This is a genomic window from Pseudomonas sp. LS44 (genome assembly GCF_024730785.1).
GTDB lineage: Bacteria > Pseudomonadota > Gammaproteobacteria > Pseudomonadales > Pseudomonadaceae > Aquipseudomonas.
In genome coordinates this window covers 630,590-1,091,962 of the sequence record NZ_CP102830.1, presented here as the reverse complement: position 1 = coordinate 1,091,962, position 461,373 = coordinate 630,590, and the positions used below count along the sequence as shown (strand labels likewise).

The 461,373-nt window shown below is 62.9% G+C and carries 398 protein-coding genes, 3 tRNA genes, 1 other RNA gene and 8 pseudogenes (2 of these 410 only partly in view); 182 read left to right on the top strand and 228 right to left on the bottom strand.

Annotated features, from left to right (window positions below; translation table 11 throughout):
• Positions 1–125: the 5' portion of a response regulator gene (locus NVV93_RS04880; RefSeq protein WP_258253322.1), read on the bottom strand. It extends 1,660 nt beyond the left edge of the window; the window shows 125 of its 1,785 coding nt (coding positions 1–125); it begins with the start codon at positions 123–125; the stop codon falls past the left edge of the window.
• Positions 126–290: 165 nt separating this feature from the next.
• On the opposite strand from NVV93_RS04880, the gene NVV93_RS04875 reads away from it, so the two are divergent.
• The gene (locus NVV93_RS04875; protein WP_258253321.1) at positions 291–3,299 is read left to right on the top strand and encodes an autotransporter outer membrane beta-barrel domain-containing protein; all 3,009 of its coding nucleotides are present in this window, start codon (positions 291–293) and stop codon (positions 3,297–3,299) included.
• 200 nt (positions 3,300–3,499) lie between these two features.
• On the opposite strand, the gene NVV93_RS04870 is transcribed toward NVV93_RS04875, so the two are convergent.
• The 16 genes from NVV93_RS04870 to NVV93_RS04795 form a co-directional block, all read right to left on the bottom strand.
• Complete coding sequence (locus NVV93_RS04870) at positions 3,500–4,480, bottom strand: AraC family transcriptional regulator (protein WP_258253320.1); 981 nt, start codon at positions 4,478–4,480, stop codon at positions 3,500–3,502.
• Between the two features lie 167 nt (positions 4,481–4,647).
• Complete coding sequence (locus tag NVV93_RS04865) at positions 4,648–5,802, bottom strand: thiolase (protein ID WP_258253319.1); 1,155 nt, start codon at positions 5,800–5,802, stop codon at positions 4,648–4,650.
• Positions 5,799–6,191: a Zn-ribbon domain-containing OB-fold protein gene (locus NVV93_RS04860; RefSeq protein ID WP_258253318.1), complete on the bottom strand. Its 393-nt coding sequence runs from the start codon at positions 6,189–6,191 to the stop codon at positions 5,799–5,801. The genes NVV93_RS04865 and NVV93_RS04860 overlap by 4 nt, the downstream gene beginning before the upstream one ends.
• Positions 6,192–6,209: 18 nt before the next feature.
• Positions 6,210–6,677: a PaaI family thioesterase gene (locus NVV93_RS04855; protein ID WP_258253317.1), complete on the bottom strand. Its 468-nt coding sequence runs from the start codon at positions 6,675–6,677 to the stop codon at positions 6,210–6,212.
• Positions 6,678–6,703: 26 nt separating this feature from the next.
• Entirely contained in the window at positions 6,704–7,927 is a 1,224-nt protein-coding gene (locus NVV93_RS04850; RefSeq protein ID WP_258253316.1) for an acyl-CoA dehydrogenase family protein, read from the bottom strand.
• Positions 7,917–9,068 (bottom strand): acyl-CoA dehydrogenase family protein, encoded by a 1,152-nt coding sequence (locus tag NVV93_RS04845; RefSeq protein WP_258253315.1) that lies wholly within the window; start codon positions 9,066–9,068, stop codon positions 7,917–7,919. The genes NVV93_RS04850 and NVV93_RS04845 overlap by 11 nt, the downstream gene beginning before the upstream one ends.
• A 60-nt stretch (positions 9,069–9,128) precedes the next feature.
• Positions 9,129–10,097 carry a nitronate monooxygenase family protein gene (locus NVV93_RS04840; RefSeq protein WP_258253314.1) on the bottom strand — a complete coding sequence of 323 codons (969 nt, stop codon included), beginning with the start codon at positions 10,095–10,097 and terminating at the stop codon, positions 9,129–9,131.
• A 110-nt stretch (positions 10,098–10,207) separates the two neighbouring features.
• On the bottom strand, positions 10,208–11,293 hold the full coding sequence (locus NVV93_RS04835; RefSeq protein ID WP_258253313.1) for a Zn-dependent alcohol dehydrogenase: 1,086 nt from the start codon (positions 11,291–11,293) through the stop codon (positions 10,208–10,210).
• A 56-nt stretch (positions 11,294–11,349) separates the two neighbouring features.
• Positions 11,350–12,762, bottom strand: coding sequence for a coniferyl aldehyde dehydrogenase (locus tag NVV93_RS04830; protein WP_258253312.1), 1,413 nt, complete (start codon positions 12,760–12,762; stop codon positions 11,350–11,352).
• 11 nt (positions 12,763–12,773) lie between these two features.
• The gene (locus NVV93_RS04825; RefSeq protein ID WP_258253311.1) at positions 12,774–13,583 is read right to left on the bottom strand and encodes an enoyl-CoA hydratase/isomerase family protein; all 810 of its coding nucleotides are present in this window, start codon (positions 13,581–13,583) and stop codon (positions 12,774–12,776) included.
• Between the two features lie 97 nt (positions 13,584–13,680).
• A complete protein-coding gene (locus NVV93_RS04820; RefSeq protein WP_258253310.1) occupies positions 13,681–14,829 on the bottom strand; it encodes an acyl-CoA dehydrogenase family protein in 1,149 nt (382 codons plus the stop codon).
• Positions 14,830–14,907: 78 nt separating this feature from the next.
• Complete coding sequence (locus tag NVV93_RS04815) at positions 14,908–15,732, bottom strand: SDR family NAD(P)-dependent oxidoreductase (protein WP_258253309.1); 825 nt, start codon at positions 15,730–15,732, stop codon at positions 14,908–14,910.
• Between the two features lie 17 nt (positions 15,733–15,749).
• Positions 15,750–16,157 (bottom strand): MaoC family dehydratase, encoded by a 408-nt coding sequence (locus NVV93_RS04810; protein ID WP_258253308.1) that lies wholly within the window; start codon positions 16,155–16,157, stop codon positions 15,750–15,752.
• Positions 16,158–16,167: 10 nt separating this feature from the next.
• Positions 16,168–16,608 (bottom strand): MaoC family dehydratase N-terminal domain-containing protein, encoded by a 441-nt coding sequence (locus NVV93_RS04805; protein ID WP_258253307.1) that lies wholly within the window; start codon positions 16,606–16,608, stop codon positions 16,168–16,170.
• Between the two features lie 17 nt (positions 16,609–16,625).
• Complete coding sequence (locus NVV93_RS04800) at positions 16,626–17,810, bottom strand: lipid-transfer protein (protein WP_258253306.1); 1,185 nt, start codon at positions 17,808–17,810, stop codon at positions 16,626–16,628.
• A 36-nt stretch (positions 17,811–17,846) separates the two neighbouring features.
• A complete protein-coding gene (locus tag NVV93_RS04795) occupies positions 17,847–19,403 on the bottom strand; it encodes a long-chain fatty acid--CoA ligase (RefSeq protein ID WP_258253305.1) in 1,557 nt (518 codons plus the stop codon).
• Positions 19,404–19,678: 275 nt separating this feature from the next.
• Here NVV93_RS04795 and NVV93_RS04790 point away from each other — a divergent pair, with 275 nt between their 5' ends.
• The gene (locus tag NVV93_RS04790) at positions 19,679–22,441 is read left to right on the top strand and encodes a LuxR C-terminal-related transcriptional regulator (protein WP_258253304.1); all 2,763 of its coding nucleotides are present in this window, start codon (positions 19,679–19,681) and stop codon (positions 22,439–22,441) included.
• A gap of 153 nt (positions 22,442–22,594) precedes the next feature.
• Here the strand turns inward: NVV93_RS04790 and NVV93_RS04785 are convergent, their stop codons facing one another.
• From NVV93_RS04785 to NVV93_RS04765, 5 genes are all read right to left on the bottom strand, one after another.
• On the bottom strand, positions 22,595–23,410 hold the full coding sequence (locus tag NVV93_RS04785; RefSeq protein WP_258253303.1) for a CoA ester lyase: 816 nt from the start codon (positions 23,408–23,410) through the stop codon (positions 22,595–22,597).
• 180 nt (positions 23,411–23,590) lie between these two features.
• The gene (locus tag NVV93_RS04780) at positions 23,591–24,796 is read right to left on the bottom strand and encodes a CaiB/BaiF CoA-transferase family protein (RefSeq protein ID WP_258253302.1); all 1,206 of its coding nucleotides are present in this window, start codon (positions 24,794–24,796) and stop codon (positions 23,591–23,593) included.
• A 202-nt stretch (positions 24,797–24,998) separates the two neighbouring features.
• Positions 24,999–26,348, bottom strand: coding sequence for an MmgE/PrpD family protein (locus NVV93_RS04775; protein ID WP_258254292.1), 1,350 nt, complete (start codon positions 26,346–26,348; stop codon positions 24,999–25,001).
• A 150-nt stretch (positions 26,349–26,498) separates the two neighbouring features.
• On the bottom strand, positions 26,499–27,659 hold the full coding sequence (locus NVV93_RS04770) for an acyl-CoA dehydrogenase family protein (protein WP_258253301.1): 1,161 nt from the start codon (positions 27,657–27,659) through the stop codon (positions 26,499–26,501).
• Between the two features lie 62 nt (positions 27,660–27,721).
• Positions 27,722–28,549, bottom strand: coding sequence for a MaoC family dehydratase N-terminal domain-containing protein (locus NVV93_RS04765; RefSeq protein WP_375162905.1), 828 nt, complete (start codon positions 28,547–28,549; stop codon positions 27,722–27,724).
• 118 nt (positions 28,550–28,667) lie between these two features.
• On the opposite strand from NVV93_RS04765, the gene NVV93_RS04760 reads away from it, so the two are divergent.
• Complete coding sequence (locus NVV93_RS04760) at positions 28,668–29,561, top strand: LysR family transcriptional regulator (RefSeq protein ID WP_258254290.1); 894 nt, start codon at positions 28,668–28,670, stop codon at positions 29,559–29,561.
• On the opposite strand, the gene NVV93_RS20085 is transcribed toward NVV93_RS04760, so the two are convergent.
• The 3 genes from NVV93_RS20085 to NVV93_RS04740 all read right to left on the bottom strand — a co-directional run bounded on the left by NVV93_RS20085 (position 29,558) and on the right by NVV93_RS04740 (position 35,603).
• A complete protein-coding gene (locus NVV93_RS20085) occupies positions 29,558–32,026 on the bottom strand; it encodes a LuxR C-terminal-related transcriptional regulator (protein WP_309137385.1) in 2,469 nt (822 codons plus the stop codon). The genes NVV93_RS04760 and NVV93_RS20085 overlap by 4 nt on opposite strands.
• Before the next feature lie 270 nt (positions 32,027–32,296).
• Entirely contained in the window at positions 32,297–33,664 is a 1,368-nt protein-coding gene (locus NVV93_RS04745) for a DUF1329 domain-containing protein (protein WP_258253300.1), read from the bottom strand.
• A gap of 28 nt (positions 33,665–33,692) precedes the next feature.
• On the bottom strand, positions 33,693–35,603 hold the full coding sequence (locus NVV93_RS04740) for a DUF1302 domain-containing protein (protein WP_258253299.1): 1,911 nt from the start codon (positions 35,601–35,603) through the stop codon (positions 33,693–33,695).
• A 560-nt stretch (positions 35,604–36,163) separates the two neighbouring features.
• On the opposite strand from NVV93_RS04740, the gene NVV93_RS04735 reads away from it, so the two are divergent.
• Both NVV93_RS04735 and NVV93_RS04730 read left to right on the top strand, forming a co-directional pair.
• The gene (locus NVV93_RS04735) at positions 36,164–37,498 is read left to right on the top strand and encodes an MFS transporter (RefSeq protein WP_258253298.1); all 1,335 of its coding nucleotides are present in this window, start codon (positions 36,164–36,166) and stop codon (positions 37,496–37,498) included.
• A 114-nt stretch (positions 37,499–37,612) separates the two neighbouring features.
• Positions 37,613–39,205: an AMP-binding protein gene (locus tag NVV93_RS04730; protein ID WP_258253297.1), complete on the top strand. Its 1,593-nt coding sequence runs from the start codon at positions 37,613–37,615 to the stop codon at positions 39,203–39,205.
• Positions 39,206–39,289: 84 nt separating this feature from the next.
• Here NVV93_RS04730 and NVV93_RS04725 read toward each other — a convergent pair whose 3' ends face one another.
• The 3 genes from NVV93_RS04725 to NVV93_RS04715 are packed head-to-tail and all read right to left on the bottom strand — an operon-like array spanning position 39,290 to position 41,976.
• Positions 39,290–40,504, bottom strand: coding sequence for a CaiB/BaiF CoA-transferase family protein (locus NVV93_RS04725; RefSeq protein WP_258253296.1), 1,215 nt, complete (start codon positions 40,502–40,504; stop codon positions 39,290–39,292).
• Positions 40,505–40,530: 26 nt separating this feature from the next.
• Positions 40,531–41,172 carry a TetR/AcrR family transcriptional regulator gene (locus NVV93_RS04720; RefSeq protein ID WP_258253295.1) on the bottom strand — a complete coding sequence of 214 codons (642 nt, stop codon included), beginning with the start codon at positions 41,170–41,172 and terminating at the stop codon, positions 40,531–40,533.
• A 15-nt stretch (positions 41,173–41,187) separates the two neighbouring features.
• Positions 41,188–41,976 carry an enoyl-CoA hydratase/isomerase family protein gene (locus tag NVV93_RS04715; RefSeq protein ID WP_258253294.1) on the bottom strand — a complete coding sequence of 263 codons (789 nt, stop codon included), beginning with the start codon at positions 41,974–41,976 and terminating at the stop codon, positions 41,188–41,190.
• A 161-nt stretch (positions 41,977–42,137) separates the two neighbouring features.
• Between NVV93_RS04715 and NVV93_RS04710 the strand changes: the two genes are divergently transcribed.
• The 3 genes and pseudogenes from NVV93_RS04710 to NVV93_RS04700 form a co-directional block, all read left to right on the top strand.
• A complete protein-coding gene (locus NVV93_RS04710; RefSeq protein ID WP_258253293.1) occupies positions 42,138–43,280 on the top strand; it encodes an acyl-CoA dehydrogenase family protein in 1,143 nt (380 codons plus the stop codon).
• A complete protein-coding gene (locus NVV93_RS04705) occupies positions 43,277–44,398 on the top strand; it encodes an acyl-CoA dehydrogenase family protein (RefSeq protein WP_258253292.1) in 1,122 nt (373 codons plus the stop codon). The genes NVV93_RS04710 and NVV93_RS04705 overlap by 4 nt, the downstream gene beginning before the upstream one ends.
• Before the next feature lie 126 nt (positions 44,399–44,524).
• A pseudogene (locus NVV93_RS04700) lies at positions 44,525–44,620 on the top strand (DNA-binding response regulator); the annotation flags it as partial.
• A gap of 18 nt (positions 44,621–44,638) precedes the next feature.
• On the opposite strand, the gene NVV93_RS04695 reads toward NVV93_RS04700, so the two are convergent.
• The gene (locus tag NVV93_RS04695; protein WP_258253291.1) at positions 44,639–45,511 is read right to left on the bottom strand and encodes a cache domain-containing protein; all 873 of its coding nucleotides are present in this window, start codon (positions 45,509–45,511) and stop codon (positions 44,639–44,641) included.
• 275 nt (positions 45,512–45,786) lie between these two features.
• On the opposite strand from NVV93_RS04695, the gene NVV93_RS04690 reads away from it, so the two are divergent.
• The 3 genes from NVV93_RS04690 (at position 45,787) to NVV93_RS04680 (ending at position 48,550) form a co-directional block, all read left to right on the top strand.
• Positions 45,787–47,436: an electron transfer flavoprotein-ubiquinone oxidoreductase gene (locus tag NVV93_RS04690; RefSeq protein ID WP_258254289.1), complete on the top strand. Its 1,650-nt coding sequence runs from the start codon at positions 45,787–45,789 to the stop codon at positions 47,434–47,436.
• Positions 47,437–47,546: 110 nt separating this feature from the next.
• Entirely contained in the window at positions 47,547–48,002 is a 456-nt protein-coding gene (locus tag NVV93_RS04685; protein ID WP_258253290.1) for a PaaI family thioesterase, read from the top strand.
• Between the two features lie 335 nt (positions 48,003–48,337).
• On the top strand, positions 48,338–48,550 hold the full coding sequence (locus NVV93_RS04680; RefSeq protein WP_258253289.1) for a hypothetical protein: 213 nt from the start codon (positions 48,338–48,340) through the stop codon (positions 48,548–48,550).
• A 154-nt stretch (positions 48,551–48,704) separates the two neighbouring features.
• Here the strand turns inward: NVV93_RS04680 and NVV93_RS04675 are convergent, their stop codons facing one another.
• Together NVV93_RS04675 and NVV93_RS04670 are read right to left on the bottom strand one after the other, a co-directional pair.
• Positions 48,705–50,192 (bottom strand): DUF853 domain-containing protein, encoded by a 1,488-nt coding sequence (locus tag NVV93_RS04675; protein WP_258253288.1) that lies wholly within the window; start codon positions 50,190–50,192, stop codon positions 48,705–48,707.
• A gap of 426 nt (positions 50,193–50,618) precedes the next feature.
• Positions 50,619–50,795, bottom strand: coding sequence for a hypothetical protein (locus NVV93_RS04670; RefSeq protein ID WP_258253287.1), 177 nt, complete (start codon positions 50,793–50,795; stop codon positions 50,619–50,621).
• 147 nt (positions 50,796–50,942) lie between these two features.
• On the opposite strand from NVV93_RS04670, the gene NVV93_RS04665 reads away from it, so the two are divergent.
• Positions 50,943–51,620 carry a pirin family protein gene (locus NVV93_RS04665; RefSeq protein ID WP_258253286.1) on the top strand — a complete coding sequence of 226 codons (678 nt, stop codon included), beginning with the start codon at positions 50,943–50,945 and terminating at the stop codon, positions 51,618–51,620.
• 54 nt (positions 51,621–51,674) lie between these two features.
• Here the strand turns inward: NVV93_RS04665 and purU are convergent, their stop codons facing one another.
• The gene (gene purU / locus NVV93_RS04660; RefSeq protein WP_258253285.1) at positions 51,675–52,526 is read right to left on the bottom strand and encodes a formyltetrahydrofolate deformylase; all 852 of its coding nucleotides are present in this window, start codon (positions 52,524–52,526) and stop codon (positions 51,675–51,677) included.
• A gap of 353 nt (positions 52,527–52,879) precedes the next feature.
• Between purU and mvaT the strand changes: the two genes are divergently transcribed.
• Complete coding sequence (gene mvaT / locus NVV93_RS04655; protein ID WP_258253284.1) at positions 52,880–53,254, top strand: histone-like nucleoid-structuring protein MvaT; 375 nt, start codon at positions 52,880–52,882, stop codon at positions 53,252–53,254.
• 122 nt (positions 53,255–53,376) lie between these two features.
• Here mvaT and sbcB read toward each other — a convergent pair whose 3' ends face one another.
• Positions 53,377–54,807 carry an exodeoxyribonuclease I gene (sbcB, locus tag NVV93_RS04650; protein WP_258253283.1) on the bottom strand — a complete coding sequence of 477 codons (1,431 nt, stop codon included), beginning with the start codon at positions 54,805–54,807 and terminating at the stop codon, positions 53,377–53,379.
• A gap of 244 nt (positions 54,808–55,051) precedes the next feature.
• On the opposite strand from sbcB, the gene NVV93_RS04645 reads away from it, so the two are divergent.
• From NVV93_RS04645 to NVV93_RS04620, 6 genes are read left to right on the top strand one after another with little or no spacing between them, the layout of a single operon-like run.
• Positions 55,052–55,774 carry an RDD family protein gene (locus tag NVV93_RS04645; RefSeq protein WP_258253282.1) on the top strand — a complete coding sequence of 241 codons (723 nt, stop codon included), beginning with the start codon at positions 55,052–55,054 and terminating at the stop codon, positions 55,772–55,774.
• Complete coding sequence (locus tag NVV93_RS04640) at positions 55,771–56,751, top strand: stage II sporulation protein M (RefSeq protein WP_258253281.1); 981 nt, start codon at positions 55,771–55,773, stop codon at positions 56,749–56,751. The genes NVV93_RS04645 and NVV93_RS04640 overlap by 4 nt, the downstream gene beginning before the upstream one ends.
• The gene (locus tag NVV93_RS04635; RefSeq protein WP_258253280.1) at positions 56,738–58,303 is read left to right on the top strand and encodes a DUF4129 domain-containing protein; all 1,566 of its coding nucleotides are present in this window, start codon (positions 56,738–56,740) and stop codon (positions 58,301–58,303) included. The genes NVV93_RS04640 and NVV93_RS04635 overlap by 14 nt, the downstream gene beginning before the upstream one ends.
• Positions 58,300–59,538, top strand: a complete 1,239-nt coding sequence (locus NVV93_RS04630; RefSeq protein WP_258253279.1) for a DUF4350 domain-containing protein — start codon at positions 58,300–58,302, stop codon at positions 59,536–59,538. The genes NVV93_RS04635 and NVV93_RS04630 overlap by 4 nt, the downstream gene beginning before the upstream one ends.
• Positions 59,535–60,563: a MoxR family ATPase gene (locus NVV93_RS04625; protein ID WP_258253278.1), complete on the top strand. Its 1,029-nt coding sequence runs from the start codon at positions 59,535–59,537 to the stop codon at positions 60,561–60,563. The genes NVV93_RS04630 and NVV93_RS04625 overlap by 4 nt, the downstream gene beginning before the upstream one ends.
• The gene (locus NVV93_RS04620; protein ID WP_258253277.1) at positions 60,560–61,891 is read left to right on the top strand and encodes a DUF58 domain-containing protein; all 1,332 of its coding nucleotides are present in this window, start codon (positions 60,560–60,562) and stop codon (positions 61,889–61,891) included. Before NVV93_RS04625 ends, NVV93_RS04620 begins: the two co-directional genes overlap by 4 nt.
• A gap of 33 nt (positions 61,892–61,924) precedes the next feature.
• On the opposite strand, the gene NVV93_RS04615 is transcribed toward NVV93_RS04620, so the two are convergent.
• The 3 genes from NVV93_RS04615 to NVV93_RS04605 all read right to left on the bottom strand — a co-directional run bounded on the left by NVV93_RS04615 (position 61,925) and on the right by NVV93_RS04605 (position 63,241).
• Positions 61,925–62,281 carry a PilZ domain-containing protein gene (locus tag NVV93_RS04615; RefSeq protein WP_258253276.1) on the bottom strand — a complete coding sequence of 119 codons (357 nt, stop codon included), beginning with the start codon at positions 62,279–62,281 and terminating at the stop codon, positions 61,925–61,927.
• A gap of 73 nt (positions 62,282–62,354) precedes the next feature.
• Positions 62,355–62,786 (bottom strand): DUF4124 domain-containing protein, encoded by a 432-nt coding sequence (locus NVV93_RS04610; protein ID WP_258253275.1) that lies wholly within the window; start codon positions 62,784–62,786, stop codon positions 62,355–62,357.
• 80 nt (positions 62,787–62,866) lie between these two features.
• Positions 62,867–63,241, bottom strand: coding sequence for a tol-pal system YbgF family protein (locus NVV93_RS04605; protein WP_258253274.1), 375 nt, complete (start codon positions 63,239–63,241; stop codon positions 62,867–62,869).
• A gap of 170 nt (positions 63,242–63,411) precedes the next feature.
• On the opposite strand from NVV93_RS04605, the gene NVV93_RS04600 reads away from it, so the two are divergent.
• Positions 63,412–64,224 (top strand): tol-pal system YbgF family protein, encoded by an 813-nt coding sequence (locus tag NVV93_RS04600; RefSeq protein WP_258253273.1) that lies wholly within the window; start codon positions 63,412–63,414, stop codon positions 64,222–64,224.
• A gap of 170 nt (positions 64,225–64,394) precedes the next feature.
• Positions 64,395–65,846, top strand: a complete 1,452-nt coding sequence (gene pyk, locus NVV93_RS04595; protein ID WP_258253272.1) for a pyruvate kinase — start codon at positions 64,395–64,397, stop codon at positions 65,844–65,846.
• A gap of 180 nt (positions 65,847–66,026) precedes the next feature.
• Here the strand turns inward: pyk and NVV93_RS04590 are convergent, their stop codons facing one another.
• The 4 genes and pseudogenes from NVV93_RS04590 to NVV93_RS04575 all read right to left on the bottom strand — a co-directional run bounded on the left by NVV93_RS04590 (position 66,027) and on the right by NVV93_RS04575 (position 69,255).
• A complete protein-coding gene (locus NVV93_RS04590; protein WP_258253271.1) occupies positions 66,027–66,800 on the bottom strand; it encodes an enoyl-CoA hydratase-related protein in 774 nt (257 codons plus the stop codon).
• Positions 66,801–66,830: 30 nt separating this feature from the next.
• Positions 66,831–67,123 (bottom strand): annotated as a pseudogene (locus tag NVV93_RS04585) (DUF1330 domain-containing protein).
• Between the two features lie 28 nt (positions 67,124–67,151).
• A complete protein-coding gene (locus NVV93_RS04580) occupies positions 67,152–68,135 on the bottom strand; it encodes an iron-sulfur-binding ferredoxin reductase (protein WP_258253270.1) in 984 nt (327 codons plus the stop codon).
• Positions 68,128–69,255: a diguanylate cyclase gene (locus NVV93_RS04575; protein ID WP_258253269.1), complete on the bottom strand. Its 1,128-nt coding sequence runs from the start codon at positions 69,253–69,255 to the stop codon at positions 68,128–68,130. The genes NVV93_RS04580 and NVV93_RS04575 overlap by 8 nt, the downstream gene beginning before the upstream one ends.
• A 213-nt stretch (positions 69,256–69,468) precedes the next feature.
• On the opposite strand from NVV93_RS04575, the gene NVV93_RS04570 reads away from it, so the two are divergent.
• The gene (locus tag NVV93_RS04570) at positions 69,469–70,992 is read left to right on the top strand and encodes a fumarate hydratase (protein ID WP_258253268.1); all 1,524 of its coding nucleotides are present in this window, start codon (positions 69,469–69,471) and stop codon (positions 70,990–70,992) included.
• 197 nt (positions 70,993–71,189) lie between these two features.
• Here the strand turns inward: NVV93_RS04570 and NVV93_RS04565 are convergent, their stop codons facing one another.
• The 8 genes from NVV93_RS04565 to NVV93_RS04530 all read right to left on the bottom strand — a co-directional run bounded on the left by NVV93_RS04565 (position 71,190) and on the right by NVV93_RS04530 (position 77,544).
• Positions 71,190–71,429, bottom strand: coding sequence for a DUF2789 domain-containing protein (locus tag NVV93_RS04565; RefSeq protein WP_258253267.1), 240 nt, complete (start codon positions 71,427–71,429; stop codon positions 71,190–71,192).
• Between the two features lie 86 nt (positions 71,430–71,515).
• Positions 71,516–71,824, bottom strand: a complete 309-nt coding sequence (locus NVV93_RS04560) for a ribbon-helix-helix domain-containing protein (protein ID WP_258253266.1) — start codon at positions 71,822–71,824, stop codon at positions 71,516–71,518.
• Positions 71,825–71,929: 105 nt separating this feature from the next.
• A complete protein-coding gene (locus NVV93_RS04555) occupies positions 71,930–72,511 on the bottom strand; it encodes a DJ-1/PfpI family protein (protein WP_258253265.1) in 582 nt (193 codons plus the stop codon).
• 84 nt (positions 72,512–72,595) lie between these two features.
• A complete protein-coding gene (locus NVV93_RS04550) occupies positions 72,596–73,180 on the bottom strand; it encodes a DUF2846 domain-containing protein (RefSeq protein ID WP_258253264.1) in 585 nt (194 codons plus the stop codon).
• Between the two features lie 75 nt (positions 73,181–73,255).
• Positions 73,256–74,416 (bottom strand): phosphatidylserine/phosphatidylglycerophosphate/cardiolipin synthase family protein, encoded by a 1,161-nt coding sequence (locus NVV93_RS04545; RefSeq protein WP_258254288.1) that lies wholly within the window; start codon positions 74,414–74,416, stop codon positions 73,256–73,258.
• Positions 74,417–74,958: 542 nt separating this feature from the next.
• Entirely contained in the window at positions 74,959–75,312 is a 354-nt protein-coding gene (locus NVV93_RS04540; RefSeq protein WP_258253263.1) for an amidase, read from the bottom strand.
• A complete protein-coding gene (locus tag NVV93_RS04535) occupies positions 75,309–76,427 on the bottom strand; it encodes a serine hydrolase (RefSeq protein ID WP_258253262.1) in 1,119 nt (372 codons plus the stop codon). The genes NVV93_RS04540 and NVV93_RS04535 overlap by 4 nt, the downstream gene beginning before the upstream one ends.
• A gap of 232 nt (positions 76,428–76,659) precedes the next feature.
• The gene (locus NVV93_RS04530; protein WP_258253261.1) at positions 76,660–77,544 is read right to left on the bottom strand and encodes an acyl-CoA dehydrogenase family protein; all 885 of its coding nucleotides are present in this window, start codon (positions 77,542–77,544) and stop codon (positions 76,660–76,662) included.
• A 258-nt stretch (positions 77,545–77,802) separates the two neighbouring features.
• Between NVV93_RS04530 and olsB the strand changes: the two genes are divergently transcribed.
• Together olsB and NVV93_RS04520 are read left to right on the top strand one after the other, a co-directional pair.
• Positions 77,803–78,561, top strand: coding sequence for an L-ornithine N(alpha)-acyltransferase (olsB, locus tag NVV93_RS04525; RefSeq protein ID WP_258253260.1), 759 nt, complete (start codon positions 77,803–77,805; stop codon positions 78,559–78,561).
• Positions 78,558–79,340 carry a lysophospholipid acyltransferase family protein gene (locus tag NVV93_RS04520; RefSeq protein WP_258253259.1) on the top strand — a complete coding sequence of 261 codons (783 nt, stop codon included), beginning with the start codon at positions 78,558–78,560 and terminating at the stop codon, positions 79,338–79,340. Before olsB ends, NVV93_RS04520 begins: the two co-directional genes overlap by 4 nt.
• A 349-nt stretch (positions 79,341–79,689) precedes the next feature.
• Here the strand turns inward: NVV93_RS04520 and NVV93_RS04515 are convergent, their stop codons facing one another.
• Positions 79,690–80,274 carry an ACP phosphodiesterase gene (locus tag NVV93_RS04515; RefSeq protein WP_258253258.1) on the bottom strand — a complete coding sequence of 195 codons (585 nt, stop codon included), beginning with the start codon at positions 80,272–80,274 and terminating at the stop codon, positions 79,690–79,692.
• Between the two features lie 169 nt (positions 80,275–80,443).
• Between NVV93_RS04515 and NVV93_RS04510 the strand changes: the two genes are divergently transcribed.
• The 3 genes from NVV93_RS04510 to NVV93_RS04500 are packed head-to-tail and all read left to right on the top strand — an operon-like array spanning position 80,444 to position 83,018.
• Positions 80,444–80,746, top strand: coding sequence for a helix-turn-helix transcriptional regulator (locus NVV93_RS04510; RefSeq protein WP_258253257.1), 303 nt, complete (start codon positions 80,444–80,446; stop codon positions 80,744–80,746).
• Between the two features lie 42 nt (positions 80,747–80,788).
• Entirely contained in the window at positions 80,789–81,955 is a 1,167-nt protein-coding gene (locus NVV93_RS04505; RefSeq protein WP_258253256.1) for an MFS transporter, read from the top strand.
• Between the two features lie 13 nt (positions 81,956–81,968).
• The gene (locus tag NVV93_RS04500) at positions 81,969–83,018 is read left to right on the top strand and encodes an alkene reductase (RefSeq protein ID WP_258253255.1); all 1,050 of its coding nucleotides are present in this window, start codon (positions 81,969–81,971) and stop codon (positions 83,016–83,018) included.
• A 345-nt stretch (positions 83,019–83,363) separates the two neighbouring features.
• Here NVV93_RS04500 and moaE read toward each other — a convergent pair whose 3' ends face one another.
• The 7 genes from moaE to NVV93_RS04465 all read right to left on the bottom strand — a co-directional run bounded on the left by moaE (position 83,364) and on the right by NVV93_RS04465 (position 90,827).
• Positions 83,364–83,819 carry a molybdopterin synthase catalytic subunit MoaE gene (gene moaE / locus NVV93_RS04495; RefSeq protein ID WP_258253254.1) on the bottom strand — a complete coding sequence of 152 codons (456 nt, stop codon included), beginning with the start codon at positions 83,817–83,819 and terminating at the stop codon, positions 83,364–83,366.
• Between the two features lies 1 nt (position 83,820).
• Entirely contained in the window at positions 83,821–84,069 is a 249-nt protein-coding gene (locus tag NVV93_RS04490) for a MoaD/ThiS family protein (RefSeq protein ID WP_258253253.1), read from the bottom strand.
• Positions 84,066–84,542 (bottom strand): cyclic pyranopterin monophosphate synthase MoaC, encoded by a 477-nt coding sequence (gene moaC, locus NVV93_RS04485; RefSeq protein WP_258253252.1) that lies wholly within the window; start codon positions 84,540–84,542, stop codon positions 84,066–84,068. Before moaC ends, NVV93_RS04490 begins: the two co-directional genes overlap by 4 nt.
• 168 nt (positions 84,543–84,710) lie before the next feature.
• Positions 84,711–86,102: a PhoH family protein gene (locus NVV93_RS04480; RefSeq protein WP_258253251.1), complete on the bottom strand. Its 1,392-nt coding sequence runs from the start codon at positions 86,100–86,102 to the stop codon at positions 84,711–84,713.
• Between the two features lie 241 nt (positions 86,103–86,343).
• On the bottom strand, positions 86,344–87,354 hold the full coding sequence (dmeF, locus tag NVV93_RS04475) for a CDF family Co(II)/Ni(II) efflux transporter DmeF (RefSeq protein ID WP_258253250.1): 1,011 nt from the start codon (positions 87,352–87,354) through the stop codon (positions 86,344–86,346).
• 193 nt (positions 87,355–87,547) lie between these two features.
• Positions 87,548–89,107 carry a long-chain-fatty-acid--CoA ligase gene (locus NVV93_RS04470; protein ID WP_258253249.1) on the bottom strand — a complete coding sequence of 520 codons (1,560 nt, stop codon included), beginning with the start codon at positions 89,105–89,107 and terminating at the stop codon, positions 87,548–87,550.
• 163 nt (positions 89,108–89,270) lie between these two features.
• Positions 89,271–90,827 (bottom strand): long-chain fatty acid--CoA ligase, encoded by a 1,557-nt coding sequence (locus NVV93_RS04465; protein ID WP_258253248.1) that lies wholly within the window; start codon positions 90,825–90,827, stop codon positions 89,271–89,273.
• A 235-nt stretch (positions 90,828–91,062) separates the two neighbouring features.
• Between NVV93_RS04465 and yaaA the strand changes: the two genes are divergently transcribed.
• Positions 91,063–91,842 carry a peroxide stress protein YaaA gene (yaaA, locus tag NVV93_RS04460; RefSeq protein ID WP_258253247.1) on the top strand — a complete coding sequence of 260 codons (780 nt, stop codon included), beginning with the start codon at positions 91,063–91,065 and terminating at the stop codon, positions 91,840–91,842.
• A 232-nt stretch (positions 91,843–92,074) separates the two neighbouring features.
• Here yaaA and NVV93_RS04455 read toward each other — a convergent pair whose 3' ends face one another.
• Positions 92,075–92,905, bottom strand: coding sequence for an ATPase (locus NVV93_RS04455; protein WP_258253246.1), 831 nt, complete (start codon positions 92,903–92,905; stop codon positions 92,075–92,077).
• A gap of 305 nt (positions 92,906–93,210) precedes the next feature.
• Here NVV93_RS04455 and NVV93_RS04450 point away from each other — a divergent pair, with 305 nt between their 5' ends.
• Positions 93,211–93,492, top strand: a complete 282-nt coding sequence (locus NVV93_RS04450) for a hypothetical protein (RefSeq protein ID WP_258253245.1) — start codon at positions 93,211–93,213, stop codon at positions 93,490–93,492.
• 196 nt (positions 93,493–93,688) lie between these two features.
• Here NVV93_RS04450 and NVV93_RS04445 read toward each other — a convergent pair whose 3' ends face one another.
• Complete coding sequence (locus NVV93_RS04445) at positions 93,689–94,681, bottom strand: NAD(P)-dependent oxidoreductase (RefSeq protein ID WP_258253244.1); 993 nt, start codon at positions 94,679–94,681, stop codon at positions 93,689–93,691.
• 184 nt (positions 94,682–94,865) lie between these two features.
• On the opposite strand from NVV93_RS04445, the gene NVV93_RS04440 reads away from it, so the two are divergent.
• A complete protein-coding gene (locus NVV93_RS04440; RefSeq protein WP_258253243.1) occupies positions 94,866–95,924 on the top strand; it encodes a trans-acting enoyl reductase family protein in 1,059 nt (352 codons plus the stop codon).
• A 27-nt stretch (positions 95,925–95,951) separates the two neighbouring features.
• On the opposite strand, the gene NVV93_RS04435 is transcribed toward NVV93_RS04440, so the two are convergent.
• Positions 95,952–96,845 carry a LysR family transcriptional regulator ArgP gene (locus NVV93_RS04435; RefSeq protein ID WP_258253242.1) on the bottom strand — a complete coding sequence of 298 codons (894 nt, stop codon included), beginning with the start codon at positions 96,843–96,845 and terminating at the stop codon, positions 95,952–95,954.
• Positions 96,846–97,100: 255 nt separating this feature from the next.
• On the opposite strand from NVV93_RS04435, the gene NVV93_RS04430 reads away from it, so the two are divergent.
• From NVV93_RS04430 to NVV93_RS04420, 3 genes are all read left to right on the top strand, one after another.
• The gene (locus NVV93_RS04430; RefSeq protein WP_258253241.1) at positions 97,101–97,703 is read left to right on the top strand and encodes a LysE/ArgO family amino acid transporter; all 603 of its coding nucleotides are present in this window, start codon (positions 97,101–97,103) and stop codon (positions 97,701–97,703) included.
• 227 nt (positions 97,704–97,930) lie between these two features.
• Positions 97,931–98,512 (top strand): superoxide dismutase [Fe], encoded by a 582-nt coding sequence (gene sodB / locus NVV93_RS04425; RefSeq protein WP_258253240.1) that lies wholly within the window; start codon positions 97,931–97,933, stop codon positions 98,510–98,512.
• 412 nt (positions 98,513–98,924) lie between these two features.
• On the top strand, positions 98,925–100,988 hold the full coding sequence (locus NVV93_RS04420) for a bifunctional diguanylate cyclase/phosphodiesterase (protein WP_258253239.1): 2,064 nt from the start codon (positions 98,925–98,927) through the stop codon (positions 100,986–100,988).
• 176 nt (positions 100,989–101,164) lie between these two features.
• On the opposite strand, the gene NVV93_RS04415 is transcribed toward NVV93_RS04420, so the two are convergent.
• Both NVV93_RS04415 and NVV93_RS04410 read right to left on the bottom strand, forming a co-directional pair.
• Complete coding sequence (locus NVV93_RS04415; protein WP_375162904.1) at positions 101,165–102,061, bottom strand: GIDE domain-containing protein; 897 nt, start codon at positions 102,059–102,061, stop codon at positions 101,165–101,167.
• A gap of 3 nt (positions 102,062–102,064) precedes the next feature.
• A complete protein-coding gene (locus NVV93_RS04410) occupies positions 102,065–102,637 on the bottom strand; it encodes a LemA family protein (protein ID WP_258253237.1) in 573 nt (190 codons plus the stop codon).
• Between the two features lie 198 nt (positions 102,638–102,835).
• Between NVV93_RS04410 and NVV93_RS04405 the strand changes: the two genes are divergently transcribed.
• From NVV93_RS04405 to NVV93_RS04375, 8 genes and pseudogenes are all read left to right on the top strand, one after another.
• Positions 102,836–104,146 (top strand): imelysin family protein, encoded by a 1,311-nt coding sequence (locus NVV93_RS04405; RefSeq protein WP_258253236.1) that lies wholly within the window; start codon positions 102,836–102,838, stop codon positions 104,144–104,146.
• 144 nt (positions 104,147–104,290) lie between these two features.
• Positions 104,291–105,709: a di-heme oxidoredictase family protein gene (locus NVV93_RS04400; RefSeq protein ID WP_258253235.1), complete on the top strand. Its 1,419-nt coding sequence runs from the start codon at positions 104,291–104,293 to the stop codon at positions 105,707–105,709.
• 13 nt (positions 105,710–105,722) lie between these two features.
• Entirely contained in the window at positions 105,723–106,787 is a 1,065-nt protein-coding gene (locus NVV93_RS04395; RefSeq protein ID WP_258253234.1) for an imelysin family protein, read from the top strand.
• Between the two features lie 14 nt (positions 106,788–106,801).
• The gene (locus NVV93_RS04390) at positions 106,802–107,896 is read left to right on the top strand and encodes a DUF1513 domain-containing protein (protein WP_258253233.1); all 1,095 of its coding nucleotides are present in this window, start codon (positions 106,802–106,804) and stop codon (positions 107,894–107,896) included.
• An 81-nt stretch (positions 107,897–107,977) separates the two neighbouring features.
• Positions 107,978–108,718 (top strand): annotated as a pseudogene (locus tag NVV93_RS20140) (methyl-accepting chemotaxis protein); the annotation flags it as partial.
• A 165-nt stretch (positions 108,719–108,883) separates the two neighbouring features.
• Positions 108,884–109,651, top strand: a complete 768-nt coding sequence (locus NVV93_RS20135) for a methyl-accepting chemotaxis protein (protein WP_375162922.1) — start codon at positions 108,884–108,886, stop codon at positions 109,649–109,651.
• Between the two features lie 226 nt (positions 109,652–109,877).
• The gene (locus tag NVV93_RS04380) at positions 109,878–111,023 is read left to right on the top strand and encodes an efflux RND transporter periplasmic adaptor subunit (protein WP_258253231.1); all 1,146 of its coding nucleotides are present in this window, start codon (positions 109,878–109,880) and stop codon (positions 111,021–111,023) included.
• A gap of 26 nt (positions 111,024–111,049) precedes the next feature.
• Positions 111,050–114,109 carry a multidrug efflux RND transporter permease subunit gene (locus NVV93_RS04375; protein ID WP_258253230.1) on the top strand — a complete coding sequence of 1,020 codons (3,060 nt, stop codon included), beginning with the start codon at positions 111,050–111,052 and terminating at the stop codon, positions 114,107–114,109.
• A 57-nt stretch (positions 114,110–114,166) separates the two neighbouring features.
• Here NVV93_RS04375 and NVV93_RS04370 read toward each other — a convergent pair whose 3' ends face one another.
• The 5 genes from NVV93_RS04370 to colR form a co-directional block, all read right to left on the bottom strand.
• Positions 114,167–114,385, bottom strand: coding sequence for a hypothetical protein (locus NVV93_RS04370; protein ID WP_258253229.1), 219 nt, complete (start codon positions 114,383–114,385; stop codon positions 114,167–114,169).
• Positions 114,382–115,107, bottom strand: a complete 726-nt coding sequence (locus tag NVV93_RS04365; RefSeq protein WP_258253228.1) for a lipopolysaccharide kinase InaA family protein — start codon at positions 115,105–115,107, stop codon at positions 114,382–114,384. Before NVV93_RS04365 ends, NVV93_RS04370 begins: the two co-directional genes overlap by 4 nt.
• Before the next feature lie 5 nt (positions 115,108–115,112).
• Positions 115,113–115,793, bottom strand: coding sequence for a class I SAM-dependent methyltransferase (locus tag NVV93_RS04360; protein ID WP_258253227.1), 681 nt, complete (start codon positions 115,791–115,793; stop codon positions 115,113–115,115).
• Between the two features lie 105 nt (positions 115,794–115,898).
• A complete protein-coding gene (locus tag NVV93_RS04355; protein ID WP_258253226.1) occupies positions 115,899–117,170 on the bottom strand; it encodes a HAMP domain-containing sensor histidine kinase in 1,272 nt (423 codons plus the stop codon).
• Entirely contained in the window at positions 117,160–117,843 is a 684-nt protein-coding gene (gene colR / locus NVV93_RS04350) for a two-component system response regulator ColR (protein WP_258253225.1), read from the bottom strand. Before colR ends, NVV93_RS04355 begins: the two co-directional genes overlap by 11 nt.
• A 155-nt stretch (positions 117,844–117,998) precedes the next feature.
• Between colR and NVV93_RS04345 the strand changes: the two genes are divergently transcribed.
• The gene (locus NVV93_RS04345) at positions 117,999–119,948 is read left to right on the top strand and encodes an LTA synthase family protein (RefSeq protein WP_258253224.1); all 1,950 of its coding nucleotides are present in this window, start codon (positions 117,999–118,001) and stop codon (positions 119,946–119,948) included.
• Positions 119,949–120,143: 195 nt separating this feature from the next.
• Positions 120,144–120,872 carry a phosphatase PAP2 family protein gene (locus tag NVV93_RS04340; protein WP_258253223.1) on the top strand — a complete coding sequence of 243 codons (729 nt, stop codon included), beginning with the start codon at positions 120,144–120,146 and terminating at the stop codon, positions 120,870–120,872.
• Positions 120,873–121,072: 200 nt separating this feature from the next.
• On the opposite strand, the gene groL is transcribed toward NVV93_RS04340, so the two are convergent.
• The 4 genes from groL to NVV93_RS04320 form a co-directional block, all read right to left on the bottom strand.
• On the bottom strand, positions 121,073–122,713 hold the full coding sequence (gene groL / locus NVV93_RS04335) for a chaperonin GroEL (protein ID WP_258253222.1): 1,641 nt from the start codon (positions 122,711–122,713) through the stop codon (positions 121,073–121,075).
• 44 nt (positions 122,714–122,757) lie between these two features.
• Entirely contained in the window at positions 122,758–123,051 is a 294-nt protein-coding gene (locus NVV93_RS04330; RefSeq protein ID WP_258253221.1) for a co-chaperone GroES, read from the bottom strand.
• A gap of 194 nt (positions 123,052–123,245) precedes the next feature.
• Positions 123,246–123,698: an FxsA family protein gene (locus tag NVV93_RS04325; protein WP_258253220.1), complete on the bottom strand. Its 453-nt coding sequence runs from the start codon at positions 123,696–123,698 to the stop codon at positions 123,246–123,248.
• Between the two features lie 61 nt (positions 123,699–123,759).
• Positions 123,760–124,491, bottom strand: coding sequence for a HugZ family protein (locus tag NVV93_RS04320; protein ID WP_258253219.1), 732 nt, complete (start codon positions 124,489–124,491; stop codon positions 123,760–123,762).
• Between the two features lie 105 nt (positions 124,492–124,596).
• On the opposite strand from NVV93_RS04320, the gene NVV93_RS04315 reads away from it, so the two are divergent.
• Complete coding sequence (locus tag NVV93_RS04315) at positions 124,597–125,355, top strand: SDR family oxidoreductase (RefSeq protein WP_258253218.1); 759 nt, start codon at positions 124,597–124,599, stop codon at positions 125,353–125,355.
• 81 nt (positions 125,356–125,436) lie between these two features.
• Here the strand turns inward: NVV93_RS04315 and NVV93_RS04310 are convergent, their stop codons facing one another.
• Positions 125,437–126,444 carry a DUF481 domain-containing protein gene (locus NVV93_RS04310; protein WP_258254287.1) on the bottom strand — a complete coding sequence of 336 codons (1,008 nt, stop codon included), beginning with the start codon at positions 126,442–126,444 and terminating at the stop codon, positions 125,437–125,439.
• 228 nt (positions 126,445–126,672) lie between these two features.
• Here NVV93_RS04310 and NVV93_RS04305 point away from each other — a divergent pair, with 228 nt between their 5' ends.
• Complete coding sequence (locus NVV93_RS04305; protein WP_258253217.1) at positions 126,673–127,032, top strand: MGMT family protein; 360 nt, start codon at positions 126,673–126,675, stop codon at positions 127,030–127,032.
• A 43-nt stretch (positions 127,033–127,075) separates the two neighbouring features.
• Positions 127,076–128,617 (top strand): AmpG family muropeptide MFS transporter, encoded by a 1,542-nt coding sequence (locus NVV93_RS04300; RefSeq protein ID WP_258253216.1) that lies wholly within the window; start codon positions 127,076–127,078, stop codon positions 128,615–128,617.
• Positions 128,618–128,659: 42 nt separating this feature from the next.
• On the opposite strand, the gene NVV93_RS04295 is transcribed toward NVV93_RS04300, so the two are convergent.
• Positions 128,660–129,502, bottom strand: a complete 843-nt coding sequence (locus NVV93_RS04295; protein ID WP_258253215.1) for a mechanosensitive ion channel family protein — start codon at positions 129,500–129,502, stop codon at positions 128,660–128,662.
• A 112-nt stretch (positions 129,503–129,614) separates the two neighbouring features.
• The gene (locus NVV93_RS04290; RefSeq protein WP_258253214.1) at positions 129,615–130,094 is read right to left on the bottom strand and encodes a YajQ family cyclic di-GMP-binding protein; all 480 of its coding nucleotides are present in this window, start codon (positions 130,092–130,094) and stop codon (positions 129,615–129,617) included.
• A gap of 168 nt (positions 130,095–130,262) precedes the next feature.
• On the opposite strand from NVV93_RS04290, the pseudogene NVV93_RS04285 reads away from it, so the two are divergent.
• The 4 genes and pseudogenes from NVV93_RS04285 to NVV93_RS04270 form a co-directional block, all read left to right on the top strand.
• Positions 130,263–131,237, top strand: a pseudogene (locus NVV93_RS04285) (response regulator); the annotation flags it as partial.
• Positions 131,237–132,148: a putative 2-dehydropantoate 2-reductase gene (locus NVV93_RS04280; protein WP_258253212.1), complete on the top strand. Its 912-nt coding sequence runs from the start codon at positions 131,237–131,239 to the stop codon at positions 132,146–132,148. The pseudogene NVV93_RS04285 and the gene NVV93_RS04280, both read left to right, overlap by 1 nt.
• Positions 132,149–132,193: 45 nt before the next feature.
• The gene (locus NVV93_RS04275; protein ID WP_258253211.1) at positions 132,194–134,206 is read left to right on the top strand and encodes an ATP-binding protein; all 2,013 of its coding nucleotides are present in this window, start codon (positions 132,194–132,196) and stop codon (positions 134,204–134,206) included.
• A gap of 40 nt (positions 134,207–134,246) precedes the next feature.
• Entirely contained in the window at positions 134,247–134,822 is a 576-nt protein-coding gene (locus tag NVV93_RS04270; RefSeq protein ID WP_258253210.1) for a cob(I)yrinic acid a,c-diamide adenosyltransferase, read from the top strand.
• Positions 134,823–134,893: 71 nt separating this feature from the next.
• Here NVV93_RS04270 and NVV93_RS04265 read toward each other — a convergent pair whose 3' ends face one another.
• From NVV93_RS04265 to secA, 4 genes are all read right to left on the bottom strand, one after another.
• Entirely contained in the window at positions 134,894–135,847 is a 954-nt protein-coding gene (locus tag NVV93_RS04265; protein ID WP_258253209.1) for a Nudix family hydrolase, read from the bottom strand.
• A 2-nt stretch (positions 135,848–135,849) separates the two neighbouring features.
• Complete coding sequence (locus tag NVV93_RS04260; RefSeq protein WP_258253208.1) at positions 135,850–136,476, bottom strand: glutathione S-transferase family protein; 627 nt, start codon at positions 136,474–136,476, stop codon at positions 135,850–135,852.
• A gap of 102 nt (positions 136,477–136,578) precedes the next feature.
• Positions 136,579–137,796: a bifunctional glutamate N-acetyltransferase/amino-acid acetyltransferase ArgJ gene (argJ, locus tag NVV93_RS04255; RefSeq protein WP_258253207.1), complete on the bottom strand. Its 1,218-nt coding sequence runs from the start codon at positions 137,794–137,796 to the stop codon at positions 136,579–136,581.
• A 113-nt stretch (positions 137,797–137,909) separates the two neighbouring features.
• Complete coding sequence (secA, locus tag NVV93_RS04250; RefSeq protein WP_258253206.1) at positions 137,910–140,645, bottom strand: preprotein translocase subunit SecA; 2,736 nt, start codon at positions 140,643–140,645, stop codon at positions 137,910–137,912.
• 279 nt (positions 140,646–140,924) lie between these two features.
• Here secA and NVV93_RS04245 point away from each other — a divergent pair, with 279 nt between their 5' ends.
• Positions 140,925–141,380: a DUF721 domain-containing protein gene (locus tag NVV93_RS04245; protein ID WP_258253205.1), complete on the top strand. Its 456-nt coding sequence runs from the start codon at positions 140,925–140,927 to the stop codon at positions 141,378–141,380.
• 76 nt (positions 141,381–141,456) lie between these two features.
• Here the strand turns inward: NVV93_RS04245 and lpxC are convergent, their stop codons facing one another.
• The 18 genes from lpxC to rsmI all read right to left on the bottom strand — a co-directional run bounded on the left by lpxC (position 141,457) and on the right by rsmI (position 160,804).
• On the bottom strand, positions 141,457–142,368 hold the full coding sequence (gene lpxC / locus NVV93_RS04240; protein ID WP_258253204.1) for a UDP-3-O-acyl-N-acetylglucosamine deacetylase: 912 nt from the start codon (positions 142,366–142,368) through the stop codon (positions 141,457–141,459).
• A 112-nt stretch (positions 142,369–142,480) separates the two neighbouring features.
• A complete protein-coding gene (ftsZ, locus tag NVV93_RS04235) occupies positions 142,481–143,662 on the bottom strand; it encodes a cell division protein FtsZ (RefSeq protein WP_258253203.1) in 1,182 nt (393 codons plus the stop codon).
• 51 nt (positions 143,663–143,713) lie between these two features.
• On the bottom strand, positions 143,714–144,961 hold the full coding sequence (gene ftsA / locus NVV93_RS04230) for a cell division protein FtsA (RefSeq protein ID WP_258253202.1): 1,248 nt from the start codon (positions 144,959–144,961) through the stop codon (positions 143,714–143,716).
• 18 nt (positions 144,962–144,979) lie between these two features.
• A complete protein-coding gene (locus tag NVV93_RS04225) occupies positions 144,980–145,858 on the bottom strand; it encodes a cell division protein FtsQ/DivIB (protein ID WP_258253201.1) in 879 nt (292 codons plus the stop codon).
• A 4-nt stretch (positions 145,859–145,862) separates the two neighbouring features.
• Positions 145,863–146,810, bottom strand: a complete 948-nt coding sequence (locus NVV93_RS04220) for a D-alanine--D-alanine ligase (protein WP_258253200.1) — start codon at positions 146,808–146,810, stop codon at positions 145,863–145,865.
• Positions 146,807–148,231, bottom strand: coding sequence for a UDP-N-acetylmuramate--L-alanine ligase (murC, locus tag NVV93_RS04215; protein WP_258254286.1), 1,425 nt, complete (start codon positions 148,229–148,231; stop codon positions 146,807–146,809). Before murC ends, NVV93_RS04220 begins: the two co-directional genes overlap by 4 nt.
• 28 nt (positions 148,232–148,259) lie before the next feature.
• Entirely contained in the window at positions 148,260–149,330 is a 1,071-nt protein-coding gene (murG, locus tag NVV93_RS04210; RefSeq protein ID WP_258253199.1) for an undecaprenyldiphospho-muramoylpentapeptide beta-N-acetylglucosaminyltransferase, read from the bottom strand.
• Positions 149,327–150,550, bottom strand: a complete 1,224-nt coding sequence (ftsW, locus tag NVV93_RS04205; RefSeq protein WP_258254285.1) for a putative lipid II flippase FtsW — start codon at positions 150,548–150,550, stop codon at positions 149,327–149,329. Before ftsW ends, murG begins: the two co-directional genes overlap by 4 nt.
• A gap of 8 nt (positions 150,551–150,558) precedes the next feature.
• Complete coding sequence (murD, locus tag NVV93_RS04200) at positions 150,559–151,908, bottom strand: UDP-N-acetylmuramoyl-L-alanine--D-glutamate ligase (protein WP_258253198.1); 1,350 nt, start codon at positions 151,906–151,908, stop codon at positions 150,559–150,561.
• Between the two features lie 6 nt (positions 151,909–151,914).
• On the bottom strand, positions 151,915–152,997 hold the full coding sequence (mraY, locus tag NVV93_RS04195; protein ID WP_258253197.1) for a phospho-N-acetylmuramoyl-pentapeptide-transferase: 1,083 nt from the start codon (positions 152,995–152,997) through the stop codon (positions 151,915–151,917).
• Positions 152,998–154,368: a UDP-N-acetylmuramoyl-tripeptide--D-alanyl-D-alanine ligase gene (gene murF / locus NVV93_RS04190; protein WP_258253196.1), complete on the bottom strand. Its 1,371-nt coding sequence runs from the start codon at positions 154,366–154,368 to the stop codon at positions 152,998–153,000.
• A complete protein-coding gene (locus NVV93_RS04185; protein WP_258253195.1) occupies positions 154,361–155,824 on the bottom strand; it encodes a UDP-N-acetylmuramoyl-L-alanyl-D-glutamate--2,6-diaminopimelate ligase in 1,464 nt (487 codons plus the stop codon). The genes murF and NVV93_RS04185 overlap by 8 nt, the downstream gene beginning before the upstream one ends.
• Positions 155,824–157,560 (bottom strand): penicillin-binding protein 2, encoded by a 1,737-nt coding sequence (locus NVV93_RS04180; RefSeq protein ID WP_258253194.1) that lies wholly within the window; start codon positions 157,558–157,560, stop codon positions 155,824–155,826. Before NVV93_RS04180 ends, NVV93_RS04185 begins: the two co-directional genes overlap by 1 nt.
• Positions 157,557–157,850 (bottom strand): cell division protein FtsL, encoded by a 294-nt coding sequence (ftsL, locus tag NVV93_RS04175; protein ID WP_258253193.1) that lies wholly within the window; start codon positions 157,848–157,850, stop codon positions 157,557–157,559. The genes NVV93_RS04180 and ftsL overlap by 4 nt, the downstream gene beginning before the upstream one ends.
• Positions 157,847–158,788: a 16S rRNA (cytosine(1402)-N(4))-methyltransferase RsmH gene (rsmH, locus tag NVV93_RS04170; protein WP_258253192.1), complete on the bottom strand. Its 942-nt coding sequence runs from the start codon at positions 158,786–158,788 to the stop codon at positions 157,847–157,849. The genes ftsL and rsmH overlap by 4 nt, the downstream gene beginning before the upstream one ends.
• Positions 158,785–159,240, bottom strand: coding sequence for a division/cell wall cluster transcriptional repressor MraZ (mraZ, locus tag NVV93_RS04165; protein ID WP_258253191.1), 456 nt, complete (start codon positions 159,238–159,240; stop codon positions 158,785–158,787). The genes rsmH and mraZ overlap by 4 nt, the downstream gene beginning before the upstream one ends.
• Positions 159,241–159,550: 310 nt before the next feature.
• Positions 159,551–159,908: RNase P RNA component class A (rnpB, locus tag NVV93_RS04160), an RNA gene on the bottom strand.
• Positions 159,909–159,949: 41 nt separating this feature from the next.
• Positions 159,950–160,804, bottom strand: coding sequence for a 16S rRNA (cytidine(1402)-2'-O)-methyltransferase (gene rsmI, locus NVV93_RS04155; protein WP_258254284.1), 855 nt, complete (start codon positions 160,802–160,804; stop codon positions 159,950–159,952).
• Between the two features lie 194 nt (positions 160,805–160,998).
• Between rsmI and NVV93_RS04150 the strand changes: the two genes are divergently transcribed.
• From NVV93_RS04150 to NVV93_RS04135, 4 genes are all read left to right on the top strand, one after another.
• Positions 160,999–162,810 (top strand): penicillin-binding protein activator, encoded by a 1,812-nt coding sequence (locus NVV93_RS04150; protein WP_258253190.1) that lies wholly within the window; start codon positions 160,999–161,001, stop codon positions 162,808–162,810.
• The gene (locus NVV93_RS04145; protein ID WP_258253189.1) at positions 162,807–163,178 is read left to right on the top strand and encodes a YraN family protein; all 372 of its coding nucleotides are present in this window, start codon (positions 162,807–162,809) and stop codon (positions 163,176–163,178) included. Before NVV93_RS04150 ends, NVV93_RS04145 begins: the two co-directional genes overlap by 4 nt.
• Before the next feature lie 208 nt (positions 163,179–163,386).
• Entirely contained in the window at positions 163,387–163,980 is a 594-nt protein-coding gene (locus tag NVV93_RS04140) for a phosphoheptose isomerase (protein ID WP_258253188.1), read from the top strand.
• Positions 163,977–164,510, top strand: coding sequence for a BON domain-containing protein (locus NVV93_RS04135; RefSeq protein WP_258253187.1), 534 nt, complete (start codon positions 163,977–163,979; stop codon positions 164,508–164,510). Before NVV93_RS04140 ends, NVV93_RS04135 begins: the two co-directional genes overlap by 4 nt.
• Before the next feature lie 50 nt (positions 164,511–164,560).
• Here NVV93_RS04135 and NVV93_RS04130 read toward each other — a convergent pair whose 3' ends face one another.
• The 7 genes from NVV93_RS04130 to rplM all read right to left on the bottom strand — a co-directional run bounded on the left by NVV93_RS04130 (position 164,561) and on the right by rplM (position 169,374).
• The gene (locus tag NVV93_RS04130; RefSeq protein ID WP_258253186.1) at positions 164,561–164,974 is read right to left on the bottom strand and encodes a ClpXP protease specificity-enhancing factor; all 414 of its coding nucleotides are present in this window, start codon (positions 164,972–164,974) and stop codon (positions 164,561–164,563) included.
• An 11-nt stretch (positions 164,975–164,985) separates the two neighbouring features.
• Positions 164,986–165,609 carry a glutathione S-transferase N-terminal domain-containing protein gene (locus tag NVV93_RS04125; RefSeq protein ID WP_258253185.1) on the bottom strand — a complete coding sequence of 208 codons (624 nt, stop codon included), beginning with the start codon at positions 165,607–165,609 and terminating at the stop codon, positions 164,986–164,988.
• Positions 165,610–165,700: 91 nt separating this feature from the next.
• Complete coding sequence (locus tag NVV93_RS04120) at positions 165,701–166,483, bottom strand: cytochrome c1 (protein WP_258253184.1); 783 nt, start codon at positions 166,481–166,483, stop codon at positions 165,701–165,703.
• Complete coding sequence (locus NVV93_RS04115; RefSeq protein WP_258254283.1) at positions 166,483–167,694, bottom strand: cytochrome bc complex cytochrome b subunit; 1,212 nt, start codon at positions 167,692–167,694, stop codon at positions 166,483–166,485. Before NVV93_RS04115 ends, NVV93_RS04120 begins: the two co-directional genes overlap by 1 nt.
• On the bottom strand, positions 167,694–168,287 hold the full coding sequence (gene petA / locus NVV93_RS04110; protein ID WP_258253183.1) for a ubiquinol-cytochrome c reductase iron-sulfur subunit: 594 nt from the start codon (positions 168,285–168,287) through the stop codon (positions 167,694–167,696). The genes NVV93_RS04115 and petA overlap by 1 nt, the downstream gene beginning before the upstream one ends.
• Positions 168,288–168,538: 251 nt before the next feature.
• On the bottom strand, positions 168,539–168,931 hold the full coding sequence (gene rpsI, locus NVV93_RS04105) for a 30S ribosomal protein S9 (RefSeq protein ID WP_258253182.1): 393 nt from the start codon (positions 168,929–168,931) through the stop codon (positions 168,539–168,541).
• 14 nt (positions 168,932–168,945) lie between these two features.
• Positions 168,946–169,374 carry a 50S ribosomal protein L13 gene (gene rplM, locus NVV93_RS04100; protein WP_258253181.1) on the bottom strand — a complete coding sequence of 143 codons (429 nt, stop codon included), beginning with the start codon at positions 169,372–169,374 and terminating at the stop codon, positions 168,946–168,948.
• A 238-nt stretch (positions 169,375–169,612) separates the two neighbouring features.
• Between rplM and NVV93_RS04095 the strand changes: the two genes are divergently transcribed.
• Positions 169,613–170,650, top strand: a complete 1,038-nt coding sequence (locus tag NVV93_RS04095) for an NADP(H)-dependent aldo-keto reductase (protein ID WP_258253180.1) — start codon at positions 169,613–169,615, stop codon at positions 170,648–170,650.
• A 252-nt stretch (positions 170,651–170,902) separates the two neighbouring features.
• Here NVV93_RS04095 and NVV93_RS04090 read toward each other — a convergent pair whose 3' ends face one another.
• The gene (locus tag NVV93_RS04090; RefSeq protein WP_258253179.1) at positions 170,903–172,039 is read right to left on the bottom strand and encodes an acyl-CoA dehydrogenase family protein; all 1,137 of its coding nucleotides are present in this window, start codon (positions 172,037–172,039) and stop codon (positions 170,903–170,905) included.
• Between the two features lie 234 nt (positions 172,040–172,273).
• On the opposite strand from NVV93_RS04090, the gene NVV93_RS04085 reads away from it, so the two are divergent.
• Together NVV93_RS04085 and NVV93_RS04080 are read left to right on the top strand one after the other, a co-directional pair.
• Complete coding sequence (locus NVV93_RS04085) at positions 172,274–173,173, top strand: GlxA family transcriptional regulator (protein ID WP_258254282.1); 900 nt, start codon at positions 172,274–172,276, stop codon at positions 173,171–173,173.
• A gap of 101 nt (positions 173,174–173,274) precedes the next feature.
• The gene (locus NVV93_RS04080) at positions 173,275–174,255 is read left to right on the top strand and encodes a hypothetical protein (RefSeq protein WP_258253178.1); all 981 of its coding nucleotides are present in this window, start codon (positions 173,275–173,277) and stop codon (positions 174,253–174,255) included.
• A gap of 71 nt (positions 174,256–174,326) precedes the next feature.
• Here NVV93_RS04080 and zapE read toward each other — a convergent pair whose 3' ends face one another.
• From zapE to NVV93_RS04065, 3 genes are all read right to left on the bottom strand, one after another.
• Positions 174,327–175,421: a cell division protein ZapE gene (zapE, locus tag NVV93_RS04075; RefSeq protein ID WP_258253177.1), complete on the bottom strand. Its 1,095-nt coding sequence runs from the start codon at positions 175,419–175,421 to the stop codon at positions 174,327–174,329.
• 95 nt (positions 175,422–175,516) lie between these two features.
• Complete coding sequence (locus NVV93_RS04070) at positions 175,517–176,863, bottom strand: tryptophan--tRNA ligase (protein WP_258253176.1); 1,347 nt, start codon at positions 176,861–176,863, stop codon at positions 175,517–175,519.
• Positions 176,864–176,893: 30 nt separating this feature from the next.
• A complete protein-coding gene (locus NVV93_RS04065) occupies positions 176,894–177,517 on the bottom strand; it encodes an alpha/beta hydrolase (protein WP_258253175.1) in 624 nt (207 codons plus the stop codon).
• Positions 177,518–177,649: 132 nt separating this feature from the next.
• On the opposite strand from NVV93_RS04065, the gene NVV93_RS04060 reads away from it, so the two are divergent.
• Entirely contained in the window at positions 177,650–178,084 is a 435-nt protein-coding gene (locus tag NVV93_RS04060) for a YhcB family protein (protein WP_258253174.1), read from the top strand.
• Between the two features lie 182 nt (positions 178,085–178,266).
• On the opposite strand, the gene cysN is transcribed toward NVV93_RS04060, so the two are convergent.
• The 3 genes from cysN to NVV93_RS04045 form a co-directional block, all read right to left on the bottom strand.
• The gene (gene cysN, locus NVV93_RS04055; RefSeq protein WP_258253173.1) at positions 178,267–180,165 is read right to left on the bottom strand and encodes a sulfate adenylyltransferase subunit CysN; all 1,899 of its coding nucleotides are present in this window, start codon (positions 180,163–180,165) and stop codon (positions 178,267–178,269) included.
• 1 nt (position 180,166) lies between these two features.
• Positions 180,167–181,084, bottom strand: a complete 918-nt coding sequence (gene cysD / locus NVV93_RS04050) for a sulfate adenylyltransferase subunit CysD (RefSeq protein WP_258253172.1) — start codon at positions 181,082–181,084, stop codon at positions 180,167–180,169.
• A 157-nt stretch (positions 181,085–181,241) separates the two neighbouring features.
• Positions 181,242–182,000 carry a Nif3-like dinuclear metal center hexameric protein gene (locus tag NVV93_RS04045; protein WP_258253171.1) on the bottom strand — a complete coding sequence of 253 codons (759 nt, stop codon included), beginning with the start codon at positions 181,998–182,000 and terminating at the stop codon, positions 181,242–181,244.
• A gap of 111 nt (positions 182,001–182,111) precedes the next feature.
• Between NVV93_RS04045 and algW the strand changes: the two genes are divergently transcribed.
• Positions 182,112–183,278: a Do family serine endopeptidase AlgW gene (gene algW, locus NVV93_RS04040; protein ID WP_258253170.1), complete on the top strand. Its 1,167-nt coding sequence runs from the start codon at positions 182,112–182,114 to the stop codon at positions 183,276–183,278.
• A 69-nt stretch (positions 183,279–183,347) separates the two neighbouring features.
• Here algW and hisC read toward each other — a convergent pair whose 3' ends face one another.
• The 10 genes from hisC to NVV93_RS03990 all read right to left on the bottom strand — a co-directional run bounded on the left by hisC (position 183,348) and on the right by NVV93_RS03990 (position 191,418).
• Entirely contained in the window at positions 183,348–184,400 is a 1,053-nt protein-coding gene (hisC, locus tag NVV93_RS04035) for a histidinol-phosphate transaminase (protein WP_258253169.1), read from the bottom strand.
• Positions 184,401–184,491: 91 nt separating this feature from the next.
• Positions 184,492–185,805 (bottom strand): histidinol dehydrogenase, encoded by a 1,314-nt coding sequence (hisD, locus tag NVV93_RS04030; RefSeq protein ID WP_258253168.1) that lies wholly within the window; start codon positions 185,803–185,805, stop codon positions 184,492–184,494.
• 123 nt (positions 185,806–185,928) lie between these two features.
• Positions 185,929–186,564 carry an ATP phosphoribosyltransferase gene (gene hisG / locus NVV93_RS04025; RefSeq protein ID WP_258253167.1) on the bottom strand — a complete coding sequence of 212 codons (636 nt, stop codon included), beginning with the start codon at positions 186,562–186,564 and terminating at the stop codon, positions 185,929–185,931.
• A 154-nt stretch (positions 186,565–186,718) separates the two neighbouring features.
• Complete coding sequence (gene murA, locus NVV93_RS04020) at positions 186,719–187,984, bottom strand: UDP-N-acetylglucosamine 1-carboxyvinyltransferase (RefSeq protein WP_258253166.1); 1,266 nt, start codon at positions 187,982–187,984, stop codon at positions 186,719–186,721.
• A 22-nt stretch (positions 187,985–188,006) separates the two neighbouring features.
• Positions 188,007–188,246 (bottom strand): BolA family protein, encoded by a 240-nt coding sequence (locus tag NVV93_RS04015; RefSeq protein WP_258253165.1) that lies wholly within the window; start codon positions 188,244–188,246, stop codon positions 188,007–188,009.
• Between the two features lie 132 nt (positions 188,247–188,378).
• On the bottom strand, positions 188,379–188,687 hold the full coding sequence (locus NVV93_RS04010) for a lipid asymmetry maintenance protein MlaB (RefSeq protein ID WP_258253164.1): 309 nt from the start codon (positions 188,685–188,687) through the stop codon (positions 188,379–188,381).
• On the bottom strand, positions 188,680–189,330 hold the full coding sequence (locus NVV93_RS04005; protein ID WP_258253163.1) for a phospholipid-binding protein MlaC: 651 nt from the start codon (positions 189,328–189,330) through the stop codon (positions 188,680–188,682). The genes NVV93_RS04010 and NVV93_RS04005 overlap by 8 nt, the downstream gene beginning before the upstream one ends.
• Positions 189,331–189,341: 11 nt before the next feature.
• Positions 189,342–189,809 carry an outer membrane lipid asymmetry maintenance protein MlaD gene (gene mlaD, locus NVV93_RS04000; RefSeq protein ID WP_258253162.1) on the bottom strand — a complete coding sequence of 156 codons (468 nt, stop codon included), beginning with the start codon at positions 189,807–189,809 and terminating at the stop codon, positions 189,342–189,344.
• A complete protein-coding gene (gene mlaE, locus NVV93_RS03995) occupies positions 189,809–190,609 on the bottom strand; it encodes a lipid asymmetry maintenance ABC transporter permease subunit MlaE (RefSeq protein WP_258253161.1) in 801 nt (266 codons plus the stop codon). The genes mlaD and mlaE overlap by 1 nt, the downstream gene beginning before the upstream one ends.
• Positions 190,609–191,418, bottom strand: a complete 810-nt coding sequence (locus tag NVV93_RS03990) for an ATP-binding cassette domain-containing protein (RefSeq protein ID WP_258253160.1) — start codon at positions 191,416–191,418, stop codon at positions 190,609–190,611. The genes mlaE and NVV93_RS03990 overlap by 1 nt, the downstream gene beginning before the upstream one ends.
• 229 nt (positions 191,419–191,647) lie before the next feature.
• On the opposite strand from NVV93_RS03990, the gene NVV93_RS03985 reads away from it, so the two are divergent.
• From NVV93_RS03985 to NVV93_RS03940, 10 genes are all read left to right on the top strand, one after another.
• A complete protein-coding gene (locus tag NVV93_RS03985) occupies positions 191,648–192,622 on the top strand; it encodes a KpsF/GutQ family sugar-phosphate isomerase (protein ID WP_258253159.1) in 975 nt (324 codons plus the stop codon).
• The gene (gene kdsC / locus NVV93_RS03980) at positions 192,622–193,146 is read left to right on the top strand and encodes a 3-deoxy-manno-octulosonate-8-phosphatase KdsC (RefSeq protein ID WP_258253158.1); all 525 of its coding nucleotides are present in this window, start codon (positions 192,622–192,624) and stop codon (positions 193,144–193,146) included. The genes NVV93_RS03985 and kdsC overlap by 1 nt, the downstream gene beginning before the upstream one ends.
• Positions 193,147–193,154: 8 nt before the next feature.
• Positions 193,155–193,718, top strand: coding sequence for an LPS export ABC transporter periplasmic protein LptC (lptC, locus tag NVV93_RS03975; protein ID WP_258253157.1), 564 nt, complete (start codon positions 193,155–193,157; stop codon positions 193,716–193,718).
• Positions 193,705–194,265 (top strand): lipopolysaccharide transport periplasmic protein LptA, encoded by a 561-nt coding sequence (gene lptA / locus NVV93_RS03970; RefSeq protein WP_258253156.1) that lies wholly within the window; start codon positions 193,705–193,707, stop codon positions 194,263–194,265. The genes lptC and lptA overlap by 14 nt, the downstream gene beginning before the upstream one ends.
• On the top strand, positions 194,265–194,990 hold the full coding sequence (gene lptB, locus NVV93_RS03965; RefSeq protein WP_258253155.1) for an LPS export ABC transporter ATP-binding protein: 726 nt from the start codon (positions 194,265–194,267) through the stop codon (positions 194,988–194,990). The genes lptA and lptB overlap by 1 nt, the downstream gene beginning before the upstream one ends.
• 138 nt (positions 194,991–195,128) lie before the next feature.
• On the top strand, positions 195,129–196,637 hold the full coding sequence (locus NVV93_RS03960; RefSeq protein ID WP_258253154.1) for an RNA polymerase factor sigma-54: 1,509 nt from the start codon (positions 195,129–195,131) through the stop codon (positions 196,635–196,637).
• An 81-nt stretch (positions 196,638–196,718) separates the two neighbouring features.
• Positions 196,719–197,027 carry a ribosome hibernation-promoting factor, HPF/YfiA family gene (hpf, locus tag NVV93_RS03955; RefSeq protein WP_258253153.1) on the top strand — a complete coding sequence of 103 codons (309 nt, stop codon included), beginning with the start codon at positions 196,719–196,721 and terminating at the stop codon, positions 197,025–197,027.
• 14 nt (positions 197,028–197,041) lie between these two features.
• Positions 197,042–197,506, top strand: coding sequence for a PTS IIA-like nitrogen regulatory protein PtsN (ptsN, locus tag NVV93_RS03950; RefSeq protein ID WP_258253152.1), 465 nt, complete (start codon positions 197,042–197,044; stop codon positions 197,504–197,506).
• A 13-nt stretch (positions 197,507–197,519) separates the two neighbouring features.
• Positions 197,520–198,374 (top strand): RNase adapter RapZ, encoded by an 855-nt coding sequence (rapZ, locus tag NVV93_RS03945; protein WP_258253151.1) that lies wholly within the window; start codon positions 197,520–197,522, stop codon positions 198,372–198,374.
• Between the two features lie 14 nt (positions 198,375–198,388).
• Entirely contained in the window at positions 198,389–198,661 is a 273-nt protein-coding gene (locus NVV93_RS03940; protein WP_258253150.1) for an HPr family phosphocarrier protein, read from the top strand.
• 138 nt (positions 198,662–198,799) lie between these two features.
• Here NVV93_RS03940 and pmbA read toward each other — a convergent pair whose 3' ends face one another.
• Positions 198,800–200,146, bottom strand: a complete 1,347-nt coding sequence (gene pmbA, locus NVV93_RS03935; RefSeq protein WP_258253149.1) for a metalloprotease PmbA — start codon at positions 200,144–200,146, stop codon at positions 198,800–198,802.
• A 92-nt stretch (positions 200,147–200,238) separates the two neighbouring features.
• On the opposite strand from pmbA, the gene yjgA reads away from it, so the two are divergent.
• Entirely contained in the window at positions 200,239–200,760 is a 522-nt protein-coding gene (gene yjgA, locus NVV93_RS03930) for a ribosome biogenesis factor YjgA (RefSeq protein WP_258253148.1), read from the top strand.
• A gap of 63 nt (positions 200,761–200,823) precedes the next feature.
• On the opposite strand, the gene tldD is transcribed toward yjgA, so the two are convergent.
• The 8 genes from tldD to mreB all read right to left on the bottom strand — a co-directional run bounded on the left by tldD (position 200,824) and on the right by mreB (position 211,893).
• Complete coding sequence (gene tldD / locus NVV93_RS03925; RefSeq protein ID WP_258253147.1) at positions 200,824–202,278, bottom strand: metalloprotease TldD; 1,455 nt, start codon at positions 202,276–202,278, stop codon at positions 200,824–200,826.
• 2 nt (positions 202,279–202,280) lie between these two features.
• A complete protein-coding gene (locus NVV93_RS03920) occupies positions 202,281–203,129 on the bottom strand; it encodes a carbon-nitrogen hydrolase family protein (RefSeq protein ID WP_258253146.1) in 849 nt (282 codons plus the stop codon).
• Positions 203,130–203,185: 56 nt separating this feature from the next.
• Positions 203,186–207,013: a YhdP family protein gene (locus tag NVV93_RS03915; protein ID WP_258253145.1), complete on the bottom strand. Its 3,828-nt coding sequence runs from the start codon at positions 207,011–207,013 to the stop codon at positions 203,186–203,188.
• 22 nt (positions 207,014–207,035) lie between these two features.
• Positions 207,036–208,493, bottom strand: coding sequence for a ribonuclease G (rng, locus tag NVV93_RS03910; protein WP_258253144.1), 1,458 nt, complete (start codon positions 208,491–208,493; stop codon positions 207,036–207,038).
• Positions 208,486–209,085, bottom strand: a complete 600-nt coding sequence (locus tag NVV93_RS03905) for a nucleoside triphosphate pyrophosphatase (protein ID WP_258253143.1) — start codon at positions 209,083–209,085, stop codon at positions 208,486–208,488. The genes rng and NVV93_RS03905 overlap by 8 nt, the downstream gene beginning before the upstream one ends.
• A 52-nt stretch (positions 209,086–209,137) precedes the next feature.
• Entirely contained in the window at positions 209,138–209,626 is a 489-nt protein-coding gene (gene mreD / locus NVV93_RS03900) for a rod shape-determining protein MreD (RefSeq protein ID WP_258253142.1), read from the bottom strand.
• A complete protein-coding gene (gene mreC, locus NVV93_RS03895) occupies positions 209,626–210,624 on the bottom strand; it encodes a rod shape-determining protein MreC (RefSeq protein ID WP_258254281.1) in 999 nt (332 codons plus the stop codon). Before mreC ends, mreD begins: the two co-directional genes overlap by 1 nt.
• 231 nt (positions 210,625–210,855) lie before the next feature.
• The gene (gene mreB / locus NVV93_RS03890; protein ID WP_258253141.1) at positions 210,856–211,893 is read right to left on the bottom strand and encodes a rod shape-determining protein MreB; all 1,038 of its coding nucleotides are present in this window, start codon (positions 211,891–211,893) and stop codon (positions 210,856–210,858) included.
• 218 nt (positions 211,894–212,111) lie between these two features.
• On the opposite strand from mreB, the gene gatC reads away from it, so the two are divergent.
• From gatC to NVV93_RS03865, 5 genes are all read left to right on the top strand, one after another.
• A complete protein-coding gene (gatC, locus tag NVV93_RS03885) occupies positions 212,112–212,399 on the top strand; it encodes an Asp-tRNA(Asn)/Glu-tRNA(Gln) amidotransferase subunit GatC (RefSeq protein WP_258253140.1) in 288 nt (95 codons plus the stop codon).
• Between the two features lie 15 nt (positions 212,400–212,414).
• On the top strand, positions 212,415–213,866 hold the full coding sequence (gatA, locus tag NVV93_RS03880) for an Asp-tRNA(Asn)/Glu-tRNA(Gln) amidotransferase subunit GatA (protein WP_258253139.1): 1,452 nt from the start codon (positions 212,415–212,417) through the stop codon (positions 213,864–213,866).
• Between the two features lie 132 nt (positions 213,867–213,998).
• Positions 213,999–215,447, top strand: coding sequence for an Asp-tRNA(Asn)/Glu-tRNA(Gln) amidotransferase subunit GatB (gene gatB, locus NVV93_RS03875; RefSeq protein WP_258253138.1), 1,449 nt, complete (start codon positions 213,999–214,001; stop codon positions 215,445–215,447).
• A 61-nt stretch (positions 215,448–215,508) separates the two neighbouring features.
• Complete coding sequence (locus NVV93_RS03870) at positions 215,509–215,892, top strand: septal ring lytic transglycosylase RlpA family protein (RefSeq protein ID WP_258253137.1); 384 nt, start codon at positions 215,509–215,511, stop codon at positions 215,890–215,892.
• A 21-nt stretch (positions 215,893–215,913) separates the two neighbouring features.
• On the top strand, positions 215,914–216,294 hold the full coding sequence (locus tag NVV93_RS03865; protein WP_258253136.1) for a carboxymuconolactone decarboxylase family protein: 381 nt from the start codon (positions 215,914–215,916) through the stop codon (positions 216,292–216,294).
• 25 nt (positions 216,295–216,319) lie between these two features.
• On the opposite strand, the gene NVV93_RS03860 is transcribed toward NVV93_RS03865, so the two are convergent.
• The 3 genes from NVV93_RS03860 to NVV93_RS03850 form a co-directional block, all read right to left on the bottom strand.
• Positions 216,320–217,261 carry an AEC family transporter gene (locus tag NVV93_RS03860; RefSeq protein ID WP_258253135.1) on the bottom strand — a complete coding sequence of 314 codons (942 nt, stop codon included), beginning with the start codon at positions 217,259–217,261 and terminating at the stop codon, positions 216,320–216,322.
• Between the two features lie 107 nt (positions 217,262–217,368).
• A complete protein-coding gene (locus tag NVV93_RS03855; RefSeq protein WP_258253134.1) occupies positions 217,369–217,932 on the bottom strand; it encodes a response regulator transcription factor in 564 nt (187 codons plus the stop codon).
• 10 nt (positions 217,933–217,942) lie between these two features.
• On the bottom strand, positions 217,943–219,190 hold the full coding sequence (locus tag NVV93_RS03850; RefSeq protein WP_258253133.1) for an ATP-binding protein: 1,248 nt from the start codon (positions 219,188–219,190) through the stop codon (positions 217,943–217,945).
• Between the two features lie 306 nt (positions 219,191–219,496).
• On the opposite strand from NVV93_RS03850, the gene NVV93_RS03845 reads away from it, so the two are divergent.
• The 6 genes from NVV93_RS03845 to NVV93_RS03820 all read left to right on the top strand — a co-directional run bounded on the left by NVV93_RS03845 (position 219,497) and on the right by NVV93_RS03820 (position 226,412).
• Complete coding sequence (locus NVV93_RS03845; protein WP_258253132.1) at positions 219,497–220,210, top strand: SIMPL domain-containing protein; 714 nt, start codon at positions 219,497–219,499, stop codon at positions 220,208–220,210.
• A 223-nt stretch (positions 220,211–220,433) separates the two neighbouring features.
• Positions 220,434–222,038 (top strand): ABC transporter substrate-binding protein, encoded by a 1,605-nt coding sequence (locus NVV93_RS03840; protein WP_375162903.1) that lies wholly within the window; start codon positions 220,434–220,436, stop codon positions 222,036–222,038.
• A 72-nt stretch (positions 222,039–222,110) separates the two neighbouring features.
• Positions 222,111–223,121 carry an ABC transporter permease subunit gene (locus tag NVV93_RS03835; protein ID WP_258253130.1) on the top strand — a complete coding sequence of 337 codons (1,011 nt, stop codon included), beginning with the start codon at positions 222,111–222,113 and terminating at the stop codon, positions 223,119–223,121.
• 220 nt (positions 223,122–223,341) lie between these two features.
• A complete protein-coding gene (locus NVV93_RS03830; protein WP_258253129.1) occupies positions 223,342–224,235 on the top strand; it encodes an ABC transporter permease subunit in 894 nt (297 codons plus the stop codon).
• A gap of 226 nt (positions 224,236–224,461) precedes the next feature.
• Positions 224,462–225,439 carry an ABC transporter ATP-binding protein gene (locus NVV93_RS03825; protein ID WP_258253128.1) on the top strand — a complete coding sequence of 326 codons (978 nt, stop codon included), beginning with the start codon at positions 224,462–224,464 and terminating at the stop codon, positions 225,437–225,439.
• Positions 225,432–226,412, top strand: a complete 981-nt coding sequence (locus NVV93_RS03820; protein ID WP_258253127.1) for a peptide ABC transporter ATP-binding protein — start codon at positions 225,432–225,434, stop codon at positions 226,410–226,412. Before NVV93_RS03825 ends, NVV93_RS03820 begins: the two co-directional genes overlap by 8 nt.
• A gap of 222 nt (positions 226,413–226,634) precedes the next feature.
• Here NVV93_RS03820 and NVV93_RS03815 read toward each other — a convergent pair whose 3' ends face one another.
• From NVV93_RS03815 to NVV93_RS03805, 3 genes are all read right to left on the bottom strand, one after another.
• Complete coding sequence (locus NVV93_RS03815) at positions 226,635–227,390, bottom strand: 5-oxoprolinase subunit PxpA (RefSeq protein ID WP_258253126.1); 756 nt, start codon at positions 227,388–227,390, stop codon at positions 226,635–226,637.
• A 177-nt stretch (positions 227,391–227,567) separates the two neighbouring features.
• A complete protein-coding gene (locus NVV93_RS03810; protein WP_258253125.1) occupies positions 227,568–230,138 on the bottom strand; it encodes a sulfite reductase flavoprotein subunit alpha in 2,571 nt (856 codons plus the stop codon).
• A 160-nt stretch (positions 230,139–230,298) separates the two neighbouring features.
• Complete coding sequence (locus NVV93_RS03805) at positions 230,299–232,614, bottom strand: TonB-dependent siderophore receptor (protein ID WP_258253124.1); 2,316 nt, start codon at positions 232,612–232,614, stop codon at positions 230,299–230,301.
• A gap of 223 nt (positions 232,615–232,837) precedes the next feature.
• On the opposite strand from NVV93_RS03805, the gene NVV93_RS03800 reads away from it, so the two are divergent.
• The gene (locus NVV93_RS03800; protein ID WP_258253123.1) at positions 232,838–233,518 is read left to right on the top strand and encodes a Fe2+-dependent dioxygenase; all 681 of its coding nucleotides are present in this window, start codon (positions 232,838–232,840) and stop codon (positions 233,516–233,518) included.
• The gene (locus NVV93_RS03795) at positions 233,515–234,309 is read left to right on the top strand and encodes a tetratricopeptide repeat protein (RefSeq protein WP_375162902.1); all 795 of its coding nucleotides are present in this window, start codon (positions 233,515–233,517) and stop codon (positions 234,307–234,309) included. Before NVV93_RS03800 ends, NVV93_RS03795 begins: the two co-directional genes overlap by 4 nt.
• A gap of 47 nt (positions 234,310–234,356) precedes the next feature.
• On the opposite strand, the gene NVV93_RS03790 is transcribed toward NVV93_RS03795, so the two are convergent.
• Positions 234,357–235,520, bottom strand: coding sequence for a type III PLP-dependent enzyme (locus NVV93_RS03790; protein ID WP_258253122.1), 1,164 nt, complete (start codon positions 235,518–235,520; stop codon positions 234,357–234,359).
• 603 nt (positions 235,521–236,123) lie between these two features.
• Between NVV93_RS03790 and NVV93_RS03785 the strand changes: the two genes are divergently transcribed.
• Both NVV93_RS03785 and NVV93_RS03780 read left to right on the top strand, forming a co-directional pair.
• Entirely contained in the window at positions 236,124–237,707 is a 1,584-nt protein-coding gene (locus tag NVV93_RS03785) for a peptide chain release factor 3 (protein ID WP_258253121.1), read from the top strand.
• A gap of 55 nt (positions 237,708–237,762) precedes the next feature.
• Positions 237,763–238,545: a TatD family hydrolase gene (locus NVV93_RS03780; RefSeq protein ID WP_258253120.1), complete on the top strand. Its 783-nt coding sequence runs from the start codon at positions 237,763–237,765 to the stop codon at positions 238,543–238,545.
• Between the two features lie 156 nt (positions 238,546–238,701).
• Here NVV93_RS03780 and NVV93_RS20130 read toward each other — a convergent pair whose 3' ends face one another.
• Positions 238,702–239,406 carry a methyl-accepting chemotaxis protein gene (locus NVV93_RS20130; RefSeq protein ID WP_375162921.1) on the bottom strand — a complete coding sequence of 235 codons (705 nt, stop codon included), beginning with the start codon at positions 239,404–239,406 and terminating at the stop codon, positions 238,702–238,704.
• Between the two features lie 1,500 nt (positions 239,407–240,906).
• On the opposite strand from NVV93_RS20130, the gene NVV93_RS03770 reads away from it, so the two are divergent.
• Entirely contained in the window at positions 240,907–241,797 is an 891-nt protein-coding gene (locus NVV93_RS03770; protein WP_258253118.1) for an ROK family protein, read from the top strand.
• Between the two features lie 238 nt (positions 241,798–242,035).
• Here NVV93_RS03770 and ampE read toward each other — a convergent pair whose 3' ends face one another.
• The 3 genes from ampE to NVV93_RS03755 form a co-directional block, all read right to left on the bottom strand.
• Entirely contained in the window at positions 242,036–242,872 is an 837-nt protein-coding gene (ampE, locus tag NVV93_RS03765) for a regulatory signaling modulator protein AmpE (RefSeq protein ID WP_258253117.1), read from the bottom strand.
• An 11-nt stretch (positions 242,873–242,883) separates the two neighbouring features.
• Positions 242,884–243,432 carry a 1,6-anhydro-N-acetylmuramyl-L-alanine amidase AmpD gene (ampD, locus tag NVV93_RS03760; protein ID WP_258253116.1) on the bottom strand — a complete coding sequence of 183 codons (549 nt, stop codon included), beginning with the start codon at positions 243,430–243,432 and terminating at the stop codon, positions 242,884–242,886.
• A gap of 111 nt (positions 243,433–243,543) precedes the next feature.
• Positions 243,544–245,841, bottom strand: coding sequence for a DUF1631 domain-containing protein (locus NVV93_RS03755; protein WP_258253115.1), 2,298 nt, complete (start codon positions 245,839–245,841; stop codon positions 243,544–243,546).
• Between the two features lie 374 nt (positions 245,842–246,215).
• Here NVV93_RS03755 and nadC point away from each other — a divergent pair, with 374 nt between their 5' ends.
• Positions 246,216–247,064 carry a carboxylating nicotinate-nucleotide diphosphorylase gene (gene nadC / locus NVV93_RS03750; RefSeq protein WP_258253114.1) on the top strand — a complete coding sequence of 283 codons (849 nt, stop codon included), beginning with the start codon at positions 246,216–246,218 and terminating at the stop codon, positions 247,062–247,064.
• A gap of 184 nt (positions 247,065–247,248) precedes the next feature.
• Here nadC and NVV93_RS03745 read toward each other — a convergent pair whose 3' ends face one another.
• Positions 247,249–248,931, bottom strand: a complete 1,683-nt coding sequence (locus NVV93_RS03745) for a PglL family O-oligosaccharyltransferase (RefSeq protein ID WP_258253113.1) — start codon at positions 248,929–248,931, stop codon at positions 247,249–247,251.
• 142 nt (positions 248,932–249,073) lie between these two features.
• On the bottom strand, positions 249,074–249,493 hold the full coding sequence (locus tag NVV93_RS03740; protein WP_309137384.1) for a prepilin-type N-terminal cleavage/methylation domain-containing protein: 420 nt from the start codon (positions 249,491–249,493) through the stop codon (positions 249,074–249,076).
• 220 nt (positions 249,494–249,713) lie between these two features.
• Here NVV93_RS03740 and pilB point away from each other — a divergent pair, with 220 nt between their 5' ends.
• The 5 genes from pilB to yacG all read left to right on the top strand — a co-directional run bounded on the left by pilB (position 249,714) and on the right by yacG (position 254,533).
• The gene (gene pilB, locus NVV93_RS03730; protein ID WP_258253112.1) at positions 249,714–251,417 is read left to right on the top strand and encodes a type IV-A pilus assembly ATPase PilB; all 1,704 of its coding nucleotides are present in this window, start codon (positions 249,714–249,716) and stop codon (positions 251,415–251,417) included.
• Between the two features lie 218 nt (positions 251,418–251,635).
• Positions 251,636–252,853 carry a type II secretion system F family protein gene (locus NVV93_RS03725; protein ID WP_258253111.1) on the top strand — a complete coding sequence of 406 codons (1,218 nt, stop codon included), beginning with the start codon at positions 251,636–251,638 and terminating at the stop codon, positions 252,851–252,853.
• Positions 252,854–252,855: 2 nt separating this feature from the next.
• Positions 252,856–253,728: an A24 family peptidase gene (locus tag NVV93_RS03720; RefSeq protein ID WP_258253110.1), complete on the top strand. Its 873-nt coding sequence runs from the start codon at positions 252,856–252,858 to the stop codon at positions 253,726–253,728.
• Entirely contained in the window at positions 253,725–254,336 is a 612-nt protein-coding gene (gene coaE / locus NVV93_RS03715; protein WP_258253109.1) for a dephospho-CoA kinase, read from the top strand. Before NVV93_RS03720 ends, coaE begins: the two co-directional genes overlap by 4 nt.
• Positions 254,333–254,533 carry a DNA gyrase inhibitor YacG gene (gene yacG / locus NVV93_RS03710; protein ID WP_258253108.1) on the top strand — a complete coding sequence of 67 codons (201 nt, stop codon included), beginning with the start codon at positions 254,333–254,335 and terminating at the stop codon, positions 254,531–254,533. Before coaE ends, yacG begins: the two co-directional genes overlap by 4 nt.
• An 8-nt stretch (positions 254,534–254,541) precedes the next feature.
• Here yacG and NVV93_RS03705 read toward each other — a convergent pair.
• Positions 254,542–255,232, bottom strand: a pseudogene (locus NVV93_RS03705) (energy-coupling factor ABC transporter permease).
• 217 nt (positions 255,233–255,449) lie between these two features.
• Between NVV93_RS03705 and NVV93_RS03700 the strand changes: the two are divergent.
• The 3 genes from NVV93_RS03700 to NVV93_RS03690 all read left to right on the top strand — a co-directional run bounded on the left by NVV93_RS03700 (position 255,450) and on the right by NVV93_RS03690 (position 257,697).
• Complete coding sequence (locus NVV93_RS03700) at positions 255,450–256,076, top strand: DUF1780 domain-containing protein (RefSeq protein ID WP_258253107.1); 627 nt, start codon at positions 255,450–255,452, stop codon at positions 256,074–256,076.
• Between the two features lie 85 nt (positions 256,077–256,161).
• On the top strand, positions 256,162–256,335 hold the full coding sequence (locus NVV93_RS03695) for a DUF3094 domain-containing protein (protein WP_258253106.1): 174 nt from the start codon (positions 256,162–256,164) through the stop codon (positions 256,333–256,335).
• A gap of 60 nt (positions 256,336–256,395) precedes the next feature.
• Positions 256,396–257,697 (top strand): NAD(P)/FAD-dependent oxidoreductase, encoded by a 1,302-nt coding sequence (locus tag NVV93_RS03690; protein ID WP_258253105.1) that lies wholly within the window; start codon positions 256,396–256,398, stop codon positions 257,695–257,697.
• A gap of 88 nt (positions 257,698–257,785) precedes the next feature.
• Here NVV93_RS03690 and NVV93_RS03685 read toward each other — a convergent pair.
• The 3 genes from NVV93_RS03685 to NVV93_RS03675 all read right to left on the bottom strand — a co-directional run bounded on the left by NVV93_RS03685 (position 257,786) and on the right by NVV93_RS03675 (position 258,027).
• Positions 257,786–257,861 (bottom strand) — tRNA-Lys (locus tag NVV93_RS03685).
• 4 nt (positions 257,862–257,865) lie between these two features.
• A tRNA-Pro gene (locus NVV93_RS03680) sits at positions 257,866–257,942 on the bottom strand.
• 9 nt (positions 257,943–257,951) lie between these two features.
• Positions 257,952–258,027, bottom strand: a tRNA-Asn gene (locus tag NVV93_RS03675).
• A gap of 191 nt (positions 258,028–258,218) precedes the next feature.
• On the opposite strand from NVV93_RS03675, the gene NVV93_RS03670 reads away from it, so the two are divergent.
• Both NVV93_RS03670 and NVV93_RS03665 read left to right on the top strand, forming a co-directional pair.
• Positions 258,219–260,618 (top strand): DUF1631 domain-containing protein, encoded by a 2,400-nt coding sequence (locus NVV93_RS03670; RefSeq protein ID WP_258253104.1) that lies wholly within the window; start codon positions 258,219–258,221, stop codon positions 260,616–260,618.
• A gap of 9 nt (positions 260,619–260,627) precedes the next feature.
• Complete coding sequence (locus tag NVV93_RS03665) at positions 260,628–260,960, top strand: PilZ domain-containing protein (protein ID WP_258253103.1); 333 nt, start codon at positions 260,628–260,630, stop codon at positions 260,958–260,960.
• 50 nt (positions 260,961–261,010) lie between these two features.
• Here NVV93_RS03665 and clpB read toward each other — a convergent pair whose 3' ends face one another.
• The 3 genes from clpB to rluD form a co-directional block, all read right to left on the bottom strand.
• The gene (gene clpB / locus NVV93_RS03660) at positions 261,011–263,575 is read right to left on the bottom strand and encodes an ATP-dependent chaperone ClpB (protein WP_258253102.1); all 2,565 of its coding nucleotides are present in this window, start codon (positions 263,573–263,575) and stop codon (positions 261,011–261,013) included.
• Positions 263,576–263,721: 146 nt separating this feature from the next.
• Positions 263,722–264,465 carry a peptidoglycan editing factor PgeF gene (gene pgeF / locus NVV93_RS03655; RefSeq protein ID WP_258253101.1) on the bottom strand — a complete coding sequence of 248 codons (744 nt, stop codon included), beginning with the start codon at positions 264,463–264,465 and terminating at the stop codon, positions 263,722–263,724.
• Positions 264,455–265,429 (bottom strand): 23S rRNA pseudouridine(1911/1915/1917) synthase RluD, encoded by a 975-nt coding sequence (gene rluD, locus NVV93_RS03650; protein WP_258253100.1) that lies wholly within the window; start codon positions 265,427–265,429, stop codon positions 264,455–264,457. The genes pgeF and rluD overlap by 11 nt, the downstream gene beginning before the upstream one ends.
• A gap of 149 nt (positions 265,430–265,578) precedes the next feature.
• On the opposite strand from rluD, the gene NVV93_RS03645 reads away from it, so the two are divergent.
• Positions 265,579–266,598 (top strand): outer membrane protein assembly factor BamD, encoded by a 1,020-nt coding sequence (locus tag NVV93_RS03645; RefSeq protein ID WP_258253099.1) that lies wholly within the window; start codon positions 265,579–265,581, stop codon positions 266,596–266,598.
• A gap of 75 nt (positions 266,599–266,673) precedes the next feature.
• Here NVV93_RS03645 and NVV93_RS03640 read toward each other — a convergent pair whose 3' ends face one another.
• The gene (locus NVV93_RS03640) at positions 266,674–268,305 is read right to left on the bottom strand and encodes an NAD+ synthase (RefSeq protein ID WP_258253098.1); all 1,632 of its coding nucleotides are present in this window, start codon (positions 268,303–268,305) and stop codon (positions 266,674–266,676) included.
• A gap of 166 nt (positions 268,306–268,471) precedes the next feature.
• On the opposite strand from NVV93_RS03640, the gene NVV93_RS03635 reads away from it, so the two are divergent.
• The 4 genes from NVV93_RS03635 to NVV93_RS03620 all read left to right on the top strand — a co-directional run bounded on the left by NVV93_RS03635 (position 268,472) and on the right by NVV93_RS03620 (position 273,108).
• A complete protein-coding gene (locus tag NVV93_RS03635; RefSeq protein ID WP_258253097.1) occupies positions 268,472–268,702 on the top strand; it encodes an envelope stress response protein PspG in 231 nt (76 codons plus the stop codon).
• Positions 268,692–270,284, top strand: a complete 1,593-nt coding sequence (locus NVV93_RS03630) for a PAS domain-containing sensor histidine kinase (protein ID WP_258253096.1) — start codon at positions 268,692–268,694, stop codon at positions 270,282–270,284. Before NVV93_RS03635 ends, NVV93_RS03630 begins: the two co-directional genes overlap by 11 nt.
• A gap of 3 nt (positions 270,285–270,287) precedes the next feature.
• Positions 270,288–271,628: a sigma-54 dependent transcriptional regulator gene (locus NVV93_RS03625; RefSeq protein ID WP_258253095.1), complete on the top strand. Its 1,341-nt coding sequence runs from the start codon at positions 270,288–270,290 to the stop codon at positions 271,626–271,628.
• Between the two features lie 508 nt (positions 271,629–272,136).
• Positions 272,137–273,108, top strand: a complete 972-nt coding sequence (locus tag NVV93_RS03620) for an IS110 family transposase (protein ID WP_258253094.1) — start codon at positions 272,137–272,139, stop codon at positions 273,106–273,108.
• A 110-nt stretch (positions 273,109–273,218) separates the two neighbouring features.
• Here NVV93_RS03620 and thiO read toward each other — a convergent pair whose 3' ends face one another.
• Positions 273,219–274,301 (bottom strand): glycine oxidase ThiO, encoded by a 1,083-nt coding sequence (thiO, locus tag NVV93_RS03615; RefSeq protein WP_258254279.1) that lies wholly within the window; start codon positions 274,299–274,301, stop codon positions 273,219–273,221.
• Positions 274,302–274,474: 173 nt separating this feature from the next.
• On the opposite strand from thiO, the gene NVV93_RS03610 reads away from it, so the two are divergent.
• From NVV93_RS03610 to NVV93_RS03580, 7 genes are all read left to right on the top strand, one after another.
• Positions 274,475–274,984, top strand: coding sequence for a GspH/FimT family pseudopilin (locus tag NVV93_RS03610; protein WP_258253093.1), 510 nt, complete (start codon positions 274,475–274,477; stop codon positions 274,982–274,984).
• A 150-nt stretch (positions 274,985–275,134) separates the two neighbouring features.
• Positions 275,135–275,614 carry a GspH/FimT family pseudopilin gene (locus tag NVV93_RS03605; RefSeq protein WP_258253092.1) on the top strand — a complete coding sequence of 160 codons (480 nt, stop codon included), beginning with the start codon at positions 275,135–275,137 and terminating at the stop codon, positions 275,612–275,614.
• Between the two features lie 8 nt (positions 275,615–275,622).
• Complete coding sequence (gene pilV, locus NVV93_RS03600; RefSeq protein ID WP_258253091.1) at positions 275,623–276,147, top strand: type IV pilus modification protein PilV; 525 nt, start codon at positions 275,623–275,625, stop codon at positions 276,145–276,147.
• Positions 276,148–276,156: 9 nt separating this feature from the next.
• The gene (locus NVV93_RS03595) at positions 276,157–276,957 is read left to right on the top strand and encodes a PilW family protein (protein ID WP_258253090.1); all 801 of its coding nucleotides are present in this window, start codon (positions 276,157–276,159) and stop codon (positions 276,955–276,957) included.
• A complete protein-coding gene (locus NVV93_RS03590) occupies positions 276,954–277,547 on the top strand; it encodes a PilX N-terminal domain-containing pilus assembly protein (RefSeq protein WP_258253089.1) in 594 nt (197 codons plus the stop codon). Before NVV93_RS03595 ends, NVV93_RS03590 begins: the two co-directional genes overlap by 4 nt.
• Positions 277,548–277,549: 2 nt before the next feature.
• Positions 277,550–281,524 (top strand): pilus assembly protein, encoded by a 3,975-nt coding sequence (locus tag NVV93_RS03585; protein ID WP_258253088.1) that lies wholly within the window; start codon positions 277,550–277,552, stop codon positions 281,522–281,524.
• Between the two features lie 13 nt (positions 281,525–281,537).
• Complete coding sequence (locus NVV93_RS03580) at positions 281,538–281,945, top strand: type IV pilin protein (protein WP_258253087.1); 408 nt, start codon at positions 281,538–281,540, stop codon at positions 281,943–281,945.
• An 85-nt stretch (positions 281,946–282,030) separates the two neighbouring features.
• Here the strand turns inward: NVV93_RS03580 and ispH are convergent, their stop codons facing one another.
• The 6 genes from ispH to murJ form a co-directional block, all read right to left on the bottom strand.
• Positions 282,031–282,975: a 4-hydroxy-3-methylbut-2-enyl diphosphate reductase gene (gene ispH, locus NVV93_RS03575; protein WP_258253086.1), complete on the bottom strand. Its 945-nt coding sequence runs from the start codon at positions 282,973–282,975 to the stop codon at positions 282,031–282,033.
• A 152-nt stretch (positions 282,976–283,127) separates the two neighbouring features.
• Complete coding sequence (locus NVV93_RS03570) at positions 283,128–283,565, bottom strand: peptidylprolyl isomerase (RefSeq protein ID WP_258253085.1); 438 nt, start codon at positions 283,563–283,565, stop codon at positions 283,128–283,130.
• Positions 283,558–284,067: a signal peptidase II gene (lspA, locus tag NVV93_RS03565; protein ID WP_258253084.1), complete on the bottom strand. Its 510-nt coding sequence runs from the start codon at positions 284,065–284,067 to the stop codon at positions 283,558–283,560. Before lspA ends, NVV93_RS03570 begins: the two co-directional genes overlap by 8 nt.
• Complete coding sequence (gene ileS, locus NVV93_RS03560; protein ID WP_258253083.1) at positions 284,060–286,891, bottom strand: isoleucine--tRNA ligase; 2,832 nt, start codon at positions 286,889–286,891, stop codon at positions 284,060–284,062. Before ileS ends, lspA begins: the two co-directional genes overlap by 8 nt.
• A 10-nt stretch (positions 286,892–286,901) precedes the next feature.
• Positions 286,902–287,840 carry a bifunctional riboflavin kinase/FAD synthetase gene (ribF, locus tag NVV93_RS03555; protein WP_258253082.1) on the bottom strand — a complete coding sequence of 313 codons (939 nt, stop codon included), beginning with the start codon at positions 287,838–287,840 and terminating at the stop codon, positions 286,902–286,904.
• 97 nt (positions 287,841–287,937) lie between these two features.
• Positions 287,938–289,476 (bottom strand): murein biosynthesis integral membrane protein MurJ, encoded by a 1,539-nt coding sequence (murJ, locus tag NVV93_RS03550; protein ID WP_258253081.1) that lies wholly within the window; start codon positions 289,474–289,476, stop codon positions 287,938–287,940.
• A gap of 196 nt (positions 289,477–289,672) precedes the next feature.
• On the opposite strand from murJ, the gene rpsT reads away from it, so the two are divergent.
• Positions 289,673–289,951 (top strand): 30S ribosomal protein S20, encoded by a 279-nt coding sequence (rpsT, locus tag NVV93_RS03545; RefSeq protein WP_258253080.1) that lies wholly within the window; start codon positions 289,673–289,675, stop codon positions 289,949–289,951.
• Between the two features lie 101 nt (positions 289,952–290,052).
• On the opposite strand, the gene NVV93_RS03540 is transcribed toward rpsT, so the two are convergent.
• The 5 genes from NVV93_RS03540 to rplU all read right to left on the bottom strand — a co-directional run bounded on the left by NVV93_RS03540 (position 290,053) and on the right by rplU (position 293,700).
• Entirely contained in the window at positions 290,053–290,514 is a 462-nt protein-coding gene (locus tag NVV93_RS03540) for a CreA family protein (protein ID WP_258253079.1), read from the bottom strand.
• Between the two features lie 22 nt (positions 290,515–290,536).
• A complete protein-coding gene (gene proB / locus NVV93_RS03535) occupies positions 290,537–291,655 on the bottom strand; it encodes a glutamate 5-kinase (RefSeq protein WP_258253078.1) in 1,119 nt (372 codons plus the stop codon).
• Positions 291,656–291,720: 65 nt separating this feature from the next.
• Entirely contained in the window at positions 291,721–292,944 is a 1,224-nt protein-coding gene (gene cgtA / locus NVV93_RS03530; RefSeq protein WP_258253077.1) for an Obg family GTPase CgtA, read from the bottom strand.
• Between the two features lie 149 nt (positions 292,945–293,093).
• Positions 293,094–293,351 (bottom strand): 50S ribosomal protein L27, encoded by a 258-nt coding sequence (gene rpmA, locus NVV93_RS03525; protein ID WP_084615145.1) that lies wholly within the window; start codon positions 293,349–293,351, stop codon positions 293,094–293,096.
• Positions 293,352–293,388: 37 nt separating this feature from the next.
• On the bottom strand, positions 293,389–293,700 hold the full coding sequence (rplU, locus tag NVV93_RS03520) for a 50S ribosomal protein L21 (protein ID WP_258253076.1): 312 nt from the start codon (positions 293,698–293,700) through the stop codon (positions 293,389–293,391).
• A gap of 243 nt (positions 293,701–293,943) precedes the next feature.
• On the opposite strand from rplU, the gene NVV93_RS03515 reads away from it, so the two are divergent.
• Both NVV93_RS03515 and NVV93_RS03510 read left to right on the top strand, forming a co-directional pair.
• Complete coding sequence (locus NVV93_RS03515; protein WP_258253075.1) at positions 293,944–294,912, top strand: polyprenyl synthetase family protein; 969 nt, start codon at positions 293,944–293,946, stop codon at positions 294,910–294,912.
• 127 nt (positions 294,913–295,039) lie between these two features.
• Complete coding sequence (locus tag NVV93_RS03510) at positions 295,040–295,282, top strand: hypothetical protein (protein ID WP_258253074.1); 243 nt, start codon at positions 295,040–295,042, stop codon at positions 295,280–295,282.
• A 66-nt stretch (positions 295,283–295,348) separates the two neighbouring features.
• Here the strand turns inward: NVV93_RS03510 and NVV93_RS03505 are convergent, their stop codons facing one another.
• The 5 genes from NVV93_RS03505 to NVV93_RS03485 all read right to left on the bottom strand — a co-directional run bounded on the left by NVV93_RS03505 (position 295,349) and on the right by NVV93_RS03485 (position 300,212).
• The gene (locus tag NVV93_RS03505; protein WP_258253073.1) at positions 295,349–295,966 is read right to left on the bottom strand and encodes an FKBP-type peptidyl-prolyl cis-trans isomerase; all 618 of its coding nucleotides are present in this window, start codon (positions 295,964–295,966) and stop codon (positions 295,349–295,351) included.
• Between the two features lie 121 nt (positions 295,967–296,087).
• Positions 296,088–296,579: a TIGR00645 family protein gene (locus NVV93_RS03500; RefSeq protein WP_258253072.1), complete on the bottom strand. Its 492-nt coding sequence runs from the start codon at positions 296,577–296,579 to the stop codon at positions 296,088–296,090.
• Positions 296,580–296,752: 173 nt separating this feature from the next.
• On the bottom strand, positions 296,753–297,094 hold the full coding sequence (locus NVV93_RS03495; RefSeq protein ID WP_258253071.1) for a hypothetical protein: 342 nt from the start codon (positions 297,092–297,094) through the stop codon (positions 296,753–296,755).
• A 206-nt stretch (positions 297,095–297,300) separates the two neighbouring features.
• Positions 297,301–299,751 carry a Lon protease family protein gene (locus NVV93_RS03490; protein WP_258253070.1) on the bottom strand — a complete coding sequence of 817 codons (2,451 nt, stop codon included), beginning with the start codon at positions 299,749–299,751 and terminating at the stop codon, positions 297,301–297,303.
• Between the two features lie 137 nt (positions 299,752–299,888).
• Positions 299,889–300,212, bottom strand: coding sequence for a TraR/DksA C4-type zinc finger protein (locus tag NVV93_RS03485; RefSeq protein ID WP_258253069.1), 324 nt, complete (start codon positions 300,210–300,212; stop codon positions 299,889–299,891).
• A 163-nt stretch (positions 300,213–300,375) separates the two neighbouring features.
• Here NVV93_RS03485 and NVV93_RS03480 point away from each other — a divergent pair, with 163 nt between their 5' ends.
• Positions 300,376–302,229, top strand: a complete 1,854-nt coding sequence (locus NVV93_RS03480) for a DUF4105 domain-containing protein (RefSeq protein ID WP_258253068.1) — start codon at positions 300,376–300,378, stop codon at positions 302,227–302,229.
• Positions 302,230–302,578: 349 nt separating this feature from the next.
• Here the strand turns inward: NVV93_RS03480 and NVV93_RS03475 are convergent, their stop codons facing one another.
• The 7 genes and pseudogenes from NVV93_RS03475 to NVV93_RS03445 all read right to left on the bottom strand — a co-directional run bounded on the left by NVV93_RS03475 (position 302,579) and on the right by NVV93_RS03445 (position 311,518).
• Positions 302,579–304,939 carry a DNA polymerase II gene (locus NVV93_RS03475; protein WP_258254278.1) on the bottom strand — a complete coding sequence of 787 codons (2,361 nt, stop codon included), beginning with the start codon at positions 304,937–304,939 and terminating at the stop codon, positions 302,579–302,581.
• Between the two features lie 69 nt (positions 304,940–305,008).
• Positions 305,009–306,121 carry a DUF1615 domain-containing protein gene (locus NVV93_RS03470; protein ID WP_309137383.1) on the bottom strand — a complete coding sequence of 371 codons (1,113 nt, stop codon included), beginning with the start codon at positions 306,119–306,121 and terminating at the stop codon, positions 305,009–305,011.
• 248 nt (positions 306,122–306,369) lie between these two features.
• Positions 306,370–308,520 carry a catalase/peroxidase HPI gene (gene katG / locus NVV93_RS03465; protein ID WP_258253067.1) on the bottom strand — a complete coding sequence of 717 codons (2,151 nt, stop codon included), beginning with the start codon at positions 308,518–308,520 and terminating at the stop codon, positions 306,370–306,372.
• 382 nt (positions 308,521–308,902) lie between these two features.
• Positions 308,903–309,321, bottom strand: a pseudogene (locus tag NVV93_RS03460) (DUF1801 domain-containing protein).
• A 58-nt stretch (positions 309,322–309,379) separates the two neighbouring features.
• Positions 309,380–310,144: an alpha/beta hydrolase gene (locus NVV93_RS03455; protein WP_258253066.1), complete on the bottom strand. Its 765-nt coding sequence runs from the start codon at positions 310,142–310,144 to the stop codon at positions 309,380–309,382.
• A 51-nt stretch (positions 310,145–310,195) separates the two neighbouring features.
• The gene (locus NVV93_RS03450) at positions 310,196–310,840 is read right to left on the bottom strand and encodes a triacylglycerol lipase (RefSeq protein ID WP_258253065.1); all 645 of its coding nucleotides are present in this window, start codon (positions 310,838–310,840) and stop codon (positions 310,196–310,198) included.
• 48 nt (positions 310,841–310,888) lie between these two features.
• Positions 310,889–311,518: an FMN-binding negative transcriptional regulator gene (locus NVV93_RS03445; RefSeq protein ID WP_258253064.1), complete on the bottom strand. Its 630-nt coding sequence runs from the start codon at positions 311,516–311,518 to the stop codon at positions 310,889–310,891.
• 177 nt (positions 311,519–311,695) lie between these two features.
• On the opposite strand from NVV93_RS03445, the pseudogene NVV93_RS03440 reads away from it, so the two are divergent.
• Positions 311,696–311,893: pseudogene (locus NVV93_RS03440) on the top strand (phosphoesterase); the annotation flags it as partial.
• Positions 311,894–311,975: 82 nt separating this feature from the next.
• On the opposite strand, the gene NVV93_RS03435 reads toward NVV93_RS03440, so the two are convergent.
• The 5 genes from NVV93_RS03435 to NVV93_RS03415 form a co-directional block, all read right to left on the bottom strand.
• Entirely contained in the window at positions 311,976–312,365 is a 390-nt protein-coding gene (locus NVV93_RS03435) for an RNA-binding S4 domain-containing protein (protein ID WP_258254276.1), read from the bottom strand.
• A gap of 60 nt (positions 312,366–312,425) precedes the next feature.
• Positions 312,426–313,169, bottom strand: coding sequence for a SapC family protein (locus NVV93_RS03430; RefSeq protein ID WP_258253063.1), 744 nt, complete (start codon positions 313,167–313,169; stop codon positions 312,426–312,428).
• 31 nt (positions 313,170–313,200) lie between these two features.
• Entirely contained in the window at positions 313,201–314,811 is a 1,611-nt protein-coding gene (locus NVV93_RS03425; RefSeq protein ID WP_258253062.1) for a ShlB/FhaC/HecB family hemolysin secretion/activation protein, read from the bottom strand.
• Positions 314,812–314,834: 23 nt separating this feature from the next.
• Positions 314,835–332,516, bottom strand: a complete 17,682-nt coding sequence (locus NVV93_RS03420) for a leukotoxin LktA family filamentous adhesin (RefSeq protein ID WP_258253061.1) — start codon at positions 332,514–332,516, stop codon at positions 314,835–314,837.
• Between the two features lie 114 nt (positions 332,517–332,630).
• The gene (locus NVV93_RS03415; protein WP_258253060.1) at positions 332,631–333,338 is read right to left on the bottom strand and encodes a response regulator transcription factor; all 708 of its coding nucleotides are present in this window, start codon (positions 333,336–333,338) and stop codon (positions 332,631–332,633) included.
• Between the two features lie 402 nt (positions 333,339–333,740).
• On the opposite strand from NVV93_RS03415, the pseudogene NVV93_RS03410 reads away from it, so the two are divergent.
• Positions 333,741–333,845 (top strand): annotated as a pseudogene (locus NVV93_RS03410) (RimK/LysX family protein); the annotation flags it as partial.
• A gap of 22 nt (positions 333,846–333,867) precedes the next feature.
• Here NVV93_RS03410 and NVV93_RS03405 read toward each other — a convergent pair.
• Positions 333,868–334,719 (bottom strand): class I SAM-dependent methyltransferase, encoded by an 852-nt coding sequence (locus NVV93_RS03405; RefSeq protein WP_258253059.1) that lies wholly within the window; start codon positions 334,717–334,719, stop codon positions 333,868–333,870.
• Between the two features lie 63 nt (positions 334,720–334,782).
• On the opposite strand from NVV93_RS03405, the gene NVV93_RS03400 reads away from it, so the two are divergent.
• Complete coding sequence (locus NVV93_RS03400; RefSeq protein ID WP_258253058.1) at positions 334,783–335,496, top strand: DNA-3-methyladenine glycosylase; 714 nt, start codon at positions 334,783–334,785, stop codon at positions 335,494–335,496.
• 3 nt (positions 335,497–335,499) lie between these two features.
• A complete protein-coding gene (locus NVV93_RS03395) occupies positions 335,500–336,816 on the top strand; it encodes a bifunctional DedA family/phosphatase PAP2 family protein (RefSeq protein WP_258253057.1) in 1,317 nt (438 codons plus the stop codon).
• A 305-nt stretch (positions 336,817–337,121) separates the two neighbouring features.
• On the opposite strand, the gene NVV93_RS03390 is transcribed toward NVV93_RS03395, so the two are convergent.
• From NVV93_RS03390 to NVV93_RS03380, 3 genes are all read right to left on the bottom strand, one after another.
• The gene (locus tag NVV93_RS03390; RefSeq protein ID WP_258254275.1) at positions 337,122–337,712 is read right to left on the bottom strand and encodes an LON peptidase substrate-binding domain-containing protein; all 591 of its coding nucleotides are present in this window, start codon (positions 337,710–337,712) and stop codon (positions 337,122–337,124) included.
• Between the two features lie 89 nt (positions 337,713–337,801).
• Positions 337,802–338,518, bottom strand: a complete 717-nt coding sequence (locus tag NVV93_RS03385) for an LrgB family protein (protein ID WP_258253056.1) — start codon at positions 338,516–338,518, stop codon at positions 337,802–337,804.
• A complete protein-coding gene (locus NVV93_RS03380; protein WP_258253055.1) occupies positions 338,515–338,877 on the bottom strand; it encodes a CidA/LrgA family protein in 363 nt (120 codons plus the stop codon). The genes NVV93_RS03385 and NVV93_RS03380 overlap by 4 nt, the downstream gene beginning before the upstream one ends.
• A 211-nt stretch (positions 338,878–339,088) precedes the next feature.
• On the opposite strand from NVV93_RS03380, the gene NVV93_RS03375 reads away from it, so the two are divergent.
• From NVV93_RS03375 to NVV93_RS03360, 4 genes are all read left to right on the top strand, one after another.
• Positions 339,089–339,544 (top strand): MaoC family dehydratase, encoded by a 456-nt coding sequence (locus NVV93_RS03375; protein ID WP_258253054.1) that lies wholly within the window; start codon positions 339,089–339,091, stop codon positions 339,542–339,544.
• A 102-nt stretch (positions 339,545–339,646) separates the two neighbouring features.
• The gene (locus NVV93_RS03370; protein ID WP_258253053.1) at positions 339,647–341,362 is read left to right on the top strand and encodes a C13 family peptidase; all 1,716 of its coding nucleotides are present in this window, start codon (positions 339,647–339,649) and stop codon (positions 341,360–341,362) included.
• Positions 341,363–341,475: 113 nt separating this feature from the next.
• Positions 341,476–342,117 carry an oxidoreductase gene (locus tag NVV93_RS03365; protein WP_258253052.1) on the top strand — a complete coding sequence of 214 codons (642 nt, stop codon included), beginning with the start codon at positions 341,476–341,478 and terminating at the stop codon, positions 342,115–342,117.
• 39 nt (positions 342,118–342,156) lie between these two features.
• Positions 342,157–342,459 (top strand): DUF5629 family protein, encoded by a 303-nt coding sequence (locus tag NVV93_RS03360; RefSeq protein ID WP_258253051.1) that lies wholly within the window; start codon positions 342,157–342,159, stop codon positions 342,457–342,459.
• 55 nt (positions 342,460–342,514) lie between these two features.
• Here NVV93_RS03360 and NVV93_RS03355 read toward each other — a convergent pair whose 3' ends face one another.
• From NVV93_RS03355 to mpl, 3 genes are all read right to left on the bottom strand, one after another.
• On the bottom strand, positions 342,515–342,778 hold the full coding sequence (locus NVV93_RS03355; protein ID WP_258254274.1) for a YceK/YidQ family lipoprotein: 264 nt from the start codon (positions 342,776–342,778) through the stop codon (positions 342,515–342,517).
• A 121-nt stretch (positions 342,779–342,899) separates the two neighbouring features.
• The gene (ubiX, locus tag NVV93_RS03350) at positions 342,900–343,532 is read right to left on the bottom strand and encodes a flavin prenyltransferase UbiX (protein WP_258253050.1); all 633 of its coding nucleotides are present in this window, start codon (positions 343,530–343,532) and stop codon (positions 342,900–342,902) included.
• Between the two features lie 143 nt (positions 343,533–343,675).
• On the bottom strand, positions 343,676–345,025 hold the full coding sequence (mpl, locus tag NVV93_RS03345) for a UDP-N-acetylmuramate:L-alanyl-gamma-D-glutamyl-meso-diaminopimelate ligase (protein WP_258253049.1): 1,350 nt from the start codon (positions 345,023–345,025) through the stop codon (positions 343,676–343,678).
• A 332-nt stretch (positions 345,026–345,357) separates the two neighbouring features.
• Between mpl and NVV93_RS03340 the strand changes: the two genes are divergently transcribed.
• The 9 genes from NVV93_RS03340 to NVV93_RS03300 all read left to right on the top strand — a co-directional run bounded on the left by NVV93_RS03340 (position 345,358) and on the right by NVV93_RS03300 (position 357,085).
• Positions 345,358–345,741 carry a hypothetical protein gene (locus tag NVV93_RS03340; RefSeq protein ID WP_258253048.1) on the top strand — a complete coding sequence of 128 codons (384 nt, stop codon included), beginning with the start codon at positions 345,358–345,360 and terminating at the stop codon, positions 345,739–345,741.
• Positions 345,738–347,222: an amino acid permease gene (locus NVV93_RS03335; protein WP_258253047.1), complete on the top strand. Its 1,485-nt coding sequence runs from the start codon at positions 345,738–345,740 to the stop codon at positions 347,220–347,222. Before NVV93_RS03340 ends, NVV93_RS03335 begins: the two co-directional genes overlap by 4 nt.
• A 148-nt stretch (positions 347,223–347,370) precedes the next feature.
• Positions 347,371–348,738: a glutamine synthetase family protein gene (locus NVV93_RS03330; RefSeq protein WP_258253046.1), complete on the top strand. Its 1,368-nt coding sequence runs from the start codon at positions 347,371–347,373 to the stop codon at positions 348,736–348,738.
• Between the two features lie 188 nt (positions 348,739–348,926).
• A complete protein-coding gene (locus NVV93_RS03325) occupies positions 348,927–350,318 on the top strand; it encodes an aldehyde dehydrogenase family protein (RefSeq protein ID WP_258253045.1) in 1,392 nt (463 codons plus the stop codon).
• Positions 350,319–350,622: 304 nt separating this feature from the next.
• The gene (locus NVV93_RS03320; protein WP_258253044.1) at positions 350,623–351,783 is read left to right on the top strand and encodes an iron-containing alcohol dehydrogenase; all 1,161 of its coding nucleotides are present in this window, start codon (positions 350,623–350,625) and stop codon (positions 351,781–351,783) included.
• A gap of 248 nt (positions 351,784–352,031) precedes the next feature.
• The gene (locus NVV93_RS03315; RefSeq protein WP_258253043.1) at positions 352,032–353,552 is read left to right on the top strand and encodes an aldehyde dehydrogenase family protein; all 1,521 of its coding nucleotides are present in this window, start codon (positions 352,032–352,034) and stop codon (positions 353,550–353,552) included.
• A 700-nt stretch (positions 353,553–354,252) separates the two neighbouring features.
• Entirely contained in the window at positions 354,253–354,483 is a 231-nt protein-coding gene (locus NVV93_RS03310; RefSeq protein WP_258253042.1) for a FeoA domain-containing protein, read from the top strand.
• On the top strand, positions 354,483–356,795 hold the full coding sequence (gene feoB, locus NVV93_RS03305) for a Fe(2+) transporter permease subunit FeoB (RefSeq protein WP_258253041.1): 2,313 nt from the start codon (positions 354,483–354,485) through the stop codon (positions 356,793–356,795). Before NVV93_RS03310 ends, feoB begins: the two co-directional genes overlap by 1 nt.
• Complete coding sequence (locus NVV93_RS03300) at positions 356,795–357,085, top strand: FeoC-like transcriptional regulator (RefSeq protein WP_258253040.1); 291 nt, start codon at positions 356,795–356,797, stop codon at positions 357,083–357,085. Before feoB ends, NVV93_RS03300 begins: the two co-directional genes overlap by 1 nt.
• 55 nt (positions 357,086–357,140) lie before the next feature.
• On the opposite strand, the gene guaD is transcribed toward NVV93_RS03300, so the two are convergent.
• The 3 genes from guaD to NVV93_RS03285 form a co-directional block, all read right to left on the bottom strand.
• Positions 357,141–358,487: a guanine deaminase gene (gene guaD, locus NVV93_RS03295; protein ID WP_258253039.1), complete on the bottom strand. Its 1,347-nt coding sequence runs from the start codon at positions 358,485–358,487 to the stop codon at positions 357,141–357,143.
• A gap of 63 nt (positions 358,488–358,550) precedes the next feature.
• Positions 358,551–359,804 carry an MFS transporter gene (locus NVV93_RS03290; RefSeq protein WP_258253038.1) on the bottom strand — a complete coding sequence of 418 codons (1,254 nt, stop codon included), beginning with the start codon at positions 359,802–359,804 and terminating at the stop codon, positions 358,551–358,553.
• Positions 359,805–360,057: 253 nt separating this feature from the next.
• On the bottom strand, positions 360,058–361,335 hold the full coding sequence (locus NVV93_RS03285) for an acetyl-CoA C-acetyltransferase (RefSeq protein ID WP_258253037.1): 1,278 nt from the start codon (positions 361,333–361,335) through the stop codon (positions 360,058–360,060).
• A 308-nt stretch (positions 361,336–361,643) separates the two neighbouring features.
• On the opposite strand from NVV93_RS03285, the gene NVV93_RS03280 reads away from it, so the two are divergent.
• Entirely contained in the window at positions 361,644–362,996 is a 1,353-nt protein-coding gene (locus NVV93_RS03280) for a 3-oxoacyl-ACP reductase (RefSeq protein ID WP_258253036.1), read from the top strand.
• Positions 362,997–363,181: 185 nt separating this feature from the next.
• On the opposite strand, the gene NVV93_RS03275 is transcribed toward NVV93_RS03280, so the two are convergent.
• From NVV93_RS03275 to NVV93_RS03250, 6 genes are all read right to left on the bottom strand, one after another.
• Positions 363,182–364,180, bottom strand: coding sequence for an AraC family transcriptional regulator (locus tag NVV93_RS03275; protein ID WP_258254273.1), 999 nt, complete (start codon positions 364,178–364,180; stop codon positions 363,182–363,184).
• A 451-nt stretch (positions 364,181–364,631) separates the two neighbouring features.
• Positions 364,632–365,756, bottom strand: a complete 1,125-nt coding sequence (locus tag NVV93_RS03270) for an acyl-CoA dehydrogenase family protein (protein WP_258253035.1) — start codon at positions 365,754–365,756, stop codon at positions 364,632–364,634.
• A gap of 10 nt (positions 365,757–365,766) precedes the next feature.
• Positions 365,767–366,966, bottom strand: a complete 1,200-nt coding sequence (locus NVV93_RS03265) for an acyl-CoA dehydrogenase family protein (RefSeq protein ID WP_258253034.1) — start codon at positions 366,964–366,966, stop codon at positions 365,767–365,769.
• A 234-nt stretch (positions 366,967–367,200) separates the two neighbouring features.
• Positions 367,201–368,250: a nitronate monooxygenase family protein gene (locus NVV93_RS03260; protein ID WP_258253033.1), complete on the bottom strand. Its 1,050-nt coding sequence runs from the start codon at positions 368,248–368,250 to the stop codon at positions 367,201–367,203.
• A gap of 199 nt (positions 368,251–368,449) precedes the next feature.
• Positions 368,450–369,892 carry a mechanosensitive ion channel domain-containing protein gene (locus tag NVV93_RS03255; RefSeq protein ID WP_258253032.1) on the bottom strand — a complete coding sequence of 481 codons (1,443 nt, stop codon included), beginning with the start codon at positions 369,890–369,892 and terminating at the stop codon, positions 368,450–368,452.
• A 90-nt stretch (positions 369,893–369,982) separates the two neighbouring features.
• Positions 369,983–371,386: a sodium:proton antiporter gene (locus NVV93_RS03250; RefSeq protein WP_258253031.1), complete on the bottom strand. Its 1,404-nt coding sequence runs from the start codon at positions 371,384–371,386 to the stop codon at positions 369,983–369,985.
• A 355-nt stretch (positions 371,387–371,741) separates the two neighbouring features.
• Here NVV93_RS03250 and NVV93_RS03245 point away from each other — a divergent pair, with 355 nt between their 5' ends.
• From NVV93_RS03245 to NVV93_RS03230, 4 genes are all read left to right on the top strand, one after another.
• On the top strand, positions 371,742–372,539 hold the full coding sequence (locus tag NVV93_RS03245; protein ID WP_258253030.1) for an outer membrane protein OmpK: 798 nt from the start codon (positions 371,742–371,744) through the stop codon (positions 372,537–372,539).
• A gap of 133 nt (positions 372,540–372,672) precedes the next feature.
• Entirely contained in the window at positions 372,673–375,426 is a 2,754-nt protein-coding gene (locus NVV93_RS03240) for an autotransporter outer membrane beta-barrel domain-containing protein (protein ID WP_258253029.1), read from the top strand.
• A gap of 109 nt (positions 375,427–375,535) precedes the next feature.
• Positions 375,536–376,096, top strand: coding sequence for a hypothetical protein (locus NVV93_RS03235; protein ID WP_258253028.1), 561 nt, complete (start codon positions 375,536–375,538; stop codon positions 376,094–376,096).
• Positions 376,097–376,199: 103 nt separating this feature from the next.
• A complete protein-coding gene (locus NVV93_RS03230; RefSeq protein ID WP_258253027.1) occupies positions 376,200–376,970 on the top strand; it encodes a phytanoyl-CoA dioxygenase family protein in 771 nt (256 codons plus the stop codon).
• Positions 376,971–377,038: 68 nt separating this feature from the next.
• Here NVV93_RS03230 and NVV93_RS03225 read toward each other — a convergent pair whose 3' ends face one another.
• The 4 genes from NVV93_RS03225 to NVV93_RS03210 are packed head-to-tail and all read right to left on the bottom strand — an operon-like array spanning position 377,039 to position 380,686.
• Complete coding sequence (locus tag NVV93_RS03225) at positions 377,039–377,626, bottom strand: HAD family hydrolase (protein WP_258253026.1); 588 nt, start codon at positions 377,624–377,626, stop codon at positions 377,039–377,041.
• A complete protein-coding gene (tesB, locus tag NVV93_RS03220) occupies positions 377,623–378,498 on the bottom strand; it encodes an acyl-CoA thioesterase II (RefSeq protein ID WP_258253025.1) in 876 nt (291 codons plus the stop codon). The genes NVV93_RS03225 and tesB overlap by 4 nt, the downstream gene beginning before the upstream one ends.
• On the bottom strand, positions 378,495–380,126 hold the full coding sequence (locus tag NVV93_RS03215) for a SagB/ThcOx family dehydrogenase (protein ID WP_258253024.1): 1,632 nt from the start codon (positions 380,124–380,126) through the stop codon (positions 378,495–378,497). Before NVV93_RS03215 ends, tesB begins: the two co-directional genes overlap by 4 nt.
• Complete coding sequence (locus NVV93_RS03210) at positions 380,123–380,686, bottom strand: GNAT family N-acetyltransferase (RefSeq protein ID WP_258253023.1); 564 nt, start codon at positions 380,684–380,686, stop codon at positions 380,123–380,125. Before NVV93_RS03210 ends, NVV93_RS03215 begins: the two co-directional genes overlap by 4 nt.
• Before the next feature lie 54 nt (positions 380,687–380,740).
• Here NVV93_RS03210 and NVV93_RS03205 point away from each other — a divergent pair, with 54 nt between their 5' ends.
• From NVV93_RS03205 to NVV93_RS03185, 5 genes are all read left to right on the top strand, one after another.
• Positions 380,741–381,655 carry a histone deacetylase gene (locus NVV93_RS03205; RefSeq protein ID WP_258253022.1) on the top strand — a complete coding sequence of 305 codons (915 nt, stop codon included), beginning with the start codon at positions 380,741–380,743 and terminating at the stop codon, positions 381,653–381,655.
• A gap of 37 nt (positions 381,656–381,692) precedes the next feature.
• Positions 381,693–382,292 (top strand): hypothetical protein, encoded by a 600-nt coding sequence (locus NVV93_RS03200; RefSeq protein ID WP_258253021.1) that lies wholly within the window; start codon positions 381,693–381,695, stop codon positions 382,290–382,292.
• A gap of 250 nt (positions 382,293–382,542) precedes the next feature.
• The gene (locus NVV93_RS03195) at positions 382,543–383,787 is read left to right on the top strand and encodes a TIGR03862 family flavoprotein (protein ID WP_258253020.1); all 1,245 of its coding nucleotides are present in this window, start codon (positions 382,543–382,545) and stop codon (positions 383,785–383,787) included.
• Positions 383,788–383,844: 57 nt separating this feature from the next.
• Positions 383,845–384,462: an N-acetyltransferase gene (locus tag NVV93_RS03190; protein WP_258253019.1), complete on the top strand. Its 618-nt coding sequence runs from the start codon at positions 383,845–383,847 to the stop codon at positions 384,460–384,462.
• A gap of 76 nt (positions 384,463–384,538) precedes the next feature.
• The gene (locus tag NVV93_RS03185) at positions 384,539–384,907 is read left to right on the top strand and encodes a VOC family protein (RefSeq protein ID WP_258253018.1); all 369 of its coding nucleotides are present in this window, start codon (positions 384,539–384,541) and stop codon (positions 384,905–384,907) included.
• 344 nt (positions 384,908–385,251) lie between these two features.
• Here NVV93_RS03185 and NVV93_RS03180 read toward each other — a convergent pair whose 3' ends face one another.
• Complete coding sequence (locus NVV93_RS03180) at positions 385,252–386,577, bottom strand: DEAD/DEAH box helicase (RefSeq protein ID WP_258253017.1); 1,326 nt, start codon at positions 386,575–386,577, stop codon at positions 385,252–385,254.
• 215 nt (positions 386,578–386,792) lie between these two features.
• On the opposite strand from NVV93_RS03180, the gene NVV93_RS03175 reads away from it, so the two are divergent.
• The 3 genes from NVV93_RS03175 to NVV93_RS03165 are packed head-to-tail and all read left to right on the top strand — an operon-like array spanning position 386,793 to position 388,800.
• Positions 386,793–387,401 carry a LemA family protein gene (locus NVV93_RS03175; protein WP_258253016.1) on the top strand — a complete coding sequence of 203 codons (609 nt, stop codon included), beginning with the start codon at positions 386,793–386,795 and terminating at the stop codon, positions 387,399–387,401.
• Positions 387,401–388,156 carry a YgcG family protein gene (locus NVV93_RS03170; RefSeq protein WP_258253015.1) on the top strand — a complete coding sequence of 252 codons (756 nt, stop codon included), beginning with the start codon at positions 387,401–387,403 and terminating at the stop codon, positions 388,154–388,156. The genes NVV93_RS03175 and NVV93_RS03170 overlap by 1 nt, the downstream gene beginning before the upstream one ends.
• 26 nt (positions 388,157–388,182) lie before the next feature.
• Positions 388,183–388,800, top strand: coding sequence for a TPM domain-containing protein (locus NVV93_RS03165; RefSeq protein WP_258253014.1), 618 nt, complete (start codon positions 388,183–388,185; stop codon positions 388,798–388,800).
• Positions 388,801–388,922: 122 nt separating this feature from the next.
• On the opposite strand, the gene NVV93_RS03160 is transcribed toward NVV93_RS03165, so the two are convergent.
• Together NVV93_RS03160 and NVV93_RS03155 are read right to left on the bottom strand one after the other, a co-directional pair.
• A complete protein-coding gene (locus NVV93_RS03160; protein WP_258253013.1) occupies positions 388,923–389,534 on the bottom strand; it encodes a PolC-type DNA polymerase III in 612 nt (203 codons plus the stop codon).
• 133 nt (positions 389,535–389,667) lie between these two features.
• Entirely contained in the window at positions 389,668–390,147 is a 480-nt protein-coding gene (locus tag NVV93_RS03155) for an NYN domain-containing protein (protein WP_258254272.1), read from the bottom strand.
• 246 nt (positions 390,148–390,393) lie between these two features.
• Between NVV93_RS03155 and NVV93_RS03150 the strand changes: the two genes are divergently transcribed.
• On the top strand, positions 390,394–391,056 hold the full coding sequence (locus NVV93_RS03150) for a YciC family protein (RefSeq protein WP_258253012.1): 663 nt from the start codon (positions 390,394–390,396) through the stop codon (positions 391,054–391,056).
• Between the two features lie 11 nt (positions 391,057–391,067).
• On the opposite strand, the gene NVV93_RS03145 is transcribed toward NVV93_RS03150, so the two are convergent.
• Both NVV93_RS03145 and NVV93_RS03140 read right to left on the bottom strand, forming a co-directional pair.
• Positions 391,068–391,907 carry an SDR family oxidoreductase gene (locus NVV93_RS03145; RefSeq protein WP_258253011.1) on the bottom strand — a complete coding sequence of 280 codons (840 nt, stop codon included), beginning with the start codon at positions 391,905–391,907 and terminating at the stop codon, positions 391,068–391,070.
• Positions 391,908–392,186: 279 nt separating this feature from the next.
• The gene (locus NVV93_RS03140) at positions 392,187–392,426 is read right to left on the bottom strand and encodes a CDGSH iron-sulfur domain-containing protein (protein WP_258253010.1); all 240 of its coding nucleotides are present in this window, start codon (positions 392,424–392,426) and stop codon (positions 392,187–392,189) included.
• Positions 392,427–392,523: 97 nt separating this feature from the next.
• Between NVV93_RS03140 and NVV93_RS03135 the strand changes: the two genes are divergently transcribed.
• Together NVV93_RS03135 and NVV93_RS03130 are read left to right on the top strand one after the other, a co-directional pair.
• Positions 392,524–393,615 carry an endonuclease/exonuclease/phosphatase family protein gene (locus NVV93_RS03135; protein WP_258253009.1) on the top strand — a complete coding sequence of 364 codons (1,092 nt, stop codon included), beginning with the start codon at positions 392,524–392,526 and terminating at the stop codon, positions 393,613–393,615.
• Positions 393,616–393,711: 96 nt separating this feature from the next.
• Positions 393,712–394,521 carry an ABC transporter substrate-binding protein gene (locus NVV93_RS03130; protein ID WP_258253008.1) on the top strand — a complete coding sequence of 270 codons (810 nt, stop codon included), beginning with the start codon at positions 393,712–393,714 and terminating at the stop codon, positions 394,519–394,521.
• Here NVV93_RS03130 and hrpB read toward each other — a convergent pair.
• Positions 394,461–396,986, bottom strand: coding sequence for an ATP-dependent helicase HrpB (hrpB, locus tag NVV93_RS03125; RefSeq protein ID WP_258253007.1), 2,526 nt, complete (start codon positions 396,984–396,986; stop codon positions 394,461–394,463). The two genes, NVV93_RS03130 and hrpB, sit on opposite strands and share 61 nt — an antisense overlap.
• A gap of 152 nt (positions 396,987–397,138) precedes the next feature.
• Between hrpB and NVV93_RS03120 the strand changes: the two genes are divergently transcribed.
• The 4 genes from NVV93_RS03120 to NVV93_RS03105 all read left to right on the top strand — a co-directional run bounded on the left by NVV93_RS03120 (position 397,139) and on the right by NVV93_RS03105 (position 399,447).
• Positions 397,139–397,558: a polyribonucleotide nucleotidyltransferase gene (locus tag NVV93_RS03120; protein ID WP_258253006.1), complete on the top strand. Its 420-nt coding sequence runs from the start codon at positions 397,139–397,141 to the stop codon at positions 397,556–397,558.
• A gap of 1 nt (position 397,559) precedes the next feature.
• Entirely contained in the window at positions 397,560–398,072 is a 513-nt protein-coding gene (locus NVV93_RS03115) for a DinB family protein (protein ID WP_258253005.1), read from the top strand.
• A complete protein-coding gene (locus NVV93_RS03110) occupies positions 398,063–398,962 on the top strand; it encodes a cation diffusion facilitator family transporter (RefSeq protein ID WP_258253004.1) in 900 nt (299 codons plus the stop codon). Before NVV93_RS03115 ends, NVV93_RS03110 begins: the two co-directional genes overlap by 10 nt.
• A 68-nt stretch (positions 398,963–399,030) precedes the next feature.
• Entirely contained in the window at positions 399,031–399,447 is a 417-nt protein-coding gene (locus NVV93_RS03105; RefSeq protein ID WP_258253003.1) for an MAPEG family protein, read from the top strand.
• Between the two features lie 104 nt (positions 399,448–399,551).
• On the opposite strand, the gene NVV93_RS03100 is transcribed toward NVV93_RS03105, so the two are convergent.
• Complete coding sequence (locus NVV93_RS03100) at positions 399,552–399,926, bottom strand: DUF4189 domain-containing protein (protein WP_258253002.1); 375 nt, start codon at positions 399,924–399,926, stop codon at positions 399,552–399,554.
• Positions 399,927–400,417: 491 nt separating this feature from the next.
• Between NVV93_RS03100 and NVV93_RS03095 the strand changes: the two genes are divergently transcribed.
• Both NVV93_RS03095 and NVV93_RS03090 read left to right on the top strand, forming a co-directional pair.
• A complete protein-coding gene (locus NVV93_RS03095) occupies positions 400,418–400,897 on the top strand; it encodes an Lrp/AsnC family transcriptional regulator (protein WP_258253001.1) in 480 nt (159 codons plus the stop codon).
• Between the two features lie 334 nt (positions 400,898–401,231).
• A complete protein-coding gene (locus NVV93_RS03090; protein ID WP_258253000.1) occupies positions 401,232–401,450 on the top strand; it encodes a DUF2788 domain-containing protein in 219 nt (72 codons plus the stop codon).
• A 47-nt stretch (positions 401,451–401,497) separates the two neighbouring features.
• Here NVV93_RS03090 and NVV93_RS03085 read toward each other — a convergent pair whose 3' ends face one another.
• Positions 401,498–402,067, bottom strand: coding sequence for a pseudouridine synthase (locus tag NVV93_RS03085; RefSeq protein ID WP_258254271.1), 570 nt, complete (start codon positions 402,065–402,067; stop codon positions 401,498–401,500).
• A 127-nt stretch (positions 402,068–402,194) separates the two neighbouring features.
• Between NVV93_RS03085 and NVV93_RS03080 the strand changes: the two genes are divergently transcribed.
• The 3 genes from NVV93_RS03080 (at position 402,195) to NVV93_RS03070 (ending at position 405,994) form a co-directional block, all read left to right on the top strand.
• The gene (locus NVV93_RS03080; RefSeq protein ID WP_258252999.1) at positions 402,195–403,244 is read left to right on the top strand and encodes an MBL fold metallo-hydrolase; all 1,050 of its coding nucleotides are present in this window, start codon (positions 402,195–402,197) and stop codon (positions 403,242–403,244) included.
• Between the two features lie 335 nt (positions 403,245–403,579).
• Entirely contained in the window at positions 403,580–404,503 is a 924-nt protein-coding gene (locus NVV93_RS03075) for an aldo/keto reductase (protein ID WP_258252998.1), read from the top strand.
• Positions 404,504–404,701: 198 nt separating this feature from the next.
• Positions 404,702–405,994, top strand: coding sequence for an NTP/NDP exchange transporter (locus NVV93_RS03070; RefSeq protein ID WP_258252997.1), 1,293 nt, complete (start codon positions 404,702–404,704; stop codon positions 405,992–405,994).
• 89 nt (positions 405,995–406,083) lie between these two features.
• Here the strand turns inward: NVV93_RS03070 and NVV93_RS03065 are convergent, their stop codons facing one another.
• Complete coding sequence (locus tag NVV93_RS03065; RefSeq protein ID WP_258252996.1) at positions 406,084–406,749, bottom strand: TetR/AcrR family transcriptional regulator; 666 nt, start codon at positions 406,747–406,749, stop codon at positions 406,084–406,086.
• A gap of 166 nt (positions 406,750–406,915) precedes the next feature.
• Here NVV93_RS03065 and NVV93_RS03060 point away from each other — a divergent pair, with 166 nt between their 5' ends.
• The 13 genes from NVV93_RS03060 (at position 406,916) to NVV93_RS03000 (ending at position 422,930) form a co-directional block, all read left to right on the top strand.
• A complete protein-coding gene (locus tag NVV93_RS03060; RefSeq protein ID WP_258252995.1) occupies positions 406,916–408,118 on the top strand; it encodes an oxygenase MpaB family protein in 1,203 nt (400 codons plus the stop codon).
• A gap of 175 nt (positions 408,119–408,293) precedes the next feature.
• Positions 408,294–410,273: an alkyl/aryl-sulfatase gene (locus NVV93_RS03055; protein ID WP_258252994.1), complete on the top strand. Its 1,980-nt coding sequence runs from the start codon at positions 408,294–408,296 to the stop codon at positions 410,271–410,273.
• Between the two features lie 325 nt (positions 410,274–410,598).
• Complete coding sequence (locus NVV93_RS03050; protein WP_258252993.1) at positions 410,599–411,267, top strand: TetR/AcrR family transcriptional regulator; 669 nt, start codon at positions 410,599–410,601, stop codon at positions 411,265–411,267.
• Positions 411,267–411,866 (top strand): YigZ family protein, encoded by a 600-nt coding sequence (locus tag NVV93_RS03045; RefSeq protein ID WP_258252992.1) that lies wholly within the window; start codon positions 411,267–411,269, stop codon positions 411,864–411,866. Before NVV93_RS03050 ends, NVV93_RS03045 begins: the two co-directional genes overlap by 1 nt.
• Positions 411,863–412,801 carry a LysR family transcriptional regulator gene (locus tag NVV93_RS03040; protein WP_258252991.1) on the top strand — a complete coding sequence of 313 codons (939 nt, stop codon included), beginning with the start codon at positions 411,863–411,865 and terminating at the stop codon, positions 412,799–412,801. Before NVV93_RS03045 ends, NVV93_RS03040 begins: the two co-directional genes overlap by 4 nt.
• 265 nt (positions 412,802–413,066) lie before the next feature.
• Positions 413,067–413,900: a nucleoside-binding protein gene (locus tag NVV93_RS03035; protein WP_258252990.1), complete on the top strand. Its 834-nt coding sequence runs from the start codon at positions 413,067–413,069 to the stop codon at positions 413,898–413,900.
• A gap of 447 nt (positions 413,901–414,347) precedes the next feature.
• The gene (locus NVV93_RS03030) at positions 414,348–415,904 is read left to right on the top strand and encodes an ABC transporter ATP-binding protein (protein ID WP_258252989.1); all 1,557 of its coding nucleotides are present in this window, start codon (positions 414,348–414,350) and stop codon (positions 415,902–415,904) included.
• Between the two features lie 11 nt (positions 415,905–415,915).
• Positions 415,916–417,013 (top strand): ABC transporter permease, encoded by a 1,098-nt coding sequence (locus NVV93_RS03025; RefSeq protein ID WP_258252988.1) that lies wholly within the window; start codon positions 415,916–415,918, stop codon positions 417,011–417,013.
• A 200-nt stretch (positions 417,014–417,213) separates the two neighbouring features.
• The gene (locus NVV93_RS03020) at positions 417,214–418,140 is read left to right on the top strand and encodes an ABC transporter permease (RefSeq protein ID WP_258252987.1); all 927 of its coding nucleotides are present in this window, start codon (positions 417,214–417,216) and stop codon (positions 418,138–418,140) included.
• 277 nt (positions 418,141–418,417) lie between these two features.
• Positions 418,418–419,095, top strand: coding sequence for an SDR family oxidoreductase (locus NVV93_RS03015; protein ID WP_258252986.1), 678 nt, complete (start codon positions 418,418–418,420; stop codon positions 419,093–419,095).
• Between the two features lie 324 nt (positions 419,096–419,419).
• Positions 419,420–420,502 carry a BMP family ABC transporter substrate-binding protein gene (locus NVV93_RS03010; protein WP_258252985.1) on the top strand — a complete coding sequence of 361 codons (1,083 nt, stop codon included), beginning with the start codon at positions 419,420–419,422 and terminating at the stop codon, positions 420,500–420,502.
• 187 nt (positions 420,503–420,689) lie between these two features.
• On the top strand, positions 420,690–421,655 hold the full coding sequence (locus NVV93_RS03005; protein ID WP_258252984.1) for a 2-oxoglutarate and iron-dependent oxygenase domain-containing protein: 966 nt from the start codon (positions 420,690–420,692) through the stop codon (positions 421,653–421,655).
• Positions 421,656–421,979: 324 nt separating this feature from the next.
• Positions 421,980–422,930 (top strand): adenosine deaminase, encoded by a 951-nt coding sequence (locus NVV93_RS03000; protein ID WP_258252983.1) that lies wholly within the window; start codon positions 421,980–421,982, stop codon positions 422,928–422,930.
• Positions 422,931–423,088: 158 nt separating this feature from the next.
• Here the strand turns inward: NVV93_RS03000 and NVV93_RS02995 are convergent, their stop codons facing one another.
• From NVV93_RS02995 to NVV93_RS02965, 7 genes are all read right to left on the bottom strand, one after another.
• On the bottom strand, positions 423,089–423,628 hold the full coding sequence (locus NVV93_RS02995; protein WP_258252982.1) for a cytochrome b/b6 domain-containing protein: 540 nt from the start codon (positions 423,626–423,628) through the stop codon (positions 423,089–423,091).
• Positions 423,629–423,898, bottom strand: coding sequence for a PepSY domain-containing protein (locus NVV93_RS02990; RefSeq protein ID WP_258252981.1), 270 nt, complete (start codon positions 423,896–423,898; stop codon positions 423,629–423,631).
• A gap of 75 nt (positions 423,899–423,973) precedes the next feature.
• Entirely contained in the window at positions 423,974–425,353 is a 1,380-nt protein-coding gene (locus NVV93_RS02985; protein ID WP_258252980.1) for a PepSY domain-containing protein, read from the bottom strand.
• Between the two features lie 268 nt (positions 425,354–425,621).
• Positions 425,622–426,116, bottom strand: coding sequence for a copper chaperone PCu(A)C (locus NVV93_RS02980; RefSeq protein ID WP_258252979.1), 495 nt, complete (start codon positions 426,114–426,116; stop codon positions 425,622–425,624).
• A gap of 62 nt (positions 426,117–426,178) precedes the next feature.
• The gene (locus NVV93_RS02975) at positions 426,179–428,218 is read right to left on the bottom strand and encodes a TonB-dependent receptor (RefSeq protein ID WP_258252978.1); all 2,040 of its coding nucleotides are present in this window, start codon (positions 428,216–428,218) and stop codon (positions 426,179–426,181) included.
• Positions 428,219–428,329: 111 nt separating this feature from the next.
• Positions 428,330–428,725 carry a DUF2946 domain-containing protein gene (locus tag NVV93_RS02970; protein WP_258252977.1) on the bottom strand — a complete coding sequence of 132 codons (396 nt, stop codon included), beginning with the start codon at positions 428,723–428,725 and terminating at the stop codon, positions 428,330–428,332.
• Positions 428,726–428,794: 69 nt separating this feature from the next.
• On the bottom strand, positions 428,795–430,978 hold the full coding sequence (locus tag NVV93_RS02965) for a bifunctional diguanylate cyclase/phosphodiesterase (protein WP_258252976.1): 2,184 nt from the start codon (positions 430,976–430,978) through the stop codon (positions 428,795–428,797).
• 338 nt (positions 430,979–431,316) lie between these two features.
• Between NVV93_RS02965 and NVV93_RS02960 the strand changes: the two genes are divergently transcribed.
• The 3 genes from NVV93_RS02960 (at position 431,317) to NVV93_RS02950 (ending at position 433,638) form a co-directional block, all read left to right on the top strand.
• The gene (locus NVV93_RS02960) at positions 431,317–432,333 is read left to right on the top strand and encodes a zinc-binding alcohol dehydrogenase family protein (RefSeq protein ID WP_258252975.1); all 1,017 of its coding nucleotides are present in this window, start codon (positions 431,317–431,319) and stop codon (positions 432,331–432,333) included.
• Between the two features lie 51 nt (positions 432,334–432,384).
• A complete protein-coding gene (locus NVV93_RS02955) occupies positions 432,385–433,371 on the top strand; it encodes an HD domain-containing phosphohydrolase (protein WP_258252974.1) in 987 nt (328 codons plus the stop codon).
• 84 nt (positions 433,372–433,455) lie between these two features.
• Complete coding sequence (locus NVV93_RS02950; RefSeq protein ID WP_258252973.1) at positions 433,456–433,638, top strand: hypothetical protein; 183 nt, start codon at positions 433,456–433,458, stop codon at positions 433,636–433,638.
• Here the strand turns inward: NVV93_RS02950 and NVV93_RS02945 are convergent.
• From NVV93_RS02945 to NVV93_RS02935, 3 genes are all read right to left on the bottom strand, one after another.
• Entirely contained in the window at positions 433,626–434,810 is a 1,185-nt protein-coding gene (locus NVV93_RS02945) for a multidrug effflux MFS transporter (RefSeq protein WP_258252972.1), read from the bottom strand. The two genes, NVV93_RS02950 and NVV93_RS02945, sit on opposite strands and share 13 nt — an antisense overlap.
• A gap of 452 nt (positions 434,811–435,262) precedes the next feature.
• On the bottom strand, positions 435,263–438,424 hold the full coding sequence (locus tag NVV93_RS02940; protein WP_258252971.1) for an efflux RND transporter permease subunit: 3,162 nt from the start codon (positions 438,422–438,424) through the stop codon (positions 435,263–435,265).
• A 12-nt stretch (positions 438,425–438,436) separates the two neighbouring features.
• Positions 438,437–439,618 carry an efflux RND transporter periplasmic adaptor subunit gene (locus tag NVV93_RS02935; protein ID WP_258252970.1) on the bottom strand — a complete coding sequence of 394 codons (1,182 nt, stop codon included), beginning with the start codon at positions 439,616–439,618 and terminating at the stop codon, positions 438,437–438,439.
• A 148-nt stretch (positions 439,619–439,766) separates the two neighbouring features.
• Here NVV93_RS02935 and NVV93_RS02930 point away from each other — a divergent pair, with 148 nt between their 5' ends.
• The 5 genes from NVV93_RS02930 (at position 439,767) to NVV93_RS02910 (ending at position 444,443) form a co-directional block, all read left to right on the top strand.
• Entirely contained in the window at positions 439,767–440,396 is a 630-nt protein-coding gene (locus tag NVV93_RS02930) for a TetR family transcriptional regulator (protein ID WP_258252969.1), read from the top strand.
• An 83-nt stretch (positions 440,397–440,479) separates the two neighbouring features.
• Complete coding sequence (locus tag NVV93_RS02925; RefSeq protein WP_258252968.1) at positions 440,480–440,863, top strand: hypothetical protein; 384 nt, start codon at positions 440,480–440,482, stop codon at positions 440,861–440,863.
• A gap of 257 nt (positions 440,864–441,120) precedes the next feature.
• On the top strand, positions 441,121–443,496 hold the full coding sequence (locus NVV93_RS02920) for a heavy metal translocating P-type ATPase (RefSeq protein WP_258252967.1): 2,376 nt from the start codon (positions 441,121–441,123) through the stop codon (positions 443,494–443,496).
• 172 nt (positions 443,497–443,668) lie between these two features.
• Positions 443,669–444,073, top strand: a complete 405-nt coding sequence (gene cueR / locus NVV93_RS02915) for a Cu(I)-responsive transcriptional regulator (RefSeq protein WP_258252966.1) — start codon at positions 443,669–443,671, stop codon at positions 444,071–444,073.
• An 88-nt stretch (positions 444,074–444,161) separates the two neighbouring features.
• The gene (locus NVV93_RS02910) at positions 444,162–444,443 is read left to right on the top strand and encodes a DUF2218 domain-containing protein (protein WP_258252965.1); all 282 of its coding nucleotides are present in this window, start codon (positions 444,162–444,164) and stop codon (positions 444,441–444,443) included.
• A 159-nt stretch (positions 444,444–444,602) separates the two neighbouring features.
• On the opposite strand, the gene NVV93_RS02905 is transcribed toward NVV93_RS02910, so the two are convergent.
• The 3 genes from NVV93_RS02905 to NVV93_RS02895 form a co-directional block, all read right to left on the bottom strand.
• Positions 444,603–445,493 carry a PA4780 family RIO1-like protein kinase gene (locus NVV93_RS02905; protein ID WP_258252964.1) on the bottom strand — a complete coding sequence of 297 codons (891 nt, stop codon included), beginning with the start codon at positions 445,491–445,493 and terminating at the stop codon, positions 444,603–444,605.
• A 106-nt stretch (positions 445,494–445,599) separates the two neighbouring features.
• A complete protein-coding gene (locus NVV93_RS02900; RefSeq protein WP_258252963.1) occupies positions 445,600–446,799 on the bottom strand; it encodes a two-component system response regulator in 1,200 nt (399 codons plus the stop codon).
• Positions 446,796–449,885: an ATP-binding protein gene (locus NVV93_RS02895; RefSeq protein WP_258252962.1), complete on the bottom strand. Its 3,090-nt coding sequence runs from the start codon at positions 449,883–449,885 to the stop codon at positions 446,796–446,798. Before NVV93_RS02895 ends, NVV93_RS02900 begins: the two co-directional genes overlap by 4 nt.
• Positions 449,886–450,331: 446 nt before the next feature.
• Here NVV93_RS02895 and NVV93_RS02890 point away from each other — a divergent pair, with 446 nt between their 5' ends.
• The 4 genes from NVV93_RS02890 (at position 450,332) to ppa (ending at position 453,250) form a co-directional block, all read left to right on the top strand.
• Complete coding sequence (locus NVV93_RS02890; protein WP_258252961.1) at positions 450,332–450,787, top strand: GNAT family N-acetyltransferase; 456 nt, start codon at positions 450,332–450,334, stop codon at positions 450,785–450,787.
• Between the two features lie 370 nt (positions 450,788–451,157).
• Complete coding sequence (locus NVV93_RS02885) at positions 451,158–451,823, top strand: DedA family protein (RefSeq protein WP_258252960.1); 666 nt, start codon at positions 451,158–451,160, stop codon at positions 451,821–451,823.
• Positions 451,824–451,828: 5 nt separating this feature from the next.
• Positions 451,829–452,647, top strand: coding sequence for a zinc-dependent peptidase (locus NVV93_RS02880; RefSeq protein ID WP_258252959.1), 819 nt, complete (start codon positions 451,829–451,831; stop codon positions 452,645–452,647).
• Positions 452,648–452,722: 75 nt separating this feature from the next.
• A complete protein-coding gene (gene ppa / locus NVV93_RS02875; RefSeq protein WP_258252958.1) occupies positions 452,723–453,250 on the top strand; it encodes an inorganic diphosphatase in 528 nt (175 codons plus the stop codon).
• Between the two features lie 605 nt (positions 453,251–453,855).
• Here the strand turns inward: ppa and NVV93_RS02870 are convergent.
• The 4 genes from NVV93_RS02870 to NVV93_RS02855 are packed head-to-tail and all read right to left on the bottom strand — an operon-like array spanning position 453,856 to position 456,961.
• Entirely contained in the window at positions 453,856–454,308 is a 453-nt protein-coding gene (locus NVV93_RS02870) for a chromate resistance protein ChrB domain-containing protein (protein ID WP_258252957.1), read from the bottom strand.
• 14 nt (positions 454,309–454,322) lie between these two features.
• Positions 454,323–454,649, bottom strand: a complete 327-nt coding sequence (locus NVV93_RS02865) for a rhodanese-like domain-containing protein (protein WP_258252956.1) — start codon at positions 454,647–454,649, stop codon at positions 454,323–454,325.
• 10 nt (positions 454,650–454,659) lie between these two features.
• Positions 454,660–456,024, bottom strand: a complete 1,365-nt coding sequence (gene chrA, locus NVV93_RS02860; RefSeq protein WP_258252955.1) for a chromate efflux transporter — start codon at positions 456,022–456,024, stop codon at positions 454,660–454,662.
• Positions 456,017–456,961 (bottom strand): chromate resistance protein, encoded by a 945-nt coding sequence (locus NVV93_RS02855; RefSeq protein WP_258252954.1) that lies wholly within the window; start codon positions 456,959–456,961, stop codon positions 456,017–456,019. The genes chrA and NVV93_RS02855 overlap by 8 nt, the downstream gene beginning before the upstream one ends.
• Before the next feature lie 348 nt (positions 456,962–457,309).
• Here NVV93_RS02855 and NVV93_RS02850 point away from each other — a divergent pair, with 348 nt between their 5' ends.
• Positions 457,310–457,930, top strand: coding sequence for a tyrosine-type recombinase/integrase (locus NVV93_RS02850; RefSeq protein ID WP_258252953.1), 621 nt, complete (start codon positions 457,310–457,312; stop codon positions 457,928–457,930).
• A 301-nt stretch (positions 457,931–458,231) separates the two neighbouring features.
• Here NVV93_RS02850 and NVV93_RS02845 read toward each other — a convergent pair whose 3' ends face one another.
• From NVV93_RS02845 to NVV93_RS02830, 4 genes are all read right to left on the bottom strand, one after another.
• The gene (locus NVV93_RS02845; RefSeq protein ID WP_258252952.1) at positions 458,232–459,566 is read right to left on the bottom strand and encodes a glutamine synthetase family protein; all 1,335 of its coding nucleotides are present in this window, start codon (positions 459,564–459,566) and stop codon (positions 458,232–458,234) included.
• A 188-nt stretch (positions 459,567–459,754) separates the two neighbouring features.
• Positions 459,755–460,876, bottom strand: coding sequence for a GNAT family N-acetyltransferase/peptidase C39 family protein (locus NVV93_RS02840; protein ID WP_258252951.1), 1,122 nt, complete (start codon positions 460,874–460,876; stop codon positions 459,755–459,757).
• Between the two features lie 41 nt (positions 460,877–460,917).
• Positions 460,918–461,079, bottom strand: a complete 162-nt coding sequence (locus tag NVV93_RS02835; protein ID WP_258252950.1) for a hypothetical protein — start codon at positions 461,077–461,079, stop codon at positions 460,918–460,920.
• Positions 461,080–461,148: 69 nt separating this feature from the next.
• Positions 461,149–461,373 carry the end of a magnesium transporter CorA family protein gene (locus NVV93_RS02830; RefSeq protein WP_258252949.1) on the bottom strand. 723 nt of this gene lie beyond the right edge of the window, so 225 of the gene's 948 nt are visible here — the last part of the coding sequence; its start codon lies off the right edge, out of view; the stop codon is at positions 461,149–461,151.

Below are 461,373 nucleotides of genomic sequence, written 5' to 3'. Positions count from 1 at the left end.
GTCTGCTGCACGGCTTCGACGCCGTTGTGCGCCTCGCTAACCACCTGGTGGCCCTCGCCCTCGAGCAGCAGGCGCATTGCGTGGCGGGTCACCGGATGTTCATCGGCAATCAACACTCGACTCATGTAAATCCCATCCGTAGTGGCGTTCCTACACACGCTAGCAGCCTGTCGGAATTTTCCTACACGACACTCAGGCGTTTCTGATCTGGCCACACCGGCCACTCGCGAAGAATCGGCAGCAACAGCAGACAGCCAAGTCTGCGCCGACAGCCTTGCGAGGTAACCATCATGAAACCGCTGAGGAGCCATCCCCGCCCATCCACCCGCACCAGCGCCCTGCGTCCGCCGCACGTGCCGACCCTGCTGGCACTGGTGATCACCGCCGCAATCAGCGGCCCACTGTTCGCCGAGGATTTCGACAGCCCGCAAACCTACACGCCGTGGGGCGGAAACCCGGTGAGCAGCCTCGACGATGCGCACTTCGAGGTCGATGCCGGCAGCGCGGCGATCATCGTGCAAGGCATGAGCTTCGATATCGAGCACAGCGAGGTGCACAACGCCGGCAGCGGCGGCGGCATCCAGCTCGACCTGTGGAACGCCGGCAGCGCCGTGATCCTCAACGATGTGCAGATCGACGTCGGCGGCATTGGCCTGCTGGAAAACGGCGGCAGTGCCGAGGTCAGCGACGTCACGGTGCACACCCACGGCGACGCCGCCAGCGGCCTCGACGTGCAGACCGGCGGCGCCATGCACTTTTCCGGCGGTAGCGTGGAAACCGACGGCAGCGGCGCCGATGGCGTGCACGCGCACAACAACGGCGGCGTGATCCTCGATGGCGGCGCGCAGGTCGTCACCCACGGCGCGCAGAGCGCCGGCGTGCACCTCGACAACAGCGGCACCCTCAGCCTCGACGGGGCCAGCATCCGCACCGAGGGCGACGCCAGCGTCGGCATCGACGCCAGCAATGGCGCGCAGTTGATGGTCAACGCTGGGCAGATCGACACCCTCGGCAACGCCAGCCACGGCATCCACGTCGCCAGCAACGGCGCCGACAATCGCGTCAGCAACTCGACGATCCACACTCACGGCGCCGACAGCATCGGCATCTGGGTCAACAACGCCAGCGGCTCGATCGACGTCAGCGCCAGCCAGATCGACACCGACGGCAGCGCCAGCCACGGCCTGCTCACCGCCCAGGGCACCCACATCAGCCTGAGCCAGGGCAGCAGCGTGCACACCCGCGGCGACGCGGCCGACGCGGCGCACGCCGAGAACGGCAGCAGCATCAGCGTCAGCGACAGCCAGTTGCTCACCGACGGTAGCGCGGCCGCCGCCGCCCACGCCCTGGCCAACGGCAGCCTGACCATCGACCACAGCCTGCTGAGCAGCGCCCAGGGTGCCGCGCTGCACCTCGACAACGGCGGGCGCATCGACGTCACGACCAGCCAACTGGACAGCGCCAGCGGCCCGACCGTGCTGTTCAGCCAGGGCGCGCAAGACTATGGCTCCGCCACCGCGACGATCAGCGGCAGCACGCTGAACAGCCAGAGCAACCTGGTCAGCGCGGAAAGCGGCAGCGTCGCCAGCCTGCTGATCGACAACAGCCAACTGCAGGCCGGCAACGGCATCGGCTACGCGATCGCCGCCGGCGCCAACCTGCAGTCGACCCTCACCGACTCCAGCCTGGATGTCGGCGACAGCGGCCTGCTCGCCGAGGTGGCCGGCGACGGCGTGCTCAACCTGACCAGCCAGCACAGCGACCTGCACGGCGACACCCTGCTCGCCGACCCGGCCAGCGGCACCCTCAACCTCGACCTGCACGACGCGCGCTGGCAGATGAACGCCGACTCCAGCCTGAGCAACCTGGCCCTCGACAACGCCACCGTGGCCTTCAGCGGAAACGGCTTCCACACCCTGTCGCTGGCCGGCGACCTGAGCAGCAACGGCAGCTTCCTGATGAACACCGACCTGGCCAGCGTCACCGGCGACCTGGTCGCCGTCGGCGGCCACGCCGAAGGCAGCCACACCCTGGTGGTCGGCGACAGCGGCCGCGAGCCGGACGGCACCCAGCTGATGCTGGTCTCCACTCACGGTGGCGCCGGCCAGTTCGCCCTCTACGGCGATCACGTCGACGCCGGCGCGTTCCGCTACACCCTGGCGCAACAGGGTGACGACTGGTACCTGGTAAGCAGCCAGACCGGCCCGGTCGACCCGACCGATCCGACCGACCCCACTGACCCCACCGATCCAGTCGACCCCACCGACCCGGGTGACGGCGGCAATGGCGGAGGCACCACCGATCCAGGCGACAGCGGCAACGGCGGCGGCATCACCGACCCGGGCGACGGCGGCCAGGTCACCCCGCCGGTCGTCCAGCCTGACGACCTGTCGAAAGGCGCCAACGCCGCCCTCGGCATGCAGACCGCCGCCGCCAACCTGTTCTACACCGAACTCGGCACCTTGACCCAGCGCCTCGGCGAACTGCGCCTCGGCCACGACCAGGGCGGCGTCTGGGTACGTGGCATGGGTTCGCAATGGCACGTCGACAACGGCAGCAGCCGCGCCTTCGACCAGAACTTCAGCGGCGTGCAGGTCGGCGCCGACCATGGCATCGCGGTGGACGGCGCGATCTGGTACCTCGGCGGCATGGTTGGTGCCGGGCGCGCCGACATGAACTTCGGCGAAGGCAGCTCCGGCGACCTCGATAGCCAGATGGTCGGCGTCTACGCCACCTATATGCACGACGACGGCTGGTACGTCGACAGCGTGCTCAAGTACGACCGCCTGCACGGCAAAGTCAAAGTACCCACCAACCTCGGCACCCCGGTGAAAGGCCGCTACGACGCCAACGCCGTCGGCGCCAGCGTCGAGGTCGGCAAACAGATCCGCCTGGACGACGGCTGGTTCGTCGAGCCGCAAGCACAGCTCAGCGCCGCCCACATCGACGGCCCGTCCTACACCAGCACCGACGGCCTGGCGGTCCGCGCCAGCGACACCGACTCGCTGCAAGGCCGCCTCGGCGTGCGCGCCGGCAAGGACCTTCACTTGGAGAACGGCATGAATCTGCAGAGCTACGCGACCACCTCCTACATCGACGAACTGGCCGGCCACGACAGCGTCACCGTCAACGACCACAAACTGGACAACGAGCTGCCCGGCTCGCGGGTGCAGCTCGGCGTCGGCAGCTCGCTGCAGGTCAGCGCCAAGCAGAAGGTCTCGCTGGAAGCCAACTACGCCAACGGCCACGACATCGAGCAACCCTGGGCGGTGACCGTCGGCTACCGCTACCTCTGGTAGCCCGTAGGCGTCTGTAGGATGGGGGGGCGCCTAGCCGGAGCGCAGCGATACCCATGCTGTCCCGGCGGCGAAGTGGCGGGCCAGCGCGGGAGACAAGTTAGGAAAGCGGCGGTGCACTGGAAGCACCCCAAAAGGAACGAAGGCCGGCCCGGAGCGATCCGGGCCGGCCTTCGGCTATCCGCCTTACTTGCCGGCTGGAATTAGTTACCGGCCTGGCGGTCAGCGCCTTCACGCCAGACGCCGGGGCTGATGCCGTACCAACGGCTGAAGGCCCGGGAAAAGCTGGGTAGATCGCGATAGCCGAGTAGCTCGGTGACTTCCGCCATGGCCAACGCGGTGGTGCCGAGCAAGTCGGCCGCTCGGCAGCGCCGCGTCTCATCGAGCAATTCGCTGTAGCGCCAGCCTTGGGTCAGCAAACGGCGGGTCACGGTGCGCTTGGTCATGTGGTGTTGCAGGCAGAACGACTCGAGGCTCGAGTCGCTGGCCAGGTTGGCGATCAGGTGGTCGCAAACCACTTCGAGCAAGGTCGATTGGCTGTTCTGCCGGGCCCGCTCGATCAGCCCCATCAGGGTACTGGTCATGGCTTGATTGCCAGGAGCCAGCGCGCGAACGAACACGTCACGATCAAAATGCAAGGCATGGAACGGCTGCTGCCACTCGACTGGCACCTGCAGGGCGGCGCGGTGCCGTGCCGGCTCCAGCGGTGTCGGATGGGCCAGGGAAATTCGCCGCAGCGGTGAACCACCCAACCCGGATATCAGCCCTTTACGGCGCAGCAAACTGCACAACCCGCCGAGCAGAAAATCCACCATAGGCGGCTGGGCGAGCAGGCTGCCGCAGTCATGCAGACGCACCTCGACCTCGTCCGGGTGATAAATCACTTCGGCGCTGAACTGGCCGTCGAACTGCGGCAGGAAGTCGACAAGGTGCGTGAACCCCTCGGCCAGCGAGGGCGCCACGTCGAATAGATAGGTGAAGCTATGGGGCAGCCGCGAGATCAGGCCGCCTCCGAGCACCATACCGATGCCCGAATCGCCGCTGACCTTGACGGCCATGTCCCAGAAGCGCCGCGACAGGATCAGGGGCACGTAGACAAACGGCTGGCGTAGCCCGCGCAGGCTGCGTTTGAACACATCCTCGATACGCTCGACCGCCACACCGAGTGCCAGCAGATCATCCATCGCTGGCACCAGATGTGGTAGGTACACCCTGTTGTGCAAAGCGCGTCGATGCCCTTGCAAGGCTGCGCTGGACGCCGCCGAGGGCTTGGTGGGTTGTCCGCGGGATGCTTCAGCATTGCTTACCATCCCTGCCCTCCCGACACACGACACGACACGACACGACCCGATTAAAGCACCGCCGCGCTGCCGAGGAACGCCGTGACCTGACTTGACAGGGTCCCGCCGTTGCCGTGCAACAGAGCGATATCGCAGCTCTCGAGCTGGCGTTCGCCAGCCTGACCGCGGATCTGCGTGGCCGCTTCGAGGATCAGGAACATCCCGTACATCCCCGGGTGTACGCAAGACAGACCGCCGCCGTTGGTGTTCACCGCCAGCTTGCCGCCGGGGGCGATGTTACCGCCTTGGACGAAGCGCCCGCCCTCGCCCTTTGGACAAAAGCCGAGGTCTTCGAGGAACAGGATGGTGTTGATGGTGAAGGCGTCGTAGAGCATCACCAGGTCGACGTCGGCGTGAGTCACGCCGGCCATCTGCATGGCCCGCGGGCAGCTTTCGGAAGCAGCGGTGACGGTCAGGTCGGGCATCGCCTGGATCGAACGGTGCCACTGCGCGCCAGCGGCGCCGAGGAAGTACACCGGCTTGTTGGGCAGATCGCGGGCACGGTCGGCGCGCACCAGCACGCAGGCGCCGGCACCGTCGGTGACCAGGCAGCAGTCCGCCGAGCTGAGCGGATCGCTAACCATGCGGCTGGCCATCACGTCGGCGATGCTCAACGGGCCACGGGCGAAGGCCTCGGGGTTGAGGTTGGCCCAGCCACGCGCGGCGACCGCCACTTCGGCGAGCTGTTCGCGAGTGGTGCCGTACTGGTGCATATGGCGGCTCGCGGCCAGACCATAAGCGGTGATCGGATGGCGCGGGGTATAGAAGGTTTCGTGCCATTGCGGCTCGCTCATCGACACCAGTCGACCGCCGCCGGCGGTGCGCTGATTGGAGCCGTAGCAGATCAGCGCGGCGTTGCACAGACCGGCTTCCAGGGCCATGGTCGCCTGCAGCAGATGCATCTCGAAGCTCGAGCCGCCGACGTTGGTGCCATCGATGTACTTCGGCTTGATGCCCAGATACTCGCATACCGACAAGGTCGGGAAGGCGTGCGAGCTGGTGGCAGAGAACACGCCATCGATATCGGAAAGTTTAAGGCCGGCGTCGGCGATGGCTTTCAGCGAAGCCTGACCGAGCAGGTCGAGGGCGCTGAAACCGTGGGCTTCACCGATACCGGCGCTGCCGATACCGACGATGGCGGACTTGCCGCGGAAAGCCTGGGTCATGCCTTGTCTCCTTCGATCAGATCAAACACCACACCTGCCACGCCTTCCACCTCGATGATCCGCGCTTTAACGCGGCTACCGATCGGCGCAGTTTCCACGCCCTCGATGCGCGACATCATGCGTACGCCTTCGTCGAGGTCGATCAGTGCGACGTTCTTGCTGCCGGTGCGTGCCCGGTTGACGGTGATCGCGTATATGGTGCCGGCGCCCTTGGCCTCGACCCATTCCAGATCGGTTTCACCGGTCCCGGGGATCAGTACGCGTGGATAAAACACATAGCGGCCGGTGGAGACGCTGCGCTGCAGCATGAAACGGCCCTGTTGCAGGAAGTTCTGGTACTGCGCCTCGGGCCCAAGGGCTGCGGCGCTGGTCTGTTCATTCGCGGCCATGGGCTGCTCCTGGTCGAATCAAGATTGCCGAGACGCGGAAACCGGCGCGTGCAGGCTCTGCGTATTGGCGATGAAGGTGCCCTTGGCGCGCGCCACCAGACGCTCGCCGTCGAACAACCCGAGACTGGCGTTGCACAGCGTGCGGCCGATCTTGTGGATGTCCACCCGCGCCTCGATCCACTGTCCAGGCCGCGCCGGACTGATGTAGTCCATGCTCAGCTCGACAGTGGCCGGCGGCAGCTCGAAGCCGGCCTGCACACGGATGAACGCGCCAAACGCGGTATCCGCCAGGGTCGCGAGGAAGCCACCGTGGGCGATGTTCAGCGGATTGAGATGCTCGCCCAGGATGCGCGCGGCAATCTCGCCGGTGGCGTGATTGATGTACATCCCGCGGCAGTTCTGCACGAAGCCGGCCCTGCCGTCCGGGCGAAGCATCGGCACGAAGCCGGGTGGGGCGTCAGGGCTGGAAATGTCCATGGCACTCATGTCGGATACTCCTTGGGGTACCCGGCCTACAGGCCGAGCACCTGCTTGGCGATGATGTTGCGCTGGACTTCGCTGGTACCGCCGTAGATCGAGGTCTTGCGGTAGTTGAAATAGCGCGGCAGCACCGAGCCGGCGTAGGACGGCCCGGGGCGCGGTGCCTCGGCGCGGCCGTAAACCTCCGCCCAACTATCGCGGATGAACGGCCAGCCCTGCGGGCCCACCGCCTCGACGGCCAGCTCGGTGATCGCCTGCAGCGTCTCGGTGCCGGCCAGCTTGATCATGCTCGACGCCGCGCCAATCGACGAACCGGAGCTGACCCCGGAGAACACCCGCAGCTCGGCGGCGTCCACCGCGGCGATCTGGATTTCCAGCTCCAGCAGCTTGCGGCGGAAGTCCGGATCGTTGAGCAGCCAGCCGCCTCTGTCGGCGGGCTGCTCGGCGGCCATCTTGCGCACCTTGGCCAGCTGCTGGCGCAGGGTCGGGCCGTAGGCGCCGCCGCGCTCGAACTCCAGCAGGTACTTGGCACAGGTCCAGCCCTGGCCCTCTTCGCCGATCAGGTTCTCGACCGGGACGCGCACGTCCTCGAAGAACACCTGGTTGACCTCCTGCTCGCCGGGCATCGGCCCGTCCAGCAGCGGGATCGAATCGACCTTGATGCCAGGCGCGGTCATGTCCAGCAACAGGAAGGAGATGCCGGCCTGCTTGGTGGCATCGCGACTGGTACGCACCAGACAGAACATCCAGTCGGCCCATTGCGCCTGGGTGGTCCAGATCTTCGAGCCGTTGAGCACGTAATGGTCACCGTCACGCACCGCCTTCATCTGCAGTGATGACAGGTCGGAACCCGAGCCAGGCTCGGAATAGCCCTGGCACCAGAAGATGTCCGAAGCCAGGGTGACCGGCAGGAAACGCGCCTTCTGCGCCTCAGTGCCGAAGCGCATGATCACCGGGGCGACCATCTTCAGACCCATCGGCGAGACCTTCGGGCAGCCGGCGGCAGCGATCTCGGCCTGGAACAGGAAGCGCTGGGTCGGCGTCCAACCCGGCCCGCCATGCTCGGCCGGCCAGTCCGGCGCGGCCCAGCCACGTGCGTGCAGGAGCTTCTGCCAGCGGCGCTGGCCTTCCTTGTCCAGGTAGCCGTTCTTCGACTGGGCAACCATCTCGCGCAGCTGCTCGTCGAACACCTCGGCGATCCAGCTACGGACTTCCTCGCGGAAGGCCTGCTCGGCGGCGGAATACTCAAGATTCATGGACAGCCTCCCCGGCCAGCACGCCATAACGGCGCAGGTGATGATCGACCGAGCCGAACTGCTGTTCGATCACGGTGGCACGCTTGAAGTAATGACCGACCGCCAGTTCCTCGGTGATCCCCATGCCGCCGTGGATTTGCACGGCACCCTGGCCGACGGCCTTGAGTGCCTGGCCGACGCGCACCTTGGCGGCGCTGGCGGCCATCGCCCGCTCACGCACGGAGCCGTCCAGCTGCATGGTTGCCATGTAGGTCAGCGCGGTGGCCTGCTGGATGTGGATGTGCATGTCGACCATGCGGTGTTGCAGGGCCTGGAACGTGCCGATCGCCACGCCGAACTGCTTGCGTTCCTTGGCATAGGCCACGGTGTCGTCGAGCATTTTCTGCATGATGCCGACAGCCTCGGCGCACAGCGCTACCACGGCCTCGTCGAACACCGCTTCGAGCAACGCCAGGCCTTGGTCCTGCTCGCCGATCAAAGCGGCTGCGGGCACCCGCACAGCGTCGAACCAGATTTCCGCGGCACGCCCGCCATCGACGGTCGGGTAGTCCTGAGTGCGAATGCCGGCGCTGGTCTTGTCCACCAGCAGCAGGCTGATACCGTCACGTTCCAGGCGCTGACCGGCGCTGCGCGCGCTGACCAGCAGATGGGTGGCGCTCGGCGCGCCGAGCACCACGGTCTTGTGACCGTTGAGCACGAAGGCATCGCCATCGCGGTGCGCCGTCAGTTGCACGTCGTGCAGGCAATAGCGGCTTTGCACTTCACTTTGCGCCCAGGCGATACGTACTTCGCCGGCCATGATCTGCGGAATGACCGCCTCGGCCAGCGCGCCACCGGCACGCTTGAGCAGACCACCACCGAGCACCACGGTAGCCAGGTAGGGCTCAAGCGCCAGGGCGCGGCCGAAGGCTTCCATGACGATGAGGTTTTCCACCGCGCCACCACCAAGGCCGCCGAGGGCCTCGGGGAATGCAGCGGAGAGGATGCCCAGTTCACTGGCCATGGTCTGCCAGCAGTCGGGTCGCCAGCCATCGGCTGACGCCACGGCCTTCATGCGGCTCTCGAAATCGTATTGCTCGTCCAGATAGCGCGCGAGCATGTCGCGCAGCATCTGTTGTTCGTCACTGAATTGGAAATCCACGCTCGCTCTCCGCGTTGGGGGCCGACGGCCCCGCCTGAGTGGCGGAGCCGGGACGCTGGATCAGTTGGCCCAGGCCGCCGCCGCGCTCAGGCTGGCACGGCATTCGGCGACCATGCGCTCGAGCAGCTCGGCGCAGGTCGGTACGTCGTTGATCAGGCCGACGCACTGGCCGGCAGCGAGAATGCCGTCATCCGGCGTACCGGTCTCCAGCGAGACGCGGCCGCGCTGGCCAGTCATCAGGTGGCGAACATCCTCGAATTGCGCACCACCTTTACGCTCGATGCTCACCACCTCGTCGGAGGTGGTGTTCTTCAGTACCCGCGAGGTGTTCTTCAGGGTACGCAGTACCAGGTTGGTATCGCGCTCGCTGGCAGTGACCAGCGCCTGCTTGATGTTGTCGTGGATCGGTGCCTCCTGCGTGGCACAGAAGCGCGTGCCCATGTTCACGCCCTCGGCGCCGAGTGCCATGGCTCCAGCCATGCCGCGGCCATCGGCGATGCCGCCGGAGGCGACCACCGGGATGCTCAGCACCTGGACCGCCAGCGGAATGAGTACCAGACCGCCGATATCTTCTTCGCCCGGATGGCCGGCACACTCGAAACCATCGATGGATACGGCATCGACACCCAGGCTCTGGGCCTTCAGCGCGTGCCGGATGGCCACGCACTTGTGGATGACCTTGAGGCCAGCGGCCTTGGCGCGGGCAATGTGCTCGCCAGGATTGTTGCCGGCAGTTTCCAGCACCTTGACGCCACTCTCGATGATCACGTCCAGGTACTTGGCATACGGCGGCGGGTTAATCGATGGCAGCAGGGTCAGGTTGACGCCGAACGGCTTGTCGGTCATCGAACGGCAACGCTCGATCTCGCGGGCCAGGTCCTCGGGGGTCGGCTGAGTCAACGCGGTAATGATGCCCAGGCCGCCGGCGTTGGAAACGGCAGCGGCCATTTCGGCGCGGCCGACCCACATCATGCCGCCCTGGATGATCGGGTACTGGATGCCCAGCATTTCGGTAATGCGTGTTTTCATGGTCGCCTCGTATTTGTCCGTTCCCACATTTCTGCAGGGGCAACGCGACATTCTGGAGAGAAGAACAACTAACCAGGCTGCACCGACAACAGCCGGTGCAGCACGGGGTTTTACTGATCGAAGACGATGACCGAGCGGGCCAGTTCGCCACGGCGCAGCTCGTCGAAGGCCTCGTTGATCTGCTCCAGCTTGATGCGCTGGGAGATCATTTCGTCGAGCTTCAGACGGCCCTGCATGTAGAAGTCAGTCAGGCGTGGCAGGTCGACCGGGAAGCGGTTAGAGCCCATGAACGAGCCCTGGATCTTCTTTTCGCTGAGAAAGTCCAGTCCGTGCAGCTCGAGCTTCACGCCCGGTTTGATCATGCCGATCACGGTAGCGGTACCGCCGCGCTTGAGCATGCCGAAAGCCTGCTCGGCGGTCTGCTTGAGACCGATGCACTCGAAGGAGAAATGCACGCCGCCCTTGGTCAACTCGATGACCTGCTGTACCGCGTCGCCGCTCTTGCCGTTGATCACGTCGGTGGCGCCGAACTGCTTGGCCAGCTCCAACTTGGAATCGAGCATGTCGATGGCGATGATCCGCCCGGCACCGGCCAGCGCCGCACCGTTGATGGTGGCCAGGCCGATACCGCCGCAGCCGATCACCGCCACGGTCTCACCCGGACGCACTTTGGCGGTATTGAACACCGCGCCAGTGCCGGTGGTGACCGCGCAACCGAGCAGCGCGGCACGGTCCAGCGGCATGTCGCGACGAATCGCGACCAGCGCGTTTTCATGCACCAGCATCTGCTCGGCGTAGGCCGACAGGTTGAGGAACTGGGTCATCGGTTTCTGTACGTAGGTCAGGCGTGGCTCATCGTCCTTGCCGCGCTTGGTGTCCGGCGACACGCACAGCGACAGGTGACCGGTGACGCAATGCTCACAGTGACCGCAATAGGCGGACAAGCAGGTGACCACGTGATCGCCCGGCTTGACCGTGCGCACTTCGGAACCCACTTGCTCGACGATACCGGAGGCTTCGTGGCCGAGTACCACCGGTGTCGGGTGCGGATAGGCACCGTCGACGAAATGCAGGTCGGAGTGGCAGACGCCGACGGCGACGGTACGCACCAGGACTTCACGCGGACCCGGTTTGTTGATCCCGACATCTTCGATGACCAGCGGGGTACCTGGTTTGTGCAGAACGGCAGCTTTCATCTCATACCTCTTCGATTCGAGAAAGAGCGACAGGCCCGGCCCGTCGCTCACTGGGCTCAACGGGTGATCAGCGAACCAACGATCTGACGCACCGGCTCGACATACGGCGGACGCATCAGGTCCGGGCCGTCGGCCGGGCGGAATACCGCCTTGGCATGGCTGAAGGTACGGAAGCCGTCTTTGCCGTGATAGCTGCCCATGCCGCTGGGGCCGACGCCGCCAAACGGCAGGCTCTCGACGCCGACGTGTTTGATCACGTCATTGAGGGTCACGCCGCCGGAGAGGGTGCGATTGAGCACGAAGGCTTCCTCGGCGGCATCGCTGCCGAAGTAGTACAGCGCCAACGGACGCGGACGCGCGTTGATGTACGCCACCACCTCGGTGAGGTCCTTGTACGGCTTGATTGGCAGCAGCGGGCCGAAGATCTCGTCCTGCATCACCTTCAGCTCATCGCCAGGGTTGCGCAGCAGGGTCGGAGCGATCTTGTGATGTTCCTGGTTGCTGAAGTCTTCACCGGCCGGGTTCAGCTCGATCAGCTCGACACCCGCTTCACGCGCTTCGCTCAGGTAGCCCTGCAGACGCTCGAAGTGACGCGCGTTGATCACCGAGGTGAAGTCCGGGTTGTCCTTCAGGCTCGGGAAATAACCGCCCAGTACCGCCTTGGCGGTGGCAATGAACTCCTCGACTTTCTCCTCGGGCACGAACACATAGTCCGGCGCCACGCAGATCTGCCCGGCGTTGTGCATCTTGCCGGTGATGATCTTGGTCACCGCAGTCTTGAAGTCGGCCGAACGCGAGATGATGGTCGGCGACTTGCCGCCTAGCTCCAAGGTCACCGGCACCAGGTTCTCGGCAGCGGCGCGCATCACGTGCTTGCCGATGCTGGTCGCGCCGGTGAACAGCAGGTGGTCGAACGGCTGAGCACAGAACGCCTGGCCAACTTCCGGGCCGCCGGTGATTACCGCCACTTCTTCCTCGCTGAATACCGAGCGGATCATTCGGGCCATTAGTTCGGAGGTGCGCGGGGTGAATTCCGAGGGCTTGAGCATCACCCGGTTGCCCGCTGCCAGCGCGCCAGCCAGGCCGCCGAAGGCCAGGTTGACCGGGAAGTTCCACGGGCTGAGGATGCCGATCACGCCGAGCGGCTGATACTGCAGCCAGGCTTCGCCGCGCTCGCTGTGGCGCTGTTCGGGCTTCATCCACTCGGCGAGCTGGGCTTTGGTTTGCTTGAGGGTCATCAGCGGCGACAGCACTTCGCTGACGCGGGTGAAGTCCTTGCTGCGGTGACCGAAATCGGCGGACACGGCTTCGACGATTTCGTCGGCATGATCAACCAGCAGGCCAATGGCACGGTCGATCAGCTCGATGCGCTGTTCGGCGGTGTAGGGGTCAACGGCCAGAAAGGCGGCCCGCTGTTTGTCCATAATCGCGCGGATTTGCGCGCCACTCAGATTTTCATTGGTGCTCATTGCAAACCTCCTTAGTTGTTATTCGCGGTCGGTTTGGCCTGCGGCCATTGGAACAACGGTGGTTCTTTACGCGCGAAACGTGCAGCGGCGGTCGCCAGATAGGTCGAGGACATCGCCACGGCCTGGGCACTGGCTTCACCATCGAGCATGCTGGCCAGATCGCTTTCCAGCGAACGCGCCAGCAGGCGTTTGGACATACTGAAACCACTCGGTGACATGTTGGCCATGCTGCGCGCCAGCTCCTCGGCGCGAGCGCGGAAGGTTGCGGCAGGGAGCACCTCGAGGGCAATGCCCAAGGCCAAGGCCTCCTGCGCGGACACTTCACGCGCCGAATAGATGATTTCCTTGGCTTTCTGCAGGCCGACAATGCGCGGCAGGGTGTAGGACGCACCGAGGTCTGGGCCCAGGCCCAGGCGGGCGAAGGCCATGCAGAAGCGCGCACGGTCCGAGGCAATTACGAAGTCAGCGGCCAGGGCGAGGCTGAAGCCGGCACCGAAAGCCACGCCGTCCACTGCGGCGATCAACGGCTTGGTGAAATCGGCCATGGCCAGCACCATACGGTTGTTCTCTTCCATGCGCGCACGCACGGCGCTGGCCTCGACGCCGCCGCCCATGTTGCCGACGTCACCGCCGGAGCAGAAATCGCTGCCGGCGCCGGTCAGCAGCACGGCCCTGACCTCGGAGTCGCGGCGCAGCGTGTTCAGCGCGTCGAGCAGCTCGGCGAACATCTGTGGAGTCAGCGCGTTCTTGCGCTCGGGGCGGGCCATGACCAGCGTGGCCAGGCCGTCTTCAATGGAGAGTTCAACAGTCGACGGATTCATGCTCATCCTCGTCCCAGCGTTGAAGGCGCCTGTCGACCGACAGACGCGAAAAATAGGTTCGCCAGCCCAGCCGCAAGGCCAAGCCGGCGAGGCGCGCTTACAGGCCGCGGGCGATGATTTCCTTCATGATCTCGTTGGAGCCACCGAAGATTTTGCTGACTCGCGAGTTCACGAACTGGCGGGCGATCGGGTACTCGATCATGTAACCGTAGCCGCCGTGCAGCTGCAGGCATTCGTCGATCAGCTCACAGTTGCGCTGGGTGGTCCACCACTTGGCCATCGCCGCAGTTTCCGGATCCAGCTCGTTGTTCAACACCTTGACCATGCAGTCGTCGACGAAGGTACGCGCGATGGTGTAGTTGGTCTTCAGCTCAGCCAGCTTGAAGCGGGTGTTCTGCAGCTCCAGCAGCGACTGGCCGAACACCTTACGGTTGCGCACGTATTCGATGGTGTCGGTGAGCGCGCGCTCCATGCTACCCAGAGCGCCGAGGGCGATGATCATGCGCTCTTGCGGCAGTTGCTGCATGAGCTGGATGAAACCCTTGCCCTCTTCCGGGCCGAGCAGGTTGGCTTGCGGCACGCGCACGTCGTCGAAGAACAACTCGGCGGTGTCCTGGGCCTTCTGGCCGATTTTCTCGAGAATGCGGCCACGGCGGAAGCCCGGCAGGTCCTTGGTCTCGACCACGACGATCGAGGTGCCCTTGGCGCCCTTTTCCGGATCGGTCTTGGTCACCACCAGGATCAGGTCAGCGTGGTAGCCGTTGGTGATGAAGGTCTTCGAGCCGTTGATGACGTAGTCGCTGCCGTCTTTGACGGCGCGGCACTTGATGCTCTTCAGGTCGGAGCCGGCACCCGGCTCGGACATGGCGATGGCGCCGACCAGCTCGCCGCTGGCCATCTTCGGCAGCCACTTGAGCTTCTGCTCCTCGCTGGCGTAGCGCAGGATGTAGTGGGCGACGATGCCGCTGTGCACGTTGGTGCCCAGGCTGGCGGTGACCTGACGGCTCTGCTCGAGGGTCAGGATTGCGTCGTGGGCGAAGTTGCCGCCCATGCCACCGTACTCCTCAGGAACACTCAGCAGCAGCATGCCGCACTGCCCGGCGCGCAGCCAGGTTTCGCGGTCGACGTGCTGTTGCTTGGCCCAACGCTCTTCGTGGGGCACCTGTTCTTCGGCGACGAAGCGACGTACGGATTCTTGAAAGATCGCCAGGTCTTCGGTGATCCACGGGGATTTGTAGGCACTCATGGGTATTCCTCAGTAATGCGGTAACAAGGCAAAAATGGGTGAGCAACCACATCCGCAGTTGTGGTCGCTTGGGGGCGCTTAGCGACCGCCAGAGACGACCAGCACTTGGCCGGTGACATAGTTGGTTTCCGGGATGCATAGCGCGTAGACGGCGCCGGCAGCCTCTTGCGGGGTGCCCGGACGGCCCATCGGAATCATCGCGGCGGCGTTCTTGGCCATTTCCGGACGGATACCGACCTTGATCTCGCGACCAGCGATATCGATGGTTGCGTTGTCTTCGGCGGAAGCCGAGGTCAGACGGGTTTCGATCATGCCGAAGGCGACGCTGTTGACGCAGACTTTGTAGCGGCCCCACTCCTTGGACAGCGCCTTGGTCAGGCCATTGATGGCTGCCTTGGCGGACGAGTAGTTGGCTTGGCCCGCACCACCTTGGACGCCGGAGATCGACGAGATGTTGACGACTTTACGGAACACTTCGACGCCGGTTTCCGCTTCTTTCTTCGCGGCTTCGCGGAAGTAGTTGGAGGCGGCACGCAGGATGCGGAACGGCGCGGAAACGTGCACGTCCATGATTGCGTCCCACTGCTCGTCGCTCATCTTCTGGATCACGTTGTCCCAGGTGTAACCGGCGTTGTTGACCACGATGTCGAGGGTGCCGAAGGCGTCCAGGGCGGTCTTGACGAAACGGTCGCCGAAATCCTTGTCGGTCACGCTGCCGACGCAGGCCACAGCCTTACCGCCCTCGGCGATGATTTCTTTGACCACTTCCTCGGCCGGAGCGGCGTCGAGGTCGTTAATGACTACAGCGGCGCCTTCACGGTGCAGTTTCAAAGCGATCTCGCGACCGATGCCACGGCCGGAGCCGGAGACGATGGCTACTTTGCCTTCAAGTTTCTTGCTCATAGGGTTTCTCCTGTGGATTAGGCGTTCAGCGCGACAATCGCTTCGCCAGCGAGTTTGATTTCGCCCGCTTGGTTGCGGGTGCTGACTTCAAGGCGCACGGTGCCGTTGGTCTCGTCCTTCTCGACCACCTTGCCGGAGCAGGTGACTTCGTCGCCGAGGTGGGTGATGGCAACGAAACGTACCGAGTAGTGACGCAGGTTTTCTTCCGGCACCCAGTTGGTCAGCAGGCGGGCGAGATAGGCCATCGACAACATGCCGTGGGCGAACACGTCGGGCATGCCGGCCTTTTTGGCGAAGTCGATGTCGACGTGGATCGGGTTATGGTCGCCAGAAGCGCCGCAGTACAGCGCCAGGTCCAGACGACTGATCGGCGCGGTGGTGAATGACGGCAGTTCGTAGCCAATTTCAATGTTTGCAAGATTCACGGTCGGCTCCTCAGTTACGCACGACGAGGCTGTTGCGCAGCTCCGCCACCAGATCGCCAGCGGCATCGGTCACGCGGGTTTCGCGCACCACGAACTCCAACGCGCCGCCCTTCTTGTCGTAGATGTCGACGATTTTGGTTTCGAAGCTCAGGCGGTCACCGGCGAAGGCTTGCTTGTGGTAGGTGAAACTCTGCTCGCCATGCAAAATCTTGCCGATATCGATGTTCAGGCGGCTGAGCACCGAGCCCGAACCGCCGGCGTCCATGTCCAGACAGAACAGGAAGGTCGGCGGCACCGGCAGATCCCTGTAGCCCGCCTCGTTAGCGGCGACGAGATCGCTGAAGCGCGGGTCTTTCTGGCCAGTAGCCTTGGCGAAGAAGCGTAGACGGCCGGCTTCGACCACCTGAGTGTGGCTCGAAACCAGCGCGCCGATATGGCTCTTGTCGATCATGTAAATGTCTCCGTGAGTTACTGACGCTGGTACAGGGTGACGACGCACGCGCCGCCCAGACCGAGGTTGTGTTGCAGGCCGAAACGCGCGCCCTCGACCTGAGTCGCCTCGGCGGTGCCACGCAGCTGACGAGTCAGCTCGAAGCACTGCGCCAGACCGGTGGCACCCAGCGGGTGGCCCTTGGAGAGCAGACCGCCGGACGGGTTGGTGACCACGCGGCCGCCGTAGGTGTTGTCGCCGTCGAGGATGAATTTCTCGGCGGTGCCTTCCGGCGTCAGCATCAGGCCTTCATAGGTAAGCAGCTCGTTGGCGGTGAAGCAGTCGTGCAGCTCGACGACCTGGATGTCCTGCGGGCCAACACCGGCCTGCTCGAACACGCTGAGGGCCGCATTGCGAGTCATGTCGTAGCCGATCACTTTGCGCATGTCGCCTTCGTCGAAGGTGCTGTTGCGGTCGGTGGTCATCGACTGGCCGGCGATCACTACGTCGGTGTTCAGGCCGTGCTTCTTGGCAAAGGCTTCCGAGCAGACGATCGCCGCGGCCGCGCCGCAGGTCGGCGGGCAGCACTGCAGGCGGGTCAGCGGGTCGAAGATCATCGGCGAAGCCATGACTTCCTCAACGCTGACGACGTTGCGGAACACTGCCAGCGGGTTGCGCGCGGCGTGCTGGCTAGCCTTGGCGCGAATCTTCGCGAAGATCTCGCGACTGATGCCGTGCTCCTTCATGTAGGCGCGGCCGGCACCACCGAAGAACTGCGCGGCGCGTGGCGCTTGCTCGTCGAAGCCCTGCAGCTCGGTCATGGTCTTGGCAAAACGATCCATCGGCCCGGTGCGGTCGGTGTAGGCACCCTTCAGCGCGCCCGGCACCATCTGCTCGAAACCCAAGGCAATGGCGCAATCGATGGCGCCGCTTTCCACAGCCTGACGAGCGAGGAACAACGCAGTCGAACCGGTGGAGCAGTTGTTGTTGACGTTGATCACCGGAATCCCGGTCAGGCCCACGCCGTACACGGCGGCCTGGCCGCAGGTGGAGTCGCCATACACGTAACCGACATAAGCCTGCTGGACCAGCGCGTAATCGATACCGGCATCGGCCAGCGCGGCCTTGGCGGCATTGGCGCCCATGACGTGGTATTCGTCGCTTTGCCCCGGCTTGGTGAACTGGATCATACCGACGCCGGCGACCACAACTTTATTGCTCATAGTGTTTCTCCACAGGGATGAATGGTCACCGCGTCGTCAGTTGACGGCCCGGGTATTGCCTTTCCAATAGGGTTCGCGCAGATCGCGCTTGAGGATTTTTCCGGCGCCGGACAGCGGCAGCGCGGTGGTGAAAGTCACCGATTTCGGGCATTTGTAGCCGGCGATGTGCTGCCGGCAGTGCTCGACGATACCCGCTTCGGTGGCTTCGCAGCCGGGCTTGAGGACTACCACGGCATGCACCGCCTCGCCCCACTTCTCCGATGGAATTCCGATTACCGCGCAGGCGGCGACTGCCGGATGGCCGGCCACCGCGTTTTCGACCTCGGCCGAGTACACGTTCTCGCCGCCGGTGACGATCATGTCCTTGATCCGGTCGACGATGAACAGATAACCGTCCTCGTCCATGTAGGCACCGTCACCGGTATGCATCCAGCCGCCGCGCAGAGCCTCAGCGGTCTCCTCTGGGCGATTCCAATAACCGAGCATGACGTTCGAACCGCGGACGATGACCTCGCCGACGGTGCCGCGCGGCACCTCGTGGCCATTCTCGTCGACCACTCGCACAGCAATCCCCTGCACCGGTCGACCGGCCGAGCGCAGGCGGCCGTTGGCGATGCCCTCGTGACTGTGGTTGTCCGGCCCGTTGCGAGAAATCGCCGGAGAGGTTTCGGTCATCCCGTAGCCATGCATGAACTCGACCCCCGGCAGCAGCTGCAGGGCACGTTCCAGCACCGGTGCGGCGATTGGCGAGGCCCCATAGATCAGGCGCCTGAAGCTACTGAGGTCATACTTGGAGAAATCCGGGTGCTGGATCAGCGCCTGCAGCATGGTCGGCACCAGCAGAGTGTCCGTCACCCGCTCGCGCTCGATGGTCTGCAGCACATCGATCACATCGAACATCGGCACGAATACATGCGAATTACCGACCACCAGCTGGCCGACCAGGCTCGCCATGCAGGCGGTGTGAAACATCGGCGCGACATGCAGCGAAATACCGTTCTTCAGCAGCGGAATCTCCGCCATGCTCATGACCGCCGAGGACCAGAGGTTCAGGTGCGACTGCATCACGCCCTTGGGTCGTCCGGTGGTACCGCCGGTGTACATGATGCCGGCCAGATCGTTGCCGCCACGGAAGGCGTCGTCGACCGGCGCGTGCTCGCGGATCAGGTGTTCGTAGGAGAGCATGCCCGCCGGCGCCATGCCATCACCGACATGCACCAGCAGCGGGCGTACCTTGGCGGTGCTGGCGATGCCTTCGGCCATGTGCAGGAAGTTGTCGTCGACCAGCAGAATGCGGGTATCGCAGTCGTCCAGCGAGTAGACGATCTCCGCCACGCTCCAACGAATGTTGACCGGGTTGATCACCCCGCCGCCCCACCAGGTGCCGAGCATGTACTCGAGGAAGCGGTCGGAGTTCAGGCCGAGCATGCCGACGCGGTCGCCGACTTGCATGCCCAGGGATTGCAAAGCACCCGCCAGATGAGACACGCGCCCAACCAGCTCCCGGTATGTGTGCCGGCGCTCGCGGAACACAGTGGCCAGTGCGTTGGGTTGCTGCTGCAACATGCGATGCAGCCCTTGAGTCAAATACATGGTTTGCTCTCTGCTAGGCGGGTGGTTGTTATGCCATCAGCTTAGGAAAGCCCCCCTGAACAGGCGACGGTCAAAGGGATGAACCGCTGCCGAAATGACCGCTGGTTCGAACGGACTACCAGCCGACGAATGACCGCCCACACCCGGCAAGCGTCGATTTGCTTGTTCTGTGCTACAAAAGAACAACGCTCCATACGCGCGCGACGTGGCAAGATAGGCTTATCTCAGGCTGCGCCATTGCGCAGCGAATCCCGCTCAGCCACAAGCGCCCGCCTATGAAAGAACCGATCGTGTACAGCTCGCCGAGCCCGTCGGGCTTCTCCTCTTCAGAATCGATTTCACGCGTGCTGCCTGCCAAGCTGGCACCGCCGATCTCGGCGCCGAGCCACTTGCAGCGACAAAAGCTGCTCAAGCCGATGATCGATGCCGGGCCGACCAAGCTGGTGCTGATCCGCGCGGCGGCGGGGTTTGGCAAAAGCACCCTGATGCAGCAATACCATGCCCATTGCCTGGCCTCCGGGCGACCGGCCATCTGGTTCAATCTGGACATCGCTGACAACGACCTGCAGCGTTTTGTCCGACACCTGAATATCGGCTTCGAGCGCTTGAGCATGGGCGAGCAGGAAGCCCAGACGCCGCACCAGGAACAGCACAGCCTGTCGGAATTGAGCCTCGACCTGCTCGACCGCATCGCTGCCGCCCCCACGCCGTTCTCATTGCTGCTCGATGAGTTCGAAGTACTGCAGAACCCACAAGTCCTCAATTTCATCCAGCAGCTGATCGAAGCGTTGCCGGCCGGCAGCTTGCTGGTGATCACCTCGCGCAGCGCTCCGGACATCGGCTTGGGGCGCATCCGCGCGCGCGGTCAGCTGGTCGAGATCGGCCCTAGCGCACTGCGCTTCTCGCTCGACGAAGCCACCGTATTCATCCGCGAGAAGCACGAACTGGAGTTGCGCGACAACGAAATCGCCACCCTGCACCGCTGTACCGAGGGTTGGGCGGCGGCGATCTTCCTGGCCAGCCTGTCGCTGCATGAGCGCACCGACTATGCCGCCTTCGTTTCCTCGTTCTCCGGCTCCAATCTCGAGCTGGCCGAATACCTGGCCGAGGACATCCTCGCCCGACAGAGCGAGGAATGCCGGCTGTTTCTCCTGCAGACCAGCGTGCTGAGCCGGCTGTGCGCGCCATTGTGCGACTTCATCACCGGGCGCGACGACAGCCAGGCGATGATCGAATACCTGGAAAAGGCCAACCTGTTTCTGTTCCCGCTGGACAATGAACGCAGCTGGTTCCGCTACCACAGCCTGTTTGCCAGCTTCCTCGGCGATGCGCTGAACCGCCAGTACCCAGGCCACGCCGAGACCCTGCACCGAGCCGCTGCGCAGTGGTATTTGTCGGTCAATCGACCGGTACCGGCAATTGAGCATTTGCTGCGCGCCAATGCTACGGCCGAGGCAGCAGTGCAAATCGCCGCGCACGTCACCGAGTTGATGGATGCCGGCCGCTCGCGTTTGCTCCTGCGCTGGCTCGATCAGATTCCCGAGAGCGAGCTGAACGACCACCCAAACCTGCTGGTCGCTTACGCCTGGACCCTGGTAATTGGTCGCCGCTATCAGGAAGTCGCGCTGATCCTGCAGCGCCTGAAGGTCTATGAAGCCGATGGCGAACGTCAGGGTTACGCGCTAGAAGCCGAAACCGTGCGCTGCTTGCTGCTGGTGATGACCGAACAGGTGGAGGAATGCTGTATCGCCGGCCCCAAGCAGCTCGACCGGCTGCCACCGGACGACATGTTCCAATACGGCGTGGTCACCAATTCCCTGGCGTTCAGCCTGATTGCCACCAGTAAGTACGATGAGGCACGCAGCCTGCTGTCACGTGCTCTGCAACGGCCGATCTATCGCCGCTCCGCTTATATGCGCAGCATGGCCGGCTGCATGGAGGGCATCCTCGATCTGGTTCAGGGACGCTTGGGCAATGCCCTGGCGCGCCTGCATACCGCCGCCGAGCGGCATTACGGCGACACCGCCGGCGAAGCGATAGGCGGACGGTCGAGCATCATCGTGATTCTCGCAATGGCGCTGTACGAGGCGGACGAGCTGGGCGAAACCGAACAGTCCTTGCTCGACATCCTTCCCTATGCCAAGGACAACAGTACGCCCGATCAACTGATTGCCAGCCACATCCTGCTGTCGCGCATGGCTCATTTGCGCGGCGATAAAGACCAATGGCTGCGCTATCTCGCCGAACTGGAGCAGCTCGGCCACCAGATCAGTTCATCGCGCGTGGTGTGCAGCGCCTGGCTGGAACGTGCGCGCATCGCCACCCTGGAAGGTCGTCCCGATGCCGCAGCTCAAGCGCTGCGCTCGGCCGAGCTGATGAGCGATTGGGAGCGCCCAGGCGTTTCGATGTATGCCACCGATGTCGACCTGCCGTCGATCGTCCGCTGGCGCTTGCGCATCAGCCAGGGCGACTGTAAAGAGCCGGCCGCCGAGCTGGAGCAGGCCATCCAGCAGGCGCAAAGCACCCAGCACCATCGCCGCGCCCTGAAACTGCGCGTGTTGCGCGCCCTGGCGTTGACCGGTGCCGGGGCGCTGCCCGCCGCCTTCGACGAACTGACCCAGGCGCTCCGCTTCGCCAGTCACGAAGGATTCCGGCGCACTTTTCTCGATGAAGGTCACGCGATGACCGAGCTACTCAAGCTCTGGGCCGCGACCCATCAAGGGAAAAACCTGCCGACGGGCATCGAACCGCGGTTTCTTGCCGAGCTGCTCGAACGCATAAGCAAAGTCGACAACTCCGCGGCCGTGCAAGCCGGCCTGGAGCAAGACACGAATGGATCACGGGAGGCGCTCACCGCTCGCGAAATTCAGGTCATCCGCCTGCTTGCCGAAGGCCATCGCAATCGGGTGATCGCCGAAAAGATGTTTCTCTCGGAGTTCACCGTGAAGTCGCACCTGCGCAACATCAACTCCAAGCTCGGCGCGCAAGGGCGCACCGAAGCGGTGGCCATCGCCCGCACGCGGGGATTGATCGACTAGCGCAGATTGGAGAGAGGAGCCCGTAGCCCGGATGCAATCCGGGGAAACCGGCAACTCCTCACCCCGGATTGCATCCGGGCTACGCCACAGTTAGCAGAGCGCAACCGTCCGAGCGGACGGCCCAATAGTTGCCGAAGCTATTAATTCTCGAAGCTACTCGCCCGCCGCCGCCAGCAAGCGCCGGGCGCGATTGATCACCGGCGCATCGACCATCTGCCCATCAAGCGAATACGCCGCCGCACCGTCGGCACCAGCCGCGACCACCCGCCGCGCCCAGGTCAGTTCCTCGGCCGTCGGGGCCAGCGCCGCATGTACCACGGCGACCTGCTTGGGATGGATACACAAGGCGCCGCCCAGGCCCATGTCGCGCGAACGGCGGATTGCGTCAGCCAGGCCTTGATCGTCGTTGAACGCCGGGTAGACGCTTTCCAGCGGTGCTTGCAGATCATTGACACGCGAGTGCAGGACCAGCGCACAGCGCAATTGGTCGAGCATGATTTGCGCGCCTGCCGTGCCAGTGCTCAGGCCCAGATCGAGGGCAAAATCGAGGGCACCGTAACTCATGCCCTGCACACCGGAACAGGCGGCCAGTTCCGGCAGCGCCAGCACGCCGAGCGCACTTTCAATCAACAGCCACAGCGGCTTACCGCAGGAAGCCGCGCCATGCACCTGGGCCGCACGCTCGGCTTTGGGCAGCATTACCCCGACCACCCCATCGAGCTCGCGGCACAGCGCCAATTCAGCCGTGTGTTCGGTATGGCAGGCCGCGTTGATGCGCACCCACACGCGCGCTTCGGGATGCTCGGCGAGAAAGCTGCGCAGATTATCGCGCGCCTGGATCTTCAGCGATTCCTCGACTGCATCCTCGAAATCGACGATCACTGTGTCGGCGCCGACCGCCAGGGCCTTGGCGAAACGTTCTGGACGGCTGCCGGGCACAAACAGCGCCGTGCGGATGAATTGAGTCATGGGGTATTCCTTAGGGGTTCGACGGACCGTTAGGGCCTATTCACGATCTTTCAGGAGCAATAGATGGAATCCCCCTCGCCCTTTTGGGGAGAGGGTTAGTGAGGGGAGGATGATCAATCCTCTCCCCTACCTCGTCCCCGCAGCTGGGGGATAAGGGACTCCAAAATCAGGAGCAGCAGCTCAGACCGCGCCGTTATCACGCAAGCGCTGGATATCGGCCGGCGCATAACCCAACTCACCGAGCAGGCTGTCGGTATGCTCGCCGAGCGCGGGCACGGCGTCCATCCGCGGGGTAAAAGCGGCATTGCGGCCCGGCGGTAGCATGGCTGGCAGCGTGCCGACCGGGCTGTCGATCTCGCGCCAGCTGTCGCGCGCCTTGAGCTGCGGATGGTTCCACAAGCCCTGCATGTCATTGACATGGGCGTTGGCGATTTGCGCCTGCTCCAGGCGTTCGACCACTTCCTCGGCCTTGAGCGCGGAGAACGCCTCGACGATCGCCGCACGCAAGGCATCGCGATTGGCCACGCGCAGGGCAGTGGTGGTGAAACGCGGGTCGTCGAGCAATTCGGCACGCTGCAGCACGCTCTGGCAGAACGCCGCCCACTCGCGATTGTTCTGCACACCGAGCATCACCGTACCGCCATCACCAGCCGGGAATGGTCCGTACGGGTAGATGGTGGCGTGTGCGGCACCGGCGCGGGCCGGCGGGGTGGCGCCCTCGAAGGCGTAATACATCGGGAAGCTCATCCACTCGGCCATGCTCTCCAGCATCGACACGTCGATTTGGCTGCCAACGCCGGTCTTGCCACGCAGCAGCAGCGCCGAGAGGATGCCGGTGTAGGCGTACATACCGGCGGAAATGTCGGCGATCGAGCAGCCGGCCTTGGCCATCTCGTCTTCACCCGGGCCGCCAGTAACCGAGAGGAAACCGCTCTCGCTCTGGATCAGCAGGTCATAGGCCTTCTTGTCCTGGTAGGGACCGCCTTCGCCATAGCCGGAGATGTCGCAGACGATCAGCCGCGGAAAACGCTCGTGCAGCGCCTCGAACGACAGGCCCATGCGCGCTGCGGCGCCCGGAGCGAGGTTCTGCACCAGCACGTCGGCCTGGCCGAGCAGTTGATCGAGCACGGCGAAGGCGTCGGCCTGCTTGAGGTCGAGCGACAGGCTTTCCTTGGAGCGGTTGGTCCACACGAAGTGCGACGCCATGCCACGCACGCGCTCGTCGTAGCCACGGGCAAAGTCACCGACACCGGGCCGTTCGACCTTAATCACCCGCGCGCCGAGATCGGCCAGCTGACGGGTGCAAAACGGTGCGGCGATGGCGTGCTCGAGGCTGATCACGGTGATGCCGTCGAGCGGGCGGGGGTTCTGCGTGGTGTCGTTCATTTCAAATCCTGCCGATTCTTGCGTTTCCGTAGACTGGGTCGAGCGAAGCGATATCCAGCGTCATACCGATGCAGCGCATATTGGGTATCGCAAGCTCAACCCAACCTACGGGCATTGGTCACTCAGACCAGAGTGTAGGGCGGGTGAAACCCGCCATGTGCCGCCAGTCATTTCGCGGGTTTCACCCGCCCTACGCCACCCATCAGACGATGGCCTGGAGATCATCCGTCTTGTGCAGCGCCCAGACCTTGGCGATCAGTTCAGCGCCTTGCGCTTCGGTGCGCGCACCGGAGAACGCCAGCAAACGCTGGAACTTGTCTTCCAGCTCGGCACGGCTGAGGGTGTTACCCGGATCGCCTTTGGGCTCGTCGATGGCGGCGGTGAATTTCCGCCCGTCGGTGCAAAGCACCTCGACACGACCCAACCAACGCTGTGGGTAGGCACCGTCGACTTCAGGATCGAGGACCATCTCGGTCTTCTCGCGCACCGCGGCGACATGTGGATCGCTCAACGCATGCTGCTCGAATTCGACCAGTCCGGCCTTGCCATACACGGCGATCAGACCGAGCACGGCGCCCATGGAGAACTTCGCCTGGTGCACGCTCTGCGGCACCACCACGCGCCCCAGTACATCGATGGCGCCCTGGTGCACACGGGTGGTGATGTGGGCGAGTTGCTCGTGGCTGAGCCCTTCGCGCTGCATCAGCAACAACAGTGCATCGGCGGCCGGGTGGGTGTGACGGCACGAGGCGTGGAACTTGAACGAGGTCTCGGCCAGCGCCCAGCGCGTGCCAAGACGGTCGACCAGCCACTTGGCGTCGGCATCCTTGGACATCCCGGCGGCCATGCCCTGCTCGCCTTCGAGGATGCTCTTCGCGCCGGTCAGACCGTCTTCGGTCAGGTAGGCGGCGAGCAGGCCATCGGCGGCGGCCTTGGCGGTATGCAGCTGCTTGGAGTCCGCCGCGTCGCGGAGGAATTCCCACAGCCCGGCGGCCTGGGTGCCGGCGCTGCCCAGGCAATTGACGAACTGCTCGGTATCGAAGTCGAGCAGCTTGCCCACCGCCACGGCAGCGGCCAGGGTGCCGACCGTCGCAGTGGTGTGGAAGATGCGGTAGTGCGAGCGGCCCATGAACTCGCCGATGCGAATGCCCGCTTCATAGCCGGCCACCGAGGCGAGGATCAACTCACGGCCGGACTTGCCGAGGTCCTGCGCGGCCGCCAGGGCTGCCGGGAACACCACGGTGGCCGGGTGCAGTACCGAGCTGTTGTGCAGGTCGTCCTGCTCGATCAGATGCGAACTGGCAGCGTTGACCAGTGCGGCGAAGTACGCCGAGCTGCGCTTGCCGTTGACCAGGATCTGGCAGCGACCATCGGCCGGGCCCATCTTCTCGGCATACCGCTCGAACAGCGGAATCGGGTGCTGGCCCTGGCTACCCAAAGCCGAGGCGAGCCAGTCGAGGAACAGGTCTTCGGTGCGCTCGACCACCGCCTGCGGCAGGTCTTCATAACGCAGGCCGGCGAGGAATTCCGCTAAAGCGTATGTGTTGTTCATTTTGTTCTCACTCATCGACTTTCCAAGACCTCGCGAGCTAGAGCAGGACAAGGCGGAGACGAATGAGGATGCGCAGTTTGCTGAAGCAAATGAGCACATCCGAATTCGACTCCAACGCAGTCATGCCGACGCGCAGCAGGTCGAACCTGATTAGAACGAACGCGGCAGGTCGAGAATGTGCTCGGCCACGTAGGACAGGATCAGGTTGGTGGAGATCGGCGCCACCTGGTACAGACGGGTCTCGCGGAACTTGCGCTCGACGTCGTATTCGCAGGCGAAGCCGAAACCGCCGTGGGTCTGCAGGCAGGCGTTGGCCGCTTCCCAGGACGCCTTGGCGGCCAGATACTTGGCCATGTTGGCGCTGGCGCCGGCGTTCAGCCCGGCGTCGTATTCCTGGCAGGCTTTCCAGCGCATCAGGTCGGCCGCTTCCACTTCGATATGCGCTTCGGCGATCGGGAACTGGATGCCTTGGTTCTGACCGATCGGACGACCGAACACAACACGGTCGTTGGCGTAAGCGCTGGCTTTCTCGATGAACCAGCGGCCGTCACCGATACACTCGGCGGCGATCAGGGTGCGCTCGGCATTCAGGCCGTCGAGGATGTACTTGAAGCCCTTGCCCTCTTCGCCGATCAGGTTTTCAACCGGGATTTCCAGGTTGTCGAAGAACAGCTCGTTGGTCTCGTGGTTGACCATGTTGGGAATCGGCTGCACGGTCAGGCCGTTGCCGATGGCTTCGCGCAGGTCGACGATGAAAATCGACATGCCCTCGGACTTCTTCTTCACCTCGGCCAGCGGCGTGGTGCGCGCCAGCAGGATCATCAGGTCGGAGTGCTGGACGCGGGAGATCCACACCTTCTGACCGTTGACCACATACTTGTCGCCCTTGCGTACGGCGCTGGTCTTGATTTTGGTGGTGTCGGTGCCGGTGGTCGGCTCGGTCACACCCATCGACTGCAGGCGCAGTTCGCCGCTGGCAAGCTTCGGCAGGTACTTGCTCTTCTGCGCTTCGCTGCCGTTACGCAGCAGGGTGAACATGTTGTACATCTGGCCGTGTACGGTGCCGGAGTTGCCGCCGCAATGGTTGACTTCTTCGAGGATCACCGAGGCTTCGGCCAGCCCCAGACCGGAACCGCCGTATTCGACCGGGATCATCGCCGACAGCCAGCCGGCCTTGGTCATGGCCTCGACGAAGGCCTCCGGGAAGCCTTTTTCATCATCGATCTTGCGCCAGTAGGCGGCGTCGAATTCGGCGCAGAGGGCGCGCACGCCTTCACGGATGGCATTCAGTTCTTCGCTGTTCGGATTCATGTGGTTTTCCTCGGTGCTTGTCTGGTTGGCGCGCCCCTCGCAGTGCACGCCGGAAATTGGTTTCAGTCGAATTCCACTTCGGCGCGCTGGGCGATACCGCTGGCATTGGCGGCCCAAAGCTCGGCCTTGCCGGCCGCAACGATGCGCCCGCTCACCTCGAACGACTCCGGCGCGATCAGCGGACGCTGGCCGCGATAGCTGAAGCGACGCAAACGTGCCTGCGGGTTGGCGCGGCAGAAAGCTCGCAGGTTGAGCGTGGCGATCAACGGGCCGTGAACCACCAGCCCAGGATAGCCTTCGGCCTCGGTCACGTAGGGCCAGTCGTAGTGGATACGGTGGCCATTGAAGGTCACGGCCGAATAACGGAACAGCAGGGTCGAAGTGGGCGCCACGGCCTCGCGCCAGTCGCCGTCGGGCGCGGCCTCGCCAGCACCGAGTTTCGGCGGGGTCGGCTCGCGGTAAACGATATCTTGCTCTTCCCGAAAAGCCAGACGGGCGTCTTGCAGATAGTCGTGGCGCACGGTGACGAACAGCAACGCGCCGGTGCGGCCGAGCTTTTCTTCGACCTGGGTGATGGTGCTGACCCGCGTGACCGGGCCGCCGACCCGCAGCGGCTCATGAAACTCGAAGCGCCCGCCCGCTGCCATGCGGTTACGGTCGTTCGCCGGGGGCAGAAAACCACCGCGTGCCGGATGACCGTCCACGCCCAGGCCAGCCTCGTCCACCGGATTTGGCTCTTGGAAGAACGCCCAGTGCCACAGCGGCGGCAGCGCTTCGCCGACGGCCGGCATGGGCTCGCTCAGCGTCGCGGCGAGACGCTTGACCAGCGTGGCGCTCACTTCCTCATGGGTTTCTTCGGTGCGGCCCAACCAGGCGCTGTAATCGCTCATGGCAATTCTCGGTGGTGTCTAACGTTTGGCGAGCATGAAGATTGGCTTGCGTTCTGTGAATCAGCATTTCAATAATCCTGCATTCGTCAATACCGAACACCATGACTGGGACTTTTCCATGCACTTCGATCTGGTCGACCTGCGTCTATTCATTCAAATCGCCGAATCGCCGAGCCTGACCCAGGGCGCCCGCCGCGCCTTCCTCTCGCCCGCCGCAGCCAGCGCTCGGATCAAGGCTCTGGAGGGCCAACTGGGCAGCCGCTTGCTGTATCGCGACAATCGCGGGGTCGAGCTCACGCCCGCCGGTCAGCTGCTGCTGCAACACGCCCGCCTGATCCTGCGCCAGGTGGATTATCTGAAGAGTGAGTTCACCGAACACGGCGCCGATAAGGCCGGGCACATCCGTATTTTTGCCAACACCACGGCAGTCACCGAATTCCTCCCCGAAGTGCTGGCCGGCTTTCTCGGCGAACGGCCGGGCGTGACCATCGACCTGCAGGAAAAATCGACCCGCGACATCGTCCGCAGCGTGCTTGATGGCTCGTCCGACCTCGGCATCATTGCCGGCCCGGTGGCCGCCGGCGGCTTGCAGGTGCTGCACTTCAGTACCGACCGACTTGTCCTGGCGGTACCCAAGAACCACCCACTGGCCCAGCGCAGCCAGGTCACCCTGCAAGACACTCTGCAGTATCAGCATGTCGGCTTGCCAGAAGGCAGCACCCTACAAAGCTTCTTGCGCGAGCAGGTGGAGCGCATGGGCGCCACTTTGTCACTGCGCATCCAGGTCACCAGCTTTGAGGCGATCTGCCGGATGATCGAGGCCGGCGTTGGCATCGGCGTACTCCCCGAAACGGCGGCGCGTCGCCATAGCCGCACCATGCAGCTGAGCGTCATCGAGCTGAATGAGCCCTGGGCAATACGTGAGCGCAGCATATTGGTTCGCGACCTCGAAGCGCTGCCTAGCTACGTGCGCGCGTTGATCGACACGCTGCGACCGCAGGCGCCGGACTAACTCAAGATGCCCAGCGCCTTGGCGCGATTGATCGCTTGGGTGCGACGTTTGACATCGAGTTTGGTGTTGATCTTCTTGGTGTGCGTCTTGACGGTGTTCAGCGAGATGAACAAGGCGCTGCCAATTTCCTGATTGGACAAGCCCTCGGCCAGCAACTTGAGCACCGCCAGCTCGCGACCAGTCAATTCGATGCGTGCATCGCCGCTCACTTCCAGCGGCAGCGTCGGTGCTTCATTCGCCGCATCGGCCTGCCAGTCGCGCAACAGACTGTTGAAGCCGATGTGCGCCGCCGGCTGGCCAACCAGCCGCTCCCGAATGCGTCCGTCGGCCTGGCCAATTCGCGCCAAGGCCAAACGCGCCTCACTGGCCAACCCGCCAAACTGCAAGTGCTCGCATTGTTCGAGCAGATCGGTCAGGCGTCGAGTGGCCTGCTCGACCAGCCCGACTTCGTATTCGGCCAACGCCATCAGCAACTCGTTGCGCTGCGGCAGCGATGGGGTATGCAACGGTGGTACGCGGGTCGTCGGATTCTGCAGACATTCGGCGGTGGCCCGAGCAATCGGTAGGACCTGCTCCCAGCGCCCCTGCCGCCCCAGCACGCGCATGACCTGTAGGTCGATCACATGTTTGTAGCAGCGGCTCAGCACTCGGCCGCAATGCATCCGCCGCTCTGCATCGTGCAGATAGAGCAGCGCCTGATTGAATTCGCCACGGCAGGCCGCGACCTCGGAAAGCACTGCCAGGCCATGCAGGATCAGCGGATCACCGCACTCCTGGGCATGTTGCAGGCCGCTCAGCGCCGCCTCCGTAGAGGCATCCAGATTGCCACGCAGCAGCTGCAGCTCCCCTTGCAAGAACAGCAACGGGCCGAGTAACAGGCTGTGCCACCGATGGTCGGCTTCCACCAGGCGGAAGGTTTCCTGCAGCAGAGCCTCGGCCAAATCCAGCTCACCGCGCAGAATCATCAGGCGAATACGATCGGTGTTGATCAGCACCTCGCCGATGATTCCGCCTTGCCGGCGCGCCAGCTCGACCGCTTCCAGCAACATCTGCTGACACTGCTCAGCATTGCCGGTGGCCATGGCAATGCGCGCCAGCGTCGAGCAGCAGAGCAGCGCCGTGCGCCAGTCTTGTTCGCACAGATCGTTGAGCGCCGCCCGGCAGTGCAGCGCCGCCGCTTCGGCGTTGCCGCTCAGGCCTTGAATAGCGCCATGCAGCGCCTGCCAATTGGCCAGCAAGCGGCGGTTGCGCTGCGGGTCCGGCTGCGGCAGAAAATGCCCTAGTCGCTCAACGCACACCGCCGCCTCGTCCAGCCGCCAACTGAACAGCAAAGCCCGGGTACAGAGGCAGATCAGCCGCGGCGTACTTTCCAGCAACGGTCCGGGCAACTGTTCGCGCCAGGCGAGCAAGTTGCGCAGATGACGGTCGGTGTAGAGCCAGTCCAGTTCCAGGTGCTGCATATAGCTGGCAGCCACTTCCGGCTGATCGGCGCGCAGTGCCTGCTCGATGGCTTCGTTGACATGCCCGGCGGCATTCAGCGCCTGACAGGAGCGCAACCGCAGCCGGCTGAGCTCCGCCGCGCCGAGGCGATTCTGCAGGGCAAACGCCACCGCGGGCAGCATGCGGTACCAGATACCTTGCGGATCGAGCGGCAGGAAAAACGCCTGGCATTGCAGCAGGCGCTTGAAGACCAGACCGCCGCTCTGCTCCTCCCAGAGCTGATCGCACAATTCGGCGGAAATTTTCGGCAGATGGGCCAAGCCAAGCAGGATGCTGCGCTCTTCATCATCGAGACGCTCGAGCAATTCATGCTCCAGATAAGCCCGCAACCAGGCGAGGCCACCTGCATCGGTCTTACCCTTGTTCGCCTGGCCACACAGCAGCAAGCGAATCCCGGCACACCAACCTACGGTGGTCTGCCAGAGTTCCTCGCGCCCCTGCAGCGAGGTTTGCTTCGCCAGCAGATCCACCAGCGCTTCAAATTCCGGGCGAGAAAAGGTCAACTGTTCGGCATCCAACTCCAACAATTGACCCTTGAGGAACAGTCGCGGCAGATTCCAGTTCGGCCGCTGTCGGCAGCTAACCAGCATCTGCACTGGCGACGCCGACAGGGCCAACAACTGGTCAAGCCACAGGTTCAACTCGGCCGAAGCCTCGGCGGGGTAATCATCCAGGATTAGCCAGACCGGCTCGGTACATCGCTCGAAAAAGCCCAGCAGGGCCGGTCCATCGGCAATCCGCTGATGATCAAGGCCCAGCTCTGCAACGACGCCGGCGATCAATTGCGCTAACGCCAGGGGCTGGCCGGCAAAGTCGAACCAGACGACACGACTCGAGGAAGGTAGGTGATTCAGACACTCGCTAAGCAGCACACTCTTGCCGAAACCAGCCGGAGCACAGAGCAGGCGCAGGCGCTGCTTGCCCTCAATTAGCGGGTCGAGGAGCCGCTGACGGCTCAGATGCATCGAAGGCAAGCTCGGTACGCAGGCGAATGAACCGCGCGCGGTAGAAAGATCGGAGCCAAGAGCCTGCATGCCGTAACCCGCTATGTGCAATTAAGGTGACTCGAACGTATTCATGCGCAGGCACGCGAGCGCCTGACATATACCCAAAAGGTAGTAGCCAGTAAGAGTGATAGCTGAGGCGAGAGTAGTCGACTAGCGCATTTAAGGACAATTTCTAATCAGCACAACGCCCCGCAGGTGCGGGGCGTTGGTTTACCGCGGTTTTTTAGATCAGCGGATACCTGCGCTGCGCAGGGCCGCTGGGGTGAAGTCAGCCGAGTTCGGCGTAGTCCCGAACTGAACCCCACGCTTGGACTCGTTGACCATGCCGAGCACGACATAGCGACCGGCGATCAGGTCATAGAGCCCCTGAGCGGCATAGCCGGCGACGCCCTGCTGGTAGTCGTTGGCCACATAGCCCTCACCCACACGCCAGAGCTGACCACGACCGTCGTAGTGATCGACCTCCACGGCCGCCCAGGTGTCCTCATCGAAGTACATGTGGCGCTTGGCGTAGATGTGACGCTCGCCCGGCTTCACCGTAGCCTCCACCTCCCACACGCGGTGCAGCTCATAGCGGGTCAGCTCCTGATTGATATGCCCGGCCTTGAGGATGTCCGCATACTTCAGCTTGGGCGACTGCAGCTTGTAGTTGTTGTAGGGGACGTACATCTCCTTCTTGCCGATCAACTTCCAGTCGTAGCGGTCCGGCGAGCCGTTGTACATGTCGGAGTTATCCGAGGTACGCATGCCGTCGGCCGCGGTGCCCGGGCCGTCGTAGGCCACCTGCGGAGCACGACGCACGCGCCGCTGGCCGGCGTTGTAGATCCACGCCAGGCGCGGCTCCTTGACCTGGTCGATGGTCTCGTGAACCAGCAACACGTTACCCGCCAGACGCGCCGGGGCCGTCACGCGCTGCTTGTAGTAGAACAGGATGTTAGCGCCCTTGTCCTTGTCCACCCCCTGCATGTACTGCGGGAACGCCACTTCGTCCTCGAACTCGACAATCGTGAAAGAACCATTGGCCTGCGGCGCCGCCTGGGCAACCTGCCGCTTCTGGTTCTCGCCGCGATAGCGGGTCATGTGGTTCCACACCACTTCCACACCATTCTTCGGAATCGGGAAGGCGTAGTAGTGGGAGTCAGCGAAATTGCTCAGACCGTTGCCGTCGTTGATCGACTGGGTGTTCAGCGCACTCTTCTTCGCGGCGTCGTAGATCGTCTGCGGGGAGGCGGCCGTGCGCTGGGTCTTGTACACCGGGATCTTGTAGGTGCTGGCATAACGTTTGAACATGGCCATCTGACCCGGGGTCAGCTTGTCCTTGTACTGCTCGGCATTGGCCGCGGTGATGGTGAACAGCGGCTGCTCGCCCTCGAACGGATCGCCGATAAAATCATTGACCACCGGCGCCGCACCGGGCTTCAAGCCGCCAGTCCAAGCCGGAATGCTGCCATCGGCATTGCCTTCCTTTTGCGCGCCCAGTGGCGTCAGGCTGGTGCCCAGCTTGGCTGCTTCGTCCGCCGAGACGGCGGCCATCACACTGGTACTCAACAGGGTCAGCGCCAGGGCGCCACAGGTCAACACACTGATTTTTTTCATATTATTTTTATCCTTTGTCAGTTGACCGTTAGAAGTTCACGCCAAAGCTGAGTGCGACAAAGTCGCGATCGCCGTTGGTTGTGAAGTCCCCACCGAAGAAGTCTGTGTAGCTCAGGCTGGCGGTATAGGTGTTGGCGTATTCGGCATCCAGACCCAGGCTGACGGCCTTGCTGCCTTCCTCGAAGGTCGGGCCGCTGCCATCGACATCATGCGACCAGGCCAGGCTGGGCGACAGGTTGATGCCGGCGATCACGTTGTTGTAGTTGAGGATGGCGCGACCGCGATAGCCCCAGGAGCTACTGGTGTAGTAGCCCTTGTCGTTGCATTCCCGCTGCAGGTTCTGGGGGTTGGGGGTGCCGGCGCCGCACGCATTGGTGCCGCCAGGGCCGGAGTCGACCATCTGGCCGGCACCGAAGATCGGACTGCGGCCGAAGCGGATGTCGGTACCATCGGTGTCGCCCAGGCCATTGATATGGCTGTAACCCACCTCGCCGACCAGGGTCAGGCGGCTGGCGCCCCAGATCTGGTCGATGAACTTGGTTGCAGTCATCTGGGTCTGGAAGACCGGCATGCGCTTGTAACCGGCCACGTAGTTGCCAAGTCCTGGCGTGGCACCACCGCCTTGGAAGACTGGTGAGATGAACGCAGGACTGCCGTTCGCCCGCCCAGGTTGGGTAATGGCGGCGAAGTTCAGGTCGGCGGTGTTGATCTGCAGCGGCATGTTCGGCCGGTAGCTCATCTCGCCGCCCAGGGCGACGCCTTCCAAGTTGGTGGCGAAGCTCAGACCGTAGAGGCGGATGTCCTCCGGGTATTCCCAGAAGTACTGGGCAGTGGTTACCCGAGTGAGCTGGTTAACGGCCGTTTGAGCAGCCGTACCGGAGGCAAAGCGCGTGGTGGTCTGATTGAAGCTGAGGTTCGGGTTACGGCTGTGGTAATTCAGCGCGTACGCGCCGAACTCGGTGTCGTTCAGCTCCGGCACGAACCAGCGCATGGCTACGCCGAACTGGCCGCCGTCGCGTGCGTCCTTGTCCGCGATACGCGGCATGTAGACGCTATCCGTACCCGCCAGCGCCCCTAGAACGCTGTTGTTCGATTCACCCGGCGGCAGGTCCGGACCGGCAAACACCAGGCGGTCGTTGCAGCCGCCCTGCAGCGGATCGACGCCGGCGAAGAAGGTGCCGCAGTTATCGGTAACGGTTTTTTCCCATTCGATCTGGTAGAACGCCTCGGCCGAAATGTTCTCGCTGAGGTTCTGCGACATGTAGAACATGTTGACCGGAATCAAGCCTTCCTTGACTTCGGCACCAGGCCGACGCAGCGCGGCGACGTCGAGCGGGTTGATCGCGTTGATGCCGTTCTGGATGAAGGTGCTCTCACCCCAGCTCACCACCTGCTTGCCGAGACGCACGCTGCCCGGCAGCTCGCCGATGTTGTAGTTGTGGTAGACGAAGGCATCGAGCAGCTGCGTGCCGGAAGACTTGGCTGCACGGTCGCGACCGCTGTCGTCGATGTCGTAGAACAGGCGATGCTCGTCCTTCAGCTCGAAGTCGTACCAGTACTTGCCGCGCACGAACACGCCGCTGTCGCCATATTTCAGCTCCAGGTCGTGCAGGCCCTTGAAGATCTTCGAGAAGGTCTCGCCTTTCTTGAAGTTGACCCGCCCGTCATCGGCGGTACGCGAGGCCGCCTTGCCCTTGCCGTTCGGGTTGTTCGGGGCGCCAACGTTGTGGTCCCCGAACGCCGGGTTGAAGTTGGACACGAAGTCCGGGTCGGCCGAACGCGTGCCCCAGCTGGCGCCCACCGACATCGACGAATCGAACTGCCCCTCGATTTCCCCAATATTGAAATTAATAGCCTGAGCCTGTGCGCTGACACCCAAGGCAACAGCAGCGGCTAGTAAATGCGGCTGAAAGATTCCGCGCATTGTTCTTGTTGTCATATGCGGCGCTCCAGTTCAAGTAGGTTGGAAACATCATGCTAAACAGCCGCTCTGGCAATTCATAAGCACCTGAAGAGGCGATTTCCGCTCACCCGATAAGGTGAGGACGATATGTTACTCCCGCTGAACAGGGCCTGGAAAACCCAGCCAAATGGACGTTTTTCGAGGCACGGAAAAAGCCTTTGGTACGGAGGGTTACACCGCCTACCCCGCCGCTCGCCGCGCCCCCCCTTGACAGAGCCCGCACAGTCCGCGGCCTGGCGAACTTCTGACGACCCATCCGCGTGCCGAGTGCGGCCCGCATTGACCCGCCGGCTACCCTACTGCTCAACAGCGGTAACACCGGCCATGCGTTCAGCAAAACCAAACGCAGGGTTAAACAAAACAGTATTTCGTCCCCCGCCTCGGCACTGCATGGTTGCTCTCCAAGAGCTACTCAAATGGGCTGTAACCGCTTGCCGGCATACCCTGCACGAGCGATTGGCGAGACAGCGACTCGAACCGCCAAATCGTCCAGAACAACAAGAAATATTCCGCTTTGAAAGCGCAGGAGCGACGCAATGAGTTATGCAGTTGAACCTTCCTTAACGGCGACCGCGGAGTACTCCGCAAGCGCGACAAAGGCCGTCTACCGCAAAGTAATCTGGCGGCTGATTCCGTTCCTGTTCCTCGCCTATGCGATCAACACCATCGACCGCCTCAACATATCCTTCGCCAAGCTGCGCATGGCCGAAGATATCGCCCTCACCGACGCCGCCTATGGCATCGGCGCGGGGATCTTCTATCTCGGTTACATCCTTTTCGAAATCCCCAGCAATATGTACATGCAGCGCGCCGGCGCCCGCGCCACGATGACGCGGATCATGGTGCTGTGGGGCATGGTCACGGTGGCGACCGCCTTCGTTACCACGTCGAATCAGTTGATCGTCGCGCGCTTCCTGCTCGGCGTCGCCGAAGCCGGGTTCTTTCCCGGCGTGATTCTCTACCTCACCTACTGGTTCCCACCGGCCCTGCGTGCACGCATCACCGCGGTGTTCCTGATGGCGGCGATGATCTCCGGCATCGTCAGCGGGCCGCTGGCAGGCTGGATCATGACCCACATGCACGGCTGGATGGGTCTGCGCGACTGGCAGGTGCTGTTCGTCCTGGAAGGTATCCCCGCGATGCTGATGGGAGTAATCGGCTGGTTCTGGCTGGCCGACCGGCCTAACGACGCGAAGTGGCTGAGCCGCGAGGAGAAACAGCTGATCAACGACGGCCTGGCGAAAGACACTCAGGCGGGCAAGCCGCACATGCGCCTCGTGGAGATTCTGCGCATCCCACAGGTGTACATCGCCGGCCTGGTGTTCTTCTGCATCTACAGCGGCTCGAACACCGTGTCTTACTGGATGCCGACCCTGATCCGCGGCTTCGGCGTGGAAGACCTGAAAACCATCGGCATGCTCGCCAGCCTGCCGTATATCTGCGCCCTGGCCGGCATGTACCTGCTCGCTCGCAGCTCCGACAAGCATCTGGAACGCCGCTGGCATCTAGCCGTGACCATTCTGGTTAGCGCGATGTGCTTCTTCCTGCTCGGCCCGGCGCAGAGCAACCTAGTGTTATCGGTGGCGCTGATGAGCATCGGCGCGGCCTGTGCGCTGTCTGCTGTGGCGCTGTTCTGGAGTATTCCACCGGCGCTGCTATCGCCTGCTGCAGCTGCCGCGGGGATTGCCGTGATCAGTTGTATCGGTGGCTTTGCCGGGGTGGTCAGTCAGATCGTGGTGGGCGCCATTAAAACCGCCACTGGCAGCCTGTATATGGCCTTTGACGTGATCGGCGCGGTACTGGTGATCGGCGCCTTGATCTTGCTGATTGGCATCCCGGCCAAGGCGTTGAAGGAGCGCTCCCATCACTAGCCAGTAATGGCACGCGATAGGCGCACGGGAGGGCGATTAGCGATTAATCGCCCTCAGTCCGTCCGAGCCCCCCCAGCACTGCAAATTGTTTCCATCCATTAGAAAGGCAGAGTCATGAACTCTCATACATCCCTTCCCGACCCTTACAAAATCAACGGTGCGCTAGGTTTCTGGGAAATCGCCCAACAGGATCCGCAGCGCCTGGCCGTTGTCGGCGCGGATGGTCAGCACATCAGCTTCGGCGAACTGCTGGCCTGGTCCAATAAGCTCGTCCACCAATTCCGCAAACTGGGCCTGATGCCCGGCGACACCATTGCCGCCGTACTGACCAATGAGCCGACCTATTTCGCCCTGCTGCTGGCAACCGCCCAATGCGGTATGTATACCGCGCCGATCAACTGGCACCTGACCAGCCCGGAAATCGCCTACATCCTCAGCAACAGCGAGACCAAACTAATCATTGCCAGCCCCGTCGTCGCCAACGCCGTCGAATCCGCTGCCGAGCAGGTCGGCCTCGCCAAGGACCGCCGTGTTGGTACCCAGGCCTTTGGCAGCTTCATCGGCATGGACGAGTTCATTGCCCACGCCTCGGCAGCTATGCCAGCCAATCGCCAGAACGGCGGGCGGATGTTCTACACCTCGGGTACCACCGGATTCCCCAAGGGCGTACGCCACGGCAACCTGCAGGTCAGCCCGGAGCAAGCCATTGCCGGCGCCATGCTCCTGGGACCCGCCAGCTGGGGCCAAAAGGCTGGCGTCGGCGCACATCTGGCGACATCGCCGATCTATCACGCCGCGCCGTTGGCCCATGCCCTCACCGCCCTGCAACTGGGTTATGCCGTAGTCCTGATGGAGAAGTGGGATGCCGAGCAATGCCTGAAGCTGATTGAGCAATACCGCATCACCTACACACAGATGGTACCGACCCAATTCCATCGCCTGCTGATGCTGCCCGAAGCGGTGCGCACGCGTTATGACCTGTCGTCGATGACCTGCGCCCTGCACGCCGGCGCGCCCTGCTCGGTAGAGATCAAGCGAGCCATGATCGAATGGTGGGGGCCCGTAATCCACGAGTACTACGCCGGATCAGAGACTGGCGCAGCGACCTTCGTGCTTGCCGAGGAGTGGCTGCAACGACCGGGCACCGTCGGGCGTATTCGCCAGGGGATCACCCAGGTAAAAATCCGCGACGAACAGGGCAACGAACTGCCGGCGGGAGCGGAAGGGACCATCTACATGCGCGGTACCGCCGGCGACTTCGAGTACTACAAGGATCCGGAAAAGACTCTGGCGGCACGCGCGGGCGACGGCCTGATGACGCTCGGCGACATCGGCTATCTCGACGAAGACGGCTGGCTGTTCCTCTGTGACCGGCGCGCGGACCTGATTCTCTCGGGCGGCGTGAACATCTATCCGGCGGAAATCGAGGCGGTGTTGCTCGCTCATCCGGACATCGCCGATGTGGGAGTGATCGGCGTGCCGGACAGCGAGTGGGGGCAACGCGTCACCGCGCTGGTGCAACTCAAGGAAGGGATCGACGTAGGGCCGGCGCTAGCGGCGCAGCTCGATGCGTTCTGTCGCGAACGCCTGGGGGCCTTCAAGTGCCCGCGCACTTACGAGTTCCGCGAGCTGCCGCGCACCGACGCGGGCAAGCTGAGCCGTAGCAAGCTGCGCAAGGAATATCTGGACGCCCTGGCGGCCGGCTGAGCGGAGCATTGCGGGGAAACAGAAACGCCGGGCAAGCCCGGCGTTTCTGTTTGTGCGACTGAAGAGTAAGCAGGTCGCCGAAAGTCAGTCGGCCTGCCTGGCCGCGCCGCAGGCCAGCAGGGCGGCGATTTCCTGCTCCTTGAAACCCACGGCCTCCAGCACCGCGCACGTGTGCTCGCCCAGCCGCGGTGGCGCACTGAACGGCCGACTCTGGCCGTCGAAACGCACGCCAGTGCCAGGCAGACGCACCGCCCCCTGGCCATCGCCGCGTGGCAACTCCTGAAAGAAGCCCACTGCGTCCAGATGCGGATCGACCAGCAGATCGTCAAGGCTGTTCACCCGCGCCGCCGGGATGTCGATCCGTGCGCATGCCGCCACCCACTCCTCTGTGCTGCGTTGAGCGAGAAACTCGGCGAGCAGCGCATAGAGTTCGTCGATATGCCGGGTACGCGCATCCATCCCCGTAAAGCGCGGATCGGTGGCCAACTCGGGACGACCGATCTCCATAAAGAAACGTGCCCAGTGCTCATTGGTATAGGGCATTACGCACAGATGACCGTCACGGGTGCGATAGGGGCGCCGATCGGGGCTTAGCACGCGTGAATAGCCGGTGCCCCCGAGCGCCGGCTGAAAGGTCTGTCCAGCCAGGTGCTCGACCAAGCTGAAGCTGCTCAGCACCTCGAACATCGGCACCTCCACACTACCGCCCCGCCCACTCTGCGCCCGCCCGAGCAGCGCGGCGAGAATCGCCTGGGCCGCCACCAGGCCAGCGATTTTGTCCGCCGCGGCGGTCGGCAGATAGCGGCTCTCGCCGGTCTGCCGCTGGACCAGATCGACCAGCCCGCTCATGCCCTGAATGATGTCGTCATAGGCCGGCTGGCCGGCGTAGGGGCCGCCCTCGCCGAAGCCGTTGAGGCTGGCGCAGACCAGTCGCGGATAGCGCTCATTCAGGGTGGCAGTATCCAAACCGAGAGCGGCGAGCTTCTGCGGGCGAATGTTGTGCATCAACACATCGGCGTTTTCCAGCAAGCGCTGCAGCGCCTCACGACCGGGGGCCTGTTTGAGGTCGAGCACAATGCTGCGCTTGTTGCGGTTGAGGCCGAGGAACGTCGCAGCCATATCGGCCGCCCGGCTCGCTCCAGTGCGCCGGGTCGAATCGCCGGCTGGCGCCTCGACCTTGATCACCTCGGCACCGAAGTCGCCCAGGTACTGACTGGCGTAGGGGCCGAACATCACGCTGCTGAGATCGATGACGCGAATGCCGTGCAGCGGGCTGCCGGCGTTTTCAGGTAGGTTCATGATGCTTCGCAAGTCAGACGAATGAGTCAGGGCGCCAATGCACTGTCGAGAAAGTCCAGCAGTTGTTTCTGCAGGGCAGCAAGATCGATGGCCGGCGGATCAAGCAGGTACTGCAGCATCATCCCTCGCATGGATCCGAGGATCAGCGCGGCGATGCTGAGCGGATCAATGCCCGAACGAATCTCGCCGTTGGCAATGCCGGTGCGGACCTGCCGGGCGAGGTATTCCTGCACCGAACGGTTGTACTCACCGAGCACCTGTGCGGTTTCCGAATCTTCGGTTACCGCCTCAGCCATCAGCGCCAACAGCGCCCGGGTATTGGTCCACTCATTGTCGCGGCGACCAAGGTACACACTGACAAAGCCCTTCAGCACCGCCAGGCCCTCGCTACGCTGCGGCACCTCGGCATCTACCAGTTCCATGAAGCTGGTATTCACGAAGCCCGCCAGCGCACGCAGCAAGCCGGCCTTGTTGCCGAAGTGATGCGCGGCCAGGCCACGACTGTAACCGGCCTCCTCACCTACCTCGGCGAGGGTCATGCCGACCCAGCCCTTGCGCGCGACGATTTTGCGCGCGGCGAGCAGTAGACGCTGCTCGGCCTCGGCGCGGCGTTCGGTCTGGGTGCGCCGGACCGGTGCTGGAATAGCTTCGCTGTCAGCCGCGCTCATGCCGCCCTCTCTTGGTTATTTGCCCGTGAATACCGGATCGCGGCGCTCGAGCATGGCCTTGTTGCCCTCGGCGAAATCGCCCATGACGATCTGCCATTCCTGCTCCGAAGCCTCGCGGTCGATGATCGCGTCAACCGCGTCGGCCAGGCCAGTGCGCAGCGTTTCGCGGCTGGACATTACCGCATGCGGTGCGGACAGGGCGATCTCTTCGGCCAGCGCACGCGCCGCCTGACGCTCTTGACCCGGCTCGGCGAGCACGTCGGCGAGGCCGATGCGCACCGCTTCACGACCATCGATGCGGCGAGCAGTGGCGATCAACAGCGAGGCCATCTGCACGCCGACCAGGCGCGGCAGGGTCACCGACAGTCCGAAGCCCTGATGAATGCCCAGGCGGTTGAAGTTGGCCGAGAAGCGCGCTTTCTCGCTGGTCACGCGGAAGTCGGAGAACAGCGCCAGACCCAGGCCACCGCCAATAGCGGCACCTTCGACTACGGTGATCACCGGCTTGCGGGTACGGAACAGGCGTACTGCGAACTTGTACAGACGGCGCGGGAAACCAGGATCGTTGTTCTCTTCAGATCCAGTGAAATCGGCACCGGCGCAGAACACCTTACCTTCGGCCTGGAGAATCACCACGCGACATTCCGGCACTTGATCGAGATGCTCGAGCGCGGCGACCAAGTCCCGAATCAGATCGTTATCGAAGAAATTCAGCGGCGGACGGCTGAATTCCAGGGTAGCGACATGGCCTTGCAGTTCGAGCTTGAGGCCGCGGCCGGGAGCGAAGGGAGCGGAAGTGGACATGGGAACTCCAGGATGACGGGGATGGACGGGATCTACAGATGCTTGATCCCGACTAGGGTTGCTGTTAGCTTAGATACTTGCTGAGTGACAAGCAAGTTTAAAAACAGAGCTCCGACCCTGTAGATTTGTACCCTCCCTTCCAACGAAATGAGCAGAACGCCATGCAGGCACTCGACATTCGTCCCTGTCGCCTAGATCCCCAGACTGAAGTGCTGCGCACCGAGGTGCGCGAGTTCCTCGCCGAGGCGCTGAAGGACCTCCCGCCCGCTGAACGGGCCAAGAACTGGAACGGCGCCAGCGAAGAGTTCAGCCGCAAGCTCGGCGCTCGTGGCTGGCTGGGCATGACCTGGGCCAAGCGTTACGGCGGCCATGAGCGCAGCGCTCTGGAGCGCTACGTGGTGCTGGAGGAATTGCTCGCCGCCGGCGCGCCGGTGAACGCGCACTGGATCGCCGAACGCCAGAGCGGCCCGCTACTGATGAAATTCTCTCCGGATGTGCTCGCTCCGAAGATCTGCCCCGGCATCGCCCGCGGTGAGATCTACATGGGCATCGGCATGAGCGAGCCGGACGTCGGTTCCGACCTCGCCGCGGTGCGTACCCGTGCGGTGAAAACCGATGGCGGCTGGATCGTCAACGGCAGCAAGGTGTGGACCACCGGCGCCCAGCGCTGCCACTACATGGTCACCCTGCTGCGCAGTGGTCCGAAGGACGAAACCAACCGTCACGCCGGTCTCTCGCAGTTTCTGGTCGACATGAAAGCGCCCGGCGTCACCGTCCGACCGATCTACAACATGCTCGGCGAGCATGACTTCAACGAAGTATTCCTGGAGAACGTGTTCGTTCCCGACGACTTCGTCATCGGTCAGCCGGGCGATGGCTGGAAACAGGTCGGTGCGGAGCTGGCGCTGGAGCGCAGCGGCCCGGAACGCTACCTCTCCAGCACCCAGCTGTACCTGGAAATGCTCGATGCCGCCAACCCGCAAGACTCGCACCAGACCGTCAGCCTCGGCCGCGTGGCCGCGCGCTACGCCGTCATGCGGCAGATGTCTCTCGGCGTTGCCGGCATGCTCGCCCGCGGCGACAACCCGGCGACCCCGGCAGCGCTGGTCAAGGACCAGGGCGCCCTGCTTGAACAGTCATTACCGGATATCGCCCACGACCTGTTCGGCGGCGACCGCGTCCCCGGTTCGGATCTCGACCAGGTAATGCGTTACGTGACCCAGACCGCCCCGTCGTTCTCCCTGCGTGGCGGCACCCGCGAAATTCTCCGCGGCATCATTGCCAGAGGACTCGGACTGCGATGAGCGAAGCAATCAACATTCACGGCGTGGACGACAGCGCCCCGTCGGAACTGCAATCCATGATCGCCGACAGCGTCGAGCGCCTGTTCGCCGAACAGGTCAGCGCCGAATTGCTGGAACGCTTCGATGCCGGCCAACCGATCGACGCCCTCTGGCAACTGGTCGCTGACAACGGCCTGCCCGGTGCGCTAGTGCCGGAAGCTGCTAACGGCAGCGGCGCCACCTGGCTGGAGGCCAGCCCGGTGCTGCGTGCCATTGGCTACTGGCAGGCACCGCTGGCACTTGGCGAAACCATGCTCGCCGGCCTGTTGCTGGCCAAGGCTGGGCTGACGGTACCGGAAGGTCCGCTTAGCCTGATCCAGACCAGTCGTCTTGGCGACCTGCGCCTGCGCGACGATGGCCAGCTCGACGGACGCGCCGTCAACGTGCCTTGGGCGCGCACCTGCCGCTGGGCCGCCATCGCCGACGCCGAGGGCCGCCTGGCCCTGGTCGACCTGCGTCAAGACAGCATCAGCCTGGAAGCCGGCAGCAACTTTGCCGGCGAAGAGCGCGACATCCTGGTATTCACCGCCGCCCGTGCCGAAGCAGTCGGCCGCCTGCAACTGGCCGACGTGGCGGAGCCGGTGTGGCTGTTCGGCGCGCTGATCCGCGCCTGCATGCTGGTCGGCGCCCTCGAGTCGACTCTCGACAAAGCGGTGGCCTACGCCAACGAGCGCGTGCAATTCGGCAAACCGATCGGCAAGCAGCAAGCGATCCAGCAGCAACTGGCCCACATGGCCGGCAGCATTGGCGCCGCACGCATGGCCACCCAGGTTGCTCTCCGTAGCGCCTCGGAAGCCTTGCTCGCCGAAGCCGGGAGCCGTACTACGCTGGCCTTCGACGTCGCCGTGGCCAAAGTCTGCGCCGGTGAAGCCGCGAGCCTGGCCACTTCAGTGGCGCATCAGGTGTTCGGCGCCATCGGCTTCACCCACGAGCACACCCTGCATTTCGCCACCCGCCGCCTGTGGTCCTGGCGCGACGAGTTCGGCAGCGATGCGCAGTGGGCCAAGGTGCTCGGCGAGGCGGCGATCGCCGCCGGCCCCGAGGGCTTCTGGGCGGGCCTGACCGCGCGCAGTTTGTAACCGTATAACCGGCCCGCCCACGCGGGTCGTCTGTTGAGTTCTCCGCACGGTTGTGTGGAGTTGCAAACCGGGGGCAACCCCGGTTTTTTTATGGGCGCTGTAAAGCACGACGCGGCGCGGCTGCTGTCGAGCACGGTGAACAAGCACCTCGAGCACGTCTTTGTGAAGCTCGGCGTGGAAACCCGCACGGCGGCGGCACTAGCGATCTCCGCCTGCCGTTGAGCCGCCTGCCGGGCGCTATTACTGAGGGCTTTCGGGAGTGTAGTAACCAACCGCCACCAGATAATTGCCAACTTTGCGCACCGTGGTGGTCTTGCGCTCGTCACGCCCGGTCACCGGATTGAGCCACTGATAGCTGACCTGCGCCTCACCGCCACCCTTGATCTTGTCGAGCATCTCCTGGCCAATCGGCGCGCCGGCGGTGTCTTTGACTTTGCTGAAGTCGGTACTGACCAGACGCAAGTTGTAGCCATGGGCGACATAGCGGTGGCTCTGCAGATCGACGATGAACACGTAGAGGTCATCTTGGTAATAGGTTTTATCCAGCTCGTTGACCGCCTTGATGGTCGCCTGCGGATCGCTTTCGACGGCCTTGGCAGCCTTGTCCAACAGGTCCTTGGCCTGAGTCGGCATGGCGCGCGGCTGGTAGTAACCGACAGCCAGCATGCGATCGCCCACGCGCTGGTAATAGACATGCTTGAGCTCGACCTTACCGTCCTGCCAGTTCATCCAGCGGTACTGTTTTTCCCGCACCGGCCCTTCCGGTTGCGCCAGCGCCTCCTCGAACGAAGCCTTCACATCAGGCTCCAGCACCGACGAGATGTCGCGACCGATCAGTCGTTGCGAAGGACCGCCGCTGGCGAGCATCACCCCCTGAGCATCGGTGACCCAAACGTACAACTCGTCATCGGTGAACTCGCCGACCCGGCTGAACGCGGCGAAGGCCTTGTCCCCCTGTTCACGGTAAGCCGCCACGGCCTTGTTCAACAGCGCCTTGGCCCGCGCCGCTTCGGCGGCATAGGCGGCATCGTCCGGAGTTTCGGTTTGCGCCAACGCATGCATTCCCAGCAGCAAGCCCCCCAGCAACAGACAGACTCGATAGACCGCCAGCATGTGTCTCTCCTTTACGGATTGAAATTGTTTTGCTGCGTTGTCCCGCTGCAGCCTTTAAACCATAGCCGGCGGCTCACGAGGTGGGATTTTTCCAGTTGCAGAACCGTTCAAAAATGCATCGAAATACTCAAAAAGAACGATTCCCGGCGTAGCCCAATCGATTCAAATAGGCTGATCCACATTCCGACTTCTATGTAATAAGCGCGGCCGCCTTCGCCCAGGGCGGCCGCGCGACCAATAACCAAGGGGATAACACCGTGTCTGATCGTGAGTTTATGGAATTCGACGTCGTCATCGTCGGCGCCGGCCCTGCTGGTCTGTCCGCCGCCTGCCGACTCAAGCAGAAGGCCGCCGCCGCGGGCAAAGAGCTCAGCGTCTGCGTGGTCGAGAAAGGTTCCGAAGTCGGCGCCCACATCCTCTCCGGTGCGGTATTCGAACCGCGCGCCCTCAACGAGCTGTTCCCCGACTGGAAAGAGCTCGGCGCCCCGCTGAACACCCCGGTCGTGCGCGACGACATTTACATGCTCAAGAACGCCGACAGTGCGATCAAGGTGCCGAACCTGTTCGTGCCCAAGACCATGCACAACGAAGGCAACTACATCATCTCCCTAGGCAACCTGTGCCGCTGGCTGGCCCAGCAGGCCGAGAACCTCGGTGTGGAGATCTACCCAGGTTTCGCCGCCCAGGAAGCGTTGATCGATGAAAACGGCGTGGTCCGCGGCATCCTCACCGGCGACCTTGGCGTCGACCGCGAAGGCCACCCGAAAGAGGGTTACTACACCCCCGGCATGGAACTGCGCGGCAAGTACACGCTGTTCGCCGAAGGCTGCCGTGGCCATATCGGCAAGCAGTTGATCAAGCAGTTCAACCTGGATTCCGATGCCGACGCCCAGCACTACGGCATCGGCATCAAGGAAATCTGGGACATCGATCCGAGCAAACACCAACCCGGTCTGGTGGTACATACCGCCGGCTGGCCGCTGAACGTGGTCGGCACCGAGAACACCGGGGGCTCCTTCCTCTATCACCTGGAGAACAACCAGGTGGTGGTCGGCCTGATCGTCGACCTGTCCTACAGCAACCCGTTCCTTTCGCCGTTCGACGAGTTCCAGCGCTACAAGCACCACCCGGTGATTGCCCAGCACCTGGAAGGCGGCAAGCGCGTGTCCTATGGCGCACGGGCGATCTGCAAAGGCGGCCTGAACTCGCTGCCGAAGATGGTCTTCCCGGGCGGCGCACTGATCGGCTGCGACCTCGGCACCCTGAACTTCGCCAAGATCAAGGGCAGCCACACGGCGATGAAGTCCGGCATGCTCGCCGCCGAAGCGGTGGCCGATGCGCTGCTGGCCGACGGCCAAGGCGGCGATCTGCTCAACAGCTACGTCGATGGCTTCAAGGCCAGCTGGCTGTACGACGAGCTGTTCCGCAGCCGCAACTTCGGCCCGGCACTGCACAAGTTCGGCCCGCTCGTTGGTGGCGGCTTCAACTGGCTGGATCAGAACATCTTCGGCGGCAAGATCCCCTTCACCCTGCACGACGCCAAGCCGGACTACGCCTGCCTGAAGCCGGCGGCCGAGTCCACGCGCATCGACTACCCGAAGCCGGACGGCAAGCTGAGCTTCGACAAGCTCTCTTCGGTATTCCTCTCCAACACCAACCATGAAGAGGAACAACCCTGCCACCTGAAGCTCACCGACCCGAGCATCCCGCTGGCGAAGAACCTGCCGTTGTACGACGAGCCGGCGCAGCGCTACTGCCCAGCCGGGGTGTACGAGATCGTCACCCAGGAAGATGGCGAGAAGCGCTTCCAGATCAACGCGCAGAACTGCGTGCACTGCAAAACCTGCGACATCAAAGACCCGGCGCAGAACATCACCTGGGTCGCCCCAGAAGGCACCGGCGGGCCGAACTACCCCAATATGTAACTCGGCCAAAGCCCCTCTTCCTCACGGAACAGGGGCTTTTTATTTAGCGCAGGGACTGGGGCCTACACATCACCTGTATCGCTAATACATTTTTAGTTGGGAAGGACCGCATGACCATCGATGTTGCAGAACTTCAGCTGTATACCGAGCACCGGGGAATAGAGGTTCCACTTCTTGACCTCTTGAAGTTCCACTTCAAACCCAACGGAGGCGAAGACCTACGCTCCGGCAATCTGGTAATCCAGGTCGGGCATGATCATCTGAACGGTTGGGATAACACCCATGGCGGGGTGATCATGACTCTCCTCGATGTGGCAATGGCCCTGAACGCCAGCCGCATTGATGAGGAAAAACGTGGCTGCGTAACTGTCGAAATGAAGAGCAACTTCCTCAGACCCGGCGGCAACATTGGCGAAGTGCTCGAAGCCATTGGCTCGGTACGCCACAAAACTTACTCACTGGCTTTTTGCGAAGCGGAAGTACGCAACGGCAAAGGCGAACTGATCGCCACCGCTTCCGGAACTTTCAAGTACATCAATAAGGCTCGCCCAAAAGGCCGCACCTGACTTATTAAAAGTGTCGGACAAAACCTCATTGGACCGGCACTCGTCAGCTCAACCGCCCTACCCTTGCGACCTTATGTCTCTCCCCGTAACTAGGCATTCGCGCGAAACTGGTTATACTCATAAGGGTAGTTACCAGAACTAGCTGCAATAAAAAGCGAGCAAATCGCGGCAGCTTGGTCACTCAGCCCATCGAGCAACTAAGCCGTTTCATGAAGTGCCCACCGCAGTTATTCAAAATATAAAAGGCACTCAGCAGCCCAGCATTGGTAGCTAACACAGTGAGACTTCTGCCCTCACACGTTACCAAAACTGTTTTAAAACCAACGGGAAACCACGTGACGAAAGACGAACTGCGCGCCGAACTCGAGCGCCAGGCGCAGCGTTACAAGGAAGTTTACGGCGGGGAAGTTATTACCTACGCCGCTCAGCCGGATCCGGAGCGCAAAGCCTGGCGTAAGAAAGCCAGCCTTCTCGATCAAGCCTTCGAGAAAGAACTGGAAAAAATCAGCAAAGATCGACAAGCCCGCATAGATGAGAAGACCGGCTAATCCAGACGGACACCATTAGGGGGAGAATGGAGTCTGCCAAACCATCGGTCTTGAACTAGTGATGGCGTGTAACTAGCAGGTTGAGCGCCGCGAGAAGCCCTCGCTGCTCTCAACCCACTACAAGAGCGCCATAGCGCCCTCTATCCATCTCTACTTAACGCCGCTTGCTGCTACCCAGCAACGAGCCCATCAAGCCCCGCACCAATTGCCGCCCCAATTGATTGGCGGCCTGACGCATAGCGGTCTTCATCGCCTGCCCGGCCAGCCCACCGAGAAAATCGCCAGCCATTTCGCCGAGTCCGCCGCCTGGTTTGTCTGAGGCAGCCTCCGTTTTGTCCGACGCCTGGCCAGACATGGTGCGCGCCAGGAGAATTTCATAGGCCGACTCGCGATCGATGGGTTTGTCGTAACGGCCCACTAAAGGCGATTGCCGCATCAAATCCCCGCGCTCAGCAGGGCTGAGTGCACCGATGCGTGATTGCGGCGGAGCGATTGCCACTCGCTGAACCATCGCCGGCGTGCCTTTTTCTTCTAGGGTGCCGACCAAGGCTTCACCAATCCCCAGCTCGGTGAGCACAGCAAGCGTGTCTATCGCCGGATTGGGGCGGAACCCATCGGCCACCGCGCGCAGGGATTTTTGCTCCTTGGCGGTGAAGGCGCGCAACCCGTGCTGGATGCGCAAACCGAGCTGAGCCAGCACGTCGTCGGGCAGATCGCTCGGCGACTGGGTGACGAAGTAAACCCCGACTCCTTTCGAGCGAATCAGCCGTACCACTTGCTCCAGGCGTTCCTGCAGAGCCTTAGGCGTGCCACTGAACAACAGATGCGCCTCATCGAAAAACAACGCCAATACCGGTTTGTCCGCATCGCCACGCTCCGGCAATTGCTCGAACAGCTCGGCAAGCAGCCACAGCAGGAAAGTCGCATAAACCTTTGGCGCTTCATGCACCAGACGGCTGGCATCAAGCAAATGAATGCGTCCGCGCCCATCGGTATCCGGATGCAGAAGGTCCTCAAGCTGCAACGCCGGCTCGCCGAACAACGCTTCCGCGCCCTGCTGTTCAAGGGTCGCCAGACGTCGCAGCAATGCCTGGGCAGAGCCACCGGTGAACAGCGCGCGGTCTTCGCCAAGCGCCTCGGGGTGATCCTTGAGGTGATTGAGCAGCGCCTTGAGATCCTTCAGATCAAGCAGCAGCAAGCCTTCCCGATCGGCCACCTGAAAGGCGGCGTACAGCGCGGCCTGCTGGCTGTCGGTCAGCTCGAGCAGATTGCTCAACAACAGCGGGCCCATTTCGCTGAGGGTGGTGCGCAACGGATGACCACTTTGCCCATGGATATCCCACAGCGTCACTGGATAAGCCTTGGCCTGATAATTCAACCAGGGCATCGAGGCCACGCGCTCGGCGATCTTGCCCTGCGGGTTACCCGCCGCTCCCAGCCCACATAAATCGCCCTTGATATCGGCGGCGAACACCGCCACGCCCGCGTCGCTGAACAATTCCGCGAGCCGCTGCAGGGTCACCGTTTTGCCGGTGCCGGTGGCGCCCGCGACCAAACCATGTCGATTGGCCAATCGCAATGACTGGGAAACGGGCTGACCGGCAGGATCGGCGCCGAAAATGAACGAGTTGGTGAAAGGCATGTAGCGATCTCCCTGATTTAAAGCTTTACCTAGCTCGATCGATATTTATAACCAAGCTCAGAACTCAAGCATCGGCCGGTCTGCAACTAAGACTGGTGCCGGAACTCAATGGACGCAAGACGTTATGACCAACAACCTCAAATTCAGCCACAAGACTCTTCTCTCCGCCTCCCTGGTTGTGACCACAGCGTTCACCTTATTCACCTTGTAACGACTGGCTGCAGCGCAACGCCATCCGCGCAATCTGGAAAGCTACCAACAAGCCGCGCTCAAGCTTCTGGTCGGCAGTTTCCGGAGCTGATCTTTCGTAGGATGGGGCGGGACGCGCAGTCAGAGCGCAGCGATACCCATACGCGACGGGTATCGCTGCGCTCCTCGACCCATCCTACTGGCCCCTGCTCACACCACTCGCCGGTGAATGTGACCCTACGACTGATCGGCCGGCGATTCCTGCGCCCGCTGCATTTCCTCCCACAACTGCGCGGCATCCGGAAACTCGGTGCCGCTCTCGTCGTTCAGGGCTTGCGGGTCATAACGACGCACGCAGCCCTCGCCCAGAGTCGGCGGTGGATTCGATGCGGCGCGGTCGCGTGGATCAGACATATTGAGCGTCCTCGTGCGGCGAAATTTTGCGCGAATACGCGCTAGAAAACATTCATTAACTCGATCGGTTTAAGCGTAAATTTATGCTTTTTATTGATCGTTAACCTTCCGAGAATGGCTCCATCACCCATTGTTTCGGAGCATCTCATGATCATCCGTCCTTCCAGCGAACGCGGTCACGCCCACCTATCCTGGCTAAAAAGCCAACACAGCTTTTCGTTCGGTGATTACTACGACCCGCGCCACCAGGGCTTTTCGCATCTGTTGGTGATCAACGACGATACCGTCGCGCCGGGTGGTGGTTTTGCTCAGCACGGCCACCGCGACATGGAAATCATCAGCTACGTGCGCAGCGGCACTCTTGCCCACCGCGATTCACTCGGTACCCAGGAAAATATCCGTGCCGGCGAATTTCAGCTGATGCGCGCCGGCAGCGGCATCCGGCACAGTGAGTTCAACGCCTCGCAAAGCGAGCCGGTGCATTTCATGCAAATCTGGATCAAACCGGCCGAGCACGGCCTACCACCGAGCTATCAACAGCGCGCCTTTCCGGCGCAGGACGGATTGCAGGCCATCGTCACTCCGGACGGTGCGAACGGTACCCTGCAGATCGCCCAAGACACGACGCTCTACCGCTGGCAGGGCGAGCGTCTCGACTATCAGCCGCAAGCGGGGCGTTGGATCTATCTGCAACTGCTGGAAGGCACGCTGACCAACGCAGAGATCACGCTGAATGCCGGCGACGGTCTGCTGGTCCGCGAAAGCGAAATGCTGAGCTTTGTCGGGCGAGGCGAGGCTCTGCTATTCGACCTGCCCGCCGAGTAATCGCCAGTCGAGAAGAGCCACGGGAGGACCAGTCCGGTCCTCCCGTTTCGCGGTTCAGTCGAACAACACTGTCTTGTTGTCGTGGACCATCACCCGGTCTTCGAGATGGAAGCGCAGGCCGCGCGCCAGTACTCGGCGCTCCACATCCTTACCGAGCCGGACCATGTTTTCGATACTGTCGCGGTGGGTCACGCGGGCCACGTCCTGTTCGATGATCGGCCCGGCGTCCAGCTCTTCGGTCACGTAGTGGCAGGTCGCGCCGATCAGCTTCACACCACGCAACGCCGCCTGGTGATACGGCTTGGCACCAACAAACGAGGGCAGGAAGCTGTGATGGATGTTGATCACCTGACCGGCGTACTCCCGGCAGATCTGCGGCGGCAGAATCTGCATGTAGCGCGCTAGCACGACCACATCGGCCTGGTGCTCACGAATCAAGCGAGCGACCTCGGCGAATGCCGGCTCCTTGTCCTGCGGATCGACCGGCACATGGAAAAACGGAATGCCATGCCATTCGACCATGCTGCGCAGGTCATCGTGATTGGAGATGACGCAGGGAATGTCGCAGTCCAGTTCGTCGCTATGCCAGCGATGCAGCAAATCGGCCAGGCAATGCGACTCGCGGCTGGCCATCAAGACCACACGCTTTTTCTGCTCCGAATCGGTCACCCACCACTGCATGGAAAATTCGCGAGCAATCGGCGCGAACGCTTGGCGAAAACCGGCGAGATCAAAGGGGAGGGAATCGGCACGAATTTCATGCCGCATGAAGAACCAACCACTTTGATTATCCGAATGATGGCTCGCTTCAGTGATCCAGCCGTTATAAGTGGCCAGAAAGTTACTGACCTTGGCGACGATACCGACGCCATCCGGGCAGGCGATGACCAGCCGAAAAGTGCGCATGAAGTAACTCCAGATAGCGTACAAAGGCGGCCATTCTAGCCACAGCCCGGGAAAACTGCAGTAATGCTGCACGCGGACGGCCAGCCGTAACGCGGAATCCTGGTCCGGACATTTGCGGATTACCACAGTCATTAACCATGGCGAGCGGATGGTTTTTATCCATATATGTCAAACCGGTGACTCGACTATCAACGCTTGATTAGTCTGCGCTGACGTACATGGAGATGAATGTCCGGGGCTTTGAATAGAGAATTTTTTTATTTGGTACAAAACTTTCCAAACATATTTACTTGATGAAAAGCGCTGACTATTATTCATTCACTTACACCGTCTAACCGAATTAAGGCCAAACCATGTCGCTGATCAGTGAGTACCGCGCTACCGAAGAAGCCATCAAAGAACTCCAAGAGCGTCTGAAAAACCTTTCCCAAGACGACAAACTGAAAAAAGAACTGGAATTTGAAGGCAAACTCCGCACCTTGATGGGCGAGTACTCCAAATCCCTGCGCGACATCATCGCCATTCTGGATCCGGAAACTAAAGCAGGCAAAGCACCACGTGCCGCCAAACCAGCCGGTAGCAAGCGTGCACGCAAGGTCAAGCAATACAAGAACCCGAACACTGGCGAAGTGATCGAAACCAAAGGCGGCAACCACAAGACTCTGAAAGAGTGGAAAGCCAAATGGGGTTCCGACGTCGTTGAAAGCTGGGTCACCCTTCTCGACTAAGCCCGGTATTCGCGAGCGGCTTGATCGAGCCACTTGGTAGGCAATAAAAAACGCCAGCATCGCTGGCGTTTTTTATTGCCTGTCAATTACTCCCGATGACTGCACCTGGAAGAAACGAACATTTATAAGTCATAGCTCTGCCGGAGTTTGCGAGCATATTCTCGCCACTCGGCAAGCAACCGCTGTTGCTCCGATGACGCATTAACCGTGGCCTCCAGCAATGCTGCCTCGAAATTCGCCAAGGTATTAGGGGCTCCCCATTCCGGTGCGCTCAGGCGCTTTTGACAAAACTCCCGCCAACGCACCTGCTCATTTGCGGCCAAAGTTTGCGGAAAGTTACGCGCCCGATAACGAAACAATAATTCGGGCAGGCGTGCATCGTCGAACATCCAGTCACCACTAGCGAGCTCTTGCGGTTGTGCCATACGGACTCGTTCGCACAGACGCCGATCACGATCACCGATAAACCCGTCGTACAACTGTTGCTCCGGGTCTTCGCAAGAAGCGAACTGATCCGCCGTATATACCGCCGCGAGTTTGTCCCGCCATATCGGTTGACTGTTCCGCAGTTGCTCGGCGCGCGCCTGACAGCTTTCCAAGTCCACTTGCAATCGCTGTCGATCACTGTCGCGCAGCACACCGAGCGGCGCGAGCACCGGGCAGCGATTGATATGCACGAGTTTCAGCGGCACGGGCAGCTCGCCAACCGCCAGATCATCGCGACGGGTGTACAGCAGGCGGCGCAGGTTGTCGGCATCCTGGTCCAGCAAGGGCTGCGGATCGGCCTGCAGGTCGCAGACGATCAGGGCGTTGCGATTGCTCGGGTGCCACGCCAGCGGCAGCACCACCGACAGGTAATGCCGCGCCGCGGAGAATCGCCCGGAGATATGCACCAACGGTTGCAGTAGGCGAATCTGGTCGAGCACTTTCTGCTTGCTGCGCAATTGATATAGATAGTCATACAACTTCGGCTGGCGCTGGCGAATCAGACGAGCCAGAGCAATGGTGGCGCGCACATCGGATAGCGCATCGTGGGCTTGACCGTGCTCCAGTCCATTGGCGGCGGTCAGGCGTTCCAGTTTGAGAGTGGCGCGGCCCTCTTCCTCCGGCCAGTGAATGCCCTCCGGCCGCAGCGCATAGGCCGTGCGCACCACATCGATCAGATCCCAGCGGCTATTGCCGCCCTGCCACTCCCGCGCATAAGGGTCGAAGAAGTTGCGGTAGAGGCTGTTACGGGTCATTTCATCGTCGAAACGCAGGCTGTTGTAGCCCGCCCCACAGGTGCCAGGCGCGGACAGTTCGGCATGCACGCGGGTCATGAATTCGGCTTCGCTCAGGCCACGCTCAGCAAGACGCGCAGGGTCGATGCCAGTGATCAGGCAGGCCGCCGGATGCGGCAGAATGTCATCGCTCGGCCGGCAATAGAGGTTGATCGGCTCAGCGATCTCGTTCAGCGCCTCATCGGTGCGGATCCCGGCGACCTGCAGCGGGCGATCGCGGCGCGGGTCGATGCCGGTCGTTTCATAGTCGTACCAGAAGATGCTGGCGGTCACAGAAGGCTCCTGACAGAGTGAATCGCGCCAGTGTAGGGGCTCGCTTGGCGGCAGGCGAGACGGTAGCGGGTTCACATGAAGAGCACCCAACACATCGCCGACAAAAAACGTCGCCGGAATTGAACCGCATGTGCCGATCCGGGACACTACCCCTCGCCCAATTCGCACAAGGATCGTCAGCATGCGCGCCGCGCTTGTCCACCACTGCCTACCGTTTGTTCCACCCGCACCGGTTCGCTAGCGGATGAGCAACGCTATCGCCTCCGCCGCCCCGGCCCTCGAGCGGCCACTGGATACCCGCTTCAGAGTGGAAACCCCGGAAGGCATCGATCTCATGCTGCGTCCCGCCGGCCTGGCGCCACGCGCGCTGGCCTTTGCCATCGACCTGGCGATTCGCGGCCTGGTACTGCTGGTGATGTTTTTTACCCTGACCATGCTCGGTCAGTTCGGCATGGGCCTGGGTGCGATCGTGCTGTTTCTCGTCACCTGGTGGTACATGGTGTTGTTCGAGGTCCTCAACCAGGGTCGCACGCCGGGCAAACAATGGATGGGCCTACGCGTGGTGCATGACGACGGCACACCGGTCGGTTGGGCCGCCTCGCTGACCCGCAACCTGCTGCGTTTCGTCGATCTGCTGCCGTTCGCCTACACCTTCGGCATTATCAGCTGCCTCGCCCATCCAGCGTTCAAACGGCTTGGCGATCTCGCCGCCGGTACTTTGGTGGTGTACCGCGACGAAGCGCCGAGCCGCCCGCAATTACCGGATGCCGAACCCATGCGCGCGCCCGTTCCGCTGAGCATCGGCGAGCAACGCGCGTTTCTCGGTTTCGCCGAACGTCAGAGCCAGCTGTCAGCGCCGCGCCGCGCCGAGCTGGCGGGAATTCTCGCCGAACCGTTGGCGGTGCCGGTCGAGCAAGCCGAGGGGCAGATCAACCGCATCGCCCGCGGCTTGTTGGGGCCGACATGAAGCAGAGCCAGTTCGAAAATCGCCATCAGGCCAGCTGGCAACGCTTCGCCGAGCAGCTCGACGTGCTCGATCATGGCAAAGCCGAGCGCGCCGCCTGCGAATCCTTTGCCGCCGACTACCGCCAGCTCTGCCAGCACTTGGCGCTGGCCCGCGAACGCGGCTACAGCAGCCATCTGGTCGACCAGTTGCAACAGCTGGCGATGCGCGGTCATCAGCAGTTCTATCGACATCGCAGTCAGCTCGGCGGGCAATTACTCGGCTTCCTGCTCGGCGGGTTTCCGCGCCTGGTGCGCCAGGAATGGCGCTGCGTGTTGACTGCCAGCCTGCTGTTTTTCGGCAGTCTGATCGGCATGGGCGTGCTGGTCTATCTGTTCCCCGAGTTGGTCTACAGCGTCATCAGTCCCGAGCAGGTCAGCTCGATGGAGGCGATGTATGACCCCGACAGCAGCCGTCTGGGTCGCTTCGGTGAGCGTGATTCCGGCGACGACTGGATGATGTTCGGCTTCTACATCATGAACAATATCGGCATCGCCTTTCAGACCTTCGCCAGTGGTCTGCTGCTGGGGCTCGGCAGCCTGTTCTTCATGCTCTTCAACGGTCTGATGATCGGTGCCGTCGCCGGTCATCTCACGAGCATTGGCTACAGCCAGACCTTCTGGTCGTTCGTCATCGGTCATGGCGCCTTCGAGCTGACCGCCATCGCCCTGGCCGGTGCAGCCGGCTTCAAGCTCGGCGGCGCATTGCTCGCGCCCGGCCGCCTGCCGCGCGGCGAAGCCCTGCGTCTGGCCGCTCGGCCGAGCGTGCAGTTGATTGGCGGCGCCACGCTGATGCTGCTGATTGCCGCCTTCGTCGAGGCCTATTGGTCATCCATGACCAGCATTTCGGCGACCAGCAAATATGCGGTCGGCGCCGGCTTGTGGCTGTTGATGCTGGCTTATCTGCTCTTCGCCGGACGAAGCTCGCATGCGCCTGACTGACTCCAGCGTCGCCATTCGCCCGCGCACCGCCTGGGAAGCCATGGACCTGGGCGTGTTGCTGGCGCGCCGACATGCCGGCCTTCTGATGGCCAGTTGGGCGCTGATCACCCTGCCGATTTTTGCCCTGCTCACCCTCCTGCTGTGGAATTACCCGAGTTGGGCGCTGCTGCTGTTCTGGCTGTGCAAACCGGCCTATGAACGCCTGCCGCTGCACATTTTGTCGCGCGCGCTGTTCGGCGATACCCCGCGCCTAGGCGACGCGTTCAAGGCCTGGCCGAAGCTGCTCAAGCCTCAGCTATTGGCCAGCCTGACCTGGCGCCGCCTGAGCGTGACGCGCAGTTTCGATCTGCCGGTGCTGCAGCTCGAAGGCCTCAGTGGCCAGGTACGTAGCCAGCGCCTGGTCGTGCTTGGCCAGCGCAATAGCCGCAGCGCGACCTGGCTGACGGTGATCGGCATGCATGTCGAAACCGCGTTGTGGCTAGGCCTGATTACCCTTATGTATATGCTCCTGCCGCAGCAGATCGAACTCGACTGGGACTGGCAGAGCCTGCTGCAGGAGAGCGCCGGTGACTGGCTGTGGTTGGAGCATCTGTCCAACCTGCTGTACGTGCTGGTGCTGATCGTCTGGGAGCCGGTCTACGTCGCCTGTGGCTTCAGCCTGTATCTGAACCGCCGTACGCAACTCGAAGGCTGGGATATCGAGCTGGCCTTCCGCCGTCTGCGCCAGCGCCTCACCGGCATCGCCTATGCACTGCTGCTCGGTTGCGGGTTACTGGTGTTACAAGCGCCGAATGCCGCCTGGGCGGCCAGCACCTGTCCGCTGCCAGTCGACGACCCCAACGGCCCGCAGAGTGCCCGCTTGCTGCATCAACCGCTGACCAGCCAGGCCGCTCAACAAAGCATCAGCCAGGTGCTCGATCAGCCGCCCTTCGAAAACCGCGAAACCGTCACCGCTTGGCGTTTGGGCGATGAACCCAGCAACGACAAAACCCAGAACGAATTTTGGGCCAAATTGATTCGCTACCTGGCCAATCTGCTCGCCGGCTGGGATGGTCTGAAGGGCCTCGCGCTGTTCCTCGAGGCATTGCTGTGGGGCAGCTTGTTCGGCCTGCTGGTACTGCTGATCTGGCGCTATCGGGATTGGCTACGCACCTTCGCCAGCGGTTTCGAGCTGCCACAACGGCGTACGCGCGCGATGCCGACGCAGATGTTCGGCCTCGAAGTCGCCCCGGAAAGCCTGCCCAGCGATGTCGCCAGCAGAGTCGAACAGCTGTGGGACGAGCAACCCCGCGAAGCGCTTGGCCTGCTCTATCGCGCATTGCTCAGCCGCCTGCTGCATGACCTGCGCCTACCCCTGAAAAGCGCCCACACCGAGGGCGAAGTGCTGGAGCTGGTGCAGCAGCTGCAACAGGTCGAACTGGGTCGCTTCAGCCTGGTGCTGACCCGCCACTGGCAGAACCTCGCCTATGGCCATCAACTGCCGCCGGCCAACCTCAAACGCGGCCTGTGTGAAGGCTGGCGCCGCTTGTTCCCGCAGGGAGTGTCTACATGAGCCGGCGCACGCTCCTCTTGCTCGGCGGCGCAATCGTGTTGGCGCTCGGCCTGCTTGCCAGCTACCTGCTGAGCCAATTGCAGCCGTATCAGAAAGTCGTCAAACACGGGCCGACGCCTGACGCGCGCGCCGATACCTATCTGGCCGCCGAGTATTTCCTCCGCGAACGCGGCGTCCAGGTGCAGCGCACCGACAGCCTGCAAACCTTGACCAACCTGCCCAGCCAGGGCCAGACCCTATTGCTGCTCGGCGACCGCGGCAACATGACGCCGCGGCAAGCCACCCGCCTGCTCGACTGGGCGGCCAAGGGCGGTCATCTGTTGTTCATCGCCGAACGGGTGTGGGATGAAGAAGACGGCAAGAGCGGCGACCTGCTGCTCGATCAGCTGGGCGTGCAGCAGATCCTCAGCGAAGACCTCGACGACATCGAAGACGACCCAGCACCGGCCAACCCACCCGAGGCCACGCCCAGCGATGACCCGAAAGACGCCGCCGAATCCGCCGAAGACAGCGCACCCGACGACCGTTACCCGGACCTGACCAAGCTCTACCTGGCCAACGACGAGGCACCGGCCTATATCGGCTTCGATACCGAATTCCACCTCTACGACGCGAAAAACCGCGCCCACGCCTGGGCCAACAGCGGCCAGGCTACCCACCTGTTGCAGCTTTACCATGGCGACGGACTGGTCACCGTGCTCAGTGATCCATGGATCTGGCAGACCCGCGACATCAAGAACTACGACAACGCCTGGCTGCTCTGGTACTTGACCCAGGACAGCGCCGTGACCCTGCTCTCGCGCAGTGACCGCGACGACTTGCTCAGCCTGCTGCTGCGGCATTTCCCACAGGCCCTGGTCGCCTTGGCGTTGCTGCTGCTTCTCGGCCTGCTGGCCGCCGGCCAACGCCAAGGCTCGCTGCTCGCGCCAGCCAGTCGTGCCCGCCGACAACTGGAAGAACACCTGCGTGGCGGCGCCGATTTCCTGCTCCGCCACAGCGGCCAGCACAGCTTGTTGCAGGCGTTGCAGCGCGATATCCAGCGCCGCGCGCGCCAGCGCCACCCCGGTTTCGAACGACTCGACGTGGCCAGCCAGTGGCAGACGCTTGGCCGCCTCACCCGTCTATCACCAACTGCCATCAGCCAGGCGATGCGCCCATTGCCGGCGCAACGTCTATCGGCCAGTGACTTCACCCGCCAGGTCACCCACCTGCAAACCCTCAGGAATGCCCTATGAGCGAACAGACTCCCGATTCCCCCAACAGCGAGCCGGTGGCTGCCAACCCTGCGGTCCAGGCAGCGGCCCAGCGGCAACGCGCCAGTCAATTGGCCCAGGCCCTGCGCCAGGAACTGCAAAAGGCGCTGATCGGCCAGAGCGCGGTGATCGACGACCTGCTCACCGCCCTGCTGGCCGGCGGGCATGTCCTGGTCGAGGGCGTACCGGGGCTGGGCAAGACCTTGCTGGTCCGCGCCCTGGCGCGCTGCTTCGGCGGCGAGTTCGCGCGCATCCAGTTCACTCCCGACCTGATGCCCAGCGATGTCACCGGGCATGCGGTGTACGACCTGCAATCCGAGCAGTTCAAGCTGCGCAAGGGGCCGGTGTTCACCAACCTGTTGCTCGCCGACGAGATCAACCGCGCGCCGGCCAAGACCCAGGCGGCGCTGCTGGAAGTCATGCAGGAACGCCAGGTGACTCTGGAGGGCCGCGCCCTGCAGGTACCGCAACCGTTCCTGGTGCTGGCCACGCAAAACCCCATCGAGCAGGAAGGCACCTACCCGCTGCCGGAGGCGGAGCTCGACCGCTTCATGCTCAAGCTGCACATGGATTATCCGCAGGCCGCCGAAGAGCTGGAGATGGTCCGCCAGGTGACCCGTTCGGCCCGCGCCGACATGCTCGACGTGGCGCCGCTGCGCACGGTGTTGCAGGCCAAGGACGTGTTGGCGTTGCAGAAGATCGCCAGCGACTTGCCGCTGGATGAACAAGTGCTCGATTACGCCGTGCGTCTGGCTCGCGCGACACGCAGCTGGCCAGGCTTGCTGATGGGCGCCGGGCCACGAGCCTCGATTGCCCTGGTGCGTGGCGGGCGGGCTCGTGCGCTGTTGCGCGGCGGCGACTTCGTCGTGCCGGATGACGTCAAACGCTGCGCTCTGGCGGTGTTGCGGCACCGCGTGCGGCTGTCGCCGGAGTTGGATATCGAAGGGCTGTCGGTCGATCAGGTCCTCCAGCAACTGCTCGATCAGGTCCCCGCGCCGCGCCTATGAAACCTGCTCGCCTGCTGCTGGCGCTGCTCGCCGGCCTGCTCGTTCTCGCCGTGCTGCTCGGCAGTCTGTCGGCGCTCGACATTGGCGTGCCGGCGCTCCTGCCCACGCTGTGGTGGGCTCTGCTGATCGCACTGGTCCTCGTCGCCACGGGCGATGCGCTGGCCGTGCGCCGGCAACCCGCGCCGCGTCTGCAGCGCCAGTTACCGGGCAATCTGTCGCTCGGGCGCTGGACTGAGGTGCAGCTGAGCCTCCATCACTCGTATTCACGCGTCCAATGGCTGGAGCTCTTCGATCACGTGCCCGCGGGCATGGCGATGGAGCACCTGCCGCAGCGCGTCGATCTACATCCGGGCGAAGTCACCCACTGCGGCTATCGCGTGCGGCCGCTGCAGCGCGGGCATTTTCGCTTCGCGGCCTGCGAAGTCCAGTTGCCCAGTCCGCTGCGTCTCTGGCGGCAACGCCGGGTCTTGCCGCTGGCCGGGGAAACCCGCGTCTACCCGGATTTCGCCCGCCTGTATGGCGCGCAGCTGACCGCAGTGGATCACTGGCTCAACCAACTTGGCGTGCGGCAAAAGCAGCGTCGCGGCTTGGGTCAGGAATTCCATCAGCTGCGCGAGTTCCGTGACGGCGACACGCTGCGGCAGATCGACTGGAAGGCCACCGCCCGCAAGCGCACGCCGATTGCCCGTGAGTACCAGGATGAGCGCGATCAACAGATCGTTTTCCTGCTCGATTGCGGGCGGCGCATGCGCAGCCAGGATGGTGACCTGGCGCACTTCGATCACGCGCTCAACGCCTGCCTGCTGCTCAGTTATGTCGCGCTGCGTCAGGGCGACGCGGTGGGGCTAGCGACCTTCGCAGGCGATCAGCCGCGCTACCTGCCGCCGGCCAAAGGTCACGCGCAACTCGGCGTGCTGCTCAATGCCGTTTACGACCTGCGTTGTACCCAGCGGCCGGCTGACTTCGCCGCGGCCGCCGACCAATTGCTCAGCCGGCAACGGCGCCGCGCGTTGGTGGTATTGGTCAGCAACCTGCGCGATGAGGACGACGACGAACTACTCGCCGCCGCCAAGCGCCTCAGTCGTCAGCACCGGGTCCTGATCACCAGCCTGCGCGAAGAGGTCCTCGACCGCCTGCGCCACACACCGGTGCAGAACTATCAGGACGCCCTCGCCTATTGCGGCACGCTCGATTACCTCAACGCCCGCAATGGTCTGCACGAACGTCTGGCCGCGCACGGTCTGCCGGTGCTCGACGTACGCCCGAGCGAGCTCGGCCCGCAATTGGTCAGCCGCTATCTGGAATGGAAAAAAGCCGGGGTGCTGTAGCCGGCTGACTTACAGCAAGAGCGGAACGCCGCCTCAGGCGGAGGCGGCGTAAGAGTGGAAACTGAAGTAGTAGCGCAGCGCCTCGACCATCTCGGCGTATTCGCTCGGCGGCGCGACCAGCGAAAAGCCCGAATCGTAGCCGCCCGGGGTGACATCTTCGCGGCACCATTGGCAGGTGGCGCTGAAATCGATGAAGCGCATGCCACCCTGGGCGGGAATCTTCAGGCGCAGATCGAAACGTGCACCGACCAACATCGGCAATTGGCTGATCAACAGCAAGCCATCCAGCGAGACGTTGCCGATGTAGCCCATCGGCTTGTCGGTAATGCGGTTGAAGACCTTCAAGTAGTACGGCAGCTGGTGGCGTTCGATTCGACGTTCAATACGCATGATGGCAAACCGGATAATGGCAAAAGGCTCTTGATGTCCGAGTATGGCACCGCCAAAAGCGCCGCGGCCAGTGCTAACCGCACTGCTGCGCGACACGCTCGCTCAACTGACGGCGAGCGGCGGCGACCTCCTCCTCTTTGTAATAAACACGTTCCCCGCGCGCATCCGTGCGGTAATAGCGTCCCCCGTGAGAGATGTCCTGCAGGTTGTCGCGCAACTTACTGCACTCCGTGGCGCGCTTGGTCTGACGTTCGCCCTCTTGGCTGGCGGCCTGCGCCTGCTCTTGCCGACGGGCCTGATAGAAACGTTCGGTACGCGCCTCGCGCTCACGGGTAGCGGCGTCACGCTCGACCACCTGCGGCTTGACGTCGACCTGGGTGGCACCGCTCTGCGGCTTCTGGCCGAAATGCACCTGCCCCTGAGCGTCGGTCCAGCGGTAGACATCCGCCGCTAGCGCCGAGGATGTGGTCGCGGCCAACAAGGCAATACACAGCAACTGACGCATGACTCCCCTCCTTGAAATCATTTTTGAGCTTAGCCTAGTGACGCCATTCAACCAGCGTCAGCACTGCCCAAGCGTGCCGATCACAGAGCCGCCGCAGAGGTTTTGGCCGCCTCCGTGCGGTTGATTCGACCCAACTGCTGCAGGGTATCCAATCGCGCGCGGGCGCGAAATGCATACTCGCTGGTCGGGTAGCGGGCGATGATGAACTGATAGGTTTGCGCCGCATCGACAAACAGGTTTTGTCGCTCCAGGCATTGCCCACGCAGCAGCGAGACCTCTGGCTGGATGTAACCGCGTGAGCGGCTCTTGCGCTCGACCTGGGACAACTCGAGCATCACCCGCTCGCAGTTGCCACGGCCGTATTCGCGGTAAGCATTGTTCAGATGATGGTCCATCGACCAACGGGTACAGCCCGAGGCACTCAAGGCCAGGGTAACGAGCAACAACATTCGCATGACGGGTCCTCCAATAGGCAGGTTATCGACCGTTTGCGGCAAAGCTGCAGCCCTTTGCGCGGCTGCCGGCACTCAAGCATATCCTCCGATTGGACTTGCGCGGCGGCCCTTGGCTGTCAGCTATCCGCCTGACTAGACTGCCCCGGCAGCCCATCCGCCCCGGAGATGTCATGCCGTCTGCCCTACCCTTGTTGACCGGCTGCGTATTTTCCGCCGCGCTCCTGCTCAGCGCCTGCTCGCCAACCACCCCATTGTTCGTCGCCCAAGTCGGCGCCCAGGAAGCGGTGGAAGCGAAAAATCTGAAAGCCAACCGCATGACCGCCGCCGTCGAGGAAGAAGGCGATCTGTTCACCTACAGCGCCCAGGCCATTCGCGATGGCAAGAGCGCCGCCGCCGAGCAGCTGTATCTGCAGGGTTACCGGGATCACAAACTGAGCGGCGAAGTCCGCGCCATCTCGCTCTATCAGATCGGTTTGATCTATATGAGCCGCTACAACGATCAGCGCGACGACACGCGCGCGCTCAACTACCTCTATCAAGTCCGCAACGAATTCCCCCAGAGCCGCGCCGCCAGTCGCAGCGCCGCACGCATCGAGTTGATCGGTCAGCGCGCCCAGGAACCGGTGCAGCAAACCGCCCGCGAACTACTCGGCCACTGGCAACCGAGCGAGAATCTCGATCTCTACAAGCCCAGCCTGGACAGCGACATGACCCTGCTGTCGCGCCGCGCGGTGCTGAAAAATCGGGTTCCGGAAGCCGAGGAGTTGTATCTGCTGGCGGTTGACGATAGCGGCGTGACGGCGGCTATCAAGGCCCGTGCGCTGTATCAACTGGCCTTGATGTACCTGGCCGCGGACAACCCGCAGGCCAGCCGCGACAAAGCCATCGGCTACCTGCGCCGGCTGCTGGCGCAGTATCCGGATAGCGAAGTGAGCGACAAGGCCGCGCGGCATCTCGATCAGGCGCTCAATCAGAATCATTGAAGCTCCAGCCACGTAACCCGTATGTCATCCATGGGACTTAATGTCCCGGATGACATCCAGGCTACAGTCGCCCCCTGACACCTATGGCGCGCAAAGGTAGTTGGCGGCGCGCATGACTACAGGGGAAACGCGGTGTAGCCTCGGCTTCTGCTCTAACTGGAGTCCCGCGCATGACCTCTCGCCGCACCAAAATCGTTGCCACCCTTGGCCCTGCCAGTAACTCTCCGGAAGTCCTCGAGCAACTGATCCTCGCCGGCCTCGACGTCGCCCGGCTGAATTTCTCCCATGGCACGCCGGATGAACACAAAGCGCGCGCCCTCCTGGTCCGCGAAATCGCGGCCAAACACGGGCGCTTCGTCGCCCTGCTCGGCGACCTGCAGGGGCCGAAGATCCGCATCGCCAAGTTCGAGGGCAAACGCATCGCGCTGGCCGAGGGCGACACGTTCCGCTTCTCCGTCACCCACCCACGGGATGCCGGCAACCAGCAAGTGGTCGGCATCGACTATCCGGATCTGGTCAAAGACTGCCGAGTCGGCGACGAATTGCTGCTCGACGACGGCCGCGTGGTGATGCGCGTCGAGGCCACCACGGCCGATGAACTGCACTGCGTGGTATTGATCGGCGGCCCGCTCTCCGATCACAAAGGCATCAACCGCCGCGGCGGTGGCCTGACAGCGCCGGCGCTGACCGCCAAGGACAAGGCCGACATCAAGCTCGCCGCCGAGATGGAGCTGGACTACCTCGCCGTCTCCTTCCCACGTGACGCCGCCGACATGGAATTGGCCCGCCGCCTGCGCGACGAGGCCGGCAGTAAAGCCTGGCTGGTGGCGAAGATCGAACGTGCCGAAGCGGTGGCTGACGACGAAGCCCTGGACGGCCTGATCCGCGCTAGCGACGCGGTGATGGTGGCGCGCGGCGACCTCGGTGTGGAAATCGGCGATGCCGAGCTGGTCGGCATCCAGAAGAAAATCATTCTCCACGCGCGGCGCTACAACAAAGCAGTAATCACCGCCACGCAGATGATGGAGTCGATGATCCACAGCCCGATGCCGACCCGCGCGGAAGTCTCCGACGTGGCCAACGCCGTGCTCGATTACACCGATGCGGTGATGCTCTCGGCGGAAAGTGCCGCCGGCGAGTACCCGGTGGAAGCGGTCAAGGCCATGGCGCGCATCTGCCTGGGCGCCGAGAAACACCCGACCAGCCAGAAATCCAGTCACCGCCTCGGCCACACGTTCGAGCGCTGCGACCAGAGCGTGGCCCTGGCGACCATGTATACCGCCAATCATTTCCCCGGCGTCAAGGCGATCATCAGCCTCACCGAGAGTGGCTACAGCCCACTGGTGATGTCGCGCATCCGCTCTTCGGTGCCGATCTTCGCCTTCTCCCCGCACCGCGAAACCCAGGCGCGCGTGGCGATGTTCCGCGGCGTGCAGACCGTGCCGTTCGACCCCGCCGCACTGCCGGCGGAAAAGGTCAGCCAGGCCTCGGTCGACGAACTGCTCAAGCGCGGCGTGGTGCAACCCGGCGACTGGGTGATCCTCACCAAGGGCGACAGCTACCACACCACCGGCGGCACCAACACCATGAAGATCCTGCACGTCGGCGATCCGTTGGTATAAGACGCTCCACCATGAAAAAGGCCGCTCATCGAGCGGCCTTTTTCGTTGCCGTCGGATGGGTCGGGCCGCGCAGGTCGAGCGAAGCGACACCCATCAGCAGCGATGTGATGGGTATCGTCGCTACGCTCCTCGACCCATCCTACTGAAGTGAACCCTGTTCCCGGATTGCATCCGGGCTACTCAGGCGAATTTCGAGAAGTCCGGAGCGCGACGCTGCATGAACGCCGCCATGGCCTCGGCCGCCTCCGGCGAACGCAGACGCTGGCCGAACAGCTCGCCTTCTTCGGCGATCACCCGCCGCAATTCCTCACGCCCCGGCGCGCGCATCAGCCGCTTGCTCAGCTCGACCGCCGACGGTGCCAGGGCCAGGAAGCGCCGCGCCATCTCGTTGGCCTTAGCCAGCGTCGCAGCACCATCGGGCAGCGCTTCGTTGGCGATGCCCCAGGCGGCGGCCTGCTCGCCGCTAAACTCTTCGCCGAGCATCAGCAATTGCGTGGCTCGTGCTTGGCCGACCAGGCGCGGCAGGATCAGGCTGGAGCCGTACTCCGGGCACAGGCCGAGATTGACGAAGGGCATCTTCATCCGTGCATCGCGCGCCACGTAGACCAAGTCGCAGTGCAGCAGCAGGGTGGTACCGATGCCCACCGCCGGACCGGCGACCGCGGCGACTACCGGTTTCTTGAAGTCGAACAGCGCATACATGAAGCGCAGCACCGAGTTGTCCAGGTTGCCAGTGGCGACTTGCATGAAATCGCTCAGATCGTTGCCGCTGGAGAAGCATTGCTCATTCCCCTGGATCAGCACGACGCGCACCGCAGGATCGTCCTGAGCCTGCTCCAAGGCTTCGGCGAGACCGTTATACATATCGCGGGTCAACGCGTTTTTCTTATCCAGACGGTTCATGCGCAGGGTGAGGATGCCCTCGGCGCGGTCGACCAGTACGTGCTCGTTCATTGCAACTCCAAAGCGATTGAATTCTTGTTTCTAGATTCCCAGACCTTGCACCAGCAGCGACAGCGTGTCGGCTCCTGCTCGACGGTCCACGGAGATTGCCTGGTATTCGGCCGACTCGGCAAACCGCCGTGCCGCCGCCTCATCGGGAAACCCATCAGGACCACCTTCTCGCGTTCCCACTCGCCTTCCAGCACGGTCGGACGTTCGTCGGCGGCCAGCAGTTTTCCGTCGAATTGGCGAAAAACATCCATGAAGCGCGCCTGATAGCGGTCGTAAGCCGCGCGATCGGTGAAGCGCAATTGCGCCAGGATATACACCGTCATGCGGATCTCCCGCCGGCGGATTGCCGGACTAGGCGTGCGGCACGAACACGTCGGCGAACATTTGATTACGCGGCAGGCCAGCCAGATACAGCCGGTGCGCGAAGCGCTCGACGCTGCCGGGATGGCCGCAGAGTAAGGCGAGGGTTTGCCGCGAGACAAGCCGCAGTTCGGCCAAAGCAACCGGTAGCTCGGCCGCCGCGACCAGTTCTATCTGAAGGTTGGGATGCGCTGCGGCGAGCGCCTGCAGCGGTTCGGCCAAGTAATGTTCGGCGGGCTCGTGCGCCACATGCATGACCCGGATAGCGCCTTGATGCTCCTGGCGCAACGCTTCGCGCAGCAGACCCCACAATGGCGCCAGACCGGTGCCGGCAGCCAGCAGCCAGAGCGGCCGTTGCTGCCAGTCCGGATCATAGTGCAGCGCACCGCCACGCAACTCGCCCAGGCGCAGCGGATCACCGGGCCGCAACTGCCGGGCGAAGTCGCTGAACGCGCCCGGATGCTGGCAGTCGAGGTGGAACTCCAGCCAGGCATCCTCACCGGGCAGACTGGCCAGCGAATACGGCCGCGCCACGCCCTGCCCGCCCCACAGCACCAAATGCTGGCCGGCGCGGTAACGCAGCGGACGTTCGGCGATCAGGCGCAAGCGCAGCACCTGCGGGCTCAACCAGTCGCAACTGTGTACCTGCGCGGGCAACCCGTCGCGCAGCGGATCGAACACCTCAATGGCCAAGTCATCGACCACCTGGCACTGGCAAGCGAGGCGCCAGCCATCCGCGCGACGCTCGGCGGCCAATGCCTGCGGTTGCGCATCCAGCGGTTCACCGGCGGTACAGCGCACCAGACAGGCATGGCAGCTACCGGATCGACAGCTATAAGGCACGACCACGCCAGCACTGTTGAGGGCATCCAACAGATTGCTGCCCGCGGCGACAGTCCACCGCCGCCCGCCTGCTTGCAGTTCGGGTGCGACCGGCTTAGGTGCGGCCGGCCCAGGCGTGGTCGGCTTAGGCATCGCTGTTTTCCCAGGCCGCGTCGCAGCGATTGCGCCCGCTACGCTTGGCCCGGTACAGGGCCTGATCGGCGCGGTGCAGGGCCTCGTCCAGATCGTCGCCGGTGACCAGCAGGGTCATGCCCACCGACAGGCTGATCGGGCTCACCGCCACGCCCACCGGCTCGGCACCGGCATAGGCTTCGCGCAGGCGTTCGCAACAGCTGCTGAACTGATCGGCATCGGTATTGGGCAACAGCAGGACGAACTCCTCGCCACCGTAGCGAGCCAGAATGTCGCCATCGCGCAGACAGGCGCGCGCCACCGCGGCGAAGGTCTGCAACACCCGGTCGCCGGCGGCATGCCCATACATGTCGTTGATCCGTTTGAAGTGATCGAGATCGATCAGGGCTAGGCCATGCTGGTGACCGGGCTGCAGGCTGCTCAGCTCGCGCTCAGCCAGGCGCAGGAAGTGCCGACGATTGAACAAACCGGTCAGTTCGTCGGTGGCCACCAAATCTTCCAGTTGGCGCATCACCCCGCGCAGGGTGTTCTGATGCGCCTGTAAGGCAAAGCGCCGTTGACGCATGCGCTGGCGTAGGCCCTGCACGTAGCTGGCGAGCAGGCTGAGCCAGATCAACACGAAAAACAGCACGCAGATCTGCAACAGCGCCAGGCTCGGTTGGTCTAGCCGTTGCCGGTAAACATCCCAGAGATTGATGCCGAGGAAACCGAGAAAGGCGAACGCCGTACAACGAATGAACACCCGCGGGCGCAGCTGGAATACGCCGAACAACAGAATCACCACATACATGATCAGCATCGTGCCGCGCCCGGCCTGCAGCTGGACCAGCAGCAACGTATGCCAACCGAGTGCGACCAGAATCTGTGCCTCGGTCAAACTGGCGTCGGCAAAGCGCAGATTGCCTCCACTGAGAAATAGCGCCAAGAACAGCAGCTGGCTGAAGATCGTCAGCGCCGTGCAGATCAGTGCCATGCGGGTGTCGCCGGTGTACAGATCGCCGAGTACGCAGATCCAGAACACCAACAACGCCAAACCATAGGTTGCCGCTGCCATGCCGAAACGCTTCAGCAGCAGTGCTTGTAGTTCTTCTGTTTTAACCGCTGACTTGCCTACATCCATGGGTTCCATCCCGTAGTGGCAACTGGCTGTTACTGTACCGTTGTGATCTCAGGTTGCCTAGCTGATGACAGGCCGATTCAGCAACTAAGGTCGACTGTCGGCGGCTGTGCCCATTGGCGGCGGCGCGGTATACTTTCGCGCCTTTTTTCCTGACATGCGCCGGGTTCCGGTCTGGCGCTTCCTGATGTTCCCGAATTAAGAGGAGCGCGCCTCATGACCGTGATCACGCAAGAAGATCTGATTCAGAGCGTCGCCGACGCCCTGCAGTTCATATCCTACTACCACCCCCTCGACTTCATCCAAGCCATGCACGAGGCGTACCTGCGCGAAGAATCGCCGGCCGCGCGCGACTCGATGGCGCAGATCCTGATCAACTCGCGCATGTGCGCCACCGGTCATCGGCCGATTTGCCAGGACACCGGCATCGTCACCGTATTCGTCCGCGTCGGCATGGACGTGCGCTGGGATGGCGCGACCATGAGCGTCGACGACATGATCAACGAGGGCGTACGCCGCGCCTACAACCTGCCGGAGAACGTCCTGCGCGCTTCGATCCTGGCCGAACCGGCTGGTGCACGCCGCAACACCAAAGACAACACCCCGGCGGTGATCCATTACTCCCTCGTCCCCGGCGACAAGCTGGAAGTCGACGTGGCGGCCAAGGGTGGCGGCTCCGAGAACAAATCGAAGATGGCCATGCTCAACCCGTCCGACTCGATCGTCGACTGGGTGCTGAAGACCGTGCCGACCATGGGCGCCGGCTGGTGCCCGCCTGGCATGCTCGGCATCGGCATCGGCGGCACCGCCGAGAAAGCCGCGGTGATGGCCAAGGAAGTGTTGATGGAGTCCATCGACATCCATGAGCTGAAAGCCCGCGGCCCGCAGAACAAGCTTGAAGAGATGCGTCTCGAGCTGTTCGACAAGGTCAACCAGCTGGGCATCGGCGCCCAAGGCCTGGGCGGCCTGACCACCGTGCTCGACGTCAAGATCATGGATTACCCGACCCACGCCGCCTCCCTGCCGGTGTGCATGATCCCCAACTGCGCCGCCACCCGCCACGCGCACTTCGTGCTCGACGGCAGCGGCCCGGCCGAACTGGAAGCGCCGCCCCTCGACGCCTACCCGGAAATCGTCTGGGAAGCCGGCCCGAGTGCGCGCCGCGTCAACCTCGACACCCTGACCCCAGAAGACGTGCAGAGCTGGAAGCCGGGCGAGACCGTACTGCTCAACGGTAAGATGCTCACCGGCCGCGACGCCGCGCACAAGCGCATGGTCGACATGCTCAACAAGGGCGAACAGCTGCCGGTCGATCTGAAAGGCCGCTTCATTTACTACGTCGGCCCGGTCGATCCGGTCGGTGACGAAGTGGTTGGCCCGGCTGGTCCGACTACCGCCACGCGGATGGACAAGTTCACCCGGCAGATCCTCGAAACCACTGGCTTGCTGGGCATGATCGGCAAGTCCGAGCGCGGCCCGATCGCCATCGAGGCGATCAAGGACAACAAGGCCGTGTACCTGATGGCCGTCGGCGGCGCCGCCTACCTGGTCGCCCAGGCGATCAAGAAGTCCAAGGTGCTGGCCTTCGCCGAACTGGGCATGGAAGCGATCTACGAGTTCGAAGTGAAGGACATGCCGGTCACCGTGGCGGTCGACACCAAGGGCGAATCGGTGCACATCACCGGCCCGGCGATCTGGAACAAGAAGATCACCGACAGCCTGGCAGTGGAAGTGCAGTAAGCCCTTCACGCGCCATGAAAAGCCCGGCCATGCGCCGGGCTTTTTCATGGCTGTCTCGACTGAGATTCGTAGGGTGGGTTAGCCGTAGGCGTAACCCACCGAGCAGGCTGGACGCCAGTGTTCCGGGCGGCACCGCTGGTGGGTTACACCGCTTCGCGGCTACCCCACCCTACAAAAGCTCGACTGCGCTGGCCGACTCAGGCGCCTTGCGGACTGAGGCGCACCGCCAGTTCGTCGACCTCGACGGCCCAGTCCGCATCGTCACGCAACGAATTGCGCAGAAAGCTCGCCTGGGATTCGGTCCAGAACGGCGCGTCGGGCAGGCGCACGCCAGGCTCCAGCCGGTAGCTGGCGATGAAGTTATCGATGCTGGTGCGGTCCGACGGCAGGCCCAGCTGTTCAAACAACGTGGTCAACGTATGCGGGGTGGTGTCCATGGTCAGTCTCCTGGCTAGAAAGGGCTGCGCGGCAAGCTCCAGGCGTTCGACTGCATGTTCCGCTACAAGGTTCGCGCGGCTGCCGTTCAGGCCTGGGCACGCTCGGCGACCAACCTCAGCCCGGCGACTGGGTCACGCCGCTGGGCGAGGAAGCGGGTGCAGCTGACGCGCAGGAACGAGGCGAAGTTCACCACTTCGCCGCGGTAATCCATCACTTCTTCATACAGCTTGGTGATCAACTGGTTGGTGCTCATGCCATCGACTTCGGCGATCTCGCGCAGGATGTCCCAGAACTGGTTTTCCAGGCGCAAGGTGGTCACCACGCCACGAATGCGCAGGGAGCGCGAGCGCGACTCATAGAGGATAGGATCGGCCTTTACATACAGCTCGCACATGCAGCGTTCCTCGAAGGTGCCGGTTGAAGTCTAGTGGTTCCGCGCCACAACGCCGCCGCGCGAATAGAGCCTCACGGCGCAGCGTTGTGCCACTCAGCCAGTCGCTTACAGGCTAATGGTAGTGCCGAGCAGTCCGAGGAAACCAGCCAACCAGGCGGGATGCGCCGGCCAGGCCGGGGCGCTGGCCAGGTTGCCCTGCACATGAGCCTGATCCGCCGGGATGTCGATATAGGTGCCGCCGGCCAAGCCGACTTCCGGCGCACAAGCCGGATAGGCGCTGCATTCGCGGCCTTCGAGTACGCCGGCAGCGGCCAACAACTGGGCGCCATGACACACCGCGGCAAGCGGTTTCTCAGCCTTGGCGAAGGCCTTGACCAGCGCGATCACCTGGGCATTCAGCCGCAGGTATTCCGGCGAACGGCCACCCGGCACGAGTAGTGCGTCGTAGTCGTCGGCGTTGACCTGCGCGAAGTCGAAATTCAGCACGAAGTTATGCCCAGGCTTCTCGCTGTAGGTCTGATCGCCCTCGAAATCATGGATCGCGGTGCGCACGCTCTGCCCGGCAATTTTGTCCGGGCACACAGCATGCACGGTATGACCGACCATCTGCAGGGCCTGGAACGGCACCATCGCTTCGTAGTCTTCGACGTAATCGCCGACCAGCATGAGAATCTTTTTCGCGGCCATGGGAACTCCTGACAAGGGTGGGTGACGGGCGCAAAGTATTCGCCCGGCCTGCCCTTTGCGGGTAATAGGTGACTACTACGCCGACTAAAACCCCAGGCGCTGCCAGAAACCTTGCGCCGGCTCGCTCGGCTGGCTCCGCTGAATACGCGCGAACGGCTGGATCTCGCGAGTGGCGGCGATTTCCTTGCGACCCAGTTCGGCCGACACCAGCTGTAGCGGCCCATCGCTGACGTTCGCCGTCTCGGCACTTTGCGGTGGCGCATTGAGTTCGTCGTAACGCAGGAAATAGACCCCGCCGGCCTCGGCATCCAGGGTGAAACTGGTGATCTGGGTGAAGTCCAGCGGTCCACCGGCCAGCAACGTCCAATAGCTGCCAAACAGCGGCCGGCGCATCTCCAGGGCATAGCTGGCGATATCGAATTCCAAAACCAGATAGCCATTGCTCGGCAGGCTGCCGATCAACTGCTGATCGAGAAACAGCGCCGGCGCTTCCAGCTCCTCATCCGCCCACTGGCTTTTCGGGCGATAGACATAGACCAATGCATGATCATCATCGCTCAGCGCCTGTTCACGAAAGGGCTGACCATCCAGCGCGCCGAAGAACGCGCCGGGCGTGGAACAGCCGGCCAGAGTCAGGAGCAGCAGAATCAGCGGACCAAAACGGCGCATGGACGCGTCCTTGTTGTGATTGTGCAGCGAGGATAGCCAGCCGCTCCGGCCGCTGGCACCCGACAAAAGTGTGGCTCAGCGGCGGCGCCGTTCGAGCAGGTTGACTGCCACGCGATCCAGCCAGCCCCACAGCCGCTGCAGAATCCGCGCGCCCAAGGGCCGCGCCTTCCAGTGCTCCAGGGTGATTTCGCGGCTGGCTGCGAAGTCGGTTTCCAGGCACTCGGTGACTTCCCGGGTGAAATCGACATCCAGCGCCTCGAGATTGGCTTCGAGATTGAAACGCAGATTCCAGTGATCGAAATTGCACGAGCCGACGCTGACCCAATCGTCGACCAGCACCATCTTCATATGCGAGAAGCGCGGGCCGTACTCGAAGATCCGCACGCCGGCGCGCAACAACCGTGGGTAGTAGCGCTGCCCCGCGAAGCGCACCGGCGGATGGTCGGTACTGCGACTGGACAGCAACAAGCGCACGTCGACGCCACGCCGTGCCGCGTGCAGCAGCGCCCGGCGAACCTTCCAGCTGGGCAGAAAATACGGCGTGGCCAACCAGATGCGGCGTTTGCCATGGCGCACGCTGCGCACCAGCGACTGGACGATGTCGCGGTGTTGCCGGGCATCGGCGTACGCCACCCGGCCCATGCCCTGACCAAGTGGTGGCGGTGCCGGCAGATGACTGAGCCCCGGCGCCTCCTCGGGTTTCCACGGACGCTTGCCGATGCAGGCCAGCCATTGGTAATCGAACAACAACTGCCAATGGGCGACGACCGCGCCTTCCATGCTGACGAGCACTTCATGCCAGCGGCTTGGCTCCTCGTCCGGCACCCAGAACTCGTCGGTGGCACCGGTGCCGCCGACGAAAGCGATACGTTGGTCGACCACCAGTAGCTTGCGGTGATCGCGAAAGAAGTTGTTTACCCCGCGCCGCCAGTTCACCGGGTTGTACAGACGCAGCTCGATGCCCGCCTCGGCCAGCCGCAAGCGCGAAACTCTACCCAGGCGCAGACAGCCAAACCCGTCGAACAGGCAACGCACTTCCACGCCACGCGCGGCTGCCGCCACTAACGCGGTGATCAGGGCGTCGCTGCAGCGACCGTCTTCGACCAGATACAACTCGAGCACCACCAGGGCGTTGGCGGAATCGATGGCGGCAATCATCGCCGGGAAAAACTGCGGGCCGTCGATCAGCAACTTAAAGCGGTTGCCCGAGCGCCAGGGAAAGATGCTCCCCATCAGCGACTGAATATCAAGCCAGCGGCTGCGGACAGCTTGCCCAATGGGGCGGAGAACGAGGGAGTCAGCGCGGCGTCATGCTCCGCGGAGCAACTCGCCTGCGGCAGAGCCAGACCAGGGGCGAGTACGACATTCAACGGTTTGGGCATGGTATCTCTGGGCTCTGCACGGGTCAGCGCAACGATAGTCGCCTCGATTGAGCTTGCAAACCCGCCGTGGGTTCGGCGGGTTTGCAAAGATCGACTCCAATCGCCCAGAAACAGCCTGGGCCGCGCCTGCAGGATTGACTCAGAACCTGTTTACGATCTGCTGCGCGTCGGCCATATGGCGTTGAAATCGGGCTCAGAAGCCGCTTGCGGCTAACGCACTTCAGTGCGGCCCCGAAGGGGCGAGCGAAGCGAGTCATGCTCATTTACAACACGTAAACTGCGCTTCTTCGCCCGATTTATTCGCTGGCGCTCACCCTACGGGCCAGCCTTTGGCTGTTACTCCCGCTGGTCGTTGCGCCTTGTCTGGCCCTAGCTCGCGAGATCGTAAACTGGTTCTCAGGAGTCCGGCAGCGCCGCCGCTTGCGGCAGCAAACGGCAGCCTTCATGAGCACCGAGCCACGCCGCGCTTTGGGTGCTACCCAGGCCGCTGGCGGTCACGCGCTTGTTGCTCGCATCATCGAAAAACGCACTGGTCGGGATGTACTGTTTGACATAGCCGAGGCAATAGTCGGCGGGGTTGTCCATCACATAGCGGCAGGAGCAGTACTCCTTCGCCGAATAGGCGCCGATGATCGCCGGGAACGCGGCCAGGTGGCTGCGGTACTGCCAGATCAGCCCGGCGAGAATGGCCAGCAGCGCCAGCAGCAGGCTGGTGAACGGGCGACGCAGGATAAAAGGCCGATAAGTCATTGCGCGGTCTCCGGGACGAAGGCTGCCTGCACGCGGCGGAGCAGCTGATTGTGCGAATAGCTGCCGTCGCGGTCGTCGCCGTAGCGCACCACGATCAAATCCTCACTGGGAATCACATACAGCGCCTGGCCCCAATGGCCGAGCGCGGCGAAGGCATCCTCGGGAACGTCGTTCCACGGCTTGGCCGCACCGTTGATCGGCACGTTCAACCACCACTGCCCACCGGGCACCGCTTCACCGGGCTTGCGCGGATCGGCCTGAAAATTGGCGAACGGCGTGCGGTTGAAGGCGATCCAGGCCGACGGCAGCAATTGGCGCTGCTCCCAGCGTCCATCGCGCTCCATCAGCAGGCCGATGCGGGCCAGGTCGCGAGCGGTCATATAGGCATAGGACGAGGCGACGTAGGTGCCCTGCGCGTCGCTTTCCCACACCGCGCTGGTGATGCCCAGGGGCTCGAACAGCGCCGTCCACGGATAGTTCTTGTAGGCCTGCTCGCCCACCATGCCGCGCAGCGCTGCCGAGAGCAGATTGCTGTCACCGCTGGAATAGCGAAAACGCGTGCCGGGCGCCACTTCCTGGGCGATGTCGGCGGCGAACTCGGCCATGTCTCCACGTCCGCGGGTGTACAGCATGGCCACCACCGAGGAGGTCAGCGGCGCGTATTCGTAGCCTTCCTGCCAGGCCAGGCCGGAAGCCCAGTTAAGCAGATGGCCGACCTTCAACTGCGGGTGCGCAGCCAGCGCCGGGTAGTACTGGGCGGCCGCATCGTCGAGCTTGAAACGCCCGGCGCCATACGCTGCACCGAGGGTGGCGGCGAGCAGGCTCTTGCTCACTGACCAGGTCAGGTGTGGGGTGTCGCGAGTCGTCGGCCCGGCGTAACGCTCATAGATGATCTGCCCATCACGAATCACCAGTAGCGCATCGGTGCGGATGCCTTTGCGGGTGACGTCGTCGCGCTCGGCAAAGGCATAGGCCTCGAGCGCATCGAGCGCCGCATTACGCGGTGCCGGAGCGTTGCTCCAGTCGGGAATTGGCCAGGTTTCGGCACAGGCAAACGGGACGGCGGCGCACAACGCGAGCGACAGGCTCAGGCGGCGCAAGGCGGAGACGGGCATCGAAAGGCCTCTTGTGGTCAGCGAAGCGCGCACCCTAGCACGCGACCGCGACACCCAGAAGCGCGCAACGTGCCGCTTTTCGTAGCAAACGGCGCAGAAAGTCAGGGGTACGCCCGAAGCTCCCCTCTACCGTTTACGAGAGAGGGCTGGGGGAGAGGGGACAAAAGCGCAAAGCTCGTAGCCCGGATGCAATCCGGGAGACTCTCCACCCCACCCCCGGATTGCATCCGGGCTACGCGAACTGCGCCTGGGCTTTCTCCAGACGCTTGCCGCGGGCGCCGCTGGCCACGTCGAGCAGGCGACTGTCGCGCTGCCAGACGGCGGCCAACTCGGCCGGGCCGGCGGCGAACGCGGCGTCGATTTGCGCGCGCAACGCCAACTGCTGGGCGAACAAGCCACCGAGCAGGACATGGGTAACCAGGCTGCGCGCCGGCTGGCGTGCCACCTCGGCACAACCGGCCAGCAGCCCGAGCAACTGCAGGCGCAGCGCGTGCGGCCAGTCATGGGCCACGCCAATGCCGTATTGCCAGGCGCTCAGCGCGGCCATCACGTGCACATCCTCGAGGGTGCGGAACGGTTTGGTGTAGTCGTCCCAGCCGTCGCCGGCCAGGCGTTCGCAATGCGCGCCATCGAGGTGCAGACGACCGTGGCTGATATCCGGCATCAGCGGCAACGCCGGCAACGTCTCGACGCGCACGCCCGGTGTGTCGCGGTACACCACGACCAAGGCGACCCGCGGAGCATTGCCAGGGATTTCGTCGCGGGCGGCGACCAGCAGCCAGTCGGCGGCATCGGCAGCGGTGACGAAATCCTTGCGGCCATTGAGGCTCAGACCGTCCAGACGAGTCTGCAGATCGGCCGGGCGCACGCTCTTGTTCTCCGTCACGCACAACGCACCGAGGGTTGCCGGAGCGGACGGCCACAACGCACGCAAGGCGCCTTGGTAGCCGGCGAGAAACGCCAGCCCGGGCGACGCTGCCAGGCGGCCGCCGAGCACCGCCAGTTCGAACGGGCTGGCCGTCTCACCGAGGCGTTCGTGCAGCGCGACATACCAGTCATCCAGCGCGGCTGCAGCCGGCAAGTGATCGCAGGTTTCCAACAGACGCTGCCAGGGCATGGGGATTCTCCTTAGAGCCTGAACTCGATGCGCACGCCGCGAAGCGTACGGAATAAAACCGCTGAGCACGCACAGTGCGCGCGGGGGCAAATCGTCTCAATCAGGATGCGCGTGCAGCCCAGCCGAACCGCAGCTGGCCGGCTGTCACGCAAGCATCACCAATTGTTCATGGCGGTGACACCCCGACTACCTAAGTTGAGCTTGCACAACAAAGTCGACTGGCCGCAACCCATAAAGGCTGGCTTACGGAGGCTCTACATGAACCAAATTGCTCGCTCCACCCCAAGCGATGCCGCGCCACGCCGTCTGCAAGCCGAGCGCCTGACTGGCGAACATGCACTCCGCGAAGCTCAGGCGCTGCGCTTTCAGGTCTTCAGTGCCGAGTTCGGCGCCAAACTCAAGGGCGCCGAACTCGGCCTGGACATGGATGACTACGACGGCCACTGCGCGCATATCGGCGTCCGTGACCTCGCCAGCGGCCAATTGGTCGCCACCACCCGGCTGCTCGATCATCGCGCCGCGGCCAGCCTCGGTCGCTACTACAGCGAGGAGGAATTCAGCCTGCACGGTCTGGCCGGATTGCAAGGCCCGGTGCTGGAGATCGGTCGCACCTGTGTCGACCCGGCTTACCGCAACGGCGGGACCATCGCCGTGCTGTGGAGCGAACTGGCCGAGGTGCTCAACGAAGGCAGCTATCGCTACCTGATGGGCTGCGCAAGCATCCCCATGCAGGACGGCGGTATCCAGGCGCAGGCGATCATGCAGCGCCTGCGCGAACGCTATCTGTGCAACGAGCACCTGCGCGCCGAACCCAAGCTGCCGCTGCCGAGCCTGGAGGTGCCGAGCAACGTCATCGCCGAGCTGCCACCGCTGCTCAAGGCCTATATGCGCCTGGGCGCGAAGGTTTGCGGCGAGCCTTGCTGGGACCCGGATTTCCAGGTCGCCGACGTGTTCATCCTGCTCAAGCGCGACGAGCTGTGCCCGCGCTACGCCCGGCACTTCAAGGCGGCCGTATGAACCTGGCGACGCGGTTGCGCCGGTATGCGCGCATCGCCCGCCTGCTGGCGACGCTCGGCCTGGGCATCGGCTTGGCAGGTTGCGCCGCCGCGCTCGAACGGTTCGGCTACCGCCAGTTGGCGACCTGGCGCGGACGCTGGTGCCGGCGCTATCTGGTGCTGCTGAGTAAGGCCCTGCCGTTTCGCGTCGAGATGCATGGCCAGGTGCCGACAACCCCGATGTTGTGGGTCAGCAACCATGTATCGTGGACCGACATTCCGCTGCTCGGCATGCTCGCGCCGTTGGCGTTCGTGTCCAAGGCCGAGGTGCGCCATTGGCCGCTGGCCGGCTGGTTCGCGCAGCAGGCCGGCACGCTGTTCATCCGCCGCGGCGCCGGCGACAGCACGATGCTCCAGCACAGCATGGGCGAATGCCTGCGCGGCGGGCGGGCGCTGTTGCTGTTCCCCGAAGGCACCAGCACCGACGGCCGAGCGCTGCGTACCTTCCATGGTCGCCTGCTCGGCTGCGCGATCGACTCCGGCGTGGCGGTACAGCCGGTCGCCATTAGCTATCACCGCGGCGGCCAAGCCGATCATACGATCGCGCCATTCGTTGGCAACGACGATCTGCTCTCCCATCTGCTGCGCCTGTTTGCCGAGCCGCGTCTGGAAGTACGCATCGAGCTGCTCACCCCGCTCGCCAGCCACGGCGTGCAGCGTGCCGAGTTGGCGCGTCAGGCGCAGTTGGCGGTGCACACGGCGCTGTTCGGTGCCGCGCAGTCACAGCCATTGGCGGCGTGAAGAGCCCCTAACGTGAGTTTTCCAAGATTGCAGAGTCGTAGAGTGGGTTAGCCGTAGGCGTAACCCACCGCCCCTACTCGGCACGGGTGTGCATGCCCGCACCGCTTGTGGGTTACGCCGCTGCGCGGCTAACCCACCCTACAAAAGCGGTGCGCACGGCTGGAAATTTGTCCTGCTCCGGCCGCCCTTCAATCGCGAATGAATTCGCTCCTACAGCGGGGAACCAACGCCTCCGCAGATTCGTAGGGCGGGTTAGCCGCAGGCGTAACCCGCCGGCCGAACGCGGTGCTCAACGCGCGGTTGTTGGCAGGTTACGCCGCTGCGCGGCTAACCCACCCAGAAGCTGCGCTTAACCTCTTAAGACACGCGCCTCTCGGGCAAATTTCTGCAGCTCGGGATAAAAGGCCAGGAAGTCTTCGCTGAGCGGATCGTATAACCGCGCCACTTCGTCCATCACCCCATCCAGCACCTCGGGGCGCGACAGGCGGTGGCCGATATTGCCGATCACCTGGCCGATCACCGTGTAGTTCTCGTAGCTACCCAGCCAGTCCTGCGCGGCCATGCGCGGCGCCAGCAGGGCCAGACGCTCCGGCAAGGCCGGCTCGGCTTCCAGAACCCGGTACACCCGACTGGTGAACACGCCCAGCGGCTCATCGGCGAACAATGCCCAGTTGCGCGCCAGGCAATGATCGAAGAACACATCCAGGACGATGCCGGCCACCCGCCGCCGCTCGACGGGAAAGCGCGCCTTGGCCTGGATCACCAGCGGATGCTGATCGGTGAACGCGTCGATGCGCCGATGCACGCGGATTGCCGCCTCGATATCCGCCGCATAGCGTCCGGCGAGCAGGCCTTTGACGAAATCGCCGTACAGGCTGCCGAGCAATTGCGCCGGCTGCGAGCCGCCGAGATGCAGGTGGGCGAGATAGTTCATGGCGATTCCAGCGAAGACGCGCGAGGCGCATCGATGCCCTATGGTGCGCACCCAATGGGCGGCTGGGCAAATCATCATGAGCCTCGATAGTGACTATCGGTCGAATCGATCCTATATCGCTTTTGAGCGATATATAGTTCGTCGCAATCCGATATACGCCGGTTCCGCCATGACCATCGACTTCGACGAAATCATCAAAGCCCTCGCCCACCCAGTGCGCCGCGACATGCTGCATTGGTTGAAAGACCCGCAGCGGCATTTCGTCGAACAGGATCACCCGTTTGACATCGGCGTCTGCGCCGGCAAGTTCGATCAGCGCACCGGCCTTTCCCAGTCCACCGTGTCGGCGCATCTGGCGACTCTGCAGCGCGCCGGTCTGGTGACCAGTCGGAAAGTCGGCCAATGGAACTTCTTCAAGCGCAATGAACCGCTGATCGCCGAATTTCTTCGCCAGATGAGCGAACAGCTGTAGCTCACAACCTACTGCCACAACCCTCTACCTAGGAGCAGGCTCATGCCCCCTGCGCTACTCGTTCTCGCTTTGTCCGCGTTTGCCATCGGCACCACGGAATTCGTCATCATGGGCCTGCTGCCGGATGTCGCCGCCGATCTCGGCGTGTCGATTCCCGGCGCCGGTTGGCTGGTCACCGGTTACGCCCTGGGCGTGGCAATTGGCGCACCGTTCATGGCGTTGGTCACCTCGAGCTGGCCGCGCAAAGCCGCGCTGCTGTCGCTGATGAGCATCTTCATCGCTGGCAACCTGTTCTGCGCCCTGGCCAGCGACTATCAGATGCTGATGCTCGCCCGCGTCATCACCGCACTGTGCCACGGCGCCTTCTTCGGCATCGGCTCGGTGGTCGCCGCCAGCCTGGTGCCAGAAAATCGCCGCGCCTCAGCGGTGGCGCTGATGTTCACCGGCCTGACTTTGGCCAACGTGCTTGGCGTACCGCTGGGCACCGCGCTCGGCCAGGCCGCTGGGTGGCGCTCGACCTTCTGGGCGGTGACGGTGATCGGCGTGCTCGCCCTGATCGGCCTGCGGCGCGTGCTGCCCAGCAAGCGCGATGAAGAAAAAGCCGATCTGCGCAGCGAGATCCGCGCCCTGCGCAATGGCAGCTTGTGGCTGGCACTGAGCACCACGGTGCTGTTCTCCGCCGCGGTGTTCGCCCTGTTCACCTACATCGCCCCGCTGCTCGGCGAGATCACCGGCGTGTCGCCCAGCGGCGTGACCTGGAGCCTGCTGCTGATCGGCCTGGGCCTGACGCTCGGCAACGTGCTCGGCGGACGTCTGGCGGACTGGCGCTTGCAGACCACCCTGCTCGGCGTGTTCGCCAGCCTGGCCCTGCTTTCCACGCTGTTCGCCTGGACCAGCACGGCGCTGGTGCCGGCCGAAGTGACCCTGTTCCTCTGGGCCACCGCCGCGTTCGCCGCCGTCCCGGCGCTGCAAATCAACGTTGTGGCCTTCGGTGCCGGCGCACCGAATCTAGTCTCAACCCTGAATATCGGCGCATTCAACCTGGGCAATGCCCTGGGCGCCTGGATCGGCGGAGTGGTAATCGCCGAAGGTTTTGGCCTTACCCGTGTGCCGCTGGCGGCCGCGGTGCTCGCCGTACTGGCGCTGATCGCCACCCTGCTCACGTTCACCACCCGCAAAGCCGAGCCAGCATTGGCTCTGAGCGAATAAGGAGGATTTTCCCATGGCCACACTTTTCGACCCGATCCAGATCGGCGACCTGAACCTCGCCAACCGCATCATCATGGCGCCGCTGACCCGCTGCCGCGCCGATGAAGGCCGCGTACCCAACGCGCTGATGGCCGAGTATTACGCCCAGCGCGCCTCGGCCGGGCTAATCCTCAGCGAGGCCACGTCGGTGACCCCGATGGGCGTCGGCTACCCCGACACCCCGGGCATCTGGTCCGACGCCCAAGTGCGCGGCTGGAGCAACGTCACCAAGGCCGTACATGCCAACGGCGGCAAGATCATGCTGCAACTGTGGCACGTCGGGCGGATTTCCGACCCGCTGTACCTGAACGGCGAGTTGCCGGTCGCGCCCAGCGCCATCGCCGCCAAGGGCCATGTCAGCCTGATACGCCCGTTGAAGGATTACGTGACCCCGCGCGCCCTGGATACTGAGGAGCTTGCCGATATCGTCGAGGCCTATCGCGTCGGTGCCGAGAACGCCAAAGCCGCCGGTTTCGACGGCGTGGAAATCCACGGCGCCAACGGCTACCTGCTCGACCAGTTCCTGCAGGACAGCACCAACCAGCGCACCGACCAATACGGCGGCTCGATCGAGAACCGCGCCCGCCTGCTGCTGGAAGTCACCGATGCGGCGATCTCGGTCTGGGGCGCCGGGCGCGTCGGCGTGCACCTGGCACCGCGCGCCGACTCGCACGACATGGGCGACTCCGACCGCGCCGCAACCTTCGGCTATGTAGCCCGCGAATTGGGCAAACGCGGCATCGCGTTTATCTGTTCCCGGGAAAAACTCGCCGACGACAGCCTCGGCGTCGAGCTGAAAGCGGCGTTTGGCGGCGTGTACATCGCCAACGAACGCTTCACCAAGGACGCTGCCAACGCGCTGCTGGCCGACGGCAAAGCCGATGCGGTGGCGTTTGGTGTGCCGTTTATCGCCAACCCCGACCTGCCGGCCCGCTTCGCCCAGGATGCCGCGCTGAACCAGGCGCACCCGGAAACGTTCTACGCCCAGGGGCCGGTCGGTTACATCGACTACCCGCGGATGTGAGTCGTCGATAGATGGGTGAACCGCACTCTATCGCTCACGCAGAAACCAAAACGCCGCGCAATTGCGCGGCGTTTTGTTTGCTCCCTCGCCTCCAGTGGCGTAGCCCGGATGCAATCTGGGAAAAGAGTTGCCTGCCCCGGATTACATCCGGGCTACGGATTACCCCCTTGCAAACCGAGCCGGCCGCCCTCTCCCCCTGCCCCTCTCCCACAGGCGGGAGAGGGGAGCTTGAGCGAGTCTTTCCGGTGAGAGCCTCATCGCGCCGTCAACTGTGCGGCGCTTTGCTTTTGTCCCCTCGCCCCTCCGGGGAGAGGGCTAGGGAGAGGGGGCGGTCGACAGGGAATTCTAATCCTGCCGCCAACGCTTGGCGGCAGACTGGTCGCTGCAACGACCTTCGACCCAGCGCGGGCCATCGGCGGTGTCTTCCTTCTTCCAGAACGGCGCGCGGGTTTTCAGGTAATCCATGATGAAGTCGCACGCCGCGAACGCGGCCTGGCGATGGGCGCTGGCGGTGCCGACGAAGACGATCGGCTCGCCCGGCTTCAATGGGCCGACGCGATGGAGGATCTCGACCTTGAGCAGCGGCCAGCGCGTCTCGGCCTCGGCGACGATCTTCGCCAGGGCCTTTTCGGTCATCCCTGGCGCGTGCTCGAGGAGCATGCCGGAGACGTCCTGACCGTCGTTGAAATCGCGCACGTAGCCGACGAAGCCAACCACCGCGCCAACGCCGACATGCGCGGCGTGCATGGCATTCAATTCGACGCCCGGATCAAAGGCCGCGGCCTGCACGCGAATCGCCATTTCAGCCTCCCGTCACCGTGGGGAAGAACGCCACCTCGTCGCCATCCTGGACGGATTCGTCGAGGCTGCACAGCTCCTGATTGCGCGCGCACATCAGGTTCTGCTCGTCGAGCACCACCCACACCCCGCCGCGGGCGAGCAGATGCCGACGCAGGTCGTCGAGGCTGGCGAAGGCGGCCTGCCAGGCCAGCTGCTCGCCGTCGAGGCCAAGCGCCTCGCGGTAGCGGGCGAAGTACTGCACGCGAATCATTGTTGATCCTCGGCCTTGAAGTGGCCGCTCTTGCCGCCGAGCTTCTCCAGCAGGCGCACGCTTTCGATGACCATGCCGCGATCCACCGCCTTGCACATGTCATAAATCGTCAGGGCGGCGACGCTGGCGGCGGTCAGCGCTTCCATTTCCACCCCGGTCTGCCCGGCCAGCTTGCAGCGCGCTTCGATGCGCACGGCATCTTCGCCACAGGCTTCGAGCTGGACTTTAACGCTGGTGAGCATCAGCGGGTGGCACAGCGGGATGAGATCGGAAGTTTTCTTCGCCGCCTGGATGCCGGCGATACGCGCCACGGCGAATACATCGCCCTTGGGATGCGCGCCGTCGACGATCATCCGTAAGGTTTCCGGACGCATGCGCACCAGCGCTTCGGCCACCGCCTCACGGGAAGTCACCGCTTTGTCGGTGACATCGACCATGTTGGCGCGGCCTTGGGAATCGAGATGGGTCAACACAGCGGGGTCTCCTCAAGCGGGCCGGTGGCAGCCCGCGGCTGGAGAATTGTATACAAAAAACCGCCTGGATCGGCGAGTGCCGTCCGGCGGCAGTCCATAGCCCGGATGCAATCCGAGGAAGCCGACCACTCCACCTCCCCGGATTGCATCCGGGCTACCTATGGCGCGTTACATATTGGCTTCGGCGTATTCCGCGAGGATCGAGCGCGGCACCCCTTGCAGGGTGATGTGCACACCGTGCGGGAAGTCCTTGAAGCGCTCGGTCAGGTAGGTCAGGCCCGAGCTCGGCGCCGACAGGTACGGCGTGTCGATCTGCGCCAAGTTGCCGAGGCAGACCACCTTCGAGCCGGTGCCGGCGCGGGTGATGATGGTCTTCATCTGGTGCGGGGTGAGGTTTTGGCATTCGTCGATGAGGATCAGGCTCTGCTGGAAGCTGCGCCCGCGAATGTAGTTCAGCGATTTGAACTGCAACGGTACCTTTTGCAGGATGTAGTCGACGCTGCCGTGGGTGCTCTCATCGTCCATGTGCAGGGCTTCGAGGTTGTCGGTGATGGCGCCGAGCCAAGGTTCCATCTTCTCCGCCTCGGTGCCGGGCAGGAAGCCAATTTCCTGGTCCAGACCCTGCACGCTACGGGTGGCGATGATGCGCCGGTAGCGCTTGCTGACCATGGTCTGCTCAATCGCCGCGGCCAGCGCCAGAATGGTTTTACCCGAGCCGGCGGCGCCGGACAGGTTGACCAGATGAATGTCCGGATCGAGCAAGGCATACAACGCCAGCGCCTGATAAATATCCCGCGGACGCAGCCCCCAGGCTTCCTGATGCATCAGCGGTTCCTGATGCAGATCGAGGATCAGCAACTCGCCGCCTTCGATGCCCTTGATCCAGCCGACGAAACCTTGCGCATCGACGATGAATTCGTTGATGTGCACCGCCGGCAAATTATCGGTGAGCTGCACGCGGTGCCAGGTACGACCGTGGTCCTGGCGGGTTTCCACGGTGCTGACGCGGTCCCAGAAGGAGCCGTCGAGGGTGTGATAGCCACGCGGTAACAGGGAAATATCGTCGACCAGTTGGTCGGTGTGGTAGTCCTCGGACTCGATACCGCAGGCCCGCGCCTTGAGGCGCATGTTGATGTCCTTGGTGACCAAGACCACGGACAGACCATGTTTGCGGCTCTTCAGCTCGACCAGTTGATTGATGATTTTGTTGTCGTTGAGGTCTTCCGGCAGCCAGGTGATCGGCTCGGCACGCTTGCTCATCAGAATCGACAGGAAGCCGCAACTGCCGCCGGTTTCCCTCGGGATGGGCACACCGTGCTCGACTTCATCGGGATTGGCCCCGCCAAGGATCTTGTCGATCAGGCGAATGGCCTGGCGGCATTCGGCGGCGACGCCTTGCTTGCCGGTTTTGAGCTTGTCCAGTTCCTCCAGAACCGTCATGGGGATGGCGACGTGGTGCTCTTCGAAGTTGAGCAAGGCATTGGGATCGTGGATCAGCACATTCGTATCGAGGGCGTAGAGCGTCGGGGCGGTGCGGCTTGAGCGTCCGTGGTCATCCATACTCGGTCACCTTCTGATAGGGCCAGGCGACGGAATGCCGAAACGGCGCTCCGCCGCAGAGAGACCGCCGCCTTCTCGGGCCGCGGCGCAAGAAGTGCAAGCAAGGTATGGGCCGATGGCCGCCACCTGTGTCTGCAGGGTTCGACGGTCTACCTCGTTAATACTCCAATAAAGATGACAGTAAAAAGCACTTTTTACCCGATGCCGGCTTTTTTCTCAGAGCGACGAAAAGCCCTTGGCGCTAGCGGAAACGACCGTTAAAGTCCGAAGTCCTACCCCCGGTATCCTGCTCCTGGATGCCGCAGCGATTGACCTCCACCGTCACATGCACCAACTCCCTGAAAACCGCCAGGCAAGCCTTGTAGCGGTCGGCCGGGATATCGCTGTGGGTCACCAGGCTGATAATGCAGGCGTACTGCGCGCGCCCGACCCGCCACAGGTGCAAATCGGTCACTTCGGTATCGTCCTCGCGCTCCACGGCGGTGCGCACCTGCTGCACCAGCGGGCTGTCCATCTCCCGGTCGAGCAACACTTTGCCGGTGTCGATCAGCAGGCCCTTGATCCACAGGGCGATGAGCAGCGAACCGACCAGGCCCATCAGCGGGTCCAGCCAGTTCCAGCCGAACAGCTTGCCACCGAGCAAGGCGACGATCGCCGCCACCGAGGTCAGCGCATCCGCCAGCACGTGCAGGAACGCCGCATGGCGATTGAGGTCTCGGCCGATATCCGCCACCTGATCGTGATCGTGATCGTGATCGTGATCGTGATCGTGATGAGCATGCCCGTGGTGATGCTCGTGCTGGTCGCGCAACAGCCAGGCCGACCAGAGGTTGACCGCCAGCCCCAAGCCGGCAATCCACAACGCCTGATCGAAGGCGATCTGCGCCGGCGACCACAATCGCCACAGCGACTCGACCGCCATCAGCACCACCACAACCACCAGCAATACCGCGCTGGCAAAGCCGGCGAGTACCTCGATCTTCCAGGTGCCGAACGCAAAACGCGGGTCATCCACGTAACGCCGGGCCAGCAGATAGGCCAGTGCACTCAAACCGATGGCAACCATGTGCGAGGCCATGTGCCAACCGTCAGCCAGCAGCGCCATGGAGTTGAACCAGTAACCGGCGGCAATCTCCACCAGCATGGTTACCCCGGTCAGCGCAGCGACCCGCCAGGCTTGTCGTTCGGCACCCGACTCAAGCGGGCGGTAATCGTGGGAAGGCTCCCAGCGCGAATGGTTGCAGGCCGTCATCTCGGCTCCTCATCAAGGCAGGTACTGATGAGATGGTATAGCCGCAGCCAGAAGAAAAAACGCCGCGACCGCCCCACTTACGGGTCGATCACGGCGTTGAGAAGCTTCCTGTAGGAACGAATGAATTCGCGAACATGGCAACACCTCGTTGCCCCATCGCGAATGAATTCGCTCCTACAGATGCGCGCTGCGCTTAGTTGACGGCGCGAGTCCGGCCTTCCCAGTAGGGCGCGCGCAAATCCTTCTTGAGGATCTTGCCGGCGCCGGACAGCGGCATGCTGTCGCGGAATTCGACGGTCTTCGGGCACTTGTAGCCGGCGATGAACTCGCGGCAATGGCTGCGCAGGTCTTCTTCGCTGGCCATGGCACCGGGCTTGAGGATGACCACCGCGTGCACCGCCTCGCCCCAGGTGTCGTGGGGAACGCCGATCACCGCGCAGAGCGCCACCGCCGGGTGCTTGCCCAGGGCGTTCTCGACCTCGGCCGAGTACACGTTCTCGCCGCCGGTGACGATCATGTCCTTGACCCGGTCGACGATGAAGATATAGCCCGCGTCGTTCATCCAGGCGGCGTCGCCGGTACTAAACCAGCCATTCTGGACGGACTTGGCGGTTTCCTCCGGCTTGTTCCAGTAGCCCTGCATCAGCGACGGGCCCTTGATGAGGATCTCGCCGACACCACCGCGCGGCAGCTCCTGACCCTGTTCGTCGGCAATCTTCAGCTGCAGGCCGGCGATGGCCTTGCCGGCCGAGAGGTACAGACCGTTGGCACGCCCTTCCGGGCCATGGTTCTCATGCAGATTGAGCGTCACCACCCCGGCGTTCTCGGTCATGCCATAGGCGTGGGTGAACTCGATGCCGGCAGGCAGCAGTTCTATCGCCCGTTCGAGCACGGCGGCATTCATCGGTGCGGCGCCGTAGCTGATGCGTTTGAGGCTGCTCAGGTCGGTTTCGGCGAACTTGGGATGCGCTAACAAGGCCTGGAGCATGGTCGGCACCAACAGGGCTTCGGTGATTCGCTCGCGCTGAATGGTTTCCAGCACTTCGACCGGTTCGTAGTAGGGCAGATAGGCATTGGTCGCGCCGGCGATCACGCGCTGGGCGACCAGCCCCATGCCAGCGACATGGAACATCGGCGAGGTGATCAGCACCAACGAATCATTGGCCACCGGGCAGGAGGTCATGCGCATCATGGCGCAGGACCACAGGCCCTGGTGCGACAGCATCACGCCCTTGGGCAGGCCGGTGGTGCCGCCGGTATACATGATCAGCGCCAGGTCGTCACCGCCGTGACAGGTGTCTTCCATCGGCGTGGAGTCGAGGATCAGGCGCTCGTACGACAGCATGCCGGCTGGTGTTTCACCGTCGCCGGCATGGATGATGATGGGCTTGCGCCGGGCAGTGGCGAGAATGCCCTCGACCAGCGGCAGGTGATGGTCGTCGACGATCAGGATCTTGGTGTCACAGTCATCCAGCGAATAGACAATCTCCGGCACGCTCCAGCGGAAGTTCACTGGGTTGAGCACCGCGCCCATCCACCAACCGGCCAGCATGTATTCCTGATAACGGTCGGAGTTGAACGCCAGCATGCCGACCCGCTCCCCCGCCTGCAGGCCCAGGCCACTCAACCCGGCCGCCAGGCGCGCGACACGGTCGACCAGCTCGCGATAGGTACGGCGCCGGCCGCGGAAGATGGTGGCGACTCGCTCGGGAGTCATCTGCAGGGAAATGTGCAGGCCATGGGTCAGGTGCATGGGGAAACCTCAACAGCGTAGTTTCTTATGGATGGTCAGCATCCTAAGAGCATATGCCCATCGGGGGCATGGCCCGAACGAATGATAGCGACCGACTCGCCGGCATGGTCCAAACGAACCAAGCCCCTGACGCACCGAGGCACATGGGGCGGTCGCCGGGGGATCAGTTGACGCCCTTGCCTTTGCCTTTCCAGTAGGGCTCGCGCAGGTCGCGCTTGAGGATCTTGCCGGCGCCGGACAGCGGCAGGCTGTCACGAAACTCGATGCTCTTCGGGCACTTGTAGGCGGCAATAAGCTCGTGGCAATGCCGGCGCAGCTCATCGTCGTCGGCTTGGGCACCGGGCTTGAGCGTGACCACTGCGTGCACCGCCTCGCCCCAGATATCGTGGGGGATGCCGATCACCGCGCACATGGCGATCGCCGGATGCTTGGCCAGGGCGTTCTCGACCTCCGCCGAATAGACGTTCTCGCCGCCGCTGATGATCATGTCCTTGACCCGGTCGACGATGAACACATAGCCCTGCGCGTCCATGTAGGCGGCGTCACCGGTGTACAGCCAACCGTCCTTGAGCGCCTTGGCGGTCTCCTCCGGCTTGTTCCAGTAGCCCAGCATCACGGTCGGGCCCTTGCAGATGATCTCGCCCACGGTGCCACGCGGCACTTCGTTACCCTGCTCGTCGACGATCTTTGCGGTGAGGCCGACCAGCGGCCTGCCGGCAGAACGGTACAGGCCGCTGGCGCGGGCTTCCGGACCATGGTTTTTCGGTGGATTGATAGTGATCACCGGCGAATTCTCGGTGAGCCCGTAGGTGTGATAGAACTGCGTCTGCGGCAGCACTGCCAGCGCATGTTCGAGCACCGTGGCGTTGATCGGCGAAGCACCGTAGGCGATGCGTTTGAGGCTGCTGAGGTCGAATTCCTTGAAGCGCGGGTTGGCCAGCAGGATCTGCAGCATGGTCGGCACCAGCATGATCTCGGCGACCTTCTCGCGCTGGATGGTCTCCATCACCTCGATCGGCTCAAAGAACGGCACATAGGCGTTCGCCTCGCCCTGGATCACCCGCGCGGCGACCCGCGACAGGCCGGCGGTGTGGAACAGTGGGGCGACGTTCAGGCACACGGTATCGTTCAGCGGCTCCAGCGCAGCCATGCGCATCAGCGCGCTGGTCCACAGGTTGGCGTGCGACAGCATCACGCCCTTGGGCAGGCCGGTGGTGCCCCCGGTGTAGAGGATCACCGCGAGGTCATCGCCACCGCGCCAGCTGTCCTCAATCGGCGCGGACTCGGCAATTAGTCGCTCGAACGACAGCATGCCGGCCGGCGCTTCGCCGTCGTCGGCGTGAATCAGGATCGGCTTGCGTTTGGCGCCGGCGACGATCGCCTCGACCAGCGGCAGGTGGGCGTTGTCGACAATCAGCACGCTGGTGTCGCAGTCATCCAGCGAGTAGATGATTTCCGCCGCGCTCCAACGAATGTTCACCGGGTTGAGCACCGCGCCAGCCCACCAGCCGGCCAGCATGTATTCCTGGAAGCGATCAGAGTTGAGCGCCAGCATGGCGATCCGCTCGCCGCTCTTTACACCTAGGTCCTGCAGACCACCGGCCAGCCGTGCGACGCGCTCACCGTGCTCACGGTAGGTGCGATAGCGACCACGATAGATGGTCGCAACGTTCTCCGGCGTCATCTGCAACGACGTGTGTAGGCCTTGTGTCAGGTGCATGGATCACTCCCGCGGTTGTTTTTATTAAGCGCATATCCTAGAACCCACCCGCGCCGACGGGCATAGACCAAAGGGGCGATAGTCTGCCCAGATGGCCCATGGTCCGAATGAACCAGCCCTCTCCGTAGCGGCTGTGCCGGCCCCGTGTCGATATCGGAGAGCACGCTTCATCAGTCGCAGGCGCGCAACGGGACTCAAGCCGGTAGAATCCGCCATCGCTTCAAGGAGTAGCCCCATGCTGATGGTGATTTCCCCGGCCAAGACCCTCGACTACGAGACGCCGCCGACCACCCCGCGCTTTACCCAGCCCGAATACCTCGACCACGCCCAGGAACTGATCGGCCAGCTGCGCGAACTGACCCCGCCGCAGATCGCCGAGCTGATGCACCTGTCCGACAAGCTCGCCGGCCTGAATGCCGCGCGCTTCGGCAGTTGGCATCCGCAGTTCACGCCCAGCAATGCCAAGCAGGCGCTGCTGGCATTCAAGGGCGATGTCTATACCGGGCTGAACGCTGAGGACTTCAGCGAGGCCGACTTTGATTTCGCCCAAGAACACCTGCGCATGCTCTCCGGCCTGTATGGCGTGCTGCGCCCGCTCGACCTGATGCAACCGTATCGCCTGGAGATGGGCACCAAGCTGGCCAATGCGCGCGGCAAGGATTTGTATGCGTTCTGGGGCGAGCGCATCAGCGGCTGGTTGAATGAGGCGCTAGCAGCCCAGGGCGATCAAGTGCTGCTCAATCTGGCATCCAACGAGTACTTCGGCGCGGTGCAGCGCAAGGTCTTGAGCGCGCGGATCATCGACACCGAATTCCGCGACCTGAAAAACGGCCAGCACAAGATCATCAGCTTCTACGCCAAGAAGGCTCGCGGTCTGATGGCTCGCTATGTGATCAAGCAGCGCCTGACTGATCCTGCTGGCCTGAAGGATTTCAGCGAGCAGGGCTATCGCTATGCGCCGCAGCTGTCCAGCAGCGACAAGCTGATCTTCCTGCGCGATACGCCCGCAGATTGATCAGTTAGAGCCGTGCAAACAAAAAGCCCCGCAATTGCGGGGCTTTTTTTGGCCGGGGGAAACGCGATCAGTTCGTAGGGTGGGTTAGCCGTAGGCGTAACCCACCGAGCAGGCTGGACACCGGTGTCCTAGGTGACGCCGCTGGTGGGTTACGCCGCTGCGCGGCTAACCCACCCTACAAAAGCGATGCACAACACTTAATGGGTACATTTGTTTACAGGGCGAAACGCGATCAGCGGGCGTTGAGCTGCTGCTGAAGGTTCTGCACCTGCGCTTGCAGGGCGCTGATGTTTCGCGTGACCTGGGCGCGGAAGGCGTCGAACTCGGCGGTGCTGCTCTGCCCTGCACGGTTTTCCTGCTGGCTTTTCAGCACCAGCAAATCCTCTTCCAGACGGCCGATGGCGACGTTGGGGTTACCTTGCTTTTTCAGCGATTCGACGGCGCTGCTCAGACCGTCCAGCTGCGCAGCGAGCTTGCTCTGCTCGCCCTGCGCGCCTTTCAAGATGGCCTGTTCATTAACCAGTGCCTGCAGTTTGTCGGCGAGTTTACCGTCGGCATCCTGCTGCGCCTTGAGATCGCCGCTCAGTTGCTCGAAGCGCTTGCCGTGCCCGCCCTGCTGACCGCTCAACGTCTGCAGTTGGCGACTCAACTCACTGACCTGACTATCCAGCTTTTTGACCTGCAGGCGCAGCGCTTCGCTGCCGGTAGTCACGTTCGACTCGGTGGCCACCACCTTGCCGGAAATATCCTTGATCCGCCCAGCCGCTTCCTCACTGATGCGCGCGAAGCTTTCCTGGGTGGCCACCAACTGCTGGCTCATCAAGCCGATCTGCTGATGGCTCCACCAGCCCAAGCCGCCCAAGGCGATAACCAAGGCGCCGACCAGTGCCCACAGCGGCCCGGTATTGACGCTTTTGACCGCAATCGGCGTGTGATTGGCGTGGTGGTGATTGTTGGCGTAATCGCCTTCATGCGCCCGGGCAGAGCCGGCGAATGTGTGATCACGCGAGTCGGTGGTCAGGCTGGGCAAGTTATCCAGTTCGTCGAGAGCATCGTTACGCATGGGTGAACCTTCAGGAGAGTGCGGTCGCACGCAGTGCCGCGAAGTATACCGTGAAGCACCCGGCCCATCAGCGCCGCGCTAGGGAAGTGCGCTGCGCACCGCGACAGAGCGTCATCAGCCAGTCGACCGCCCTGCAGCCCTTTAGTTTCGCGTTTTGAGAACTGGTACAGCATTTGCTAATTCCCTTGCGAGGCGTCTAGGAGGCGCCTTGCAGGATGAAGCGACAACAGGCACGGCATAGCGTGCGCTTCATCGAGCGGTTCACGGATGAACGACTCGCAGCATTCTCTCTCGGGGACTCATGCATGGAACTGACCAAGGCTGTACTGGACTGCATGCAGGTATTGCGGCGCCGGTTGCGTGAAGAACAAGCAGTGGATATTCGCCTGAGCCAACCCGGCGCGGTGCCCAGCATGCTGGCCGCCTGCGCAGACTCGACGAACGAGGAAACCCGCCTGCTGGGCGAACGCCTCAGCGAACTGTGCGGCATCCGCCTGGTGCAACCGGCCCCGCCACCGGCGCCGATGTTGAGCGAAGCCGAACTGATCGAAAAATACACCCGTTATATGGGTCCGCTGCGCGGCTAAGAGCCTGTTCACGATCTGCTGCGCGTCGGCCGTACTGCGTTAAAAACCGGGCTCAGATGCTTATTTACCCTCCGTTCTTCGCCCGTTTTATTCGCTGGCGCTCACCCTACGGGCCAGCCTTTGGCTGTTACTCCCGCTGGTCGTTGCGCCTTGCACGGCTCTAGCTCGCGAGATCGTGAACAGCTCTAAGGCAGCGTCAGTGCGGCTGGACAGCGCGCCACCAGGTGCAGAATTCGTCCAGTGCGGTCCACAGGCTGACCTGTGGATCGTAATCCAGCTCCGCGCGGGCTCGGCTGATATCCAGGGAAAAATCCTTGGCCATCACCGCCACCCCGAGGCGGAACAGACTCGGCTCCGGCCTCCCGGGTAATAGCTTGCAGACACTTTCGTTAAGCACTGCCGCGCCATATGCCAGGGCGTAGGGCATGTGCCGCGTCACCGGCGGCAAGTCGAGTTGGCGCAACACGTAATTGACCACGTCCCACAGCGGAATCGGCGCACCGTTGCTGATGTTGTAGACCTTGCCGAGCGCCGGCCCGGCGGCCAGCAGACTGCTGAACAGCGCATCATTGAGGTTGTGCACGCTGGTGAAATCGACCTTGTTCAGGCCGTTGCCGATGATCGACAAGCGCCCCTTGCGGTGCATGGCGATCAGCCGCGGGAAGATGCTCGTGTCGCCCGCGCCGGTGACGAACCGCGGACGCAGGGCGATCACCTCCAGGCCAAACTCCTCGGCGCCGAAGACTTTCTGCTCGGCGAGGTATTTGGTGGCGCCGTAATGATCGACGAACGTGGTCGGCACCTGCTCTTCGCGCAAGCCGACATGCGACTGACCGTCGAAATACACCGACGGCGAGGACAGATGCACCAGGCGCCGCACGCCTTGCTTGAGGCAGGCTTCGACGACGTTCTCGGTGACCGTGACGTTGGCCTGGTAGAAATGCTGATACTTGCCCCACACGCCCACCGCGCCGGCGCAATGCACCACCGCCTCGACATCCTGGCAAAGGCGCTGGACCAGCTCGGGATCGGACAGATCGCCCTGAATGAATTCGGCGCCGCGCTTGACCAGATGCTCGACCGCCTCGGGCCGGCGACCGTTGACCCGCACGCTCAAGCCCTGTTCCAGAGCAAAGCGGGCAAAACGTCCGCCAATGAAACCGCTCGCGCCGGTTACCAGAATCTTCATGCCTGCCGTCCTTTGTCTTGTTGTGCCTGCGACTCTAGCAAGGACCACCGGCCGATGCGCTGACGCCGTGAGCCAAGTCCATGGCCGTGCGATCCCCCGACTATGGTTGGGAAGCATCCGGCAGCGTTCGACTTCACTCCGCGTCTACCGTTGAATAGCCGCCACCGCCCAGCAGGTATCGGATATGAACAAGTCGCACTGGATGATTTACGGCGCCAATGGCTACACCGGCCAGTTGCTCGCCCGCGAGGCGGTACGCCAGGGTCTGACCCCGATCCTGGCCGGACGCAGTGTCGATGGCGTCGAGGCCATCGCCAGCGAGTTGCAGCTGCATGCGCGAATTTTCGATCTCGCCGATGCCGGCGCCAGCCGCAGCGCATTGGATGACGTCGCGGTGGTCGCGCATTGCGCCGGACCGTTCTCCGCCACCAGCGCGCCGATGATCGCCGCCTGCCTGGCCAGTGGCAGTCACTACGTCGATATCACTGGCGAGATTGCCGTGTTCGAACAGGCGCATGCTGAGGATGCCGCGGCGCAGGCCGCAGGTGTGGTGATCTGCCCGGGCGTGGGCTTCGATGTGATTCCCACCGACTGCCTGGCCGCCTGCCTCAAGCAGGCGCTGCCGGATGCCAGCCATCTGGCCCTGGGCTTCGACAGCGCCAGCGGTCTCTCGCCGGGCACCGCGAAAACCACCGTGGAAGGCCTCAAGCTGGGTGGCCAGATCCGTCAGGACGGGCGTTTGCGCAGCGTGCCGTTGGGTTTCAAGAACCGTGAGATCGACTTCGGCCGCGGCGCGAAGAACGCCGTGACGATTCCCTGGGGCGATGTGGCGACCGCCTACTACTCCACGGGGATCGCCAATATCGAGGTTTATCTGCCGATGCCCGCGGGCGTGGCGGCGGGCATGCGCGTGCTGACCCCGTTGCGCGGCCTGCTCGGCAAGCCCTTCGTGCAGAACTGGCTGAAAGCGCAGGTCAGTCGGCGCATCGCCGGGCCCGACACGCAGACCCGCGCGCGGCAGCCCACCTGGGTCTGGGGTGAGGCGCGCAACGCCCGCGGCCAGGTCAAAACCGCGCGACTGCAAACCGCCAATGGTTATGACGTCACCGTGCATGGCGCGCTGCTGGCCGTGCACCATTTGCAGAATTACCAGGGCGCGGGTGGTTACTTCACCCCATCGCAATTGTTCGGGCCGCGCTGCGTGGAGCAGTTGCCTGGTAGCGGATCGATCCTCATCGAATAGGCCCGGCGTTATCGAGCGCCGACCAGGTTATTCCAGCGGCACCAATACCGCGCCAGCGGTGCGCCGCAATTGCTCGGTCAACTGGTTGAGCAGCTCGCCGCCGTTACGCCAGTAATGCCAGTACAACGGCACATCGACACTGCGCCCCGGCAGCAGCTCGACCAACTCGCCACGGGCCAGTTCGGCGTGCACTTGCTGCTCTGGCACCAAGCCCCAACCGAGCCCGCCGGCGGTTAGGCGCACGAAGCCCTCGGAAGACGGGCACAGGTGATGAATGAAACTGCCCGCCACGCCCAACGCCGCCAGGTAGCGGTGCTGCAGCAGGTCGTCCGGGCCGAACACGATGGCCGGCGCGCGAGCCAGATCCTCGGCGCGCACGCCCGCCGGAAAGTGCCGCTGGATAAACCCCGGACTGGCCAGCGCGCGATAGCGCATGGCGCCCAACGGCAGACAGCGCGCGCCCGCCACCGGTTTGTCGCCGGCGCATACGCAACCGGCCACCTCGCCGGCACGCATGCGTTTGAGACCGACGTCCTGGTCTTCCACCACCAGATCGAGGAGCAAGCGCTGGCGCGCACAAAAATCCCCCACCGCACTCGCCCACCAAGTCGCCAGGCTGTCGGCGTTCAGGGCGATGCGCAGCCGCTCCGGCAATCCGCCTTCATCGAGCGCCGGCACCTGCCCCTGCAAATCGCGCTCGAGCAGACGGACTTGCTGCACATGGTTGAGCAAACGGCGGCCAATTTCCGTCGGCGCCGGCGGCGTCACCCGCATCAACACCGGCTGACCGACCCGCGCCTCGAGCAATTTGATCCGTTGCGACACGGCCGATTGCGACAAACCCAGCACTTGGGCGGCGCGCTCGAAGCCGGCTTGTTCGATCACCGCGGCAAGCGCGGCCAGTAATTTGTAATCGAACATCAGATTTCCTAATGATCCATCAGCATGATTGGTTTTTCTTATACACCCAACCCACTCACACTCGCCACTTAGTGGCCTGTGCGGTTAATTGGTTATCTCAAGTTCGGATGACTGAGGCTCTGAGACAAGGCGCCGCGACGAGTCATAGCAGGGCTATGGCGAGGAGCGGTAACGCAGTATCAGGGTCTCAGGCGCCGAAATTGACTAACTGAATTAACCAAACAGGCCACCCAACCTTTCCAGGAGCGGGTTGCCATGTGGCAGAGTTATCTCAACGGCTTGTTGGTCGCCATCGGCCTGATCATGGCGATCGGCGCGCAGAACGCCTTTGTCCTCGCCCAAAGCCTGCGCCGCGAACATCACCTGCCGGTCGCCGCGCTGTGCGTCTTGTGCGATGCGCTGCTGGTGGCCGCCGGTGTCTTCGGCCTGGCCAATCTGCTGGCGCACAGCCCGTTGTTGCTGGGCATCGCCCGCTGGGGCGGCGCGGCATTTCTGATCTGGTACGGGGTCAAGGCACTGCGCCGGGCGCTGTCTCCGCACGCCCTGCAGGAGGCCGCCGATGCCGGGCCACGCTCACGCCGCGCGGTGCTGTTGACCGCCCTGGCGGTGACCCTGCTGAACCCACATGTCTATCTGGACACCGTGCTGCTGATCGGCTCACTGGGCGCTCAACAAACCGAGCCCGGCGCCTATGTCCTGGGCGCCGCGAGCGCTTCATTACTGTGGTTTTTCAGCCTGGCCCTCGGCGCCGCATGGTTGGCGCCGGTGTTGGCTCGGCCGGCGACCTGGCGTCTGCTCGACCTGGGCGTGGCGGCCATGATGTTCAGCGTGGCGGCCCAATTGCTGCTTAACCAGTGAGCCACTGTCCGCGTCTGCGAGGGCGCTGCAGAGCCCCGCGCCGGGGCTTTTCCACACAGTTGCTGCGTGGTTATGCCTTCGGCCGAGTGCTATGATTCGGGGCCCACGGCGCAAAGAGTACAAACTCCCGCCGTATGTCTGGCCGCCCGTGAACGGCCTCGCCACATGCCAGTCAAAACATATTGTCGAGTCTGACTGCATCGCACCCTGACCTGAGGAGATAGACCATGGCTTTCGAATTGCCGCCACTGCCGTATGAGAAAAACGCTCTCGAGCCGCACATTTCCGCTGAAACCCTCGAGTACCATCACGACAAGCACCACAACACTTACGTGGTAAACCTGAACAACCTGGTGCCGGGCACCGAGTTCGAAGGCAAAACCCTGGAAGAGATCGTCAAAACCTCTTCGGGCGGCATCTTCAACAACGCCGCTCAGGTCTGGAACCACACCTTCTACTGGAACTGCCTGGCGCCTAACGCCGGCGGCCAACCGACTGGCGCTCTGGCCGATGCCATCAACGCGGCGTTCGGTTCCTTCGACAAGTTCAAGGAAGAGTTCAGCAAGACTTCCATCGGCACCTTCGGCTCCGGCTGGGGCTGGCTGGTGAAGAAGGCCGACGGCTCCCTGGCCCTGGCCAGCACCATCGGCGCCGGTTGCCCGCTGACCAGCGGCGACACCCCGCTGCTGACTTGCGACGTATGGGAACACGCCTACTACATCGACTACCGCAACCTGCGTCCGAAGTATGTCGAAGCGTTCTGGAACCTGGTCAACTGGGACTTCGTTGCGAAGAACTTCGCTGCCTGATCCTGCCAGGTTGTCTCGGCCACCCGCGTAGCGGGTAATGGGGTCAGCGCGCGAACGTGCCGCTCCTGAGGTTGCCAGCGCAAGTCGCTACAGCCACCGAGACACCCCCAAAAAACCCGGCCACGCCGGGTTTTTTTGTATCGCAGCCCCAACGCCAATTCGCTCTTTCCCCTGCAATGCCCGCCTTGCATCACCAGCGTCAAGAAATCATCTCGCAAACCCGACGAGTACCCTCAAGCCCCGGCGACTCGTACCGACATAATGTGGGAAAGCCATCTAACGTTTCACATTGGATGCTTTGGAGTCTGAACGCCGTACCGAACGGAAAGGTATGGTCCTTTGACTGCTACCCCGGCTTTACCAATACTCAGCGCGATTGAACGCCACCAGCATTCGAACAAGGAATCGGCATTTGAAGCTGGCACTCAAAAACAGCTTGTCTCTGAAACTGCTCCGCGTGGTGCTCCTCTCGGCTTTGGCGGTCGGCGTGGTGCTGAGCCTTGGGCAGATCATGTTCGATGCCCACAAAACCCGTCAGGCTGTGGCCATCGATGCGCAGCGCATTCTCGACATGTTCCGTGATCCCTCGACCCAGGCCGTCTACAGTCTCGATCGGGAAATGGGCATGCAGGTGATCGAAGGGCTGTTCCAGAATGAGGCGGTGCGCTACGCCGCCATCGGCCACCCCAACGAACCGATGCTGGCGGAAAAGTCCCGCGACCTGACCCCGCTGGCGAGCCGCTGGCTGACCGACCCGATCCTCGGCAAAGAACGCAGTTTCACTACCCGCCTGATCGGCCGTGGGCCGTACAGCGAGTATTACGGCGACCTGAGCATCACCCTCGACACCGCCCCTTACGGCGAGGACTTCCTGACCAGCTCGGTGATTATTTTTATCTCCGGCGTGCTCCGCGCGCTGGCCATGGGACTGGTGCTTTATCTGGTCTATCACTGGCTGCTGACCAAACCGCTGTCGAAAATCATCGAACACCTGAGCAGCATCAACCCAGACCGCCCCAGCGAGCACAAGCTGCCAATGCTCAAGGGTCATGAGCGCAACGAATTGGGTTTATGGATTAACACCGCCAACCAGTTGCTGTCTTCCATCGAACGCAACACCCACCTGCGCCGCGAGGCGGAAAACAGCCTGCTGCGCATGTCGCAATACGACTTCCTCACCGGCCTGCCCAACCGCCAGCAATTGCAGCAACAACTCGACCAGATCATTTCCGACGCCGGCCGCCTGCAGCGCCGCGTGGCCGTGCTGTGTGTCGGCTTGGACGACTTCAAAGGCATCAACGAACAATTCAGCTATCAGATCGGCGACCAGCTGCTGCTCGCGCTTTCCGACCGCTTGCGCAGCCACAGCGGCCGTCTCGGTGCCTTGGCACGCCTCGGCGGCGACCAATTCGCCCTGGTCCAGGCCAACATCGAGCAGCCGTATGAAGCCGCCGAACTGGCGCAGAGCATCCTCGACGACCTGGAGGCGCCCTTCGCCCTCGAGCAACAGGAAGTGCGCCTGCGCGCCACCATCGGTATCACCCTGTTCCCCGAAGATGGTGACAGCACCGAGAAGCTGCTGCAGAAAGCCGAACAGACCATGACCCTGGCGAAAAGCCGCTCGCGCAACCGTTATCAGTTTTATATCGCCAGCGTCGACAGCGAAATGCGCCGGCGCCGCGAGCTGGAAAAGGATCTGCGCGATGCGCTGGCGCTGGGTCAGCTGCATCTGGTCTATCAACCGCAGGTGGATTATCAGGACCACCGCGTGGTTGGCGTCGAGGCACTGCTGCGCTGGCAACACCCGCAACATGGCTTCGTGCCGCCGGACTTGTTCATTCCGCTGGCCGAACAGAACGGCAGCATCATTCCGATCGGCGAATGGGTTCTCGACCAGAGCTGCCGGCAGCTGCGCGAATGGCATGACCAGGGCTTCAGCGAACTGCGCATGGCCGTCAATCTGTCTGCCGTGCAGCTGCACCACGCGGAACTGCCGCGGGTGGTCAACAACATCATGCAGGCCTATCGCCTGCCGCCGCGCAGCCTGGAGCTGGAAGTCACCGAAACCGGCCTGATGGACGACATCACCACCGCCGCACAGCATCTGCTCAGCCTGCGCCGCTCCGGCGCGCTGATCGCCATCGACGACTTCGGTACCGGCTATTCATCGCTGAGCTATCTGAAGAGTCTGCCGCTGGACAAGATCAAGATCGACAAGAGTTTCGTCCAAGATCTGATGGAAGACGAGGACGATGCCACCATCGTCCGCGCCATCATCCAGCTGGGCAAAAGCCTCGGCATGCAGGTCATCGCCGAAGGCGTGGAAACCGCCGAGCAGGAGGCCTACATCATTGCCCAAGGTTGCAATGAAGGTCAGGGCTACCTGTACAGCAAACCGCTGCTGGCCCGTGATCTGACGCTGTTTCTCAAGCAATCGCGGCGCCTCAGCAATGCCGGCAATCCGGCCACGCTCTGAACCAGGCCCCGCGCGCCGGGCCGCACCACACTCTAGCAGGCCGTTGAAAAACTACTGCGCTCGGCTATACCGCGTTGAAATCAGGCTCAAAATGCTCATTTACCACTCGTAAACTGCGCTTTTTCGCCTGATTTCACCTTGCCTAGCCTTCGCTCGCTACGTTTTTCAACGGCCTGCTAGAACTGCTTTATCCCCAGCAGCCAGGCGGTGGCCAAGGCCCCTACCAGGCACAGCAGCGCGCCGCCGGCGGCCTGCCAGTAGAAGCGCTGCGCCAGCTCGTCTTCCCCCGCATTGGACAGAATGAACGGCTGCGCCTCCGCCGGCTTGGCCAGGTGATTCTGCGCCGGCAGCGCGCTGCGCTGGCGATGGCGGTCTTCCGCTTCGAGCTGCGCCGCCAGACGCAGGCGGTTCCACTCCGGCTCATCGAGCTGGCCGTTGCCGTCGCTGTCGAAGTGCTGCAGCAGGCCGGCGAAATCGCGCTTCCACTCGCGGATTACCTCGCCCTGCGCCGCCGCCAGATCGAGACCCTGCCGCCCGCCGCCGCTGGTGCAGAAATCGCCGATGGCATACAGCGGCTGACCGGCGTGCAAGCGCTCCTCCGTGTAGCGATATTCCTTGCCGCTGCTCAGCCAGCCGAGCAGGCCACCCTTCGCCGGACCGCGCGGATGACGCTGATTGCCCTTCCACACCTCGCGGATCATCGGCCGCACTTCCGCGCCGGCCGGGTTGATCAGACACTCGCCGGTGGCATCGGCCAGGCGTAGCCAGGCCTCGCTGGTACCGCGCTCGAGCACCCGCCAGCTGCTCTTCTTGCCGTCGCTGTGGTACTCCTCGATCTTGAAGCGCCACCACAGACACGGCTTGCCGCTCAGCGGGCCGCAGATGTGCGCCTCGGGCAACTCTTCCAGCACGCCGTAGAACTCGGCGTAGCCCTGCGCCGCCGAACGGATCTTCGAGGTCGGGGTGTCCAGCAGGTGGCGCGCCTGCGACCAGCGCTGCAGGCTCCACCATCCACCACCGGCACAAGCGCCCACGCTGAAGGCCAGCGCAACGGCCAGTTCCTGCATGTCCATGACTCAGCTGAACAGGGTCTTGAGGTCGACGTCGGCCTTCTCCGCTTCGCTGAAGCGCAGCAGCTCCGCCGTCTTGAAAGCGCCAAGCCGGGCGACCAGCACGTCGGGGAACTGCTCGATGCGCACGTTGTTCAGGTTGACCGCCTCGTTGTACAGCTCGCGGCGATCGGCGATGCCGTTCTCCAGGCCGCTGATGCGCTGCTGCAGATGCTGGAAGCTCTCGTTGGCCTTCAGCTCCGGGTAGTTCTCGGCGAGGGCGAACAGCTGGCCCAGTCCGGCGCGCAGGCCGCCCTCCGCCTTACCCAGCGCGCCGATGTCCTGCTGCTCGCGCGCACTGGCCACCGCGTTGCGCGCGGCGATCACCCGCTCGAGAGTGGTGCGCTCGTGCTGCATGTACTGCTTGCAGGTTTCCACCAGCTTGGGCAATTCCTCATGGCGCTGTTTGAGCAGCACATCAATGTTCGCCCAGGCCTTGCTCACCCCATGTTTGAGGCGGACCAAACCGTTGTAGAGAGATATCGCGTAGGCGGCGACAAGGACGAGGACAACGATCAACAGCACACTGGTCAAGCTCATGCAGGTTTCTCCCTGAGGACGGCGATGAGGATGGCGGCATTCTAACTGCAGCATGCCATCAAGGCAGTGTGTAACGCACAGCCCAGGCCGACTCCAGCACCATCTGCCCTTTGCACAAAATGCAAATCTTTCGCATTATGGTGCGGTTTTACATGCGCAGCGTGCTGCCACCCATCATTCGCCGCAAAGGAACTCGCCATGATTCGTATGCCCCTGGCTTCCGCCAGCCTTTTGGCCATCGCCATTTCTCTCGCCGGCTGCGGCGATGACAAAGCTCCGGCCACCCAGGCCAGTGCGCCGGCAGCTGCCAGCGGCAAAGTCGACGAGACAGCAGCCAAGGCGGTAGTCGCCCATTACGCTGATATTGCCTATGCCGTGTTCAACGATGCCGCCATTACCGGCAAGGCGCTGCAGGCCGCGGTCGACGCGTTGCTCGCCAACCCCAACGCCGACACCCTAAAGGCCGCCCGCGACGCCTGGCTAGCCGCGCGCGTGCCGTACATGCAGACCGAAGTGTTCCGCTTCGGCAACGCCGTGGTCGATGACTGGGAAGGCCAACTGAACGCCTGGCCGCTGGACGAGGGTCTGATCGACTACGTCGCCGACGGCACCGCCGAAGCCCAAGGCAACCCGGCCGCCAAAGCCAACATTATCGCCAACACCGAGATCCAGGTCGGTGAAGACAAGATCGACGTCAAAGACATCACCGGCGAGAAGCTCGCCGAGCTGAATGAACTGGGCGGCTCCGAAGCCAACGTTGCCACCGGCTACCACGCCATCGAGTTCCTGCTCTGGGGCCAGGATCTGCACGGCACCGAAGCCGGTGCCGGCGAACGCCCGGCCAGCGACTACATCGACGGCCCGAGCGGTACCGGTGGCCACAACGATCGCCGCCGCGCCTACTTGAAGGCCGCCACCGACCTGTTGGTCAAAGACCTGGAGTCGATGGTCGGCCAATGGAAACCAGGCGTCGCCGACAACTACCGCGCCAAGCTGGAAGCCGAATCCGCGGAAAGCGGCCTGCGCAAGATGCTGTTCGGCATGGGCAGCCTGTCGCTCGGCGAACTGGCCGGCGAGCGCATGAAAGTCGCCCTGGAAGCCAATTCCACCGAAGACGAGCATGACTGCTTCAGCGACAACACCCACAACTCGCATTTCTACGACGCCAAGGGCATTCGCAATATCTATCTGGGCGAATACAAGCGCGTCGACGGCAGCACCCTGACCGGCCCGAGCCTGTCTTCGCTGGTGGCCAAAGCCGCTCCAGCCACTGACGACACCCTCAAGGCCGACTTCGCCGACACCGAGAAAAAGCTCCAGGCCTTGGTCGACAGCGCCAACGACGGTCAGCACTTCGACCAGTTGATCGCCGCCGACAACACCGACGGTCAGCAGATCATCCGCAACGCCATCGCCGCGCTGGTCAAGCAGACCGGTGGTATCGAGCAAGCGGCCGGCGCGCTGGGCATCAGCGACCTGAAGCCGGAAACCGCCGATCACCAGTTCTGATCGACGCTCCACTGGCCATTGAGCGGTGCTCGGTGGCCGGCAAACGGATGCGGCACACCGCCGCATCCGTTTTTCATTTGCACTGCAAGATTTTCACCACGCGCTGGTAAGCTTGCGCGCCTGCTTTACCCTGGATGGCTCCTGATGTCTGTCGCCCTTTTCCGCCTCGCTGCATTGCTCCTGACCCTCGGTCTGGTGGCCTGCGATCAGGCGCCGCGTTTTACTCAGGCTGAGCCTGGCGAAGCGCTTTCGGCCGGCAGCGCGACCGTCAACCAGACCGACCACAACGCCTACTCCATGCCATCGGCGAATCTCACTCCGATGCGCCGCCTGGACTTCAGTGTCGGCAATAGTTTCTTCCGCAACCCCTGGGTCATCGCGCCTTCCACCACCACGGCGCGCGACGGCCTGGGCCCGCTGCTGAATACCAACGCCTGCCAGAACTGCCATATCAAGGACGGCCGCGGACATCCGCCCGGCCCCGGCGCCAACAATGCGATGTCGATGCTGGTACGCCTGTCGATTCCGGCCAGCAGCGCCGAACAAGCCGAACGGATCGAACGCCTCGGCGTGCTGCCCGAGCCGGTATATGGCACCCAGCTGCAGGACATGGCCAACCCCGGCGTCCGCCCTGAAGGCAAGGTGCGCGTGGACTATCAGGCCGTGCCGGTGCAGTTCGCCGATGGCACGCGGATCGAACTGCGCAAACCGACCCTGCAGATCACCCAGCTCGGTTACGGAGCGCTGCACCCGCACACCCAGTTCTCCGCGCGCATCGCGCCGCCGATGATCGGCCTGGGCCTGCTCGAAGCGATTCCCGAAGCGGCGATCCTGGCCAACGCAGAGGCCCAGCGCCGGCAGGAAAACGGCATCGCCGGCCAGCCCAACCGCGTCTGGGATGACGCACGGCAACAGACCGTGCTCGGCCGTTTCGGCTGGAAAGCCGGGCAACCGAACCTCGACCAGCAAAATGCCCACGCGTTTTCCGCCGACATGGGTCTGACCACCCCGCTTCTCGACCACGACGAATGCACCGCGCAGCAGGCTGACTGCCTGAGCGCCACGCATGGCGGTACACCGGAAGTCAGCGCGACAATCAACGCCGCCGTCCTCTTCTATACCCGCAACCTGGGCGTGCCGGCGCGCCGCAATGTCGATGCGCCGCAAGTCCTGCAAGGCAAAGGGTTGTTCCATCAGGCCGGCTGCGCGCAGTGCCACACGCCGCAATACACCACGGCCGCCGACGCCGCCGAACCCGAGCTGGCCAACCAGTTGATCCGCCCGTACAGCGATCTGCTGCTGCACGACATGGGCGACGGCCTGGCCGATCAGCGCCCCGAGTTCACCGCCAGCGGCAGCCAATGGCGTACCCCACCGCTGTGGGGCATCGGCCTCAGCGAAAGGGTCAGCGGCCATAGCCAATTTCTGCATGACGGCCGCGCCCGCAACCTGCTCGAGGCTATCCTCTGGCACGGCGGCGAAGCGCAGGCGGCCAAGCAACAGGTCCTCACCTTTGATGCCGAGCAGCGCGACGCGCTATTGGCGTTCCTGAATTCCCTCTGAAAGGAGCTTGCGCATGTTTCGCCCGAAACTCTTGTTCACCAGTCTCGCCGCCCTCGCCCTCGGCGCCTGCTCACCGCAGGACCAGCATGCGCAGACTTCCGCCGCGCTCGCTCAGCAAGTGATCCTGCCAAGCTACAGCCGCTGGGTCGAAGCCGACCGCCAGCTGGCCAAGAGCGCGCTGGCGTTCTGTTCCGGCCAAGAAGATCTGGCCAAGGCACGCGCCGACTTCCAGGGTGCACAAAGGGCCTGGGCCGAGTTGCAGCCGCTGCTGATCGGCCCGCTGGCCGAAGGCAACCGCGCCTGGCAGGTGCAGTTCTGGCCGGACAAGAAGAACCTGGTCGGCCGCCAGGTCGAGCAACTGGTCAAGACTCAGCCGCAGATCGACGCCGCGGCGCTGACCAAGGCCAGCGTGGTCGTGCAAGGCCTGTCTGCCTACGAGTACATCCTCTTCGACAGCAATATCGACCTGGCCGACAGCGCGCAGAAAGCCCGCTACTGCCCGCTGTTGCAGGCCATCGGTGCGCGCCAGCAAACCCTGGCCGAAGAGATCCTCGCCAGCTGGAACACCAAGGACGGCATGCTCGCCCAGCTGAGCAAATTCCCCAACCCGCGCTACGCCGACTCGCACGAGGCAATCGCCGAGTTGCTGCGCGTGCAGGTCACCGCCCTGGACACCCTGAAGAAAAAGCTCGGCACCCCGCTCGGGCGCCTGAGCAAGGGCATCCCGCAACCGTTGCAAGCCGATGCCTGGCGCAGTCAGGCGTCGCTGGCCAACCTCGCCGCCAGCCTGGCCAGCGCCCAGGCGCTGTGGCAGGGCGTTGACCAGCATGGTCTGCGCGGCCTGCTCGGCGACGAGCAAAAAGCCCTCGCCGAGCGCATCGACGCCGCCTATGCCGAAGCGCAGCAGAAACTCGCCGCCCTGCAACCGCCGCTCGGCGAACTGCTCGCCAGCGAGCAAGGACGTCAGCAGCTCGGCGACTTCTACGACAGCCTCAACCGCGTGCATCGCCTGCAAGAATCCGAGCTAGCCAAGGCCCTCGGCGTGCAGTTGGGCTTCAACGCCAACGATGGCGACTGAGGGAGGAGCTGAGCATGCTACGCCGTCATGTGCTTGCGCTGGGCAGTGCGCTGTTGGGCGCCGTCAGCCTCGGCGGCTGGACCTTCAGCCGGCGCGGCGCTGAGCCGCTGCTGCTCTCGGCCCGCGACGATGCCGATGGCCGTCACTATGCAGTCGGCTACCGGCTGGACGGCAGCCAAGTGTTCGCCACCCCCGTCGCGCAGCGCTGCCATGACATCGTCGAGCATCCCCAGCAGCCCATCGCCCTGTTCGTCGCGCGGCGGCCGGGCACGCAGAGCTATCTGATCGACCTGCGCGACGGGCGCCTGCTGCAGACTGTCGAGGCGCAGACTGATCGGCATTTCTACGGCCATGCGGTCTTCCACGGTGACGGCGAGTGGCTGTACGCCACCGAAAACGACACCCGCGACCCCGGCCGCGGTCTGCTCGGCGTCTACCGTTTCGACGGCGAACACCTGAGCCACCATGGCGAACTGAGCACCCACGGCCTGGGTCCCCACCAAGTCAGCTGGCTGCCCGACGGCGAAACTCTGGTAGTCGCCAATGGCGGGATTCGCACCGAAGCGGAAAGCCGTGTGGAGATGAACCTCGACGCCATGCAACCGAGCCTGGTGCTGATGCAGCGCGACGGCCGGCTGATCTCCAAGGAAACCCTGGCGCAGCAGATGAACAGCATCCGCCACCTGGCGATCGCCGCCGACGGCACCATCGTCGCCGGCCAGCAGTTCATGGGCGATGCTCACGAGCCGGCCGAGCTGCTGGCGATCAAACGTCCCGGACAAGCGTTCGCAGCGTTCCCGCTGGGTGCCGAGCAACGCCAGGCGATGAACCAGTACACCGCCAGCGTGGCGATCCACAACGACCTGCGCCTGGTGGCCCTGACCGCGCCACGCGGCAACCGCTTCTTTATCTGGGATCTGGACAGCGGCGCCGTGCGCCTCGATGCGCCGCTGCCCGACTGCGCCGGCGTCGGCGCGGTGCCGGACGGCTTCGTGGTTACCTCGGGCCAAGGCCGCTGCCGCCTGTACGACTGCCGCGCCGAGCAAATCGCCATGCGCCCGCTGCAACTGCCGCCTGGGTTGTGGGACAACCACCTGCATCTGGCCTGAATCACGCATAGCGGGACCTCGCCAATCGCCTCGCAACTTACCGACCATCGGCGCTCAAGTGGCGCCGCATGCGGCCGATCAATGGGGACTCTTCCCCCTCTTGGTCTCCCGAGGCGCCCGACAATGTCCCTGAAACACTCCCTGCGCGGCCAGATTCTCGCCCTCCTTGGCGGCAGTCTGCTGCTGATTCTGCTCACGGCCCTGGCCTGCTTCTCCTTCCTGTCCGGCTCCATCCACGCCTATCGCAACCTCATCACTGGGCCGATTGAAGCCTCCGGCCTAGTAGATGTGGCCAACGTCGAATTCAAAGGTCAGGTGCAGGAGTGGAAAAACCTGTTGCTGCGCGGTACCGACCCCGCTGCCCAGGAAAAATACTGGGGCCAATTCGAGGCCCAGGAACGCAAGGTACAAGCCACGCTCGACAAGCTGCTCGCCGAAGCCAACGAACATGACGACGCGACACTGAAAGCCCAGGTTGAACACCTCAGCGATGAGCACCAGCGACTCGGCGCCGCCTACCGTCTGGGCCGGCAGGCGTTTATCACCGCGGACGCCGATCCGGTGGCCGGTGATGCGGCGGTCAAGGGCATCGACCGCGCTGCCAGCGAGCAGATGAGCGCGCTGGTCGCCGAGCTGCACAAGCGCAGCGCTGAACAGTCCACGGCCATCAGCGCCAGCGCCGACCGCACGCTGACCTGGGGCGTGATCATCTTGCTGGCCGCCAGCCTGGTGATCGGCATGTTCAGCCAGTGGTTGGTCAACCGCCAGCTGATCGCACCGATCCGCGACCTGATCGAACACATCGCGCGCCTCAGCCAGGGCAAATTCGGTCAGCCGGTCGATAGCAGCCGCCGTGACGAACTGGGCCGCCTGGCCGCTGCGGCCAACACCCTGCGCGACTTCCTCGCCGACACCTTCAGCCGCCTGAAACACAGCACGGGCGAGTTGGACACCACCAGCGGCGAGCTCAATGCGATCGCCACCCTGATGGCCCAGGGCACCCGCGAGCAGTTTTCGCGCACCGATCAAGTCGCCACGGCGATGCATGAAATGTCCGCCACCGCGCAGGAAGTGGCCCGGCATGCCGCTGAGGCTGCACGCGCCGCCGACGACGCCGACCACTCGGCACAACAGGGCGAACAGGTCATGCAGGCCACGATCCACACCATCACCGGCATGCGCGGCGAGATCGCCAACACTGCCGAGGTAATCCGCCAACTGGAGAGCGACAGCGGCCGCATCGGCAAGGTCCTGGAAGTGATCCGCGGCATCGCCGAACAGACCAACCTGCTGGCCCTCAACGCCGCCATCGAGGCCGCCCGGGCCGGTGAGCAAGGCCGCGGCTTCGCCGTGGTCGCCGATGAGGTGCGTCACCTGGCGCAGCGCACGGCCGAGTCCACTGCCGAGATCAATCAAATCATCGACACCGTGCAGAACGGCGCAGTCAACGCGGTGCGTGCCATCGAAAGCGGCCAGAGCCGCAGCGAACAGGGCGTGACCCAGGTCATGGAGGCTGGCGCCATGCTCCAACGCATCACCACCGCGGTTGAGGCGATTCGCGACATGAACCGGCAAATTGCCACCGCCGCCGAAGAGCAAACCTCGGTGGCCGAGGACATCTCGCGCAACCTCACCGAGATCACCGCCATTGCCACCAGTAATGAAGAACAGCTGCGCCGCACCCAGCATTCCAGCCAGGAATTGCACGGTCTCTCCGGCCAGTTGAGCAGCGTGACCCAGCGCCTCAGCGCCTGACTCTGCCAGCTGAAACGGGACAGGAGGCGCCATTAATGCCGGCATTCCAATCGCCGATTAAAAAGCGCAGCATTTGCGGTGAAATTCGCCGAATCAGAGGTGTATCCCGGCGCCAGAACGGCTGGCAACTTTTTGCCATGCCTCGCCTTTGACTTGCCTGGCTCCTGGGACTAAGGTGCATGCCCGCCTATTCCCAGGCCCTCATTACCTGCCAAGGAACCGGAATATGTTGCTCCGCCGCATGCTCGCCATGCTGGGGGTTGTGCTCGTCGTGGTGCTACTCCTGGCCGGCTACAAAGCCTTCTCGATCCGCGAACAGATCAAACAATTCTCCGCGCCTCAGCCACCGATCAGCGTCTCGGCGGCGATCGCCGAGCAGCGCCAGTGGCAGGAGCGCCTGCCAGCCATCGGTACGCTCAAGGCCTCGCAGGGCGTCGACCTCACCGTCGAAGTCAGCGGCACCGTGCGTGATGTGCTGTTCCGCTCCGGCGAACATGTCGCCGCCCACCAGCCACTGATCCAGATGGACGGCGCGGTCGAGCAGGCCTCGCTGGAATCCGCCGAAGCTGAGCTGAACCTCGCCCGCGTCGAATTCGAGCGAGGCCGCAGCCTGATCAGCCGGCAGATGATCTCCAAGAGCGATTTCGATCGCCTCGCCTCGCAGCTCCAGCAGAACAGCGGGCGGGTCGCGCAGCTCAAGGCACTGCTCGGCAAGAAACGCATCCTCGCGCCGTTCGCCGGCACCATCGGCATCCGCCAGATCGACGTGGGCGACTACCTAGACTCGGGCACCACCATCGCTACCTTGCAGGATCTCTCGACCCTGTATGTCGACTTCTTCCTGCCCGAGCAGGCGGTGCCCAAGCTGCAGATCGGCCAGCGCGTCCAGCTCGGCGTCGCGGCCTTCCCGGGCGAGACGTTCATCGGCGAAATTCTAGCAATCAACCCGAAAGTCGACGAAAACACCCGCAACGTGCTGGTTCGCGCGACCCTGCCGAATCCGGGCGAGAAGCTGTTGCCGGGCATGTTCGCCAACCTCACCGTGCTGCTGCCGAACAGCGCAGCGCAGTTGGTGGTGCCGGAAACCGCGGTGACCTTCTCGCTGTACGGCAACTCGATCTACGTCGTCGAGGCCGAGAAGAACGACGACGGCAGCGCCAAGCTCGATGACCAGGGCCAGCCGCGTCTGGTGGCCAAGCGCGTGTTCGTCGAAACCGGTGAGCGCCGCGACGGTGAGGTGGTGGTGCTCAAGGGCCTGACCGCCGGCCAGCAGGTGGTCACCACCGGCCAGCTCAAACTGGATAACGGCGCGCACGTCAGCATCGTCGCCGAGCCCGCCGCCCGCACCACCAGCCAGGCCAGCGCCCGCTAAGCCGGGCGTTGGAAAAGGAATCGACCATGGCTTTTACCGATCCGTTCATCCGTCGCCCGGTGCTGGCGACGGTGGTCAGCCTGCTGATCGTCCTGCTCGGCATCCAGGCCTTCAACAGCCTGGTGATCCGCCAGTACCCGCAGATGGAAAACGCCCTGATCACGGTGACCACCGCCTACCCCGGGGCCAACGCCGAGACCATCCAGGGCTACATCACCCAGCCGCTGCAGCAGAGCCTGGCGAGTGCCGAAGGCGTCGACTACATGACCTCGGTCAGTCGGCAGAACTTCTCGGTGATCTCGCTCTATGCGCGCGTCGGCGCCAACTCCGATCGCCTGTTCACCGAGCTGCTGGCCAAGACCAACGAGGTCAAGAGCCAGCTGCCCCAGGAAGCCGAAGACCCGGTGCTGGAGAAGCAGGCAGCCGACGCCTCGGCGCTGATGTACATCAGCTTCCACAGCAAGGAGCTGAACTACCAGCAGATCACCGACTACCTGACCCGCGTGGTGCAACCCAAGCTGGCGACCCTGCCGGGCATCGCTGAGGCAGACGTCCAGGGTGCACGGAAGTTCGCCATGCGCCTGTGGCTCGATCCAGTGCGCATGGCCGCCCACGGCATCACCGCCGGCGACGTGCGCGAGGCGGTGCAGAAGTACAACTTCCTCTCCGCCGCCGGCGAGGTGAAGGGCGAACTGGTGGTCAGCAGCGTCAACGCCAGCACCGACCTGAAAAGCCCCGAGGCCTTCGCCGCGATCCCGCTGAAGACCGAGGGCGACCGTCGCGTGCGCATCGGCGACGTGGCGCGGGTGGAGATGGGCGCGGAGAACTACGACGCGGTCAGCTCGTTCAATAGCATCCCGTCGGTGTACATCGCCATCAAGGGCACGCCGACCTCCAACCCGCTGGACGTGATCAAGGAAGTGCGCGCCAAGCTGCCGTCGGTCGAGAGCGAGCTGCCGCCGGCGCTGAAGATGTCGATCGCCTACGACGGCACGCTGTTCATCCAGGAATCGATCGACGAGGTGATCAAGACCCTCGCCGAAGCGGTGCTGATCGTCATCGTCGTGGTGTTCCTGTTCCTCGGCGCGTTCCGCTCGGTGCTGATCCCGGTGGTGACCATCCCGCTGTCGATGATCGGCGTACTGTTCTTCATGCAGCTGATGGGCTACTCGATCAACCTGCTGACCCTGCTGGCCATGGTCCTGGCCATCGGCCTGGTGGTGGACGACGCCATCGTCGTGGTGGAGAACATCCACCGCCACATCGAGGAGGGCAGGAAGCCCTTCGACGCCGCCCTGCTCGGCGCCCGCGAGATCGCCACGCCGGTGATCGCGATGACCATCACCCTGGCCGCGGTGTACGCCCCCATCGGCTTCCTCGAGGGCCTGACCGGCGCGCTGTTCCGCGAGTTCGCCCTGACCCTGGCGGGCGCGGTGATCATCTCCGGTATCGTCGCCCTGACCCTGTCGCCGATGATGTGCTCGCAGCTGCTGCGCCACGAAGAGAACCCCAGCGGCCTGGCGTACCGCCTCGACCTGCTGTTCGAGCGTCTCAAGCAGCGCTACCGCAGCGCCCTGCACCGCACCCTGGACACCCGCCCGGTGGTCTATGTGTTCGCCCTGATCATTCTGGGCCTGATTCCACTGCTGCTGATGTTCACCCAGCGCGAGCTAGCGCCGGACGAAGACCAGAGTTTCCTGTTCATCATGTCCAACGCGCCGCAGACCGCCAACCTGGATTACCTGAACCGCTACACCGACCAGTACCAGAAGGTCTTCAGCGAGTTTCCCGAGTACGACTCGGCGTTCCAGATCAACGGTTTCAACGGCGTGCAGTCAGGCATCGGCGGGCTGATGCTCAAGCCTTGGGGCGAGCGCGAGCGCAGCCAGAAGGAGCTGATGCACGCCTTCCAGCAGCGCGCCAACCAGATCCCCGGCCTGCAGGTGTTCGTCTTCAGCCTACCGTCGCTGCCGGGTACTGGTGAGGGCTTGCCGTTCCAGTTCGTGGTCACCAGCTCCGGCGACTACGCCTCGCTGCTGCAGGTCGCCGAGCGGATCAAACAGCGCGCGCAGGCGACCAACAAGTTCGCCGTGCTCGACCTCGACCTGGCCTTCGACAAGCCGGAGATCGTCGTCGATATCGACCGCGACAAGGCCGCGCAGATCGGCGTGTCGATGGACGAACTGGGCGCCACCCTGGCCACCCTGCTCGGCGAAGGCGAGATCAACCGCTTCACCGTGGACGGCCGCAGCTACAAGGTGATCGCCCAGGTCGATCGCGCCTACCGCAACAGCCCGACGCGTCTGGACAACTACTTCGTGCGCAGCGAAAGCGGCGCGATGTTGCCGCTGTCGACGCTGATCACCGTGCGCGAGCAGGCGCGGCCGCGCCAGCTCAACCAGTTCCAGCAGCTCAACTCGGCGATCATCTCCGGCTTCCCGATGGTCAGCCAGGGCGAGGCGCTGGCCACCGTGCAGCAGATCGCCCGCGAGGAAGCACCGAGCGGCTACACCTTCGACTACGCCGGCGCCTCGCGGCAGTTCGTCAACGAAGGCAACGCGCTGTACGTGACCTTCGGCCTGGCCCTGGCGGTGATCTTCCTAGTCCTCGCCGCGCAGTTCGAGAGCTTCCGCGACCCGCTGGTGATCCTGGTCACCGTGCCGCTGTCGATCTGCGGCGCGCTGATTCCGCTGTTCCTCGGCTGGTCGAGCATGAACATCTACACCCAGGTCGGCCTGGTCACGCTGATCGGCCTGATCAGCAAGCACGGCATCCTCATCGTCGAGTTCGCCAACCAGCTGCGCCGCCAAGGCCGCGGCATGCGCGAGGCAATTGAGGAAGCTGCGGCGATCCGCCTACGCCCGGTACTGATGACCACCGCGGCGATGGTCTTCGGCATGGTGCCGCTGATCCTCGCCACCGGCGCCGGTGCGGTCAGCCGCTTCGACATCGGCCTGGTGATCGCCACCGGCATGTCGGTGGGCACCCTGTTCACCCTGTTCGTCCTGCCCTGCGTATACGTCCTGCTGGCGCACCCGGACCGCGCGCCGGCCAAGACCAGCCAGCCGGTCAGCGAACCGAGCTGACTGACCACCAACAAAAAGCCCCGCATCGGCGAGGCTTTTTGTTGGCGCTAACAAGCATCAGCTTTGCCCACGCAATCCTTGTGAGAGACCGAATAACAACAGCAGCAGATCTCCATCCGGCTGTACGACTTTCGCTGCCTGACCTCGCGGCAACGGGCAATGCTCAGGATCCGAGGTGAGCACCTGCGGGCCTGGCTCATGCCAAGCCGCTGCTGCCAAGGAAGCCACGCCTAGCGCACTGACAAAGAACAAACCTCGAGCGATTTCTAGCTTCATGATTGCAACCCTTTGATAGCGCTGCCATACGCTGCTTGGTAACCGTAGATGAGTTGCTGCCAATCCGCCGCGTTCCACGACGAATGGCGCCTCAGCTGGCGCATGTCATGCAGCGCAGCACGTCGACGGCTCAAGCGGCGGCGGCTTTTCTCCAGGTCCAACAGGGCTACGTCTATTTGCGGCGGACGGTCCGCCTGTTCGGTGACGCGGACGAATACATGCTTGGAATACAGGCAGCCGTGCTGCCAGCGGCCCCGATGCAAGCGCGCCAGCACTTCACCGATATGCCGCAACAAGTCCTGGTGCGGGGCTTCACCGATGCGCTCCCGCCCGCCGCCGGCATACCAGCAGTCGATGTCTTGGAAACCATCCAGCGCCTCGGTCACCAACAGCGCCCGCCAGCTCTTGTCCGACTCCTGCTGGGCGGCGCAAAACACCACATTCGGCACCGGCACGCCGAGCAACCGGCAAGCGGCCAGCGCGTCGCGCTCACGTAATACGGTCGGTCGCCCCAACGGATAACGCAGGCTGCGGTAGGTATGGCCAACCTGACGTTTGGCGTAAAGCAGGGGGCTGCCGTGAGCGCGCACGCGCTTCACACCGCTCTCGCCACCGCGCCGCTGATTCGGCTCTTCCACCCACTCACCGTCGTGCTGCCACCAGAAGTCGAACTGGCCGGCTGGGTTCAACGAGGGCGGAGAGGAGTGCTGAGCTTCATTCATAGGGGTCAACCTTTGCGCAAGACATAGACACGCCACATGGCATACATCGGCAAAAAGTCCATCTGTTCCTGGACGCGAAAACCCGCCGCGGCAAATTCTGCTTCAACCGTGGCAGCGGGGATGACGAAGCGATTCTGGTACTCCACCTTACCTTTGGTGGCCAGGCGACGCTTTTCCAGACGAGCCCGGCGCCAGGCCTTGAAATTACCGTCTACCCAAAGGGAAACGATCAAGCTGTCGCGCGATACCCGCGCGCATTCGCGCAGCAAGGTCTGCCGATGCGCCGGATCACCCACGTGGTGCAACAGGCGCATGCAGAAAATGCTGTCGACCGAGTTGTCCGGCAAATCAATGGCAAACGCCGAGGTTTGCAGAGGTGTGACCCGCTGCGCAACCTCCGCCGGCTGAGCGGCACAGGCCACGCTGAGCATATCGGCCGAATTGTCCGCACCGATGATCACCCGATTAGGCTTTTCCGCCAGCAGCGGCCAAAACCGCCCGGCTCCGCAGGGCAGATCGAGGACCAATCCGGGCTCATCGGCAGCCGCCAAAGCGCGACGCGCCAGCTGTTCGTCCCGCCTATGGGATAGGCGGCGCCAGAGGCTCTCCTGGTGTTTCTGCAGATAGTCCTGAGCATGCTGTTGGTCGTACTTGTTGGAAAATTCGAGCTGAATCGGACGGGCCATAAGGATTCTCCAAAGGGGGGGTTCGACCGCAACCCTAGGTTCACGTTCATCAACAGCCGGTCAACCGCAGGTGAAAATTCCGTCAACGCTCCGCGAGGCCACGACTCAGTCCCTCAGCGAGACCCAAAAGCGACAGCCGGTCGGCTCCACTGCCGTCAATTGCACCGACCAGCCTTGGCTTTCACAGATTCGATGCACCAGCGATAGCCCTAGTCCGAGACCATCACCCCGCTGCTCACCGCCACGCACGAACGGCTGGAACACCGCCTCGCGCTGGCTTTCCGGGATGCCAACGCCGGTGTCCTCGACGGCGAAGCCGTCATCCAGCAGGACCAGATTGATCGAACCATGGTCGGTGTAGTGCCAGGCGTTGCGCAGCAGGTTAGTCATCACCGTGCGCACCAAAATGGGGTTGAACTTGCCGCGCAGCGAGGCGCCGGGCCGATAGCTCAACCTCAGGCCCTTGCTCTCGACGGGGTCGCGCCACTGTTCGACCAGCTCGTCAGCGATGTTGCCGATATCGATTTCCGGCAACATATCGCCGCCTTCCTGCTGAGCCCGCGCGAGCATCAGGAAGGTCTGCACCAGCTCGCGCATTTCTTCGGTGGCCCGCGCGATACGCTGCACCTGCGTGTGTACGCGGCTATCCAGCGACGGGCCCTCCAGCAGCAACTCACAGGAACTGGCGAGCACCATCAACGGCGTGCGCAACTCATGACTGACATCGCTGGTGAATAGTCGCTCGCGCGTCAGGGCATGGCGCAGCAAGCCCAGAGTCGTATCGAAGGCGGCCGCTAGTTGCCCGACTTCATCTTCGGCATAGTCCGGCGCCAACGGCGGCGCGAGCGCCAGTAGCTGGTCACGGTGGCGAACCTGGTGGGACAGCCGCACCACTGGCTCGATCACCTTGCGCGCCAACAGCCAGCCGAGCACCCAGGCCAGCGCGATGCTCAGCAGAAAGCCGACGAACACCACGCCGAACAGAATCTGCTCGCGGTCCTCGAACTCACTTTGGTCCTGCAGCAGCACGTAACGACGCTGATCAACCACGCGCACGAAGGCGTGATAGGACAGCTCACCGCGAAACACCTCATGGAAGCCGGGCTCCAAGTTCCTGAGGTCGGCCGGAATCTCGAAACCACCCTTGCCCCCAGTGAAATAGAACAACTGTTCAGGCTCCGGACGCAGCCGCCAATCGTCCATGGTCTCCATGCGCAGCAGGCGGTCGAGGTCGCCGCCCAGCTCGCCGGAGAGCAGTTTTTCCTCGACCACGTGTACGGTTTCGACGATGCCGAGCGCGAACGTGCCCGCGACCAAGCTGCTCATCAGCACGAAGGCGATGACGATGCGGCGTGACAGGCTGTGCTTAAACTCCATCGGCGACCTCAGCCAAACGGTAACCGACGCCGTGCACGGTCTGCAGCAGCGGTTTAGCGAATGGCTTGTCGATCACTTGGCGCAGTTGGTGGACATGGCTGCGCAGGCTGTCACTGTCCGGACAGTCATCCCCCCATAACGCCTCTTCGAGCACCTCGCGGCGCAGCACATGCGGACTCTTCTGCATCAACACGGCGAGCAGCTTCAGACCGACCGGGTTGAGCTTGAGCAAGCGCCCGTCCCGTGTGACCTCCAGCGTATCTAGGTCATAACTCAGGTCCGCCACCTGCAGCTGCCGGCGGCCGCCGCCCTGGCTGCGGCGCAGCACGGCCTCAATGCGTGCGGCCAGCTCGGATAGGGCGAACGGCTTGACCAGATAGTCGTCGGCACCGGAACGAAAACCCTGCAACCGGTCGTCCAACTGGTCACGTGCGGTGAGCATGATCACCGGCGTGGCGCGCCGGGCGTCTTCGCGCAGACGCTTGCATAACGTGTAGCCGTCCAGGCCGGGCAACATGATGTCGAGGACGATCAGATCGTAATGCTCGGTCGCGGCCAGATGCAGGCCGGACAAGCCATCCTGCGCGCAATCCACGCTATAGCCCTTGATCCCCAGGTAGTCGGCCATATTGGCCAGAATGTCGCGATTGTCTTCCACCAACAAAATCCGCATTACCAATCCTCCAGGGCGTATCGCCCAGTGGCCAAACGATAGCGCGAAGCCGACCCTAAACAGCCCGTTTTGACGGTTTTTTCACTCCTCGTTGACGCCGCCGAGACAGTTGCATCGCCATATTCGCGCCTTCTCTTCCGCCCTGGACTTTTCCCATGCCGTTGCTGCGTACCGCGCCCTTGCGCTTCCTGCTGCTGTTGCTCGCCGTCTGGCTGAGCATTTTCCTGCTCACCCGTGGCGTGCTGCTCGGCTGGCATTTGCCGGAGGCCGGTGGCGGCTTCCTGCATGTGTTCGCCATCGGCCTGCTCTACGACCTCGGCTTCCTCGCCTACGCCGCCCTGCCGCTTGGCCTGTATTTGCTGCTCTGTCCGTTGGTGCTCTGGCGACAACGCTGGCACCGCAGCCTGCTGTACGTCGTCGCGGCCGTCAGCCTGTACTTGATGCTGTTCACCGCGATTTCCGAATGGCTGTTCTGGGACGAGTTCGGTGTGCGCTTCAACTTCATCGCCGTCGACTACCTGGTTTATTCCGACGAGGTTCTGCACAACCTATGGGAGTCGTACCCGATGGGCTGGCTGTTGGGCGGCCTGGCGCTGACCACCGGGGCGCTCATGCTGGTGCTGCGCAAACCATTGCGCGCGGCGTTGAATGCCCCGCTGCCGGCACCGCGTGGACGGCTTGGCGCCGCACTGAGCCTGGTGATACTGGCCGGACTCAGCGCCCTGTTGATCGACCAGGATCACCCGCGCGGCTTGGGCGGCAATACCTACCAACATGAGCTGGCGAGCAACGGTCCGTACCAATTCTTCGCCGCCTTCCGCAATAATGAGCTGGATTACGGCCGCTTCTACGCCAACTTGCCGAAAGCCGAGGTGGCCAAGCAATTGCGCGCCGAACTGAGTGCGCCGAATGCCCGTTTCGTCAGCCAGGATCCGCTGGATATCCGCCGGCAGATCGACAACCCCGGTCAGCCGCGCCGGCCCAACATCGTGCTGGTCACCATCGAAAGCCTCAGCGGCAAGTACCTGGGCAGCAACGGTGATCCACGCAAGCTGACGCCGAATCTCGACGAGCTGCGCAAACACAGCCTGTACTTCAATAACTTCTACGCGACCGGTACCCGCACCGACCGCGGCCTGGAAGCCATCACCCTGTCGATTCCGCCAACGCCGGGGCGTTCGATCGTCAAGCGCATCGGCCGCGAAAGCGGCTTCGCCAGCCTTGGTCAGCAGCTCGACGCCCAGGGTTACGACAGCGTGTTCGTCTACGGCGGGCGCGGCTATTTCGACAACATGAACGCCTTCTTCGGCGGCAACGGCTATCGCGTGGTGGATCAGAGCAGCGTTGCCGATGCCGACATTCACTTCAAAAATGCCTGGGGCATGGCCGATGAAGACCTCTATAGCCAGACCCTGAAGCTTGCTGACGCCAACTACGCCCGCGGCAAGCCGTTCCTGCTGCAGTTGATGACCACCTCCAACCACCGCCCGTATACCTACCCCGATGGCCGGATCGACATTCGTTCCGGCGAAGGCCGCGAAGGGGCGGTGAAGTACACCGACTGGGCCATTGGCGATTTCCTCGCCAAAGCACGCCAGCAACCCTGGTTCGATAACACCCTGTTCGTCTTCGTCGCCGACCATTGCGCCGGCAGCGCCGGAGGAGAAGATTTGCCGGTGGCCAATTACCAGATTCCGCTGTTCATCTATGCGCCGAAGCTAATCCCGGCGGCCGAGAATGACCGCCTGGCCAGCCAGATCGACATCGCCCCCACCCTGCTCGGCCTGTTGAACTTGAGCTACCAATCGACCTTCTTCGGCCGCGACCTGCTCAAGCCGGAAGACGCGGCACCGCGGGTGCTGATCGGCAACTATCAGCACCTGGGGCTGTTCGACGGTCATGACCTGGCCATTCTCAGCCCCCGCCAGGCGATCCGCCGCCACGACGATGCTCTGGGAGCCAGCCGCGAATCGCAGGCATCCAGCCAGGATGTCTTGGTCAGGCGTGACATCGCTTACTACCAGGCCGCCAGTTATGGTTTCAAACATCGCTTGCTGGCCTGGCAAGCCCCGCCGCCCGCTGCCACTGAACTGACCCAGCGCTAAACCCGGCCGGGCCTCGATCGAGGCCCGCACTTAGAACCTGTTTACGATCTCGCGAGCTAGAGGAAAACAAGGCGAAAACGGCTGAGGAAGCGGAGTTTACGAGCTGTAAATGAGCATTCCGAAGCCGTTTTCAACGCAGTTTGACCGACGCGCAGCAGATCGTAGACAGGTTCTTACCGTCCTGTGGATATCGCCATGCCTCCTGCCAATCCCTCTCGCAGCATCAATCTCTGGTTATATCTCGGCTTGCCGCTGAGCCTGATCGTCCTGTTGCTGATCGCCGACCCGACCCGCCTGGACTTCACCATCGCCCACCTGTTCTATAGTTCCGACAGCGGCTTTATCGGCCGCCACGACACATTCCTCGAAGCCGTGCTGCACGACCGCGCCAAGCAAGCGGTGATCCTCATCGGCGTGCTGGCGATCGCCGGACTGCTGGCCAGCGTGGTGTTCCGCGGTGGGGCGCATCTACGCCGGCCGCTGGGCTATCTGGTCCTGGCGATGGGCCTGTCGACCGCCATCGTGACGCCGCTGAAAGCCCTCACAGCCGTCCAGTGCCCATGGGATCTGCGCGATTTTGGCGGCCAGGAGACCTACTCCGCGCTGCTCGCCGAACGCCCCGCCACGCTGCACCCCGGGCGCTGCTGGCCGGGCGGTCACGCCAGCAGCGGCTTTGCCTTCTTCTCGCTGTTCTTCCTGTTGCGCGACCGCCGCCCGCGCCTGGCCCGTGTGGCGCTGCTCGGTGCGCTGATCCTCGGCGGCGTGTTCTCCTTAGCGCGCATGCTGCAAGGCGCGCACTTTCTCTCCCACAACCTGTGGACGGCGCTGTTTGACTGGCTGATTTGCCTGGGCGCCTACCGTCTGGTGTTGTATCGCCAGGCGACAACCGAACCCCAGCACCAGGCGCTGCCGGCGAGCCCGTAGGGTGGAAAACGCCGAAGGCTTTTCCACCGGGACCGGATTGGCCCACGCAGGGAGGTCAACGCCCACGCGAGCGCGTCGGTGGATGTGCTACGCGACACCCACCCTACGGCCTGCGCTTGAGGGGCCCCGCACTTTTCGCCAGACATAAAAAAGCCCCGCACTAGGCGGGGCTTTTTCTGACAGCGCGAGGGCTGGTCGGCTTACATCATGCCGCCCATGCCACCCATGCCGCCCATGTCCGGCATGGCCGGACCGGCTTTGTCGTCGGCAGCTTCAGCAACCATCGCTTCGGTGGTGATCATCAGACCACCAATGGAAGCGGCAGCTTGCAGCGCCGAGCGGGTGACTTTGGCCGGATCGAGAATACCCATCTCGATCATGTCGCCGTACACGCCGGTGGCAGCGTTGTAGCCGTAGTTGCCGGTACCTTGCTTGACCTTGTCGACCACTACGCTCGGCTCGTCGCCGGAGTTGGCAACGATCTGACGCAGTGGCGATTCAACCGCGCGGCGCAGCAGCTGGATACCAACGTCCTGATCAGGGTTGTCGCCTTTCAGTTCGCTGATGGCCTGCAGGGCACGGACCAGAGCGACGCCGCCGCCAGGTACCACGCCTTCTTCAACGGCGGCACGGGTGGCGTGCAGGGCGTCTTCAACGCGGGCTTTCTTCTCTTTCATCTCGACTTCGGTGGCAGCGCCAACCTTGATCACGGCAACACCGCCAGCCAGCTTGGCCAGGCGCTCTTGCAGTTTTTCACGGTCGTAGTCCGAGGAAGTCTCTTCGATCTGCGCGCGGATCTGCTTAACGCGGGCTTCGATGTCGACCTGCTGGCCAGCACCGTCGATGATGGTGGTGTTTTCTTTGCTCAGCACGACGCGCTTGGCGTTACCCAGGTGTTCCAGGGTGGCGCTTTCCAGGCTCAGGCCGACTTCTTCGGAAATCACGGTACCGCCGGTGAGGATGGCGATGTCCTGCAGCATGGCTTTGCGACGGTCGCCGAAGCCCGGAGCCTTGACGGCTGCGACTTTGACGATGCCACGCATGTTGTTGACCACCAGAGTCGCCAGGGCTTCGCCTTCAACGTCTTCGGCAACGATCAGCAGCGGGCGACCGGCTTTGGCGACAGCTTCCAGCACCGGCAGCATTTCGCGGATGTTGGAGATTTTTTTGTCGACCAGCAGGATCAGCGGGCCGTCGAGCTCGGCAACCATGGTTTCCGGCTTGTTGATGAAGTACGGCGACAGGTAGCCACGGTCGAACTGCATGCCTTCAACGACGGACAGTTCGTTTTCCAGGCCCGAACCTTCTTCAACGGTGATCACGCCTTCTTTACCAACTTTTCCCATGGCTTCGGCAATGATGTCGCCGATGGATTCGTCGGAGTTGGCGGAGATGGTGCCGACCTGGGCGATCGCCTTGGTGTCGGTGCACGGCTTGGCCAGCTCTTTCAGCTGGGCGACGATGGCGATGGTGGCCTTGTCGATGCCGCGCTTCAGGTCCATCGGGTTCATGCCGGCAGCGACGGCTTTCAGGCCTTCGTTGACGATCGACTGAGCCAGAACGGTCGCGGTGGTGGTGCCGTCACCGGCAGCGTCGTTGGCCTTGGAAGCAACGTCCTTGACCAGCTGAGCGCCCATGTTTTCGAACTTGTCTTTCAGCTCGATTTCTTTGGCAACGGAAACACCGTCTTTGGTGATGGTCGGAGCACCGAAGCTCTTCTCCAGGATCACGTTACGGCCTTTCGGGCCGAGGGTGGCTTTTACCGCGTCAGCCAGCACGTTGACGCCAGCGAGCATTTTCTTACGGCCGACGTCGCCGAATTTAACTTCTTTAGCAGCCATGATCGTTATTCCTCAATTCTTATCCGGGTAACAGAAGGGGTGGCTCAGGCTTCGACGACCGCGAGGATTTCGTTCTCGCTCATCACCAGCAGATCTTCGCCATCGACCTTGACGGTGTTGCTACCCGAGTACGGGCCAAACACCACTTTGTCGCCAACTTTCACGGCCAACGCACGGACTTCGCCGTTGTCCAGCACGCGGCCGGTACCGACAGCAACGATTTCGCCCTGGTTCGGCTTCTCGGCGGCCGAGCCCGGCAGCACGATGCCGCCAGCGGTTTTCGATTCTTCTTCGCTGCGACGAATGACAACGCGGTCATGCAGAGGACGAAGCTTCATTGTCGATCTCCTAATTGAGGTGGTTTCCATTGCCGGTGCACACACCGGCCGGTTGGTAAATTCCGGCATCGCCGGTTGCGACCCGCTGAGCAGGCCGCAGAAGACTGACTGTCGTAACCGACAGTGACCTTGCGGTGACTGGTAAATAGGGGCTCTGGAGGACATTTCAAGGGCGCGGCGGAAAAAATCTTCGCTCAGCGATCACGATGCTCGAACTCACCTTCGATGACATTCGGACGCGCCTGCCCGGAACGGGCTTGCAGGTCATCGGCGAACGCACGCTGGCGCAGCGCCTGCTCCTGGACCTTTTTACGCAGTTTGCCGACCACCAACCGGCGAACCGGCGGTAACAGGCAGAGCAAACCCACCACATCGCTGATAAAGCCGGGCAACAGCAACAGTCCGCCACCCACGGCAATCAGCAGGCCTTCGAGGACCTCCTGCTCGGGCATTTCGCCGCGCGCCAGCCGTTCACGGGCGCGCCAGGCAGTCGCGACGCCAGCCACGCGCAACAGCACGCTGCCGAGCACCGCCGAACCGATCAGCAGCAACAACGTTGGCAGCACGCCGATGGCGCTACCAACTTTGATCAACACCGCCAGCTCGATCAGGGGAAAGAGCAGAAACAGCAGAAAAAACGCACGCATGAAAAAGTCCTTGGATGGATCGACCGCCTGTCATTGCAACATGCGGCCGCTCACGGCGAAATCAAGCTTGGCTGACTTTCGGCTGGGGCCAGGTCTCGGCGCGGGCCAGCAAAACCAAGGCCTGGCGCACAGCGCCGGGGTTGTTACAGGATGTTGGAAACGCCAGCCAATGCAGGCTCTGGCCGATGCGCAGGTGAAAGCCTTCGCTGTCGATCCCGGCCAGCTCGGCCGCCGGCTCGCGGGGCAGACCGGCGAGCGTCACGTAATGGGCAATCGCGCTGGCGTGGTCGCTGTTCATATGCTCGACCATGCTCTGCTCCGGGGCGCCAAAAAACGGGTTGTCCAGAGCGACCTCATTGAGCCAGTGAATCGCGCCAAAGCCACCGATATAGCGTGAGCGCACCGGTTGCAGGCGCCAGAAATCGAAATCGTGGGTGCGGTGGTAGTCGCTCGCTTGCGGGAAGTAGCGATAGTAACGCTCCGCCGCCGCGGCGATGGCTGCCTCGTCAGTGATTTGCTGGGCTTCGGCCAGCACGGTCAGGCGACCAACGGCTTGCACGTCGTCGGCATCGCGCTCACCAACCAGCAACGAGCATTTAGGGTCTTTCTGCAGATTATGGGTGTGCTGGGCGATCCGGCTGATCAGGATCAACGGCCAGCCCTGCTCGTCCAGGCAATAGGGCACCACCGATCCGAAGGGAAAGCCAGGCATGGCCTTGGACTGAGTGGAGAGCACCCCGCTGTATTCCTTGAGTAGCAATTCTCGGGCATGCTTGCCGGCTTTCACGCTCACGTCAGACCTCCTCGCTTAGAATCCGTCAGAACGGACAGGGGCGCCCAGCATAACGGCTTCGGGCGCCATGAGGACAACCTCCACTACCTTAAAGGGGCAAGCCTTATGCAACTGCAAGATAAAGTCATCGTCATCACCGGCGGCGGCCAAGGACTGGGACGCGCCATGGCTGAATACCTGGCGGCTAAAGGCGCCAAGTTGGCACTGGTCGATCTTAACCAAGAGCGTTTGGACGAAACCGTTGCCGCCTGCAAGGCCGCCGGCGGCGAAGCCCGCGCTTATCTGTGTAACGTTGCCAATGAAGAGCAGGTCACCCATACCGTGGCGCAGATTGCCGAGCATTTCGGCGCCATCAATGGTCTGGTCAACAATGCCGGGATCATCCGCGACGGCCTGACCATCAAGGTTAAGGACGGCGAGCTGAGCAAGATGTCGCTGGCCCAGTGGCAGTCGGTGATCGACGTCAACCTGACCGGCGTATTCCTGTGCACTCGCGAAGTGGCCGCGAAGATGATCGAGCTGAAGAACCAGGGCGCGATCATCAATATTTCCTCGATCTCCCGCGCCGGCAACATTGGCCAAGCCAACTATTCCGCCGCCAAGGCCGGCGTCGCTGCCGATACTGTGGTGTGGGCCAAGGAATTGGCGCGTTACGGCATTCGCGTGGCCGGCGTGGCACCGGGTTTCATCGAGACTGAAATTCTCGCCGCGATGAAACCCGAAGCCCTGGAAAAAATGACTGCGGGCATCCCACTCAAGCGCCTGGGCAAACCCCAGGAGATCGCTCACTCGGTGGCCTACATCCTCGAGAACGACTACTACACCGGTCGCGTGCTCGAACTGGATGGCGGTCTGCGTCTCTGATCGAGCAACTGCTGCAAACAAAAACGCCGCTTACTCAGTAAGCGGCGTTTTTTTATGCCGGCCGATCGAGGAGGAAAAATCTTACCAGCCGACGCCGAAACCGAGGCTGTAGCGGGTCTCGTCGAGGTCGCCATCATTGGTGCCGCTGACGATGTCCTTCTCCGCCTTGAGGTTCAGCGAGGCCCAGTCGGTGACCTTGTAGCGCAGCCCGGCCTCGGCATCCAGGGCATAGTCGGCCACCCCCTCCAGCGGCTTGCCGACTTCGCCGCTAGTGAACAGCTCGACGGTCTTGCCCACCAGGTAGCGGTTGTAGTCCCACTTCATCCCCAGCGCGTAGAAGCTTTCCTTTTCGCCGTTGGCGTACTCATAGTCGGAGCGGTTGACCAGACCGGCCAGCGAGAAGGCGCCCAGCTCGTTGTCCCAGAACTGGTAACCCGGGCCCGTACCGACGGTGCGCTGACGCTCCAGATCTTCGATCTTGTCACGTTTGTAGCCAGCCCGACCCTGCCAGAACCAATGCTCGTCGAGAAACCGGTCGAGGGCGTAGTCGGTGCTCCAGTTATCGGTGGTCACCTCCTGCTCCTGTTTCTCGCGGTTGTAGTCAGCCTCCGCGGTGTGCCGCCAGCGGCCGTGGCGGGCCTTGGTCTTGAAGTCAACGTCGTAGTCATCGGTATCGGTATCGGCGCGTTTGTAGTCCAGGCCGGCGTCGATATTGCCCTTCCAGGTCAGATCTTCGACCAGCGGCTTGGGCTTCATGATCTGCTCGATGCTGGCCAGCTCAATGGTTTTCGGCGCGCCACCATTGGCCAGGGTGACTTTGCCCGGCTCGGCAGGTTTGAGAGCCTTGGCCTCCTCGCCAGTCACGTCGTCCTGTTTGATCAGCAGATGCTGATCGCTTTCCAGGGTGGCGACTTTTTTCCAGTCGAGGGCGATATTGCCACCGTAGTCGGTCGCCAAAACCAGCTTGCCACCATCGAAGACGCGGATGGTACCGGTCAGACGGTCACCATTCTTCAGCCATACGGTGTCCGCCAACAACGGCGCCGACGCTCCGGCCATGGCCAGGCACAACACGGTTTTGGACAACAGGTTCTTTGAGGTGGAAGCTGGTTTTTTACAAGACATAGGCGAATCGAAACTGCTCTGGTTCAAATAAGCCGGCCATTATCCGCAAGCCGGGCGTATGAGCAAGAACTGACCAACCTAACCGGACCAAGTTCAACGTCAATCACCGCGAACCGCCACAGAGCGCGGCTGTCGATAGCCTGACTCTGGCGGCATACTGTCGCTGAACTGCATCCCAATGGCCTGACGCCCATGCAAGCATCGCCACCCGATCCCTTCGCCTCCGACAGCCCCGAAGCCCGCCGTGCGGCGCTGTACCTGACGTTACAGCAGGTCCCCGCCGGCAAGGTGGTGAGCTATGGCGAGTTGGCGGCGATGGCCGGCCTGGGCCGCGCCGCGCGCTGGGTCGGGCGCACCCTCAGCCAGCTCCCCGACGACACTCGCCTGCCCTGGCACCGCGTGGTAGCCGCGGGTGGCCGTCTCAGCCTGCCCGCCGGCAGCGCGGCCGGGGCGGAGCAGCGCGCGCGTTTGCGTGCCGAAGGCGTGACAATCCATACCCAACGGGTGGACATGCGTCGGCACGGCTGGCGCCCAACTGAGCACAGCGGTTAGAGTGCGCCCTTTGTTCCGCCACACGCAGGCAGATCCACCCTCAATGCCCAGCAGAACCTGGCGCGCCGCCCTCGCCGCCTATGCCAGCCCCGCCACCTTAGCCCTGTTACTTCTGGGCTTTGCGGCAGGCCTCCCCTACATGTTGGTGTTTTCCACCCTTTCGGTCTGGTTGCGCGAAGCCGGCGTGGCGCGTGAAACCATTGGTTTCGCCAGCCTGATCGGCCTCGCGTACGCCTTCAAATGGGTCTGGTCACCGCTGCTCGACCAATGGCGCCTGCCGTTCTTGGGCGCGCTCGGCCGCCGGCGGTCCTGGCTAGTACTGTCGCAAAGCCTGGTGGTGGTCGGTCTGACCGGCATGGCGCTGTGCGACCCGCAGCAGCAGCTGCCCTGGCTGATCGCCCTGGCGGTGCTGGTGGCCTTCGCCTCCGCTACCCAGGACATCGCGGTCGACGCCTATCGCCTGGAAATCGCCGAAGAAAGCCGCCAAGCCGCGCTAGCCGCCAGCTACATGGCCGGTTATCGGGTCGCGGCGCTACTGGCGACCGCCGGCGCACTGTATTTCGCCGAGTGGTTCGGCTCCACCGGCCACAGCTACAATGCCTCGGCCTGGAGCGGCACCTATCTGGTGTTTGCCCTGTTGATGCTGCCGGCGCTGGTCACCAGCCTGTGGATGCGCGAACCGCCCGTTCCGCTGCGAACCCAGATGGCGGCGGCGCGTTACGACCTGGCCCATCAGCTGGTCTCGGTACTGGTGCTGATCGTGCTGCTGATCTCGGTACCGGCGCTGTTCACCCAGCTGTACAACACCAACTTCCATAGCGTGCTGTTCGAAGGCGTCAGCCTGTTCGAACTGCTCAAAGAAGACCGCGCTTTCCTGCGCGCCATTCTGTATCTGATCCTCACCTGCCTGTGCCTGTCGTCCATAGGCCGCCGCGGCTTGGCACCGGTACTCACGCCGGTCAACGACTTCGTTGTGCGCTACCGCTGGCAGGCCTTGTTGCTGCTCGGACTGATTGCCACCTACCGGCTATCGGACACGGTGATGGGCGTGATGGCCAACGTCTTCTACATCGACCAAGGCTTCACCAAGGAGCAGATCGCCAGCGTCAGCAAGGTGTTCGGCCTGATCATGACCCTGCTCGGGGCCGGCTTCGGCGGCCTGCTGATCGTGCGCTTCGGGATCATGCCGATCCTGTTCATCGGCGGCGTCACCTCGGCGGCCACCAATCTGTTGTTCCTGATGCTGACCGGGATGGGCGCGCATCTGCAGATGCTGGTCGTGACCATCTCCTGCGACAACTTCAGCGCCGGGCTGGCGACCGCGGCCTTCGTCGCCTATCTGTCGAGCCTGACCAACCTGAAATTCTCCGCCACCCAGTACGCCCTGCTCAGCTCGATCATGCTGTTGCTGCCGCGTCTGATCGGCGGCTATTCCGGGGTGATGGTCGAGAAATTCGGCTATGCGCAGTTCTTCCTGATCACCGCCCTGCTCGGCGTGCCGACCCTGCTGATGATCCTCTGGCAGTGGCACAGACCTTCGCAGCAGAGCGTCCCGCTGACGGCCACGCCACCCAGCGAGCAGTGACAAAAAAGCCGGACCCTTGTCCGGCTTTTTTACGCGCGCCGATTACTGCGGCAGCGGCTCCTGGATCATCCGGATCGTACGCTGCGGGAAGGGAATACCGACGCCCGCCTCGCCCAGCCGGTCGCGTGCCAACTCGTTGAACATGAACATCACGTTCCAGTAATCGGCGGTCTTCACCCAGACCCGCAGCGACATGGTGATGGCGCCTTCGCCCAGCATAGACACCACGGCCTCCGGCGCCGGCTCGCGCAGGACCCGCGGATCCTCGGCCAGCCGCAGCAGCACCTCACGGGCACGCTGCAAGTCGGAGTCGTAATTCACCCCGATATCGAACACCACCTTGCGGGTGGCCTGCCGGTTGTAGTTGGTGATGATGCCGTTGGACAGATTGCCGTTGGGCACGATCACCGTTTTGTTGTCGCCGGTACGCAGCACGGTGTGGAAAATCTGGATGCTATCGACCGTGCCGCTGACCCCCTGCGCCTCGATCCAGTCGCCGAGGCGAAAGGGCCGGAACAACAGGATCAACACGCCACCGGCGAAGTTTGCCAGGCTGCCCTGCAACGCCAGGCCGATGGCCAGACCGGCCGCACCGATCGCGGCGATGAACGAGGTGGTTTCGATGCCGATCATCGAGGCCACACTGACCATCAGCAGCACCTTGAGCACCACATTGGCCAGCGAGGAAATGAAGCCCTGCAGGGCCTGATCGGCACTGCGCAGGAGCAGTAGTTTGCCGAGCCGGGCCGTGAGTTTGTTGACCAGCCACCAGCCGATCAGCAGGGTAACCAGCGCCAGGGCGACCCGCCCACCGTACTCCAGAGCCAATGGCCACCAGGCTTCCGAGACCTTGACCAGGCGATCGACTTCCGCGCTTACATCCATAACATCCTCCTCAATATCGGTTGGCCGCGAATCAGGCCATAAAAACCGGCATTTCGGAAGCTGCGACGCCAGTCACCTGGGAAGGTTCCCCAAAACGGCCGGCGTACTGTTATCAATCGCGGAAGTTGTCGAACTGCAACGGCATACCAAAATCCTTGGCGCGCAGGTTGGCAATGGCCTCCTGCAGATCGTCGCGTTTCTTGCCGGTAATGCGCACCTGCTCACCCTGGATAGCCGCCTGGACCTTGAGCTTGGTGTCTTTGATATGAGCGACGATCTTCTTCGCCAGCTCCTTGTCGATGCCCTCGCGCAGCACCACCTCTTGCTTGACCACTTTGCCGGACGGATAGGCGTCCTTGAACTCCAGGCACTGCACGTCGATCTTGCGCTTCACCAGGCTGAGCTTGAGAATCTCGATCATCTGCTCAAGCTGAAAATCCGCACCGGCGGTCAGGCTGACCGTCAATTCCTTGAATTCGAAGCTGCCTTTACCGCGCAGGTCATAACGACGCTCCAGTTCCTTGGCGGCGTTATCCACGGCGTTGGTGACTTCGTGCTTGTCCAGTTCGGACACCACGTCGAACGAGGGCATGGTAGTTCTCCAGATAGACGGCGCGATCGAGTTCATGACCTGAACGCACCAGGCTTGACGTTGAAAATGCGCAGTCATTATATAGCTGCAAGGCAAATAGCGGCCCGTTAACAGAGCCGTCACCCACTTGCGCTACCCGGCTTGCCGGTATTTCCACTTCCCCTTGCGAGCCTGCCAATGCCCAACCCCCATCTCAGCATCCTGGTGGTGGACGACGCCAAGTTCTCCAGCGCCATGATCGGCCGGGCCCTCAGCCAGGCTGGTTATCAGGATGTGCGCTTCGCCAGCAGTGCCAGCGAAGCGCTTCAGCAGTTGGAGCAGCGCCCGGCGAGCGTGCTGCTCGCCGATTGGCTGATGCCGGAAATCGACGGCCTGGAACTCACTGCGCGCGTCCGCCAACTCGATGAAACCGCCGATCATTACACCTACGTGGTGCTCCTCACGGGCAAAGAAGGCGATAACGTGCTGAGCGAAGCCTTCGACCGTGGCGTCGATGACTTCATCAGCAAGGCGGCGATGAACGAACAACTCTTACCGCGGGTGTTTGCCGCCGATCGCCTGTGCAACACCCTGCAGCGTTTACTGCAGGAAAAGCGCCTGCTGACCGAGAACATCGCCTGTCTCGAAGAACGCAATCTGGTCGATCCACTGACCGGCTTGGGCAATCCGCGCTATCTGCAACAGAAGCTCGCCGATAGCCTGCGCCAGGTCGAATCGCGCGGCGGCGCAGTTTGCTATTTGCTAATCGGCCTGCAGAACGCGCCGCAATTGATGCAGCAATACGGTCCCGGCTTCCATGGCGAACTGCTGCATGGCATCGCCCGACGTCTGCAGCAGTTGGTGCGCCCCCTGGACGTGCTGGTGCGCCTGGACGACAACCACTTCGCCTTGATCACCCTGCTCGATGATCTGCAAGAGTGCTCGCCGAGCAGCTTCAAACGCTTGCATGAAGGCCTCAATCTCAAGGCCTTCAAGACCAGCGAAGGCTTCATCAACCTGCAGGCGGGCATCAGCCTGGTCGGCCTCGACGCCAAGGCCTTGCCGTATGATCCGTCCAGCTTGACCAGCCAGGCCGCTGAACTGCTCTCCGAAGCTTACAGCAGCGGCCGCGTGGCAGCCTTGCGCATCACCCGTCGCGACTGATGGCCTGGCACATACTCGGTGCCGGGAGCCTCGGCGGTCTGTGGGCCGCTCGGCTGGCCCGGGCTGGCTTGCCGGTGCGGCTGATTCTTCGCGACCGTAGCCGCTTGACGTCCTATCAGCGTCTTGGCGGCCTGACCTTGGTGGAAGACCAGCACGCCAGTCTCTACCCGATTCCTGCACAAACCACCGCCGATGCCACACCGATCCACCGGCTATTGCTCGCTTGCAAGGCCTACGACGCGGAAGAGGCGATCGCCAGCCTGGCGCCGCGCCTCGCCGCCGGCGCTGAACTGATCCTCCTGCAGAACGGCCTGGGCAGCCAGGACGCCGTCGCCACGCGGCTGCCGCGGGCGCGCTGCATCCTCGCCTCGAGCACCGAAGGGGCCTACCGCGATGGCGATTTTCGCGTGATCTTCGCCGGCCAAGGCTTCACCTGGCTCGGTTGCCCGACGCAACCCGCAGCGCCGCTCTGGCTCGCCGACTTGCATGCCAGTGGTATTCCCCATCAATGGACGGACGACATCCTGGCGCGCCTGTGGCGCAAGCTGGCGCTCAACTGCGCGATCAACCCGCTCACGGTGCTGCACAACTGCCGAAACGGCGGGCTCGCCGCCTATCCTCAAGAAGTCGCCGCACTCTGCAACGAGCTGAGCGAGTTACTTGAACGCTGCGCTCATCCGGCGGCGGCTGCGCAGCTGCGGGATGAGGTCGAGCGGGTAATTCAAGCGACCGCCAACAATTACTCGTCGATGTACCAGGATGTCGCCCAGGGTCGGCGCACCGAGATCGCCTATCTGCTCGACTACGCCTGCCACGCGGCGCAGCACCAGGCGCTCGAACTGCCGCACCTGCAGCGCCTGCAACAGCGCCTGCGCGCCTACCTCGCCGAGCGCGGATTGCCCACCCAGTAGCGGCGCGCTACCCTGCCGGTTCCCGTCTATCGCGATAAACCTGCCATGACCCTGCGCCAGCGCCTCGAAGACCTGCCGGTTGGCCAGAAACTGCTGTCTGCCGTATTGGTGTTGCTCGCCACCGTGTTGTTGGTGGCCAACCTCAGTTTCATCAGTGCCGCCTACTGGATCTCCCAGGAAAACATGGCTCCACAGGCCCTGCAGACGCTCGGTCGGTTGATCGCCAGTCCGGCGCTGAGTAACACCGCTCTGAGCTCGCCGGCCGCCGCTCAGGAGCTGCTGCATCGCCTCGACGGCTACGCGCCGCTGCGCGCCGCTGCGCTGTACGACAGCCAGGGCACGCTGATCGCCGAATTGCAGCAAGGCGAGCAATTGCGCCTACCCAAGCGCCTGGAAAAAATCGCCAACTGGCGCATCAACGAGTTTCGCGCCAATCAACTGATCGAACTGCCACAGAACGGCCTGCCATCCGGGCATCTGCTGCTGGTCGCCTCCAGCGAGCTACCCAGTGCCTTTTACTCCGGCACGCTGACGGCCAGCGTGGTGATCCTCGCCCTCAGCGTACTGCTCTGGCTGTTGGTGGCGCGGCAGATTCGGCGCCTGGTCACTCGGCCGATCCTGCAGCTCGAAGCCTTGTCGCGTCAGGTGACCCGCGAGGAAAACTACTCGCTGCGCGCCGGGCGCGGTAACCGCGATGAGATCGGTCACCTCGCCGATGCCTTCAACACCATGCTGACCCGCATCGAAGCCCGCGAGCAGCAGCTCAAGCGCGCCCGTGACGAAGCCCAGGCGGCCTTCGATCAGGCCCAGGGCCTGGCCGAGGAAACCCGCCACTCCAACCGCAAGCTAGAGCTGGAAGTGCAGGTGCGCAGCAAGATCGAGAAGAAGCTCACCGGCTTTCAGAACTACCTGAACAGCATCATCGACTCGATGCCCTCGGCACTCATCGCCCTCGACGAAGAGCTGTACGTCACCCAGTGGAATCAGGAGGCCAGCGCCCTGTCCGGCACGCAACTGGACGAAGCGTTGAACCAGCCGGTGTTCCTGGCCTTTCCCTCGTTGAAGTTCTATCTCACTCAGCTCAAGCGCACCGCCGAGCAACACAAGGTGGAGAAGATCGAGCGGGTGACCTGGAGCAAGGACGGCGAGCCACGCCACTACGCCCTGACGTTCTATCCGTTAATGGGCGGCAGCCTGCGCGGCGTGGTGATCCGCATCGATGACATCACCCAGCGCCTGTCGCTGGAAGAAATGATGGTGCAGTCGGAAAAGATGCTCTCGGTCGGCGGCTTGGCGGCGGGCATGGCCCATGAAATCAACAACCCGCTCGGGGCGATTCTGCATAACGTGCAGAACATCCGCCGCCGTCTGTCGCTGGAACTGGAGAAGAATCTGGAACAGGCCAACAGCGTCGGCGTCGACCTCGAACAGGTCAATCGCTACCTGCAGGGCCGCGAAGTGCCGCAGTTGCTCGACGGCATCCAGCAGGCCGGCTCACGGGCGACCAAGATCGTCACCCACATGCTCAGCTTCAGCCGCCGCAGCGACCGGCAATTGGCGCCCTGCGAGCTGCCGGCCCTGCTCGATCAGGCCGTGGATATCGCCGGCAACGACTTCGACCTGACCGAAGGCTTCGACTTCAAGGGCTTGGAGATTGTCCGCGAGTTCGATCCGCAACTCGGCCCGGTGCCGGCCACTGCCAACGAGCTGGAACAGGTCTTGCTCAACTTGCTGAAAAACGCCGCCCAAGCCATTCACCAGCGCGACAATGACACTCTGCCCGGGCGCATTGTCCTGCGCACCCGGCTGAATCCGCCGTGGGCGGAAATCCAGGTGGAAGATAATGGCGTGGGCATGCCGGAGCGGGTCCGCAAACGCATCTTCGAGCCGTTTTTCACCACCAAGGAAGTCGGCCAAGGCACCGGTCTAGGCCTGTCCGTTTCGTATTTCATCGTCACCAACAACCACAAGGGGCAGATGGAGGTGCAATCTCAGCTGGGCCAAGGCACCTGCTTTACCCTGCGCCTGCCGTTGGCGGCCAGCACGCCCGACGCCTGAACCACCTCGTTCACCCGCAAGCCACTTTCGAGAACACAGCATGGGTTACCGACTGACCAAGATTTATACCCGCACCGGCGATGCCGGGCAGACCGGCCTCGGCGATGGCCGGCGGGTGCCCAAAGACCATCCGCGCATAGAGGCGATTGGCGAGCTAGACCTGCTCAACAGCCAACTCGGTCTGCTGCTCGCCGCGCTGGCCGAGGAAGAAGCCATGTGGCCGGGCATGAGCGAGCTGCTCGACGTGCTCGGCCCTTGCCAGCATCGGCTGTTCGATCTCGGTGGTGAATTGGCGATGCCGGCGTATCAGGCGCTCGATCAGGCCGAAGTCCAGCGTCTGGAAACCGCCATTGACGGTTGGAATGAGGAAGTCGGACCGCTGGAAAACTTCATCCTGCCCGGCGGCTCGGCATTGGTGGCGCAGGCCCACGTGTGCCGCAGCCAAGCGCGCAGCGCCGAGCGCCGCTGCCAAGAGTTGAATGCCCTGGAACCGCTGGGCGCGGTCGCACTGGCGTACATCAACCGCCTGTCCGACCTGCTGTTCGTCGCCGCCCGGTTGATTGCCAGGCGCACGCAAATCAACGAAGTACTGTGGCAGGCAGCACCGAAACCGTAGTGATGTAGCCCGGATGCAATCCGGGGAGCGAAAATGCTCTGCTTCCCCCGGATTGCATCCGGGCTACATGTTCAGGCCGACAGGTTGTCTGGCCAGAACGCGCGAATCCCCGCCACGCCCTGCGCCCCGGTTTGCCAGGCGCGCTCACTGTCAGCTGCGCCAACGCCACCGAGCAGAAACACCGGCTGGCTGAAATTGGCGATCAACTCACGAGCGGCGTCCCAACCCAACGGCGTCGCCTCGGGGTGCGTCTCGGTCGCCTGTACTGGCGACAGGGTGACAAAGTCCACGCCCATACGCGCCGCCAACTCCAGTTCCTCGGCGCTATGGCAGGAGGCCGACAGCCAGCGGTCCACCGGGAACGGACGCCCGTGCGGCGCGTATTTGCGCAGTTGCTCGGCAGTCAGATGCCAGCCGGCGGCAGGAAAATCGCCCAGCCACTCCAGCGGCCCCTTGAGCATCAGTTGCGCCTTGCCGGCGCAAAGCCCCACGGCATCCACGGCCAGATCGCGATAATCCGGGCTGTACATGTTTGGCGCGCGTAGCTGAACCAGCTTGATGCCGCTGGCCAACGCGCGGCGCAAGCCCTCCAGCAACTCCTTGGGTTCAAGATTATCCGGGGTGATCAGATACTGGGATGGCAAGCGTGCCGCCGCGACGATCGGCCGATTGGCCGCCGGAAAATCATAATCGCCGAGCTGCCGCGGACCGACCCAGGCCAGCGGCTGACCCTCGGCGCCATGCGCCTCACCGTCGAACGCCGAGACTTCCCAGACATCCAGCAGCACATGCTTGTCCGAGTAATCATGGCGGACCTGGATCAGCGGGCGCGCGGCGGTAACCCGGATGCCCAGCTCCTCGGCCAGCTCCCGACGCAGCGCCGCTTGCACGGTTTCCTCGTCTTCGACTTTGCCGCCCGGGAACTCCCACAAGCCACCCTGGTGTTTATCGTTGGCCCGCCGGGCCAGCAGGACCCGACCTGCCGCATCGCGAATCACCGCTGCCGCTACATGGATGCGTTTCACCTTCAACTTTCCTCCAAGGCTGCCTCGAGCCAACGCTTGAAGGCTGGCCACTGGTAGATGGTATCGACATAGGCCGCCGCGTCCGTCGGCAAGGCGACGCGATAACTGCGCAGGCGGCTGGCCACGGGGGCAAAAAAGGCATCGGCGAGACTGGCATGGCCAAACAGATACGGGCCGTCCTGGCCAAACTGGGTCCGGCACTGCTGCCAGATTTCGACGATGCGCTGGATATCCGCGAGCACCTCAGCGGGCACCACGTCGAGCGCCTGATCGCGCTTGAGATCCATCGGCATATGACTACGCAGCGGCACGAAGCCACTGTGCATCTCGGCGCAGACCGCGCGGGCAATCGCCCGCGCATACTGGCCGCGCGGCCACAGATGGGCCTCGGGGAAGCGCTCGGCGAGGTACTCGCCAATTGCCAGAGTGTCCCAGATCGGACCTTCCTCGGTCTTCAGCAGCGGCACCTTGCCGCTTGGCGAGTGCTCGAGAATCCGCTCATGGGTATCGGCACGGTTGAGACGAATCAACCGCTCGTCATACGGCACGCCGGCTAGCTCCAGAGCCAAGGCGCTGCGCAGCGACCAGGACGAATAGGTTTTGTCACCAATCACCAATTCAAAGCTCATCTGCAAACTCCTGTAGTGCCTGAGAGAGAGCGTCAATAAAACGGGGCGCCGTAGCGCCCCTCGATTATCGACCCAAACTACGCCCGGCGTCGGGCACGCCGATCAGGTGCGGTACTCGGCGTTGATCTTCACGTACTCGTGGGACAAGTCGGTGGTCCAGATCGTCTCGCTGCAGTTGCCGCGGCCCAACTCGATGCGGATGCCGATCTCTTCCTCGGCCATCACCTTGGCGCCCTGCGCTTCGGTATAGGTCGCCGCGCGGCAACCCTGGCTGGCGATGCACACATCGCCGAGGAAGACGTCGATCTTGCTGACATCCAGTTGCGCGACGCCGGCCCGGCCGACCGCAGCGAGAATCCGCCCCCAGTTCGGATCGGAGGCGAACAGCGCGGTCTTGATCAGCGGCGAATGCGCCACGGCGTAACCGACGTCGAGGCACTCTTGATGCGTGGCGCCACCGTTGACCTGCACGGTAACGAACTTGGTCGCGCCTTCGCCGTCACGCACGATGGCCTGAGCAACCTCCATGCACACTTCGAACACCGCCTGCTTGAGCGCGGCGAACAGCGCGCCGCTGGCCTGAGTGACCTCCGGCAGAGCCGCCTGACCGGTGGCGATCAGCATGCAGCAGTCGTTGGTCGAGGTATCGCCGTCGATGGTGATGCGATTGAAGGACTTGTTCGCCGCATCGCGCAGCAAATCCTGCAGCACGCCTTGGGCGACCTTGGCGTCGGTGGCGATGTAGCCAAGCATGGTCGCCATGTTCGGTTTGATCATCCCGGCACCCTTGCTGATACCAGTGACGGTGACGGTCACGCCGTCCTGGACGAACTGCCGGCTGGCGCCCTTGGGCAGGGTATCGGTGGTCATGATGCCGGTGGCCGCAGCCGCCCAGTTGTCGACCGACAGGTCATCCAGCGCCGCTTGCAGCGCGCTTTCGATTTTTTCTACTGGTAGCGGCTCGCCGATAACCCCGGTGGAAAATGGCAGCACGGAGTTTTCTTCCACCTTGGCCATTGCCGCCAGACTGGCGCAGGTACGCGCGGCCGCAGCCAAACCTGGTTCACCAGTCCCGGCATTGGCATTGCCGGTGTTGGTCAGCAAATAGCGTACTGGGCCAAGCACACGCTTCTTGGCCAGGATCACCGGCGCCGCGCAGAACGCGTTGAGAGTGAATACGCCCGCCACGCTGGAGCCTTCGGCGCAGCGCATAACCACTACATCCTTGCGCCCGGGGCGCTTGATGCCGGCCGAGGCAATGCCGAGTTCAAAACCGGGAACCGGGTGCAGGGTAGGCAGGGGACCAAGACCAACAGCCATGGAGTGCGCTCCTTGTAATGTGCGATGGGTAGCCGCGCGGGGCGGCTGCAATCGAGGCAAAAACGCCGCGAGCGGCAAGGCCGGTCGCGGCGTGGGATGAGGTCAGTGCGGCGTTAGCCGACTTGCCCGTGACAATGCTTGTACTTCTTGCCGGAACCGCACGGGCAGAGCTCGTTGCGACCAATCTTCGGCTCGACGCGCACCGGTGTGGTGACAACGGCGACGTCGCCCTCTTCGGCCATGGCTTCCGGCTGATCCAGCGCGGAGACTTCGGCGTGCTGGAACTGCATGCGCTGAGCCATCTGCTCGGCTTCGCGACGCAGACGGGCTTCCTCTTCGATCGGGTCCTCGCGGCGCACCTGCACGTGCGACAGCACACGGATGGTGTCGCGCTTGATCGAATCGAGCAGCTCCTGGAACAGATTGAAGGACTCGCGCTTGTACTCCTGCTTGGGGTTCTTCTGCGCATAGCCGCGCAGGTGAATGCCGTGACGCAGGTGATCCATGGTCGACAGGTGGTCTTTCCACAGATCATCGAGCACACGCAGGAGAATCTGCTTCTCAAAGGTGCGCAGCGCGTCGGCGCTGGCCATGTCTTCCTTCTCGTTGTAGGCCGCCAACAATGCTTCGAGGATGCGCTCGCGCAACGGCTCCTCGTACAGATGGTCGTCTTCGTCGAGCCACTGCTGAATCGGCAGCTTGATGGAGAAATCGCTGTTCAGCGCGGCCTCCAGGCCGGCCACGTCCCACTGCTCAGGCAGCGATTGCGGAGGAATGTGCTGATGGAAAGTGGCGTTGAGCACGTCCTGACGGAACTCGGCGATAGTCTCGCCAATTTCGGCAGACGCCAGCAAGGTGTTGCGCATGTGATAAATCACTTTGCGCTGCTCGTTGTTCACATCGTCGAACTCGAGGAGCTGCTTACGAATATCGAAGTTGCGGCCTTCGACTTTGCGCTGCGCCTTCTCGATGGCATTGCTGACCATGCGATGCTCGATCGCTTCGCCTTGCTGCATGCCCAAAGCCTTCATGAAGTTCTTCACCCGGTCGGAGGCGAAGATACGCATCAGGTTGTCTTCCAGCGATAGGTAGAAACGGCTTGAGCCCGGGTCACCCTGACGGCCGGAACGGCCACGCAGCTGGTTGTCGATACGCCGCGATTCATGGCGCTCGCTGGCGATTACATGCAAACCACCGGCTTCGATGACTTGCTGGTGACGCTTCTGCCAGTCGGCTTTGATCTGCGCGACCTGCTCTTCGCTATGGTTTTCCAGAGCGGCCACTTCGGCCTCCCAGTTACCACCCAGCAGGATGTCGGTACCGCGACCCGCCATGTTGGTGGCGATGGTTACCGCACCCGGACGGCCGGCTTGGGCAATGATTTCCGCTTCTTTTTCGTGGTACTTGGCGTTCAGTACCTTGTGCTCGATGCCTGCCTTGATCAGCAGCTGATCGACATATTCGGAGCTTTCGATCGAGGCGGTACCGACCAGCACCGGGCGACCGCTGGCCTGGCATTCCTTGATGTCGGCGATGATCGCTTCGTACTTCTCGGCCTGGGTCAGATACACCAGATCGTTGAAGTCCTTACGGGCCACGGCACGGTGGGTGGGAATGACCTTCACGTCCAGACCATAGATCTGGCGGAATTCGAATGCCTCGGTGTCGGCGGTACCGGTCATGCCGGAGAGCTTGTCGTACAGACGGAAATAGTTCTGGAAGGTGGTCGACGCCAGGGTCTGGCTCTCGGCCTGAATCGGCAGGTTTTCCTTGGCCTCGATCGCTTGATGCAGGCCCTCGGAGAGCCGGCGACCTGGCATGGTCCGGCCGGTGTGCTCATCGATCAGCAGCACCTGATCGTTCTGCACGATGTACTCGACATTGCGATGGAACAGCGCGTGAGCGCGCAGCGCAGCGTACACATGGGTCAGTAGGCCGAGGTTGTGCGCCGAATACAGGCTTTCCCCTTCGCCGAGCAGTCCGGCCTGGGACAGCATGTCCTCGATGAACTGATGGCCTTGCTCGTTCAGCTCGACCTGGCGGGTCTTCTCGTCAACCGAGTAGTGACCTTCCTGAGTCACCTGTCCTTCGACTTCCTCGATGTGCTGAGTCAGCTTCGGGATCAGCTGATTAATCTGGATATACAGCTTGGAGCTGTCTTCGGCCTGACCGGAAATGATCAGCGGCGTACGCGCTTCGTCGATGAGAATCGAGTCGACTTCGTCGATCACGGCAAAATGCAGCTCGCGCTGGAATTTCTCTTCCAGGCTGAAGGCCATGTTGTCGCGCAGGTAATCGAAACCGAATTCGTTGTTGGTGCCGTAGGTGATATCGGCCGCGTAGGCCTCACGCTTCTCTTCCGGCGGCATGAACGGGGTAACCACGCCAACCGACATACCGAGGAACTCATACAGCGGACGCATCCAGTTGGCGTCGCGGCGGGCCAGGTAATCGTTCACCGTGATCACATGCACGCCCTTGCCGGTCAGCGCATTGAGGTACACCGCGAGGGTTGCCACCAGGGTCTTGCCTTCGCCGGTACGCATCTCGGCGATGGTGCCTTCATGCAGCGTCATGCCACCGATCAGCTGCACATCAAAATGGCGCATGCCCATGATGCGCTTACCGGCCTCACGGGCTACCGCGAACGCTTCGGGCAACAACTGGTCGAGGGTTTCGCCCTGCTTCAGCCGCGCTTTGAATTCCTCTGTTTTGGCCCGTAATTGTTCATCGGACAGAGCCAGCATCTGCTCTTCAAAAGAGTTAGCGGTTTGCACCGTCTTGAGCATGCGTTTGACTTCACGCTCGTTCCTGCTTCCAAAGAGTTTCTTCAACAAAGGCGCAAACATATCGACAGGATCTTCCACACTATGGATGGAGGGCGGCCCCGTGAGTCGCCCGCGCAGCCTCATGGCTGCATGCGAAGCCGGCATTCTACCCGGAAACGTTGGCGAGGAAAGTAGCCTTATTCCGCGCATCACTACTGTAGCGGCAGCCTTGCCGAAACAACGTTGCGCTCCCTTCACCAGCTCACCGGCAACACAGAGGCCGTGGCGTTACCCACCCGCAGCGGCTAGCCGGGTAGTTTCTGATAACATCTGGACTCCGCCACTCCCAGGCACATTGCCATGACCTTCCGTCCGCTGTCCGCTCGGCCTCCTGCGACGCTGCTGCGCGAGACCAAGCCGCTGAAGGCATTGGTCGACCAGGCCGAACGCCTGACCCGCCTGCAGCACCTGCTCGATGAGCAATTGCAGCCGGCTGCCCGGGAACATTGTCGTGTCGCCTCATGGCGCGAAGGCTGCCTACTGCTGATTGTCGATGATGGACACTGGGCTACTCGCCTGCGTTATCAGCAACGACGCTTGCAGCGTCAACTACAGGCGCTCGACGAATTCGCCAATCTTTCCCGGATTCTCATCAAAGTCCAACCACCCGCAGGCAATTCACGCGGTCCGGCACGCACCGTAAATCTTTCAGCTCAGGCTGCAGAAAGCATCCAAGAAACCGCAGACGGCATCAGCGACCCCAAGTTACGTGCTGCTCTTGAGCGACTGGCCAGTCGTGGCAAAACTGGCGACTAAATAACGGCAAAACCAGCCCCATAAAAAAGGCCACCCGAAGGTGGCCTTAAAAAACTACGACAAGAGAGAGTCTTGCTTAACCTGCTGCGACTGGACGCATGTAGGAAATGGGCGCGCTCTTGATATCGTCAAAAGTCACCACTTCCCACGCATCGGTCTGAGCGATCAGTGTGCGCAGCAAACGGTTGTTTAACGCGTGACCGGACTTGAAGCCGCGGAATTCGCCGATCAGGCTGTTGCCGAGCAAATAGAGATCGCCAATGGCATCGAGAATTTTGTGCTTAACGAATTCGTCCTCGTAACGCAGGCCGTCTTCATTGAGTACGCGGTTCTCATCGACCACGATGGCGTTCTCCACACTGCCACCGAGCGCCAGATTCTGCGAACGCAACAGTTCGATATCACTCATGAACCCGAAGGTACGGGCGCGACTGACTTCCTTCACAAAAGACGTGCTGGAGAAGTCGACCGAAGCCTGCTGAGTGCGATTGCGGAAAACTGGGTGATCGAAGTCGATCTCGAAGCTCACCTTAAAACCATCGAAGGGCACGAAAGTGGCGCGCTTATCGCCCTCTTCCACGCTCACTTCGCGGGTGATGCGGATGAACTGCTTGGCCGCTTCCTGCTCTTGCAAACCAGCGGATTGAATCAGGAATACAAAGGGCCCAGCACTGCCATCCATGATCGGCACTTCGGACGCGGAGAGTTCGACGTAGGCGTTATCGATGCCCAGGCCTGCCATGGCCGAAAGCAGGTGCTCCACGGTGTCCACCTTGACATCACCATTGACCAACGTGGTCGACATGGTGGTTTCCCCGACGTTTTCAGCCCGTGCGCGAATTTCTACGACAGGATCCAAGTCGGTACGACGGAACACGATTCCGGTATCTACAGGTGCCGGCTTCAGGGTCAGGTAAACCTTTTCCCCGGAATGCAGGCCGACGCCCGTAGCACGGATAATGTTCTTCAGGGTGCGTTGTCTGATCATGGCTTTGGCCGCTATAGCACTAGTTGCGAATTGTTTTCAACAATGGCCGGCGATGATAGCAGAACCGGCCTTTGGTGAACACTAATCACCCCAATACTCCTGATACATTTCATTAATCGGCCTGGCGACGCAGGAAGGCTGGAATATCCAGATAATCCAGATCGTCATGAGCATTCAGCTTGGCCGCAGTCGCGGCACCCGCGTGGCTCTGGCGCTGCACGGTAGGACGTTCGTAATCCTTGTAATTGACCGAGGGCTGTTCCGGACGAGTAGCGGCCGGCGCAGCAATGGCGGCGGTTTGCACGGTATTGTCGACAACTTTGACCGGCTTCTCGATTTTCGCGCCCAGACCGGTGGCCACTACAGTGACATGCAACTCATCGCGCATGTCCGGGTCGATCACGGTGCCGACCTTGACGGTGGCGTGCTCGGACGCGAATTGCTCAATGATGTTGCCGACGTCGGAGTACTCGCCGAGGGACAAATCCGGACCGGCGGTGATGTTGACCAGAATACCGCGCGCACCTTGCAGGTTGACGTCTTCCAGCAACGGGTTGCGAATCGCCGCTTCGGTCGCTTCACGGGCGCGGTTCGGACCGCTGGCGCAGCCAGTGCCCATCATCGCCATGCCCATCTCGCTCATCACGGTTTTCACGTCGGCGAAGTCGACGTTGATCATGCCCGGACGTTTGATGATGTCGGAGATACCGCGAACAGCACCGGCCAGCACATCGTCAGCCTTGGCAAAAGCGGCCAACAGGCTGGCATCTTTACCGAGGATGGTTAGCAGCTTCTCGTTGGGGATAGTGATCAACGAGTCGACGCTGGCGGACAGCGAGCGAATACCTTCTTCGGCGATCAGCATGCGCTTGCGACCTTCGAACGGGAACGGACGGGTCACCACTGCCACGGTGAGAATGCCCATTTCCTTGGCCACTTCGGCAATGATCGGCGCCGCACCGGTACCGGTACCGCCACCCATGCCAGTGGTGATGAAGACCATGTCGGTGCCTTGCAGCACTTCGGCGATGCGCTCGCGGTCTTCCATTGCAGCCTGACGGCCGACTTCCGGGTTGGCGCCAGCGCCCAGGCCCTTGGTGACACCGGTGCCCAGTTGCAGCACGGTACGCGCACCGACATTTTTCAATGCCTGCGCATCGGTGTTGGCGCAGATGAACTCGACGCCTTCAATGTTGCTTTGGGTCATGTGGTTAACGGCATTACCGCCGCCGCCGCCCACGCCGATTACCTTGATGACTGCACTCTGCGGGATGTTGTCTACGAGCTCGAACATTTTCCCCTCTCCTTTGCTTTTCTTAGTTGTAACGCCTACTGCGGTGGAACATCAAAAATTGCCCTGAACCCAGCGTTTCAGCCGTTCCAGTACAGGTGTCTTTGGTTCGTCGTTGAAACTGCCGAAACCGGACATGGCGATGCCGTCGGACTGCTTTTGCAGCCCGTAGAGCAACAGGCCAACGCCCGTGGAATAGATGGGATTGCGTACCACGTCAGCCAGTCCTTTGACTCCGTGCGGTACACCCAGGCGTACCGGCATATGAAAGATTTCCTCGGCCAGCTCGACAGCGCCTTCCATCTTGGCGGTGCCACCGGTGAGCACGATCCCGGCGGGGATCAGGTCTTCGTAGCCGCTGCGGCGCAGTTCAGCCTGAATCAGGGTGAACAGCTCGTCATAGCGCGGCTCGACGACTTCGGCCAAGGCTTGGCGCGACAGTTCGCGCGGCGGTCGATCGCCAACACTGGGAACCTTGATGGTCTCCCCGGCGCCGGCCAGTTTGGCCAGGGCGCAAGCATAACGAATCTTGATTTCTTCGGCATACTGGGTTGGCGTGCGCAACGCCATGGCGATGTCATTGGTGACCTGATCGCCGGCGATTGGAATCACCGCGGTGTGGCGAATCGCGCCTTCGGTGAAGATCGCCATATCGGTGGTCCCACCGCCGATATCGACCAGGCACACGCCCAGTTCCTTCTCGTCGTCGGTGAGTACCGAATAGGCCGAGGCCAGTTGTTCGAGAATGATGTCGTCGACTTCCAGACCACAGCGACGCACGCATTTCTCGATGTTCTGCGCCGCATTCACCGCACAGGTGACGACATGCACTTTGGCTTCCAGGCGCACACCGGACATGCCCAGCGGCTCACGCACGCCTTCCTGGTTATCGATCACGTAATCCTGCGGCAGGGTGTGCAGCACCCGCTGATCCGCCGGAATGGCCACGGCCTGAGCGGCATCAAGCACTCGCTCGAGGTCCGCCGGGCTCACTTCACGGTCGCGGATGGCGACGATGCCATGGGAGTTCAGGCTGCGAATGTGATTGCCGGCGACGCCGACGAACGCCGAGTGAATCCGGCAGCCGGCCATCATCTGTGCTTCTTCCACCGCGCGCTGGATCGACTGCACGGTCGACTCGATGTTGACCACCACGCCTTTCTTCAAGCCCCGCGAAGGGTGCGTGCCAATGCCGACGACTTCCAACTGACCGTCAGCCGCTACCTCGCCTACCAGCGCCACCACTTTGGAGGTGCCAATATCGAGGCCGACGATCATTTTGCCGCTCTGCACGTTTGCCATGTTGTCGCTTCTCCTAATTCACTTCACTGCGACGGTTTTGTCCGCCGCAGTCACGCTCGGTTCACGCCACGTCACGGCTAGGCCGTTGGAGTAGCGCAGATCGATGCGCGCAATATTCGTAATCTGTTCTTTCAGGGTGCTGCCGTAGATGCTGATGAATCGACGCATCTTTTCCACCAGATGGTCGCGGCCCAGCAACAGCTCGAAGCTTTGATCGGCACCATTGATATTGGCGGTCAAAAACCAGCTACCGCGATCGCGCAATTCCAGACGGACGATCGAGAAACCCAACGGCCGAAGCATCTGACTGAGTACCTGGTACTGCTGCATGACCTGCTCTTGGGCGCGTTGCGGCCCAACCAACTGCGGCAGGTTTTCGTAGTGACTCAGCTCACGCGGGGTGAAGGCCTGGCCTTGGTTGTTGAGCAAGGCTTCATCGCCCCAGCGCGCCACCGGCAGCTGCTCCTCGAGACGAATCGACACCTGATCCGGCCATACCCGACGCACTTCGGCATGGGCAATCCACGGCATGCGTTCGAGTTCGGCGCGCATGCCGGCCAGATCGACGCTGAAGAAGCTCGCCGCAATGAACGGCGCGAGACGCTCCTGCACCGACTGTTGGTTGAGGTAGCTGAGCTCACCCTTGACGCTGATTTTGCTGATCGGCCGATCGGCGTACGGCAGCAGGCGCTGCCCCAGCTCGTACGTGCCGAAGGCCAACGCCAGCAGCACGAGCGGCCAGAACAACCGTTTGATCAGCGACACATTGGGTCTTGGCAGGCGCGCGGCCAGCGACTCCTTGGCCACCATCCGGCTGGCACCCCGCTGCCCCGACTTGGCCGCAGGCGCGCGGCCGGGGATCGGTTGCTGATAGCGGAGAGTAGCGGCGCCGTGCATAGCCTTAGCTCCTGCTGGTGACGCTGTCGGCAAGAATCGCCAACACCAGTTGCTGGAAATCCAGGCCGGCGGCGCGAGCGGCCATCGGCACCAGGCTGTGATCGGTCATGCCGGGCACGGTATTCACTTCGAGCAGCCAGAAACGCCCAGCCGCATCCTGCATGACATCGGCGCGGGCCCAACCCTGGATACCGACCGCTTCGCAGGCGCGACGGGTCAGTTCCTTGAGTTCTTCTTCCTTGGCGCTGTCGAGGCCGCACGGAATCTGATACTGGGTATCATCGGCCAGGTACTTGGCGTCGTAGTCATAGAATGTGTGCGGGGTACCCAAACGGATCGGCGGCAGCACTTCGCCACGCAATACCGCGATGGTGAATTCCGGACCATGGATCCATTGCTCGACCAGAACCTGCGCGTCGTAACGGCTGGCGGTCTGCCAGGCAGTAATCAATTCGGCGACGTCGTGCACTTTGGCCATGCCAATACTGGAACCTTCATGGGCCGGTTTGACGATCAGCGGGAAGCCCAGTTCCGCAGCAGCGGCATGGCAGTCGTCGGCATTGGCCAAGACCGCATGACGCGGCGTCGACAACCCAAGGCTCTGCCACACCTGCTTAGTGCGCAGCTTGTCCATGGCCAGTGCCGAGGCCAGCACACCGCTGCCGGTGTAAGGGATTTCCAGGCATTCGAGCAGACCCTGCATGCTGCCGTCTTCACCGCCGCGACCGTGCAGCACGATGAACGCGCGATCGATTTTTTTCGCCGCCAGACGCTGCAGGAAGTCGCCGCCGACATCGATCCCGAAAGCATCCACGCCGGCGCTTTGCAGCGCCTCCAGCACGGCCTGCCCGGATTTCAGCGATACCTCACGCTCGGCGCTCTTGCCGCCGAACAGCACGGCGACACGACCGAACGCCCGGGGTTCGAGGGTGGATTTCAAGCTGGCACTCATTTCGACTTCCTCACGGCAGCCGCTGGTTGGGCGCCGGCAAACAACGGACTTTGCAACAGTTGCGGGGCTACCCCGCCGATATCGCCGGCACCCTGGCAGAGCAGGATGTCGCCAGCGCGCAGCAGCGGTTTGATCAGTGGCGCCATCTCGGTGCCACGTTCGACGTAGATCGGATCGAGTTGGCCGCGCTGGCGAATGCTGTGGCACAGCTGGCGGCTATCGGCGCCGGGAATCGGCTCTTCGCCGGCCGGATAGACCTCCAGCAACAGCAGCACATTGGCGTCGGTCAGCACCTGCACGAAGTCGTCGTACAGGTCACGGGTACGGCTGTAGCGGTGCGGCTGGTAGACCATCACCAGGCGACGCTCCGGCCAACCACCGCGCACGGCCTTGATCACGGCTGCCACTTCGCGCGGATGGTGACCGTAGTCGTCGACCAGCATTACGCTGCCGCCGTCGACGGGCAGCTCGCCATATACCTGGAAGCGCCGACCGACACCCTGGAACCCGGACAGGCCCTGGAAGATCGCGGCATCATCGATGCCTTCGTCGGTGGCGATGGCGATAGTCGCCAAAGCGTTCAATACGTTGTGGTTGCCAGGCATGTTCACCGACACATCAAGCGGCTCGCGACCGGCGCGCAGTACGGTGAAATAGGTCAGCATGCCGTCTTGGCGAATATTGATGGCGCGCACATCGGCGCCTTCGCTGATGCCGTAGGTCATGGTCGGACGGGCGATCTGCGGGAGGATTTCACGCACTACCGGATCATCGATGCAGACCACCGCCAGACCGTAGAACGGCAGGTTATGGAGGAATTCAACGAAGGTCTTCTTCAGTTTGTTGAAGTCGCCCTCGTAGGTGCTCATGTGGTCCATGTCGATATTGGTGACCACCGCGACCATCGGCTGCAGATGCAGGAAGCTCGCGTCGCTCTCATCGGCTTCAGCTACCAGATAGCGGCTGGTGCCGAGCTGGGCGTTGGTGCCCGCCGCGTTCAAGCGGCCGCCGATGACGAAAGTCGGGTCCAGGCCGCCCGCGGCGAATACCGAGGCGATCAGGCTGGTGGTGGTGGTCTTACCGTGCGTGCCGGCGACGGCGATGCCATGCCGATAGCGCATCAACTCGGCGAGCATTTCCGCGCGCGGCACCACCGGAATACGCCGTTCCAGCGCGGTGGCGACTTCCGGGTTGGCGGTATTGATGGCGCTGGACACCACCAGCACGTCGGCGCTGGCGGCGTTTTCCGCGCGGTGGCCGATGAAAATCTGCGCACCGAAGTTTTCCAGGCGCTCGGTAACTGGCGAGGCCTTGAGGTCGGAACCCGACACTTCATAACCGAGGTTCAGCAGCACTTCGGCGATACCGCACATACCGGCACCACCGATGCCGACAAAGTGAATACGGCGGATGCGGCGCATCTCCGGATGCGGCGCGGCTTTCTTACTCTCAACCACGGGCCACCTCCAGACAGATATCGACCACCGCATTGGTGGCATCGGGCTTGGACAGGCGCCGCGCAGTGCGGCCCATGCTGTTAAGTCGTTCGGGTTGCATCAGAACCTCAGTCAGGTACGCGGCCAGATCTTCGGCATCGGTGGTCGCTTGTGGCAGGAGGACGGCTGCGCCCTCCTCGGCCAGGTATTTGGCATTGCGGGTTTGGTGATCGTCGATCGCGTGCGGCAGCGGCACCAGGAACGACGGCAGGCCAGCGGCGGCCAGTTCGCTAACCGTCAGCGCACCGGCGCGGCAGACCACCAGGTCGGCCCAGGCATACGCGCCGGCCATGTCCTGAATGAACGGCACCACGTGCGCCTTGACGCCAACATCGTCGTAACGCTCGGCGGTAAAGGCGTCGTGCTGCTTGCCGGCTTGGTGGACAACTTCCGGGCGCAACCCTGGTTCGATCTGCGCCAGCGCGGCTGGCAACAGCTTGTTCAGCGGCTCGGCACCGAGGCTACCGCCGAGGATCAGCAGGCGCGGACGGCGACCATTCAGGGTGTCGCGCGGCGTTTCGAGGAACAGTTCCTCACGCACCGGATTGCCCGTGGTGCGGCGCTTGTCCGAACGTTTGAAAGTATCCGGGAAGGCCTCGCAGATCCGCTTGGCGAACAGCGCCAGGCTGCGGTTGGCGGTGCCGGCCACGGCATTCTGCTCGTGAATGACCAGCGGCACGCCGGCCAGTTTGGCCGCCAGACCACCCGGCCCGGTGACGTAGCCGCCCATACCGAGAACACAGACCGGCTGCAGACTTTTGACGATCCGCCGTGCCTGCAACAGCGCGCCGAGCAGTTGGAAAGGTGCCTTGAGCAGCGCCAGCGGGCCCTTGCCGCGCAGGCCGCTGACGTTGATCAGATGCAGCGGCAGACCCGCCTGCGGGACCAGTTCATTTTCGATGCCGCGCGGCGTGCCCAGCCAATGCACGGTATAGCCGCGCGCCTGGAATTCACGGGCACACGCCAGCGCCGGAAAGACATGCCCGCCAGTACCGCCAGCCATGATCAGGACGTTGCTGCTCATCGACGCACCTCCCGCAATGGCAGGTGGTCTTCGGCGAAATCGTCTTCGGCGAACTCGACGTCTTCATTACCTAGCACGGTGCGACGCTCCCATTCGATGCGCAGAAGCAGTCCCAGGCACACGCTGCAGATCACCAGCGAGCTGCCGCCGTAACTCAGAAATGGCAGGGTCAGGCCCTTGGTCGGCAGCAAGCCGACATTCACGCCGATATTGATCAGGAACTGACCAATCCACAGGAATGCCAGGCCGTAGGCGACGTACGCCGAGAACAGTTGCTTGGCCTTTTCAGCCCACAAGCCGATGTACAAGGCGCGCACGGTGACGAACACGAAGAGCCCGACGGTGACCAGCGAACCGACCAGCCCGAGTTCCTCGGCAAGTACCGAGAAGACGAAGTCGGTGTGTGCTTCCGGCAGGTAAAACTGTTTCTGGACGCTGTTGCCCAGACCGACGCCGAGCCATTCGCCGCGGCCAAAGGCAATCAGTGCCTGGGTTAGCTGATAACCCGAGCCGAACTGGTCGGCCCACGGATCGGTGAAGGTGGTCAGGCGCGCCATCCGATACGGCTGCGCCTGAACCAGCGCGAATACTGCACCGGCCGCCAGCGCGACCATCAGGCCAAAGCGGAACAGGCCGACCCCGCCGAGAAACAGCATGGCCGCCGCCGCGCCCATCATCACCACCGTGGCGCCGAAGTCCGGCTCCATCAGCAGCAGACCGGCCATCGGCAACAGCACCATGAACGGCTTGAAGAAACCCATCCAGCTCTCCCGCACTTCTTCCTGGCGGCGCACCAGATAACCGGCGAGAAACACCACCACGAACATCTTGGCTAGCTCGGAAGGCTGCACGTTGAACACGCCGAAGCCGATCCAGCGCATCGAACCGTTGACCTCCCGGCCAATCCCCGGCACCAGCACCAGCACCAGCAACGCAAAGGCACCGAGTAGCAGCTTGCCGCCCATTTGCTGCCAAGTGGCCATGGGAATCATCAGGGTCAGACCGCAGGCGGCCAGGCCGATCACCACATAAATCAGGTGGCGGATCATGTGATAGAGCGGATTGCCGGACTGCACCGCCGCGACTTCCGACGACGCCGAAGTGATCATTACCAGGCCGAGGCCGAGCAGAGCCAGGCAACCGGCGAGCAGCGGAAAGTCCATGTCCATGCCGCGCCGACTGAAGAGTGGCGACGGATACGGACGCAGGAAGCTGAGCAGCGACAGATTCATCGACTGAGCGCCTCCACTGCCTGGGCGAACAAGCGTCCGCGCTCCTCGAAATTCTTGAACATGTCGAGGCTGGCACAGGCGGGCGACAGCAATACTGCGTCGCCCGGCTGCGCCAACTCGGCGGCGCGCTGCACGGCGGCCTCCAGCGAGGCGACGCGCAGCAGCGGTACGGCGTCGCCCAGCGCCGATGCCAGCAGTTCGGCATCGCGACCGAGCAGCACCACAGCACGGCAGAAACGCTCGACCGGGGCACGCAGCGCGGTGAAATCGGCCCCCTTGCCATCGCCACCGGCGACCAGCACCAGCTTGCCGGCGATATCGCTGCCCAGGCCTTCGATGGCGGCCAGCGCGGCGCCGACGTTGGTGGCCTTGGAGTCGTCGTAGTAATTCACGCCGTCGCGTTCGCGCAGCCATTGGCAGCGATGCGCCAGACCAGTGAAGCTCTTCAGCGCCTGCAGCATCGGCGCGAACGGCAGGCCGACGGCATGCCCGAGCGCCAACGCCGCCAGGGCGTTGGACTGATTGTGCGCACCGCGAATCTTCAACTCGCTGACCGGCAGCAGTTTGTCGAACTGGAAAGCCAGGTGCTTCACGCCGTCCTCTTCCAACAGACCGAAGCGTTTGAAGTCCGGTTTGCCGAGGCCGAAAGTCCAGCACGGCAGACCTTCACCGATCAGCGGCCGCGACAGTGCGTCATCACGGTTCACTACCACCTGACGCGCGCCGCGGAAAATCCGATGCTTGGCCAGGTGATAGGCCGGCAGACCGCTGTAGCGGTCCATGTGGTCCTCGCTGACATTCAGGCAGGTCGCCACTTCGGCATTCAGTTGATCGGTGGTTTCCAGTTGAAAACTGGACAATTCGATGACGTACAACTCCACGTCGTCGGCCAGCAGATCGAGCGCCGGCGTGCCGAGATTGCCACCCACCGCGACGCGCTTGCCGGCGGCCGTGGCCATCTCGCCGACCAGGCTGGTCACCGTACTTTTCGCGTTGGATCCGGTAATCGCCACGATTGGCGCCTTAGCGTGGCGGGCGAACAGGTCGATATCGCCGGACAGCTTGACGCCACGCTTGGCGGCTTCTTGCAACGCCGGGGTAGCGATGGCCAGGCCGGGGCTGACGTACAGCTCGCTGGCACGACTGAGGAATTCGGCATCCAGCTCGCCGCAGCGCACTTCGACCTGCGGATAGTCGCGTTGCAGGGTGGCCAGCTCCGGCGGATTCACGCGGCTATCGGCCACGGCAAAGCGCACGCCCTGACGCGCCAGGAAGCGCACCAGGGACATGCCGCTCTTGCCGAGGCCGACAACGATGCGGAATTGGTCGGAAGCGATCAACGACACTGCTTATTACCTCAGTTTCAGGGTGGCAAGACCGATCAGCACCAGAATCACGGTGATGATCCAGAAGCGGACGATCACGCGCGGCTCAGGCCAGCCTTTCAGTTCGAAGTGGTGATGGATCGGCGCCATGCGGAACACGCGTTTGCCGGTCAACTTGAAGGAGGCGACCTGGATCACCACCGACAGGGTTTCCATGACGAACACGCCGCCCATGATGAACAGCACGATTTCCTGCCGGACGATCACCGCGATGGTGCCTAGCGCAGCGCCCAGCGCCAGCGCACCGACATCACCCATGAACACTTGTGCCGGGTAGGTGTTGAACCACAGGAAGCCAAGTCCGGCCCCGACCAGCGCGGCGCAGAACACGATCAACTCGCCGGCGCCCGGCACATAGGGAATGAACAGGTACTCGGCGAATTTGATGTTGCCCGACAGGTAGCAGAAGATCCCCAGCGCGCCGCCAACCATCACCGTGGGCATGATCGCCAGACCGTCGAGGCCATCGGTCAGGTTCACCGCGTTGCTGGTGCCGACGATGACGAAATAGGTCAGGACGATGAAACCGATGCCCAGCGGGATACTCACGTCTTTGAGCATCGGCACGATCAGGGTGGTTTCCACCGGGGTCTGTGCGCTCATATAGAGGAAAATCGCCGCGCCCAGGCCGAACACCGACTGCCAGAAATACTTCCAGCGGCTCGGCAGCCCGCGGGAGTTCTTCTCGATGACCTTGCGGTAGTCGTCGACCCAGCCGATGCCACCGAACAGCAGGGTCACCAGCAGCACGACCCACACGTAGCGGTTGGACAGATCGGCCCAGAGCAGAGTGCTGATGCCGATCGCCGAGAGAATCAGCGCGCCACCCATGGTCGGCGTGCCGGATTTGGACAGATGCGATTGCGGGCCGTCGTTGCGCACCGCCTGACCGATCTGGCGGATTTGCAGGGTGCGAATCATCCACGGGCCCAGCCACAGCGACAGCGCCAGAGCGGTAAGCACGCCAAGGATGCCGCGCAGGGTCAGGTACTGAAAGACCGCGAAGCCCTTGTGGAACTGTTGCAGATACTCGGCCAACAGCAGCAGCATTTAGTGACTCTCCTCGCTGGTTGCACACAGCGCGGCGACGACTTTATCCATCGCCGCGCTGCGCGAACCTTTAATCAAAATGGTGGTATCGCCTTGTTCGGCGCGAAGCGCCTCGATCAGGCTGGCTTGATCGGGAAAATGGCGGCCATTGGCGCCAAAAACCTTGACTGCATGAGCCGTCAGCGGACCCACGGCATATAAAGCGGAAACTTTGTTGGCGGCATACGCGCCGACTTCTTGGTGGCCCTGCTCGGCCCACTCGCCCAGCTCACCGATGTCGCCGAGCACCAGCACGGTGCGCCCGGAAAACCCGGCGAGTATATCAATGGCCGCACACACGGAAGTCGGGTTGGCGTTGTAGCTGTCGTCGATGACGCGCACGCCATTCGTCGCCAGCTGCGCTACCGCGCGGCCTTTGACCGGCGTTACGCTTTGCAGCCCGGCGACGATGCCGACCAGTGGCACGTTCAGCACATAGGCAGCCGCAGCAGCAGCCAAGGCGTTGGCGACGTTGTGACTACCGAGCAGATTGAGCTGAATACGCGCCTCGCCAGCCGGGCTGTGCAGCGTGAACGCCGGGCAGCCACGGGCATCGCGGGCCAGATCGCTGGCATGAAAGTCGGCGCAGCTATCGTTTAGCGCAAAGCTCAGCACGCGACGACCGGCGGCGCGTTGTTGCCAAATAGCGAAGGCTTTGTCGTCGAGGTTCAGCACCGCGACACCGTCAGCGGGAAGCCCATCGAGGATTTCGCCCTTGGCTTCGACGATCTTCTCCGGCCCGCCGAATTCGCCGACATGCGCAGTGCCGGCATTATTGATGATCGCCACTTGCGGCTGCGTCAGGCCGACCGTGTAAGCAATCTCGCCGACGTGGTTGGCGCCCAGTTCGATCACCGCGCCGACATGTTCCGGCGCCAGCTCGAGCAGGGTCAGCGGCACGCCAAGATCGTTGTTCAGATTGCCACGAGTGGCCAACACCGGCCCGGCGAAACCGGCCTTGAGGACGCCGGCCAGCAATTCCTTGACCGTGGTCTTGCCGCTCGAACCGGTGACAGCCGCCAGCGGACCGACATAAGCCTGGCGGTTGAGCGCACCAAGCTGACCGAGGGCTTCACGGGTATCGCGCACTACCAGTTGCGGCAGGGCGACATCCACCACCGGGCGCTCGACCAAGGCGGCAACGGCGCCCTTATCGGCGACAGCCTGCAGATAGGCGTGGCCATCGAAACGCGGGCCGCTCAGGGCGATAAACAACTGACCCGGCTGGATCGTTCGGCTGTCGGTGCTTACCGCGGAAAATTCGACGTCGGCGCCATACAGGGTCGCATTCAGCGGCGCGGCGACTTCACTCAACAACAGTGGCTTAAACATGCGCCACCTCCCACGCGGCCAATGCCTTGGTAGCCTCTTCCAGATCGGAGAAGGCATGGCGCTGGCCATTGATTTCTTGGTAGTCCTCGTGACCCTTGCCGGCCAGCACTACGACATCTGCGGCTTGCGCCGAAGCGATCAAATGCGCAATGGCTTGACCGCGGCCGGCGACGAACTCGATGTGCTCGGCGGCGCGGAAGCCGCCACGGATATCGGCAAAGATCTGCTGCGGATCTTCGCTGCGCGGATTGTCGTCGGTTACCAGCACTCCATCGGCCAGGCGCTCGACCACTTCGGCCATCAGCGGACGCTTGCCGCGATCACGGTCACCGCCGCAACCGAACAGACACAGCAACCGGCCCTGCGCATGCGGACGCATGGCGGTCAGCACTTTTTCCAGCGCATCCGGAGTGTGGGCATAGTCGACCACCACCAACGGCTGCTTCCCACCACCCAGACGCTGCATGCGCCCGGCCGGACCTTGCAGGGTTGGCAGCGCGCGGAGAATTTCGTCCAGCGGGCAATCCAGGCCAAGCAACGCGCCGACTACCGCGAGCAGATTGCTCAGGTTGAAACGGCCAAGCAGCGGGCTGCGCAGACTGCCTTCGCCACGCGGGGTGATCAATGTGGCGCGTACGCCATGGTCGTCGAACTGCACATCCCGGCAATACAGGTAGGCACTGGCGTCTTCCAGGCTGTAGCTGATCAGTCGCGAGCTCTGGTGGTCGGCGGCCAGTTGGCGACCGAAGGCATCGTCGAGGTTGATCACCCGGCAGCGCAGGCTCGGCCAGGCGAAGAGGCGGGCCTTGGCGGCCGCGTAGGCCTCCATCGAACCGTGGTAATCGAGATGGTCGCGGGACAAATTGGTCAACACCGCGATATCGAAATCCAACGCGGCGACGCGGCCCTGATCCAGGCCGTGGGAAGACACTTCCATAGCCACCGCACGCGCGCCGGCTTGTTTGAGATTGGCCAGCATGGCCTGCACGCCGATCGGATCAGGCGTGGTATGACGGCCCTGCGCCAGCGCATCGTGAAAGCCGCTGCCGAGCGTGCCGATGATGCCGCAGCGCTCGCCAAAGCTATCCAGCGCCTGGGCGATCAGCTGGCTGACGCTGGTTTTGCCGTTGGTCCCGGTGACGCCAACCAACTGCATGGCACGGCTCGGCTCACCGTAAAAACGTCCGGCGATGGCCGACAACTGTCCGGCCAGACCTTTCATTGGCACCAGGGCTGCGCCCTTGGCTTCGACCGCCGGCGCACCGGCGATTTCGTATGCCACAGCCGCAGCGCCGCGGGCGATGGCGTCGGCGATATGCGCGCGACCGTCCTGCTGGCCGCCCGGTACGGCGAGGAACAGATCACCGGGACGTACGGTACGACTGTCCAGGCTCAGCTCGCGGATCAATACGGCGCTTTCCGCTTGCGGCAGGAGTTGATTAAGAGGCATTGGCATCAGAGGCGCCCTCCGTTGCCAGGGCTTTGCGCGACGACCTGCGCGGGCGGCACGCTGGGTAGATTGTCCGGCTGGATATTCATCAGGCGCAGCGTGCCGGACATTACTTTGCTGAACACCGGTGCCGAGACCAGACCACCGAAGTAACCCGCCTTGCTCGGCTCGTCGATCACTACGACGACGGCGAAACGCGGATTGCTCATTGGGCCGAAGCCGGCGAACAGCGAGCGATAGGCGTTCGCCGTATAGCCCTTGGCGCCGACGGTCGCCTTGCGTGCGGTACCGCTCTTGCCGGCCACGTGGTAGCCCGGCACCAGCGCCCGGTGCGCACCGCGCGGCGCCTCGACCACTTGCTGCAGCATGCCTTGCATGGTCTTGGCGACCGCCTCGGGCACCACTTGGGCAGCCACCGGAGGCTGATCGACGCGGACCAGGCTCAACGGTACCAGACGGCCATTATTGGCCAGCGCCGCATAGGCGTGAACCAGCTGAATGGCAGTTACCGACAGACCGTAGCCATAGGACAACGTGGCGGTCTCCGCCTTACGCCATTCGCGGTGGTTGGGCAGATTGCCGACCCGCTCGCCAGGGAAACTGAGGCCGGTATCCTGACCCAGTCCGACTTGCTGCATCAGGTTGTAGATGGACTCACCACCGATATCGAAGGCGACCTTGCTCATGCCGACGTTGCTGGAGTTGATCAGGATGCCGGTCAGGTCGAGCACCGGCCCGCCCCCGGTGGACACGTCCTTGATGGTGTAGCGACCGATCTTCAGGCGGCCCGGATAGACCTCGACCACGTCGCTGGGTTTCCAGCGCCCGCTCTGCAGGGCGGCGACCATGGACAGCGGCTTCACGGTGGAGCCCGGCTCGAACACGTCGATCATGGCGCGGTTGCGCATCATCGCCGGCTGCATGTTGCGGCGGTTATTCGGGTTGTAGCTGGGCTGGTTGACCATGGCGAGGATCTCACCGGTCTTCACATCCATGATTACCAGGCTGCCAGCCTTGGCGCCGTTCTCCACCAAAGCATTGCGCAATTCGCGGTTGGCCAGGTACTGCAGGCGCAGGTCGATGGAGAGTGCCAATGCCTTACCCGGCTTGGCGTTTTCAACGACTTGAACATCCTTGATCAGGCGACCGCGGCGGTCCTTGAGCACCTGGCGCTTACCTGCCACGCCGGCTAGCCAGCTATCGAAGGACAGTTCGACACCTTCGCGGCCACGGTCATCGACATCGGTGAAGCCGACTATATGGGCAGCGACTTCGCCAGCTGGGTAGAAGCGCCGAAACTCCTCACTGCCATAAACGCCCGGGATTTTCAGATCCAGGATTGCCTGGCCGCGCTCCGGCGTCAGGCCGCGCACCAGATACATGAACTCGCGCCCAGCACTCTGCTCCAGGCGCGCGGAAAACGCCTTGGGCTCTTGCCCGAGCGCCATGGCCAGCTCCGCCCAACGCTCGCGCCCGGCCTGCAATTCTTTGCCATTGGCCCACAGCGTGGTGACCGGCGTGCTGACGGCCAGCGGCTCGCCGTTACGATCGGTGATAAGGCCACGGTGCGCAGGAATCGGCACATGCCGCATGCTGCGCGCATCGCCTTGACCCTTAAGGAAGGCGCGATCGATCACCTGCAAATCGAGAATGCGCCAGCCGATCGCGCCGACCATGGCCGCGAGCAATGCCAGCACCAGGCGGAAGCGCCACGGATAGAGTGCGCCTTCGAGGCCGATCATGGCGCCACCATGCGGATATCACCGGGCTCAGGGACGCGCATTTTCAGCTGCTCGGCCGCCAGGTTTTCGATGCGACTGTGGGCAGTCCAGGTGCTCTGCTCGAGAACCAACCGCCCCCACTCCGCTTGCGCCTTATCGCGAACACTCAGCTCGGAATACAGCGCGTTGAGCAGTTGACGATTCCAGTGCGCGGTATAGGAAACGGCGATGGCGGAGATCAGCACGGCGATAAACAACAACAGCAACATCAGGCTGCCGGATGGCATCGACTTGATCAGCGAGCGGCTCAACGCAGCTTCTCCGCCACACGCATGACCGCGCTGCGCGACCGGGGGTTGGCCTTGATCTCCACATCCGAGGCGTACTGCGGCTTGCCGAGCACCTGCAAACGCGGCTCGAAGGTCTGCGCCCGCACGGGCAGGTTGCGCGGCAGATTGTCGGCCTCACCCTTGGCGTGCTTGCGCATGAACAGTTTGACGATGCGATCTTCCAGCGAATGGAAACTGATCACCACCAGTCGCCCGCCGACATCCAGAGCCTCGAGCGCCGCATCCAGACCGTTTTCCAGGTCGCCGAGTTCGTTGTTGATGTAGATGCGCAAACCTTGGAAGGCCCGAGTGGCCGGGTGCTTATTCTTTTCCCAGGCCGGATTGGCTTCCTTGAGGACTTCAGCCAGATCGGTGGTGCGCTCAAACGGCTGTTCCACTCGGCGCTGAACTACTGCGCGCGCCATGCGCTTGGCAAAGCGCTCTTCACCGTAGGTTTTGAATACCCGGGCGATTTCATCTTCAGCGGCGCTAGCCAACCACTCAGCTGCACTGACGCCGCAGCTAGGGTCCATACGCATATCCAGCGGACCATCATTGAGAAAGCTGAATCCGCGCGCCGCGTCGTCCAACTGGGGAGAGGAAACCCCCAAGTCCAACAGGACGCCAGCCACCTTCCCGGCCAGACCGCGGACAGCGGCTTCGGCGCCAAGTTCCGCAAAACTGCGCTGCACAACGACAAAGCGGCCGTCTTCGGCCGCCAATTGCTGTCCTGACACGATGGCCAGGGGATCCTTGTCGAACCCCAGCAAACGTCCATCAGGACCGAGCTTCTCGAGAATCAAGCGGCTATGCCCGCCGCGCCCGAACGTACCATCCAGATAGCAGCCATCCGGGCGCACGGCGAGAGCCTCGACGGCTTCGTCCAGCAGCACAGTGATATGGCGAAAGCTATTGGTCATAGGATCAAGTCACGCAGTTCGTCCGGCAGGCCGCCGGGTTGTTTGATGGCTGCCAGGTCTGCATCAGCAAGTGCATTCCAAGCATCCTCATCCCACAACTGAAATTTGTTCAACTGGCCGACCAGCATCGCGCGCTTATCCAACTTGGCGTACTCACGCAGACGCGGCGGAACGAGAAAACGGCCACTGCCGTCCAATTCGAGGTCAACGGCATTGCCGATTAACAGACGCTGCAGGCGACGGGTTTCTTCACGCAGAGAGGGCAACTCGCGAAGCTTGGCCTCAATCAGCTCCCACTCAGGCAAGGGGTAAACGCACAGGCATGGGTCAACAGCATCGATTGTCACGATGAGCTGGCCGCTCGAACGCGAGACGAGCTCATCTCGATACCGACTTGGCATCGCGAGCCGCCCTTTGGCGTCGAGTGATATGGCGTTAGCTCCGCGAAACAAGGTTGTGCCTCCCCACTTTGACTAGCTTTCCACGCCCAAAACACCCACTTCATGCCACTTCCTACCACTTGTGCACACTATAGGAATGCGTACACCCCAGCGTCAAGGCGCTCCGGACGGGAAAAATCCTTATAGGACGGAGATTTAGCGAGGTTTTTGGGGGAATCAGGCGCTCTAAAAGCGGCTTTTTTAAGGCAAAAATAAGCGCTTTCAGTGAGCTGAATTTCAAACTTAAAGTGATTTGTTAAGAGTAAGAATTTTTCGGTATTAAATACGCGAGGAGGTGAAGCAGAAAATCTAGAAGAAAGAAGAGGAGAGTCGATCTGTAAGCCGGGTTCTGTCGAGGACAGTCATTCCTCTACGACGGCCATCACTGGACGCCTCTAGCAACCTACCCGGTTCCAGCGTGGGCCACGCCAATGGAACCCTATTTGGTCTTGCTCCGAGTGGGGTTTACCTAGCCACGGACTGTTGCCAGCCGTGCGGTGCGCTCTTACCGCACCTTTTCACCCTTACCGGCACCGAAATGCTTAGGCGGTTATTTTCTGTGGCACTTTCCGTAGGCTCGCGCCTCCCAGGGGTTACCTGGCACTCCGCCCTATGGAGCCCGGACTTTCCTCCCTTCCATTACGCAAGCGCAATGAAACAGCGACTGTCCGATCGACTCTCCGCCGCCAAGGGTAGCGGCAGGCCAGCACAAGAACAAGGCTTAGTCTGCCTTTTGCCGCTCAAGAGCAGCCTGGTAGAGCAAATTCTTGCGCACCCCGGTGATCTCTGCCGCCAGCGCCGCAGCACGTTTCAACGGGAGCTCCTTGAGCAACAAGTCGAGTACGCGTAGCGCTTCAACACTCACAGCCGCATCACTGTCCGGCGCCTGCCAACCCGCCACCAGCACCACGCACTCGCCACGCTGCTGGTTGCTATCGGCTGCCACCCAGGCGCGCAACTCACCTAATGGCAGGCCCTTCAGCGTTTCAAAGGTTTTCGTCAGCTCTCGCGCCAGAACCGCTTGGCGCTCGCCGCCGAAGACCGACTCAAGGTCTTCCAAGCATTCCAATATACGGTGTGGTGCCTCGTAGAAAATGAGCGTGCGCGGCTCTTCCTTGACCTTCTCGAGGCGAGCGCAACGTGCCGCCTGCTTGGCCGGTAGAAAGCCCTCAAAGATGAAGCGATCGGACGGTAAACCGGCGGCGGATAACGCGGCGATCACCGCACAAGGGCCAGGCACCGGGACGACAGTCACACCAGCGGCACGCGCCTGACGCACCAAGTGGTAACCGGGATCGGAAATTAACGGCGTGCCCGCATCCGAAATCAGCGCAACACTCTCTCCCGCTTGCAGGCGGGAGAGAAAGCGCCCGCCCTCATCCCGCTCGTTGTGCTCATGACAGGCCGCCAGGGGCGTGGAAATGCCAAAATGCTGCAACAGGCGCATAGAGTGCCGAGTGTCTTCCGCGGCAATTAACGCCACTTCCTTGAGCACCTTGAGCGCCCGAGCACTCATGTCGTCAAGATTGCCGATTGGGGTTGCGACTACATAAAGAGTGCCGAACGCGGAATTCAACGCAACAGGAGCGGTCACAACCCACCTCGATTTACCAAAACGCGCATTGTAGCGCCTTAGCTAGCCCCGGGCATTCAGCGCACAAACGCTAGGCCTTCACATCTCTACGCGACTGAGACGAGCATCGAGATCGCGCCTGGGGCGGGCCTTGGGTACAATTCGCACTCATTTGATCAAGTACCAGGAACGATTACATGATCGCCTGTTTGCGCCAGCTTTCTCTCGTCTGCCTTGCCGCTCTTCTGGCAGCCTGCAGCAGTTCCCCGTCATCCACCCTCGGCGAACTCCCCCGCACGCCACAGGCCAGCATCGAACAATTGCTGCAGCAGGCAGATTCCAGCGAGCCAGCAGAGGCCGCCGCACTGCGTTTGTCCGCCGCCGACCTGGCACTGGGACAACATGACCTTGGCCGAGCTACGCGCATTCTCGAACAAGTTCCGCTGGCCAATCTCAAGCCCGCACAGCAGATCTTTGCCAGCACCCTGGCGGCAGAGCTGGCGTTAGCGCGCAACAAACCCAAGGCCGCCATCCAAGCCCTTAGCCACCCCAGCCTTGAGCGCCTGGCCGAACTGCCGGTCGAACAGCAGATCCGCACCCAACTGGTTCGCGCTCAAGCTCTGCAAGCTGACGGACAAGCTCTGGCCGCCGCACAAGAACGGGTTTTCATCGCCCCCCTGCTTAGCGGTGAAGCCGCCGCGGCCAACCATGAAGCTATCTGGACGCTGCTTGCGAGCTTGCCCACCGAAAAGCTGCAAGGGGCTGGTGGCAGCGACCTGGACGGCTGGCTGGCCCTCGCTCGCGCGGTCAAAAATGCCGGCACCGTACAACAGCAGCAGGCCGCCATCGAAACCTGGCGCCAGCAATACCCTCAGCACCCCGCCGCTCAGCAGCTACCCCAGGCGTTGCGCAAAGTGCAGGAGTTGAGCAGCCAACCGCTGAGCAAAATCGCCCTCCTGCTTCCCGAAGAAGGCCAGCTCGCCTCGGTTGCCCGGGCCCTGCGCGACGGTTTTCTCGCCGCTCACTATCAAGCGCAACAAGCCGGCCAGAACCCACCCAACATTGAACTGTATGACAGTTCACGCCTGACCTCGCTGGATGAGTTTTATCGCCAGGCACAAGCGGCCGGGGTCCAATTGGTAGTCGGCCCCTTGGAAAAACCGCTGGTCAAACAGCTCAGCGATCGCGAGCAGTTGCCGCTGACGACACTTGCCCTCAACTATGGGGATGCCAGTCGCGAAGGCCCGCCGCAACTGTTCCAGTTCGGCCTGGCCGCAGAAGACGAAGCGCGCGAGGTAGCGCGCCGCGCTTGGGCCGACGGCATGCGCCGTGCTGTGGCACTGGTACCGCGCGGCGAATGGGGTGATCGTGTACTCACGGCCTTCAGTCAGTCCTGGCAAGCGGCCGGCGGCACACTTATCGCTTCCGAGCACGTTGACCAGCCCGTCGAACTCGCCCAACAGATCGCCGATCTGTTCCAATTGCGCCAGAGCGAAGGACGCGCCAAGCGCCTGCAAAACACGCTCGGCACCCAGGTCGCAGCGCAACCTGCGCGACGTCAAGACATCGACTTCATTTTCCTCGCTGCCACTCCGCAGCAGGCTCAGCAAATCAAGCCAACCCTGGCCTTCCAGTACGCCGGCGACGTACCGGTTTATGCCACTTCACATCTCTACAGCGGCTCCAGCAATCAGGCGCAAAATCTTGACCTGGAAGGTATTCGCTTCTGCGAAACACCGTGGCTACTTGATTCCAGCGATCCACTGCGTCAACAGATCAGCAGTCAATGGCCGCAAGCCGCGACCAGCCTCGGTCGCCTGTATGCAATGGGCGTCGACGCTTATCGCCTTGCCCCACGCCTCACCCAGCTCAAAGCGCTTCCAGATAGCGAAGTCGAGGGGCTGACCGGCAGCTTGAGACTGAACCCAAATCAACGCGTCGAACGCCAACTGCCGTGGGCTGAGTTCCGCGACGGCCAAGTCCAACGGCTACCAGACATCAGCCATTGACCAGCGAGAGCACCCAGAGTCGCGGCCGCGCGGCAGAACAATCCGCCCGCCAGCACCTCGAGCGCCAGGGTATGCGGCTCTTGGCGCAGAACTGGCTATGCCGGCGCGGCGAGCTCGATCTGGTCATGCTCGACGGCGATACAGTAGTATTCGTCGAAGTACGTTACCGTCGATACGCCGCCTGGGGCGGCGCATTGGAGAGTGTTGACGGTCGCAAACAGGAAAAGATCGCCCGCGCTGCCGAGCATTTTTTGCAACAGGAATCGCGCTGGAGCAAACACCCCTGCCGCTTTGATGTCATAGCCATCGATGCCGGCGATCAGTCGCTGGCGCGGATGAACTGGGTCAAGAATGCATTCGACACCTAAGCGCAACCCCATGTCGCCAGGCGCCATGAAAAACCACAATCCTGCTCAAGCCGGACGCTCGGCTAACATTCAGACCGAGCTCATTACCAATGCAACGTTGGCGATGCATGCAGTCAGCCTGCTCTCGACCAACCCACGATTTTCGCAGCGCCGCACCGTCGCGACGACGTCACATCCGTCCGCGCCGCCACTCTAAAAGGTCATATCGATGGACATGCAAGCCCGTATCCGCAAGCTGTTTCAAGCCAGCATCGACACCAAACAGCAGGCCATGGAAGTGCTTATCCCACTCATCGAACAAGGCAGCCTGGCGATGGTCAATGCCCTGCTCAATGAGGGCAAGATCCTCACCTGCGGCAACGGCGGGTCGGCAGGCGATGCACAGCACTTCTCCTCGGAGCTGCTTAACCGCTTCGAGCGCGAGCGCCCTAGCCTACCGGCCATTGCGCTAACGACCGACAGCTCGACCATCACCTCGATCGCCAATGACTACAGCTACAACGAGGTGTTCTCCAAGCAGATCCGTGCTCTTGGCCAACCGGGAGACGTGCTCTTGGCGATTTCCACCAGCGGCAATTCCGCCAATGTGATCCAAGCCATCCAAGCCGCCCATGATCGCGAAATGGTGGTGGTCGCACTCACCGGCCGCGACGGCGGTGGCATGGCGTCGCTGCTACTACCGGAAGATGTGGAAATCCGCGTACCTGCCAAAGTAACCGCTCGTATTCAGGAAGTGCATTTGCTCGCAATTCACTGCCTGTGCGATCTCATCGACAGCCAATTGTTTGGGAGTGAAGAATGACCCGTCGCCTACCGATCTTCGTCGCGCTCGCTGTAAGCCTGATTTTGAGTGGCTGCGGCAATCGCAGCATCGGCAACAAGATCGACGATCAGTTTCTTGCTCCTGATGTCGACGCCAGCATTTCCCGGGCCGACAAGGACCTAACCAGTCCTACCTCTCACATCACGGTGACCAGCTACAACGGCGTCATCCTGCTGGCCGGACAAACCCCGCGCGCTGAATTGAAAGGCAAGGCCGAACAGGCTGCCCGTTCGGTGCAGGGGGTGAAGAAGGTCCACAACGAACTCCAGGTGCTGCAACCGACTTCGGCGCTGGCACGCAGCAACGATGCGCTGATGACCACCAAAATCAAAACCCAAATGCTGGCCGACAACAGCGTGCCGAGTACGCGCATCAAAGTGGTCACCGAAAACGGCATCGTCTACTTGCTCGGCCTGGTGACTCAGCAGGAGGCCGCTAGCGCCACTCGCGTGGTCCAGAGCGTTTCCGGCGTGCAAAAGGTCGTCAAACTGTTCCAATACACCAACTGAATTAATCGGCAGCCAGAAAAAAGGCGATCCACTGGATCGCCTTTTTTGTTTCACTTGACCACTTTCAAACTCGGTCGCCCACTCGGCCTCGGTGGTTCGCCGCCTGACGGATCGTCATCATCAGGGCTCGAATCATCCTCCTCGTCGATAACCGGCGGCTCCAGATCGAACACCATGCCTTGACCATTCTCCCGCGCATAAATCGCCAAGACCGCGGCACAGGGAATGAACAATGTATGCGCCACGCCGCCGAACCGCCCCTCGAAAGTCACCGAGGCGTTATCCATCTGTAAGTAGCGCACCGCACTGGGCGATACGTTCAGTACGATCTGCCCATCGTTAATGAAACCTTTCGGCACCTGCACCCCATCGTACTCGGCATTTACCAGCAAATGCGGGGTGTAGTTGTTATCGACGATCCATTCGTAAAGCGCGCGAATGAGATACGGACGGCTAGAAGTCATCAAACTCTCCTTCAGCGTTGGCGCATGTCGCGCTCGGCAGCAGAAAGACTGGCCTGGAAGGCCTCACGTGAAAATTGGCGCTCCATATAGTCCAGCAGTGGCTTGGCCTGCCGTGGCAACTCGATCCCTAGCTGACCCAGCCGCCAGAGGATCGGCAACAGGCAACAGTCCACCAGACTCAAATCTTCACTGAGGAAATACGGTTTGTCGGCGAACAAAGGCGATACACCAGTCAGGCTTTCGCGCAGCTCTTTACGCGCCTGGACCCGAGCAGCCTCTTTACTACGCGGATCGAGGATCAGGTCGACCAATCCACACCAGTCGCGCTGGATGCGATGAATCAATAACCGACTGTTGGCGCGCGCAACCGGGTAAACCGGCATTAACGGCGGATGAGGGTAACGCTCATCCAGGTACTCCATGATCACGGTGGATTCATAGAGAGCCAGATCACGATCAACCAGAGTAGGCAGACTTCCGTAAGGATTGACTTCGACTAGCTTGGGCGGGATGTGCCCGGCCTCGACATACACAATTTCGGCACCTACACCCTTCTCGGCGAGCACGATACGTACGCGGTGCGAATAGTGATCGGCGGGGGCGGAATAACAGGCCAACCGATTGGTCACGCCCATGGTGATCCTCCTCGCGTATTACAGTTATCGAAAGCAGAAAAACGCGCGCGCCCAGGGCGGGCGCGCGCGTCGACAGCAGAACAGCGGTTGATTAGTGCACGTCTTTCCAGTATTCGCGCTTGAGCAGATAGGCGAAGACGAAGAAGAAAGCCAGGTACAGCAGCACGTAAGTACCAATGCGCTGATGCTCCAACTTCACCGGGTTGGCGGAGTAGGCTAGGAAGGTCACCAGATTCTTGACCTTCTCGTCGAACTGCTCTTCGGTCAGCGCGCCAGTTTTCGGCAATACGGTCAGTTGGTCGCACGCCTCATGAGTCAGCGGTGTGCCCGTCAGCGGATCGAATTGTTTCTTGCCGTGCTCGACGATCTGAACCTGCTTGCAGCCGACGACCTGACGACCCTGCAGACCGACCAAAACGTTAGGCATACCGACGTTCGGGAAGACCTTGTTGTTCACACCCCAAGGACGCGCTGGGTCTTCATAGAAGCCGCGCAGGTAGTTATAGAGCCAATCATTGCCACGCACCCGGGCGACCAGAGTTAGATCGGGCGGCGCAGCGCCGAACCAGTTTTTGGCATCCGCTGGCTGCATGCCAATCTTCATCAGGTCACCAATTTTGGCTCCCGTGAAAATCAGATTGCTCAGCATCAGGTCATGAGGAATACCCAGATCATCAGCAACACGCTCGTAGCGTTGGAACTTGGCGCTATGGCAGCCCATGCAGTAGTTGGCGAACGTACGCGCGCCATCTTGCAGTGCCGCCTTATCGGCCAGGTCGATATCGACCTCCTCCAGCTCCGGCCCTTGGCCGGTATTAGCGAATGCGATGGCTGGCAGTACAGCGAAAATTAATGCAGCAAAGAGCTTTTTCATCAGCCAGTCACCCTTTCCGGAACCGGTTTGGTCTTCTCGAGCCTGGTATAGAACGGCATCAAAATGAAGTAGGCGAAGTACAAGAACGTACATACCTGCGACAGCAAGGTACGCCCTGGAGTGGGAGCCAGAACACCCAAGACCCCCAAAATCACGAACGAGACACAGAACACCCACAGCCAGATTTTGCTCATCCAGCCTTTGTAGCGCATGGACTTGACCGGACTACGATCCAGCCACGGCAGGACGAACAGCACCGCAATCGCTGCACCCATGGCAATAACGCCGAGGAGCTTGTCCGGAATCGCCCGGAGGATCGCGTAAAACGGCGTGAAGTACCAAACCGGCGCAATATGTTCTGGAGTCTTAAATGCGTTGGCCACTTCAAAGTTCGGCTTCTCGAGGAAGTAGCCGCCCATTTCAGGGAAGAAAAACACGATCGCACAGAAGATGAAGAGGAATACCACCACACCGACAATGTCTTTCACGGTGTAGTACGGATGAAAAGCGATGCCGTCTAGCGGCACGCCGTTTTCATCCTTGAATTTCTTGATGTCCACGCCGTCCGGGTTGTTCGAGCCAACCTCATGGAGCGCCAGAATGTGCAGCACTACCAGGCCGAGAATCACAATCGGCAGGGCCACCACATGCAAGGCGAAGAAACGGTTCAGTGTGATCCCGGAGATCAGGTAGTCACCACGAATCCACTGGGTCAGATCGTTGCCGATCACCGGAATCGCGCCGAACAAGGAGATAATTACCTGAGCCCCCCAATAAGACATCTGCCCCCACGGCAGCAGATATCCCATGAACGCTTCGGCCATCAGCGCCAGATAGATCAGCATGCCGAATACCCACACCAGCTCACGCGGCTTCTGGTACGAGCCGTAGAGCAAGCCACGAAACATGTGTAGGTAAACCACGATGAAGAAGGCCGAAGCGCCGGTGGAGTGCAACAGACGCAGAATCGAGCCGTACTCGACATCGCGCATGATGTACTCAACGGAAGCGAACGCCTCTTCCGCCGACGGCGTGTAGCTCATGGTGAGCCAAACACCGGTGAGTATCTGGTTAACCAGCACCAACAGCGCTAGCGAGCCAAAGAAATAGAAGAAGTTAAAGTTCTTCGGGGCGTAATACTTGCTGAGATGGTCTTCCCACATTTTCGTGGCGGGAAAGCGCGCATCAACCCATTCCATGAATTTGCTCATCATGCCTTCTCCTGGTCCACACCGATGACGATAACGTCATCCGACTCGTACGAGTGCGGCGGTACCGGCAGGTTTATGGGCGCGGGCTGTGACTTATACACACGGCCGGCGAGATCATAACGGGAGCCATGGCAAGGGCAGAAATAACCCCCGACCCACTCAGCACCAAGATCCGCGGGCGCCACTTCCGGACGGAAGGACGGTGAACAACCCAAATGCGTGCAAAGCCCAACCAAAACCAGGATCTCCGGTTTGATCGACCGCACTTTCGGATCTACATAAGTCGGCTGAACCGAGGATTTGGATTCAGGGTCGGATATATTCGCGATAATTTTATCAAGATTCCCCAAAATCTCTTCGGTACGACGGACGATGAAGACTGGCTGGCCACGCCATTCAGCAATCATCTGCTGGCCGGCTTCGATCTTGCCAATATTCACTTTCACCGGTGCACCAGCGGCCTTGGCCTTGGCACTTGGGAACCATGACCCCACGAACGGGACCGCAGCACCCACCGCTCCTGCGGCACCCACTACAGAAGTGGCTGCCACAAGGAAGCGACGCCGGCCTGCATTCACGCCGTCATTGCTCATTCAGTCGTCTCCCATCAGCTTTGTGGCCTGTTATTCAGGCATCTACTAAGTAAATCAAATAGCGCAAAAAATTTGCCAGATGGTAAAGAAAAGCCCCTTTTCTGACAAGGCAATTACTGGATACAAAACTGCCGAAAGCCTTGCGAGGCGCGGCATTCAACGGTGCGTCAAGTTGTCGCAATAAAAATAAAAGCCATAAAAAAACGCCCGACTTCTTAGCGAAATCGGGCGTTTTTGAACACTGAAGCAGATTAACGCTTCGAGTATTGCGGACGCTTACGCGCCTTACGCAGACCGACCTTCTTACGCTCCACTTCACGAGCATCGCGAGTAACGAAGCCAGCTTTACGCAGAGCACCGCGCAGAGTCTCGTCGTAGCTCATCAGCGCACGAGTGATACCGTGACGGATCGCACCAGCCTGGCCGCTGACACCACCACCGATGACGGTGACGTAGATATCGAACTTGCCAGTGGTTTCAGTCAACTCCAGCGGCTGACGAACTACCATGCGGGCAGTTTCACGACCGAAGAAAGTATCCAGGCTGCGGTTATTGATGGAAATGTTGCCAGTACCCGGACGCAGGAAAACGCGAGCGGTTGCAGTCTTGCGACGGCCAGTGCCGTAATTTTGAGTCGCCGACATAATGAACTATTCCGTTAAATCTTCAGTTCTTGGGGCTGCTGTGCGGTGTGCGGATGCTCGGCACCCTTATACACCTTCAGCTTACGGTACATGTCGCGACCCAGCGGGTTTTTCGGCAGCATGCCTTTGACCGCGGTCTCGATCACACGCTCAGGCGCCTTGGCGATCAACTTGTCAAAGCTGATTTCCTTGATGCCACCCGGGAAACCGGAGTGAGAGTAGTACATTTTGTCGGTGGTCTTGGCACCAGTCACGCGTACTTGCTCAGCATTGATCACAACGATGTAATCGCCGGTATCCACGTGCGGAGTGTACTCAGGCTTGTGCTTGCCACGCAGACGAGAAGCGATTTCTGTGGCCAGACGACCCAGAGTCTGACCTGCAGCGTCGACGACGAACCAGTCGCGCTTAACAGTTTCCGGTTTAGCAGTAAAAGTTTTCATTCTTTATAGCCTCAGGGGCCGCCCTGAAAATAAGACGGCGGATCTTACTGAATAGTGCTTGCTTTGACAAGTCAAAGGCAGCCGAAAACGGGCGCTATCGGGGGCTCGGGTCATCACGCTCGTACGGCCAAGTTCGGCGGGCTAGGCATCCCCCACCAAAAACAGCTGCGGAATTATGCCGATTGCACGCAAAATTTCAACCTGCTTTGATAAGACTTTTTGCACGAGGAGGTTTTCCATGGAATTTCGGCGACTCGGACAGAGCGATCTCAGCGTCAGCGCTTTATGCTTGGGCAGCATGACCTGGGGTGAGCAGAACACGCAGGCGGAGGCCTCCGCGCAACTGGACATGGCCCGGTGCAATGGAGTTAATTTCCTCGATACCGCAGAAATGTACCCGGTACCGCCGCGCGCCGAGACGTACAGCAAGACCGAACAAATCATTGGCAACTACTTCAAAACATGTGGAAGTCGTGCCGACTGGGTTCTGGCTAGCAAGGTCGCAGGCCCCGGAAATGGCATTGCACACATTCGCGACGGGCAGCTCAAACACAACCGCAACCATATTATCGCTGCGCTGGATGCCAGCCTGAAACGCCTGCAAACAGACTGGATCGATCTCTATCAATTACATTGGCCCGAACGCAGTACTAATTTTTTTGGCCAGCTTGGCTATCGCCATCGGGACGAAGACTTCACGCCCCTGCAGGAAACCCTGGAGGTGCTTAGCTCGCAGATCCAGGCCGGCAAGATCCGCCATGTCGGTCTATCCAACGAAACGCCATGGGGCGCCATGACGTTTCTGCAGCTGGCCGACAGGCTCGGACTACCACGCATGGTCTCGATCCAGAACCCCTACAACCTCCTCAACCGTACTTTCGAAGTCGGCCTGGCAGAAATCGCCCTGCGTGAGCAATGCGGCCTGTTGGCCTACTCGCCATTGGCGTTCGGCATGCTTTCCGGCAAATACGAGGGTGGCGCTCGCCCGGCAAATTCCCGTATCACTTTGTTCAGCCGCTTCACTCGCTACACCAACCCACAAGCCCAGATCGCCTGTTCGCGGTATGTCGCACTAGCCCGCGAACATCACCTGGATCCAGCGCAGATGGCACTGGCCTATGTCACTTCGCAGCCGTTCGTGACCAGCACTATCATTGGCGCAACCACTCTCCAACAGCTCGAGACAAACTTAGCCAGCAGCCCACTGAAGCTGTCCGAAGAGGTGCTCGCCGCCATCGAAGCCATCCATCGTTCACAACCCAACCCCGCGCCCTGAGCCGCCAAATTAGTCGAACAAATCCGCCTCGCGTATAATCGGCACACTTCCCCTGCGCGAGGCCAGCCACTCCGCAGGCGTGCGCAACACGACTTGCACTGCCAACTCGCCTTGCAGCTCATGAGCGTGACGGACGCTACCGTCCCAATCGCCGAATGGAAACGGATGCATAGCCGCTTCCGAAAACGGCGGCGCGGCAGACCAGGCAAAAAACGCGGATCACCGATCACTCGGACGACCCGCGGCGGCGCCTCACAATGAGCGCGAGATAATTTCTTTCATGATTTCATTAGTGCCGGCGTAGATTCGCTGCACGCGGGCATCCGCCCAGGCGCGAGCGATCGGGTATTCCCACATATAGCCGTAACCGCCATGCAGCTGCACGCACTCATCAAGCACCTTGCCTTGTAGATCGGTCGTCCAGTACTTGAGCATCGCCGCGGTCGGCACGTCGAGTTTTTTCTGCAGATGCAGCTCCAGGCAACGATCGACGAATAGCCGGCCGACCTGGATCTCGGTAGCCAACTCGGCCAGCTTGTGGCGCGTGGTCTGGAAATCGGCGATGGATTTACCGAACGCCTTGCGATCACGCGTGTAATCCAGCGTCCATTGCAGCGCGGCTTCCGCCGAAGCCAGCGCACCCACAGCAACGCCGAGACGCTCCTGCGGCAACTCCTGCATCAGATATGCGAAACCCATTCCCGCTTGACCAAGGAGGTTTTCCTTGGGAATCCGCACGTTCTGGAAGAACAATTCGGAAGTGTCCTGCGCCTTCATACCGACCTTCTTCAGCCGCTGACCCTTGTCGAATCCCGGCGTACCGGCTTCGACCAGCAGTAGACTGGTGCCTTTAGCGCCAGCCTTGGGATCGGTCTTGGCGACAACAATCACCAGATCGGCGAGATAGCCATTGGTAATGAAGGTTTTCGAACCATTGATCACGTACTCATCGCCGTCCAGAACCGCGGTGGTTTTCACCCCCTGCAGGTCGGAGCCCGCACCTGGCTCGGTCATCGCAATGGCTGTGACCAGTTCGCCACTGACCATCTTCGGCAAGTACTTCTGCTTCAACGCCTCACTGCCGTAATGCAGGATGTAGGGCGCAACGATATCGGAGTGCAGGGAAAAACCGATCCCCGACAGACCCAGCCGGCTGATTTCCTCAACCACGATGCTGCTGTACAGAAAATCTGCATCCATGCCGCCATACGCCTCGGGCAAATGCGAGCACAGCATTCCGGCTTCGCCGGCCTTGTTCCACAGCGCGCGATCGATATAACCCTGCTCTTCCCATTGCGCATGGAAGGGCACGGCCTCTTGCTCGAGGAATTTACGCACGCTATCTCGGAAGAGTTCGTGTTCGGGGCTGAAGATTGTTCTTGGGATCATGGGAGTACCTGGCACAACAGTAGGTTGAAGAACTCCAGACTGTAGGAGAGCGCGATTGGCGCTGCACTGGACACAAGCGCCAAAAAATAAGACGCTTCAGCCAGTATTTGACCACTTCCCCCTCAAAAGAATAACAACATGTTTACTCCGACCAGACCGCTGCATCGAGTCGCCATTCTCGCCATTGAAGGGGTTTTCGCATCGACGGTGATGCAGGCCAAAGACTTCTTCCACATGGCCAGCCTGCGTTATGGGCGCCAGCAAGGCCTGGGGCTAAACGCCTCATTCGAAATCCACCTGGTCAGCCCCGATGGCCAACCGGTGCGCAGCTTCAGCGATGTCGTGCTGCCCGTCGACGGCGGATTGGAGGACGCCGATATCATTATCCTGCCGCCCTTCTGGGGCGATTTCGACCAACTCTGCCAACGCTTTCCGCACGTACTCGACTGGCTGAAAGCCCAGCATGCTGCCGGCAGCGTGCTCTGCGGCGAAGCCATGGGCGTTTTCTGGATGGCCCAAGTCGGCCTGCTCGACGGTAAAGAAGCGACCACCTACTGGCGCTACCACCGCGAATTCACCGAGCGCTTCCCCGCCGTGTTACTGAACCAGGAAAAACACTTGTCCGACGCCGATAACTTGTACTGCGCGAGCGGCTCGACCTCGGCCTGCGATCTGTACATCTATCTGATCGAACGGTTCTGCGGTGCCAGCGTCGCCCAGGCCGTGGCGCGCGATATTCTTTATGAGGTAAAGCGCAGCTACACCCCAGGGCGTATCGGCTTTGGCGGCCAGAAACTGCACCAGGACGTGACCATCCTGCAGATCCAGGAGTGGCTGGAAGAGCATTTCGCCGACAAGTTCCGCTTCGAAGACGTGGCCCGCAATCACGGCATGAGCATCCGCAACTTCATGCGCCGCTTCCAGGTCGCCACCGGCGACAAGCCCCTGCACTACCTGCAACGCTTACGCATTGAAACCGCCAAAGGCCTGCTCAGCGCCACTCGCAAAAGCATCAAGACCATCAGCTATGAGATCGGCTACGACGACGCGAGCTTCTTCGCCCGCCTGTTTCGCCAGCACACCGAACTTTCACCCAACCAGTACCGTCGCCAGTTCCTGCACAAGAGCGAATAACAATGCCAGCCCAAGGATGGGTTGGTAGAGCGCCAGCGCCACTTATGATTGAGGCATCCCCGCCCAGGGAAATCTCGCCCAAAACAATAAAAGGCTTCGCCATGCGCCGTTATCTACTTGCCCTGCTGGCCCTCTGTAGCCTGAATGCTGCCGCCGCCGACTGGAAACCCTTCCCTTATGACCAAAGTGACTACGACTACTCCGGCGACAAACTTCGCCAAGCCTGGCCGCAGCTGACCCGCGGCTTCGGCGCCAACTATCCGTTTCCGGATGCCAACTGGGTGATCAACACCGCGCGACAAAATCCCAAGGCACTGGCGGCCGTCACCGCCACCAGCGGCTTTACCGGCAAACCTGAAGAAGCCGCGATTTATGCCGGCAAGCTGCAAGATATCTGGCGCCTGGTGTTTCGCGGCGATTTCGCCCAAGCCAAGCAGCAAGGCCTGGCACTGGGCGTCGGTGGCCAGGTGCCGGCGATGTTCGCCCAAGTGGTGTATGCGATGTTCCTCACCCCCGATCAGGCCGAGAAGCACCGCCTGCTGGAAGAAGTGATCGAGTACACCGACCAGGCCGGTGAGCTGGTCCAGGCCGATGCGGCCGCCCAGTTCGGGCGGATCTACGCCAAAGCGCGGTTGGGCGAAGAGCTACCGGTGCCCGTGGTCCTCAAGCGCGGCTATACCAGCCAGATCCCCGAGGAGCTCGATGCGCTGCTCGCCAAGCAGCCGCGCCAGCCGTTCGCCCTGGCGCTGTACGGTGGCTATGAAGCGGGGGTGATCCGCAAGGTCGGCAAACTGGTCGGCAAGATGACCTACGGGGTCAGCACGGAGAAGATGGAGCAGTACTTCAGCCGCTCGTTCACTGCCGCCGATGACCTGCCGATCGGTCACTACGAATATGCCAATGCGCTGCTGTATGTGTATGACGAGGATGAACAGCAGAAAGCCATTGATCACCTCAAGCGCGCGGTGGCGATTCAGCCAATCAACGCCATGGAGGCCCTGGAAGTGGCGCATGCCAAGCAGCTACTCGCGCAGCAGGAGCAGAAACTGGCGCAGCAGGAGCAGAAACTGGCGCAGCAATGAGCGCAGCGGAATAAAAAAGGGCTGCCAATAGGCAGCCCTTTTTTATGGTACGCAACGACTCGTACGGCGCGTTACGGCTTGTGCGGCCGAGCGAGGAACTCATGGGACTGCATTTCCAACAGGCGGCTCAAGGTGCGCTGAAACTCGAAGTTGAGTCGCCCGCCGGTGTACAGATCCTTCAGCTCCACCTCGGCGGAGATGATCAGCTTGACGTTGCGGTCGTAGAACTCGTCCACCAGATTGATGAAGCGCCGCGCCATGTCGTCCTTGGCCACGCCCATCTGCTCGACGTTGGCGAGGATAACCGCGTGGAAGATCTTGCCCAGCTCGATGTAATCGTTCTGGCTGCGCGGGCCGTCGCATAGCTCACGGAACTCGAACCAGGCAACGTCTTCGCAGACTCGCACCGCGCGGATTTCGCGATTTTCGATCAGTAGCGGCTCATCTTCGGACGCCCGCGTGCAGTCCGGCAGCAGGCTGGTGAAGCTTTTACGCAGGCTGCCTTCGGCCTCGTCGTCCAGCGGCCAGTGGAACAGCTCGGCCTGTTCCAGGGCGCGCAGGCGATAATCGACACCGCTGTCGACGTTGACCACATCGGTGTGCTGCTTGACCAGCGCGATCGCCGGCAGGAAACGCGCGCGCTGCAGGCCATCCTTGTACAGGCCATCGGGCACAATGTTGGAGGTCGCCACCAGGCTGACGCCGTTCTTGAACAGCTCGTCGAGCAGGGTGGCAAGAATCATCGCGTCGGTGATGTCGGAAACGAAGAACTCATCGAAACAGATCACTCGCGCCTCGTCGGCGAAACGCTTGCCAATGATGGTCAGCGGGTTCTTCTCGCCCTTGAGGGTTCTCATTTCCTCGTGCACACGCTTCATGAAGCGGTGGAAATGGGTGCGCATCTTGCGTTTGAACGGCAGCGCATCGAAGAAGGTATCGACCAAGTAGGTCTTGCCGCGCCCTACCCCACCCCAGAAATACAGGCCCTTGACCGGTTCCTGGGTCTTCTTGCCGAGCAGTTTGCCGAATACTCCCGGCTTGCTCTTCTCGCTGGCGACCAGGTCGTCGTAGAGCCGCTGCAGATGGCGCACAGCGTTTTCCTGCGCGGCGTCGTGGAAGAAGTCGGGACGTTTCAGGTCAACCTGGTATCGCTCGAGGGGAGTCATAATTCGCTAACTAGGCAAGAAAAACGGGGCCGTCACTTTAGCGACGGCCCCGTTGCTTGGCAATCAGACTCAGGTAGCAAGCCGCCCGAAAGCCCTTACTCCTGCACAGCGAGCGTCTCGCGCAGGTGCTGGATCGCCGCCGTGCGAGCGGGGGCATCGGTAAAAGCCGGGCTTTCGCCGACCAGTTCGCCATCCAGCCACAGGCCGAAGCCGTCGGCCTGCTCGCGGATATCCAGCTGATCGCCGGCCTGCAGACGCTTGCTCACCTGGCCGGCACTCTTGCCGTCGGCGAAAGAGATGGATAGCAGCAACTGCTCGCCCGCGGCATCCAGCAGACGGAAGCGGAAACTGCCGTCGTCGTCACGGAAGCTGACGAAACGCGCCGCTTTCGCCGCTTTCTTCTTGCCTGCCCCGGCTACTTGCACCTGTTCACGGAACGAGCGCAGGCCCACCGCTTCGCGCAGTTCGCCGAGGAACGGGGTGGCAGTCTTGCGGGCCTTGGCCGCGCCAGCGAGGAGGATGTCTTCCAGATCGGCCGGCCGCTCAATCAACGCCTGATAGCGCTCGCGCGCCTCGCTCAATTCGCTGTCGAGCAGCTGGAACAAGCGCTGTTTGGCTTCGCCCCAGCCCAGACCGGCGAGCAACTCGGCACGGAACTCAGCCTGCTGTGCCGCGGTAGCGAACGCTTGGTAGAGGGTGAACAGGTGCGAGTTATCCGGGTCCTTGGCCTCGCCCGGCAGCTTCGAGTCGGTGACGATGCGGGCGATGGCGTCCTTCAACTGCTTGGCGCTGCCGAACAGTGGAATGGTGTTGTCGTAGCTCTTCGACATCTTGCGCCCGTCGAGACCAGGCAGCGTCGCCACGCCCTCCTCGATCACCGCTTCCGGCAGGGTGAACAGCTCCTTGCCCTGACCGAACAGGTGGTTGAAGCGCTGACCGATGTCGCGCGCCATTTCCACGTGTTGGATCTGATCGCGGCCGACCGGCACCTTGTGGGCGTTGAACATCAGGATGTCCGCCGCCATCAGCACCGGATAGCTGAACAGGCCCATGGTCACGCCGGCATCCGGGTCTTCGCCGAGTTCGACGTTCTTGTCCACCGATGCCTTGTAGGCATGCGCGCGATTGAGCAGACCCTTGGCCGCCACGCAGGTCAACAGCCAAGTCAGTTCGGGAATTTCGGGAATATCGGATTGGCGGTAGAAGGTCGCCTTGTTCACATCCAGACCGCAGGCCAACCAGGTGGCGGCAATCTCCAGACGCGAGCGCTGGATGCGCAGCGGCTCGTCACATTTGATCAGCGCGTGGTAATCGGCGAGGAAGTAGAACGAATCGGCGTTCGCCTCGCGGCTGGCAACGATGGCCGGGCGAATGGCGCCGGCGTAGTTGCCGAGGTGTGGCGTCCCGGTGGTGGTGATGCCGGTGAGGATACGAGTGGTCATGGCTTATCGCTTGTCGGACTGCAATCAGGATCAAAGGCGCGGCTGCACCAGATCCTTGAGATCGGTGAGCTTGCCGTGAAAAAAGTGTCCGCATTCTGCCACTTTCAGCAGCTCATGGGGACGGTCGAGGGCGGCGGACCAGGCATAGACCAGTTGCGGATCGATCACTTCATCCTGGTCCGGCTGAATCAGGGTCAACGGGCAGTGTTGCGGCGGTTGATCCTCGTCGCGCAAGCGCATGACCGCCGGCGCCACCATGAACAGACTCTGTAACGTCTGCCCCTGCGCCTCCAAGCGGCCACCGAGCGCCGCGGCGACGAAACCGCCATAGGAGAAGCCGGCAAGTGTGAGCGGCAAACCCGGATGCCGTGCCAGTAGCCAGTGCGCCACCGCTTCGGCGTCGTCCACTTCGCCGCTGTGCATGTCACGGCAGCCCGCGCTGGCGCCAACCCCCCGGTAATTGAAGCGCAGCGTACTCAGGCCAGCATCGCGGGCACTACGCTGTAACGTCGAGACGACCTTGTTGAGCATGGTGCCGCCCTGCACCGGATTGGGATGACAGATCAGCGCCACACCACGCGCATCGGGCAGGTCTAGATAGAGGGCTTCGAGCTGACCGGCGGGGCCATCGAGCAGCAGGGAGGTTTCACGCATAAGCAACAGGAACTCCGTGACCCCGGACCGGGTCGACACGTCTTGGTTAGGCACATGAAGGCTTGCACCACGGTATACAGCGCCGGTGCGAGCCGCTAACGTAAAGCAAAGCCGTTTATAGAGGAAGGACTCGTGGAACAGACGCTCACAGCCTGGTTACTGCCGACTCTCACCCTGCTCGCTGGCATCGCCATCGGCTTCGTGGTGGCCCGCCTGCTGCCTAATGCCGCGCCCAATCGTACTCAGCGCCAGTTGGATGAACTGCAGGAGCGCTTCGACACCTACCAAAGCGATGTAGTGACGCACTTCAACTCCACGGCTGGCCTGGTGAAGAAACTCACCCAGAGTTATCAGGACGTTCAGGAGCATCTGTCCGACGGTGCCAACCGCCTGGCTCTCGACGAGCGGACCCGGCAGCGCCTGCTCGCCGCGTTGCAGGCCGACGAACAAAGCGCCCCGCGCGAACGTCTGACTCCGCCGAAAAGCACCGAGACGCCAAAGGACTACGCGCCCAAGGCACCCGATGCGCCCGGCACGCTGGACGTGACCTTCGGGATGAAGAAATAACCTCGCCGGATAACGCCGGACAATAAAAAGCCCCGCCTAGGCGGGGCTTTTTATTGTCTATCGGGTTTTTGTAGGGTGGGTTAGTCGCAACGCGGCGTAACCCACCGGCGATACCGCAGCGAACATCAGCAGTGGGTTACGCCTACGGCTAACCCACCCTACACAACCTTCCCCGGGACGAGCTACAGCGCGCCACGGTTTCTCAGCAGATCGATCACCAGCTTGACGCCGTCTTCCACCGAAACGCTCTGTGTGTCGACCACCAGATCGGCATTCAGCGGCACATCGTAAGGGAAGGACTCACCCGGGATATTGTCGCCACCGGCGGCATACAGGCCCTGCGGATCACGCTCGCGGCACACCGCCGGCGAAGCCTGGACGTAGACAGTGATCAGGCGCTCGGCACCGATCAGCGCCTTGGTCTGTTCGCGGCCTTCGGCATCCGGAGCGACGAACGCAGCCAGAGTCAGCAGGCCGGCTTCGTTGAACTGACGTGCCACATGGGCGGCACGCCGCCAGTTCTCGGTACGCCCGGCACGGTCCTGCGGCAGGCCCTTGTTCAGGTCATGGCGCAGGTTCTGGCCATCCAGCACATACACCGCACGGCCCAGGTCGAACAGTTTGCGCTCCACGGCGTAGGCCAGGGTGCTCTTGCCAGCGCCCGACAGGCCGCTGAACAGCACGGTGGCCGGTTGCTGGCCGAAGCGCGTGGCACGCTCCTCGGTCGACACATGAGCCAGCTTGCCGTGATGAGTGCTGCCACCAGCGCCTATCGCATCGGCGATGATCATGCCGGCACCGACGGTGCCGTTGGTCAGGCGGTCAATGACGATAAACGAGCCGGTGGTGCGGTTATGCGCATAGCCGTCCAGCGCGATCGGTGCATCCAGGGCGATGCGCACCTGGCCGATTTCGTTGAGCTGCAAGCTGCTCGCCGCGCCCTCTTCCAGGGTATTCACATCGACGCGGTGGGTGATGCTGGCGATCGAGCCCGGCACATAGCTGGTGGCGCGCTTGATGTCGTACTTCTTGCCCGGCAGCATCGGCTCTTCGGCCATCCACACCAGCATGGCGTCGAAGCTGTCGACCACCTGCGGGCGATTGTCGGCGTGCACCAGCATGTCGCCACGGGAGACGTCGATCTCGTCTTCCAGGGTCAGAGTAATCGCCTGGCCCGGACCGGCCTGTTCCAGCTCACCTTCGTAGGTGACGATGGACTTGACCTTGCTGCCCTTGCCCGACGGCAGGGCGATGACTTCGTCGCCCTTGCGCACGATGCCGCTGGCCAGAGTGCCGGCGAAACCGCGGAAGTTCAGGTTGGGACGGTTGACATACTGCACCGGGAAGCGCAGGTCGTTGAAGTTGCGATCACCCGCCACTTCCACGGTCTCGAGAATTTCCATCAGCGACTGGCCGGTGTACCAAGGCGACTGCTCGCTCTTGTTGACCACGTTGTCGCCCTTGAGCGCCGACATCGGCACGAAGTGCAGCGAACTCGGCTTAAGCGCAATACCTTCGGCGAACTTCAGGTAATCGGCCTTGATCTGCTCGAATACGCCCTGATCGAAGCCTTTCAAGTCCATCTTGTTGATGGCCACGACTATGTGCTTGATACCCAGCAGGCTGGCGATAAAGCTGTGGCGCTTGGTCTGGGTCTGCACACCGTAGCGCGCGTCGATCAGGATGATCGCCAGGTCGCAGGTGGAGGCACCGGTGGCCATGTTGCGGGTGTACTGCTCATGGCCAGGGGTGTCGGCGATGATGAACTTGCGCTTGGCGGTGCTGAAATAGCGGTACGCCACGTCGATGGTGATGCCCTGCTCACGCTCGGCCTGCAGGCCGTCGACCAGCAGCGCCAGGTCGATATCTTCACCGGTGGTGCCGACTTTCTTCGAGTCGCGGGTGATGGCTTCCAGATGGTCTTCGTAGATCATCTTGGAGTCGTGCAGCAAGCGGCCGATCAGGGTGCTCTTGCCGTCGTCGACGTTGCCGCAGGTGAGGAAGCGCAGCAGCTCCTTGCGCTCGTGCTGGGCCAGGTAAGCGAGGATGTCTTCGCTGATCAGATCGGATTGGTGCGACATATTAAAAGTACCCCTGACGTTTTTTCTCTTCCATGGAACCAGCCCCATCGTGGTCGATGACGCGGCCCTGGCGCTCGGAGGTACGGGTCAGGAGCATTTCCTGAATGATTTCCGGCAGGGAGGCAGCGGTGGATTCCACCGCGCCCGTCAGTGGGTAGCAACCGAGGGTGCGGAAACGCACCATCTTCTTCTGAATACGGGCTTTTTCTTCGTCGGTGAGGTGCTCGAGAATGCGCTCGTCGTCGATCATCACCAGAGTGCCATTGCGCTCGATCACTTCACGCTCGGCGGCGAAGTACAGCGGCACGATCGGGATCTGCTCCAGGTAGATGTACTGCCAGATGTCCAGCTCGGTCCAGTTGGAGAGCGGGAACACGCGAATCGACTCACCCTTCTTGACCTTGCCGTTGTACACGTTCCACAGCTCGGGGCGCTGGTTCTTCGGGTCCCAGCGGTGCTTGCTGTCGCGGAACGAGTACACGCGCTCTTTGGCGCGGGATTTCTCTTCATCGCGACGCGCACCACCGAAGGCGGCATCGAAGCCGTACTGGTCGAGCGCCTGCTTGAGGCCCTCGGTTTTCATGATGTCGGTGTGCTTGGCACTGCCGTGAGTGAACGGGTTGATGTCCTGCGCCACGCCATCCGGATTGATGTGGGTGATCAAGTCGAGACCCATCTCGGCGACCATCTTGTCGCGAAAGCTGTACATCTCCTGGAATTTCCAGCGCGTATCGACGTGCATGACCGGAAACGGCAGCTTGCCGGGGAAGAACGCCTTGCGGGCAAGATGCAGCATGACGGCAGAATCTTTACCGATGGAGTACAGCATCACCGGGTTGTCGAACTCGGCAGCGACCTCGCGGATGATGTGGATGCTTTCCGCCTCCAACTGCTTCAGATGCGTCAATTTATCGAGCATGGCTACCCACGACTTTCTCTTGAGAGAACTGATTGGACGGCCTACGGGCCGTGGACGAGGCGCGCACTTTAGCACAGCACCCTATTCTATTCAGGCAGCCGGTTAGATCGAAAAAATCTAGATTTATGCCGATCTGTAATGCACCGCCGGCGCCGAATCAGACCGGATTCGGGCAGTCGATGAACAGGTGCTCGAGGGCAAAACGGCGCGCCAGATAGTCACCCAATGCCTGGACGCCATAGCGTTCGGTGGCATGGTGACCGGCGGCGATAAAGCTGATGGCATTTTCCCGAGCGCTGTGGAACGTCTGCTCGGAAGCCTCGCCGGTCAGGTACAGATCGACGCCCGCCGCGGCCGCTTGATCGATATAGCCCTGGCCCCCACCGGTGCACCAGCCAATTCGGCGAATCATGCCAGGACCTTCTACCAGCAGCGGTTCACGGCCCAGAACTTCTTGCACGCGACGGGCAAAATCGCGCGGACTCAGCGGCTCGGCGAGCGCGCCGACCAAACCGACCGTGCGCGGATTGCCGGGCTCCAATGGCCCTTCCACGACGATGTCGAGTTGCCGCGCCAGCTGGACGTTGTTGCCCACTTCCGCATGCAGGTCGAGCGGCAAGTGATAGGCCAGCAGGCTAATGTCGTTGCTCAGCAACGTCTTCAGGCGACGCTGTTTCATGCCCGTGACGCAGGGGTTCTCGCCCTTCCAGAAATAGCCATGATGGACCAGCACCACATCCGCACCTGCCTCGACCGCTGCGTCGAGCAGCGCCTGGCTGGCCGTCACGCCACTGACGATGCGCCGCACCTGCGGTCGCCCCTCGACTTGCAAGCCGTTCGGGCAGTAATCGCTGATGCGTGCAGCCTCCAGATAACGGTCGGCTTCTTCGACCAGAGTGGTCAGGGCAATGGCCATAAAAATCCTCGCTGAAGCGGCGGCGGACCGCTCCTTTATTGACGAACGCGCCTCTATAATGGCGCCACCTTAAGGGCCGCTCCGCGCCCTCGCAACCCTCAGGATCGATTGATGTTCAAGGCCCTGCGCTTCCTCGGTTGGCCATTGCTGGCCGGTGTTTTGCTCGCGTTATTGATTATCCAGCGTTACCCGCAGTGGGTCGGCCTGCCGCAGCAGGACGTGCACATGCAGCAGGCGCCCCGCTACAACCTCCTCAAGCAAGGCCCGACTTCCTACTCCCAGGCCGTGGGAATTGCTGCACCGGCGGTGGCCAACTTGTATACCACCAAGTACGTCAACCGCCCGGCCCATCCGCTGTTCAACGACCCGCAATTCCGCCGCTTCTTCGGCGACAACCTGCCCAAGCAACGGCGCATGGAATCGAGCCTCGGCTCGGCGGTAATCATGAGCCCGGAAGGCTACTTGCTGACCAACAACCACGTGACCGCCGGCGCCGATCAGATCGTCGTGGCCTTGAAAGATGGTCGGGAAACCCTCGCCCGGGTGATCGGCAGCGACCCAGAAACCGACTTGGCGGTGCTGAAGATCGACCTCAAGGATCTGCCGGCAATCACCCTCGGGCGCTCCGATGCGATCAGCATCGGCGACGTTGCCCTGGCGATTGGTAACCCATTCGGCGTCGGCCAGACGGTCACCATGGGCATCATCAGCGCCACCGGGCGCAACCAACTGGGCCTCAATACCTACGAAGACTTCATTCAGACCGACGCGGCGATCAACCCCGGTAACTCCGGCGGCGCGCTGGTCGACGCCCAGGGCAATCTGATCGGCATCAATACCGCGATCCTCTCCAAGTCCAGCGGCTCGCAAGGCATCGGCTTTGCCATTCCGACCAAACTGGCGCTGGAAGTGATGCGCGCAATCATCGAGCACGGTTCGGTGATCCGTGGCTGGCTAGGCATCGAAGTCCAGCCGCTGACACCGGAGCTCGCCGAGTCCTTCGGTCTCGAAGGTCGCCCGGGCATCGTGGTGGCCGGCATCTACCGCGATGGTCCGGCGCAAAAGGCCGGGCTGCAGCCCGGCGATTTGATCCTCAGCATCGACGGCGAGGCCGCCAGCGATGGACGCCGCTCGATGAACCAGGTGGCGCGCACCAAGCCCGGCCAGCAGGTCAATATTGAAGTCCTGCGCAACGGCAAGTCGCTTAAGCTCGCCGCCGAGGTCGGTTTGCGCGCCCCGCAGGCGCCGCTGCCCACCGAAGAAAGTGACGACCGCTAAGCGCGATCCGCACACATAAAAAAGCCGGAAGCGTTTACGCGCTTCCGGCTTTTTTATGTCCTCCCACTGCTAGCGGTCGCGCAACGCATCCAGCAGTGCCTGGTTCTGCTCCGGCGTGCCGATGGTGATGCGCAGGAATTGAGCGATCCGCGCTTGCTTGAAGTGCCGCACGATCACCCCTTGCTCGCGCAAAGTCGCCGCCAGCTGCGCCGCATCTTCCTGCGGATGCCGGGCGAAGACGAAGTTGGCCGCCGACGGCAACACCTCGAAACCCAGCGCCTGCAAGCCCGCCACCACCTGTTCACGGCTGGCAATGACCTGCGCGCAGGTGGCTTCGAAATAGGCCCGATCCTCGAGCGCGGCGGCGGCGCCAGCGATGGCGATGCGATCCAGCGGATAGGAGTTGAAGCTGTTCTTGATCCGTTCCAGCGCCTCGATCAGCTCCGGGTGACCGACTGCCAGGCCAACGCGCAAGCCAGCCAGCGAGCGCGACTTGGACAACGTCTGCGCGACCAACAGGTTCGGGTACTTGTCGACCAGGCTAATCGCCGTCTCGCCGCCAAAGTCGATATAGGCTTCATCGACCAGCACCACCGAATCCGGACTGGCTTGCAGCAGGCGCTCGATCGCCTCCAGCGGCAGCAGGCAGCCGGTCGGCGCGTTGGGATTGGGGAAGACGATGCCGCCATTCGGCCGCGCATAGTCCTCGACACGGATCTGGAACTGCTCGTCCAGCGCCAGCGCCTCGAAGGGAATGCCGTACAGCCCGCAGTAGACCGGATAGAAGCTGTAGGTCACGTCCGGAAACAGCAGCGGCTGGCTGTGCTGGAACAGGCCGTGAAAGGCATGCGCCAACACCTCGTCGGAGCCGTTGCCGACGAACACCTGGTTGGTTTGCACGCCGTAATAGTCGGCGACTGCCTGCTTGAGGCGCTCACCGTTAGGGTCCGGGTACAGCCGCAGGTTGTCGCTCAACTCGGCCTGCATGGCGGCCAGCGCCTTGGGCGATGGGCCGTAGGGGTTTTCGTTGGTGTTCAGCTTGACCAGCTTGGCCAGTTTCGGCTGCTCGCCTGGCACGTAAGGCACCAGGTCTTTGACGAAGGGGCTCCAGAATTTGCTCATCTCGCCCTTCTCTCCTCGAATACATTGAGATCATTCGGCACCGCGTCGATGGGTATCACTGCGTGATACCCATCCTACGGAAGCCGCTGTTTCAGTTCTTGATGCGGTACTCGGCACTGCGCGCATGGGCGGTCAGCGACTCGCCGCGAGCCAGTATCGAGGCGACCTTACCCAACTCCGACGCGCCATCGGCCGAGCAATGGATGATCGACGAGCGCTTCTGGAAGTCGTACACGCCTAGCGGCGAGGAAAACCGTGCAGTGCCCGACGTGGGCAGCACGTGGTTCGGCCCGGCGCAGTAGTCGCCCAGCGCCTCGGCGGTATAGCGGCCCATGAAGATCGCGCCGGCATGGCGGATCTGCGGCAGATATTGATCGGGGTCGGCGACCGACAGCTCCAGGTGTTCCGGGGCAATGCGGTTGGCCACTTCGATGGCCTGGGCCATGTCCGCCACCTGAATCAACGCACCACGCCCTTCGACCGAGGTGCGAATGATCTCGGCGCGTTCCATGCTCGGCAGCAGCTTGGCAATGCTCGCCGCGACCTTATCGAGGAACGCCGCATCCGGACTGACCAGGATCGCCTGGGCGTCCTCGTCGTGCTCGGCTTGGGAGAACAGGTCCATGGCGATCCAGTCCGGATCGGTGTGGCCATCGCAGACCACGAGAATTTCCGAAGGCCCGGCGATCATGTCGATGCCGACCTTGCCGAACACGTGGCGCTTGGCGGTCGCGACATAGATGTTGCCCGGGCCGACGATCTTGTCCACCGCTGGCACGCTTTCGGTGCCGTAGGCCAAGGCTGCCACGGCCTGGGCGCCGCCGATGGTGAACACCCGATCGACCCCGGCGATGGCCGCGGCGGCAAGGACGATTTCATTGATCTCGCCGCGCGGAATCGGCACCACCATGACCACTTCCGGGACGCCGGCGACCTTGGCTGGGATCGCATTCATCAATACCGACGAGGGATAGGACGCCTTGCCACCCGGCACGTACAGGCCGGCGCGATCGAGCGGCGTGACTTTCTGGCCGAGCAGCGTGCCGTCGGCCTCGGTGTAGGTCCAGGAATCCTGCTTCTGCTTCTCGTGGTAGCTGCGCACTCGCTCAGCCGCTTGCTCCAGCGCGCTGCGCTGGGCTTCGGTGATGCGCGTCAGAGCCAGTTCCAGGCGTTCGCGCGGCAGGATCAGGTCGGCCATGCTGGCGACTTCCAGGCCATCGAAACGCTGGGTGTATTCGACCAGGGCGGCATCGCCGCGCTGGCGTACGCCAGCGATGATTTCCAGCACACGCTGATTGACGCCGTCGTCCGACACGCTTTCCCAGCTCAGCAGATGGTCCAGATGCGTGGCGAAATCAGCATCGCTGGCGTTGAGTCGGCGGATGGCGATGGGAGCGGTGGTCATAGCGGGCCTCATGAGTTGGCAGGTGCTCAGGCGCCCGTAGAGTACCAGCCGCTCCGCGCGGGCACCTGAGAATTCTGGCTATGACACGGATAGGCGGGCGCGACGCGATGTCGCGCGAAGCTGTCAGCTGGGGTGTCGCGATTCGACGGCGGCGCGCAAGGTGTCGATCAACGTCTGGATGCGCGCGTGCTGCATTTTCATCGAGGCCTTGTTGACCACCAGCCGCGAGCTGATGGTGGCAATCAATTCCTGCGCCTCCAGACCGTTGGCGCGCAGGGTGTTGCCGGTGTCGACCACGTCGATGATCTTGTCGGCCAACCCCACCAGCGGGGCCAGTTCCATCGAGCCATACAGCTTGATGACATCGACCTGGCGGCCTTGCTCGGCGTAGTAACGCTTGGCGACATTGACGAATTTGGTCGCCACCCGCAGACGTCCCTTTGGCTCAGGCGCGCCGACACATCCGGCGGTCATCAGCTTGCATTGGGCGATACGCAGATCCAGCGGCTCATACAGGCCCTGGCCACCGTACTCCATCAGCACATCCTTGCCTGCCACGCCAAGGTCGGCGGCGCCGTGCTCGACATAGGTCGGCACGTCGGTGGCACGGATGATCAACAGACGTACATCGGCCTGGGTAGTGGGGATGATCAGCTTGCGGCTCTTGTCCGGATTCTCGGTCGGCACGATGCCGGCCGCGGCCAGCAGTGGCAGGGTGTCATCGAGGATACGGCCTTTGGATAGCGCGATGGTCAGCATTTCATAACCTTGTGAATGAAGTGTTTTCAAAGCGTCGCGAGCGCAGGTGGGGCTAGGCAAAAACAGGCGAGGAAGCGAAGTTTACTGAAGTAAATGAGCATTCCGAGCCTGTTTTTAACAACGCCTCACCCAGCGCAGCAGCTTTGAAGATGCTTCATGCCGGTACGCGGCGGATCTTGGCGCCTAACAGCTGCAGTTTTTCTTCGATGCACTCGTAACCACGGTCGATGTGGTAAATGCGGTCGATCAGCGTATCGCCATCGGCCACCAGCGCGGCGATGACCAGGCTGGCCGAAGCCCGCAGGTCGGTCGCCATGACTGGCGCACCCTTCAAAGACGGTGCGCCGCTGACAATCGCAGTGTTGCCTTCGACCATGATCTGCGCGCCCATGCGGGTCATTTCATAGACGTGCATGAAGCGGTTCTCGAAGACCGTTTCGATGACCGTGCCGGTGCCTTCGGCGATGGCATTGAGGGCGATGAACTGCGCCTGCATGTCGGTCGGGAACGCCGGGTACGGTGCGGTGCGCAGGTTGACGGCCTTGGGGCGCTTACCGTGCATGTCCAGCTCGATCCAGTCGGAACCGCTGGTGATCTCGGCGCCCGCTTCCTGCAGCTTGGCGAGTACGGCTTCAAGAATGGTCGGATCGGTATCCTTCAGCTTGACCCGGCCACCGGTAGCCGCCGCAGCGACCAGGTAGGTGCCGGTTTCAATACGATCAGGCATGACGTTGTAGCGCGCGCCGTGCAGACGCTCAACACCGTCGATGGTGATGGTGTCGGTGCCAGCGCCCTGGATCTTCGCGCCCATGGCGATCAGGCAGTTGGCCAGGTCGACCACTTCCGGCTCACGCGCGGCGTTTTCCAGCACGCTGCGGCCTTTGGCCAGCGTGGCGGCCATCATGATGTTCTCGGTACCGGTCACGCTGACGGTATCGAAGAAGAAGTGCGCACCGCGCAAGCCACCTTCCGGCGCCTTGGCCTTGATGTAGCCACCTTCGACTTCGATCTGCGCGCCCATGGCTTCGAGGCCGCGAATGTGCAGGTCGACCGGCCGCGAGCCGATGGCGCAACCGCCCGGCAGGGCCACTTCGGCTTCGCCGAAATGCGCGACCATCGGGCCAAGTACGAGGATCGAGGCGCGCATGGTTTTCACCAGTTCGTACGGCGCCACGAGGGTTTTGATGGTACTGGCATCGACTTCGACGCTGAGCTTTTCATCAACGACCGGCTCGACACCCATGCGGCCGAACAGCTCGATCATGGTGGTGATGTCGTGCAGGTGCGGCAGGTTGCAGACCGTCACCGGCTCATCGGCCAGCAAGGTGGCGGCGAGAATCGGCAGGGCCGAGTTCTTCGCCCCGGAAATGCGAATTTCGCCATTCAGGCGCACGCCGCCGGTAATAATCAGTTTATCCATAGGAATCTCGTCGCCTGTGGGCTTAGGAGCGCTCGGCCCAGGCCGCGCGGCTGAAGAATTTCATGGTCACCGCATGGATGCTGCCATCGGCGATCCAGGGGTTCAGATGGGCATAGACCTGTTGCTGGCGTTTTACCGGGCCCAGGCTGGCCAGCTCATCGCCGATCAGGTTCAACTGAAAATTGCAGCCTTCGCCTTCAACTTCCACCTGGGTATCCGCCAACTTTGCCTCGAGGAGGTTTTTTACTTCTACGGCCTGCATGTTCAGCCTCAATCAGCGCACTCGTTAAACCACGGCCGAGCCTAGACTCGCGGGTCGGCCATGATACAAAAAAGCCCTCCGCCTGCGAACCCCATATGACCGGACGCTGACGGAGGGCTTTGCTGTAGCGATTCAATCTTGGAGCGGAAGCACCTCGTCCAGGCCGGAGACCTTGGCGATTTTGCGCATATCTTGCGGCAGCCCGCGAAATACCAGACGCTTGCCCAGCGCCGCGGCGTCGCGCATAAACGCCAGCAACAGCGACAGGCCAACGCTACTCGAATGCTCGACCGCCGAGCAATCGAGCAGCAACTCGGCACCCTCGGCGGCACGAATCAATCGACCGCCCTCTTCACGCAATTGGGGGCCGGAGCGATAGTCCAGCACCCCCTCAAGCCGCAGCACGCCGGCTTCTGCCTGGCGAATGCTGGCTTCACTCATGGCCCGCAGCCTTCTGGCCGGCATCGGAAGTCTTGGCATTGGCTACTACTTGCGCCCAGCCATCGATGGTCTTGTTCAGATCATTGCCATTCTTTTGCATGCTATCGGCGAATTGATCGCGGAACAGCTTGCCGATATTGATGCCATTGATGGTGACGTTGCGGAGCATCCATTCACCCTTGATCTGCACCATGGTGTAGGTCACCGGGTAGACCGTGCCTTTGCTGTCACGCACTTCCATATTCACGCTGGTGCGCTCCGGATCGGCTTGCTTGCCGCCTGGCAGGACGCGAATGTCCTGGTTGTCGTATTCCAACAGCGCGTTGCCGTAGAACTGCATCAGGCTGCGTTTGAAGTTCTCTTGGAAGCGGGTCATCTGCTCGGGGGTCGCGCCGCGCGAGTATTTGACGGTCATGATGCTGCGCGAAATACCATCGGTGTCCACCACCGGACCGATGATGCGATTCAGCGCGTCGTAGAACGCACTCGGATTGGTGCGGTACTGATCCCTGTTGGATTTCAGGTCCTGGAGCATTTCATCCGTGGTGCGCTTCACCACCTCTTGCGCCGCCGGAGCGGCCAGAGCGAACAGCGGGAACACGGCCAGCAGTACCAGCAGGCCACGGCGCAGGGCATGGATCATCGACAGAGTCCTCACTTGGCTTCTTTATTCACTGAGTTGATCAGGAATTTCCCGATCAAGTCTTCCAACACTAACGACGACTGCGTGTCATGAATGGTTCCGCCATCCTTGAGGAGAGCGTCGTCGCCGCCCACGCTGATGCCAACATATTTCTCGCCCAGCAGGCCGGCGGTCAGGATCGAGGCTGTAGAGTCGGCCGGCAGATTATCGACCCGCTGCTCCAGCTCCATGGTCACTCGACCGGTGTAGGTATCGCGATCCAAATCGATGGCCGTGACCTTGCCAATGGTGACGCCAGCCATGGTGACTTTGGCCCTGACGGTCAGACCGGCGATGTTGTCGAAATTGGCATACAACTTATAAGTGTCCTGCCCCGTACCCACGGCCAGACCACTGACGCGCAGCGCCAGCAGCAGCAAGGCCAACAAACCAGCCAGGAGGAACAGGCCGACACCAATTTCCAGGGTGCGGATTTGCATCAGAAATCTCCAAACATCAAGGCAGTCAGGATAAAGTCCAGGCCCAGCACGGCCAGCGAGGCATAGACCACGGTTCGAGTTGTTGCGCGACTGATGCCTTCCGAGGTCGGCTCACAGTCATAGCCCTGAAACACGGCGATCCAGGTCACCACAAAAGCGAAGACAAGACTTTTGATTACGCCGTTGAGCACGTCATCGGTGAACGACACTGTGTTTTGCATATTGGTCCAGAACGAACCCTCGTAGACGCCAAGCCAGTCGATCGCGACCATGGCGCCACCCCAGATACCGACCACGCAGAAAACCATCGTCAACAGCGGCAGCGAGATGAAACCGGCCCATAGGCGTGGGGCAATGATGTACTTCAATGGGTCAACGCCAATCATCTCCAGGCTCGACAGCTGCTCAGTAGATTTCATATTGCCGATTTCAGCAGTCAGCGCCGAGCCGGCGCGGCCAGCGAACAGCAAAGCAGTGACCACCGGCCCGAGCTCTCGCAGCAGAGTCAGTGCGACCATCTGCCCGACGGCCTGCTCGGAGCCATAATCGGCCAGGATGCTGAAGCCCTGCAACGACAGCACCATGCCGATGAAGACGCCGGAGACCACAATGATCACCAGCGACATCACCCCGACCGAATGGAGCTGCTTAATGAGCAAATGCAGAAAACCATTGCCCAAGTTGCCCCGGCCAAATATCGCGCGCAACAGGAACAAGGTCGAGCTGCCGAGCGACTCGACTACATCGAGGCAGGCACGGCCGAGCAGGCGAATCCGCTCAAGTATTGGCGTTTTGCGCATCAGCGCGCCCCCAGAAGATCTTCGCGGTAATCCACCGCAGGGAAATGGAACGGCACCGGACCGTCTTCAGTCCCCTTCATGAACTGCCGAATCCGCGGGTTATCCGAGTTCATCAATTCAGCCGGCGTGCCTTGGCCAAGCACCTGCCCATCACCCACCACATAGAGGTAATCGGCAATGCTCGCGGTTTCCGCTAGGTCATGGGAAACCACAATACTGGTAATTCCCAGTGCATCGGTCAGCAGGCGAATCAGGCGCACCAACACGCCCATGGCGATCGGGTCCTGGCCCACAAAAGGTTCGTCATACATAAGAATCTGCGGATCGAGGGCGATGGCCCGAGCCAGCGCCACACGCCGCTTCATGCCCCCCGACAGCTCATCCGGCATCAACTCGATGGCGCCACGCAGGCCGACCGCTTCGAGCTTCATCAGCACGATGTCGCGAATCATCTCTTCCGGCAGCTGGGTATGTACCCGCAGCGGAAAGGCCACGTTTTCGAACACATCGAGGTCAGTGAACAGCGCGCCGCTCTGGAATAGCACACCCATCTGCTTGCGCATGTCGAACAGCTCTCTACGCGGCAAGTCCGGCAGATTCTGCCCATTGACACGAATTTCGCCGCTGGCCGGACGCAATTGCGCACCGATCAGGCGCAGCAACGTGGTCTTACCGCAACCGGAAGGACCCATGATGCCGGTGACCTTGCCGCGCGGAAAACGCAAATCGATGTTTTCGAAAATGCTGCGCGAACCGCGCCTGAAAGAGACACCTTTCAATTCCACAGCGTAGGGATTATCGGCGCTCATCTGAACTCCTTGCGATGCAGCCTCCCACTCAGGACTAGCGTCCTCAAGAGGAAAGCGCGCTAACTGGACGGGCCGAATAGGCGGCGCACTATAGCATCGAGCCTGTTACCACCCAAGCGCGAAACCGCTTGCGAGAGAGCTGAACCCTCGAAAAGTAAAGCTCAGGTGAGTGATTCGCCCTTTGCCGTTATAATCGTCGCCCTTTAACCGCCCAGCACAGCGATTCGCCATGACTCAACCCCGCGACCTGATCCAGTCCGCGCAGCGCACCATCCGCTTGGAGTTCGAAGCGGTACAAGGCTTGCTGCCCCGTATCGACGCCAACTTCGTACGCGCCTGCGAGCTGATTCTGACCTGCAAGGGTCGGGTAGTGGTGGTCGGCATGGGCAAGTCGGGGCACATCGGCAACAAGATCGCGGCGACGCTGGCCAGTACCGGCACCACGTCGTTCTTCGTTCACCCCGCCGAAGCCAGCCATGGCGACATGGGCATGATCACCCGCGATGACCTCGTGCTGGCGCTCTCCAATTCCGGCTCGACGGCAGAAATCATCACCCTACTGCCGCTGATCAAGCGCCTGGGAATTACCTTGATCAGCATGACCGGTAATCCTGACTCGCCGCTGGCCAAGGCAGCCGAAGCCAATCTGGATGCCCGCGTCCCCCAGGAAGCCTGCCCATTGAATCTGGCCCCCACATCATCCACTACCGCCGCCCTGGTGCTCGGTGACGCGCTGGCCATCGCGCTGCTGGAAGCACGCGGTTTCACCGCCGAGGACTTCGCCTTCTCGCACCCGGGCGGCGCGCTAGGTCGCCGCTTGTTGCTCAAAGTGGAAAACGTTATGCACTCTGGCGCCGAACTGCCACAGGTAGCGCGCGGCACTGAATTGAAAGTCGCCCTCCTGGAAATGACCCAGAAAGGGCTCGGCATGACCGCCGTCATCGAGCCGGATGGCCGTCTCGCCGGGATCTTTACCGACGGCGATTTGCGCCGTGCCCTGGATCGCGGCATCGACATCCGCAACGCCAGCATCGATGCAGTCATGACCCAGCACGGCAAAACCGCACGAGCGGAAATGCTCGCCGCCGAAGCGCTAAAAATCATGGAAGACCACAAAATCAATGCACTGGTGGTGGTCAACGATCAGGATCGCCCCGTTGGCGCCCTGAATATGCACGACCTGTTGCGCGCAGGAGTAATGTAATGAGCGATGAACTGCTGCAGCGTGCACGCAATATCAAGCTAGCGATTTTCGACGTCGACGGAGTACTTACCGACGGACGCCTGTACTTCCTCACCGATGGCAGCGAATTCAAGACGTTCAATACGCTGGATGGCCACGGCATCAAAATGCTGATCAATTCTGGTGTGCGCACGGCGATTATCAGCGGGCGCAAGACCCCCGTGGTCGAGCGCCGCGCGCAGAATCTGGGAATCCAGCATCTTTACCAGGGCCGCGAGGATAAACTGGTCGTGCTCGATGAATTGCTCGGCGAGCTCAATCTCGGCTATGAGCAGGTCGCCTACCTGGGCGACGACCTGCCCGATCTACCGGTCATCCGCCGCGTCGGCCTGGGCATGGCAGTGGCGAGCGCTGACAACTTCGTCCGCCAGCACGCGCATGGCGTTACCCAGGCGCGCGGCGGTGAAGGTGCAGCTCGTGAGTTTTGTGAATTGATCATGCGCGCCCAGGGCAGCCTCGACGCCGCCCAAGCCGCCTACCTATAGGGCTCTGCATGCTGCGCAAAGTACTTCTCACCTTGTTTTTCTGCCTGGCGGCCGCCCTGCTTGCCGCCCTGGGTTACTGGAATATCGCCCCCGAGAATGAAAAGACGGCCAGCACCGATACCGATACCGCCATCGATTTCTATGCGCTGAACGCTCGCACCGTACAGTTTCAGGCAGACGGCAAGCTGCATTACCAACTGCTTGGCGAAAAAATCGAGCACATCCGGGCTACCGACGTCACCATGGTCAGCCGCCCAGACCTCGAGCTCTATCGGGGCACGCCCCTGCCGTGGCATGTACGCAGCGAGCGCGCCGAGGTGTCGCCGAATGGCGAAGAAGTTGAATTGATCGATAGCGTGCGCATTGAACGCACCGATGCAAAAGGTCGACCGACCGTCATTACCAGCAGCCGCATGACCGTGTTCCCCGACAAGGAATATGCGCAAACCCAGCAAGCCGTTAGAATCGAGGCCGCCAATGGGGTGACCACGGCTAATGGAATGAAAGCGTACTTGAAAGACAGCCGGGTGCACCTGCTGTCCAACGTAAGAGGCCAGCATGAGGTTCGTTAACCCTTTTTCCCTTCGCACACTGCCCCTGCTGCTTAGTCTGGGCGTCGCCATTGCCAGCCCCAGTGCATGGGCACTGCCGAACGACCGCGAACAACCGATCCGCGTGCAGGCCGACAGCGCCGAGCTGGACGACAAGCAGGGCGTGGCCGTATACCGCGGGACCGTGATCATTACCCAAGGCAGCATGAAGATTACTGGCGACACAGTAACCATCACGCAGACCGCCCAGGGCGACATCGACGTGTTCACCTCGGTCGGTCGACCGGCCTATTACGAGCAGAAGCCGGCAGTCGATAAGGAGATCGTCAAAGCCTACGGCCTGACCATCCAGTATTTCGCCAGCAAAGATCGCATCGTCCTGATCGACCAAGCCAAGGTCATTCAGGAAGGCAACACCTTCGAAGGCGAAAAAATCGTCTATGACACCCAGCGTCAGATCGTCAACGCAGGCCGCGCCACAGGCACCAACGTGACCACGCCGCGCCCACGCATCGACATGGTCATCCAGCCGAAGACCAAACCCGCCGCAGAGCAGGCACCTCAGTAATGGCCACCCTGAAAGCCCAACACCTGGCGAAAAGCTACAAAGGCCGCCAGGTCGTTCGCGATGTCAGCCTGTCCATCGAAAGTGGGCAGATCGTTGGCTTGCTCGGCCCCAACGGCGCTGGCAAAACCACCTGTTTCTACATGATTGTCGGCCTGGTGGGCGCTGATCAGGGCCGCGTGCGCATCGACCAACAAGACGTCACGCACCTGCCGATGCACGGTCGCGCTCGCGCCGGTATTGGCTATCTGCCGCAGGAAGCATCAATTTTTCGCAAGCTGTCGGTTGCCGACAACATCATGGCGATCCTCGAAACTCGCCAGGAACTCGACCGCGCCGGACGCCGCAAAGAGCTGGAAAGCCTGCTGCAGGAATTCCATATCAGCCATATCCGCGACAACCTCGGCATGAGCCTGTCTGGTGGCGAGCGCCGCCGGGTGGAAATCGCCCGAGCGCTGGCCACCGCACCGAAATTCATCCTGCTCGATGAACCGTTCGCCGGGGTCGACCCCATTTCGGTAGGCGACATCAAGCAAATCATTCATCACCTTAAAGCCAAAGGCATTGGCGTTTTGATCACCGATCACAACGTGCGCGAGACTTTGGACATCTGCGAAACCGCCTACATTGTCAATGACGGCCAATTGATCGCCGAGGGCGATGCCGAGACGATCCTGGCCAACCAGTTGGTCAAGGAAGTCTACCTGGGGCATGAATTCCGCCTGTAACGCGGCAAATTACCGGGAAGCAAACAACGGACTAGAAAAACACCCAAAGCTTGGGCATATAATTTGCTTCCTAACGGCGCCTCGCGCCCTGTAGTGGATGGCGCCCTGCGCCGGCGAACAAGGTACTAAGCCCCTGCCATGAAACCATCGCTAGTCCTTAAGATGGGCCAGCAGCTGACGATGACACCGCAGCTGCAACAGGCCATCCGCCTCCTCCAGCTATCCACCCTGGATCTCCAGCAAGAGATTCAGGAAGCTCTGGAATCCAACCCGATGCTGGAGCGCCAGGAAGAAGGCGAGGATTTCGACAACACCGATCCGCTGGCCAATGGCGCTGACACTCAGAATTCCACGCCGGAACAGGCCGAATCGTTTAGCGAAACCAGCTATCAGGAAACCAACTCGTCGCCCGAGAATCTCGAAGAAGGCGAGTGGAACGAACGCATACCCAGCGAGTTGCCCGTCGATACCGCCTGGGAAGATGTCTACCAGACGAGCGCCAGCAGCCTGCCCAGCAACGATGATGACGAGTGGGATTTCACCACCCGCACCTCATCCGGCGAGAGCCTGCAGACCCACCTGCTCTGGCAGCTCAACCTGGCGCCGATGTCCGATAAAGATCGCCTGATCGCCGTTACCCTGATCGATTGCATCAACAATCAGGGTTATCTGGACGAAACCCTGCAGGAAGTGCTGGAAGCCTTCGATCCGGAACTGGATATCGAACTCGATGAAATCGAAGCGGTGCTGCACCGCATCCAGCAGTTCGAACCCGCCGGCATCGGTGCACGCGACCTCAGCGAATGCCTGCTGCTGCAATTGCGCCAGCTGCCAGCAAAGACCCCCTGGCTGAGCGAGGCTCAACGCCTGGCGAGCGACTATCTCGATCTGCTCGGGGGGCGCGATTACAGCCAACTGATGCGTCGCATGCGCTTGAAAGAAGACGAGCTGCGCCAAATCATCGAACTGATTCAAAGCCTTAATCCGCGCCCGGGCTCGCAGATCGAATCGAGTGAGCCGGAATATGTGGTGCCGGATGTCATCGTGCGCAAACACAACGATCGCTGGCTGGTGGAGCTCAACCAGGAAGCCATGCCGCGCTTGCGGGTCAACCCGCAATACGCCGGCTTCGTGAAACGCGCCGACGCTAGTGCCGACAACACCTTCATGCGCAATCAGTTGCAGGAAGCGCGCTGGTTTATCAAGAGCCTGCAAAGCCGCAACGAAACGCTGATGAAGGTCGCCACGCAGATCGTCGAACATCAACGCGGCTTCCTCGACTATGGCGACGAAGCGATGAAACCGCTGGTTCTGCACGACATCGCCGAAGCCGTTGGCATGCATGAATCGACCATTTCACGGGTCACCACACAGAAATTCATGCATACCCCACGCGGTATTTACGAGCTGAAATATTTCTTCTCCAGCCACGTCAGTACCTCCGAAGGCGGCGAATGCTCGTCTACCGCGATCCGCGCAATCATCAAAAAACTGGTCGCCGCGGAAAATGCGAAAAAGCCGTTGAGCGACAGCAAGATCGCTGGTTTACTGGAAGCACAGGGCATTCAAGTGGCCCGTCGCACCGTCGCCAAATACCGTGAATCCCTCGGAATAGCCCCCTCCAGCGAACGCAAGCGACTGATGTGACGGAACATTGATCCAAGCCAAAGTGTTCCGGTTACAGGCCCGTTAGCCTGTTCTTACACACGGCAATAAGGAGAACGCGGTATGCAAGTCAACATCAGTGGACATCAACTGGATGTGACCGACGCCATGCGCGACTATGTCGCCGAGAAACTCGGACGATTGGAGCGCCACTTCGACAAGATCACCAATGTGCAGGTCATCATGGAGGTCGAGAAGCTCAAACAGAAAATCGAAGCGACTCTGCACATCGCCGGCGGCGAAATCGTCGCCAACGCCGAACACGAAGACATGTACGCCGCGATCGATCTGCTTACCGATAAGCTCGATCGCCAACTCATCAAATATAAGGAGAAGCAGCTAGGTCGCCTGCAAGGCGCTACGGCTCGCTAATAACCTTCCTTCCCATGATTCGACTTGAAAACATCCTGACCCCCGGCCGTTCCCTGGTGAACGTGCCGGGTGGCAGTAAAAAACGCGTACTGGAACAAATCGCCAACCTGGTCGCTCGCGAACTGCCCGACCTCGATGGCCAGGACATCTTTGAAAGTCTGGTGGCCCGTGAAAAACTCGGCTCCACCGGCTTCGGTAACGGCATCGCCATTCCCCATTGCCGGTTGCCAGGCTGTACTGCTCCGATCAGCGCGGTATTGCGCCTGGAAGCATCAGTCGATTTCGACGCCATCGATGGCGCCCCAGTCGACTTGCTATTTGTACTGCTGGTACCGGAAGCGGCTACCGACGAACACCTCGAATTGCTGCGGCAGATCGCCAGCATGCTCGATCGCAACGAAGTACGTGAGCGTCTGCGTCATGCGCAAAGTAGCGACAACCTATACCAAGTGGTTGTAGACGTTCAGAACGGTTCCTAAGGAAGCCCTCCTCATGCGCTTGATCATCGTCAGCGGCCGCTCCGGCTCAGGCAAGAGCACCGCCCTCGATGTCCTTGAGGACAACGGTTTCTATTGCATCGACAATCTTCCCGCCGGGTTGCTTCCCGAGCTTGCCGAGCGCTCGTTGTTGCATACCGAATTGATCGAGCCGCTGGTCGCGGTATCCATAGATGCGCGCAACTTGCCCAGCCAACTCGAGCGCTTCCCGGAGCTGCTGAACGAAGTCCGCGCCCGGTTTATCAATTGCGACGTGCTGTATTTGGATGCCGACGAGGAGGTACTGCTCAAGCGCTTCTCGGAAACCCGTCGCCGTCACCCGCTAACCAACGAGCGCCGCCCACTCGCAGAGGCGATCGCCGATGAGTCCACATTGCTCGGGCCGATTGCCGACCTCGCCGATCTGCGCATCGATACCAGCCACCTCAACCTTTATCAGTTGCGCGACAGCCTAAAGCTGCGCCTGCTGAACAAACCTGAGCCCGGCACCGCCTTTCTGGTCGAGTCTTTCGGCTTCAAGCGCGGCATGCCGGTCGATGCCGATCTGGTGTTCGATGTGCGCTGCCTGCCCAATCCCTATTGGAAGCCAGAGCTGCGTGAGCACTCCGGACTTGAGCAGGAAGTCATCGACTACCTCAGCGCGCAGCCCGATGTGGAAGAGATGTATCAGGATATCTACGCCTACCTGACCAAATGGCTGCCGCGTTTTGCCGCCAGCAACCGTGCCTATGTGACAATCGCCATCGGCTGCACCGGTGGTCACCACCGCTCGGTCTATCTGGCCGAACGCCTCGGTCAGTCACTCCAACATCTGAAGAACGTTCAGGTTCGCCACCGCGACCTTAGCTAAGGATTTTTGCCGCGATGCCCGTCTGTGAGATCACCATCATCAACAAGCTCGGCCTGCATGCCCGCGCTGCCGCCAAGTTTGTCGGCGTGGCAGGACGTTTTCCTTGCACGGTGCGCATCGGCCGCAACGCCGAAAGCTGCATCGATGGAAAAAGCATTATGGCGGTGATGATGTTGGCAGCCGGCAAAGGCACTGACGTGCACCTGCACACCGAAGGTGATCAGGAACATGAGGCGCTAGAGGCGCTGATTGAACTGATCAACAATCGCTTCGACGAAGGCGAATAACTCACGACAAGCTGTGCCTCACACACTACCCGTCAGACTCCCGTTTGCTGCCTTGTCGCTTCCTCCGTAGATCCGCGCAAGCGAAGCGAGCTGCCGGACCCTGAGCCCGGCAAGCCAACTCTCCTGTAAACAATCAGGTCAGCTGCCCGCCACGGTCATTTTTTCGATCAATACCGAGCCGCTGCGGGTGTTGCCGCGATACTCCAGGTCGTTACCGACTGCGACGATTTGCCGATACATGTCGCGCAAATTGCCGGCGATGGTGACTTCCTGCACCGGGAACTGAATCTCACCGTTCTCTACCCAGTAACCGCCAGCGCCGCGTGAATAATCGCCGGTGACTAGGTTAAGCCCCTGCCCCATCAGCTCCGTCACCAGCAGGCCGCGGCCCATGCGCTTGAGCAGCGCGGCCTGGTTTTCGTCGCCGTGACTGATGAACAGGTTGTGCACCCCACCCGCGTTGGCGGTACTGGGCAGGCCGAGCTTGCGCCCGGAATAGGTGCCGAGAATGTAGGAGCGCAGCACCCCCTGCTCGACGAAGGATTTGGCACAAGTGGCTAGGCCATCGCCGTCGAAACTGGCGCTGCCCAGCGCACGCGGAATGTGCGGACGCTCATCGATGCTCAGCCATTCCGGGAAGAGCTGCTGATCCAGGCAACCTTCGAGAAAGGAGGAATGCCGATACAGATTGCCACCGGAGATCGCCGCGAGAAAATGCCCGAATAAGCCGCCAGCCAGCTCGGCACTGAACAATACCGGCACCTCGCAGGTCGGCACTGGACGAGCGCCGAGGCGCTGCACCGTGCGTTCGGCAGCGTGGCGGCCGATGGTCCGCGCGTCGGCGAGCTGTTCACCAATCCGATTGACGTCATACCAATAGTCGCGCTGCATCGCCGCATCGGTACCGGCAATCATCACGCAGCTCAAGCTGTGCCGGGAGCTCGCATAACCCCCAATAAAGCCATGGCTATTGCCATACACCCGGCAGCCCTGATGCGTGCTGACGGATGTGCCATCGGCTTTACTGATCCGTTTGTCGGCGGCAAACGCCTCGGCCTCACAATTGAGAGCCAGCTCGATGGCTTGCTCGGGCGTGATCTGCCACGGGTGAAACAGATCCAGCTCGGGCAAGTCCTTGGCCATCAGCTCGGCGGCAGCCAGACCGGAACAGTCGTCCTCCGAGGTGTGCTTGGCGATTGCCAGGGCGGCGGCGACGGTTTCCCGAATCGCCTCGGCGCCCATCGCCGAAGTGCTCGCCGAGCCTTTGCGCTGGCCTAGATAGAGCGTGATGCCAAAGCCTTGGTCGCGGTTGAATTCAACCGTTTCCACCTCACGCTCGCGCACCGATGCGGACAGCCCCTGCTCCATCGAAACGGCCACTTCACAGGCACTGGCGCCCTGGCGTTTGGCTTCGGCGATGATTTGCTCGACCTGCTCCTGCAGCTGTGGCAGCGCCTGCGGGCCGACACCTTCAATTGCACTCATACTGCACTCCACTCGATTCGGTACATTCATTCATCCAAGACCGCTGGCCCTGGACTGGTTATCATGGCGGCGTTTTCCACTGGATCAGCCCCATGTCCAACAATTCCGATGACGATTTTCTCGGCGAGAAAAGCAAATCCCAGATCAAGCGCGAGCTTCATGCCTTGCAAGAACTCGGCGAGCGTTTAATCACGCTCAAACCCGATCTGGTCGCCAAACTGCCGCTCACCGACGCCCTACGGCGCGCCTTGGCCGATGCGCCGAAGCACAGCGCCAACGTGGCGCGCAAACGGCATATCCAATTCATCGGCAAGTTGATGCGTGAGCAGGACATCGAGGCGATTCTCGCCCTGATCGACCAGCTCGACGCCTCCACCCGCCAATACAACGAGCGCTTTCACGGCCTCGAACGCTGGCGTGACCGCTTGATCGCCGGTGGCGACGCCGCACTGGATAGCTTCGTCGCCGACTACCCGGAAGCCGACCGGCAACACCTGCGTGGCCTGATCCGCCATGCCCAACACGAGGCGGCGCATAACAAACCGCCAAGTGCCCAGCGCAAAATCTTCAAATACATCCGCGAACTGGACGAAGCCCAGCGCGGCTTGCGCTGAATCTCACCCGTAGGGTGGGTTAGCCGCGACGCGGCATAACCCATCCGACGAGCCCAGCCATCTCTACGACCCGGTTCCGCCCACGGTAATCGCATCGATTTTCAGGGTCGGCTGACCGACACCCACCGGCACCGACTGGCCATCTTTGCCACAGGTGCCGACGCCGCTATCCAGCGACAAGTCGTTGCCGACCATCGACACCCGGCTCATCGCCTCCGGACCATTGCCGATCAACGTCGCGCCCTTGACCGGGGCGGTGATCTTGCCGTCCTCGATCAAATACGCCTCGCTGGTGGAAAACACGAACTTGCCGCTGGTGATGTCCACCTGGCCGCCGCCGAGGTTGGCGCAGTAGATGCCGCGCTTCACCGAGCGAATGATTTCTTCCGGATCGCTCTGTCCGGCCAACATGTAGGTGTTGGTCATGCGCGGCATCGGCAGGTGCGCATAGGACTCGCGGCGGCCGTTGCCAGTGCGCGCCACGCCCATCAGGCGGGCGTTCAACTTGTCCTGCATGTAGCCCTTGAGCACGCCGTTTTCGATCAGCGTGGTGCACTGGGTGGGCGTGCCTTCATCATCCATGCTCAGCGAGCCACGACGCTCGGCCAGGGTGCCATCGTCGACGATGGTGCACAGGCTCGAGGCAACTTTCTCTCCGACCTTGCCGCTGTAGGCGGAACTGCCCTTGCGGTTGAAATCGCCTTCCAGGCCATGGCCGACCGCTTCGTGCAGCAGCACGCCGGACCAACCCGCGCCCATCACCACGGGCAAGGTACCGGCCGGCGCGGGAATCGCTTCGAGGTTGACCAGTGCCTGGCGCAGTGCCTCGCGGGCGTAGCCCAGGGCACGATCCTCGAGGCCGTCTTTCTGCAGGAAATAGCGGTAGTCGGTACGCCCGCCGCCACCGTGGCCACCGCGCTCGCGGCGGCCATTCTGCTCGACGATCACGCTGACGTTGAACCGCACCAGCGGGCGGATATCCGCCCCCAGGCCGCCATCGCTAGCGGCGACCAGGATGTGCTCCCAGACTCCAGCCATGCTCACCGTGACCTGCTTGATGCGCGAATCGAGAGTGCGGGTGGCGGCGTCCACGCGCTTGAGCAGCTCGACCTTTTCCGCCCGGCTGAGCACTTCCAGCGGGTTATCGGCGGCGTACAGCGGCGCTATGGCGCCGCCGCTAAAGGCCTGCACCGTCCCAGACTGGCCGGCCCGGGCGATCGAGCGGGCCGCCTGCGCGGCCTGGCTCAGGGCATCGCGCTGGATCGCGTTGCTGTAGGCGAAGCCGGTTTTCTCGCCGGACTGGGCGCGCACGCCGACACCCTGATCCAGATTGAAACTGCCTTCTTTGACGATGCCATCTTCGAGCACCCAGGTTTCCGAGACCTGCCGCTGGAAGTACAGATCGGCGGCATCGATGCCCGGCCCGGCCAGTTCGCCGAGCAATGCCGGCAAGGCCTCGATGCTCAAGTCGCCAGGCGTCAACAGCTGTTCACTGACGGATACCAACAGATCGCTCATAACTACTCCAAACCTGGCAGCCGCAAGTGGGCCGCTGAAAAAAATCGTCTATGTCGGGCCACTGGCATGCGCTGACGGATGGCCGCCTGTTCGGCGCTATCCCGCTCGCCCAGTAACACGGCTTCGCCTTGATCGTGCTCGGCGACTATCTGCCCCCAAGGGTCGACAATCGCCGAATGTCCGTACGTTTCGCGTGGCCCTGGATGCGTACCGCCCTGTCCGGCCGCCAATACGTAACACTGGGTCTCGATGGCCCGTGCGCGAATCAACACCTGCCAATGCGCGGCGCCCGTCACCTCGGTGAATGCCGAAGGCACGCTGATCAGCTCGGCGCCGGCCTCGCGCAGGGCGCTGTACAACTCTGGAAAGCGTAGGTCGTAGCACACGCTGAGTCCCAGCCGGCCGACCGGCGTATCGGCCACGACGACCTGGCTACCATACGCAAAATCGTCCGACTCGCGGTAGCGACCGCGCTGGTCGGCGACATCCACGTCGAACAGATGCAGCTTGTCGTAACGCGCCACTCGCTCGCCATGAGCGTCGATCAACAGCGAGCAGGCGTGCGCCTTTTCCTCCGGTCGCTCATCCGGCGGCAACGGCAGGGTACCGGCCACTATCCATAAGCTGAGGTCGCGGGCGGCCAGTTTCAACCAGGGCAAAATCGGCCCTTGCCCGGTCGCCTCCGCGCGGCCGATGGCGGCCAGATCACGACGACCCATGGCGGCGAAATTTTCCGGCAATACTGCCAGCTTGGCGCCGCCCGCGGCGGCTTGTTCAAGCAGGCGCCGGGCGTTGGCGAGATTGGCCAGAATATCGTCCTGGCTGACCAGCTGGATCACCGCGAGGGTCATGGTGCGCTCCGCAAAAGGCGTATGCGCATGCTAACCGATGCGCGCAATCGCGGGGGCTATCGGGGCTTTTCGAAGGGTTTCTGGAAGGTGATTTTTGGCGCATGCCAGGAGCCGGTGACGCTGTACTGCACGCTGGCGAAACGCGCCACGCTGTTGCCCAGCAACTTGTCGACCACGAACAACGCGCCGCCAATCGCCGGCGCTCCGACGATCAAAGCCGCCAACGGCAAGTTGTTGCTAAGCGGCAAGGTGACCAGCAGCTTGGCATTGACCTGGTCGTTGGCCATATCCAGGGTGCCATCCAGTTCCAGATTGCTCGACGGGCCGGTTAGGGTGATCGGCTGACGGGTGACGTACACCCCTTCACTACCAACCAGCAAGCCCTCGACCCGGTCATAGCTCAGGCCTTTGCCGAGCAGGTCGGAAAAGTCCAGACGCAATCGACGGCCGATCGAGTTGAAATTGAGCAGGCCAAACACCCGCAGCGCCTGGGCACTGCCTTCCACCTCGACAAACTGGCCCTTGCGCAGATTCGGGTCGAGGGTGCCGGAAAAACGCTTGAGGCTGATATAGGCCGGCGAGCCGGGCCAGCGCCCGTCGGCATCCAGACGAAAATCCCGGCTGGTGACGTTGGGCGCGAAATTCCAGGCCTTCAGCACGTCGGCCAGATTGCCGCCCTTGATCCGTCCCTTGTACCAACTGGTGGTCGCACCCGGTGTACCTTCCCAGCCACCGGCACCATTGAGCTGCATGCCCTTGAGGTTCAGGTCGAGATCGTTGAACGCCACGCCGCGCGGGTTCGGGCGAATCTTCAATGCCCAGGCACCGAGCAGGCTGTCGCCCTGCAAGACCTGGGCGATCTGGATATCCAGCGCCGGAATCTGCCGCGGATCCACCGCCGCCAGCGGATCCGGCCCTTCCGGCTCGGTATCGCTGGTTTTTGGCTTGGTCGCTGGCAGACGCACGCGCTCGAGATTGACCGCGATTGGTGCGACGCCGGAGTCTGGCACCACCACCCGGCCGGTGGCGACACTGCTGCCGAGGGTCACCGCCCAACTGGCATTGCCGCGGACCAATTGAATCTTGACGGCTTCCAGGGTACTGCCGAATCCCTGGAACTTACCGATGCTCAGGTCGGCGCCGCTCAACAATTGCTTGGCGTTGGCGTTCTGCCCGCTGGCATAGCGCTTGGTCAGTGTTTGCCAGGCGTCCCAATCCAGTTCACTGAGTTTGCCTTTGACGCGTAAGCCGCTGCCACCCGGCAAACTGGCGGTGCCGCCACCCAGCAGTAGCTCGCCGCGACCGGCATTCAACTGCCCAAGGGGAGCGGCCGCGGCCAGGCTGGCGAGCTGGCCATACTCCAGCCAGTAACGGCGCTCCGGTCCTTGCAGGGTCATGCGCCAGGTGGTGGCGCGCTCCTCATCGGCGGCTTTGCCGAAGGGCGGCGGCAGGTCGATGGCCAGGCCCTTGAGTGACGAATCGATGCGCAACTGGCTGTCGGCACCGTTCAAGGTGATATCGAGGCTGTATGGCAGGGTGCCCGACAGCGGCAGCGGCTGGCTGACTGCCAACCAGTCAGTGAGGCTTTGCAACGGCGCTTGGCCGGTGGCCTGGATACGCGTCACGCTGTGTCCGCGCGCCCCCCCGACGGTCGCCTTGGCACGCACCGGCCGGCCAAACACCAGGGCGCGGATATCCGGCGCACTGAGACCCCGCGCGGTATCGAAGCTGAACGCACCTTTCAGCTGGTTCAGTTCAATGGCCGGGTTAGCCAGCTTCAGTCGCGCATTCTCGGTAGCGAAATCCACCCGTACATCCGGCGCGGGTCCGTGGCTGAGCGGAATATCCAGCTTGAGTTTACCGGTCAGCGGTCCCTCGCCCTGCCAGCCGGCGAATATCTCGGCGGTACCGATTGGCGCGCCCTGGAGAATCTTCAGGGCGTCCTTCACGCTGCTTTGCAGGGCCCCGTCGATCAGCAGATGCGCCACCTGACCCGGCGCGGTATGCGGCACCTCGACGCTGACATCACTGATCCGGCTGTCGAGCAATTGCCCTTCAGCCACCTGCACGCGCACGCCGCTGTCTTCGATCAGCACATCGCCGCGCGCCCCGCGCAGCTCCGGCCAACCCGGCTGGAAAGCCAGTTCGGCATCGTGGGTGCGGAAGAACAGGCTGATGCTGTTCGCGGTCGCGTCGGCGCCCTTGTTCACCGAGCCCTGGTACTGGAAATAACCTTCATCGACCACCCCAGCGCGGATCGCGGTTTTCAACCAGTCGGCCAGCGCCGGGTTGAAACCCTGCGCCAGGGTCGGCAGATATTTCTCCGTATAGCGCGCATCGCCCTCGCGTAGGCCGACGCGTAGGTCCATGTAGTCCTCGGCAGCCGGGTCACGCAGCAGCCGCAGGAGCATGTCGCCGGCGATTTTGCCTTCATCACCCAGCAGACGCATGTACGGGCTGCGCAGGGTGAAGCCGGCATCATCCAGCTGCCAGCCCAGACGCGCGGTGGCCTGCCGATACTCCCAGGGCTTGGGAAACAGATGGTGTAGATGCAGACTGAAATTCTCGCTGACCATGCGCAACTCGCCTTGGCCGAGGTCACCGGCGATGCTGCCGCTGACATTTTGCACGCCGGGAATTTCTTCGTAGGCGTCGATACCGACTCTTTCGAGATTGCTCGCAAACTGCAGGCGCTGCGGTGTCGCAGCCTGTGGCCGATAGTCGAGTTGCACATTGCGCAGACTGCCGTGCGGGTTCAATCCGGCCAGATACGCTGCTGCCTTTTCCGGCAGTGGCGCCAGGGCCTTGATCACCGGCAACAGCGGCGCCAGGTCGAGTCGATCGGCACCCAGTTGCCAGTGCTCACCTTCCTCGCCATGGACGGCATATTGAGTCAGAGCGATCTGCGCCTCGCCCCAACGTGTCTCGCCGAAACTCATCGCCAAGGAGTTGAGCAGCAGCTGAAAGCCCTGTTCGTTGCGCTCGAAATAACCATTCAACGCCAGGTTCTGCACGGCCACCGGCTGGCGCTCGGCATAGCCGGCCACCAGCTCTGGCGCACGCAGCCGCAGCGCGCCGCGCTGTAGTTGGCCGGCAGAGGCGTTAAGCCAGAGTTGGCCTCCGGCCTGCAGTTGTTTGATTTTCCAGTCGTGCGTCAGGCTCGCCGGCAACCAGCGCGCCCAATCGCTTTGCGGCAGGCTCAGATACAGCTCGGCGCTGGATTCGCGCCAGGCCTTGGGATTGAGTTTGGTGCGCAGATTGAGGGCCACGGGCTGGCCATCCGGCAACGTCAGGCGGCCGTCGAGGCGCTGCCGCGAGCCGCTACGCAGGCTGAGATTGACGTAGGTGAAACTGATTGGCGCCGCGTTCAGCGGCTCGACGGTGAAGTGGCTGTCGATCAACGACAAGCGGCTGATCTGCCGTAATTGCGCGAGCCAGCGTTGTGGGTCCACCGGGACTTGATCGGCGCGCGCCGGCAACCCTTCCAGGGCCCAGCTGCCGTCGCCGTTCTGACGCAGATCGAGCTGCAGTCCTTCGACTTCCAGCGAATTGATGCGCGGCGTGCGCTCCAGCAGGCTAGCGAGCAGATCCGGCACCACGCGCACCTGATCGAGGCGCACCAGGCTATCGCCCTCGCCCACCTGCACGTCATGGGCATACAGAATCGGCGCAAAACCCCGCCAGCTGCCCTCGAGACTGCCGATGGTCAGTGGCAGACCCGTCGCCTCACGCGCCTTGGTTTCGATTTCGGCGCGATATTCGGCGACCCAAGGCACCAGCTGGCGGCCGAGGCTGACGTACAGCGCGGCAAGAATCAGCAACAACGCGCACAAGGCCAAGCCCCAGCGCAGCAAGGCACCGAACACGCCGGCCAGGCGTATCATTCAGCGACTGCCCGCGGCATGTTCAGAGCAGCACCACATCGTATTGCTCCTGGGAGTACATGCTTTCGACCTGAAACTTGATGGTGCGGCCGATGAACGCCTCGAGATCGGCGACGTTGCCCGACTCTTCATCCAGTAGGCGATCGACCACCTTCTGATTGGCCAGCACCCGATAGCCCTCGGCCTGATAGGCGCGCGCCTCGCGGAGAATCTCGCGAAAAATTTCGTAGCAGATGGTTTCCGGGGTCTTCAGCTTGCCGCGGCCCTGACAGCAGCTGCACGGCTCGCAAAGGATCTGCTCGAGGCTTTCACGGGTGCGCTTGCGGGTCATCTGCACCAGACCCAGCTCGGTGATGCCGATGATGTTGGTCTTCGCATGGTCGCGTTCGAGCTGCTTTTCCAGGGTGCGCAGCACCTGGCGCTGATGCTCCTCGTCTTCCATGTCGATGAAGTCGATGATGATGATCCCGCCGAGATTGCGCAGGCGTAGCTGGCGGGCAATGGCGGTGGCCGCCTCGAGATTGGTCTTGAAGATGGTTTCTTCGAGGGTGCGATGACCGACGAAGGCGCCGGTATTCACGTCAATGGTGGTCATCGCCTCGGCCGGGTCGATGATCAGGTAACCACCGGATTTCAGCGGCACCTTGCGGTCCAGCGCACGCTGGATCTCATCCTCGACCCCGTACAGATCGAAAATCGGTCGCTCGCCCGGGTAATGCTCGAGGCGGTTGGCCACTTCCGGCATCAGCTCGATGACGAACTGGGTGACCTTCTGGAACGTCTCGCGCGAATCGATGCGCAGTTTTTCCGTGCGCAGGCTGACCAGATCACGCAACGCCCGCAAGGCCAGGCTGAGGTCTTCATAGATCACCGAGGGGGTCGGCGCAGTCTTGATCTGCGTGGCGATCTGCTCCCACAGGCGACGCAGGTAGCGGATGTCGGCAAGGATTTCCTCGCTGCCGGCGCCATCGGCCGCAGTGCGCAGGATAAAGCCGCCGCTGTCCTGAATGCCTTCGATCGCCACGCAATCGGCGACCACCTGCTTGAGGCGTTCGCGCTCTTTTTCGTCTTCGATGCGCAGGGAAATCCCGACGTGGCTGGTGCGCGGCATGTACACCAGATAGCGCGAGGGGATCGACAGCTGCGTGGTCAGCCGTGCGCCTTTGCTGCCAATCGGGTCCTTGGTCACCTGGACGACCAAGCTTTGCCCTTCATGGACCAGGGCACTGATGGTTTCCGTGCCACTGCCTTCGCGGGTGGAAATCTCCGAGGCATGGATAAAGGCCGCGCGATCCAGACCGATATCAATGAACGCCGCCTGCATGCCCGGCAGCACGCGCACCACCTTGCCTTTATAGATGTTGCCGACGATGCCGCGGCGCTGGGTGCGCTCGACGTGCACCTCTTGCAGGACGCCGTTCTCAACCACTGCCACGCGCGATTCCATCGGCGTGATGTTGATCAGAATCTCTTCACTCATGCGGAATCCCTTTCTGCCAACATGGAATGCCGAATTCGGCCAGTAATTCCGCAGTCTCGCACAACGGCAGACCGACCACCGCCGAATAGCTGCCGTGCAAGGCGCTGACGAATACGGCCGCCAGCCCTTGAATACCATAGCTGCCCGCTTTGTCCTGCGGCTCGCCAGTGGCCCAATATTGCTCGATTTCGCTGGCGTTGAGAGAACGGAAATGGACCCGGCTACTGACCACGCGCGCCTCGCAGCGCTGCGCATCGATCAGCGCGACGGCGGTCAGCACCAGATGCTCACGGCCGGACAACGCCTGCAGCGTAGCCAGCGCCTCGGCACGGTCGCGCGGCTTACCGAGTATCTGTCCATCAAGCACCACTGCCGTATCGGCGCCGAGCACCACCGCGGCCGTGCTCGCCGGCACGCCTGCCAGACCGGCAGCCGCCTTGGCACGCGCCAGGCGCTCTACGTAGCTTTCGGGCGACTCACCCGGGCAGTGGCTCTCATCGATGTCGACGCTCAGCGCAACGAAGGGCACGCCAATCTGAGCCAGCAACTCGCGCCGGCGCGGCGACCCCGAGGCCAGATAAAGCATGGCCATGCGGACTTCTCCCTGTCGAACGATGGTGTGCGCCGCCGCAACGGCGGCGTATTCAATTGACGTTCAGGCGCTGATGGATACCACGCAGAATCGCCCCGACCCACGGCCAGAGTAGCGCGCTAACCAGCGCCGGCAGCACGAAGGACAAGGTCGGCGGACGATTACCGGTCAGCGCGTTCAGCCACAGTTGCACGAGCTGGGCGATGCCGAGCACGACCAGCAGCACCAAGCTTTGCTGCCACATGGGGAACATGCGCAGGCGTTGATGCAGGCTCAACACCAGGAAGGTGATCAAGGTCAGGATCAGCGCATTCTGGCCAAACAGGCTGCCGTACAACACATCCTCGGCCAAACCCAACAACCAGGCGGTGGTCATGCCCACCCGGTGCGGCAGATACAGCACCCAATAAATCAGGAACAGGGCGACCCACAACGGTCGGCCGATCTCCATGAAATGCGGCAGCGGCGAGACGCTGAGCAGCAAGGACAGCGCCAGGCTCAGCCAGATCACCCAACCATTACGAGGACCCTGGGTAGCCATCAGCGTGCTCCCTCGCGATTGCTCGGACTGGCCGGGGGCTGCGGGGCGGGTGCGGCGGCTGGGTGGAGCGCAGGAGTGGGTGACGCTGGAGGCGCAGACGACGCGGGAGCAGCCGGTGCCGGACTGACCGCACCCGCTGGCGTTGGCAGGCTCTGTGGCTGCTCGCCCTGCTGATCGGCTTTTTCCTGTGCTTTGGCAGAGTCGGTGGCGCGCTGCTCGGGAGTCCGCGCGTCGGTGAACACCAGCAACATATAACGGCTGCGATTCAGGGCGGCCGTCGGCACCGCCCGGACGATGGCGAATGGCTGGCCGGAATCGTGGATCACTTCCTTGACGGTGGCCACCGGATACCCGGATGGAAAACGCTGGCCCAGACCGGAGCTGACCAACAGATCGCCTTCCTTGATATCCGCGGTATCGGCGACGTGGCGCAACTCCAGGCGCTCGGGGTTGCCCGTGCCACTGGCGATGGCACGCAGACCGTTACGATTGACCTGCACCGGAATGCTGTGGGTGGTATCGGTGAGCAACAGCACCCGCGAGGTATAGGGCATGACTTCCACCACCTGGCCCATCAGGCCCCGTGCGTCGAGCACCGGCTGGCCGAGGAACACCCCGTCCTTGCTGCCCTTGTCGATCAGAATGCGATGGGTGAACGGGTTGGGATCGACGCCGATCAGCTCACCGACCAGGACTTTCTCGTCAACCAACGCCGCGGAATTGAGCAGTTCGCGCAACCGCACGTTCTGCTCGGTGAGCGCCGCGAGCTTCTGCAGGCGGCGCTGCATCAATAACCCTTCGGCCTTGAGCTTCTCGTTTTCGGCGAGCAGGTTGCTGCGGCTGCTGAATTGCTCGGTGACGCCATCCCAGGCGCGCACCGGCAAATTGGCCAGCCAGTAGAACGGCGTCAGCACCAGTCCCATCTGGCTACGTACCGGCTTGAGCAGATCGAGGCGCGCATCGACCACCATCAGTGCGGTCGACAACACGACCAGCACCAGCAGGCGCACACCCAGCGAAGGGCCTTTGGTGAACAGCGGCTTAATGGCCCGCTCCTTCTGCGCTGATGGGGAAATGCTGGCGCGTGTTCATACGCTGACGGCAACCGAAGCGAAACTGATGGACGGAGTGTAAACGCGACTACGACCGCGACTGTAGCCCGACAAACGACGGGCCCGCTAAAGCGAGCCCGCAACGCCTGGATCGGCGCACTGGAGAGCCTGTCAGCGTTATTCGCTGGAGAGCAGATCCATGGTGTGACGGTCCATCATTTCCAGCGCCTTGCCACCGCCGCGCGCCACGCAGGTCAGCGGGTCTTCGGCGACAATCACCGGCAGACCAGTTTCCTGGGCCAGCAGCTTGTCCAGATCACGCAACAGCGCGCCGCCACCGGTCAGCACCAGGCCGCGCTCGGCGATGTCCGAAGCCAGCTCCGGCGGCGATTGCTCGAGGGCGCTCTTGACCGCCTGAACGATGGTCGCCAGGGATTCCTGCAGCGCTTCGAGCACTTCGTTGGAGTTGAGGGTGAAGCTGCGCGGCACGCCCTCGGCCAGATTACGGCCACGCACGTCGACCTCGCGGATTTCGCCGCCCGGATAGGCGGTGCCGATTTCCTGCTTGATGCGCTCGGCGGTGGATTCGCCGATCAGGCTGCCGTAGTTGCGGCGCACGTAAGTGATGATCGCTTCATCGAAACGGTCGCCACCAACCCGGACGGACTCGGCGTAAACCACACCGTTCAGGGAAATCAGGGCGATTTCCGTGGTGCCGCCGCCGATGTCGACAACCATCGAGCCGCGCGCCTCCTCAACCGGCAGACCGGCGCCGATGGCCGCGGCCATCGGCTCTTCAATCAGGAATACTTCGCGAGCACCGGCACCCAGCGCCGACTCACGGATGGCACGGCGTTCAACCTGGGTCGATTTGCACGGCACGCAGATCAACACGCGCGGCGACGGCTGCAGGAAGCTGTTCTCATGCACTTTGTTGATGAAGTACTGGAGCATTTTTTCGCAGACGCTGAAGTCGGCGATCACGCCGTCCTTCATCGGGCGGATGGCGGCGATGTTGCCCGGGGTGCGGCCAAGCATGCGTTTGGCTTCGGTGCCGACGGCGACCACGCTCTTCTGGTTGCCATGAGTACGGATGGCGACGACCGACGGCTCGTTGAGAACGATGCCGCGCTCACGCACATAAATCAGGGTGTTGGCAGTGCCCAAGTCGATGGAGAGATCACTGGAAAACATGCCACGCAATTTTTTTAACATGGAAAAACCCTAGGGAGTGCGCGGATGAAAATACGCAGGGAAAAAAGTGCGGCAAACTCTAACAACCACGGGCCTTTTGGGCAACCCGCGCGCTGTGCTAAATTGGCTGTTTTTCCGGGCCTTAGCGCCCACATTTGCAGCATGCCTGCACCGACTACGGGTTATACCCGCCACTGGCTTGCCCAAGGTCAGCCGTTTGCCTTCCGCTGGAGAATCCGATGGCGCTTGAACGCTCCGAAGTGGAAAAAATCGCTCATCTGGCCCGATTGGGTCTGAACGAGGCGGAAATTCCACGCACCACCGAAACCCTCAACAACATCCTCGGTTTGGTCGACCAGATGCAAGCGGTGAATACCGATGGCATCGAGCCACTGGCCCACCCGCTGGAGGCGACCCAGCGCCTGCGCGCCGATCAGGTCACCGAACGCAATCAGCGCGACGCCTACCAGGCCATCGCCCCGGCCGTGGAAGACGGCTTGTACCTTGTGCCGAAAGTCATCGAATAAAGGAAAGGGTTCCCCATGCATCATTTGACCCTGGCCGAGATCGCCCGTGGCCTCGCCGCCAAACAATTCTCCGCCGAAGAGCTGGCCCGCACCTTCCTGGCGCGCATCGCCGAGCTGGATCCGCAGCTGAACAGCTTCATCAGCACCACCGAAGAGCTGGCCTTGCGACAGGCCAAGGCCGCCGACGCTCGCCGCGCCGCGGGCGAAACCGGCGCCCTGCTCGGCGCACCACTGGCGCACAAGGATCTGTTCTGCACCCAAGGCATCCGCACCAGCTGTGGCTCGAAGATTCTCGACAACTTCCGCGCGCCGTATGACGCCACGGTGGTCGACAAACTCGCCGCCGCCGGCACCGTGACCCTCGGCAAGCTGAACATGGACGAGTTCGCCATGGGCTCGTCGAACGAGTCCAGCTACTACGGCGCGGTGAAGAACCCCTGGGATCTCGAGCGCGTGCCCGGCGGCTCCTCCGGCGGTTCGGCCGCTGCGGTGGCCGCGCGCCTACTGCCGGCCGCCACCGGTACCGACACCGGCGGCTCGATCCGCCAACCGGCCGCGTTCACCAACCTCACCGGGATCAAGCCGACCTACGGTCGCGTATCACGCTGGGGCATGATCGCCTACGCCTCGAGTCTCGACCAAGGCGGCCCGATGGCCCGCAGCGCGGAAGACTGCGCACTGCTGCTGGCCAGCATGGCCGGTTTCGATCCGAAGGATTCGACCAGCGTCGATCAGCCAGTAGACGACTATCTGGCGGCTCTGGCTCAGCCATTGGCTGGCCTGCGCATCGGCTTGCCGAAGGAGTACTTCAGCGCCGGTCTCGACAGCCGCATCGCCGCCAAGGTCCTGGCGGTCGTCGAAGAGCTGAAGAAGCTCGGCGCCACGGTCAAGGACATCAGCCTGCCAAATACCCAGCACGCGATTCCCGCCTATTACGTGATCGCGCCGGCCGAGGCCAGCTCCAACCTGTCACGTTTCGACGGGGTGCGCTTCGGCTACCGCTGCGAGAACCCGAGCAATCTCGAAGACCTGTACAAACGCTCGCGCGGCGAAGGCTTCGGTGCTGAGGTGAAGCGGCGCATCATGGTCGGCACCTACGCGCTGTCGGCCGGTTACTACGACGCCTATTACCTGAAGGCGCAGAAGATTCGCCGGCTGATCAAGAACGACTTCGTCGCCGCGTTTAACGAGGTCGATGTGATTCTCGGCCCAACCACGCCGAACCTGGCGTGGAAACTCGGCGAAAAGAACAACGACCCGGTCGCTCAGTACCTGGAAGACATCTACACCATCACCGCCAACCTCGCCGGCATCCCTGGCCTGTCGATGCCGGCCGGTTTCGTCGATGGTCTGCCGGTTGGCGTGCAGTTGCTCGCCCCGTACTTCCAGGAAGGTCGCCTGCTGAATGTCGCCCATCAGTACCAACAGGTGACTGACTGGCACCAACAGGCTCCAACGGGTTTCTGAGACATACCCTCCCCTCTCCCATTAATGGAAGAGGGGCCGGGGGACAGGGTGCGACTAAAACCACCCTATCCCCAACCCTCTCCCGCCGGCGGGAGAGGGGGCAGACCGCAACACATTTGAGGGACATTCAAGATGCAATGGGAAACCGTGATCGGGCTGGAAATCCACGCACAGCTCAGCACCCAATCGAAGATCTTCTCCGCCAGCGCCACCACCTTCGGCGCCGAGCCCAACACCCACGCCAGCCTGGTTGACCTGGGCATGCCCGGCACGCTGCCGGTGCTCAACGCCGAAGCGGTGCGCATGGCCTGCAAGTTCGGCCTGGCGATCGATGCCGAAATCGCCGACAAGAACGTGTTTGCGCGCAAAAACTACTTCTATCCGGACCTGCCCAAGGGCTACCAGACCAGCCAGATGGATCACCCCATCGTCGGCAAGGGCTTCCTCGACATCACCCTGGAAGATGGCACGACCAGGCGCATCGGCATCACCCGTGCGCACTTGGAGGAAGACGCCGGCAAGAGCCTGCACGAAGACTTCCACGGCATGAGCGGCATCGACCTGAACCGTGCCGGCACGCCATTGCTGGAGATCGTTTCCGAGCCGGAAATGCGCAGCGCCAAAGAAGCCGTGGCCTATGCCAAGGCGATCCACGCCCTGGTGCGCTACCTCGGCATCTGCGACGGCAACATGGCCGAAGGCTCGCTGCGCTGCGACTGCAACGTCTCCGTTCGCCCGAAAGGCCAGGCGGAGTTCGGCACCCGCCGTGAGATCAAGAACGTCAACTCGTTCAAGTTCATCGAACGCGCAATCAACACGGAAATCGCCTGGCAGATCGACGAGCTGGAATCCGGCCGCAAGATCGTCCAGGAGACCGTGCTGTATGACGTGGCGGCCAACGAAACGCGCTCCATGCGTAGCAAGGAGGAAGCCAACGACTACCGCTACTTCCCCTGCCCGGATCTGCTGCCAGTGGTGATCGAGCAGAGCTTCCTCGACGAAGTGCGCGCCACCCTGCCGGAACTGCCGGTGCAAAAACGCGAGCGCTTCGAGGCGCAGTTCGGTCTGTCCGCCTACGACGCCAGCGTGCTCGCCGCCAGCCGCGAGCTGGCCGACTATTTCGAAGTGGTGCAGCAGACCTGTGGCGACGCCAAGCTGGCCGCTAACTGGGTGATGGGCGAGCTGTCCAGCCTGCTCAACAAGGACAACCTGGAGATCGAACAGTCGCCGGTTTCCGCCGCGCAGCTGGGCGGGATGATCCTGCGCATCAAGGACAACACCATCTCCGGCAAGATCGCCAAGATGGTCTTCGAGGCGCTGGCCGCCGGTGAAGGTGCGACCGCTGACGAAGTCATCGAGAAGAAAGGCCTCAAGCAGGTCACTGACAGTGGTGCCATCGAAAGCATGCTCGACGAAGTGCTGGCAGCCAATGCCGAGCAGGTCGAACAGTACCGCGCCAGCGACGAGGCCAAACGCGGCAAGATGTTCGGCTTCTTCGTCGGCCAGGCGATGAAGGCCTCGAAAGGCAAGGCCAACCCCGGCCAAGTGAACGAACTGCTGAAGAAGAAGCTCGAAGGCTGAGTTGCTCACCCTAAACAACGCCGGGCTAGCCCGGCGTTGTTCTATCCGGAGACCTTCCGCAATGCCACGCCTGCTCTGCCTCGTTGCCTGTGCCGTACTGCTGGCCGGCTGCTCCACCAACCCCTTCGGTACGGACTCGTCCTCACTTGGTGACTACCGCGCCGAAGGCAAGGCCTCCTATTACGGCAAGCGCCATCACGGAAAGAAGACCGCCAGCGGCGAACGCTTCAACCAGAACGCGCTGACCGCTGCCCATCGCAGCCTGCCGTTCGGCACGCGGGTACAGGTGACCAACCTGAACAACGACAAGACGGTGGTGGTGCGCATCAACGACCGCGGCCCCTACGCGCGCGGACGCATCATCGACGTCTCGCGCCAGGCCGCCGAACAACTCGGCATGCTGCGTGCCGGCGTGGTGCCGGTGCGCGTGCAAAGCCTCGATTAAGTCAGGACCACGGAGAGCAAGATGAGCGAACAAGCGAAAGCCGGCGAACAAGTGCGCCGCCAAGTCATGGGCGACGCCTTCGTCGACCGCGCGCTAAACAACGCCACTGATTTCAGCCAGCCGCTGCAGGAGTTCGTCAACGAACACGCCTGGGGCGGCGTGTGGACCCGCGAGGGACTGGATCGCAAGACCCGCAGCCTGATCACCCTGGCCGCACTGACCGCACTGAAATGCCCGCAGGAGCTGAAAGGCCACGTGCGCGGCGCGCTGAACAACGGCTGCACGGTCGAGGAAATCCGCGAAGCGCTACTGCATTGCGCGGTGTATGCCGGCGTGCCGGCGGCCATCGATGCGTTCCGCGCGGCGCAGGAAGTGATCGACGAGCACCAGCGTCCGGCCTAGGTCGACACCGCGCAGCCTACTCCGTTCAGATCCATCCACCCCACTGCAACACGAACAAGCCGATGTTGGTGGACACCGCCGCGACCAGAGTAGTGATCACGATAATCGCCGCGGCCAGTTCCGCATTGCCTCCGGCCGCTCGCGCCATCACATAGCTCGCTGCGGCCGTCGGGCTGGCGAAATAGAGAAACAGGATGCCCAGTTCGGCGCCGCGGAAACCCCAGGCGAATGCTCCCGCGGTAGCGAGGATGGGCAACCAGACCATCTTCATCAGGCTCGCCCCCAGCGCCAGGCCGCTGGTGGCACGTAGCGAGGCCAGCGACAGCGTGCCGCCGATGCAGATCAGCGCCAACGGCAAGGTCAACTGCGCCAGATATTGCCCGGACGTACTCAGCCAGTCGGGCAAGCGCACTTGCCAGTAGGCGAATGGCATTGCCGTGAGCACACCGATGATCAACGGATTGCGCAGGATGCTCTTTAGCAGGCTCCACGGATCGGCCTTGCCGGCCGGGTTGTAGAACTGCAGCACGATCACTGCCAGGCTGTTGTAGCTGAGGATCACCACGCCGCTGAGCACGCCGCCCAGTGATAGCCCGTAATCGCCATACAGGCTGGCGGCCAAGGCCAGACCGATGATGCCGTTGTTGCCTCGGAACGCGCCCTGCACATATACGCCGCGCTCGGCTCGCGGCACCCGCCAGGCCGCCCAGCCCCAGACGAGCAGAAAACCCAGCAACGTGGCGAGGACGAAATAGCCGATCAGCGCCGGTTGCAGCGCGGTATTCAGGTCGGCATGCAGGATGGCGAGAAACAGCATCACCGGCATGGTGACGTTGAACACCAGGGCGGTGGCGGTGTTGATGAAGGCGCTGTCGATCTGCCCTAGGCGCTTGAGCAGCACGCCGAGAAACAGCATGGCGAAAACCGGCGCGGTGACGGCCAGGGTCTGCAGGAAAATCGCGAGCATGCGCTGAGCCGGAACGACAGAAAGGGCGGCGATGATAGCAGCCCACCGGGCCGCCCGAGCCTAGACGATCGGCGCAGTGCGGCGCGGGAAGACGGCCCAGCGCCCGGTCAGCGGCGCACTGGGCGCTTCTGCAACTTGCGCTGCAGGGTGCGCCGGTGCATGCCCAGGGCGCGGGCGGTGGCGGAGATATTGCCATCGTGCTCGGCCAACACGCGCTGGATGTGCTCCCACTGCAGGCGATCCACCGACATCGGATTTTCCGGCACCAGGCTGTCGAGGTCGGCATGCTCGGAGACCAGCGCGGTGAGCACGTCGTCGGCATCCGCCGGCTTGCACAGGTAGTTCGCCGCGCCGCGTTTGATCGCCTCCACGGCGGTGGCGATGCTCGAATAGCCGGTGAGGATCACCACGCGCATTTCCGGGTCGAGGACCAGCAACTTGGGCAGCAGCACCAGGCCGGAATCACCGTCCATTTTCAGATCGAGCACCGCGTAATCAGGCACGTCCTGTTCGGCAATGGCCAGACCTTCTTCGGCGGAACCGGCGATCGACACGCGCAAGCCGCGGCTGGTCATGGCGCGGGCCATCACCCGGGTAAACGTGGCGTCATCGTCGACCAGCAGCAGATGCGGCTGCTCTTCACCGTCGGGCAAACTGCTCTCGTCAATCATGCGGCTCTCCTCAAGGCAGGCGGGGCAGGCGGAGTTCGGTCAGCGTACCGCCCTCCTCATTGTTATAGAGTTTTACCGATCCACCGGCGCGGGTCACGCTGGCCTGGCTGAGGAACAAACCGAGGCCAAAACCCTTGCCGCCTTTGGTGGTGATGAACGGCTTGCCGATCTGCTCGGCAATCGCCAGCGGCACACCGGCGCCATGATCGCGAATGCTCAGCACCAGCTCCGCGGCATCCCAGTCCAGGCGGATGTCGAGTTTGTCCGGGCAGGCATCCGCGGCATTGTTGAGCAGATTGAGCAGCGCCTGGGTGAGATCCGCCGGCGGTAGCAGCCGCGGCACCGCCCCACTGCCCAGACATTGATAGCGATAGGTGGCTTCCGGGCGCATCAGGTGCCAGCGATTCAGGGTGCTTTCCAGCCAGGCCACGGCGCTTTGCTCAACCACCGCCTGACGCCGATCCGCCTCGGCGGCGCGCACCAGATGCTGCAGGCTTTCCTTACACAGTTTGACCTGTTCCTGCAGCACGCCCAAGTCTTCCTGCAACAGGGGATCGGCATGCTCGCGGCGCAGTTCCTTGATCAGCACACTCATGGTCGCCAGCGGCGTGCCCAGTTCATGCGCGGCGCCGGCTGCCTGGGTGGCGACGGCAAGTAGCTGCTGGTCGCGCAGGTTTTCCTCGCGGCGCTGGGCCCGCGACTCCTCCTGGCGGCGCAGTTCTTCGGCCATCTTCGCGGCGAAGAAGGTGATCAGCGCCGCGGCCATCGCGAAGCTCAGCCACATGCCGTAGATCAACAGCTTCTCGCGCTCGATCAGCTGCATCTCCAGCGGGTGGTAGAACACCAGCAGCAGGGTGTAGCTGGCCAGGGCCAGGCCGGAAAGCAACACCGAGTAGAACCACGGCAGGGTCGCCGCGGCAATGGTCAGCGGCACCAGGTAATAGGAGACGAAGGGGTTGGTCGAGCCGCCCGAGTAATACAGCAGCACGCTGTGGATGATCAGGTCGCAAGCCAGTTGCACTGCGTATTCCAGCTCAGTGACCGGCCATGGACCGCGCAGCCGTAGGGCGGTCAGCCCGCAGAGCACGGCCGAGACGCCGAGCGTGATGCTCAGCGCCAGCCACGGCAGCTCGAGGAAACCCGACAGATAGGCGAAGCCCACCGAGCCTGCCTGAGCAGCCAGGACCAGGATGCGGATCAGGGTCAGGCGCCACAAGTTCTGGTGACTGGCGGACAACAGCTGCGCGGGTTCGAGCATAGGGTCTCCGAATTGACGGGCGAGTATAACCAAGGCATCCACACGCCTGCCCGGCTGCGGCAAAGCGCCGCAGCCGGGTAGCCCCAGCCATCTCCCAAGAGAGCGTTACGTAGGATGGGTATCGCTGCGCTCAATCCATCCTACAAAGCTGGCCTGTGGATCGCATCGCCGGTTTCCCCTCTCCCGCAAACGGAGAGGGGAAGAAAAGCGCGACCGAGCAGCCGTCAGAAAAAACTGAACCACGGTTAACCCGAATCACCCCAAGGTTGCGTCTAAGCTCGTGTAGTTCCCATACAGGAGTTCGTTATGCCCACTCTCACTCGCCTGACTGCCGCTTTGGCACTCTGCGCCGCCACCCTCGCCAGCCTGCCGTTGCACGCCGAAGAGGCCCGTTACAATCAAATCGCCCTGCGCGCCGAGGTCAGCCAGGACGTCGCCCACGACCTGATGCACGTCACGCTCTATAGCGAAGGGCAGGACAGCGATCCGGCCAAGCTCGCCGCCAGCATCACGCAAAGCCTCAATAAGGCCCTCGACACAGCGCGCCAGGACAAGAAAGTCACGGTCACCCTCGGCAGCCGCAACAGCTATCCGATCTACGACAAGGATGGCCAGCAGATCACCGGCTGGCGCGAGCGCGCCGAACTGCGACTGGAAAGCGCCGACTTCGCCGTGCTGTCGACGCTCACCAGCAAGCTGCTCGGCGATCTGAAAATGGCGGCAATGACCTTCGCCATCTCCAAACCGAGCCGCAAGAAAAGCGAAGATGAATTGCTCAAGCAAGCCGTCGACGCCTTCAAGGAGCGCGCCCAGTTGGCCACCGCGGCCCTCGGCGGCAAGGGCTACAAGCTGGTCAGCCTGAACCTCAACAGCTCCGGCTTCCGGCCGATGATGATGCAACGCATGGACGCCGCGCCGGCCGCCATGTCGATGAGCAAAGCCGCCCCACAGCAAATCGAAGCCGGCACCAGCGAAGTCACGGTCAACGCCGACGGCGTGATCGAAGTGCAGCTGCCCTGATTCTACGCCCCGCCCTCATCCTGGTACGTAGTCCGTAGGATGGCTCGGGCCGCGTGGGTCGAGGAGCGTAGCGACGATACCCATCGAACATGGCCGATGGGTATCGCTGCGCTCAATCTGCGCGACCAGCCCCATCCTACGGCTCGTCACCAGGAATCGGCATTGCCTAACGGCGGCGGCGCACCTAGGCTGGCCGCAGCCCTTCCTGGATTGGATGAACCGCATGCCGCATTGCTCGCGCCGCCTTTTCGTCCTGCTGGCCAGCCTGTTGTTCGCCCTGCCCGCGCTGGCCGCCAATGACGCCTTGGTGGTCTGCACCGAAGCCAGTCCGGAAGGCTTCGATATCGTCCAGTACACCGCCGCGACCACGGCCGATGCCTCGGCGGAAACGCTGTTCGATCGCCTCGTGCAATTCGCCCCCGGCACCACGCGGATCGTCCCGGCGCTGGCGGAAAGCTGGGAAATTTCCGCCGATGGACTGAGCTACACCTTCCAACTCCGCGACCACGTGCAGTTCCATCGCACGCCCTGGTTCACCCCCAGCCGCAGCTTCAGCGCCGCCGACGTGCAGTGGAGTTTCCAGCGCCAGCTCGACCCGCGCCACCCCTGGCATGCGCTCAGCGCGCGCGGCTTTCCCTACGCCGAGTCGATGGCCCTTGGCGAGCTGATCGAGCGCATCGAGACGCTCGATGCGCGCCACGTACGCTTCGTCCTCAAGCATCCCGAAGCACCATTCCTGGCTAATTTGGCGATGGGTTTCGCCTCGATCTATTCCGCCGAATACGCCGACCAGTTGCTCAAGACCGGTCAACCCGACCGCCTCAACAGCCAGCCCATTGGTACCGGCCCGTTCGTCTTCGAGCGCTACGCCAAGGACGCGCAAATCCGCTACCGCGCCAATCCGGACTACTGGGCCGGCAAGCCGGCGATCGAGCGCTTGCTGTTCGCCATCACCCCCGATCCGAACGTGCGCGTGCAGCAGATCAAGGCCGGCGCCTGTCAGGTCGCGCTGTATCCGAAACCCACCGATGTACCGGCGCTGCGCGAGCAGACGCAGCTGCGCCTCGGCGAGCAGGACGCGCTGATGGTCGCCTACGTCGCCCTCAACACCCGCCATCCGCCGCTCGACGATGTGCGCGTGCGTCAGGCGATCAACCTGGCGTTCGACAAGCAGGCCTACCTGCGCGCCCAATACGGCGAGGGTGCCAGCCCGGCGGTGAATCCGTTCCCGCCCAGCCTGCTTGGCTACAACCCGGACATCGCCGACTGGCCGCACGATCCCGCGCGCGCGCGCGAGCTGCTCAAGGCCGCCGGGATTGCCGAGGGTCTCAAGCTGTCGATCTGGACCCGTCCGGGCGGCGGGCCGACCAATCCCAACCCCGGCATCGGCGCGCAGATGCTGCAGGCCGACCTCGCCGCCATCGGCATCCAGGCGGACGTGCGCGTCTACGAGTGGGGCGAGCTGATCAAGCGGGCCAAGCGCGGCGAGCATGATCTGGTGTTCATGGGCTGGGTCGGCGACAACGGTGACCCGGACAACTTCCTCACCCCCAACCTGTCCTGCGCCGCCGCGGCATCCGGGGAAAACCAGGCCGGCTGGTGCGATCCGCATTTCGACGCGCTGATTCGCCAGGCCCGGCAGAGCCGCGCACAGACCGAGCGCGCCGCGCTGTACCGCGAGGCGCTGACGATCTTCCATGAGCAGGCACCGTGGATTCCGCTGGCCCATCCGAAGCTGTTCAACCTGTTCAGCACGCGGGTCGAAGGCTTCCAGATGAGCCCGCTGGGTTCGAACAATTTCGCCAGAGTGCGGCTGAAACAGGAATAATCACCTGCACAACGCAGACGCGGCCCATGTCGCCGCGCCGCCAAGCCACCTGATACCGAGTACCGCCGCCTGATGCTGTCGTTTATCGCCCGCCGCCTGGGGTTGCTGATCCCGACCTTTTTCGGTGTGACCCTGCTGACCTTCGCGCTGATCCGCCTGATCCCCGGCGATCCGGTGGAAGTGATGATGGGCGAGCGCCGCCTCGACCCGCAGGCGCATGCCGAAGCCATGCAGCGCCTGGGCCTGGATAAGCCGCTGGTGATGCAATACCTGGATTACATCGGCCAACTCGCGCAGGGTGACCTGGGCCGCTCGTTTCGCTCCGGCGAAAACGTCTGGCAGGAATTTCTCGCCCTGTTTCCCGCGACCCTCGAACTGGCCATCGCCGCCCTGCTGTTCGCCGGCTGCCTGGGTCTGCTCGCGGGCGTGGTCGCCGCCCTGAAACGCGGTTCCTGGTTCGATCACGGCGTGATGGGCCTGGCGCTGACCGGCTATTCGATGCCGATTTTCTGGTGGGGTTTGATGCTGCAGATCGTTGTGTCCGTCGGGCTCGGCTGGACGCCGGTGTCCGGGCGCATCGACATGCTCTACGATATCGAACCGCGCAGCGGCTTCATGCTGATCGACAGCCTGCTCAGCGATGAGCCCGGCGCCTTTCTCGATGCCCTGCGCCACTTGATCCTGCCGGCCATCGTGCTCGGTACCATTCCGCTGGCGGTGATCGCGCGGATGACCCGCTCGGCGATGCTCGAAGTGCTCGGCGAGGACTACATCCGCACCGCCCGTGCCAAGGGCCTGTCGCCGGCACGAGTGGTGTTCGTGCATGGCCTGCGCAATGCGCTGATTCCGGTGCTCACAGTGTTCGGCCTGCAGGTCGGCGCGCTGCTCTCCGGCGCGGTGCTGACCGAAACCATTTTCTCCTGGCCAGGGATCGGCAAATGGCTGATCGAGGCGATCAGCGCCCGCGATTATCCGGTGGTGCAGAACGGCATCCTGCTGATCGCCTGCCTGGTGATCCTGGTCAACTTCGTGGTCGACATGCTCTACGGTCTGGCCAACCCACGGATCAGGCACGCCCGATGAACAGCCCAAAACGCACCCGATTTTGTAGGGGCGAATTCATTCGCGATGCTGCTTACACCGAGTCGGTCCTTATCGCGGATGAATCCGCTCCTACACCCCATCGAATCGCCTGCTGCCAACGCTCGGAACAGCCACCGCGTAGGAGCGAATTCATTCGCGATCCTCGCCATTGCCTGCCAACGCTGATCGCGAATGAATTCGCTCCTACAAGGCTCTCGCGATGATTAGTAGCGCGCCGCCGCTGGCCTATCCCTCACCGCTGCGCGAGTTCTGGCAGGGCTTTGCGCATAACAAGGGCGCGCTCGCTGGGTTGCTGTTCATGCTGCTGGTGGTGGCCTGCGCGCTGTTCGCCCCCTGGCTCGCGCCGCACGATCCCGGCGAGCAGTTTCGCGACTTCATGCTCAGCCCGCCGGCTTGGCTGGAGGGCGGCAGCTGGCGCTTCCCGCTAGGCACCGACGAGCTGGGCCGCGACCTGCTCTCGCGGCTGATCCACGGTGCGCGCCTGTCACTGCTGATCGGCCTGGCTTCGGTGTTGCTATCGCTGTTTCCCGGCGTGTTGCTGGGTCTGGTCGCGGGCTTTTTCCCGCGTCACCTGGGCCCGGCGATCATGCGCCTGATGGACATCATGCTGGCCCTGCCGGCCTTGCTGCTGGCCGTGGCCATCGTCGCCATCCTCGGCCCCGGCCTGCGCAATACGGTGATCGCCATCGCCATCGTCTCGCTGCCCTCCTACGTGCGCCTGACCCGCGCCGCGGTGCTCGGCGAACTGAACCGCGACTACGTGACCGCCGCGCGCCTGGCCGGTGCCGGCACGTTGCGCCTGATGTTCGTCAGCGTGCTGCCCAACTGTCTGGCGCCGCTGATCGTGCAGGCCACCCTGAGTTTTTCCGCGGCGATTCTGGATGCCGCGGCCCTGGGCTTTCTCGGCTTGGGCGTGCAGCCGCCGACCCCTGAGTGGGGCACCATGCTGGCCTCGGCCCGCGACTACATCGAGCGTGCCTGGTGGGTGGTGACCCTGCCGGGGCTGACCATTCTGCTCAGCGTATTGGCGATCAACCTGGTCGGCGACGGCCTGCGCGATGCGCTCGACCCGAAGCTGAAGAACGCCCAATGAGGTGCCAGATGAACAGTCGAGTAGCCCGGATGCAATCCGGGGGAACCCGGTCCCAAAGTCCCGGATTGCATCCGGGCTACCTCCCCTCTCCCGCCTTTCTTTCTATGGAGAGGGGGAGAGGGGCCGGGGGAGAGGGCAAACCGGCGCCTGAGTCGTCAGCCGCCCTCTCCCCAACCCTCTCCCATGAATGGGCGAGGGGGCAGTCCGTGCACAAGAGAACACCCTGATGAGCCTGCTCGACATCCAAAACCTCAGCGTGCGCTTTGGCGGCGCCGAGGCGGTGCCGGTGGTCGACGGCCTCGACCTGAGCGTCGACAACGGCGAGGTGCTGGCGATCGTCGGCGAGTCCGGTTCTGGCAAGTCAGTGACCATGCTGGCGCTGCTCGGCCTGATCGATCCGCCTGGCCGGGTGAGCGCCGACGCCCTGCACTTCGCCGGACACGACATGCTCAGCCTCAAGGGCCGCCAGCGCCGGCGCATCGTCGGCAAAGACCTGGCGATGATCTTTCAAGACCCGATGAGCGCGCTCAATCCCAGCTACACGGTCGGCTTCCAGATCGAAGAAGTCCTGCGCCAGCACCTCGGCCTGCGCGGTCGCGCCGCTCGCCAGCGCGCTCTCGAACTGCTCGAACGGGTGGAAATCCCCGCCGCCGCCAGCCGCCTGGACGCTTACCCGCATCAGCTCTCCGGCGGCATGAGCCAGCGTGTGGCGATTGCCATGGCGATTGCCGGCGAGCCGAAACTGCTGATCGCCGACGAGCCGACCACCGCGCTGGATGTAACCATCCAGGCGCAGATCATGGAGCTGCTGCTCGGCCTGCAACGCGACCAGGGCATGGCCTTGGTGCTCATCAGCCATGACCTCGCGGTGGTCGCCGAAACCGCGCAGCGGGTCTGCGTGATGTATGCCGGTCAGGCCGTGGAAATTGGCAGCCTGCCGCGCCTGTTCGCCGCGCCCAGCCATCCGTACACCGAGGCGCTGCTCAAGGCGATTCCCGAACACAACCTCGGCGCCCACCGGCTGGCCACCCTGCCCGGCATCGTCCCGGGCCGTTATGACCGCCCGCACGGTTGCCTGCTGGCGCCGCGCTGTCCGTACGTGCAGGCCAATTGTCATGCGCAGCGACCGGGCCTGGACGCCCATGCGCATGGTGCGGTGCGCTGCTTCTATCCGCTCAATCTGGGTAAGGCGCACGATGAGTGAGCGCGAGATAGTCCTTAGCGCCCGCGAGTTGACCCGCTATTACAGCGTGTCGCGCGGCCTGTTCCGCGCTCCCGCGCAGGTGCGCGCGCTAAATGGCGTGTCGTTCGAGTTGCAGGCCGGCCAGACGCTGGCGGTGGTCGGCGAGTCGGGCTGCGGCAAGTCGACCCTGGCGCGTGCCCTGACGCTGATCGAGGAACCGAGTTCGGGCTCGTTGCAGCTCGCCGGCCAGGAAGTCAGCGGTGCCGACAAGGCGACCCGCAAGCAACTGCGCCGCGACGTGCAGATGGTCTTCCAGAACCCTTACGCCTCGCTCAATCCGCGTCAGAAGATCGGCGACCAACTGGCCGAGCCGCTGCTGATCAACACACCATTGACGCGCAGCGAACGCCGCGAGCAGGTGCAGGCGATGATGCAGCAGGTCGGCCTGCGCGCCGAGCACTACCAGCGCTATCCGCACATGTTTTCCGGCGGCCAGCGCCAACGCATCGCCCTGGCCCGGGCGATGATGTTGCATCCCAAGGTGCTGGTCGCCGACGAGCCGACCTCGGCGCTCGACGTGTCGATCCAGGCGCAGGTGCTCAACCTGTTCATGGATCTGCAGGAACAGTTCGGCACCGCCTACGTGTTCATTTCCCACAACCTGGCGGTGGTCCGGCATATCGCCGATGACGTGCTGGTGATGTATCTCGGCCGCGCCGTGGAGATGGGGCCCAGCGCGCTGATCTACAGCCGCCCGCTGCACCCGTACACCCAGGCGCTACTGGCGGCGACCCCGAGCATTCAACAGCAGCCGCACAAGGCGCCGCTGAAGCTCACCGGCGAACTGCCCAATCCACTCGCGCCGCCCTCCGGTTGCGCCTTCCATACCCGCTGCCCCTATGCGACCGAGCGCTGCCGAGCCGAGGTGCCGGCGCTGCGCCTGCTCGATGCGCGCCAGGTGGCCTGTCATTACGCGGAACAGATCAACGTCTGAGAGCGATCCTAAGCAGCTCAAGCGGCGTCGGCCTGCAGCTCGTAAACTGCAGCTCTTCGTCTGTTTTTGGGCCATGTACCGATTACATGTTGCGCAGCGCTTTTGTAGGCCGGGTTAGCCGCGAAGCGGCGTAACCCGCCAGCGCCGCCGCCCTGGACACATGCGTCCGGCCTGCTCGGTGGGTTACGCCTACGGCTAACCCACCCTACGAATCTGATCTGATCAGGCGGCGTCGAGCATGGCCCGCAAGCGGCGCAACACGGCCAGCGATTCGGGATTGTCGCCATGCACGCAGAGGCTGTCGGCCTGCAGCTGCACAGGCTTGCCATCCAGATCGGCGAACGGTTCGCCGCGCGCGATGCTCAGCGCCTGGCTGAGTATCCGCTCCGCTTGCGCATGCACCGCACCGGCCAGACGCCGCGGCGCCAATTGCCCATCGGCCAGATAGGCACGGTCGGCGAAGGCCTCGAACAGCAGTGGCACGTCGACCGCCTCAGCCAGACGCCGCTCGCGACTGTTGTCGGCCAAGGCCAGGACCATCAACGGCAGCCCCCGGCGGAACTGTGCGCAGGCACGCAGCACGGCCATCAACAGCTCGTCGTCGCGGACCAGGTCGTTGTACAGCGCACCATGCGGTTTGACGTAGGCGAGTTGGGTTCCAGCCGCGCGGCAGAAGGCGTCAAGAGCGCCAAGCTGATACAGCACCAGCGCCTCGACCTCCTCGGCCGAACAGGCCAGATGACGACGGCCGAAACCGACCAGATCCGGATACGCTGGATGGGCGCCGATACTCACCCCATGCTGCACCGCCAAGGCCACGGTGCGTTGCATGGTCAGCGGATCGGCGGCGTGAAAACCGCAGGCCAGATTGGCCTGATCCACCAGCGGCATGGCGTGGGCATCGTCACCCATGCGCCAGGCACCGAAGCTTTCGCCCATGTCGCAGTTGAGCAGAATGCGCGGCTTGGCCGGAGTCATGGAAAACCTCTTTCCAGTTGGATGTGTCGCTCAGGTTAAACCAGACGATGGCCAATTGGTCCAGCGCTGTAGGCGGGGCGGCACTCCGTGGACCGCCACCCTGTGGATTGCCACCCAGCCCGTAGGACGGGGCGGGACGCGCAGGTTGAGCCTGCGCGGCCCGACCCATCCTACGACTCAATACACGTCGCGGCGGTAGCAGCCCTCTTCGATCAGTTGTTGCACGGCAGCGTCGCCGAGCACCTCGCGCAGCACCGCGTCGACGCCGCCGGCCATGCCTTCCAGGCTGCCACAGACGTAGAGCGCCGCGCCGTCGGCCAGCCAGCGGCGCAGTTCGTCGGCGGACAGGCGCAGACGGTCCTGCACGTAGACCTTCTCCACCTGGTCGCGGGAGAACGCCACGTCCAGACGTTGCAACTCGCCGTTGGCCAGGGCCTGCTCCAGTTCAGCGCGGAAGTAGAAGTCATGCTCGAGGTTGCGCTCGCCGAACAGCAGCCAGTTGCGCGCGTGGCCGGCGACGATGCGCGCCTTGAGCAGCGCGCGCAGACCGGCGATGCCGGTGCCGTTGCCGATCAGGATCACCGGGCGGTCGTCTTCCGGGGCGTGGAAGCTGCTGTTGTGGCGCAGCCGCGCGACCAGCGAGCCGCCAACCGGCACCTGCTCGGTGAGCCAGCCGGAACCGAGACCGAGGCGTCCATCGACATGCCGCTCCTCGCGCACGATCAGCTCCAGCGCACCGTCGCTCGGCAACGAGGCGATTGAATAGTCGCGCGCCATCAGCGGCACCAGCGCATCGAGCAGCGCCTGGGCATGCAGCCCGACCAAATGGGCCGCGCTGTCGGGCAACTGGCGGCTGGCCAGTGCCTCGTGCAGCGGCTGCGCCAGCGGGCCGACGTTGACCCACTCAGAGCCGTCCAGGCCATGCGCCGCCAACCACTCGCGCACCCGCGCCTCGCTGTGCCGTGGCAGCACTTCGAGGATGTCGCCAGCGACCCAGCTGCAAGGCTGCTCCGGGGTCAGGCCGACGAGGAAGGTCGGGCCACCCTGACTGCCCGGGTTGAGCCGCTCACGCTGGTTCAGGGTCCAGCGGCCGAACACCGCGTCCTGGACTGCCAGCGGTTGCGCGCCGGTCAGCTCGCCGAGCTGGTGCTGCCAGCGATCGAGGGCCAGCGCGTCGCTGCCGTCCACCTCAATCGGGGCGAACAGACTGCGCGCGCCCTGCCCGTCGAGCCAGCTGCGCAGGCGCCGGGCGAACCCGCAGAACTGTTCGTACTGTCGATCGCCGAGGGCCAGCACCGCATAACTGAGTTGGTCGAGTGCGAGGCGCTGGCCTAGCAACTTGCGCTCAAAGCCACGCGCGCTATCCGGCGCCTCACCGTCACCGAAGGTGCTGACCACGAACAGCGCCTTGCGCGCCTGGCGCAGGCTCTGTTCGTCGAGCTTGGCCAGGGCCTCGACACGCACCGGCAGACCGGCCGCCTGCAACTGCCCAGCGGTCTGCCAGGCCAATTGCTCGGCGAAGCCGCTCTGGCTGGCGAAGCCAATTAACCAGCCATCGCCGCCGGCGCTGTCGCCCAGCGCGCCACGGGCCGCCTTGACCGCGCGCTTCTTGCGCCGCCGATCGAGGTAGAGCAGCCAGCCGGTGATGAAGAACAGCGGCATCGCCGCACTGGCGAGCATCATCAGGATGCGCCCGGGCAAACCGAAATATTCGCCAACGTGCAGGGCGTAAACGCTGGCCAGCAACTGCGCCTTGAAGCTCTTGTCGGCGTAACGCTCATGTCGGGTGATCTTGCCGCTGGTCGGGTCCAGCTCGATTTGATTGAGCGCACGCGGGTGCTCGGCATCGGCGAGCAGGTAGAACACCGTCGCCGGCTGGCCGGCCACCGGCGGCAGACGCAGGTTATAGGCGGCCAGCTGCGGACCGGCAGCGCTCTGGATGCTGTTCCACACCGCCGTGTAATCGATCACTGGCCGTGGCCCGGACGGTGCCGGCATGCCGCGCCCGCCCTGGCGCCCTTCGCCACGCCTCTCCCCCCGCGCCTCGCCGGGTTTGCCGCGTTGCTGGCCGGCTGGAGCATCGGCGAGCAGCTTGTTGAGGCCTTCGCGATACCAGTCGTAGGACCAATACAGCCCGGTCAGCGCAGCGCAGAGATAGAACACCAGGCACCAGGTGCCGGCCACCGAATGCAAGTCCCAGTTGAAGCTGCGGCCTTTCTTGGCCCAATCGAGAGTCAGCCAGGCGCGCCAGTTCAGCGCCTTGCGCGGCCAGCGCAGGTACAACCCAGACAGGCAGAAGAACACCAGCGCCAAGGTGCTGGCGGCGGTGATCTGTTTGCCGGTTTCGCCGATGGCCAGGAAGCGGTGCAGCTTCAACATCAGGTCGAAAAATTGCTGACCCGTCGGATTATCAAGCAGCTCACCGGTATACGGATCGAAGAAACGCATCGGCCCGCGTCGTTCACCCGGCGGCGGGGTGAAGTACACCCGCGCCGCGCTGTCGTCGCGGGTATCGATCCGCAGGTCGGATACGGTTTTGCCAGCAACCGGTTCGATCTTCGCGACCAGCTCGGCTGGCGTCAGCGGCCCGCCATCGCGCACCTGCACGCGCAGTACGTCCGGATTCAGCGCCCGGCTGATCTCGCCCTCGAAGGCGTAGAGCGCACCGGTAATCCCCATCAGGGCCAATACCAGGCCGGCGGTGATGCCGAAGAACCAGTGCAGTTGGAAGAGAATTTTCTTGAACACGACGCCGTCACCTTGATCTGTCCGGCCGACATGGCAGGACCGTGCAATTCTATTTGAGAGCTTCTTGCACTTGGGAGCCTTTACCGAACGCTTACTCAACGTCCCTAAATGAAAAAACCCGCCAGACATACTGCCTGGCGGGCTTGTGTATCAACTCGCGTTAGAAGTGCAGGTTGGTGCTGAACAACGCGGTACGCCCGGCCGCCTGGTTGGCGAAGTGGTTGGCGTAGGCCTTGTCGTAGTAGACCTCGTCGGTGAGGTTCTGCACGTTCAGCTGCAGGTCGACGTTGTTGGTCAGCTGGTAGCTGGCCATCGCGTCGTAGCGCCAGTAGGACGGCACATAAACCGTGTTGTTGTTATCGCCAAAAACATCATCGACATAAAAGGCGCCACCACCAACGGTGAGCTTCGGTACGACCTCATAGGTGGTCCACAAACTGAAGCTGTTTTTCGGCGTGTTGGGCATTTCGTTGCCCTTGGCCGGATTGCTAGCGCCGGTGACCTGATTCTGGCGGTTACCAGGCAAGCCCGGATCGACCAGTTCGCTATCCAGATAGCTGTAGCCGGCGAATACCTGCCACTTGTCGGTCAGCTTGCCAGTGGCGCTCAGCTCGATGCCGTCGACGCGGGTCTTGCCGGCGTTTTCGTAGGTGTTGTTGCTGACCAGGATCCGGGTGTTTTCCTTCTCGGTGCGGAAGATCGCCGCGGTCAGCGACAGGCGGTTATCAAGCACGTCCCACTTGGTCCCCAACTCGTAGTTCTTGGTGTCTTCCGGCTCCAGTTCGTTGTTCAGCGTGGCCGCTGTCAGTGGGTTGCCGTCGATGCCTTCGCCGATCATCGCGCCGGGCGGCGTCGACGAGGTGGCGTACGAGGTGTAGATGCTGCCGTTTTCGGCCGGCTTCCAGACCAGGCCGATCTGGCCGTTCCAGAAATTGCTGTCGTTGGAGAGCTTGGTCACGCCGGTCGCCGCGGTGGTCTTGGCGTCCGTATCGAAACTGTCGTAGCGCAGGCCGAGGTTGAGCAGCCACTGGGGATCGAGCTCAATGGTGTCGAAGCCATAGATGGAGCGGGTATCAGCGGTAGTGTCGGTGCCCAGATAGTTGCGCGCGACACTGCCGTTCCACGGATCGTCCGGGTTGGGATTGCTCAGCGAGGTGCAGTTGTAGCCGCTGGACGCGCCGATCATGGCCGGCGTGCAGTTGGTACTGGCAGTGGCAGGCGACCTAGGCGTGGTATCGGTGTTCACCGTGTAGCTGGAAATGTCCGATTCTTCGTGGCTGAACTCGATGCCGGTGGAAAAGCTGTTCTTGAAGCCGGCCAGCTGGAATTCGCCGAACAGGTCAGTCTGGTTGGTGGTGGTCGCGGTATTGCCGACCCGGCTGTTGATCCGCCGCCACACCGAACCATTGTTCACGTTGCCCTTGCTATCGTCCGGCTGGGTCAGGATGTAGTCCTGCATGCTGTTGCCATGGCGCAGGGTGTTCTTGATGGTCAGCGAGTCGTTGAGGTCGTGCTCAATGGCGAAGGTGGCGATGTCCGCACGAGTCTTGCGGAAGTCGCGGTTGGTCAGACCATAGAAATTGCTGCTGTCGCCGCCGTCGGTCGGCTTGTCCGGGCTGGCCGCGGTGTGCGCGTTGCCCACGGAGTAGCCATACGGGATGCCGGAGTCAGGCAGGTCGTTGCTTTCCATGTGATAGAAGTCGAGGTTCACGCGGGTCGCCGTGCCCAGTCCGAACGCCACCGACGGGGCGATGCCCCAACGGTCATAGTTGACCTTGTCACGCCCGGCCACGTTGCTCTCGTGACTCATCAGGTTGAGACGGCCAGCGGACGTTTCGTTGAACTGGTAGTTGCCATCCAGGGTGTAGCGCTGGGTCTGGTCGGAGCCCCAGGTGAAACCGCCATCGAAGGAGTCGCCGAGGTGGGCCTTCTTGCTCACCAGGTTGATGCTGCCCCCGGCCGAGCCGCGACCGCCCATGGAGGAGTTCGGGCCTTTGCTGACCTCGATCGACTCTACGGAGAATATCTCGCGGGTCTGCGCACCGGTGTCACGCACGCCATCCAAGTAGGTATCGCTCTGGGCATCGAAGCCACGAATGAACGGACGATCACCCTGCGGGTTACCACCCTCACCGGCACCCATAGTGATGCCTGGCACGGTGCGCAGCGCGTCTTGCAGGGAAACGGCAGCGGTGTCTTTCAGCACTTGCTGCGGCACCACGGTGACCGAGCGTGGGGTATCCACCAATGGCGCGGTGTATTTCGACGACTGCGCTTTCTCGACCTGATAGCCGGTCTCTTCCGCCTGCTCGCCAACCACGCTGGTGGCATCCAGCGACACGCCCGGCTTCTTCGCGGCAACGGCATCGGCGGCCTGCGCCAGCGGCGCGACGGACAGGGTGGAAATGGCGACGCCGACTGCCGTAGCAAGCAGACGCGGCGAGGAAACTGTGGTTTCCGTGGACGTGCAAGACATGACGCTTCCCTCCCCTTGGGATTGCAAAGGCGGCGGAAGTTATTTCAATAAGGACACATTTGCAATTGAAAGAAATTCTTATTCAAAAAGTTTACAAAATTTTTACATTCCTTGATGGCGCGAATGGTGGCCACCACTGCGGAGCCAGACGGACACAGGTTTTACAGATCCGATGCGAATCTCTAACATTGGCAGCCGAATTTCATTCGCGCCCGGTAACGCCATGCTTCTGCACATCCCCGGCATCTTCAATCGCGAAGAAGTCCACCGTATCCGCCAAGCCCTGGAACAGGCACAGTGGGCCGACGGCAAGGCCACCGCCGGTTACCAGTCGGCCAAAGCCAAACGCAACCTGCAGTTGAGCGACGACGACCCGCTGGCTCGCGAGATCAGCGAAGTGATGCTCCAGCGCCTATGGCAGAACCCCTTGTTCATGTCCGCGGCACTGCCGCACAAGGTGTTTCCCCCGCTGTTCAATTGCTACACCGGTGGCGGCGCGTTCGACTTTCATATCGACAACGCCATCCGCCAGGTGAAGAACAGTCCGGAGCGCGTGCGCACCGACTTGTCCTCCACGCTGTTCTTCAGCGACCCGGACGACTACGCCGGTGGCGAGTTGGTGATCCAGGACACCTACGGCAGTCAGCAGATCAAGCTGCCGGCCGGCGATCTGCTGCTGTATCCGGCCAGCAGCCTGCACAAGGTCGAAGCCGTCACCCGTGGCGCCCGCTACGCCTCGTTTTTCTGGACGCAGAGCCTGGTACGCGAAGACAGCCAGCGCACCCTGCTGTTCGAGATGGACCAGGCCATCCAGCGCCTGACCGTGGACGTGCCCGACCACCCGGCGTTGATCCAGTTGACCGGCAACTATCACAACCTGCTGCGCCGCTGGGCGGACGTGTGAGCCATGTCCTGCGCCGCCGCGAGTCGGTCGACGGCGCGCAACTCGCCGAGCAGTTGGGCAGCAATCCGCAGCGTGCCGCGCGGGCGATTCTCAGCGCCGCCGCCGCGGGCATGCTCGACGCACAGACCCTGCTCGGGCAGATCCTCCTGCAAGGCCGTGGCATAACGCGCGACGAGCCGCTGGCGCGACAATGGTTTCGCATCGCCGCACAGGCCGGCGACGCCATGGCGCACAACATGCTCGGCCGCTGCCTGGAGCATGGCTGGGGTGGCCACACCGACCTGGCGGCAGCGGCCCAGCACTACCGGCAGGCGGCGGAGGACGGACTCGATTGGGGCCTGTACAACCTCGCCAACCTGCTGGCCACCGGCCGCGGTGTCGCCCAGGATCACACCCAAGCCCTGCAGTTGTACCTGCGCGCCGCCGAACAAGGGCATGCCAAGTCGATGAACCTGGTCGGCCGTTATCATGAGGAAAGCCTCGGTGTCGCAGCCGACCCGACCTTGGCCCTGCACTGGTATCAACGCTCCGCGGCGGGTGGCGATTTCCGTGGCCAGTTCAGCCTGGCGGCGGTCCTGGCCGCGCAGGGCCAGGTTGTCGAAGCCGAACACTGGCTACGCCAGGCCCTCGCCGGCGGGAATCTAAGTTTCTTCCGCGCGACCCGCGCCGCCCTGCTCGCGGCCGCTCAACCGCCGCTGCGTGCCCTGGCCATGGACTATCACCGTCGCGCCGCCGAACTCGGCGACGAACACGACCGCGAAGCCCTCGCCGCACTGCTCGAAAGCGCCTGAGCACAAAAAAGCCCCGCAGATGCAGGGCTTTTTCGTTGCAGCTCGGCTTACAGGTAGAAGGCCTTCAGCGGCGGGAAGCCGTTGAACTCCACCGCGCTGTAGCTGGTGGTGTAGGCGCCGGTGGACAGCCAATACAGGCGGTCACCGATGGCCAGGTTGAGCGGCAGACCGTACTTGTAGTTCTCATACATGATGTCGGCGCTGTCGCAGGTCGGGCCGGCGATGACCACTTCTTCCACTTCGCCTTTCTTCTCGGTCCAGATCGGGAACTTGATCGATTCGTCCATGGTTTCAATCAGGCCGGAGAATTTGCCCACATCGACGTATACCCAGCGCTCCACGGCGGTACGCGACTTCCGCGCCACCAGCACCACTTCGCTGACCAGGATGCCGGCGTTGGCGATCAACGAACGACCCGGCTCGAGGATGATTTCCGGCAGCTCATCGCCGAAGTCTTCCTTGAGGAAACGGATGATTTCATCGGCGTAGGTTTCCAGGCTGTTGGTACGGGTGATGTAGTTGGCCGGGAAGCCGCCACCCATGTTGATCAGTTTCAGCTCGATGCCGTCTTCTTCTTTCAAGCGCTCAAAGATCACCTTGACCTTGGCGATAGCCGCATCCCACACGGAGATATCGCGCTGCTGCGAACCGACGTGGAAGGAGATGCCGTAAGGCACCAGGCCCAGGTCGCGAGCGAGGATCAGCAGGTCCATGGCCATGTCGGTCTGGCAACCGAATTTACGCGACAGCGGCCAATCGGCAGTGGTCGAGCCTTCGGTAAGGATGCGCACATAGACTTTCGAGCCTGGCGCGGCCTTGGCGATGTTACGCAGGTCGGCTTCCGAGTCGGTGGCAAACAGGCGCACACCCTTGTCGTAGAAATAACGGATATCGCGGGCTTTCTTGATGGTGTTGCCGTAGCTCATACGCTCCGGGCCGACACCGGCGCTCAGCACCTTGTCCAGCTCGTAGATCGAGGCGATGTCGAAGTTCGAACCCTTGTCGCGCAGCAACTCGATGATCTCGATAGCCGGGTTGGCTTTGACCGCGTAATACACCTTGGCAAATTCGAAACCGGCGCGCAGGTCGTCATAGGCCTGGCTGATGATCTGGGTATCGATCACTACGAACGGGGTTTCTTGCTTGTCGGCGAAGGCCTTCATTTTCTGGAAGGTTTCGCGCGGGTAATAGTCTTCGACCTCAATCGACATGCTCAGGGACTCCAAATGGCAAAACAAACGAAAGTGCTTAGGGGTGGCGCGCGAAGGAAATCGCGATGCCTGAACGCCTGATCAGTTTCCCCACTTTGGTTCGCCTACTTCCCAAGGCATGTCGCCGAGAACGGGCCTGTGGCTCGCCTCTCGTCGTCAGTACTTGAGCCGGATGGATCGTTGCCAGCATGGACGTTCGGGCGCGAACTTTAGGACCTGAGGCCCCTGAGTTCAATAAAAAAATACCGCCGGTTTACCCCCAATTGTCGTCTGCCTGGCTGATTGTCTTTAATCCTCAACAAATCGTCAGGAATGCTGCACAGAAGACCCTTCCAAACAGGAATCGGCGATCAATGGCGACACCCATGGTCGCGGTCATCATCGAGGGCTTTTTTAACAGACAGACTATCCGCCATAGGGTTCCTCGCACCCCGTCGAACGGCTCGCGCCAATTGCCACAGTGCGCTCGCTGCGTAACAGCTGATCACGCCCATCGACACACGGCCTGATTGGCTGGACGTTTCCCGCTATAATCCCGCGTTTTTCGGGGCGCCCGGCCAGGGCTGCTTCAGCCCGCAACCGTTTCCAGCCAGGCACGCACCCATGACCACCCAGGCCATCGAAGTCGGCAAACGCCGCACCTTCGCCATCATCTCCCACCCCGACGCCGGTAAGACCACGATTACCGAGAAGCTCTTGCTGATGGGCAAGGCGATTTCCGTCGCCGGTACGGTGAAGTCGCGCAAGTCCGACCGCCATGCGACGTCCGACTGGATGGAAATGGAGAAGCAACGTGGCATCTCCATCACCACCTCGGTGATGCAGTTCCCCTACCGCGAGCACATGATTAACCTGCTCGACACCCCCGGCCACGAAGACTTCTCGGAAGACACCTACCGCACCCTGACTGCGGTGGACTCGGCGCTGATGGTGCTCGACGGCGGCAAGGGTGTAGAGCCACGCACCATCGCCCTGATGGACGTGTGCCGGCTGCGCGACACGCCGATCGTCAGCTTCATCAACAAGCTCGACCGCGACATTCGCGACCCGATCGAATTGCTCGACGAAATCGAGGCGGTGCTGAAGATCAAAGCTGCGCCGATCACCTGGCCGATCGGCTGCTACCGCGATTTCAAGGGTGTCTATCACCTGGCCGACGACTACATCATCGTCTACACCCCGGGCCACGGGCACGAGCGCACCGAGGTGAAGATCATCCAGCACCTCGACTCCGACGAGGCCCGCGCGCACCTGGGCGACGAGTACGAGCGCTTCATCGAGCAGCTGGAACTGGTGCAGGGCGCCTGCCATGAATTCAATCGCGACGAGTTCCTCGCCGGTCAGCTGACCCCGGTGTTCTTCGGTACCGCGCTGGGCAACTTCGGCGTCGACCATGTGCTCGACGCGGTGGTCGACTGGGCCCCGCAACCGCTGGCGCGTGCCGCCCACGAGCGGGTGATCGAGCCGACCGAGGAGAAATTCAGCGGCTTCGTGTTCAAGATCCAGGCGAACATGGACCCGAAACACCGCGACCGCATCGCCTTCATGCGCATCTGCTCGGGCAAGTACGAGAAGGGCATGAAGATGCGCCACGCGCGCCTCGGCAAAGATGTGCGCATCGCCGACGCGCTGACCTTCTTCTCCAGCGAGCGCGAGCAGCTGGAAGAGGCCTTCGCCGGCGACATCATCGGCCTGCACAACCACGGCACCATCCAGATCGGCGACACCTTCACCGAAGGCGAAAACCTCGGCTTCACCGGCATCCCGCACTTCGCCCCGGAACTGTTCCGCCGCGTGCGCCTGAAAGACCCGCTGAAATCCAAACAGCTGCGTCAGGGCCTGCAGGAACTAGCCGAGGAAGGCGCCACCCAGGTGTTCTTCCCCGAGCGCAACAACGACATCATCCTCGGCGCCGTCGGCGTGCTGCAGTTCGATGTGGTCGCCAGCCGCCTCAAGGAGGAATACAAGGTCGAGTGCGCCTACGAGGCGATCAACGTCTGGTCGGCACGCTGGATCGACTGCGCCGACGAGAAGAAGCTCAAGGAATTCAAGGACAAGGCCTACGAGAACCTCGCCGTCGACGGCGGTGGCCACCTCACCTACCTGGCGCCGACCCGCGTCAACCTGAGCCTGATGGAAGAGCGCTGGCCGGACGTGAAATTCCGCGCCACCCGCGAGCATCACTAAGTCGTACTGCGGGCTGCTGCTTGCAGCCCGCCGCCCGGCGGTCGACACTGGCCGCATGCAGCTGATCGACACCCACACCCACCTGGATTTCCCTGACTTCGACGCCGACCGCGCCGAGCTGCTGGCGCGCAGCCACGCGCGGGGCGTGGAGCGCCTAGTGGTGCTCGGCGTGTACCAGAGTAACTGGCAACGCTTGTGGGATCTGGCACTGCAGCAGGACAGCGTCTACGCCGCGCTGGGCCTGCATCCGGTCTATCTCGACCAGCACCGCCCCGAACATATGGATGAGCTGCGCGACTGGCTGCAACGCCTGGCCGGCCATCCAAAACTCTGTGCGGTCGGCGAATTCGGCCTCGACTACTACATCGACAACCCCGACCGCGACGCCCAGCAGACACTGTTCGAGGCGCAGCTGAAACTCGCTGCCGAGTTCGAACTACCGGTGCTGCTGCATGTGCGGCACGCCCATGCGCCGACCATCGCCACTCTCAAGCGTTTTCGCCTCAAGCGCGCGGGAGTGATCCACGCCTTCGCCGGTAGCCGCGAGGAAGCGCGGGAATACCTCAAGCTGGGTTTCAAGCTCGGCTTGGGCGGCGCCGCGACCTGGCCGCAGGCCCACCGCTTGCACAAGGTGGTCGCCGAGTTGCCGCTGGAGGCCGTAGTACTGGAAACCGACGCCCCGGACATGGCACCGGCCATGTACCCCCAGCAGCGCAACAGCCCGGAATTCCTGCCGGATATCTGTGCAGCGCTAGCCGAGCTGATGCACATCAGCCCGGACGAGCTGGCCAGCGCCAGCAGCCGTAACGCCTGCACGCTGTTCGGCTGGACCAACTAATAGCCAAACGTTGTCGGATGGGCGGGGCGCCTAGCCTGAGCGCAGCGACACCCATCGAAGCCGCACCGCGCGGGTATCGCTTCGCTCAACCCACCCTACAAAGCCCAATAACGACAAAGCCCGCCAATTGGCGGGCTTTGTCTGACCACTCGCGGCTCAGACGCGGAACGCACCAATCAGCTGCTTGAGTTGCGCCACCTGGCCACTCAGCTCGCGACTGGACTGCTCGGTCTGACTGGCACCCTCGGCAGTGCGCTCGCCGGCCCGGTTGATTTCGACGATGTTCTGGTCGATGTCATGTGCCACCGCGGTCTGCTGCTCGGCGGCGGCGGCGATCTGCTGGTTCTGGTCGACGATCATGCCCACCGCGCCAAGGATGTTCTCCAGCGCCAGCTGCACCTTGCCCGACTCGTTGACCGTGCCGTCGGCCATCTGGTGACTGACGCTCATAGTCTTCACCGCCGCGCCGACGCCGCCCTGCAGCTTGGCGATCATCTTCTCGATCTCTTCGGTCGACTGCTGGGTGCGCTTGGCCAGATTGCGCACCTCGTCGGCGACCACCGCGAAACCACGACCCTGCTCACCGGCACGGGCGGCCTCGATGGCGGCATTAAGGGCCAGCAAGTTGGTTTGTTCGGCGATGCCCTTGATCACATCGAGCACCTGGCTGATCGAGGCGCTATCGCTGGCCAGTTGGTTGATCACCACCACCGACTGGTCGATTTCATTGGCCAGCCGCTGGATGCTGCCGACCTGCGACTCGACAAGGGCTCGACCATTCACGGTTTCCTGGTTAACGCTGTGCGCACTGTCGACCGCGGCGGCAGCGCTACGGGCGACTTCCTGGGCGGTGGCGGACATCTCGTTCATGGCCGTGGCCACTTGCTCGATCTGGCTGCGCTGCCCGGAGACTGCCTGGTTACTCTCGCCGGACACCACTTCGACGCGACCGGCCTGACGCTCGACCTCAACGACGGTGCGGCCGACCCGCTCGATCAGATTGCGGATCTTCGCCACGGTGCCATTGAAGACCTCACCCAGCTCGCCCAACTCGTCGCGACTTTCCGCCCGGAAGCTGACGGTCATATCACCGGCGGCCACCTTGTCCATCACCTGGCCGAGGGTTTTCAGCGTGGTGCGAGTGGACACATAAAACGCCGCATACAGGTAGCCGATCAACACGAACACTCCGAGCAAGGCGCTGACCAGCAGGCCCATCTGGATACGCTTCTCGCCCAGGCGCTGCTGCAGTTGCTGGTCGAGGAACACCAGTACCGCATCGTTGAGCTGATAGGTCTTGTCCATCTGCGCGCTGACTTGGTCATAGAAGCTCTGCCAAGGCATGTCCAGCGTATCGGCAACCACCACTTTGTCTTCGATCAGCGTGGCGCTTTCTTTCAATGCGGCCCGGCTGGCGTCCGCCAGGGCCTGCAGGGAATTGTGCGCCACCGGGCTGGAGCCGATCGCACCCTGCAGATCCACGCCATATTCGGCGTGCTTTTTCTCTAGCGTCTGAAGTAGCTCATCGAGCTTGCCGCTGGAGGACGAATTGAGGAAACCCTGACCAAGCGACGAGGCACCCACCGAGCGACCCTCGCTGAGCATTCCAGTGACCTGGGGGGTGACGATGGTGACCAGCTCGCTGAGCTGACGCACCTCGGACTGAGTGTCCTGGGTAAAGCCGGCCTGCGTGGCGACCAACTGGATGAATACCTGCGCGCCACTGAGCAGCTTCTCGACCTGCGCAGTCTTGCTTTGCAGCGAAGTTTCCGCTTGGGTGGCCTTTAGCTGGGCGATCAACTCATCGCGCTGGCTGTTAAATGCCTCGATCTGTTCGGCATCGCTGAGCACTGGCGCAAGACCTTGCAGGTGACCGAGCAACTGCTCTTCCAGCTGACTAATGCGCCCTTCAAGATCGCCGGCCTTGCCGGATTGACCGATCAGCGCATTGATCTTGACCTGATCGTTGAGGCTTTCCAGGTCATGGCGCAGCTTGAGGCTGGAACCGAGCAAATCGATGCTCTCCAGCTCGGCGCGAGTCGACACGAACTGATGGTAGGAGTCGCGTACCAGGTAGAAGTTAGTGACCAGCATCGGGAGGAAGAACAGCACACTGATAAGGCTGAATTTCATGCCGAAACTAAGACGGTTCATTAGCGCGATGGCCGGATACAACACGGTCTTCACAAGACGTCCCCTGTTCGCATTATTGTTATTGGCTACGGCGGATGGCTGAATTCATTGGCAGTACCCATTCCGCCGGTAGAACCTGGCTAGGTCACCGCCGACCCTAAACGGCCGGTCAGTTCGAAGTTCTGTATACCTAATATCGGCCAGCCGCTGTGTAACTTAAGGTTAAAGATGACCTCACCTGTACGACTCGGAATCGACCTTGGCGGGACCAAGATCGAGATTATCGCCCTCGAAAATGGCCAGGAACGCTTGCGCCGACGCCTGCCCACCCCGCAAGGCGACTACACCGCGACCCTCGCCTGCATCGCCCGTCTGGTGCATGAAGCCGAAGCCGAACTGGGCCAGCAAGGCAGTCTCGGCGTGGGCATTCCCGGCACGCTCTCGCCTGACCATGGGCGGGTCAAAAATGCTAACTCGGTGTGTTTGATCGACGAGGATTTGCGCGGCGATCTCGAACGCCTGCTGCAACGAGACGTGCGCCTGGCCAACGATGCCGACTGTTTTGCCCTCTCGGAGGCCACTGACGGCGCCGGGGCCGGCGCGGGAACGGTATTCGCCGCCATCCTCGGTACCGGCGTGGGCGCCGGGGTGGTCATCAATGGCCGCCTGCTCAGTGGGCCGAACGGCATAGCCGGCGAATGGGGACATAACCCTTTGCCCTGGCGATGCACCGAGGATGGCCCGCCGCGCCGCTGCTATTGCGGGCTGGACGATTGCCTGGAGACCTTCCTGTCCGGCCCTGGATGGGCGGCGCGCAGCGCTCTCGGCCTGGACGCGCAAGCTATCGTGCAAGCCGCGGTGAATGGCCAGGCGAGCGCCGAAGCGGCGCTCAACCAGTATTGCGAACAGTTGGCGCGCGGGCTGGCGGCGGTCATCAACCTGCTCGATCCGCATGTGATCGTGTTAGGTGGCGGCTTGTCGAACGTCGCCGAACTGTATCGCCGCGTGCCGCCGTTGCTGGGCGCCAAGGTCTTCTCCGACCAGGTCAACACGCGCCTGGTGCCGGCCCACCACGGCGATTCCAGCGGCGTGCGCGGCGCCGCCTGGCTGTGGGATTGAACGCCTGAGGCAGATCCGTAGGGTGGGTTAGCCGTAGGCGTAACCCACTGACCGGCCGCCAGGCCGGCAATGGCAATGCCTTGTGGCATCGATGGTGGGTTACGCCGCTACGCGGCTAACCCACCCTACAAAAACTGAAGCAGTCGGTGGATGGGCCGGGCCGCGTGGGTTGAGCGCAGCGATACACATAGTGTCGCCAGGGGGTATCGCTGCGCTCAATCCATCTGATAAAGCTAAATCAGAAAAACAGCGTCCACAGGGCGAACGCGGTATACCAGAGTACCGCCGCGCGTAGCAGCAGCTGCCAAAGCTCGTCCAGGCTCGCTACACCCGCCTCGCCCAACACCGACTCCGGCAGGTCGCCGGCCGCTCGCCCGACCTTGATGATCAGCTGCGCCGCGGTGATTTCCCAGCTCAGCAGCTCATGCAGCAACACCCGACTGACCGCGACAAAGTTGCCGACCAGGGCAAAACTCGCCGCCAGCACCCGTACCGGCAGCCAGTCCATAGCATGGCGTAGCTGTACCGCGCGCTCACGTAGCGCCGGTAGTTGGGCATGTTCGACCGTCAGCGCCAGCAGCCGATATGCCAATGCCGCAACCGGCCCGAGCATGGCGTACCAGAAAACCACCGCAAAAAAGCTCTGATAGGCCTCCCAGGCCAGATAACCCTGCACCCGCAATAGCAGCTCGCCACTTTCCTCGGCATCCAGCTCGAGGTCGCGCTCGGCAACGTGATAAGCCGCCTGGTTATCGCCGCGCCGCCAGGCATCGCGGAATGGCCCCAGCGCCGCCAACACATCGCCGCGCCCCAGGCTGTACACCAGCACCAGCAGATGCACCGGGAAGGCCAGCCAGCCATAGGCCAGCGGGTGCAGCAGAGCCAGCAGCGAGGCGAGGACGAACACCGGCAACAGCACCAGCACGGCCAAGCCCAGATACGGTGCAGCAGCCAAACGTGGACTGGCTTCGACCCGCGCCAGCTCACGCAACCACGGCCCATCGTGCTGAATGCGCCGGCGCCAGGCGGAAAACTTCTCCACCCACACCACCAGCAGAAGCACCAGAAAACTCATGTGTTATCCCCTTATTCTTGCAGCGCGGCGCGCAACCGCGCCCAGTCGAAACATGGTCCCGGATCAGTCTTACGGACCGGGGCGATATCGCTATGGCCACAGATTCGTGCCGCGGTGATCGCCGGGTAATGGCGGCGCAGCTCATCGGCCAGGTCAATCAGGGCCGCGTATTGCGCATCACTGAACGGCTGATCATCGGTGCCCTCCAGCTCGATCCCCAGCGAGAAATCATTGCAGTTCTCGCGTCCTTCGAAGCTGGAAACGCCGGCGTGCCAGGCGCGCTCCAGGCAGGAGACAAACTGCGTGATCGCGCCGTCACGCTCGATGAGGAAATGCGCCGAGACGGTCAGCGCGGCGATGCTCGCGAAGTACGGATGTTCGGCGCTGTCCAGACGGTTCTGGAAAAACTCCTGCACCTTGCCGGTCCCGAACTGCCCAGGCGGCAGGCTGATGTTGTGAATTACCAGCAGGGACACTTCACCGTGCGGGCGCGCATTGCAATTGGCCGAGGCACAGTGGCGAACGCCATGGCACCAGCCGGTGTGAGGTTCCAGATGCATGAAGCCACTCCTTGCGATGGCGCCACTCTAGAGCAGGCGTCCCGCAGGGCCAAGCGCCAAAACGACAACGCCCGGCAGTTAGCCGGGCGTTGTCGCTTAAATGGCCGAGGCTTAGTTGCCCTTGAGCCGCCGCAAGTTTCCAATCACCGACTCAAGCGCCCGATCGAACAGCAGCGCATCGTCGAGCAGGCGAATAGCGCCGCGGCGGAACTCCACCGCCAGGCCCATGCGGGTCTTCTCCAGCACCTTCATGCCGGTACGGTTGACGAACACATACTTGCCGGTCGGCTTGATCAACGCAGCCAGCTTGCAGCGCAGTTTGTGTTCTTCATCCTCTTGAAACTCGACCCAGCTGCCGACCCGCAGGTTATCCACCTCGAGCAGCGCCGCATCATCGTCCGGCAGACTGGCTTCCGGCTCCGCCACTGCGTTTCCGCCCGGTGCCAGAAGGATAATTTCTTCGACCACTTCGATCATCGCCGGCGTATCGACCTCGGCAGCCGGCAACTCCAGCAAGGCCGGCAGCGGTTCGGCGACGGTTGCCTCCGGGGCGTCGTCAGCGAGCTCCGCCGGAGCCTCAGCCTCGGGCATTGAGCGTTTGAAGCGCTGGAATGCCTGCACATGCAAGGCCTCCAGCTGACTGAAGAACGCACTGGTCGAGAACGGATCAAACGCCGCGCTGGCCATGCCCTCGCGCAGCGCCTTGAGCAAGCCCGGCACCAGTTCCAGCAACTGCAGGCGCGCCTCGGGATCTTCGTGCGGTTCGACACTCCAGACCAGCTCATCCATGGTCGCCAGAGCAGCCTGCCATTCCACAGACTCGGCGCCATGTTTGAGGAAGCTGAGCATCAACACCTTACTCCAGCCTTCTTGCAACAGGCGCACCACCACTTCCGGCAGGGTCTTGCCCAGCAAGCGCTCGTTCAGCGCCTGCTCAACCTGACGCCGAGCCAGTTCGGCTTTGGCACTACCCTCTTCGGCATCGCGGGTGCGCTGCTCGAGCAACTCGCTGCGCCGCCGCTCATCACCGGTGAAGGCCAGGAAATCGGTAAGCAACTCGGAGAAAATCGCCGGATCGTCGACGAAATCGTTCAGCAAGCGCTGCACGACCTGCTCGATCTTCTGGTACAGGCTGTCGCGACGACTGTCGTCCTGATCCACCCAACCCAGCGCCGCCGAAGCGATTTCGTTGAGCAGGCGCCGTGCCGGATGACTGCCGCGACTGAAGAAGGTCTTGTCGATCACCGCGACCTTGAGCATCGGAATCTGCAGACGGCCGATCAGCGCCTTGAGCGAATCCGGCAGGGTGCGGTCGTCGAGAATGAACTCGAACAGCATGGACACCAGATTGATGACGTCCTCGTCCACCTCGCCAACCACCCGCGCCTTGCCGCTTTTAGCGCTGGCACGGCCGAGCAATTGCTCCAACTGATTACGCAAGTCGAAATCGTCAGCGACCTGCGGCGGCATGCGCTGCTGCATGTGCGATAGCAGGCGCAGCAAGTCGTTGCTGGAAATGGGCAGGGCATCCGCCGGCAGACTCCGCCGCGGCTGAGCAGAGCCACCCCGAACCTCCGCCAGGAGCTCCTGCAGGGCGCTGAACATTTCCTGCACGCCTTCGCTGGCATAGGCCGTCGAACTGGAAAGCGCCGGCCCATCGGCCTGCGCGTTTCGCGCACCCGCCTGGCGGGAGGCAGGCCGGCGCTGCGCCGGTAGCGTGCTTTTGAGTTCGGGAAGGACGCCCGCCAGGACCAACGCCTGATTGGCCTCGCCATACAACTGATCGAGGTCGCTGAGCACATACTTCTCGAACAGCTTGAAGATGATCAGCTTGATCTTGATCTCAGCCCCAAGGCCGGCACAGGCCTCGAGGAACAAGCCGCACAGCAATGTAGGCCCAAGCGGATTGCTTTTGTCGTCGATTTTCTTGCTGACCAGCACGTTCAACCGGGTGGTCAGATGGCCAAGGGCGATACCGTCACGGCTCACCACCTTGGCGACCATGGAATCGAGGGCGACGGTTTCTTCCAGCTCATCTTCGTGAATCAACGACAGGCTATCGAACGACATCGAGCCCAATTGCGCTGGCTTGCCGATTTCATACTGATTGAGGCTGGAGAAGGATTCGAAGATCTTCTGCAGGAAGCCGCGTTCGATGGTTTTGCGCTTCAAACGCAGATCGCGCATGGCCTCGAAAAAATTGCTCTGTTCGGCGTTATTGGTCGCCCGGTCGGCCATTTCGAACAAGGTATCGTCGGCGTTATCAAACAGCGCCTGCAATGCCAGCTTCAGCTGCTGGGCCGCCTTGTCGCGCACATGAATCAGCGCCACCGGCAGTCTTCCGACCGGCGAGCTCGGCGAATGCTCAGGGGCAGCCTTGTTGAGGTGCACCACTTTCGCGTCTGTCATTGCGAATCTCCCGCAAGCCGCACTCGTTTCATGAGAGGTCGGCAGCCTGCACAGCAATCGTCTGAGCGTCGCCCGCCACGTCAAAGAACAGGCGTCAATAATTAAAGTCGCAGCCATTATAGAGAGCAAATCGCAAGCTCCAAGCAGAGTTTCTCTGCCATACATGACCTTCATCACAGCAAGTCGAGCGTTTATCGACCAACTGCATTCCCGCAGAAATAGCACGGCGCCTCGTCACGACGCTGCACCAGCGGTCGGCTATCCCTATAATCGCCAGCTCTGTGACATCTATAAAAAGGATGTTGCTCACTTTTCATTGCACCGACTTGTCCACGCCCGAGCAAAAGTGCTTGGCAGCCCAGCGGAGATTCAGCATGCCCAACTTGACCCTCGCCGACCTGAGCGCCGAAATCGAAGCCAACGTCCGCCGCGCGCTGGCAGAAGACATCGGCAACGGCGACATCACGGCGCAACTGATTCCGGCAGAGCGGCTCGCCCATGCCACGGTCATCACCCGTGAAGCCGCGGTAATCTGCGGCACCGCCTGGGTTGATGCGGTATTCCGCCAACTCGATCCGCGTGTCGCCGTGCACTGGCAAGTCCGCGACGGCGAACAAGTAGCGCCCAACCAAGTGCTTTTCCACCTCGAAGGCCCGGCACGCGCGCTACTTAGCGGCGAACGCAGTGCGCTGAACTTCCTGCAGACCCTTTCCGGCGTCGCCACCCGCTGCCGCCACTACGCCGACCTGGTCGCCGACACCCAGGTGAAACTGCTCGACACCCGCAAAACCCTACCCGGCCTGCGCCTCGCGCAGAAATACGCCGTCACCTGCGGCGGCTGCCACAACCACCGTATCGGCCTTTACGATGCCTTCTTGATCAAAGAAAACCATATCGCCGCCTGCGGCGGCATCGCCCAAGCCATCGCCGCCGCCCACAAAATCGCCCCGGGCAAGCCGGTGGAAGTGGAAGTGGAGAGTTTGGAAGAACTAAAGGAAGCGCTGGAGGCTGGCGCGGATATCGTCATGCTCGACGAACTCAGCCTCGACGACATGCGCACTGCGGTTCAGCTCACCGCCGGGCGCGCCAAGCTGGAAGCCTCGGGCGGCATCAACGAAAGCACCCTGCGCACCATCGCCGAGACCGGAGTGGATTACATCTCGATCGGCGCACTGACCAAGGATGTGAAGGCGGTGGATTTGTCGATGCGGCTGAGTTTGTAGGATGGATTAGCCGCGCAGCGGCGTCATCCGTCATCGGCCCAGCCCACAAAAGCAAACGCCCCACACAAGGCAGGGCGTTTGTTTATCGGCAGAACTCAATGGCCGAACGATTCGCGGTAAACGGTGGAAGCGCCTGGGGCGATTCCACCCTACGAGTTAGTCCGCCATACCGCGATAGTTCCAATCATGTTTCATCGCCAACCTGCTCAAACAACTTCGGATATTGCTTCTGCATTTCCTGTAGTTCGAACATCGCATATCCATGCCTCCTCTGACCGTAGCCGTAAAGGTGACGAAACAACATCAACTGTTCGCGCGCCGCAGCGGGCTGACCATTAAGGCCCAGAGCAACTACATAACGAAGCAAGCCAGAAATACTGGGATAGCGGTATACCACCTTGCCCATCCTATCCAAGTCAAACGCACTTATCCCAGATGTTGGCGGGGTTCGAGCAAAACGGATGAATTCCCGTAACTGACTCAGGAGAATGACGTCCGGCGCCGGCTGCGCCGCCTTGATCGTACCAACGCGCGCCAACTCCAAACGCAGCAAACGATGATCCTCTTCGACGATTCGATACTCCCGCCAAAACCAACCAAACAAACCGACACACATGACTAGAACAACGCCCATCAGCCAGCGCGGCATAACAACCGCGAACTGAGGACCCTCCGCTGCCGCTACCCCCAACAACAAACCCAAGGGGAACAGGAAAAAAGCCGATTCAAATGGAAACTCAACCATGGAGTGCCCGAGGATGAAGCCAGCCGCAAGCAAGGCGAACAAGCTCTCTGCGCTGCGGACACGGGCCCCAACTCCCGCTAGCCAAACCACGACGCCGAAGAAGATCAACCCACCGAGCAAAGGCCCATTCCAGACCATCAGATCAAGTAATAGATTATGCCCATCCAGGGAAATAGAAGGCGCCGGAAAATGCAACGCCCCCTGCATTTGCGCGACCGCGACTTGGTTCCAACCATAGCCCCACCAGGGGCCACGCCATACATCCTGCCAAAGCTGCGACCAGATGCTCCAGCGCTCAGAAACCGAACCCGACCGGCCGACATCCACATCGGAAAGCAGGAGCCACTCGGCGAGCTGCGTCAAAACCAAGAAACAACACGCATAAACACCGAGCCAACCAAGCAAGCCGCGTAGGGTCAGGCGCTGTGTATAGACATTCGCCTTCACGGCCCAGAAGGCAACCACTGCGATTGCGGTAGGCCAAGGCGCGCGAGACTGGGTCAGGGCGACACCCACCAACAGAAAACAGGCAAGCAGCCCAGCCGCGACAGAGCCGAGCAGGTGCTTTTCGTAGACATACAACACCCCGGCAAGCCCCATGCACAGCAGTGTTGCCAGATTATTGGGCTGGCCCATATTGGCAAAGGGTCGAGCGCCTGGCGGCAAATCGGCCGTCCAAATACTGCCAGGCAAGAGCAGCCACTGACGCAACGCTATCCATACCGACAAAACCGCAGCAAGAATAAATAATCCGGCCAATAGCCGCACAAAAAAATCACGGCTAACCGGCCGCGCCGCCAGGTGGTAGCCAACCTGTAACATCAAGGCAAAGCCGAGGAGGTATAAGGATGTAATCCAAGCGTCGCCAGCAAAGTAGATCAACCCAAAACCTAGCTGGAGCAGCGGAATAACAGGCAACAGGAAGAAAACGAGCAATGCCGGCGAAACTTTTACCGGCCCTGCCAGCAACATGGCCGTGATTAGCAGTAAGCCGGAAAAAAACGCCGCAAACTCCTGATAGGCCGTCGCCCATGGCGAATAATGATTAGGTAAAAGCCAAGCCACAAATAGCGCGCTAGCGGCCAGCACAAGCAACCACTGCTGCCCCTTATATATATTCATCTATAAGACCTAACCACTCGTACATTATAAAAAAACGCCCCGCACTAGGCGGGGCGTTAATTTACAGTCAGATCATACTCGCCATTCAATACGAGCCAAATACTTCAAGCCCACCAAATGGCCGTATAATCCAAAAGCTCGATTATTTGCAGCTACCCGGCATCCAGTTCGGAGGAGTACCAGAGCAGGTCCAGCCTTCGATAGGAGTATTCGAGTTGGCAGCGGTAGTTGGGGTCAAATTAACGGTAACAGCTGTACCGTTAATGTCGCCCGAAGCCACGACTGCGCCAGTAGTACCATCGACCGCCACGCCGGTGACAAACTGCGTTACAGCAGTTGAATCACAACCATCGAAACTGGTATTCGTGAAAGTTGAGGCACTTTGGTTGATTTCTGATACGCAGGTGCGCGCCCCACTCGCCGCCAGCACCACTTCAGAGGCGCGAGCCCGGTTGGTATAGTCCTGATAAGCCGGCAGCGCGATGGCAGCCAAAATACCGATGATCGCCACCACGATCATCAATTCAATCAGGGTAAAACCCTTTTGCATTTGAGCTTTCATGTAATTCTCCTTGGGTTAATAGGCCTAACGCCTAATTCCGAAAAAGCATATTGCGTGCCAAACACTCGGAAAGACGTTTTCCCTGAGTTTCCACCGCCAAACCCGGCACGACAAACCCCCAACTTCAGTAGATGCTGACAATTATCGTCACCCCGGCTCCGCCGATTTGGCAGCCTTTCTCCAGTGGGTTATAAGGCTTGCATTCCCCGTGGAGCCCCTTATGAACGACAGCGTCGCCCTTTCCGGCCTGGCCAGGCAGATGGTGCTGGCCGAACTGCTAGACGAAAAAACCGCCCAGCAGGCCCAGCAGCAGGCCCAGCGCAACAAGCTGCCGCTGGTCACCTACCTGGTGCAGAACAAGCTGGTGAAAAGCCGCGCCCTGGCCGAACTGGCGGCCGAGCAGTTTGGCGTGGCCTTCGTCGACCTCGCCAGCATCGACAAGGAAGGCCAGCCCAAGGAGCTGGTCAGCGAGAAACTGATCCGCCAGCACCGCGCCCTGCCGCTGTGGCGGCGCGGCAACAAGCTATTCGTCGCGCTCTCCGACCCCAGCAATCACCAGGCGGTCACCGACATCCAGTTCAGCACCGGGCTGACCACCGAGGCCATCCTGGTCGAGGACGACAAGCTCGGCGAGGCCATCGACAAGTTCTTCGACGCCGCCAACAGCGGCTTGGAAGACCTTGCCGACGTCGATCTCGATGGGCTGGATATCCAGGCCGTCGATGAAGACAAGCAGGACGCCGCCACCGGCCAGGACGCCGACGACGCGCCAGTGGTGCGCTTCGTCAACAAGATGCTCCTGGATGCGATCAAAGGCGGCTCGTCCGACCTGCACTTCGAGCCCTATGAAAAGGTCTACCGCGTGCGCCTGCGCACCGACGGCATCCTCCACGAGGTCGCCCGCCCGCCGATCCAGCTGGCTCCGCGTATCTCCGCGCGCCTGAAGGTGATGGCCAACTTGGACATTTCCGAGCGGCGCAAGCCGCAGGACGGCCGGATAAAGATGAAGATCTCCAAGTCCAAGTCCATCGACTTCCGGGTCAACACCCTGCCGACCCTGTGGGGCGAAAAGATCGTCATGCGGATTCTCGACCCTACCAGCGCGCAGATGGGTATCGATGCCCTGGGCTATGAGGAAGGTCAGAAAGAGCTGTACATGACCGCCCTCAAGCAACCCCAGGGCATGATCCTGGTCACCGGCCCCACCGGTTCGGGCAAGACCGTATCGCTGTACACCGGCCTGAATATTCTCAACACCGCCGACGTGAACATTTCCACTGCCGAAGACCCGGTGGAGATCAACCTTGAGGGCATCAACCAGGTCAACGTCAACCCGAAACAGGGCATGGACTTCTCCCAGGCCTTGCGCGCCTTCCTGCGCCAGGACCCGGACATCATCATGGTCGGTGAGATTCGTGACCTGGAAACCGCGGAAATCGCCATCAAGGCCGCGCAGACTGGGCATATGGTCATGTCCACCCTGCACACCAACAGCGCCGCCGAAACGCTGACGCGCTTGCGCAATATGGGCGTGCCGGCTTTCAACATCGCCACCTCGGTCAACCTGATCATCGCTCAGCGCCTGGCGCGCAAGCTGTGCCCGCACTGCAAGAAGGAAGTGCAGATCCCCCACGAAACCCTGCTGCACGAAGGCTTCCCCGAAGACAAGATCGGCACCTTCAAGATTTACGCCCCAGTCGGCTGCGAGAACTGCAAGGGCGGCTATAAAGGCCGCTTGGGTATTTATGAAGTGGTTAAAAACACGCCGGCCCTGCAGCGGATTATCATGGAGGACGGCAACTCCATCGATATTGGCGTACAGATGCGTAAAGATGGTTTCAACGACTTGCGTACATCCGGCCTGGAGAAAGCCATGCAGGGCATCACCAGCCTTGCAGAGGTTAACCGGGTGACCAAGGATTGACAGGGCACCAGGCTTTTGTAGGAGCGAATTCATTCGCGAGCTTCGGCTACGGGAAAAACATCGCGAGTGAATTCGCTCCTACAAAAGAGCTCCCAGGACATCCGACCTGTTTGACGAGAAGGCTCCTACAGGCGCGAAACGTATCTACCCATAACGACAAATACCAAGAATAACCAGCCTGTCCGGAACGAAGCAGGCATTACCGCTAGGGCGAGAAAATGGCTGAAAAGGCGTTGAAAACCAGTATTTTTGCCTGGGAAGGGACGGACAAGAAAGGCACCCGCATGAAGGGTGAGCTCAGCGGGCAGAACCCCGCGCTGGTCAAGGCACAATTGCGCAAACAGGGCATCAACCCGATCAAGGTGCGCAAGAAAGGCATCTCGCTATTCAGCGCCGGCAAGAAGATCAAACCCATGGACATAGCCCTGTTCACCCGGCAGATGGCAACCATGATGAAAGCCGGGGTACCGCTGCTGCAGAGCTTCGACATCATCGGCGAAGGCTTCGATAACCCGAACATGCGCAAGCTGGTGGACGAGGTCAAACAGGAAGTGGCTGCCGGTAACAGTTTCGCCGCCTCCCTGCGCAAGAAACCGCAGTATTTCGATGATCTGTATTGCAATTTAGTGGACTCCGGCGAGCAATCCGGAGCACTGGAAACCCTGCTGGATCGCGTCGCTACCTACAAGGAAAAGACCGAAGCTCTGAAGGCCAAGATTAAGAAGGCGATGAACTACCCGATCGCAGTGGTAGTCGTGGCGGTCATCGTTTCGGCGATTTTGCTGATCAAAGTAGTCCCACAGTTCCAGACAGTATTTGCCAACTTCGGCGCCGAACTACCGGCTTTCACTCTATTCGTAATCGGTATTTCCGAGGCATTGCAAAAGTGGTGGTTTGTTTTTTTGATTGGCATATTTGCTGCGGCAGTTGCCTTTAAGGAAGCACAGAAGCGCTCGGAAAAATTCCGCGATTGGATAGATCGAACCGTACTCAAACTGCCCATCGTCGGCGATATCCTCTACAAGTCCGCGGTCGCGCGTTTCGCCCGCACGCTGTCGACCACCTTCGCCGCCGGCGTGCCGCTGGTCGACGCGCTCGACTCAGTAGCCGGCGCCACCGGCAACGTGGTGTTCCGCAACGCCACCAATAAGGTCAAGTCAGACGTTTCCACCGGCATGCAGCTCAACTTCTCCATGCGCACCACTAACACCTTCCCGACCATGGCCATTCAGATGACCGCCATCGGCGAAGAATCCGGCTCTTTGGACGAAATGCTGGACAAGGTTGCTAGTTTCTATGAGGAAGAAGTCGACAACATGGTCGATGGGCTCACCAGCCTGATGGAGCCGATGATTATGGCCGTACTCGGCGTGTTGGTCGGCGGCCTGATCATCGCCATGTACCTGCCAATCTTCCAGCTGGGTGCCGTCGTCTAAAAATGCCTGTTATCGACTTTCTGGCCAGTCATGTGCTGGCCTTTGTTTTGTGCGCACTGCTGCTTGGCCTGCTGGTCGGCAGTTTTCTCAATGTGGTAATCCATCGCCTGCCGAAGATGATGCTCAGCGACTGGAAGGCTCAGGCACGGGAAGTGCTGGAGCTGCCGGCAGAAGCCAGCGGCCATACTTTCAACTTGATCCTACCCAACTCCCACTGCCCAGCCTGTGGCCACGAGATCAAGGCGTGGGAAAACATCCCGCTGCTCAGTTATCTGGCCCTACGCGGCAAGTGTTCGGCCTGCAAAGCGCCGATCAGCCTGCGCTACCCGCTGGTGGAGCTGGCTTGCGGCTTGCTTTCGGCCTATGTCGCCTGGCACTTCGGCTTCAATTGGCAGGGCGGCGCCATGCTGCTGCTTACTTGGGGGCTGCTGGCGATGAGCTTGATTGATGCCGACCACCAATTGCTGCCTGACGTATTGGTACTGCCATTGCTATGGCTAGGCCTAATCATTAATCAGTTCGGCCTGTTCGCCAGCCTCGAAGATGCCTTGTGGGGCGCGATTGCCGGTTATCTCAGCCTCTGGTCGGTGTATTGGCTGTTCAAGCTCATCACCGGCAAGGAAGGCATGGGCCATGGCGACTTCAAGCTGCTCGCCATGCTTGGCGCGTGGGGCGGCTGGCAGATATTGCCGCTGACTATCCTGCTCTCCTCGCTGGTCGGCGCAGTATTGGGCGTAATCATGCTGCGCCTGCGCAATGCCGAAACCAGCACGCCTATCCCCTTCGGCCCCTACCTGGCAATTGCGGGCTGGATCGCACTGCTCTGGGGTGATCAAATAACCGCAACCTATCTGCAATTTGCCGGTTTTAAATGAGCAAACCCTGGATTCTCGGCCTAACCGGTGGCATCGGCAGTGGCAAGAGCGCGGCCGCCAAGCACTTTATTGATCTTGGCGTGCATACCGTGGATGCCGACCATGCCGCACGCTGGGTCGTCGAGCCAGGGCGCCCAGCACTCGCGCGAATCGCCGAGCATTTCGGCGAAGAGGTTCTGCAGGCCGATGGCCAACTGGATCGAGCCGCGTTGCGTACCCGTGTTTTCCAGAACGCCGAAGAGCGTCGCTGGTTGGAGGCTCTGCTACACCCGCTAATCGGCCAGGAAATCCATGACTATCTCGCGCGGGCCGAATCGCCCTACGCCATTCTGGTCTCGCCGCTGCTAATCGAATCCGGACAACGACGGCTGACCCAGCGCATTTTGGTGGTGGATACTCCCGAGGAGCTGCAGGTGCAACGCACCATGCTGCGCGATCAGACTTCAGCGGAACAGGTCAACGCGATTCTGCAGGTCCAGGCCAATCGTGAGGAGCGCCTGCGTCATGCTGATGACGTCTTGGTCAACGATCGCGATCTCGCCTGGCTGCAGGCCGAAGTCGAGCGTTTGCACCAGTTTTATCTGACTTTGCGAGGAGGCCAGCCATGAGCCAGCCCACCATCATCAAATGCCCAACCTGTGGCGCTCCCGTCGAATGGAGTGCGCAAAGCCTGCACCGGCCGTTTTGCTCGGAACGTTGCAAACTGATCGATCTTGGCGCCTGGGCGGCCGAAGAGCATGCGATCCCCGGTGATTCCCTGGAAGACGAGTTGTTCTCAGGCCAACTACCGCCCCGCGAACATTAATAGCCCACTCATTGTCGCGGCTCGTCGTCCTTCCAGGGCGCCTGCAGATAGCGTGTCCGATTAAAGGTTTCCAGCCACTCCGGCTGGAAAACCACCAGCGCGCTAATCACCATGCCGTTGATGAATGCTTCCGGAAACATCACCAGCCACAAGTAACCGGCAAAATCTCCCAGCCAGGGCGGTAGCGGGAAGCGCCCATCTATCGCCAGCACGGCCAACCCCATCAACAAACATGTCAGTGCCGTCAAAGCCGCCGGAAAGAAACCGCAGCAGAATATGTAGACAAACAAGTTTCGTGGCTGCTTACGTTCGACCAGCAAAGCGCAAGCTTCGGCAATTAATACCGGCATCCCGACCAGCAGCAAGCCATTCAGGCCAAGCGCTAGAAAATCCTGCTTGCCGACTGCCAGCAAGCCAAATTGCGCGACCAGCCCCCCCGATTAGCGCTAACGGCCAGTCGAGCAATAACGTGACCGCCGTCATGCCAATGAAGTGATAAGACAGCCCTCCGGCGAAATCACGGCGCACCAGCCACAGCAAAAACAGCATAAATACCGTGCCAAAGAGCAGATGCTGACGACGAGTATCGCTGAACAACTCAAGCCAGGGGGCGCGCCAGACTGCCCATAAGATCGCCGGCAGATACAGGGCCCATCCAAGCGCCATGCTCTCGATTGACAGCAACCCGGCAGCAATCATCGGGCACCTCTATCTAGTTCAACCCTATTCCCGGACAGGTTTGGGACCGCAGCCAAACAAAACTCCGCCATAGTGCATGCCTCCGCATTCGCTATCCGCCCCACCACACTCGGCACGGAGAGAACGCTCGCGGATTGGTCAATGCAAACTGACATAGCTGGACTCCAGACCTGGCTGAACCAGTCTACACCTCACACGCAACGTCTAAGCTGAGGGCATGAACGAGACAGAGTATCTGCGCCTGCTTACTTACCAAGCTGAGCAAACCAATCTGCTGCTATCCAATTCGCGCAAATGGGAGCGCGAACGTTGGGTTTGCCAGCGATTGCTGCAGGCGCTGAATATCGACTATCACAGCGACGAATTCGGCACCGGCCAAGAACCGCCTGATGTGCGGTTTCGTGATGCCTGCTTCGAAGTCTTCATGGTCATCGATGTCGGCCGTCGCTTAAACGATGAATGGCGAGATGAGCTGCGACGCCGCCGCAGCGCATACTCCCTCAATCAGCTGAGGCGCCATGAAGCCCACCCCAAACGCATCAATGCCGATGAGCTGCAATCGCTCTTAGGGCCGACCCTGCGCAAGAAAGCACGCAACTACCGCGTTCGTGATCTCAAACTGGGCGAACTGGATATGCTTGCCTATATCGACCTGAAACATGCTGTTCCTGACTTCAATACCAGCTTCCCACCGCCCACAGAGTATCTACACCATGGCTGGCGCTCGCTTTCCATGGTCGGTCCGACTTTCGCACGGGTCCTCTTCGCCCACGGCAGCGCACCAGACTTTCTGCGCAATAATCTCGGCCGTTGCGTGCTATTCGACGCGGGTAGCGACTTATGATTAGTCGCGGCCACTTCTACAGCAAATTAATCGCTCAGCGCCGCCTGAGCCTCCTAGAATACCGACAATCCATAGCGAGGTTTTCATGACTAGTCGCCTCAATTCCGATGATCAAGCCCGCGTCGATAGCTACCTGAGCGCACCTCAACATCAAGTGGAGCGCAAGCCCTTCCGCCCTTGGCTTCTCCTCGGAATCGTCCTCGCCAGTGTTGTTACTCTCGGCCTCCTGAGCCGTTTGCTAAGCCGTTTGGTGCTATGAGCTGCCTCGCGCTCGCCTATTCGGCCGTTCACAGAATTTCTAGCCTTGTGAGACTGCGCCATGACTCATCGCATTGTGATTGTCGGCGGCGGCGCCGGCGGCCTCGAGCTTGCCACCCGCCTTGGTAGAACCCTGGGTAAGCGCGGCCAAGCCAAGATCGTACTGGTCGATGCCAACCTGACCCACATCTGGAAACCGCTGCTGCATGAGGTGGCAGCCGGCTCACTGAACTCTTCGGAAGACGAACTCAATTATGTCGCTCAGGCAAAGTGGAACCACTTCGAGTTCCAACTAGGCCGCATGAGCGGACTGAGCCGCCAGGACAAACGCATACGCCTGGCCGCTACGCTCGATGAAGGCGGTATCGCCCTGCTGCCCGAGCGCGAATTGAGTTATGACAGCCTAGTGCTGGCCGTCGGCAGTACAACCAACGATTTCGGCACGCCCGGGGCGGCTGAAAACTGCCTGTTCCTCGATACTCGCGCCCAAGCGGAACGCTTTCATCGCCAACTGCTCAACCACTATCTGCGCGCCCATGCCACACTCAACCAAGGGACTGAGCAAATCAATGTCGCCATCGTCGGTGCCGGCGCCACCGGTGTAGAGCTCGCCGCCGAGCTTCATCATGCGGCCCACGAATTGGCCGCTTACGGCCTGGATAGCATCCAGCCGGAAAACATGCGCATTACGCTCATAGAAGCCGGACCACGGGTGCTGCCCGCCCTCCCCGCACGGATCAGCCAGGCCGTACATCGCAGGCTGGAAAAGCTTGGAGTAACCGTACTGACCAATGCCGCAGTCAGTGAGGTCACCACCGAGCATTTGCAAACCCGTAGCGGCCAACTAATCCCCGCCAGCCTCAAAGTTTGGGCCGCTGGCATCCGCGCACCGGCCTTTCTGGAAAGCCTCGATGGACTAGAAAGCAACCGTATCAATCAGTTGCACGTGCGACCGACCTTACAGACCACCCGCGACGACGACATTTTCGCCTTCGGTGATTGCGCGGCATGCCCACAACCTGGCACCGATGAACGCAACGTACCGCCACGCGCCCAAGCCGCACATCAACAAGCATCGTTGCTGGCGAAGAGCTTCAAGCAGAAATTCGCAGGCCAAGCGCTGCCCACTTATCTCTATCGCGACTACGGCTCACTAATTTCCCTGTCGCACTTCAGCACCATCGGCAATCTGATGGGCAACCTGATGGGTAACGTCAAACTCGAAGGGTGGCTGGCACGAATGTTCTACATCTCGCTCTACCGCATGCATCAGATAGCGCTATACGGGATTGTCCGCACCCTGCTGCTAATGCTCAGCGATCATATTGGCCGCAGCACCGAGCCGCGACTGAAGCTGCACTGAACAATGCGCCCGACCTGCCCCGTGAAAAATTGGCAACAAAAAACCCGCACTAGGCGGGTTTTTTGTTTCTCAAGCGTACTTGAGAAGTTGGTGGGTCGTGTAGGATTCGAACCTACGACCAATTGGTTAAAAGCCAACTGCTCTACCAACTGAGCTAACGACCCGAAATGGTCGGGGTAGGGGGATTCGAACTCCCGACATCCTGCTCCCAAAGCAGGCGCGCTACCGGACTGCGCTATACCCCGGTCTGGAACTGGCTCCGCGACCTGGACTCGAACCAGGGACCCAATGATTAACAGTCATTTGCTCTACCGACTGAGCTATCGCGGAACTATTTGCACTCCAGCTCTGCTACGCGATTCGCGTCTCAGAGGCGCGCCATTTTACGTTTCGCGGCACGCCTGTCAACCCTTAAATCGCTTTCAAAGCAATGATTTGCCGCGATCCGATCGACTACTATATTTTGTAAGGCCCAACCACATTGGATGTGCCGGCCGCCAGGCTTTCGCTCAGGACAGTTGATGAATAACAATCAGGGCAACCCTCCGAATCGCCCCAAAGCAGCGCCGACGCTGGCTAACAGGGCCATTCAGCCGCGCTTTGGCGAGTTGGTCCAAAGTTGCAGGAAGCTGGCAATGAATCGGCTGGCTGAGCACCTGACGGGAGTGTTTGGCCAAGTCGACGACACGCTATTCGAGTGCGCGGAAAAAGCCGAAAACAATCAGGTTCAGACGCTGTTCTTCGATAACATGCGTGAAATTCGCCGCCAGCGACCGCAAATCGAACGCAGCTACCATCAAAAAATCGCCCAGAACTTTGCCGACTTCATTGACGGAAAGCTCAAGGAGCGCGAAGAGCCGGAAGAGCTGGATGCTACCCAGTTCACCCTCGTACAAAACGAGGATTACGAGGAGAGCCTGCAAGTCACCAACATGGTCAGCCGGGTCAAGGCGCGCTGCGCCCAACACCTATTTGCGCTCGAACAACGCCTGGCAGTCCTCAATAACGGCCAGAAGCTCGGCGAAGACAGCAACCCGTTCGGCCCTCAAGCCATTGCTCAGGCCTTCCGCGATGCATTAGCACCCTGCCCGTTCCCGCTGCGGATCAAGACCATCCTTTATATGCTGTTCGACCGGCATGTCATGCAAAGCCTGGACAGCCTCTACGAAGCGATGAACAAGCGCCTGATCGAAGCCGGCGTGCTGCCCAATCTGAAATACAGCGCACTGCGCTCGCCCAACACTGCGCGCCCCGCATCGACACCGACACCCACCCAACCGAGCGCAGCACCAGCAGCCGCTGCGGTTGAGCCCAGCAGTGGCGCCAGAGTCTTGGGCGGCAATTCGCAGCCGGACCCCGAAGCAGCCGCGCCGCCCGCGGGGCCCTCTCCATCGGCGCCTCCCACCCCGATCACAGTTAACCTCAACGATCCGCCATCTACCGATCCTGGCGCTTTGTTCAGCGGCCTAGCCGCGCTGCTCAGTGAGTATCGCCAGCGCGAAGGGGAAACTCCGTTACTGGGTGGCACGCGGAGTATTTCCAGCTTCGCCCCACGTGGAGCCACGCGCACCTACAGCGCCGGCGAACTGCTTGAAGCACTCAACCGCCTGCAGGAAAAGTCGGCCCACGACTTGTCGCAGCGCCTGCATCAGCCGCAACCGGTCGAAGAACTCAAGGCCGATCTGCAGGCACAACTGGAAACCCATAGCCATCTGCCCGGCCAACAGAAGCTGTCCGACCAGGAAGCCGACGTCATCGACTTGGTCGGTATGCTTTTCGACTTCATTCTTGACGACGAAAACCTGCCGGATATCTGCAAGACCGCGCTATCGCACCTGCATACGCCCTATTTGAAAGTCGCGCTGCAGGATAAAGCGCTGTTCACCCAGCATCACCACCCCGCTCGCCGACTCCTCAATGCCATGGCTCAAGCCGGCGTGCTGTATGGCAGCGAAGGCGATGAGCGCGGCTTGTTGGCGAAGATGCACTGGGTGGTCGAACGGGTGATTCAGGGCTACAGCGGCGATCTGTCTCTGTTCGATAGCCTGCTCGAGGAATTCAACGAATACATCGCGACGCTGCGGCACAAGGTCGAGCTGCGCGAGCGGCGCGCCGTAGAGGCAGCCAAGGGCCGCGACAAATTGCTCGATGCGCGCCAGCAAGCCGTCGATGTAATCGTCAAGACGCTGCAAGGCCGTGAGTTACCAGCCATCATGCGCAACTTCCTCGAACTGACCTGGGCCGACGTGCTGGTATTTATCCATCTGCGTCACAGCCAGCACAGTGAAGAATGGCAACGCGCCTGCGAGGCTGCCGAGCAGTTGGCCTGGAGCGGTACGCCGCTGAGTGAGCAGGACCATCAGCGCCTGCAGGACCTGCGGGTACCGCTGCTCGACACCCTGCGCAAGGGACTTGAGCTTCTCGGCGGCTACCATGGCGACGGCATCCGCCGCCTGCTGCAGGATATCGTCGCGTGTCAGCATGCCGTTCAGGCCAAGCACCCTGAGCTGGCCGCCAAGCTCGCGACCAAACTGCCGGAAAGCCCACTGGGCGCGATGCTCGGCGAGGATGCTGCGCTGCTCAATAGCGCGCCACGCTCGGGCCTCTCAGCGCACGCTCAAGTACTGGCCAAAGAACTGTCGCGTATCGAGTTCGGCACCTGGTTCGAATTTGCCAATGGCGGACAGCCACGCCTCCTCAAGCTGTCCTGGTTCAGCCCTACCACCCACAACTACATGTTCGTCGACCACAGCGGGCAGCGAGTGGCGATCAAGCCGCTGACTCTGCTCGCCAGTGAAATGGAGCAGGGATTGGCGCGAATCGTTCCAGCCCAGTCCACGGCTCCGTTAATGGACCGCGCCCTCACCGCCATCTACCGCGTGCTACAGCGTTTCACCGGCCGCACAACCGAGCCCAACTAAGGAACCCCAATGAATGATCGTCGTCAGCACAGCCGCCAGAGTACCGAGCTGCAGCTGGAAGTCTTCGACCTGCATAGCGGAAAACGCCTGGGCCGCGTGGTGGACTTGTCCACCGAGGGCTTCATGCTATTCAGCGATCACGCGATGGAGGTCGACAGCGTTATTGAGTGTCGCCTCATGGCGAGCAATGGCCCCGCGGGCGCGAAAGAAGTGCAGCTCGGCGCCGATTGTCTATGGAGCCGCCCGGGCGCCGACGGCCAACACTGCTGGGCCGGCTTTCATATCATCGACCTCAGCGACGAACAGACTGAAGCGCTCAATATTTTGCTCAAGCATCTGTAAATGCATAATAAAAAGCCCCGCAATGCGGGGCTTTTTATTGGCGGGCAGGATCAGCTGAAGATGATTTCGTCACCCTCCACTTTGCCGGTGACACTGGCACCCGGGGCGAATTCGCCCGCGAGGATCTGCTGCGCCAGCGGGTTTTCTACCCAGCGCTGGATCGCCCGCTTCAGCGGCCGAGCTCCATAAACCGGGTCGTAGCCAATGGCGACCAGCTTATCCAGCGCCTCATCGCTGAGCTCCAGATTCAGCTCGCGCTCGGCCAGACGCTTGCGCAGACGCTGCAACTGGATCTTGGCAATGCCGGCGATCTGCTCGCGGGCCAGCGGCTCGAACACCACCACCTCGTCGATGCGGTTAACGAACTCCGGACGGAAATGGCTGCTCACCGCATCCATCACCGCCGCACGCTGAGCCTCACGATCGCCTACCAGCTCCTGGATTTGCGCCGAGCCGAGGTTGGACGTCATCACCACCACGGTGTTGCGGAAATCCACGGTGCGCCCATGGCTATCGGTCAAGCGGCCATCTTCCAGCACCTGCAGGAGGATGTTGAACACATCTGGATGGGCTTTTTCCACCTCATCCATCAGCACCACCGAGTAGGGTTTCCGGCGCACCGCCTCGGTCAAATAACCGCCCTCCTCGTAACCGACATAGCCAGGCGGCGCACCGATCAGACGGGCCACGGAGTGCTTCTCCATGAACTCGGACATGTCGATGCGCACCAGCGCTTCCTCGGTATCGAAGAGGAACTCGGCGAGCGCTTTGCACAACTCGGTCTTGCCGACGCCGGTCGGACCGAGAAACAGGAACGAGCCACTGGGCCGGTTAGGATCGGACAAGCCGGCCCGCGAGCGCCGCACGGCATTGGCCACCGCGACCACGGCTTCGTTCTGGCCGATGACCCGCTTGTGCAGCAGGCCTTCCATCTTCAGGAGTTTCTCGCGCTCGCCTTCGAGCATCTTCGACACCGGAATGCCGGTCCACTTGGACACCACTTCGGCGATCTCTTCTTCGGTGACCTTGCTGCGCAGCAACTGATTTTCCGGTTTTCCGTGCTGGTCGACCATTTGCAGGCTGCGCTCCAGATCGGGGATTACCCCGTACTGCAGTTCAGCCATGCGCTGCAGGTCGGACTTGCGGCGCGCCGCCTCGAGGTCGCCTTTGGCCTGCTCGATCTTCTGCTGGACTTGCGCGGAGCCCTGCACTTCGGCCTTCTCCGACTTCCAGATTTCCTCGAGATCGGCGTACTCGCGCTCGAGCTTGCCGATGTCCTCTTCCAGCTTGGCGAGGCGCTTTTTGGTCGCTTCGTCATCTTCCTTCTTCAGCGCCTCGCGCTCGATCTTCAGCTGGATCAAACGGCGATCCAGACGATCCAGCGCTTCGGGCTTGGAGTCGATTTCCATGCGAATGCGACTGCCGGCCTCGTCGATCAGGTCGATGGCCTTGTCCGGCAACTGCCGATCGGTGATATAGCGATGCGAGAGCTTCGCCGCAGCGATGATCGCGCCATCGGTGATGGTCACGCCGTGGTGCACTTCGTAGCGCTCCTTGAGGCCGCGCAGGATGGCGATGGTGTCTTCCTCGCTCGGCTCATCGACCAGGACCTTCTGGAAGCGCCGCTCCAGCGCCGCGTCCTTCTCGATGTACTGGCGGTATTCGTCCAGCGTGGTGGCACCGACGCAGTGCAGCTCGCCACGTGCCAAGGCGGGCTTGAGCATGTTGCCGGCGTCCATCGAACCCTCGGCCTTGCCCGCGCCGACCATGGTGTGCAGTTCGTCGATGAACAAAATGACCCGACCTTCCTGCTTGCCCAATTCATTGAGCACAGCTTTCAGGCGCTCCTCGAACTCGCCGCGGAACTTAGCACCGGCGATCAGCGCGCCCATATCCAGGGACAGCACGCGCTTGTCCTTGAGGCCGTCGGGCACCTCGCCGTTGATGATGCGCTGAGCCAGGCCCTCAACGATGGCGGTCTTGCCGACGCCAGGCTCGCCGATCAGTACCGGATTGTTCTTGGTGCGCCGCTGCAGTACCTGAATGGTGCGGCGGATTTCATCGTCACGACCGATCACCGGGTCGAGCTTGCCGTCCTCGGCGCGCTTGGTCATGTCGACGGTGTATTTATCCAGCGCCTGGCGCGATTCCTCGGCGTTCGGGTCGTTCACCGCGTCGCCACCGCGCAGGTTGGTAACGGCGTTTTCCAGAGCTTTTTTGCTCACACCCTGAGCGAGCAGCAGCTTGCCCAGCTTGGTGTTCTCATCCAGTGCGGCCAGCAGTACCAGTTCGCTGGAGATGAATTGGTCGCCCTTCTGCTGGGACAGGCGATCGGCCTGATTGAGCAGGCGCGCCAAGTCCTGCGACAGGTTCACGTCGCCGGTGGGATTTTGGATTTTCGGCAGATGATCGAGCTCTTTGTTCAGTGCCTGGCGCAACGCCGAGACATCGAAGCCAACCTGCATGAGCAAGGGCCTGATCGAGCCGCCCTGCTGATCGAGCAGAGCCTGGAACAAATGTGCCGGTTCAATGGCCGGATGATCGAGGCCAACGGCCAAGGATTGAGCATCGGAGAGCGCCAGTTGCAGCTTGCTGGTCAAACGGTCTATTCGCATAAGTCACCCTTCCAGTTGAAAAGCAGGCCGGCGAGTTAAATCCGCCTGTGCTGAAACCTGCTGAGTTACCAGTCTAGATAGGGATGCTACTGCGGGAGTTCAAGCCGCCAGTCGTTGACGGAGCGCAAACAGTGGGGCTGCGCGTGTCAGTCCAGCCAGATCAGACTGGCGAAGCGACCGGTGCGGGCGGCGCGCCGATAGGAGTAAAAGCGGGGATCGCTGACGGTGCAGAAGTCGCCGCCATACACGGCCTCGACGCCGCATGCCGCCAGATGGATACGCGCCAGCTGGTAGATGTCAGCCAGAAACTTGCCGGCGCTCGCTGCAGAGCGGAACGCGCGCGCGGTGTCGGCATTGGCGTCAACGAATGCTTCGCGCACTTCGCCACCAACTTCAAAGGCCGCGGGGCCAATGGCCGGACCGAGCCACACCAGGATTTCATCGCTCGGCAGCTCCAGCGCTGCAACGGTGGCTTCCAGCACACCGCCGACCAGCCCCCGCCAGCCGGCATGCGCCGCCGCGACCCTGCTGCCCGCGCGGTCGCAGAACAGCGCCGGCAGGCAATCGGCGGTCATCACCGTGCAGGCGATGCCGGGGGTCGCCGTCCAGCTGGCATCGGCCTCTACCACGCGTTCGGGATCGGCCCGCACTACCTGCACGCCATGCACTTGATTCAGCCAAGCTGGTTGACAGCCCAGACGAGCAATCAGCCGGCGGCGGTTTTCATCGACAGCGGCAGGCACATCATCGACATGCGTACCGAGATTGAAGGTATCGAACGGCGCCAGGCTGACGCCGCCGGTGCGGGTGGTGGTACACGCTTTGACCCGGGCCGGCGCCGGCCAGTCAGGGACCAACCAGTCGTTCGGCACGCCCGGGTCAGCCGACAAACGCGTCGCGATCCTGACGCAGCAGGGTCAGTAGCCAGACGAAATCATCGGGCAGCGGCGACTCCCACTTCATCCGCTCACCGGTAGCCGGATGATCGAGCTCGAGGAAGCGCGCATGCAGGGCCTGGCGCGGAAAGCTCTTGAGCTCTTGCACGAGCGTCGGGCTGGCCGCCGGAGGAATACGGAAACGCCCGGCGTAGAGCGGATCGCCTACCAGCGGAAAACCCACATGGGTCATATGCACGCGAATCTGGTGGGTGCGCCCGGTTTCCAGCTTGACCCGCGTATGGGTGTGCAAACGGAAGCGCTCCAGCACCCGATAATGACTGATCGCCGGCTTGCCGCCGTCGGTCACCGCCATACGCTGACGCTGGGTGCCATGCCGGCCGATCGGTGCATTGATCTTGCCGCCCGCGGTGATCACGCCAATCACGATAGCTTCATAGATGCGGCTGACCGTGCGCTTTTGCAGCTGATCGACCAGCTTGGTCTGCGCTTGCAGGTTCTTGGCCACCACCATTAGGCCGGTGGTGTCCTTGTCCAGGCGGTGCACGATGCCGGCCCGCGGCACGTTGACCAGATCCGGCACATGGTGCAACAGGGCATTCAGCAAGGTGCCGTCCTGGTGGCCGGCGGCAGGATGCACCACCAGACCCGCAGGCTTGTTGAGCACCAGGATGTGCTCGTCCTCGTAAACGATGTCAAGGTCGATATCCTGCGCCAGCCATTCGCCCTGCGCTTCCTGCTCGGCCTCGAGGGTCAGCACGCTGCCGCCATAGACGGTGTCACGCGGACGCGCCACGGCGCCGTCCACCAGCAAGCGACCGTCCTTGATCCAGGTGGACAGGCGGGAGCGGGAATATTCGCCGAAGAGCTGCGCGGCGATCTGGTCGAGGCGTTGTCCGCCCAGGTCGGAGGGCACTTCGGCACGAAGTTGAATCAGTGACTTATTAATTGAGGACATGCTCGGCAACGGCGGGGGGCGTAGCCTTTGGTTTCAGCTGCGCGCTTGTGGTTAAATACGGCGTCTTTTTGTCCCGGCATTACCGGGGCCCCATCATAACAGGACGGCCCTGGCCAAGACAGCCAACCGTCACAGGGACGCAAGCCGCTATGCAAGTGAAACACCTGCTGCTGATCGCCATCCTCGCCCTCAACGTCGCGTGCTCTTCCAACAATACGGTCGACGAAAACCTCAGCGAGGCCGAGTTGTACCAGCAGGCACAGGCCGATCTGGACAATAAGAGCTACACCAGCGCTGTCAACAAGCTGAAAGCCCTGGAGTCGCGCTATCCCTTCGGCCGCTACGCCGAACAGGCGCAGCTCGAATTGATCTACGCCTACTACAAGAACATCGAGCCAGAAGCGGCCAAGTCCGCTGCCGAGCGTTTTATCCGCCTGCATCCGCAACATCCGAACGTCGATTACGCCTATTACCTCAAGGGTCTGGCCTCGTTCGACCAGGACCGCGGCCTGCTGGCTCGCTTCCTGCCACTGGACATGACCAAGCGCGATCCAGGCGCAGCGCGTGATTCGTTCAACGAATTCGCCCAGCTCACCACGCGCTACCCGAACAGCCGCTACGCGCCGGACGCCAAGCAGCGCATGGTCTACCTGCGCAACCTGCTGGCCGCCTACGAAGTGCATGTCGGCCACTATTATCTGAAGCGTCAGGCCTATGTCGCCGCCGCCAACCGTGGCCGCTACGTGGTGGAAAACTTCCAGGAAACCCCAGCCGTCGGCGATGGCCTGGCGATCATGACCGAGGCGTACCAACACCTGCACCTCGATGATCTGGCCACCACCAGCCTGGAAACCCTCAAGCTCAACTATCCCGACCATCCGAGCCTGGTCGACGGCCAGTTCGTCGCCCGTGAGAAGGATGACAGCGATAACCGTTCCTGGCTGAGTAAGGCCACACTGGGCCTGATCGAAACCGACACGCCACTGCCGCCGGGCGAAACCCGCGCCAGCCAGGACGTGATCAAACAGTACGAAGACGCCGAAGAAGCCATTCCGGAAGACCTGCTGCCTGAGAACCAGGACGCCGCCCAGGAAGAGCAGCATGAAGCCGAAGGCAACAACAACGACCGCTCCTGGTTCAGCTACATGACCTTCGGGATCTTTGACTGAAGATTGCCGTTACGAAAAAGGGAGGCCTGCGGGCCTCCCTTTTTTATTGCCGGACTTATTGCTTGAACATGCCGCTCAATCGCCGATACGCCAGCCGGAAGTGATCGGATAGCGCCGATCACGACCGAAACCGCGCTGCGTCACGCGCACGCCGACCGCTGCCTGACGACGCTTGTACTCGTTGAGATCGACCAGCCGCAGCACGCGCCGCACCGTATCTTCATCGAAGCCCTCGGCGATGATGGCGTTGGCCGACAGGTCATATTCGACATACAGCTTGAGGATCTCATCGAGCACCGGATACGGCGGCAGCGAGTCTTCGTCTTTCTGATCCGGAGCCAGTTCGGCCGACGGTGGCCGGTCGATGACCCGCTGCGGAATCACCATGCCTAAGCTGTTGCGATACTCGCAGAGACGGAACACCAAGGTCTTCGGTACATCCTTGAGGACATCGAAGCCGCCTGCCATGTCGCCATAAAGCGTGGCGTAACCCACGGCCATTTCACTCTTGTTGCCGGTGGTCAGCACCAGATAGCCCTTCTTATTGGAGATGGCCATCAAGGTGGTGCCGCGGCAGCGAGCTTGCAGGTTCTCTTCGGTGGTATCGCGCCCCAGCCCGGAAAAGACCGGCGCCAGCGTCTCGAGAAAGGCCTCGACCATCGGCGCAATCGGCAGCACGCGGTAAGTGACGTTCAGCGCCCGAGCCTCGGCTTCGGCGTCCTCCAGGCTGATCTGGGCGGTGTAGCGGAACGGCATCATCACCGCCTCGACCCGCTCTGCCCCAAGCGCATCGACCGCGACCGCCAGGGTCAACGCCGAGTCGATGCCGCCCGACAGCCCCAGCACCACCCCTTTGAAACCGTTCTTCTGCACATAGTCGCGCACGCCAACCACCAGTGCCTGATAGACGCTAGCCTCCAATTCCGGCAGCGCCGCACAGTTCGCTGGGCGGGGCTGCACACGTCCCTCGGCACACTGGAAATCGACCGGATACAGCCCTTCGGTAAAGGCCGGTGCGCGCTGGCTGACCTGTCCGTCGACCGTCATCACGCAGCTGCCGCCATCGAACACCAGCTCGTCCTGACCACCGACCTGGTTCACATACACAATCGGCATACTGCCTTCGACCGCGCGCTCGGCGAGCATTTCCTCGCGTTCGCGCTGCTTTTCGAGATGGAAAGGCGAGGCGTTCAAGCTCAGCATCAGCTGCGCGCCAGCCTCTTGAGCCTGGCGCATCGGCTCGGCGAACCAGATGTCTTCGCAGATGGTCAGCGCAACCGGAATGCCCTTGATATCCACCACACAGGCGTCGCTACCCGAGGCGAAATAGCGCTTTTCATCGAACACCCGGTAGTTGGGCAACTTCTGTTTGTAATAGGTAACCAGTACCTCGCCATCGGCTATGGCTGCGCAGGCGTTGTAGCGCAACTCGCCCTCCAGCCAGGGGTAGCCGACCACCATATAAATGCCGCTGACTTCGTTTTTCAGGCGCTGCAGGCCCTGTTCGATGCGCCGCTGCATGCTCGAGCGAAGCAGCAGATCCTCGGGCGGATAGCCGCACAGCGCCAGCTCAGGAAACACGATGACATCCGCTTGCCACTGATCGCGGGCGCTTTGTGCCGCCTCGATGATGCGCTGGACATTGCCATGTACATCGCCAACACGCAGATTCAACTGGGCCATCACGACCCGTAGGGTTTGGCTCATCGCCGCCTCCATCAATAGGATTGCGCGCCCGGCTTGCCACCGGGCGCCATAGACCGCCATTGTCCCGCATCGTCTGACGCAGAAACAACGCACAGGCCAAGGATTCGCGTCTGTCCGCGCAGAGTGTCCTTGGCTAAACTGCGACCTCAATAAAAGAGAACGCATTATGGGCCGTTTGTTGTTCTGGATTGTGCTGATCGCGGTCGCCGTCTGGCTCTGGCGCCACTTCAAGCGCCCGACGCCACCCCGCGCCGATACCGAAGCGGGCACCACGCCGATGGTGCGCTGCGCCCAGTGCGGCGTGCATGTCCCGCAAAACCGGGCCTTGCAGCATGAGTCTCGCTGGTATTGCTCCCAAGCCCACCTGACTCAAGGTTCTTCGTCCGGTGATCGCTGAGACCCTGCAGCTGAGCAACGATCAAGGCCAGCGGATTTTTCGTCTCTACAACCTTTACCGACTGACCATCGGCCTGGCGTTGGTGCTGCTGATCTCCAGTGAGCTGGACGATCAACTACTCGAGTTGGCCAGCCCGCAACTGTTTAGCTACGGCAGCTGGCTGTACCTGATCCTCAACATGCTGGTGGCGGCACTGGTGCAGCGGCCGAAACACCTGTTGCCGGTGTTCACTCTGGCCTTGCTCGATGTGATCGCGCTGTCCGGCCTGTTCTACGCGGCCGGCGGCACGCCCAGCGGGATTGGCAACCTGTTGATTGTCGCCGTGGCGATCGCCAACATTCTCCTGCGCGGGCGCATCGGTCTGCTGATCGCGGCGATGGCAGCCATCGGCCTGATTTATCTCACCTTTTATCTCAGCCTCAGCCGTCCGGCTGCCTCCGCGCAATACGTGCAAGCGGGTGCGCTGGGAGCGCTGTGTTTCGCCGCCGCACTGTTCGTCCAAGGTTTGACTAAGCGCCTGCAATACAGCGAAGGCCTTGCCGCCCAACGTGCCGCCGACGTCGCTAACCTGGAAGCGCTCAACGAGCAGATTTTGCAGCGTATGCGCACCGGCATTCTGGTGCTTGACACCCACCATCGCGTGCTGCTTGCCAACCAGGGCGCGCGCAGCCTGCTTGGCCAAGATGCACTGACTGGCCAGGCTCTCGACCCGCACTGCCCGGAGCTGGTCAAACGCCTGCAGCAGTGGTGCGACAATCCAACCTTGCGTCCCGCCAGCCTACAAACGCAGGCCGATGGCCCAGCCCTGCAGCCCAGCTTCGTCTCCCTGCAGCGTGGTGAGCAGCAACATACCCTGGTGTTTCTCGATGACATCTCGCAAATCGCCCAGCAAGCGCAGCAACTCAAACTCGCCGCGCTCGGTCGCTTGACCGCTGGAATTGCCCATGAAATCCGCAATCCGTTGGGCGCCATCAGCCATGCTGCACAGTTGCTGCAGGAGTCGGAAGACTTGCAGGGGCCGGACCAACGCCTGGCGCAGATCATTCAGGACCATTCGCGACGGATGAATCTGGTGATCGAAAACGTCCTGCAGCTGTCCCGCCGCCGCCAGGCCGAGCCGCAGCTAATGGATCTGAAATATTGGCTGCACCGTTTCGCCGGCGAGTTTCGTAGCGCGCTGCCGAACAATCAGCAGCTGCATGTAGTAACCGACACCGGCACCCTGCAGACCCGCATGGACCCGCACCAGCTAACCCAGGTACTGACCAACCTGGTGCAGAATGGTTTGCGCTACAGCGCCCAGCGCAATCCATATGGACAAGTCTGGCTGCAGCTGTTTCGCGACGCGGAAAGCGATCTGCCGGTGCTCGAAGTCCTGGATGACGGTCCCGGTGTACCACCCGAGCAGGTGCAGCATATCTTCGAGCCGTTCTACACCACCGAAAACAAAGGGACCGGTCTCGGCCTGTATATTTCTCGCGAGCTGTGCGAAAGCAACCAGGCCCGTCTCGATTACAAACCGCGCGAAGTGGGCGGCAGCTGTTTCCGCATTACCTTCGCCCATCCACGCAAGCTGAGCTGAACCATGGCCAACCGACAACGCGCCCTGATCGTCGATGACGAGCCCGACATTCGCGAACTGCTGGAAATCACCCTCGGGCGCATGCGCCTGGATACGCGCAGTGCGCGCAACGTCAAGGAGGCCCGCGAGTGGCTGGCGCGCGAACCCTTCGACCTGTGCCTGACCGACATGCGTCTGCCCGACGGCACCGGCCTCGAACTGGTCCAGCATATCCAGCAGCGGCACCCGCAAGTACCAGTGGCGATGATTACCGCCTATGGCAGCCTGGATACGGCGATCAATGCCCTCAAGGCCGGAGCGTTCGACTTCTTGACCAAACCGGTCGACCTCGGTCGTTTGCGCGAGCTGGTCGCCACCGCGCTACGTATACGCGCGCCCGGCGAAGAGGAATTGCCCGTCGACAGCCGGCTGCTCGGCGACTCGCCACCGATGCGCGCCCTGCGCAAGCAGATCCTCAAACTCGCGCGCAGTCAGGCCCCCGTTTACATCAGCGGCGAGTCGGGTAGCGGCAAGGAGTTAGTGGCACGGCTTATTCATGAACAGGGCCCACGCACCGAATTGCCCTTCGTGCCGGTCAACTGCGGCGCGATCCCTTCCGAACTGATGGAAAGCGAATTCTTCGGCCACAAGAAAGGTAGCTTCACCGGCGCCATCGAAGACAAGCAAGGGCTCTTTCAGGCCGCCAACGGCGGCACCCTGTTTCTCGATGAAGTCGCCGACCTGCCCTTGCCAATGCAGGTGAAGCTGCTGCGCGCCATTCAGGAAAAAGCCATCCGCTCGGTCGGCGGGCAACAGGAACAAATCGTCGATGTGCGCATCCTCTGCGCCACGCACAAAGACCTCGCCGCCGAGGTAGCCGCCGGCCGTTTCCGCCAAGACCTCTACTACCGTCTCAATGTCATCGAACTGCGCGTTCCACCGCTGCGCGAACGCCGCGAAGACATTCCACTCCTGGCCGAAGTGATGCTCAAGCGGCTGGCCGAAGGCATCGGCCAAGCTCCCGCCACACTCACTGCCGATGCCCAGGAAAAACTCAAGAGCTACCGTTTCCCAGGCAACGTACGCGAGCTGGAAAACATGCTCGAACGCGCCCATACGCTGTGCGACGACGACCAGATCCAGGTTCACGATCTGCGTCTGGCCGAATCCGTCGGTGCCTTGGAAGGCGGGGAAGCAAGCCTGGCGCAAATCGATAACTTGGAGGATTACCTCGAAGACCTGGAGCGAAAATTGATCACCCAAGCGCTCGAGGAAACTCGCTGGAATCGTACTGCTGCAGCACAACGCTTGGGCCTGACCTTCCGCTCAATGCGTTATCGACTGAAGAAACTGGGGATCGATTGAGCCCTACCCGCTGTAGCCCGGATGAAATCCGGGAAGCGGCCTGTAGGAGCGGATTTATCCGCGAAAACCGGCAACTTCGCGCAGTCCCAATCGCGAATAAATTGGCTATGTCCCAGCTACGTGTTGAGACGTGCAGGTCCGCCAGGTGATGCCTGCGGCGATGACTCGTAGGGTAGGTTAGCCGTAGGCGTAACCCACCGACCAGGCTGGACGCCAGGGTTACGGGCGATGCCGCTGGTGGGTTACGCCGCTATGCGGCTAACCCACCCTTGTATCTCGACTATCGTCCCGTGAGGGGGATAGTCCCCGACTGATCATCGGGGGAGGGCCTGGAAGTCGTACCCACCCTAAGGCCTCGAGCCAGCTTTGTAGATAGTGCTCCAGCCCTCCACACTCACTCGAACAGTCCGAACGGTATCTAGGGCCCACCACAGGTGAGAGCTCGCATTCACAAGGTAGGGCCGGGTGCAGTGATGATCATCCTGAATGGATTAGCTGAGGAGTCTTTATGTCCAGCATCGTCGGCATCAACATCGCCAAGCACAGTTTCGACATCGCCACCCTGCAGGCAAATGGCAAGTACCGCACCAAGGCCAAGCTGGCCAACAGCGCCGCCGGTTTCCGGGTACTCCAGGAGTGGCTGCAGCAGTACGCCGAGCCCGGGGCCTGGATCGTGATGGAGGCCACCGGCACCTATCACGAGGCGCTGGCCGAGCACCTGCATGGCCTGGGCTACCGGGTCTGTGTGATGAATCCCGCGCAGATTGCCAGCTACGCCCGGAGCCAGCTGCAGCGGGTCAAGACGGACCAGGTCGACGCCAAGCTGATGGCCAGCTACGGCCAGCGGCACGTGGATGAGTTACGCGCCTGGCAGCCCGAGCCACCGGCGATACGCCGCCTGCGCGCGTTGGTGCGGCGCCTGCAGGATCTCAAGGAGATCGAGCAGATGGAGCGCAATCGCCTGGATGTCGCGGATGCCGGCGTACAGGACTCGATCCGCTCGGTGCTGGAGCATGTCGAGCAGCAGATTGCCGAGACCCTGCAGGCCATCCGGGCACAGATCGATGACGATCCGTACCTGCGCGGTAAGCGCGATCTGCTGGTCAGCATCGATGGCATCGGCGAGCAGACGGCCGCCCTGCTCCTGGCGGAGCTGGGCGATCCGCTGCAGTTCAAGAGCGCCCGAGCGATCACCGCGTTCGCCGGATTGAACCCGAAGCTGCAGGAGTCGGGTCAGCACAAGGGCCACGTGCGCATCTCCCGCATGGGCTCGGCTCGTCTGCGCACCGGCCTGTACATGCCGGCGGTCGTCTCGCTGACCCACAATCCGGCCATCAAAGCCCTGGCACAGCGCCTGCGAGCCCGCGGCAAAGCCGGCAAGCAGATCGTCTGCGCGGCGATGCGCAAACTGCTGCACATCGTCTATGGGGTACTGAAATCGGGCCAACCCTTTGATGCTCGCCTGGCCCTTGCCCACTGAGTGACAAGACGGTATCTACAAAAGCGGGGCGCAACACTTAACGGGTACATAGCCAATAAATTCGCTCCCACAAAAGCCCTGTAGGGTCGGGCGCAGCAACACCTATCGCCCTAGCCCAGCCGCCCCGCTGGTGCATAGGGCGCCGGCTCGATGATCGTCTCGCGCCCCAGCATCAAGTCCGCCAGCAAGCGGCAGGACGCCGGCGCCAAGACCAACCCGTTACGGTAATGCCCGCAGTTCAGCCACAGCCCGTCATACCCGGGCACCGGCCCGATAAAGGGAATGCCCTCCGGCGAGCCCGGACGCAGCCCCGCCCAATGCTTTACCACCTCGGCCCCGGCCAGCGCCGGCAACAGCTCGACAGCCGAAGCCTTCAAGCTGGCCAGCGCCACCTCGGTCGGGGTCTTGTCGAACCCAGCATGCTCCAAGGTGCTACCGACCAGAACATGGCCATCCCTGCGCGGGATCGCATAACGCCCCTTGGCCAGCACCATGCTCGGCAGGAAATCTTCGGCGCATTTAAAGAGGATCATCTGCCCTTTCACCGGCTCGACCGGCAACTCGACCCCCAGCCCCGCCAGCAACTCGCCACTCCAGGCCCCCGCCGCGACCACTACCCGCTCCGCACGAATCTCACCAGCCTCGGTATGCACGCCAACGACGCGCTGCCCGTCGCGAATAAAACCACTCACCGCGCAATGCTCATGCAGCGTCACGTTGGGCATGCGCAACAGCGCCTCACGCAGCGCCCGGGTCAAGCGCGGATTGCGCACGTTGGCCACCCCGGCCATATGCACCGCCCGTGTAAAGCCCGTCCCCAGCACCGGCACCGCGCGATACGCCTCCTCGATCCCCACCGCCACCAACGGCCGCCCCTCACGCCGCGCCCAAGCCAGCGCCTCGGCCTCGTCATCCAGATCCAGCCAATACAACCCGGTGACATACACCTCCGGATCGACCCCGGTCTCCGCCATCAATTGCGCGCCTAACTGCGGATAGAAATCCTGCGACCAATGCGCCAACGCTGTCACCGCCTGGCTATAGCGCCACGGATACAACGGCGAGACGATTCCGCCACCGGCCCAGGAGGCCTCTTGGCCGGCTAACTGGCGCTCCAACAAAACTACCGACTGTCCCTGCGACGCCAGCAGAAAAGCACTCAACAGGCCAATAGCACCGCCGCCCACGACCAAAAAACCAGCTTGCTCACCCTTACTCGCCAGAGAAACCACTAAAACCGCTCCAAAAAGTTGTATCGATCACACAACCAACGCCTAAACACAGCGCGGGTTTGACAAAAAACTCGCCTCAACTAATACAGAGGGCCAGCCAGGAAGGCTACCCACAAGCAAAGGATGCTTAGCTCATGCTACCCAAGCCCCATAAGGCATTCAGCCTTATCGAACTACTCTGCGCTCTAACGCTACTTTCACTGTTCATATCCATAACCCTGCCAAACTTCAGCCGGTGGATCGAACTCAACCGCACCCAAAGCCTACATAACCTGCTTTACACCCAGCTTTATCAAGCCCGGACCAGCAGCGTGCTGCACAACCGCGATGTCGAAGTTTGCGGCTCCAGCAACGGCCAGGACTGTGACGATAGCTGGCAATCCGGCTGGCTATTGCGTTATTGCGACACCGGCCAGCTCATTACCCAACACAGGCTTTCCGCGCAAGATCATCTGCGCTGGGCAGGGTTCACCCCTCGCATCCGCTTCCACGAAAACGGCACAGCGCCCTTGGGTAATGGCCGATTCTATCTATGTGATCGAAATGACCAGGTCATTTTGCAGGTCGTGCTCAATCGTCAGGGCCGACTGAGACGGGTGAATGGCTTGGAGACCACACAAGATATAGGGACGACATGCTTGTGAGTGACCGCACCGGCGAGCAAATTCACGCCATCTTACCAGCTATCGCGTATTCGACTCCGGCCATCCCCCTGTTCGGGACAACACCGAGGCCCCAAAGCATTATCAACACTGCCACACTTCGAGGGTTTTTTGATGGTGCGTACAAACGGGATGGATGGTTTCACCCTGATAGAACTGATGATAACCATCGTTCTGTTGGCAATTTTTGCGGCCATTGCCGTACCCAGCTTCACCAGCTTTATCAATAACAACAGAGTGCAAAGCGCCAGTAACGAACTGTCCAGCTTGCTGCAATTCGCTCGCAGCACAGCAGTGCAAAACAACACGACTTATATCCTTTGCTTAAACAGCGGGACCTGGATAGTTAAAAAAGGCAACGCCTGCACCTCCACCATCGAACTGCGTAGCTTAGAAACACCAACCGGCATCAATATTGCCGCGAGCAGTAGCGCCATGCCGATGACGTTCAACTCCAACGGTACGACCAGCAACAGCCCAAGTATCATCATCTGCAACGGTACAGACGCCGCAGCTGGTTACAAGATAAAGGTTAATAACAGCGGTCACATTCGTGTTTCGAATAAAGGCATGGACGAAACCGGCGCATCACTAACTTCTTGCACACCGTGAGTACAACGATGAAAAGCACTCAAGGCTTTAGCATGGTCGAGGTTTTAATCACCTTACTTCTGGTCAGCATTGGCGTTCTCGGCATGGTGGCCATGCAGAGCCGAACTATTCAGTACACCCAGGATTCCATCCAGCGCAACGCCGCCGCCGCATTGGCAAATGACCTACTTGAATTAATCCGCGCCCAACCCGCAGGGCTTCCAGCCTCATCCGGGTTCTACAAGGCGGCAGCCGTAGCCTTCCCCGCGGTGCCAACTGCCGGCTGCGGCGGCACTCCACAATCCCCCCAAGAGCAACTCGCCTGTTGGGCGCAAAAGGCTGGCAAGCTCCTACCCGGCGTCACAACCAGCCTGCTAACCAGCGACTTTTATGTTTGCCGCACAACAAGCCCTGGCACCTGCTCAGCAAACGCGGGCTCAGCAGTAGAGATTCAGCTGGCCTGGAAGGTAAAGGCGGGCGACTGCATGGACAGCAGCAACTCGAACGACAGTACTAGCACCACTTGCCACTACCGTTTGCGTTCAGATATTTAGGGTGCCCATATGAACAACTACAAAAGCCAATTCGGACTATCCCTGATAGAGCTCATGGTCGCGATGGCCATCAGCAGCTTCTTGATTATTGGCGTCACCCAAATTTACATCGACAACAAGAAAAGCTACTCATTTCAGCAAAATCTAGCCGAGAACCAAGAAGGCAGCCGTTTTGCATCGTTATTTCTACAGCAAGAATTGGGCAGAGCCGGTTATCGCCGGCGGCCAGACGAATCCATAGAGGGTGCATTCCCGGCCGCGACTGTTTCAGGATGCACATTCTCGGCAGGGGAAACAGTAAAGCGCGATAGTGCAAACTCAATATGCATTCGCTACCAGCCTAAAGACGCTACAGACCGGGACTGTCTGGGCAACACCGTAACGACCGCCGCAAACTTCACAACCCCCTACACCAAGGCCACTGAAATATTTTCTGAAAAACTATCCATTAATAGCGCTAACGAGCTGACCTGTACTCGTGGCAGCACTACCGCAGCACTAATTAGTGGCGTACTTGACTTGCGCTTTGAGTACGGCGTAGGCAGCGCCACGACCCCCCAGGCAATAAATAGCTATATCAAAACCTCCCCAGGCACAAATCAACCTGTCCTAGCTATTCGCTACACAATCCTGCTGCGCAGCAGCAGTATTAATTTACGCGAGGCCGTAAGCATTGATACCGCACTACTGAATTGGAAAGACCTTACCGGCGCAACCGCTGCAGAGGTTACCGCTATGAAAGCTCTCGACAGCGGCCAAATTTATCAAGTATCGCAAAACACGGTAATGTTAAGGAATCGTATGCCATGAGTACAAAGCCTCTTAACAAGCACTTAAGCCCCTATAAAAAACAACAAGGCGCCTCGCTATTTATCGCTCTGATAATTTTATTGGTAGTCACCCTGCTTGCACTCTCCAGCGCCCGTGAAGTCACCCTGGAGTCGCGCATTACCGGGAACTATATCGAGCAACAGCGACTTGCCAACAGCGCCGAATCAGGCCTTCGCGACGGCGAAGCCAGTGTGGTCGCCTCAATTACACCGCTGGAACCAACAAGCAGTTGCGCTGCGGTCGATGCCAACGCACAGCCGCCCTGCCTGCTCAACTTAATAAATAACGCTTACACCTATACCCTACAGTTCGCCACTGCCGGCAAATACCGCCCTTACCACCCCAAGAACGGCACCCAAGCGAACAGCAATACCACCATCAACTGGTATGCCATGCCGGCGCCCTCCGGAGGGGGGGATGGCGAGGCAGAAAACCCAGAGTACGGCTCCATGCTCGGAGCAACTGGCACCTTTCGCTATGAAGTCAACAGCCAGGCAGTCAACAACTCGACCAGCAATGTTCACAATCTGCGCTCGACCACCGCAAAACTTTTCGATAACGGAAACTAACCATGAGAACTCTAGGTTTTTACGGGAAAACTACGCAAAGTTTGCTGGTCTCCGCCCTGCTCATGAGCGCGATGGCGCCTGCTGATGCGACCCAATTAAACCCAGCCAATGCGCCACTGATCCTAACCCCCAGTGTGGCCCCCAACCTCATATTGACCCTTGATAACTCCGGTAGCATGCGGCTTGCATACGCGCCCGACACAATCGGCAATACCTTTGCCAGTCGCAGAGCAAAATCCAATACATTCAACCCCATGTACTACGACCCGGCAGTAACCTACAAGTTACCGCTCAAGATCGCCGCCAACGGCAGTGAGGCAGCCACGCCTTACAGTACAAGCTTTACCGCTGCCCAAAACAATGGCTTCCTTGCCAACACTACTACCGGCACTCTCAACTTGGAAACCAGCTACAAGGTGAGCTGGGATTCCGCTTGGGAAACCGCTCTTCCGAGCACCTACGTCAACACTACTGATTACGGCCCCAGCCTTTCAAATACAAGGCTAGCTGCGAATCCGGAACCAGACTTTTACTTCACTACAACGGTAACCAACACCCAAAGCAACGGCAGCACTTCCACACCCTACACAGTTAACAATGTTGTCTTTACTGTTAGACGCGACAGTAGCACTGGCACCGCATGCACGGCGGTAATAACCACCCCGCTCAACAACCAAACAGTGACTTGCTCAAGAAACACCAACAACAACGTCTACACCATCACCACTAACGACAGGCGCAAACCGGCGGCGGGGGTTCCGGCTTATTATTATGTTTATGACACTAGCCAAACTAACTGCACATCCGTTATTTCCAACAGAATAAACGACGACAACTGTTACAAATTGGTTAACGTCAGTGCCACCTCCGGCCAAGTACGCGCCGACGACCTCCTAGCCGGCACTGATGAGCGGCTAAACTTTTCCCGCTGGTACTCCTTTTATCGCACCCGCGCACTGGCCACGCTCAGCGCCGCCAACCTGGCCTTCGACACGCTGGACCCCAATGTACGCTTAACCTGGCAAAACCTTGGCGGTACATCAGGCTCTAGTTCTTGCATCATTCTTGACTCATCTGGTTCTAGTTCTAGCTGCAGTAACATTGCCAACTATTTGCGTAAATTTACCGCTCAGCATCGCGGCAACTTTTTTAGCTGGTTAACTAGTTTTAAATTTGATCAATACACGCCCTTGCGCGCCGCCGTGCAGCGCGCCGGTGAGTTTACTCGCACAGACAATGCCTGGGCAGAAAACCCGCATCCGCTAAATACCACCACCGGCGCCACCGGCGCCACAGTGACAGGCACCCAATATGCCTGCCGCGCTAACTACCACATATTGATGACGGACGGTAGATGGAACGAAAACCCCGTGTCGTTCCCATCCCCCAGCGGCACCTTCATGCACGATGGCGCCAACGCAGACCTTCCCGGCAGCATCGATTACGGCCAACAACGTCCGTTCGCTGACGCCACTACCCAGACCCTTGCCGACCTCGCCTTCCACTACTGGGCAAGCGATGCCAGAGCACTGGCTAACACGGTAAAAGCCTATATACCCGTGACAGATACAAATGCGACTACTCAATTTTGGAACCCGAAAAACGACCCGGCCACCTGGCAACACCTGAGCACCTTCACCATCGGCCTCGGCCTGACCGAATCACTGCAACAACCCGGCCTGGCCTGGAGCGGAGACACCTTCGGCGGCGCAGGTTACAACGCGCTAGTAAACGGCACCGCCTGGCCGCCAGCATCAGACGACAGCGCTAACAACGTTTACGATCTCTGGCATGCGGCGATTAACTCGCGCGGCAAGTTTTTCAGTGCCGACAACCCCTCCAGCATCATCACCGCCTTTGCCGAAATTCTTGCCCGCATCAACGGCGGGGTCGCCTCCGCCGGCGCCCCCGGGGTCACCGCCTCGGTAGTCAACGACGTACTGACCCGTGATGTCTATGAGACCCAACTCGACAGCGATGACTGGAGCGGTAACCTCTCCAAGTACACCATTAGCGCGAGCGGAACCCGCACTGCAGCCTGGAACGTCAGAGCCCGAATCGCCAATCAAACTGCGTCGAACCGCACGATAAAGATGTTCAGCAGTACGGCCAGCAGCAAGCTCACGAACTTCACCTGGGACAACCTCAGCCCCACCCAACAGGCCCTGCTCAATATCAATAATGACAGTACGGCTACGCCGAACACCGACAGCAATGGTGCAGCGCGGTTGCTTTATATCCGCGGCGATCAAAGTAACGAAGGCACTGCAGCCGGTCAGTTCCGCGAACGCAGCAGCGTGCTCGGTGACATCATCAACTCCGCACCAGTCATCGTTGCCACGCCTAAATACGTGAGCTATCTGGCGGACAGTATCGAAGGCCTCTCCGCTACCGATGCCAACAATTACAGCGCATTCAAAACCGCTCAACGCGCTGATGGAGCCAACCCACCCCGCACACCAATGGTCTATGTCGGTGCCAATGACGGCATGCTGCATGGTTTTAACGCCAATACCGGCGACGAAGTGTTCGCGTTCGTGCCTACTGCGGTGTTAAAAAATCTCTACCGACTGCCCGCGCAAAATTACGCTGCCAATCACCGTTTTTTTGTGGACGGCACCCCGGTCGTGAATGATGTTTTCTTTGGTGGCGCCTGGCACACCGTGCTGATCGGCACACTGCGCGCGGGAGGCCGCTCGCTGTTTGCCCTAGACATCACCAACCCCACGGCAATCACACTGCTCTGGGAGCGCAGCTTTGATGACACTACCCCCGCGGCCGATCTGACCAATCTTGGCTACACCTTTCCACAACCGGTTATAGCCAGACTGCATACTGGCAAATGGGCCGTGGTAACGGGAAACGGTTACGGCAACCAAGCCGGCTCTACTGTAGATAAAGCATCCCTAATGATTTTTGACATTCAAACTGGCGCCCTTCAGAGAGAGCTGGTCGTGCCCGGCAACACCGCTCTGCCGAACGGGCTATCCAGCGTCAAACTGGCTGATAACAACAGTGACGGCATCGCTGATTATGCTTATGCCGGCGACCTGCAAGGCAATATGTGGCGTTTTGACTTGGTAACGACTAGCGCCACCCCCGCAGCCCCAGACCCTTTCCTGAAAAGCGCGATCGGCACTATCAATGCCAACACCTTTGCTATCTCCTACGGTGGCAGCCCGCTGTACACCGCCTACGATGGTCGTGCCTCCGGTACTGCCACCACACAAGCCATCAGTGCCCCGCCGTCCCTGGTTCGCCACCCTAGCGGGATAGGTTATTTAGTGATTTTCGGCACCGGCAAGTACTTTGAAACCGCCGACGGCACCGCAGACACGGCCAGGGCCTTTACTCTCTATGGCATATGGGATCGACAAACCAAAGGCCAAATCACCGCAGCTCGGAGCACTCCACTAAATAGATCCAATCTCCAAGCACAGAGGATTACCGAGCAACCAGCCAACGCCTTTGCCAGCAATAATGCCGTAGACGGCATTCGCCTGATCAGTCAGGACCCATTCGAGTGGTACACGGCAGGCAGGACGACCACTACCGACAATGATGTGAACAAGTGGGGCTGGTTGCTCGACTTCAAGGTAACAACAGGGAGTAACGCTGGAGAAATGCTGATTAACCCGATGGCAACCCGCGGCCAAACCCTGCTACTAAACACTATTACACCCAACCCCGACCCTTGCTCGGAAGGCGTGGGTTCTTGGCAGTACGGCATAGACCCCTACACAGGCGGACGCACAAAATTCAACGTATTTGACCTTGATAACAGTAAAACAATCGGGTCTGGAGATAGCGTATTGAGTAGTGGTGTAGACACCGTAGTTAGCAGCTACAAGAAGAAAGGGTCGGGCGGCTTTACTACCAACAATGGAGAGATATTTACCTCTCCAGATGGAGTGGGCATGAAATACAGTGGCGGCCCAAACTCTTCAGGCCGACAAAGCTGGCGTGTGATCGAATAACAGAGGCATCAATATGACTATAAAGCCAAATTCCACACGCGGTTTTACCTTGATCGAAATGATGATCACGGTCGCGATAATCGGCATCTTGGCCGCCATTGCCTACCCCAGTTATCAGGAGTACGTATTGCGTGGTAACCGCACCGAAGGCCAAGCATTGCTTAACGATGCAGCCGCCAGACAAGAGCGCTATTACGCACAAAACAATACCTATGCGGATACCACTGCAAAGCTCGGCTATAGCAGCGCTAACTCTGCCAACACCCTCTATGTACTGAGCATCAGCAATGCATCCGCCACCGCATACACATTAACGGCAACCGCCCAGAGAACAGATAGTAAATGCGGCAATCTCAGTTTGAATCAGGCGGGTACAAAAGGCGAAACGGGCAGCGGATCAGCCACTGACTGCTGGAAGTAGTCCACAGCAAAAAGGCTCACCTCCCAAACTCAGGAAGTGAGCCTTTTAATCCGATAAAGCGATTTCAACCGACTACTACCCCTAGTTAAATCGCCTTCACCCGCAACTCCTTCGGCATCGAGAACGTCACATTCTCCGGCCGCCCATCTAGCTCTTCCGCGCCAACAGCCCCCCATTCACGCAGCCGCTCGACCACACCACGCACCAGCACTTCCGGCGCGGAAGCGCCTGCAGTGATACCAATGCGAGCGGCGGCGTCGAACCACACACGCTGCAGGTCATCGGCACCGTCGATCAAGTAGGCCGGAGTGCCGATGCGTTCGGCGAGTTCTCGCAGACGGTTGGAGTTGGAGCTGTTGGGACTGCCGACCACGAGCACCAAGTCGCACTCACTGGCCAGCTGCTTGACCGCATCCTGGCGGTTCTGGGTGGCGTAGCAAATGTCGTCCTTGCGCGGACCACCGATGCTGGGGAACTTGCTGCGCAAGGCATCGATCACCCGACTGGTGTCGTCCATCGATAGCGTCGTCTGAGTGACGAAGGCCAGTGATTCGGGATTGCGCACTTGCAAGCGCTCAACGTCCTCCTCGTCTTCCACCAGATAGATCGCCCCGCCATTGCGGGTATCGTACTGGCCCATGGTGCCCTCGACCTCGGGATGGCCTTCATGGCCGATAAGGATGCACTCACGACCGTCGCGGCTGTAGCGCGCGACTTCCATGTGTACCTTGGTCACCAGCGGACAGGTCGCGTCGAACACCTTCAAACCACGGGTTTCCGCCTCTTTGCGCACGGCCTGGGAAACACCGTGGGCGCTAAAGATGACGATGACGTTGTCCGGCACCTGATCCAGCTCTTCAACGAAAACCGCCCCGCGGGCACGTAGATCCTCGACCACAAATTTGTTGTGTACCACTTCATGGCGCACATAGATCGGCGGACCGAAGACTTCCAGCGCGCGGTTGACGATTTCGATCGCGCGATCGACGCCGGCGCAGAAGCCGCGGGGGTTGGCGAGTTTGATTTGCATGGGCGGATTACCTCGTCCAGCTCTAGGCCGGTAGTCCGGATGCAATCCGGGGTTGCGGGCGACCCGGATTGCATCCGGGCTACAGACAGCGACAGCGCTTGATCAGGGCGATGGGTATCGCTTCGCTCAACCCATCCTACTTCTAATCAGGATCAGGCCGCTTTGACGTCGATGATCTGCACTTCAAAGCTCAACGTCTTGCCGGCCAGCGGATGATTAAAGTCGACGGTCACCTGGGCGTCGTCGAACGACTTGACCATGCCGGGCAGCTCGGCATTTGCCGCATCATTGAAAATCACCAGCAAGCCTTCCGACAGCTCCATATCTTGGAACTGGCTGCGCGGCATCACCTGGATGTTCTGCGGATTGGGTTGGCCGAACGCATTCTCCGGCTCGACCTGCAACGTGCGCTTGTCGCCGGCCTTGAGCCCGAACAAGGCGTGCTCAAAGCCGGGTAAGAGATTGCCATCACCGACTTTGAAAGTGGCTGGCTGTTTTTCAAAGGTGCTATCCACCACATCACCCGACTCCAGGCTAAGGGCGAAATGCAAGGTGACTTCCTTGTCCGGACCGATACGCAGCTCAGTCATGAACGGGTTCTCCGGATTTCTTGGTCTTGAACATATCCAGCGCCAGCATCACCGCACCAACAGTGATGGCGCTATCGGCCAAATTGAATGCCGGGAAGTAATACTGATGGCGCCAGTGCACCAGGATGAAGTCGATGACATGCCCATAGGCGATGCGGTCGAACAGATTACCCAACGCGCCACCGAGCACCAACGCTAGGGCAATGGCTAGCCAGGTCTCGTCGGCTTTCAGGCGCTTGAGCCAGACCACCAGCACCCCACTGACCACAATGGCGATCAGGGCGAACAGCCAGCGCTGCCAGCCCGAACTGTCGGCCAAGAAGCTGAATGCAGCGCCGGTGTTATACGCCAGGGTCCAGCTGAAGTAGTCAGGGATGACCACGATTTGCTGGTACAGGCTCAGCGCGCCTTCGAAATACAGCTTGCTGGCCTGGTCAAGCACGAACACCAGGACGCTCAGCCACAGCCAGGCCAGTCGGCCGAAGCGGCTCGCCTCAAGCATAGTGGCGGACCTCGCCGGAACCGCTGATATTGTCGACGCAACGTCCGCAGATTTCCGGATGCTCCGAATTCACCCCGACATCTGCACGGTGATGCCAGCAACGCCCGCACTTGACGTGCCCCGACTTGACCACCTTGAGCTTGAGCGTAGGCAGTTCGGTCGCGACCGCATCGTCCGGCGCCGCGCTCAGCGGCGCGAGGGTGGCCGTGGAGGTAATTAGTACGAAGCGCAGCTCATCGCCTAGCTTGGCCAGCTGGGTAGCCAGCGCCTCTTCGACGAACAAGGTGACTTCCGCCTGTAGATTGCCGCCGATCAGCTTGGCGGCGCGCTGGTTTTCCAGCTCCTTGTTGACGGCAGTCTTGACCGCCATGACCTGCTCCCAGAACGCGCGATCCAGCTCGAAGCCCTGGGGCAACGCGCTAAGCCCTTCGTACCAAGTGTTCAACATCACCGATTCGTTGCGCTCGCCCGGCAGGTACTGCCACAGCTCGTCGGCGGTGAAAGCCAGGATCGGCGCCACCCAGCGCACCAGCGCCTCGGCGATGTGGAACAGCGCGGTTTGGCAGGAACGCCGCGCGACGCTGTCGGCTGCAGTGGTGTATTGGCGATCCTTGATGATGTCGAGGTAGAAGCCACCCAGCTCCTGCACGCAGAAGTTATGCACTTTGGAATAGACATTCCAGAAGCGGTACTCGCGGTAAGCCTCTTCGATCTCGCGCTGCAGCAACAGAGTGCGATCGACTGCCCAGCGATCCAACGCCAGCATGTCCTCGGCGGCCAGCAAATCCTTGGCCGGATCGAAACCGCTCAGGTTGGCGAGCAGGAAGCGCGCGGTGTTACGAATACGCCGGTAGGCGTCGGCACTGCGCTGGAGGATCTGCTGCGACACGGCCATCTCGCCCGAATAGTCGGTAGCGGAGACCCACAGGCGCAGGATGTCGGCGCCCAAGCTATCGGTCACCTGCTGCGGCGCAATGACGTTGCCCAGCGACTTGGACATCTTGCGACCGTTCTCATCGACGGTGAAGCCGTGGGTCAGCAGCTCACGGTACGGCGCGTGGTCGTCAATGGCGCAGCCGGTCAACAACGAGGAGTGGAACCAACCGCGATGCTGGTCGGAGCCTTCCAGGTACAGATCGGCGCGCGGGCCACTGCTGTGCCCCAGATTGTGCGAGCCGCGCAGTACGTGCCAGTGAGTAGTGCCGGAGTCGAACCAGACGTCGAGGGTGTCGCTGATCTTGTCGTACTGCGCCGCTTCTTCGCCCAGCAGCTCGGCGGCATCCAGCTTGAACCAGGCCTCGATGCCTTGCTGCTCGACGCGCTTGGCCACTTCTTCCATCAGTTCGATGGTGCGCGGGTGCAATTCGCCGCTGGCCTTGTGCAGGAAGAATGGGATCGGTACGCCCCAGTTGCGCTGCCGGGAGATGCACCAATCCGGACGCCCGGCGATCATGCCGTGCAATCGAGCCTGGCCCCAGGTGGGCACAAATTTGGTTTGCTCGATGCCGGCCAGGGCTCGTTCGCGCAGGGTGCCGCCGGTGGTCGGCTGCTTGTCCATGCCGACGAACCATTGCGCAGTGGCGCGGTAGATCAGCGGGGTTTTGTGGCGCCAGCAATGCATGTAGCTGTGGCTGATATTGGCGCTGTGCAGCAAGGCGCCGACTTCTTTGAGCTTGTCGACCACCGCCGGGTTGGCCTTCCAGATGAACTGGCCGCCAAAGAACGGTAGCGCCTCAACGTATACACCGTTGCTCTGCACCGGATTGAGGATGTCATCGTTGTGCATGCCATAACGCTTGCAGGTGACGAAGTCGTCCTCGCCATAGGCCGGCGAAGAGTGGACCAGGCCAGTGCCGGCGCCCAATTCCACATAGTCGGCCAGATATACCGGCGACAGGCGCTCGTAGAACGGGTGGCGGAAATTGATCAGCTCCAGCGCTTCACCCTGGGCGGTGGCGATGGCTGCGCCGGTCAAACCGTAGCGCTGCAGGCAGCTCTCGACCAGTTCCTCGGCGAGCAGCAGCAGCTTGTCGCCGACGTCTACCAGCGCATAGTTGAATTCCGGGTGCAGGTTCAGCGCCTGGTTAGCCGGAATGGTCCACGGTGTGGTGGTCCAGATCACCGCATAGGCCGGCTTGCTCAGAGCAGCCAAACCAAAGGCGGCGGCCAGCTTGGCCTCGTCGGCACACAGGAACGCCACATCGATCGCAGTCGATTGCTTGTCGGCGTATTCGACCTCAGCCTCGGCCAACGCCGAGCCGCAATCGAAGCACCAGTTGACCGGCTTCAGGCCTTTGAATACGAAGCCTTGCTTGACCATCTCGGCCAAGGCGCGAATTTCCCCGGCTTCGTTGGCGAAGTCCATGGTCTTGTAGGGGTTGTCCCACTCGCCAAGCACACCCAAACGGATGAAATCAGCCTTCTGCCCTTCGATCTGCTCGGCCGCATAGGCGCGACACAGCTCGCGGGTCTTGTCCGCCGGCAGATGCTTGCCGTGAGTGACCTCAACCTTGTGCTCGATCGGCAGGCCGTGGCAATCCCAGCCCGGCACGTACGGTGCGTCGTAACCAGACAGAGTTTTCGAGCGGACAATCATGTCCTTGAGAATTTTATTGACCGCATGACCGATGTGGATGTTGCCATTGGCGTACGGCGGGCCATCGTGCAACACGAATTTCGGCCGGCCAGCGCCAATCTCACGGATTTTCTGGTACAGGCCAATGCTGTCCCAGCGCTGCAGGGTTTGCGGTTCGCGCTGCGGCAGGCCGGCCTTCATCGGGAAGGCGGTATCCGGGAGGTTTAGCGTGGCTTTGTAATCGGTCATTTCAGGCTCTTCACTTAAGCGGTTGGCCCTGCCAAAAGGCACGGGCGGCGGCGACATCCGCATCGATCGCCGTCTTCAGCGCCTCCAGGGAGGCGAAACGCTGCTCATCGCGCAGCTTGTGGTGGAAGGCCACCGTTAAACGCCGGCCATAGATATCGCCGGCAAAATCCAGGAGGTGAACCTCCAGATGGGCGCGGCCGTCGCCGGCCACCGTTGGGCGCACGCCAATATTGGCAACCCCCGGCCAGCACCGACCATCGACTTCGGCACTGACCACAAATACACCGCTGAGCGGTACGCGGCGACGCTTGAGCTGCACATTGGCAGTCGGCGTGCCCAGTTGGCGGGCCAGTTTCTGACCATGCAGGATGCGCCCACCGATCTGAAACGGTCGCCCCAGCAACAGCTCGGCCAGGGCGAAATTTGCTTCAACCAGGGCTTGGCGCACCCGCGTACTGCTGACTCGCTCGCCCGCCACTTCAATGGTCGCGGCGGCCTCGACGGTGAATCCTTCGGCAGGCCCGACCCGCCGCAGGAATTCGAAATCCCCAGCTCGATCACAGCCAAAGCGAAAATCATCGCCAACTTCCAGATGCCGCACGCCCAGGCCTTCGACCAGCACGGCGTGGACGAACTCGGCCGCGCTCAGCTCGCGCAAGCGGCGATTGAAACTCAAGCACAGCACCCGATCGATGCCCTCAGCCGCCAGCAACTCCAGCTTGTCGCGCAACCGCGTGACCCGCGGCGGCGCGCTGTCCGGGGCAAAAAACTCTCGCGGCTGGGGCTCAAAAATCACCACACAGCTCGGCACGCCAAGCTCGGCCGCACGCTCGCGCAGGCGCGACAAAATGGCCTGATGGCCACGGTGCACCCCGTCGAAATTGCCGATAGTGGCGACACAGCCCCGATGCTGGGGGCGCAGATTATGAAGGCCTCGAACCAGCTGCATAACGCGCTTCTTGCTCATAAAGTGGTCGATTATACCCACAGGCCGCGCCCGACAACAGGCGCCAAGTCCAGCCAGACGCGTGAAACCGCGCCCCGGTTTAGGAAATCGCCTTGCGGGAGAAGTCCCGCAGCCGGAAGCCCAGTACGAACAGCATGCCGAAATAGGCCACCACTCCAGCCAGCACCAAACCGCTCAGACGCAGCAACCGCTCAGTCATACCACCGTGCGCCCATGCCGGCATCACCTGCATCAGACCGTACAAGGCCGCGCACATGACCAGCACCGCGATGACTAACTTGCCAAGGAACACCGACCAACCCGGCTGTGGCTCGAACAACTTCTGGCGCCGCAGCTGCCAATAGAGCAGCCCAGCGTTCAGGCACGCTCCCATACTGATCGCCAAGGCCAAACCGGCATGCTTGAGAGGCCCAACAAAGGCCAGGTTCATCAGCTGGGTGAGGATCAGAATGAAGATCGCGATCCTCACCGGGGTTTTGATGTTTTGCCGCGCATAGAAGCCAGGCGCGAGCACTTTGATCAGAATGATGCCGAGCAACCCCACCGCATAGGCGATCAGCGCACGCTGGGTCATCGCCGCATCCAGAGCCGTGAATTTGCCGTACTGAAACAGTGAAACTGTCAGCGGCTCAGCCAACAACGCCAGCGCCAGCATGCACGGCAGCACGAGCAAGAAACACAGCCGCAACCCCCAATCGAGCAAGCGCGAGTATTCGTGGGCATCGTTACTGGCATAAGTCTTAGCCAGCGAAGGCAAGAGGATTGTCCCCAACGCCACGCCCAGCACTCCCGATGGCAGCTCCATCAGACGGTCGGCGTAGTACATCCAGGACACTGAACCGGCCACCAGGAACGAGGCGAAGATGGTGTTGATGATCAGCGAAATCTGACTGACCGAAACACCGAGAATTGCCGGCCCCATCTGCCGGAGCACCCGCCAGACCCCCGCATCGCGCAGATTCAGACGCGGCAATACCAGCATGCCGAGCTTCTTCAGATGCGGCAGCTGGTAGACCAACTGCAGCAAACCGCCCACCAGCACCGCCCAGCCCAACGCCATCACCGGCGGATCGAAATATGGCGTCAGGAACAACGCGAAGATGATCATGCTGACATTCAGCAGAGTCGGCACGAACGCCGGCACGCTGAAGCGGTTCCAGGTATTGAGAATCGCCCCGGCCAGCGAGGCCAGCGAGATCAGAAAAATATAAGGAAAGGTGACGCGCAGTAGCGAAGTGGTCAGCTCGAACTTTTCCGGCGAAGCCGTGAAACCTGGCGCGGTCACCCAGATTACCCAAGGGGCGGCAAGAATGCCCAGTAACGTCACCACCGCCAGGATCAGCGTTAGGAGCCCGGAAATGTAGGCAATGAAGGTACGCGTCGCCTCCTCCCCTTGCTGGCTTTTGTATTCCGCCAAGATCGGCACGAATGCCTGCGAAAAAGCGCCTTCGGCAAAGATTCTGCGCAACAGGTTCGGCAGTTTGAAAGCGACAAAGAAGGCGTCCGTCGCCATCCCCGCGCCAAAGATGCGCGCAACGATGGTATCGCGAACGAAACCCAACACGCGGGACAGCATGGTCATGGAGCTGACTGCCGCCAGCGTCTTGAGCAAATTCATAGATTTAGATTCTGGCGTCGATAAGAGGTGCGTTAGGCCGCAGGCCGCCGAGTGTAGAGCGCGGCCAGCAAGAAAGCACGCCACCGACCGCTCATCGATAGCGCCCAGTTTCCTTGACAACCAGCAAACACATCGGCATCATTCGCGGCCTTAATTTGTTCAGCAAATCCATAAGTTTTTTTCGAGGAGCTCGACGGTGGCCAATACACCTTCTGCCAAAAAACGCGCTAAACAGGCTGAGAAGCGTCGTAGCCACAACGCCAGCCTGCGCTCCATGGTTCGCACTTACATCAAGAACGTGGTCAAGGCTCTCGACGCCAAAGATCTCGATCTGGCCAAGAGTGCTTACACCCTGGCTGTACCCGTAATCGACCGCATGGCCGACAAGGGCATCATCCACAAGAACAAAGCCGCTCGCCATAAGAGCCGCCTGAATGCCCACATCAAGGCACTCGGCGAAGCTGCTGCCGCCTAAGGCGACGCACTTGCATAAAAAGCCGGCCATTGGCCGGTTTTTTATTGCCTGAAAAAATTCATGTCACATCGTTTACGAGAAAGCCGACTTTTATTAGCGGCTTAAAGATTCTTTGGCCACGGCAGAATTGGAATCGCGGTCACCGCATTTTGCGGGCTACCCTCGATAACCCGGTCGCTGTAGACGAGATAAACCAGCGCATTGCGCTTGCGATCGAAGAAGCGCACCACCTGCATGGTCTTGAATACCAGCGAGGTGCGCTCCTTGAAGACTTCATCGCCATCTTTCAATTCCGCAACGAAGCGAATGGGGCCGACCTGACGACAGGCGATGGACGCCTCGGCGCGATCTTCGGCCAACCCCAAACCACCTTTGACCCCACCCGTCTTGGCACGCGACAGGTAACAGGTCACACCTTCGACCTGCGGATCATCGAAGGCCTCAACGACAATCCTGTCGTTAGGCCCCACCCACTTGAACACGGTCGAGACCTGACCGATTTCCTCGGCACTCGCCCACAAGGGCAGCGCTAATAACAGACCGAAAAATCCCTTGGCGCGCATTCATCCCTCCAATCGCGTTCGGCTAGATCAGAATCAGATTATCGCGATGCACCAACTCAGGCTCATCGACGTAACCCAGCAGTCGCTCGATACCATCTGAAGGCTGACCGAGAATTTTCTGCGCCTCGACCGCACTGTAGTTCACCAACCCACGAGCCACCTCGCGACCGTCGGGCGCAACACACAGCACCATCTCGCCCCTGCGGAAATTGCCCTGTACGGCCTTAACACCCACCGGCAACAGACTTTTGCCACCGGTTATCAGCGCATTCACCGCCCCAGCATCCAAGGTAAGTACGCCACGGGTTTGCAGATGCCCCGCCAACCACTGTTTGCGCGCAGCCAGCAGGCCACGCTCAGGCGCCAGCAAGGTCCCCAGGCGCTCACCAACCCTAAGGCGTGACAGGACCTGCGATATCCCGCCACCGACGATGATGGTATGCGCACCGGAACGCGCCGCGAGGCGCGCCGCACGCAACTTGGTTTGCATGCCGCCACGACCCAACGCACCACCGGTACCGCCCGCCACGGCATCGAGCGCCGCATCATCGGCGCGCGCCTCGGAAATCAGCTGAGCATCGGGGTTAAAACGCGGATCAGCATCGAACATGCCGTCGCGATCAGTCAGGATGACCAGCAGGTCAGCCTCGACCAGGTTGGCAACCAACGCCGCCAAGGTGTCGTTGTCGCCGAAGCGGATCTCATCAGTGACCACCGTGTCGTTCTCGTTGATCACTGGAATCACACCCAGATCAACCAACGTCCGCAAAGTGCTGCGCGCATTCAGATAGCGCTTGCGATCAGACAAGTCATCATGGGTCAGGAGAATCTGTGCGGTGTGCCGACCATGCTGGGCGAAACTGGACTCCCAGGCCTGCACCAACCCCATCTGCCCCACCGAGGCAGCCGCCTGCAGCTCATGGATGGCACTGGGGCGCACCGGCCAGCCAAGACGACTCATGCCCGCCGCCACCGCACCAGATGAAACCAGCACCAATTCGACACCCGCCTCACGCAAGGCGACCATCTGCTCGACCCACACCGCCATCGCCGCACGATCCAGGCCGCGCCCATCGGCAGTCAACAGCGCGCTGCCGATCTTCACCACCCAGCGCTGCGCGCCAGTCACCTTGTCCCGCATCTCCATCCAACCTTAACGGCACTCGTCAGTGCTGCCTTGCGATCATTTAGAAACAGCGTCGCGACTCAACGAACGTAGAAGATCTCGGCGCCATCGCCGTCGTCATCTTCATCATCGTCATCGAAGTCGTCGCCCACATCTTCGACACTCTTCACACCCGCCCGACGCAGCGCGCGTCGGTCGTCCAGCGCCTGTAGACGGGCTCGCGCCTCATCCTCGATACGCTGATTAAGTTCAGCCTGCTCTTCGGCAAATTGCGGCTCCTGGGCCAAGCGCTCAGTGCGATCGTCCAGATAGCGCATGATGTCCTGACACAGGCGCTCGGTACCGTCGCGCTCCAGAGCGGAAATCACATACACCGGGCCCTGCCATTCCAGGCGCTCGACAACCGCCCGCATGCACTGCTCGCGTTCAGCGTCTTCCAGCACCTGGTCAGCTTTGTTCAGCACCAACCAGCGATCGCGATCAGCCAACGCAGGACTGAACTTGGTCAGCTCGTTGACGATGATCTCTGCCGCATCGGCCGGATCGCTCAGATCCAAGGGCGCCAGATCGACCAGATGCAGAAGCAGTCGAGTCCGCGCCAAATGCTTGAGGAAGCGAATGCCCAGACCAGCACCCTCAGCCGCACCTTCGATCAGCCCCGGAATGTCAGCGATCACGAAGCTCTTGTAACGCTCCGTGGTAACCACACCCAGATTGGGCACCAGGGTGGTGAACGGGTAATCCGCAACCTTCGGCTTGGCCGCCGACACAGCGCGAATCAGCGTGCTCTTGCCGGCATTGGGCAGACCGAGCAGACCAACATCCGCGAGCACTTTCAGCTCCATCTTCAGATCGCGCGAGTCACCCGGCTTACCCAACGTGGTCTGCCGTGGCGCACGGTTGGTGCTGGACTTGAAGCGGGTATTGCCCAGCCCATGCCAGCCGCCCTGAGCAACCATCAAACGCTGCCCCGGCTTGGTAAGGTCACCAATGACCTCCTGGGTACCGGAATCGATGATCGTGGTGCCTACCGGCACCCGCAGAATCAGGTCTTCACCCTTACGGCCGGTGCAGTCAGTGCTGCCACCATTGGAACCGCGCTGCGCATCGAATCGACGGGTATAGCGGTAGTCCACCAGCGTGTTGAGGTTCTCGTCAGCTTCCATATAGATGGAGCCGCCGTCACCACCATCACCACCATTGGGACCGCCCTTCTCAATGAACTTCTCGCGCCGGAAGCTCATGCAACCGTTGCCGCCATCACCCGCTTTTACAAATATCGATACTTCATCGACGAATTTCATCGCTCTGCCTCCCGCCGCATTAGCGGGCTAGATAACTCAATAAACCATAAGGCCTTTGCAAAATTAAACGAACCGATTTTGCAAAAGCCTCACCACCTCAGAAACAAAAAAGCCCCGTCGCGAGACAGGGCTTTTCAGCAACATCGCGATTAGGCCGCGACGACGCTCACGTAACGACGACCGAAGGCGCCTTTAACTTCAAACTTGATCACGCCTTCGACTTTAGCGAACAGAGTGTGATCTTTACCCATGCCAACGCCGTAACCAGCGTGGAATTGGGTACCGCGCTGACGCACGATGATGTTGCCTGCTTTGATAGCCTGGCCGCCGTACATCTTCACGCCAAGGCGTTTAGATTCTGAGTCGCGACCGTTGCGGGTACTACCACCAGCTTTTTTGTGTGCCATGAGTCAATACTCCTAATAAGGATTTGGGCCGAAAGAATTAGGCCGAAATACCAGTGATTTTGATCTCAGTGAACCACTGACGGTGGCCCTGACGCTTCATGTGGTGCTTACGACGGCGGAACTTGATGATGGTGACTTTGTCGTGACGACCTTGGGAAACCACTTCAGCCACAACCTTGGCACCTTCAACTACCGGCGCGCCGATGCTCACGCTGTCGCCGTTGGCAACCAGCAGAACGCGGTCAAAAGTCACGCTTTCGCCAGTGGCGATTTCGAGCTTTTCGACCTTGAGGAATTCGCCCTCGGTGACTTTGTATTGTTTGCCACCGGTAACAATTACTGCGTACATGATATATCTCCGTTAATCCTGCTCACCCAGCACTTTATAGGTAGAGGTATTGGCTGGCATGGCTGCTCGGGGCCGGAAGGACGCCCTTGCAATTTGCGTAAGGCAGGTGCTGCCCAGGGAAGTTCAGGGGCCGCGATTGTACGCAAGCCGCGGGCGCTCCGCAAGCGCCGCCAGTACCTGCCTTGACAGCCCCTACCCCGCCACCTAGCATGCCGCGCATTCTTCGAGGAGCACTTGTCACTGATGCAACCACAGGCTTTCTATCAAGTGGTGGCGGACGATTTTACCGCTGTCGATGGCATCATCAGAAAGCAGCTGGTTTCCCGCGTGCCGCTGGTGGAAAAAATCGGTGACTACATCATCTCCGCTGGCGGCAAACGCTTGCGTCCCTTGCTGGTGCTGCTCAGCGGCAAGGCGCTCGGTTATCAAAACGATGATTTACGCCTGCTGGCGGCGACTATCGAGTTCCTCCACACCGCCACTCTGCTGCATGACGACGTAGTCGACATGTCCGGCATGCGCCGCGGCCGCTCCACCGCCAATGCCTTGTGGGGCAATGCGCCGAGCGTTCTGGTTGGCGATTTCCTGTACTCCCGCTCGTTCGAGATGATGGTCGAGCTGGGCTCGCTGCCGGTCATGCAGATTCTCTCCAAGGCCACCCGGGTGATCGCCGAGGGTGAAGTCCTGCAACTGTCCAAGGTGCGCGATGCGAGCACCACGGAAGAGATCTACATGGAAGTCATCCGCAGCAAGACTGCGATGCTCTTCGAAGCCTCGACCCAGAGCGCCGCCCTGCTCGCCGCTGCGCCTGCCGCGCAGATCGAAGCACTGAGAACCTTTGGCGATCATTTAGGCGTCGCCTTCCAGCTGGTCGACGATTTGCTCGATTATCGCGGCGACGCCGAAACCCTCGGCAAGAACGTCGGCGATGATCTGGCCGAAGGCAAACCCACCCTGCCGCTGATCTACACCATGCGCGAAGGCACTCCGGAACAAGCTGCATTGGTCCGCAAGGCCATTCAGCAAGGCGGCATCGACGATCTGGAAAGCATTCGCGGAGCCGTCGAGACCGCCGGCGCGCTCGACTACACCGCGCAATTGGCCCGCAGCTATGCCGCTCAAGCCAGCGCCTGCCTGGACGAACTCCCGCCGAGCATCTATCGCGATGCACTGCTCGAACTCACGCAGTTTGCCGTAGCCCGCACGCACTGACAGCTTTGGAAACCAAAAGAACCCGCCCTCGTGGCGGGTTTTTCATTTCATCTGGAAAAGCTCAACACTTCTTGCCATTCTGCTAATAGGAATTATTCTTATCAACTTAAGAGCAAGGAGACGAGCCATGACGTATTTAATCGATGCCTGGCTAGACCGCCCGCACCCGTATTTGCGCATCCTCCATCGGGAAACCGGCGCTGTGTGTGCACTGCTGGAAGAGGACGCGCTGGAAGAGTTGCGCGATCAGGGAGAACTCGACTTTGCTGGCCTGAATTCCAGCGAGCCGCTGATTCTCAAGGAATTGGTGCGCAATCTATTCCTGTTCTGCTATGCCCGTGCGCTCAGACCGGCGCACGAAACGCATTGAGCCTGCGGACAGCAAAAGGCCGAAACCCTCGCGGATTTCGGCCTTTTCGCTCAACGCACTGAGGCGTTAGAGGATTTCCAGCAACTCGACGTCGAAGATCAGCGCGCTGTGCGGCGGGATGCTGCCAGCCGACTGACCACCATAGGCCAGCTCGCTCGGCACATACAGGCGCCATTTGCTGCCCGTGCCCATCAACTGCAAGGCCTCGACCCAGCCTGCGATCACGCCGCCCACCGGAAACTCGGCCGGCTGACCGCGCTCATACGAGCTGTCGAACACGGTGCCGTCGACCAGCGTGCCGTGGTAATGAGTACGCACATTGTCTTCGCGGGACGGCTTAGGGCCCGTGCCGGCATTCAGCACTTCGTATTGCAAGCCCGATGGCAGCTGGGTGATGCCGTCACGCTGGGCATTCTCAATGAGGAACTCGCGACCGACGGCGGCGGCCGCATCGGCTTGCGCCTGCGCCTGCGCCTGCATGATTTCGCGGATGGCACGGAAGCTGGCGCTCAGCTCCTCCTGACCGACACGGCTGGCTTGACCGAGAAACGCATCGCCCAAACCGGCCAGAACGGCGTCGAGGCTTACCCCTGGCGGCGGATTGTCGCGCAGTTGATCGCCAAGCTGGCGACCGATGCCATAGCTGACGCGGGTTTCGTCAGTGGAGAGATTGAGTTCGGACATCACGGGCTTCCGCTGAGATAAAAAAGGGCGGCCAGACTAGCACAAATGGCCTATCGCCCAGAAACGCCAACGCCCGCCACCGTTGCCGGTGCGGGCGTTGCAAACAGGGGCATCGGGACCGTCAGTCGTGCTTGGTCAGCTTGTCCAGATAGCCCATGGCGAAGGCGGAAACCACGAACACCATGTGAATGATCACGTACCAGAGCAGCTTGTCGTTGGCGATCTGCTCCGCATTCATGAACATGCGCAGCAGGTGGATCGAGGAAATCGCCACGATGGACGCGGCCACCTTCATCTTCAGCGAGCCAGAATCCATCTTGCCCAGCCAGTCGAGCTTCTCCTTGCCTTCGTCGATGTCCAGTTGCGAGACGAAGTTCTCGTAGCCGGAAATCATCACCATCACCAGCAGACCGCCGACCAGCGCCATGTCGATCATCGACAACAGCACCAGAATCAGCTCGGCTTCGGTCTTTTCGAACACGAGCGGCAGAAGGTGGTAGACCTCCTGGAAAAATTTCAGCATCAGCGCCAGCAAGGCCAGCGATAAACCGAAATAAATGGGCGCCAGCAACCAGCGCGAGGCGTACATCGCATTTTCAATAAAACGTTCCATGAAGTCTCGCTGCCTAAACCGAATCGACGGCGAGTATACCGGCCCGACTGCATCAGACAAGTGCACCGCCGAAGCCAGCAGCAACGGTTTTCGCGATTGTGGATAACCTAACCGGCGAGTTGAGCGCGAGGCGTCTGCGTGGAGCATTCCGGCCGTGCTCGCTGACCCCTTCGTCAGGTTTCCGGATTGAACTGACAGCCACCCCACGGTCGCCCGCGAGCGGCATTCAGGCGACGCATTTCCGCTTGCATATGCAGACACCAGATGGACGGTTCGTAGGATGGCTCGTAGCCCATCATCGTCAGGTTGTCGGCGATCGCCTCGAGTATCGATTCTGCGACGAAAGGCCCGTGGAATGGGCCCTGCGCCTTGATTGCGGAGGGTTGGCTGTCAGCCATGCCGGCCGCGCAGAGCAACATCCACAAGCCGGATTCCCCGGCGAGCGGACGAATCACGCACTCGATGCGCGTGATCATTCCCAGACACTGGCGGCTTAGACAAAGGCTACGCGGCATGGCGGCGGCCCTCATGAGGTCCGGCCTTCAGACTACACCCGAGTGGGCGAAGCCGGAAGACCCGCAGTTATCCCCAAAGCCTGTGGATAATTCTGTGGATGACGCCTGGAAAAGCCGCTTCGCACCACTGAAACCGTGGCCGCGCGCGTGGCGCTCAGTGACTGACCAGCCAGCGAGTGGCCGGCAGGGTTTTTAGTACAGGCCAATCAGGATTGCTTGGCCTGTTCAGCCACGCGCGCGGCCACCGCTTGCAACTCGGTGGTGGAGAACTTCTCCTCTTCCTCTTCCAGCTCCATTTCGGCAATTTCGCGCAGCCGTTCAACCACCTTGGCGTTGACGCTGCCCGCCGGGAACTGGCCTTGCTCGTTGGCGGCACCTACCGACTGGCCCACCAGCAAGCTCAGCGCTTCATCGACTTGGCGCACCGAATACACGTTGAACACCCCGTCGCGCACCGCCTGCAAGACGCGCTCATCAAGCATCAGCGTGTTGACGTTGGCCTGCGGGATGATCACCCCTTGTTCACCGGTCAACCCGCGCGCTTCGCACAGACGGAAGAAGCCTTCGATCTTCTCGTTGACGCCGCCGACTGCCTGCACCTCGCCAAACTGGTTGATCGAACCGGTGATCGCATAGCACTGCTTGAGCGGCGTGCGCGACAGGGCCGAGATCAGCGTGCAGACCTCGCCCAGCGAGGCGCTATCGCCGTCGACGTAGCCGTAGGACTGCTCGAGGGCGATGCTCGCCGAGATCGCCAGGGGGAACTCCTGGGCGTAACGACTACCGAGATAGCCGGTGAGGATCATCACGCCCTTGGAGTGAATCGGTTGGCCGAGATTGACCTCGCGCTCGATGTCGACGATACCCGAAGCCCCCGGATAGACGGTGGCGGAAATCCGCGCTGGGACACCGAACGCCGAATCGCCCACCTCCAGAACCGTCAGCCCGTTGCACTTGCCGACCGCCGCGCCCGCGGTGTCGATGAGGATCACGCCGGCCAGCATGTCGTCGAGAATCCGCGCCGAAACGCGTCCGGTCCGGGTCGCCTTGGCCTTCAAGGCGCGCTCGATATGCCCGGCATCGGTGACCTGCTCACCGGCCAGTTGGCGGATGAAATCGGCCTCGCTGACCAATTGGAACAAATCGCCGATCCGCGCCGACAAGCGCTGCTGGTGCTCGGCCAGACGCGCGCTGTAGGTGGCCAGACGCGCCACGGCATCGGCGGTCAAGGGCGCCATGCCCTCTTCGGAGGTGCGGGTTTTCAGCAGCTGGGCGAATTGCTCCAGGCTGTCATCGGAGAGGGGAATTTCCTCGTCGAAATCCACCAGCACGCGGAACATCTCCTGGAAATCCGGATCGTTGTCCTGCAGTGCGTAGTACAGCTGCCGCGAGCCAATGATGATGATCTTCACCTGCAGCGGAATGACTTGCGGGCTCAGGGTCACGGTGGCCAGACGCCCCAAATCGCCGAGCGGCGACTCCATTTTCAGCTTGCCGCCGTGCAGCGCGCGCTTGAGCGCTTCCCAGACGAACGGCTCGGTGAGTAGCTTCTCCGCCTCCAGGACCAGAAAGCCGCCGTTGGCGCGGTGCAGCGCACCCGGGCGTAGCTGCCGGTAGCTGGTGTACAAGGCGCCCTGGTCGGTGCCGTATTCGATGCGGCCGAACAGGTTGTCGTAAGTCGGGTGCGACTCGAACACCACCGGCGCGCCGCCGCTGACGTGATGATCGACCACCAGACACGGGCAATACTGCTCTTCGAGCAGTTTGCGGGTCTGCGCGTCGACCTTTTCCACCTCGACCAATTGCTCGACCACGGTTTTCAGCAGGTACACCTGCATGGCTTGCAGATAGCCGCACACGCCGGCGTTTTCCGCGTACTTTTCCGACAGCGGTGAGAGCAGCGGCTGCAGCGCCAGGGTAATGGTTTCTTCATTGAGATGGCGCAGCAGATTGCTCGACTCGCGCTTCCACTGCGGCAGGCTGGCCAGCCCTTCGTTAAGGCGATCTTCCAGCTCGGAAATATCGGCATGGAAGCGCTCGCGCTCGGTTTCGGGCAGCTGGCCGAACTCGGCTTCATCCAGCGCCTTGCCCTCTTTCATCGGCGTGAAGGCGATGTTGTTGCTGTCGCGGTACAGCGCGATGCTTTTTTCCAGCGAGAGCTTTTCGATCACATCCAGGGCGCGGTCATAGCGCTGATTGAAGGCGCGGTCGATGGCGCTTTTCTTCTGCTGATAGGCGGGATGCTCGAAAGCCGCCGGGAAGGTCGCCAGCAGGTTGTCGATCAGTACTTCGATATCGGCGATGAATTCCGCCGCCGTCCCCGGCGGTAGTTCCAGCGCCCGCGGCTCGCGCGGTTCGTCGTAATGATTGACGTACACCCAGTCGGCCGGCGTGCGCAGGCGCTTGGCTTCGGCCTTGAGGTAGCGTTTGACGAAGGAAAAACGCCCGGTACCCGGCTCGCCCATGACGAACACGTTGTAACCGGCACGCGGCATTGCCACACCAAACTGCAACGCCTCGACTGCGCGCTCTTGCCCAAGTACGCCGCGAAACGGCTCCAATTCTTCGGTAACGGTGAAATTGAATTGATCAGGAGCGAAGGGACGGGTCAGCGCTTCAGGCGCCAACCGGAGGCCAGCAGCTAGGGGGTCGGACATCGGAGATCCTTAACATCGGACGGGCAGATGGCCGCATTCTGGCGCTCGCTGATCGCCGCTGGCAAGGCATGCCGTTCGCCAGTCGAACCGGCATCGAGACGTCGTCGCATAACTGTCGACGACGTCATCGCCGCGGGTTATTTCGTCCGATCGGCGCAGTCCAGGCAACACTCGGCGGCGGGCAGGGCTGCCAAGCGTTGCGCCTGGATCGGCTGGCCGCATTGCAGACAGTCACCATAGCGTCCTTCGCTGAGGCGCAGTTTGGCCTTGCCGACCAGCAGCAGCGCGGCTTCGGCTTCGGCGAGCAGGGCCTCCAGCACTTCATCGTTCTGCCGTTGCACCGCTTGTTCGGCGAAATCCGGCGAGTGGCTGCGTCCCAGATCACGGCGAATCGCACTCGCCCGGGCGGTGTATTCGCTGAACAGGCTTTCCAGGGCGGCGCTAGGATCGAAAGCAGTCATAGGGTTCTCCAGAAAGAATTCCGCGCCGAGTGTCGGGCCTGCCTCGATTGGTTGTATTGAGCCAGGGCAATAACTTGCGCAATCGGCTCGCTGCAGCTTGCTTGACACCCGCCATACCGATCTTCAAAGCTCGACGCCTGCTCCCGGAAAAAGAACCGCACCCTTGAAACGGATTTTCTCCGCCCTCGCCCTCTGCGCCTGCGCCCCCGTGCATGCCGCGCCCACGGTGCCGCCGACCCAACTAGCCGCGCTGGCCGAACAGCCTTACTGGATTTCCCTGGGCCATTACGAAACCGCCAAACTCGGCGGCTGGCGCAGTTACGTCGACGATCCACGGTTCTTTTTCGCCGACAACGGTGCCCACGACCCGAGCGCCGAACTCGCCGCGACCGTGGCGGCGCTGTACCAACCGGTAACGCTGGGTGACCAGCATCCGCAATGCCGCTATCCGGCGCGGACCCGCTGGTTGCGCGAGCAGCTGCAGCTAACGGATCTGCCGCAGCCGCAGTGCGCGGAATTCAGCGCCTGGTTCAAGGACATTGCGCCGCACAGCAGCGTATTGGTGTTCCCCGCCGCTTACCTGAACAGCCCCTCATCGATGTTCGGCCATACCTTGCTGCGCATCGACCAGGCCGATGTCGACGAAAACAACACCGCGCTACTCAGCTACGCGCTGAACTTCGGCGCCTTTATCGAGGGCATGGACAACAGCATTCTGTATGCCTGGAAAGGTTTGATGGGCGGCTATCCTGGGCTGTTCGCGCTGGTCCCCTACCGCGAGAAACTCGCGGAATACCGCAGCCTGGAAAACCGCGATCTGTGGGAATACCGCCTGAACCTCACTGCCGAGGAAACCGCGCGGATGGTCGAGCATGCCTGGGAGCTGCGGCAGATCCGCTTCGATTACTTCTTCTTCGATGAAAACTGCTCGTACCGGCTGCTCGAACTGCTGGAGATCGCCCGCCCGGGGATCGAGCTGACCGCGCAATTCCCGCTAACCGCGATTCCCACCGACACCGTGCGCGCGGTGAAAGAAGCGGGCCTGGTCGAGCGCATCGATTTTCGCCCGTCGCGCGAGCGCGAACTGCTGGCCCGTGCCGAACCGCTCGACTCCGCCGAACAACGCTGGGCCCTGCGCCTGGCCGACGACCCGGCCGTGGCCCGTGACCGCGAATTCACCGCGTTGCCGCGCGCCCGTCAGGCCTTGATCCAGGACGCGGCCTTTCGCCTGACCCGCTACCGCGCTGCCGGCGAAGCCCGCGACAAAGCCGCCGCCGAACGCAGCTACAGCTTGCTGCGGGCGATCAACCAAAATCCGCCGCCGGCGTTGCAGATCGAGCGCCCCGAGCCGCCCGAGGATGGACACCGCTCGCGGACCTGGCAGCTGGGTGCGGGCAGCCGCGATGATCGCGCCTTCGCCGAATACGGCCTGCGCATGGCCTATCACGACCTCAACGACAACGCCTACGGCTTCCCGCTCGGCGCGCAGATCGAAATCCTCCAGCTCAAGCTGCGCCAGTACGAAAACAATCACTGGCAACTGCAGCGCCTCGACCTGGCCACTATCCGCTCGCTGACGCCGCGTAACGAGCTACTCAAACCCTGGTCCTGGCAGGTCGGCGGCGGGCTGGAGCGAGTACTCGGCGAGCAGGGTGACGAGACGTTGGTCAGCCATCTGAGCGGCGGCGCGGGCGGCAGCTGGCAGCTGGACGATGAATTGCTCGGCTTCGCTCTCGGCACCTTGCGCATCGAACACAACGAGGATTTCGCCGCCTTCGTCGCCCCGGCGATGGGCTTCAACAGCGGCCTGCTGTGGCGCAATCCGCTCGGCAACCTGAGCCTGGAAGCGGCCGGCGATTATTTCCACAACGGCGAAATTCGCCGCACGCTGTCGCTCAACCAGCAGTGGGAATTGGCGCCCAGCCTCGGCCTGCGCCTCACCGCGCAACGCCAATTCAGCCAGATGGCCAGCCCGGAGAACGAACTGTCACTGGAGCTGAAGTGGTACCACTACTGAGGGTTGCGGCTGGCGCATAAAAAAGCCCGCATTCGCGGGCTTGTTGGTGGAGAGAGTAGGTGGCCGGTGCTGGTCTCCGGCTTACAAGGTTTATCAGGAGTCTGACGAGAAGAGTACATGCTCTTCTGCTTCACACGGCAATCGGGGCCTGAGTCACTCAGCCGTGTACCCTTGGGAACGTGCCCCTCGTTTCCTTGCTATCCAATTGCGCATCAGTCTGCGTGTTCACCTACACCCTTACGTTAGCAAAAAGTGAGACGTTCTGGATGGGCTTTTTTAGACCGTTTCTTTCTTGGCGCCAGAACGATGAATTACAAAGAATAATGTGTGCTTCTGACCAGCCGAGCGCTTAGAACAAGCCGATCTGTCGATCGATCAGCGCCGCGAAATCATCATCCACGAACGGCAGAATTGCATCGGCCACCGGCTGCAGCTGGCGAGTGAGGTAGTGATCGTAATCGATCGCGGCACGGCGCGTTTCCAACGGCTGCGGCCCGGCGAGGGTGATCACATAGCTGATCCTGCCACCGTTCTGATATTGCAACGGCCGGCCCAGACGCTCGTTGTGCTGGTCGGCAAGGCGCGCCGCCCGCACATGCGGCGGCACATTGCGCTGATAATCGTCCAGCGGCCGGCGCAGGCGCTTGCGATAGATCAGCAGATCATCCAGCTCACCCGCCAGGGTACGCCGCACGAACTCACGAACGTAGTCCTGATGCGGCAGCCGATTGAACACGCGCCGGTACAGCTCCTGTTGAAACTGTTGAGCCAGCGGCGACCAATCGGTGCGCACGGTTTCCAGCCCCTTGAAGACCATTTCCGCATTGCCGTCCGCGCCGCTGACCAGTCCCGCATAGCGCTTTTTGCTGCCCTCCTCCGCCCCACGAATGGTCGGCATCAGAAAGCGCAGAAAATGCGTCTCGAACTGCAACTCGAGGGCGCTCTGCAGTCCGAACTCGGCGTGCAGATGCTCGCGCCACCACTGATTGACGCGCTCCACCAGCATCCGCCCGATCCGCGCCGCGTCAGCCTGTGCATGGGCGCGGCCGAGCCACACGAAGGTCGAGTCGGTGTCGCCATAGATCACCGCATAGCCCTGGGCTTCGATCAGCTCGCGGGTCCGGCGCATGATCTCGTGACCGCGCAGAGTGATGGACGAGGCCAAGCGCGGATCGAAAAAGCGACAACCGCTGGAACCGAGCACGCCGTAGAAGGCGTTCATGATGATCTTCAGCGCCTGCGACAGCGGCTGGTTGCGCTCACGCTTGGCCGCTTCGCGACCTTGCCAGAGGCGCTCGACGATGGTCGGCAGACAATGCCGCGTCCGCGAGAACCACGCGCCGAGAAATCCCGCTACCGAGTGACTGTCATCCGGTTGACGTAAACCTTCCACCAACCCCACCGGGTCGATGAGAAAAGTGCGGATGATCGACGGATACAGGCTCTTGTAGTCGAGCACCAGCACCGAGTCGTACAGACCCGGACGCGAGTTCATGACAAAGCCGCCAGGGCTGGCCTGCGGCGGCCGCTCGCCGAGATTGGGGGCGACGAACCCCTGGCGGTGCATCAACGGCATATACAGATGGGTGAACGCCGCCACCGAACCGCCGCTGCGATCGGCGGGCAGCCCGGTGACGCTGGCGCGTTCGAGCAGGAAAGTCAGCAGCTCGGTCTTGGCGAAGATCCGCGTCACCAGCTCGCAGTCCTTGAGGTTGTAACGCGCCAGCGCCGGCTTGTCTTCGGCGAACATGCGGTCGATTTCGTCCATCCGCTGGTACGGGTTATCGATCGACTTGCCCTCACCGAGCAACACGCGCGCGACGTTTTCCAGGCTGAACGAGGAAAAACTCCAGAACGCCGAACGCAGTGCCTCGATGCCGTCGATGATCAACCGCCCGGCAGCGGCCGCGAAGTAGTGGTTGTTGCGCGAACCATGCTCGCGCCAACCCATCACATCGCCACCGCGCCCGAGCCGCAACGGCACCTGCAGGCGCTGGGCATGCTCATGCAAGACGCGCAGATCGAATTGCACCAGGTTCCAGCCGATGATCGCATCGGGATCATGCCGGGCCAGCCAGTCGTTGAGCCGCTCGAGCAGCTCGCCACGGGTGTCGCAGTAGTCGAGCTGGAAATCGACCGTATCACTCTTGTTCGGCGGCCCGAGCATATACACCTGACGCTCGCCGCAGCCTTCCAGGGCAATCGAATACAGCTCGCCGTGGGCGGTGGTTTCGATATCCAGGGAGACCAATTTCAGCGGCGGGCGATAGTCCGGGGCGGGCTTCAGCTGCGCATCGAGCAGCACGCCGCTGGCGTCTGGTGTGCCACTGAACGCTACCGGCGCAGTGATGAAGCGCTCCATCAGATAGCGTTCCGGCGGACGGATGTCGGCCTCGTAGACGTCGAGGCCAGCCTTCCTCAGCAGCTTGTCGATGCGCATCAACTGGCGGTGCTGCTGGCAATACAGGCCGAGCACCGGCCGCTGATGAAAATCGCGAAGACCCAACGGCCGCAGCTCGACATCGCGCTCACCGCGCAGCAGCGGTTCGACCCAGTCGCGCTGCTCGGCGGGAATGAACGCCACCGAGGGTTGATGTGGCAGGCGAATCAGCTGCGGCCCCTGGTCGGTCGCCAGCCAGAACTCGACTTCAGTGCCGGTGGACGTGTCGCGCCAATGCCGGGATAAAACGAAACCCTGCTGGAGTTGCACCGCTGTCATCTCGAGAATCTCTTTCACGCCGCGATTCTACGTGGCCACGCCAACGTCTGCTGGCCAGGCTCAGCCTTTCGCAGCGCGTGTCATGCAGCGCTGCCAACGCTCGTCGACTCGCTGGGCGAACCAGGCGGTGGTCAGCTTGCGGGTGATCTTCGGACTTTTCAGGGTGATACCCGGCAGCATCGCCCGCGGCAATGGCTTGCGTTCGTTGGCATCGGCCAGGGCAAACACACGCGCGTAGAGCTTGCTGTCCTCGAACTCCAGACTGTCGCCTTGCAGCAGCGCCCGGCGAATCGCGCCATGGCTCATATCCAACCGCTGGCCGAGCGCGCGCACCGCCAGCTCGGTCTGCCCCAAGCGGCTTGAGCCATGCACGACCAAGTCGCCATCGAGCGCCAGCGGAATTCCCGAAACACGGCTCAACGCATGCTGGAACGCGGCGTTGCGACTGGCGTACCAGCCGGCGTTGAAATCGGCGAAACGGTACAGCGGTTGCGGGTAGTTGGCCGGATAACCGAGCAGATGGGCGATGCCGAAGTACAGGCCGCCGCGCCGACTGAACACCTCCTGGCGGATCGAGCCGTCGCGCGGATACGGATAATCCTGCGCATGAGCCTCAGCGAAGGCGATGCTCACCTGCATCGGCCCGCCGGTATGCACGGGATTGAGGCCGCCGAATAGCTGGCCGCCCATCGGCACCATGCCAATGAAATCATCGAAAATCGCACTGAGCTCGCGCTCGCTACGCACCTTGCTCAGCCTCTGGCTATAAGTCTTGCCGGTCGGCGAGTCGAGACGCAGTGCCGTGCCAACCAGGAAATTGGGGATGTGCAGCGCGGCGGCGCGGCGATCGATTTCCGCGCGGGCGATCTTGGCCAGACCCGGCACTTGCGGGTCGCTCTGAAAGGTCGATTCCTGCTCAGCCACCGCCAGCACAGCGCAGAGATTCTCGGTGGTCGGCGCGATGTGCTGCGTGGCAAAGGCCACGTAGATATCGGTGGCCCAGCCTTGGCGATCGGCGGTTTGCCCCGGTAGCAAGCGCAGCAGCTCGGCGCGCACCTCGTCCGGACTGCGCTCGAGCGGTTGCGGCCGTTGCGTGCCGCATCCAGCAAGCACCAACAGGACTGCCAACGGCCCAAGAGTGCAGCGACGCAGGCGCTCCCACGAGAAGGACACATCCTCGAGGGCAATGAAGGGACGATCAGAGCTGCAAGTCGATTCCATGCCAGCATGAATAACCGCAAGCGCCCGCTGGGGCAACCCGATCTGTCGCGCTACAACCATTGGGTTACCGGCACCGCGGCGAAATCGCGTCAGAACGCATAACGCCTCCCGAGGGAGGCGCTATGTGTTTTCAACGGGCGTCGGCGAACACTTCAAACGTTCGCAACACCCCCGACTGGACTACCTATCCAGCGTTCACATCATGCAAGGTCAAAGCGATCAAGGTTCATCACCTTGGTCCAGGCGGCGACGAAGTCCTTGACCAGCTTCGCCTTGCCGTCGGTGCTGGCGTAGACCTCGGCATAGGCGCGCAGCACCGAGTTGGAGCCGAAGATCAGATCGTTGCGGGTGCCGGTGAATTTCACCTTGCCGCTCTTGCAATCCTTGCCTTCGAACACTTCCGCCTTGCTATCCACCGGCTTCCACTCGATCCCCATGTCCAGCAGGTTGACGAAGAAGTCATTGCTCAGCTCGCCGACCTTGTCGGTTAGCACGCCGTGCTGGCTGCCATCGTGGTTGGCGCCCAGCACCCGCAGGCCGCCGATCAGCACGGTAAGCTCGGGCGCGGTCAGGGTCAGCAACTGCGCCTTATCCACCAGCATGGACTCGGTCGAAACACCGAGCTCGCCCTTGCGGTAGTTACGGAAGCCGTCGGCGACGGGCTTGAGCACGCCAAAGGATTCGACATCGGTCTGATCCTGACGGGCATCGATCCGCCCCGGCGCGAAAGGCACATCCACGCTTACCCCGGCGGCCTTGGCGGCCTGCTCCACACCCACGTTGCCAGCCAGCACTATCACGTCTGCCAGAGAAGCCTTGCCGGAAGCCTTCTGGATCTCCACGAGCTTGGGCAGGGCCTTGATGGCGCGTCGGTTGACCTCCCAGTCCTTCTGCGGCGCCAGGGCCAGACGAGCGCCATTGGCGCCGCCACGCTTGTCGCCGCCGCGGAAGGTCGAGGCCGAGGCCCAGGCTACCGAGACCAGATCACCCACCGAAAGCCCGGAAGCGGCGATCCTGGCCTTGAGGTCGGCGATATCGGCAGCGCTGGGGTTATGGGTGGCGGCGGGCAGCGGGTCCTGCCAGATCAGGTCTTCCTTCGACACTTCCGGGCCAAGGTAGCGTGCCTTCGGTCCCATGTCGCGATGGGTCAGCTTGTACCAGGCACGTGCGAAAGCATCGGCGAAGGCCTGCGGATCGTCCCGGAAGTGCTTGGAGATCTTGCCGAACTCGGGGTCGAAACGCAGGGTCAGGTCGGTAGTCAGCATGGTCGGCTTGTGGAACTTGCCGGGCACATGCGCATCGGGAATGATTTCCGGCGCATCCTTTGCCACCCACTGCTTGGCACCGGCCGGCGAGGTGGTCAGCTCCCACTCGTACTTGAACAGGTTCTCGAAGAAGTTGTTGCTCCACAGCGTCGGGGTCTTGGTCCAGGTGACCTCGATGCCGCTGCTAACGGTGTCCTTGCCGTGACCGCTGCCGAAGTCGCTGATCCAGCCCAGGCCCTGGGCCTCGATCGGCGCGGCTTCGGGCTCGGGCCCCTTGTGCGACTCCGGCGCGGCGCCGTGGGTCTTGCCGAAGGTGTGGCCGCCGGCGATCAGAGCGACGGTTTCCTCGTCGTTCATGGCCATGCGCCCGAAGGTGGCGCGGATGTCCTTGGCCGCGAGCATATAGTCGCCGCTGGCGTTCGGCCCCTCAGGATTCACATATATCAGCCCCATATGGGTGGCACCGAACGGCGGAGTCAACTCGCGGTCATCGGCAACACGCTTCGGATCCACGCCCAGCCAGGTGATCTCGGCCCCCCAATTCAGGTCCAGGTCCGGCTCCCACACGTCTTCACGACCGGCGCCAAAGCCGAAGGTGCGAAAACCCATGGACTCCAGCGCCACGTTACCGGCGAGCACCAGTAGGTCGGCCCAGGAGATACTCTGGCCGTACTTCTGCTTGACCGGCCAGAGTAGACGGCGGGTCTTGTCGATATTGACGTTGTCCGGCCAGGAATTCAGCGGAGCGAAGCGTTGCTGGCCGCGACCACCGCCGCCGCGACCGTCTGTGGTGCGATAGGTACCGGTGGCGTGCCAGGCCATACGAATTATCTGCGGGCCGTAGTGGCCGAAGTCCGCCGGCCACCAGTCCTGGCTGTCGGTCATCAGCCTGACCAGATCCGCCTTGAGCGCCTTGTAGTCGAGCTTCTTGAACTCTTCGGCGTAGTTGAACTTCTCGCTCAACGGGTTGGATTTTTCAGAGTGCTGGTTCAGCAGGTCAACACGCAGCTGGTTCGGCCACCAGTCGCGGTTCGTGGTGCCGCCGCCAGCGACGTGATTAAACGGGCATTTCGATTCAGTCGACATGTTGTCTCTACCTTCTTTGGTTGTATTCATCCAGCTATCCAGTCTGGTGTGCGCTGCGAACACCGATCAGCGAACTCGGGGGCCTAGGGTGCGGGCCAGCCGCACGGTTGCGCTGAGGATCGGCAAGTAGGTTGCCGGCGCGGTGTTACACGGGTGTAGCAAAGACTCATCTTTTTCCTCATCCGATGCGCAGTGCCGGACCGGGTCCACGCTAGACCAAGCCTAAACGCGATTCGCAAGAGTGCTAATAGAAAGTGCGTGGCAGGTCGATAGTCTAGCTCTGTTAGCTGCCCCCTTAGACCGGGGAGTTGACCGTCGACTGTGGCCGAGACCGTGGCAGGTTTCGGCGAAGAATCCATGCAGCCGCCGCCACCCGGTGCCCTCAAGCGCTCTGCCCCCTGAGAGCGGCCGTGTTGAGTAGCACGGCCACGCGAATAAGCGCCTTCAAGGCCATTTCAGCGATCCTGTCGCCCTCATGAAAATCAATGGCCCGTGTCTGACATTACCGTCGAGGCTGGCGCTGAACAAGCTCGAAGGGGCCTCCAACAACGCGCCCTTGACATAGGTCATCTTCACGGCATTTTTGTACGTCTCGCCGGTGCAGATGATTCCCGCGTGCGACCACACCTGAACCCACTACTTCCATTCCTCGACCACGGCGGGGTCGACCTGCTTGATCAGCGTGCGGATCTGCGCGAGTGTCTAGCCCCGCCAGCCGCTCAGCGCCTTGATTCGCGCATCTATTAGCTGAGAAGCAGAGCCGCACTCTTCTGCGTTTGAGTCGATTCCCTGCTTGTTCATGGTGGTAGCCGCTTGCCCGCAATTTAACTATCGCTAACGCGCTTCAGCGTTCGTTGCCTCACAACGCCGCACCTAGCAACCGTAGGTACTGCGGGCTCTCGGAGATCGAGTTGTGACCCGCGCCCGGTATGACCTGGAGCGAGGCCACGCCAGTAGCGAAGCGCGTATACAGCAGCTCCGTGCTAGCACGCGGAATGACTTCATCGTGCTCCGCCACGATCAACAGCGTCGGCACCTGGATGCGCGAGGCGTATTTCCAGGATTCGAACTTGTCCCGCAGCAGCCATTTCACCGGGAAATAGGGAAATTGCTTTACGGCGAGATCTTGCAGGCTGTTATAGGGCGAAATCAGGATCAGGCGTGCTGCCGGCCGTTGGCTCGCAAGACGAATGGCGACGCCCGTACCCAGGCTTCTACCGACCAGCGCAATCTGCGGATGGGCGGCATGGACTTGGTCAAACAGGGCCACGGCATCACGCTGAATCGACTCCTCGGACGGCGATCCCGAACTGCCACCGTAGCCTCTGTAGTGCAGCAAGTAGATCGCGTGCTCCGGAAAAGCCTGCGAAAACGAGGGCAGGTTTTGCGACACATCCTCAGCATTTCCGCCGAAGTAGATCAACGCTTTTTGGCCGGCATGCGGCCTGACGGATACCCACACCTCCGCGTCGGCTGCCGACAGTTTAAGCAGAGTTTCAGGCGTGCCAATCGCGCGTGGTTGCGGGTAGTAGATGAGTGCGCGTTGAAACACGAACAGCGCGGCGCAGGCTGCCAGGTACAAGACGGCAGCGAAAGCGGCGAGGGAAACCAAGGTTCGCGACATCGGCTGACTACCCGCTGGCGACAGTAGTCGAAGTGAAGCACGGCTCAGTCATCAAGAGATAAACCTGCCACCCTTTTCGTCATGGCGCGCCACCCGCTCCAGGATGATGTCACCCACCCGCTTGCTAGATGGCAGGAGCGTATGAACGCTTGGAACTCGCACTTGATCGGTAAGCCACTCAGCGCTCACCTCGGAAATTGATACCACTCCGTCATTTAGCTCACCACTAAACGGGCTGCGTTTCCCTGACAGGCCACGAACGCCCGCAATACCGGTTGTTGGCGCTGATACCGGGCCTATCTCAGCCATCCGAGTTACCGACCCGAGCAGTTGACCGCAATCTCGGGTGAGTGTCCGGTAAATCGGATTTGTACCAAGCCTCTGCGCCAAAAGTGTCGGCTGAAGCGGTGAGCCCAACAGAAACACGTGATGAGGCGACCGGACTCCTGGTGGTAAGCCATTCACAGCGGCCCTGAGCAAGACACCGCCCAAGGAATGCCCGATCAGCACATAGTCCCCGAGCTCCGCTAGCGCCGAGATTGTTGAGACAAGTCGAGCTTTGATTCCTGCGAAGTCCTCCAGACTAACGCTGTAGCCATAGGTGCTGGTCTTCAGGCCGGCGCGCTTCAATTGCCAGAGCAGCGGCCAGCCCGACAGCGGTGAACGCCCCATTCCGTGGACGAAAAGCGCCTGCATGATTTTTTCTCCAAAGGCCTGACTCTTAGCTAACAGCCGGATTATCCATCAGCTGTTGCGCAATACGTTGACCATGGCACTGGCCAGTTCGTCGCCCCCCAGCGTTTCAAGCTTGTCGGCTGCTGACAGGACGTCGCGAGACTCCTTGTTCTGGCTCAGCTTCCATTTGCCGACGATTTCAGTGATCTCAATCTCCACGCCAACGATTGCAGCGAGCATCTGCGCGATGAACTCCTTACTGGAATCGGCCATCCGCCACGGCCGCTCTTCACTCGCTTCATGGACTTTGGTGAGCCTGCCGACCAGCCCGCGAACGAAGCGCTCGTCGTCCCTGACCGTCAATTTGCCCCGCACATGCACGACCTGGTAATTCCAGGTCGGCACCTGCCGATGGAGTTCATGCTTGCTCGGGTACCAATTCGGGGAAATATAGGCCTCGTTGCCGCGGAAGATCACCAGAACCTCCTCCCCGTCGGCATGCGTCCACAGTGGATTGGCACGGGCGACATGGGCACGGATTAGGCCTTTTTCCCCGACCGTGGTGTCCAGTTCGAAGGGGATGTGGTCCGCATCGAGCAGACCGGAACTTTGGGTCACCAGAATCCCCAGCGGATGGTCCGCGATAAGGCGATGCAGCTCGCTGGGGCGGGTTTCCATGAAGTGTTGCGGTATATACATACGAGTCTCCGCTGCAAGGTGAGGCAGGCCTCATACATTCCGGCGTCAAATCCGTCAGTTGGCTTTAAGCGCAAGTTACCACCGGATGTTCGCCACAGTCAGAAGCCGCCGGTCATGAAGGACCAAAAAACAGCAGACATCCGACGATGAGACCAGATCGCCTCACTCAGAAGCGCTGTCGGCACGCGGGCCCTGCTGTTCATGCTGCCGCGTCTGGTGACAGGCGCGCACTGGGCCAGGACGGCGCTGGCCTGGGGCTGCTTCACGCCTTTTGCCGCCTGGAGCAGCAAGTGGCTGGTGCGCCTAACCCGACCGCTGTTCGATCTGCTGGAGAAGGTGCCGTTGCTTAACCGGTTGAGTGTGATTTCGGCCTGAGCCGATGTAGGAGCGATCATGCGCATAGCACGCCCCTACAAGAGCATGTCATCCCCGCGAATGCGGGGACCCAATGAACACGTCAGCCCTGGTCGCGGAAACTGAACAGTTGGCGACGCTGCTTCTTGCTTGGCTTGCCGTCCGTCTGCACGCCGAGCGCACCGGCCTTGCGCATCGCCGCCGCATCTTCACGGCGCTTCAGGCTGTCCTGGGTTTCCTCGTAAAGCATCTGCGCCTCGGGAGCGCCACGGCGGACCACCGACAGGGCCTTCACCATCACGGTGCGTTCGTCGAAGCCGGTGCGCAGCACATACTCTTCGCCGATCTTCGGTTCTTTGCCCGGTTTGCAGCGCTCACCCCGGCAATGCACCTTACCGCCCTCGATGGCCTCCTTGGCCAGCGCACGGGTCTTGTAGAAGCGCGCTGCCCATAGCCACTTGTCCAGGCGCACCTTGTCGTCGTTGTCGCTCACACTCGACACTTCCCCTCGTTGCGGAAGCGTCAGTGTAAACGCAGGTGGCCGCTGTGCCGATCAGGCCTGTTCGGCGGGCTGATCACGACGCTCGCTGAGGAAGCGCTCGAACAGCTGGTTGGCATTGCCCAGCGACATCAGGTGCGCGTAGATCCAGCCCAGGAAGCCCTTGCGGTGCAGCGCCAGTACCTGCTCATCGCTGAGAGCAGCGAACTTCTCCTCGTCGATCATGAGGAAGTCGCGCAGAACGAAGGTCTCGCCGCTGCCGTGAGCCAATTGCAGGCTGCGCGGGCTGAGCAGTTGCAGGTCGTTGAGCGTGGTCACCAGTTCACGGGTACGCTGCATCTCGGCAGTGAAGTTTTGCAGGAACTGGATCATTTCCTCAAGGTAGCCGCTGTTGCCGCCTTCGCCAGTGAACAGCTCGCGCCCCTCCTCCTGGTTCCAGCCGGGATAGGCGGCGTCGATGCAGACCGTCAGGTTCTGCGCATCATCCTGCGCCAACACAAAGGGATAGCGTCTGACGAAGGCTGGCACGTAGGTATTGGCCAACCACTTCTGGCCGTCGTCGAGGAAGGCGTTGTGGCCGTCCTGCAGGCCGAGCAGGGCGATCGGCGTGGCCTGTTCGCCTTCGCCGATGAAGACGATCGGGTAGTGTCGCGCGGCCTGGAAGAACTCCAACCCGGCCAGCGGCACGAGGTGTGCCCCGGCGGCGAACTCGCAGTTTTCCACCGGCTTGAGCCTGAGGGCCTTGTGCTCATCGCGGTTGAGGGCCTTGATGTCCTTGTACAGCAGCATGGTCGTCATTACGGGTATCTCCGATAAGTCGGTGGGTAGATCAGCGAATGATCAGCTGGGCCAGTACCTGGCCACTGTCCTGATCGGGAACGACATCCTTGAGCGTGTTCGCCGCAACCACGCTGAAGCTCAGATGCCGTCCCCAGTTGAAGTTCAAGCCAACCCCGACGCTCTGCAGGTCGATGTCGGAAGTGCCTAGGTCCATGGCTCGTCCGTAGTCGAAGAAGACAAACGGCTGCCACATCGGACTGTAATGCCAGTAGCCCTCCAGGTTGACGGTCGCTCCCTGGGGCGAGGCGATCACTCCGGGATCATAGCCGCGCACGCTGCTGATGCCGCCGAACTGGTAGAGCAGGCTGGACGGCAGGCTCTGGCTGTCGCTGGCGTACTGCCAACCGAAGCGACCCACGATCTCATGACGCTCGCCCAGCATCCGACTCAGGTAGCCGTCGCCGTTGGTCAACTGATAGTTGCCGCTCTCGCTGCTGATCGCGTTATCCGCCGAGGCCTGGCGCAGGCGTTGTTCGTAACGCAGGTACCAGGGCGCCGCGCGATACTCGACTTGCCCCTTGAGGAAGACCTCGTCGGTGTTGGCATCGCTCAGGTCGAAACCATCGATGCTGGTGGTGGAGTTCTGGTGGTTGTAGCCCACACCACCGAGCAACACCCAGGACTCGTCGAGCCAGTAGGGATGGTCGTAGCCGATCCCATAGGTCTGCGAGTCGCCATCGATGTTCAGCGCCCGATACGGGCCGTTCTCGACCTCCATGCTGTTGGCCCCGGCCTCGATGTAGGCCACGCCGTTATAGCGGTTCACCGGACGGCTGTAGCGCAGGCTGCCGTACTGCGAGGCGGAGGTGGCGACCACCACGGCGTTGAGCGCATCGGCCACCCCGGTGGGCGAGAACCAGGTCAGGCTGCCGCCATACTGCTCGCGCCCGGAGCTTTCGTTGCCGTAATTGTTGACGAACACTGCCCACTGCAGCGCGTCGGGCTCGAAGGCCTGCAAATCGACCCGCGAGGTACCGAACTTCGCTCCCGGCGCCAGGCTGGCGCTGACCTGCGGCCCTGGCGTGGTCGCGTTGAAACGCTGGATGGCGCTGATCAGCGCCGTGCTGTCGAGCGTCTCCCCGGCGTTGACCGGCAGGCGCGCGGCGTAGAAGTCGTCGTCCACTCGCCGCTCGCCGCCGATCCACTGCACCTGATCGACCTTGGCCTCCACCAGCACCACGCTGAGCACGCCGTTGTCCAGGTTCTGCGGCGGGATCACCGCGCGCGCGGTGAGGTGCCCGGCTTTCTCGTAGCGCTGATTGATCTCGCGCAGCAAGGCGTTGAGATCGGCAAAACTGATCTCGTGCCCAAGATAGGGCCGCGCCATCGCTTCCAGTTCCGCCTGTTCGATGAAGCTCGAAGGGTTGAAGTGGATACCCTTGAGCACGAAGCGCTCTTCTCCCTCGGGCAACTGCTGCGTGCCCGCCGCCTCGCCCTTGAGCGCCGGAATCTGCTGGCGGCGAGCGCGCTCGTCGATTTCGCGCTGACGCTGGATCTGCTCGATCTGCTCGCGTTGCAGGTTCGGATCGGCCTGCCCCGGCAACCCCGGAGGCAGGCTCGGTGCGGCATTCGCCAGCCCCGCAATGAACAACCCAAGCATCGTCGGAACGCTTTTACACCGCATCAAATACCCCACTGCTGAACTCCCTGTGTCGCCGCCGCGCGCTCGATATCATCCAGATTCATCCGTGACTCCGCCGGTTGCGTCCCCCAACGCGGTGTCCAGTCCTGCCCACCCGCCAAGCGCAGCGAGAAGGCCTGCAACAGCGCCGCCAGGCGTTGCTGGGTCATGCCGCGCGACAGCAGGTGCTCGCCGTGGCGCGCGGCGCTGGAATCCTGGAAGAGCACGCCTGGGGCTCCTTCGTGGGCTTCATGGAAGTTCGGCAGCAAGGTCAGATGAGTGAAGCGCCGATGCAACACGTAGGCATCGGTCAGGGTGGTCAGCACGTCCTGGCGTAGCTGGAAGGCCTTGTCGATTTCATGCAACTGGATATCCGCCTCCGGCAGGAAGGTGACCGCGTTGTTATCCATATGCAGGTTGGCCTGCGCGCTGAACAGTTGCAGCCGCTCGACGTGACGCGCGTCCTCGATCCATACGTGATCAGCGCTGGTCTGCAACCAGCCATCGGCAACATAGAGGCGCGGCACTTGTAGCGACGCCGCCGACAGTACGCTACGCAGACGCCGCGCGGCGACATCTCCACTGCCCTCGACCCACAGGTCGAGCTGGCCCGCGCCGCTGTGCCGGCCATACAGCTCGATATCCGCGCCATGCAGGTCGACGGACTGACCGATGTTGGCGTCGGCAACCCGGATCAGGTCACCGGAGAACAGGCTCAGGCGTGGTGCCTGGGCGCTCTCCAGCCAGATACCCGCCGGCGTCGCCTGGCCGTTGCGCCAGCCGGCGCGGACGGTCGCGCCAGCATCGGCGCTGAGTTGTCCGCCACGGGTGTCGAGTAGGCTGTCGAGTACCGCCTGACCACGGGCCAGCAGTCGTTCGAAGAAGATCGACTCGTCGGCACGCCAGTCCTGGCTGCTGCCGCTGCGGCTCTGGCCGACCTGGATCATGCCGCGCGCCTGCAGACCGATGTTCTGCGCAGCGTCCAGTTCGCCAAGGAACAGGCTGTGACCAACGACGTCGATGGCCGCGGCCCGGATCAGCGCCCCGCGTGTATCCAGGCCGCTGGCCAACAGCGCCGAACCGCCAGCCTGCAGGCTGTTGAACAGGATCGAACCGCTAGCCAGCCAGTTCTGCCCGCCCGAACTGCGACTGTCACCCACCTCGATCCGCCCGCCGGATGTCAGGCGAACATCGCCGTTATTGGCGACAAGCAGCGGAACCAGCACATTGCCCGCCGCCGTTAGGACCACGTTGCCCGCCAGTGGCGCGCCGTCGTAGGAACCGTGGGAGACGACCTGTGTACCGATGCGAATGTCGCCGCCAGCGGCACGTAACAGGATGCCGCCGCCGGCTTCCACGCCCTGGTCGAGGTTGATCGCCCCACCAGAATCGACATCGACATTGCGGCCCGCCTTGATCCCGGCCAGGTCGATATTGCCACCAACCTTGAAGTGCAGATCGCGCCCGGCTTCGGCCAGGCCGTCGACATCCAGGTTGCCGCCAATGCCGACGTTGAGGTCACGCCCGGCCTTAAGCGAGTAGGTGCCGCCGAACTTCACGTTCGGCATGTTCAGGTTGCCCGTACCGATGACACCGACGTCGCGCTTGGCATCGACCAGCAGCGCGGTGATATCGCCCTGCCCCAGTTGCGGGTTACCGGTGGACTGCAGGAAGAGATCGGCCTGCAGGCTCTGCACGCGGCCCAGGCTCAGGCTGCGGCCGATGATGCGCAGCTCCTGCTCCGCCTCGGCGTTGCCGCCAAAGACATCGCCATCGGCATGGATCAGCAGATTCGCCGCCGACTTCAGGTGCGCCGTATCGAGCACGCCCGCCACACTGGCATCGGCGGGAACGCCGAAGTGGATGTCGCCGTTCGAACCCACGGCGCTGATCAGGCGCATGTCGCCGCCGCTACGGCCACCGAGAATGCGCAGCGAACCGTTGCGCACCAGGGCATCGAGAGTTTGCGCAGCGCTGACCTGGCCGAGCTCGGCGCTACCGGCCCGCAGGTCGATATAGCCGGCACGGCTGTGCAGCTGCTGGGCATCGAAGGCGCCGGTGGCTTGCAGGTCAAGAATGCCGGTACGGCTTTCAAGAGTGCCCAGGGTCGCGCTGCCGACATCGAAGAAGGCATCGCTACCCACCCGTGCATCGTCGCCACTCCAGTCGCCCGGCCCGCCGACCCGCAGCACATCGCCGACGCTCAGCGTCCCATAGTGCAGCGCGGTTCCCGCGGCGCCCACATGGGTCAGATTCGCCGCGCCAGTGACGTTCGCGTTGAGCAGATCGAGCACCCCAGCCACGCTCAGGTCGAGCTGGCCGGTGATCTGCAGGTCGCCGATATGAGATGCGCTGCCGGCGTCGATCACCGCGTCGCGGCTGGTCAGGCGTCCCAGGCGCAGGTCCTTGCCAACCTCAAGGTCGACCGTCGAGGCGATGCGGGCCTCATCCACGCGCATTTCGCCGCCACTGACGGCGTTCCAGCGGCCAGCCGAATCGAGCTGGTCGGCGGAGAACGCGCCACTGACATCGACGAAGATTTCGCCCTGGCGGCTCGCACCAATACCCAGCGACAGGTCCTGCCCTTGCAGATCGAGACCGCCCTGCGCTTGCAGGTCGTCGATACGCACAGCGCCGATGCCGGAAAGCTGGATGCCGCCGGTCTGACTGGCGACAAGCCCGAGGCTCACATCGCCGAGACTGCCGAGCTGTTGGCCGAGCTGGCTGAGCAGCCGGCCACGCTGGATGCCGCCGGCAAGATTGGCGTAGATCGCACCCTGCTGGCTGACCACATCCAGTTCGTCGGCGGACAGCGTCAGCCAGCGTGATGCCGCTCCGAGGTCGCCGATACCGTTCAGGCGCAGCAGGTTGCCGGCGCCGATGACCGCACCGGCAGCGCTGGCCTGGAGGGTCCTGGCGTCGATCGACAGGTCGCCGGCAGCGGTTACATCCGCCAACTCGGCATCCCCGGCGAGACGCGCAACGATGTCACCGTCGGCGTTCAGGCGGCTGCCGGCCAGCATGCTCCAGTCATTGTCGAGTACGAGGTTGAAGCTGCCGACCTGCCACTGGCCGTCCTGGGTGAGGTTGTAGGCCTGGCCGATATCCAGCGCACCACCGACAGTGACGCCGGCGAAGTTCAGCGTGCCTGGCCTGACGATCGCGCCCTGCAGTCCGCCGACCCAGGCATCGCCGCCAACGCTCAGGGCGATCCGCTGGTTCAGCCCGGTGCCGAACTGGATGCGCCCGAGGTTCGTGCCGGCGTTACCGCTGACCTTGAGATTCACCGAGCCGCCCAGCAGCGTTTCGCCGAGCTGGCGAGCGGCGTTGAGGTTGCCCAGTACGGTCAGGTCAAGGCTATTCAGGCCGGTGATGCGGTCAACGTTGAGATCGCCGTGCTGGGTGATCCGCACGCTGTCGCCACGCGCGGTGAAGTCACCGGTGACCGCCACGTGCAGACCGTCGCCCAGGCTGCCGATGGCGCTGTTGGCTGCTTCAAGGATCACGTCGTGGCCACGCAGGACCACATTGGCGCCACTGGCGCTTTCGATGTTGCCGTCGGTCTTGATGCGCACGGTGTCGCCGCGCACGTCGAACAGGTTCAGGTTGCGCTCACCACCCAGGTAGACATCGCCCAGCGCGGTAACGCTGATGGCGCCACGTGCCGCAAGGTTGATGTCGTCACGCTGGACGATGCGCAGCAGCGAGCGGTTGTTCGGGTCGTCGAAGTAGACGTCGTCCACTTCCGCGCCCGCCAGTGCCGCCAGTTGATCCTTGGAGAGATTGCCCAGCCCCTGACTGAGGTCGACGATCTGGTCGGCGGCGAGCACCTTGCCGACGCGGTTGGCCTGCAAGGTGACGTTGTTGCCGTCGATGTTCAACTGCTCGACCTTGACCTGGGTGTTGCTGCCGCGAGTGGCCAGCGCCGAGGAGATCGAATACTGCAACTGCTCCTGGCTCCACGCGGAGCTGCCCTGCAAGGCTCCCAGGGTGGTGGCGTCAAGAGCGTAGACATAGTCGGCCGAGGTACCGGCGAACTCCACCGCCAGCGCGGCGTACTCGCCCTGCAACGCCGACTGGCGCGTGGCAATCTCGGCATCGCTCAAGCCGAGGCTCTTCAACCGCTCCACTTCGGAGGTCGGCAGGGATACCTGCCCGGTGGCATCGGCGCCCTGTTTGAGACTCCAGTACTTGGCGAAGCGCTGTTGGCCCGCGCCCTCCAGGGCCGCCTTCTGCTCGTCCAGCGAGCGCGCCGCGGCGGCGCCGCTCAGGCCCATGTCGTCCCACAGCTGTTGCAGTTCGGCCAGTGCGCGGTCGTCGTAGGACAGCGAAGTGTTGCCATCGAGCAGATCGCCGTTGACCACCTTCAGCCAGACGTCGCCGCCGGCGATCACTTGGTCGACGGCAAGATCGCCGAGGGTTTCGCGCAGATAGACGTTGCCAACCGCCGAGGCCTTGAGCAACCCCGGCTTCGAATTGGAGCCGGCACCGTAGTTGGTATCGATGCTCAACGGCGCATTGAGCGTGCCGATCGAACCATGGCTGGCGGTCAGGCTGATGGAATGCCCCTGGATCACCAGGTTCGGAGTGGCAGCGACGATGTTGCCTTGAGCGCTGAGCAGGATATCGCCGTCACCGGCGCTCAGCCTGGCCAGGTTCAAGCCACCGTTGAGGCCATCGATACGGATGTCGCCCTTGCTCGAGTTGGCCGCCAGGCTGCCGCTGACCTGTACCTGCAGCGCCTGGGTCGAACCGATACCCTTGCCTGTATCGAGCACCAGATCGCGAGCCGCGACCACGACATCGCCGTTGGCCTGGGTCAGCGAGCCGGCAGTCTTGAGCGTGGTGGTGCCGTTCTGGTTGTAAAGCGAGCCGAGCAGCACGATATCCGATGCCGAGTCGACATTGATCAGGCCCTGATCATGGCCAAAGAAGTTGACCTTGATTCGCTCATCGGCGGCGACGGTATAGCGGTTGATGACTTTCTCGCCCTTGACCTCCGTGCGCTCCAGCCAGCTGCGCTTGACGTGGCACCAGAGGAACCAGGCCTCGCAGGTGGTCCAGGTCTCGGTGCTGACTTGCGGTGCGTCACCAGTCGAGTAGGTATTCGATTCGGAGTAGATCTGCCCGCCGTTCAGGCCGACACCGCTGCTGCCCATGTAATCGGCGCCCTCGATGGGTCTGGCGGCCGATGTCCAGACATCTTGGTCGTAGAACTCGCCGTCACCGACGTTGAACGCTCCCCAGAACTTGTCCTTGAAGTAGGTGGTGACCGTGGTGCGGGTCTGGTCCTGGCCGGTCAGCCAGACGTAGGAGCGGCCCTGTACCGGGTCGAAGAAGGTTTCCCGGCTGTTGGCAGCGACCACCCTCTTCTGCGCATTGAGCACGTCCTTGCTCAGGCCGTACTGCAGCTCGATGTCGTTCAGCGTACGGGTATAGACCGACGACCAGACCTCTTCCTGGCCGGCCGCGTTGCGTCGCACATCGTTGATACGCAGGGTGCCGGACGCGCCCTCGCCCAGGTCGATGCCGTTCAGGCCGAGCTGGTAGCCGGTGTTGTTCTTCACCTTGACCTGGCTGTAGCCGTCGAGAACCTTCAGCTCGCCGTTGCCAGTGCTCATGATGTAGCCGGTCAGCTCCATGTAGCCGCCGGCGACTTCCACCTGGTCGAGTACCAGCCGTTCAGTGCGGAAGTCATAGCTGTAGCCGAGCCGTCCCGCTTGCGCATCGCTGGCCTGCAACTGGAACAGCGGCCCGGCCTTGCCGGCCTTGTACCGCGCACGTTGGGAGTCGATCTGCGCAAATTTCGGGTTCGACAGGTCAATGTTCGCCAGCCAGTCGGCCACGCCACTCTGGATCAGGCCACCGATGTTCAGGTACTGGGCGCTGATCACCACATTGTTGCCGGCAACCACGTTGTAGGCGGCGTTCGGTCCGTTGAGGTAACTGCCGTTGTTGTTGGTGGACGGGTCGCCGCCGATGAACTGGAACGCGTTTCCGGCATTGAGCACGAAGTCGCGACCGGCGCTGATTTTCAGCGACTTGGCGCGCACATCGGCGTTGGAATAGATGCTTCCGTAGCTGGCGGTCACCTCCACCGTGCCGCGCTGGTTGGAGATGCGCTTGTTGATGAAGATGTCCGGCGCCGGCGCGCGCAGGCCGTCCAGGCCGAGCTGGCCGCTGGCCGGGTTGTAACTGTTGCGCACCGTGATCGAGGGCTCGCCGGAGTTGGCCGAAAGAATCAGCTCGCGGAAGGACGCGCTGCCATGGCCGGCGGCGTTGGCGGCGTTGATCTCCGCCAGCGTGCCCAGCGAAGAACGGTTGAAAATCAACTGGCCGCCATCGCGGTAGGGGATCTCCAGGCCGTTCAGGCGCAGGAACGCCTGGCTGTCGTTGATCACCTCGATGCGTGCATCGCCCGGCGCGCGCAGGCTGCCAGCACCCACCAGGGCGTCGCCGATCACCTGCACGTTACCCGGCTTGGCGAGGATCGGGTCGACCTCGAGGATCCAGATATTCATGTCGCGGCTCAGGCTGGCGCCGTTGGCCGTGCTACCACCCATGTCCGTGAACAGCTTGTCCAGCGACTGTTGCAACAGCCGCTTTTCCGCCTCGATGGCGGTGCGCTCGACCGTTGACAGGCCGTAGTCGGTCAGTTGCTTGTTGAGCTGCGTCATACGCTGGCTGATGTACTGCGAGTAGGTGCCTTGCACCAGGCGATAGCCGATGTTGTCGCTGACCTCGCTGATGCCCGGACGCACCTGTAGCTTCGCCGGATCGAGCGATGCGGACGGCATCGCTTTCAGCTCGTCGAGCGTGCGCAGCTGACCGTCGTACCAGTATTCCAGGCCGCTGACCTTGAGTGTCTGGATGTTGTAGAAGCCGGCACGCAGCGCCCCGTCGACACGCACCACGGCGCTCGACGAGTTGACCGAGCGCCCGCTCTCGGTCTCGATGGAAATGCCCAGCAACTCGCTCAGCGCTTCCTTGTACAGATCCTTGGCGATGCCCTTGCCGAGCAGATTGCCGTAGCCCTTGTCGGCATAGGCGAAGATATCGCCAACGCTGTTCACCGCGCTGCCGCTGTTCACCGTCACATTGGCGCTGCGGCTGTAGAGGGCGTCGGCGTCGGGATCGTTCACCACCGGGAAGGCGGTGTTGTTCCACAGGTCGGTCCGCGCAACCAGGGTCGCCTGGTTGGCCCCGCCGGCGACGTCCTGGCCGGCGTACAGGCGTACATCGCCATAGCCGAGCAGGGTCGAGCCGGAGGCCAGTTGCACATCGTAACTGGCATTCACCCGCGCCAGGCTGTAGCCGCGCGCGGCACCGGCCAGGCCATAGGTCTTGGCGCTCGCGCGGGCATCCAGGTCGTAGTCGCCACTGGCGCTGAGGATGATGTCGCCGACGCTGTACAGGTTGGCGCCGGAGCCGATGCTGACCAGCGCCTGCGCCCGGCTGACGTCGAGCTCCGACCGTGCCAGGGCGATGGTGATCGCGCCACCGCTGTCGAGCTTCACCCGGTCACGGCCATAGACATAGTTGTAGGCCTGCACCGAGAGATTCTTCGGCGCGCGCCAGTCGCCATCCACGCGCACCACGGCGTTGTTGCCGATCGTGCTGCGCGCGCTCAGGCGCATCTCGGCCTCGCTCAGCGCTGCCGCCGCATCGACCACGCCGCCGGAGCCGGACTGTACGTTGTAATCGCCGCTGGCGTACTTGTAGACCTTGTTCTGCGCGCTCTGCTCGTAAGCGCTGCTGCTCAATACGCTGCCGGCGAGCAACTCGCTGCTGGTGTCCAGGTCCAGCGTATGAAGTGCGTGCGCGCCGCTGGCGCCGATCAGCGAGGCATTGATGCTGTCGACGAAGCCGTCGAAGGTCGAGCCGTGCAGCGCCGACAGGCCGACTTCACCGAGACTGGCGGCGCTGCCCTGGACGAACAACTGCGCACGAGTGACGCTCGAATCGCGGGTCTTGGCGACAGCCGCCGCGCCACTGATCAGGCCGCCCTGACCGGCCTTGGCGCTGGCCAGGTTGTTCACCTCGCCACCGGCCGCAACCTTGAAGGAGGCGAAGGTGCCACTGAAGGTACCGCCGACCAGCGCGCGGGTCTGGGTATCCGCGCTGGCATTGGCGACCTGGGCACCAAGGCTCAGCAGGCCCGCTGCGATGCCGCTGGCGCTGGCGCGCTGCGCCACATCGCTGGACGCGGAGAGCAGCCAGGAGCCGCCCTGCCCGTCGAAGCGGGTGGAATTGTCGCTCTGCAGCAGGCTGCTGCTTTCATTGCGGGCCGAGGCCACCACCGCGTTCGCGGCGACGCCGAATCCGCCGCTGACACCGGCCGCGCTGACATCGGCGCTGTAGCCGCCATCGCGCCCGACTTCGGCGCTGATCGCCGCTGTGCGTGCGCGCAGCAATGCGTTGGCGCCGAGGTTTAGCTGCGCCGTGGCCTTGGCCAATACGTCGACCACACTGGCCCCAGCGGCAACGTAACCGCCCAGCGCCATCCCTTCGCTTCTCGCGCGCAACTGGGGGCTGGCCGTGGCATTGAGCGACAGGCTCTGGCTCGCTTGCAGGGTGGAGCCGGCACCGACATCCAGCACCGCGCGGCTCTGGTCGCGCGCAACCAGCACGCTGGCATTGGCGCCGAACAGCAGGCCCGCCGCCGCACCACGCCCCCGCAGATCGAGGTGCCCGCGCGAGGTCGCATCCAGATCGATGTTACCGCCCTGTGCGCTGACGCCCGGCGCCAGCCGCAGGTTGACGCTGCTGTCATGGCTAGCCACGCCGAGTACCAGCCCGGCACCACCACCGATTCCAGCCGCGGCACCCAGGGCGTCGACATCGGCCCCCTGCGAGTCCAGGGCCTGGCCACGCAAGTCGCCGGACACCTGGAGGTTGCCCGCGAGGTTCGCCAGTATCTGATTGTTCAGCGTCGCCACGCCCACCGCCGCACCGATGCCCGCGGCGAAGCCGGCCGCGCCGCTGATGGCCTGTACGCCGACGGCGGCATCGCCGCTCTGCACGGCCCGCGCCGCCAGGTCGAGGCTCGCCGCCTTCAGGGCGCCGCCGAGGATTTCGCTGCTCACCCGACCATTGACCAGGCTGAAGCCAAAGGCCCCGCCAACGCCAGCGGCGCCGCTGAGCACGGCATTGCCCACCAGGTTGTCGCTGTGCAGCGTGTCTTGCGCCACAACGCGCGCCGCGCCGCCCAGGTCGAGTGTGCTGTTGCTGATCCGCGCCACGGTCTCGTGGCGGTTCAGCGACGGATCGGCGAGCCGCTGGCCGAGGCTGAAGCTGCCCTTCGCCGCCAGCGCCGTCTGCGCATCGCTATCAGTCAGGGTGACGAGTTCGTAAGTGCCATCGGCCTTCTTGCGGTATTGCTGGTAGCTCACGCCACTGTCGACGTCCGTCGAGCCGAACGACTCGGCTTGCGCCAGGGTGCCCGAACCATTCTTGTTCAGTTCATCCAGCGGATTGGCGCTTTCGCCGCCGGCACTGACGTTGGTCGCGTCGGGCCCGAGCAATAGCAGACCGATGCTGCCACCCAGCGCCGGGCCGAGCGAGGCGCTGCCGGTCAGGGTGTTGAGGTTGATGTCGTCATTGCGCAGCGCTTCAAGCGTCAGGCCACCATTGGCATACAGCGTGCTGTCGAGCAGCCGCCCACGCACCGCGCTGTTGCTGACCAGCACGTTGGCGCTGGCGCCGATAGACAGCCCGGCGCTGACCGCCGCCGAGCCCACGTTGCTCAGGGCCGTGAGGTCGTCCTGCGCATGAATGCGCAGGCTGCCGATGCGCTTGTTCGCCGAGCCGAAGTCGGTTTGGCTGGAGCCGGCCTCAGTCTCGTTCTCGAGCAGCGCAAGGGCGGCCGATCCGGCAACCGCGCTGCCACCCGCAGCGGCACCCGCCGCGGTCATCAGCAGGCGCGCATCGCTGTGCGCGTCGATATTCACCGCGCCGCCAGCGACGCTGGTGCGTGTCGCCGCGTCGCCGATCCAGGCGCGAGTCAGGTTCTGGCTCTGCACCAAGGCGAAGTTCGCCCCACCGGCTGTCGCTCCACCGGCGATATAGAAAGCGTTAGGCGCCAAGCGCTGCAAGGAAGCTGCGAGCACATCCAGCGAACCGGCCGAAATTCGGCTGCCGCCATCGATCAGCGCCTGAGTCTGGGCCTTGAGCAAGGTCACCGTAGCGTTGGCCGCCACGCCGACGATCCCGCCGCCGACGCTCGCCAGCAGGCTGTTGGCGTACTGACTGGAGGACGCATCGACGGTGGTCGCGCCGGCACTGACCAGGTTGGCACGGTGGATGCCAGCCTGCGTCGTGCGGTTGATGCTGGTGGTGTCGACCGTCGCCGCGACGCCCGCCGCGCCAAGGGACACGGCGACGCTGCCGAGGTAGCCCGAGGTCAGACTGTGGCTGGCCGCGCCGACGCGAACATTCTGTGCCGAGCTGGCACCGGATTCCTGATTGATCGAGGCGTCGCTGATCGCGGCCACGGTGCGCCCGCCGATCACGCTGACATTGGCCAGCGCCGCCACTGCCGCACCCGCCAAGGGAACCACCGACACCGCGCCGCTCGCCGCCATCTGCGCGATCTGTTGCAGGGAGCTGGCCTGGACCGCCAGACCGGTGATCGAGCGTTTGCCCAGGCCCAGCCCGGCGACCGGGTTGTAGACGCCGAGCGACCAGAACGCATAGCTGTCGGAGGGCGCGTTGAGCAGTTCGCCGCTGTCGATCAGCAGTTGGTCCTGCGGGTTCTGGGCGAGCGCGCTGACGGCGGTCTGCGCGCCGTCGATGTAGGCCTCGGTGACACTGCCGATCAGGTTGGTGGTAGCCGACACGCCCACGCTGGCATTGCCGCTGCCGGCCAGAGCGCCGGAAATCCCGAGGATGGTATCGATGTTGCTGGCCGACACGCCGATGTTGTTCGTCGCGATGACCCGCGCCCCGCCACCGATGCGCGCACGGGCGTGGGTGTCGATCAGGTTAGTCGCGATGGAACCCATCACCGCCGTGACTCCGGCACCGCCGCCGCTGGCCGACAGGGCACGGATATTCGCCGCCGAATCGGCATCGAGCAGGAGGTTGCTCAGGTTCAGGGAGCCGCCGCTAAGGATGGCTTCGATCTGACTGGCGATCCGGTTGATGGCCGTCGCCGCGCCCACCGCCGCCGTTCCCGCCCCGGCTGCCGAGCCGGCGAGCGCATCGATGCTGGAGGCATCGCTGGCGAGCAGCGACAGGTTGCCGGCCGTGCCGCTGACGTTGCTCAGCTCGGCAAGGGTTTTCGCACTGATGTTGTTGCTGGTGTTGGAGAACGCTCCAGCACCCGCCCCGGCGCCAGCGCCGGATACCGCGATGGTGTCGATATCGGCGCGGGTCGACGACTCGACCACGACCTGCGCGCCACCAAGATTCAGCACGCTGTCGGCGATGCTCGCGCTGCGTATCTGGCTGATGGTGCTGACCGCCACCGCGCCGGCACCGGCGCCGCTGCCCGCGCCCTGCACGTTACCGGCGAGGGTGCGGATGCGCGCGCCGCCCTGGGTGACCCGCACATTCAAGGCACTGGCGCCCGTAACCGAGCTACCGCTGAGCTTCGCCAACTCGCTGCCGTCGATCACGTTGACCGCCACCGAGGCCCCCACCGCGACGCTCCCCGCACCGCCCGCGCCCAGCGCGGCGGAGCGGATCTGCGTGGCGCCGCCACTGAGCAGGTTGAGTGCGCCGTCCAACGTCAGCGTGGAGCTATCGATGCTCGCCTGCCGGGTCGCCTCGATGATGTTGTTGGCGTTCGCCAGGCCCACCCCAACACTGCCCGAGCCCACCGCCACAGCCGCCAGCGCGGAGATGCTCAGGCCGTCGAGCGCGCGGGTTTCCACATTCAGGCCGCCGCCAACAATATTCACCGTGCTGCCGGTGATACCGGCCCGGTCGCCACCCTGGATCAGGTTGGTGACCGAAGTAACTTCCACCGCCACGTTGCCCGCGCCGGCAGCACCGGCGACCAGGCCGTAGATCTCCCCGTCGAAGGCACTGAGGACATTCAAGTCACCACTCAGATTAAGGGTGCTGCCACGGATCATCGCCGTGCGCTGGGCCTGCAACAGGTTGGTCGCCAATGCCGCGCCAACACCCGCCGCGCCGGTGGAAACCGAAACGTTGCCCGCTGCCGACCAGATGCTGCTGTCCAGCCCCGGACGGCTGGCACTCAAGGCCAACCCCGCCGCCTTGATTGTGCTGTCGTCCAGCGTCGCCTCGCTGTCACCGGCGATGCGGTTGTAAGCGATGGAACCGCTGACCGCGGCTGTGCTGCTCAGCGCACCGGCGACCGCCGCGGTACGCACCTTGTTCTGCTGCGCAGCGAGGATGTCCGCCGCGCCGCTCAATTCGACGTCGAGCGCATCCAGTCGCGCCGCCACGTCCTGCTCGAGGTCGGTACTGGCGTAGGCCACGCCGACCGCCGCCTGCTTACCGCCGGCAATGCTGCCAGCCAGGGCGTAATAACCGCCGGTCTTTTCCGCCGACACCCGCAGGTTGTCGGCCTCGATCCGCATCGGTGCGCCGTCGGCGCCCAGCACCTGCGCCGTCACCGAACCACGGGCGACGATCTGCGCCGCCGAGCCGCCGATACCGACGGAGTCCTTGGTGACGCCACCACTGATCGATGCCGCAAGCACTTCGGTGTCGTTGCGCGCCGCCACGTCGAGGTCGCCGGAAAGGGTCAACGTCGATTCGGTCAGGCTCGCGAGGTAGTCGCTGTCCAGATAGATGACGCCGATCGCTGCGCCAATCGCCGCCTTGCCGCCCACGGCCACGCTGCCGGCGATGGCCAGGATCGATTCGCCGGATATCTGGCTGTCGAACAGCGACGGGCTGGAGGTTTCGTCCTGACCATCGTCGTCGCTGTCTTCGAGGTGGTCGGCGTTGACCTGGATGTCCTTCACCGCGTCGGCGCTCAGGCCCACGCCGTCCAGGCCGCCACCGCCCGCGCCGAGCAGTGCATCCAGCGCGCCGATACCCGACACGCTGCGCGCCTGCAGACTCACCGCCCCGCCCTGCAGGGTTGCCCGGTTGATGCTCGCCTTGACCGTATTGCCAGACACCACAATGTAGGACGAGCCGGCAGCGCTGGCCTTGCCGTCGCTGCCGGTCAGCGCGACGCCAAGCGCCCCGACCAGGGTCTGCATGCCGCTGTAGGCGCCGACGTCCATGCGCGAGAAGCCCAGCGCCTCGCTATCCTCCCAGCCAGCTTCGATGACGTTGCCAAGCATGGCCATGGTCAGCGCACCGCCGACACTGGTGCCGGAGCCGGAAGCACCGGCGAACGCGCCGCCGCCCAGCAATGCACGGGAGCGGTCGTAGGCTTGCACAAGAATCGGGCTATCGGCCACCGTCCAGGCTTGCACGTGGCTGTTGCTGACACTGGCGCGCGTGGTGTTCTTGATCAGACCAATGGACGCCGATAGCGCGCCGGCGACATTGCCGCTTTGGCCGGCGGTACTGACCGACAGGCCCAGGCCCATGGCCACCTGGTCGCCGGCGCTGAGCGCGAGCACGCTCAGTTCGCGGTTCTCACGCAAGGTCACGCCACTAAGCTGGGCTTCGGTGAGGTTGCCCAGCAGGTTCACCGCCACCGCCCCGGAGAGCGCCGCGCTGTAGTCGGACTTGGCCATGTTCTTGGCCATGGTCAGCGCACCGGCGCCGGAACCGGAGAACTGGTCGGTCTGGTTCAGCGCCAGCACGCTGACCCGCGTGCCGTTGGGCGATGCGCCCGGCTGGCGCGGGTCGAGCACGATGTCGGAGATGCGCGCACGGGTCTTCTGGTTCGACCGGTTGACGCTCGCCGAACCAGCCAGCGCCAGGCTCAGGCCGCCGACTGGATCTACGTTGCCTTCGGATTTCTTGAACAGACCGAGGAAGGTATCGACGTAGGAGCCGAGCTGCTTGCCCATGTCCTTGACGGCAACCTTGACCGCTTCCTCCAGAGTGGCGGTGATCTTGTTGGTGTCGTTACGCGCCGGAGTTTCATACTTCTTCTCCTCCGGCTGCTGGGTGCGCGCCACGGCGCCGGCGATGGAGAACGCGCCGCTCTGCCCTTGCGAGGTTGCCGTCACGCCCAGTTCATCGACCTTCCAGGTGGACTGCAGCGGCGCCATGCCGGGGTCAGCGAGCAGGCGCATGTCACGGTTGTCGCCAATCAGCGCCTGGATATCGCTGTCGATCAGGTTGATCGCCACGCCCGCGCCCACGCCGACGTTCTGCGAATAAGCCAGCGCACCGCTGGCGCTCCAGACACTGAGCACGTGGTCCGCCGTCACCTGCACGTTGCGCGCCTTGAGCGTCGCGCCGTTGCTGATCGAGGCGTTGACCGTGGTGTCTAGCTGGGTCAGCACCACCGAACCGTTGCCGGCGCCGCTGGGCCCGGCGCCAGCGGACGGGCTGACGTCGATGATGAAATCCTTTTCCCGCGCCGCGACGCGCACGCCATCGGCGGTGACGCTAGTGCCCGAGCCGATGCCCGCCACCACATTCCCGGTGTGCTGGACCAGATTGAGACCCGCGCCGACGGCCGAGCCCTGACCGGACGAGGAGGAGCCGAACAGCAGCAGACCGAGATTACCGGCGACCGCCACGCGCTCGACGCGGTTCTCCGCCAGCACCGTCACCGGCGCGAACCAGTTACCGGCCGCGACCTTCTCGTCGCCCCAGACGTCGCTGTTCAGCGACCAGGTGTGCAGCAGCGAGCCGTCGTCCTTGCGCTCGTCCCACAGCGTGCTACTCCACGGGCCGCTGCCGGTCGCGGTGAGCGTGACGTTGTCGCCAACCCAGGCGCCGGCATCGACATTAGTGCGCAGGATCGAGATTGCCCCGGCCAGCCCCAGTTTGTCGGCGCTTCCGGTGGCGTTGGCGTATTGACTGGGCATCTGCCCCGGGTCCGCGATCTGCTTGGCGGCCGCCGTCAGGTTGGCGAAGACCTCGCTGAGCGAGCCCCACTTGTCCATGCCCTTGAAGATGTCGAGGCTGCGGTCGTTGATCGGGATTTCGTTCTTCGCGCCGACGCCGATGTGGCGCGCGCTGACCGTGACGTCGTCGCCGATCGTAGCCTGGGTGTTTTGCTCGAGCTGGCTGTAGACCGCCGCCAGGCTGAGCGAGTACTCGGCGGTATCGCTTTCGCGGGCAATCGAGTTGACCGTGCTGGCGGCGGTGTTGCGCAGGCTTTCCTGGTGCTGCAACGCCTGTACGCTGAGATCGCCGCCCAACGACAGGGTCGGCGCGGCGTCCTGGCCCAGGCGGGCGCTGGCCTGATGATCGGCGAGGGTGATGGCGACGGCCGAGCCGACGCGGAATTTACTCCCGTCGGTGGCATCGTCGGGGGTCCAAGTCAGGCCGAGGAACTTCTTGAGCCGCGGGACGATGAAGTTCGACAGCGGCGTAATAGCCTTGGAGGTCAGGTAGTTGAGCTCGCTCTTACCGGCCTGCACGCTGACCCGGTTGACCTGCTGATGGATCAAGTCGAGGGCGGCAACATTGAGGCCGCCGCTGATATCCAGGTTGGCATCGAATTGCGCGCTGGTCTTACTGTTGTACAGCGCCAAACCGACCGCCGGACCACCGGTGGCGCCCGAGCCGCGCGCCTCGAAAGTGACGTTATTGCTCAGATCCTGCTCTGTGACGGCGCGTGCGGTGATATCACCGCCCAGCTTGAACACCGCCCCATGCGCTACATCGAGGGTGGTGGAGGTGTCGCTCCTGGCCATGCCGAACGCCAGGCCCATGGTGCTCAGCGCATTGCCCTGGGCGTCGTGGCTGTTCACCGCCAGGGTACTGACGTGCAACAGGTTCTCGCTGTAGGCGTCGAGAGTGATATCGCCGGCAGCATTGAGCTTCGCCCCGCTGTCGATCTCGACCGCGGTGGTGCCACTGATACTGCCGTAGGAAAAGCCAAGGCCGACGGGGATCTTCGAGTTGACCAACATGACCGTGCTGTCGACTTCGGTCTCCACCTGCCGCAGGCTGCTGGCGCTGACGCTGAGATCCTTGCTCGCATCCAGCACCGCGTTGGCGCCGATGCGGGTCGTCGCGTTAGCCTCGGCCATCGATACGGCGACGAAATCCTGGATGGCCAGCAGCTCGCTGTAGTTGTCCGGGTCCTGGCTGAGCTGCGATTTGAAATCGGTGCGGTCATAGGCGTTGATCTTGTCGAACAACTCGCTGAAGTTGGCGCTGAAGTCCTCGCTGGTGACGCCCAGCAGGCTGGCCATCCATTGCGGGTCGACCTTGGCGATGCTGCGCGCCTCGATGACGACGTTGGCCCCATGGACCTCGCCATCCACCTCGACCTTGGCGTCGGCGTTGGTCCAGCCGCCGAGCTGTTGATCCAGCGCCAGGGCCTTGATGCTGACATCGCCATCCTGGCTGCGGGTCTCGCCCCGCGCATCGAGCAGCGCGCTCTTCTCGACCACCACCGTCGAAGCGCCCTTGGCGCCGGTGAGCAGCGGCCGCGCCGTCGGCAGATCGGCGGCAGTCTTCGGGTCGCTCTTGCCGTCGCCGCAGAAGGTGCAACTGATGTCGCTGAGCCCGGCGATCTCGATGGCCCCAGCCTGTCCGGAACCGGTTGCGGTGGTCAGTACTTTCGAGCCCTCGCGCAGGGTTATGTCGGCGCCTTCCAGGCGTACCTTGCCACTGTTCTTGCCCGCCTCGCCGGAGGCGATCACCTGCGCGCCCGACTTCAGTTCGAGCTGGTTGTCCGCCCGAACATTGATGCCACCACCACTGCCATCGGCCATCAGTGCGCGCAACTCACCGGAAATCTCCGCCGAATCGGCCGCGACGATCTGGATGCTGCCGTTGCCGCGCACCGCGCCCACGGCATCCGGCAGGCCACTTGTATTGACCGTCGCATTGAAGACCTTGGCGCCCGCTTCCAGAACCGCCCCGGAGCTGACCACCGCCCTGGCGGCGAAGACATTCAGCGACCCCGCCGTGTTGACCTTGCCCTCGACCCTGAACTCGCCCGTGCCGTCGCGGAACTCGCCCTGGCCGATACGCCCGGCGAGCTTGTCCTGCTCAGCGCGCTTGTCCTCCTCGGAAGCACTCCCCTTGGCGGTGGCGATGTAGGCGAGCTTGTACATCTGCTCGGTGCTCGGTGTGGTCACCGTCAGGCTGCCGACGTTCACCACCCCGGACGCGCCCACCACCATGCCATGCGGGTCGGCGAACACGATGTTGCCGCCGATCTTGCCATCCTTCAGGCCGTTGAGGTTTCCGTTGACCACCACCTGCGCGTCATGCACCAGGTTCACCAGATTCTGCTTGCCGGTCGGCACATGCAGATTGACGGTATTGCCCGCGCCAACGGTGAAGTCGCTGAAGGAGTTGAAGCCGGTATTGCCACTCACCGTCCCGGTGGTGATGTCGGTGACGCTGCCGTTAACCGCGATCTGTGTGGCGGTAGCCAGGCCCGTCCGCAGGCCATTGACATTGCCATCGCCGGCGGGGGCGTTGGGGTTGCCCAGGCCGTTGAGCTCACCGTTGTGCACGTTGATGCTGTTCGACTCGGCGAACGCCGGCGCGACGCCGATGGCCATGAGCACGGCGACAGTGAGGCGGCTCGGGCGGAACAGGGATGCCGGATTGGCATGGCTGGCGCGTACACGTGCACCCGCCTGAATGGGTTCGACCGACATGATGGACCTCACTGTCTCTATTGTTTTACAGGTGTGAAATTGTTGACTCTCCGGCGCGCTCGAACTACACGCCGCCGTTCATGCTGGTGAACCACCGTTCACATTTGGGAACTTTCAAACCAGCTCCAGCTCGCGCTCGTCGGCCAACCGATAGCCCTTTCCGTACACCGTCTGGATCAGCTCGGGCCGGTTGGAGTTGCGTTCGAGCTTGCGCCGCAGACGCGCTATCAGGGTGTCCACGGTGCGCAGATCACCGCCCTCGTCAGCCACGCTGGGCCGCAAACTCTCCAGCAACTGGTGGCGCTCCACCGGTTGCCCACGGACTTCGTACAATCGTACCAGGAGACAGAACTCGCCGCTGGTGAGGGGAATCTCCTGATCGCACCGATGGATACGCCGGCGCACCAGGTCCACCCGATAGGGGCCGATCTCCACCAGCACCGAGCGCCCGGCCAGCAACGCACAGCGCCGCAACAGGCTACGGACATGAGCCAGCAGAACAGGCAGGCTGAAGGGGCGGATCAGGTAGCCATCGGCACCGGCCTCGAGACAGGCGATGCGCTCGGCGTCATCGCCACGGGCAAGCACCAGCAGAAGACCAACGTGCTGGCCACGCTCGCGGATCTGCCGGGCCAGGCTCGAGCTGTTGATACCCTCCACGCTTCCGTCGAGCAGCACCAACGCGGGATCGTGTAGATCGAGCGCGCGCAGGCACTCCGCCATGGAGAACGCGCGCAGTACATGGAAGCCCAAGAACCCAAGGTAGTCCGCCAGCACCACGTGAGGATTGCGCTCGAACTCGACGATCAATAGTTTTTCCACGATTCCCTCCCCTTCCGTGCCCTCCCGACACAGAAACTCCCTGTCATTGCTCCATCCCTGCCGCCCCCACGCAAGTCCGATCCGTACAGACTGAGCCGGGAGCGCAATGACAAAAACCGCTCGGATTGGAGCAGGAATCCCTGTTCGGCACAGCCGAACGATAGTCCGGCCAGCCACGCCCACAGACCGGCGGAGCACTCCAGGAGCTACCCCAGCCTATTCGCCTGTTCTGAAAACACGACAGTACCGGCCGGTCGCGGTGCGTGAAATACGGCATATGCCGTATCTTTGCAATGATCGATCTGGCGACCGGAAGCAGCCCTGCTGGAACGCGGCAAACGCCGTGGATAGCCGCCCTTGAAAACCTTCGACCACCTTTCCGTGATCGGTTGGCGCGAATGGATCGCCCTTCCCGAGCTGGGCAGGGTCGGCCAGCGCGCGAAGATCGATACCGGCGCCAGCACCTCCAGCCTGCACGCCAGCGATATCGTGCCGTTCCAACGCGAATGGCCTCCCGGGCACATGCGGCCTATCGCACCTGCGCCTCGATCACCCGCAGCATGCTCGGGATCGGCAGGCTCGGCAGCTCGACGTCGACCTGATCGGGGTCGAGCACCGCGACCTGGGCGAATCCGCATCGCTGGAACGCCGCACTGATCGCCGCTGCATCACGGTAGTGCAGCCAATAGCCACCACGCGTCAGCCGGCCGACCACATCGATGCCCCAGCGCAGCTGGCGATAGCGCGGATGCTCGCGCAAGTCGGGATACAGCTCGGTCAGATAAGTTGCCTGCGGAAACCTCGCCAGCTGCTCGGCCAGCCGCGTCCAGAACCCTTCAAGCGGCGCCAGGGGGAAATAGTTGACCAGCCCCTCGGTAATCACCAGCACCGGCTCGCGCGGGTCCAGTTCAGCGAACAGCGCCGCCAGGCTTAGCTCGCCCTGTTCGGCGAGGATGTCCACGTCGCGCACCCGATGGCGGGCGTCCAGCCAGCCTTCGCCATGCAGCAACAACCGTTTGCGCGCCGCCATGGCCGGCAAGTCGGCCTCCAGATAGCGCAACTGTGGATAGCGCTGACAAAAACGCCGACCGCGCGGCGACAGCCCGCAGGCGATCTCGACCACTTGACGCACCCCGCCGTGCTCGATCGCCGCGTGCAACCGGGCGTCGATCAGCAGGTGGCGCTGCAGCAGGATGCGCTCGATATCCAGCCCGGCGATCTTTCGCACGCCCCAGGCCAGCGGCGTCAGGGCAGCATGCGCAAAACGCCCGAACGCGGTGGCGAACGCCGGCTCGGACAGCTGGTGGCGGTACCAGACATAACCGGTGTAGTGCGCGCTGGGGCTGATATGGGCGCTGGCGGAACGGGCACATGAAGGCATGGCGGCGGCTCTTCTTGTTATCATCGCGCCAGCCTAAGCCCTGCCGAAGCGCTCCGACAGCCCATGCCCGCCGATCCCACCCTTAGTTTGCCGCCGATGCGCGCGCTGCCCGATGCGTTCTTCGACCGCGATGCGCAAATCCTCGCCCGCGCGCTGCTGGGCAAGGTGATCCGCCACCGAGTCGGCGACCTGTGGCTGGCGGCGCGGATCATCGAGACCGAGGCCTACTACTGCATCGAACGCGGCAGCCACGCCTCGCTCGGCTATACCGAGAAGCGCCGCGCGCTGTTTCTCGACGGCGGACACATCTATATGTATTACGCCCGCGGCGGCGATTCGCTGAACTTCAGCGCCCAAGGCGCCGGCAATGCGGTGCTGATCAAGTCCGCCTATCCGTACCTCGACGCGCATTCCGGCGCCGCCAGCCTGGCCCGCATGCACCAGTTCAACCCCGACGCCCAAGGCCAACCACGGGCCGCGGAAAAACTCTGCGCCGGGCAGACGCTGCTGTGTCGCAGCCTGGGCCTCAAGGTGCCGGAGTGGGACGCGCAGCGCTTCGATCCGACGCGCCTGTTCGTCGAGGATGTCGGCGATAATCCCCCGCATATCATCCAAACCACGCGCCTGGGCATTCCGCTCGGGCGCGACGAGCATCTGCACTATCGCTTCGTCGATGCGGGCTTTGCCCGCCATTGCACGCGGAACCCGCTGCGCCGTGGCCAAGTCGAAGGCCGTGACTACCGACTGTTGGGCGCCGCCCATCTGCAAGGAATCTGATCAATGGGCGAATGGCTCGACAGTCTCACCACCTGGCTAGGCATGCACCCGCAGTGGCTGGGTTTGGCGATCTTCCTGATCGCTTGCATCGAATGCCTGGCCATTGCCGGGATCATCGTGCCCGGCACCGTGCTACTGTTCGCGGTCGCCGTGCTGGCCGGCAGCGGTGCGCTGACGCTCTGGCAAACCTTGCTGCTCGGTTACACCGGCGGCCTGCTCGGCGATGCGCTGTCGTACACCCTGGGCCGCCGTTTCCACCAGAACATCCGCCGCCTGCCCGGGCTGCGCCATCACCCGGAATGGATCGGCAGCGCCGAAGTGTATTTCCATCGCTACGGCGTCATCAGCCTGCTGGTCGGCCGCTATATCGGGCCGTTGCGGCCGATGCTGCCGATGGTTGCCGGCATGCTCGACATGCCGCTGGGACGCTTTATCGGCGTCAGCCTGATCGCCGCGGCGGGCTGGGCGGTGGCCTATCTACTGCCCGGCTGGGCGACCGGTGCGGCGATGCGCTTGCCGTTGCCGGATGGCTTCTGGAGCAATGCGACGATTGTCATCGGCGTGCTGGCGCTGATCGTCGGCCTGACCGCGCACAGCAGCCTGCGTGGCCACCGCTGGGCCACTCCGCTGACCGCCGTACTGAGCCTGCTCGCCCTGTTCGCCCTGCTGCTCGGCTGGCGGCACCTGCAGCCACTCGATCAAGGCCTGCTTACGCTGATCCAGGAACAGCGCGGCAGTCATCTCGACCGCCTCATGGTGCTGATCACCCGGCTCGGCGATTTCACTACCCAGTTATTCGCCAGCGCGCTGCTCTGCGGCCTTCTGCTCCTGACCCGCCAATGGCGCGCCGGACTGTTCGCCCTCGGCGCACTGCTGGGCAGCGCGCTGCTCAACACCAGTCTGAAAGTGCTGTTCGCGCGCGACCGCCCGGAGATCCTGCTCGAGCCGTTGAGCAGCTTCAGTCTGCCCAGCGGGCACAGTTCGGCGGCCTTCGCGTTTTTCCTGGTGCTCGGCATTCTTGCCGGCCGTGATCAACCGGTACGCCTGCGTCTGACCTGGTTGCTGCTGGCCTGCCTGCCGGCGCTGGCCATCGCCTTGTCGCGGGTTTATCTCGGCGTGCATTGGCCGACGGACGTCATCGCCGGCGCGCTGCTGGCCGGCAGTTGCTGCGCGATCAGCCTGAGTTTTGCGCAGTGGCGAGCGCCGCTGGCCGCGCTGTCGCCGCAGATCTGGTGGTTGATTCTGCCGGCCAGTGTGGCCTTGCTGGGCGCGTTCGCCCTGTGGGCGCTGCCGGCTGCGCTGCAGCGCTATGCCTATTGAGACCCGTGGGTTAGCCGTAGGCATAACCCACCGACCAGGCTGGACGCAGGTGTTCAGGGGATGCCGCTGGTTTCAGCGCCTTGGTAGGAGCGAATTCATTCGCGATCCGCGGCGCCGGCTATCGCGGATAAATCCGCTCCTACAAAAAAACCTACGTCAGACCCGTTGATCGTTCCCACGCTCTGCGTGGGAATGCCGCTACAGACGCTCTGCGTCTGCCGGACGCGGAGCGTCCCCGGATCAGGTTCCCACGCTGGAGCGTGGGAACCATCGGAAATGCATCGGAAGGCCGCGCAGCCATTCCATCAGGCGATCCTTTCGCCTTGCAGCTGCTCGAGCAGGCGCTGGATTTGCGCCAGCTGTTGCTGCGCCGCATCGACTTGCAGGAGTTGCAGCTTCTGTTCGAGAGAGAACGGCAGCAGGTAGGCCAGTTGGTTGGCGAGTTCCTGTTGACTGTCGACCAGCCCGCCCATGCCCAGCTCGGCGACCATCGGATGCTCGACCAGGGCGGCCAGCAAGGCTGCCAAATCGGCCTGCTCGGCGAGCAGCGGTTGATGCTCGGGCTCGCTCAACCAGTCGACTTCAGCCACGGTCAGTTGATCGCGCAGCACCTCGGCGCTGCGCACCCGGAAGCGCCGGCCACCTTCGACGCGGATGCCGAGCAGGCCGTTGGGGCGTTGCTGCCAATCGCGAATCAGTGCTTCGCAGCCGACTTCGGCAAAACGCCCGGGAGCCTCACCGACTTCCTGCCCTTCGATCAGGCCGACGACACCAAAACCGCTGCCTTGCTTCATGCAGCGGCCGAGCATATCCAGATAGCGGGCTTCGAAAATCTGCAGATCGAGCACGCAACCGGGAAACAGCACGGTGTTCAAGGGAAACAGCGGCAGGGTCATCATCGATCCTCGTCCTGAATGTTCGACTCAAGCTTACCAGTCGCTGGAAAAGCCTAGCCAGCGCAGGCCAGCCAACATAAATCGCCGACTCAGACGATCAAGGCGACCGCCAGCGGCAGCAATACCGCCGTAGCCACGCCCATCAGGCTCATGCCCAGAGCCGCGAAGCCGCCGCACTCCTCGCCCTCTTCCATGGCGCGCGCCGTGCCGACTGCATGGGCGGTAATCCCCAGCGCCAGCCCTTGTGCCGCCGGATGACGCACGCCGATCAGGCGCAGCAAGGTCGGCCCGCAGACCGCGCCGGCGACACCGGTGAGCAGCACGAACACCGCAGCCAAGGCGGCAATGCCGCCAATCTGGCTGGCCACCAGCATGGCGATCGGCGAGGTCACCGACTTGGGCGCCATGCTCATGATCATCTGCCGGTCGGCGCCCAGCAGCCAGGCCAGCAGCACGCCGAGAACGGTGGCGACCAGACCGCCGATCAGCAAGGTCAACAGGGTCGGCCAGAGCAGCAGGCGAATCCGCTTGAGATTGAGAAACAGCGGGACCGCCAGCGCGACCGTGGCAGGGCCGAGGAACAGCGAAAGCACTACGGTACGGTCGCGGTATTCGCTGTAGTCGATGCCGCAGGCGAGCAGGATGCCGATCACCAGCAGCATCGAGACCAGCACCGGCTGCAGGAACACCCAACGGGTCTTCTCATAACCGGCCAGCGCCAGTTGGTAAGCGGCCAGGGTGATGCCCACGCCGAACAGCGGGTGATGAATCAGCGCCAGCCAGGCACCGTGCCAGTCGACACTCATGACTCACCCCGGCGACGCACCTGGCGATCGATGAGTTTTTGCATCAGCCAGCCAACGAACACCAGCGCCAGCATCAGCGACAACACCAGCGACAACACCACCGCCCAGAAATCGGCGGCGATCGCCTGCGCATACGCCATCACACCCACCGCGGCCGGCACCAGCAGCAGCGGCAAGTAGCGCAGCAGGGTGCGCGAAGCAACCTCCAGGGGCTCGCTGACTTCGCCGGAAAAAATCAACACGGCTAGCAGCAGCACCAAGCCGATGATTGGCCCCGGCAGGATGGGCAGAATCAGGACGTTGATCAGTGTGCCGAGCAGTTGAAACAGCACCAGCCAGGTCAGGCCGCGTAACAGCATGGGAAATCTCCGAATCGAACGATCGGCGCCGCGATGGCAGCCACCGACAGCGGCAAGCTACCTCGCCACGCGGCCATTATAAGCATGTCGTGCACCCCGCTATGTCTCGCCATTCGCCATAGCGATGCTTGGTTGACCGAACGTTTGGCCCATGGTGATCTGTTTAGCGAGTCGCTTTAATCGAACAACAATATCGCTCGTAGGAGGCAACATGCCCGTCGTACCCATTGCAGAAATCAAGAGTTACATCGGCAAGGATCTCGGCCATTCCGAGTGGCTGACCATCGATCAGGAGCGCGTCAATCAGTTCGCCGAATGCACTGGCGATCACCAGTTCATCCACGTCGATGAGGAGAAAGCCAAGCAGACACCGTTCGGCGGCACCATCGCCCATGGCTTCCTGTCGTTGTCGCTGATTCCGAAGCTCAGCGAAGGCCTGTTCGTCGCCCCGCAAGGCATGAAGATGGGCGTCAACTACGGCCTCGACAGCGTGCGTTTCATCCAACCGGTGCGTGTCGGCTCGCGCGTGCGCCTGGGCGTCACGGTGCTCGATATCACCGAGAAAAACCCTGGCCAGTGGCTGATCAAATCGCGCTGCACCCTGGAAATCGAAGGCCAGGCGAAACCCGCCTATATTGCTGAGAGCCTGGCGCTCTGCTTCGTCTGAGAGAACCCGGTACAGCCAACGGGGTGCCGCGAGCGCACCGTTGTATTTCCGGCCGATGCTTGCGGCATACTGCCGGCATGTCTCGACTGGGATGTCTCTGCCATGCGCCGTTTGCTCACGCCTGTCTGTCTCGCCCTGCTGCTTGCCGCCTGCGGTGACAGCGAATCGTTGTTGCCACCCAATGCGGTGTTGCCCGACGGCGGTCGCTACCGCGGCGAGGTGATCGATGGCTTGCTGCAAGGCAAAGGCCGCCTCGACTACGCCAACGGCAGTTGGTACGAGGGCCAGTTCAAAGACGGCCAGCTGGAAGGCCCCGGCCAATGGCAGGGCCCTAATGGCGAGCGCTACGTGGGCGATTTCCATCTCGGCCTGTTCGCCGGCCAGGGCATGCTGACCTACCGCAACGGCACGCGCTACGAGGGCGACTTCAAACAGGCGCAAATGGACGGCGAAGGCACGCTGGTCCAGGGCAGCGTGCGCTATCACGGCGAATTCAAAGACGATCAGTACGCTGGTCTTGGCAAGCTCGAACTGGACGACGGCAGCAGTTTCGAGGGCCAGTTCGTCGCAGGCGAGCCGGCTGGCGTCGGCGTGCGCACCGACAGCGATGGCAGCCGCTTCAGCGGCACCTTCAGCGGCGGCCAACTGAATGGCCAGGGCAGCTATCAAAACAGCGATGGCGACTCGTACAGCGGTCACTTCGCCGACGATCAGTTCAATGGTCGCGGCCGTTATCTGGCCGCCAACGGCGACTCCTGGCTCGGCCAGTTCAAGGATGGCGCGCTGAACGGCAAGGGCGAGTTCCGCGGCGCCGACGGCGTGCATTACGAGGGCGATTTCCGCGAGTGGCGCTACCACGGCGAAGGTCGTTTGCAGTTGACCGATGGCAGCGCCTTCCAGGGTCACTTCGCCCATGGCAACTACCACGGCGCCGGCAGCCTGACCCAGCCCGACGGCAGCGTGCAAAGTGGCAGCTGGCTGGCCGGCCAACGGGTTCGCGACGAGCGCGGCCGGCTGCTCAGCGATCCGCTGGAAGTCGGCCTGCTGCAGCAAGGCAAGCTCCTCGACCAGGCCGTCGCGGCGATTCCCGCCTCCACTCCGGCGGTCGAGCTGTACAGCCTGACGCTCGCCGGCGACGGCACGCAAAGCGTGTTCATGCGCGAGGCCGATTACGTCAGCCAGTTGCTACACAATCGTTTTGGCGCCCACGGGCAGATCAGCCTGGCCAACCACCGCGATCATTTCAACGACCGTCCGCTAGCCACCCGCGAAAATCTGACCCGCGCCATCCGTGCGCTGGCCGAGCGTAGCGGCCCGGAAGATCTTATTTTCATCTACCTGACCAGCCACGGCTCGCGCGAGCACGAACTGAGTCTCGACCAGCCACGCCTGCAGCTTGCCGACCTGGCGGCCGACGAACTGGCGGCGCTGCTCGAACCGCTGAAGAGCCGCTACAAGGTGGTGGTGATCTCTGCCTGCTTCTCCGGCGGTTTCATCCCGCCGCTGAAAGACGAAAAAACCCTGGTGATGACCGCTGCGCGCGCCGACCGGGTATCCTTCGGCTGCTCGGAAGAAAACGATTTCACCTATTTTGGCCGCGCCTTGTTCGCCGATGCGCTGAATGAAACCGACGACCTCGAGCACGCATTCGACAGCGCCAAAAAACACGTGGCCGAGCGCGAAAAGGCCGACGATTTCGAGCCTTCCGAACCACAGATATGGGCGCCGCCGGCCGTGCTCAAGCACTGGCAGCAGCTGCGCGAAACCCAGGCACGCAAGGCGATGAGCGCGTTGAGTGCCGACCCAGCCGCGCCCTGAAAGCACCGACGGCGACGCTGGTGAAACAACTTTGCGAACGACCGCCCAATCCTGGGCGACAACCCCGAGGCTTAGCTTCTAAACTTGGGGTGTAACGGCAGCGAGACGTAGCCATGTACCTGACGCCACAACGCATTTTGCTTGCCGGAGCGACCGGCCTGACTGGCGAGCATTTGCTCGACCGGCTACTTAACGAGCCGACCGTGCACCGCGTGCTAGCGCCGAGTCGCCGCCCGGTGGCTAAACACCCGCACCTGGACAATCCGCAAGGCGAAATGCCGGGCCTGTTCGCCGAGCTCAGTGGACCGATCGACATCGCGTTCTGCTGCCTGGGTACCACCATCAAACAGGCCGGCTCGCAGGAGGCGTTTCGCGCTATCGATCATGATCTGGTCGTGGCCTTTGCCCTGCGCGCTCGCGAGTTGGGCGCACGGCATTTCCTGGTGATCAGTGCGCTCGGCGCCGACCCACGCTCGACCGTGTTCTACAACCGGATCAAGGGCGAATTGGAGGAATCGCTGAAGGCGCAGAGTTGGCCGCAGCTGACCATCGCCCGACCGTCGCTACTGCTCGGCGAGCGCGCGGAACAACGTATTGGCGAAAAGCTCGCCGCGCCTTTAGCCCGCCTGATTCCCGGCAAATATCGCGGTATCCAGGCCTGCACGCTGGCGCGCGCGCTGTGGCGCCTGGCACTCGAAGAACAAGACGGTGTGCGGGTGGTGGAGTCGGATGAGTTGCGCAAGCTGGGGCGCTAAACTGAGCGCTCTTTTCCTCGATTCCCTTGCGAGTTACCCATGTCCCAGCACGCCACCCTCCTCGAAGCGCTCGCCTCTACCGACATGCTGGAGATCGACGGGCTGTACGCCTGGCATTTCGAGTTGCAGCGCGATAACCCCGAACAACTGCTCAGCATCGAAGTCATGGACGGCAGCAGCCGCAAGGTCTGGCGTTTCAGCGCCGCCGACGTGCAGACCGCGCGCCATGAAGCCGCCAGCGACAGTTGGCTGCTGAGCATCGGCGAAGCCAGTCACCGCCTGAAATGCCTGAACACCCTGGCCGATGACAGCGGCGAAGTGGAAGACGACGGCGAGGTTTGAGCCGGCTAGCTTTCTTGTAGCAAGCGCCGCGAGCCTGCCCGATCAGATCGACCGCTCAGTAGCCGCCGGTTACTCCGAGGCTGACGCCGAGCACTGCAGCCAATGAAAACGGCAATAGCAGCGTGTCCAGCAGCGCGCTGGCCGGCAGGTCGAGCGCGGCATATTTCGGCGCCTCGGCGCCGAAACGATCAAGCGGGCAACAACCGCCATTCAGGCTGTACCAATCCAATCGCGTACCGGCATATACCAACGGCGCGCCCGGCTTGGCGGCATCCAGGGTGCGCACCGTGGCGCAGCCGGGGAGCAGCAGAACACCCATCAGCAACGCGGCACCCAACGCTTCCCTCGCCCATTTATGGGAGAGGGAGTGGAAGGTGCCTCGCTGCCGAGCCGAGGAGAGAGTCCGGGAGAGCAGACGACCGGCAAACCGGTCGAGATCCTCACTCATCACCGCTGACCTGATGATGCTCGCCCCAGCGCGGCAGCATGTCCTGCGGGATATCGAGCAGATTGAGGATGCGCGCGACGACGAAATCGATCAGGTCGTCGATGGTCTGCGGCTGATGATAAAATCCCGGCGAAGCGGGCACGATCACCGCGCCGAGGTTGGACAGTTTGAGCATGTTTTCCAGATGGATGCTCGAATACGGCGCCTCGCGCGGCACCAGAATCAGCTGGCGACGCTCTTTGAGGACCACATCGGCGGCGCGCTCGATCAGGTTGTTGCAGGCCCCTGTGGCAATCGCCGACAGCGTGCCGGTGGAGCACGGCACCACCACCATGGCACTCGGCGCACCGGAGCCGGATGCCGCCGGCGCCATCCAGTCCTCCTTGCCATACACATGAATCTGCCCGGGCGCCGCGCCAGTGTATTCGCTCAGAAAAGCCTGAATCGCCTGCGGTTTGCTGGGCAGCGAGACGTCGGTTTCAGTGGCCATGACCAACTGCGCGGCCTTGGAAATCAGGAAGTGCACCTCGCGGTCTTCCTGAATCAGGCAATCGAGCAGACGCAAACCGTACTGCGCGCCGGAGGCGCCGGTCATCGCCAGGGTGATGCGTTCGGGACCGCTCATGGAGTAGCTCCTGGTTTATTCGGCATACGACGTTTGGCCACCATGTTGAGAGTCGCTCGACGCGCAGACCGTAGGGGCGAATTCATTCGCGAAAGGTCTGGCAACGCTCGCGGACAAATCCGCTCCTACGCAGATTCGTTTAGTTACGCCAGCGCCTCCGCCAGCTTGCCGTGCAGGCCGCCGAAGCCGCCGTTGCTCATGATCACCACCTGAGTGCCCGGACGCGCCTGGCCCTTGACCCGCTCGATGATCGCCTCCAGCGAGTCACAGACCACCGCCGGCACCGGACAGGCTCCCGCCGTCGCGGCCAGGTCCCAGCCAAGGTTGGCCGGCGAATACCAGATCACCTGATCGGCCTGGGTCACCGATTCCGGCAAACCGTCGCGGTGCGCGCCGAGCTTCATCGAGTTGGAGCGCGGCTCGATGATGGCGATCAGCGGGGCGTCGCCGATGCGCTTGCGCAGGCCGTCGAGGGTGGTGGCGATGGCCGTCGGATGGTGGGCGAAATCGTCGAAGATGGTGATGCCGTTTACTTCGGCGACCTTCTCCATGCGCCGCTTGACGCTCTTGAATGCCGACAATGCCTCGGCGCCCTGGGCCGGCAGCACGCCGACATGCCGCGCCGCGGCCAGACAGGCCAGGGCATTGGCGACGTTGTGTTGGCCGGTCAGGTCCCAGTCCACCGTGCCTTGCACCGCACCGTCGAACAGCACTTCGAACCGCGAGCCATCGTCGGCCAGCAAGCGCGCCTGCCACTGTCCGCCGGCCCCGGTGGTTTGCACCGGCGTCCAGCAGCCCATGCCGATGACCCGTCCGAGAGCGGTTTCGCTGGTCGGATGAATGATCAGCCCCTCACTCGGAATGGTCCGCACCAAATGGTGGAACTGTCGCTCGATGGCGGCGAGATCGGGAAAGATGTCCGCATGATCGAACTCAAGGTTGTTCAGAATCGCGGTGCGCGGGCGGTAATGCACGAACTTCGAACGCTTGTCGAAGAAGGCGCTGTCGTATTCGTCCGCCTCGACCACGAAGAATGGCGTATCACCCAGGCGTGCCGACACGGCGAAATTCTGCGGCACTCCGCCGATCAGGAAGCCCGGGCTCATGCCGGCGTGCTCCAGCACCCAGGCCAGCATGCTGCTGGTGGTGGTCTTGCCATGGGTGCCGGCCACGGCCAGCACCCAGCGACCTTGCAGGACATGATCGGCCAACCATTGCGGACCGCTGACGTAGGGCAGGCCTTTGTTGAGTACGTATTCCACGGCCGGATTGCCGCGCGACAGGGCATTGCCGATGACCACCAGATCCGGCGCCGGATCGAGTTGCGCCGGATCGTAGCCTTGAGTCAGGACGATGCCCTGGGCTTCCAGTTGCGTGCTCATGGGCGGGTAGACATTGGCGTCGGAACCAGTGACCTGATGCCCCAGTTCCTTGGCCAGCACCGCCAGCGAACCCATGAACGTGCCGCAAATGCCGAGAATATGAATGTGCATGAATGACCTCGAAAACGGGCTGCGTCAGCCCGGAAAAATCTCGCCGCAGGTTAGCACAGCAGGCCGCGCCCCTAGCCCCTGCGGTCGCGTTGGATAGCCGCGAACTCAGAGCAACCCGGCCCACCGCGGATCGCGGATAAATCCGCTCCTACAACAGCCACCACTCCTACAAGAGCCCACGTTCCACCCCGTAGGAGCGAATTCATTCGCGATCCGCGTCGCCGTCCTATCGCTGATCGCGAATGAATTCGCTCCTACAGAGCCACCAGACGCCCTGCAGGCCATTGACAGCTTTTTGGACTAAGGTTCCATCATCCCAAGGAGCGGGAGGCATGTGGTTATCGCTGTCCATGCTGAACGTGTTTTTGCAGGATGTTTGTCTGTCATCTCAGCTTAACGATCCAAGGAGTCGTTCTTTGGCATCACCAGAGACAGCGAGCAGCGACGGCAAGTTCTTCTCTAGCCGCGCTGAAACCGGCGAACGACCTGGCGCCCGCCAGGACGTGGCGGTTCGTTTGCACTGCAAGCGCGATAACCCGCTACGCACCCCCACTCCCGCCCGTTTCTTTCTGCCCATCCGTGCCCATTCACCCTCCATGTGCCAAACAGCCCGCCGCCAGGTTGTAGAGCAGTACCGCGCGCTGACTACGCTTCGCGCTTTATCCATCGACAGTAAGGACTTATCCAGAACGACAAACGAGCGGAGAAGATCATGAAAGAGACGTCAGGAGTCAGTTACACCACGGTCGATCAAAGCTATTTCCAAAAACGCGGCCTGCGCCGCTACGCCGGCGTCTGGTCACTCTGGGCGCTGGGGGTAGGCGCAGTGATCTCCGGGCACTTCTCCGGCTGGAATCTGGGCCTGGCCAACGGCTGGGGCAGCATGTTCATCGCCGCCATCGTCATCACCATCATGTACCTCGGCCTGACTTTCTCGCTGGCCGAGATGTCGCCGGCGCTGCCGCACACCGGCGCCGCCTACTCCTTCGCCCGCAGCGCCATGGGCCCGTGGGGCGGCTTCGTCACCGGCTTGTCGGAAAACGTCGAATACGTGCTCACCCCGGCGGTGATCGTGTTCTTTATCGGCAGCTACATGGGCAGCATCTTCGGCACGCCCAGCGAGTACCAGCCGCTCTGGTGGCTGGGCTTCTACGCGGTGTTCATCTGGCTCAACGTGATCGGCGTCGAGCTGTCGTTCAAGGTGACCCTGGTGGTCACCCTGCTCGCCTTGGGCTGCCTGATCGTGTTCTGGGTCAGCGCGCTGCCGCATATCGACTTCAATCGCTGGGCGATGAACGTCGGCCCGGACAAAATGGAACTACCCAATGGCAACGGCCCATTCCTGCCCAACGGCTGGCTCGGCGTGCTGGCCTGCCTGCCGTTCGCGGTGTGGCTGTTCCTGGCCATCGAGCAGCTGCCGCTGGCCGCCGAGGAATCGGTCGATCCCAAGCGCGACATGCCCAAGGGCATCCTCCTCGGCATGTTCACCCTGATCATCTCGGCGTTCATGATCCTCTGGCTGAACCCGGCCACCAGCGGGGTCGGCTCCTTCGCCCTGGGCGCCTCGGGCGAGCCGCTGCTGGACGGCTTCAAGGCCATCTACGGCGAGAACATCGCCAAGCTGCTGGCCCTGGTCGCGGTGGTCGGCCTGGTCGCCAGCTTCCACACCATCATCTTCGCCATGGGCCGGCAGATTTACTCGCTGAGCCGCGCCGGCTACTTCCTGCCGTGGCTGTCGATCACCCACGGCCAGCGCAAGACCCCGCATGTGGCGATGCTCGCCGGCAGCATCCTGGCGCTGATCGTGATGATGGCGCTGTGGTTCATCTTCGGTGAGGAAAAGGGCGGCGCGGTGATCGGCGGCACGCTGCTGAACATGGCGGTGTTCGGCGCGATGTTCTCCTACTTCATGCAGGCGCTGTCGTTCATCCTGCTGCGCAAGAACCTGCCTAACATCGAGCGTCCGTATCGCAGCCCGCTGGGCATTCCAGGCGCCGTGGTGACCATGCTGATCGCCGCGGTAACCCTGTACTACCAGCTCACCGGCGACCCGGCCTACACCCTCGGCGTGCTCTGGGTGGCGGCGTTCTTCGCGGTCGGCATCCTCTACTTCGCGATCTTCGGCCGGCATCACCTGATTCTCTCGCCGGAAGAGGAATTCGCCAGGCACGAACGCGAGAAGAAGCTGGCGCACTGACTGCTCAATCCGGGATTTAGCGATCGAGAGCCAGGCAAGGCGGGATCGGGCGAAGGCGCAAAGTTCACTGGGTGTGAATGAGCAGCCTGAGCCCGAGTTCCAACGCCGCCTGGCCGACGCGCGGCAAATCCCTGTCAAGGAGATAAGGATGACTGCTCCCCTCACCCTCGCCGGCCTGCGCCACATGGCCGAGCAAGGCAAGATCGACACGGTGCTGGCCTGCATGGTCGACATGCAAGGTCGCCTGATCGGCAAGCGCTTCCAGGTCGAGTTCTTCCTCGACAGCGCCCACGAGGAAACCCACGGCTGCGACTACCTGCTGGCCGACGACATCGACATGGAGCCGGTGCCGGGGTATGCCGCGGCGAGCTGGAAAAAAGGCTACGGCGACTTCGTCTTCAAGCCCGACCTGTCTACCCTGCGCGTGGTGCCCTGGCTGGAAGGCGCGGCACTGGTGCTCTGCGATGTCCAGGACCACCACGGCGAAGACCTGCCGCACAGTCCGCGCGGCATCCTCAAGCGGCAGATCGCCCGTCTCGAAGAGCGTGGCTACAAGGGCATGTTCGCCTCCGAGCTGGAGTTCTACCTGTTCGACGAAAGCTACGAGGCGATCTATCAGCGCAATTACCAGAACCCTAAGACCATCAACTACAACATCGAGGACTACAGCATCCTGCAGACCATCCGCGAAGAGCCGGTGATGCGCGCGATCCGCAAGCATCTGCAGGCGGCGGGCATTCCGGTGGAAAACTCCAAGGGCGAATGGGGTCCGGGGCAGGAAGAGATCAATGTGCGCTACGCCGACGCGTTGGCCATGGCCGACCGTCACAGCATCATCAAACACGCCTGCAAGGAAATCGCCCAACAGCAAGGCAAGTCGATCACCTTCATGGCCAAGTGGCGTTACGACTTGGCCGGCTCCAGCAGCCATATCCATGCTTCGTTGTGGGGACTGAAGAATGACAAGCCGCTGTTCCTCGATCCCAAGGCCGATTACGGCATGTCCACGCTGATGCGTCAGTGGGTCGCCGGGCAACTCAAGTACGCGCGCGACATCACCTACTTCCTGGCGCCGTACATCAATTCCTACAAGCGTTTCCAGGCCGGCACCTTCGCGCCGACCCGCGCGGTGTGGAGCCGCGACAACCGCACCGCCGGCTTTCGCCTGTGTGGCGAGGCCAGCAAGGCGATTCGCATCGAATGCCGGATCGGCGGCGCCGACCTCAACCCTTATCTGGCCTATGCCGCGCTGATCGCCGCCGGTCTGGCCGGGATCGACGAACAGCTGGAGCTGAGCAAACCTTTTGAAGGTGACGCTTACTCTAACACCCGCTTGCCCGAAGTGGCCAAGACCCTGCGCGACAGCGTCGCCGCGCTGAAGAGCTCGAAAATGCTCAAACAGGCCTTCGGTGACGAAGTGATCGCCCATTACCTGCACACCGCCAACTGGGAGCAATCGGAATACGACCGGCGCATCACCGACTGGGAGTTACGCCGGGGCTTTGAGCGCTATTGAACGGCTTGCGCCGTAGGTTGGCGCGTAGGTTGGTGCTGAGCGTAGCGATGCCCAACGGCCGAATTGTTGGGCATCGCTACGCTCAGCACCAACCTACGAACTGCAAGACAACGTAGAGCGGGTGCAACCCGCCGTAGCGCCAATACCGCCCTACCCAAGGACTATGCAATCTGGAGGGAAGACTGCCCATGAGCGATAGCATTCGCCTGATCTCGCCAATCGACGGCAGCCTCTATGCCGAGCGGCCATACACCAGCGCCGCCGTGCTGGAACAGGCCGTGCACGACGCCGAACAAGCCCAGCGCGCCTGGCGCTTGCGGCCGCTGGGGGAGCGCGCGGTGTATTGCAGCGCCGCGGTCGACGCGCTGTTGGCAATGAGCGCCGAAATCGTGCCGGAACTGGCCTGGCAGATGGGTCGCCCGGTGCGCTATGGCGCCGGCGAATTGCGCGGCTTCGAGGAACGCGCGCGGCACATGATCGCCATCGCCCCGCAGGCCCTGGCGGATATCGAACCCGAGCCGCAGGCCGGCTTTCGCCGCTACATCCGCCGCGAACCGCTGGGCACGGTGCTGGTCATCGCGCCATGGAACTATCCCTATCTGACCGCCGTGAATGCGATCATCCCGGCGCTGATGGCCGGCAACGCCGTGCTGCTCAAACATGCCAGCCAGACCCTGCTGGTCGGCGAACGTCTGGCCGAGGCCTTCCGCCAAGCCCAGCTGCCCGCCGGGCTGTTCCACAACCTGGTCCTCGACCACCCGCAAACCGCCGCGCTGATTGCCTCGGGGCACGTCCAACAAGTCAATTTCACCGGTTCGGTGGCCGGCGGCAAGGCCATGGAAGCCGCAGCTGCCGGGCATTTTATCGGTCTCGGCCTGGAGCTGGGCGGCAAGGACCCAGCCTACGTACGCGCCGACGCCGACCTCGGCCATGCGGTGGAAAATCTGGTCGACGGCAGCTTCTTCAACTCCGGGCAAAGCTGCTGCGGCATCGAGCGCATCTATGTCGACCAGGCACTGTATCCGGCCTTCGTCGAACGCTTCGTCGCGCTGACCCGTGACTATGTGCTCGGCAATCCGCTGGATGCGGCAACCACGCTCGGCCCGCTGGTCAAACCGGCGGCGGCCGACTTCGTCCGCGGGCAAATCAACGCGGCGCTGGCCCAAGGCGCGACCGCACTGATCGACCCCAGCAGCTTTGCCACCGATGCGCCGGGCAGCGCCTATCTGGCACCGCAGGTATTGGTCGACGTCGACCACCGCATGGCGGTGATGCGCGAGGAAAGTTTCGGCCCGGTGGTCGGCATCATGCCGGTGGCCAGCGAGGAGGAAGCCATTGCGTTGATGAACGACAGTCCCTTCGGCCTGACCGCCTCGATCTGGACCCGCGACATCGCCGCCGCCGAGCGAATTGGCGATGCCATCGCCACCGGCACGTTGTTCATGAACCGTTGCGATTACCTCGACCCGGCGCTGGCCTGGACCGGGGTGAAAAACACCGGCCGTGGCGCCAGTTTGTCGAAGGTCGGCTACGAAACCCTGACCCGGCCGAAGTCGTTTCATCTGCGCCATGAGTTGTAGGGTGGCGATCGTACTGCTTTTGCCCCCTCTCCCGTTTACGGGAGAAGGTTGGGGAGAGGGTCAGCACCGGAACCCCTCTCCCCCGGCCCCTCTCCCATAAATGGGAGAGGGGAGATTCCATACGCGAGGCCCAGCATCGTAGCCCGGATGCAATCCGGGAAACCGGCGCCAAGCCCTCCCCGGATTGCATCCGGGCTACGGAACTGACCCGACCGAAGTCGTTTCATTTGCGCCATGAGCTTTGACTCCCCTCTCCCGTAAACGGGAGAGGGAGCCACCTTCACTCGCTCCACGAGGCCCAGACATGACCAAAACCGCCAACTGGAACTACCCGACGGCCGTGCGCTTCGGCGCCGGACGGATCAAGGAACTCGCCGAGGTGTGCCGCAGCCAGGGCATCCAGCGCCCGCTGCTGGTCACCGACCGCGGCCTGGCCAGCGCTCCGATCACCCTCGCTGCCCTGCACGATTTGCAGGCTGCCGGCCTCGGTGCGGCGTTGTTCAGCGATCTGAAGCCCAACCCGATCGAAGCCAACCTCGCGGCAGGGCTCGCCGCCTATCGCGCCGGAAATCACGACGGGGTAGTCGCGTTCGGCGGCGGCAGTGGCCTGGATATGGGCAAGTTGATCGCCTTCATGAGCGGGCAAACCCGGCCGGTGTGGGATTTCGAGGACATCGGCGACTGGTGGACGCGCGCCGACGCCAGCGGCATCGCGCCGGTGATCGCCGTGCCGACCACCGCCGGCACCGGCTCGGAAGTCGGCCGCGCCGGAGTGCTGACCGATGAGCGCACGCATACCAAACGGATCATCTTCCACCCGCAGATGATGCCCAAGGTGGTGATCAGCGACCCGGCGCTGTCGGTCGGCATGCCGGCGAAAATTACCGCCGGGACCGGCATGGACGCCCTCTCGCACTGCCTGGAAGCCTACTGCGCACCGGGCTTCCACCCGCTGGCCGATGGCATCGCGGTAGAGGGTATGCGCTTGATCGCCGGAGCGCTGAAACGCGCGGTATTCACTCCGGAGGACCTCGACGCGCGGGCCGATATGCTCGCCGCCGCCGCCATGGGCGCCACCGCATTCCAGAAGGGCCTGGGCGGCATGCACGCGCTGTCGCACCCGGTCGGCGCGCTGTACGACACCCACCACGGCATGACCAACGCGACTTTCATGCCCTACGTGCTGCAGTTCAACCGCACCGCCATCGACGAGCGCATCACCCGCCTGGCCGCGTATCTCGGTCTGCCTAAGCCGAGCTTTACCAGCTTCCTCGATTTCGTCCTGGAACTGCGCGCCGCCATTGGCGTGCCACACAGCCTGGCAGAACTGGGGGTGGATGATGAACACGCCGCGCTGATCGCGCAGATGGCGGTGGTCGACCCTTCCGCCGGCGGCAACCCGCTGCCGCTGAGCGAAACCGACACGGCGGGTATTTTTGCCGCCGCCCTGGCTGGCCGGCTGTAAGCATATCGAGGGTCGGTGCGGCCCTCGGCCACCCTGGTCGTGCCGCTGGTGGGTTACGCCGCTGCGCGACTAACCCACCCTACAAAAGCGCTGCGCAACGCTACATAGCCTTGCGAATACCCCGCCGCCCATCGGGCGGGGCCGCTGCCGAGCGGCGCCATCTGCTATGCCAATAAGACCGCTTTTGTGCGCTGACCTGTGTCCAGGCCGGCGCTTGACCGAACACTGTCATCCCTCAGAGGCCTGCCATGATCTATGCCCAACCCGGAACTCCCGGTGCCATCGTTTCCTTCAAGAGCCGTTACGGCAACTACATCGGCGGCGAGTTCGTCGCGCCGGTCAAAGGCCAATACTTCACCAATACCTCGCCGATCAATGGCCAGGTGATTGCCGAATTTCCCCGCTCCAGCGCCGAGGATATCGACAAGGCCCTGGACGCCGCGCATGCCGCCGCCGACGCCTGGGGGCGCACCTCGGTGCAGGACCGCTCGAACGTGCTGCTGAAGATCGCCGAGCGCATCGAACAGAATCTCGAACTGCTCGCTGTCACCGAAACCTGGGACAACGGCAAGGCGGTGCGCGAAACGCTGAACGCCGATATCCCCTTGGCCGTTGACCACTTCCGCTACTTCGCCGGCTGCATCCGCGCCCAGGAAGGCGGCGCCGCGGAGATCAACGAAAACACCGTGGCCTATCACATCCATGAACCGCTCGGCGTGGTCGGGCAAATCATCCCGTGGAACTTCCCGCTGCTGATGGCCGCCTGGAAACTCGCTCCGGCGCTGGCTGCCGGCAACTGCGTGGTGCTCAAGCCCGCCGAGCAGACGCCGCTGGGCATTTGCGTACTGCTCGAGCTGATCGGCGATCTGCTGCCACCCGGCGTGCTCAACGTGGTCCAGGGTTTTGGCAAGGAGGCCGGCGAGGCGCTGGCGACCAGCCCGCGGATCGCCAAGATCGCCTTCACCGGCTCCACTCCGGTGGGTGCGCACATCCTCAGCTGCGCGGCGCAGAACATCATTCCGAGCAGCGTCGAGCTGGGCGGCAAGTCGCCGAATATCTACTTCGAGGATGTCATGCAGGCCGAGCCGGCGTTTATCGAAAAGGCCGCCGAAGGCCTGGTGCTGGCCTTCTTCAACCAGGGCGAGGTATGCACCTGCCCGTCGCGGGCGCTGGTCCAGGAGTCGATCTACGTGCCGTTCATGCGCGAGGTGCTCAACAAGGTCGCGGCGATCAAGCGCGGCGATCCGCTGGACACCGAGACCATGGTCGGCGCGCAGGCCAGCGAACAGCAATACGACAAGATCCTCCGCTACCTGGAAATCGCCCAGCAGGAAGGTGCGGAAATCCTAGCCGGCGGCGGCGTGGAGAAACTCGAAGGCAACTTGGCCGGCGGTTATTACGTGCAACCGACGCTGCTCAAGGGGCATAACCGGATGCGCGTGTTCCAGGAGGAGATTTTCGGTCCGGTGGTCGGCGTAACCACCTTCAAGGACGAAGCCGAAGCCGTGGCCATCGCCAACGACACCGAATACGGCCTGGGCGCCGGGCTATGGACCCGCGACATCAACCGCGCCTACCGGGTCGGCCGCGCGCTGAAGGCCGGGCGGGTGTGGACCAACTGCTACCACCTGTACCCGGCGCATGCGGCCTTCGGTGGCTACAAGAAGTCCGGCATCGGCCGGGAAAACCACAAGATGATGCTCGACCACTACCAGCAGACGAAAAACCTGCTGGTCAGCTACGACATCAATCCGTTGGGGTTTTTCTAGGGAGGGTTAGCGGCGTAGCGGCGTAAACCGCCCAAAAGCGGGTATCAGCGCCTTTGTAGGAGCGAATTCATTCGCGATCCGCGGCGCCGGCTATCGCGGATAAATCCGCTCCTACAAAAAATCTACGTAGACCCGTAGGGCGTACTCGCGCAGCAGTACGCCGCAGACCGCACGGCGGACTGTTTCCGATGGTTCCCACGCTCCAGCGTGGGAACCTGATCCGGGGATGCTCCGCGTCCCGCAGACGCAGAGCATCTGTAGCGGCATTCCCACGTAGAGCGTGGGAACGATCAAAATCATCGCGCAGCCATCGCCTACCAGGCCTGCACGTCTCAACACGTAGTTCCGATGGTTCCCACGCTCCAGCGTGGGAACCTGATCCGGGGACGCTCCGCGTCCCGCAGACGCAGAGCGTCTGTAGCGGCATTCCCACGCAGAGCGTGGGAACGATCAAATCATCGCGCAGGCATCGCCTACCAGGCCTGCACGTCTCAACAGGTAATTAGAACATCGCCTTTCTATCTATTGCCCATGGAGGGGTTCGCAAGCCACTCATCCGTCCGCTGATTTCCCCGCAAAAACTTGTCGCACATCAGTAACTCCCTCGCGACGGCAATCGATAATCCCTCTCATCAAACCTTCCCCGACCATTCCTCGCCCCGCCCTACCGCGGCCGCAATATCTTTCAGGAGCGTGGCCAATGCCTCCCTTGCAGCTCAAACAGCATTACCGGATCAGCGCCTTCACGCCGGGGATGCCACCGGCTTATCGGAACAAGCTGCTGGCCTTGGGCTTGTTGCCGGGGGCACAGCTGCAACTCGTGCGCATTGCACCGCTCGGCGATCCGATCGAGGTGCGCACCCGGCAGACCAGCCTGATGCTGCGCCGCCAGGATCTTTCGCTACTGCAACTCGACGCGGAGGACTATTGATGCGCGGTCTCACCGTGGCCTTGGTCGGCAACCCGAACTGCGGAAAAACCACGCTGTTCAATCGTCTCACCGGCGCGCGCCAGCATGTAGGCAACTGGCCGGGAGTGACCGTCGAGCGCAAGGAGGGCCGTTTCGACACCCCCGAACACTCAGTCCGTCTGGTCGACCTGCCGGGCACCTACGCCCTGACCAGCCTCAGCGAGCAGGTGTCTCTGGATGAGCAGATCGCCTGCCAGTACCTCGCCGAAAACGACGCCGATCTGCTGATCAACGTGGTCGACGCCACCAATCTGGAACGCCACCTGTACCTGACCCTGCAGCTGCTGGAAAGCGGCCTGCCGTGCATCGTCGCCTTGAACATGCTCGATCTCGCGCGTCAGCAGCACATACACATCGACATCCCGGCGCTTGCCGCACGCCTTGACTGTCCCGTGATCGGCCTGGTGTCGACCAGCGGTGAGGGCTTGGCGGCCCTGAAGCTGGCCATCGACGCGGCTACCCAAGTGCCCCGGCCACCCCTGCGTTACGCGCCACGCATCGAAGAGGCAGTCAGCGAACTGCAACAATCGATGCCCGCCACACTGCCGCCGGCGCGCAGCCGTGGCTTGGCCTTGCGGCTGCTCGAAGGCGACCGTCTGTGCCGGACGCAGACTGGCGACGCCGCCAACTGGCAACAGTCTGCCCGCGAGCAGCTGCACCAGCAGCTCGGCGAAGAGCCGGCGCTGCTACTCGCCGATGCGCGCTATCAGGCCATCGCTGAACTGTGTAGTCCGCTCTGCGACCGCAGCGAGGCACGCCCCCATCGACTGACCGTCTGGCTCGATCATCTGGTGCTGAACCGTTGGCTGGGCATTCCGCTGTTCCTGCTGGTCATGTACCTGATGTTTTTCTTCGCCATCAATGTCGGCGGCGCTCTGCAACCGCTGTTCGATGAGGGCTCGGCAGCAGTTTTCATCCAGGGCACTCAGTGGCTCGGCCAGCACCTCGGCCTGCCTGCCGGGCTGACCCTGTTCCTCGCCCAAGGCGTCGGCGGAGGGATCAATACCGTGCTGCCGCTGATCCCGCAGATCGGCCTGATGTTCCTGTTCCTCGCCCTGCTCGAAGACTCCGGCTACATGGCCCGCGCGGCGTTCGTCATGGATCGCCTGATGCGCGCCATTGGGTTGCCTGGCAAGGCGTTCGTGCCACTGATCGTCGGGTTTGGCTGCAACGTGCCGTCGATCATGGGGGCGCGCACCCTGGATAGCCCCCGGGAGCGGCTGACGACCATCCTCATGGCGCCCTTCATGTCCTGTGGCGCGCGGCTGGCGATTTTCGCGGTGTTCGCCGCCGCGTTTTTCGGCCGGCACGGCGCGCTGGCGATTTTCTCGCTGTACCTGCTCGGCATTCTCGTCGCGGTGCTGACCGGGCTGATGCTCAAGCACACCCTGCTGCGCGGCGAAGCCTCGCCGTTCGTCATGGAACTCCCGCAGTACCACTTGCCACATCCCCGTAACTTGCTGGTGCAGAGCTGGGCACGCCTGCGCGACTTCGTATTGCGTGCCGGCAAGGTGATCGTTGTCGCCAGCATCGTGATCGGCGCGCTGAACAGCTTCACCCTCGCGGGCCAGCCGATCGAAGGCCGAGTCGAACAGTCGGCTCTGGCAACCCTTAGCCATCAGGTCACCCCGCTGCTGGCGCCGATGGGCGTGGCGCCAGATAACTGGCAGGCCACAGTCGGTCTGGTCAGTGGGGCGATGGCCAAGGAGGTGGTCGTCGGCACGCTCAACACCCTGTACACCGCCGACCGCCTGACTAGCCAGCCCTTCGATGCGGCGAACTTCGATCTGCTCGGCGAACTGCGGCAAGCCGCGCAAAACAGTTGGAATGGCCTGCGCAGCAGCTTCAGCCTTGGCGTGCTGGGCAACCCGCTGCAGGCCAGCGCGGCGGACGCCTCGATGGATGTCAGCGCCATGAGCACCATGGCCACGCAGTTTGGCAGCCCGCTGTCGGCTTATAGCTATTTGGTATTCGTGCTGCTCTATGTGCCCTGCGCCAGTGCCTTAGGCGCCATCGCCAGGGAAAGCAGCTCGCGCTGGATGCTGTTTTCGATGGGCTGGGGGACGTGCATCGCCTACTCGTTGGCGACCCTGTGCTATCAGGCGCTCAGCTTCGGCCAGCATCCCGCGCAGAGCGCGCTGGCGATTGCCGTGGTGCTGACATTCAATGCAGCGCTGGTGGTGGGATTACGACTGTATGCCAGCCTCGGCGGCAAGGTTTCCGCGCCGCAGCCAGCGTCACTCGAACCCGCGCATAGCGGTGGCTGCCACTAATGGCCGGCTTGCTTGCAGTACGTGATGCGCTGGCCGCTCAAGGCCAGGTAGAACCGGCGAGCCTGGCCCGGCAGCTGGGTCTGAGCAGCGGGCTCACCCGCGCTTTGCTCGAGCAACTGGTTCAGCTCGGGCAGGCCCGACACGTCGAGCAGGCGGCAAGCTGCGGCAATTGCCGAGGCTGTTCGGTGCCAGGCAACTGTGCTGGGACTCGCTATCGAATCGCCTCAACGCCAAACGCGGCATCGACCGTAACGGGGAAGGAATTGGCGCTCAAGAACCTGATCGCCTGAGGTTGATTGCGCAGCAACGGCCCGCCCCCAGTTACGGGAGAGCGGGCCGCGGCAATCATGCTTGAGAGGAGTAGCTGAACTGGTCACCGGTGTTGTCGCGGTCGTAGACCTGCTCGCCGGCCACGTAGGTGGCGCGCACGGCGCGGTCGTCACCGAGGATCATCATGACGAACAGCTCTTCGACGATCTCCTTGCTGAACTCGCTGCGGAACGCCATCAGTGGTGTGGCTTTCTTGTCGAGCACCACCAGATCCGCTTCGAAGCCCTTGCCGACCGTACCGATGCGATCTTCCAGATACAGCGCTTCGGCGCTGCCGCGGGTCGCCAGGTAGAACGCCTGGATGGCATTCAGCTGAGTCTTGTTGAGCTGCGCGACCTTGTACGCCTCGTTCAGCGATTGCAGCTGGCTGAAACTGGTGCCGGCGCCGACGTCGGTACCCAGGCCCACGCGCACCGGGCGTTTCGGGTCCTTGGCGTCGAACAGGCGGAACAGACCGCTACCGAGGAACAGGTTGGAGGTCGGGCAATGCGCCAGCGCCGCGCCGGTCTGGTGGCAGGTGCAGAAGTCCTCTTCGGTCAGGTGCACGCCGTGCCCGTACACCGAGCGCTCGCGGACAATGCCGGCGTTGGCGTAGACATCCAGGTAGCTCTTGCGCTCGGGGAACAGCTCCTTGACCCACTGGATCTCGTCGAGGTTCTCGCACAGGTGGGTCTGGATGTAGGCGTCCGGATGCTCCTTGGCCAGAGTGCCGCAGACGTCCAGCTGCGCCTGGGTGCTGGTCGGCGCAAAGCGCGGGGTGATGCAGTAGTGCTGGCGGCCCTGGTTGTGCCAGCGTTTGATCAGCTGGGTGCTCTCGTCATAGCCGCGCTGCGCGGTGTCGAGCAACGCGTCTGGGGCGTTGCGGTCCATCAGCACCTTGCCGGCGATCATCCGCGTGTTGAAGCGGTTCGACTCGCCGAAGAAGGCATCCACCGACTGCGGGTGCACGGTGCAGTAGACCACCGCGGTGGTGGTGCCGGCGCGCAACAGCTCGCGCAGGAACACCCGCGCCACGCGCTCGGCGTGGGCCTGCTCGGCAAATTTTTGTTCGGCGACGAAGGTGTATTTGGTCAGCCACTCCAGCAACTGCTCGCCAAACGCGCCGATCATCTCGGTCTGCGGGTAGTGGATGTGCGTATCGATGAAGCCGGCGGAGATGATCGAGTCCGGGTAATGCACCGGGGTCACGCCAGCAGGCAGGCGCTTGCTGACTTCGGCCGCCGGGCCGAGATCGACGATTTTCCCGCCGTCGATCACCACGATGGCATCAGGAATATGCACCAGACAGTCTTCCGGTGTGTTCAGGAAGGGGTCGGCCTTGAAGGTGACGACGTCGGCGCGGAGCGCGGAAATCTTGGACATGCTCGGTTCCTTTCGAGAAGGTTTGGACGACAGGGGCCTGGCGGCCCCTGCGTTGGCGAAGCGTTACGGCTGCTTCGGATAGGACTCGCGCATGATCAGCGACAGTACCAGGGCGATGCCCAGCGCGATCATCAGCGGCTCGGCGGCGTACTCGGCCATGGCCAGGGTGTGCTGCGTGAGTCCGGCAGCCTCACCGGAGACGATGCGTGCGCCCGGCGCGGCGATCATGATGCCGCCGGCAATGAACGCTAGGCCGTTGACGAACGCCGCCGAGGTGCCGATCAGTTGCGGCGGCACCACGTCCGCAGCCGAGCTGAAGGTCAGCATGTGCGCGGCGTTGGCGACACCGAAGAAGAAGCACATGGCCATGGCCACCGGAATGGCGATGCCAGGGATGTACAGCAGTGCGCCGGCACAGGCCAGCTGCACCACGCAACCGACGATGATCAGCGGCTTGCGCTTCTTCATCTTGTCCGACCAGGCCGGCAGAACCAGGCAGCCGGCCGCCAGGCCGAGCCACAGCAGCGAGGAGCTGAACGCCGCCGTTTCCGGGTTGGCGCCGAGCACTGCTAGCAGTTTCGGCGCCCACACCACCCCGGCCGCCAGCAGGCTGCCGAACAGCGCCGAGCAGATCAGCGCGCTGATCCACACATGGGGAAGCTTTGCCACGTCGACCAGCGCACTGATCACCGAAGCGAAGAAGCTGCCGAAGCCCTGCTCGCTGCGCTGTACCGGCTCAGGATTGCGCAGGTAGATGAAGGCCAGCACGGTCAGGCCGATGCCGAATACGCCGACATAGTTGAACAGCGTGCGCCATTCCATCTGCTGCAGGCCCCACTGCAGGGCGTTGACCGAAAAGGCCGAGGACAGCGAAGCGCAGAACTGCACCAAGCCGAACATCAGGCTGAACTTGGCCATGCCGAACCACTGCCCGCCGATGTAGCCGGCACCCACGAAGCCGGTGCAGGCACCCAGCGCCATCACGAACTGCGAAGCCAGCAGCATCGGGTACGAGGTGGCATTGGCAAAGATGAACACCCCAATGGTCACCAGCACCACCGAGGCGGGCAGCACCTTGTGCGCGCCTAGACGGTCGAGCAGCGCACCGCCGAAGAACTGACAAAGGGCGAAGACCCAGGTGTAAACGGCGGCGATGGCGGCGACCTGGGTCACGCTCAACGTCACACTTTTCTGGATCTCCGGGTTAACGATGGAATAACCGGTCTGCACACTGAACAGGTAGATCACGAAGGCGACGGCGATAGTCCATACCCACCATGCCCGCGCTCCGCCCAATTTGAATGTCGACGTACTCACTGCCTATCTCCTTGATGGCCCTTGCATTTTTCGTTATGTGCGAACGATCGGCCGGCCAGAGTTCGATCCCCATACCCGACAAATGGCACACGACAGGAGACTAGTCGAATTCCACTAGCACCACAAAGCTGACTGGACGGTCGATAAAACTCACACGCAAAAAAACGACCCCCGTCGCAGAGCGGGCCGCCCAAGCTCACGAAGTTTTTACTTACACCGCGCAATCGCCCGCACTGGCGATTACTCCTTCGGGTTAGCGCTCCAAAATCGCGGTCACGCCTTGGCCGCCGGCCGCGCAGATGGAGATCAACCCGCGGCCGCGCTCGGCAGCCGCCAGCAACTTGGCCAGGTTGGCGGCGATGCGCCCACCGGTGGCGGCGAACGGGTGGCCGGCCGCCAGCGAACTGCCTTTGACGTTGAGTTTGCTGCGCTCGATCGATCCCAGCGGCGTCGCCAGGCCCAGACGGCTCTGGCAATACTCGGCGTCCTCCCAAGCCTTCAAGGTGCACAGCACCTGGGCGGCGAAGGCTTCGTGGATTTCGTAGTAGTCGAAATCCTGCAGGCTCAAGCCGTTGCGCGCCAGCAGACGCGGCACGGCATACACCGGCGCCATCAGCAGGCCTTCCTTGCCGCCGACGAAATCCACCGCTGCCGCTTCGCCATCCTTGAAGTAGGCGAGGATCGGCAAACCGCGCGCCTGCGCCCATTCCTCGCTGGCCAGCAGCACCACCGAGGCGCCATCGGTCAGCGGCGTCGAGTTGGCGGCGGTCAAGGTGCCCTTGGCGCTCTTCTCGAACGCCGGCTTGAGGCTGGCGAGCTTGTCCAGGCTGATGTCCGGACGCAGGTTCTGGTCGCGGGTCAGGCCGAGAAACGGCGTCAGCAGGTCGTTCTGCCAGCCTTCGGCATACGCCGCGGCGAGCTTGCTATGGCTTTCATAGGCGAGCTGATCCTGCTCGTCACGGGGAATGCCCCAGGTCTGCGCCATCAGCTCGCAGTGCTCGCCCATCGACAGCCCGGTGCGCGGCTCGCCGTTGCGCGGGATGTGCGGCACCAGATGGCGCGGACGCAGCTGCAGCAGGGTCTTCAGCTTGTCGGCGGTGGACTTGCCGCGGTTGGCTTGCAGGAGAATCTTGCGCAGCCCTTCGCTGACCCCGATCGGCGCGTCAGACGTAGTGTCGACGCCGCCGGCGATGGCGCTGTCGATCTGCCCCAGGGCGATTTTGTTGGCGGTCAGAATCACCGCTTCCAGGCCGGTGCCACAGGCTTGCTGGATGTCGTAGGCCGGCGTTTCCGGGGCCAACCGCGAGCCCAGCACACACTCGCGGGTCAGGTTGAAGTCGCGCGAATGCTTGAGCACCGCGCCGGCCGCCACTTCGCCGATGCGCTCGCCATGCAGGCGATAACGCTCGACTAACCCCTCGAGGGCAGCGGTGAGCATTTCCTGATTGCTCGCGGTGGCGTACACGGTGTTGGAGCGGGCGAAGGGAATACGATTGCCGCCGACGATGGCGACCCGGCGCAGCTGGGTCATGGGTGACTCCTGGAAATGGATGGAAAACAATGCAGCAGGCCAGCCACTGTAGGAGCGAATTCATTCGCGATGCCGGGTGTGACCCCTTCGCGAATGAATTCGCTCCTACACGGACAGCCTGCGCTTTACCGACACAGCCTAGTCTGTCGCCGGCCGCCGACATTGGCCGACTCGCAGCAATGCGAGGCAAGCCGGTCAATGCATGAAACGGCCTGGCGGCTACAGTGGTCAACACAGCAGCGGCCATTGGCAGGCCGTTGAAAAACAAGTCACTCAGTATCTGAGCCCATAATTGTGGAGCCCGTTCCATGTCCGATCGCTATCTCGCCTTCGCCAACTCCAACGCCGGCCAGCGCCTGCTCGGGGCCATTGGCCTGCCGACCCCGGTGCATCTCGAACGCTGGCGCGCTGGTCGCGCCCGACCGATTGACGGCGCCCTGCTGGTCGGCGGTAACGGCGCACTGAGCGCCGCGGCTGCCGAGTGCCTGCCGCGCCTCACCGACCAGCTGTTCGCCGCCGAAGATGGCCTGCTCGGTCTGCCGCGCTGGAATGCCGAGAGCACCAAGCTCAAGGCGCTGCTGTTCGACGCCAGCAGCCTGAGCAGCGCCGAGCAGTTGATCGCCCTGCGCGATTTCTTCCAGCCGACCCTACGCAAACTCGCTACCTGTCCGCACGTGGTGATCCTCGCTCGCCCGCCGGAGAGCCTCAAAGATCCGATCGCCGCCAGCACCCAGCGCGCCCTGGAAGGCTTCAGCCGCTCGCTGGCCAAGGAAATCCGTCACGGCGGCACGGTGCAGTTGATCTACGTCGGTAAAGGCGCCGAGGATCAACTCGAAGGCGCGCTGCGCTTCTTCCTGTCACCGAAAAGCGCCTACGTGTCTGGCCAGGTGGTGCGCCTCGCGCCCTGCGCCATGCAGGTCAAGGACTGGAGCCGTCCGCTGGCCGGCCAGAAGGCGCTGATTACCGGCGCCAGCCGTGGGATCGGCGCGGCCATCGCGGAAACCCTGGCCCGCGATGGCGCCGAAGTCGTGCTGCTCGACGTGCCAGCCGCCCAAGCCGATCTCGAAGCGCTGGCCGCGCGCCTGGGCGGACGCAGCCTGACCCTGGATATCGTCGCCGACGACGCCGCCGCCAAACTGATCGAGGCGCTGCCAGACGGCCTGGATATCCTCGTGCACAACGCCGGCATCACCCGCGACAAGACCCTGGCGAACATGACCGATCCGCTGTGGAACTCGGTGATCGACGTCAACCTGCGCGCTCCACAGATCCTCACCAAGGCGCTGTTCGACGCCGGCACCCTGCGCGACAACAGCCGCGTGGTGCTGCTCGCCTCGATCAGCGGGATCGCCGGCAACGCCGGGCAGACCAACTACGCAGCCAGCAAGGCCGGGCTGATCGGCCTGGCGCAAGCCTGGGCGCCAACGCTCGGCAAGCGCGGCATCAGCCTCAACGCGGTGGCGCCGGGCTTTATCGAAACACAGATGACCGCAGCGATTCCCTTCACCATCCGCGAAGCCGGACGGCGGATGAACGCCATGGGCCAAGGCGGCCTGCCACAGGACGTCGCCGAAACCGTCGCCTGGCTGGGCCAAGCCGGTTCGGGCGCGATGAGCGGACAAGTGCTGCGGATTTGCGGGCAGAGTCTGCTCGGAGCTTGATCGGCGCAGCACTTCGCAGTGGGATTCCCGGATTGCATCCGGGCTACGGAAGCGCCGTGGGCTGGGTAGGAGCAAAGCGATACCCATCGGTATTGGCTCGATGAGTATCGCCGCTGCGCGACTTAACCCATCCTACGAACGCGCATCTCGCCGTTATCGTGAATTCATTCGCGATAACGGTCTGCCTACGCGTTGACCTTGCCGCGCTTGCGGAACTCCACAGGCGTCTCGCCAACCCAGCGTTTGAAGGCGCGGTAGAAGGTACTTGGTTCGGAAAAACCGGTGCGCTCGACGATCACGTCGATGCGCTCGTCGGTCTTCAACAGCAGATCCTTGGCCAGCCGGCAGCGGTAGTCGGTGATCAAGTCATTAAAGCGTACGCCGGCCATCGCCAGCCGCTCGCGCAAGCGGCGGGGCGGCATGTTCAAGCGCCCGGCGACCTGTTCCAGGGTGGCACCGCCGTCTACCAGCAGTTCGCCGATCAATTCACGCACATTGCGCACCAGGTCCAGTCGCTCGACCTCGGCCAGTTGCCGGCGTGCCAGCGACTCGTGCATGCGCAGCAGTTCCGGTGCCGCATGCCGCGAGGGTTTGTTCAACACGCTGGCGTCGAACAGCAGCGCATAACGCTCGGCGCCCAGGTCGGTCGGGCAGCCATAGACCTCGGCATAGCGTTCCAGCGGCGCGCCCTGGTTGTGCATGAACTGCACGCGATGCGGGATGAACGTACCTTCGGTCAGCGCCGCAAACAGGCGGATCACCGCACCAGCAAGCATTTCCGGAAAGTGACGCGGCACGCCATCGCTCATGCCCAGCAGCAGGATGGCGGACTCGCCTTCGATTTCCAGGCGGGCATTCAATGTATCGGAAAGCAGGCGCATGTAGCGCAGCGCATGGCGCAGGCCATCGCCGAAGGTCTCGCTGGAAAGGAACAGGTATTCCAGCAGCAAGCCATGGAAGGCCGGCAAATGACCCGCCAGGTACAGGCCGACATGCTCTTCCTGGCACTCTTCGGCGGCGGCTTTCCAGAACAGCGCCTGAGCGCTGTGCGGGAAGCGTCCAGCAGGCAGGCCACCGGGCGGCAGGCCGACCCGCACCAGGACCTTGTCGGGGTCGACTCCGCTGGCCCGCAAGGCATCGATCACCGGGCGCATCAGCGCCACATCATCGGTCAGATCACGCAGCATTTTTTTAGATTCTTATTAGCCGTGGGCGCCGCCATCTTAAAAGGTGGCGTCGAATTAGGCGAGCGCAGCTCCGGCACGTTTGGATGGCGCTGTAGCCTCTGCCGCCAGCCCCTTTTGACGCCAGCCAACCGAACGCCTGTGCGGGTCACCATGCGGACCAGCGGACAGGATAGTGCCAGCGCCCGCGTTCACTGAGGCAAAGTCGCTTCGCCCGCAACTTGTGGATTCTGTGCACGTACGTCTGCCGAGAATGCGGCGAAGAGTGCTCGCTGCACCGTACCGAATACTGTCAGCGCTGCGCAGAGGAATGCCACGAATGCATCGATGAATGCGCGCGTTTGGCGGGTTGAGATTTTGCGGGGGGCTGGATTCCCCTCTGCTCGAGAGGGGAAGCACAGAGATCAACACCAGGCCCGAACACCGCGAAGGATGCCGGGCCTGAGTGTCGTTACATCACTTCGCTGTACAACTCGACGTGATGGTCGGCATCGCCCCACGACATGTCGATGCAGAGCAGGCGCTTGGCATACCAGCCGCAGGACAGTTCGTCGGTCATGCCCATGCCGCCGTGCAACTGGATGGCGGCCTGGCCGACGAAGCGACCGGTGCGTCCGATCAGCGACTTGGCCGACGAGACTGCCTTGCGGCGTTCTACCTGGCTGTCGTTGTCGAGATTGGCGGCCGCGTAGTAGGTGATCGAACGCGCTTGTTCGACCGCACCGAGCATGTCCGCAACCTTGTGCTGCAGGGCCTGGAAGCTGCCGATGGCGACGCCGAACTGCTTGCGGGTCTGCAAGTATTCGATGGTCAGCTCGGTGAGCTTGGCCATGGCGCCGACCGCTTCGGCGCACAGCGCGAAGGCCGCGCGGTCAACCGCCCATTCCAGATCGGCGAAGCCCTGATCGACGTTGCCGAGCAAGGTGGCCGGGGCGTTGTCCAGCTGTACTTCCGAGACATGCTGACCATCCAGGGCCGGGAAGGTACGCAGGGTCACGCCAGCGGCAGCGGTGTCGACCAGGAACAGGCTGATGCCGGCCTTGTCGTGCTGGCCGCCGCTGGTGCGGGCGGAGACGATCAGTTTCTGCGCGCTATCGGCGGCGCTCACCACCGCCTTGCGGCCGCTCAGTACGAAATCGTTGCCTTGCACCTTGGCGCTGGTCGTCACGTCATTGAGGTCGAAACGCGCTTGCGGCTCGAGGGCGGCCAGGGCTACCCGCAAGTTACCGGCAGCCAGTTCCGGCAGCAGTTCGGCTTGCAGCTCAGCGCTGCCGATTTTGCCCAACAGGGCCGCACCGACTACGGCGGTAGACACGTATGGTTCGAGCAGCAGGCCGCGACCGAAACCTTCCATTACCAGCAGGGTTTCAGTTGGCGTGGCGTTCAGGCCACCGAAATCTTCCGGCACGTTGAGCGCCAGCAGTCCGGTTTCCGCCAAGGCGTTCCAGTTGTCCTGCGACCAGCCTTGAGCGGTCTCGGCGAGCTTGCGACGTTTTTCAAAGTCGTATTCGCGCTCGATGAAGCGGCTGACCATTTCGGCCAGCATTTGTTGCTCTTCGTTTAACGAGAAGTCCATGCCGTTTTCCTCACAGACCGATGGTCATTTTAGCGATGATGTTGCGCTGCACTTCGTTGGAGCCGCCGTAGATCGAGATCTTGCGATAGTCCAGGTAGTGCGGTGCCAGTGCGTTGAGCAGTTCGCCGTTAGCGGTATCGCCGGCAAAACTGGCGGCCATGGCTTCGGGCACGAACGGCACGGCGTAAGGGCCGGCGCAATCCATCATCAGCTCGGTCAGCGTCTGTTGAATTTCCGAACCGCGGATTTTCAGGATCGACGGCTCGACGCCAACGCCACGGCTGTTGGTGGCCAACTGGCTGAGCAGGCGCTGCAACGACCACTCGTGAGCGTGCAGTTCCATCTCGACACGCACCAGCTTCTCGCGGAACTGCGGGTCTTCGATCATCGGCTTGCCATGCTTGAGCTGGGTGCCGGCAAGATCCTTGAGCGCGCGCAGGAAGCGCTTGCAGTTGCCGACACCGGCGATGCTGGTGCGCTCATTGCCGAGCAGGAACTTGGCGATGGTCCAGCCTTTGTTCTCTTCGCCGACCAGATTGCTGACCGGGACACGGACGTTGTCGAAGAAGGTTTCGTTGACGTCGACGCCGCCATCCAGGGTCTTGATCGGACGTACGGTGATGCCGGGGGTGTTCATGTCGATCAGCAGGAAGGAGATGCCTTCTTGCTGGCGGCCTTCGCTGCTGGTACGCACCAGGCAGAAGATCCAGTTGGCCCAGTGGGCGAACGAGGTCCAGATTTTCTGGCCGTTGACGATGTAGTGGTCGCCATCACGCTCGGCCTTGGTTTTCAGCGAGGCCAGGTCGGAACCCGCGCCGGGCTCGGAGTAGCCCTGGCACCAGAAATCTTCGTTGTTGATGATGCGCGGCAGGAAGTAGTCCTGTTGCTGGACGTTGCCGAACTTCTGGATCACCGGGCCGACCATCGCCAGACCGAACGGCATCTGCCGTGGGGCGCCGGCCTTGTAGACCTCTTCCTCGAAGATGCTTTTCTGCGTGGCGTTCCAGCCACAGCCACCGAACGCTTTCGGCCAGCTCGGCGCGCCCCAGCCACGCTTGGCGAGGGTGGTCTGCCAGAGGTAACTGTCTTCCTTCGTAGGGTGCTTGAGACTCAGCACACGCTCGCTGAGATCGCGAGGTAGGCTGCTGGCGAGGAACTCGCGCACTTCCTGGCGGAAGGCCTTGTCTTCTGGGCTTTCAATGAGGTTCATAGAACACCTTTCTCAGCTAAACGAACCGACCCGACGGATCAGCGCTCGACACTGCCATGTTAAGCACGCAACTGCATGGCAGGACGCCGCTGGCACTGGATTCCGACGGCGCAGCAAGCGGGCCTGAATTGAAGCATGGCCCCGCAGCGGGCGCCTCGCCCCAACGAACTACACCCATTTGGACTAGCTGCCAGTCCCTTTATCACGCTCCCAGCGAGAATGCGGCGCCGCTGCTCAGCCCAGTTCAGCCAACAGCACAGCCATCAGCTCCGCCGCCGGCAGTTCCCGCGCCAGCGGCGCACCCTGACCGGCCCAGTGCGCGGCGAAGTCCTGATTACCCTGCGCGCTGGCAGCGGCGTGCAGAGCCTTGCCGGCATCGTAGGCAATCGGGTAATCGGGCAGCGGCGGCGCCCCCACGACATCCACCTCGCGGTGCATGCGGTTGACCAAGCCGCGCGCCGGCCGCCCGGAAATCGCCGCGGTGATCGCCGTTTGCCGGGCGCGCGGGCTTTGCAACGCTGCGCGATAGGCGGCATTGGCCGCCGATTCCGGACACAGGATGAACGCCGTACCCAACTGCGCGGCCCCCGCGCCCAGTGCCAGCGCGGCGGCAATTCCGGCGCCATCCATGATCCCGCCAGCGGCGATCAACGGCAGCCGCGAGTGGTTGGCGAACAGGCGCAGCAGCGCCAGGGTGCCGATCTGAGCATCGCCCTGTTCAGGCATAAACACCCCGCGATGACCGCCGGCCTCGACGCCCTGGGCGATCAGCAGATCGATGCCGGCGCGTTCGATCAACTCCGCTTCGGCGAGATTGGTGGCACTGGCCATCAACGTGATGCCGGCTTGCCGCAGCGCGGCGATGGTGGCGGCAGGCGGCAGACCGAAATGAAAGCTGACCACCGCCGGACGCTCGTCGAGCAGCAGCTCAAGCATCGCTGGATCGGCGAGAAAACTCGGATATGGCTCGCGCAGGCTGGCCGGCGGCTGCGCGCCAAACTCGGCGAACCACGGCTGCAGATACTTGAGCCAAGCCGCCTCGCGCGCCGCATCGGCATGCGCCGGGCGATGGCAGAACAGATTGAGATTGAACGGTCGATCGGTCAGCTCGCGGGTCTGGGCAATCAGCGCACGCACCTGCTCGACCGTGCTCGCGCCAATCCCCAGCGAGCCGAGGCCGCCGGCGTTGCACACCGCCGCCGCCAATTGCGGCGTGGAGACGCCGGCCATCGGCGCCTGGATGATCGGGTGTTGGATGCCGAGCAGATCGCAGACGGTGGACATGGACAACTCCTGACAGCAAGGGTGGGTGAAAAACTATCGCAGCCGCCGTGGAATTCGCCCCGATACAGCTGCGCAGCTAATGCGCCGTACAGCGGGTAGCGGTGGCCTGCATCGCGAATGAATTCGCTCCTGCCAAACGCCATATCCCTGTAGGAGCGAATTCATTCGCGATCAGCACTCCGCGCCAACCGCGTTAACCCTACGCCTGGCGCTTGGCCGAGCGGTTACGCAGCCAGCGCAGCAAGCCGCGCTTCTCCACCACCAGCGGTTTTTCGCTGAGCAACGCCTGGCTGCGTTGCTCGCGGTAACTGAGCAACTTGGCCATCGCCTCGCCAATTTCGCGGCGGGCCTGCAGGCAGGGCTCAAGGTGTTCCTTGTCAATACGATACAGCGTGCAGGGCGTCAGGGTGGTGAACTGCGCGGGCGCGACGTGCTCGGCGAGAATGCTAGCCTCGCCGATCACTTCGCCCGGACCCATGCGCCCGGCTTCGATGGTTTCGCCCTCGCCGATCAAGGTCACCGAAATCACCCCGGACTCGATGATCAGCAGGCCATCGCTGGTCGTGCTGGTATCCAGCACCAGCTGGCCGGCGGCGTGGTCCTGGCGGCGCATGTGCTCGCTCAATGCGAGCTTTTCCTCGTCACCAAGCGAGGCGAACAGGCTGACACTTTCCAGCAGCGCGCGGCCGCGCGTCGAACCCAACGGCGTACCGGGCAGCAACACCCCGCAGGCTTGCAGGTGGCGGTAGGCCAGATCGTAGAGCTGATTACGCACTGCGCCTTTCTGGCCGATGGCGCTGACGAACCCGTTGGCCTCGTATTCCAGCGTGCCATTGGCGGTGTTCTTCATCGACACACTCGGACGCGGCGCGATGAGCAGCTCGCGGCAGCCTTGCAGGGCGCGTTCCAGGGCGTCGATCACCAGGCGCGGGCGCACCTGGGCGGGAAATTCCAACTTGATCGATACCCCATGCAGTTCGCTCGGCCGACTGAAGTTGAGGACCTTGGCCTTGGCCGCCAACGAGTTGGGAATCACCGCCAGGGTGCCCTGGCTGGTCAGCAGGTGGGTGGCGCGCCAATCAATTTCCACCACCCGACCTTCGGTGCCGTCGATGGAGATGAAGTCATCCAGTTGATAGGGCTTGGTGGTATTCAGCACGATGCCGGAAAACACGTCGCCCAAGGTGCTCTGCAACGCCAGGCCGACGATGATCGCCAAGGCCCCGGAGGTCGCCAGCAGGCCTTTGACCGGTAGCTGCATGACATACGCGGCGGCAGCGATGATCGCGACCAGAAAGATGATCGCCCCCAGCACGTCCTGTAGCAGCCGGCTGGTATGGCCGCTGCGCGGCATCAGCACGGCGCCGATGAGGATCGTCAGGGTCCGCGCGCAGAACAGCCACCAGGCGATCAGCAACACCGTGGCGGTCAGGTGTTGCGGCAGCAATTCCGGCCATGGCGCGCCCTGCAACGGGCTCAGGCCGGTGTTGAACAGCAGCAGGCTGTAGGCGACGAACAGCGCGACGCGCAGCAGCACTTTCCAGCGCTGCACATGCGCGGGCAGCACCTGCCACAGCAGCAGATCGAAGCCGAGCAACACAATCGCACTCGTCAGCGGGTGGTCCAGCAACCATGACAGCATCGCGCCTGTTCCTTGCCTGCGCGGCAAGCCCCAGCGGCTGCCTGCCGCAGATTCTAGGCCAGCCGTGCGGGCAACCGCGATACCACTTCCTCAGAAGAACAGCAGGCTGAGCACGGCAAACAGCGGCAGAAGAATCACGCATGACCACAGCAGGAAGCCGAAGAAACTCGGCATCTGCACGCCCCGTTGCTCGGCGATGGCCTTGACCATGAAGTTCGGCGCGTTGCCGATGTAGGTCAGCGCGCCCATAAACACCGAGCCCATGGAGATCGCCAGCAGGGTGCCGGGCAGATCGTGCATCAGGTGCTGCGCGTCGCCGGCGGCCAGGTTGAAGAACACCAGGTAGGTCGGCGCGTTATCGAGGAAGCCGGAGAGCAGGCCGCTCATCCAGAAGTACATGACGTCGATCGGCGCGCCGTTGGCGTCGGAGACCAGCGCCACCAGCCCGGCCAGGTGCCCGTCGCTGCCGGCGCGCAGGATGGCGATGGCCGGGGCGATGGTGATGAAGATGCCGGCGAACAGCTTGCCGACCTCGGCCATCGGCGCCCAGTTGAACTCGTTGCCGGCGCGCACCTGTTTGGGGGTGATCGCCAGCGAGACCAACGCCAGGCCGATCAGCAGCGCATCGCGCACCAGGCTCTGCAGATCGACCGGCGTACCCATCACCTCGAAGCTGATCCCCGGTTTCCACAGCCCGGACAGCAGCACCGCGCCGACCACGCCGAGGATCAGCAGCAGGTTCCACTTGCCGTACAGCTTGAGCGGCGCATCCGCCGACGGGTCGCGCGCCAGCAACTCGTCTTCCTTGCTGAAGAAGTAGCGGTCAAGGACATAGAAGATCGCCAGCAGCGCCGCCGACAGCACCGCCACCGGCACGGCCATGTGTTCGACGGTCCAGAGGAAGTCGACGCCCTTGAGGAAACCCAGGAACAGCGGTGGATCACCCAGCGGAGTCAACCCGCCGCCGACGTTGGCGACCAGGAAGATGAAGAACACCACCACATGCACTTTATGTTTGCGGTTGTCATTGGCGCGCAGCAGCGGGCGGATCAGCAGCATCGCCGCGCCGGTGGTGCCCATCAGCGAGGCGAGCAGCGCCCCGAGGGCGAGCAGCCCGGTGTTCAGCGCCGGCGAGCCGTGCAGGTTGCCCCACAGCAGGATGCCACCGGAGATGGTGTAGAGGGCGAACAGCAGGAGGATGAAGGGGATGTACTCGGCGAGCAGCGCATGCACCACCAGCGCGGCGCTGGCATGAGTGCCGAAACTCAGCGCGAATGGGATCAGGAAGGCCAGCGTCCAGACCGCAGTGATCTTGCCGAAATGCAGATGCCAGAAATGCGGGGCGAAGATCGGCAGCAAGGCGATCGACAGCAGGATGCCGGCGAACGGCAGCGCCCAGAGCAGGCTCAGCGTCGCGCCATCCAGCTCGGCAGCGTGGGCCAAGGACGGCAGTAACAACAGAACGGCCAGGGCGGTCTTGGGCATCATTTTCATCGCGACTCCGCAGAATACTTCTCCAATCAGACAGCGAAGATTAATACACAACGGCTATGGCATCCGCCTTTGTGGCGTTTCCAATGGTTACGCATTGGCGCCGTTACGCCCCAAGTTGAAGCAAAGCTGTCAGTTCGATCAGCAATTTGGCGCGTTGCCTATATTGGCCCGCAGGTGCCCGGAGCCCCCCAAAACCGCTCGTTTATGCATAAAAATTCAACGAGTTAGCCGCTTCAGCTAGAATCTCCCGCGATTCTTTTGCCCTCTTGGCTTCATTCTTGCTGCCAAGAGAAAAGCCTGACCTATCGGTCAGCTTTTAATCTAAAAACTATACCCATTTGGAGCCAACCAAACGATGAATCGTGCACTCTCTTCTCTCGTGCTCGCCGGCAGCCTGCTTGCCGCCGGCCAGGCCTCGGCCGGCGACGCGCTGCTGTGGCAGGACAACAGCCTGAGCTTCCTCTGGGGCAAGGATTTCCAAGTCAACCCGCCGACCCAGCAGACCTGGACCTTCGAGCACGCCAGCGGCTGGAACTGGGGTGACTTGTTCATGTTCGTCGACCAGATCAACTACCAGGGCGAGCGCGACTTCTCCGCCGGCAGCGACACCTACTACGGTGAAATCTCGCCACGCCTGTCGTTCGGCAAAATCAGCGGCACAGACATGTCCTTCGGCCCGATCAAGGACGTGCTGCTCGCCGCCACCTACGAGCGCGGTGAGAACAGCACGCAGAACTACCTGCTCGGCCCAGGCTTCGATCTGAACGTCCCCGGCTTCGATTTCTTCCAGCTGAACTTCTACTACCGCAAGCCGGACGGCATCAGCAATCAGCCCAAGGGTCAGTGGCAGGTCACTCCGACCTGGTCCTACACAATCCCGGTCGGTAATTCCGACCTGGTGGTCGACGGCTTCATCGACTACGTGTGGAACAACAAGGACGGCAGCGGCAACGAGTCGGACATGCACGCCAACCTGCACATCAACCCGCAGATCAAGTACGACCTCGGCAAGGCCATGGGCTGGGGCGCGGTGAAGAAGTTCTACGTCGGCGTCGAGTACGACTACTGGTCGGACAAATACGCCATCGAAGACAGCCAGGCGTTCCGCACCGACCAGAGCGCGCTGAGCTTCCTGGCCAAAGTGCACTTCTAAGCCCTCCCCGCCAGCCGGAAGCCATGCTCCGCCATGGCCACCGGCCGGCTGCAACCCGTTTACAATGCGGGTTGCGCCTTGTTTCCGGCCATCTACGCTGTCCCCTAGGTCAACTATCCAGGGAACAGAGGATATGCCGCTAAAAAAGAAGAATACCGCGCTGCTGCTCGTCGGTAGCGCCCTGCTGATCACCACCCCGCCTAGCTTCGCCGCCTGCACCAACCACACCCCCGGCACCGGCCAGACCGTCATCTGCAGCGCCGACCCGAGCGCCGTCACCACGCCCATCAGCGCCGCACCAGGCAGCAGCAACGTCACCGTCACCATCGCCAACGGCGCCAGTCTGACGACCGGCGGCAACACCATTCAGGTGCAGAGTGCCAGCCGAGTCGAAAACTTCGGCGACATCCGCTCGACCGCCGGTCCCGCCGTACGGCTGGATGGCAACCCCGGAAGCACCCTGATCAACAACGGCAACATCAACGCCGGCAGCGGCGTCGCCGTGCAGTCCGGCAGCGGCAACGACCGCTTCGAGATGCTCGGTGGCACGGTGACCGGCGCAGTCAACCAGGGTCTGGGTGACGACACCCTGATCGTCACCGGCGGCACCATCACCGGCGCGGTCAACCAGGGCGACGGCAGCAACGACTTCATCATGCACAACGGGCAGATCGCCTCGCTGGACCAAAGCGACAGCCACGACACCTTCGCCATGACCGGCGGACGCATCGTCGGCGCCTTCGAGAACGGCGATACTGCCCGCATGAGCGGCGGCCGCATCGGCCGGGTAAACATGCGGCTGGACGACAACCTGTTCGACATGTCCGGCGGCCAGATCGACGGCAACCTGGTGACGGGCTTCGGCAATGACACCATCCTCCTCAGCGCCGGCGACATTGGCGGCAACATCAGCATCAGCGACGGAAATGACAGCGTCACCGTGAGTGGCGGCCAGGTCGGCGCCGAGGTGCGCCTGGGCGGCGGCAACGACCGATTCACCTGGATGGATGGCGGACGCCTCGAAGGCGCGGTGCTGCTCGCCGATGGCAACGACCAGGCGGTGCTGCGCAACCTCAACGAAGCACTCCTGGCCCCGACACCGCTGCTCGACGGCGGCCTGGGCAGCGACAACCTGACCTTCGACAACAGCCAGAGCGCCCGGCCAGGGCGCTATCGCCAGTTCGAGAACATCGCCCTCGCCAACGGCTCCAGCCTGACCCTCGACCAGGACCTGCTGCTCGGCGACAGTGCCAGCCTCACCGGCACCCTGACCCTGGACGCCGGCAGCCGCCTGCTGGCCAGCGGCCAGGGCAGTCGCGCGATCGGCGGCTTCGATGGCAGCGCGCCGGTGTCGGTGGTCAACGCCGGCACCTTCGACCTGAGCGACGGCGCCGCCGATGCCAACGACCGCCTGACCATCCACGGCAACTACCAGGGCCAAGGCGCCCGACTGCGGTTGCAAAGCATCCTCGGCAGCGACGACTCGCCCAGCGACCGCCTGATCGTCGACGGCACGGCCAGCGGCGACAGCCAGATCCAGTTGAGCAACCTGAACGGCGCCGGCGCGGCGACCACCGGCAACGGCATCCTGCTGGTGCAGAGCGGCACCAGCACGCCCGGCGCCTTCTCCCTGGCCGGCGGCTCCATCGCTGCCGGCGCTTATGAATACGTGCTGTTCCACGGCGGTGTCACCCCCGGCGCGGAGCACAATTGGTACCTGCGCAACAGCCTGATCGCTCCGCCGGCCGTGCAATCGACAGCCATCACCCCGCCAACGCCGACGCCAAGCCCAGGCACGCCCCCTCTGCCGACCCCGACGCCAGCCCCCGGCACGCCCACTCCGCCGACCCCGGGCGGCTCGAATCCGCCGCCGGCGCTTCCGCTGCCCACCCCGGCGCCCGGCAGCCCCGCACTGCCGGAAGTTCACGCCGGCCAGGCGCCGGCGCCGCTCTATCGCCAAGAAGTCCCGCCGGTCTCGGTGGCCGCGCCGCTGGCCCTGCAACTCGGCTTGGACACCATCGCCACCTTCCACCAGCGCCAGGGCGACCAGGCCTTGCTCGACGAGCGCGGCGGCTGGGCCCGGGCCTACGGCGAACACCGTGAGCAGGACTGGGCCGGCACCGTCGCGCCGTCCTTCGACGGCTCGCTGAGCGGCGTCCAGCTCGGCCAGGACCTGTTCGTCGGCGAAGGAGATGACGGCCAGCGCGACCACGCCGGCCTATTCATCGGCTACAGCCGTGCCGACGGCGATGTCGACGGCACCGTGCTGGCCCAGCGAAATGCCGAGGCCGGCGACATCGAGTTCGACGGCTACAGCCTCGGCCTCTACTGGACGCATGTATGGAGCGGCGAAGCCTATGTCGATGCCGTGCTGACGCACACCTGGCTGAATGGCGAAAGCCGCTCCGAACGCGGCCGACAGGCCGACCTCGACGGCCGCCTGTTCAGCGCCTCGCTGGAAGCCGGCTACCCGATCGCGCTGGGCGCCAACCTCAGCCTGGAACCACAGGCGCAAGTGGTCGGCCAGCGGTTGAGCATGGACAACAGCACTGACGCCATCGCTAGTCTGCGCTTCGAGGATCAGGAACAAGTCTCCGGGCGGCTGGGCGTACGCCTGCAAGGCCAGCTGGTCAACGGCGAGCAGCGCTGGCAGCCCTACCTGCAGGCTGATGTCTGGCACGACTTCGCGCAAACCGCCACGCTACACGTCGCCAGCACACCGATTTCCACCGATTTGCAGGGCAGCAGCCTGAACCTCGGCGCCGGGCTGAACGGCCAGTTGAGCGCCAATTTCGGCGTCTATCTGGGCGTCGAAAACAGCCGCAATCTCGACTCCAATGCCCGCGACGGCTGGGCCGGCAACCTCGGCGCGCGCCTGGCCTGGTAACCACTAGCGGCGCTTGGCCAGCGCCGTCACATGTTCGCCATCTGTCGTTCATCCAACTGTCACCGAACTGCGGCAGATTCCTCATCCACTATCTGGAGGGGGGATTTCCATGCAATTGCTCAAACCGCTGACACTGGCCCTGCTGGCCGCATCCATCGCCGCGTGCAGCACCAGCGCACCGACCAGCCCAACGGCCGCCGCACCCAAGCCGGCTGCCGCGACGCCGAACAACGAGGACTGGTATCAGGTCCGCACCGAAACCCAGCTGTTTGTCTTCGACGACTACAACGTGTTCCGCAGCTTCCTCACCACTGGTAAGGCGCCGTACCTGAAGGAAACCGGACAGAAAGACAAAAACGGCCGCGACATCGTCCTGGCCCTGCGCGCCGAGGATCAGGGCAAAGACCTGAAAACCATCGCCGCGTACCAGTTCCTCACCATCAGCCTGACGCCGGCCGAGAAGTTCTATGGCGAAATGCGCCAGGACGGACGCATCTACGTGTTCAGCCGCTACGGCGACATGATCGACATGAACCGCATCGGCGAGCCAACCTTCAGCTTCAACGACATCGGCGGCGGCCCGCAGGGCGAGCGCGTGGTCTATGTGCTGGGCAAGGAAGAGCCGAAGCCCGAGAAGCAGATCGCCCTGTTCAAGACCAAGTACCAGTAGGTTGGTGCTGAGCGTAGCGATGCCCAACGCTTCAGGTGCTGGCCTTTTTTGTTCTACGCCGGCGTGCCAGCATGACCTCATGTCGTGCCACAGGTGCCCCGCCATGAGCCACGCAGCCCCTTCCGCCCCACTCACCGCCGCACGCCTGCGAGCACTGCATACGGACGGCTACGCATTGCTACCCGGCGTGCTGAACCCTGCACAGATTGCCGCCGCGCGTCTCGCCATCGACCAACTAAAACCCATCCATTGGGACTACCAGGGCCTGGTCGACCACTACAAATGCGTGTTCAACCGCGACCCGCTGTGGCTGGATTATCTTGATCTGCCTGGGCTGATCGAGCTGGCCGAAGCTGCGCTGGGCGCGGATTGCCACGTCATTGGCCAGACTGCTTGGCGCTGCCATCCGGGTTTTGTCGGCGCCGAGTTGCATCAGGACTATCAGGTCATGGCGCTGCCGCCGGCGCTGTTGAGCGACCCGGCTTTCGAGTTGCCGATGCAGATCTGCACCGCGCATCTGTATCTCGACGAGATCGACGAAGCGCTGTGCCCGACCCAGGTGATTGCCGGCAGCCATCGCGCTGGCCGCGGCCCCATCGCTGGTGAGGACCACTGGCAGGGCCGCGCCGCTGAGCCGGTGTTGTGCCGCGCCGGCGATGTGCTGCTGTTTCGCAGTGAGTTGTGGCATGCAGGCAGTCGCAACCGCACGCCTGATCGCAGTCGTTACCTGCTGCAGGTGCACTACGCCCGGCGCATGGTCGCGCAAAAGTTTTCCCCGTACCTGCACTTCCACTTCAACCCGCAAGTGCTGGCCGCTTGCACGCCACGCCAGCGGCGTCTGCTCGGTGAGCATGCCGAAGCGGAGTACGACTGACTGGCGGCGTACTGCTGCGCGAGTACGCCCTACCGGGTGCTCATCAGTTTCGGCCTTGCGTTGGGCCTCTAGAGCATCCCCAGAATTTCGCCGCAATCGCGACCGAAGGCATCGGCCAGTTCCGGCCAAGGGTTGTCCGGTAGGTTGACCAGCACACCAAAGGCGCCGGCGGCACGGGCGCAGTCCAAATCGAAGCGGTAGTCGCCGACCATCACCAACTCGCTCGGCGCCACGTCCCATTGCTCGGCCAGATGCAGCAAGCCACCCGGATCGGGTTTGGGTGGTGCTTCGTCGCGGCCGATTACGTCGGCACTGAGAAAGCACTCGCCCAGGCCAATTGCACCAAGCGTCAGCAGCGCCAGTTCATGTGCGTTGCGGGTGAGTATCCCGAGTTTGCAACCGCGCTCGTGCAGTTCGCGCACCAGCGCCACCGCCCCCGGTGCGGCCTGTGAGCCGATCGCCAATTCGCGTTCGTGCTCGAGCAGCCAGGCATGTTTGGCCGCTGCCTCGGCGTCTGGCAGGGCCGCCAAATGGTGCAGGATGTCGTCTTCCGGCGGAATCGCCAGGGCCCGACGGATCGCCGCGAAGTCGTGCACCGCCACGGTCAGCGTGCCGTCCATGTCGAACACCCAGTGGCGGGCTTGGCGCAGCCTCACTTGGGACGCCGCTCGCGCTGGCGGATCAGCCCTTCCTGCGCCGAAGAAGCCACCAATTGCCCGGCGCGGTTGAAGATGTTGCCGCGATTGAAGCCACGCGCGTTGCCCGACCACGGACTGTCCATGGCATACAGCAGCCATTCATCAGCCCGTAGATGACGGTGGAACCACAGCGAATGGTCGAGGCTGGCGATCTGCATGTTGCTCGCAAAGTTCCCTACGCCATGCGGCAACAACGCGGTGCTCAGCAGGTCGAAGTCCGAGGCGTAGGCCATCAGGTATTTGTGGATCAGCGGGTTGTCCGGCAGCTCGCCGGTGGCGCGGAACCACAGGTACTGAATCGGCTCTCTGGGCTTGGGATCGTAGGGATTGTCCAGGCTGACCGGGCGAATCTCGATCGGTTTGTCGTTGAGTACCAGCTTGTCGCGCATGCGCTCGGAAAACAGGTGGGCGTTCTCGCGGGCGATGTCCTGTTCGCTGCGCAGGTTCTCCGGGCCTGGGACGTCGGGCATCGGCAGCTGATGCTCGAAGCCCGGCTCATCGGCCTGGAACGAGGCGCTGCAGAAGAAGATCGGCTGACCCTTCTGGATCGCGGTGACCCGCCGGGTACTGAAACTGCCGCCATCACGCACACGGTCGACCTGATAGACGACCGGCATCTGTGCATCGCCGGGACGCAGGAAGTAACCATGCATGGAATGCACATGGCGGGCCGGCTCGACCGTCTGGCTGACTGCGGACAACGCCTGGCCGATCACCTGGCCGCCGTACAACTGAGGAAAACCGAGGTCTTGGCTGTTGCCGCGAAACAGATCTTCCTCGATGGCTTCCAGACTCAACAGCGACACCAGCTCATCCAGCACTCGACTCATAGATCATCTCCTTGGCGACCGCTCGCGGGCGGCGGTCTGCGTAATTCTGCGTAGGCCGGCAGGGACGTCAGGCGTTCGTCCCACACGGCGCGGCCCAGGGTGAAATGGTAAAGGCTTTGCCAGCCGCTGTCGGCAATCCCGAGCAACTCATGTACCGCATCGTCGAAGTAGCAGCCAATCCCGGTGCCGGATAATCCCGCCGCTTCGGCTTCCAGATACAGCAATTGGCCGATCTGCCCGCACTCCCAGTAAAGCCGAGGGTACTGCCAGGCGCCCTGCTCCAGCGCCTGATCCAGTCGCGCCAACATGGCCAGGGCGACGCAACCGTCGCCGGCGATGTCCTGCCCGCAGGAGAGGAAACCGGCCAAGCCGCGCGCATCGCCTTCGAGCAGCCGATAGAGCGGCAGATCGCCGTCCAGACGCTGCCAGAGGAGATCCTCGCGCAGCGCTTGCGGCCGATCTTCACTGCGCGCCAACCAGTACAACCCTGGCGCCAGGCCCTGCACGCGATGGACGAAGAGCAGCAAGTCGACCTGCGCCGGTTGGCCGCTCAACGCCAACGGTACCGGTGAGTGCGCCGGCAGTAGACGGCGCAGCCAGGCGAACAGCAGTTCGGCATGAATCCCCGCCTGACCGTCCATGGCCTGCGCGCTACGCCGGCGATGCAGCAGCGGGCGCAGCGGTAGGCCGGGATTGTCGCTGCGCGGCAACGCCGCTGGACTCTCCCACCCCAGCGGTGCCAATGCCGGCGCACGGCACAGCACCTGGACCCGGGCCAGCTCCGGCCAGTCGCGATACTGGCGCGACAGGCGATTGGGCACGCCCTGCAGTTCCAGCGCCGCCAGGCCGTGCAGCAGTGACTCCGAAAACCGTGGCTCGGTGGCTTGCGGCGCACCGATCCAGAGCACCGCGTCGATGCTTTCGGCTTCGTGGAAACCGTCGCGGTCCAGGCCGAACACCGCATCCCAATGCACCTCGGCGACCCCGCGCAACAGGCGCGCCTGCCAGCCCAGCGCGCTGGCGGCGATGGCGATGGCGATGGCGGCCAGCGCGTGGCCGAGGTCGTGCTGGCAATAGCGATAGTCGCGCTCGCCGTACTTCCACGCCTCGCGCCAGGGGATGCTGGTCAAGCCGAGCAGACAGCCGCCGGCCGGCAGCGCCGCCTGCAATTGCGCGCCGAGGGCGACTGGCAGTTCAGCGCGCACTTCCAGGGTATGCACATCGGCGCTGTAGTGGGCGAGCAGGCCCGCGGCTTCCAGCGCGCCCGGCGGCAGCAATAGATAGGCCTCGGTCGGGTGCAGGTTGCCGGACGACGGATTGACCCGCAGCGCCCAGCGAGTGCCGGCGGACTCCTTCCACGCCGATACGCCGAGGCTGTCGTAGAGCAGTTGCGAGAGGTTGGCGCGATTCAGCGCCGCCGGTTGACCAAGCGGCGCGGCGAACACCGCGTCATAGGCTGGCGACTCTTCCAGCGGGCGCTGCCACAGCTCGATCAGCCGCGTCCCGGCGTAGCGGCGAAACGGCGCCGGCTGGGTCGCCCAGTCGAGCTGACCGGGACCGGCGGCGAAACGCTCTGGGCGGTGTTTGCTCAGTGCGTGGTAGGCCCGGACCTGCTCGATTTCATTCATCGCGGGGCCTGCCAGTCGGCGCGATCCAGTCGGTACAGCACGTGGCGGCGCAACGGGTCGCCGGCGGCGAGGCCGGGGTGATCGAAGTCGTCGGCCGCATCGCGGCGCATGCCAAGCGCCTGCATCACCCCCTGCGAGGGCAGATTGCTCAGCGTGGTAAACGACACCACCTGCGCCAGCTCGAGCCGCTCGAAGGCGCACTGCAGCGCCGCCCGGGCGGCCTCGCTGGCGAAGCCCTGGCGCCAATGCGCACGGGCCAGGCGCCAGCCGATCTCCACCGCCGGGGTGAACGGCGCGGCGAAGTTGACGCGGCCGAGGCCGGTGAAACCGATCAGCGCGCCGCTGTCCTTGCGCTGCAACGCCCACGGTCCGAAACCATGCTCGGCGAAATGCGCGTGGATGCGTGCCAGCAGCGCCTCGGTCTCGGCGCGGCTGAGCGGCGCCGGGAAGTAGCGCATCACCTCAGCATCGGCGCACAGCGCAGCCATGGGCTCCAGGTCGGCGGCCTGCCAGCGGCGCAGGTAGAGGCGCGGGGTTTCCAGTTCAATCGGCTCGACCATCTCGGTTCCTTGCGGCGGCTCGGTCATACTGCGCGGACCGTACCGGAGCATTGTATGCCGCTACCGCTGGTCTACCATGACGACTACAGCCCGCCCTTCCCGGCCAACCATCGTTTCCCGATGGAAAAATTCCGCCTGCTGCGCGATCACCTGATCGCCAGCGGCCTGACTACCGATGCCCAACTGCAACGCCCCGATCCCTGCCCGCGCGAGGTGCTCGCCCTCGCCCATTGCCCGGCCTATATCGAGCGTTTCCTGAGCGGCGACCTGACCGCCAGCGAACAACGGCGCCTCGGCCTACCGTGGAGCGAAGCACTGGCGCGGCGCACCGTACGCGCGGTAGGCGGTTCGCTGTTGGGCGCCGAACTGGCGCTACAACACGGCCTGGCCTGTCATCTGGCCGGCGGCACCCATCACGCGCACTACGATCATGCCTCGGGTTTTTGCATCTTCAACGACCTGGCGATTATCGCCCGCTACCTGCTGGCAGCCGGCAAGGTCGGCCGCGTGCTGATCTTCGACTGCGACGTGCACCAGGGCGACGGTACCGCGCGGATCCTCGAACACACCCCGGATGCGATTACCGTGTCGCTGCATTGCGAGAAGAACTTCCCGGCGCGCAAGGCCACCAGCGACTGGGACATCCCGCTGCCGATGGGCATGGGCGACGCCGACTACCTCAAGGTGGTCGACGACAGCCTCAACTACCTGCTGCCGCTCTATCAGCCGGACCTGGTGCTCTACGACGCCGGCGTCGACGTGCATCGCGACGACGCGCTCGGCTATCTCAACCTGACCGACGCCGGCATCGCCGCCCGTGACGAAGCGGTACTGCGCCATTGCCGGGAACGCGAAATCCCGGTGCTCGGAGTGATCGGCGGCGGCTACGACAAGGACCGTCTGGCGCTGGCGCGGCGCCACGGCCTGCTGCACCACAGCGCGCAGCGGGTGTGGCAGCAGCTAACCTGAAGCCGAGTTGCCCCACTTCGCCTCAAGGAATGTCCTCATGCTGCGATTCATCAAGACCACGGTAGCCGGCGGCCTGCTGTTTCTCCTGCCGCTGATGCTGATCGTGGTGCTGCTGGAAAAAGCCGTGCACCTGCTACGCCCGGCAGTCGCCAAACTGCTGCCGATGTTCCCCGACCACCTCGTCGCCGGGGTCACGCTGTTCACCCTGGTGACCCTGTTGGCGCTGCTGGTGGTGTGTTTCGGCGCCGGACTGCTGGCCAAGACCGTGCTCGCCAAACGCCTGCTCGGCACGCTGGAAAACTATGTGCTGGCCAATCTGCCCGGCTACCAACTGGCCAAGGACACCGCCACACGGATGGCTGGTATCGAGGATGCCGAAGGCACTAGCGTCGGGCTGTATGAGGAGGACGGCTGCTATCAGTTCTGTCTGGCCATGGAGCCGCCCAGCAATGGCTGGATGACCATCTACCTGGCCGATGCCGGCCCCTCGGGCGGCACCGCCGGCAGCCTGCTGATGATTCCCGCCGAGCGTTTTCAGCGCACCGAATTGAGCTGGCTGCAGGTCATGAACAGCATGCGCCGCGGCGGGCGCGGTGCGGTGGTGCTGGCGGAGCCGTGGCTGCCAAAAACCTCGTGAACCGCTCAGATTCGTAGGGCGGCTTAGCCCTAGGCGTAACCCGCCGAGCCGACTGGAGGCCGGTGTCCAGGGCGGTATCGCTGGTGGGTTACGCCGCTACGCAGCTAACCCACCCTACAAAAGCTACAAAGCGCTGCGCAGCACTTAACTGATGCATAGCCTTTTGTAAGGCTGGATGAATTCGCCCAGCCAGCACAGCCACCGCCCTCGGGTAGAATGCGCCATCCTCATTACCTGCCAGCCCGACGCCATGACCGAGTCCGCCGCCCCTGCCGCCCCTCGCGCCACCATCATCGGCGGCGGCCCTGCCGGTTTGATGGCCGCCGAAATGCTGGCCCTGGCCGGAATCCCAGTCGACCTCTACGACGCCATGCCTTCGCTTGGCCGCAAGTTCCTGCTGGCCGGGGTCGGCGGGATGAACATCACCCACTCGGAGGCCAAGCCGGCGTTCCTCGATCACTACGGCACGCGCCGCGCCGAGATCGCCGCGCTGCTCGACGATTTCGACGCCGAGGCGCTGCGCAGCTGGATTCACGGCTTGGGTATCGACACCTTCGTCGGCAGCTCCGGGCGGGTATTCCCCACCGACATGAAAGCCGCGCCACTGCTGCGCGCGTGGCTCAAGCGCTTGCGCGAACACGGCGTCAACCTGCACACGCGCAGCCGCTGGCTGGGCTGGAATGCCGACGGCAGCCTGCGTATCGCCACAACCGAGGGAGAAATCGCCGTGTCTGCCGATGCCACCCTGCTCGCCCTGGGCGGCGGCAGCTGGGCGCGGCTCGGCTCGGACGGCGCTTGGGTACCGCTGCTGGAACAGCGCGGGGTCGGCGTGGCGGCGCTGCAGCCGAGCAACTGCGGCTTCGAAGTGGCCGGCTGGAGTGCACTGTTCGCCGAGAAATTCGCCGGCGCGCCAGTCAAGTCCTGCGCCATCGCCTGCGGTAGCGCAGCGCCACGCCTCGGCGAGTTCGTGATCACCGCCCAAGGCGTCGAAGGCAGCCTGATCTATGCGCTATCGGCACCGATCCGCGAGCAGATCGCCGCCAGCGGCAGCGCCACCGTGCAGCTCGACCTGTTGCCGCAGAAAACCGTGCAGCAGATCGAAACCGCACTGCGCAAACCGCGCGGCAGCAAGTCGATCAGCAACCACCTGCGCGGCCAGCTCGGCCTCGACGGGGTGCGCGCCGGCTTGTTGCGCGAACTGAGCAGCGCCGCGACCTATGCCGACCCCGCGCTACTGGCCGCGGCAATCAAGACCCTGCCACTGACGCTGGTGCGAACCCGCCCGCTCGACGAGGCGATCAGCAGCGCCGGCGGCGTCACCTTCGCCGCGCTGGATGAACGCTTGATGCTGCGCCAGCTGCCCGGCGTGTTCTGCGCCGGTGAAATGCTCGACTGGGAAGCGCCCACCGGCGGCTACCTGCTCACCGCCTGCTTCGCCAGCGGCCGCGCGGCAGGCCTGGGCATTCTCGAATGGCTGCGGGCCGAGAGCGCCTAACCTAAGTGGCACGACAGTGCTAGATTTCGCCCGTCCCCAGCACTTCGAGCGCTCGCCATGTCGTTGACCTTTCGCCGTGCCACTCCCGCCGACGCCCCCTTCGCCGTGCCGCTGATCTACAGCTCGGGGCCGGCGGCGTTCGATTTCGTCTTCGCCCACCCGGCTCGCGGTAGCGCGCAGGATTTCCTGCAGGCGGCCTTCGTCAGCGCGGCCGGCGAGTTCAGCCATCGCCAGCACTGGGTCGGTGAGTTGAACGGCCGGGTGGTGGCCACTGGCACGGCGTTCAGCGGCGCGGCCAATCTGAGCAACAGCCTGGCTGCGGCACGGCAGATTTTCGCCTTCTATGGTCTGCGCCACGCCTGGCGCGTGATCGTCCGCGGCTTGCGCATCGAACGTCTGATCCAGCCACCTAGTCGTCAGGTGCTGTATCTCGCTCATCTCGGCGTCGCGCCAGAGCTGATTGGTCAGGGCCTCGGCAGCCAACTGATCGAACATCTGCTCAGCCAGGCCGCGACCCTCAAGCTGCACACCGCGGCGCTGGACGTCACGGCGAGCAATCCGCTGGCGCAGAAACTCTACGAGCGCCTGGGTTTCCGCGTGTGCGAAGAACGCGCTTCGACGCTGCCAGGCATCGCCGCGCATCGCTATATGGAGCGTCCACTGCTCGCCGACTAACATGCCGGCACGCGCCCGCAAGAGGCGCCTTTATGAGCGTCGACGCACCTGGTCACTTCAACAAGCGGAATCGTGTATGCGCAATCTGAACAGCGTCGAACTCAAGACTTTCGTACCCGCCAAGGATTTCCCCCTCAGCCAGCGCTTCTATCAGGACCTGGGCTTCACGCCCGGCTGGGTCGGCGAGCAGATGGCCTATTTCAGCCATGGCGCGCACTGCGCGTTTCTCCTGCAGGACTTTTATGTCCAGGACTGGGCGGAGAACTGCGTGATGCATCTGCTGGTGGAGGACGTGGACGCCTGGTGGGAGCAGGTCCAGGCCGCGCAGCTCGCCGAACGTTACGGCGTGCGCCTGGTGCCGCCGCAGGACCAGCCGTGGGGCATGCGCGATTTCATCGTCTTCGACCCCAGCGGCGTGCTCTGGCGGATTGCGCAGAACATCTGAGCCAGCCGGGAACGATGATGGGTATCGCGGGCGCCACCCATCCGCCCTGCTCTTGTAGGAGCGAATTCATTCGCGATTTGAATGGCGCTTTCGCGAATAAATTCGCTCCTACAAGGCGTGAGTCGCGACTACCGCGTGCCCCTCAGCTGCGTAGGGCGGGTGAAACCCGCGTGGCACCCATATCGGCGGGTTGCACCCGCCCTACCATACTGCGCTCGACCTAGTGCCCCACCCTCCTGCTGGCGAAGGGCTTGGGTAGGAGCGAATTCATTCGCGATAGGGTTCGTGCGCATCGCGAATGAATTCGCTCCTACAGTGCTCCCCTAGAGAGCCGAGTCCTGGCTTCAGGGCTTTTTCTTTTTCGGCCCGGTATTGAAGCTCGGCACTTTGCGCACCGCGTTGACTTGCGGCTTGGCCGGCGCGTCGCTTTCCACCCAGCGGCCGAGGGAGCCTTTGCTACCGGTGGTCTTGGGCTTCTTCGGCTTTTTCGGTTTTTTCAGCACCTGACCGCTGGCGTCGGTGTGCGGCACACGGTGATCGGGTTCGAAATCGGCCTCCTCAATGCGCTGCAAGGTCTGCCGGGTGAGCACTTCGATGGCTACCAGCAATTGCACTTCGTCGGCGCAGACCAGCGACACCGCCTGGCCCTTGGCGCCGGCGCGACCGGTGCGGCCGATGCGATGCACGTAGTCCTCGGCAACGATCGGCAAGTCGAAGTTGACCACCAGCGGTAGGTCGTCGATGTCCAGCCCGCGCGCAGCCACATCGGTGGCGACCAGGATCTGCACCTCGCGATTCTTGAAACGATCCAGCGCGCGCTGGCGGGTCGCCTGCGGCTTGTCGCCGTGGATGCCGTCGGCGCTGATGCCTTCGGCCTGCAACAGTTCGCTGAGCTGATCGACGCCGTTGCGGGTCTTGGCGAAGACCAGCACCTGGCCCCAACGCTGCTCACGCAGCAGATGCAGGAACAGTTCGGCCTTGCGCTTCTTGTCGACCGGAATCACCCACTGCTTGACGGTGCTGGCGGCGACGTTGCGCGGGCTGACTTCGATGGACAGCGGATCGTCGAGCATCTGCCCGGCGAGCAGGCGGATGGCGTCGGAGAAGGTCGCTGAGAACAACAGGGTCTGGCGCTTTTTCGGCAGCGCAGCGTACACCGCACGCAGCTCGTCAGCGAAGCCGAGGTCGAGCATGCGGTCGGCTTCATCGAGGACCAGGGTTTGCAGCTGGTTGAACTTGACCGCGTTCTGGCGGAACAGATCGAGCAAACGCCCCGGCGTGGCGACCAGCAGATCGACACCCTTGCGCAGTTTCATCATCTGCGGATTGATGCTCACCCCGCCGTACACCGCGTAGGTGCGCAGCGGCAGATGCTGGCCGTACTGCTGGAAACTCTCGTGCACCTGCTCGGCCAGTTCGCGGGTCGGCACCAGCACCAGCGCGCGCACCGAATTGCTCGCCACTTGCGGGCCTTCCATCATCAGGCGTTGCAGCAGCGGCAAGGCAAAGCCGGCGGTTTTGCCGGTGCCGGTCTGCGCGGCGGCCATCAGGTCGCGGCCGGCCAGTACCGCCGGAATCGCCTGCGCCTGGATCGGCGAAGGGGTTTGATAACCGAGGGTTTCGATGGCGCGCAGCAGCGGTTCAATCAAGCCGAGAGAGGCGAAAGTCATGTGGATAACCAAAACGTGGCGGGCGAATAAGCCGAGGCGCGAAGTTTAACCCGCCCATCGCCGCTCAGCCCGTTTCTGTTGGCTTGGCTAAGCTTGGGTCGTTGCAATCGAGCTTGGCGATTGGCAAGCGAGGTCCGCCTCCAGCGATTTATCCTCGACGGCCTATCCTCACCAACCAGAGCTGTCCGACATCACTAACAGGAAGCAAACGGATCATGCAGACAAACCCGAGATACCTAGCCAGCGCCCGCATGGCGGCGCTACTGCTGCTGGCCACGCTGCTGAGCGGCTGCGGCATCAACAACATTCCGACCTACGACGAGCAGGTCAAGGCCACCTGGGCGCAGGTGGAGAACCAGTATCAGCGGCGCGCCGACCTGATCCCCAACCTGGTGGAAACCGTCAAGGGCTACGCCAAGCAGGAGCAGGACACGCTGGTGGCGGTGATCGAGGCCCGCGCCAAGGCCACTTCGATTCAGGTCGACGCCAGCACCCTCGACGATCCGCAGAAGATGAAACAGTTCGAGCAAGCGCAGCAGCAACTGAGCGGCGCGCTGAGCCGGCTGATGGTGGTCTCCGAGCGCTATCCGGATTTGAAATCGAACCAGAACTTCCTCGCCCTGCAATCGCAACTGGAAGGCACCGAGAACCGCATCGCGGTGGCGCGACGCGACTTCATCGCCTCTGTGGAGCGCTACAACACCGAGATCCGCACCTTCCCCGGGCGGCTCTGGCATAGCGTGATGTACAGCAACATGCCGGTACGCACCAACTTCGAAGCCACCGCCACAGCGGCGGAAAAAGCTCCCGAAGTGAAGTTTTGATGGGTAATTGGTTACGCCTGCCGCTGCTCCTGCTGTTCTGCGTCTGTGCCTTATCGGCCCAGGCGCAGCCTGAGTTCCCGCCGCTCAGCGGCCGGGTGGTCGATCAGGCCGGGCTGCTCGACGCGCAGACCAAGGCACGCCTGACCGAGCAGCTGGCCGCCCATGAACAGGCCAGCGGCGAACAGTTGGTGGTGGTCACCCTGCCCAATCTGCAAGGCAACGCCATCGAGGAGTTCGGCTATCAGCTCGGTCGCCACTGGGGCATCGGCCAGAAAGGCAAGGACAACGGCGCGCTGCTAATCATCGCCCGCGACGAGCGGAAAATCCGCATCGAGGTCGGCTACGGCCTGGAAGAGCGTCTGACCGATGCGCAGTCCTCGGTGATCATCCAGCAGTTCATCGCCCCAGCCTTCAAGGCCGGCAACTACGCCCAGGGCATCAGCGACGGGGTCGCGGCGATGATCCAGGTGCTCGGCGGCCAGCCGCTGGCCGAGAGCCGCCACGCACAACAATCCGATCAGCAAGAGCTGCCGCTGGCGCCGCTGCTGCTGTTTATCCTGATCATCGTCATCAGCATGTTCGGCCGGGGCGGCAGAGGCGGCAGAGGCGGTGGGCTGGGCGGCCTGCTGCTCGGCGGGCTGCTGGGTTCTGGCCTGGGTCGCGGTGGCGGTGGTGGTGGCGGCTTTGGCGGCGGTGGTGGTTTTGGCGGCGGTGGCGGCGGTTTTGGTGGCGGCGGCGCTTCGGGCGGCTGGTAATTCACTCCAACGAGTACACGAATTTCATGGCTTTATTGAGTGCTAGTGAACAACAACAGGTCGCCGAGGCGATCGCCCGGGTCGAGCGCGACACGGATGCCGAACTGGTCACCGTCCTGGCGCCGCGGGCCGACGATTACACCTATATCCCGCTGCTCTGGGCCAGTGTGGTGGCGTTGCTGGTGCCCGGCGCGATCAACTACCAGGCCGGCTGGCTGAGCACCCACGAACTGCTGGCCGTGCAGTGGGCGACCTTTATCGGCCTCGGCCTGCTATTTCGCATTCCGGCGCTGATGACCCGCCTGGTGCCTCGCCACATTCGCCACTGGCGCGCCGCGAACCTGGCGCGCCGGCAGTTCCTCGAGCACAACCTGCACCACACCAGCGGTGAGACCGGCATGCTGATCTTCGTCTCGGAGGCCGAGCGCTATGTGGAAATTCTGGTCGACCGAGGGATTTCCAGTCGTTTGCCCGACCCGACCTGGGAGGCGATCGTCGCGGCCTTCACCCAGCGACTGAAAGAAGGCCAGACCCTGCAGGGTTTTCTCGAGTGCATTCAGGCCTGCGGCGAACACCTCAAGGTACAGCTGCCCGCCACCCATTCACGCAACGAGCTGCCCAATCATCTGGTGATCCTGCCGTAGCCTGGAACCGCACCCTGCTCGCTCGTAGGGCGTACTCGCAAAGCAGTACGCCGCCGCCCGCACGCGGCGGACTAGGCTTTGCGCTCCTGAGTCCGCCCTACTCCACCGTCGCGCCATGTGGCTCAGGCGCCGCGGATTTTGCTCAGGGCGGCGCCGATCTTCGCCGCCGGGACTTTCTGCAAGCTGCACAGCAGGTCGTGGGAAACCTCGCGCAGGCCATGCTGGTCGCGCAGTCGCGCGGCCAGATGCAGGGTCAGGTTGGCGGCCATTTCGGCGTCGGCCAGGGCTCGGTGCGCGCGGCCGGTATCCGGCAGGTGCGCCCAGCGATTCAGCGTGCCGAGCTTGTGGTTGGGCGCCTCCGGCAACAGCCGGCGGGCCAGCAGCAGCGAACAGGCGAAGGCCTGCTGACGCTTGCGCCGAATCAGGCCCAGTTCCGCATCCCAGAACTTCTGGTCGAACGCCGCGTTATGCGCCACCAGCGGTGTGACGCCGACGAACTCGGCGACCTGCTGCATCACCTCGGCGGCCGGCGGCGCGCTGCGCAACATGGCATTACTGATGCCGGTGAGCTGCTCGATGAACGGCGGCACCCAGGCGCCGCTGTTCATCAGGCTCTGGTAACGGGCGACGATGCGCCCGTCCTCGACGATCACTGCGGCGATCTCGGTGGCGCGGCCATTCGGACCGGGGCTGATACCGGTGGTTTCAAAGTCGATGACGGCAATCGGTTCCACGCGTGAATCTCGGCAAATTGATAAACGATGATCTGAGGAAGGAATTGGTAGGAGCGAATTCATTCGCGAAGGGGTTGGCCGCGCCGTTATCCCCCGGCTCGCGGATAAATCCGCTCCTAAAAGGGCGCCATGCTCAATTTTTGAGCAGCAAGCTCCCTTGGATCGGCACATAACGACTGGCCGAGCGCACCAACGCCTGCGCGGTCAGCGCCTCGACGCCGTACACGCTGGCTTCGACGCCATCGCGGGCGCGCACCTTGTCGAGCAGGATGGCGAAGTCGCCATCGCCAGAGGCCAGGACGATTTCATCGACGCGTGGCGCGGCTTCCATGATGTCGATGGTGATGCCGACGTCCCAATCGCCCTTGGCCGAGCCGTCGCTGCGCTGGATGAACGGCTTGAGCTTCACCGTGAAACCGATGTTGCGCAGGATCTGCTGGAACTGCTGCTGCTTGGCATCGCCGCGCTCGATGGCGTAGGCGTAGGCCTCGACGATCTGTCCGCGCGCACTGATATCCGCCCACAGCGCGGCATAGTTGAAGTGGCAGCCATGGGCCTGGCGCACGGTGTAATAGAGGTTCTGCACATCGGCGAATACGGCGATTTTCTTCACCGAGAAATCCTTGCGGGTGGGAATACCCAGCAGTATGCCGAAATCTGCAGCGGCGCTGTCCATCGCCGGACGGGAAACCGCAAAAGCGCCTGGAAGACCCAAGCGGCTGCCCTGCCCCGCAAGACGCTCCTGGCAATCGAGGACCGTCGCGATATCACGCGGATGACATCCACCAGCGCGCGCCAAGTTGGAACCGACTTTAGCCATCGGCTACAGTGACGCCCTGCTTTCGCTGCGAACCTGTCGATGAATCCGCTCCCGATCCTTCGTGACTCCTGGTACTTCTTCGCCCGCCATATGGGCGCTATCGCCGTGCTGTGCCTGCCCTTGCTGGTGCTCGAATCGCTGACCCGCTACCTGCTGGTCGGCACGCTGACCGCTGACCCGTCGCCGGCCTATGAGCTGGTCACCAGCCTGCTGTTCTATCCGCTGTATACCGGCGCGCTGATCCTCTTCGTCGACACCCGCAGCCGGGGCCTGACGGTGCGCTATCGCGACTTGCTGGCGATGGCGTTGCAGCTGTGGCCGCGCTTCGCGGTGCTGTCGGCGCTGAGCACTGTGCTGATCATGGCCGGCGCCTCGCTGTTCATCCTTCCCGGGCTGTGGGTGATGATCAAGATTGCCTTCGCCGAATACCTGCTGGTGCTCGACAGGCTGACCCCGCTGGCGGCCATGCGGGAAAGCTTCCGCCTGACCCAGGGGCACTTCGTGACGATCTCGGCGTGCGTGCTGACCGTGATGCTGCCGCTGTGGTTGCTGGATGCTAGGAGCTTTCCCGAGCTAAAGGCCTGGGGCGATATCCCGGTGCTGATCCTCGACTGCCTGCGCGGTTTTCTGCAGCTGTTCGCCAGCGTGGTGGTCTTCCGCCTGTTCATGCTCGCCACGCCCGAGCGCGCCGCCGAACCATAGGCCTGGCGCGGCTAGCGCCTGCTCTGCGGCTTGAGCCCGGAAATCCGTGGCAACAGCACTCGCTCGAACAGCCGCGGGAAAAAGCGCGCCAGCAGGCGCGCCCGCCAATCGACATTCGACAGCACCAGCAGACGGCGCCGGCGCAGCGCGCCTTGATAGATCGCCTCGGCGACGTCCTGGGCACTGGCCACCTTACCCACCGCCAGCGGCGGCTGACGGGTCAGCGAGCCGTCGCCGACCAGCGCGTTCTTGCGCAAGTCGGTGGCGGTGAAGCCCGGACACACCAGCATGACGTTGACCCCCGAGCCCTTGATCTCGTAGCGCAAGGTATCGAACAGGCCGTGCAGCGCATGCTTGCTGGCGTTGTAAGCGCTGCGATAGAGCAGCGGGGTAAAGCCCGACAGCGAACTGAGCACGATGATCTGCCCCTGGCGCTGCAGCAGGCTGGGCAACGCCGCCCGCGTGCAATGCAGGGCGCCGAAGTAATTGACCGCCATGACCCGCTGGAACACCGCCAGTTCGGTGTCGGCAAACGTGCTGCGGTGGGTGATGCCGGCGTTGTTGACCAGCACATCGATGCCGCCGAAACGCTCGATCACCCGGGCGATCGCCTTACTCACCGCTTCGGCGTCGGCGACGTCGCAGCCCAGGCCGAGGGCTTCGCAGTTGAGGTGATCGGCGAGATGTTGGGTCAGGCTGTCCAGTTCGTGCTGATCGAGATCGAGCACCGCCAACCGCGCTCCGGCCTGGGCCATGCGCAAGACCAGCGCCCGGCCAATCCCCGCACAGCCGCCAGTGACCACCACGACTTTGCGTTCGAAGACCTTGCTGGCGAAAACCTTGCGGTACATGCGTCCCCTCGTGCGCTGCGGCGTTAGAACCTGTCTACGATCTGCTGCGCGTCGGTCAACCTGCGTTGAAAACGGTTTCGGAAAGCAGCTTGCTGCTAACGCGCTTTAGCGCGGCCCGAAGGGCGAGCGGAGCGAGTCATGCTCATTTACAACTCGTAAACTCCGCTTCCTCAACCGTTTTACTCACTACGCTCGCCCTACGGGCCAGCCTTCGGCTGTTACTCCGCTTCGCTGCGTTGCGCCTTGTTTGACTCTAGCTCGCGAGATCGTAAACAGGCTCTACAGGCTGTTATGCGTACCGTCGCAGCACGGCGGCGAATGGGTATGTTTGCAACCGCACAGGAACAAGGTCTCGTCCGTCTCTGCGTGGAACTTCAATGGCACGATCCCGCTGCCCTTGTGCGAGCCGTCGCAAAACGGCTGATTGGCACTGCGCCCGCAGCGGCACCAGAAGTAATCCTGACCGGCGCAGACCTCGACCGCGAAAGGACCGCGCTGGGCAATCACTACTTCGCTCATCATGGCGCTCCTCATGGACAGGTTGGGGACGGACCGGGCTCTCAGCTATGCTCCCTACGACTTTCAGCATAGCCCAAGCCCCTGACCGACCCTGCTTATGACCTTGTCTCGCGTGCTTCGCCCAATCCTCTTCAGCCTGTTGATTATCGCTACCAGCCTGTTCGCCCTGGTCTACATCATCACCTGGCATCCCGCGCCACGCGAAAACGTGCCGATCAGTTGCAGCAGCCAGCCGCAGGCGATGCTGCCCGGCCAGGCGCTCAAGGTGATGACCTGGAACGTCCAGTACCTGGCCGGCAAACGCTATGTGTTCTGGTACGACCTGGCCGACGGCAGTGGCCCGGACCTGCGGCCGACCGCCGAGGACCTGGCCTATACGCTCGACGAGGTGGCCCGGGTGATCCGCGACGAGGCGCCGGATGTGGTGCTCCTGCAGGAGCTGCACGAAGGCAGCAAGGCCACCGACTATCAGGACCAGCTCGGCCTGCTGCACGAACGCCTCAGCGATCTGTATCCGTGCAGCACCCAGGCGTTCTACTGGAAGGCGGCGTTCGTGCCGCACCCGAAGATTCTCGGCAGTATTGGCATGAAGCTCGCCACCCTCAGCCGCTATCCGATCAGCCGTGCCGAACGCCTGCAGCTGCCGCTGCCCGCTGCCGACCCGATCAGCCGGCAGTTCAACCTGAAACGCGCCTTGCTGGTCAATTACCTGCCGATTCGCGGCGGCGGTCAGGTCGCGCTGATCAATACCCATCTGGATGCCTTCGCCCAGGGCGATGACACCCTGCAGCGGCAGATCGCCATGAGTAGCAGTCTGCTCAATCAGCTGGAGGCGGAAAAAACGCCCTGGGTGTTCGCTGGCGACCTCAACCTGCTACCGCCCGGCCAATTCGACAAGCTGCCCGAGCGGCAACGCCGCTGGTACTCCGCGGCCAGCGAATTTACCGAGCTGGCGCACAAGTACCCGATGATCCCCAGCCTCGACGAAGCCAACGGGCGCGAACAGGCCGCCTGGTACACCCACTTTCCCAACGACCCGCAAATCGACGGGCCGGACCGGACCCTCGACTACCTGTTCCACAGCCCGCAACTGACCCGGCTGGCCGCCAACGTGCGCCAGAAAGACACCCTGCAGATCTCCGATCACTTGCCATTGATCGGCCGCTTCCTCCTGCCGGCGCCACACTGACGAAACGTACCTGACGGGGCTGGCCAAACGCCAAAAGCCCTGCACATACTGCATGGGCATCCTGCAAAAAGACGGCCACAGGCCGCTATGGTGTCCATGCGTATTGCGTACTTGATGTCTTTGCTCTGCCTACTACCCGCACTCCACACCACCCCTACGTTCGCCGCTGCCGCACCGCCGGTGATCGTCGGGTTCTATGATTTTCCGCCATCGATCTACACCGATGCCGAGGGTAAACCGCAGGGTCCCTTGGTCGAGGTGATGCACAAGGTTTTCCATCAGGCAGGCTATCCCATGGATGCCCGCGTGATGCCGAGTGCCCGGCTGTATGCCGGGATCCAGGATGGCAGCGTGCAGGTCTGGGTCGGTCCCCCCAAATCGGCACTCACCGAGCATGTGCTGCTGGGCCGCCACAAAATCAGCCAATTAGCGCTCAACCTGTATTACCGCGCCGACACGCCTGCACCGCAGGTTCCGGTTGATCTGATCGGCCGCGAAGTGGTGATGATCGGCGGTTACAAGTACTCGCCAGTGATCAATCGCTATCTGGATGACCCCAGCCTGCACATCATTCAGCATCGCACCCGCACGCATAGCGCGGCGTTGGAAATGCTCCTACGCCAGCGGGGCGATTACCTGCTCGACTATTCGGTGGTCGTCGACCAGGCGGCTGAGACCCTGGCTGTGCCAATGCCGGCGCATGTCGAAGTCGAGCGCTTGTTCATCCACTTTCAGGTTTCGCGCGCTCAGCCCAATGCGCAGAAGCTCCTCGACGATCTGGACCAGGCCTACCAGACGCTGCTGGAAGCCGGTGAAGACCTCAGCACGCCTGGCAATCCGGTCAATCAACGCCGCGGCTTGACCCGCGCCGTGGGTTCGGCGACCAGCGGATCGTCCGGCCAATAGTGCTTCGGGTAGCGCCCCTTGAGGTCTTTCTTGACCTCCAGGTAGGTGTTAGCCCAGAAACTCGCCAGATCCTGGGTGACCTGTACCGGGCGGCGCGCCGGCGAGAGCAGATGCAGCTTGACCACTTGCCGGCCGCCCGCGATGCGCGGCGTGTCGGCCAGGCCGAACAACTCCTGCAAACGCACCGCCAGCACCGGCGGCTGCTCCTGATAATCGACACGAATCTGCGAGCCGGACGGCACGCTGAGACTTTTCGGCGCCAACTCGTCGAGCCGCTGCGGCAGTGGCCAGGGCAGCAAGCCAGCCAGCATGCCGGGCAGATCGAGGCTGGCAAAGTGGCTGAGGCGGCTGACCTTGCCCAGATAGGGCAGCAGCCATTCTTCCAGGTTGGCGAGCAGCGCCGCATCGCTGACGTCCGGCCAGTCGCTAGCCGGCTGCCGGGCCAGATCGAGACCGCGCAGCAGGGCCAGGCGCGCCTGCCACTGGCGCAGTTCCGGGGTCCACGGCAACAGCTCCAGGCCCTTGCGCCGCACCAGCCCGAGCAAGGCCCGGCCACGCGCGGCTTCGTCGAGGCCGGTCAAGGGCTCGCGGCTGAGTACCAGCTCGCCGACCTTGCGCTGCCGCTCGGCGCGCAGCACGCCTTCGCGCTCGTCCCAGTCCAGCTCGTCGCGGTTGCTCACCTGCTCGGCGAGCACGCTGTCGAACAGCGCCGGATCGAGATCGGCCGCCAGATAAATGCGCTCCTCGCGCTGCCCCTGACGGCTGCCGAGGTCGGCAATCACCAGCCATTGCTGCTTCATCAACGCATCCGGCTCGCCGAACTGCGCCGCGCGGCCATTCGCCAGTCGATAGTCGCCACCGCCGGCACGGCGCTGCTGGGCGATGCGGTCGGGATAGGCGAAGGCCAGCAAGGCGCCGAGCCAATGCGGATCATGCGCATCGGCCGGCGCCATGACCGTCGTCTTCGGCAGCAAGTTGCGCAGTTGCCGGGCCACTTGCCGGACTCGTTGAATCGCGCCCTGCGCCCGGCCCCGCTCGCTGCCGTGGAGCAGTGCCAAACGGCTGTGCAAATCGGCGCCGCCACTGCGTTGCCCGCCGGGCAGAATGTCGCGCTCGCCCAGCAGGGCGGCGAGATCGCAGGCCAGCGCTGCCAGCCCCAGCGCTTGGCCGCGCAGCAGCAGATGGGCGAGGCGCGGATGGGTTGGCAAGCCGGCCATGGCCTGACCATGAGCGCTGAGCACGCCGCGTTCATCCAGCGCGCCGAGGCGTGTCAGCAAGTCGCGCGCCTGGGCGTAAGCCGCCGCCGGCGGCGCATCCAGCCACGCCAGCTCGTCCGGGCTGACGCCCCAGCGCGCCAGTTGCAAGGCCAGCCCGGCCAGATCGGCCTGGAGGATTTCCGCGCTGTCATAGGCCGCCAGCTGGTCATGCTGGGCCTGCGACCACAAGCGGTAGCACACCCCCGGCTGCAAGCGTCCGGCGCGGCCGGCGCGTTGCGTGGCGCTGGCCCGCGAGATGCGCTGGGTGAGCAAGCGGGTCATGCCGCTGCCCGGATCGAACCGCGGCACGCGCGCCAATCCGGCATCGACCACCACGCGCACCCCGTCGATGGTCAGGCTGGTCTCGGCAATATTGGTCGCCAGCACCACCTTGCGCAGGCCCGCCGGCGCCGGTTCGATGGCGGCGCGCTGGGCGCTCAACTCGAGTTCGCCATGCAACGGGCAGAGCAGAATGTCGCGCTGCTCGCCCAACGCCTCGGCCAAGCGCTCGTGCACGCGGCGGATTTCCGCCTGGCCGGGGAGGAACACCAGCAGGCTGCCGGGTTGTTCGGCCAATGCTTGCAAGACGGTCTGCACGACTTTCGGCTCGAGCGCCTCGCCGGGCTGATAAGGCACGCCCCACTGCGTCTCGACCGGAAACATGCGGCCTTCGCTGCGCAGCACCGGCGCAGCGTCGAGCAGCGCCGACAGGCGTTCGCCCTCCAGCGTCGCCGACATCAACAGCACCTTCAGCGGCGGCTCGTCGCGCAGCAGTTCGCGGCCGTTGAGGCACAAGGCCAGGGCCAGGTCGGCATCCAGGCTGCGTTCGTGGAACTCGTCGAAAATCACCAGGCCGACGCCCTCGAGCGCCGGGTCATCCTGCAAGCGGCGAGCGAGAATGCCTTCGGTGACCACTTCGATGCGCGTGCGCGGGCCGACCTTGCTGTCCAGGCGGATGCGATAGCCGACCGTTTCCCCGACCACCTCGCCCAGCTCGCTGGCCAGGCGCTCGGCCGCCGCCCGCGCCGCCAGGCGCCGCGGTTCGAGCATCACGATGGTTTGCCCGGCCAACCACGGCTCGTCGAGCAGCGCCAAAGGCACGCGGGTGGTTTTGCCGGCGCCGGGCGGCGCTTCGAGCACCGCCTCATGGCGCCGCGCGAGGGCCTCGCGCAACGCGGGCAGGATGCTGTCGATAGGTAACGCGAGCATTGGGGACTCCACACAGAGCGGCGATTATAGCGACGAACCGGCCGCGATCTGCTGCGGTCTTACTTCCAGCAGAGGCAAGCAAAGCGCCGTCTGCCGGCAGTTTTGTACTGAGTGAATTGATATAGTTGCGCGATCTGAATCAGGAGGTCCTTATGCGCTTGCAGTCCCGTGTTATCGGCGGTGTTTTGGTCGCCACCCTGCTCACTCAATTGAGCGCCTGTGGCACGTTGTTCTATCCCGATCGCCGTGGACAAATCGAAGGCAAGATCGACCCGGTGGTCACTGCCCTGAATGCGATCGGCATCCTGTTCTACGTGCTTCCCGGCCTGATCGCCTTCGGCGTCGACTTCGCCACTGGCGCCATTTACTTGCCTGACGGGCAAACCGCGCAGGTCGAGCCCGAGCAGCTGCAGCAGACCATCGGCGCCAACGGTCAGGTCGATCCGCTCAAGCTCAAGGCGCTGATCCAGGCGGAAACCGGCCACGATCTGCCGCTCGACGATCTGCGCCTGGTCCAGCAGCACGGCAGCCTGCAACAACTGGCCGCCTTCGGCCTGCAGCCGGCCGCCTGACTTGGCCCGCCGCCTGGCCTGTCACCTCGAGCGCCTGCTCGCCTACAACGGCTGGGCCAACCGGCGCCTGCTGGCGAGCCTGCGGGTGCTCGATGAGGCCAGTTACCGAGCACCCTGCGGGCTGTTTTTCGGCAGCCTGCACGGCACCCTCAATCACCTGGCGGTCGCCGATCGCCTGTGGCTGGCGCGGGTACGCGGCGAGCCGCAGCCGTTTACGCGGCTGGATGCCGAGGCCGCCGGCGACCTGGAAAGCCTCGCCGAGTTCCTCGCCGCCGGGCTCCGCGCCTGGCAGCAGTGGCTGAGCACGCAGGACGACGACAGCCTCGCCGCCAGCCTGCACTATCGCAGCGTCAGCAATGGCGAGCAGCAGCGCGGGCTGGCCGATATCGTCAGCCATCTGGTCAATCACGGCAGCCATCATCGTGGCCAGGCGACGGCCGCGCTGACCGCCATGGGCCAGCCCGCACCGGAGCTGGATTACATCTATTTCACGGCCGATCCCGCATGCCTTTGAGCGACCGCCACGTCCGCCTGCTGCGCCTGGCGACTCTCGCCTCGCTGGGCGTGGCGTGCATCCTGATCGTCAGCAAAGGCGTGGCCTGGTGGCTGAGCGGCTCGGTCAGTCTGCTCGCCGGGCTTACCGACTCGTTGCTGGATGGCGCAGCCTCGCTGATCAACCTGCTCGCCGTGCATTACGCCCTGCGCCCGGCCGATGAAGATCACCGCTATGGCCACGGCAAGGCCGAGGCGCTGGCCGGCATGGCCCAGGCGCTGTTCATTGCCATCAGCGCCGTGCTGATTGGCGTGCAGGCGGTCGAACGCTTGCAGCACCCGCAAGCGCTGGCCGCCACCGGCCTGGGCATCGCGGTGATGCTGCTGGCGCTAGCCCTGACGGTCGCGCTGCTGCTGTTCCAACACAAGGTGATCCGCCTGACCGGCTCCACGGCGATCCGTGCCGACTCGCTGCATTACCGTTCCGACCTTTTGCTCAATGCCAGCATTCTGCTCGCCCTGGTCCTTGGCGGGCTGGGTTGGCCGCAGCTGGACGCGCTGTTCGCCCTGGGGATCGCCTTCTACATCCTCTGGAGCGCGGTGCAGATCACCCGCGAGGCGGTCGCCGTACTGATGGATGAGGAGCTGCCCAGCGATGTCAGCGAGCGCATGCTCGAACTTGCCTGCGGCGTACCCGGCGTGCTCGGCGCCCACGATCTGCGCACGCGGGTTTCCGGCACCCATTGGTTCGTCCAACTGCATCTGGAGCTGCCGGCCGAACTGACCCTGAAACAAGCGCACGCCCTGTGCGATCAGGTCGAAACGGCGATTCACCTGCGCTATCCGCGCGCCGAAGTGCTGGTCCACGCCGAACCGATCGAGGCCGACGGCACCGCGTCGACCAGCGCTTAGCCAGTGCGCTAGAACAATCCCAAGCGCGGCGGCATGCTCCGCGCACCACAAAAAACAAGGAACGGCCCATGACCCTCTCACCCACCGCTATCGCCCTGCTCGGCCTGATCGCCTGGGGCCTGCTGCTGGCCTTGCTGATCCTCAACCAGCGCGGCTTGCTGGTGCTCAGCGGCAAAATGGCGGTGAATGCCTTCGCGCCCGACGGCAGCAACCTGCCCGGCTTTGGTCAACGTCTGGCGCGCGCGCATGCCAACTGCCTGGAAAACCTGCCGCTGCAGGTGGGCGTGCTGCTGTATGCCTTGCAGGCCGGGCAGACCGCGCTAACCGATCCCCTAGCGTTGACCCTGCTCAGCGCGCGGCTGTTCCAGACGGTGATGCATCTGCTCAGCACTGCACCGCTGTTCGTCTGGCTGCGCTTTGCCGGATTTCTCGTGCAGGTGGCGATTCTGATCTGGTGGTTGCTGCGTCTGAGCGGCTTGGCGTAAGCCGGCGCACAACCCTGCGCATAGCAAAGGGAGGCCGGCGGGTCTCCTTTTTTTTTTGCGCTGCGAGGTCTAAAAGCACCTGCCGATTAGCCCCCGCGCAGGCGTTAGCCTTCACATCCCCAGGTCCGCACGGTGCAGCTATTGCCACCACGGGATTGGCACTGCGAGATGGCGCCGCTTTGCGCGCCGCCCGAGGACCCGGCGGTCGCCCAACCATAGATGCTCGAACCCTGCTGCTGGTCGGCTGCATAGGCGGCGCACTCGCCGGCGAACTGCAGGACGACTTCACAATTACCACCGCATTCACCCAACGCCCGCTGCTGGGCCTCGCCGTAATCGGCGTAATTGTAAGAGAAGCCAAATTGCTCGCCCTGGTTGCTGTCGATCGCCAAAGCGCCGGCGGCAAAGCTCTGGGCGGCCGCCAGTGATAAGGCCAAGCCCAGGGTAATTGTGTGGAGCCGTTTAATCGTCCGCTGCATGTTGCCTCCTTGGAAGGGCGATCCACTCGGGTGGCGGATCACCCCCAGAGTAAATCCCGGTCGCGGCAAAAGCGATGCTGTTGTGCCATCACCGACTACCCCCTCCCACCCAACCCGCGCTTTCAGATGGCACCGTATCCCCCGCTGTTCTGGTCAACGGCAAAACCCTGCGCATAGCAAAAAGGGAGACCGGCGGGGTCTCCCTTTTTGCTGTCTGTCCCCTATCGGCGCTTGTGGCGCTGCTTGCCTCGCCTGCCTGATTGGGCAGTGCGGACCCGGTTGCCAGGACGCCCCGGTGGGAGCGGTGGCGCCGATCCGCCTGATTGGGCGGCTCGGGTGGACGAAGATGTCCGGGCCTTGAAACTGAGGTAAAGCTTAGGCCTTTCGCCGCAGCAGCGGCTTGCGAAAATTGTCCAATCAACTATTACTTGCGCAATTTTTATCTACAAATGCATTCTTAGGCGCAAGCAATCAATAAAAGATCGCAAACCATGAACAAACTAGACCGCTACGACCTGAACATTCTCGCCGAACTGCAGCGCGATGCGCGGATCTCCAATCAGGAATTGGCCGAACGTATCGGCCTGTCGCCGTCGCCTTGTTCGCGGCGGGTCAAGCAACTCGAGGACGATGGCTATATCGTCCGTCAGGTCGCCCTACTCGACCGCAAGAAGCTCGGCCTGAGCCTCACCGCGTTCGTGCTGATTGGCATGGACCGGCACACCCCGGAGCGCTTCGAGCACTTCCAGGAAGTCATCCGCAAATGCCCGGAGGTGCTGGAATGCAGCCTGGTCACCGGGATGGACGCCGACTACCAGCTCAAAGTGGTGGTACCGGACATGGACCATTACCAGAAGCTGCTGCTCGGCACCCTGACGCGCATCGAAGGGGTGTCCAGCGTGCGCTCCAGCTTCGTCCTCGACCACGTGATGTCCAGTACCGAACTGCCCCTGCAACATCTGCGCAGCTAGTGGCCTGCACGGTTAAGTCGTGCATTCAAGTTCGAGTGCCAGGGTTTGTCAGACAAGGCGCCATGCCGAGTCGTAGCAGAGCTACGGCGAGAAATGGCAACGCCGTATGGCGAAGTCTGGTGCCGAAATTGAGTATTCGAATTAGCCACGCCGGCCACTAATCTGCCAGGCGACGAAGCCCTGCCGCACGGCCAGGGCCTTCGCGTATAATCGCCGGCGTTTTGCCGTACCCCGCGTGGCCCGCCGCTAGAGCTCCGACAACAATCGCCCGCCCCTATTTCGCCAGTCACCGGCTGGCGCTGTCCTGTCTTTTGCCAAATTGCTTGAGGTCACGATGGAACCGGAACAGTTCGAAGCGCTGATGATGTACGTCCTGGTCGGCGGGTTGATGGTTTTCATGGCCTTCATCATCTGGGACCTGGCGAAAAAGTCCAAAGCCGGCCGCCTGGGCACCGCGATCCTGTTCCTCGGCCTGGGCCTGTGCTTGTTCGCCTTCCTGGCCAAGCCGCTGATCGGCTATGTCATCGAGGCGGCACGCGGCATTCCCACCTGACTCGCAGCACGCCGTATCGGCAACCTAGGTAGTTTTTCAACGGCCTGTTACGGCAAACGCGCCGGCACTTCGCGCCATTCGCCAAGACCCAGGCCATCCAGGCTCCACGGACCGATGCGCACGCGCACCAGACGCAGGGTCGGCAACCCGACCGCCGCGGTCATCCGTCGCACCTGTCGATTGCGCCCCTCGCGTATCACCAACTCCAGCCAACGGGTCGGAATGCTCTTGCGAAAGCGCACCGGCGGCTGGCGCTCCCACAAGGTTGGCTCGTCGATCTGCCGCGCCTCGGCGGGCAGGGTCGGCCCGTCATTCAGCTCGACTCCCTCGCGCAGGCGCTGCAACTGCTCGGCGCTCGGCTCACCTTCCACCTGCACCCAATAGGTCTTGGCCAGCTTGTGCTTGGGATCGGCGATGCGCGCCTGCAACTGGCCGTCATTGGTCAGCAGCAGCAGGCCTTCGCTGTCGCGGTCCAGGCGTCCGGCCGGATAGATGCCGGGGATCGCGATGAAATCCTTGAGCGTCGCGCGGCCCTGTTCGTCACTGAACTGGGTGAGCACGTCGAACGGTTTGTTGAACACGATTAGCCGCGGTTCGGCGGGCGGCGCCTTGGCGATGCGCCGGGGGGCCGGGCGGGAAACGCGGGGGGGACGAGGCATGGTTGCAAAAGGTTTCGGCGCTGCTGGCAGCGAGGAGCGGCCATGCTAGGTTGAGCACTCGCCAACAGCAAGAGCCCGAGCCGATATGCCACGCGCCGCACGCCCTATCTGGCTGCTCAATCTCCTTGCGCTGCTCGGCCGCGATGCGGGTTATCGCGGCGTGCCCAGCGATCATTTCGATGGCATGCGGTTTCGCAACCTGCAGCCAACGCCGCAAAAAAGTCTGCGCGAGCTACTCAAATGGCAACGCGAGCGGCCTCGGCAAACACCCTGGATCACCTTGTCGCCCGCCCCCGCCTCGCCCGTGGCAACGCGGGTCGACGGCGCCGAGCTGCGGGTTACCTACATCAATCACGCCACCGTGCTGCTGCAACTGCATGGCCTGAACATCCTCACCGATCCCCTCTGGTCGCAACGTGCCAGCCCGTTCAGCTTTATCGGCCCGCGCCGCCACCATCCGCCGGGGCTGAGCCTGGAGCAGTTGCCGCCCATCGATGTGATCCTGGTCAGCCACAACCATTACGACCATCTGGACCTGGGCACGCTGCGTCAGTTGGCCGAACGTTTTCCGGCGGCGCGGGTAATCACCGGGCTGGGCAATGGCGCACTGATTGGCACCTGCGGATTCGCCCAGGTCGACGAGCTGGACTGGTGGCAAACTCTGCCGCTCGGCGAGCAGCTGAGCCTGCACGGCGTGCCGGTGCAGCATTGGTCGGCGCGCGGGCGCAAGGACACCAACCAGACGCTGTGGCTGGGCTTCGTCCTCGACTCACCGCACGGCCCGCTGCTGTTCCCCGGCGATAGCGGCTTGGGGCCGGAATTTCAGCTGATCCGCCAACGCTTCGGCCCACTACGCTTCGCCGCCCTGCCAATCGGCGCCTATGAGCCGCGCTGGTTTATGCGCGACCACCACATGAACCCGGATGACGCGGTGCAGGCCCATCAACAGCTGGAGGCGCAGACCAGCATGGCGATCCATTTCGGCACCTTCCACCTGACCGACGAAGGCCAGTTGGACCCGCCGCGCGCCTTGACCCGCGCGCTGGCCGAGCGCGGCATCGAGCCACAGACCTTCCGCGCCCCAGCGCCCGGCGAGCAATGGACGGTCCCGGCGTTACTCACCGAGCACGTATAGCGGCGGCACGCGGCCTGGCCCGCGGGCAACACCTGGCAACGACCTGCGCCAACTGACCTAAGAACCTGCTTCGGATCTCGCGAGCTAGAGAAAAACAAGGCGCAACGCAGCGAAGCGGAGTAACAGCCGAAGGCTGGCCCGCAGGGCGAGCGTAGCGAGTAAAACGGCTGAGGAAGCGGAGTTTACGAGTTGTAAATGAGCATTCCGAAGCCGTTTTCAACGCAGCTTTTCCGACGCACAGCAGATTCGAGACAGGTTCTAAGGTTTAACCTCGAACTGAGCTCCCCAGCGGGTGTCTGCCCTTTACGTCCAGTGCAACCACGGAGGCCCTTCTCATGCCCAGCCGTCGTCACTTTATCCAGGGCGGCGTCAGTCTCGCCGCGTTGACTGCGCTGTCCTCATTCCTACCGCCGCAGACCTGGGCCGCCACTGCACCCTTGCTGCAGCGCAAGATTCCCAGCAGCGGCGAAAGCCTGCCGGTGATCGGCCTGGGCACCTCGCGGGTGTTCAATGTCGATCTGGAAGACGACGATCTGGCGCCGCTGGTGGCGGTGGTCCAGACCCTGTTCGCCGGGGGCGCCACGCTGATCGACACCGCGCCGAGCTATGGCGCCGCCGAGCAAGTCACCGGCGAACTGCTCAAGCGCAGCGGCAACCAGGCCAAGGCGTTTCTCGCCACCAAGCTGTCGTCCAGCGGTCGCGAGCGCGGGGCGGCGCAGTTCAAACTCAGCCAGGAAGCGCTGCAACGCGAGAAGATCGATCTGGTCCAGGTGCACAACCTGCAAGACACCGCCACGCAACTGGGTCTGCTGCGCGAACTCAAGCAGCAAGGCACGATCCGCTACATCGGCATCACCCATTACGTGGATTCGGCGCATGCCGACCTGATCGAGGTGCTGGAGCGCGAGAAAGGTATCGACTTCGTCCAGTTCAACTATTCGGTGGGCGAGCGCGGTGCCGAGCAGCGCCTGTTGCCGTACTGCGCCGAGCATGGCTTGGCGACCCTGATCAATCGCCCGTTCCAGCGCGCCGCGCTGCTCAGCAAGGTCAAAGGCCAGCCGTTGCCGGACTGGGCCGTCGACCTGCAGGCGACCTCCTGGGCGCAATTGCTGCTGAAGTTCATCCTCGCCCAGCCGGCGGTTACCACGGTCATCCCCGCCACCTCCAACCCGCGCTACATGGCCGACAACCTGGCGGCCGGCAGCGGGCCACTGCCGGATGCGGCGCTGCGCGAGAAGATCATTCAGGCGTTTGCCTGAGCCCTGTCACGTAGACATCGGCGTACTGCTGCGCGAGTACGCCCTACGCGGTTGCTCATCCGGCGAAATTAGTAGGGCGGGTGCAACCCGCCAATAGGGGGCGCCCCGCGGGTTGCACCCGCCCTACGCAGCTGAACGTCCGCACCAGCCAGTCCCCTCTCCCGTTTACGGGAGAGGGTTAGGGAGAAGGAGAGCTGCATGCCCGTGACTCAACGCCTGACCACCGCCATCAATGCCCGCCCCGGCGAGTTGGGCGCGGCGTTGGCGGGGTTTGCCCTGTTCTTCTGCCTGTTCGCCGGCTATTTCATGCTGCGTCCAATCCGCGAGGCGATGGGCATTCTCGGCGGGGTGGAGAACCTGCAATGGCTGTTCACCGCCACCTTCGTGGTCATGCTGCTGGCCGTGCCACTGTTTGCCTGGCTCAACTCGACGGTGCCGCGGCGGCGCTATGTCGACTGGGTGTACGGCTTCTTCATCCTCAACCTGCTGCTGTTCGCCGCGCTGTTCCAGGCCGGCGATTCGGTGTGGAGCGGGCGCGCCTTCTATGTGTGGATCTCGGTGTACAACCTGTTCGTCGTCTCGGTGGCCTGGAGCCTGATGGCCGACGTGTTCGACGCCATCCAGGCGCGCCGGTTGTTCGCCTTCATCGCCGCCGGGGCCAGTTGCGGCGGGCTGGCCGGGCCGGCGCTCGGCGCCCTGCTGATCGAGCGCCTCGGGCAGAGCGGCCTGACCCTGCTGGCCGCCGCACTGCTGGCCGCGACCCTGCCGGCCAAGCATTTCTTGATGACCTGGCGCGAGCACGGCGGCGCGGGCCGAGCCAATGCCGCGCCCAACGGCATGCCCCTTGAAAGCACGCGCCAGCCGGTCAGCGGCAACCCGTTCAGCGGCATCGGCCTGGTGTTGCGCTCGCCCTATCTGCTGGCGGTCGGCGCCTTCGTCATCCTGCTCGCCACCGCTAGCACCTTCCTGTACTTCGAGCAGGCGCGCCTGGTGGCCGAGAGGTTCCCCGAACGCGACACGCAGATTCGCGTGTTCAGTTTGCTGGATTTCACCGTGCAGGCGCTGTCGCTGGCGGCGCAGCTGTTTATCGCCGGGCGATTAGCGGAGCGCTACGGCCTGCGCGCGCTGCTCGCCGGAGTGCCGGCGCTGGTGTGCCTGGGTTTCCTCGCCCTGGCGCTGGCGCCGACCTTCGCCGTGCTGGCGGCGGTGATGGTGGTGCGGCGGGTCGGCGAGTACGCCTTCGTCCGCCCCGGCCGCGAGATGCTCTTCGCGCCGCTGGATGCGCAGACCAAGTACAAGGCGAAGAACTTCATCGACACGGTGATCTACCGCGCCGGCGACGCCCTCAGCGCCTGGGCCAAGGCGCTGCTCGACGGCCTCGGCGCCGGCGTGCTGCTGGCGGCATTGGCCGGCGCGGTGTGCGCGGCGGTCTGGGGCGGACTGGGCTGGTATCTGGGCGGGCGCGATGGGGAGCGGCGCAACAGCCCGTAGCCCGGATGCAATCCGGGGAAACCGGCGACTCCGCCCCCGGATTGCATCCGGGCTACAGACCAGTCCCCTCTCTCGTTTACGGGAGAGGGTTAGGGAGAGGGGCTTTTCGAGATCGCCGGCTGCCAGCCGCGCAGGAACAGGGCAATGGCGCGGCGCACCCGCGCCTGCTTGGCGGCATCCAGGCCGGGCGTCTCGCGCCCCTGCACGGCACCGAAGAACGGGAACGCCGCCACCGCCTGCATGAACTGCTCGGCGACGAAACGGGCGTCGTCCTCGGCCCCGTCGGCGGCGAACACACCTTCCAGCGCCTGCACCGCATCGGCGATGGCGAAGTCGGCGACGCTGCGCGCCAACTCGGGAAAACGCGCCACCTCGGCGATGGTCAGGCGGTACAGGGCGATCACGTCCGGCTCGAGAATCCAGCCCAGCAACTGGGTGGCCACCCGGTACAGGCGCTCTTCCAGCGGCAGGTCGGCGGGGGCGACGTCCTCGGCCGGGCGCACGTAACGGCGCACGTAGCGCAGGATCACCGCCTCGAACACCTGCGGTTTGCCGGGGTAGCGGCTGTAGAAGGTGCGCTTGGAAATGCCGGCCGCGGCGGCGATGGCCTCGACGCTGGTGGCGCCGAAGCCCTGCTCCATGAACAAGCGGGTCGCCGCGTCGAGCACCCGGTCGGTCAGCCGCTCGGCTTCTTCCAGCGAGGGCCTTCCGCTGCGGCGCGGCGCGGCTTGTTCGGCGCCTGTCTCTGTTGCCATCACCAATATCCGGCTGAACTGAAGTGCGGCGCATGGTGGCATTTCCGCCGAACGGGCACCAGCGAGCGCGCTTGCATTCAGGGCACGGATCGGGATAAATGAAACGGTATCGTTTACTTTACCCGCGATCCTCATAACAACAACTCATCATCCCGGAGCCATCGCCATGTCTGTTACCACTACCGATCTGCTGGACCGCGCGCCGCACCCCGTGCTCAACCACCGCGCCATCCTCGAGCGCTTCGGCGCCGACCAGCTCGAGCTGCTGCTGGAGATGGCCATGCTCGGCGACCCGCTGGCCGACGCGGTGATCGCCGAGCAGCGCGGCCTGGCGCAGGCGAACCGCGCCGCCGCCCAGGGCATCGCCCATGGCCTGGCCAGCCTGGAACAGGCGCCGCCGGCCCTGCGCGCGCTGCTCGAACAGGCCGAGAGCGTGCCGGAATGGGTCGACGCCGCGCGCATCCGCAAGGGCGCCGAGGCCTATCTGTCGGTCGGCCTGGAGTGGCTGACCATCTCCCTCGGCCCCGGCTCGCTGGCGCACACCTACAGTTCGCCGGCCATCGCCAAGGTGTTGATGGCCACCGGCAGCCTGGACAGCCGCGCCGAGCGCCGGTTGGTGGAAACCGCGGTATGGAACCATCAAGTCGCCCGCCCCGACGGCCTGGCGCGCGGTGGCCGCGGCTACGTGCACAGCCTGCAGGTGCGCCTGCTGCACGCACGGGTGCGCGGCGGTCTGCTGAACAAGGGCTGGCCGCAGGCGACACTCGGCATGCCGATCAACCAGCTCGACCTGGCCCGTACCTGGCTGGACTTCACCTATGTGCCGTTCAACGCCCTGCAGAAGGTCGGTATCGACTTCGATGCCGAGGAATTCGCCGACCTCTATCACCTCTGGCAGTTGATCGCCCACCTGCTCGGGGTCGACCCGCGCCTGTATCGCCTGGCCCACGACCAGCAGTCCGGCGCCGAACTGCTGGCCCTGATCGACGCCAGCATCGCCGCCCCAGACCACCATTCGCGGCAACTCACCAGCAAGATGTTGCAAGCTCTCGGCCAGCGCCTGCAGCCAGCCCTGCAGATGGCCGAGGAAGACGCGGTGCTGCTGATGCACAGCGTCTGCCGGCTGTTCCATGGCGACCAACTCGCCGACCAGCTGGGCGCCGAGTCGAACTGGACTGCAGCCATGCTGCCGGCCCTGACCGAAAAGAATCGCGCGCAACGCCAGCTTGAGCGGCACAACCCGGAGCTGCGCCGACAGAAGATCGAAAAGACCCTATTGGCCTTTGACCAGGCCGACGGCGCAGTGGAGGGCGCCACCGCCTACCAGGACAATCTGGCCGCGCCAGCAGCGGAAACCCTGACGGGTTAAAGTGTCCAGGTGCCAAGCCGGCCGGCGGCGAAAACCCGCGTAACAACTGCCTCGGCTCGGCCAGCCACGCCAGGCGACCATGCATATTTTTTGGCCCTTGGCGCTAACCGGGGAGCGCATGCCGCCGTCTATGCTTACAGGTCGTTTGCGCTAACAACAAAATCTTGGAGCCTCCATGTCCCTGTCTAGCTTTGCCCGCCACCGCCGCACCCTGCTGGCCAGTCTGATCGCCGCCACCCTCAGCCAGCCGCTGCTGGCCGCCGAATCGAGCAAGCCGGCCAGCGCCATCACCACGACGAAGAACGCCGAAGTGCTGAAGGTTCTGCCGTTCACCGATCGTGCCGACTACGAGTCGGCCCAGCGCGGGCTGATCGCCCCGTTCACCGGGCAGATCAAGAACGCCGCTGGCCAGGTGGTCTGGGATATCGACGCCTACCAGTTCCTCGACGCCGACCAGGCGGCCGCCAGCGTCAACCCGAGCCTGTGGCGCCTCGCCCAGCTGAACAAGTACGCCGGCCTGTTCGAAGTCGCGCCGAAGATCTACCAGATCCGTGGCATGGACGTGTCGAACATGACCATCGTCGAAGGCGATGACGGCCTGCTGATCATCGACCCGCTGACCGTCAGCGAAACGGCCAAGGCCGGCATGGACCTGTACTTCAAGCATCGCCCGAAGAAACCGGTAGTCGCGGTGGCCTACAGCCACAGCCATGCCGACCACTTCGGCGGCGTGCGCGGCGTGGTCAACGAGGCCGACGTCAAAGCCGGCAAGGTAAAAATCTTTGCCCCAGCTGGCTTCATGGAACATTCCGTCAGCGAAAACATCTTCGCCGGTAATGCCATGCTGCGGCGCTCGCAGTTCCAGTTCGGCTCGCTGCTGCCACGTGGCGATCAAGGCCAGGTCGAGGCAGGCATGGGCAAGACCGTACCGGGCGGCGGCACCATGACGCTGATCGCGCCGACCGACCTGATCAAGAAAGACTACGAAACCCACACCATCGCCGGTCTCCAGGTAGAGTTCCAGCTCACCCCAGGTACCGAAGCACCGGCGGAGATGAACTTCTTCTTCCCGCAGCTGCGCGCGGTGTGCATGTCTGAAAACACCACGCAGATGATGCACAACATCCTCACCCCGCGTGGCGCGCAGGTGCGTGATGCCAAAGCCTGGGCGGAATACATCGACTCATCCATCCAGCGCTACGGCGACAAAACGGACGTGATGTTTGTCTCGCACAACTGGCCGGTATGGGGCACCGAGCGCATCAGCTCCTTCCTCGCCGACCAACGCGACATGTACGCGTTCCTCAACGACCGCACCCTCAACCTGGCGAACAAGGGCCTGACGCCCACCGAGATCGCCGCGAAGATGGACAAGTTGCCCGGCGACCTCGCTCAGAAGTGGTACCTGCGCGGCTACTACGGCTCGCTCAGCCACAACTCGAAGGCCGTCTATCAGCGTTACCTGGGCTGGTACGACGCCAACCCGAGCAACCTCAACCCGCTGCCGCCGAGCGAGGCCGGCAGCCACTACGTCGAAGCGCTCGGCGGCGCGGAGGCGGTGCAAAAGCTGATGAAGGCGGCGATCGACAAGGGCGACTACCGCTGGGCCAGCATGCTCGGCAACCACTTGGTATTCGCCCAGCCAGACAACCAGGAAGCGAAGAACCTGCAGGCCGACGCCCTCGAGCAACTCGGCTACCAGGCCGAGAACGCACTGTGGCGCAACATGTACCTGACCGCGGCGATGGAGCTGCGTAACGGCGTTCCCAAGACCGGGGCGCGGACAAATACCGCCGACCTGATCAAGGCGATGACGCCGAAGATGTTCCTCGACTACCTGTCCGTGCGTGTCGACAGCGACAAGGCCCAGGGCCACGACATGGTGATGAACTGGGCGTTCGACGACCTTGACCAGGAATATGCGCTGAACCTGCGCAATGGCGTGCTGACCCAGCGCGAAGGTGCCAACGCCAAGGCCGACGTGACCGTCCGACTGGACAAGGCCACCCTGGACAAGATCAGCCTGCGCCAGCTGGACTTCCCGACCGCCATCAAGCAGGGCGACATCAAGCTTGAAGGCAACGGCAAGAAGCTCGGCGAGTTCCTCGGTCTGCTCGACAGCTTCGACCCGCAGTTCAACATCGTCACGCCATAAGCTGAGGTGCCGGTGCGCCTAAGCGCATCGGCAACCGGCATGGCACGTGGGTTGGTTTAACTCGCGATTGACGTGCAGCGCGAAACCCTCGCGGCCATGGGTGGTTCCTAAGCGTTTTTAGGAGCCGCCCATGGCCGCGATTGCATTACGACGACCGCTTGGCGTGCCACATTTCTCCGCCCATGGAGGAAAATCCGCCCCACCACAGTGCACCCCCAGCCACCTACTCGAATAACCTGACCCTTTGCACAGTTACGGCTTGTCTGAACGCGGCCAGTGAGTTATCAGTTCTGTCGCCCGTTTCCTGAAAAAGTCTGGATGGCCTATGACAGTCCTGGTGCCCGCGCACAGCCCGAACCCTTCCGGCAAACCCGCCGGGCGAATTCGTCAGAAGAACGAAGAAGCGATCATCAGCGCCGCCGAGGAGGAGTTCGCCCGCCACGGCTTCAAAGGCACCAGCATGAATGCCATCGCCCAACGCGCCGGCCTGCCGAAAGCCAATCTGCATTACTACTTCAACAACAAGCTCGGCCTGTATATCGCGGTGTTGAGCAATATCCTCGATCTCTGGGACAGCACCTTCAACGCCCTCACCGTCGATGACGATCCGGCGCAGGCGCTGGCCCACTACATCCGCGCCAAGTTGGAATTCTCGCGCCGCCAGCCGTTGGCTTCGAAGATCTTCGCGATGGAAGTGATCAGCGGCGGTGACTGCCTGGAGGCGCATTTCAACCAGGATTACCGCGCCTGGTTCCGCGGCCGCGCGGCGGTGTTCGACAGCTGGATCGCCGCCGGCAAGATGGACGCCATCGATCCGCTGCACTTGATCTTCCTGCTCTGGAGCAGCACCCAGCACTACGCCGACTTCGGCGCGCAGATCTGCCGGGTCACCGAGCGCAAACGCCTGATCAAGGAAGACTTCGAGATCGCCGCGAAAAATCTCATCCACATCATTCTCAAGGGCTGCGGCCTTACGCCACCGGCGCAGGCCTGATGCCCTTCACCTTGGACGCTCCTTGCGAGTACCGCGAGGAGATCCGCAAGAGCCGCTTCCACGCCCTCGCCGCCCCGATCGGCAGCGCGGCCGAGGCGCAGGCGTTCATCGTCGCGCACAGCGATGCGGCGGCCTCGCACAACTGCTGGGCGTGGAAGGTCGGCAACCAGTACCGCTTCAGCGACGACGGCGAACCCGGCGGCACCGCCGGCCGGCCGATCCTCGCCGCCATCGAGGCCCAGGACGGCGACCAGATCGCGGTGCTGGTGATCCGCTGGTACGGCGGTATCCAGCTCGGCACTGGAGGCCTGGCGCGTGCCTACGGCGGCAGCGCGGCGAAGTGCCTGCAGGCCGGTGAGCGCCGCGAACTGCTGCAGTTGCAGCGCGCCCGCTGTCACCTGGAGTTCGCCGTGCTGCCGCTGTTCAAGGCGCGTCTCGGGGAGTTCGGCGCGCGCCTCGACGAAGAGCGCTTCGACGCCAGCGGCGCCGAGCTCCACCTGGCCGTGCCGGCCGAGCAGGGCGTGGCGCTGCAGCGCCTGCTCGCCGACCTCAGCCGCGGACGCAGCCAGCTACAGCTACTCAAGGACGACCCGACATGAGCAGCAAACTGCGCATCCATTCGCCGGCGATCCACTACTTCGACATGGTGCGCCGCTGCCACTCGATCCGCGAAGCGGCGCGGCGGCTGAATGTCGCCTCGTCGGCGGTCAATCGGCAGATACTCAAGCTCGAGGACGAGCTCGGCGCGCCGCTGTTCGACCGGCTGCCCGGCGGCCTGCGCCTGACCGCCGCCGGCGAGATCTTCGCCCGTCACGTCACCGTGGTGCTGCAGGACGTCGAGCGCGTGCGCGCCGAGCTGGACGCGCTGCAGGGCCTACGCACCGGCCACGTGGAGATCGCCACGGTCGAGGCGGTCACTGCCGACCTGCTGCCGCGAGTGCTCAAGGACATGCGCGAGCGCTACCCACAGGTCACCGTCGGCGTCACCCTGCTCGGCTCCAAATCGATCCCGGAAGCGGTGTTGGCCGGCGACGTCGACCTCGGCCTGGCCTTCGCCCTACCCCGCAGCGCCGAGCTGGAGCAGCTCAGCGTCGGCCATTTCAGCCTCGGCGCCATCGTCGTCCCGGAGCATCCGCTGGCGTCGCAGCATGCCGCGAGCTTCGCCCAGTGCGCCGAGCACGGGCTGATCCTGGCCAAGAGCGAACTGTCCATCCATCACCTGCTCGCCCCGCTGCGCGAGCGCCTGGGCCAACCGGTGCAGGCGATCCTGGAAAGCAGCTCACTGGAGCTGTCCCGCCAACTGGCCCGGCGCGGCCTCGGTGTGGCGTTCCAAACCCGCATCGGCATCGAGGCCGACCTCGCCGCCGGCACGCTGAAGCACATCCCGCTCAACGACGGCGGCGGTGTATACAGCGATCTCGGCCTCTACGTGCGCCGCGGCCGGCATCTGCCGCCGGCGGTCGAAGCCCTGGCGCGCCAGCTCGACGCGGAAATCCGCCTGCGTGAGCGCCAGGAGCGCGAGCAGCTCAGCTGATCCCTCGCCTTGTAGGTGCGAATTCATTCGCGATCCGCGCTCGGCCGATCAGCCCATCGCGAATGAATTCGCTCCTACAGACGTTGCCTCCCGGCCACGGCCAGCGAAACAGACAAGCCCCTGGACACCTGACTTTTCAGTCAAACAAGCGCTGCCGTTTCGGCATCACTGCGCTCGATATTCTGTTCTTTGGTGATCATTAAAGCTGTGCAGATACTGCGCCCAGGCACCGCCTGCACATCCAATAACAAGAGAACACCGCCGCATGAACAACACCGTCAAAGGTACCGCCCTGCTGCTCGCGCTGGTTGGCGCGGGACCCGCCTCGGCGCTGGAATGGATGAACAACAGCGTCGGCTTCCGCTACGGCAAAGAGTTCACCAACCCGAACAACCCGAACGACATCGCCAAGCGCATCTACAGCTTCACCCACGCCAGCGGCTATCAGTACGGCAGCAACTTCTTCAACCTTGATGTGCTGCTCTCCGACAGCAACGATCCGCGCAAGGGCACCGACCACGGCAGCAGCGAGGTCTACGGCGTGTACCGCAACCAGGTCTTCGCCTCGCGGGTATTCGACCGCAAGTTCGACAACGCACTGGTCAAGGATTACGCCTTCACCCTCGGTTTCGACGCCAGCCGCAACAACAACCGCGGCAACGCCAAGAAGCGCGCGGTGGTGTTCGGCCCGACCCTGAAGCTCAACACCGCCGGCTTCACCGATTTCAGTGTCCTCTACTACAAAGAGAAGAACCACTCCGGCATCCCCAACGCCAAGCACCCGGACCACACCTTCGACGCCACCTACATGCTCAGCGCGGCCTGGATGCGACCCTTCGAGATCGGCGGCCACGCCGCCAAGTTCCAGGGCATGCTCAATTACACCGGCGAGAAGGGCGAGGATTACAACGACAAGGACACCGCCCCGGAAACCCTGATGCGCGCCGCCCTGATGGTCGCTGCGCGACCGGGCAAGAACGTCAAGCCGAACCTGTATTTCGGCGTCGGCTACGAGTACTGGCACAACAAGTTCGGCGTCGACGGCGGGCGCGGCAGCCGCACCTCGACCCCGACCTTGAATATGGAACTGACCTTCTGATGTGAGCTGGACCTGCGCCGCCCTTAGGGCAACGGTGGAAAACGCTTCGCGGTTTTCCACCCTCCGGGGCGGCGTTGTAGGGCGGACCGGAGCTCCGGCCGCTCAGGAGCGCAGCGAACAGTCCGCCGTGGTGCCCACTATTGGCGTACTGCTGCGCGAGTACGCCCTACGCGGCTGAGGAGAGACCCACCAAGGCAGCCGCCCCCACAACCGGTGGAGGTAAAAAGCGCCACCCCCGCACTCCATTGCCCTCCTTCTGCACCGTCCGTCATCCCCGTTACTGATCGCCCCAAAATGACGCAGTACCGACGGCGGCGTCGCCCTACAATAGCGCTGCGGTCCACCGGGTTGCCGTCGCGGCCTTGTCGCACGGCCATTCCTGACCTTGTGGCCAGCTTTTTGCTTTAACTGCGCTCATATCATCCTTTGCCCTCGAGCCCTCCTGCCATGCCCCACTCCTCCCCGCCCCGTCTCGAGTTGCGCGGCATCAGCAAACGCTACCCCGGCTGCCTGGCCAACGACCGCATCGACCTGCGCATCGAACCGGGCGAGATCCACGCGCTGCTCGGCGAGAACGGCGCCGGCAAAAGCACGCTGATGAAGATCATCTACGGCGTGGTGCAGGCCGACGCCGGCGAGCTGGTCTGGGAAGGCCAGGCGCTGACCATGCGCGACCCGGCGATGGCGCGCAGCCACGGCATCGGCATGGTGTTCCAGCACTTCTCGCTGTTCGAAACCCTCACCGTGGCAGAGAACATCGCCCTGGCCATGGGCCGCGAGGCCGGCACGCCGAAGCAGCTCGAGCCGCAGATCCGCGAGGTCTCGCAGCGCTACGGCATGGCCCTGGAACCACAACGCCTGGTGCACAGCCTGTCGATCGGCGAGCGCCAGCGGGTCGAGATCGTTCGCTGCCTGATGCAGGACATCAAACTGCTGATCCTCGACGAGCCGACCTCGGTGCTCACCCCGCAGGAGGCCGACGAGCTGTTCGCCACCCTGCGCAGCCTGGCCGCCGAGGGCTGCAGCATCCTGTTCATCAGCCACAAGCTCGGCGAAGTGCGCGCGCTCTGCCAGCGCGCCACCGTGCTGCGCGGCGGCCGGGTGTCCGGACATTGCGTGCCGACCGAGTGCTCGGACCTTGCGCTGGCGCGGCTGATGGTCGGCGAGGCGGAAGGCCTGGAAGCCAGCTACCCGAAGGTCGAAGGCGGCGCGCCGTTCCTGGTCCTCGACGGCTTGTCCTGGCACAACCCCGACCCGTTCGGCACCTCGCTCAAGGACATCGCCCTGCAGGTGCGCAGCGGTGAGATCGTCGGCATCGCCGGGGTCGCCGGCAACGGCCAGGACGAACTGCTCGCCCTGCTCTCCGGCGAACAGCGGATCACCGCCGAGCCGGCGCGCATCCGCTTCAATGGCCAGTCGGTCGCCCACCTGCGCCCCGATGCGCGGCGCGCCCAGGGTCTGGCGTTCGTCCCCGCCGAGCGCCTCGGCCACGGCGCGGTGCCGGACCTGTCGCTGGCCGACAACGGCCTGCTCACCGCCTTCCAGCGCGGTCTGGTGAGTCGCGGGATGATCCAGCGCGGCAAGGTGCAGGCGTTCGCCGAGGAGATCATCCGCCGCTTCGCGGTGAAGACCCCGGACGCGCAGACCGCGGCGCGCAGCCTGTCCGGCGGCAACCTGCAGAAATTCATCCTCGGTCGCGAGATTCTCCAGCAGCCGAAACTGCTGGTCGCTGCGCACCCGACCTGGGGCGTCGACGTCGGCGCCGCAGCGGCCATCCACCGCGCACTGATCGCCCTGCGCGATGCCGGCGCAGCGATCCTGGTGATCTCCGAAGACCTCGACGAACTGTTCCAGATCAGCGACCGCCTGGCCGCGCTGAGCAGCGGCCGGCTGTCGGCACTGAAGCCGACCGCCGAGACCGACACCAGCGAAGTCGGGCGCTGGATGGCCGGCGAATTCCTCACTTCCCCTGATTCCGCGGCGGCCTCCGCCGCTTTGAGCTGACGGAGCTTTCGATGCTGCTTTCCCTCGAACCGCGCGGCCAGCAATCGCGCGCCATGCTCTGGCTGTCACCGGCGCTGGCCGCCGTGCTCACCCTGCTCTGCGGCTCGCTGCTGTTCATCGCCCTCGGCCATGACCCGCTGGAAACCCTCAAGGTGTTGCTAATCGACCCGGTCAGCGACTTCTACGGGGTCTCCGAACTGCTGGTCAAAGCCCTGCCGATCTTGCTCTGCGCCTTCGGCCTGGCGGTCGCCTACCAGGCGCGCATCTGGAACATCGGCGCCGAAGGCCAACTGCTGATCGGCGCGCTGGCCGGCAGCGCCGTGGCGGTGCACATCACCGGCTGGGACAGCCGCTGGGCACTGACCTTGGTGCTGGCCGCCGGAATCCTCGGCGGGGCGGCCTGGGCCGGGCTCACCGCTTGGCTGCGCACGCAGTTCAACGCCAACGAAATCCTCACCAGCATCATGCTCAACTACATCGCGCTGAACCTGCTGCTGTTCTGCGTGCACGGCCCGCTGAAGGACCCGGCCGGCTTCAACTTCCCCGAGTCGGCGATGTTCGGCGACGCCAGCCGCCTGCCAGCGCTGTTCGAGGACGGCCGCGTGCATGCTGGCCTGTACTTCGCCATCGCCGCCCTGGTGGCGGTCTGGGTGCTGCTGCAGAAGAGCTTCCTCGGCTTCCAGATCAAGGTGCTCGGCCTCGACCAGCGTGCCGCCGGTTTCGTCGGCTTTCGCGAGAAGAAGCTGGTGTGGATCGCCCTGCTGATCAGCGGCGCGCTGGCTGGTCTGGCCGGGGTCGGCGAAGTCACCGGACCGATCGGCCAGCTGGTCCCGCAAGTCTCGCCGGGCTACGGCTACGCGGCGATCACCGTGGCCTTCCTCGGCCGCCTCAATCCGCTCGGCATCCTGTTCGCCGGCCTGCTGATGGCGCTGCTCTACCTGGGCGGCGAGAACGCGCAGATGAACGCCAACCTGCCGCAGGCAATCACCCAGCTGTTCCAGGGCATGATGCTGTTCTTCCTGCTCGCCTGTGACGTGCTGATTCTCTACAAGCCGCGCCTGGGGCTGAACTGGCGGCGGCGTGTGGCGCTGAAGGAGGTGGCGGTATGAGCTGGTCGAACAGCGCCCTCTCCCTAACCCTCTCCCATGAATGGGAGAGGGGACTGGCTCGTGCAAATCTCGAGACCTGGTTCCCCGCCCCCGCGACGCTGGGGTTGTACGCCTAACCCAACGCCCGCTCGCCTCCCCTCGCCCATTTATGGGAGAGGGGCCGGGGGAGAGGGAAGAATGCCCGCACTGAAGGACATTTCATGGATATCGATCTGCTGACCAATATCTTCTACGCCATGGTCCGCACCGGCACGCCTCTGTTGCTGGTGGCCCTCGGCGAACTGGTGTGCGAGAAGAGCGGTGTGCTCAACCTCGGCCAGGAAGGCATGATGCTGTTCGGCGCGGTGGTCGGCTTCATCGCCGCCTTCGCCACCGGCAACCTGTGGCTCGGCGTGCTGCTGGCGATGCTCGCCGGGATGCTGCTGTCGTCGCTGTTCGCCCTGGTCGCGCTCGGCTTCAACGCCAATCAGGTGGCCACCGGCCTGGCCCTGACCATCTTCGGCATCGGCCTGTCGACCTTCGTCGGCGCGGCCTGGGTCGGCAAGCCGCTGACCGGCTTCGAGCCGATCGCCATTCCGCTGCTCAGCGAGATTCCGCTGATCGGCCGCATGCTGTTCGCCCAGGACCTACTGGTCTACCTATCCTTCGCGCTGTTCGCGCTGATCGCCTGGGTGCTGCTGAAGAGCCGCGTCGGCCTGATAATCCAGGCGGTCGGCGAGAACCCTGACGCGGCCAGCGCCATGGGCCTGCCGGTGCTGCGCGTGCGCACCCTGGCGGTGCTGTTCGGCGGCGCCATGGCCGGCATGGCCGGCGCCTACCTGTCGCTGGCCTACACGCCGATGTGGGCGGAGAACATGACCGCCGGCCGCGGCTGGATCGCCCTGGCGCTGGTGGTGTTCGCCAGCTGGCGGGTGTTCCGCCTGCTGCTCGGCGCCTACCTGTTCGGCCTGGCCAGCATCCTCCACCTGGTGGCCCAGGGCCTCGGCCTGAGCATCCCGGCCAACCTGCTGGCGATGCTGCCCTACGTGGCGACCATCGTGGTACTGGTGCTGCTGTCGCGCGATGCGCTGCGCACCCGCCTGTTCGCCCCGGTGTCACTCGGCCAGCCGTGGCAGCCGGGCCACTGACAGAGCCCGGTACGGAGCGCCGGCCGCTCAGGAGCGCAGCAAACAGTCCGCCTTGGTAAGCACCCACTGACGCTGGCGTACTGCTACGCGAGTACGCCCTACGTGCTGACACAACCGTAGGATGGGTGGGGCCGCATGGGTTGAGCGAAGCGATACCCATCGCCAGCGCCGCGCTGGGTATCGGCGCTGCGCTTCTCGGCCCATCCTACATAGCTACGCCCACCGCCCCCCGCCCGCTATGCTGTAGCTCCTTCCCCATCCCCAAGGAGCCCCGGCCATGGCCAAATCCATCCTGCTTATCGGCGCCTCGCGCGGTCTTGGCCTCGGCCTGGCCAAACAGCTGCATGCCGACGGTTGGCAGATCACCGCGACGGTGCGCGACCCGGCACGCGCCGAGGCGCTGCGCGCGCTGGCCGGCATCCACATCGAACAGCTGGACATCGATGACGCCGCCGCCCAGGCCGCCCTGCACCAGCGCCTGCGCGGCGAGCTGTTCGACGTGCTGTTCGTCAACGCCGGGATCGCCGGGCCGCAGCACCAGTCGGTGAGCGCGGCGACCCAGGCCGAGCTCGGCCAGCTGTTCATGACCAACGCGGTGGCGCCGGTGGCACTCGCCGAGCGCTTCGCCGACCTGGTCCGCGAGGGCGGCACGGTGGCGTTCATGAGTTCGGTCCTCGCCAGCATCGAGCTCAACGACAGCAGTTACCTGGCGCTGTACAAGGCCAGCAAGGCGGCGCTGAACTGCCTCGGCCGCGGCTTCCACGCCGAGCAGGGCGAACGCCGGCTGACCGTGTTGCAACTGCACCCGGGCTGGGTGCGTACCGACATGGGCGGTGCGGACGCGCCGCTGGACATCCCCACCAGTTGTGCCGGCCTGGCCAAACAGCTCGGCGAACACGCCGGCAGCGGCAAGCACCTGTACATCGATTACCAGGGCGAAGCGCTGCCCTGGTGAACACACCTCGGCTCTCGTAGGAGCGAATTCATTCGCGATGCTGTTGGCGTGGCCCAATCGCGAATGAATTCGCTCCTACAGCCGTCCATCCGCCCAAGCTACAACCCGTCCGACGGAATGCCCGCGAGCACATCGAAAGCCGCAGTCCACGCACCAGATCGTGGCAAATCCCGGCACAATTGCACCAGCGCAGACCTCACCGTGCCGGCCGCCGCGCCCGACCACTCGACAACACGGCTTTTTGTCCAGTTGGTCAATTTTTTGCTATGCCTATGTGAGCCACCAAGGCCACACACCAAGACCATCCCAGGAGCCCCACCCGCCATGCCGAAGAAAATCAACAACAACCTGCTGCGCGGCCTCGCCGTCGCCATCGGTTTCAGCAGCGCCCTCAGCGCTTCCGCCGCCGACCCGCTAAAGGTCGGTTTCGTCTATGTCGGGCCGATCGGCGACCACGGCTGGACCTATCAGCACGAGCTGGGCCGCCAGGCGGTGGAGAAGCAGTTCGGCGACAAAGTGAAGACCACCTTCGTCGAGAACGTCGCCGAGGGCGCGGACGCCGAACGGGTGATCCGCAACATGGCCAAGGGCAACTACGACCTGATCTTCACCACCTCGTTCGGCTTCATGAACCCGACGGCCAAAGTCGCCAAGCAGTTCCCCAAAGTCACCTTCGAGCACGCCACCGGCTACAAGCAGGACAAGAACCTCGGCACCTACCTGTCGCGTTCCTATGAAGGTCGTTACGTCGGCGGCTTCCTCGCCGCGAAGATGACCAAGACGCACAAGATTGGCTACATCGCCTCCTTCCCGATTCCCGAGGTGATCCGCGACATCAACGCCATCCAACTGGCGCTGAACAAGTACGACCCGCAGGCCGAGATCAAGATCGTCTGGGTCAACTCCTGGTTCGATCCGGGCAAGGAATCCGACGCCGCCAACGCGCTGATCGACCAGGGCGTCGACGTGGTGTTCCAGCACACCGACAGCCCGGCGCCGATCCAGACCGCCGAACGTCGCGGCGTCTACTCGGTCGGTTATGCCTCGGACATGGCCCACTTCGGCCCGAAAGCGGTCCTCACCTCGATCGTCAACGATTGGGCTCCGCACTACATCCAGGCCACCCAGGGCGTCATGAGCGGCACCTGGAAACCGCAGGACTACTGGGGCGGTCTGGCCGAAGGGACCATCAAGCTGCCGATCAGCGACCTGGTGCCGGCCGACGTGAAGACCGAGGCGCAAGCCATCATCGACAGCATCAAGGCCGGCACCTTCCACCCGTTCACCGGGCCGATCAAGGACCAGAGCGGTGCGGTGAAGTTCGCCGACGGCGTGACTGCAACCAACGCCGACCTGGCCGGCATGAACTACTACGTCGAAGGCCTCAAGGCCGAGCTGCCCAAGTAACTGACGACAGCATCCGGCCGACAACCTGCCGTGGAGGCCATGCGCCTCTGCGGTAGAATGCGGTCCGCGCCGTCCCTCCCCGCTCAAGGGGAGAACCGCGCAAAGGGGTGAGCCGCTCGTCCTGGCCGGCCACCCTCGTTCGCTGCCCTGGGTACGAGAAGACTCGCAGCACTCCCCTGGAGCCCACATGAATAGCCTGCCCATCATCGATATCTCCCCGCTGTACACCGCCGACGAGGTAGCCTGGCTGCGCGTCGCCAAACAGATCGACGCGGCCTGCCGCGAATGGGGTTTCTTCTACATCAAGGGCCACCCGATCAGCCCGGCGCGCATCGCCGAGCTGAAGGCCGCGGCCATCGACTTCTTCGCCCGCCCGGCGGAGGAAAAGCTGCGCATCGACATCACCAAGAGCGCACACCACCGCGGCTACGGCGCGGTCGCCACCGAGCAGCTCGATCCGAGCAAGCCGAGCGACCTCAAGGAAACCTTCGACATGGGTTTCCACATGGCCGCCGAACACCCCGACGTGCTGGCCGACAAGCCGCTGCGCGGGCCCAATCGCCACCCGCAGATCGCCGGTTGGGAAGCGCTGATGCAGCAGCACTACGAGGACATGCACGAACTGTCGAAGACCCTGATGCGCGCCATCGCGCTGGCCCTGGGCATCGAGCGGGATTTCTTCGACCAGCGCTTCGAGCAGCCGATCAGCGTGTTCCGCATGATCCACTACCCGCCGCGCCACACCGCCAGCAGCGCCGAGCAACAAGGCGCCGGCGCGCACACCGACTACGGCTGCGTAACCCTGCTCTATCAGGACAACGCCGGCGGCCTGCAGGTGCAGAACGTGCGCGGCGAATGGATCGACGCACCACCGATCGACGACACCTACGTGGTCAACATCGGCGACATGATGGCGCGCTGGAGCAACGACCTGTACAAGTCCACGCCGCACCGAGTGGTCAGCCCGCTGGGCGTCGACCGTTACTCCATGCCGTTCTTCGCCGAGCCGCACCCGGACACCGAGATCAGCTGCCTGGACGGCTGCCACGACGCCGAGCACCCGCCGAAGTACCCGGCGGTGTCGTGCAGCGACTACATGCTGTCGCGCTTCGCCGAGACCTATGCGTATCGGCGGGAAGAGGCCAAGGCCTGACTCCTGAAAGGATGGGTTGAGCCTGCGATACCCACGCATCCTGACCTGACACAAAATCTCGGCCTGCATCACCACCCCTCACCCTGCCCTCTCCCCAAAGGGGAGAGGGTTCTGTCCGGAGTGACTGGCACAGCTGCACCCACCTGCTCGACCGGCTTTCGCCGAACATCCACCTGCCAGCCCGCACGTCCTACTCCCTCGCCCCTCCGGGGAGAGGCCTGGGGTGAGGGGTCGGAGTCGCGGCCTGCGCAGGCGGGAGGGGCGGACATCAACCACCGCCGCCGCTAAACTTCCCCACAAATCGCCTGATCACGAGAACCACCCATGTACGACTGGCTCAACTCCCTGCCCAAGGCCGAACTGCACATGCACCTGGAGGGTTCACTGGAGCCCGAGCTGCTGTTCGCCCTCGCCGAGCGCAACAAGATCGCCCTACCCTGGGCCGACGTCGACGCCTTGCGCACGGCCTACGCCTTCAACAACCTGCAGGAATTCCTCGACCTCTACTACGCCGGCGCCGACGTGCTGCGCACCGAGCAGGACTTCTACGACCTGACCTGGGCCTACCTGCGCAAGTGCAAGCAACAGAACGTCATCCACACCGAGCCGTTCTTCGACCCACAGACCCACACCGACCGCGGCATTGCCTTCAAAGTGGTGCTCAACGGCATCCAGCAGGCGCTCAAGGACGGTCGCGAGCAGCTCGGCATCAGCAGCGGGCTGATCTTGAGCTTCCTCCGCCACCTGCCCGAAGAAGCCGCGTTCCAGACCTTGGAGCAGGCCATGCCCTATCGCGACGCGTTCATCGCCGTCGGCCTGGATAGCTCGGAGAAAGGCTTCCCGCCGCGCCTGTTCGAACGGGTGTTCGCCAAGGCGCGCAGCGAAGGGCTGATCGCCGTGGCGCACGCTGGTGAGGAAGGCCCGCCCGAGTACGTCTGGGAAGCGCTCGACCTGCTCAAGGTGGCACGCATCGACCACGGCGTGCGCGCCGCCGAAGACCCGAAACTGATGCAACGGATCATTGACGAGCAGATCCCGCTGACGGTCTGCCCGCTGTCCAACACCAAGCTCTGCGTGTTCGACCACATGCGCCACCACAACATCCTCGACATGCTTGAGGCTGGCGTGAAGGTCACGGTCAACTCGGACGACCCGGCCTACTTCGGCGGCTACGTCACCGAAAACTTCGCCGCCCTGCACGAGCATCTGGGCATGAGCGAGGCACAGGCCAAACGCCTGGCACAGAACAGCCTGGATGCGCGGCTGACCCGGTAAGTACCGGTGTGGGGTGGATGTCGCTCTCTACATCCACCAATGGTGGAAAACGCTGCGCGGTTTTCCACCCTACCGCTACGTAGGATGGGTTGAGCACAGCGATACCCATCAGCGTTGCGGCGCCGTAGAGCGAAGGCAAGGCGCAACCACCGCCCGACTCACAGCTTGCGCCGCTTGCCAGTGATCATTGACAACGGCAGGTTTTCCTTGAGCCGCCAGCTCTCGAACAGCGCGGCGGCGACGTGCAGGCAGGCAAGGACGAGCAGGCCGTCGGCCAGCCACACGTGGATGTCGCGCGGCAGGTCCTCACCCCAGAAGTAGTCGACCTCTTCGAGCAGAAAGCCGCTGATGCCCAGGCCGAGCATCAGCAGCATCATCAGGAGCATCACCAGCGCGCCGAGTGGCGAATGGCCGAGCTGGTGAGCCGGTTCGCCACGCACCAGCGTGCGCAGGTGCCAGGCGAGGCGCGCCGGAGTCGGCCAGAACGACGCCCAACGCGCCGCCGGCGGGCCGACGAAACCCCACACCAGGCGCACCACCAGCCAGGCCACCGCGTAGTAGCCGAGCCAGCGATGCCAGAACTTCGAGCCGAACGGCGAGGCGCCGGTGAACCAGTAGTTGGCGATGAACGCGAGCACCAGCGACCAGTGGAACAGCCGCACCAACGGGTCCCAGAGGCGCACGCGTTCGTCGTTCACTCACTCGTCCTCGACTTCCTGCTTGACGATGTTGCCGCTGACCGGGTCGAAGTAGATTTCGACCTTGCGCTTGTCCTTGTCCCAGCCGTAGATCTCGTAGCAGTTGGTGCTGGTCACCTTGAACTTCTTGATGTCATAACCCTGGCTCTTGAGGTTGTCCTGGAACTTGGTCTGGTCCTGCCAGGTGGCCTTGTCCGCGGTGGTGCATTGCGGATCGGCGAAGGCGAGCGGGCTGGCGGCAACCAGACCGAGCAACAGTAGTGTGCGCATAGCGAAGGATCTCCCAGTGATATGAAGCTCATGAACAGCGGATGGACTCGCAACTCGCCCGCTCTGCCAACAAGCCTAGTCGCTGATCGCCGGTCGACCAGCGATTCGCATCGCCAGCCACAGGCGATCGAGCAACCACACCGCCAGCAGCGAGCCGCCGACCAGCGGAAAGGCCACGCCGAGCACCAGCATCACCAGCACCGCGCCCTTCCACAACGGCAGGTCGTGGCGCAGCGGCGGCGCGCCGAAGCTGCCCTGCGGGCGGCGTTTCCACCACATCACCAAGCCGCTGACCGCGCTCAGCAGCACCAGCAGACAGACGGCGGCCATCACCAACTGGTTGGCCAGGCCGAACAGTTTGCCTTCGTGCAGGGCGATGCCCAGGCTGACGCCGCGCGCCACCGTGCCGTACTGCGCCCAGCGCACCGCGGCGAGCGGCTGGCCGCTGTATTGGTCGAGGTGCAGGGTCACGTCCTGGCTGGGATCGGCGGCGCCGAGCGCCACGGTGTACACGCCAGCCGGGCCCTTGGGCAGGGTCACGCTGAAACCGGCCGGCACACCTTGCGCGGCGGCGATGTCGAGGACGCGCTGCAAGCCAATCACCGGCACGTCGGGCGCGGCCATGCTCGCCATGTCGTGGCCCTGGTGCACAGCATGCGGATCGGAGACCGGCAGCGGCGCAGTCTCCGCGGCCCAGGCCACGGTCTGCCGGTGCGCCTCGTTGAGGCTGCCGGTGGCCAGTCCCGACTTCGGCACGCTGCGGAACTGCTCGGCGGGAAACTGGTTCCACACCGCGGCGAATTGCGCGCCCCAGAAGCCGGTCCAGGTCATCCCGGTGAGCAGCATGAACAGCAGCAGCGCCGAACCCCAGAAACCGGTCACCGCATGCAGGTCGCGCCACAGCAGGCGCCCGCGCGCGCTCAGCCGCGGCCACAGCACCCCGGCGCCGCCTTGCCCGCGAGGCCACCAGAGATACAGGCCGGAGACCACCAGGACGATGGCCCAGCCGGCGGCCAGTTCGATCAGGCGATCGCCCAGCGTGCCAATCAGCAATGTGCCGTGCAGGCTGCGGGCGATCGCCTGCAGGTTGTCGTGGGCGTCCTGGCTGCCGAGCAGCGTGCCGCGATAGGGGTCGACGAACAGGTTGAGCTCGCGCCCGTCTTGGTTGACCACAAACTGCGCGCTGGCGGTCGCGTTGGCCGGCGGCAGGTACTTGAGCAGCTGCGCCTGCGGATGTGCCTGGCTGACCCGCGCGCGCAGCTGATCGGCGTCCAGCACTTGCGCGGCCGGGCTGACCTGCAGCAGCTCGGGGTACATCAGCTGGTCGAGCTGCGGCTTGAACAGGTAGAGCAGGCCGGTCAACGACAGCATGATCAGAAACGGAATGACGAACAGGCCGGCGTAGAAATGCCAACGCCAGGCCAGTTGGTAGAACGACGGAGTTGGCTGGTTCATGGTGATCGGCCTCCCAGGACCGCAACGGTCGGGCGGCGCTACCTGCGCCGCCCGACCTCGGCATTACTTAGCAGTCCGTTGAAAAACTACTGCGCTCGGCTATACCGCGTTGAAATCAGGCTCACAGCCGAAGGCTGAACGCGCTTTAGCGCGGCCCCACAGTGGGTGAGCGGAGCGAATCAAATGCTCATTTACCACTCGTAAACTGCGCTTTTTCGCCTGATTTCGCCTTGTCTAGCCTTCGCTCGCTACGTTTTTCAACAGCCTGTTACTGGTCGTGCTGGTGTTCGGCGTGTGTGGAATGCTCGACCTGCTCGGCCGGCGCGTCTTTCTGCACTGTCACTTCGACCTGCACGTCGCCGGCCTTCTCGAAGTGCAGGGTCAGCGGGAAGCGCTGGCCGTCGCGGTACTGCTGTTTCAGGCCGAACAGCATCACGTGGTAAGCGCCCGGCTTGAAGCTGGCCTCACCACCGGCGGGAACCTCGACGCTCGGTACCTGCTGCATCTTCATCAAGTCGCCAACGTGCACATGTTCGTGCAGCTCGGCCTTGCTGGCCGCCGGCGTGTCGACGCCGAGCAGACGGTCGGCGGCCGCGCCCTTGTTGTGGATGATGAAGTAGGCGGCGGCGGTCGGCGCGGTCGGCGGCATCTCGCGCGACCAGGGGTGCTCGATGTGCAGGTCACCGGTGGAGAAGTCATGGGCGGTGACGTACCAAGCCGGGGTCAGCAAGGCGGCGAGCAGCAGGGCTTTGGTCAGTTGCATGGTGAGACTCCCGAGGAATGAAGGTGGGGACTGCGGTGATGTGTTTACGCGCGGCAAGCGGTTCATAGCCGCCACTCCAGACCGACGTACAGGCTGCGCCCGTCGCCCGGCATAAATTGCGCGCTGTCCTGGCCGTTGGCATTGGCGATCACGCCGGTGGTGGCGACATAGGTCTTGTCCGAGAGATTGCGACCTTCGACGAAGAAGCCCAGTCCCTCCCCCGGCCGGTAGCCGCCCTTCAAGCCCCAGATGGCATAGCCCTCGGCATACAGGGTTTCCGCCTGGTCGACGTTGTAGTGCGTAGGCACCCATTCGAAGGTCGGCCCGGAGTACCAGCCGCCCTGCTGCCAGAGCGCCTCGCCCTTGACGAACTGACGCGGCACGCCGGCCAGGCGGTTGTCGCCGTAGACGTCGTCGTTGTCGAAGCGAAAATCGTTGAGCAGGTACTGGCCGCGCAAAGTGATCTGGCCGAGGGTCCAGGCGCCACCCAGCTCGACACCCTGGTGCAGGGTGCGGTCGGCGTTGACCGTGCCGAGCGGCTGGCCGTTGGCGTCGTTGAGCGCCAGCAGCTCGTCGCGGATCTCGCTGCGGTACACCGCCAGGTCGAGATCGAGGCTGTCGCGCGACCAGCGCATACCCGCCTCCCAGGTATTGGCCTGCTGGGCATCGTTCTCGCTGGTGATCTGACCGCCAGAGAGTTCGCTGAAGGTCGGCGGCTCATAGCTCTGGCTGAAGTTGGCAAACAGCTGCACGCCCTCGCTCAGGTCGTGGCGTAGCCCGATACGACCGAGCCGACCCAGATAGCTGCCAGTGAAGGACTCGTCCTGTGGCACGCAAACCGCGGTGACGAAGGCATTGCACTTGAGGCGGTCATCGACATCGCGCTCCTGGTGCAGCCACGCCGCGCCACCAACCAGGGCCCAGCGTTCGGCCAGCGGCACTTCCAGTTCGCCGAAGGCGTTCAGGTTGCGCGCGGTCTGGTGCAGTTCGTTGACTTTCTGCCCCTTGCGGCCGCTGACGTTGCGGTAGCGCGAGTCCCAGTTGCGACCCTGGCTGGCCTCGACACCCCCGGTCCAGCGCCAACCCTGCTCGTTCGCCCATTTGTGCGACAGGCGCATTCCGTAGTCCTCGCTGTGGATGTCGAGCACCTGGAAGATCGGGTGGAACAGCGCCTTCTCGCTGTAGAAGCTGGCCAACTCCAGGCTGTGCCCGCCATCCAGTTGCAGGGCGGTGATGTTACCGACCCGGTTGAGGTTGAAATCGCGATGCTGGTCGCCGCTCAGGGCGTCGCGCGAGGCCTGCTCCGGATCGCGGCGCATCTGCGCCTTGGTCAGGTTACCGGGCAGCTCCGAGTCGGTTTCCACGTGGGTGAGGTAGACGCGGGTGGCCAGGCGTTCGTTGATGCGCCCGCCGAGGTTGGCGAAGTAGCGCTGGTTGTCCTGCTTGGCGTGGTCGCGAAAGCCGTCCTGCGAGTAGTCGTTGATGCTCAGGTAGGCGTCGGCATCGCCAAAATCCTGCGCCACAGCGCCGAACAGACGGTGATAGCCGAAGCTCCCGCCTTCGTAGCGCAGATCCAGCGGCGCGGCGCTCTTGCCGGTCGGCGCAACGAAGTTGATCGCCCCGCCGAGGGTCGCCGAACCGTAGCGCCAGGCGTTGGCGCCGCGCAGCACCTCGATGTGGTCGGTGGCCAGCGGCTCGATGGTCTGGAAGTCGAAGCTGCCGTCAGCCAGGTTGACCGGCGCGCCGTCCTGCATCAGCAGCACGCCGCGACCGTGGAAGGTGCGCTGCAGACCCGAGCCGCGGATCGACAGGCGTGCTTCTTCGGCGCCGAAGCGCGGCTGGATGAACACCCCGGTGGCCATCCCCAGGGCGTCCTGCAGGGTGCTGCTGCGCCCGCTCTTGTAGGTCTCCGCATCGACGACGGTGGCACCGCCGGGAATGTGGGCGAAGTCGGTTTTCTTCTCGGCAATGCTCGGCGCGGTGGGGTCGCGCTGCTGCTCGGCATTGATGGCGGTTTCCGCCAGTACCACATGGTCGGCCTGCGCCGGAGACAGCCATACGCCGCTCACCGCACACAGGCCGAGGATGGTTTTTCGACACATGGTCGTACCCTCGAAATCTTCTGGTTCTGCCGCTCGCCAAGGCGAGCGGATTGCACGCGCCAGACACACGCAACCAGAGGGCCGCATGCACCGGACGGAACGATCAGCACATCAGAGGGGCGAAGCGCGAGGGTTGGCTGAAGGCCAGGAATAGCGAGGCGGAGTTTTACTGCGCAGCTCACGGCGCGGACGTGGGACGGCAGCCGCGATGCGCGGCCAGAACAGGCCGAACAGCAGCGCCATGGCCAGCACCACGGAGCCGCACAGCGGGCAACTGAAGGTGCCGGAGAGCTGGTTGTCGCTCTGGCCACTACTGGCCAGCTTGCTGCCACCCAGGTCGAAGGACGGCTGCGCCTTGTTGTCGGACGAGCAGAATTGACCACCGATACCGTTGAGCTGCAGGCCGAGCATCTGTCCATGACCCAAACCGCAGGCGAGCACGCTGAACAGGACGCTGAAATACAGCACCCAGGCGGTCAGCGAATGGCGGCGGCGGTCGATGTTCATGAGTGGACTCTAGATGAGGGCGGCGAATTTAGCAGCGCGAACGCCGCGAGAAAACCGCTGATTGCATCCTCAGCCAACCGCCAGCGCTTGCGCCGATGCGCCCTGCCCGACCAGAAAGCTGCCGAGCAGCTCCAGCGGTAGCGGGCGGCTGAACAGGTAGCCCTGGATAAAATCGCAGCCCAGGCCACGCAGGAACGCCAGTTGCTCGGCACTCTCCACCCCTTCGGCGACCACCTGCAGGCGCAGGATGTGCGCCATGCCGATGATGGCGTGGACGATCTCGCCGTCGGCCTCGCTGCCGGGAATGTCGAACAGAAACGATCGATCAATCTTCAGGGTGTCAAGCGGCAGGCGCTTGAGGTAGGCCAGCGATGAATAGCCGGTGCCAAAGTCGTCGATGGAGATGCTCACGCCCAGCTCGCGAATCCGCTGCAGCAGGCCGAGCGCCTGGTTGACGCTGCTCATCAGGGCGTTTTCGGTAACCTCCAACTCGAGGTGCTGCGGACGCAGGCCGGCGCCCTCGAGCGCCGCGGCGACGATGCTTGGCAAGTCGTCGTGGCTGAGGTCGAGGGCCGAGCAGTTCACCGCCACGCGCAGCTCGACATGGCCCTGCTCGACTAGCCCGGCAAGGTCAACACAGGCGCGGCGCAGCACCCAGGCGTCCAGCTCGGTAATGAAACCATTGGCTTCGGCGATGCCGAGAAACCGATCGGGGCCGAGCAGGCCAAGGCGCGGGTGCTGCCAGCGCAGCAGGGCTTCGAGCTTGGTCACGTCGCCGCTACGCAGGTCGAGAATCGGCTGGTAGTGCAGCAGCAAGCCGCCCCCGCCGTCGCAGGTCAACGCCTGGCGCAGCTCCTCTTCCAGTTGCAGCTCGAGGGTGACCTTGTGCTTGAGGTAATGGTTGAAGAACTGCAGCGCATTGCGCCCGCAGCTCTTCGCCTGGTACAGCGCCAAGTCGGCATGCTTGAGCAGCTCCTCGCAGCTGTCGCCGTCCTCCGGGTACAGGCTGATGCCGATGCTGGCGCTCATCACCATGCTGCGCCCGTTGATCAGGATCGGCTCCTTCATGCGCTGTAGGATGCGCTCGGCCAACTGGCGCGCTTCATCCGGCGTATGCAGGCTGATCAGGATGCAGAACTCGTCGCCGCCGAAGCGGGCGATGACGTCCTGCTCGCGCAGCGTGCCGCGAATCCGCGCGGCTACCTCATGCAGCAGATGATCGCCGGCGTCGTGGCCGAGGCTGTCGTTGACCCGTTTGAAGTGGTCGACGTCGAGGAACATCACCGCCAACGCGCGGCCGGTCGCCGCATGGCTGTGCAGCCACTCGCCGAACAGCTCGGTGAAGGCCCGGCGGTTGAGCAGGTTGGTCAGCGCGTCGTACTGGGCGGCCTGCTGTAGCAGCGCGCGGGCGCGGTCGAGGTCACTGAGCAGGCGGTTGACCCGACTGAGGTCGCTCTCCTTGCTTTGCAGCTTGCGGTCGGCCGCCGCCGCGCCGAGGCCGCAGCCGATGGCGAACACGCTAATGATGCCGATGGCCACGCCAAGCTGGGTGGCATCGTTGTCGTTCGGCAAACTCAGCGGGGTACCCAGCGGCACCACCAGGGACATCGCCCACATGCCGGTGAAGTGCATGGATACGATGGCGCCGCCCATCAGCAGGCTGGCCAGCCCCTTGAGCCACTGGTGGTGGCGCTCGTTGAGATCGCGCCAGCGCAACGCCAGCCACAGCGCGACGAAGCTGGCGACCACGGCGATCACCACCGACAAGGCGAACAGCCAGGGGTCGTAGTACAGCGTCGCACTGGAGCGGATCGCCGCCATGCCGCTGTAGTGCATCAGCACGATGCCGGCGCCGATGCACAACGCTGCCTGCACGCATTGGCGCAGCGTGGGCCGCAGTTGTTCCATCGAGCGCATGGCCAGCAAGGCGGCGACGCACACTATTAGCAGCGAGAGCAGCGTGGTCGGCAGGTCGTACTGAATGTCGATGGGCGCGCGAAAGGCGAGCATGGCGATGAAGTGCATCGCCCAGACGCCACCGCCGAGAAACAACGCACCGGCCCAGCGCCAGGCGCGACGGACGCGGGCGTGCGACGCGTAGGCGAGGCGATCGGCGATGCTCAGCGTGGCGTAGCTGGCCACGCAGGCCACCACATAGGCCAGCAGCACCAGGCCGAGGGCATGGCTGCAATCGAGGAGCAGTTGACCACCCGTGGGACGGCCGACGAGAAAGCGCAAATCCAGCCATTCCATAGCGTGAGCTCCACTCAGGCCAACGACAAGAAGGACTACTGCAGCCAAGCGACAGCAGTATAGTCAGGCATATCAGTTCGCCACCAGTCGCCCTTCAGGCCCAGCCCGCGCGGGCCGGCAGTTGATCGCAACGCGCTTGGCGGAACTCGCGCAGCAGCGCACCGGGCAAGACAGACAGTTGCCCGCGGTGGGTACGGATCAGGTTGAGCGCTCGCTGCGCCCGTCCGTCAGTACCAGCTGCAAGCGCCGGGCCTGCACGTTGGCGGCGACGTCGAGCCAAAGGACCATTACAGTGAGGGGAATCGTCCCATCAGTGCGCCCGCGCATCAGGAGCCCGCATGAAAGCCATCGCCTACTACCAATCCCTGCCGATCGACGATCCCCAGGCGCTGCAGGACGTTCAGCTGGTCGAGCCAAGCCCCGGCCCGCACGATCTGCTGGTCGAAGTGCGGGCCATCTCGGTCAACCCGGTGGACACCAAGATTCGCCGCAACGTCGCTCCGGAGGCTGGCCAGGCCAAGGTGCTCGGCTGGGACGTGGCCGGCGTGGTCAAGGCGGTGGGCAGCGCGGTCAGCCTGTTCCAACCGGGCGACGAGGTGTTCTACGCCGGTGCGCTGGATCGTCCCGGGGCGAACAGCGAGCTGCATGTGGTCGATGAGCGTCTGGTCGGGCACAAGCCGCGCAGCCTGGACTTTGCCCAGGCTGCGGCCCTGCCACTGACCGCGATCACCGCCTGGGAATTGCTGTTCGAGCGCCTGGGCATTGCCGAAGGCCAAGCCAGCGCCGGCCAGCGCCTGCTGATCGTCGGCGCCGCCGGTGGCGTCGGTTCGATCCTCACCCAACTGGCTCGCCAGCTCACCGGCCTGACCGTGATCGGCAGCGCGTCGCGTGCCGACACGCAGGCCTGGGTACGTGCCCTGGGCGCGCAGCACGTGGTCGACCACGGCCAGCCGCTGGCCGCGGAAATCCAGCGCCTCGGTATCGGCGCGGTGACCCATGTCGCCAGCCTGACCAACACCGACCAGCACCTCGATCAACTGGTCGAGGCCCTGGCGCCGCAGGGCAAGCTCGGCCTGATCGACGACCCGGAAGAGCTCGACGTGCGCAAGCTCAAGCGCAAGAGCCTGTCGCTGCACTGGGAGTTCATGTACACCCGCTCGCTGTTCCAGACCGACGACATGATTGAACAGCACAAGCTGCTCGAGCGGGTCAGCCAACTGATCGATCAGGGCGTGTTGAAAACCACCCTGGGCGAGCATTTCGGGCGCATCGACGCGGCCAACCTACGCCGCGCCCACGCCCTGCTGGAAAGCGGCAAGGCCAAGGGCAAGATCGTGCTGGAAGGCTTCGCCTGAGAACCTGTCGCGGATCTGCTGCGCGTCGACAACGAACCGACCAACCTCCGGGTGCTGCGGCAGATCCTCCAAGACGACTACCGCCTGCTGTTCGCCAAGAACGGCGACAAAGCCCTGGAGCTGGCGCGGCGCGAGCAACCGGCGCTGATCCTGCTGGATGTGATGATGCCGGGAATGACCGGCTACCAGGTCTGCCAGGCGCTCAAGCAGGCCCCGGCCACCGCCAGCGCGCCGGTGATCTTCGTCACCGCCCTGGCCGATGTAGCCGATGAGGAACAGGGCTTCGCCGTCGGCGCGGTGGACTACATCACCAAGCCGGTCAGCCCGCCGATCGTCCGCGCGCGGGTGCGCACCCATCTGTCGCTGGTGCGCGCCGAGGAGCTGCAGCGCACCCGTCTGCAAATCGTCCAGTGCCTGGGCATGGCGGCCGAATACAAGGACAACGAGACCGGCCTGCACGTGATACGCATGAGCCACTACGCGCAGGTGCTGGCCCTGGCTGCCGGCTTCAGCGCCCAGGACGCCGACGATTTGCTCAACGCCGCGCCGATGCACGACATCGGCAAGATCGGCATTCCCGACGCCATCCTGCAGAAGCCCGGCAAGCTCGACGCGGAGGAATGGCAGGTGATGCGCCTGCACGCGCAAATCGGCGCCGACATTATCGGCGAGCACACCTCCGGGCTGCTGCAGATGGCCCACCGCATCGCCCTCAGCCACCATGAGAAATGGGACGGCAGCGGCTACCCGCAGGGCCTGCGCGGCGAACAAATTCCACTGGTGGCGCGCATCGTGGCGATTGCCGATGTGTTCGACGCGCTGACCAGCGCCCGTCCGTACAAGCCGGCCTGGCCACTGGGGGACACCTTGGCGCTGTTGCGCCGCGAGAGCGGCCGGCATTTTGATCCGCAGCTAGTCGAACTGTTCATCGGCGAGCTGCCGAAGCTGCTGGCGATCCAGTCACGCTGGGCCGAGCAGCCCGCACAATATCCGCACAACAGCGCCAAAACCCCCGAGTTAGAGGGCTCGACCAACTAGGCCTCGACCACCTATCGGCGACCCTAGAAGCTTCATCCGGGCGGGTTACACTGCAAGCTCTTGAGCATTTGTCGGGAGCCCATGATGGAAATTTTCGTCAGCCCGCTCACCCCTCCCCACGGCCAACAGGCCTGGCAGGTGCACCTGGATCAGCATGCCGTGGGCTTTCGCAGCGAAGCGGAAGCCCGGCAGTTCGTCGCCACGCTGGAGGCGCGCCTGCAGGCCCCGCATGTCCTACCCGAACAGCCGGCCCGTCAGTCCGGCTGAGCCCGGCGCAGCAGCCGCGCCGTCATCCATACCGTGCCCACCGCCGCGATACCGCACAGGCTGATCGCCTCGGCCATCGGCAGCGCCGTGCCGTCGTGCAGCACCCCGACCAGCGACGACGCGCCGGCGGCGATGCAAAACTGCAGCGCACCGAGCAAGCCCGAGGCGCTGCCGGCGTTCTGGCCTTGCCCGGCCATCGCGCAGGCCGATGCATTGGGCAGAATACCGCCGAGGCTGGCGATGCAGATGAACAGAGGAATCAGCAGCGGCCACAGCTCGGCCGGCTGCATCGCGGACAGCACCAGCAGCGCCAGGCCGCTGGCCAGATATATCCATACCGCACGACGCATCCAGAAATCCGGCCCATGCCAGCGCAGCAGTCGCGCATTGACCTGGCCGGCGACGATGAACCCCGCCGCGTTGATGCCGAACAGCCAGCCATAGTGTTCGGCGGGCACGTGATACAGCTCGATGAACACGAACGGCGAGCCGGAGATGTAGGCGAACATGCCGCCCATCACCAATCCACCGGTCAACGCATAACCCATGAACACGCCATCGCCCAGCAGCCGCCGGTAACGCCGCAACGTGCCGCTCAGAGCGGCACGCGGCAGTTCGCGGGACAACGACTCCGGCAGCCACAGCGCGACAGCCAGGCCGCACAAGGCGCTGAACAGGGTTAGACAGTAGAAGATCGACTGCCAGCCGGAGAACGCCAGCAGCCAACCGCCGAGCACTGGCGCGAGGATCGGCGCCAGGCCCATCACCAGCATCAATTGCGAGAAGGCCTTGGCCGAGGCGATCGGATCGCACAGATCGCGAACCACGGCACGTGAGATCACCATCCCTGCGCACCCGCCTAGGGCCTGAACGAAACGGGCGGCGACCAACCATTCCAGGCTCGGCGCCAGGCTGCAGGCCAGCGAAGCCAAGGTGAACAGCGACACGCCGATCAACAGTGGCACACGGCGGCCAAAGCGGTCGGCCACTGGACCGTAAAGCAGTTGGCCGATCGACAGGCCGGCGAAGTACACCGCCAGGCTCAGCTGGACGTGCTCGACATCGGTAGCGAAGGCCAGGGCCAGCGCCGGGAAGCTAGGCAGGTAGAAATCGATGGCCAGCGGGCCAAAAGCGCTCAGCGCGCCGAGGATCAGCAAAATTCGAAACGTCATGGGATTACCGAATTACAGCGGGCCGCAATGACCTTGCCGGAGCCGCAGAATAACCGGCCGGGCAGATTAGCCCAAGCCGGGAGCGGAATCGGCGGAGCTTTCGCCGGCGCGCTTGGTTTGTTGGGTAATGGCAAGAATGTGGGTACGGAGATGTCGCTGACACCCTCTCCCCAACCCTCTCCACTAGGCGTGCCCCCATGCATGGGAGAGGGAGCTGAACGAGGATCAGGCTCGTAGCCCGGATGCAATCCGGGGAGCCAGGCAGCGCCGTTCCCGGATTGCATCCGGGCTACGGTACTCGGCATTGTGCTTATCGGAAAATGCTCGGAGTCACGCCGATCAGTCCCCTCGCCCCTCCGGGGAGAGGGTTAGGGAGAGGGGGCGATTGCCATGCACCACTCCAAGCCGACCTCGCCACCGCTCACCCAGCATGGGCAAGCGGTGCTCGGCGATTATTCGACTGGAGCGGACGCTTCGGCTGGACCCTGCGCCTTTTGCTTACCCTTGCCGCCGAGCTTGGCGGCGGCCGACTCGACCAGCAGGTAGAACATCGGGATCAGGAAGGTCGCCAGCAGGGTCGCCGCCAGCATGCCGCCGATCACCCCGGTGCCGATAGAGTGGCGACTCGCCGAGCCAGCACCGGTGCTGATCGCCAACGGCACACACCCGAGGATGAAGGCCAGCGAGGTCATCACGATCGGCCGGAAGCGCAGCTTGGCCGCCTCCAGCGCCGCCTCGAAGATGCCCATGCCCTGCTCCTCGCGGCACAGCACGGCGAACTCGATGATCAGGATGGCGTTCTTCGCCGCCAGGCCGATCAAGGTCACAAGGCCGACTTGGAAGTACACGTCGTTGGACAGGTCGCGCATCCAGATGGCGAGGATCGCACCGAACACCGCGAAGGGCACCGCGGTAACCACCGCCATCGGCAGGGTCCAGCGCTCGTACTGGGCAGCGAGAATCAGGAACACCAGAATCAGGCCGAACAGAAACGCTGTACTGCCCGAGCCCTGGGTCGCCAGCTCCTGGTAGGCCGAGCCGATCCAGGCCAGGTTGTAGCTCTCGCCGAGCACCTCGTCGGCGACTTCCTGCATGGCCTGAAGTGCCTGGCCCGAGCTGTAGCCCGGCGCCGGGCCACCGAGCAGCTTGGCCGCCGGGTAGACGTTGAAACGCGCGTAGGAGTCCGGGCCAAGGATGCGCTGCACACTGACCAGCGAGGACAGCGGGATCAGCTCGTTGGTGGTGCTGGAGCGGACATAGACCTGACTGAGGTCTTCCGGCTTGCGGCGGAAGTCCGGTTCGGACTGCAGGCTGACCTGCCAGGTGCGACCGTACAGGTTGAAGTCGTTGACGTAGTAACTGCCGAAGGTCGACTGCATGGCAGTGAACACATCGTTGATCTCCACGCCCAGGGCACGGGCCTTGGTGCGGTCGAGGTCGATGTAGTACTGCGGCACGTCGGCGTTGAAGGTGGTGTTGACCCCGGTCAGCTCCGGGCGCTTGGCCGCCGCAGCCATGAACTTGTGGACGATATCCTCGAGCTGCGCGACGCTGCCGCCGCTGCGATCCTGGATGTAGGCCTCGAAACCGCCGGTGGTGCTCATGCCACTGATCGGCGGCGGGTTGAAGGTCATCACCACGGCGTCCTTCTGCTTGGCGCCCATGCCCATGAACTGCGGCGGCAGGTTGCGTGCATCGAGCTCAGTGGTGCTGCGCTCCTTCCAGTCCTTGAGTGTAATGAACGACACCCCGGCACTGGTACGCGAGCCGGAAGTGAGGATGTCGAAACCGGCGAAGGTCACCACATCCTGCACCGCCGGGTGCTGCATCAGCTCCTCGGTGACCGCGTCGGTGACCTGCTCGGTGCGGCTCAGCGAGGCCGCCGGTGGCAGCACGTAGGCGTTGAGCACGTAGCCCTGGTCCTCATCCGGCACCAGCGAGCCGGGCACGCGGCCGAACAGCACGACCATGATGGCGATCATCCCGCCAAACAGCAGCAGGCCAATCAGCGAACGCTTGAGGAAGAACTGCACACCGGCGGTGTAGCCGTTGGTGAAGCGCTCGAAGGCGTTGTTGAACCAGCGGAACGGCGCCGCCGGCTCCTTGTGCTCGGGCTTGAGGATCAACGCGCAAAGTGCCGGCGACAGGGTCAGGGCGACGATGCCGGAGATCACCACCGACACGGCGATGGTGATCGCGAACTGCTTGTACATCTGCCCGGCCAATCCACCGAGGAAGCCCACCGGGATGAACACCGCGCAGAGCACCAGGACGATGGCGACGATCGGCCCAGTCACCTCCGACATGGCCTTGATCGCCGCCTCGCGCGGGCTGAGCTTCTCGGTGCGCATCACCCGCTCGACGTTCTCCAGCACCACGATGGCGTCGTCAACCACGATGCCGATGGCCAGCACCATGCCGAACAGGGTCAACAGGTTGATGGAGAAGCCGAGCATATACATGCCGGCGAAGGTGCCGATCAGTGACACCGGAATGGCCAGCACCGGGATCAGTGTGGCGCGCCAGTTCTGCAGGAAGATGAACACCACCAGCATCACCAGCACCAGCGCCTCGACGAAGGTGTGGATCACCTCCTCGATGGAGACCTTGACGAAGGTCGTGGTGTCGTAGGGGATCTTATAAGCGATGCCCTCCGGGAAGCGCTTGGTCAGCCGCTCCATGGTGGCGCGCACCGCGTCGGCGGTATCCAGCGCGTTGGCGCCGGGCTGCAGGTAGATGCCGAAGGCGGCGTTCAGCTGGCCGTTGAGGCTGGTCGCCAGGGAATAGTCGAGGGCGCCCAACTCGACCCGCGCGACGTCCTTGAGCAGCAGGCTGGCGCCGGTCTGGTCGGTGCGCAGGATGATGCTCTCGAACTCCTCGGGCTTGCTGAAGCGGCCCTTGGCGCTCACCGTGTAGGTGAACGCCTGCGTCTCGTTGAGCGGCTCCTTGCCGAAGTTGCCGGCGGCGAACTGCGAGTTCTGCTCCTGGATAGCGTTGACCACGTCGCTCGGGGTCAGGTTGTACTGCGCCAGCTTGTCCGGGCGCAGCCAGATGCGCATCGAGTAGTCCTTGGAGCCGAACTGGCTGGCGTCACCGACCCCGGGAATCCGCTTGAGCTCATCGATCACGTTGATCAGCGCGTAGTTGCTGATGAAGATCGGGTCGCGCGAGTTGTCCGGCGAATAGAGGGTCACCACCTGGAGGATGTCGGAGGACTTCTTCTCCACCTTGACGCCCTGGCGACGAACTTCCTCGGGTAGCTTGGCCAGCGCGGCCTGAACCTTGTTGTTGACGTCGATGGTGGCCTGGTCCGGGTCGGTGCCGACTGCGAAGTACACGCTGAGGCTCATCGCGCCGTTACTGTCGGAGTTCGACAGCTGGTAGATCATGCCCTGGACGCCGTTGATTTCCTGCTCCAGCGGCGCGGCCACGGTTTCCGCGATGACCTGCGAGCTGGCACCCGGGTAGCTGGCGCTGACCGAGACCTGCGGCGGGAGGATCTCCGGGTACTGGGCGATCGGCAGCTCGCGCATGGCGGCGAGGCCGGCAAGAATGATGATGATGGAAATGACCGCGGCGAAAATCGGTCGGTCGATAAAGAAGCGTGAGAACACGGCGGCGCTCCTTTAGGACTGCTGGGCAGGCTGGGTAGCGGCTTCAGCCTTCGGCTTGGCCTCGACGGCCTTCACCGGCTGGTCGGGACGCACCTTCAGCAGCCCCTCGACGATCACCCGGTCACCTTTGGTGATGCCCGACAGGATGACCCAGCGGCCTTCCACCGTCGGCCCGGTGACCACCGGCTTGCGCCGCGCGATCCCCTGCTCATCCACCACGAACACGTAGGTGCCCTTCGGCCCCTGAGCCAGTGACTGCTCCGGTACGGTGTAGGCCTGCGGGATGTTGATGCCCTTGACCAGCACACGGACGAATTGGCCGGGCAGCAGCCGACGTTCCGGGTTGGGTACTACCGCTCGGGCACTGATGGTGCCGGTGCCGGTGTCGATGAAGCTATCGGTGAAGTCCACCTGGCCTTCCAGCGGGTAGGTCGAACCATCGCCAAACTTGATCTCCGCGCTCAGCTTGCCGTCCTTCGGCAGAGTCATGCTGCCGCTCTGCACGCCTTCGCGGATCCGCGCGCCCTCGGTGTCCGAGTAGGCGAAATTGACGTACAGCGGATCGAGCTGGGTGAGCCGGGTCAGCAGGCTGGCGCTGGGGTCGTTGGCCGCCACCAGGCTGCCTTCAGACACAGTTTCCTTGCTGGTGATGCCGCTGATCGGAGCCTTCACCGTGGTGTAGTCGAGGTCGATCTGCTTGGCCTGCACGCTGGCCTTGGCCGCTTCGATATTGGCCTTGCTCTGCTCGAAGCTGGAAATGTAGCGGTCCAGCTCGCTTTCGCTGGCAAAACCTTTTTTCTGCAGCTCGCGAATGCGCTTGAGGTCGCGGTCGGCCTGCCGGTAACGCGCCTGCTCCTGGGCCAACGCGCCTTTGGCTTGGGCCAACGCGGCCTGGTACAGGCGCGGATCAATGCGGAACAGCACCTGGTCCTTGCTCACCGTCGCACCCTCTTGATAGGTGCGCTGCTGGAGGATGCCGCTGACTTGGGCACGCACCTCCACCTCGCGGTAACCGGCGGTACGTCCGGCGTACTCCAGTACCATCGGCAGCGCCACCGTGGCGACGACCTTCTCGACCACCACCTCGGGCGCTGGCCGCGCATTCGCCGGCGTATCGGCCGCCTGGACAGGAAGACCGAAGCAGGCCAGGGTCAGGCACGCGTAAACAAACGGCATATGGCAAACGAACCGCATAGATGTCTCCATGACTACGCAACGCTAAAAGAAATAATAGAAAGGATTGCCGCGCACGCATCGCCCCGACGCGCTTATCCGCCAGCTGGACAACAAAACCCGGTTAAACTCCCCAGACCAGAGCCTAGTCACTAAAGCCTCAGCTGCCATGCGTCGAACCAAGGAAGAAGCCGAAAAAACCCGTTGTACCCTCTTACAGGCGGCCGAACAGCTGTTTCTGGAGCGTGGGGTCAGCAATACCAGTCTTGAGCAGATTGCTCGGCACGCGGGCGTAACCCGGGGCGCAGTGTATTGGCATTTCCAGAACAAAGCTCACTTGTTCCACGAAATGCTCAATCAGGTGCGTCTGCCGCCCGAGCAGATGGCCGCCCTGCGCGCCGGCGGCAATGCCAGCGCGGCGTTGCTGGCGATGCGCAGCGCCTGTGTGAAGGTCATTGAAGAACTGGCCCGTGATGAGCAGAAACGGCGGATTTTCACCATCCTGCTGCAGCGCTGTGAATTCACCGCGGAGTTGGCCGAGGCGCAGGAACGCCATAACGCGTTCATCGATCAGTTCATTGCCATCTGCGAAGAAATCTTCACTCAGGAACCCACCCGCAGCCGGCTCAGTCCAGGCATTACGCCGCGCCTCGCCTCGCTCGCCTTGCACGGGCTGATTGTCGGCCTGTTCACCGACTGGTTGCGCAACCCGAGCCTGTTCGACCCGCTGGTCGACACCTCCACGCTCGTCGACGGCCTGTTTCGTGGCCTGCTGCGGGACTGGCAGGTACCCGCCTGACTCCGCCAACGTGCGCCTCGCTCAGGCTTGTCGGCGTGCCAGGCAGCGTCCACCATGCAAGCATCCGAGCGAGGAGAATTGCCATGCGCCGTCCGATCCTGCTGCTGTTGCTGAGTCTGCTGCCGCTCGCCCACGCTGCGCCATATGGCGGCGGGGCGCAGGCGCAAGGCTATGGCGTGCTGATCATCTCCCGCGAGCGCCTGGAGGTCGCCAACCCCTGCGATATCGGCCTGTACCTGCACGACCAACTGGCCGCGCGCCTGTATCAGGGTCAATCGGCGTCGTTCAACTTGCCGCCAGGTGATGTGTCGCTACGGCTCGGCCTGGTGGGCCCCGGCCTGTGCGCGCCGGGCATCACCCAGCTGGAAAACCAGCGCATCGTCATCCAGGCCGGCGAAGTGCGTAAATATCGGATTGCCCTGGGTAACCGCGGCTTTGAGCTGATCGCTGCACCGTTGAATTATTGAGCGGCCCCGTATCAAGTCCTGTGCGGTATTCGCCCTATCTCCCTAACCCTCTCCCCCGCTGAGGCGAGGGGACTGACCTGTGTGGCTGCTTAGATTTTCGTAAGCCCACACAAATCCGCAGCCCAATTCCGATCGCCCCCCTCTCCTATGTATGGGGATAGGGCTGGGGAGAGGGCCGCCAGATGATCCAGATCAGGGGCTTGACCTTGCCCGCATGGCAAGGTTGATCCTAGGCTGCAACGCATAGGAGATCGCCCATGACTGCCTTGACCACCCTCGACCTGCCGATCAGCGGAATGTCCTGCGCCAGCTGTGCCGGCCGAGTCGAACGCGCACTGGGCCAGGTGCCCGGCGTACGCAGCGCCAGCGTCAACCTGGCCAGCGAACAGGTGCGCATCGAGGCCGCCGATACACCGCTGAGCAGCTTGATCGGCGCGGTGCAACAGGCCGGCTACCAGGTTCCCGAACACACCCGCGAACTGAGCATCAGCGGCATGACCTGCGCCAGCTGTGCTGGCCGGGTCGAGCGCGCTCTGGCGCAGGTACCAGGGGTGCGCAGCGCCAGCGTCAACCTGGCCAGCGAGCGTGCCCATCTGCAACTGCTCGCCAACACCGACCATGACGCGCTGATCCGCGCGGTCGAAGCTGCCGGCTACCAGGCGCACTGGCTTGACGACGCCGGCCCGGCCGACCTTGGCGAGCAGCACCTGCAACGCGAACGCTGGGCGGTCTGGCTGGCCCTCGCCCTGGCCCTGCCGCTGATGGCACCGATGGTCGTCGACTGGTTCGGCGGTCACTGGATGCTCCCGGCCTGGTTGCAGTTCGCCCTGGCCACCCCGGTGCAATTCATCCTCGGTGCACGCTTCTACCGTTCCGCCTATCAAGCCGTGCGCGCCCGCACCGGCAACATGGACCTGCTGGTCGCCCTGGGTACCAGCGCCGCCTATGGCATGAGCCTGTACCTGTGGTGGCAGGCACCGGCCGACGCCATGCCACACCTGTATTTCGAAGCGGCGGCGGTGGTGATCGCTCTGGTGCTGCTCGGAAAATACCTGGAAAGCCGCGCCAAACGGCAAACCACCAGCGCCATCCGCGCCCTCGAAGCACTGCGTCCAGAGCGCGCCCTGCGGGTTCGCGAGGACGTGGAAGAAGATGTACCGATCGCCGAGCTGCGTCTGGCCGACCTGATCGCCGTGAAACCCGGCGAGCGCTTCCCGGTCGACGGCGAAGTGCTGGAAGGCCAGAGCCATGCCGATGAAGCCCTGATCAGCGGCGAAAGCCTGCCGGTGCTGAAGGAACCGGGCTCGCGGGTTACCGCTGGTGCGATCAACGGCGAAGGGCGCCTGCTGGTGCGCACCACTGCACTGGGTGGCGAGACCGTGCTGGCGCGGATCATCCGTCTGGTCGAAGACGCCCAGGCCGCCAAGGCGCCGATCCAGAAACTGGTCGATAAGGTCAGCGCGGTGTTCGTCCCGGTGGTCATCGCCATCGCCCTGCTCACCCTGGCGGTCTGGCTGGCGCTCGGCGCCGGGCTGGAAACCGCGCTGCTGAATGCCGTGGCGGTGCTGGTGATCGCCTGTCCCTGCGCACTCGGCCTCGCGACGCCCACCGCGATCATGGCCGGCACCGGCGTGGCGGCCAAACACGGCATTCTGATCAAGGACGCCGAGGCCCTGGAGATCGCCCACGCGGTGACCTCGGTGGCGTTCGACAAGACCGGCACGCTGACCTCCGGCACGCCACGCATCGCCCATTTGCGCGCCCTGCTGGGCGGCGAGGACGAACTGCTGCAACAGGCCGGCGCGTTGCAACGCGGCAGCGAACACCCGCTGGCCAAGGCCGTGCTGGACGCCTGTGATGAGCGCAATTTGCCCGTCCCCGCCATCGCTGCCAGCCAGGCGCTGGCCGGTCGCGGCATCGCTGGCACGCTGGACGAGCGGCGCCTGGCCCTGGGCAATCGTCGCCTGCTGAGCGAAAGCGGCCTGCAGGCGGGCGACTTGGCGGATCTCGCCACCGCCTGGGAAGCCGAGGGGCGCACCTTGTCCTGGCTGATCGAACAAAGCCCACAGCCACGCGTGCTCGGCCTGTTCGCCTTCGGCGACACGCTCAAGCCGGGCGCCGCCGAAGCCGTGGCGCAGCTACAGGCGCGCGGCATCCGCACCCACCTGATCAGCGGCGACAACCGCGGCAGCGCGCAGGCGGTGGCCAGCACGCTGGGCATCAGCGATGTGCACGCCGAAGTGCTGCCGGCCGACAAAGCCGCCAACGTCGCCGCGCTGAAGGCGGCCGGCGGGGTGGTAGCGATGGTCGGCGACGGCATCAACGATGCCCCGGCACTGGCCGCCGCGGATGTCGGCATCGCCATGGGCGGCGGCACCGATGTGGCCATGCACGCCGCCGGCATCACCCTGATGCGCGGCGACCCGCGCCTGGTGCCGGCGGCCCTGGAGATCAGCCGGCGCACCTACGCGAAAATCCGCCAGAACCTGTTCTGGGCCTTTGTCTACAACCTGATCGGCATCCCGCTGGCCGCCAGCGGCCTGCTCGACCCGATGCTCGCCGGCGCGGCGATGGCCTTTTCCAGCGTCAGCGTGGTGAGCAATGCACTGCTGCTTAAACGCTGGAAGCCGTAAGGCGGACCAGAGTGTCGGCCGCTCAGGAACGCAGCGAACAGCCCATCGTTTGCCCCGCCGGCGTACTGCTGCGCGAGTACGCCCTACTCGCTAGTAGCCCGGATGCAATCCGGGGTGTGCCACTACGCTATTCCCGGATTGCATCCGGGCTAGCGATTCCAGGAGAGAGGCAATGAACATCGGCCAAGCCGCACAACGTAGCGGCCTCAGCGCAAAGATGATCCGCTACTACGAATCCATCGGCCTGCTGCCCGCCGCCGGACGTAGCGATAGCGGCTACCGCCAGTTCAACAGCCAGGAGCTGCACACCCTGGCCTTTATCAAGCGCTCGCGCGACCTGGGGTTTTCCCTGGAAGAGGTCGGCAAGCTGCTGCAGCTCTGGCAAGACCGCGAGCGCGCCAGCGCCGACGTCAAGGCGCTGGCGCGCGGGCACATCGACGAGCTGAACCGCAAGATCGCCGAGCTCAGCGGCCTGCGCGACACCCTGCAAGAGCTGGTCGAACACTGCCACGGCGACCACCGCCCAGATTGCCCGATCCTCAAGGATCTGGAGTCGAGCTGCTGCGCTGACCAGTGAGCAATCACCGCCCGCCACTGCACAGCTATGCTCGCTGAGCGCTACGCTCAGGCGGAATATCCGCCCTTATCGATACTGGAGAGCTGTCATGTCCGTTACCGCTGCAAGCCACGTCGTCACCACCACGCCAGGCCGCTATATCGGCCGCCTGTGCAAGCATTTCGCCCACAAGCTCGAGGTGCAGTATGACGAGCAGCAGGGAAGCATCGAATTCGCCTTCGGTCGGTGCCTGCTCAATGCCGAGGGCGACGGCCTGACCCTGCGTGTGGAAAGCGCCAACCACGAAGACCTGGAGAAATTGCAGCAGGTGGTCGCCCGCCATTTCGAACAGTTTGCCTGGCAGGAAGCCTTGCAGTTGGAGTGGCGCTGACAGCCGCGCATTGGTGCGGCAAGCGAGTTCGTCGGATGGGGCGGGCAACTAGCCGGAGCGCAACGATATCCCTCTTGGCGGCTCGTCCAATCCTTGGGTATCGCTGCGCTCCGACTGCGCGTCCCGACCCAACCTACAACAGCGGTGGGTGCGCGTAGGTCACTGCATCCATGGCGGTGGCGGTTCGACCTCGCGGTGCGGGGCGTCTTCGGCGGTGCGCATGGCTTCGCGGCGCTCCTGATCGCGCAGGGTGGCCTCGATTTCGCGCAGCACCGCGTCGATGTCGGCGGCCTCTTCCGGCTCGTCGAAAATCCCGGTCAACGGGCTTAACGGATGCAGTTTGCCTTCCTCGTACAGCGCCCACATTTCCTTGGCGTAACGAGTGTGCTTGAGCTCCGGAGCGAACTGGCCAAAGTACGCGGCCATGTTGCCGACATCGCGCTCGAGCATGCTGAACGCGTGGTTGTTGCCGGCCGCGTCGACGGCCTGCGGCAAGTCGATGATCACCGGTCCCTGCGGATCGAGCAGCACGTTGAACTCCGAGAGGTCGCCGTGCACCAGTCCGGCGCAGAGCATCAGGACGATCTGGCGAATCAGGAAGTCGTGATACTCGCGCGCCTGCTCGGCATCCAGCACCACATCGTTGAGGCGCGGGGCGGCGTCGCCGCTGTCATCGGCGATCATCTCCATGAGCAACACGCCGTCGAGGAAGTCGTAGGGCTTGGGCACTCGCACGCCCGCGCTGGCGAGCCGGAACAGGGCCGCCACTTCGGCGTTCTGCCAGGCGTCTTCCTGCTCTTTGCGACCGTATTTCGAGCCCTTGGCCATGGCTCGCGCCTGGCGGCTGTTGCGCACCTTGCGGCCTTCCTGGTACTCGGCGGCCTGGCGGAAGCTGCGTTTGTTGGCCTCTTTGTAGACTTTGGCGCAACGCAACTGGTTGCCGCAGCGAACGACATATACCGCGGCTTCCTTGCCGCTCATCAGCGGTCGCAACACCTCGTCGATAAGGCCATCTTCAATCAGTGGCTCAATGCGTTTTGGTGGCTTCATCGGGTGCTATCGCGGTCCTCGTATGCCGGAATTCATGGAGCCGCACGTTATACGGCAATCGCCGCGCAGCGCCCAGCCTCTCCTGCCGGACTGCATGACCGTCTAGCTAGCGGGGCGGCTCCATATCGGCCGGTGAAGTCAGTTCGATGCTTTCCGCCAGCGACTCTTCCAGGCGCTGCAAGCCACTGTCCCGAGCGGCGGCGTTGTCGGCATGCCGTTCGGCGATCAGGGCGAAGGTAGCTGCCACTTCGAGGAAAGCCAACACCACTTGCGGATCGAAGTGCGTGCCGCTGGCCGCGCTGACCTGCGCCGTCGCTTCATCCGCGCTGAGGCTAGGGCGATACGGATGACGACTGGTCAGCTCGTCGTAGCAGTCGGCCAGCGCCATCAAACGCGCCGCCAGGGGGATCTGCTCGCCGCGCAGACCTTCGGGGAAACCGCCGCCGTCCCAGCGCTCGTGATGGCTGTAGGCGATTTCCTTGGCCAGGGTCAGATAGCTCGCCGAGCCACCCAGCTTGCGTTCGGCGCGCTCGATGGCATCGCGGCCGGCGCGGGTGTGGCTGTGCATCAGTTCCAGATCGGCGCCCGCCAACGGCGCCGGGCTGAGCAGGATGCGGTCGGGAATCGCCAGTTTGCCGATGTCATGCAGCAGCGCCGACTTGCCGAGCAGGCCGATATATTCCTCGCTGAACGCCTCGGTCAGCGCCGGCACCTGGCGCGCCAGGGCGGCGGCGAGCACGCGCATGTACAGCTCGATGCGGGTCAGGTGCTGGCCGCACGGGTTGTCACGGGTATCGGCGAGCTGGGCCATCGCCTCCAGCGTGGCGTCATGCAGGTTCTGCAACTCGCGGGTGCGCCGCCTGACCTCCAGTTCCAGGTATTCGCTCTTGTCGCGCAGGTAGTCGGCGGCGGCTTTCAATTGCAGCTGCGCCCGCACCCGGGCGAGCAGGATCGGCGGGCTGATCGGCTTGGTGATGTAGTCGCTGGCGCCCAGATCGAAGCCGTGCTGCTCATCGGCGAGCTCGCTGCGCGCGGTCAGGAAGATCACCGGAATATCCTGCGTGGCGGGGTTGGCCTTGAGCCGCCGGCAGACTTCGTAGCCGTCCATGCCGGGCATCATCACATCGAGCAGGACCAGGTCCGGCTGCGGATGCAGCTCGGCGATGCGCAAGGCGTTGGCGCCACTGTTAGCGACCTTAACCCGGTAGTAATTGAGCAACAGCTCACTCATCAATTCGAGATTGTCGGGAACATCATCGACCACCAGGATCACTTCCTGTTCGGGGCGGTCCAACATGTCGCTCATGGCTGCATCCTCAATTGGCGGCGTTGCACGGCCACGTCGAGCGCCTGCAACGCCGTATCGAAATCATAGTTACGCACCGCCACCTCGATCCTCTCGAAGTCCTCGGCAAAGGCCACGCTGAGCAACCCGACCTGCTCAGCGAACAAGCGGCCGGCGCGTGGATCGTGCTCGGCCAGCAAACGCTGCAAGCGGGTGTTGAGCGTCGCCAACGCGTCTTCATCGACCTCCTGCACCGCTGCCGCTGGCAGTGTCGGCAATTGCGCGATGATCGCGGCCAGCAGCACCTGCAGGCTGGCATCCAGCGCGATGATTTGCGCCTCCAGGCGCGACGCCTCCTCGCCCTGGCAAATCGCTCGCTCCAGCTCAGCGGCGCTGGCCTGCAGCGCCTCGGCGCCGAGGCTTCCGGCGTGGCTTTTGAGATTGTGCACCAGCCGTTCGGCCACTTCGCGCTGATCGTCGGCCAACGCACGGCGCAGCTCGTCGGTAAACGGCGGATAGGCACCGGCAAAACTGCGCAGCAGCGACTCGTACAACTCGCGCCGCCCCAGCATGCGCTGCAGGCCGCGGACAATGTCGACCCCCGGCAACTGCCATAACTGCGCCAGCTCCGGCGCGCTGGACTCTGCAACGACGGACGGCAGCCAGTGCATCAAGGCCGCCCACAATCTTTCAGGTTCGATCGGCTTACTGATGTGATCGTTCATTCCCGCCTGCAGACAAAGCTGCCGTTCCTCCTCGCGGGCATTGGCGGTCATCGCCAGGACCGGCAGGTCGGCGAAGCGCGGCTCCTGACGCAGCAGCCGGGTGGTCGCCAGCCCGTCGAGCACCGGCATCTGCATGTCCATCAGCACCAGCGCGTAGGCTTCGCCGTCCTGGCCATGCAGACGCTCCAGCGCCTGCGCGCCGTTCTCGGCCACGTCGACTCGCAGACCCATCGCCTCCAGCAGGCCGCAGGCGACTTCCTGATTCAACGCACTGTCCTCCACCAGCAACACCCGTTGCCCGGAAAATTGCGGCGCCGGGCCCGCCGTCTCGACCAACGCCGCGCGCTCGGCCAGGCCGAATGGCAAGCGCGCCCAGAACAGGCTGCCCTGCCCTGGCTGGCTGTCCACTCCGACACTGCCACCCATGGCTTCGGCCAGCCGCTTGCAAATCGCCAGACCCAGACCGGTACCGCCGTACTTGCGGGTGGTCGAGCTGTCCGCCTGCTGGAACGAATCGAACAGACGGCTCTGCTGTTCGCGGCTCAGGCCGATGCCGGTATCACGCACGCCGAAGAACAGCTGCACGTTGCGCTCATCCTGGCGTTCGACGCGCACCAGCACGTTGATCTCGCCGCACTCGGTGAATTTCAGCGCATTGTTGGCGTAGTTGATGAGGATCTGCCCGAGGCGCAGCGGATCGCCATACAGCTGGCAAGGCACCTGCGGTTCGAGATCGAAGAGCAGTTGCAGGCCCTTTTCGCTGGCCCGCTGGCCAACCATGCTGACCAGATTCTCCAGGACCAGCCGCAGGTCGAAGGCGATGCGTTCGAGCGGCAGCTTGCCGGCCTCGATACGCGAGAAGTCGAGAATGTCGTTGAGCAAGCCGAGCAGATGCTGGCTGGCCAGCTGGATCTTCGCCACGTAGTCACGTTGGCGTGGCTTGAGGCCGCTGCCGAGGGCCAGATGGGTCATGCCGATGATCGCGTTCATCGGCGTGCGGATCTCATGGCTCATGTTGGCGAGGAAGTCGGCTTTGAGTTGCGCGGCGTCTTCGGCCAGTTCCTTGGCACGCTCCATGGCGGCCTCCGCTTCCTTGCGCGCGGTGATGTCGCGCCCGGCGCCCACCAGGCCGAGCAGCTGACCCTGGGCATCGTGATAAGTCGCGCGGACGGTGGCCAGCAGCGTCCGCCGCCCTCCTTCATCGCGCCACCACGATTCGCTTTCCACCGGTTGCCGGCTGGCCAGCGCATCGCGGTCGAGGTCGTCACGCCGGGAGGCCTCGGCCGGCGACAGCAGCTCGCTGTCGCGCTGGCCGAGCAATTCATCGCGCGGGCGGCCAACCAGTTGGGCGAAGGCATGGTTCACCCCGCGATAGCGGCCCTCGTTGTCCTTGAACCAGATCGGGTCGGGAATCGCGTTGATCAGCGCCTGCAAGGTGCTGCGCTGCTCCTGCGCCTCGGCTTCGGCGCGCCGCCGCTCGGTGATCTGCACCGCCAGCTGACGGTTCCACCAGACCACCACACCCAGCAACAGTAACAAGCCGAGGACGTACGGCCAGCCGATCTCCAGCAGATTGCGCCAGGTCGGCTCGCTGAGCGGCGGCAACCAGCGCGCTTCGATGACCTTGCGCTCGGCATCGCTGAGATCGGCCAAGGCCTGGTTGAACAGATCGGCCAACATCGGCCAATCGCGGCGCACGGCGAAGCGCACCTCGCCGCTAGCCAGGCCGCTTTCGCCAAGCACTTTGAGGTTGACCAGGTTATTGCGGCGAATCAGGTAGCTGACGGCGATCAGATCGCCGACATAGGCATCCGCCCGCCCGCCGGAAACCGCTCGCAGCGCGGCTTCGGTATCCTGGGTTTCGATCAGGAGGGCGCTCGGCACCTGACGGCGCAGTTGCTCCTGCAGAGCATAGCCACGCTCGATGGCCACACGCTTGCCGGCCAGATCTTCGAGAGTACGCAGGTCGGTGGTTTCATCGCGGCCGAAGATCAGACTGTTGCTGATCAGATAGGCATCGCTGAACAACATGTAGCGGGCGCGCTCCGGGGTCTGCGCCACCGAGGGCAATATATCCACCCGACCTTCGCGCAGGGCGGTCAGCGCCTGGTCCCAACTGTCGAAGTAGATTGGCTCGAAACGCAGGTCCAGACGCGCGCAGAGCATGGCCAGGTAGTCGGCGCTGATCCCCCAGTAGCGGCCGTTGCTGCCGATGATGTCGAACGGTGGCCAGCCCTTGCGATCCAGGCCGACCCGCAGCAGCGAATGACCGTCGCGCCAGGCTTGCTCCTGGGCGCTCAACGGCAAACGCTCCGCCGCCTGCAAGCTGCCCGCCCAGATTGCCAAAATCGCCATTGCCAGCCACAGCGTCCCTCTACTCATCGCGTCCATCCATCGTTGCCTGCAACCAAGCGTAGCCAGCCAACGAATAAGCCGCCGCCGGGCTTTGCCATGGCTATGTTCCGGTTACGTGTTGCATGGTCTCGCCCGGAACACTTGCGGCCAGCCTACTCTGACGTAGCTTTTTTGTAGGAGCGGATTTATCCGCGATAGCCGGCGCCGCGGATCGCGAATGAACTCGCTCCTACCAAGGCGCTGAAACCAGCTTTGGGGTGGGTCGGCTAACCCACCCGGAAACACCGAGTTTCGGCAGTCATCCGCGCCTGCAACGCCAACTGCAGCGCCTTGCTGTGGACTGGGCGAAAACTACCCAAGCAAACGCTCGCTTGGATTGCGCTTTCCAAATCCATTAGGCAGCATCCCTTGGCGACTGCTGGCACAGCACCTGCATCGCTGCAAGTCGCCCATTCACTGACGCTGAGGCCTCCATGCGCATTATCCAAGCCAGTCTGGAGCATCTGGACCTGCTCACTCCATTGTTCGTCCGCTACCGCGAGTTCTATGGCGAACTGGCCTTCCCCGAAGCCTCACGACGCTTTCTGGAAAAGCGCCTGCGGCGCAAGGAATCGGTCATCTATCTGGCCATGCCCGACGAAGACGACAAGCTGCTCGGCTTCTGTCAGCTGTACCCAAGTTTTTCGTCACTGTCGCTCAAGCGCGTGTGGATCCTCAACGACATCTATGTCGCCGAAGATGCGCGCCGCCAGCTAGTCGCCGACCGCCTGCTGGGGGCCGCCAAGAAGATGGCCAAAGAGACCAATGCCGTGCGCATGCGCGTCTCCAGCAAGAGTGACAACGAAGTCGCGCACCGGGTCTACGAGTCGATCGGATTCAAAGAAGACTCCGAATTCAAGAACTACGTGCTGCCGATCAACGGCGACTGACCGGCAACCGCTGGCCGAACGGGTGTCGCGATCATCCGCGCACCCGCCCGGCAATCAATATTCCGTTCTAAACCGGTCAGCGGCGGCGCAACCAACGCGCACGCCGTGCATCCAGGTAAATCCACGCCGCGTCCCAGGCCGCGCAATCGCCGGTGTTGCGCGGGTTGCAGCGCCATTGGCCACCGCCCTCGCCCTGGTTGCATGGCTCTGCCGGGGCAGGCTTCGTGCCGGCGCGCCATCCGGAAGATAAGTAACAGATTGCGACAAACTGAAGTTCCCCGGCGCATGTCGGACCGTATACTGGTTATCCGCTATGACATGCGCCGCCGCTGCGCGTATCTCTCCTGCTGCGCACCCTTACAGGCGTCTCATGGATTTCAATCTCATCGATCTAGTGCTCCACCTCGACACATACCTGAACCTGCTAGTCGCCAACTATGGCGCATGGATCTACGCGATCCTGTTCCTGGTGATCTTCTGCGAGACCGGCCTGGTGGTGATGCCCTTTCTGCCGGGCGACTCGCTGCTGTTCATCGCCGGTGCGGTGTGCGCCGGCGGCGGCATGGACCCGCTGCTCCTCGGCGGCCTGCTGATGCTCGCGGCGATCCTCGGCGACAGCACAAACTACGTGATCGGCCGCACAGCCGGCGAGCGACTGTTCCGTAACCCGAACTCGAAGATCTTCCGCCGCGATTACTTGCAGCGCACCCACGAGTTCTACGACCGCCACGGCGGCAAGACCGTGACCCTGGCGCGCTTTCTGCCCATCGTGCGGACCTTCGCGCCCTTCGTCGCCGGGGTCGGACAGATGCCCTATCCGCGCTTCTTCGCGTTCAGCGTGCTGGGCACGGTGTTCTGGGTGGGCGGTCTGGTAGCCCTCGGCTATTTCTTTGGCAATGTGCCATTCATCAAGCAGAACCTTTCGCTGATGGTGATCGCGGTCATCGGCCTGTCGCTGCTGCCGATGCTTGCCAGCGTCGTGCATCACCGCCTGCGCCGCCCTTCCCGGCCGGCTGACGCCAAGCAGGCCGGCTAAACCCCATGTGGTCGCTGCGCGCCTGGCGTCATCGACGCATCCTCGCCCGTCATCCACTCGATGCGCAGCGCTGGGCCGAGGTTCGTACTCGCCTGCCGATTCTCGATGGCCTCGATGCTCGCGAAGAATTGCGCCTGCAACAGCGCGCCGTCCTGTTTTTGCACAGCAAACAACTGAGCGCGCTACCGGGCGTCGAGCTGGACGACAGCGGGCGATTATTCCTCGCCGCTCAAGCCCAGCTGCCGTTGCTGCACTTGGCCGATCTCAATTGGTACGGTGGCTTCCATGAAATCGTCCTGTACCCGGATGACTTCGTCAGCCCACAACGCCACCGCGACGCCAGCGGTGTCGAGCACGAATACGACGACGCACGCAGCGGCGAGGCCTGGCAGCACGGCCCAGTGATCCTTGCCTGGCCCGGCGTGCAGAGCAGTGGTGATTGGGAAGGCTACAACCTGGTGATTCACGAGCTGGCGCACAAACTCGACATGCTCAACGGCGATGCCAACGGCTTGCCGCCGCTGCACAGCGACATGCGCATCAGCGACTGGGCCACAGCCATGCAGAGCGCCTACGACGACCTCAATGCCCAGCTCGATCGGGACGCAGATGCCGAAACACCGATCGACCCGTATGCTGCGGAAAACCCGGCGGAGTTCTTCGCCGTCACCAGCGAATATTTCTTCACCGCGCCCGATTTGCTGCAACAGGCCTATCCGGCGGTATACGCCCAACTCAAGGAGTTCTACCGCCAAGATCCGCTGGCTCGCCTGCAGCGTCTGCAGGTCGAACATCCCGATTACCGCCCAGCCGAATACGACTAACGATTGCGTGGTAACGGGCGGGGATTGTGCCTATAATCGCGCCCACTTTTTTGGCCCAACCATTGGGAGTCGCCCATGAGCTACAGCAAAGTCCCGGCCGGCAAAGACCTGCCGAACGACATCTACGTCGCCATCGAGATTCCGGCCAACCACGCGCCGATCAAATACGAAATCGACCACGACACCGACTGCCTGTTCGTCGATCGTTTCATGGCCACCCCGATGTTCTACCCGGCCAACTACGGTTTCATCCCGCACACCCTGGCTGACGACGGCGACCCGCTCGACGTCCTGGTCGTGACCCCGTACCCGGTGGCTCCTGGCTCGGTAATCCGCGCCCGTCCGATCGGCGTGCTGCACATGACCGACGAAGCCGGCGGCGACGCCAAGCTGATCGCCGTACCGCACGACAAGCTGACTCAGCTGTACGTCGACATCAAGGAATACACCGACCTGCCAGCCCTGCTGCTCGAGCAGATCAAGCACTTCTTCGAGAACTACAAAGATCTCGAGAAAGGCAAATGGGTCAAGGTCGAAGGCTGGGGCAACGCCGACGCGGCCCGCGCCGAAATTCTTAAGGCGGTCGCGGCTTACCAAAAATAAGCCCTAACCACCCCCTAAAAGCCGGCCACAAGCCGGCTTTTTTATTGCCTGAAAGCCGCATAAATAAAGGATTTCGCGCAACCATTAATCTCCGACCCACACTTTGACCCACACCTTGGCGCAGGTATGGAAAAGCTCGCGGTGATTTACCCTTGGGAAGATTCACCGTTTTTTCTGCGTTCGATTTGAAGAAGGGGTTCGGGGTCCGCTAGATGGCGTGCGGCCTACTGCAGCGACTCCCCCCCCTGGCGGTCGGCACGCGCCTTGGGGACCATTTCTGAGGTGCTCATCTTGATCCGCTCTGTCGCAGGCGACGTGCATCACTGGCACCCCGCTCCCGGAAAAAGGCGATCTAGGGCCTTCAGGCTCCTTGGCTGCTGGCGCTGGTGCTGCGGTCTGGATGGCTACGGATTGGTATAGAGCGGTCTGACTCCCACTCCGACGCGTGCTCCATTCCACTGCCGATTGGGCTAGGCGTCAACTACCGATCGCGCCGCTTCTGGCCGTTTGGCTGGCAATTTCGATCGCCCGCTATCGGCCAGAGGCGGACATTCAATCCTGACGTCCAGGCAGTGTTGTGTGGTTGGCCGCGCCTGGCCGTCGCATTACATCTGCGGCGGCCAGTTATGCGACTCGCCCTGGCAGTCTTTGCACCAGGCATACAGGGCGTCGTACATAACTAGACCGTGGCGCAGCATGTCGTGGTCATTGGCAAAGGTCTGCGACAGCCCCAGCGAGATGGCATACAGCCCTGCCGACTGAGGAGTGAGATCGAGCCTTGAGGTATCGGCACCGCGCACTATCTGCGCCAGTTGCTGCAAGGCCGGCTCATCCAGTCGGTACTTCTTCAAGAGCGCATCGAAGCTGCACAACTCGCCTTCATGAGTGAGCTCGACACCAGGGATATCGTAAGGCGTAGCGCCTTCCTCTCGCGCCAGACGCAGCACATCGCCACTCGGCACATAGAGAAACTCCGGCGCCATATCGATAAACCGGGCGATCAGCCAAGGGCAGGCGATCCGGTCGATCTTCGGACGTTCGCGGGTGATCCACTTCATGCAGCACCTCCTGCCTACCGGGATAGGCTCCGGGTGGGCTGGCCAGCGCCGTGCCAGCCAGCAAAACCATCGATCAAGTAGCGCGCATCCAGGCCCATGGCCTCTAGTGTGGCGGCGATGCCCTGGCTGATTTCATGCCCCTTGGCGCAATAGAGAATCACTGGCCTGTCCCGTGGAACCTGATCCTTCCAGGTGAAGACATCCGCGGGATCACGCCACAGTGCGTCGGGAATTTCTCTGGCATCGGCAAGTCGCACGCTGCTACGGCGCACATCCAGCAGGGTGAACGTCCGATCTGCTGCCTGCCATTCCGCCAGTTCGCATATCGAGATTCTGCTCATCCTCCACCTCTCAGTTTTGCAGCAGGTGTATCACCAGTCCGGCCAACGCACAGGCCGCCAGCACCTGGATGACGCCGCGTTTGAAGCGAAACAAAGCAACGGCCGCTGCCAGTGCAATCAGCGCCGACGGCCAGTCGAAAGTCCCCTCGAAGCCTTGCGGCCAGAGTACGTGGTAGCCGAAGAACAACGCCAGATTGAGGATCACTCCGACCACGGCGGCAGTGATAGCCGTCAGCGGCGCAGTGAACTTCAGTTCGTTGTGGGTCGACTCCACCAACGGGCCGCCCGCGAGAATGAACAGGAAGGACGGCAGGAAGGTGAACCAGGTGACCAGGCTGGCGGCTACGGCCCCGGCCAGGAAGGCTTGATCGGCACCGAACACCTGCTGCACATAGCCACCGACGAAACCGACAAAAGCCACCACCATGATCAGCGGCCCTGGTGTGGTCTCGCCCAGGGCCAGGCCGTCGATCATCTGTGTCGGGGTCAGCCAGCCGTAGTGGCCTACTGCGCCTTGGTAGACATAGGGCAGCACCGCATAGGCACCGCCGAAGGTCAGCAGCGCGGCCTTGGTAAAGAACCAGCTCATCTGGGTCAGAGTACCTTCCCAGCCGAACAGGGCGGTCAATAGACCCATGGGCAATGCCCACAGCGCCGCCCCTATCACTGCCAGCAACAGGAGGCGTGGCCAGCGAAAGCGTGCATGCTCCGGTGTCGGGGTGTCGTCATCGATCAGCGCCGGGCCGAAGGACTGCTTGGCCGCGCCGTGGCCACCACCGACGGTGAACTTCTGCGGGGCGAGTCGCCCACCGAAATAACCGATCACGGCGGCCCCCAGCACTATCAGTGGGAACGGCAGGTTCAAAGCGAAAATGGCGACGAAGGAGGCGGCGGCTATCGCCCATAGCCAGTTGTTCTTCAGCGCCCGCGAGCCGATGCGGTGGGCAGCCTGCACCACGATGGCGGTCACGGCGGGTTTGATCCCATAGAACAACCCAGCCACCACCGGCACATCCCCAAAAGCGATGTAGACCCATGACAGCGCGATCAGGATAAACAGCGAGGGCAGTACGAACAGCACCCCAGCAATCACCCCCCCCCAAGTACGGTGCATCAACCAGCCGATATAGGTGGCCAGTTGTTGGGCCTCCGGGCCGGGCAGCAACATGCAGTAGTTCAGGGCATGCAGAAATCGGCGCTCGGAGATCCAGCGCCGGCGCTCTACCAGCTCCTGGTGCATGATCGAGATTTGCCCGGCTGGGCCACCGAAGCTGATAAAGCCGAGTTTGAGCCAGAACAGAAAAGCCTGGAGCAAACTGACTGGCTCGGCACGCGGCAGATCCTGCTCTACAGGTGGCAGAGTGGTCTCATTCATTTGGGAACTCTTCTGTCACAAATGCCGCCAGCAGCCCATCGAAGATGGCGCAAGCAGCCGTCAGCAGGTGATCGTCGTTAGGGATGGTTTCGCGCAGCCCGGCCAGTACCCGCTCTATGCCGGAAGCCTCGGAGGGTTGAACACCACCGACATCCAGGTAATGCACCAGGGCAGCGATACGGCTGAGGCCTGACTCGGCCAGCCCAAAGCTGGCTTGCAGCGTTTCGAAGGTGACGCGGTTCCCTACGTGGCTGAAGGTCGCGCCGTCGAAATCGAAGCCCAGCGCGTCAGCGGGGCAATCACTTGGCGTGTCCAGCCAGAGGAACGTGGCATCCGGATCGATAAAGCGGCGGATCAACCAGGCACTGGCCAGCCGGTCGACCCATGGCCGCTTACGTGTAGCCCAGAAGCGACCTTGGTAGTCACTGCGGTCGAGACGTGCAATCGGATGATCATGGCTGCTCGGTTCATCCTGCGACAGCGCCCGGCTGATGGCTGTTTCCAGTGCTTTAAGGGCCATGTCGGTCTTTTGCCGAGCAGCAGCAGGGAAGAAATCGATGGCCTCCACCTGAGCATGCGCCTTACGCAGCTTGCGTACCTGCCTGGTGCTGGCGAGGGCGTTATCCGAATTCAGTTGAGCCTGGCACGCCTCGATCTCGACGCGCAGCTTGGCATAGTCCTCGCCACGGTCGAACAGCTCAATGAAGCGAGATCCTTGCGGATCATTGATTGGGAGCAAAAAGGCTGTGCCGTTGCTGCCCAAGATGTCGCGCTCGACGCTTTCCAGCGCCTCCCGGCAGGTGGGGTTGTCGGGTAGCAAATAGACGCCGTCGCGCAGTACCGCAGCACCACGGGCCTTGAGAGCGCGCCAGGCGCGCATGCGTTCCGTAGCGTTGGCGGTCGGCAGAGCGATGATCAGAGAGAGCCAGTTATCCATGTAGAAATAAATACATATAAAGTAGTAATCGCTACGCTATACCTGTACGGAACGATTGTGAAGCACTGTCAGCAAGGGCCCATTTATCGGATCCTGGCTAGGTTCCAATACCAATCAGATGACAGCTCATCAGACGTTCGACAACAACGATTCGGGGTGCCGCAGCAGCCTTCTACGATGAGCTGCTAAACCCCATAGGTGGCCCGTTACGCCTCGTGCTCATGACGAGCTGATCGAGCTCCGCCCTCAGGGATTGATGAATGGCCGCTATGGGCCACAGATGGCCGGTTAGCGACCATGTGCCGTGACTGATCCACCCTTGCTCTCCCTCAACACGGAGGACAAGCCATGAAATCCAGCGCCATCTACAACCATTGCCCTTGGAACAAGGGAAAGCTAGTCGGGCAGAAAGCCCCACTGCGGCTCAGAGATATTTGGGCCATCCGGGTAAGGCTCCAGATCGCGGAGAGAACCCGGGATCTTGCTCTATTCGACCTGGCGATCGACAGCAAGCTGCGAGCCGGCGACTTAACCAAGCTTCGTGTGCGGGACATAGCCCATGGAGATCATGTGTCGTCGCGAGCCATCGTGATGCAGCAGAAAACTCAGCGCCCAGTGCAATTTGAGATCACTGAGCAAACCCGGGCGGCTCTGGATGCCTGGATGCATCAGGCCCAGCTCCGCAGCGAGGACTGCCTATTTCCGAGCCGGCTGCACGGCTCAGATCATCTCTCCACCAGGCAATACGCTCGAATCGTCAAAACCTGGGTGACAGCCATTGGCCTTGATCCAGCCATGTATGGCACCCACACGCTGCGGCGTACGAAGGCATCACTGATCTATCGCAGAACGAAGAACCTGAGGGCAGTCCAACTCCTGCTCGGCCATACGAAGCTTGAAAGCACCGTCCGATACCTAGGAATTGAGGTCGATGACGCCTTGGAAATGGCGGAGCAGACCGAGGTCTGACCATGCATAGCGACGGTTAAAGCCAGACCGTCGCTATCCGGCCAGAAGCAGCCGGTTGCAAACGGCAGGTTCCGGCCAAGAAGCGCTGTTTTGCGTGGCGGTATTTTTTACGAAACGGATGGGCAATGCCATTGAGATGTGAGTCGGCGCGGAGGTCGCCAGGCGGAGTCTGGCCTGCATGGGGATGATCCTGGATTTTAGTAGTGCAACCCAAGCTGTTGCTCAAAACAGGCTTGTTCAATTTCTATCTGTTTGATTTATTACAAGTTTTTTTGATACCCAAGACTCCCCCTTTAATCGTTTACAGATACCAGCGGTATTCGCGCCCCCCGATCTCTTGCATAAAAGCCAAGTGGTCCTGGCGCTTGTTCTCGCAGTAGACATCGACAAACTCCGCACCCAAGCCCTCACGCAGTTGTGGCTGGCGTTGCATGGCACGCACCGCGTCGAACATGTCCAGGGGGAAGTCGATTCCGCTGCCATGGCCTTCATGCAGCGGCGCGATCGGCTCGCGCTGCTGCTCCAGACCCTGCTCCATCCCACAGAGGATGGCCGCCAGCACTAGATAAGGGTTGGCATCGGCACTGGCCAGGCGATGCTCGATGCGCAGGTTATGCGGGTCCGACTCGGGAACCCGCACGCAGGCATTGCGATCCTCGAAGCCCCAATTGACCCACACCGCACCGCCATAGCGACGCAAGGCATTCTGGTTCGGCGCGAAGATCGGCATGCAATGGGGCCGCAGCTCCAGGCAACCGGCCACCGCATGGCGCAATGCTTGCTGCTGGTCAGCCGCCAACAAGTTATTACCCGCCGCATCGTAGAGGCTGACATGCACGTGCATGCCGCTGCCCGCGTGCTGCAAGTAAGGCTTCGCCATAAAGCTGGCGCGGTAGCCGTGCTTGAGGGCCACTCCTCGGGTGCTGCGGCAAAACAGGGCGGCCCAATCGGCTGCACGCAAGCCGTCAGCGAGGTGACCGAAATTGATCTCGAACTGACCAGGGCCGCGTTCGGCGGTGATCACCGTGGCGTCGATGCCTTGCGCCCGTGCTGCCTCGACCATTTCATCGAGCACCGGGGAGAAGCGCGACAGCCGTTCGATGTGCATATTCGGCTGATCGTCCGCATCGCCCGTCAGCGGATCGCGGGGGAACTGCGGCCGGCCATTGAGCAGCTGCTTATCGAAGAGGTAGAACTCCAGCTCGAAGGCCACCACCGGGTGGATGTCTTTGTCCCGTAGACGTGCCAGTACCTGCGCCAAGACTTCGCGGGGCTCGAAGGTGATCGGTGCCTCGGTACCATCCGAAGTGATCAGCATCTGCCCCAGCGGCTGCGCTTCCCAGCTCACCGGCTTCAGCGTGCTGGGCACTAAGCGGCGCCGGGCATCCGGGTCGCCGTCGTTGAAGCAATAGTTGCCAATTTTGAACATTCCACCCTGCACGCCCAGCAACACGCAGTTCTGCGGCAGTTTGAGGACGCTGCCCGCGGCTACCTTCTCGAGCATCTCGACTGGATAGCGCTTGCCATAAAAATGCCCAGGAATGTCCAGGGAAATCAGGTCGACGTAACGCACCTGCGGGTGTTGCGCGCGGAAGGCGCGGACTTCAGCCAGCAGGTCAGAGCAGACGGCGCCCATGGTAGTTATTACTCCTTTGATCTTTATTCGAGTGAGTAGATGAGAACCCAGAACACTCAGCGGTGTGGTTTTCATAGCGCCAGTGAGCGGGAAACGGTCGCTGACGCCGAGCCAGGGCGGCTAGTTCTCACCCTCGAGCGATAGGCATTCCGCCCTCCGGCCCCAGCCGTTCTGCACCGATCTGTCGTTCACTCACCTCGTTGGCGAGTGCTCGCCTCGCGGTGGAAGAGCACGACCGCTGCGCGTAGCTTGCTGCCACCGAACACGCGCATGCGCTGAAACTGCCCATGGCTCACGGGCACGTTCTGGCAGTCCAGTGCCTGTCTGTGGCGGCTATGGTCGATGTCCGGATCGTGCAGGTAGACGAAGTCCTCATCGCAGCCGGTGACTAGGACCCAATGGGGAGCCTTGGTGCGAGTGAGCCGGTAGTTGCTGATCAGCACCAGCGGCTGGCCGCCTGCGGCGAGGAGCTGGGGCATGTCGAAGGGGCTGCTGGACAGCTGTTCCACATCACTGCGCTGCAGTTCCGCGCAGAACGCCTCGTGCACCAGACGCATAACGTCTCGCTTGCTTTCGCGGCGCACGCCATTGAGAAACAGTGGCCCTTGGATGCTGACCTGCAGACGCACCCGGAATCCCCGGCGAAACGCGGCCAGGGCCAAGCCCTGAGGGCTGCAGCCGCCGTGTCCGGAGGTCATGAAGATGGTTGTCGCCTCCCGCCAGAGCTGCACTTCTTCGAGACGACCCAGGAAGCGCCCCGGCTGGAGGGCTGCCATGGCCATCATCAGGCAGGCGGGACCGCAGGTGAATTCAGTGGTTTGCTGGTAGTACGGCACGAGGCGCGAATCATCGAGCTGCCGCTCGATGATTCGCTTCTCGTAGCGCAGCGCCTGCGCGTGGTCTTCGTAGTAGTCGTCGACCTGGGCGAAGCGCCGATAGCCCGCGCCTTCATAGAGATGGATCGCCGCCGCGTTGTCCGTGCGCACCTCCAGGCGGAGGTAGGCACAGTCGTGGTCGCGCGCCTTCTGCTCGGCCTCGGCTAACAGGCGTTTGCCCAGGCCATGGCCGCGGGCATCAGGGGCGATGGCGATGGAATAGAGCCGCGCCAGTGATGTGCCACGGTGGAACAGCAACAGCGCGTAACCCATTACCCGGCCCTGGTACTGCGCCACGATCAGGCTTGCGTGGGCGCGCTTGATCATCCACTGGAAGCTGCGGGGCGACAGTCGGTCGTGCTCGAAACACTGGTTTTCCAGGGCGAGCAGCGACGCGAGATCTTCGGCGACGGCATTGCGAAACAAGAATTCCATGAACAAATTTCGACCGTTGTGATGGGCGTTCCGAGGAGTGATCAGCGTTTCGCTGGCTTGTCGCTCGCCCGCTTCAAGGTCCTCGTGCCCTCGGCCGGCTGACCGAGGGGCTCCGACTTGAGGCGGCGATCGAAGTAGTTGATGGCGAAGGCAAACAGCAGGATGGCAATCAGCACGCAAAGGCCAATGTGCACGGGTTCCATGGTTGATCCTCGGGAGCGATTAAATGGCGCTGGGGCTATCCAGCATGGTTTGCAGCTCAGACGGCAGAGTCAGGCCCTGGACCCCGGCGCGGAAGCACCGAGCAAGCGACGCAGGACCACCAGCATCAGCCCGGACAGCGCCGCCAGGGAGGCGACGAACAGCGGATAGGACACCCACCAGGGGATGGCCTGGGTCACCGCGCTGAACTCGGACATGCCGCCAATACCGGCGATCAGGTTCAGCGGCAGGAACACCACGTTGATCAGGGTGAGCTTGCGCAGCATTTCATTCAT

Coding starts and splice junctions, on each gene's coding strand:
- NVV93_RS04875 (WP_258253321.1), top strand. CDS start 291: ATGAAACCGCTGAGGAGCCATCCCCGCCCATCCACCCGCACCAGCGCC.
- NVV93_RS04870 (WP_258253320.1), bottom strand. CDS start 4,480: ATGGATGATCTGCTGGCACTCGGTGTGGCGGTCGAGCGTATCGAGGAT.
- NVV93_RS04865 (WP_258253319.1), bottom strand. CDS start 5,802: ATGACCCAGGCTTTCCGCGGCAAGTCCGCCATCGTCGGTATCGGCAGC.
- NVV93_RS04860 (WP_258253318.1), bottom strand. CDS start 6,191: ATGGCCGCGAATGAACAGACCAGCGCCGCAGCCCTTGGGCCCGAGGCG.
- NVV93_RS04855 (WP_258253317.1), bottom strand. CDS start 6,677: ATGAGTGCCATGGACATTTCCAGCCCTGACGCCCCACCCGGCTTCGTG.
- NVV93_RS04850 (WP_258253316.1), bottom strand. CDS start 7,927: ATGAATCTTGAGTATTCCGCCGCCGAGCAGGCCTTCCGCGAGGAAGTC.
- NVV93_RS04840 (WP_258253314.1), bottom strand. CDS start 10,097: ATGAAAACACGCATTACCGAAATGCTGGGCATCCAGTACCCGATCATC.
- NVV93_RS04835 (WP_258253313.1), bottom strand. CDS start 11,293: ATGAAAGCTGCCGTTCTGCACAAACCAGGTACCCCGCTGGTCATCGAA.
- NVV93_RS04830 (WP_258253312.1), bottom strand. CDS start 12,762: ATGAGCACCAATGAAAATCTGAGTGGCGCGCAAATCCGCGCGATTATG.
- NVV93_RS04825 (WP_258253311.1), bottom strand. CDS start 13,583: ATGAATCCGTCGACTGTTGAACTCTCCATTGAAGACGGCCTGGCCACG.
- NVV93_RS04820 (WP_258253310.1), bottom strand. CDS start 14,829: ATGAGTGCCTACAAATCCCCGTGGATCACCGAAGACCTGGCGATCTTT.
- NVV93_RS04815 (WP_258253309.1), bottom strand. CDS start 15,732: ATGAGCAAGAAACTTGAAGGCAAAGTAGCCATCGTCTCCGGCTCCGGC.
- NVV93_RS04805 (WP_258253307.1), bottom strand. CDS start 16,608: ATGATCGACAAGAGCCATATCGGCGCGCTGGTTTCGAGCCACACTCAG.
- NVV93_RS04800 (WP_258253306.1), bottom strand. CDS start 17,810: ATGAGCAATAAAGTTGTGGTCGCCGGCGTCGGTATGATCCAGTTCACC.
- NVV93_RS04795 (WP_258253305.1), bottom strand. CDS start 19,403: ATGTATTTGACTCAAGGGCTGCATCGCATGTTGCAGCAGCAACCCAAC.
- NVV93_RS04790 (WP_258253304.1), top strand. CDS start 19,679: ATGAAAGAACCGATCGTGTACAGCTCGCCGAGCCCGTCGGGCTTCTCC.
- NVV93_RS04785 (WP_258253303.1), bottom strand. CDS start 23,410: ATGACTCAATTCATCCGCACGGCGCTGTTTGTGCCCGGCAGCCGTCCA.
- NVV93_RS04780 (WP_258253302.1), bottom strand. CDS start 24,796: ATGAACGACACCACGCAGAACCCCCGCCCGCTCGACGGCATCACCGTG.
- NVV93_RS04775 (WP_258254292.1), bottom strand. CDS start 26,348: ATGAACAACACATACGCTTTAGCGGAATTCCTCGCCGGCCTGCGTTAT.
- NVV93_RS04770 (WP_258253301.1), bottom strand. CDS start 27,659: ATGAATCCGAACAGCGAAGAACTGAATGCCATCCGTGAAGGCGTGCGC.
- NVV93_RS04765 (WP_375162905.1), bottom strand. CDS start 28,549: ATGAGCGATTACAGCGCCTGGTTGGGCCGCACCGAAGAAACCCATGAG.
- NVV93_RS04760 (WP_258254290.1), top strand. CDS start 28,668: ATGCACTTCGATCTGGTCGACCTGCGTCTATTCATTCAAATCGCCGAA.
- NVV93_RS20085 (WP_309137385.1), bottom strand. CDS start 32,026: ATGCATCTGAGCCGTCAGCGGCTCCTCGACCCGCTAATTGAGGGCAAG.
- NVV93_RS04745 (WP_258253300.1), bottom strand. CDS start 33,664: ATGAAAAAAATCAGTGTGTTGACCTGTGGCGCCCTGGCGCTGACCCTG.
- NVV93_RS04740 (WP_258253299.1), bottom strand. CDS start 35,603: ATGACAACAAGAACAATGCGCGGAATCTTTCAGCCGCATTTACTAGCC.
- NVV93_RS04735 (WP_258253298.1), top strand. CDS start 36,164: ATGAGTTATGCAGTTGAACCTTCCTTAACGGCGACCGCGGAGTACTCC.
- NVV93_RS04730 (WP_258253297.1), top strand. CDS start 37,613: ATGAACTCTCATACATCCCTTCCCGACCCTTACAAAATCAACGGTGCG.
- NVV93_RS04725 (WP_258253296.1), bottom strand. CDS start 40,504: ATGAACCTACCTGAAAACGCCGGCAGCCCGCTGCACGGCATTCGCGTC.
- NVV93_RS04720 (WP_258253295.1), bottom strand. CDS start 41,172: ATGAGCGCGGCTGACAGCGAAGCTATTCCAGCACCGGTCCGGCGCACC.
- NVV93_RS04715 (WP_258253294.1), bottom strand. CDS start 41,976: ATGTCCACTTCCGCTCCCTTCGCTCCCGGCCGCGGCCTCAAGCTCGAA.
- NVV93_RS04710 (WP_258253293.1), top strand. CDS start 42,138: ATGCAGGCACTCGACATTCGTCCCTGTCGCCTAGATCCCCAGACTGAA.
- NVV93_RS04705 (WP_258253292.1), top strand. CDS start 43,277: ATGAGCGAAGCAATCAACATTCACGGCGTGGACGACAGCGCCCCGTCG.
- NVV93_RS04695 (WP_258253291.1), bottom strand. CDS start 45,511: ATGCTGGCGGTCTATCGAGTCTGTCTGTTGCTGGGGGGCTTGCTGCTG.
- NVV93_RS04690 (WP_258254289.1), top strand. CDS start 45,787: ATGGAATTCGACGTCGTCATCGTCGGCGCCGGCCCTGCTGGTCTGTCC.
- NVV93_RS04685 (WP_258253290.1), top strand. CDS start 47,547: ATGACCATCGATGTTGCAGAACTTCAGCTGTATACCGAGCACCGGGGA.
- NVV93_RS04675 (WP_258253288.1), bottom strand. CDS start 50,192: ATGCCTTTCACCAACTCGTTCATTTTCGGCGCCGATCCTGCCGGTCAG.
- NVV93_RS04670 (WP_258253287.1), bottom strand. CDS start 50,795: ATGTCTGATCCACGCGACCGCGCCGCATCGAATCCACCGCCGACTCTG.
- NVV93_RS04665 (WP_258253286.1), top strand. CDS start 50,943: ATGATCATCCGTCCTTCCAGCGAACGCGGTCACGCCCACCTATCCTGG.
- purU (WP_258253285.1), bottom strand. CDS start 52,526: ATGCGCACTTTTCGGCTGGTCATCGCCTGCCCGGATGGCGTCGGTATC.
- mvaT (WP_258253284.1), top strand. CDS start 52,880: ATGTCGCTGATCAGTGAGTACCGCGCTACCGAAGAAGCCATCAAAGAA.
- NVV93_RS04645 (WP_258253282.1), top strand. CDS start 55,052: ATGAGCAACGCTATCGCCTCCGCCGCCCCGGCCCTCGAGCGGCCACTG.
- NVV93_RS04640 (WP_258253281.1), top strand. CDS start 55,771: ATGAAGCAGAGCCAGTTCGAAAATCGCCATCAGGCCAGCTGGCAACGC.
- NVV93_RS04635 (WP_258253280.1), top strand. CDS start 56,738: ATGCGCCTGACTGACTCCAGCGTCGCCATTCGCCCGCGCACCGCCTGG.
- NVV93_RS04630 (WP_258253279.1), top strand. CDS start 58,300: ATGAGCCGGCGCACGCTCCTCTTGCTCGGCGGCGCAATCGTGTTGGCG.
- NVV93_RS04625 (WP_258253278.1), top strand. CDS start 59,535: ATGAGCGAACAGACTCCCGATTCCCCCAACAGCGAGCCGGTGGCTGCC.
- NVV93_RS04620 (WP_258253277.1), top strand. CDS start 60,560: ATGAAACCTGCTCGCCTGCTGCTGGCGCTGCTCGCCGGCCTGCTCGTT.
- NVV93_RS04615 (WP_258253276.1), bottom strand. CDS start 62,281: ATGCGTATTGAACGTCGAATCGAACGCCACCAGCTGCCGTACTACTTG.
- NVV93_RS04610 (WP_258253275.1), bottom strand. CDS start 62,786: ATGCGTCAGTTGCTGTGTATTGCCTTGTTGGCCGCGACCACATCCTCG.
- NVV93_RS04605 (WP_258253274.1), bottom strand. CDS start 63,241: ATGCGAATGTTGTTGCTCGTTACCCTGGCCTTGAGTGCCTCGGGCTGT.
- NVV93_RS04600 (WP_258253273.1), top strand. CDS start 63,412: ATGCCGTCTGCCCTACCCTTGTTGACCGGCTGCGTATTTTCCGCCGCG.
- pyk (WP_258253272.1), top strand. CDS start 64,395: ATGACCTCTCGCCGCACCAAAATCGTTGCCACCCTTGGCCCTGCCAGT.
- NVV93_RS04590 (WP_258253271.1), bottom strand. CDS start 66,800: ATGAACGAGCACGTACTGGTCGACCGCGCCGAGGGCATCCTCACCCTG.
- NVV93_RS04580 (WP_258253270.1), bottom strand. CDS start 68,135: ATGCCTAAGCCGACCACGCCTGGGCCGGCCGCACCTAAGCCGGTCGCA.
- NVV93_RS04575 (WP_258253269.1), bottom strand. CDS start 69,255: ATGGATGTAGGCAAGTCAGCGGTTAAAACAGAAGAACTACAAGCACTG.
- NVV93_RS04570 (WP_258253268.1), top strand. CDS start 69,469: ATGACCGTGATCACGCAAGAAGATCTGATTCAGAGCGTCGCCGACGCC.
- NVV93_RS04565 (WP_258253267.1), bottom strand. CDS start 71,429: ATGGACACCACCCCGCATACGTTGACCACGTTGTTTGAACAGCTGGGC.
- NVV93_RS04560 (WP_258253266.1), bottom strand. CDS start 71,824: ATGTGCGAGCTGTATGTAAAGGCCGATCCTATCCTCTATGAGTCGCGC.
- NVV93_RS04555 (WP_258253265.1), bottom strand. CDS start 72,511: ATGGCCGCGAAAAAGATTCTCATGCTGGTCGGCGATTACGTCGAAGAC.
- NVV93_RS04550 (WP_258253264.1), bottom strand. CDS start 73,180: ATGCGCCGTTTTGGTCCGCTGATTCTGCTGCTCCTGACTCTGGCCGGC.
- NVV93_RS04540 (WP_258253263.1), bottom strand. CDS start 75,312: ATGACTTATCGGCCTTTTATCCTGCGTCGCCCGTTCACCAGCCTGCTG.
- NVV93_RS04535 (WP_258253262.1), bottom strand. CDS start 76,427: ATGCCCGTCTCCGCCTTGCGCCGCCTGAGCCTGTCGCTCGCGTTGTGC.
- NVV93_RS04530 (WP_258253261.1), bottom strand. CDS start 77,544: ATGCCCTGGCAGCGTCTGTTGGAAACCTGCGATCACTTGCCGGCTGCA.
- olsB (WP_258253260.1), top strand. CDS start 77,803: ATGAACCAAATTGCTCGCTCCACCCCAAGCGATGCCGCGCCACGCCGT.
- NVV93_RS04520 (WP_258253259.1), top strand. CDS start 78,558: ATGAACCTGGCGACGCGGTTGCGCCGGTATGCGCGCATCGCCCGCCTG.
- NVV93_RS04515 (WP_258253258.1), bottom strand. CDS start 80,274: ATGAACTATCTCGCCCACCTGCATCTCGGCGGCTCGCAGCCGGCGCAA.
- NVV93_RS04510 (WP_258253257.1), top strand. CDS start 80,444: ATGACCATCGACTTCGACGAAATCATCAAAGCCCTCGCCCACCCAGTG.
- NVV93_RS04505 (WP_258253256.1), top strand. CDS start 80,789: ATGCCCCCTGCGCTACTCGTTCTCGCTTTGTCCGCGTTTGCCATCGGC.
- NVV93_RS04500 (WP_258253255.1), top strand. CDS start 81,969: ATGGCCACACTTTTCGACCCGATCCAGATCGGCGACCTGAACCTCGCC.
- moaE (WP_258253254.1), bottom strand. CDS start 83,819: ATGGCGATTCGCGTGCAGGCCGCGGCCTTTGATCCGGGCGTCGAATTG.
- NVV93_RS04490 (WP_258253253.1), bottom strand. CDS start 84,069: ATGATTCGCGTGCAGTACTTCGCCCGCTACCGCGAGGCGCTTGGCCTC.
- NVV93_RS04480 (WP_258253251.1), bottom strand. CDS start 86,102: ATGGATGACCACGGACGCTCAAGCCGCACCGCCCCGACGCTCTACGCC.
- dmeF (WP_258253250.1), bottom strand. CDS start 87,354: ATGACGGCCTGCAACCATTCGCGCTGGGAGCCTTCCCACGATTACCGC.
- NVV93_RS04470 (WP_258253249.1), bottom strand. CDS start 89,107: ATGCACCTGACCCATGGCCTGCACATTTCCCTGCAGATGACTCCCGAG.
- NVV93_RS04465 (WP_258253248.1), bottom strand. CDS start 90,827: ATGCACCTGACACAAGGCCTACACACGTCGTTGCAGATGACGCCGGAG.
- yaaA (WP_258253247.1), top strand. CDS start 91,063: ATGCTGATGGTGATTTCCCCGGCCAAGACCCTCGACTACGAGACGCCG.
- NVV93_RS04455 (WP_258253246.1), bottom strand. CDS start 92,905: ATGCGTAACGATGCTCTCGACGAACTGGATAACTTGCCCAGCCTGACC.
- NVV93_RS04450 (WP_258253245.1), top strand. CDS start 93,211: ATGGAACTGACCAAGGCTGTACTGGACTGCATGCAGGTATTGCGGCGC.
- NVV93_RS04445 (WP_258253244.1), bottom strand. CDS start 94,681: ATGAAGATTCTGGTAACCGGCGCGAGCGGTTTCATTGGCGGACGTTTT.
- NVV93_RS04440 (WP_258253243.1), top strand. CDS start 94,866: ATGAACAAGTCGCACTGGATGATTTACGGCGCCAATGGCTACACCGGC.
- NVV93_RS04435 (WP_258253242.1), bottom strand. CDS start 96,845: ATGTTCGATTACAAATTACTGGCCGCGCTTGCCGCGGTGATCGAACAA.
- NVV93_RS04430 (WP_258253241.1), top strand. CDS start 97,101: ATGTGGCAGAGTTATCTCAACGGCTTGTTGGTCGCCATCGGCCTGATC.
- sodB (WP_258253240.1), top strand. CDS start 97,931: ATGGCTTTCGAATTGCCGCCACTGCCGTATGAGAAAAACGCTCTCGAG.
- NVV93_RS04415 (WP_375162904.1), bottom strand. CDS start 102,061: ATGGACATGCAGGAACTGGCCGTTGCGCTGGCCTTCAGCGTGGGCGCT.
- NVV93_RS04410 (WP_258253237.1), bottom strand. CDS start 102,637: ATGAGCTTGACCAGTGTGCTGTTGATCGTTGTCCTCGTCCTTGTCGCC.
- NVV93_RS04405 (WP_258253236.1), top strand. CDS start 102,836: ATGATTCGTATGCCCCTGGCTTCCGCCAGCCTTTTGGCCATCGCCATT.
- NVV93_RS04400 (WP_258253235.1), top strand. CDS start 104,291: ATGTCTGTCGCCCTTTTCCGCCTCGCTGCATTGCTCCTGACCCTCGGT.
- NVV93_RS04395 (WP_258253234.1), top strand. CDS start 105,723: ATGTTTCGCCCGAAACTCTTGTTCACCAGTCTCGCCGCCCTCGCCCTC.
- NVV93_RS04390 (WP_258253233.1), top strand. CDS start 106,802: ATGCTACGCCGTCATGTGCTTGCGCTGGGCAGTGCGCTGTTGGGCGCC.
- NVV93_RS20135 (WP_375162922.1), top strand. CDS start 108,884: ATGGCCCAGGGCACCCGCGAGCAGTTTTCGCGCACCGATCAAGTCGCC.
- NVV93_RS04380 (WP_258253231.1), top strand. CDS start 109,878: ATGTTGCTCCGCCGCATGCTCGCCATGCTGGGGGTTGTGCTCGTCGTG.
- NVV93_RS04375 (WP_258253230.1), top strand. CDS start 111,050: ATGGCTTTTACCGATCCGTTCATCCGTCGCCCGGTGCTGGCGACGGTG.
- NVV93_RS04370 (WP_258253229.1), bottom strand. CDS start 114,385: ATGAAGCTAGAAATCGCTCGAGGTTTGTTCTTTGTCAGTGCGCTAGGC.
- NVV93_RS04365 (WP_258253228.1), bottom strand. CDS start 115,107: ATGAATGAAGCTCAGCACTCCTCTCCGCCCTCGTTGAACCCAGCCGGC.
- NVV93_RS04360 (WP_258253227.1), bottom strand. CDS start 115,793: ATGGCCCGTCCGATTCAGCTCGAATTTTCCAACAAGTACGACCAACAG.
- NVV93_RS04355 (WP_258253226.1), bottom strand. CDS start 117,170: ATGGAGTTTAAGCACAGCCTGTCACGCCGCATCGTCATCGCCTTCGTG.
- colR (WP_258253225.1), bottom strand. CDS start 117,843: ATGCGGATTTTGTTGGTGGAAGACAATCGCGACATTCTGGCCAATATG.
- NVV93_RS04345 (WP_258253224.1), top strand. CDS start 117,999: ATGCCGTTGCTGCGTACCGCGCCCTTGCGCTTCCTGCTGCTGTTGCTC.
- NVV93_RS04340 (WP_258253223.1), top strand. CDS start 120,144: ATGCCTCCTGCCAATCCCTCTCGCAGCATCAATCTCTGGTTATATCTC.
- groL (WP_258253222.1), bottom strand. CDS start 122,713: ATGGCTGCTAAAGAAGTTAAATTCGGCGACGTCGGCCGTAAGAAAATG.
- NVV93_RS04330 (WP_258253221.1), bottom strand. CDS start 123,051: ATGAAGCTTCGTCCTCTGCATGACCGCGTTGTCATTCGTCGCAGCGAA.
- NVV93_RS04325 (WP_258253220.1), bottom strand. CDS start 123,698: ATGCGTGCGTTTTTTCTGCTGTTTCTGCTCTTTCCCCTGATCGAGCTG.
- NVV93_RS04315 (WP_258253218.1), top strand. CDS start 124,597: ATGCAACTGCAAGATAAAGTCATCGTCATCACCGGCGGCGGCCAAGGA.
- NVV93_RS04305 (WP_258253217.1), top strand. CDS start 126,673: ATGCAAGCATCGCCACCCGATCCCTTCGCCTCCGACAGCCCCGAAGCC.
- NVV93_RS04300 (WP_258253216.1), top strand. CDS start 127,076: ATGCCCAGCAGAACCTGGCGCGCCGCCCTCGCCGCCTATGCCAGCCCC.
- NVV93_RS04295 (WP_258253215.1), bottom strand. CDS start 129,502: ATGGATGTAAGCGCGGAAGTCGATCGCCTGGTCAAGGTCTCGGAAGCC.
- NVV93_RS04290 (WP_258253214.1), bottom strand. CDS start 130,094: ATGCCCTCGTTCGACGTGGTGTCCGAACTGGACAAGCACGAAGTCACC.
- NVV93_RS04280 (WP_258253212.1), top strand. CDS start 131,237: ATGGCCTGGCACATACTCGGTGCCGGGAGCCTCGGCGGTCTGTGGGCC.
- NVV93_RS04275 (WP_258253211.1), top strand. CDS start 132,194: ATGACCCTGCGCCAGCGCCTCGAAGACCTGCCGGTTGGCCAGAAACTG.
- NVV93_RS04270 (WP_258253210.1), top strand. CDS start 134,247: ATGGGTTACCGACTGACCAAGATTTATACCCGCACCGGCGATGCCGGG.
- NVV93_RS04260 (WP_258253208.1), bottom strand. CDS start 136,476: ATGAGCTTTGAATTGGTGATTGGTGACAAAACCTATTCGTCCTGGTCG.
- argJ (WP_258253207.1), bottom strand. CDS start 137,796: ATGGCTGTTGGTCTTGGTCCCCTGCCTACCCTGCACCCGGTTCCCGGT.
- secA (WP_258253206.1), bottom strand. CDS start 140,645: ATGTTTGCGCCTTTGTTGAAGAAACTCTTTGGAAGCAGGAACGAGCGT.
- NVV93_RS04245 (WP_258253205.1), top strand. CDS start 140,925: ATGACCTTCCGTCCGCTGTCCGCTCGGCCTCCTGCGACGCTGCTGCGC.
- lpxC (WP_258253204.1), bottom strand. CDS start 142,368: ATGATCAGACAACGCACCCTGAAGAACATTATCCGTGCTACGGGCGTC.
- ftsZ (WP_258253203.1), bottom strand. CDS start 143,662: ATGTTCGAGCTCGTAGACAACATCCCGCAGAGTGCAGTCATCAAGGTA.
- ftsA (WP_258253202.1), bottom strand. CDS start 144,961: ATGGCAAACGTGCAGAGCGGCAAAATGATCGTCGGCCTCGATATTGGC.
- NVV93_RS04225 (WP_258253201.1), bottom strand. CDS start 145,858: ATGCACGGCGCCGCTACTCTCCGCTATCAGCAACCGATCCCCGGCCGC.
- NVV93_RS04220 (WP_258253200.1), bottom strand. CDS start 146,810: ATGAGTGCCAGCTTGAAATCCACCCTCGAACCCCGGGCGTTCGGTCGT.
- murC (WP_258254286.1), bottom strand. CDS start 148,231: ATGCGCCGCATCCGCCGTATTCACTTTGTCGGCATCGGTGGTGCCGGT.
- murG (WP_258253199.1), bottom strand. CDS start 149,330: ATGAGCAGCAACGTCCTGATCATGGCTGGCGGTACTGGCGGGCATGTC.
- mraY (WP_258253197.1), bottom strand. CDS start 152,997: ATGCTGCTGCTGTTGGCCGAGTATCTGCAACAGTTCCACAAGGGCTTC.
- murF (WP_258253196.1), bottom strand. CDS start 154,368: ATGTTTAAGCCACTGTTGTTGAGTGAAGTCGCCGCGCCGCTGAATGCG.
- NVV93_RS04185 (WP_258253195.1), bottom strand. CDS start 155,824: ATGCCAATGCCTCTTAATCAACTCCTGCCGCAAGCGGAAAGCGCCGTA.
- NVV93_RS04180 (WP_258253194.1), bottom strand. CDS start 157,560: ATGATCGGCCTCGAAGGCGCACTCTATCCGTGGCGCTTCCGCCTGGTG.
- rsmH (WP_258253192.1), bottom strand. CDS start 158,788: ATGACCAATAGCTTTCGCCATATCACTGTGCTGCTGGACGAAGCCGTC.
- NVV93_RS04150 (WP_258253190.1), top strand. CDS start 160,999: ATGATCGCCTGTTTGCGCCAGCTTTCTCTCGTCTGCCTTGCCGCTCTT.
- NVV93_RS04140 (WP_258253188.1), top strand. CDS start 163,387: ATGGACATGCAAGCCCGTATCCGCAAGCTGTTTCAAGCCAGCATCGAC.
- NVV93_RS04135 (WP_258253187.1), top strand. CDS start 163,977: ATGACCCGTCGCCTACCGATCTTCGTCGCGCTCGCTGTAAGCCTGATT.
- NVV93_RS04130 (WP_258253186.1), bottom strand. CDS start 164,974: ATGACTTCTAGCCGTCCGTATCTCATTCGCGCGCTTTACGAATGGATC.
- NVV93_RS04125 (WP_258253185.1), bottom strand. CDS start 165,609: ATGGGCGTGACCAATCGGTTGGCCTGTTATTCCGCCCCCGCCGATCAC.
- NVV93_RS04120 (WP_258253184.1), bottom strand. CDS start 166,483: ATGAAAAAGCTCTTTGCTGCATTAATTTTCGCTGTACTGCCAGCCATC.
- NVV93_RS04115 (WP_258254283.1), bottom strand. CDS start 167,694: ATGAGCAAATTCATGGAATGGGTTGATGCGCGCTTTCCCGCCACGAAA.
- petA (WP_258253183.1), bottom strand. CDS start 168,287: ATGAGCAATGACGGCGTGAATGCAGGCCGGCGTCGCTTCCTTGTGGCA.
- rpsI (WP_258253182.1), bottom strand. CDS start 168,931: ATGTCGGCGACTCAAAATTACGGCACTGGCCGTCGCAAGACTGCAACC.
- rplM (WP_258253181.1), bottom strand. CDS start 169,374: ATGAAAACTTTTACTGCTAAACCGGAAACTGTTAAGCGCGACTGGTTC.
- NVV93_RS04095 (WP_258253180.1), top strand. CDS start 169,613: ATGGAATTTCGGCGACTCGGACAGAGCGATCTCAGCGTCAGCGCTTTA.
- NVV93_RS04090 (WP_258253179.1), bottom strand. CDS start 172,039: ATGATCCCAAGAACAATCTTCAGCCCCGAACACGAACTCTTCCGAGAT.
- NVV93_RS04085 (WP_258254282.1), top strand. CDS start 172,274: ATGGCCAGCCTGCGTTATGGGCGCCAGCAAGGCCTGGGGCTAAACGCC.
- NVV93_RS04080 (WP_258253178.1), top strand. CDS start 173,275: ATGCGCCGTTATCTACTTGCCCTGCTGGCCCTCTGTAGCCTGAATGCT.
- zapE (WP_258253177.1), bottom strand. CDS start 175,421: ATGACTCCCCTCGAGCGATACCAGGTTGACCTGAAACGTCCCGACTTC.
- NVV93_RS04070 (WP_258253176.1), bottom strand. CDS start 176,863: ATGACCACTCGTATCCTCACCGGCATCACCACCACCGGGACGCCACAC.
- NVV93_RS04065 (WP_258253175.1), bottom strand. CDS start 177,517: ATGCGTGAAACCTCCCTGCTGCTCGATGGCCCCGCCGGTCAGCTCGAA.
- cysN (WP_258253173.1), bottom strand. CDS start 180,165: ATGTCGCACCAATCCGATCTGATCAGCGAAGACATCCTCGCTTACCTG.
- cysD (WP_258253172.1), bottom strand. CDS start 181,084: ATGCTCGATAAATTGACGCATCTGAAGCAGTTGGAGGCGGAAAGCATC.
- NVV93_RS04045 (WP_258253171.1), bottom strand. CDS start 182,000: ATGGCCATTGCCCTGACCACTCTGGTCGAAGAAGCCGACCGTTATCTG.
- algW (WP_258253170.1), top strand. CDS start 182,112: ATGTTCAAGGCCCTGCGCTTCCTCGGTTGGCCATTGCTGGCCGGTGTT.
- hisC (WP_258253169.1), bottom strand. CDS start 184,400: ATGAGCAAATTCTGGAGCCCCTTCGTCAAAGACCTGGTGCCTTACGTG.
- hisD (WP_258253168.1), bottom strand. CDS start 185,805: ATGACCACCGCTCCCATCGCCATCCGCCGACTCAACGCCAGCGATGCT.
- hisG (WP_258253167.1), bottom strand. CDS start 186,564: ATGCTGACCATCGCGCTATCCAAAGGCCGTATCCTCGATGACACCCTG.
- murA (WP_258253166.1), bottom strand. CDS start 187,984: ATGGATAAACTGATTATTACCGGCGGCGTGCGCCTGAATGGCGAAATT.
- NVV93_RS04015 (WP_258253165.1), bottom strand. CDS start 188,246: ATGCAGGCCGTAGAAGTAAAAAACCTCCTCGAGGCAAAGTTGGCGGAT.
- NVV93_RS04010 (WP_258253164.1), bottom strand. CDS start 188,687: ATGAGTGAAGCCAGCATTCGCCAGGCAGAAGCCGGCGTGCTGCGGCTT.
- NVV93_RS04005 (WP_258253163.1), bottom strand. CDS start 189,330: ATGATCCATGCCCTGCGCCGTGGCCTGCTGGTACTGCTGGCCGTGTTC.
- mlaD (WP_258253162.1), bottom strand. CDS start 189,809: ATGCAAATCCGCACCCTGGAAATTGGTGTCGGCCTGTTCCTCCTGGCT.
- mlaE (WP_258253161.1), bottom strand. CDS start 190,609: ATGCGCAAAACGCCAATACTTGAGCGGATTCGCCTGCTCGGCCGTGCC.
- NVV93_RS03990 (WP_258253160.1), bottom strand. CDS start 191,418: ATGAGCGCCGATAATCCCTACGCTGTGGAATTGAAAGGTGTCTCTTTC.
- NVV93_RS03985 (WP_258253159.1), top strand. CDS start 191,648: ATGACTCAACCCCGCGACCTGATCCAGTCCGCGCAGCGCACCATCCGC.
- kdsC (WP_258253158.1), top strand. CDS start 192,622: ATGAGCGATGAACTGCTGCAGCGTGCACGCAATATCAAGCTAGCGATT.
- lptC (WP_258253157.1), top strand. CDS start 193,155: ATGCTGCGCAAAGTACTTCTCACCTTGTTTTTCTGCCTGGCGGCCGCC.
- lptA (WP_258253156.1), top strand. CDS start 193,705: ATGAGGTTCGTTAACCCTTTTTCCCTTCGCACACTGCCCCTGCTGCTT.
- lptB (WP_258253155.1), top strand. CDS start 194,265: ATGGCCACCCTGAAAGCCCAACACCTGGCGAAAAGCTACAAAGGCCGC.
- NVV93_RS03960 (WP_258253154.1), top strand. CDS start 195,129: ATGAAACCATCGCTAGTCCTTAAGATGGGCCAGCAGCTGACGATGACA.
- hpf (WP_258253153.1), top strand. CDS start 196,719: ATGCAAGTCAACATCAGTGGACATCAACTGGATGTGACCGACGCCATG.
- ptsN (WP_258253152.1), top strand. CDS start 197,042: ATGATTCGACTTGAAAACATCCTGACCCCCGGCCGTTCCCTGGTGAAC.
- rapZ (WP_258253151.1), top strand. CDS start 197,520: ATGCGCTTGATCATCGTCAGCGGCCGCTCCGGCTCAGGCAAGAGCACC.
- NVV93_RS03940 (WP_258253150.1), top strand. CDS start 198,389: ATGCCCGTCTGTGAGATCACCATCATCAACAAGCTCGGCCTGCATGCC.
- pmbA (WP_258253149.1), bottom strand. CDS start 200,146: ATGAGTGCAATTGAAGGTGTCGGCCCGCAGGCGCTGCCACAGCTGCAG.
- yjgA (WP_258253148.1), top strand. CDS start 200,239: ATGTCCAACAATTCCGATGACGATTTTCTCGGCGAGAAAAGCAAATCC.
- tldD (WP_258253147.1), bottom strand. CDS start 202,278: ATGAGCGATCTGTTGGTATCCGTCAGTGAACAGCTGTTGACGCCTGGC.
- NVV93_RS03920 (WP_258253146.1), bottom strand. CDS start 203,129: ATGACCCTCGCGGTGATCCAGCTGGTCAGCCAGGACGATATTCTGGCC.
- NVV93_RS03915 (WP_258253145.1), bottom strand. CDS start 207,013: ATGATACGCCTGGCCGGCGTGTTCGGTGCCTTGCTGCGCTGGGGCTTG.
- rng (WP_258253144.1), bottom strand. CDS start 208,493: ATGAGTGAAGAGATTCTGATCAACATCACGCCGATGGAATCGCGCGTG.
- NVV93_RS03905 (WP_258253143.1), bottom strand. CDS start 209,085: ATGGCCATGCTTTATCTGGCCTCGGGGTCGCCGCGCCGGCGCGAGTTG.
- mreD (WP_258253142.1), bottom strand. CDS start 209,626: ATGGCTACCCAGGGTCCTCGTAATGGTTGGGTGATCTGGCTGAGCCTG.
- mreB (WP_258253141.1), bottom strand. CDS start 211,893: ATGTTAAAAAAATTGCGTGGCATGTTTTCCAGTGATCTCTCCATCGAC.
- gatC (WP_258253140.1), top strand. CDS start 212,112: ATGGCGCTTGAACGCTCCGAAGTGGAAAAAATCGCTCATCTGGCCCGA.
- gatA (WP_258253139.1), top strand. CDS start 212,415: ATGCATCATTTGACCCTGGCCGAGATCGCCCGTGGCCTCGCCGCCAAA.
- gatB (WP_258253138.1), top strand. CDS start 213,999: ATGCAATGGGAAACCGTGATCGGGCTGGAAATCCACGCACAGCTCAGC.
- NVV93_RS03870 (WP_258253137.1), top strand. CDS start 215,509: ATGCCACGCCTGCTCTGCCTCGTTGCCTGTGCCGTACTGCTGGCCGGC.
- NVV93_RS03865 (WP_258253136.1), top strand. CDS start 215,914: ATGAGCGAACAAGCGAAAGCCGGCGAACAAGTGCGCCGCCAAGTCATG.
- NVV93_RS03860 (WP_258253135.1), bottom strand. CDS start 217,261: ATGCTCGCGATTTTCCTGCAGACCCTGGCCGTCACCGCGCCGGTTTTC.
- NVV93_RS03855 (WP_258253134.1), bottom strand. CDS start 217,932: ATGATTGACGAGAGCAGTTTGCCCGACGGTGAAGAGCAGCCGCATCTG.
- NVV93_RS03850 (WP_258253133.1), bottom strand. CDS start 219,190: ATGCTCGAACCCGCGCAGCTGTTGTCCGCCAGTCACCAGAACTTGTGG.
- NVV93_RS03845 (WP_258253132.1), top strand. CDS start 219,497: ATGCCCACTCTCACTCGCCTGACTGCCGCTTTGGCACTCTGCGCCGCC.
- NVV93_RS03840 (WP_375162903.1), top strand. CDS start 220,434: ATGCCGCATTGCTCGCGCCGCCTTTTCGTCCTGCTGGCCAGCCTGTTG.
- NVV93_RS03835 (WP_258253130.1), top strand. CDS start 222,111: ATGCTGTCGTTTATCGCCCGCCGCCTGGGGTTGCTGATCCCGACCTTT.
- NVV93_RS03830 (WP_258253129.1), top strand. CDS start 223,342: ATGATTAGTAGCGCGCCGCCGCTGGCCTATCCCTCACCGCTGCGCGAG.
- NVV93_RS03825 (WP_258253128.1), top strand. CDS start 224,462: ATGAGCCTGCTCGACATCCAAAACCTCAGCGTGCGCTTTGGCGGCGCC.
- NVV93_RS03820 (WP_258253127.1), top strand. CDS start 225,432: ATGAGTGAGCGCGAGATAGTCCTTAGCGCCCGCGAGTTGACCCGCTAT.
- NVV93_RS03815 (WP_258253126.1), bottom strand. CDS start 227,390: ATGACTCCGGCCAAGCCGCGCATTCTGCTCAACTGCGACATGGGCGAA.
- NVV93_RS03805 (WP_258253124.1), bottom strand. CDS start 232,614: ATGTCTTGCACGTCCACGGAAACCACAGTTTCCTCGCCGCGTCTGCTT.
- NVV93_RS03800 (WP_258253123.1), top strand. CDS start 232,838: ATGCTTCTGCACATCCCCGGCATCTTCAATCGCGAAGAAGTCCACCGT.
- NVV93_RS03790 (WP_258253122.1), bottom strand. CDS start 235,520: ATGTCGATTGAGGTCGAAGACTATTACCCGCGCGAAACCTTCCAGAAA.
- NVV93_RS03785 (WP_258253121.1), top strand. CDS start 236,124: ATGACCACCCAGGCCATCGAAGTCGGCAAACGCCGCACCTTCGCCATC.
- NVV93_RS03780 (WP_258253120.1), top strand. CDS start 237,763: ATGCAGCTGATCGACACCCACACCCACCTGGATTTCCCTGACTTCGAC.
- NVV93_RS20130 (WP_375162921.1), bottom strand. CDS start 239,406: ATGTCCGCCACCGCCCAGGAAGTCGCCCGTAGCGCTGCCGCCGCGGTC.
- NVV93_RS03770 (WP_258253118.1), top strand. CDS start 240,907: ATGACCTCACCTGTACGACTCGGAATCGACCTTGGCGGGACCAAGATC.
- ampE (WP_258253117.1), bottom strand. CDS start 242,872: ATGAGTTTTCTGGTGCTTCTGCTGGTGGTGTGGGTGGAGAAGTTTTCC.
- ampD (WP_258253116.1), bottom strand. CDS start 243,432: ATGCATCTGGAACCTCACACCGGCTGGTGCCATGGCGTTCGCCACTGT.
- NVV93_RS03755 (WP_258253115.1), bottom strand. CDS start 245,841: ATGACAGACGCGAAAGTGGTGCACCTCAACAAGGCTGCCCCTGAGCAT.
- nadC (WP_258253114.1), top strand. CDS start 246,216: ATGCCCAACTTGACCCTCGCCGACCTGAGCGCCGAAATCGAAGCCAAC.
- NVV93_RS03745 (WP_258253113.1), bottom strand. CDS start 248,931: ATGAATATATATAAGGGGCAGCAGTGGTTGCTTGTGCTGGCCGCTAGC.
- NVV93_RS03740 (WP_309137384.1), bottom strand. CDS start 249,493: ATGAAAGCTCAAATGCAAAAGGGTTTTACCCTGATTGAATTGATGATC.
- pilB (WP_258253112.1), top strand. CDS start 249,714: ATGAACGACAGCGTCGCCCTTTCCGGCCTGGCCAGGCAGATGGTGCTG.
- NVV93_RS03725 (WP_258253111.1), top strand. CDS start 251,636: ATGGCTGAAAAGGCGTTGAAAACCAGTATTTTTGCCTGGGAAGGGACG.
- NVV93_RS03720 (WP_258253110.1), top strand. CDS start 252,856: ATGCCTGTTATCGACTTTCTGGCCAGTCATGTGCTGGCCTTTGTTTTG.
- coaE (WP_258253109.1), top strand. CDS start 253,725: ATGAGCAAACCCTGGATTCTCGGCCTAACCGGTGGCATCGGCAGTGGC.
- yacG (WP_258253108.1), top strand. CDS start 254,333: ATGAGCCAGCCCACCATCATCAAATGCCCAACCTGTGGCGCTCCCGTC.
- NVV93_RS03700 (WP_258253107.1), top strand. CDS start 255,450: ATGAACGAGACAGAGTATCTGCGCCTGCTTACTTACCAAGCTGAGCAA.
- NVV93_RS03695 (WP_258253106.1), top strand. CDS start 256,162: ATGACTAGTCGCCTCAATTCCGATGATCAAGCCCGCGTCGATAGCTAC.
- NVV93_RS03690 (WP_258253105.1), top strand. CDS start 256,396: ATGACTCATCGCATTGTGATTGTCGGCGGCGGCGCCGGCGGCCTCGAG.
- NVV93_RS03670 (WP_258253104.1), top strand. CDS start 258,219: ATGAATAACAATCAGGGCAACCCTCCGAATCGCCCCAAAGCAGCGCCG.
- NVV93_RS03665 (WP_258253103.1), top strand. CDS start 260,628: ATGAATGATCGTCGTCAGCACAGCCGCCAGAGTACCGAGCTGCAGCTG.
- clpB (WP_258253102.1), bottom strand. CDS start 263,575: ATGCGAATAGACCGTTTGACCAGCAAGCTGCAACTGGCGCTCTCCGAT.
- rluD (WP_258253100.1), bottom strand. CDS start 265,429: ATGTCCTCAATTAATAAGTCACTGATTCAACTTCGTGCCGAAGTGCCC.
- NVV93_RS03645 (WP_258253099.1), top strand. CDS start 265,579: ATGCAAGTGAAACACCTGCTGCTGATCGCCATCCTCGCCCTCAACGTC.
- NVV93_RS03640 (WP_258253098.1), bottom strand. CDS start 268,305: ATGAGCCAAACCCTACGGGTCGTGATGGCCCAGTTGAATCTGCGTGTT.
- NVV93_RS03635 (WP_258253097.1), top strand. CDS start 268,472: ATGGGCCGTTTGTTGTTCTGGATTGTGCTGATCGCGGTCGCCGTCTGG.
- NVV93_RS03625 (WP_258253095.1), top strand. CDS start 270,288: ATGGCCAACCGACAACGCGCCCTGATCGTCGATGACGAGCCCGACATT.
- NVV93_RS03620 (WP_258253094.1), top strand. CDS start 272,137: ATGTCCAGCATCGTCGGCATCAACATCGCCAAGCACAGTTTCGACATC.
- NVV93_RS03610 (WP_258253093.1), top strand. CDS start 274,475: ATGCTACCCAAGCCCCATAAGGCATTCAGCCTTATCGAACTACTCTGC.
- NVV93_RS03605 (WP_258253092.1), top strand. CDS start 275,135: ATGGATGGTTTCACCCTGATAGAACTGATGATAACCATCGTTCTGTTG.
- pilV (WP_258253091.1), top strand. CDS start 275,623: ATGAAAAGCACTCAAGGCTTTAGCATGGTCGAGGTTTTAATCACCTTA.
- NVV93_RS03595 (WP_258253090.1), top strand. CDS start 276,157: ATGAACAACTACAAAAGCCAATTCGGACTATCCCTGATAGAGCTCATG.
- NVV93_RS03590 (WP_258253089.1), top strand. CDS start 276,954: ATGAGTACAAAGCCTCTTAACAAGCACTTAAGCCCCTATAAAAAACAA.
- NVV93_RS03585 (WP_258253088.1), top strand. CDS start 277,550: ATGAGAACTCTAGGTTTTTACGGGAAAACTACGCAAAGTTTGCTGGTC.
- NVV93_RS03580 (WP_258253087.1), top strand. CDS start 281,538: ATGACTATAAAGCCAAATTCCACACGCGGTTTTACCTTGATCGAAATG.
- ispH (WP_258253086.1), bottom strand. CDS start 282,975: ATGCAAATCAAACTCGCCAACCCCCGCGGCTTCTGCGCCGGCGTCGAT.
- NVV93_RS03570 (WP_258253085.1), bottom strand. CDS start 283,565: ATGACTGAGCTGCGTATCGGTCCGGACAAGGAAGTCACCTTGCATTTC.
- lspA (WP_258253084.1), bottom strand. CDS start 284,067: ATGCTTGAGGCGAGCCGCTTCGGCCGACTGGCCTGGCTGTGGCTGAGC.
- ileS (WP_258253083.1), bottom strand. CDS start 286,891: ATGACCGATTACAAAGCCACGCTAAACCTCCCGGATACCGCCTTCCCG.
- ribF (WP_258253082.1), bottom strand. CDS start 287,840: ATGCAGCTGGTTCGAGGCCTTCATAATCTGCGCCCCCAGCATCGGGGC.
- murJ (WP_258253081.1), bottom strand. CDS start 289,476: ATGAATTTGCTCAAGACGCTGGCGGCAGTCAGCTCCATGACCATGCTG.
- NVV93_RS03540 (WP_258253079.1), bottom strand. CDS start 290,514: ATGCGCGCCAAGGGATTTTTCGGTCTGTTATTAGCGCTGCCCTTGTGG.
- proB (WP_258253078.1), bottom strand. CDS start 291,655: ATGCGGGACAAGGTGACTGGCGCGCAGCGCTGGGTGGTGAAGATCGGC.
- cgtA (WP_258253077.1), bottom strand. CDS start 292,944: ATGAAATTCGTCGATGAAGTATCGATATTTGTAAAAGCGGGTGATGGC.
- rpmA (WP_084615145.1), bottom strand. CDS start 293,351: ATGGCACACAAAAAAGCTGGTGGTAGTACCCGCAACGGTCGCGACTCA.
- rplU (WP_258253076.1), bottom strand. CDS start 293,700: ATGTACGCAGTAATTGTTACCGGTGGCAAACAATACAAAGTCACCGAG.
- NVV93_RS03515 (WP_258253075.1), top strand. CDS start 293,944: ATGCAACCACAGGCTTTCTATCAAGTGGTGGCGGACGATTTTACCGCT.
- NVV93_RS03510 (WP_258253074.1), top strand. CDS start 295,040: ATGACGTATTTAATCGATGCCTGGCTAGACCGCCCGCACCCGTATTTG.
- NVV93_RS03505 (WP_258253073.1), bottom strand. CDS start 295,966: ATGTCCGAACTCAATCTCTCCACTGACGAAACCCGCGTCAGCTATGGC.
- NVV93_RS03500 (WP_258253072.1), bottom strand. CDS start 296,579: ATGGAACGTTTTATTGAAAATGCGATGTACGCCTCGCGCTGGTTGCTG.
- NVV93_RS03495 (WP_258253071.1), bottom strand. CDS start 297,094: ATGCCGCGTAGCCTTTGTCTAAGCCGCCAGTGTCTGGGAATGATCACG.
- NVV93_RS03490 (WP_258253070.1), bottom strand. CDS start 299,751: ATGTCCGACCCCCTAGCTGCTGGCCTCCGGTTGGCGCCTGAAGCGCTG.
- NVV93_RS03485 (WP_258253069.1), bottom strand. CDS start 300,212: ATGACTGCTTTCGATCCTAGCGCCGCCCTGGAAAGCCTGTTCAGCGAA.
- katG (WP_258253067.1), bottom strand. CDS start 308,520: ATGTCGACTGAATCGAAATGCCCGTTTAATCACGTCGCTGGCGGCGGC.
- NVV93_RS03455 (WP_258253066.1), bottom strand. CDS start 310,144: ATGTCGCGAACCTTGGTTTCCCTCGCCGCTTTCGCTGCCGTCTTGTAC.
- NVV93_RS03450 (WP_258253065.1), bottom strand. CDS start 310,840: ATGCAGGCGCTTTTCGTCCACGGAATGGGGCGTTCACCGCTGTCGGGC.
- NVV93_RS03445 (WP_258253064.1), bottom strand. CDS start 311,518: ATGTATATACCGCAACACTTCATGGAAACCCGCCCCAGCGAGCTGCAT.
- NVV93_RS03430 (WP_258253063.1), bottom strand. CDS start 313,169: ATGACGACCATGCTGCTGTACAAGGACATCAAGGCCCTCAACCGCGAT.
- NVV93_RS03425 (WP_258253062.1), bottom strand. CDS start 314,811: ATGCTTGGGTTGTTCATTGCGGGGCTGGCGAATGCCGCACCGAGCCTG.
- NVV93_RS03420 (WP_258253061.1), bottom strand. CDS start 332,516: ATGTCGGTCGAACCCATTCAGGCGGGTGCACGTGTACGCGCCAGCCAT.
- NVV93_RS03405 (WP_258253059.1), bottom strand. CDS start 334,719: ATGCCTTCATGTGCCCGTTCCGCCAGCGCCCATATCAGCCCCAGCGCG.
- NVV93_RS03400 (WP_258253058.1), top strand. CDS start 334,783: ATGCCCGCCGATCCCACCCTTAGTTTGCCGCCGATGCGCGCGCTGCCC.
- NVV93_RS03395 (WP_258253057.1), top strand. CDS start 335,500: ATGGGCGAATGGCTCGACAGTCTCACCACCTGGCTAGGCATGCACCCG.
- NVV93_RS03390 (WP_258254275.1), bottom strand. CDS start 337,712: ATGACCCTGCCGCTGTTTCCCTTGAACACCGTGCTGTTTCCCGGTTGC.
- NVV93_RS03385 (WP_258253056.1), bottom strand. CDS start 338,518: ATGAGTGTCGACTGGCACGGTGCCTGGCTGGCGCTGATTCATCACCCG.
- NVV93_RS03380 (WP_258253055.1), bottom strand. CDS start 338,877: ATGCTGTTACGCGGCCTGACCTGGCTGGTGCTGTTTCAACTGCTCGGC.
- NVV93_RS03375 (WP_258253054.1), top strand. CDS start 339,089: ATGCCCGTCGTACCCATTGCAGAAATCAAGAGTTACATCGGCAAGGAT.
- NVV93_RS03370 (WP_258253053.1), top strand. CDS start 339,647: ATGCGCCGTTTGCTCACGCCTGTCTGTCTCGCCCTGCTGCTTGCCGCC.
- NVV93_RS03365 (WP_258253052.1), top strand. CDS start 341,476: ATGTACCTGACGCCACAACGCATTTTGCTTGCCGGAGCGACCGGCCTG.
- NVV93_RS03360 (WP_258253051.1), top strand. CDS start 342,157: ATGTCCCAGCACGCCACCCTCCTCGAAGCGCTCGCCTCTACCGACATG.
- NVV93_RS03355 (WP_258254274.1), bottom strand. CDS start 342,778: ATGGGTGTTCTGCTGCTCCCCGGCTGCGCCACGGTGCGCACCCTGGAT.
- ubiX (WP_258253050.1), bottom strand. CDS start 343,532: ATGAGCGGTCCCGAACGCATCACCCTGGCGATGACCGGCGCCTCCGGC.
- mpl (WP_258253049.1), bottom strand. CDS start 345,025: ATGCACATTCATATTCTCGGCATTTGCGGCACGTTCATGGGTTCGCTG.
- NVV93_RS03340 (WP_258253048.1), top strand. CDS start 345,358: ATGTGGTTATCGCTGTCCATGCTGAACGTGTTTTTGCAGGATGTTTGT.
- NVV93_RS03335 (WP_258253047.1), top strand. CDS start 345,738: ATGAAAGAGACGTCAGGAGTCAGTTACACCACGGTCGATCAAAGCTAT.
- NVV93_RS03330 (WP_258253046.1), top strand. CDS start 347,371: ATGACTGCTCCCCTCACCCTCGCCGGCCTGCGCCACATGGCCGAGCAA.
- NVV93_RS03325 (WP_258253045.1), top strand. CDS start 348,927: ATGAGCGATAGCATTCGCCTGATCTCGCCAATCGACGGCAGCCTCTAT.
- NVV93_RS03320 (WP_258253044.1), top strand. CDS start 350,623: ATGACCAAAACCGCCAACTGGAACTACCCGACGGCCGTGCGCTTCGGC.
- NVV93_RS03315 (WP_258253043.1), top strand. CDS start 352,032: ATGATCTATGCCCAACCCGGAACTCCCGGTGCCATCGTTTCCTTCAAG.
- NVV93_RS03310 (WP_258253042.1), top strand. CDS start 354,253: ATGCCTCCCTTGCAGCTCAAACAGCATTACCGGATCAGCGCCTTCACG.
- feoB (WP_258253041.1), top strand. CDS start 354,483: ATGCGCGGTCTCACCGTGGCCTTGGTCGGCAACCCGAACTGCGGAAAA.
- NVV93_RS03300 (WP_258253040.1), top strand. CDS start 356,795: ATGGCCGGCTTGCTTGCAGTACGTGATGCGCTGGCCGCTCAAGGCCAG.
- guaD (WP_258253039.1), bottom strand. CDS start 358,487: ATGTCCAAGATTTCCGCGCTCCGCGCCGACGTCGTCACCTTCAAGGCC.
- NVV93_RS03285 (WP_258253037.1), bottom strand. CDS start 361,335: ATGACCCAGCTGCGCCGGGTCGCCATCGTCGGCGGCAATCGTATTCCC.
- NVV93_RS03280 (WP_258253036.1), top strand. CDS start 361,644: ATGTCCGATCGCTATCTCGCCTTCGCCAACTCCAACGCCGGCCAGCGC.
- NVV93_RS03270 (WP_258253035.1), bottom strand. CDS start 365,756: ATGGACTTCTCGTTAAACGAAGAGCAACAAATGCTGGCCGAAATGGTC.
- NVV93_RS03265 (WP_258253034.1), bottom strand. CDS start 366,966: ATGAACCTCATTGAAAGCCCAGAAGACAAGGCCTTCCGCCAGGAAGTG.
- NVV93_RS03260 (WP_258253033.1), bottom strand. CDS start 368,250: ATGTCCACCGTCTGCGATCTGCTCGGCATCCAACACCCGATCATCCAG.
- NVV93_RS03255 (WP_258253032.1), bottom strand. CDS start 369,892: ATGCTGTCATGGTTGCTGGACCACCCGCTGACGAGTGCGATTGTGTTG.
- NVV93_RS03250 (WP_258253031.1), bottom strand. CDS start 371,386: ATGAAAATGATGCCCAAGACCGCCCTGGCCGTTCTGTTGTTACTGCCG.
- NVV93_RS03245 (WP_258253030.1), top strand. CDS start 371,742: ATGAATCGTGCACTCTCTTCTCTCGTGCTCGCCGGCAGCCTGCTTGCC.
- NVV93_RS03240 (WP_258253029.1), top strand. CDS start 372,673: ATGCCGCTAAAAAAGAAGAATACCGCGCTGCTGCTCGTCGGTAGCGCC.
- NVV93_RS03235 (WP_258253028.1), top strand. CDS start 375,536: ATGCAATTGCTCAAACCGCTGACACTGGCCCTGCTGGCCGCATCCATC.
- NVV93_RS03230 (WP_258253027.1), top strand. CDS start 376,200: ATGAGCCACGCAGCCCCTTCCGCCCCACTCACCGCCGCACGCCTGCGA.
- tesB (WP_258253025.1), bottom strand. CDS start 378,498: ATGAGTCGAGTGCTGGATGAGCTGGTGTCGCTGTTGAGTCTGGAAGCC.
- NVV93_RS03215 (WP_258253024.1), bottom strand. CDS start 380,126: ATGAATGAAATCGAGCAGGTCCGGGCCTACCACGCACTGAGCAAACAC.
- NVV93_RS03210 (WP_258253023.1), bottom strand. CDS start 380,686: ATGGTCGAGCCGATTGAACTGGAAACCCCGCGCCTCTACCTGCGCCGC.
- NVV93_RS03205 (WP_258253022.1), top strand. CDS start 380,741: ATGCCGCTACCGCTGGTCTACCATGACGACTACAGCCCGCCCTTCCCG.
- NVV93_RS03200 (WP_258253021.1), top strand. CDS start 381,693: ATGCTGCGATTCATCAAGACCACGGTAGCCGGCGGCCTGCTGTTTCTC.
- NVV93_RS03195 (WP_258253020.1), top strand. CDS start 382,543: ATGACCGAGTCCGCCGCCCCTGCCGCCCCTCGCGCCACCATCATCGGC.
- NVV93_RS03190 (WP_258253019.1), top strand. CDS start 383,845: ATGTCGTTGACCTTTCGCCGTGCCACTCCCGCCGACGCCCCCTTCGCC.
- NVV93_RS03185 (WP_258253018.1), top strand. CDS start 384,539: ATGCGCAATCTGAACAGCGTCGAACTCAAGACTTTCGTACCCGCCAAG.
- NVV93_RS03180 (WP_258253017.1), bottom strand. CDS start 386,577: ATGACTTTCGCCTCTCTCGGCTTGATTGAACCGCTGCTGCGCGCCATC.
- NVV93_RS03175 (WP_258253016.1), top strand. CDS start 386,793: ATGCAGACAAACCCGAGATACCTAGCCAGCGCCCGCATGGCGGCGCTA.
- NVV93_RS03170 (WP_258253015.1), top strand. CDS start 387,401: ATGGGTAATTGGTTACGCCTGCCGCTGCTCCTGCTGTTCTGCGTCTGT.
- NVV93_RS03165 (WP_258253014.1), top strand. CDS start 388,183: ATGGCTTTATTGAGTGCTAGTGAACAACAACAGGTCGCCGAGGCGATC.
- NVV93_RS03150 (WP_258253012.1), top strand. CDS start 390,394: ATGAATCCGCTCCCGATCCTTCGTGACTCCTGGTACTTCTTCGCCCGC.
- NVV93_RS03145 (WP_258253011.1), bottom strand. CDS start 391,907: ATGTACCGCAAGGTTTTCGCCAGCAAGGTCTTCGAACGCAAAGTCGTG.
- NVV93_RS03140 (WP_258253010.1), bottom strand. CDS start 392,426: ATGAGCGAAGTAGTGATTGCCCAGCGCGGTCCTTTCGCGGTCGAGGTC.
- NVV93_RS03135 (WP_258253009.1), top strand. CDS start 392,524: ATGACCTTGTCTCGCGTGCTTCGCCCAATCCTCTTCAGCCTGTTGATT.
- NVV93_RS03130 (WP_258253008.1), top strand. CDS start 393,712: ATGCGTATTGCGTACTTGATGTCTTTGCTCTGCCTACTACCCGCACTC.
- hrpB (WP_258253007.1), bottom strand. CDS start 396,986: ATGCTCGCGTTACCTATCGACAGCATCCTGCCCGCGTTGCGCGAGGCC.
- NVV93_RS03120 (WP_258253006.1), top strand. CDS start 397,139: ATGCGCTTGCAGTCCCGTGTTATCGGCGGTGTTTTGGTCGCCACCCTG.
- NVV93_RS03110 (WP_258253004.1), top strand. CDS start 398,063: ATGCCTTTGAGCGACCGCCACGTCCGCCTGCTGCGCCTGGCGACTCTC.
- NVV93_RS03105 (WP_258253003.1), top strand. CDS start 399,031: ATGACCCTCTCACCCACCGCTATCGCCCTGCTCGGCCTGATCGCCTGG.
- NVV93_RS03100 (WP_258253002.1), bottom strand. CDS start 399,926: ATGCAGCGGACGATTAAACGGCTCCACACAATTACCCTGGGCTTGGCC.
- NVV93_RS03095 (WP_258253001.1), top strand. CDS start 400,418: ATGAACAAACTAGACCGCTACGACCTGAACATTCTCGCCGAACTGCAG.
- NVV93_RS03090 (WP_258253000.1), top strand. CDS start 401,232: ATGGAACCGGAACAGTTCGAAGCGCTGATGATGTACGTCCTGGTCGGC.
- NVV93_RS03080 (WP_258252999.1), top strand. CDS start 402,195: ATGCCACGCGCCGCACGCCCTATCTGGCTGCTCAATCTCCTTGCGCTG.
- NVV93_RS03075 (WP_258252998.1), top strand. CDS start 403,580: ATGCCCAGCCGTCGTCACTTTATCCAGGGCGGCGTCAGTCTCGCCGCG.
- NVV93_RS03070 (WP_258252997.1), top strand. CDS start 404,702: ATGCCCGTGACTCAACGCCTGACCACCGCCATCAATGCCCGCCCCGGC.
- NVV93_RS03065 (WP_258252996.1), bottom strand. CDS start 406,749: ATGGCAACAGAGACAGGCGCCGAACAAGCCGCGCCGCGCCGCAGCGGA.
- NVV93_RS03060 (WP_258252995.1), top strand. CDS start 406,916: ATGTCTGTTACCACTACCGATCTGCTGGACCGCGCGCCGCACCCCGTG.
- NVV93_RS03055 (WP_258252994.1), top strand. CDS start 408,294: ATGTCCCTGTCTAGCTTTGCCCGCCACCGCCGCACCCTGCTGGCCAGT.
- NVV93_RS03050 (WP_258252993.1), top strand. CDS start 410,599: ATGACAGTCCTGGTGCCCGCGCACAGCCCGAACCCTTCCGGCAAACCC.
- NVV93_RS03045 (WP_258252992.1), top strand. CDS start 411,267: ATGCCCTTCACCTTGGACGCTCCTTGCGAGTACCGCGAGGAGATCCGC.
- NVV93_RS03040 (WP_258252991.1), top strand. CDS start 411,863: ATGAGCAGCAAACTGCGCATCCATTCGCCGGCGATCCACTACTTCGAC.
- NVV93_RS03035 (WP_258252990.1), top strand. CDS start 413,067: ATGAACAACACCGTCAAAGGTACCGCCCTGCTGCTCGCGCTGGTTGGC.
- NVV93_RS03030 (WP_258252989.1), top strand. CDS start 414,348: ATGCCCCACTCCTCCCCGCCCCGTCTCGAGTTGCGCGGCATCAGCAAA.
- NVV93_RS03025 (WP_258252988.1), top strand. CDS start 415,916: ATGCTGCTTTCCCTCGAACCGCGCGGCCAGCAATCGCGCGCCATGCTC.
- NVV93_RS03020 (WP_258252987.1), top strand. CDS start 417,214: ATGGATATCGATCTGCTGACCAATATCTTCTACGCCATGGTCCGCACC.
- NVV93_RS03015 (WP_258252986.1), top strand. CDS start 418,418: ATGGCCAAATCCATCCTGCTTATCGGCGCCTCGCGCGGTCTTGGCCTC.
- NVV93_RS03010 (WP_258252985.1), top strand. CDS start 419,420: ATGCCGAAGAAAATCAACAACAACCTGCTGCGCGGCCTCGCCGTCGCC.
- NVV93_RS03005 (WP_258252984.1), top strand. CDS start 420,690: ATGAATAGCCTGCCCATCATCGATATCTCCCCGCTGTACACCGCCGAC.
- NVV93_RS03000 (WP_258252983.1), top strand. CDS start 421,980: ATGTACGACTGGCTCAACTCCCTGCCCAAGGCCGAACTGCACATGCAC.
- NVV93_RS02990 (WP_258252981.1), bottom strand. CDS start 423,898: ATGCGCACACTACTGTTGCTCGGTCTGGTTGCCGCCAGCCCGCTCGCC.
- NVV93_RS02985 (WP_258252980.1), bottom strand. CDS start 425,353: ATGAACCAGCCAACTCCGTCGTTCTACCAACTGGCCTGGCGTTGGCAT.
- NVV93_RS02980 (WP_258252979.1), bottom strand. CDS start 426,116: ATGCAACTGACCAAAGCCCTGCTGCTCGCCGCCTTGCTGACCCCGGCT.
- NVV93_RS02975 (WP_258252978.1), bottom strand. CDS start 428,218: ATGTGTCGAAAAACCATCCTCGGCCTGTGTGCGGTGAGCGGCGTATGG.
- NVV93_RS02970 (WP_258252977.1), bottom strand. CDS start 428,725: ATGAACATCGACCGCCGCCGCCATTCGCTGACCGCCTGGGTGCTGTAT.
- NVV93_RS02965 (WP_258252976.1), bottom strand. CDS start 430,978: ATGGAATGGCTGGATTTGCGCTTTCTCGTCGGCCGTCCCACGGGTGGT.
- NVV93_RS02960 (WP_258252975.1), top strand. CDS start 431,317: ATGAAAGCCATCGCCTACTACCAATCCCTGCCGATCGACGATCCCCAG.
- NVV93_RS02950 (WP_258252973.1), top strand. CDS start 433,456: ATGGAAATTTTCGTCAGCCCGCTCACCCCTCCCCACGGCCAACAGGCC.
- NVV93_RS02945 (WP_258252972.1), bottom strand. CDS start 434,810: ATGACGTTTCGAATTTTGCTGATCCTCGGCGCGCTGAGCGCTTTTGGC.
- NVV93_RS02935 (WP_258252970.1), bottom strand. CDS start 439,618: ATGCGGTTCGTTTGCCATATGCCGTTTGTTTACGCGTGCCTGACCCTG.
- NVV93_RS02930 (WP_258252969.1), top strand. CDS start 439,767: ATGCGTCGAACCAAGGAAGAAGCCGAAAAAACCCGTTGTACCCTCTTA.
- NVV93_RS02925 (WP_258252968.1), top strand. CDS start 440,480: ATGCGCCGTCCGATCCTGCTGCTGTTGCTGAGTCTGCTGCCGCTCGCC.
- NVV93_RS02920 (WP_258252967.1), top strand. CDS start 441,121: ATGACTGCCTTGACCACCCTCGACCTGCCGATCAGCGGAATGTCCTGC.
- cueR (WP_258252966.1), top strand. CDS start 443,669: ATGAACATCGGCCAAGCCGCACAACGTAGCGGCCTCAGCGCAAAGATG.
- NVV93_RS02910 (WP_258252965.1), top strand. CDS start 444,162: ATGTCCGTTACCGCTGCAAGCCACGTCGTCACCACCACGCCAGGCCGC.
- NVV93_RS02905 (WP_258252964.1), bottom strand. CDS start 445,493: ATGAAGCCACCAAAACGCATTGAGCCACTGATTGAAGATGGCCTTATC.
- NVV93_RS02900 (WP_258252963.1), bottom strand. CDS start 446,799: ATGAGCGACATGTTGGACCGCCCCGAACAGGAAGTGATCCTGGTGGTC.
- NVV93_RS02895 (WP_258252962.1), bottom strand. CDS start 449,885: ATGAGTAGAGGGACGCTGTGGCTGGCAATGGCGATTTTGGCAATCTGG.
- NVV93_RS02890 (WP_258252961.1), top strand. CDS start 450,332: ATGCGCATTATCCAAGCCAGTCTGGAGCATCTGGACCTGCTCACTCCA.
- NVV93_RS02885 (WP_258252960.1), top strand. CDS start 451,158: ATGGATTTCAATCTCATCGATCTAGTGCTCCACCTCGACACATACCTG.
- NVV93_RS02880 (WP_258252959.1), top strand. CDS start 451,829: ATGTGGTCGCTGCGCGCCTGGCGTCATCGACGCATCCTCGCCCGTCAT.
- ppa (WP_258252958.1), top strand. CDS start 452,723: ATGAGCTACAGCAAAGTCCCGGCCGGCAAAGACCTGCCGAACGACATC.
- NVV93_RS02870 (WP_258252957.1), bottom strand. CDS start 454,308: ATGAAGTGGATCACCCGCGAACGTCCGAAGATCGACCGGATCGCCTGC.
- NVV93_RS02865 (WP_258252956.1), bottom strand. CDS start 454,649: ATGAGCAGAATCTCGATATGCGAACTGGCGGAATGGCAGGCAGCAGAT.
- chrA (WP_258252955.1), bottom strand. CDS start 456,024: ATGAATGAGACCACTCTGCCACCTGTAGAGCAGGATCTGCCGCGTGCC.
- NVV93_RS02855 (WP_258252954.1), bottom strand. CDS start 456,961: ATGGATAACTGGCTCTCTCTGATCATCGCTCTGCCGACCGCCAACGCT.
- NVV93_RS02850 (WP_258252953.1), top strand. CDS start 457,310: ATGAAATCCAGCGCCATCTACAACCATTGCCCTTGGAACAAGGGAAAG.
- NVV93_RS02845 (WP_258252952.1), bottom strand. CDS start 459,566: ATGGGCGCCGTCTGCTCTGACCTGCTGGCTGAAGTCCGCGCCTTCCGC.
- NVV93_RS02840 (WP_258252951.1), bottom strand. CDS start 460,876: ATGGAATTCTTGTTTCGCAATGCCGTCGCCGAAGATCTCGCGTCGCTG.
- NVV93_RS02835 (WP_258252950.1), bottom strand. CDS start 461,079: ATGGAACCCGTGCACATTGGCCTTTGCGTGCTGATTGCCATCCTGCTG.